The 343,792-nt window shown below is 56.3% G+C and carries 297 protein-coding genes, 8 tRNA genes, 1 pseudogene, 1 riboswitch and 1 other annotated feature; of the genes and pseudogenes, 114 read left to right on the top strand and 192 right to left on the bottom strand.

The window, feature by feature from the left end:
- The 8 genes from EV102420_RS05845 to fusA form a co-directional block, all read right to left on the bottom strand.
- A partial coding sequence (locus EV102420_RS05845; protein WP_042389926.1) for a neuraminidase-like domain-containing protein occupies positions 1 to 3,996 on the bottom strand: 3,996 nt, incomplete at its 3' end.
- Positions 3,997 to 4,067: 71 nt separating this feature from the next.
- A complete protein-coding gene (locus tag EV102420_RS22620) occupies positions 4,068 to 8,345 on the bottom strand; it encodes a Tc toxin subunit A (RefSeq protein ID WP_077776489.1) in 4,278 nt (1,425 codons plus the stop codon).
- A gap of 436 nt (positions 8,346 to 8,781) precedes the next feature.
- Complete coding sequence (locus tag EV102420_RS05835) at positions 8,782 to 9,498, bottom strand: ABC transporter ATP-binding protein (protein WP_042389925.1); 717 nt, start codon at positions 9,496 to 9,498, stop codon at positions 8,782 to 8,784.
- A complete protein-coding gene (locus EV102420_RS05830; protein ID WP_042389924.1) occupies positions 9,495 to 10,370 on the bottom strand; it encodes an ABC transporter ATP-binding protein in 876 nt (291 codons plus the stop codon). Before EV102420_RS05830 ends, EV102420_RS05835 begins: the two co-directional genes overlap by 4 nt.
- The gene (livM, locus tag EV102420_RS05825; RefSeq protein ID WP_042389923.1) at positions 10,367 to 11,653 is read right to left on the bottom strand and encodes a high-affinity branched-chain amino acid ABC transporter permease LivM; all 1,287 of its coding nucleotides are present in this window, start codon (positions 11,651 to 11,653) and stop codon (positions 10,367 to 10,369) included. Before livM ends, EV102420_RS05830 begins: the two co-directional genes overlap by 4 nt.
- An 11-nt stretch (positions 11,654 to 11,664) precedes the next feature.
- Positions 11,665 to 12,579: an ABC transporter permease subunit gene (locus tag EV102420_RS05820; RefSeq protein WP_042389922.1), complete on the bottom strand. Its 915-nt coding sequence runs from the start codon at positions 12,577 to 12,579 to the stop codon at positions 11,665 to 11,667.
- Between the two features lie 29 nt (positions 12,580 to 12,608).
- Positions 12,609 to 13,718 carry a branched-chain amino acid ABC transporter substrate-binding protein gene (locus EV102420_RS05815; protein WP_042389921.1) on the bottom strand — a complete coding sequence of 370 codons (1,110 nt, stop codon included), beginning with the start codon at positions 13,716 to 13,718 and terminating at the stop codon, positions 12,609 to 12,611.
- A 259-nt stretch (positions 13,719 to 13,977) separates the two neighbouring features.
- Positions 13,978 to 16,083, bottom strand: coding sequence for an elongation factor G (gene fusA, locus EV102420_RS05810; RefSeq protein WP_042389920.1), 2,106 nt, complete (start codon positions 16,081 to 16,083; stop codon positions 13,978 to 13,980).
- A 222-nt stretch (positions 16,084 to 16,305) separates the two neighbouring features.
- Here fusA and EV102420_RS05805 point away from each other — a divergent pair, with 222 nt between their 5' ends.
- Entirely contained in the window at positions 16,306 to 16,614 is a 309-nt protein-coding gene (locus EV102420_RS05805; protein WP_042389919.1) for an ArsR/SmtB family transcription factor, read from the top strand.
- 82 nt (positions 16,615 to 16,696) lie between these two features.
- Here EV102420_RS05805 and EV102420_RS05800 read toward each other — a convergent pair whose 3' ends face one another.
- From EV102420_RS05800 to dacD, 4 genes are all read right to left on the bottom strand, one after another.
- A complete protein-coding gene (locus tag EV102420_RS05800) occupies positions 16,697 to 17,038 on the bottom strand; it encodes a DUF496 family protein (RefSeq protein WP_042389917.1) in 342 nt (113 codons plus the stop codon).
- Positions 17,039 to 17,204: 166 nt separating this feature from the next.
- On the bottom strand, positions 17,205 to 18,263 hold the full coding sequence (locus tag EV102420_RS05795) for an FUSC family protein (protein WP_042389915.1): 1,059 nt from the start codon (positions 18,261 to 18,263) through the stop codon (positions 17,205 to 17,207).
- A gap of 146 nt (positions 18,264 to 18,409) precedes the next feature.
- Complete coding sequence (sbmC, locus tag EV102420_RS05790) at positions 18,410 to 18,883, bottom strand: DNA gyrase inhibitor SbmC (protein ID WP_042389913.1); 474 nt, start codon at positions 18,881 to 18,883, stop codon at positions 18,410 to 18,412.
- 117 nt (positions 18,884 to 19,000) lie between these two features.
- Entirely contained in the window at positions 19,001 to 20,170 is a 1,170-nt protein-coding gene (gene dacD / locus EV102420_RS05785) for a serine-type D-Ala-D-Ala carboxypeptidase DacD (RefSeq protein WP_147282698.1), read from the bottom strand.
- Between the two features lie 202 nt (positions 20,171 to 20,372).
- Here dacD and sbcB point away from each other — a divergent pair, with 202 nt between their 5' ends.
- Positions 20,373 to 21,797 carry an exodeoxyribonuclease I gene (gene sbcB / locus EV102420_RS05780; protein ID WP_042389909.1) on the top strand — a complete coding sequence of 475 codons (1,425 nt, stop codon included), beginning with the start codon at positions 20,373 to 20,375 and terminating at the stop codon, positions 21,795 to 21,797.
- A 154-nt stretch (positions 21,798 to 21,951) separates the two neighbouring features.
- Here the strand turns inward: sbcB and EV102420_RS05775 are convergent, their stop codons facing one another.
- From EV102420_RS05775 to EV102420_RS05765, 4 genes are all read right to left on the bottom strand, one after another.
- The gene (locus tag EV102420_RS05775; RefSeq protein WP_042389907.1) at positions 21,952 to 23,310 is read right to left on the bottom strand and encodes an APC family permease; all 1,359 of its coding nucleotides are present in this window, start codon (positions 23,308 to 23,310) and stop codon (positions 21,952 to 21,954) included.
- The gene (gene yoeI, locus EV102420_RS22855) at positions 23,300 to 23,362 is read right to left on the bottom strand and encodes a membrane protein YoeI (protein ID WP_103819469.1); all 63 of its coding nucleotides are present in this window, start codon (positions 23,360 to 23,362) and stop codon (positions 23,300 to 23,302) included. Before yoeI ends, EV102420_RS05775 begins: the two co-directional genes overlap by 11 nt.
- Positions 23,363 to 23,573: 211 nt before the next feature.
- Positions 23,574 to 24,503 (bottom strand): LysR substrate-binding domain-containing protein, encoded by a 930-nt coding sequence (locus tag EV102420_RS05770; RefSeq protein ID WP_042389905.1) that lies wholly within the window; start codon positions 24,501 to 24,503, stop codon positions 23,574 to 23,576.
- Positions 24,504 to 24,545: 42 nt separating this feature from the next.
- The gene (locus tag EV102420_RS05765; protein WP_042389904.1) at positions 24,546 to 25,370 is read right to left on the bottom strand and encodes an SDR family oxidoreductase; all 825 of its coding nucleotides are present in this window, start codon (positions 25,368 to 25,370) and stop codon (positions 24,546 to 24,548) included.
- 174 nt (positions 25,371 to 25,544) lie between these two features.
- On the opposite strand from EV102420_RS05765, the gene hisL reads away from it, so the two are divergent.
- From hisL to hisIE, 9 genes are all read left to right on the top strand, one after another.
- Positions 25,545 to 25,595 carry a his operon leader peptide gene (gene hisL, locus EV102420_RS22010; RefSeq protein WP_001364200.1) on the top strand — a complete coding sequence of 17 codons (51 nt, stop codon included), beginning with the start codon at positions 25,545 to 25,547 and terminating at the stop codon, positions 25,593 to 25,595.
- Positions 25,571 to 25,694, top strand: a sequence feature (His leader region). Its footprint overlaps the gene before it by 25 nt.
- Before the next feature lie 35 nt (positions 25,695 to 25,729).
- Complete coding sequence (gene hisG / locus EV102420_RS05760) at positions 25,730 to 26,629, top strand: ATP phosphoribosyltransferase (RefSeq protein ID WP_042389902.1); 900 nt, start codon at positions 25,730 to 25,732, stop codon at positions 26,627 to 26,629.
- A 5-nt stretch (positions 26,630 to 26,634) separates the two neighbouring features.
- Positions 26,635 to 27,939: a histidinol dehydrogenase gene (gene hisD / locus EV102420_RS05755; protein WP_042389901.1), complete on the top strand. Its 1,305-nt coding sequence runs from the start codon at positions 26,635 to 26,637 to the stop codon at positions 27,937 to 27,939.
- Entirely contained in the window at positions 27,936 to 28,997 is a 1,062-nt protein-coding gene (hisC, locus tag EV102420_RS05750) for a histidinol-phosphate transaminase (RefSeq protein WP_042389900.1), read from the top strand. Before hisD ends, hisC begins: the two co-directional genes overlap by 4 nt.
- Positions 28,994 to 30,061: a bifunctional histidinol-phosphatase/imidazoleglycerol-phosphate dehydratase HisB gene (gene hisB, locus EV102420_RS05745; RefSeq protein WP_042389899.1), complete on the top strand. Its 1,068-nt coding sequence runs from the start codon at positions 28,994 to 28,996 to the stop codon at positions 30,059 to 30,061. The genes hisC and hisB overlap by 4 nt, the downstream gene beginning before the upstream one ends.
- Entirely contained in the window at positions 30,061 to 30,651 is a 591-nt protein-coding gene (gene hisH, locus EV102420_RS05740; protein WP_042389897.1) for an imidazole glycerol phosphate synthase subunit HisH, read from the top strand. Before hisB ends, hisH begins: the two co-directional genes overlap by 1 nt.
- A complete protein-coding gene (gene hisA, locus EV102420_RS05735) occupies positions 30,651 to 31,388 on the top strand; it encodes a 1-(5-phosphoribosyl)-5-[(5-phosphoribosylamino)methylideneamino]imidazole-4-carboxamide isomerase (protein WP_042389896.1) in 738 nt (245 codons plus the stop codon). The genes hisH and hisA overlap by 1 nt, the downstream gene beginning before the upstream one ends.
- Positions 31,370 to 32,146: an imidazole glycerol phosphate synthase subunit HisF gene (hisF, locus tag EV102420_RS05730; protein WP_042389895.1), complete on the top strand. Its 777-nt coding sequence runs from the start codon at positions 31,370 to 31,372 to the stop codon at positions 32,144 to 32,146. The genes hisA and hisF overlap by 19 nt, the downstream gene beginning before the upstream one ends.
- Positions 32,140 to 32,754, top strand: a complete 615-nt coding sequence (gene hisIE / locus EV102420_RS05725) for a bifunctional phosphoribosyl-AMP cyclohydrolase/phosphoribosyl-ATP diphosphatase HisIE (RefSeq protein WP_042389893.1) — start codon at positions 32,140 to 32,142, stop codon at positions 32,752 to 32,754. Before hisF ends, hisIE begins: the two co-directional genes overlap by 7 nt.
- A 42-nt stretch (positions 32,755 to 32,796) precedes the next feature.
- Here hisIE and wzzB read toward each other — a convergent pair whose 3' ends face one another.
- Entirely contained in the window at positions 32,797 to 33,768 is a 972-nt protein-coding gene (gene wzzB / locus EV102420_RS05720) for an LPS O-antigen chain length determinant protein WzzB (protein WP_042389892.1), read from the bottom strand.
- Between the two features lie 190 nt (positions 33,769 to 33,958).
- Here wzzB and EV102420_RS21150 point away from each other — a divergent pair.
- Positions 33,959 to 34,653: pseudogene (locus EV102420_RS21150) on the top strand (GDP-mannose 4,6-dehydratase).
- Between the two features lie 87 nt (positions 34,654 to 34,740).
- Positions 34,741 to 35,313, top strand: coding sequence for a GNAT family N-acetyltransferase (locus EV102420_RS05710; RefSeq protein WP_042389890.1), 573 nt, complete (start codon positions 34,741 to 34,743; stop codon positions 35,311 to 35,313).
- A 118-nt stretch (positions 35,314 to 35,431) separates the two neighbouring features.
- On the opposite strand, the gene ugd is transcribed toward EV102420_RS05710, so the two are convergent.
- The 34 genes from ugd to EV102420_RS05530 all read right to left on the bottom strand — a co-directional run bounded on the left by ugd (position 35,432) and on the right by EV102420_RS05530 (position 74,254).
- A complete protein-coding gene (gene ugd, locus EV102420_RS05705; protein WP_042389888.1) occupies positions 35,432 to 36,598 on the bottom strand; it encodes a UDP-glucose 6-dehydrogenase in 1,167 nt (388 codons plus the stop codon).
- A 231-nt stretch (positions 36,599 to 36,829) separates the two neighbouring features.
- Complete coding sequence (gnd, locus tag EV102420_RS05700; RefSeq protein ID WP_042389886.1) at positions 36,830 to 38,236, bottom strand: NADP-dependent phosphogluconate dehydrogenase; 1,407 nt, start codon at positions 38,234 to 38,236, stop codon at positions 36,830 to 36,832.
- Between the two features lie 1,216 nt (positions 38,237 to 39,452).
- On the bottom strand, positions 39,453 to 40,265 hold the full coding sequence (locus tag EV102420_RS05690; RefSeq protein WP_042389882.1) for a glycosyltransferase: 813 nt from the start codon (positions 40,263 to 40,265) through the stop codon (positions 39,453 to 39,455).
- On the bottom strand, positions 40,252 to 41,349 hold the full coding sequence (locus EV102420_RS05685) for a glycosyltransferase (RefSeq protein ID WP_042389880.1): 1,098 nt from the start codon (positions 41,347 to 41,349) through the stop codon (positions 40,252 to 40,254). Before EV102420_RS05685 ends, EV102420_RS05690 begins: the two co-directional genes overlap by 14 nt.
- Positions 41,349 to 42,506, bottom strand: a complete 1,158-nt coding sequence (locus tag EV102420_RS22850; protein WP_072015195.1) for an EpsG family protein — start codon at positions 42,504 to 42,506, stop codon at positions 41,349 to 41,351. Before EV102420_RS22850 ends, EV102420_RS05685 begins: the two co-directional genes overlap by 1 nt.
- Positions 42,506 to 43,372 (bottom strand): glycosyltransferase, encoded by an 867-nt coding sequence (locus EV102420_RS20835; protein ID WP_072015194.1) that lies wholly within the window; start codon positions 43,370 to 43,372, stop codon positions 42,506 to 42,508. The genes EV102420_RS22850 and EV102420_RS20835 overlap by 1 nt, the downstream gene beginning before the upstream one ends.
- Positions 43,362 to 44,366, bottom strand: coding sequence for a glycosyltransferase family A protein (locus EV102420_RS05665; protein WP_042389875.1), 1,005 nt, complete (start codon positions 44,364 to 44,366; stop codon positions 43,362 to 43,364). The genes EV102420_RS20835 and EV102420_RS05665 overlap by 11 nt, the downstream gene beginning before the upstream one ends.
- On the bottom strand, positions 44,363 to 45,643 hold the full coding sequence (locus EV102420_RS05660) for an O-antigen translocase (RefSeq protein WP_042389874.1): 1,281 nt from the start codon (positions 45,641 to 45,643) through the stop codon (positions 44,363 to 44,365). The genes EV102420_RS05665 and EV102420_RS05660 overlap by 4 nt, the downstream gene beginning before the upstream one ends.
- On the bottom strand, positions 45,631 to 46,737 hold the full coding sequence (locus EV102420_RS05655) for a DegT/DnrJ/EryC1/StrS family aminotransferase (protein ID WP_042389873.1): 1,107 nt from the start codon (positions 46,735 to 46,737) through the stop codon (positions 45,631 to 45,633). The genes EV102420_RS05660 and EV102420_RS05655 overlap by 13 nt, the downstream gene beginning before the upstream one ends.
- A 101-nt stretch (positions 46,738 to 46,838) precedes the next feature.
- A complete protein-coding gene (locus tag EV102420_RS05650) occupies positions 46,839 to 47,231 on the bottom strand; it encodes a sugar 3,4-ketoisomerase (protein WP_042389872.1) in 393 nt (130 codons plus the stop codon).
- Between the two features lie 6 nt (positions 47,232 to 47,237).
- Positions 47,238 to 48,107: a glucose-1-phosphate thymidylyltransferase RfbA gene (rfbA, locus tag EV102420_RS05645; RefSeq protein ID WP_042389870.1), complete on the bottom strand. Its 870-nt coding sequence runs from the start codon at positions 48,105 to 48,107 to the stop codon at positions 47,238 to 47,240.
- Between the two features lies 1 nt (position 48,108).
- On the bottom strand, positions 48,109 to 49,182 hold the full coding sequence (rfbB, locus tag EV102420_RS05640; RefSeq protein WP_042389868.1) for a dTDP-glucose 4,6-dehydratase: 1,074 nt from the start codon (positions 49,180 to 49,182) through the stop codon (positions 48,109 to 48,111).
- 382 nt (positions 49,183 to 49,564) lie between these two features.
- Positions 49,565 to 50,467, bottom strand: a complete 903-nt coding sequence (gene galF / locus EV102420_RS05635) for a GalU regulator GalF (protein ID WP_042389866.1) — start codon at positions 50,465 to 50,467, stop codon at positions 49,565 to 49,567.
- A gap of 215 nt (positions 50,468 to 50,682) precedes the next feature.
- Positions 50,683 to 51,678: an NAD-dependent epimerase/dehydratase family protein gene (locus EV102420_RS05630; RefSeq protein WP_042389865.1), complete on the bottom strand. Its 996-nt coding sequence runs from the start codon at positions 51,676 to 51,678 to the stop codon at positions 50,683 to 50,685.
- 182 nt (positions 51,679 to 51,860) lie between these two features.
- Positions 51,861 to 53,261, bottom strand: coding sequence for a colanic acid biosynthesis protein WcaM (gene wcaM, locus EV102420_RS05625; RefSeq protein WP_042389863.1), 1,401 nt, complete (start codon positions 53,259 to 53,261; stop codon positions 51,861 to 51,863).
- Between the two features lie 12 nt (positions 53,262 to 53,273).
- Positions 53,274 to 54,494: a colanic acid biosynthesis glycosyltransferase WcaL gene (wcaL, locus tag EV102420_RS05620; protein ID WP_042389862.1), complete on the bottom strand. Its 1,221-nt coding sequence runs from the start codon at positions 54,492 to 54,494 to the stop codon at positions 53,274 to 53,276.
- Positions 54,491 to 55,768 carry a colanic acid biosynthesis pyruvyl transferase WcaK gene (gene wcaK, locus EV102420_RS05615; protein WP_042389861.1) on the bottom strand — a complete coding sequence of 426 codons (1,278 nt, stop codon included), beginning with the start codon at positions 55,766 to 55,768 and terminating at the stop codon, positions 54,491 to 54,493. Before wcaK ends, wcaL begins: the two co-directional genes overlap by 4 nt.
- A gap of 25 nt (positions 55,769 to 55,793) precedes the next feature.
- On the bottom strand, positions 55,794 to 57,272 hold the full coding sequence (locus EV102420_RS05610) for an MOP flippase family protein (protein WP_042389860.1): 1,479 nt from the start codon (positions 57,270 to 57,272) through the stop codon (positions 55,794 to 55,796).
- A gap of 11 nt (positions 57,273 to 57,283) precedes the next feature.
- Positions 57,284 to 58,678: an undecaprenyl-phosphate glucose phosphotransferase gene (gene wcaJ, locus EV102420_RS05605; RefSeq protein ID WP_042389859.1), complete on the bottom strand. Its 1,395-nt coding sequence runs from the start codon at positions 58,676 to 58,678 to the stop codon at positions 57,284 to 57,286.
- Positions 58,679 to 58,727: 49 nt separating this feature from the next.
- Positions 58,728 to 60,098 carry a phosphomannomutase CpsG gene (gene cpsG / locus EV102420_RS05600; protein WP_042389858.1) on the bottom strand — a complete coding sequence of 457 codons (1,371 nt, stop codon included), beginning with the start codon at positions 60,096 to 60,098 and terminating at the stop codon, positions 58,728 to 58,730.
- A gap of 53 nt (positions 60,099 to 60,151) precedes the next feature.
- Positions 60,152 to 61,594: a mannose-1-phosphate guanyltransferase gene (cpsB, locus tag EV102420_RS05595; protein ID WP_174435473.1), complete on the bottom strand. Its 1,443-nt coding sequence runs from the start codon at positions 61,592 to 61,594 to the stop codon at positions 60,152 to 60,154.
- Complete coding sequence (wcaI, locus tag EV102420_RS05590) at positions 61,591 to 62,814, bottom strand: colanic acid biosynthesis fucosyltransferase WcaI (RefSeq protein ID WP_042389856.1); 1,224 nt, start codon at positions 62,812 to 62,814, stop codon at positions 61,591 to 61,593. Before wcaI ends, cpsB begins: the two co-directional genes overlap by 4 nt.
- The gene (locus tag EV102420_RS05585) at positions 62,811 to 63,284 is read right to left on the bottom strand and encodes a GDP-mannose mannosyl hydrolase (RefSeq protein ID WP_042389854.1); all 474 of its coding nucleotides are present in this window, start codon (positions 63,282 to 63,284) and stop codon (positions 62,811 to 62,813) included. Before EV102420_RS05585 ends, wcaI begins: the two co-directional genes overlap by 4 nt.
- Positions 63,285 to 63,286: 2 nt before the next feature.
- Entirely contained in the window at positions 63,287 to 64,252 is a 966-nt protein-coding gene (gene fcl / locus EV102420_RS05580) for a GDP-L-fucose synthase (protein ID WP_042389852.1), read from the bottom strand.
- Positions 64,253 to 64,254: 2 nt separating this feature from the next.
- Positions 64,255 to 65,376, bottom strand: a complete 1,122-nt coding sequence (gene gmd, locus EV102420_RS05575) for a GDP-mannose 4,6-dehydratase (RefSeq protein WP_042389850.1) — start codon at positions 65,374 to 65,376, stop codon at positions 64,255 to 64,257.
- A 27-nt stretch (positions 65,377 to 65,403) separates the two neighbouring features.
- On the bottom strand, positions 65,404 to 65,952 hold the full coding sequence (wcaF, locus tag EV102420_RS05570; RefSeq protein ID WP_042389849.1) for a colanic acid biosynthesis acetyltransferase WcaF: 549 nt from the start codon (positions 65,950 to 65,952) through the stop codon (positions 65,404 to 65,406).
- Positions 65,953 to 65,967: 15 nt separating this feature from the next.
- Positions 65,968 to 66,714, bottom strand: coding sequence for a colanic acid biosynthesis glycosyltransferase WcaE (gene wcaE / locus EV102420_RS05565; protein WP_042389848.1), 747 nt, complete (start codon positions 66,712 to 66,714; stop codon positions 65,968 to 65,970).
- A gap of 12 nt (positions 66,715 to 66,726) precedes the next feature.
- Positions 66,727 to 67,947 carry a colanic acid polymerase WcaD gene (gene wcaD, locus EV102420_RS05560; protein ID WP_042389847.1) on the bottom strand — a complete coding sequence of 407 codons (1,221 nt, stop codon included), beginning with the start codon at positions 67,945 to 67,947 and terminating at the stop codon, positions 66,727 to 66,729.
- Positions 67,922 to 69,139: a colanic acid biosynthesis glycosyltransferase WcaC gene (gene wcaC, locus EV102420_RS05555; protein WP_042389846.1), complete on the bottom strand. Its 1,218-nt coding sequence runs from the start codon at positions 69,137 to 69,139 to the stop codon at positions 67,922 to 67,924. Before wcaC ends, wcaD begins: the two co-directional genes overlap by 26 nt.
- Positions 69,136 to 69,627, bottom strand: a complete 492-nt coding sequence (wcaB, locus tag EV102420_RS05550) for a colanic acid biosynthesis acetyltransferase WcaB (RefSeq protein ID WP_042389845.1) — start codon at positions 69,625 to 69,627, stop codon at positions 69,136 to 69,138. Before wcaB ends, wcaC begins: the two co-directional genes overlap by 4 nt.
- Entirely contained in the window at positions 69,627 to 70,472 is an 846-nt protein-coding gene (gene wcaA / locus EV102420_RS05545) for a colanic acid biosynthesis glycosyltransferase WcaA (protein ID WP_042389844.1), read from the bottom strand. Before wcaA ends, wcaB begins: the two co-directional genes overlap by 1 nt.
- Before the next feature lie 28 nt (positions 70,473 to 70,500).
- Positions 70,501 to 72,663, bottom strand: coding sequence for a tyrosine-protein kinase Wzc (gene wzc / locus EV102420_RS05540; RefSeq protein ID WP_042389841.1), 2,163 nt, complete (start codon positions 72,661 to 72,663; stop codon positions 70,501 to 70,503).
- 2 nt (positions 72,664 to 72,665) lie between these two features.
- Complete coding sequence (gene wzb / locus EV102420_RS05535) at positions 72,666 to 73,109, bottom strand: low molecular weight protein-tyrosine-phosphatase Wzb (protein ID WP_042389839.1); 444 nt, start codon at positions 73,107 to 73,109, stop codon at positions 72,666 to 72,668.
- Between the two features lie 5 nt (positions 73,110 to 73,114).
- On the bottom strand, positions 73,115 to 74,254 hold the full coding sequence (locus tag EV102420_RS05530) for a polysaccharide export protein (RefSeq protein WP_042389837.1): 1,140 nt from the start codon (positions 74,252 to 74,254) through the stop codon (positions 73,115 to 73,117).
- Between the two features lie 476 nt (positions 74,255 to 74,730).
- Here EV102420_RS05530 and EV102420_RS05525 point away from each other — a divergent pair, with 476 nt between their 5' ends.
- Positions 74,731 to 76,311: a TerC family protein gene (locus EV102420_RS05525; protein WP_042389835.1), complete on the top strand. Its 1,581-nt coding sequence runs from the start codon at positions 74,731 to 74,733 to the stop codon at positions 76,309 to 76,311.
- Positions 76,312 to 76,377: 66 nt separating this feature from the next.
- Here the strand turns inward: EV102420_RS05525 and asmA are convergent, their stop codons facing one another.
- The 3 genes from asmA to udk form a co-directional block, all read right to left on the bottom strand.
- Complete coding sequence (asmA, locus tag EV102420_RS05520) at positions 76,378 to 78,228, bottom strand: outer membrane assembly protein AsmA (RefSeq protein WP_042389832.1); 1,851 nt, start codon at positions 78,226 to 78,228, stop codon at positions 76,378 to 76,380.
- A 41-nt stretch (positions 78,229 to 78,269) separates the two neighbouring features.
- Positions 78,270 to 78,851: a dCTP deaminase gene (dcd, locus tag EV102420_RS05515; protein ID WP_042389830.1), complete on the bottom strand. Its 582-nt coding sequence runs from the start codon at positions 78,849 to 78,851 to the stop codon at positions 78,270 to 78,272.
- A gap of 118 nt (positions 78,852 to 78,969) precedes the next feature.
- Positions 78,970 to 79,608 (bottom strand): uridine kinase, encoded by a 639-nt coding sequence (gene udk / locus EV102420_RS05510; protein ID WP_042389828.1) that lies wholly within the window; start codon positions 79,606 to 79,608, stop codon positions 78,970 to 78,972.
- A gap of 344 nt (positions 79,609 to 79,952) precedes the next feature.
- Between udk and EV102420_RS05505 the strand changes: the two genes are divergently transcribed.
- Positions 79,953 to 83,282, top strand: a complete 3,330-nt coding sequence (locus EV102420_RS05505) for a diguanylate cyclase (protein ID WP_042389826.1) — start codon at positions 79,953 to 79,955, stop codon at positions 83,280 to 83,282.
- On the opposite strand, the gene alkA is transcribed toward EV102420_RS05505, so the two are convergent.
- Positions 83,264 to 84,133, bottom strand: a complete 870-nt coding sequence (alkA, locus tag EV102420_RS05500; RefSeq protein ID WP_042389824.1) for a DNA-3-methyladenine glycosylase 2 — start codon at positions 84,131 to 84,133, stop codon at positions 83,264 to 83,266. The two genes, EV102420_RS05505 and alkA, sit on opposite strands and share 19 nt — an antisense overlap.
- Before the next feature lie 143 nt (positions 84,134 to 84,276).
- On the opposite strand from alkA, the gene yegD reads away from it, so the two are divergent.
- The 10 genes from yegD (at position 84,277) to yegS (ending at position 100,995) form a co-directional block, all read left to right on the top strand.
- Positions 84,277 to 85,626 carry a molecular chaperone gene (gene yegD / locus EV102420_RS05495; protein ID WP_042389822.1) on the top strand — a complete coding sequence of 450 codons (1,350 nt, stop codon included), beginning with the start codon at positions 84,277 to 84,279 and terminating at the stop codon, positions 85,624 to 85,626.
- A 421-nt stretch (positions 85,627 to 86,047) separates the two neighbouring features.
- A complete protein-coding gene (locus tag EV102420_RS05490) occupies positions 86,048 to 87,292 on the top strand; it encodes an MdtA/MuxA family multidrug efflux RND transporter periplasmic adaptor subunit (protein WP_042389820.1) in 1,245 nt (414 codons plus the stop codon).
- Positions 87,292 to 90,426, top strand: a complete 3,135-nt coding sequence (locus tag EV102420_RS05485) for an MdtB/MuxB family multidrug efflux RND transporter permease subunit (RefSeq protein WP_042389819.1) — start codon at positions 87,292 to 87,294, stop codon at positions 90,424 to 90,426. The genes EV102420_RS05490 and EV102420_RS05485 overlap by 1 nt, the downstream gene beginning before the upstream one ends.
- Complete coding sequence (mdtC, locus tag EV102420_RS05480) at positions 90,427 to 93,504, top strand: multidrug efflux RND transporter permease subunit MdtC (RefSeq protein ID WP_042389818.1); 3,078 nt, start codon at positions 90,427 to 90,429, stop codon at positions 93,502 to 93,504. It begins immediately after the preceding gene.
- A gap of 32 nt (positions 93,505 to 93,536) precedes the next feature.
- On the top strand, positions 93,537 to 94,952 hold the full coding sequence (locus EV102420_RS05475) for an MFS transporter (protein ID WP_042389817.1): 1,416 nt from the start codon (positions 93,537 to 93,539) through the stop codon (positions 94,950 to 94,952).
- Complete coding sequence (baeS, locus tag EV102420_RS05470) at positions 94,949 to 96,352, top strand: envelope stress sensor histidine kinase BaeS (protein WP_042389812.1); 1,404 nt, start codon at positions 94,949 to 94,951, stop codon at positions 96,350 to 96,352. Before EV102420_RS05475 ends, baeS begins: the two co-directional genes overlap by 4 nt.
- Positions 96,349 to 97,071, top strand: a complete 723-nt coding sequence (gene baeR / locus EV102420_RS05465) for an envelope stress response regulator BaeR (RefSeq protein ID WP_042389811.1) — start codon at positions 96,349 to 96,351, stop codon at positions 97,069 to 97,071. The genes baeS and baeR overlap by 4 nt, the downstream gene beginning before the upstream one ends.
- A gap of 160 nt (positions 97,072 to 97,231) precedes the next feature.
- Positions 97,232 to 98,593 carry a prephenate-dependent tRNA uridine(34) hydroxylase TrhP gene (gene trhP, locus EV102420_RS05460; protein WP_042389810.1) on the top strand — a complete coding sequence of 454 codons (1,362 nt, stop codon included), beginning with the start codon at positions 97,232 to 97,234 and terminating at the stop codon, positions 98,591 to 98,593.
- A gap of 350 nt (positions 98,594 to 98,943) precedes the next feature.
- Positions 98,944 to 99,459, top strand: coding sequence for a type VI secretion system amidase effector protein Tae4 (locus EV102420_RS21140; RefSeq protein ID WP_072015193.1), 516 nt, complete (start codon positions 98,944 to 98,946; stop codon positions 99,457 to 99,459).
- A 636-nt stretch (positions 99,460 to 100,095) separates the two neighbouring features.
- On the top strand, positions 100,096 to 100,995 hold the full coding sequence (gene yegS / locus EV102420_RS05445; RefSeq protein WP_042389809.1) for a lipid kinase YegS: 900 nt from the start codon (positions 100,096 to 100,098) through the stop codon (positions 100,993 to 100,995).
- 51 nt (positions 100,996 to 101,046) lie between these two features.
- Here the strand turns inward: yegS and EV102420_RS05440 are convergent, their stop codons facing one another.
- From EV102420_RS05440 to thiM, 10 genes are all read right to left on the bottom strand, one after another.
- Positions 101,047 to 101,820 carry an ABC transporter ATP-binding protein gene (locus EV102420_RS05440; protein ID WP_042389808.1) on the bottom strand — a complete coding sequence of 258 codons (774 nt, stop codon included), beginning with the start codon at positions 101,818 to 101,820 and terminating at the stop codon, positions 101,047 to 101,049.
- A gap of 10 nt (positions 101,821 to 101,830) precedes the next feature.
- Positions 101,831 to 102,694 (bottom strand): ABC transporter ATP-binding protein, encoded by an 864-nt coding sequence (locus EV102420_RS05435; protein ID WP_042389807.1) that lies wholly within the window; start codon positions 102,692 to 102,694, stop codon positions 101,831 to 101,833.
- Positions 102,666 to 103,571 (bottom strand): ABC transporter permease, encoded by a 906-nt coding sequence (locus EV102420_RS05430; protein WP_042389805.1) that lies wholly within the window; start codon positions 103,569 to 103,571, stop codon positions 102,666 to 102,668. Before EV102420_RS05430 ends, EV102420_RS05435 begins: the two co-directional genes overlap by 29 nt.
- On the bottom strand, positions 103,568 to 104,605 hold the full coding sequence (locus tag EV102420_RS05425) for an ABC transporter permease (RefSeq protein WP_042389803.1): 1,038 nt from the start codon (positions 104,603 to 104,605) through the stop codon (positions 103,568 to 103,570). The genes EV102420_RS05430 and EV102420_RS05425 overlap by 4 nt, the downstream gene beginning before the upstream one ends.
- A complete protein-coding gene (locus EV102420_RS05420; protein WP_042389802.1) occupies positions 104,602 to 106,230 on the bottom strand; it encodes an ABC transporter substrate-binding protein in 1,629 nt (542 codons plus the stop codon). The genes EV102420_RS05425 and EV102420_RS05420 overlap by 4 nt, the downstream gene beginning before the upstream one ends.
- Before the next feature lie 71 nt (positions 106,231 to 106,301).
- Entirely contained in the window at positions 106,302 to 107,456 is a 1,155-nt protein-coding gene (locus tag EV102420_RS05415; RefSeq protein WP_042389801.1) for a mandelate racemase family protein, read from the bottom strand.
- 303 nt (positions 107,457 to 107,759) lie between these two features.
- Positions 107,760 to 108,812, bottom strand: a complete 1,053-nt coding sequence (fbaB, locus tag EV102420_RS05410; protein ID WP_042389799.1) for a class I fructose-bisphosphate aldolase — start codon at positions 108,810 to 108,812, stop codon at positions 107,760 to 107,762.
- A gap of 169 nt (positions 108,813 to 108,981) precedes the next feature.
- Positions 108,982 to 109,347: a hypothetical protein gene (locus tag EV102420_RS05405; RefSeq protein ID WP_042389797.1), complete on the bottom strand. Its 366-nt coding sequence runs from the start codon at positions 109,345 to 109,347 to the stop codon at positions 108,982 to 108,984.
- A gap of 126 nt (positions 109,348 to 109,473) precedes the next feature.
- The gene (gene thiD, locus EV102420_RS05400; protein ID WP_042389795.1) at positions 109,474 to 110,274 is read right to left on the bottom strand and encodes a bifunctional hydroxymethylpyrimidine kinase/phosphomethylpyrimidine kinase; all 801 of its coding nucleotides are present in this window, start codon (positions 110,272 to 110,274) and stop codon (positions 109,474 to 109,476) included.
- On the bottom strand, positions 110,271 to 111,059 hold the full coding sequence (thiM, locus tag EV102420_RS05395; RefSeq protein ID WP_042389793.1) for a hydroxyethylthiazole kinase: 789 nt from the start codon (positions 111,057 to 111,059) through the stop codon (positions 110,271 to 110,273). Before thiM ends, thiD begins: the two co-directional genes overlap by 4 nt.
- Positions 111,060 to 111,091: 32 nt before the next feature.
- A riboswitch (TPP riboswitch) is annotated at positions 111,092 to 111,188 on the bottom strand.
- Positions 111,189 to 111,395: 207 nt separating this feature from the next.
- Here thiM and EV102420_RS05390 point away from each other — a divergent pair.
- Entirely contained in the window at positions 111,396 to 112,793 is a 1,398-nt protein-coding gene (locus tag EV102420_RS05390) for a PAAR domain-containing protein (protein WP_042389790.1), read from the top strand.
- A gap of 641 nt (positions 112,794 to 113,434) precedes the next feature.
- Here the strand turns inward: EV102420_RS05390 and EV102420_RS05380 are convergent.
- A complete protein-coding gene (locus EV102420_RS05380) occupies positions 113,435 to 114,328 on the bottom strand; it encodes a LysR family transcriptional regulator (RefSeq protein ID WP_042389786.1) in 894 nt (297 codons plus the stop codon).
- A 164-nt stretch (positions 114,329 to 114,492) separates the two neighbouring features.
- Here EV102420_RS05380 and EV102420_RS05375 point away from each other — a divergent pair, with 164 nt between their 5' ends.
- The 3 genes from EV102420_RS05375 to EV102420_RS05365 all read left to right on the top strand — a co-directional run bounded on the left by EV102420_RS05375 (position 114,493) and on the right by EV102420_RS05365 (position 116,477).
- The gene (locus EV102420_RS05375; protein ID WP_042389783.1) at positions 114,493 to 115,500 is read left to right on the top strand and encodes a zinc-binding alcohol dehydrogenase family protein; all 1,008 of its coding nucleotides are present in this window, start codon (positions 114,493 to 114,495) and stop codon (positions 115,498 to 115,500) included.
- 225 nt (positions 115,501 to 115,725) lie between these two features.
- Positions 115,726 to 116,055: an RcnB family protein gene (locus tag EV102420_RS05370; protein ID WP_042389780.1), complete on the top strand. Its 330-nt coding sequence runs from the start codon at positions 115,726 to 115,728 to the stop codon at positions 116,053 to 116,055.
- Positions 116,052 to 116,477 (top strand): GNAT family N-acetyltransferase, encoded by a 426-nt coding sequence (locus EV102420_RS05365; protein WP_042389779.1) that lies wholly within the window; start codon positions 116,052 to 116,054, stop codon positions 116,475 to 116,477. Before EV102420_RS05370 ends, EV102420_RS05365 begins: the two co-directional genes overlap by 4 nt.
- Before the next feature lie 57 nt (positions 116,478 to 116,534).
- On the opposite strand, the gene apbC is transcribed toward EV102420_RS05365, so the two are convergent.
- Positions 116,535 to 117,644, bottom strand: a complete 1,110-nt coding sequence (gene apbC, locus EV102420_RS05360) for an iron-sulfur cluster carrier protein ApbC (protein ID WP_042389777.1) — start codon at positions 117,642 to 117,644, stop codon at positions 116,535 to 116,537.
- A gap of 135 nt (positions 117,645 to 117,779) precedes the next feature.
- Between apbC and metG the strand changes: the two genes are divergently transcribed.
- Both metG and EV102420_RS05350 read left to right on the top strand, forming a co-directional pair.
- Positions 117,780 to 119,813 (top strand): methionine--tRNA ligase, encoded by a 2,034-nt coding sequence (metG, locus tag EV102420_RS05355; RefSeq protein ID WP_042389946.1) that lies wholly within the window; start codon positions 117,780 to 117,782, stop codon positions 119,811 to 119,813.
- Positions 119,814 to 119,898: 85 nt separating this feature from the next.
- Positions 119,899 to 120,357, top strand: coding sequence for a YehR family lipoprotein (locus EV102420_RS05350; protein WP_042389775.1), 459 nt, complete (start codon positions 119,899 to 119,901; stop codon positions 120,355 to 120,357).
- A gap of 43 nt (positions 120,358 to 120,400) precedes the next feature.
- Here EV102420_RS05350 and EV102420_RS05345 read toward each other — a convergent pair whose 3' ends face one another.
- Genes EV102420_RS05345 through EV102420_RS05335 form a run of 3 tightly spaced genes read right to left on the bottom strand, consistent with a single transcriptional unit; the run spans position 120,401 to position 123,318 of the window.
- On the bottom strand, positions 120,401 to 120,868 hold the full coding sequence (locus EV102420_RS05345; protein WP_042389773.1) for a YehS family protein: 468 nt from the start codon (positions 120,866 to 120,868) through the stop codon (positions 120,401 to 120,403).
- Positions 120,869 to 120,916: 48 nt separating this feature from the next.
- Positions 120,917 to 121,636, bottom strand: a complete 720-nt coding sequence (gene btsR / locus EV102420_RS05340) for a two-component system response regulator BtsR (RefSeq protein ID WP_042389771.1) — start codon at positions 121,634 to 121,636, stop codon at positions 120,917 to 120,919.
- Positions 121,630 to 123,318 carry a sensor histidine kinase gene (locus EV102420_RS05335; RefSeq protein WP_042389769.1) on the bottom strand — a complete coding sequence of 563 codons (1,689 nt, stop codon included), beginning with the start codon at positions 123,316 to 123,318 and terminating at the stop codon, positions 121,630 to 121,632. Before EV102420_RS05335 ends, btsR begins: the two co-directional genes overlap by 7 nt.
- Before the next feature lie 217 nt (positions 123,319 to 123,535).
- On the opposite strand from EV102420_RS05335, the gene mlrA reads away from it, so the two are divergent.
- Together mlrA and EV102420_RS21835 are read left to right on the top strand one after the other, a co-directional pair.
- Entirely contained in the window at positions 123,536 to 124,267 is a 732-nt protein-coding gene (mlrA, locus tag EV102420_RS05330) for an HTH-type transcriptional regulator MlrA (RefSeq protein WP_042389944.1), read from the top strand.
- A 58-nt stretch (positions 124,268 to 124,325) separates the two neighbouring features.
- On the top strand, positions 124,326 to 124,433 hold the full coding sequence (locus EV102420_RS21835; protein ID WP_077776488.1) for a protein YohO: 108 nt from the start codon (positions 124,326 to 124,328) through the stop codon (positions 124,431 to 124,433).
- Here the strand turns inward: EV102420_RS21835 and EV102420_RS05325 are convergent.
- The 5 genes from EV102420_RS05325 to bglX form a co-directional block, all read right to left on the bottom strand.
- Positions 124,414 to 125,145 (bottom strand): ABC transporter permease, encoded by a 732-nt coding sequence (locus EV102420_RS05325; protein ID WP_042389767.1) that lies wholly within the window; start codon positions 125,143 to 125,145, stop codon positions 124,414 to 124,416. The two genes, EV102420_RS21835 and EV102420_RS05325, sit on opposite strands and share 20 nt — an antisense overlap.
- On the bottom strand, positions 125,129 to 126,076 hold the full coding sequence (locus tag EV102420_RS05320; protein ID WP_042389765.1) for an ABC transporter ATP-binding protein: 948 nt from the start codon (positions 126,074 to 126,076) through the stop codon (positions 125,129 to 125,131). Before EV102420_RS05320 ends, EV102420_RS05325 begins: the two co-directional genes overlap by 17 nt.
- Positions 126,073 to 127,227 carry an ABC transporter permease gene (locus EV102420_RS05315; RefSeq protein WP_042389763.1) on the bottom strand — a complete coding sequence of 385 codons (1,155 nt, stop codon included), beginning with the start codon at positions 127,225 to 127,227 and terminating at the stop codon, positions 126,073 to 126,075. Before EV102420_RS05315 ends, EV102420_RS05320 begins: the two co-directional genes overlap by 4 nt.
- A 21-nt stretch (positions 127,228 to 127,248) precedes the next feature.
- Positions 127,249 to 128,166 (bottom strand): glycine betaine ABC transporter substrate-binding protein OsmF, encoded by a 918-nt coding sequence (gene osmF / locus EV102420_RS05310; protein ID WP_042389761.1) that lies wholly within the window; start codon positions 128,164 to 128,166, stop codon positions 127,249 to 127,251.
- A gap of 97 nt (positions 128,167 to 128,263) precedes the next feature.
- Positions 128,264 to 130,561: a beta-glucosidase BglX gene (gene bglX / locus EV102420_RS05305; protein ID WP_042389760.1), complete on the bottom strand. Its 2,298-nt coding sequence runs from the start codon at positions 130,559 to 130,561 to the stop codon at positions 128,264 to 128,266.
- 185 nt (positions 130,562 to 130,746) lie between these two features.
- Between bglX and dld the strand changes: the two genes are divergently transcribed.
- Both dld and EV102420_RS05295 read left to right on the top strand, forming a co-directional pair.
- On the top strand, positions 130,747 to 132,477 hold the full coding sequence (gene dld / locus EV102420_RS05300) for a D-lactate dehydrogenase (protein ID WP_042389759.1): 1,731 nt from the start codon (positions 130,747 to 130,749) through the stop codon (positions 132,475 to 132,477).
- A gap of 14 nt (positions 132,478 to 132,491) precedes the next feature.
- Complete coding sequence (locus EV102420_RS05295) at positions 132,492 to 133,046, top strand: GNAT family N-acetyltransferase (RefSeq protein WP_042389758.1); 555 nt, start codon at positions 132,492 to 132,494, stop codon at positions 133,044 to 133,046.
- A gap of 16 nt (positions 133,047 to 133,062) precedes the next feature.
- Here EV102420_RS05295 and pbpG read toward each other — a convergent pair whose 3' ends face one another.
- Entirely contained in the window at positions 133,063 to 134,013 is a 951-nt protein-coding gene (pbpG, locus tag EV102420_RS05290) for a D-alanyl-D-alanine endopeptidase (protein WP_042389756.1), read from the bottom strand.
- 154 nt (positions 134,014 to 134,167) lie between these two features.
- Entirely contained in the window at positions 134,168 to 134,755 is a 588-nt protein-coding gene (locus tag EV102420_RS05285; protein ID WP_042389754.1) for a Yip1 family protein, read from the bottom strand.
- A 163-nt stretch (positions 134,756 to 134,918) separates the two neighbouring features.
- Here EV102420_RS05285 and EV102420_RS05280 point away from each other — a divergent pair, with 163 nt between their 5' ends.
- Complete coding sequence (locus tag EV102420_RS05280; RefSeq protein ID WP_042389752.1) at positions 134,919 to 135,497, top strand: DedA family protein; 579 nt, start codon at positions 134,919 to 134,921, stop codon at positions 135,495 to 135,497.
- A gap of 17 nt (positions 135,498 to 135,514) precedes the next feature.
- Here EV102420_RS05280 and EV102420_RS05275 read toward each other — a convergent pair whose 3' ends face one another.
- Positions 135,515 to 136,285: an SDR family oxidoreductase gene (locus EV102420_RS05275; RefSeq protein ID WP_042389749.1), complete on the bottom strand. Its 771-nt coding sequence runs from the start codon at positions 136,283 to 136,285 to the stop codon at positions 135,515 to 135,517.
- Positions 136,286 to 136,463: 178 nt separating this feature from the next.
- Here EV102420_RS05275 and yohP point away from each other — a divergent pair, with 178 nt between their 5' ends.
- Positions 136,464 to 136,547: a small membrane protein YohP gene (yohP, locus tag EV102420_RS23005; protein ID WP_000698460.1), complete on the top strand. Its 84-nt coding sequence runs from the start codon at positions 136,464 to 136,466 to the stop codon at positions 136,545 to 136,547.
- A 94-nt stretch (positions 136,548 to 136,641) separates the two neighbouring features.
- On the opposite strand, the gene EV102420_RS22485 is transcribed toward yohP, so the two are convergent.
- The 3 genes from EV102420_RS22485 to dusC form a co-directional block, all read right to left on the bottom strand.
- The gene (locus tag EV102420_RS22485; protein WP_165570652.1) at positions 136,642 to 136,815 is read right to left on the bottom strand and encodes a hypothetical protein; all 174 of its coding nucleotides are present in this window, start codon (positions 136,813 to 136,815) and stop codon (positions 136,642 to 136,644) included.
- 162 nt (positions 136,816 to 136,977) lie between these two features.
- A complete protein-coding gene (gene mdtQ, locus EV102420_RS05265) occupies positions 136,978 to 138,417 on the bottom strand; it encodes a multidrug resistance outer membrane protein MdtQ (protein ID WP_042389746.1) in 1,440 nt (479 codons plus the stop codon).
- Positions 138,418 to 138,555: 138 nt separating this feature from the next.
- Positions 138,556 to 139,509 carry a tRNA dihydrouridine(16) synthase DusC gene (gene dusC, locus EV102420_RS05260; RefSeq protein WP_042389745.1) on the bottom strand — a complete coding sequence of 318 codons (954 nt, stop codon included), beginning with the start codon at positions 139,507 to 139,509 and terminating at the stop codon, positions 138,556 to 138,558.
- Between the two features lie 208 nt (positions 139,510 to 139,717).
- On the opposite strand from dusC, the gene EV102420_RS05255 reads away from it, so the two are divergent.
- The 4 genes from EV102420_RS05255 (at position 139,718) to sanA (ending at position 142,670) form a co-directional block, all read left to right on the top strand.
- Positions 139,718 to 140,116, top strand: a complete 399-nt coding sequence (locus tag EV102420_RS05255) for a CidA/LrgA family protein (protein WP_042389744.1) — start codon at positions 139,718 to 139,720, stop codon at positions 140,114 to 140,116.
- Positions 140,113 to 140,808 (top strand): CidB/LrgB family autolysis modulator, encoded by a 696-nt coding sequence (locus tag EV102420_RS05250; protein ID WP_042389743.1) that lies wholly within the window; start codon positions 140,113 to 140,115, stop codon positions 140,806 to 140,808. Before EV102420_RS05255 ends, EV102420_RS05250 begins: the two co-directional genes overlap by 4 nt.
- A 129-nt stretch (positions 140,809 to 140,937) precedes the next feature.
- The gene (gene cdd, locus EV102420_RS05245) at positions 140,938 to 141,825 is read left to right on the top strand and encodes a cytidine deaminase (protein ID WP_042389742.1); all 888 of its coding nucleotides are present in this window, start codon (positions 140,938 to 140,940) and stop codon (positions 141,823 to 141,825) included.
- Between the two features lie 125 nt (positions 141,826 to 141,950).
- Positions 141,951 to 142,670: an outer membrane permeability protein SanA gene (gene sanA, locus EV102420_RS05240; RefSeq protein ID WP_042389741.1), complete on the top strand. Its 720-nt coding sequence runs from the start codon at positions 141,951 to 141,953 to the stop codon at positions 142,668 to 142,670.
- Between the two features lie 3 nt (positions 142,671 to 142,673).
- Here the strand turns inward: sanA and EV102420_RS05235 are convergent, their stop codons facing one another.
- Together EV102420_RS05235 and EV102420_RS05230 are read right to left on the bottom strand one after the other, a co-directional pair.
- Positions 142,674 to 143,900, bottom strand: a complete 1,227-nt coding sequence (locus EV102420_RS05235; RefSeq protein WP_042389740.1) for an EAL and HDOD domain-containing protein — start codon at positions 143,898 to 143,900, stop codon at positions 142,674 to 142,676.
- A gap of 90 nt (positions 143,901 to 143,990) precedes the next feature.
- On the bottom strand, positions 143,991 to 144,323 hold the full coding sequence (locus EV102420_RS05230; RefSeq protein WP_042389738.1) for an EmrE family multidrug efflux SMR transporter: 333 nt from the start codon (positions 144,321 to 144,323) through the stop codon (positions 143,991 to 143,993).
- A gap of 113 nt (positions 144,324 to 144,436) precedes the next feature.
- On the opposite strand from EV102420_RS05230, the gene EV102420_RS05225 reads away from it, so the two are divergent.
- On the top strand, positions 144,437 to 144,634 hold the full coding sequence (locus EV102420_RS05225) for a hypothetical protein (protein ID WP_042389943.1): 198 nt from the start codon (positions 144,437 to 144,439) through the stop codon (positions 144,632 to 144,634).
- A gap of 1 nt (position 144,635) precedes the next feature.
- The gene (locus EV102420_RS05220; RefSeq protein ID WP_042389736.1) at positions 144,636 to 145,403 is read left to right on the top strand and encodes a hypothetical protein; all 768 of its coding nucleotides are present in this window, start codon (positions 144,636 to 144,638) and stop codon (positions 145,401 to 145,403) included.
- 151 nt (positions 145,404 to 145,554) lie between these two features.
- Here EV102420_RS05220 and EV102420_RS05215 read toward each other — a convergent pair whose 3' ends face one another.
- The 9 genes from EV102420_RS05215 to EV102420_RS05170 all read right to left on the bottom strand — a co-directional run bounded on the left by EV102420_RS05215 (position 145,555) and on the right by EV102420_RS05170 (position 154,878).
- Positions 145,555 to 146,034: a YciE/YciF ferroxidase family protein gene (locus EV102420_RS05215; RefSeq protein WP_042389734.1), complete on the bottom strand. Its 480-nt coding sequence runs from the start codon at positions 146,032 to 146,034 to the stop codon at positions 145,555 to 145,557.
- A 145-nt stretch (positions 146,035 to 146,179) separates the two neighbouring features.
- Positions 146,180 to 146,359, bottom strand: coding sequence for a con-10 family general stress protein (locus EV102420_RS05210; protein WP_042389732.1), 180 nt, complete (start codon positions 146,357 to 146,359; stop codon positions 146,180 to 146,182).
- Between the two features lie 324 nt (positions 146,360 to 146,683).
- On the bottom strand, positions 146,684 to 147,694 hold the full coding sequence (mglC, locus tag EV102420_RS05205) for a galactose/methyl galactoside ABC transporter permease MglC (RefSeq protein ID WP_042389730.1): 1,011 nt from the start codon (positions 147,692 to 147,694) through the stop codon (positions 146,684 to 146,686).
- Positions 147,695 to 147,709: 15 nt separating this feature from the next.
- Positions 147,710 to 149,230 carry a galactose/methyl galactoside ABC transporter ATP-binding protein MglA gene (mglA, locus tag EV102420_RS05200; protein ID WP_042389728.1) on the bottom strand — a complete coding sequence of 507 codons (1,521 nt, stop codon included), beginning with the start codon at positions 149,228 to 149,230 and terminating at the stop codon, positions 147,710 to 147,712.
- Positions 149,231 to 149,308: 78 nt separating this feature from the next.
- Positions 149,309 to 150,307: a galactose/glucose ABC transporter substrate-binding protein MglB gene (mglB, locus tag EV102420_RS05195; protein ID WP_042389726.1), complete on the bottom strand. Its 999-nt coding sequence runs from the start codon at positions 150,305 to 150,307 to the stop codon at positions 149,309 to 149,311.
- 282 nt (positions 150,308 to 150,589) lie between these two features.
- A complete protein-coding gene (gene galS, locus EV102420_RS05190; protein ID WP_255211653.1) occupies positions 150,590 to 151,630 on the bottom strand; it encodes an HTH-type transcriptional regulator GalS in 1,041 nt (346 codons plus the stop codon).
- 140 nt (positions 151,631 to 151,770) lie between these two features.
- Positions 151,771 to 152,928 carry a DUF418 domain-containing protein YeiB gene (yeiB, locus tag EV102420_RS05180; protein WP_042389719.1) on the bottom strand — a complete coding sequence of 386 codons (1,158 nt, stop codon included), beginning with the start codon at positions 152,926 to 152,928 and terminating at the stop codon, positions 151,771 to 151,773.
- A gap of 29 nt (positions 152,929 to 152,957) precedes the next feature.
- The gene (folE, locus tag EV102420_RS05175) at positions 152,958 to 153,623 is read right to left on the bottom strand and encodes a GTP cyclohydrolase I FolE (protein ID WP_042389717.1); all 666 of its coding nucleotides are present in this window, start codon (positions 153,621 to 153,623) and stop codon (positions 152,958 to 152,960) included.
- Between the two features lie 121 nt (positions 153,624 to 153,744).
- Positions 153,745 to 154,878 (bottom strand): YbfB/YjiJ family MFS transporter, encoded by a 1,134-nt coding sequence (locus tag EV102420_RS05170; RefSeq protein WP_042389715.1) that lies wholly within the window; start codon positions 154,876 to 154,878, stop codon positions 153,745 to 153,747.
- 142 nt (positions 154,879 to 155,020) lie between these two features.
- On the opposite strand from EV102420_RS05170, the gene fghA reads away from it, so the two are divergent.
- Positions 155,021 to 155,860: an S-formylglutathione hydrolase gene (gene fghA, locus EV102420_RS05165; protein WP_042389714.1), complete on the top strand. Its 840-nt coding sequence runs from the start codon at positions 155,021 to 155,023 to the stop codon at positions 155,858 to 155,860.
- A 427-nt stretch (positions 155,861 to 156,287) separates the two neighbouring features.
- Positions 156,288 to 157,172 (top strand): LysR family transcriptional regulator, encoded by an 885-nt coding sequence (locus EV102420_RS05160; RefSeq protein ID WP_072015191.1) that lies wholly within the window; start codon positions 156,288 to 156,290, stop codon positions 157,170 to 157,172.
- A gap of 341 nt (positions 157,173 to 157,513) precedes the next feature.
- On the opposite strand, the gene cirA is transcribed toward EV102420_RS05160, so the two are convergent.
- From cirA to yieE, 3 genes are all read right to left on the bottom strand, one after another.
- Positions 157,514 to 159,496, bottom strand: coding sequence for a catecholate siderophore receptor CirA (gene cirA, locus EV102420_RS05150; protein WP_042389707.1), 1,983 nt, complete (start codon positions 159,494 to 159,496; stop codon positions 157,514 to 157,516).
- 215 nt (positions 159,497 to 159,711) lie between these two features.
- The gene (locus EV102420_RS05145; protein WP_042389705.1) at positions 159,712 to 161,181 is read right to left on the bottom strand and encodes an amino acid permease; all 1,470 of its coding nucleotides are present in this window, start codon (positions 161,179 to 161,181) and stop codon (positions 159,712 to 159,714) included.
- Positions 161,182 to 161,311: 130 nt separating this feature from the next.
- Positions 161,312 to 162,178 carry a DNA-binding transcriptional regulator YeiE gene (gene yieE / locus EV102420_RS05140; RefSeq protein WP_042389703.1) on the bottom strand — a complete coding sequence of 289 codons (867 nt, stop codon included), beginning with the start codon at positions 162,176 to 162,178 and terminating at the stop codon, positions 161,312 to 161,314.
- Between the two features lie 122 nt (positions 162,179 to 162,300).
- Here yieE and EV102420_RS05135 point away from each other — a divergent pair, with 122 nt between their 5' ends.
- Entirely contained in the window at positions 162,301 to 163,347 is a 1,047-nt protein-coding gene (locus tag EV102420_RS05135) for a YeiH family putative sulfate export transporter (protein WP_042389701.1), read from the top strand.
- 75 nt (positions 163,348 to 163,422) lie between these two features.
- Entirely contained in the window at positions 163,423 to 164,280 is an 858-nt protein-coding gene (gene nfo / locus EV102420_RS05130) for a deoxyribonuclease IV (RefSeq protein WP_042389699.1), read from the top strand.
- A gap of 62 nt (positions 164,281 to 164,342) precedes the next feature.
- On the opposite strand, the gene fruA is transcribed toward nfo, so the two are convergent.
- Genes fruA through fruB form a run of 3 tightly spaced genes read right to left on the bottom strand, consistent with a single transcriptional unit; the run spans position 164,343 to position 168,124 of the window.
- Complete coding sequence (fruA, locus tag EV102420_RS05125) at positions 164,343 to 166,040, bottom strand: PTS fructose transporter subunit IIBC (RefSeq protein WP_042389697.1); 1,698 nt, start codon at positions 166,038 to 166,040, stop codon at positions 164,343 to 164,345.
- 15 nt (positions 166,041 to 166,055) lie between these two features.
- Entirely contained in the window at positions 166,056 to 166,994 is a 939-nt protein-coding gene (fruK, locus tag EV102420_RS05120) for a 1-phosphofructokinase (protein WP_042389694.1), read from the bottom strand.
- Positions 166,994 to 168,124, bottom strand: a complete 1,131-nt coding sequence (fruB, locus tag EV102420_RS05115) for a fused PTS fructose transporter subunit IIA/HPr protein (RefSeq protein ID WP_042389693.1) — start codon at positions 168,122 to 168,124, stop codon at positions 166,994 to 166,996. Before fruB ends, fruK begins: the two co-directional genes overlap by 1 nt.
- Before the next feature lie 369 nt (positions 168,125 to 168,493).
- Here fruB and setB point away from each other — a divergent pair, with 369 nt between their 5' ends.
- Positions 168,494 to 169,675, top strand: a complete 1,182-nt coding sequence (gene setB / locus EV102420_RS05110) for a sugar efflux transporter SetB (RefSeq protein WP_042389691.1) — start codon at positions 168,494 to 168,496, stop codon at positions 169,673 to 169,675.
- Here the strand turns inward: setB and EV102420_RS05105 are convergent.
- Positions 169,672 to 169,926: a YkgJ family cysteine cluster protein gene (locus EV102420_RS05105; RefSeq protein WP_042389689.1), complete on the bottom strand. Its 255-nt coding sequence runs from the start codon at positions 169,924 to 169,926 to the stop codon at positions 169,672 to 169,674. The genes setB and EV102420_RS05105 overlap by 4 nt on opposite strands.
- A gap of 168 nt (positions 169,927 to 170,094) precedes the next feature.
- Here EV102420_RS05105 and yeiP point away from each other — a divergent pair, with 168 nt between their 5' ends.
- The gene (gene yeiP, locus EV102420_RS05100) at positions 170,095 to 170,667 is read left to right on the top strand and encodes an elongation factor P-like protein YeiP (protein ID WP_042389687.1); all 573 of its coding nucleotides are present in this window, start codon (positions 170,095 to 170,097) and stop codon (positions 170,665 to 170,667) included.
- A gap of 62 nt (positions 170,668 to 170,729) precedes the next feature.
- Here the strand turns inward: yeiP and uxuA are convergent, their stop codons facing one another.
- Positions 170,730 to 171,920, bottom strand: a complete 1,191-nt coding sequence (gene uxuA / locus EV102420_RS05095; RefSeq protein ID WP_042389685.1) for a mannonate dehydratase — start codon at positions 171,918 to 171,920, stop codon at positions 170,730 to 170,732.
- A 208-nt stretch (positions 171,921 to 172,128) separates the two neighbouring features.
- On the opposite strand from uxuA, the gene EV102420_RS05090 reads away from it, so the two are divergent.
- The 8 genes from EV102420_RS05090 (at position 172,129) to yejF (ending at position 182,188) form a co-directional block, all read left to right on the top strand.
- The gene (locus tag EV102420_RS05090) at positions 172,129 to 173,595 is read left to right on the top strand and encodes a mannitol dehydrogenase family protein (RefSeq protein WP_042389683.1); all 1,467 of its coding nucleotides are present in this window, start codon (positions 172,129 to 172,131) and stop codon (positions 173,593 to 173,595) included.
- A gap of 131 nt (positions 173,596 to 173,726) precedes the next feature.
- Positions 173,727 to 174,713 carry a CobW family GTP-binding protein gene (locus EV102420_RS05085; protein WP_042389681.1) on the top strand — a complete coding sequence of 329 codons (987 nt, stop codon included), beginning with the start codon at positions 173,727 to 173,729 and terminating at the stop codon, positions 174,711 to 174,713.
- Between the two features lie 33 nt (positions 174,714 to 174,746).
- Complete coding sequence (locus EV102420_RS05080) at positions 174,747 to 175,460, top strand: phosphatase PAP2 family protein (RefSeq protein ID WP_042389679.1); 714 nt, start codon at positions 174,747 to 174,749, stop codon at positions 175,458 to 175,460.
- Between the two features lie 415 nt (positions 175,461 to 175,875).
- The gene (gene mepS / locus EV102420_RS05075) at positions 175,876 to 176,442 is read left to right on the top strand and encodes a bifunctional murein DD-endopeptidase/murein LD-carboxypeptidase (protein WP_042389677.1); all 567 of its coding nucleotides are present in this window, start codon (positions 175,876 to 175,878) and stop codon (positions 176,440 to 176,442) included.
- A gap of 214 nt (positions 176,443 to 176,656) precedes the next feature.
- The gene (locus EV102420_RS05065) at positions 176,657 to 178,465 is read left to right on the top strand and encodes an extracellular solute-binding protein (RefSeq protein WP_042389673.1); all 1,809 of its coding nucleotides are present in this window, start codon (positions 176,657 to 176,659) and stop codon (positions 178,463 to 178,465) included.
- A gap of 15 nt (positions 178,466 to 178,480) precedes the next feature.
- Entirely contained in the window at positions 178,481 to 179,575 is a 1,095-nt protein-coding gene (locus EV102420_RS05060; protein WP_042389671.1) for a microcin C ABC transporter permease YejB, read from the top strand.
- On the top strand, positions 179,575 to 180,600 hold the full coding sequence (locus EV102420_RS05055; protein WP_042389669.1) for a microcin C ABC transporter permease: 1,026 nt from the start codon (positions 179,575 to 179,577) through the stop codon (positions 180,598 to 180,600). Before EV102420_RS05060 ends, EV102420_RS05055 begins: the two co-directional genes overlap by 1 nt.
- 1 nt (position 180,601) lies before the next feature.
- The gene (gene yejF / locus EV102420_RS05050) at positions 180,602 to 182,188 is read left to right on the top strand and encodes a microcin C ABC transporter ATP-binding protein YejF (RefSeq protein ID WP_042389666.1); all 1,587 of its coding nucleotides are present in this window, start codon (positions 180,602 to 180,604) and stop codon (positions 182,186 to 182,188) included.
- A 3-nt stretch (positions 182,189 to 182,191) separates the two neighbouring features.
- Here the strand turns inward: yejF and EV102420_RS05045 are convergent, their stop codons facing one another.
- The 3 genes from EV102420_RS05045 to rsuA form a co-directional block, all read right to left on the bottom strand.
- Complete coding sequence (locus EV102420_RS05045) at positions 182,192 to 182,542, bottom strand: YejG family protein (protein ID WP_042389664.1); 351 nt, start codon at positions 182,540 to 182,542, stop codon at positions 182,192 to 182,194.
- 329 nt (positions 182,543 to 182,871) lie between these two features.
- Positions 182,872 to 184,062 carry a Bcr/CflA family multidrug efflux MFS transporter gene (locus tag EV102420_RS05040; protein WP_042389662.1) on the bottom strand — a complete coding sequence of 397 codons (1,191 nt, stop codon included), beginning with the start codon at positions 184,060 to 184,062 and terminating at the stop codon, positions 182,872 to 182,874.
- A 16-nt stretch (positions 184,063 to 184,078) separates the two neighbouring features.
- Positions 184,079 to 184,786: a 16S rRNA pseudouridine(516) synthase RsuA gene (gene rsuA, locus EV102420_RS05035; protein WP_042389660.1), complete on the bottom strand. Its 708-nt coding sequence runs from the start codon at positions 184,784 to 184,786 to the stop codon at positions 184,079 to 184,081.
- 152 nt (positions 184,787 to 184,938) lie between these two features.
- Here rsuA and radD point away from each other — a divergent pair, with 152 nt between their 5' ends.
- Both radD and rplY read left to right on the top strand, forming a co-directional pair.
- Positions 184,939 to 186,699 carry a DNA repair helicase RadD gene (gene radD, locus EV102420_RS05030; RefSeq protein ID WP_042389658.1) on the top strand — a complete coding sequence of 587 codons (1,761 nt, stop codon included), beginning with the start codon at positions 184,939 to 184,941 and terminating at the stop codon, positions 186,697 to 186,699.
- A 122-nt stretch (positions 186,700 to 186,821) separates the two neighbouring features.
- On the top strand, positions 186,822 to 187,106 hold the full coding sequence (rplY, locus tag EV102420_RS05025) for a 50S ribosomal protein L25 (protein ID WP_042389657.1): 285 nt from the start codon (positions 186,822 to 186,824) through the stop codon (positions 187,104 to 187,106).
- Positions 187,107 to 187,171: 65 nt separating this feature from the next.
- Here rplY and yejK read toward each other — a convergent pair whose 3' ends face one another.
- Positions 187,172 to 188,176 carry a nucleoid-associated protein YejK gene (gene yejK / locus EV102420_RS05020; RefSeq protein ID WP_042389654.1) on the bottom strand — a complete coding sequence of 335 codons (1,005 nt, stop codon included), beginning with the start codon at positions 188,174 to 188,176 and terminating at the stop codon, positions 187,172 to 187,174.
- Between the two features lie 146 nt (positions 188,177 to 188,322).
- Between yejK and EV102420_RS05015 the strand changes: the two genes are divergently transcribed.
- From EV102420_RS05015 to EV102420_RS04985, 7 genes are all read left to right on the top strand, one after another.
- The gene (locus EV102420_RS05015) at positions 188,323 to 188,550 is read left to right on the top strand and encodes a YejL family protein (protein ID WP_042389941.1); all 228 of its coding nucleotides are present in this window, start codon (positions 188,323 to 188,325) and stop codon (positions 188,548 to 188,550) included.
- A gap of 18 nt (positions 188,551 to 188,568) precedes the next feature.
- Positions 188,569 to 190,326, top strand: coding sequence for an LPS biosynthesis-modulating metalloenzyme YejM (gene yejM, locus EV102420_RS05010; RefSeq protein WP_042389652.1), 1,758 nt, complete (start codon positions 188,569 to 188,571; stop codon positions 190,324 to 190,326).
- 75 nt (positions 190,327 to 190,401) lie between these two features.
- Positions 190,402 to 190,478: transfer RNA gene (locus tag EV102420_RS05005), tRNA-Pro, on the top strand.
- A 181-nt stretch (positions 190,479 to 190,659) separates the two neighbouring features.
- A complete protein-coding gene (locus EV102420_RS05000) occupies positions 190,660 to 191,712 on the top strand; it encodes a hypothetical protein (protein WP_042389651.1) in 1,053 nt (350 codons plus the stop codon).
- Between the two features lie 30 nt (positions 191,713 to 191,742).
- Complete coding sequence (locus EV102420_RS04995) at positions 191,743 to 192,831, top strand: hypothetical protein (protein ID WP_042389650.1); 1,089 nt, start codon at positions 191,743 to 191,745, stop codon at positions 192,829 to 192,831.
- Positions 192,832 to 193,140: 309 nt separating this feature from the next.
- A complete protein-coding gene (locus EV102420_RS04990; protein WP_042389649.1) occupies positions 193,141 to 194,220 on the top strand; it encodes a hypothetical protein in 1,080 nt (359 codons plus the stop codon).
- Between the two features lie 30 nt (positions 194,221 to 194,250).
- A complete protein-coding gene (locus EV102420_RS04985; protein WP_042389648.1) occupies positions 194,251 to 195,318 on the top strand; it encodes a hypothetical protein in 1,068 nt (355 codons plus the stop codon).
- A 59-nt stretch (positions 195,319 to 195,377) separates the two neighbouring features.
- On the opposite strand, the gene mqo (EV102420_RS04980) is transcribed toward EV102420_RS04985, so the two are convergent.
- On the bottom strand, positions 195,378 to 197,036 hold the full coding sequence (gene mqo, locus EV102420_RS04980; protein ID WP_042389646.1) for a malate dehydrogenase (quinone): 1,659 nt from the start codon (positions 197,034 to 197,036) through the stop codon (positions 195,378 to 195,380).
- Between the two features lie 257 nt (positions 197,037 to 197,293).
- Here mqo (EV102420_RS04980) and EV102420_RS04975 point away from each other — a divergent pair, with 257 nt between their 5' ends.
- Positions 197,294 to 198,541 (top strand): SulP family inorganic anion transporter, encoded by a 1,248-nt coding sequence (locus tag EV102420_RS04975; RefSeq protein ID WP_042389642.1) that lies wholly within the window; start codon positions 197,294 to 197,296, stop codon positions 198,539 to 198,541.
- Here the strand turns inward: EV102420_RS04975 and mgtE are convergent.
- The 6 genes from mgtE to EV102420_RS04945 form a co-directional block, all read right to left on the bottom strand.
- Complete coding sequence (gene mgtE / locus EV102420_RS04970) at positions 198,504 to 199,940, bottom strand: magnesium transporter (protein ID WP_042389640.1); 1,437 nt, start codon at positions 199,938 to 199,940, stop codon at positions 198,504 to 198,506. The genes EV102420_RS04975 and mgtE overlap by 38 nt on opposite strands.
- Before the next feature lie 23 nt (positions 199,941 to 199,963).
- The gene (locus tag EV102420_RS04965) at positions 199,964 to 201,607 is read right to left on the bottom strand and encodes a multidrug ABC transporter permease/ATP-binding protein (protein ID WP_042389638.1); all 1,644 of its coding nucleotides are present in this window, start codon (positions 201,605 to 201,607) and stop codon (positions 199,964 to 199,966) included.
- 80 nt (positions 201,608 to 201,687) lie between these two features.
- Complete coding sequence (gene alkB, locus EV102420_RS04960) at positions 201,688 to 202,332, bottom strand: DNA oxidative demethylase AlkB (RefSeq protein WP_042389637.1); 645 nt, start codon at positions 202,330 to 202,332, stop codon at positions 201,688 to 201,690.
- On the bottom strand, positions 202,332 to 203,396 hold the full coding sequence (ada, locus tag EV102420_RS04955; RefSeq protein WP_042389635.1) for a bifunctional DNA-binding transcriptional regulator/O6-methylguanine-DNA methyltransferase Ada: 1,065 nt from the start codon (positions 203,394 to 203,396) through the stop codon (positions 202,332 to 202,334). The genes alkB and ada overlap by 1 nt, the downstream gene beginning before the upstream one ends.
- A gap of 78 nt (positions 203,397 to 203,474) precedes the next feature.
- The gene (gene apbE, locus EV102420_RS04950) at positions 203,475 to 204,521 is read right to left on the bottom strand and encodes an FAD:protein FMN transferase ApbE (protein WP_042389633.1); all 1,047 of its coding nucleotides are present in this window, start codon (positions 204,519 to 204,521) and stop codon (positions 203,475 to 203,477) included.
- Between the two features lie 118 nt (positions 204,522 to 204,639).
- A complete protein-coding gene (locus tag EV102420_RS04945; RefSeq protein WP_042389630.1) occupies positions 204,640 to 205,770 on the bottom strand; it encodes a porin OmpC in 1,131 nt (376 codons plus the stop codon).
- Positions 205,771 to 206,524: 754 nt separating this feature from the next.
- Between EV102420_RS04945 and rcsD the strand changes: the two genes are divergently transcribed.
- Both rcsD and rcsB read left to right on the top strand, forming a co-directional pair.
- Positions 206,525 to 209,191, top strand: a complete 2,667-nt coding sequence (gene rcsD / locus EV102420_RS04940; RefSeq protein WP_077776487.1) for a phosphotransferase RcsD — start codon at positions 206,525 to 206,527, stop codon at positions 209,189 to 209,191.
- A 16-nt stretch (positions 209,192 to 209,207) separates the two neighbouring features.
- Positions 209,208 to 209,858 (top strand): response regulator transcription factor RcsB, encoded by a 651-nt coding sequence (gene rcsB / locus EV102420_RS04935; RefSeq protein ID WP_042389626.1) that lies wholly within the window; start codon positions 209,208 to 209,210, stop codon positions 209,856 to 209,858.
- A gap of 59 nt (positions 209,859 to 209,917) precedes the next feature.
- Here the strand turns inward: rcsB and rcsC are convergent, their stop codons facing one another.
- Both rcsC and gyrA read right to left on the bottom strand, forming a co-directional pair.
- On the bottom strand, positions 209,918 to 212,761 hold the full coding sequence (rcsC, locus tag EV102420_RS04930) for a two-component system sensor histidine kinase RcsC (protein WP_042389624.1): 2,844 nt from the start codon (positions 212,759 to 212,761) through the stop codon (positions 209,918 to 209,920).
- A 127-nt stretch (positions 212,762 to 212,888) separates the two neighbouring features.
- Complete coding sequence (gyrA, locus tag EV102420_RS04925) at positions 212,889 to 215,525, bottom strand: DNA topoisomerase (ATP-hydrolyzing) subunit A (RefSeq protein WP_042389622.1); 2,637 nt, start codon at positions 215,523 to 215,525, stop codon at positions 212,889 to 212,891.
- Positions 215,526 to 215,682: 157 nt separating this feature from the next.
- Between gyrA and ubiG the strand changes: the two genes are divergently transcribed.
- The 4 genes from ubiG (at position 215,683) to yfaE (ending at position 220,536) form a co-directional block, all read left to right on the top strand.
- Positions 215,683 to 216,411, top strand: a complete 729-nt coding sequence (gene ubiG, locus EV102420_RS04920) for a bifunctional 2-polyprenyl-6-hydroxyphenol methylase/3-demethylubiquinol 3-O-methyltransferase UbiG (RefSeq protein WP_042389621.1) — start codon at positions 215,683 to 215,685, stop codon at positions 216,409 to 216,411.
- Between the two features lie 349 nt (positions 216,412 to 216,760).
- Positions 216,761 to 219,046: a class 1a ribonucleoside-diphosphate reductase subunit alpha gene (gene nrdA, locus EV102420_RS04915; protein ID WP_042389618.1), complete on the top strand. Its 2,286-nt coding sequence runs from the start codon at positions 216,761 to 216,763 to the stop codon at positions 219,044 to 219,046.
- A gap of 105 nt (positions 219,047 to 219,151) precedes the next feature.
- Positions 219,152 to 220,282, top strand: coding sequence for a class Ia ribonucleoside-diphosphate reductase subunit beta (gene nrdB / locus EV102420_RS04910; RefSeq protein WP_042389616.1), 1,131 nt, complete (start codon positions 219,152 to 219,154; stop codon positions 220,280 to 220,282).
- Positions 220,282 to 220,536 carry a class I ribonucleotide reductase maintenance protein YfaE gene (yfaE, locus tag EV102420_RS04905; protein WP_042389614.1) on the top strand — a complete coding sequence of 85 codons (255 nt, stop codon included), beginning with the start codon at positions 220,282 to 220,284 and terminating at the stop codon, positions 220,534 to 220,536. Before nrdB ends, yfaE begins: the two co-directional genes overlap by 1 nt.
- An 86-nt stretch (positions 220,537 to 220,622) precedes the next feature.
- Here the strand turns inward: yfaE and EV102420_RS04900 are convergent, their stop codons facing one another.
- The 11 genes from EV102420_RS04900 to EV102420_RS04850 form a co-directional block, all read right to left on the bottom strand.
- Positions 220,623 to 221,060 (bottom strand): winged helix-turn-helix domain-containing protein, encoded by a 438-nt coding sequence (locus tag EV102420_RS04900; RefSeq protein WP_306302598.1) that lies wholly within the window; start codon positions 221,058 to 221,060, stop codon positions 220,623 to 220,625.
- Between the two features lie 1,045 nt (positions 221,061 to 222,105).
- Positions 222,106 to 223,455, bottom strand: coding sequence for a glycerol-3-phosphate transporter (gene glpT / locus EV102420_RS04895; RefSeq protein WP_042389612.1), 1,350 nt, complete (start codon positions 223,453 to 223,455; stop codon positions 222,106 to 222,108).
- 329 nt (positions 223,456 to 223,784) lie between these two features.
- Positions 223,785 to 224,984: a nicotinamide mononucleotide deamidase-related protein YfaY gene (locus EV102420_RS04890; RefSeq protein WP_042389610.1), complete on the bottom strand. Its 1,200-nt coding sequence runs from the start codon at positions 224,982 to 224,984 to the stop codon at positions 223,785 to 223,787.
- Positions 224,985 to 225,097: 113 nt separating this feature from the next.
- The gene (locus tag EV102420_RS04885) at positions 225,098 to 225,640 is read right to left on the bottom strand and encodes a YfaZ family outer membrane protein (protein ID WP_042389608.1); all 543 of its coding nucleotides are present in this window, start codon (positions 225,638 to 225,640) and stop codon (positions 225,098 to 225,100) included.
- Positions 225,641 to 225,756: 116 nt separating this feature from the next.
- Complete coding sequence (gene menE, locus EV102420_RS04880) at positions 225,757 to 227,127, bottom strand: o-succinylbenzoate--CoA ligase (RefSeq protein WP_042389607.1); 1,371 nt, start codon at positions 227,125 to 227,127, stop codon at positions 225,757 to 225,759.
- Positions 227,124 to 228,086, bottom strand: coding sequence for an o-succinylbenzoate synthase (menC, locus tag EV102420_RS04875; RefSeq protein WP_042389605.1), 963 nt, complete (start codon positions 228,084 to 228,086; stop codon positions 227,124 to 227,126). Before menC ends, menE begins: the two co-directional genes overlap by 4 nt.
- Entirely contained in the window at positions 228,086 to 228,943 is an 858-nt protein-coding gene (gene menB, locus EV102420_RS04870; protein ID WP_042389603.1) for a 1,4-dihydroxy-2-naphthoyl-CoA synthase, read from the bottom strand. The genes menC and menB overlap by 1 nt, the downstream gene beginning before the upstream one ends.
- 13 nt (positions 228,944 to 228,956) lie before the next feature.
- Positions 228,957 to 229,745: a 2-succinyl-6-hydroxy-2,4-cyclohexadiene-1-carboxylate synthase gene (gene menH, locus EV102420_RS04865; protein WP_042389600.1), complete on the bottom strand. Its 789-nt coding sequence runs from the start codon at positions 229,743 to 229,745 to the stop codon at positions 228,957 to 228,959.
- Complete coding sequence (menD, locus tag EV102420_RS04860; protein ID WP_042389598.1) at positions 229,742 to 231,412, bottom strand: 2-succinyl-5-enolpyruvyl-6-hydroxy-3-cyclohexene-1-carboxylic-acid synthase; 1,671 nt, start codon at positions 231,410 to 231,412, stop codon at positions 229,742 to 229,744. The genes menH and menD overlap by 4 nt, the downstream gene beginning before the upstream one ends.
- Positions 231,413 to 231,563: 151 nt before the next feature.
- On the bottom strand, positions 231,564 to 231,866 hold the full coding sequence (gene elaB, locus EV102420_RS04855) for a stress response protein ElaB (protein WP_042389595.1): 303 nt from the start codon (positions 231,864 to 231,866) through the stop codon (positions 231,564 to 231,566).
- Positions 231,867 to 231,919: 53 nt separating this feature from the next.
- Positions 231,920 to 232,393, bottom strand: coding sequence for a GNAT family N-acetyltransferase (locus EV102420_RS04850; protein ID WP_042389593.1), 474 nt, complete (start codon positions 232,391 to 232,393; stop codon positions 231,920 to 231,922).
- Positions 232,394 to 232,453: 60 nt separating this feature from the next.
- Here EV102420_RS04850 and rnz point away from each other — a divergent pair, with 60 nt between their 5' ends.
- Together rnz and EV102420_RS04840 are read left to right on the top strand one after the other, a co-directional pair.
- Positions 232,454 to 233,371, top strand: a complete 918-nt coding sequence (gene rnz, locus EV102420_RS04845) for a ribonuclease Z (protein ID WP_042389591.1) — start codon at positions 232,454 to 232,456, stop codon at positions 233,369 to 233,371.
- Between the two features lie 75 nt (positions 233,372 to 233,446).
- Positions 233,447 to 234,451 (top strand): chemotaxis protein, encoded by a 1,005-nt coding sequence (locus tag EV102420_RS04840; protein ID WP_042389590.1) that lies wholly within the window; start codon positions 233,447 to 233,449, stop codon positions 234,449 to 234,451.
- Positions 234,452 to 234,545: 94 nt separating this feature from the next.
- On the opposite strand, the gene nuoN is transcribed toward EV102420_RS04840, so the two are convergent.
- The 14 genes from nuoN to lrhA form a co-directional block, all read right to left on the bottom strand.
- On the bottom strand, positions 234,546 to 236,003 hold the full coding sequence (gene nuoN, locus EV102420_RS04835; protein WP_042389587.1) for an NADH-quinone oxidoreductase subunit NuoN: 1,458 nt from the start codon (positions 236,001 to 236,003) through the stop codon (positions 234,546 to 234,548).
- Between the two features lie 7 nt (positions 236,004 to 236,010).
- On the bottom strand, positions 236,011 to 237,540 hold the full coding sequence (gene nuoM / locus EV102420_RS04830; RefSeq protein ID WP_042389586.1) for an NADH-quinone oxidoreductase subunit M: 1,530 nt from the start codon (positions 237,538 to 237,540) through the stop codon (positions 236,011 to 236,013).
- 121 nt (positions 237,541 to 237,661) lie between these two features.
- Complete coding sequence (gene nuoL, locus EV102420_RS04825; RefSeq protein WP_042389584.1) at positions 237,662 to 239,503, bottom strand: NADH-quinone oxidoreductase subunit L; 1,842 nt, start codon at positions 239,501 to 239,503, stop codon at positions 237,662 to 237,664.
- Positions 239,500 to 239,802, bottom strand: a complete 303-nt coding sequence (gene nuoK, locus EV102420_RS04820; RefSeq protein ID WP_042389582.1) for an NADH-quinone oxidoreductase subunit NuoK — start codon at positions 239,800 to 239,802, stop codon at positions 239,500 to 239,502. The genes nuoL and nuoK overlap by 4 nt, the downstream gene beginning before the upstream one ends.
- A complete protein-coding gene (gene nuoJ, locus EV102420_RS04815) occupies positions 239,799 to 240,350 on the bottom strand; it encodes an NADH-quinone oxidoreductase subunit J (RefSeq protein ID WP_042389580.1) in 552 nt (183 codons plus the stop codon). The genes nuoK and nuoJ overlap by 4 nt, the downstream gene beginning before the upstream one ends.
- A gap of 11 nt (positions 240,351 to 240,361) precedes the next feature.
- Complete coding sequence (gene nuoI, locus EV102420_RS04810) at positions 240,362 to 240,904, bottom strand: NADH-quinone oxidoreductase subunit NuoI (protein ID WP_042389578.1); 543 nt, start codon at positions 240,902 to 240,904, stop codon at positions 240,362 to 240,364.
- 14 nt (positions 240,905 to 240,918) lie between these two features.
- Complete coding sequence (gene nuoH / locus EV102420_RS04805) at positions 240,919 to 241,896, bottom strand: NADH-quinone oxidoreductase subunit NuoH (RefSeq protein WP_042389577.1); 978 nt, start codon at positions 241,894 to 241,896, stop codon at positions 240,919 to 240,921.
- On the bottom strand, positions 241,893 to 244,619 hold the full coding sequence (nuoG, locus tag EV102420_RS04800; RefSeq protein ID WP_042389576.1) for an NADH-quinone oxidoreductase subunit NuoG: 2,727 nt from the start codon (positions 244,617 to 244,619) through the stop codon (positions 241,893 to 241,895). Before nuoG ends, nuoH begins: the two co-directional genes overlap by 4 nt.
- Positions 244,620 to 244,650: 31 nt before the next feature.
- Entirely contained in the window at positions 244,651 to 245,988 is a 1,338-nt protein-coding gene (gene nuoF / locus EV102420_RS04795) for an NADH-quinone oxidoreductase subunit NuoF (protein WP_042389574.1), read from the bottom strand.
- Positions 245,988 to 246,488, bottom strand: a complete 501-nt coding sequence (gene nuoE / locus EV102420_RS04790) for an NADH-quinone oxidoreductase subunit NuoE (protein ID WP_042389573.1) — start codon at positions 246,486 to 246,488, stop codon at positions 245,988 to 245,990. The genes nuoF and nuoE overlap by 1 nt, the downstream gene beginning before the upstream one ends.
- A 2-nt stretch (positions 246,489 to 246,490) precedes the next feature.
- Positions 246,491 to 248,293 carry an NADH-quinone oxidoreductase subunit C/D gene (nuoC, locus tag EV102420_RS04785; protein WP_103819004.1) on the bottom strand — a complete coding sequence of 601 codons (1,803 nt, stop codon included), beginning with the start codon at positions 248,291 to 248,293 and terminating at the stop codon, positions 246,491 to 246,493.
- An 87-nt stretch (positions 248,294 to 248,380) separates the two neighbouring features.
- Positions 248,381 to 249,055 carry an NADH-quinone oxidoreductase subunit NuoB gene (gene nuoB / locus EV102420_RS04780; RefSeq protein ID WP_042389571.1) on the bottom strand — a complete coding sequence of 225 codons (675 nt, stop codon included), beginning with the start codon at positions 249,053 to 249,055 and terminating at the stop codon, positions 248,381 to 248,383.
- Between the two features lie 15 nt (positions 249,056 to 249,070).
- Positions 249,071 to 249,514, bottom strand: coding sequence for an NADH-quinone oxidoreductase subunit NuoA (nuoA, locus tag EV102420_RS04775; RefSeq protein ID WP_042389569.1), 444 nt, complete (start codon positions 249,512 to 249,514; stop codon positions 249,071 to 249,073).
- Positions 249,515 to 250,178: 664 nt separating this feature from the next.
- Positions 250,179 to 251,117, bottom strand: coding sequence for a transcriptional regulator LrhA (lrhA, locus tag EV102420_RS04770; RefSeq protein ID WP_042389567.1), 939 nt, complete (start codon positions 251,115 to 251,117; stop codon positions 250,179 to 250,181).
- Between the two features lie 858 nt (positions 251,118 to 251,975).
- Between lrhA and alaA the strand changes: the two genes are divergently transcribed.
- Both alaA and yfbR read left to right on the top strand, forming a co-directional pair.
- Positions 251,976 to 253,190: an alanine transaminase AlaA gene (alaA, locus tag EV102420_RS04765; protein ID WP_042389565.1), complete on the top strand. Its 1,215-nt coding sequence runs from the start codon at positions 251,976 to 251,978 to the stop codon at positions 253,188 to 253,190.
- Positions 253,191 to 253,271: 81 nt separating this feature from the next.
- Entirely contained in the window at positions 253,272 to 253,877 is a 606-nt protein-coding gene (gene yfbR, locus EV102420_RS04760; RefSeq protein ID WP_042389564.1) for a 5'-deoxynucleotidase, read from the top strand.
- A gap of 41 nt (positions 253,878 to 253,918) precedes the next feature.
- Here yfbR and EV102420_RS04755 read toward each other — a convergent pair whose 3' ends face one another.
- The 3 genes from EV102420_RS04755 to yfbV form a co-directional block, all read right to left on the bottom strand.
- The gene (locus tag EV102420_RS04755; RefSeq protein WP_042389562.1) at positions 253,919 to 255,751 is read right to left on the bottom strand and encodes an SLC13 family permease; all 1,833 of its coding nucleotides are present in this window, start codon (positions 255,749 to 255,751) and stop codon (positions 253,919 to 253,921) included.
- Between the two features lie 120 nt (positions 255,752 to 255,871).
- Positions 255,872 to 256,366, bottom strand: coding sequence for a YfbU family protein (locus EV102420_RS04750; RefSeq protein WP_042389561.1), 495 nt, complete (start codon positions 256,364 to 256,366; stop codon positions 255,872 to 255,874).
- A gap of 79 nt (positions 256,367 to 256,445) precedes the next feature.
- Positions 256,446 to 256,901: a terminus macrodomain insulation protein YfbV gene (yfbV, locus tag EV102420_RS04745; RefSeq protein ID WP_042389559.1), complete on the bottom strand. Its 456-nt coding sequence runs from the start codon at positions 256,899 to 256,901 to the stop codon at positions 256,446 to 256,448.
- A 339-nt stretch (positions 256,902 to 257,240) separates the two neighbouring features.
- Between yfbV and ackA the strand changes: the two genes are divergently transcribed.
- The 3 genes from ackA to EV102420_RS04730 all read left to right on the top strand — a co-directional run bounded on the left by ackA (position 257,241) and on the right by EV102420_RS04730 (position 263,190).
- Positions 257,241 to 258,443: an acetate kinase gene (gene ackA, locus EV102420_RS04740; RefSeq protein ID WP_042389557.1), complete on the top strand. Its 1,203-nt coding sequence runs from the start codon at positions 257,241 to 257,243 to the stop codon at positions 258,441 to 258,443.
- Between the two features lie 80 nt (positions 258,444 to 258,523).
- Positions 258,524 to 260,665, top strand: coding sequence for a phosphate acetyltransferase (pta, locus tag EV102420_RS04735; RefSeq protein WP_042389555.1), 2,142 nt, complete (start codon positions 258,524 to 258,526; stop codon positions 260,663 to 260,665).
- A 125-nt stretch (positions 260,666 to 260,790) separates the two neighbouring features.
- Entirely contained in the window at positions 260,791 to 263,190 is a 2,400-nt protein-coding gene (locus tag EV102420_RS04730; protein ID WP_042389553.1) for a phosphoketolase family protein, read from the top strand.
- Between the two features lie 62 nt (positions 263,191 to 263,252).
- Here the strand turns inward: EV102420_RS04730 and yfcD are convergent, their stop codons facing one another.
- The 3 genes from yfcD to yfcF all read right to left on the bottom strand — a co-directional run bounded on the left by yfcD (position 263,253) and on the right by yfcF (position 265,109).
- A complete protein-coding gene (gene yfcD / locus EV102420_RS04725) occupies positions 263,253 to 263,798 on the bottom strand; it encodes an NUDIX hydrolase YfcD (RefSeq protein WP_042389552.1) in 546 nt (181 codons plus the stop codon).
- A gap of 56 nt (positions 263,799 to 263,854) precedes the next feature.
- On the bottom strand, positions 263,855 to 264,406 hold the full coding sequence (yfcE, locus tag EV102420_RS04720; protein WP_042389550.1) for a phosphodiesterase: 552 nt from the start codon (positions 264,404 to 264,406) through the stop codon (positions 263,855 to 263,857).
- Positions 264,407 to 264,470: 64 nt separating this feature from the next.
- Positions 264,471 to 265,109 carry a glutathione transferase gene (gene yfcF, locus EV102420_RS04715; protein WP_042389548.1) on the bottom strand — a complete coding sequence of 213 codons (639 nt, stop codon included), beginning with the start codon at positions 265,107 to 265,109 and terminating at the stop codon, positions 264,471 to 264,473.
- Positions 265,110 to 265,242: 133 nt separating this feature from the next.
- On the opposite strand from yfcF, the gene yfcG reads away from it, so the two are divergent.
- The 4 genes from yfcG (at position 265,243) to EV102420_RS04695 (ending at position 267,826) form a co-directional block, all read left to right on the top strand.
- Complete coding sequence (yfcG, locus tag EV102420_RS04710; protein ID WP_042389546.1) at positions 265,243 to 265,872, top strand: GSH-dependent disulfide bond oxidoreductase; 630 nt, start codon at positions 265,243 to 265,245, stop codon at positions 265,870 to 265,872.
- A 74-nt stretch (positions 265,873 to 265,946) separates the two neighbouring features.
- Entirely contained in the window at positions 265,947 to 266,309 is a 363-nt protein-coding gene (gene folX / locus EV102420_RS04705; protein ID WP_042389544.1) for a dihydroneopterin triphosphate 2'-epimerase, read from the top strand.
- 19 nt (positions 266,310 to 266,328) lie between these two features.
- Positions 266,329 to 267,222 carry a TIGR01777 family oxidoreductase gene (locus EV102420_RS04700; protein ID WP_042389542.1) on the top strand — a complete coding sequence of 298 codons (894 nt, stop codon included), beginning with the start codon at positions 266,329 to 266,331 and terminating at the stop codon, positions 267,220 to 267,222.
- Positions 267,223 to 267,286: 64 nt separating this feature from the next.
- A complete protein-coding gene (locus EV102420_RS04695; RefSeq protein ID WP_042389541.1) occupies positions 267,287 to 267,826 on the top strand; it encodes a GNAT family N-acetyltransferase in 540 nt (179 codons plus the stop codon).
- A 16-nt stretch (positions 267,827 to 267,842) separates the two neighbouring features.
- Here the strand turns inward: EV102420_RS04695 and hisP are convergent, their stop codons facing one another.
- The 15 genes from hisP to pdxB all read right to left on the bottom strand — a co-directional run bounded on the left by hisP (position 267,843) and on the right by pdxB (position 281,877).
- Positions 267,843 to 268,616, bottom strand: coding sequence for a histidine ABC transporter ATP-binding protein HisP (hisP, locus tag EV102420_RS04690; RefSeq protein ID WP_042389540.1), 774 nt, complete (start codon positions 268,614 to 268,616; stop codon positions 267,843 to 267,845).
- Between the two features lie 7 nt (positions 268,617 to 268,623).
- Positions 268,624 to 269,340, bottom strand: coding sequence for an ABC transporter permease (locus EV102420_RS04685; RefSeq protein ID WP_042389539.1), 717 nt, complete (start codon positions 269,338 to 269,340; stop codon positions 268,624 to 268,626).
- On the bottom strand, positions 269,337 to 270,023 hold the full coding sequence (locus EV102420_RS04680; protein WP_042389538.1) for a histidine ABC transporter permease HisQ: 687 nt from the start codon (positions 270,021 to 270,023) through the stop codon (positions 269,337 to 269,339). Before EV102420_RS04680 ends, EV102420_RS04685 begins: the two co-directional genes overlap by 4 nt.
- Positions 270,024 to 270,108: 85 nt before the next feature.
- Positions 270,109 to 270,891: a histidine ABC transporter substrate-binding protein HisJ gene (gene hisJ, locus EV102420_RS04675; RefSeq protein WP_042389537.1), complete on the bottom strand. Its 783-nt coding sequence runs from the start codon at positions 270,889 to 270,891 to the stop codon at positions 270,109 to 270,111.
- 251 nt (positions 270,892 to 271,142) lie between these two features.
- A complete protein-coding gene (argT, locus tag EV102420_RS04670) occupies positions 271,143 to 271,925 on the bottom strand; it encodes a lysine/arginine/ornithine ABC transporter substrate-binding protein ArgT (RefSeq protein WP_042389536.1) in 783 nt (260 codons plus the stop codon).
- Positions 271,926 to 272,208: 283 nt separating this feature from the next.
- Complete coding sequence (locus EV102420_RS04665; protein ID WP_042389534.1) at positions 272,209 to 272,799, bottom strand: UbiX family flavin prenyltransferase; 591 nt, start codon at positions 272,797 to 272,799, stop codon at positions 272,209 to 272,211.
- A 95-nt stretch (positions 272,800 to 272,894) separates the two neighbouring features.
- Entirely contained in the window at positions 272,895 to 274,412 is a 1,518-nt protein-coding gene (gene purF, locus EV102420_RS04660) for an amidophosphoribosyltransferase (protein WP_042389531.1), read from the bottom strand.
- Between the two features lie 33 nt (positions 274,413 to 274,445).
- On the bottom strand, positions 274,446 to 274,934 hold the full coding sequence (gene cvpA, locus EV102420_RS04655) for a colicin V production protein (RefSeq protein WP_042389529.1): 489 nt from the start codon (positions 274,932 to 274,934) through the stop codon (positions 274,446 to 274,448).
- Between the two features lie 185 nt (positions 274,935 to 275,119).
- Positions 275,120 to 275,818: a cell division protein DedD gene (dedD, locus tag EV102420_RS04650; protein ID WP_042389527.1), complete on the bottom strand. Its 699-nt coding sequence runs from the start codon at positions 275,816 to 275,818 to the stop codon at positions 275,120 to 275,122.
- Positions 275,808 to 277,076, bottom strand: coding sequence for a bifunctional tetrahydrofolate synthase/dihydrofolate synthase (folC, locus tag EV102420_RS04645; protein ID WP_042389525.1), 1,269 nt, complete (start codon positions 277,074 to 277,076; stop codon positions 275,808 to 275,810). The genes dedD and folC overlap by 11 nt, the downstream gene beginning before the upstream one ends.
- A 69-nt stretch (positions 277,077 to 277,145) precedes the next feature.
- Entirely contained in the window at positions 277,146 to 278,060 is a 915-nt protein-coding gene (accD, locus tag EV102420_RS04640) for an acetyl-CoA carboxylase, carboxyltransferase subunit beta (protein ID WP_042389523.1), read from the bottom strand.
- Positions 278,061 to 278,163: 103 nt separating this feature from the next.
- Positions 278,164 to 278,823 carry a DedA family protein gene (locus tag EV102420_RS04635; RefSeq protein WP_042389521.1) on the bottom strand — a complete coding sequence of 220 codons (660 nt, stop codon included), beginning with the start codon at positions 278,821 to 278,823 and terminating at the stop codon, positions 278,164 to 278,166.
- A gap of 25 nt (positions 278,824 to 278,848) precedes the next feature.
- The gene (gene truA / locus EV102420_RS04630) at positions 278,849 to 279,661 is read right to left on the bottom strand and encodes a tRNA pseudouridine(38-40) synthase TruA (protein ID WP_042389519.1); all 813 of its coding nucleotides are present in this window, start codon (positions 279,659 to 279,661) and stop codon (positions 278,849 to 278,851) included.
- The gene (locus EV102420_RS04625; protein ID WP_042389517.1) at positions 279,661 to 280,674 is read right to left on the bottom strand and encodes an aspartate-semialdehyde dehydrogenase; all 1,014 of its coding nucleotides are present in this window, start codon (positions 280,672 to 280,674) and stop codon (positions 279,661 to 279,663) included. The genes truA and EV102420_RS04625 overlap by 1 nt, the downstream gene beginning before the upstream one ends.
- Before the next feature lie 66 nt (positions 280,675 to 280,740).
- The gene (gene pdxB, locus EV102420_RS04620) at positions 280,741 to 281,877 is read right to left on the bottom strand and encodes a 4-phosphoerythronate dehydrogenase PdxB (RefSeq protein WP_042389515.1); all 1,137 of its coding nucleotides are present in this window, start codon (positions 281,875 to 281,877) and stop codon (positions 280,741 to 280,743) included.
- A 125-nt stretch (positions 281,878 to 282,002) separates the two neighbouring features.
- On the opposite strand from pdxB, the gene flk reads away from it, so the two are divergent.
- Both flk and EV102420_RS04610 read left to right on the top strand, forming a co-directional pair.
- Positions 282,003 to 283,010: a flagella biosynthesis regulator Flk gene (gene flk / locus EV102420_RS04615; RefSeq protein ID WP_042389512.1), complete on the top strand. Its 1,008-nt coding sequence runs from the start codon at positions 282,003 to 282,005 to the stop codon at positions 283,008 to 283,010.
- Between the two features lie 82 nt (positions 283,011 to 283,092).
- Positions 283,093 to 284,157: an SDR family oxidoreductase gene (locus tag EV102420_RS04610; protein ID WP_042389510.1), complete on the top strand. Its 1,065-nt coding sequence runs from the start codon at positions 283,093 to 283,095 to the stop codon at positions 284,155 to 284,157.
- Positions 284,158 to 284,201: 44 nt separating this feature from the next.
- Here EV102420_RS04610 and EV102420_RS04605 read toward each other — a convergent pair whose 3' ends face one another.
- The gene (locus tag EV102420_RS04605) at positions 284,202 to 285,632 is read right to left on the bottom strand and encodes a 6-phospho-beta-glucosidase (RefSeq protein ID WP_042389509.1); all 1,431 of its coding nucleotides are present in this window, start codon (positions 285,630 to 285,632) and stop codon (positions 284,202 to 284,204) included.
- Between the two features lie 140 nt (positions 285,633 to 285,772).
- Positions 285,773 to 286,990 carry a beta-ketoacyl-ACP synthase I gene (gene fabB / locus EV102420_RS04600; RefSeq protein WP_042389508.1) on the bottom strand — a complete coding sequence of 406 codons (1,218 nt, stop codon included), beginning with the start codon at positions 286,988 to 286,990 and terminating at the stop codon, positions 285,773 to 285,775.
- A gap of 158 nt (positions 286,991 to 287,148) precedes the next feature.
- On the opposite strand from fabB, the gene mnmC reads away from it, so the two are divergent.
- A complete protein-coding gene (mnmC, locus tag EV102420_RS04595; RefSeq protein WP_174435472.1) occupies positions 287,149 to 289,161 on the top strand; it encodes a bifunctional tRNA (5-methylaminomethyl-2-thiouridine)(34)-methyltransferase MnmC2/FAD-dependent 5-carboxymethylaminomethyl-2-thiouridine(34) oxidoreductase MnmC1 in 2,013 nt (670 codons plus the stop codon).
- Between the two features lie 85 nt (positions 289,162 to 289,246).
- Here the strand turns inward: mnmC and EV102420_RS04590 are convergent, their stop codons facing one another.
- Genes EV102420_RS04590 through prmB form a run of 6 tightly spaced genes read right to left on the bottom strand, consistent with a single transcriptional unit; the run spans position 289,247 to position 293,798 of the window.
- A complete protein-coding gene (locus EV102420_RS04590) occupies positions 289,247 to 289,522 on the bottom strand; it encodes a YfcL family protein (protein ID WP_042389506.1) in 276 nt (91 codons plus the stop codon).
- Positions 289,523 to 289,549: 27 nt separating this feature from the next.
- A complete protein-coding gene (locus EV102420_RS04585; RefSeq protein WP_042389503.1) occupies positions 289,550 to 290,101 on the bottom strand; it encodes an elongation factor P hydroxylase in 552 nt (183 codons plus the stop codon).
- A complete protein-coding gene (locus EV102420_RS04580; protein ID WP_042389502.1) occupies positions 290,098 to 290,910 on the bottom strand; it encodes a sulfite exporter TauE/SafE family protein in 813 nt (270 codons plus the stop codon). The genes EV102420_RS04585 and EV102420_RS04580 overlap by 4 nt, the downstream gene beginning before the upstream one ends.
- Entirely contained in the window at positions 290,910 to 291,734 is an 825-nt protein-coding gene (gene mepA, locus EV102420_RS04575) for a penicillin-insensitive murein endopeptidase (RefSeq protein ID WP_042389501.1), read from the bottom strand. The genes EV102420_RS04580 and mepA overlap by 1 nt, the downstream gene beginning before the upstream one ends.
- Positions 291,735 to 291,737: 3 nt before the next feature.
- Positions 291,738 to 292,823: a chorismate synthase gene (gene aroC / locus EV102420_RS04570; protein ID WP_042389500.1), complete on the bottom strand. Its 1,086-nt coding sequence runs from the start codon at positions 292,821 to 292,823 to the stop codon at positions 291,738 to 291,740.
- A gap of 42 nt (positions 292,824 to 292,865) precedes the next feature.
- Positions 292,866 to 293,798, bottom strand: coding sequence for a 50S ribosomal protein L3 N(5)-glutamine methyltransferase (prmB, locus tag EV102420_RS04565; protein ID WP_042389499.1), 933 nt, complete (start codon positions 293,796 to 293,798; stop codon positions 292,866 to 292,868).
- Positions 293,799 to 293,964: 166 nt separating this feature from the next.
- On the opposite strand from prmB, the gene smrB reads away from it, so the two are divergent.
- The gene (gene smrB, locus EV102420_RS04560; protein ID WP_042389498.1) at positions 293,965 to 294,516 is read left to right on the top strand and encodes an endonuclease SmrB; all 552 of its coding nucleotides are present in this window, start codon (positions 293,965 to 293,967) and stop codon (positions 294,514 to 294,516) included.
- A gap of 80 nt (positions 294,517 to 294,596) precedes the next feature.
- Here the strand turns inward: smrB and sixA are convergent, their stop codons facing one another.
- From sixA to EV102420_RS04540, 4 genes are all read right to left on the bottom strand, one after another.
- Positions 294,597 to 295,082 carry a phosphohistidine phosphatase SixA gene (gene sixA, locus EV102420_RS04555; RefSeq protein WP_042389497.1) on the bottom strand — a complete coding sequence of 162 codons (486 nt, stop codon included), beginning with the start codon at positions 295,080 to 295,082 and terminating at the stop codon, positions 294,597 to 294,599.
- A 202-nt stretch (positions 295,083 to 295,284) separates the two neighbouring features.
- Positions 295,285 to 297,432 (bottom strand): fatty acid oxidation complex subunit alpha FadJ, encoded by a 2,148-nt coding sequence (gene fadJ, locus EV102420_RS04550; RefSeq protein ID WP_042389934.1) that lies wholly within the window; start codon positions 297,430 to 297,432, stop codon positions 295,285 to 295,287.
- A 17-nt stretch (positions 297,433 to 297,449) separates the two neighbouring features.
- Entirely contained in the window at positions 297,450 to 298,760 is a 1,311-nt protein-coding gene (gene fadI, locus EV102420_RS04545; RefSeq protein WP_042389496.1) for an acetyl-CoA C-acyltransferase FadI, read from the bottom strand.
- 158 nt (positions 298,761 to 298,918) lie between these two features.
- On the bottom strand, positions 298,919 to 299,203 hold the full coding sequence (locus EV102420_RS04540; protein WP_042389495.1) for a YfcZ/YiiS family protein: 285 nt from the start codon (positions 299,201 to 299,203) through the stop codon (positions 298,919 to 298,921).
- A gap of 365 nt (positions 299,204 to 299,568) precedes the next feature.
- On the opposite strand from EV102420_RS04540, the gene fadL reads away from it, so the two are divergent.
- Positions 299,569 to 300,936: a long-chain fatty acid transporter FadL gene (gene fadL, locus EV102420_RS04535; RefSeq protein WP_072015188.1), complete on the top strand. Its 1,368-nt coding sequence runs from the start codon at positions 299,569 to 299,571 to the stop codon at positions 300,934 to 300,936.
- A gap of 61 nt (positions 300,937 to 300,997) precedes the next feature.
- Here fadL and mlaA read toward each other — a convergent pair whose 3' ends face one another.
- Positions 300,998 to 301,756 (bottom strand): phospholipid-binding lipoprotein MlaA, encoded by a 759-nt coding sequence (mlaA, locus tag EV102420_RS04530; RefSeq protein ID WP_042389492.1) that lies wholly within the window; start codon positions 301,754 to 301,756, stop codon positions 300,998 to 301,000.
- A gap of 306 nt (positions 301,757 to 302,062) precedes the next feature.
- Here mlaA and EV102420_RS04525 point away from each other — a divergent pair, with 306 nt between their 5' ends.
- From EV102420_RS04525 to EV102420_RS04510, 5 genes are all read left to right on the top strand, one after another.
- Positions 302,063 to 303,007, top strand: coding sequence for a formate/nitrite transporter family protein (locus tag EV102420_RS04525; RefSeq protein ID WP_042389491.1), 945 nt, complete (start codon positions 302,063 to 302,065; stop codon positions 303,005 to 303,007).
- Between the two features lie 75 nt (positions 303,008 to 303,082).
- Positions 303,083 to 303,154, top strand: a tRNA-Arg gene (locus EV102420_RS04520).
- Positions 303,155 to 303,330: 176 nt separating this feature from the next.
- Positions 303,331 to 303,498, top strand: coding sequence for an Arm DNA-binding domain-containing protein (locus EV102420_RS22835; protein WP_115084768.1), 168 nt, complete (start codon positions 303,331 to 303,333; stop codon positions 303,496 to 303,498).
- A gap of 193 nt (positions 303,499 to 303,691) precedes the next feature.
- Complete coding sequence (locus EV102420_RS04515; protein ID WP_042389489.1) at positions 303,692 to 304,495, top strand: DUF3289 family protein; 804 nt, start codon at positions 303,692 to 303,694, stop codon at positions 304,493 to 304,495.
- Positions 304,488 to 304,943, top strand: a complete 456-nt coding sequence (locus EV102420_RS04510) for a DUF943 family protein (RefSeq protein WP_042389486.1) — start codon at positions 304,488 to 304,490, stop codon at positions 304,941 to 304,943. The genes EV102420_RS04515 and EV102420_RS04510 overlap by 8 nt, the downstream gene beginning before the upstream one ends.
- A 66-nt stretch (positions 304,944 to 305,009) precedes the next feature.
- Here EV102420_RS04510 and EV102420_RS21095 read toward each other — a convergent pair whose 3' ends face one another.
- The 3 genes from EV102420_RS21095 to mqo (EV102420_RS04500) all read right to left on the bottom strand — a co-directional run bounded on the left by EV102420_RS21095 (position 305,010) and on the right by mqo (EV102420_RS04500) (position 307,622).
- The gene (locus EV102420_RS21095) at positions 305,010 to 305,390 is read right to left on the bottom strand and encodes a putative T6SS immunity periplasmic lipoprotein (RefSeq protein WP_072015187.1); all 381 of its coding nucleotides are present in this window, start codon (positions 305,388 to 305,390) and stop codon (positions 305,010 to 305,012) included.
- 163 nt (positions 305,391 to 305,553) lie between these two features.
- On the bottom strand, positions 305,554 to 305,829 hold the full coding sequence (locus EV102420_RS22250; RefSeq protein WP_115084691.1) for a hypothetical protein: 276 nt from the start codon (positions 305,827 to 305,829) through the stop codon (positions 305,554 to 305,556).
- Positions 305,830 to 305,975: 146 nt separating this feature from the next.
- Positions 305,976 to 307,622, bottom strand: a complete 1,647-nt coding sequence (gene mqo, locus EV102420_RS04500; RefSeq protein WP_042389484.1) for a malate dehydrogenase (quinone) — start codon at positions 307,620 to 307,622, stop codon at positions 305,976 to 305,978.
- 299 nt (positions 307,623 to 307,921) lie between these two features.
- Here mqo (EV102420_RS04500) and EV102420_RS04495 point away from each other — a divergent pair, with 299 nt between their 5' ends.
- Positions 307,922 to 308,461, top strand: a complete 540-nt coding sequence (locus EV102420_RS04495; RefSeq protein ID WP_042389482.1) for a DUF2058 domain-containing protein — start codon at positions 307,922 to 307,924, stop codon at positions 308,459 to 308,461.
- 49 nt (positions 308,462 to 308,510) lie between these two features.
- Here the strand turns inward: EV102420_RS04495 and lysS are convergent, their stop codons facing one another.
- The 7 genes from lysS to EV102420_RS22245 form a co-directional block, all read right to left on the bottom strand.
- Positions 308,511 to 310,028 (bottom strand): lysine--tRNA ligase, encoded by a 1,518-nt coding sequence (gene lysS, locus EV102420_RS04490; RefSeq protein WP_042389480.1) that lies wholly within the window; start codon positions 310,026 to 310,028, stop codon positions 308,511 to 308,513.
- 17 nt (positions 310,029 to 310,045) lie between these two features.
- Positions 310,046 to 311,515 (bottom strand): POT-type proton-dependent oligopeptide transporter, encoded by a 1,470-nt coding sequence (locus EV102420_RS04485; protein ID WP_042389478.1) that lies wholly within the window; start codon positions 311,513 to 311,515, stop codon positions 310,046 to 310,048.
- 88 nt (positions 311,516 to 311,603) lie between these two features.
- Positions 311,604 to 313,745, bottom strand: coding sequence for a lysine decarboxylase CadA (gene cadA / locus EV102420_RS04480; protein WP_042389477.1), 2,142 nt, complete (start codon positions 313,743 to 313,745; stop codon positions 311,604 to 311,606).
- 78 nt (positions 313,746 to 313,823) lie between these two features.
- Positions 313,824 to 315,161 (bottom strand): cadaverine/lysine antiporter, encoded by a 1,338-nt coding sequence (gene cadB / locus EV102420_RS04475; protein WP_042389475.1) that lies wholly within the window; start codon positions 315,159 to 315,161, stop codon positions 313,824 to 313,826.
- A gap of 336 nt (positions 315,162 to 315,497) precedes the next feature.
- On the bottom strand, positions 315,498 to 316,994 hold the full coding sequence (gene cadC / locus EV102420_RS04470; RefSeq protein ID WP_042389474.1) for a lysine decarboxylation/transport transcriptional activator CadC: 1,497 nt from the start codon (positions 316,992 to 316,994) through the stop codon (positions 315,498 to 315,500).
- A gap of 181 nt (positions 316,995 to 317,175) precedes the next feature.
- Positions 317,176 to 317,916 (bottom strand): aquaporin Z, encoded by a 741-nt coding sequence (gene aqpZ, locus EV102420_RS04465; RefSeq protein WP_042389932.1) that lies wholly within the window; start codon positions 317,914 to 317,916, stop codon positions 317,176 to 317,178.
- A complete protein-coding gene (locus EV102420_RS22245; RefSeq protein WP_131405993.1) occupies positions 317,909 to 318,160 on the bottom strand; it encodes a hypothetical protein in 252 nt (83 codons plus the stop codon). Before EV102420_RS22245 ends, aqpZ begins: the two co-directional genes overlap by 8 nt.
- A gap of 336 nt (positions 318,161 to 318,496) precedes the next feature.
- On the opposite strand from EV102420_RS22245, the gene EV102420_RS04460 reads away from it, so the two are divergent.
- Entirely contained in the window at positions 318,497 to 318,907 is a 411-nt protein-coding gene (locus EV102420_RS04460; protein WP_042389473.1) for a Spy/CpxP family protein refolding chaperone, read from the top strand.
- A 413-nt stretch (positions 318,908 to 319,320) separates the two neighbouring features.
- On the top strand, positions 319,321 to 319,392 hold the full coding sequence (ypdK, locus tag EV102420_RS22000; protein ID WP_099458783.1) for a membrane protein YpdK: 72 nt from the start codon (positions 319,321 to 319,323) through the stop codon (positions 319,390 to 319,392).
- A gap of 74 nt (positions 319,393 to 319,466) precedes the next feature.
- Here the strand turns inward: ypdK and alaC are convergent, their stop codons facing one another.
- Positions 319,467 to 320,705: an alanine transaminase gene (gene alaC, locus EV102420_RS04455; protein ID WP_042389472.1), complete on the bottom strand. Its 1,239-nt coding sequence runs from the start codon at positions 320,703 to 320,705 to the stop codon at positions 319,467 to 319,469.
- Between the two features lie 391 nt (positions 320,706 to 321,096).
- Here alaC and EV102420_RS04450 point away from each other — a divergent pair, with 391 nt between their 5' ends.
- Together EV102420_RS04450 and EV102420_RS04445 are read left to right on the top strand one after the other, a co-directional pair.
- Positions 321,097 to 322,794: a sensor histidine kinase gene (locus EV102420_RS04450; protein ID WP_042389471.1), complete on the top strand. Its 1,698-nt coding sequence runs from the start codon at positions 321,097 to 321,099 to the stop codon at positions 322,792 to 322,794.
- A gap of 14 nt (positions 322,795 to 322,808) precedes the next feature.
- A complete protein-coding gene (locus EV102420_RS04445; RefSeq protein ID WP_042389470.1) occupies positions 322,809 to 323,540 on the top strand; it encodes a LytR/AlgR family response regulator transcription factor in 732 nt (243 codons plus the stop codon).
- Here EV102420_RS04445 and glk read toward each other — a convergent pair whose 3' ends face one another.
- Positions 323,541 to 324,506 carry a glucokinase gene (gene glk / locus EV102420_RS04440; RefSeq protein ID WP_042389469.1) on the bottom strand — a complete coding sequence of 322 codons (966 nt, stop codon included), beginning with the start codon at positions 324,504 to 324,506 and terminating at the stop codon, positions 323,541 to 323,543.
- A gap of 204 nt (positions 324,507 to 324,710) precedes the next feature.
- Here glk and EV102420_RS04435 point away from each other — a divergent pair, with 204 nt between their 5' ends.
- The 3 genes from EV102420_RS04435 (at position 324,711) to EV102420_RS04425 (ending at position 327,472) form a co-directional block, all read left to right on the top strand.
- Positions 324,711 to 325,946: an ion channel protein gene (locus EV102420_RS04435; RefSeq protein WP_042389468.1), complete on the top strand. Its 1,236-nt coding sequence runs from the start codon at positions 324,711 to 324,713 to the stop codon at positions 325,944 to 325,946.
- 70 nt (positions 325,947 to 326,016) lie between these two features.
- Complete coding sequence (gene mgrA, locus EV102420_RS04430; RefSeq protein ID WP_042389467.1) at positions 326,017 to 327,015, top strand: L-glyceraldehyde 3-phosphate reductase; 999 nt, start codon at positions 326,017 to 326,019, stop codon at positions 327,013 to 327,015.
- A 121-nt stretch (positions 327,016 to 327,136) separates the two neighbouring features.
- Positions 327,137 to 327,472 (top strand): DUF2502 domain-containing protein, encoded by a 336-nt coding sequence (locus tag EV102420_RS04425; RefSeq protein WP_042389463.1) that lies wholly within the window; start codon positions 327,137 to 327,139, stop codon positions 327,470 to 327,472.
- 63 nt (positions 327,473 to 327,535) lie between these two features.
- On the opposite strand, the gene EV102420_RS04420 is transcribed toward EV102420_RS04425, so the two are convergent.
- Complete coding sequence (locus EV102420_RS04420) at positions 327,536 to 328,774, bottom strand: Nramp family divalent metal transporter (protein WP_042389459.1); 1,239 nt, start codon at positions 328,772 to 328,774, stop codon at positions 327,536 to 327,538.
- Positions 328,775 to 329,116: 342 nt separating this feature from the next.
- Between EV102420_RS04420 and EV102420_RS04415 the strand changes: the two genes are divergently transcribed.
- Positions 329,117 to 330,304 carry a NupC/NupG family nucleoside CNT transporter gene (locus tag EV102420_RS04415; protein ID WP_042389457.1) on the top strand — a complete coding sequence of 396 codons (1,188 nt, stop codon included), beginning with the start codon at positions 329,117 to 329,119 and terminating at the stop codon, positions 330,302 to 330,304.
- A gap of 49 nt (positions 330,305 to 330,353) precedes the next feature.
- Here the strand turns inward: EV102420_RS04415 and EV102420_RS04410 are convergent, their stop codons facing one another.
- The 3 genes from EV102420_RS04410 to EV102420_RS04400 form a co-directional block, all read right to left on the bottom strand.
- Positions 330,354 to 332,537 (bottom strand): EAL domain-containing protein, encoded by a 2,184-nt coding sequence (locus tag EV102420_RS04410; protein WP_042389454.1) that lies wholly within the window; start codon positions 332,535 to 332,537, stop codon positions 330,354 to 330,356.
- Between the two features lie 221 nt (positions 332,538 to 332,758).
- Positions 332,759 to 332,834 (bottom strand) — tRNA-Ala (locus tag EV102420_RS04405).
- A gap of 57 nt (positions 332,835 to 332,891) precedes the next feature.
- Positions 332,892 to 332,967 (bottom strand) — tRNA-Ala (locus EV102420_RS04400).
- A gap of 219 nt (positions 332,968 to 333,186) precedes the next feature.
- On the opposite strand from EV102420_RS04400, the gene EV102420_RS04395 reads away from it, so the two are divergent.
- Entirely contained in the window at positions 333,187 to 333,549 is a 363-nt protein-coding gene (locus EV102420_RS04395) for a YfeC-like transcriptional regulator (protein WP_042389450.1), read from the top strand.
- 1 nt (position 333,550) lies between these two features.
- Positions 333,551 to 333,943, top strand: coding sequence for a YfeC-like transcriptional regulator (locus tag EV102420_RS04390; protein WP_042389447.1), 393 nt, complete (start codon positions 333,551 to 333,553; stop codon positions 333,941 to 333,943).
- A 40-nt stretch (positions 333,944 to 333,983) separates the two neighbouring features.
- Here EV102420_RS04390 and gltX read toward each other — a convergent pair whose 3' ends face one another.
- Positions 333,984 to 335,399, bottom strand: a complete 1,416-nt coding sequence (gltX, locus tag EV102420_RS04385) for a glutamate--tRNA ligase (RefSeq protein ID WP_042389444.1) — start codon at positions 335,397 to 335,399, stop codon at positions 333,984 to 333,986.
- Positions 335,400 to 335,656: 257 nt separating this feature from the next.
- Here gltX and EV102420_RS04380 point away from each other — a divergent pair.
- The 6 genes from EV102420_RS04380 (at position 335,657) to EV102420_RS04355 (ending at position 337,695) form a co-directional block, all read left to right on the top strand.
- A tRNA-Val gene (locus EV102420_RS04380) sits at positions 335,657 to 335,732 on the top strand.
- Positions 335,733 to 335,773: 41 nt separating this feature from the next.
- Positions 335,774 to 335,849 (top strand) — tRNA-Val (locus EV102420_RS04375).
- Positions 335,850 to 335,879: 30 nt separating this feature from the next.
- Positions 335,880 to 335,955 (top strand) — tRNA-Val (locus EV102420_RS04370).
- A gap of 4 nt (positions 335,956 to 335,959) precedes the next feature.
- A tRNA-Lys gene (locus EV102420_RS04365) sits at positions 335,960 to 336,035 on the top strand.
- A gap of 212 nt (positions 336,036 to 336,247) precedes the next feature.
- On the top strand, positions 336,248 to 336,592 hold the full coding sequence (locus tag EV102420_RS04360; protein ID WP_042389440.1) for a FlxA-like family protein: 345 nt from the start codon (positions 336,248 to 336,250) through the stop codon (positions 336,590 to 336,592).
- A 110-nt stretch (positions 336,593 to 336,702) separates the two neighbouring features.
- Positions 336,703 to 337,695: a bile acid:sodium symporter family protein gene (locus EV102420_RS04355; protein WP_042389437.1), complete on the top strand. Its 993-nt coding sequence runs from the start codon at positions 336,703 to 336,705 to the stop codon at positions 337,693 to 337,695.
- Here EV102420_RS04355 and EV102420_RS04350 read toward each other — a convergent pair.
- From EV102420_RS04350 to zipA, 3 genes are all read right to left on the bottom strand, one after another.
- Positions 337,692 to 337,907, bottom strand: coding sequence for a DUF3820 family protein (locus tag EV102420_RS04350; protein ID WP_042389434.1), 216 nt, complete (start codon positions 337,905 to 337,907; stop codon positions 337,692 to 337,694). The two genes, EV102420_RS04355 and EV102420_RS04350, sit on opposite strands and share 4 nt — an antisense overlap.
- Before the next feature lies 1 nt (position 337,908).
- Positions 337,909 to 339,927, bottom strand: coding sequence for an NAD-dependent DNA ligase LigA (gene ligA, locus EV102420_RS04345; RefSeq protein WP_042389433.1), 2,019 nt, complete (start codon positions 339,925 to 339,927; stop codon positions 337,909 to 337,911).
- A 69-nt stretch (positions 339,928 to 339,996) separates the two neighbouring features.
- Positions 339,997 to 341,022 carry a cell division protein ZipA gene (gene zipA, locus EV102420_RS04340; protein ID WP_042389430.1) on the bottom strand — a complete coding sequence of 342 codons (1,026 nt, stop codon included), beginning with the start codon at positions 341,020 to 341,022 and terminating at the stop codon, positions 339,997 to 339,999.
- Positions 341,023 to 341,252: 230 nt separating this feature from the next.
- Here zipA and cysZ point away from each other — a divergent pair, with 230 nt between their 5' ends.
- The 3 genes from cysZ (at position 341,253) to ptsH (ending at position 343,762) form a co-directional block, all read left to right on the top strand.
- The gene (cysZ, locus tag EV102420_RS04335) at positions 341,253 to 342,014 is read left to right on the top strand and encodes a sulfate transporter CysZ (RefSeq protein WP_042389427.1); all 762 of its coding nucleotides are present in this window, start codon (positions 341,253 to 341,255) and stop codon (positions 342,012 to 342,014) included.
- 139 nt (positions 342,015 to 342,153) lie between these two features.
- Positions 342,154 to 343,125 (top strand): cysteine synthase A, encoded by a 972-nt coding sequence (gene cysK / locus EV102420_RS04330; RefSeq protein WP_042389425.1) that lies wholly within the window; start codon positions 342,154 to 342,156, stop codon positions 343,123 to 343,125.
- A 379-nt stretch (positions 343,126 to 343,504) separates the two neighbouring features.
- Positions 343,505 to 343,762 carry a phosphocarrier protein Hpr gene (gene ptsH / locus EV102420_RS04325; RefSeq protein WP_002913505.1) on the top strand — a complete coding sequence of 86 codons (258 nt, stop codon included), beginning with the start codon at positions 343,505 to 343,507 and terminating at the stop codon, positions 343,760 to 343,762.
- Positions 343,763 to 343,792: the final 30 nt, after the last annotated feature.

Raw genomic sequence — 343,792 nt, 5'->3', positions numbered from 1 at the left:
GTTGCGCGTCAGCCAGGCGGACTCCATCTGCTGCAGGTTGAGGGCCAGCGTCTCGCCGACCAGCAGGCCGTGATAGCTGTCGTTCCATGCCCCGGTCTGGATAAAGGTCGAGGTCATGTCGCCCATCTCATACTGCCAGCAGGCCTGAGCACTCAGGCAGAGCGACAGCACCGCGTCGTAGGCCTGGTAGTAGAGCGCCGAGAGCTGCCCGGTCAGCCAGTTGTAGAGCGAGGACTGGGTGAAGCGGGTGGTCAGGAAGTTCAGGGTGGACTTCAGGTTATCCTGCTGAGCCTGGGCCAGCTGGAGTGACGTCACTGCCCCCACCCGGCGCACCGCCAGGGCATCAAGCTGGGCGTTAATGGTGTCGATCTCTGACTGCGCCTGCTGGTAGATAAGCTGCCACTCCTCGCTGCGGCGGCGGTAGCTCTCGGAGATCTCCGTCTGCTGGGCGGCGAGACCGGTAATATCTGCCGACATCTGGAGCACCATCCCAGCGGCGAGAGTAGGTGCACCGACTTCCTGGCCACCGTCTGAAAAGCCGAAGATGTTGGGGATCGTTTTCATTGCCATGCCAGCGGTGACCAGCGGCGAGGCGGCGGTCATCACCGCCGACGCGCTGTCACGTAGCGCCATCGCGCTGGTCTCCCCGGCGGATACGCCGGTAGTGTAGAGGCCGAAGTAGTGATCGTAGCGCTGCTGGGCCATGCTGCGGCTGGCCTCCAGCACGGTTTTATCCTGGTCCAGGGCGTCGATGGCGTTCTGCCCCAGGGTCAGGGTGTAGGCCGAGATATCCAGCGCCAGCTGGGCATCCAGCTCCTGCAGCCCGGCAGCGTCCTTACGCTCGTAGTAGCTGAGCAGCGTCTGGCCGAACTGGCTGAGGGTGGAGACGGCAAAACGTGCGCTCTGCAGCATGGTGCTGAACCGGTACGGCGGAATGGTCGCCGTCATGCCGGAGGAGGCGCTAATCAGGGAGCCGCCCTGCACGCTCTGCTCCATCAGCACCGTCGGGTTAACCGGCGGGGCGTACAGCGGAACGGTCATCGGCAGGCCGTCGATGGTCAGCTGGTGGCGCAGGTTATAGAGGCGGGAGTCCAGCGTGTTCCAGTAGCCCAGCAGCTGGCTGTTGACCGGGGCCATAAAGCTGTCACTGGTGGTCACGTCCGCCGCCACGCTGAGCTTCCCGGCGAAGGCCGGCAGCACCGGGGCCTGCTGCTCATAGCTCAGCAGGGCCACGTTGCTCTCTGCACTCTCCGCCAGCTCCTCCAGCGTTTCCGGTGCCCAGTGGTTAACAATTAAGCTGTCAGGACGAATACCGAGCAGGTCTTTCACCTGACCGTACTGTAAACGGGCGAGGCTCAGGCCGTCGTTAGTCAGCAGGCGATAGCTGGCGTCGGCGGCAGCCATCAGGGTGCTGACGTAGGCCATAAACACCGCCTTCTGGTAGTGCACTGGCCAGGCCGAGGCTATCGCATCCGGATCGGTGATTAACCAGCCGGCAGTGGCCTGCGCGGCGGACGAAGCGCTCTCCACCAGCGGGCGCACGCTCCAGTAGTCGGGTTCCGGGTACTGTTTACGGATGTCGCTGCTGTTATCGCGGCCGCGGGCTGCCGGATCAAAGATGTAGTCGTACCAGCCTAATGCATCGCTGTACTCCTCCTCCTGACTCAGCCGCCACGCCACCAGGTATGGCATATAGAAGAACAGCTCCCAGAAGTAGATCCCGTTCGCACCGCTGAAGTCCATCGGCACGGCGGTATCGTTGGTCATACCGGGTTCGAGGGTGAGCTGGGTGTCCCAGTTCAGCAGCGCCTGAATGCTGGCGCTGGCCTTGTTAATCAGTTCTTTGGCGAAAAGGGTGTTGAGGCGGATCGGGGAGATGGCTGTCCCGTCGCTGAATGTACTGCCAGTAAAATTAAGGTAAACCGCCGTTCCCAGCGTGTCATCAATATTAATGGAAATATAAGGGGTGACCGGGAGTTCTGTCGCACGAATTAAGTCTACAAGGTATTCCTGGTTTATCGTATTTCCTAGTGCATCAGTATAGCCGTAGGAGATATAGCGGGAGATTTCTGCGCTAGCAATTTCATCAGAAGAAAAATCTGACACACTGAATGTCCAACTGCTTCCGGTATTTGTAAACTCTGGCTGAGGGATGCTAACTAATTTTGATCCCGACTGCCAGCTACTTTGTGAAGGGTCACTAAACACATTGAATGTCCAGGGAGATGAAATAGCTGGATAGTCAGACACACTAAACTCATCCACCTGTATCTCAATTGAATACCCTTGTCCATTGAACATCAGGCCGATGTTTTTTTCACCTGTTATAGTGAATCCAAAATCTTCAATAGATATTTCGCCAAGGGCTGCCAGATATTTTTTTGATAAACAGGTCACCTCGCCAGCACTAGTACCAGCACAGTTGAAAAACACATAATCGATATACTCCTCATTGGTCACATTATAATTCGTAAAGTTTAATTTAACATCAGTAAAAGTTTTTTTCCAAGGCGTAAAGTTGAAACTTGCATTACCTTCAGTAGAAGCCATAAGCGGATCATGGAATGGAAGGCTATCAATATGATAGCTATCTACTTCTGACGTAGTAAATGTCTGTGATATACTCCCATTAAGTGAAAAACTGCCGTCCGAATTATAGACAACCGAAAAATTGCTCTTTGACAACGCAGGGAGTTGTGCCTCACCAGAAAAATCATTGTTACTGCTAGCTTGTAGTACTACGCTTGCAAGACTATATTGGCCCAGAGCATAGGCAGACTGCACGCGCATTTGCGCTTTATTGGACTCTGGATCGTTTTGCTCGCTGGCACGCGTCATATAGAGATATTGATACTGCGCCAGTGGGGTGGGTTCCGTACCCATACTGGCTGAATCAATCTGCTCAACCGCAAACCAGTAATCAATCTGTAGAGAAAAATCACTATAGCCGGTCAGTGAGGGAGAAGTGGTCGACTCATCCGCGTCATAGAGTGAAACCGTGAGCACATCGTCGGTTTTATCATAGAGGCAGACGGTGCAGAGTGCATCAGAACTAAAAAGCGCGTCGTAGTATTTATTACGTTTGTCATCATTTGCCACTATCCCTTCATTGGTAATAGATGCTAAAAAATAGGGCGCAGACCAAGTATTGCTGAAATCACAGTATGATGAGTAAGCTGTAATTTTATCGTACGGTGTAACGTTAGACGTGCCCTCGCCAACATTTCCCGCCATTGTCCGCTCAAACCAAAACAAATAGAGACGGTTGTTAAAATAGGTCAGTCTCGGTATGCCCTGTAACGCCTCTTCGTTAATAGCGGTATTCATCGGATACCATTCCGACCAGGCGCTACTGGAGGCGACGTTATCCACATTCAGGTCCATATCAAACGAGCGCCAGTAATACTGCACCGGTGAGGTAGTGGATTTGCCGAGGAAGTAGTAGGTGCCTGAAGTCTGATCGGTGCTGTCGAGATACCCACTGACAATCGTCAGGTTCGCTACCTGCTCGAACTTGTTCAGGTAGTTCATGACCGCCTGCTGCGCTGTGTCGCTATTAATGGTGTTCTGATTCAGATCGGTGATCAGATCTTTAAAATAGGCGGTCTGGCTCTGGCGCAGGGTCGGATCAATATAGTTCTCTGGATAGGTGTCCAGCTCCACCTCGCCCGCCCAGATATCGTACTGGCTCAGACCTTCTTTCCAGCTATTGATATTATCCTGGTCAAGGTACTGAGTCTGGTAGCCCGGCTCCATATTCATGGTGATGCCGTTAATGTACTGCTGGATACTCGACATTGCCTGGGCTACCCGGGAGGTCGGTACGGCGTTGCTGACCAGCGGATCGATCAGCAAATACTCATAGACATCTTCCGGGGTCTGGACCAGATTAACCAGATCGTCGTTGCCGCTGGCAGGAATGTATTGCCCCATATAGTAGGACAGGAGGGCGTTACGCTGACGTTCATTCAGTGATGCCGCAATATCAATGCTCATAATGTATCAACCTTAAAATTGAGAGATAAGCGCGGCACAGCAATGTGTGCCGCAAAGTAAAAGGATCCGTATTACTGTTGTCCGCTTTGTGCTGCGACCAGCGACTCGCCCGCAGACTGCCAGGCATCCCAGGTCTCGGTCACGCCGCCGGGAACGAGCTCACCGGTCGCCAGCAGCGGCGTCACTGACAGCCCGGTCTCTGTTGAGAGCTGCTGCAGGCGCATCACGTAGTCAACGTCCGTCACGGTTTTCGCCAGCCCGCCGGGCAGCGCCGCCGTGGCATCCGCCACCTCGCTGCTCTCCCACACCAGCAGCAGGGCCAGCGCGTCGGCAGCCTGCACGCCGTCCGGCGGCGTGTCGCCGTTAACCCAGCTGAGGTAGGCCAGCACCCGGTCCTCATCACCGGTCACTGTCAGCCAGTCGCCGTAACGGCTGAAGCGGTAGAGCAGGGTCAGGGAGAGCGTGGTGTCGCTCACCCCAAACCAGTCCGGATGGGCAAGAAAGATGCTGAGCGCGGCAGGCGTCAGGGTAAAGGCGCGGCTGATGCCCGCCCGCTGGCCGAGAGCAAAGAGGTCTGTAAGATAGGTAGCGGGAACCTGAGACGGGTCGGTCAGTGCTGCACCGTTGTTCATGGCGAGTGAGTCGGAGAGCAGGTGGTATTCGCTGTCCCCGGCCCAGCTCAGCAGATAAGGCGGCAGGGACTGGCCGGTACTGAACATCTGCGCCAGGGCGCTGTCGGCAATACCGTTCTGCGCCAGGCGGGCCTGGTTGATGATGCCGGAGAGGGAGCTGATGGCCTGTTCACGGTCGGCGTCTGAGGCAAAGGTGATTTCAGCGACATCAAGATCCGCACTGACCATGGAAGCGATAACGTCATAGTTTGTTGCGACCGGTAATACCAAACCGTTACAGTCGATAATGTCGCAGAAAAGGTCGCTATTACTGGACAGTATTGCAGGCCGAATAAGCTTGGCGGGTTTTCGGGATGCCACAATCGCGGCGATATCATCTTCGGTAAGAACGCAGTCCCAAACGGTGACATCGTCATAGCTGACTATTCCATTGTTTTTAGGCCAATCTAATGTGCCATTCTGACACAGTGCCCAAACGTTATTCTCATGTATCAGAAGCGAGCCTTGCCATAAAAATGAAGCCGATGATTTGATACTGCCATCTTCTGACCAGAGATAAATAGTTGCGCTCTTTTTTGCAATATCTATGGTGACGGCTAACCAGTACCATCTATCAGGCTGCCAGAGAATTGAGTCATCTAGAAGCCCAAACGTGCCATTCTCTGTTGTAATGCTTACCCACAATTGGCCCCTGCCTACAAACCCGTTAGCCACACAAATGCCAAGATCTTTAGCTGCATCAAAATTCACTGCATTCATTAAGAAAGGTAAATCTTGTGATAAATCAATCTCGGAAGAGATATTCAACCACATACCGATGGTAAAACTTTTATCGCCATTGGTAAGAGCATTAGTCGCGCTGCTCAAAACGCCATACTGTCCCAAGTTTGCATTCAGTTGAACGCCACGTGCAGTACCTTCCGGGCTGTCGACCCATAGTCCGTCACCGTTAATTGTCAGAAAAGAACCTTTAGGTAAATCTACACCGCTGAAGCTCTGCTCGCTGAGCAATGCCGCAGGCAGCTGCTGTTTGATGCCGTTAACGAAGTTCACCGTCGCGGAGGTGGCCGCCAGCGCACCTGCCTCCGGCTGCAGTGCCAGGTAGTTTTTCACCCACGACAGGTTGTGGTCACTCGCCCACGCCGCCGCCGCGTCCAGGGCCATCAGCAGGTCGAGAATATCCCCGCCCGCAGGCTGGCCGTTACTCAGCGCCGCCAGCTGCGGCACGCCCGCAAGCGTGGTCCAGGCTGCATCGCCCTCACCTGCCAGGCTCAGCAGCGCCGCCCCGTCGGCAAACGACAGCCCCAGCCAGCGCGGCACCATCGCCAGACGGTAGAGCGCCGAGACCACCGGCAGCGTCAGCGGGAAGGTCTTCGCCTGCGCATCGCCCTGCGCTGCCGCCACCTTATCCGCCAGCACCCGGAACTGCGCCTGGGTGATGTCCAGCCCGGCGCAAATCTGGCGCACCGTGCGGGCGCTGTCCCCGGTCACTTCGGTATAGCTGACATTCTCACCGGTGATAGCGAAAGGCTCATCAAACAGCGACGGGGCGTTGAACACCTGGTCGAGGAACGGCACCGCCGGGGAGATGGCGTACGGGGTGATTTCATCCAGAACGGCAGCAAACTGGAAGGCATTAATAGCGTACTTCTGCTGCCAGTGGCGGAAGACGCCCAGCGCACGCAGGGTGTGGGCGTTGAGGGCGAAGTCAGTGTTATTTGTACCCTGAGCACGAATGCAGGCGCTGAGCAGCAGGTCGGTCTCCTCATAGCTCAGACCGAGCCAGCGCTGCAGGCGCACCATCCGGTTGATGCGATCCATGCGGGCGTTGGACAGTCCGGTTAATCGGTCATCAATCATGCCATCCAGGGCATAATAGTGATACATATCGGACAAGCCGCCAGCTGGTATAGTACTGCTGATAATGTTTTCTATTTCATCGTCTCTAAGGTCTCTGTTCCAGACGGTGATATCGTCGAAAATAATGACAGCACGTCTTTCAGTGTGTGCGTTATAGTAGTAATTCCCTTTATTACCATTAAACCCCCAAGACTCAACGGGTAATGCTATAGAACCCAGCGAGGAAAAATCAATACTACTTTCAATGTTCATATCCACGCCATTTTTACTCCCGCGGATATATAATTTCTTGCTACCACCATAACGTATAACAAGAAAATTCCACGAATCTGGAATGACATTAAATGAGTAGCTAAGGGGATCTTTTGAGCCATCACTGACTGTGAGTTTTAATTGAAAATCTTCAGTGTCTCTTTTTGTGAATAACGTAATTCCTTTGCTAGCAAGCGCATCTTGCTCTGTTTTATTTGTAACAACGATAGCCTGATCGGGTACGTCCGATGGAATTTTTACCCAAAAGGCAACTGTGAAATTTTTACTATTTGAACCATCTGTGCTGATGTTATCAGCGATATAAACTTGTGCTTGCCGAGTGGCATCACAAGCCAGCCCAGAGTTAAATTTACCTGCGACAACAGATAAACCCGTGTTGCTTAAGTTCAATGCAATTGGGTTACTGCCTGTATCAGAAGGCATAAATTCAGTATTGTACTCATAAGCACTTTCAACAGAAACTGGCTTAGCATCAGAATCACTATTAATAAAACTTGCACCATAATCAGAAGCGGTAATAGAAACTACGTCACAGTTATCTGATGCTGTGACCGTCGTCCCTCCTGCGTTCCCGGCGATTAACTCCTCCACCTGCGGCACGGTAATCCCCAACCGGTAGGTAAAAATGTCGAGATCCTTAAACGGCGTGTAATCCGTCGTCTCCAGCCCAAGGTTGGCTTTATAGAAGCTCTTCAGGTCAGAGCCCGTGCTGTTATCTGCCTCAATCACCACCGTCTGCTGCTCCGGCGCCAGCCTGCTAGCCAGCTCAATACTGCTGGCGCTGCGCGCGCCCTGCCATGCATCATTCAGGAACCACGGCCAATCGATGGCGGTCTCACTGATAATCTCCTCCAGCGGCACGCCAGCCTTTAGCAGGGCAAGCTCGGCCTGATCGTGTGGGAAGTGGTACGGCAGCAGCGTCGGGTAGCGAGTTTCCGCCAGGGTCTCGTCCACGCTCTGCTCTGACGGCAGGCTGGTGGCGATGCTGTTTTCGAGGATCTCATTCACCAGCTGTAAAGCTGGAATCTGCTGGTTGATGGCATCGTTATCCACTGTCAGGGTGGCGAGGTCCGGGCGGCGTTCGGCAAGCGGGATAACCTGATCGGCGGTGCTACTCGCCTTCATCTCCTCTTCAAAGCTCAGTGCCTGCTTATAGAGCCAGGTCAGGTAGCTCACCGGCGAATCCACCGCCTCAGGCGCGTCGGACTGACAGTAGGCCTGCCAGTTTTCGGCAAACTGGTTTCGCCAGGTTGGGCCATCCTGGACCAGACCCTGAATATTATTTGAAGAAGTGCTGCTTACCGTTGGCTGACCGCTGAGCGTCTGTGGCAAACCCTGGCGGATCTGCCGGGTAAGCTGGTTTTCCCGGAACTGGCGGCGAATATGCTGGGCCTGACCTACAGCGAGATCCCAGGCTTTGCCGCCGCGTAGCCCCAGCCACGACATGTTGTCGGCGATAAACTGTTTCCGGGAGGTGCGGGCAATGTCAAACACAGATCGATAGTTATTCTTGGTAAAGCTGCCGGGAGAGACCTTAAGGGCGGACTCCACCTGCAGAAGCGCAGGGCTGGCGGAGAGAGTCATAATTGTGAACTCCAGTGAGTAATCGATGGAATTGTTAATGGGATAAGGATTTACTTAATAAAAATTATCAGCATCAATATTGCTATTTATCTTAATTAACATCATGAGTTTCGTCGCAATAAACAAGACTGCAACCACAGCGCCATGATGATTTTAAAAAACAGCTATAAAACAAAAAGATAACTGACAACTAAATTTTATACAGCGGCATCCATAATAAATGTGTTTATGTTGAGGAAAATCTTATATGGCAGGATTAACAATAATGAGCGTTATTTAAATTTAACTTTATTCAGTTCCACCTAAAAATTGCACGCCGACATCATAAAAAATATGCCCAATAATTGCACCTATTAAAGCATTTAAATATATCGCATTTATTTAAGTATTATAGTGCTAATGTTTTAAGTCCCTTTCTTAGGAAAGTGAAGGACATTCACCCCCCGCCCAGGTAGGCTTTACGCACGTCGGGATCGGCCAGTAGCTCCGCGCCGCTGCCGCTCAGGCGGATCTCACCGTTAACCATGACATAGGCACGATCGGAGAGCTTAAGGGCGTGGTTGGCGTTTTGCTCTACCAGAAACAGCGTCATCCCTCCCTGGGTTAGCTCGCGCAGCACCTGGAAAATTTGTTTCACCACCAGCGGGGCGAGGCCGAGGCTCGGTTCATCCAGCAGCAGCAGCCGGGGACGGCTCATCAGCGCCCGGGCGATAGCCAGCATCTGCTGCTCGCCGCCGGAGAGGGTCATCGCCCGCTGGCTGCGCCGCTCTTCGAGTAAAGGAAAGATGTCGTACATCCGCGCCCTGTCCTCTTTCTGGTAGCGGTCACCAATGGGGATGGTGCCCATCAGCAGGTTCTCCTCCACCGTCATGTCCGGAAAGATGCGCCGTCCTTCCGGAGCCTGGGCGATGCCGTTGCTGGCGATAAAGTGGGTAGATTTATGGCTAATATTCTCTCCGCGATAGCGTATCTCACCGCTGGCAATGCGCGGCTGACCGAAGACCGACATCAGCAGCGTTGACTTGCCCGCGCCGTTCGCGCCAATCAGCGAGACGGTTTCGCCTTCGTTTACCGTCAAAGAGACGTTCTTTAAAGCCTGAATGGGGCCGTAGAACACATCGACCCGGTGAAACTCAAGCAGCGGCTGGCTCATCGATCCATCGCCTCCTCGTCGGTCCCAAGATAGGCAGCAATGACGCTGGCGTTGGCCTGGATCGCCTCTGGCGTCCCGCGCGCGATAACGTTGCCGTGGTCGAGGACGATCACCCAGTCGGCAATTGACATCACCATGCCCATGTCATGCTCGATCAGCAGTACTGTGACTCCGTGCTGCTGGCGCAGAGTTCGCACAATCCGGCTCAGGGCGTGGGTCTCAACGGGGTTCAGACCCGCTGCGGGCTCATCCAGGCAGATCATCTCTGGCCCGGTGCACATGGCGCGGGCAATCTCCAACCGACGCTGCTGGCCATAGGAGAGCGTCCCGGCCAGTCGGTTGGCGCACTCCACCATCTCGACCACCTCCAGCCAGTAGAATGCCCGGTCAAGGGCCTGACTCTCGGCCCGGCGGTAGCCAGGCGTATTGAGGATCCCGGCAATCAGGTTGCGGTTGGCCTGCATATGCTGGGCCACCAACAGGTTCTCTACCACTGACATCTCGCGAAACAGGCGGATATTCTGAAAGGTGCGCGCCAGCCCGGCCCGGTTCACCAGATGGGTGCCGCCAAACATCTTGTAGCCAATCCGGGACATTAACTGGCGCGGATGGAGGAAATCACCCACCCGCAGCGTCTGGCCCAGCACCTGCACGATGTCGGTGGTGCGCGACCGCGTCTCCAGCAGGATCGATCCGCCTGAGGCCTGGTAAAAGCCGGTGAGGCAGTTGAACACCGTGGTTTTACCCGCGCCGTTGGGGCCAATGAGGGCGGTGATCGACCCCCGCTCCACCTCCAGGCTCACGTCGTTAAGGGCTTTGATCCCACCGAAATGCATCATCAGGTTTTCCACGCGTAGGATGGCGTCGCTCATGGCGCAACGCCTTTACGCACGGCGAATCCCGCCCGGCTGGTGCGCACCAGACCGCGCGGCCGCCAGATCATCATCAGCACCATCAGCACGCCAAACAGCAGCACGCGGTACTCGGCGAAATCCCGTAGCAGTTCCGGGGCGACGGTGAGGATAAACGCCGCCAGCACCACGCCGAGCGTGGAACCCATGCCGCCCAGCACCACGATAGCGAGGATCAGCGCCGACTCAAAAAAGGTAAACGAGGTGGGGTTCACAAAACCTTGATAGGTAGCGAAGAAGACGCCGGCAATCCCGGCGGTGGAGGCGCCCAGCATAAAGGCCGAGAGCTTGACCAGAACGTGGTTTAAGCCCAGCGAGCGGCAGGCGACCTCATCCTCTCGCAGCGCCTCCCAGGCCCGGCCGATGGGCATGGTGGTCAGCCGATGCTTAATAAACAGCACTAATACGACGACCAGAATCAGCACCGCGTAGATAAAGATAAACTTGAGGTTGGGGTTATAGGTAATGCCAAAAAATTCATGAAAGGGGACGCCGCCGTCTCGTGCTCGGCGGCTAAACTCCAGCCCTAAAAAGGTCGGCGCGGGCGCAGAGATGCCGTTTGGCCCGCCGGTAAAGCTCACCCAGTTATTGAGCACCAGGCGGATGATCTCCCCGAAGCCGAGGGTGACAATCGCCAGGTAATCGCCATGCATCCGCAGCACCGGAAAACCCAATAGCGCGCCAGCCAGCGCGGCGATGATCGCCCCCAGGGGCAGCATCACCCAAAACCCGAGGCCGAGATACTGATACCCCAGCGCCAGGCCATAGGCACCGATGGCGTAAAACGCGACGTAGCCGAGGTCCAGCAGTCCTGCCAGGCCCACCACAATATTGAGGCCCAGCCCGAGCAGAACGTAGATCAGCCCGAGGATCGCTACGGTCAGCAGGTATTTACTGGCGACGAAGGGAAACAGCATCGCCAGCAGCAGCAGCAGTGGCCCAATCCAACGCAGATGGGAGGTATGATCCGGCGAGCGAACAAAGACCCCGTCGTTGGCGCTCTCAAAGCGGCGGGTAAATTGTCGCCCGCGTGTGGTTTGCAGCGCCAGGCTCAGCAGAAAGCGTCCGGCCATGACGATCGCCACCAGCAGCGCAACGCGTGCCGGAGCCAGATTAAAGCTGTAGCCTTTAAGCACCACCCCGACAATCGGCCCGAATACCACTAACGCGCACAGCCCGGCCAGAAGGGTATCCCGCAGGCACTGCCTCAGATCCAGCCGGGTCTTTATCGCCGCATCCGTCATGCTCGCGCTCCTCATACCTTCGCCACCACCGGGCGGCCCAGCAGCCCCTGCGGGCGAAAAATCAGGATGGCAACCAGTAACGCAAAGGAGAAGACATCCTTATAGTCAGAGTTGACCAGCCCGGCGAACTGCGCTTCGGCGACCCCCAGCAGCAGGCCGCCCAGCATTGCGCCGGGCAGCGAGCCGATCCCGCCCAGCACGGCGGCGGTAAAGGCTTTGATGCCGATGATAAAGCCAATATAGAAATCAAAGGTGCCGTAGTTCATGGTGACCAGCACGCCCGCCAGCCCTGCCATCGCCGCCCCCATCACAAACACCAGCGAGATAACCCGATCGGTGTTGATGCCGAGGATCGACGCCATCCGCCGATCCTGCTGGGTGGCCCGGCAGATGCGCCCCAGCCGGGTAAACTGAATGATCCAGGTCAACAGCAGCATCCCCACCAGCGCCGCCAGTAGAATGAATATTTTGGTCCAGGTGATCTGCACAATGCCGTCCCCGACGTCCAGGCGCAGCACGCCGGTCAGCAGGGTTGGGATCCCCTGCTGATTGGGTCCCTGAGCGATCTGGACATAGTTTTGCAGGATCAGCGACATGCCAATCGCCGAGATCAGCGGCGCGAGGCGCGTGGAGTTGCGCAGCGGCCGATAGGCGATACGCTCGATGGTCCAACCGTAGACGCCGGTAACGACTATGGTGAAGATCAGGGTGCCAAAGATCAGCAGCGGGAAGGAGTGCAGGCCAAACCACGACAGCAGCCCAAGGCCGATGGCGCAGAGATAGGCCGAGATCATATAGACCTCACCGTGGGCAAAGTTGATCATGCCGATGATACCGTACACCATCGTATAGCCGATGGCGATCAGGCCATACACCGCACCCAGCGTCAGGCCGTTGATAAGCTGCTGCAAGAAGAATGCATCCATGGTGAACGCCCTCGCCCCGGTGAAGGAGATTACAGCTGGTGGTATTTGCCTTTGTCGTCCCACTGATAGACAACGTAGTCAGAGACTTTGAGATCGCCCTTCCCGTCCCAGGCTTTCGGTCCCATCACCGTGTCGACGCTGTTGGATTTCAGCCAGGCGCTGGCCTTCTCGTTGTCTTTGCCGACGGCGTTATAGGCGGCAGCGATAGCCTGAATGGAGGCGTAAGAGTAGAGGGTGTAGCCTTCCGGCTCAAAGCCTGCGGCGCGGAACTTTTCAATGACCGCTTTTCCCGCCGGGATGGTGCGGGGATCTTTACCGAAGGTCATCAGCACGCCGTTGGTGAACTGCGCCCCGCCTGCCGCCGTGACCAGCTCCTCGGTGACTACGCAGTCGCCGGAGAAAAATTTCGCCTCTACGCCCTGCTCGCGCATCTGGCGTATCAGCGGTCCGGCCTCCGGATGGCAGCCGCCAAAGTAGACCACGTCAGGCTTCAGCGCCCCCACTTTGGTGACCAGCGCGTTGAAATCTTTTTCGCCCCGGGACAGCCCCTCATACAGCACCTCTTTGGTTCCGCGCTTCGCCAGCGCGGCACGCATCGCGTCCGCCAGCCCCTGGCCGTAGGTGTCCTTGTCGTGGATGACGGCCACTTTTTTGGCCTTCAGCACGTCGAGAATGTAGTTTGCCGCCACTACGCCCTGCTGATCGTCGCGGCCGCACATGCGAAACATATTCTGCATGCCCCGCTCGGTAATCTGTGGGTTGGTAGAGCCGGGGGTGATGGTCAGGACGCCCGCTTCGTCATAGACTTCCGACGAGGGCATCGTAGAGGAGGAGCAGAAGTGGCCTACCACGGCGGAGACCTTCTCTTCGTCTACCAGCCGGTTCGCCACCGCCACCGCCTGCTTGGGTTCGCAGGCGTCGTCCCCCTGCACCAACACGATCTTCTCGCCCTTGATGCCGCCTGCGGCGTTGATATCCGCCGCCGCCTGGGTTGCGCCCTTCCAGTACTGCGCCCCGTAGGTGGCGTTGGGGCCGGTAAAAGGCCCGGCGACGCCGATGGTGATATCCGCCTGCGCATAAAACGCAGCACCCAGGCCGCTCAGCAGAGCAAGCGGTAACGTAAGCGTTTTGATAGACATGTGTTAATCCTCAGCACGGTTCAGAACCCGCCGCCAGCGGCGTGGGAGAGGTCGCCATCACATGGCTGGCTGGGCTACGCGGTGTCCGGACCGTCCAGAATCTTAAACATAGCTGTGGGAAAGTGAGACTGCGCACCCCGCTTGTACAAATTTGCAGCGCAGATCACTGAGTTGAGCGATTTTGCCGCTGCGCAAAAAAAAGCGCGCCCCGGCAGGATTGGCCATGCCGGGGCGCGGTTAGCGAGGGTCGGTCAGTGGATTAGGCGGTTTTAGCCCGGCTGGCGATAATGCTCTCCGCCACGTTACGCGGTGCTTCCGCGTAGTGGTGGAACTCCATGCTGTAGGTGGCGCGTCCCTGGGACATGGAGCGCAGCGTCGTTGAGTAACCGAACATCTCTGCCAGCGGCACGTCGGCGCGGATAATCTGGCTTCCCAGCCGCTCATCCATCCCCTGTACCATACCGCGACGGGACGAGAGATCGCCCATCACGTTGCCGGCATACTCCTCTGGGGTCTCTACCTCCACGTGCATAATTGGCTCGAGGATCGCCGGATCGGCGCGCTTCGCCCCCTCTTTGAAACCGAAAATCGCCGCCATTTTGAAGGCCAGCTCCGAGGAGTCGACGTCATGGTAGGAGCCAAAGGTCAGCGTCGCCTTGATATCGACCACCGGATAGCCCGCCAGCACGCCGCTGTTGATCGCCTCCCGCAGGCCTTTCTCCACCGAGGGGATAAACTCCCGGGGTACAACCCCGCCCTTGCTGGCATCCTCGAAGATAAAGCCCTTGCCTCCCTCCAGCGGCTCCAGGGTTAGCACTACGTGGCCGTACTGCCCTTTACCGCCGGACTGACGGACAAACTTGCCTTCGATATCCTTCACCGTTTTACGGATCGTCTCCCGGTAGGTCACCTGCGGACGACCAATGTTGGCCTCTACGCCAAACTCTCGCCGCATGCGGTCGACGATGATCTCCAGATGCAGTTCGCCCATACCGGAGATAATGGTCTGGCCCGACTCCTCGTCGGTATGCAGATGGAACGAGGGATCCTCTGCCGCCAGCCGCTGCAACGCGATGCCCATCTTCTCCTGATCCGCCTTGGTCTTCGGCTCAATCGCCAGGGAGATCACCGGATCGGGAAACTCCATGCGTTCGAGGGTGATCGCTGCGTCCGGGGCACACAGGGTATCGCCGGTAGTAACATCCTTCAGCCCGACGCAGGCGGCGATATCCCCGGCCCGCAGCTCGTCCACCTCGTGGCGATCGTTGGCATGCATCAGCACAATGCGCCCGATGCGCTCCTTCTTACCCTTAACCGGGTTCCATACCGCGTCACCTTTTTTCAGCACGCCGGAGTAGACGCGGATAAAGGTGAGCTGGCCCACGTAGGGGTCGGTCATTAGCTTGAAGGCCAACGCGGAGAACGGCTCGCGATCGTCCGGATGGCGCTCGGCGGTTGCGCCCTTCTCATCCACGCCCTTGATGGCGGGAATATCAAGCGGGGACGGCATCAGCTCGACCACCGCGTCGAGCACGCGCTGCACCCCTTTGTTTTTAAAGGCGCTGCCGCAGAGAACGGGCTGGATCTCACCGGCCACGGTGCGGGCGCGCAGGCCGCTAATGATCTCCGCCTCGTCCAGATCGCCGTTTTCCAGATACTTATCCATCAACGCTTCGTTGGCTTCCGCCGCTGCGGAGACCATTTTCTCGCGCCACGCTTTCGCCGTTGCCAGCAGCTCCTCGGGCACCGGCGCGTAGCTGAACGCCATCCCCTGGGTAGCATCGTCCCAGATGATTTCCCGCATCTTGATAAGATCGATCACGCCGGTGAAGTGCTCTTCCGCCCCAATGGGGATCACAATCGGTACCGGGTTCGCCTTCAGGCGGTCGATCATCATCTGCACCACGCGGAAGAAGTCCGCGCCGGGACGATCCATCTTGTTGACGAACGCCAGCCGGGGCACGTGATACTTGTTGGCCTGTCGCCAGACGGTCTCCGACTGGGGCTGCACGCCGCCTACAGAGTCGTAGACCATCACCGCGCCGTCCAGCACGCGCATGGAGCGCTCAACCTCAATGGTGAAGTCAACGTGGCCGGGGGTGTCGATGATATTGATGCGGTGCGGCTCAAAGCCCCGATCCATGCCGGGCCAGAAGCAGCTTACGGCCGCGGAGGTAATGGTAATTCCGCGCTCTTGCTCCTGCGCCATCCAGTCTGTCGTCGCTGCGCCATCGTGAACTTCACCCAATTTATGGCTCATGCCGGTGTAAAACAGGATCCGTTCAGTGGTGGTGGTTTTGCCGGCATCAATATGGGCAGAAATACCAATGTTGCGATAGCGTTCGAGGGGGATGGGTCGGGGCATGATGCGTCCTTAGTCAGTTTGACTGTTAGCGGCCAGTACGGCCATTCGGGTTTAACGTCCTCATCATAGTCCAACTGTACGAGTATATTCGAACTATTTTAGCTATAGTTATGGATGATAATCTCGCCGCCGCTGCCGCATGGCACTCGCCGTTGGGTTTAGGTATAGTATGCGTTAGCCAGCTCGCTGGTCACTATTTGTGCTTATTAACTCAGGAACACTATGATTGCCAGCCATCCCGATCGGGCAAAAATCCGTCTCGAAAATGTACTGTTCGCGCTGGGAAATCCGCTGCGCCTGGAGATAGTCAGAACCCTGGCGGATGAAGGAGAGCAGGCCTGCGGGTCGCTGCGCAAGGACGTGGCCAAATCGACCATGACCCACCACTGGCGCGTGCTGCGCGACAGCGGCGTGATCTGGCAGCGTCCACAGGGCCGGGAAAATTTAATCTCGCTGCGCCGGGACGATCTCGACGCCCGTTTTCCAGGACTGATGGATATCCTGCTCAATGCCATTCATGCCGAGCAATAGTTAAACGGTTTGGTAGGTCATTCGGGGGCACGGAAGAGATAAAACGCCGGGTGACAGAGTTGCCAGACCCGGCTTAGAAGGATTACTCGTCTTTAGCTTCAACCGCGGCGTGCTTCAGCTCACCCATCGTTTTCAGCTTTTTAGAGATTTCACGGCGCTCTTTCGAAATCTCAGCGTTTTTGATGATGTAGTCATCTACGCGGTCTTCGTAGTCGGTTTTCATGCTGGCGATGATGCCCTGGATCGCTTCAACGCTCATTCCCGGCTTGATGTAGTCGCTCAGGTTATCCAGCAGCAGAACGCGTTTCTGGTTATCGCGGATTTTTTTCTCAACGTCCTGAATTTCACGCTGTAATTTGTTTTTACGGCGGAACAGACGTACGAACTCCAGAACGTCCTGGAATGAAGGCTTAGTAGTTTCCATTTTTACACCCCTGCTAATATCGGATTCGGATTCGTTAAAGCAACCGCTATAGGGTAAACATACTTTCAGCCGTTGCTGATGACAATGATTTTATCCCTCTAGATATCATAACGCTAAATCTGGCTGAATCGAAACAACCTGCTACTGATTCACTTACGGATGCGGCTTATTTGCGCAGCGCCCGGCAGATAAGATGCGAAAGCAGCTCCAGCTGCCGGGCCAGCTCCATGCTTAACCACACGTAGCCGTGCATAGGCGTTTCCGCCAGCGTCTCATCTTTATGCTGTTGGATCAGCTCCCGCAGCTCCGCCACAATCTCGTTAAGCCGCTCGCTATTAGCAAGGATCGGCTGCGGATTGCCTTCGTAGAGCGCATGGGCGATGGTGAGCAGCGTTTGCTGCGTCATAGTTTGGGTCTCGCGGATCGTCCGGGCGTTAAGCATTACGAAGTGGCTGGCGCGCGACGCCCAGTGGGCGTTGATCTGCAGCTCAAGCATACACACCATGTTGCGGCTTACGGTCTGAATAGCTTCGAAAATCGCTTTTTGAATGTGCGTCTCTTTGCTGGCTGGCACAATCAGGCCGCGCATCTTCACCACGTCGTTGAGGATGTTTTGCAGATGCTTCTCCAGCCGCGGGCGCTCCACCAGGTTCGGAGAGAAGCCCGCCTGATAGACCCGGTTAAATTGCGTGACGTAGTTCGCCATCTGGATGCGCCAGTGCAGAAACGCCCGTTGCGGCCAGATGCCGGTAAACAGCATCGCCAGCAGCGAGCCTAAGATCACATCCCCGCCGCGCCACAGGGCGATGGTCATATCCCCCGCCGGGGCGCCCACCACCACGGCAAGCGTGATGCCGATCAGCAGCGCCTGATAGGGTTTCTTGCCCAACGCCAGCCAGCCGCAGAGAAACATCGCGGCGGCGCACCAGAGCAGCATCAGCGGCAGAGAGATGACTTCAAGCTTCAGGGCAATCAGCCCCAGCGCTGAGCCGAAGATAGTACCGCCGATACGCTCGAAGGCACGCGGTACAACGTTTCCCCAGAAGGAGATCGGCCCCATGATCACCACCAGGGTGATCAGTGGCCAGGTGCCCTCCGGCACGTCCAGCAGACGCACCAGCAGAAAGGTCAGAATAAACGCCAGCGCTATCCTGGCCCCGTGCACGAGGCGATAGTGACGATACAGGCGTATTTCAAACGGGCTAAGTGATTTGTCGGTGCGCACCACGCTCTCCGGCTAAAACGACAAAGGCGCAATTGTAGCGAATTTTCGCGCCGGGGCCTCGGCGTTGTGACCAAAAGCCCCGTAAAAACTGCTTTAAATGATTAAAATCAGTAAACAGGCCGACAGGATCAACGGTAAGCGGGCGCTTAACGTGATTTGGGCTCAACGGGAATGTGCATCTCAACGTCCCAGTAGCCGCTGCTGCTGTCCGCATTCAGGTAGCGCTCAAAGCAGGGCCGGGCCGCTATCTGGTAGTAGGCATCCGGGAGCAGGCTGTCAAAAAAGAGATCCCAGGTTTTTTCAAACTCTTCGTTATAGACCCGCGCCCTGGCCACGGCGTACTGACCACCGGGCAGCTCGCTCAGGATCACCCCTTCGCTATTTTCCGGGACGGTAAAGTCTTCGGGTACCGAAATGACCGTGTCGGCGCGCAGCTTCTCCGGTGGGACTTCGTCGGGGTTATCGTAGTAAACGGCGATCCACTCCTGCGGCTGGAGATGTTTGGTTTGCACCCATAGCGTGAGCTGTTCAAAGCCCTGCTTAACGGTCTTTTCCCACGGTCCTACCAGATGAAACCCGGCAATGGTGCGCTTATCGAGCTGTTTGATACTGTAGTCCATGCTGCCTCCGCGATGATTGCTGTATGGATATACACTCTCTTTTTTAGGGGCTTTGTCACCCCTGGCCTGTTCAGTATGCGAGCAGACTCGCAGAGTTGCCAGCCTGCCCGCCGCTTCTTACAGGACGTGGTGCAGATAGTCGCTCAGGCGAGAGAACACGCCGCCTTTCTCAATCGCTTCCAGGGTGACCAGCGGTGAACGGGCAACCAGCTTGCCGTTATCATACAGCTCGACCTCGCCAACCTTCTGGTTCGCGGGCATTGGGGCTTCCAGCTCTTTACCATTCAGTACGTACTTGGCTTTAATATGGTCCAGATCGGCCTTCGGCAGCGCCAGCCAGAAGTCGCGGTCCGTACCCAGCGCCACCTTCTCTTTATCGCCGTACCAGACGCGCTCGCTCCCCACCTGTTTCCCCTTATGCAGGATCTGTACGGTATCGAAGTTATCATCGCCCCAGTGCAGCAGCTTGCGCGCCTGCTCCTCACGCCCTTTCGGGCTCTCACCCCCCATCACCACCGCAATCAGCCGCCGCTGGCCGTTAACGCTGGAGGCGATAAGGTTAAAGCCCGCCCCGGAGGTGTGGCCAGTTTTCAGGCCGTCGACGTTGAGCGACTTATCCCACAGCAGGCCGTTACGGTTCTGCTGGGTGATGCCGTTCCAGGTGAGGCTCTTCTCGCTATACATGTGATAGAACTCGGGCTCACCGTGAATGATAGCTCGGGAGAGTACGGCCAGATCGTAGGCCGAGCTGTGCTGGCCCGGCGCATCCAGACCGTGGACGGTCTCAAAGTGGGTATCGCGCAGGTTGAGCTTCTGCGCATAGCTGTTCATCATCTTCACAAACTGCGGCTGGCCGCCAGCAACATAGTCCGCCAGCGCCACGCAGGCGTCGTTGCCGGAGTCAACGATCAGGCCACGGCTCAAATCACGTACCGTGATGCGATCCCCCGGTTTGATAAACATCAGCGAGGAGCCATCAAATACCGGGTTTCCCTTGGCCCAGGCGTCTTTACCAACGGTAACAATATCGTCCGGTGTAATGCGCTTGCTATCGATAGCGCGGTCAACCACGTAGCCGGTCATCAGCTTGGTCAAGCTGGCTGGGTTACGCTGCTGATGTTCATTGCCTGCGGTCAATATCTGCCCCGTGGTGTAGTCCATTAATACCCAGGCACCGGCCTGGATCTGCGGAGGCTGTACAGCAAAAGCGGGATCGGCAGCCAGCGCAGAATTCACGCAAACAGCAAGGAGGGAAGCGGCAATAAACAAACGGCGTTTCAAGAGGATATCCTTAAGGTGTGACAAAAGAGCTGACCTTTGTACGGAAAATGTTGTGTCGAATCCTGGAACAATTGCAAACAAATGTGACAGTGAGGAGGCGCACGGCGGAAGCAGTCACCCAGTTCTGGCAAAAACAGCGCTTTTATTTCTGTTTAGCGGGCGGCATGGTTTACCATAAAGAGGTCATATAACAACAGGACGATTTCAGGTGTCAGATTCCGCTGCGCAGCCCACTTTCCTTTTTCACGACTACGAGACCTTCGGGACCAGCCCGTCGCTGGATCGGCCGGCGCAGTTTGCCGCCCTCCGCACCGATGAGGATTTCACACCGATTGGCGAGCCGGAGGTGTTCTATTGCCAGCCTGCGGATGACTACCTGCCGCAGCCGGAGGCCGTGATGATCACCGGCATCACGCCGCAGATCGCCCGGGAAAAAGGCGACAACGAAGCCGCCTTTGCGAAGCGGATCCATGACATCTTCACCGTGCCGGAAACCTGCGTGGTGGGTTATAACAACGTTCGCTTTGATGATGAAGTCACCCGCAACGTTTTCTACCGTAACTTCTACGATCCCTACGCCTGGAGCTGGCAGCATGGCAACTCCCGCTGGGATCTACTGGACGTGATGCGCGCCTGCTACGCGCTGCGCCCGGAGGGCATCAACTGGCCGGAGAACGATGACGGCCTGCCAAGCTTCCGCCTTGAACATCTTACCCAGGCCAACGGCATTGAGCACAGCAACGCCCACGACGCGATGGCAGATGTCTATGCCACTATTGCCATGGCGCAACTGGTTAAAGCCCGCCAGCCCAAGCTGTTTCACTACCTCTACACCTACCGCAGTAAGCAGAAGCTCATCACCCTGATCGACGTGCCGCAGATGAAGCCGCTGGTGCACGTCTCCGGTATGTTCGGTGCCGATCGCGGCAATACCAGCTGGGTTGCGCCGCTGGCCTGGCACCCCGAAAACCGAAACGCGGTGATCATGGTTGACCTGGCCGGGGATATGTCTCCTCTGCTGGAATTGAACGCCGATGCGCTGCGCGAGCGTCTCTACACGCCTAAAGCGGATCTGGGCGATGAGTCCCCCGTACCGGTGAAGCTGGTGCACCTCAATAAGTGCCCGGTGCTGGCGCAGGCGAATACCCTGCGTCCGGAAGACGCCGATCGGCTGGGTATAAACCGTCAGGCGTGCCTGGCGAACCTGCAAATTCTGCGCGACAACCCAGACGTGCGGGAAAAAGTGCTGGCTATCTTCGCCGAAGCCGAGCCGTTTGTGCCATCGGATAACGTTGATGCCCAGCTCTATAACGGCTTCTTTAGCGACGCCGATCGTGCAGCGATGAAAATCGTGCTGGCAACCGATCCGCAAAACCTGCCGGCGCTGGATATTACCTTTGCCGACAAGCGCATTGAGAAGCTGCTGTTTAACTACCGGGCGCGCAATTTCCCCGGCACGCTGGATGAAAACGAGCAGCAACGCTGGCTCCAGCATCGGCGTAACGTTTTTACCCCGGAATTTTTGCAGGCCTGGGCGGAAGAGTTAGAGGGGTTGTACCAGCAGCACGAGGGCAACAGCGAGAAGATCGCCCTGATTAAAGCTCTGTATCAGTACGCGCAAGAGATAGTGTGAATAATGATTGTAGGTCGGGCAAGGCAGAGCCGCCGCCCGACATGAGCGACACTGCCGGATGGCGCTGCGCTTATCCGGCCTACTTTTGACATACAGCATCGCATAAAAAAAGCCAGCTTCTCAGCTGGCTTTTTTGTTTTACGCGTTCGTGCAGTTACGCAACGTCTTCGTACTGCGGGACCGGGTTGCGGAAGCTTTTGGTTACGCAGGCCAGGTAAACCAGACCAATACCGCCCCAGATCAGGCCCAGAATCATTGAGCTCTCTTCCAGGTTCAGCCACAGCGCACCTACGGTCAGCGCACCGCACAACGGCAGGATCAGGTACTGGAAGTGATCTTTCAGCGTTTTGTTACGCTTCTCACGGATCCAGAACTGTGAAATCACCGACAGGTTAACGAAGGTAAAGGCCACCAGCGCACCGAAGTTAATCAGCGCCGTTGCAGTAACCAGGTCAAAGTTAATCGCCAGCAGGGCAATCGCGCCCACCAGCAGCACGTTCCAGGCCGGGGTGCGCCATTTCGGGTGCACGTAGCCAAAGAAGCGGCTCGGGAATACGCCGTCGCGGCCCATCACGTACATCAGGCGGGAAACGCCCGCGTGCGCCGCCATGCCGGAGGCCAGTACGGTAATGGTCGAGAAGACCAGCACGCCGAACTGGAAGGTTTTACCCGCCACGTAGAGCATGATTTCCGGCTGAGACGCATCAGGATCTTTGAAGCGGCTGATATCCGGGAAATAGAGTTGCAGGAAGTAGGAAGCCACGATAAACACCAGGCCGCCAATCAGCGCCGTCAGGAAGATCGCTTTCGGGATCACGCGCTCGGCGTCTTTGGTCTCTTCCGAGAGAGAAGAGATGCCGTCGAAGCCCAGGAACGAGAAGCACAGAATGGTCGCACCGGTGATCATCGGTACCACGTGCGCGCCTTCTGACCAGAACGGACGGGTGCTGGTCAGCGTACCCGCGCCTTCACCGTGCGCCACGCCGTACACAATCAGGCCGACGATAGCCGCCACAATACCCATCTGCAAGATAACGATCAGGGTGTTGAAGTTAGCAACGGATTTAATGCTGCGCAGGTTCGAGATGGTCATAAAGGCCACCAGCGCCACCACAAAGATCCACGACGGCACGCTGGGTACCAGCGCTTCGAAGTAAATTTTAGCCAGCAGAATGTTGATCATCGGCATGAACAGGTAGTCCAGCAGCGACGACCAGCCCACCATAAAGCCCACGGCCGGGCTAATGGATTTTTGGGCATAGGTGTAGGCTGAGCCAGCGGACGGGAAACGACGCACCAGTTTACCGTAGCTCAACGCAGTAAAGAGAATAGCCACCAGCGCAAACGCATACGCGGTCGCGACATGACCATCGGTCAGACCAGAGACAATGCCGAACGTATCGAACAGCGTCATCGGCTGCATATAGGCAAGACCCATCATAACAACCGGAATCAACGTAAGCGATTTACGCAGTTCCACGCGAGAGGTTTTTGGAGTAACGTTATGCGACATGGTCAGCCCCCATTACGGCGAATGCCGTCGCAATAGCAAAAAATTGCCCCATTTTGTTTCTTTCCTCAGCGACAACGACTGTCGGTTTTTAAATGTGTATCTATCCGGTACGAAGCCCGGCCTCTTGGTTTTAAATGACGTTTTGATGCAAAAAAATAACCGACGCGTTTAACGTCGGTTAGTGTCATTTTTTGCAGGCGACATATTTTGCCCCAAACTGAGGCGCGATGACAAGATGGCATACACCCATCAGGCCATCTTTTTTAACTCACGCCCGATTCACGGCCACTCACCGGTTTGTAAACGCCAGCGATCGCACTATTTGCTAAAATTTCCGTGCACCACCAGCCGCTTGCCAGCCCTGCTGTCTGCTCATTCCAGCCAATCCATACCGGTTCGCTTGAGATGTGCGCCACTACCTGTTTCTCTACCAGCGCGCCGCTGTTTAAAAACGGCTGCGCCAGATAGCGCGGCAGATAACCACAGCCAAGACCGCCAATGAGCAGATCCAGTTTAGCCTTAAAATCAAAAACCGCGATCACCTCCTGATCCTCCAGCAGTAGCTGGGAGCGTGAGCAGCCCGGTCTTGCCTCCCCTACTACGATAGCGCGATGGCGTTTGATCTCGCGCCGGGGCAGCGGCTCTGCCACCAGGGCCAGCGGATGGTGAGCGGCGACGGCAAACACCTGATCCAGACTGCCGATCCTGGCAAAGCCAAACCCGCTCAGTGAGGGTGGGTCGTGCAGCGCACCCACAATCACGTCGGCCCGCCCCTGAATGAGCGCCTCCCACGAGCCAGACAGCACGCCGTTGATAAATTTTAGCCGAGTCACGTTGTGCTGCTGATAAAAGGTGTCGATAAGCGGTAGCAGCAGCGAGAAGGGAAAAGTGTCATCCACGCCAATGGTAAGCTGGTTCTCCCAGCCCTCGTTGAGCTTAATTGCCTGCTTCTCTAGCTCGCGCACCGAGTGCAGCACCTCTCGCCCCTTCTCCAGCAGCATCTGGCCAGTGCGGGTAAAGGTTGCCCGATGGCCGCTGCGGTCAAGAAGCTGGATGTTGAGATCGCTCTCCAGCTTATGCACGGTATAGCTCAGCGCAGAGGGGGTTTTATAGAGCTTCGCCGAGGCCGCAGCAAAGCTGCCCTCTTTTTCGAGGGCATCAAGGATAACGAGAACATCCAGCAATGGTTTCATGTTCGCCCCACAGGGTGTGCGACCAGTCCCCAGGCTGCTGCCCTATTCCATCGGCATGATCAGCGGATCGGGATACTGATACTCGAACCCTAATTCATTGGTGATGCGGCTCCCGTCAACAAGCTTGCCCTTGCTGCCCGCGTCGCTGTCGGTAAACTGCGGCGGTGCCAGGCCCAGCTGGCGTGCCATCACCGGGTAAAATTCGGATCGCGCAGGGTGCTTAGGCGCGCAGAGATTGTAGATATGGCCGCCCTTCGGCGACTGCAATAGCAGCGTAATCGCGGCGATAACGTCTTCCAGATGCACCAGATTAACGCCCTGGCTGCCGTTGGGTGCCGTTTTACCGGCGAAGAAGCGCCCCGGATGGCGGCCCGGCCCGACCAGCCCGGCCAGACGAAGGATATCCACCGAGGTGCCTGGCAGGTTGTGCAGCCACTCCTCCAGCTCTTTCAAGGTTTGCCCGCTGTGGGTCACCGGTTGCAGCGGCATGCTCTCTTTGACGTTGCCCTCAGCGTTACCGTATACCGAGGTCGAGCTGGTAAAGATAATGCGCGGAATACGCCTCGCCAGCGCGCTGTCGACAATCTCCTGCACCGCCTGCAGATAGAAGGTATCCCCGCTGCCGCTCCGTCGGGCGGGCAGCGTGACCACCAGCGCATCTACGTTCATCAGCGCTTCCAGGTCGTCAGCGTCACACACCAGCTCCGGCTCGAGCTTCAGCGGATAGCTTTCAATACCGCACATGCGCGCCGCCTCAACGCCATCCTGGGTGGTTTTACTGCCGGTAACCTGCCAGCCCTTTGACTGCAGCGAGAGCGCCAGCGGCATCCCCAGCCAGCCTAAACCGACAATCGCGACTTTTTTCATCCTTAATTCTCCCGGCTTTCATACGTTAGGATTAAGGCTACGCCAGGCAACGGCAACTGACAATTCTGAAGGCAACATGAAATGATGTAATGATGAAAAAAAGCCCTTGCTTTCAGCGGGCAAAGTGGTTTAGGTTAATTGACAAGACATGAATAAGCATTCATTGGAAATTTTATGACACGCGTTCAATTTAAACACCACCATCATCACCATCATCCTGACTAGTCTTTCAGGCGATGTGTGCTGGAAGACGTTTGGATCTTCCAGTGGTGCATGAACGCATGAAAAAGCCCCCGGAAGATCCTCTTCCGGGGGCTTTTTTTTGAACCTAATTCAGGCAGGATAAGAGGATAAGTAGAATGTTAGATAACTCCCGTTTACGCATAGCTATGCAGAAATCTGGCCGTTTAAGCGATGATTCACGCGAACTGCTGGCCCGCTGCGGCATTAAAATCAATCTGCACACGCAGCGCCTGATTGCGCTGGCAGAGAACATGCCCATCGATATTCTGCGCGTGCGTGACGACGACATTCCGGGGCTGGTCATGGACGGCGTGGTGGATCTCGGCATTATCGGTGAGAACGTGCTGGAAGAGGAGTTGCTGACCCGTCGCGCGCAGGGCGAAGACCCACGCTACTTTACCCTGCGCCGTCTCGATTTTGGCGGCTGCCGCCTGTCGCTGGCCACCGCCGTTGACGAGCCGTGGGATGGCCCGGCGGCATTGAACGGTAAACGTATCGCCACCTCCTATCCGCACCTGCTGAAGCGCTACCTCGATCAGAAAGGCGTCTCATTTAAATCCTGCCTGCTCAACGGCTCGGTGGAAGTGGCCCCGCGTGCGGGCCTGGCCGATGCCATCTGTGACCTGGTCTCAACCGGAGCGACCCTTGAAGCCAACGGCCTGCGTGAGGTCGAGGTGATCTACCGCTCGAAAGCCTGCCTGATCCAGCGCGACGGCGAGATGCCAGCGGCCAAGCAGCAGCTGATCGACAAGCTGCTGACCCGTATTCAGGGCGTCATCCAGGCCCGTGAATCAAAATACATCATGATGCATGCCCCGACCGAGCGTCTGGACGAGGTGATTGCCCTGCTGCCGGGTGCTGAGCGCCCGACCATCCTGCCGTTGGCGGGCGATCAGCAGCGGGTGGCGATGCACATGGTCAGCAGCGAAACGCTGTTCTGGGAGACCATGGAGAAGCTGAAGGCGCTGGGGGCCAGCTCTATTCTGGTGCTGCCGATTGAGAAGATGATGGAGTAATGGTCATGAGCTTCAATACCGTTATCGACTGGAATGTATGTAGCGACGAGCAGCAGCGCGATCTGCTGATGCGTCCGGCCATCTCCGCCTCGGAAAGCATCACCCGTACGGTGGTGGAGATCCTCGACAATGTCAAAGCGCGCGGCGACGATGCCCTGCGTGAGTACAGCGCTAAATTTGATAAAACCGAGGTCGGTGCGCTCAAAGTGACCGCGCAGGAGATCGCTGACGCCAGCGCCCGCCTGGGAGATGATATCAAGCAGGCAATGGCCGTGGCGGTGAAGAACATCGACACCTTCCACCAGGCGCAAAAGCTCCAGCCTGTGGATGTGGAAACCCTGCCCGGCGTACGCTGCCAGCAGGTAACGCGCCCGATTGCCTCCGTGGGCCTCTATATTCCCGGTGGTTCCGCGCCGCTGTTCTCAACGGTATTGATGCTGGCCACGCCGGCGCGCATCGCGGGCTGCCAGCGGGTCGTGCTCTGCTCGCCGCCGCCGATTGCCGATGAGATCCTCTATGCCGCCAGCCTCTGTGGCGTGCAGGAGGTCTTTAAGGTGGGCGGGGCGCAGGCTATCGCCGCCCTCGCCTTTGGCACCGAATCGATCCCTTCGGTAGATAAAATTTTTGGCCCTGGCAACGCCTTCGTCACCGAAGCCAAGCGCCAGGTGAGCCAGCGGCTGGACGGGGCAGCGATTGACATGCCTGCCGGTCCGTCTGAGGTACTGGTGATTGCCGACAGCGGCGCAACGCCGGATTTCGTCGCCTCGGATCTGCTCTCCCAGGCCGAACATGGCCCGGATTCTCAGGTGATCCTGCTGACGCCGGACGCGCAGATGGCCGCCGCGGTCGCCGACGCCGTTGAGCGCCAGCTGGCCGAGCTGCCCCGTGCCGAGACCGCGCGCCAGGCGCTGGCCGCCAGCCGCCTGATCGTCGCGAAGGATCTGGCCCAGTGCGTGGCTATCTCTAACGCCTACGGCCCGGAGCACCTGATTATTCAGACCCGCGACGCCCGCTCGCTGGTAGACAGCATCACCAGCGCGGGATCGGTGTTTCTCGGTGACTGGTCGCCGGAGTCGGCGGGTGACTATGCCTCGGGGACCAACCACGTGCTGCCGACCTACGGCTATACTGCCACCTGCTCCAGCCTCGGGCTGGCGGATTTCCAGAAGCGCATGACGGTGCAGGAGCTCTCCCGCGAGGGCTTCTCCGCGCTGGCGGCGACCATTGAGACCCTGGCGGCGGCCGAGCGTCTGCACGCCCACAAGAATGCCGTTACCCTGCGCGTTAACGCCCTCAAGGAGCAAGCATGAGCATCGAAGAATTAGCGCGCGAGAACGTGCGAAACCTGACGCCCTACCAGTCCGCTCGTCGCCTGGGCGGCAAAGGCGATGTCTGGCTGAACGCCAACGAGTTTCCTACCCCGGTGGCCTTTGAGCTGACCCAGTCGTCGCTCAACCGCTACCCGGAGTGCCAGCCGAAAGCGGTGATTGAGGGTTACGCCCGCTATGCCGGTCTGCAGCCGGAGCAGGTGCTGGTCAGCCGCGGCGCGGACGAGGGTATCGAGCTGCTGATCCGCGCCTTCTGCGAGCCGGGCAAGGACGCAGTGCTCTACTGCCCGCCGACCTACGGCATGTACAGCGTTAGCGCCGAGACCTTCGGCGTCGAGGCGCGCACCGTTCCGGCGCTGGAGAGCTGGCAGCTCAATCTGGAAGGCATCGCCGCGGCTCTCGATGGGGTGAAGCTTATCTATGTGTGCAGCCCCAACAACCCCACCGGGCAGATTATCGACCCGCAGGATATGCGTGCCCTGTTAGAGATGACCCGTGGCAAAGCGCTGGTGATTGCCGACGAGGCCTACATTGAGTTCTGTCCGCAGGCGACGCTCAGCGGCTGGCTGACGGACTATCCGCACCTGGTGATCCTGCGTACGCTGTCGAAAGCCTTTGCGCTGGCCGGTCTGCGCTGCGGTTTTACCCTCGCAAGCCAGGAGATCATCGCCCTGCTGCTGAAGGTGATTGCCCCCTACCCGCTCTCAACTCCGGTCGCCGAGATCGCCGCTCAGGCCCTTTCGCCTGCGGGCATTGAGGCCATGCAGGGACGGGTCGCGCAGATCCTCAATGAACGCCGCTACCTGGTCGAGCAGCTGCGCACTATTTCCTGCGTAGAAACGGTATTCGATTCAGAAACCAACTATATTCTGGCGCGCATCACCGCCTCCAGCGCGGTATTTAAATCCCTGTGGGATCAGGGCATTATTCTACGTGACCAGAACAAACAACCCTCTTTAAGCGGCTGCCTGCGGATCACCATCGGTACCCGGGAAGAGAGCCAGCGCGTCATCGACGCCCTACGTGCGGAGCAAGTATGAGCCAGAAGTACCTTTTTATTGACCGTGATGGCACCCTGATTAGCGAGCCGCCGAGCGACTTTCAGGTCGATAGCTTTGAAAAGCTGGCCTTTGAGCCAGACGCCATTCCGGTGCTGCTTAAGCTGCAGGCGGCGGGCTTTAAGCTGGTGATGATCACCAATCAGGATGGACTGGGCACCGCCAGCTTCCCGCAGGAGCACTTTACCGGCCCGCACAACCTGATGATGCAGATCTTCACCTCCCAGGGCGTGGTCTTTGACGAGGTGCTGATCTGTCCGCACCTGCCCGCCGACGAGTGCGACTGCCGTAAGCCGAAGGTGAAGCTGGTTGAGGCTTACCTTGCTGACGAGGCGCTGGATAAGGCCAACAGCTACGTGATTGGCGATCGGATGACGGACGTGACCCTTGCTGAAAACATGGGTATCACCGGCCTGCGCTACGACCGCGAGACCCTTAACTGGCGCGCCATTGGCGACCAGTTGACCAAACGCGACCGCTATGCCCACGTCGAGCGCAAGACCAAAGAGACGCAGATTGACGTGAAGGTGTGGCTGGATCGCGAAGGCGGCAGCAAAATTAATACCGGCGTGGGCTTCTTTGATCACATGCTGGATCAGATTGCCACCCACGGCGGTTTCCGCATGGAGATTCAGGTCAAGGGCGATCTCTATATTGACGATCACCACACCGTGGAAGATACCGGTCTGGCGCTCGGCGAGGCGCTGAAGCTGGCCCTCGGCGACAAGCGCGGTATCAACCGCTTTGGCTTTGTTCTGCCGATGGACGAGTGCCTGGCCCGCTGCGCGCTGGATATCTCCGGGCGTCCGCACCTTGAATACAAGGCCGAGTTTACCTACCAGCGCGTGGGCGACCTGACCACCGAGATGGTTGAGCACTTCTTCCGCTCGCTCTCCTACACCATGGCCGTCACCCTGCACCTGAAGACCAAGGGCAAGAACGATCATCACCGCGTAGAGAGCCTGTTTAAGGCCTTTGGCCGTACGCTGCGCCAGGCGATCCGTGTGGAAGGCGATACCCTTCCCTCCTCGAAAGGAGTGCTGTAATGAACGTGGTGATCCTCGATACCGGCTGCGCCAACCTGCACTCGGTGACATCCGCGATTGCCCGCCACGGCTATGACCCGGTGGTGAGTCGCGATCCGGACGTGGTGCTGCGCGCCGATAAGCTCTTTTTACCTGGCGTAGGGACGGCGCAGGCCGCGATGGATCAGATCCACCAGCGCGAGCTGGTCAACCTGATCCGAGCCTGCACCCAGCCGGTGCTCGGGATCTGCCTCGGCATGCAGCTGCTGGGCAGCCGCAGCGAAGAGACCCACGGCGTTGAGCTGCTGGGGATTATCGATGAGCCGGTGGTCAAGATGGAGGACGTCGGGTTGCCGCTGCCCCACATGGGCTGGAACCGCGTCTACCCGAAAGCGGGCGATCGCCTGTTTCGCGGCATTGAGGACGGGGCTTACTTCTACTTCGTGCATAGCTACGCGATGCCGGTGAACGCCCAGACCATCGCCCAGTGCCACTACGGCGCACCCTTCACCGCTGCCGTACAGAAAGATAACTTCTACGGCGTTCAGTTCCACCCGGAGCGCTCCGGCGCGGCGGGCGCGCAGCTGCTGAAAAACTTCCTGGAGATGTAATGATTATTCCAGCGTTAGACTTAATTGATGGCACGGTAGTACGCCTGCATCAGGGGGACTACGCGCAGCAGCGCGACTACGGTAACGATCCGCTGCCCCGCCTGCAGGGCTATGCTGCCGAAGGCGCAGAGGTGCTGCATCTGGTCGATCTGACCGGGGCGAAAGATCCGGCCAAGCGGCAGATCCCGCTGATTAAAACCCTGGTGGCTGGCGTCAACGTGCCGGTGCAGGTCGGCGGCGGGATCCGCACGGAAGAGGACGTTGCCGCCCTGCTGGCGGCGGGCGTTGCCCGTGTGGTGGTCGGATCGACGGCGGTAAAATCCCCAGAGATTGTTAAAGGCTGGTTCACGCGCTTCGGCGCAGAGGCGCTGGTGCTGGCGCTTGACGTACGCATTGACGCCGAGGGCGTGAAGCAGGTGGCGGTCAGCGGCTGGCAGGAGAACTCCGGCGTCTCACTGGAGGAACTGATTGAAACTTATCAGCCCGTTGGCCTGAAGCACGTTTTGTGCACGGATATATCCCGCGATGGCACCCTGGCCGGCTCTAACGTCTCGCTGTATGAAGAGGTATGCGCACGCTATCCGCAGATCGCCTTCCAGTCCTCTGGTGGCATCGGCGGGCTCCAGGACATCTCCGCCCTGCGCGATACCGGCGTACGCGGCGTGATCGTAGGCCGGGCGCTGCTGGAAGGCAAATTTAACGTAACGGAGGCGATCCAATGCTGGCAAAACGGATAATTCCCTGTCTGGACGTGCGCAACGGCCAGGTAGTAAAAGGCGTGCAGTTCCGCAACCATGAGATCATTGGTGAAATCGTGCCGCTGGCGAAGCGCTATGCAGAGGAAGGCGCGGACGAGCTGGTCTTTTACGATATCACCGCCTCCAGCGATGGACGCGTCGTGGATAAGAGCTGGGTTTCCCGCGTAGCGGAAGCGATCGATATCCCCTTCTGCGTGGCGGGTGGGATTAAATCCGTTGACGACGCGGCGCAGATCCTCTCCTTCGGCGCGGATAAAATTTCCATCAACTCACCGGCCCTGGCCGACCCGGAGCTGATCACCCGCCTCGCCGACCGTTTTGGCGTGCAGTGTATCGTGATCGGCATTGATACCTGGTTTGATGAGGCTACCGGCAAGTATCACGTTAATCAGTATACCGGCGACGAAACCCGGACCCGCGTCACCACCTGGGAGACGCTGGACTGGGTGCAGGAAGTACAGAAGCGTGGCGCGGGTGAGATCGTGCTCAACATGATGAATCAGGACGGGGTACGCAACGGGTACGATCTTGTGCAGCTGAAGAAGGTGCGTGAGGTCTGCCATGTTCCACTGATCGCCTCCGGCGGCGCGGGAACCATGGAGCACTTCCTGGAAGCGTTCCGGGATGTGGATGTCGACGGGGCGCTGGCCGCCTCCGTGTTCCACAAGCAGATTATTAATATTGGTGAACTGAAAGCGTACCTGGCATTGCAGGGCGTGGAGATAAGGATATGTTAACAGAGCAACAACGCAGCCTGCTGGACTGGACGAAAACCGATGGGCTGCTGCCTGCCGTGATCCAACACGCGGTGTCCGGCGAAGTGCTAATGCTGGGCTATATGGACCAGCAGGCGCTGGCGAAGACCGAAGAGAGCGGGCTGGTCACCTTCTACTCGCGCACCAAGCAGCGCCTGTGGACCAAGGGTGAAACCTCCGGCAACGTGCTTAACGTGGTCAGTATTACGCCGGACTGCGATAACGACACGCTGCTGGTACTGGTCAACCCTGTCGGCCCAACCTGCCATACCGGCACCACCAGCTGCTTTAGTGAAGAGAAGAACCATCAGTGGTTGTTCCTCTATCAGCTGGAGCAACTGCTGGCGGCGCGCAAAAGCGCCGATCCTGCCAGCTCCTACACGGCGAAGCTCTATGCCAGCGGCACCAAGCGTATCGCGCAGAAGGTGGGTGAAGAAGGCGTAGAGACTGCACTCGCTGCGACCGTTAATGACCGCGAGGAGCTGACTAACGAAGCATCCGATCTGATCTACCACCTGCTGGTGCTGCTGCAGGATCAGGATCTGGACATGACGGCCATCATTGAGAATTTGAGAGCGCGGCACAAGTAGTGCCGCAGAGATAAAAAAAACCGGGCAAGCCCGGTTTTTTTATTACGCTTTCGGCTGGTAGTTTCGCAGCGCGTTGCGGGTGAGCACGTAGCCGGAGCCGAGAATGCCTCCCAACAAGATAGCTAAGATTAGCGTTAATGCACGTTTGGGGCTATCACGTCTTACCGGTAGATTAGGCTTCATAACGTAACGGTAGCTGTGCATGTTCGCCGGGTCGGGCTTCAGACGAGCAATATCTAACAGGTTTTTGCGCATCTGGTAGTAGCTCTCAGGAAATACGAGCGGACGCATCGACTCATTTTTAACCATCGACTCCAGTGCCTCGCTCCCTAATAAGAACATAGCATCTTGAGAGACATCCTGAATCTGCTGCACCTGTGGCGTTTTAATCTGTGACTCCTGCGCCACCTTCAGGGCCTGTGAAATTTGCTTAAGACGTAATTCTTTCTGCTCCTGAGCCACTTTTTCTTGAGTAGACAGCAAGGCCACCAGCTCGTCAGTTCTAGACTTCATGTTAACCGTCAGATCCTGATTCAATTCATCAGCGATTTGCTCATCAACCTGCTGTATATACTGCGCCAGCGTTTTCTGCGCGTTATCAGCAGAGTCACCCTGGTATGTTACTTTAAGGGGTAGTGCCTGCCCTTTGACTGCGGGATCGATAGTTAACTTTTCAGGATTTACCTGGTTTTCCAAGGTTTCAGACAAAGCAGAGAAGGCTGCACTGAAACGGCCAATCACACGCTGCTGAATATCATTGATATCGGTGCCGCTCAATACGCTCATAGCCGAGGTATAGCCCGTAATCTGCCCGGCATCCGGCATTGTAATAACAGCTGTGGATGTCCACTTCTCTTCAGTAACAGTTAGAAGCACTGCTGCTATCGCAAGGGTTAAAACCATGCAGACAGCGATCACCCATTTCTCACGCCAAAGCTGCAATACCAAATCAATGAAATCAATCTGTTCTAGGTCCTCGTTACGACTGGATCCATTATTGTGGTTCTGCGTCATACAATCCTTAAACGGTTAAAAGCGCAACATATGATTTCGATAGTGTATCGCTTACTGGCGATTTTTCTATAAGAATCCGTTGAGTTATGAGTAAAGAGGCGAAGTTTTGCTAACTCAACGCTTAGGAGTATGATGAGTTACGGTCTTTAGCGCTTAATGCATCAGATTGTTTGTAAACAAAGAGGCTTTTATGAAATTTCTTGTCACTAGGGCTGCAGGCTTTATCGGCTTTCATGCTAGCGAACGTCTTCTGGCTGCGGGACACCAAGTGGTCAGGATTGATAATCTGAACGATTATTGTGATGTGAGTTTTAAGCAAGCACGACTGTCGCTATTAGCATCAAAAAACATCACATTCCATAAGCTCGCTCTTGCCGATCACGAAGGTAAGGAGATGCTGTTCGCCGATGAGAAATTCAATCGAGTTACCCATCTGGCTGTGCACAAAAGGATGCACTATCCCCTGGAAAACCCACATGCTTATGCTAATGCCAACCTTATCGGCCACTTCAATGTGCTGGAGGACTGCTGCCATAATAAATTTCAGTATCTATCAGATGTTATTCCTCATACAGACGCGGAGTGGGCTGTTGAGACCGGAACACCTGCAACAAGCTCTGCGCCATACCACGTATACAACATTAGTAACAGCTCGCTTCCCAAATTAGTGGATTACATCACTGCATTGAAAGAGGTGTTAGGCACCACAGCAGAAAAAATATGTTGTCGATCCAGCTAGGCGATGTTTCGCAGATCAGCGCCGATACCAAGGCATTGTATAACGTGATTGGTTTTAAACCGCAGATATCTCTTAAGGACGGCATCAAGAACTTTGCTGACTTTTACAGACGTTTTATGAAATTTGATAGAATAGTTTATAATTAAATTAACCATCGTTTATTTGTGCGCTGAAAAACCGAATTAGCACATTTAAACGAGCTAATGTCAGCCAATTAAGAAAAGGTAACTATCATGAATAAATGTACGGGCGGACCAGACATTTTGCAGGCAGACTGGATTACAGGACGTACTATCAAACTCAGAAATGTACGGCCGGAAGATGCAGAGTTTATTGTAGCCTTACGGACAAATGAAAAAAAGGGTAAGTTTATTAGCGCAACATCCCAGGACATCAGTCAGCAAAAAGCTTGGATTGACAATTACTTGCGTAGTGAAGGCCAAGCTTACTTTATCATCACTGATCTGAACGATAGGCCCTTTGGCACTGTACGCTTGTATGATCGACAAGGAGATTCATTTTGTTGGGGGTCGTGGATCATCAACGAAGAGGCACCGTCGCACTATGCTATTGAATCGGCGTTACTAGTTTATTCCTATGCATTGAAGCTTGGATTCAAACGTGCACATTTTGAAGTCAGAAAAGGTAATGTTTCCGTAATTAAGTTTCATGAAAGATTCGGGGCCGTACGTGCAAGCGAAACAGAACAAGATATTTTTTACTCTCTGCCCAAAGAAAACATCTTAAGTTCCCTTAAAAAGTTCAAGAAATATTTACCTGAGGAAGTCAGGTTTGAGCGAAAATAATTTTTTGAAAGTTATTTTTGTTTAATGGCTTTTAGAAACAGAACATGGACAGTGTTTCAATATTATTCATCACACACTGTCCATTTCCATTAATTATTAGATAATCTAGTTACTGGCATTAATCACTACCGAATAAATCGCGAGTATATACCTTACTTGCTATATCCGCCAACTCTTCTGCCATCCGATTAGAAATAATGACGTCAGCTTCGTCTTTGAAGGCAGCTAAATCAGCCACGACTCGTGAATTAAAGAAGCGTTCCTCTTTCATCACTGGTTCATAAATAATAACTTCTACGCCTTTCGCTTTGATACGCTTCATAATGCCTTGGATTGAAGAGGCGCGGAAGTTATCAGAACCACTTTTCATTATCAGACGATAGACGCCCACTACCTTTGGCTGCCGCGCCAGAATAGCATCGGCAATAAAATCTTTCCGGGTGCGGTTAGCGTCAACAATCGCTGAAACAATATTGTTAGGTACCGATTTATAATTAGCAACTAGCTGCTTAGTATCTTTTGGCAAACAGTAACCGCCGTAGCCAAATGAAGGATTGTTATAATGATTACCGATACGCGGATCGAGACATACCCCTTCAATGATCTGTCGGGTGTTTAAACCCAGGCTTTCCGCATAGCTGTCTAGTTCGTTGAAGTAAGCAACACGCATCGCCAGATAGGTGTTAGCAAAAAGCTTAATAGCCTCGGCTTCGGTAGAGTCTGTAAAGAGAACCGGAATATCGGTTTTTATCGCCCCTTCAACCAACAGCCCCGCAAAACGCTCCGCACGAGGCGAACGCTCGCCGATAACGATCCGCGAAGGGTGAAGGTTGTCGTACAGGGCTCGTCCCTCACGCAGAAACTCCGGGGAGAAGATGACATTATCAATGCCCAGCAACTCTTTGATTTTTTGCGTGAAACCAACGGGAACCGTTGATTTGATTACCATAACCGCATTTGGGTTTATTTGATTAACATCTTTAATAACGGCTTCAACGCTGGTGGTGCAAAAGTAGTTAGTTTTCGGATCGTAATCCGTTGGCGTAGCGATGATGACATAATCTGCATCACGATAGGCATCGTACTTATCAGTAGTAGCGCGAAAATTGAGAGGCTTGGTTTTAAGATATTCCTCGATTTCTCTGTCGGCAATGGGCGATTTTTCCTGGTTCAGAAGATCTACCTTTTCTTGCACAATGTCAAGCGCAACAACTTCATGATTCTGGGCAATTAATATGCCGTTGGAGAGGCCTACATACCCTGTACCGGAGATAGTAATTTTCATACGTTTGACTTTTTCTCGTTAAAGAACGTAGTGCCTGAAAACAGCACAGCCAGTGAGTGGAACGGCTTTAACGATAACGATAGTAGGATTATAGTGTCAATACGGCAGACTCATATTCAGATAAGCTTCATAATCAGTAGCAAATACATACCTTTTTTAACAAATTACAATCAGACAAAATAAAAAAACCCGGTAAAAAAACCGGGTTTAAGGATAAATTTATAAATCAGATTATTCCATCCATTCGGTATGGAATACACCTTCTTTATCAGTACGTTTGTAGGTATGCGCACCGAAGTAGTCGCGCTGGGCCTGGATCAGGTTAGCTGGCAGTACCGCAGCACGGTAGCTGTCGTAGTAGGCAACGGCTGCACCGAAGGTGGGTACCGGAATACCGTTCTGTACGGCATAGGCAACCACGTCACGCAGGGCCTGCTGATAGTCATCGGCGATCTGCTTGAAGTAAGGTGCCAGCAGCAGATTGGCAATGGCCGGAGTTTCAGCGTAGGCGTCAGTGATTTTCTGCAAGAACTGGGCGCGGATGATGCAGCCAGCGCGGAAAATTTTCGCGATTTCACCGTAGTTCAGATCCCAGTTGTACTCTTCAGATGCGGCACGCAGCTGGGAGAAGCCCTGAGCGTAAGAGACGATTTTGCCCAGATAGAGCGCACGGCGTACCTTCTCAATAAACTCGGCTTTATCACCGGCGGGCTGCGACTGCGGGCCGCTCAGCACTTTAGAAGCGGCAACGCGCTGCTCTTTCAGTGAGGAGATGTAACGCGCAAATACAGACTCGGTGATCAGCGACAGCGGCTCACCAAGATCCAGCGAGCTCTGGCTGGTCCATTTACCGGTGCCTTTGTTTGCGGCTTCATCAAGGATCACATCAACCAGGTATTTACCCTCTTCATCTTTCTTAGTGAAGATATCTTTAGTGATGTCGATCAGATAGCTGCTCAGCTCGCCTTTGTTCCATTCGGTGAAGGTTTGGGCCAGCTCTTCGTTGGAGAGGTTCAGGCCGCCCTTGAGCAGAGAGTAGGCTTCAGCGATCAGCTGCATATCGCCGTATTCAATGCCGTTGTGTACCATTTTCACATAGTGACCGGCACCGTCAGCGCCGATATAGGTTACGCAAGGTTCACCGTCTTCTGCTACCGCAGCAATCTTAGTGAGGATCGGCGCAACCAGCTCGTATGCTTCTTTCTGACCGCCAGGCATGATAGATGGGCCTTTCAAGGCACCCTCCTCACCGCCGGAAACGCCGGTACCGATAAAGTTAAAGCCTTCAGCAGAGAGTTCGCGATTACGACGAATGGTGTCATGGAAGAAGGTGTTGCCGCCATCGATGATGATGTCGCCTTTATCCAGGTAAGGTTTAAGCGAGTTGATGGCAGCATCCGTGCCCGCGCCCGCCTGCACCATAAGCAGAATGCGGCGTGGTGTTTCAAGGGACTCAACAAACTCTTGCACGGTGTAGTAAGGCACCAGCTTCTTGCCTGGGTTTTCAGCAACCACTTCTTCCGTCTTTTCACGCGAGCGGTTGAAAACGGAAACGGTGTAGCCACGGCTTTCGATGTTCAGCGCCAGGTTGCGCCCCATCACTGCCATACCCACAACGCCGATCTGCTGTTTGGACATTACATACTCCTGTCAGGTGTGAATAATTGTAATTTCTAAATATGGACTTTGTTGATTATACAGTTAAAATGTCAATCTGGGAACAATATATAAGTATGGAAATAACCCCTCAGTTTTCGTACCTGATTTTTAACCATCTATTCCGTAATTTTTTATTAACAGGAACCTCAAATAATCTGAAGATAGAAACTGAACCTAAAACAGATATAGCAAATGCAATTAATGACATTGAAATAATAGCAACGGGGCTCCCAATATGTTTGTCACTTGCAATTTTAAAAATAACCCTCATTACAATCAAATGAATCATATAAAAAGAAAAGAAGGCCTCACCTAAAAGAACAAAATAACGCTGAGATAATACCTTTGAAAAAACCCTTATCATAAGAAAATATAAACACCATCAATGCCATTACAGGCGTAAATAACAAATCTTAGCGCAGACTCATATCACTTATGGAGTTAGTAGCAATGTATAAACTCACTCCAAACAAAATGAGCGATAGCATTTACAGAAAACTAAAAACATGAATAGATAACGAAGGAGGCTTTGAAGCATGTAATCGGCATAAAAGCATACCAATAATAAAACCATTAATTCTAAAAAAAAGGATTTATATAAAAAAGCCAGTGGCTAGGCATATAGTCTTGTGGATAAAAAATAAAATAGAACTGAAGCGATATGATAACAGGCAGTAAGTATAGTAAAGCGCGAGTTCTTAAAACTATTAAAAATACAAAACAACAGTAGAAAAATAGCTCACACGAAAGACTCCAACTAACCGGGTTATACGAGAAATATACACCATCCAAAGGAACAAACGCATGTAACAAAAATATACTCAAGAAAAGTGTAGTTAGATGTAAAAAATCGATACAGTACAAATAACTAAACACAAAAAAAGCTGTAATGTCAACCTATGAACCGAGAAGATTCTTACGACTCTAAAAAAATAAACATTTCGAATCAAAAAAACCATCATCCTTACGTTTTTAAAGCTATATAATATTATAAAAACAGATAATATAATATATAGAAAAAAAGCAACTCTAGCATAGCCAGAAAAAAGTATCTTGCAAACTCCTTGACTATACTATTAACGACCGAGTTAAGAACACCCAAAAGATGTAAAAATACACCAGCAGCAGTAAAAAACGCAATGATGTTAAACTATAAATATGTTAATTTAACATTATTAATTAACTTATACAAAATTCAGCGTGTCCGTAAGAGAGAGTAAATCTTTCTCAATACATATATTGGCAAAACCCTCGGTATTGATCGCATCAAAAACACACCAGAAGTAGAGAATATATTTTGAAAGCCAAGCTTATATTTAAGCTTTGCAAGAGTGAATTCGCTACTAATATATTTAAATCCATGGCGCCGGCTTAACATAGAATCACCTGTTCTCGCGTAAACAAGTATATCAGGAAGATTCCCAACAACCTTCCCAGCAGATAAAACCCTTAGCCACAAATTATAATCCTCCATAAAATGATGGTGCATATATCCACCCGCCTGCAGAATCTCATCTTTTTTAAACATTACAGTCATATGGTTAAAGGGGTTTTTCAAAATTGCATATTGTATTATATCATTATGCAAAACAGGAACCTTTCTGATGCCTGTAGTATTAATAGTGTCAGATTCAAACTCGCTAATCGCTCCTCCTAAAATGCACATATCAGGACACTCTTTAAACTTCGCTAACTGAAGTTCGAATCGATTCGGTACACAAATATCATCAGTATCCATTCTTGCGATTAAGTTAAAATTACAACTTTCTATTCCTATATTTAAAGCATTGCCCAACCCGACATTACCTGGCAAAGGAACAATATCTAATGGTAGAAGTTCAATCCACTTGATTAGGATTGCATCTAACTGCTCAGTTATCGGTCCATCTAAAACAACAATAATCTCATTGGCTGGGCAAGTCTGATCAAAAAGACTTTTAAGGCATTCATCCAAATTAGTGGGATTTTCTTTTTCATACAAAGACATTAATACACTAAAGGCGACCATTTTTAGTCAAACTCCAATAACAAGAACGATATTTTGATGCTATTATTGACATATCATAATTTTGAATAACATTGTTATATAAAGAATTAGCCAGCTCTTTATTATGCATATCTATTGATTTGACTGATTTGATAAAATCGGTAACAGTACCGTCAAAAAAAGAGAGACCATTTGTGCCCAGAAGCTCTTTGTAAATTGGTAACTCACGACATACGATCGGCAGTTTTGCAATTATAGCTTCAAATAAACTAAGTCCAAAAGACTCACTTGAGCTCGGCATCGCATAAATATCAAAAGTTTTTAGATAAGGTAGTGGATTTGCTTTGAATCCTGTGAATATACATCTATCATCAACCTTGAGCTTAATGGCTAATTCAATCAACTCCTTCTCCCCTGAACCGCCACCGACAAACACAGCCGCATGATTCGGTAAATGGGGTAATGCATTGACAACTGTATCCAGATGTTTAACAGATGTAATAATAGATGTCGATCCAATAATTTCTAAATTTCTTCTCTTTAATAATTCAATAGCACGAATGTATGTATTTTCTAAAACTGAACATCCCTCGATTTTTCTCTTAATTTCTGACACATCAATTCCGCTACTAACGATATGTAAATGTCCGCTGGAAAAACGCCTGTAATATTGTTTTGCTATTGATGTAAATACAAATTTGTTCGGAATGAATGAGAGTACTCGCTTCCATAGGAAAACATAAAAGATGGCTTTAATTGGTGAGTATCTCGAATATATATCTTCTTTCATAAAGTTATGCATTGTACTTACAAATGCAGCTTTTACACCTGAATAGCGTAGCAACACAAGAAATAAATCAGGAAAAAAACCATGGCTATGGATGACATCAAATCCACGTAATTTCTTAAAAGAAGCCAAACTAAAACCTATTTTATTTTTAGTGATTCCATTAAAATTTAGTTTGCCATTACCATTCTCACGAAAATAAAATATTTCAATTGAACAGTCAAGGGTTGAAAGTACTCCGCACAAAGCTTCTACTTGAATCCCTGGGCCACTCTTGGCAAGACTAGGTAATATCATTGCTATTTTCATATTTATCATTATTTTCCAGAAATAAGATCACTTGTTGCCAAGGCGTTTTTATAATAGGCTTCATACACTAGTTCATCATAGTTGACATTATTGGATAGAAATGAAATCAAATTAAAATTCATGTTATTAAAGGAAACTGGCGCTATATCGTTCTTAAAATATGATGCCATACTAATAAAGCTGAACATAAACACCATGCTAAATTTAAATACAGCATTCCTGTTGATCATGAAATGTTTGAAATAATTATTAATCGCCACGTCATAAAAAAGAAATATAATGAAAAATGTCGCCATTCTTGACATAAAAGGTATAAATATGCCGACTAAGAAGACCAACCCTCCGAAGAACAACTGTCGATTAAAGAAAACAACAGAATATTCATTTGAATAATGAAGCTTTTTGAGCCTAGTAAATTGATACAATATATAAAAAATTGAGAAAAGAAAAGAGGGCCCAATGTGAAATGATAAATCAGTAATTTCGCGATAAGTTTTTATCTTTAAGAAAATAACAGGTATTATTTGCATCCCTACGTTTACCAGAAAATTATTCGTCAGTAATAATAAGAGAAAAGATGTTATCGAGATGGAAATAACAATAAACAATTTGGAGTTTTTTATGCCCGCTAAAATAAATGCGCATGCAACGATGATGGCAGATGCGTGGAATGATATTGCGAGCAAAAGAAAAATAGTTGATTTTTTTCTTTTTAAATTCAATCTAAAAATTAAAGCACATAGTGAAAATATGGCTGAAAAAAATTGTCTCAGTTGCTCAAGTATTAATGTGTTGCCGAAGCAAACAATCAAAAGTAGTAAAAAGAAAGGCAAATTACAGTTTCTGTTTTCAACGATATATTTCGTCAATATAAAAAAAGCCAGAAGGAAAAATATTAGCGTCGCCAATCCAAAATTATCATATGAGAGAAATGATAAGCATGAATAAAATAAGTAAAAGCCTGGTTCAAACCATGAGGTACCATCATCCCTAAAAAAATTCACATAATAATTAACCCAATCTTCTCCATTGAGATAAAAGGCTGTATACGTTATCCCTAAAGAAATTACAAGGGCAAATGCTATTATTCTCTTTAAATTAGTTGTAAAACTGGGCCATAAAAACGATAAAAACAAAAGTGGCACGAACTGCAATAATATAAACATTATTTATGAAACCTATTGTATAAAAATATATACCATTGAAATAAATCTATGTATTTCATAAACCTCAATCTCTTATTTGAGTTTGATATAATCTGAATTAAGTTATGAATATAAGCTGTCTTATATTTCTTTCTTATGGAATTATTAAACTTTACCAAATCTTTTTTCAGTAATTTACTAATGCCAGATGCGGTCACTTGTTTTTTATGAATACGATATTTTACTGTGCTTTTTGAACAATAAGAAATACATTCATCGTTTAAGAATAGTTTATACCAGAGTGGTAAATCCTCTAGTAAATAATAACTTTCATCATACCCATGATATTTATCAAAAGTAGTCTTGGAAATCATGACCCCTGGAGCTACGTTTGAAAAACCCAGCAAAAATAACCAATCTGAATATTTAGAATTATTTTCAGACTTATTTTTTATCAAGTCCCAAGTAAAGGGATATGGAAAAATCTCACTTTTAATATCTATCCCAAAGGTTTCAAATCTGGAAAAAACAATACCATCATCACATTTCCTTGAAGCCATTAAATTTTCAATTGCTGTTTTTTCTAATAAATCATCTGCTCCTAAAAACTTAATCCAACACCCAGATGAAGCCATTGCTCCCCTATTGCAGTTAGCAGGTATTCCAGCACGTAACTCACTTGTTATTATTTTAAAATTTATCTTTAAGGAGTTTTTTTCACTCCATCGCGTGCAACGCTGGACAGTATCATCTGTTGAGTTATCATCAGATACTATGATCTCTATATAAGGATAAGACTGTACCAAACAACTATCTAAAGTTTCTTCAATAAAGTCAGCAGAGTTAAATGTCACTATTACGATAGAGACCATTTCATTATTTTGCATTACGGAACCCGTATATTCCCTTTAGGGCTAAAATTTTAAGGAGAGACCAAATAAGCAATTTCTTATTGTGTTTAGTAATTACCACTAAATTATTCATATCGATACGTCTAATTAATGCAGCAACAGCATTATCCCACTCTTGCTTATGTATTATTTTTTTACGCCAAATGAATCTTTTTATTGTCAAATTGGTAGCAACTCTCGTCATATATAAGTGTACTGCAGGAATCAGCAAGTTCAACTCTGCGCTTCCAATAATAAAATCAGCTAATCGTTGTGCAGTAAATGCCATCTTGAATAAATCGCCATTTATCTTTCTGGTAGTCGAAAGCATATTTTCAGAATAGTAATAGCGCCCACTAGAAAGAGTAATTTGTCGAGCACTAAGCATTGCCATCCGTGCAATAAATTCATCATCATTGACGTTATTACTAGCATTGTCTTCGAATTTTTTAGCCGCAGAGTAACCCGCTAAAATCGTCTCTTTACGATATATACCAAAAGCATGAATCCCCCACGATGCAATTGTATTTTCGAATGCAGTATATCCAGTTATTGGCCACTTTTTAAGTGTATAATTAAAGCGTGTAAGTTTATTATTAGATAGAGAAACATGATAATCAAATAATGCTAAATCAATTTCCGCATTATTATCAAACTCAGCCAAAGCTTCAGTTAAAGAAAGACGATCTAGTTTATCATCACAATCACAAAAAGCTATAAATCTGCTGTCAGCGTTATTGATACCCACCAGGCGAGCCTCAGCAGCACCGCCATTAGTTTTGCTTATAATCTTAACATTTTTATTATTACATACCCTGCTGTCATTAGAAATAATTGTTAATGTTTTATCAGTAGAGCCGTCGTCGATAAGAATAAACTGAATATCAGGATCATATATATCTTCCAGCATATTTAAAAAAACATCAATATTTCGTTCTTCATTATATATAGGGGTAATTACGGAACATTTATACAGATATTTTTCACTCATGCTGCTCTATTAACCTTTTTTAACCGTTTTATATGCCTAATATATATAAGCATAGAAACAACTAAGTAACTGAAATAAGTTATGCAATATGCAATGCTCACCCCTGTGAATGAGCAATACTTAATAAACACCCATGTTAACAAAGGGAACAAAGTAGAAAATGTAATTTCAAGCATTGCATTAATTTTAAAATAACCTTTAGCTAATAAAATCGTTGCGAATAACCAACTGGTAATTCTAAAAATATCGCCTATATTTTGAAAAAAGAATAATTGTTTCGCTTTTATAAATTCAGCGCTGAATAGCACCCTTAATATATACTCTTTCCCTAAAAATATACCGCCAGCGAATATGCAGGCAAAAGGGATAACAATCAGGCTACCCGTTTTTAAAACAGAGATATGCTCATCAACCGTCTTTGCCGCAGCTGTTTTTGGAAAATAATATACCGTTAGTGCAGTTGTCAGAACAGCTAAATAAGCTTCAGACAATTTAGATACAGATTGCCAATAGCCCGCGTACTCTGCTGAAAAATCTTTAGTTAAGATAGTCCTCACCAGGATAAGTGAAACAGGCCCTGTAAGCGCACCTATTATTCCCATAAAAAAGTAATTCCTCATTTCACCGATATGAAATGAGGTGGTTTTCCCTAACCAATAATGATATTTAAACCAATCACATTTCATAACCACAAATAATAGCCATAACCCAGCAATTGCGTTATTTAATGCTGCAGCTATTAACGCGCCTTTTAATCCAAACAGATATACCAGTACTGTCATGGTAATCGCTGAGAAAACAATAGCGCATCCATTAGCAATAAAAAATCTATAATGATCACCAAGACCATTGAGCACACCCAGGAAAATATTATTTATTACATTCAGCGGTACAACAACTAAAGCAAGTATAACTATCCAAAAGTATGCATGTGTTGAAAACAAAAGCATTGATATGCTATTTGAAAAAATGCTACCTAGGCAAATAATTAATAGACATGCTACGATGGAAAGTTTTAGTGCAGCTCTCCAATAGTACTTTGCATTATCATAATCAACCTTATTCTCTGCAGAATACCTATTTACCCCCTGTGAGACTTGAGACGACACAAAACCGTTGATGAATGTCACAAGATTTTGTAGTTGTCCTAACCCTGCGATCCCTACAGGGCCAGTATATATTGCAACAACTTTAGATATTGCAAAACCACATAAAAGTCGAAGAAGGGTTAATATTCCGCTAAGAATGGTTACTTTTGCAAAATTCAATTTTGCCATCCATTTATCTTTTGAATGACGTAATCAACCTCAGCATCAGTCATAACTGGTGATATTGGTAAAGAAAGCACACAGTCATGCAGCATTTCTGATATAGGCAAGGACAAATATGAAATTTCAGAATAAGCTTTTTGATGATGAGGTGCGATCGGATAATGAACAAGAGTTTGTATTTCTTGCTCATTTAAATATTTTACTAAACTTTCTCTATTTACAGTTTTGATAACATACAAATGCCAAACATGAGATAAATCATCGACAGGATGAATTGGAAGGATAATATTTTTATTAGTAATATTCTCCTGATACCTTTTAGCAATTTCTCTTCTGCGTTTATTTTCGTTATCTAAATTAGGTAATTTGACACTTAAAAGAGCCGCCTGTAGTTCATCGAGTCTGCTATTTACCCCTTTATAAAGGTTTTGGTATTTCACATGAGAACCATAGTTACGAAGTGCCTGAAGTGTATTAGCTAGATCATCATCATTTGTTGTGATCGCTCCAGCATCACCCAGAGCACCTAAATTTTTCCCCGGATAAAAACTAAATGCTCCAGCATCCCCCCAACAACCCGCTTTTAATTTGGATTGTTCAGCACCCTGTGACTGAGCACAATCTTCAAGCACCAAGAGGTTATTCTCATTAGCATATTGTTGTATTTCTTTCATTGGTGAGATCTGACCATACAAATGAACTGGCAGAATCACTCTTGTTTTATTTGTTATCGCTTTTTTTATGTTTTTCAACGATAAGTTAAAGGTATTTTCGTCCGGTTCAACAAGCACTGGTGTCAAATTGTTTTCAGATATTGCAAGAATGGATGCTATATATGTATTAGAAGGCACGATAACTTCATCGCCATCTTGCAGTTTTCCCATTGCCTTCCAAGCACGTAAAACCAGCACTAAGGCTTCCAAGCCGTTTGCAACGCCAATGCAGTGCTTAACCCCACAGTAGTTCGCAAATTCAGATTCAAATTTATGGAGGTGGTTTCCCATAACATACCATCCAGAGTCTAAAACAGACTTAAAGGCATTCATCAACTCTGCATGGTAAACCTGGTTTATTTTTTGCAAGTCAAGAAATTTAATCATTGAATAATATCCCCTAAAACTTAATATTTTACTTTTAATTAATCGCAATAAATTTTACATTAAAATAAATTAGGCCCTAACGATAAAGATTTTTAATATTTTCAGGTTTTACTCATACGTTTGAAAGTATCATAGTCTCGTATGTAATCATTTTCATCATAATAGTCATCTGCCAGAACCATTAAGACGCAATCTTCGCTATATTCATACATTTCATGCCAAACCATTGGCTCAATTATTAATGCAATTGTTGGTGAGTCCAGAAGTACATGTTCTACTTGGCTTCCATCATCAAGTAAGAACTTACATGACCCTTTCACAGGAATAGCGATCTGCGTTAGTTTTTTATGAGCATGAAAACCTCTTCTGACCCCAGAGGTCGTATCAAACATATAATAGACTCGCTTGATCTCGATTGGTACGTCCTTACCTTGCTCGATAACTACTAATGCACCCCTATTATCACCTTTTTTGCTTAATTCAATTAGATTCATTTTGGTTTAATTTCCTTTTACCAATTTCAATAAATATTGACCATAATGGTTTTTCCCTAATTTTCTTCCAATCGCTGTAAGGGCCTCATCATCTAACCATTTATTTCGCCATGCAATCTCTTCTGGACATGCAACCATCATACCCTGACGTTTTTGAACAGTTTCTACAAAACTACCTGCTTCAATTAAGCTATCGTGAGTGCCTGTATCAAGCCACGCAAAACCGCGCCCCAGCAACTCAACGTTCAATGTATTATTATTAAGATAAACCTCATTAACCGCCGTAATTTCTAGCTCACCTCTTGCAGAGGGTTTAATAGTTTTTGCAATATTAATAACATTGTTATCATAAAAATAGAGTCCAGTTACTGCCCAATTAGACTTAGGTTCATCTGGTTTTTCTTCTATACTTATTGCTTTGAAATCAGTATCAAATTCAATAACACCAAAGCGTTCAGGGTCCATTACCTGGTAGCCGAAAACGGTCGCTCCCGAATTACGTTCAGCAGCGCTCCTTAATTTTGGTGTAAAACCTTGACCAAAGAAGATATTATCCCCTAATACAAGGCATACCGGATCCTGACCGATAAACTTCTCACCAATAATAAATGCCTGGGCCAGGCCATCAGGCGAAGACTGGACGGCAAAAGATAAATTTATGCCAAACTGACTACCATCACCCAGTAGCCGAATAAATCCTTGCTGGTCTTCGGGAGTGGTAATAATGAGAATATCTTTTATCCCAGCCAGCATTAATACAGACAATGGATAGTAAATCATCGGTTTATCATAAACAGGCAGTAGCTGTTTAGATACACCCATGGTGATGGGATAAAGTCGTGTACCCGATCCGCCTGCGAGAATAATGCCTTTCATATTACTCTAATCCTAAACGTTCACGTTGATAACTACCGTCCTGTACACGACGACACCATTCTGTATTTTTTAAATACCATTTTACGGTTTTACGGATACCGCTTTCAAACGTCTCTTCAGGCTTCCAGCCCAGCTCGCGGCTGATTTTATCCGCATCAATGGCGTAGCGACGGTCGTGTCCTGGGCGATCTGTCACATAGATGATCTGGTCGCGGTAAGAGCCCTCTTTCGGCACGATCTCGTCCAGCAGGTCACAGATGGTATGCACCACGTCCAGGTTTTGCTTTTCGTTATGACCGCCGATGTTGTAGGTCTCGCCAGGTGCACCCTGTGTCACCACGGTATAGAGCGCGCGGGCATGATCCTCAACGTAGAGCCAGTCGCGGATCTGATCGCCTTTGCCGTAGATCGGCAGCGGTTTGCCCTCAAGGGCATTCAGGATCACCAGCGGGATCAGCTTCTCGGGGAAGTGATACGGACCGTAGTTATTGGAGCAGTTGGTGACCAGCGTCGGCAGACCATAGGTACGACGCCATGCACGCACCAGGTGATCGCTTGACGCTTTTGACGAGGAGTACGGGCTGCTGGGGGCATACGCGGTCTGCTCGGTAAAGAGTGGCAGCGCCGTGCCCTGCGGATGTTCGTCCGGGTGCGGCAGATCGCCATACACTTCATCGGTAGAGATATGGTGGAAGCGAAACGCGTTTTTCGCCTCATCGCTTAAGGTCAGCCAGTAGGCGCGCGCGGCCTCCAGCAGAACGTAAGTTCCGACAATATTGGTTTCGATAAAGTCAGCCGGGCCAGTAATCGAGCGGTCAACATGGCTCTCAGCCGCCAGGTGCATGACTGCATCAGGCTGGTGCTCGGCAAAAACGCGAGCCAGCTCGGCGGCATCACAAATATCCACGCGCTCAAAGGCATAACGATCGCTTTCGGCGACGTCAACAAGCGATTCCAGATTACCGGCGTAAGTCAATTTATCAACATTCACAACGGAATCTTGGGTATTTTTAATAATATGTCGGACGACCGCAGAGCCGATGAAACCCGCTCCGCCAGTAACAAGGATCTTCACGCTATCAATTCCGTCAATTCAATAAGGAAGGGGTATTTTACGCGAGACTGTGTGAAACAGGTTAGCCTCACTCCGTTCGCAGGCACGCTACCGCCCCAGGCTCAACAGCTACCCGTGGACTGTACGGACCAATTTGTATCACAACTGATGCCTAACGATGACGTATAGGCAATAAATCAGGTACTAATTGTCATCCTAAACGCGTAGAGAAACAAGGAAAATTCTTAGCGTTTTGCTGTATAATTAATCAACACAACCCCTTGATCTACAAGAATTTGGGGGTTGTAAAACAAAAACGGCAAGAGATGGTTCACCGCGATTTGTTGCCGCATAATGAACGATCTCTTGCCGTCAAATTAAATAAATATTACTTAATTGTAGCCTAGGCCTGGCTTTGGCTCAGCAGCTTCTGAATGCTGTTGCGGAACTTTTGCCCTTCCTTCAGGTTACGCAGACCGTACTTCACGAACGCCTGCATGTAGCCCATTTTCTTGCCACAGTCATAGCTATCGCCAGTCATCAGCATCGCATCAACGGACTGTTTTTCCGCCAGTCGAGCAATGGCGTCGGTCAGCTGAATACGGCCCCATGCGCCCGGCTCGGTTTTCTCCAGCTCCGCCCAGATATCCGCCGACAAGACATAGCGTCCTACCGCCATCAGGTCGGAATCCAGCGTCTGCGGCTGATCCGGTTTCTCGATAAAGTTAGTAATACGGCTCACTTTACCTTCGCTATCCAGCGGCTCTTTGGTCTGGATCACGGAGTACTCGGAGAGATCGCCCTTCATGCGTTTTGCCAGCACCTGGCTGCGGCCGGTCTCGTTAAAACGGGCTACCATCGCGGCGAGGTTGTAGCGCAGCGGATCGGCAGTCGACGTGTCCAGAATGATGTCCGGCAGTACGACCACAAACGGGCTATCGCCGACGATAGGACGCGCGCAGAGAATAGAGTGGCCCAGACCCAGCGGCTGCGCCTGGCGCACGTTCATGATGGTCACGCCCGGCGGGCAGATAGACTGCACTTCCGCCAGCAGCTGACGCTTAACGCGCTGCTCTAGCAGCGCCTCAAGCTCATAGGAGGTGTCGAAGTGGTTCTCTACCGCGTTTTTAGATGAGTGGGTAACCAGAACGATCTCTTTGATCCCTGCAGCAACCACTTCGTCGACGATATACTGGATCATCGGCTTATCGACGATCGGCAGCATCTCTTTTGGGATCGCCTTAGTGGCAGGCAGCATGTGCATCCCCAGACCCGCTACCGGAATAACCGCTTTCAAATTAATCATTATCTCTTCCACCTTAAAATGGTTAACGAAGTATAGACCCGATCAGGAAAACCGCCTGATAAATGAAATGTACAACGCCGAATGCAAATTACGTTTAGAGCCTAAACTGACACTACTTAACCTCATTACAACTCAAGTGTGATCCAGAATTGTCGGAAACCTACGTCAGAAAGATGATTAGTCTCGTGTTTCCGACAAATCGCAGCCCTTAAACGTTATTCAGATACAAAGGTGATGTCATCTTGCTTCTCATGGACGAATTCATACTTCAGAGTACGGTCCAGCCCCTGAGATAATGTATACGGCGCATTGAAACCAGAACCGTGCACTTTAGTCGCATCGAACTGCGTCGTTGCACAGAATTTCTTCACACGCACAGAGCTTATTGCGTATTTCTTGCCCGTCACTTTGCTCAGAATATCAAAGCAATACCCCCCTAACATACCCAGAGGGTATGGAAGGTGGACCGATGGAATTTTTTTATTGAGGCTTTTTTCAACCTCACCCACCAGCTGATTCATATTCAGATCTGGCTTGTCAACGTAATTGTAAACATCATAGCCAGGCTTAACGTTGGTCAATTTGTACTTGATGAACTCAACAATGTTGCCAACATAAGCCATTGATTTGTAGTTTGTGCCCGCGCCCACCATGGCGAATTTACCCCCTGCAATTTGCTTCAGCAGGTTATAAACATTCCCGCGGTTGCGCTCACCGAAGATGACCGTCGGACGGACAATTATCAAAGACCTTTCCTGTGGGGCCTTATTAAACCATTCACGCAGCATCTCTTCCGCTTGCCACTTGCTTTTGCCGTAATGGTTAAAAGGATCATGTGGATGAGATTCATCAGGATTGACTTTGTTAAGACCATACACAGCCACTGAACTGGTAAAAATAATGTTCTTAACGTTATTTTTTTCCATTGCTGATAGTACGTTACGTGTGCCCTGTACGTTTACATCATAGTAGAGCGATGTAGGGCTAACATCATCACGGTGCTCAGCGGCGAGCAGTACTACGGTTTCGAAACCTGCAAGCGCCTGATCGAGCTGCGCCTGGTCACGAACATCACCGGAAACGGTAATGTCTGGGTAGAAATGACTCGGCTGTTTGTCGAAGTTAGTAACGTCAAACCTGGTCCGAGAAATCTCGATCAATCGAGTCCCAACGAAACCAGATGCGCCAATAAACAAAACTTTATCGTTCATATACCACTCAATGCGTTATGTGTGTTTGGCAAACCTCCGGTAATCGCTTTCTTCCGTGAGGCACCGCTATTGACGAGACAAATATTGCAAAATAGTGGCATGGATTATAAACACTATTTTCACGGAGTTCAGTAACAAATTTTAGGGGTTACATTAGACTTGATGACACATGCCTACGCTTCTCATCGCACTTTGGAAGGAAGCGTAAAATTCAGCCGCTCCGTATTCACGACCTGCTGATCGAGCCGGTCAATATCCACCGAGCTTTGCCCTTTCTCATTCACAGCATGAATATTCGCCAACGAAAGCAGCGTATCCCGCTTCGCCATAAAGCGGCCGCGTACGTCCTTGCGTAGATCGAAGTGGAGCTTCAGCGCCGGGCCTGTCGCAGCCTCCTGCATGATCTGAATATTGCGCATAAACAGGTGCTGGGGTTTATTATGCATCTCCAGCGAGGCGCGCTGAATATTGAGATTGGTGATAGAGACAAACGAGTCGGCATTGCCGGATGAGATCTGGATCCCACGTAATTTCCGCGTCTGCTCGGCATTGTCTAAATGAACCGCGTTTAGTCTGAAATTTTGCGGTATCGAGAGATAATTACCTTTAATCACCCCATAACCTATTAACATCCCTGCGCTATTGCGCATTTTAACGTCGTCGATGACGAAATTATCGCAGCCGTAAATCGCTACCGTGGCGTTATCAATGCCCGCTTTTTTACTGTAGTCAGGGGTGATATCCGTGGCGGTGATGTGACGGATCACAAAGTGCTTGCCGTTTTCGACGTGCACCAGCTGACGACAGTGGCTACCGGTGATGTTGGTCACGGTAAAATGTTTTACCGCCTGATCTTCCGGGTAGTCGTTGTCGTAGGTGCTGCCCGCCAGCCCGATGCCGATCCCCCAGTTGATTTTGCCGTTGGTACAGTCAATATGATCAATCACGTGGTCAGAGATCAGCAGGTTGCGATCGTTAATCGCCACGTTCCATTCAATAGCGTCCCCCTGCAGATAGCTGAAACGGCCGTTGGTAATGCGCGCCCCGTCGATCTGATTGTGAAAGCCCTGGCGCAGAATGGCGTAGTTGGCCTTGGTCACCGTGATATTATCGATAACCAGGTTACGCATGACCCGCTTCTCTTTGCCGCCGATATAGATCTGCGTCACCGGGCCGTAACCGCTCATCGCTACGCCTTCGATAGTGCAGTCCGAGCCGCGCACGTCAAGGGTGATGTTATACAGGCTTCCGCCCTCTTCCCCGCGTACCCGACAGCCATCCTGCAATACAAAGCGCCCCCGACCATTGCCCTTGAGCGCCCCGCGAATTAACAGCGTTTTACCCGCCGGGATAAAAATCGCGGTATTGATGTTCTCGCAGACCACGCCCGCCGGCACCAGCACCGTGCTGGCCTCGGCAAAGGCCTGCTTAAACGCGGCGATCACGTCATTTTTCAGATAGCGGCGGATATCAACGCTGCCGGACTCCTGGGCCTGGAGCAGCGGCGAGTGCAGAAGGGGCAGCGCCGCCAGGGCAGAGCCTGCCCCAATAAAGCGACGGCGTGAGAGTAGGATATCTGACATATAACCTCTGGCTTAGAGCGCTTGCAACAGCGTGGCAAGCCGCTGGTTAATGATTCGCTGATTAAACTCGGTTTCGACTTTTTCACGGGCGCGCGAGACGACCGGCACCAGCGCCTCCTGCTGGATAGCGCTTAGCGCCGCCAGCCGGTCCGCGAGGGCCTCAGGATCGTTCTCTGGCACCAGCCAGCCGGATCGATCGGCGTCGATAAGCTCGGGGATACCGCTGTGGACGGTAGAGACCACCGGCAGACCCACCGCCATCGCCTCCATCAGCGCCACCGGGATCCCCTCCATATCGCCGTCCGCGCCGGTGATGGAGGGCAGCAGAAAGAGATCCGCCTCGTCCAGCATCGCCTTCACCTCGTGGCTCGGCTTGAAGCCCGGCATCTCAATCGTCTCCTGCAGGCCATACTCGGCGATTTTGTCGCGCAGGCGCTGCTCCCACGGCCCGATGCCGAGAATGCGATAGTGAAAGGCAATCCCCCGCTCCTTAAGCAGGCGGCAGGCCTCAATGGCCACGTGCAATCCCTTTTTCTCGGTCAGGCGGGCCACGGAGATGATATTCAGTTGGTTGGCCGGGGCCTGCACTGGACGCGGGGAGAAGCGTGACATATCAACGCCCATGCGCGAGACGGCAATTTTATGCGCCGGGCAGCCCATATTCATCAGCCGTCCGGCCCACAGCTCGCTGATAGGCAGCATCAGGTCGCCACGGCGAAAGAGCTGCTGGTACTCCGGGGTATAGTGGCTGAGCACCGCCCGGCTGGAGATGTCGATGCCGTGGAATACGGTGGCGATTTTGCCGTTAAGGACGCCCAGCTCGCGCAGCTTGGCCGCCGTGACGCCCGCCGGGCCAAAGTGGGCGATAAAGACGTCGGCATGGAAGGTGCGCGGCGCAAGGCCGCACATCGCCGCCAGGATCAGGTTGCGCGCCTCGGCGCCGTAGCGCCCAACGTTGAGCGCCCGCCAGGTTGCGCCCCGCCCTGCCCCGCGCAGCAGCGCCGCACCGCGATAGCGCAGCTTCGCCAGCTTGCCCTGCGGCTCGTCCAGCAGCCAGTGGGTCTTCTCCGCCAGCCGATACTGCTGAAACGCGGCATGGGTATTGCTCAGATCCCCTTTATGCATCGCCACGATCTCAACCTCGTAGCCCATCTCAATAAAGGCGACGATCTGATCCAGCACGAAGGTCTCCGACGAGAGGGGGAACTTCAGCAAAAAGAAACTGACCTTCATTTACCCTCCCGGACGCGCTTCAGCACCGACTCCACCATCTCCATGCCGTGCTGGCGCTCGTGGGTCACGGCATCGCTGAGGCGCTGCTCCAGGGCCGGAAGCTGACCCAGGGTGTCGGCCACCATCGCCTCCAGCGAACCGTCCAGCAGATGGCGAATATCGATCGCCATCTCCGGCATGCCCAGCTGCTGCATAATGCCTGCCGACTTGTGTTCGTAGTTGATAGCGATCGCCGGGGTGCCAAAGTTCATCGAGATAATGGCCGAGTGCAGGCGGGTGCCCACGGTCAGATCGCAGGCGGCAAAGATTTTACCCATCTCAAGATCGTTCAGCTCGTCCATCACCACGTGATAGCGCGAGGGATCGCTGACGTGCTCCCGCAGGTTGAGCGCCACCATGCGATCGTCTTTGTTGTAGCTATCGATGCCGGTACAGGTGGAGAGGGCCAGTACCTGGTAGCCAGCATCAATGATGCGGTTGACCACCCCGGCAAACGCCTTCTCGTAGGCTTTCTGCGTGGTGCCGAGCCGCTTGTCGAAGGGAGCCAGCTCGCGTAGGGTAATAGCGACCGTCTTCTCTTTTGCCGCCATATCGAGCCAGTGGGCGACCGCATAGTTCGGTACGAACGTCTCGTCGTGATCCACCAGCCAGGCGGTATCTACACCCTGCTCCACTTTCGCGGTGGTGATCTGGCTGTGCTCCATTAGCTCCAGGCTTACGCGCTCGCGGAGGATCAGCGCGTCGCAGTGGCCGAACACGTAGTTCGCCAGCTGGTTAAACTGGGCGTCCTGGAACGGCCCAACGCTGTGGCCGATCATGTAGAGCGGCTTTTTCGCCATAAAGGTGCAGAGGGCATGCTCAAACTGCGGCACGCCATAGAGATCGACAAAGAACGAGCCGCCAACCTGGATAATGGCGTCGTAGCCCGCCAGCAGGCGAACAAAGTCGGTGAAGCCCTGGGCGATGGCGATGTTGCGCAGCTTGCCGCTGTCGGTGACTCGAGAGAGCAGCACCTGATGCTGATAGCGGCGGCGCAGCACCTTCTTGACCCGGCCCATCAGTCCGGCGGCGTTATTGTGCTGCTTCATCTGGCTATAGAGCGGATCGCCCATCACCGGGCGGTTCAGCAGCCAGGAGGAGCTGACCGGGTAGCGGCTCATCACGTCCACCTCGGCGTCCGGCTCAAGCACGGCAATCGCGTCCAGCAGGCCGCGCAGGATGGCGCTGTCGCCACGGTTCCCGCAGGTATGGTTGCCCAGAATCAATAGTTTCATAGTGACCTCAATAAACGAAATAGGATTAACCTGCCCGCAGGAGCGTTCTTAATTTTTCATTGCGGCAAAGCTGGCGTTTGATCTCCACCACCAGCGCGTTACGCGACAGCGCGAGGGTGACCGCGAAGGTCAGCGCCCCTGCGGCGATCTGGACGATCAGCAGGGTCACCAGCGGCAGATGACCGTTCAGCGCCAGACCCAGCCCATAGCTCACCGCCAGCATCGGCAGCGACAGGTAGAACGGTAGCCAGAGGCTCAGCACGTACTGGCGATAGCTCGGGCCGAGCACCGGCCTGATCATCACGAAGTAGCTCAGCACGGTATTGATCACCTGCACCAGCAGGAAGCCCAGGGTAACGCCCAGCGCCCCCGCCCACTGGCCCCCGAGAATAATGGCGGGCACAAAGAGCGCGGTTTTGAAGAGATTAAACTTAAAGCTGATATCAACCCGCGCCTTGGCCATCAGCAGGGAGCCAATCGGGTTCCCCACGGCGCGCAGCAGGCCAACGATGCACAGCAGCTGCAGGATGGGGATAATCCCCCGCCACTTCTCGCCAAACACCAGCGGAACCATGTTATTGGCGACCACCATCAGGCCCAGCAGCACCGGGAAGTTGATGATCCCCACCGCTGACAGCAGCTTGTAGAAGTTGAGCCGCAGCTTGGCCGTATCGTCCTGAATTTTGGCGAAGGCCGGGAACAGCACGCGGGTGATGATGGGGTTGAGCTTCATCGGTGGCACTACCGCCACGTTGTAGGCGAGGTTATAGCCCCCGGCAACGCTGGCCCCGAGAATGCGCGCCAGCACCAGCGTGGAGAGGTTGGTATTGATGTAGTTGATGACGCTGTCCGCCGTCAGCCACGCGCCGAAGCGTAGGTTGGCGCTGACCGAGGCAAGGGAGAAGTGCAGGCCCGGCCGGTAGATTTTGCGGCCGAAGAAGCCAAACAGCAGGGTGCGCACCAGGGTGTTAACGAGGTAACCGGCGATGGCGGTCATCGCCAGCGGCCAGAACCACGCGCCAATCACCGTCACGCTGAACCCCGCCACCACGGAGAGCGTTTCAATTGCGCCAATTTTGCCGAACTCTAACTCTTTTTGCATCAGAGCGCGGAACTGCTGGCCGTGGGGGATCACCACAAAGGCCAGCGACAGGGTTTTGATCAGCGGGGCAATATCCGGGTTGTGCAGTACCCGCGCCAGGGTATCGCTCAGGAGGAACATCGCCACGCAGACCAGCAGCCCCAGCCCGACGTTCAGCCAGTAGAGGGTGGTTAACTCCAGCTGGCTTATCTCTTTGCGCTGGATAATCGAGTTGGCGATGCCGAAATCGGACAGCGTATCGGCAAGGGCGATGATAGTTAGCGCCACGGTCAGCAGGCCAAACTGGTGGCTGTCGATAATCCGCGCCAGCCAGGTCATCTGCACCAGTCCGAGGCCAATGATCGTGACGGTAGCCATCGCCGACCATTTGGCCCCGCTTAGGGTTTTCTCTCTCAGGCTCACAGGGTGCTCACTCAGTAGGCCGCTTTGTTAACAAAGCCTTTGAAAATGGTCAGGAAAACGATCTTGATGTCGAACCAGAGGCTCCATTCGCGAATGTACTCCAGGTCGAACTCGATGCGTTTCTCCATCTTCTCCAGGGTATCGGTTTCTCCGCGCCAGCCGTTGATCTGTGCCCAGCCGGTAATGCCTGGCTTGACCTTATGGCGCAGCATGTAGCCCTGGATCAGCGTCCGGTACTGCTCGTTATGCGCCACGGCGTGCGGACGCGGACCGACAATCGACATGCCGCCGGTGAGAACGTTAATAAACTGCGGCAGCTCGTCGAGCGAGGTACGGCGCAGGAAGTTACCGACGCGGGTGACGCGGGGATCGTTCTGCGTCGCCTGGGTGACCACGCTGTCGTTCTCCATCACCTTCATGGAGCGGAACTTCCACACCATGATCGGCTTGCCGTCCATGCCGTAGCGGGTCTGGCGGAAGATCACCGGGCCCGGCGAGGTGAACTTCACGGCGGCAGCAATGCTGAGCAGCACCGGGGAGATCATCAGCAGGATCAGCGAGGAGAGCACGATGTCCTCAAGGCGCTTCAGGACACGGTTCAGGCCCGAGAGCGGCGTGTCGTACAGCGGCACCACCGGAATACCGTTCATCTCCTCAATACGCGAATGCAGGATATTGAAGGTGAAGACGTCGGGGATCAGGATCACCGAGCAGGTGGTATCCGCCAGATCGCTCACCAACTTTTTAATGCTTGCAGCGTCGCTCATCGACATAGCGATGTAGACGTTGTGAATTTTCGCCGCCTTCGCATCCTCAATAAGCTGCTCGATCGTGCCCGCCCAGTCCGCCGATACGCCCTCGGGACTCACGTCGTGATAGACGCCCACCACCTCGAAGCCCAGCCACGGCTCGTTGCGGAAGCTCTCCAGCAGCATCTGCCCTACCGGCAGATCGCCAGCAATGGCTACCCGGCGGGTGTTGTATCCACGGTTACGCAGCCAGCCCGCGCCGAAGCGGATCAGCGAGCGGCAGACCACCAGACCAATACTGCTCAGCACGTACCAGGCGAAAAACAGCGAGAAGTCGTCATTAAAATCTGAATTGAAAGCCATCAGCCCGGCGCTGAAGATCAGGCTCAGGGTCCAGTTTTGCAGCAGCAACACCAGCTCGGTGGAGATCTTCACCCCGCGCCACGAGCGGTAGAAATCGGTCATACCGCCAATCATCTGGAAAACCACCAGCGCCATGAGCGCCATCAGCAGATGCAGATAGAAAAAGGGTAAGGCGTTTGCCTTACAGACCACCCAAAGCCCGCCAAACAGGATAGTGATGTCCGAAAATCGCTGCACCATAGAGATTAACGATGCATTCGTTTTGGCTCGCTCGCGCTTTTTTAAGTTTGTCATCGTTGTTCCTGTTCAATAATGCCCTCTCCGAAGAGAGGGCTCGCAACGGCTACCTGTCGAGCAGCGCCAGAATTTCCTGCGTCTTCGCCTCCATCAGCGAGACGTCGCCCTGGGACTCGACGTTCAGGCGCACCACCGGCTCGGTATTAGAGGATCGCAGGTTGAAGCGCCAGGTTGGGAAGGCGACGCTGAGGCCGTCGGTGCGATCAATCTCCTGCGCGCCGCTGGCAAAATGCTGCTCGACGCGGGCAATGGCCTGCGCCGGTTCGCTGAGGGTACGGTTGATCTCACCGCTGGCCGGAAACGCCGCCATGCGATCGCGCACCAGTGCTGACAGCGGCTGACCAGAGAGGCACAGCAGCTCGGTGACCAGCAGCCAGGGGATCATCCCGCTGTCGCAGTAGGCAAAGTCACGGAAATAGTGGTGGGCGCTCATCTCGCCGCCGTAGATCGCATCCTCGGCGCGCATCCGCTCTTTGATAAAGGCGTGGCCGGTTTTCGACATCACCGGCGTACCGCCCGCCTGAGTCACCACGTCTACGGTGTTCCAGGAGAGGCGCGGGTCGTGGATGATTTTCGCGCCGGGGTGCTTCTCCAGAAACGCCTGCGCCAGTAGGCCAACGATGTAGTAGCCCTCGATAAACTGGCCGTCACCGTCGAACAGGAAGCAGCGGTCAAAGTCGCCGTCAAAGGCGATGCCCATATCGGCACGGTGTGCAATCACCGCCTCGCGGGTGCTGTCCCGGCACTCCGGCAGGAGCGGGTTAGGAATACCGTTCGGGAAGTTGCCGTCTGGGGTGTTATGCACTTTGATAAAGGTCACCGGCACCTTCAGCGCCTGGAAACGCGCCTCGATGGCGTCGATCACCGGACCCGCCGCGCCGTTGCCGGAGTTGATCACCAGCGTCAATGGTTTGAGGTTCGCCACGTCGATATAGCCCAGCAGGTGGTCGATATAGACGTCACGCAGATCGATCTGCTTATAGCTGCCGCGCTTCGCCGGATTAACCGGCGGGAAGTCGTTGGCCTCTGCCAGACGCTGCACGTCGCGCAGGCCAGTATCGCCGCTGATCGGGCGTGCGCCCTTGCGCACCAGCTTCATGCCGTTGTAGTCCATCGGGTTGTGGCTGGCGGTGACTTCGATACCGCCGTCAATCCCAAGGTGGAAGGTGGCAAAGTAGATCTCTTCCGTGCCGCACATACCAAGGTCGAGCACGTCTACCCCTGCGTCTTGCAACCCCTTCGCCAGCGCCAGCTTCAGCGCCTCGCTGGTCAGGCGCACGTCGCCCCCCAGCACGATGGTTTCCGGCTTCAGGTATTCACCATAGGCACGGCCAATGCGCCAGGCGATCTCTTCATTGAGCTCCGTGCCCAGCCTGCCGCGAATATCATAAGCTTTAAAACAGGTTAATTTTTCCATAATGGCCTCCATAGGCCCGGTAAGCGCACGCTGCCGGGCTGAGTTAATGCGTACTAAACTCGCCCGTAGCGGTCTTCGAAGCGCACCACGTCGTCCTCTTCGAGGTAGCCGCCGGAGCGCACCTCAATCAGATCCAGCGGGATCTTGCCGGGGTTCTCCAGGCAGTGGGTCGCGCCAAGGGGGATGTAAACCGACTCGTTCTCACCGATCAGGCGCACCTCGTCGTTGATGGTCACCTTCGCCGTGCCCGCTACGACGATCCAGTGTTCGGCCCGGTGGTGATGCATCTGCAGGGAGAGTCCCTCCCCCGGCTTGACGGTGATGCGTTTCACCTGATAGCGCTCGCCGGAATCGATGGAGTCATATTTGCCCCACGGGCGATACACCTCGCGGTGAACATGGTGCTCATGGCGACCCTCGGCTTTGATCTGCTCGACCACTTTTTTGACGTCCTGCACCGCGTTGCGGTCGGCGATCAGCACCGCATCTTTGGTCTGGACAATCACCAGATCCTTGACGCCGACGGTGGTGACCAGGCCTGACTCGGCGTAGACGTAGCTATTTTCGGTTTTGTGGCTGATGACGTCGCCGTGGTGAACGTTTCCCTCTGGCGTATGGGGGCTGATCTCCCACAGCGAGGACCAGGAGCCAACATCGCTCCAGCCCGCATCCATCGGGACCACCACCGCATCGGCAGTCTTCTCCATCACCGCGTAGTCCACCGACTCTTCCGGGCAGGCGAGGAACGCCTCTTCATCAACGCGGATAAAGTCGAGATCCGGATCGAGGGTGCGCATGGCGTTCTCACAGGCTTCAAGAATGTCCGGGCGGAAGCGCTTTAACTCGTCGAGATAGCGTCCGGCGCGGAACAGGAACATGCCGCTGTTCCAGTAGTACTCGCCGCTGGCAACGTAGGCCTGCGCCGTTTCCAGATTGGGTTTTTCGACAAACTGCGCTACTTCGAAGGCAACGGTATCGATCCCGTTCTGGCTTACCTCGCCACGGCGGATGTAGCCGTAGCCGGTCTCGGGCAGATCCGGCACGATGCCAAAGGTCACCAGCTTGCCGCTTTCGGCGTAGGGCATCGCCGCACGCACCGCCTCGCGGAACGTCTCTTCCTGCTGGATCACATGATCGGCAGCGAGCACCAGCAGAAGCGGATCCGCATCTGGGCTGTTGCGCTTAGCAGCCAGCGCCGCGAGGGCGATAGCCGGTGCGGTATTGCGCCCGGCCGGTTCAAGAATGATGTTTTCGGTCAGCTTATTGAGCTGACGCAGCTGCTCGGCAACGATAAAGCGGTGCTCTTCGTTGCAGATGACTACCGGACTTTCGCACTCGACGCCGTTGAGGCGGTTAATGGTCGCCTGTAGCATCGTCAGCTCGCCCTTCAGGCAGAGAAACTGTTTGGGGTAGAGCACGCGGGAGAGCGGCCACAGGCGGCTACCCGTGCCACCAGCCATGACTACCGGAAAAAGGGTTGTTTTATTCATGATTATCCCTGGATATCGGCAATAAATTGGCTTAACACGCTCTCTTTCTCGAGCGTGCGTTCGGCATATTCACGTGCCACCGTGTTATTTTTAGGCAGGGCTAACGCCTGCTCGATCCCACTCACCAGCGCGTCCACCGACTCCGGCTCAACGCAGACGGCAATGCCCGGAAACGCAGTGCAGAGCTGGCCCAGTTCGGTATCCGCTTCCGCGGTGATCACCGCGTTACCACCTACCGCCAGAATGTTGGTGAGCTTGGAGGGCAGCACCGCATCCGCCGCGCCGCGCTTCTGGATCACTAGATGGCAGTCGCCCATTTTCAAGAGGGCGGGCAGCGCCTCGTAGGGCTGCAGCGGGAAGAATGTGACGTTGTCCAGCCCGCGTTCGCGGACCAATTTTTCCAGCCGCGCCTTGCCGCCGCCCTGGCCGACAATCACAAACTGCCACGGCTCGGCACGCAGACGCGCTGCGGCCTCGATGACGCTTTCCAGCCCCTGCTTCTCGCCGATGTTGCCGGAGTAGAGAATGATACGTTTGTCGTCCGGCAGGCCAAGAGAGGCGCGTAGCTGGGCGACCTCGCTCTCGCTGACGTCGCGAAAGCGTGCCACTTCCGACCAGTTCGGGAAGAAGATGACCCGCTCTTCGGCCACGCCCTTCTCCCGGGCTTTGTTCATCATCGAGCGCGAGATAGTGGAGACGTTATCCACCCCGAGCAGGCCGCTGCGCTCAAAGGCGCTGGCCAGCCTGGCGACCTTGCCGTCCTTGCCTTTGCCCGCCATCCCGAGACCGAGCATGGCGTCCACCTCGTAGTCCTGAATGTGCAGCAGGGTGCGCGCCCCGGAGAGCTTCGCTAGCAGGCGCATCCCCGGCGTGCAGAACAGGGTCGGCACCACGCCGATGATGCGATCCGGCTTCCAGCGGCGCTGGGCCAGCAGCGGGAAAAAGCTGCTGAGGGCAAAGCTGCCGAGGTGAACCAGCCGCTTGATAGTCGAGGGCTGCTTCGGCACGTACAGCGGACAGCGCCAGACGGTGGCCGCCCCCTCTTCCCGGCGATAGCGCCAGGCCGAGTAGCGTTCACCCACCTTCCACTCTGGGTAGTAAGGCGGCGCGGTGATGACCCGCACGTCATGGCCCTGGCGGGCCATCCACTCCACCATCTCACCGGTGTACTTGCCGATGCCGGTAAGCTCCGGCGAGTAGTTGATGCCGTAAACTAATATTTTCATATGCCAACCGCCTGACGGTCGGCGAGAAAATACGCCCGGCTGTTGTCGTGCACGTTCTCGTCGGCGATCAGCGCCTCTGGCGTCAGCCAGCGGTACGCCTCGTGCTGGGCATCCGGCAGGGCCAGATCCGCCTGATTTAGCTTCAGGCGGAAGCCGAGCACGATGTAGTGGGTGCTGAAGTCGCTCCCGGAGAAGTTGTCGTCATAGAAGTGCTGCCAGACGCCGTAAAACTCTCCCGCCGCCATCGGCAGACGCACGCCAAGCTCGGCCTGGGTCAGGCGCTCAAACGCCTGGGCCAGCGGCTCATCTTTCTGCACGCGCCCGCCGGGCACAAACCAGTACCCCTGCGCCGGACGGTTGGTCCGCTTGCCGAGCAGAAACTCGCCATGCGCGTTCTCCACGATCAGATCGATGGAGATCAACGGCGTGGAACGCACCACGGTGGCAAAATCTTCCTGACTTAAAAACATGCCTACCCCCGGAACCGGTGCTGGTTTTCAAGGAACCACTGGTAGGTGCTTGCCAGCCCCTGCTCCAGCGAGATCTCATGTCGCCAGCCCAGGGCGTGCAGGCGTGACACGTCCAGCAGCTTGCGCGGCGTACCGTCGGGTTTGGTGGCGTCAAACACCACCCGCCCCTTGAAGCCCGTGACCTGCGCAAGGGTCTGCGCCAGCTCGCGGATGGTGCAGTCCACCCCGGTCCCGACGTTGATGTGCGACAGCATCGGCTCGGTGTTCTCCAGCCACACCTCGCGATCCAGCTCCATCACGTGGATGCTGGCCGCTGCCATATCATCGACGTGCAGGAACTCGCGCATCGGCGTGCCGCTGCCCCACACCACCACGTCGGTGGCGTTCTGCTCGGTGGCCTCATGAAAGCGTCGCAGCAGCGCCGGGATCACGTGGGAGTTGCTCGGGTGGAAGTTGTCGTGCGGACCATACAGGTTGGTCGGCATTACCGAGCGGTAGTCGCGGTCATGCTGACGGTTGTAGGATTCACACAGTTTGATCCCGGCAATTTTGGCAATCGCGTACGGCTCGTTTGTGGCCTCCAAAGTACCCTGCAACAGCTCGCTCTCGGCGATCGGCTGGGCCGCCAGCTTCGGGTAGATACAGGAAGAGCCGAGGAACAGCAGCTTGTTCACGCCGTGGGTGTGCGCAGCGTGAATGATGTTGCTCTCGATCATCATGTTTTCGTAAATGAAATCGGCCGGATAGGTGTTGTTCGCCACAATACCGCCCACCTTCGCCGCCGCCAGATAGACCTGATCGATCCGCTGCTCGGCGAAAAAGGCGTTCACGGCGGCCGCATCCAGCAGGTTCAGCTCATCACGGGTGCGCAGAACCAGCTCAACGCTGTCGCGCTGTTCAAGCTGGCGCACAATGGCTGACCCCACCATGCCGCGATGGCCAGCCACAAAGATACGTTGTTTACTCATGCTCAGGACTCCAGCGCGATGGCAACCTCGTAGCCGTGGGACTTCAGCAGCGAGTGCTTCTTAGCCGCTTCCAGGTCTTTCGCGACCATCTCAGAGACCATCTCCTGCAGGGTGGTTTCCGGTTTCCAGCCCAGCTTCTCGTGCGCCTTGGTCGGATCGCCGAGCAGGGTTTCCACTTCTGCTGGACGGAAGTAGCGCGGATCGACGGCAACAATCACATCGCCCGCCTTCACGCCCGGTGCGTCATGGCCGGTGACCGAAACAACGATGCCCTTCTCATCTACGCCGGTGCCTTCAAAGCGCAGCTTGATACCCAGCTGCGCGGCAGCCATCTCAACGAACTGGCGAACCGAGTACTGCACGCCGGTCGCGATAACGAAATCTTCCGGGTGATCCTGCTGCAGCATCATCCACTGCATTTTCACGTAGTCTTTGGCATGGCCCCAGTCACGCAGGGAGTCCATGTTGCCGAGATAGAGACAAGATTCGAGGCCCTGGGCAATGTTGGCAATACCGCGGGTGATTTTACGGGTCACGAAGGTCTCGCCGCGACGCGGGGATTCGTGGTTGAACAGGATGCCGTTACAGGCGTACATACCGTAGGATTCACGGTAGTTAACGGTGATCCAGTAGGCGTACAGCTTAGCCACCGCATACGGCGAGCGCGGGTAGAACGGCGTGGTCTCTTTCTGCGGGGTTTCCTGCACCAGACCATACAGCTCAGAGGTGGACGCCTGGTAGAAGCGGGTTTTCTTCTCAAGGCCGAGGAAGCGGATCGCCTCCAGCAGGCGCAGGGTGCCCATACCGTCAACGTCGGCGGTATATTCCGGCGACTCGAAGGAGACCGCAACGTGGCTCATCGCCCCCAGGTTATAAACCTCATCCGGCTGCACTTCCTGCAGGATGCGGGTCAGGTTGGAGCTGTCGGTCAGATCGCCATAGTGCAGATGGAATTTCGGGTTGCTGGCGTGCGGATCCTGATAGATGTGATCCACGCGCTCGGTGTTGAACGAGGAGGCGCGACGCTTGATGCCGTGAACCTCATAGCCTTTCTCCAGCAGCAGCTCTGCCAGATAAGAGCCATCCTGCCCGGTAACGCCGGTGATGAGAGCGACTTTAGACATAATTTTATTCTCCAGACTTATCAGAAATTATTCAGTTTCTACGCGTTCGCGTATCACCACTGCGGGATTGCCACGGCAGATGGCGTTGGCCGGTAGCGATTTAAAAACGCTGCTCCGCGCCCCTACCACCGTGCCGCTGCCAATCGTGACCCCTGGGGCAACGAAGACATCCGTTGCCAGCCAGCACTTCTCGCCAATCACGATAGGCGTCGCGTTAATATCAAAATGCGCGCTTAAATAGTCGTGACTGCCGGTACACAAATAACACTTTTGTGACACTACCGAATTTGCGCCGAGGGTAATCTCGCCCAGCGTATATAAAACGGCTTCGTCCCCTACCCAGCTATAGTCTCCGAGTGTTAATTTCCACGGATAGGTAATTTTTACCGAAGGTCGGATCACTACGTTTTTTCCGATTTTTGCGCCAAACAGACGCAATAAAAAAGCACGCCAGCGATACATAATCTGCGGCGACCAGGCGAATAATGTCGCCTGCACTGCCCACCACAGCTGAACTTTAATCGCACTCGCCCCTCGGAACCCTTTCGGTACCGAGAATCCTTTTAGATCCTGCATGGTTATCCCTTATATTTAGGCTTTGTGATATAAGGCTTTTGTCTTTCCGGTGGTACGCACGCGTAAGAAATAGGAGAGCTGCGCCCAGAAGCCGGGCACGCGCAATATTTTACGCTGGACTTTTCGCGCATCCTCGCATAGCTCAAGATTATTCGAGGTAGAGACGCCGCCCATGGAAAACTCTGATACCAGGCCTTTAATACGTTTAAAGGGGTAGCCCGCTTTAAACATTCGCGCGGCCAACGCATAATCCGATGACACTTTATATTGCAGATCGTAGGGATAGGTTTTTAACCCGCTCACCGGGAAAAAGATCGCCTGATGGCTTGCCGGCAGGCTGTGATAAATATACCAGCCGTGCTTGGCGCTGCGGCGAATCTTGGTGCCGTCGCCGAAATCCAGCAGCGCGTCGCCAATGTACATCGCCTTTTCGCGCTCGTCCGCCAGCTGGCGAACCACGTCGACCACGTCCTCATGGAAAATATCACCCGAGTTGAGGAACAGGGCAAAGCGCCCTTCGGCCAGCGCTACGCCCTTGTTCATGGCGTCATAGATGCCGTTATCTTTCTCGCTGACAAAGCGTAAGTTGTATTCACCGTTGAGGTTTTCTAAAAACTCACGGGTGCCGTCGTTAGAGCCGCCGTCCACCACAATCCACTCAAAGGTGATGTCCTTTGCCCGTGCCAGGTGGGCCAGTGAGGCATGCGTTTTCACCACGCCCGCATAGTTACGGAAGGCAACGGTAATGACACTGAGCAGCATGTTTTCACCTCATCAGGATTGAGTAATATTGAGCGCCTTGCGCAAAATAAACGGGCAAACGATCAAAAATGCGTATTCCGGGCTAAAAATCGAACCGGTAAAAAAGAGTGACACCGGCATAAATAGATAAAGCTGAACACGATAATTCTGATTATTACCAAATGCGTTGACCATCATTTTTAAGACTTTACTCATGTACCAGATGGTCAGTACTACAGCGCACCAGGAAAAATAAATAATCAGCAGATACAGGCCATTGTCTATTGTTTTTCCGACGTCCGCACCGTTAAAGATTCCGAATGATGCAACATATTCATAAAGCGATCCAAAACGTACCGCGCCATCGATATTGGTTAATGCGCTGCCGACCATCGCCAGCGGACCGATGATTCGATAATAGGAAGAAGAGCCTTCCGTACCGAGATCGCCGAGTCGTTCGGAAATATACGGAAATGCAAACACGATACCGACCATAAAAACGGCTAACGATATTATTGCCAACGGCAGTTTTTTCTTAATCGCCTCTTTATTCAGATACTGAAACGCCCACTCCAGCAAATAAAATAGAATAAAGGTCATTACGCCAGAGAAAGATCCTGAGAGAACTATCCCTGCCAGAATCATACCATCAGTTTTAGGGGTCTTGATACCAAACTGTTTGATACTGAGCCAAATTGAGATTAATGCCAGAGCGAAGAAGGCCGGTTCAAAATAGAGCGCCGTGGTTCGCTTCCCGCCGAACTTGATAAAATTCAAAACGTAGCTGTTGGAATAGATCAGATATTTCGAAATGGTCTCCATCAGGCTGCTGCCGCCGGAGAGAATGATCTGCGCCATCTCCATCGCCGCCAGGGTCACTATCACCCCCACCACCATGTAGAAGAAGCGCAGGATCTTGCGGTAGTTGTGGGGTGAGACGACCTTAAAGCGAATGCTCCACACCATGCCGATAATAATGACGATGTTGATAAACAGCATTGTAGAGGTAGCGTACTTGCTGGCGTTGAACGACCGTCCGAACAGATAGTTAAAGATGGTCAGCCCGGCACCGATCCCCAGCGCGATCAGCAGCTTCTTGACGCTGATCTTATCCACAAAAAGCAGCAGCAGCACCGGTAAAAAGGTCACGATGGTGATGGGGAAGCTCTCCCCCAGCTGAGCGATTTTAACGTTGACCAGCAGATAGGTCAGCGGCAGCAGCAGATAGCTACAGACTCTGATAGAACGCGACATACTCCTCCAGCATCTGCTCTCCGCTATAGGCCTGACGGCTGCGCGCCCTGAATGCCGCCAGCGAGGTGCTAAATACCGCTTCGGCAATCTCCGCTTTTGGTCGCTGGACCAGATCCAGCACTTCACTCTCGCTAAAGGTCGTGCCGCCGGATTTGCGCAGCACCTCGTGCGCCGCATCGCTGTGGGTGGCAATCACCGGCACGCCAATCGACAGCGCCTCGCACAGGATCAGCGGGTAGTTATCGACCCGGGAGCTAAACACCAGGGCATCCATCTGGTTCAGCTCGCTCATCAGCTGGCGCTTGTCGGTTAAAAAACCGTGGTTGATGACGTTCTCCCCTTCAAAAGGTGAGAACTTGCCGAAGGTGTGCAGCTCGATGCCGCTGCCCAGGGACATCATGTTTTGCACCAGCGCCTGGTTAGTTTTACCGTCGTAGCGCAGGTCGTGGGCGACAACGGCAATTTTGGGCGCGCCCTGGCTACGCTCTACCAGCGGAAGCTCGGCGAGGATCGCCTCGGTGGCGACATCGATACCGTTGTTAACAATCTTGCAGCGCTCCGCGCCATAGATGCTGTTAAACGCGTCGGCCACGTGCTGGCTGGGAGAGATAAAGTGGCATCCGAGCGCGAGCATCTCGTTAAACAGGCGGCGTTTGCCCGCCACCAGGCTATGGGCGCGATCCACCTTCACCGGCGGATAGTTATCCAGGGTTGGACACGCCTGGCAGTGGGTTTTCCACCCTTCGCAGCCGTCGGTAAAGGCACAACGGCCGGTGACGCTCCAGTGATCGTGCAGCGTCCAGACCAGGGTTACATCTTGACGGCTGGCGGTGACCCGCTGACAAAACGCCACCACCGCCTCCAGCTTCAGCCAGTAGCTGTGCATCACGTGAAAGTGCAGCACCACCGGTCCCTGAGTGCGGATCACATCGAGATAGAGGTTGTTAAGATCGCCAAACAGATCGCGATTAAAGAGGCGGAACAGCGCCAGGTTGGCGACAGAGGTCAGGCGCGGCGTGTGCTGGATCACCTCTGGATAGCGGTCATGGCTCACGCTCTTCTTGCCGCCTTTGCCGTAGCCGTAGACAAAGCGCGAACGCATCCCCTGCTGTAAAGCGCGCTGATGCAGGTCAAGGGCCACGCCCGCTGCGCCCCCTTCGGCGAGGCGCACGTTAAACTGTAAGATATTCATTGTCTCACCTTCACCCGGGCTTTCTCTCCTACCACCAGCGCGTTGTCCGGGACGCTGTCCAGAACCACGCTGCCCGCCCCGATGGTGACGCCGTTACCAATGGTGATATCACCAATGATGACCACGTTTGCCCCCAGCTCCACGCCGTTACCAATCACCGGGCAGGCCAGGCTGTCGTCGCCCCGGTTGCCGATGGTGACGCCATGACGAATGGTGAAGTCATCCCCGGCCACGACGTTTTTGTTGATCACCACGGCATAGCCGTGATGAATGGTAAAACGCCGTCCAATGGTGGCCGCGGCCTGGATCTCATAGCCAAACAGGCACTCGGTGATAAAGCGGTAGAGCAGCAGCACCGGCGCGGCCCATAGATTGTTAATGACGCTTTTTTTGCGCCACACCGAGCAAAAATGAGCAATACGGTAGGCCATTACCATGCAGCAGGGGCGCAGGCTCCAGTGGTTCGCGCGAAAATCCTCCAGGCGCATTATTTACTCCGTAGCCCATAAGCCAGGCGCTTGCCGTTACGCAGGGAGAACAGGGTCAGCAGCGTGCGCAGGGTCATCCGCTTGTTGCGGATCTGGTAGAGGGTAAAGAGCTGGTACTTCTTGCTGGCACGATCGAACTTATCTTTATGCTTGCGATAGAAGTGGAAGTAGCCGGAGAACTTCTTCGGCGAGGTGGTGATCTGCATCTCCCCGTGGTTGATATGCAGGATCTGCGTGGCCTCATCGACTTTCCACGGCTCGCCGTACTCCACCACCATACGCAGGAAAATGTCATAGTCCTGCGCCGCCTTGAGATCGACGTCAAACAGGCAGGCCTTGAAGCGCGAGGCCAGGGTAAAGACCTGGTTGCCAATAATATTGCGCTTATAGAACAGCGTGCGCGAATAAGGTGACTTTGGATAGAGCGGCAGGCTAGCCGGCTGGGCGTAGACCTCCCCTTCGCAAACGTAGTCGTTGGCGTAGAGGAAAGCGTGAGTCACCAGCTGGTGCTTGTGCGCAAGGAAAACCGACAGGCGGTCCGGCGTCCACTCGTCGTCATCGTCGATACCGGTGATGTAGTGGCCGCGCGCCTGCAAAATCGCCTGGTTACGCACCGCGCAGGCGCCGGAGTTGAACGCGTTGCGGACGTAGGTCACGCGCGGATCGTTCAGGTCAGCGACATACTGCTCAAGCTGTTCAAAATTCGACGAGCAGTCGTCGACGACGATCATCTCCCAGTGCGGATAGTCCTGGCGTAAAACCGATTTGATTGCGCGGATCGCCAGCTGCTGACGATTCCATGTCGGCATGTAAATCGAGATCGTTGGGTAATTGGCTATTGTCATTTCTTGTCCCCGAGGTTGCCTAAGATGCTTATTTGGCGTCCGATTTGTATTCATACTCGTAGTAGCCGTAATCCTGATATCCCGTCGCCCGACGGAAGATAGAGTTAAGGATCACGCCTTTCACCTGAATGCCGTTCTGTGCAAAGCGGCTCAGGCTGGTCTCCACCTCTTTCAGGGTGTTAACCGCATAGCGCGCCACCATCAGGGTGGTGCCCGCATGCCGTCCGACTACTGCCGCATCGGTCACCGCAAGGATTGGCGGGGTATCGATCAGCACCAGGTCATACTGGCTGCTGGCCCATGCGATCAGCTGTGCAAAGCGTTCGCTCATCAGCAGCTCGGAGGGGTTAGGCGGCACCTGGCCGCGCGGCACCAGATCGAAGTGGGTAATGGCGGTCGGCTTGACGCAGGTGGAGAAATCCCCCTTCCCTGCCAGAATGTCCGACAGGCCGTTGACGTTATCGGTCCCGAGCAGCTCGTGGGTGTAGCCCTTACGCATGTCACAGTCGATCATTAGCACGCGCTTGTTGGTCTGGCTGATCACCGCCGCCAGGTTGGCACAGACGAAAGTTTTACCGATTGACGGGCTGACCCCGGTCATCATCAGCACGTTATTGCTGGCCTGCATCATGGCGAAGTGCAAGCTGGTACGCAGGCTGCGGATCGCTTCGATGGCCAGATCGGTCGGGTTGCCCACCGCCAGCAGCTGGCTCTGTTTGAAGCGCTTGGTGCCTTTGTGGGTATTGACGCTGTCACGCGCTTTTTGCCACTCGGAGAGCGGAATGCTGGCGTAGACGCTAATGCCGTTCTCCTCCAGCACCTGCGGACTTTCGATACCGCGGTTAAACAGCGAGCGCAGCAGCACGCCAACGATGGAGAGCATCAGGCCGAGGATAATGCTGCCGAGAATAATCAGCGCCTTTTTCGGCTTCAGCACGCCGGGCTGATCGATAGCCGGATCGACAATGCGAACATCCCCTACCGTGCTGGCCTCGGTGATCTTCAGCTCCTGCTGCTTATTCAGGAGTTGCATATAGACCTGCTGACCGGACTCAACGTCACGGGTCAGGCGCACAATCTCCTGCTGGGTTTTTGGCATCGCGGACACGCGCCCGCTCAGGCGATCCTTCTCATCTTCTAGCGCGCGGCGTTTCTCCAACAGCGTGCGGTAGGCCGGGTGCGCTTTGGTATAGAGCTTGGAGATCTCAGCTTCTTTGAAAGTCAGCTCGTTGAGCTGGGCATCAATGTTAACCATAGAGTCCAGCACCGCCTTAGCTTCCAGCGGCAGGTCTACCGAATCCTTGTCCTGACGGAAGGCGTTGAGCTTGTTCTCCGCCGCATCGAGATTCGCCCGTACTTCCGGGAGCTGTTTCGCAAGGAAGGCCAGGCTTTTTGCTGCCTCTTCCGACTTACGCTCGACATTCTGCGCCAGGTAGTTACGGGTGATGCTGTTGAGAATGGCGCGGATCTGGTTGCGATCCTCACCGGTAAAGCTGAGGCTGAGCACGCCGGTATCCTTACCGTTCTCCGTCACCGACAGGTTGTTTTGCAGATTGTTGATGACGCCCAGCGTTGAGAATTTAGATACCGTAAACTCGCTGCCTTCCGCCGCCTGGATAGCGCTGACCTCAAAGGTAACGCCCTCTTTTTGCAGCAGCTTGCCCACCTCGCCACGGGCGCTAAACCCGGCGTCGCTGGTCAGCTGATACTGCTTCGGCCCCAGCACGCTGAGGGTAAAGACCTGTCCGCCTGCACCTTTGGGCAGCGTAAAGGTGGTGACCTTAACGGTTTCGTTCTGGCGGCCCTGAAGGCGATCCCAGCCTGCACCAAAAATGGGGAAGGTGTTTTTGGTCACGCCGATATCAAGATCGAGATCGTCCACCGTCTTGCCCAGCACCATTCGCGACTTGATCAGCTGGATCTCTGCATCCGAGGCGGGAGGCTTGTTAGAGAGCGCGCTGTTGAGGTTCTGCACCAGCGAGCCGCCGGCATCCTGCTCGATCTGCACCAGCGCGTCGGCGCTATAGATAGGCGTGGCGAACAGGGCATAGATCGCCGCCGCCAACGCGAACAGGGCCGTAATACCCAGCACCCACCAGCGCGCCTCAATAACGGTTCCCACAAGGCGGCCAATATCGATCTCATCACCGCCCGTCTGTGGGGCAGCAGCATGGTGTAATTTTTCTGTCATGGTTATCCCTGCTGAACGTGCAACGCCTGCGCCCACTGGCGGGCCGAGCGATCGAGTAAGGTGTAGACGGCCTCAAAGGCCTCGCGGCTTTTGCGGTAGGGATCGGGGATCTCGCGCTCGCCGTCCCAGTGACCGAACAGCATCACCTTGCCGCGCATCTCCGGTGCGATTTCACACAGCGCGGCGATATGGCGCTTCTCCATCACCAGGATCAGGTCATACTCCCGGCACATCTGCCCGGTGATCTGCCGCGCACTGTGCCCGGCCAGCGACAGCTGGTTATCCTGCGCCACGCTGGTCGCGGTGGCGTCTGCGCCTTTACCTACCAACGCACCCAGCCCGGCGGACTCCACCGTCAGGGCAGGCTGATAGTGTTTCAGCAGCCGCTCACCCGTCGGAGAGCGGCAGATATTGCCCACGCATACCACTAAAATTTTGTTAAACATGAGCGTTACCAGTTGTGAACGTCGCTGGCGGTATCGGTCATGTAGCGAACGCCACTGATCGTCGGCAGCAACTGATTGATAAGACGGTTCCAACGGGTAACCGGCGCGGTGGTGACGTAGACCACGTCGTAAGGCTGAAGTCGGAACTCCGTCGCCATCACCAGCGAGGTCGCATCGGACATATCGAGCTGGTAGATATTGGCCATCTTGCCGTTGCGTCCGCCCTCGCCTTTCAGCGGACGGATCACGAAGATGCCGCTGGCGTCGGAAGCCGTGAGATCCAGACCTTCGGCCTGGCCCAGCGCTTCGGTCAGGGTCATACCGCTAAAGTCCATCTTGAGGGTGCTCTGTTTTTTCACTTCGCCCATCACGAACACTTTCAGGTCGTCATTGCGCGGTACAAACAGAATGTCTCCTGGATAGAGCAGGCGGTTCTGGCTGAGGTCGCCGTTCTGCATCAGCGCCTGGAGAGAGATGCGCTGCTCGCGGCCATCATGGGTAAGCACCACGTTGCGCCAGTCGGCGGTATCGGTCAGGCCACCGGCGGCGTTAATCGCATCCAGCACGGTGAGCGGCACGTTAGTAATGGCCTGCTGGCCCGATTTATTGACCTGGCCGGAGATATAGGCTTTCTGCGAGCGGAAAGCGGCGATATTAACGTCCACCTGCGGGTCGGCGATGTACTGCGCTAAACGGCCGGTAATATCACTGCGAATTTCAGCAAGGGTTTTGCCCACGACGTGGACTCTGCCAATATAGGGGTAGAACATGGTGCCGTCGGGCTGCACCCAGTTACCGGCGTCGCTGGAGCTGCGGTACTGCCCGGCAGGGGTGGTCAGCTCGGGGTGATCCCAGACGGTGACGTTGAGGACGTCACCCGGCCCCACGCGATACTGGTAGCTGGAGATCTCCTGGTCCAGCGACATATTGGGCTGCGCAACGGTGGGACGGGGTCGAAGCTGTTCTACCAGTCGGGGAGTCAAAGGATAAACATTTACCATGCGGTCAAGATCGAAGTCAGCATCTTGCTGTTTAATCACATCCTTACCCACTGTGGTCATATTGCTTCCGGGGAACACCGTGCAACCACTCATCAAGGCCACAGATACCAATAATGGCATCAATTTCATTTTGGATTTCATCATTGATTATTTATCACTTTGGCAGAGTAATTATCCTGTGCAATTTAATTAGCGCTGCTTTCGCCGCACATTTAACAGAATGCATTTAATTACTGTTAAATATAACTGGCATCAGTCCTAAAAAGCGCCTGGTCAAATGCAGCCGATTGATAGCATGAGCGAAGGTGATTAATACCCCTTATGATCCAGAGACATAACGTTTAACCACGGGCAGACAACACCGGGCAGGACAACGGCAAAATAGTTTAGTAAAGTAGCGCGTTAACGCTGGAAGAATTGTTGCAGCTAAAGGAATTACAGGCAAGGCTCCGCTTTGTCTGATGCCAGTTTTTAAGAATAAGATTAAGTCGCTATTTTTACGCTTTTAGGAATTACTTCATATTGACAAAAAAAATAGACACATTTACATCTGCGATATATCCTAAATTCTATTCCCGCCGAGTCGGGTAGTTATTTTTCTGGAGGATGAAAAACGTATTATGGAATGGATTGCCGATCCATCAATCTGGGCCGGGCTGCTGACCCTGGTGGTGCTTGAGCTGGTCTTAGGTATTGATAACCTGGTGTTTATCGCCATCCTGGCCGAAAAGCTGCCGCCTGCGCAACGCGATCGGGCGCGGGTCACCGGTCTTGTGCTGGCGATGCTGATGCGCCTGGTGCTGCTGGCCTCTATCTCCTGGCTGGTGACGCTCACCACCCCCCTTTTCTCCGTACGCGGCTTCAGCTTTAGCGCGCGGGATCTGATCATGCTGTTTGGTGGCCTGTTCCTGCTCTTCAAGGCCACGGTGGAACTCAACGAGCGGCTGGAGGGGAAAGACAGCGACAACCCGACCCAGCAGCGCGGGGCAAAGTTCTGGGCGGTCGTCGCGCAGATTGTGGTGCTGGATGCGGTCTTCTCGCTGGACTCGGTGATCACCGCCGTAGGGATGGTCGATCATCTGGCCGTGATGATGGCGGCGGTGGTGATTGCCATTGCGCTGATGCTGCTGGCCAGCAAGGCCCTGACGCGCTTTGTCAACAGCCACCCCACTATCGTGATCCTCTGCCTCAGCTTCCTGCTGATGATCGGCTTTAGCCTGATTGCCGACGGCTTCGGATTCCATATCCCGAAAGGTTATCTGTATGCGGCCATTGGCTTCTCGGTAATGATTGAGGCCCTTAACCAGCTGGCGATCTTCAACCGCCGCCGTTTTCTCTCTGCTAACCAGACGCTGCGCCAGCGTACCACTGATGCGGTAATGCGCCTGCTGAGCAATAAGAAAGAGGATGCCGAGCTGGACGTGGAGACCTCGTCTCTGCTGGTGGATCATGACGATAGCCAGATCTTCAACACCCAGGAGCGCCTGATGATCGAGCGGGTGTTGAACCTTAACCAGCGCAGCGTCAGCAGCATCATGACCTCGCGCCATGACATCGAGTATATCGATCTCAGCGCCCCGGAAGAGGAGATCCGCGCCCTGCTGGATAAAAACCAGCATACCCGCATGGTGGTCACCGGCGGCGACGAGCATGAGGATCTGCTGGGCGTAGTGCACATTCTCGATCTGCTTCAGCAGTCGCTGCGCGGCGAGCCGCTCAACATCAACGTGCTGATCCGCCAGCCGCTGGTCTTTCCCGAAGGGCTACCGCTGTTGCAGGCGCTGGAGCAGTTCCGCAACGCGCGCACGCACTTTGCCTTTGTGGTGGATGAGTTTGGTTCAATCGAGGGGATTGTGACCCTCAGCGACGTGATGGAGACCATTGCGGGCAACCTGCCCAATGAGGTAGAGGAGATTGACGCCCGCCACGATATCCAGAAAAACGCCGACGGCAGCTGGACGGCAAACGGCCATATGCCGCTGGAGGATCTGGTGCACTATGTGCCGCTGCCGCTGGACGAGAAGCGGGAGTATCACACCATCGCTGGCCTGCTGATGGAGTACTTACAGCGTATTCCTAAAGTCGGGGAAGAGGTGCAGGTGGGTGATTATCTGCTGAAAACGCTGCAGGTAGAGAGCCATCGCGTCCAGAAGGTACAGATTGTGCCACTGGAGACAGAGGACGCGGACTACGAGGTGTAACGCCGCGCACGGTGTGGTTGGTATTTTGTAGGCCCGGCAGGCACGCCGGGCATAACCCGCCTAATATCACAGCTTATCAATCAGCTTTTTAATATCTTTGCTGCGCTGGCTATCTTTGTTGCGATCCGCCCAGTCGTTAAGACGGCGTTTCGCTTCATCCTGCAGATGCTTACGCAGAACCTGATCTATCTGCAAGTTGTAATTAAGCGCCTGCCATTTGCCATAGACGCGCAGCGGGATCGGCGTATTTCGCAGGAATTCGATCAGCTTGCCGTCGCCCTTCCACCCCTCGGTAACCTGCACGTTGAAGCGGGTATCGCAGAGCTGTTTAACCAGGTCGAGCGTACCCTGGCCGGAGAGATCCAGCATCGCAGATTTCCCCTGCATATCGTCGAGGGCCATCTGGCCGCGATCGAGGGTCAAATCGGTGCTGAAGCTATCGAGTTTGGTCGCGCTATCGTAGTTCTGCTGGGCCTGCACATCGCTGCTGCGGGCCACCGCCTGCTGGATAAGCTGCTGGAAGTTCAGCCCCTCCATCCGCGTGTTGGCCATCTCAACGTGGGCGCTCCCCTGCCAACTGCGGCGAAACGCCTCGGCATCGATCCTGTCGCCTTTAAAATCCCCCGCCAGTGACAGCTTGCCGGTCAACGCCAGCGGGTAGTCAAAGGCTTTCAGCACCGTGCCAATCTCAACGTTATCAAGCTGCGGCTGGAAGGCGCTTTTGGGCATTTTGCCCCGCACGTCGAGGCTTCCCGGCAGCGAGAGCATGCCCTCGCCTAATTTTCCGGTCAGGGTCGAGAGCGTCAGCAGACCCGCTTTATTGGTGATATGGCTGCTTACGTTGGTAAAATCCATACCGCGCCAGCGCACCTTTTTCGCCGCCAGCGACAGGTTTGCCGTAAAGCCGCGCAGGCTGCTGTAGTCATCACCGTCAATGTCCCGGGCGATAACCGGACGCGGCGGGGCGATCATGCCCTGCCCCTGCTGCGCGGCGGTGGCGTTAGTAGCCGGGTTGGACACCGCGCCGAGCAGATTTTCAAGATTCAGATTGTCAAAGGCCAGATCCAGCACCCAGTCGGGTTTGTCCCCCAGCGTCACGCTGCCGCTGCCGGTCACCGCGCTGTCGTTGGCGGTCATATTCAGCTGGCTAAAGGTGAGCTGCTTTTGCGCTTCGCGCCACTGGGCCTGGAAGCTACCCTGGCCGGAAATGCCCTGGGCAGGGATATCGCCGCCCTGGAGCTGCCAGTTAAGCTGCTCAACTGCGGCGGTTAAGTTATAGGGGTAGTCGGCGGCGTTCACGCTCGCCTTCAGCGCCAGGGTTAGATCGCGCTGGTTGCGGTTGATCCGCCCCGAGAAGTCGACGCTGGCGTGATAGTTTTCGTCCTGATCCATCTTGAGATGGATATTACGTACCGTCACCTGCTCGTCGTCCTTGTGCTGGAAAACCAGCACGCTGTCGGCGATTTGCAGATGGGAGACAGCCCATGACCAGCCGCGATCGGTCTCTACCTGCGGCAGCGTGTTCTCCTGCGGCGCAACCGGCGCGTCTTTTGGCTCTGATGCCTCGGTTTGCGGCGTAAGCTGGACAACCGCCCCCTTGAGCATCACCTGCTTAACGTGCAGCTGATGGGAGAGCAGCGGCAGCAGCTCGACGTCCAGCCGCATGTTGTCCGCCGTCACCAGCGGCTGCGGTGCGCCAGGTGCCGTCAGCGACATGCGTCCCGAGAGAATGCTCAGCCGGGGCCAGACGTGCCAGCGCAGCGGCTCGTCAAGCTTCAGCTGATAACCGCTGCGCGACTCAACGTGTCGCACCATGTAATCCCGAAAGTCGTTCGGGTTCACCAGCAGCACCAACGCAGAGAGGCCGGCGACCAGCACGACCAGTAAAATCATCAGCGTGGTTAACACTCTTCTCATGGCATCCTCAACGAGCAGCTATTACACGGCGCAACAGGCGCTCAGTCTTTATCAATTCGGCTGGCCACCGCGCCCTGCTGGTCGCGATACTTCGCGTCCTGACGACGGTTATAGGGCCGCGCGGCCGGGCCGGAGAGCGGCTCAAAGCTAAGCGCGCCGATAAGCATACCCGGACGCAGCGCCAGCGGCAGCTTACCGGAGTTGTAGAACTCCAGCACGATGCAGCCGGACCAGCCCGGATCGATACGGTGAGCGGTGACGTGCACCATCAGGCCCAGCCGCGCCAGCGAGGAGCGACCGTCCAGCCAGCCCACCAGATCCGCCGGCAGGGTTACGGACTCAAAGGTTACCGCCAGCGCCAGTTCGCCCGGATGCAGGAAGAAGGCGTCACCTTCCGCCAGCACAATCTCATCGCTCATCACCCGATCCAGCGCGGCGCTTACCTCATCCTTGGGACCACTCAGATCGATAAAGGCAGCGGTGTGGCCCCGGAAGGTACGAAATTTGTTGCCCAGACGCACGTCCACCGTCGCACCGTTAATGCGCTCTACCGGCGGGCGCGGGGTAATCGACAGGCGGCCATCGTCCAGCCAGGCTTCAATATCGCGGTCACACAAACGCATAGCACTTTCTCCTTAGGTGCTGCCCGTCCGGCTAAGTTCGGTCTGGGCAGGCAAGTTATCTCTGAACGGTACACAATTCGCGCCGTTTATTCAAAACCAGACGGTCTAAAAAACCCGGTTATTCAAAAAACTGGCTGATTTTGGCCTTCAGGATATCGATAGCAATGCGGTTTTTACCCCCGCGCGGCACGATAATATCGGCATACTGTTTGGATGGCTCAATAAACTGCAGGAACATCGGACGCACGGTCTTCTGATATTGTGCCATCACCGAGTCCATGGAGCGGCCGCGTTCGTTGACGTCACGCTTGATACGGCGCATCAGACAGATATCCAGCGGCGTGTCGACAAAGATCGAAAAGTTCATCGCCTCGCGCAGGCGCGCGTCGGTTAGCAGCAGGATCCCCTCAAGAATGATCACCTTCTTGGGTTCAATGTGGATAGTCTCGTTGGTACGGGTGTGCTCAACGTAGCTGTACACCGGTAGCTCAATGGGGTTGCCGCCTTTCAGGGTCTGCAAATGTTCAAACAGCAGATTGTGATCCATGGCGCTGGGATGGTCGTAGTTCGTTTTAACACGCTCTTCCATCAACAGGTGACTTTGATCCTTGTAGTAGCTATCTTCTGGGATAACGCCAATATGTTCATCACCAACCTGTTCGCGCAACTCGCGGTAAAGCGTACTGGCAATGAGACTTTTACCTGAAGCGGATGCGCCGGCGATGCCGATAATGACGCACTGATGGGACTCAGTCATAAATTTTTGCGACCTGATTAACCTGGAAGTAAAGAAGGGAGACGCTATAGCGTCAAACGCGGCAATTATAGGGATTTCGCTCTCGTGATACCAGTCGAATGCGCAATCGTCTGCCACAACGGCTCCAATCTGGCACATTACCCTTTTCGCAAATTAAAGCGTCTAATTTTACAGCGTTCAGCTACCATTTTTGGCAGACTAAGTGATTAATAACACTATGATGTCAAATTATGAGCGGTCACGATAGGAATTGTAAATTGTTTGTACTAGCATAATCCAAATTTCAATTTTACCCGACCGGGCGTTATGAACCTGGCGGCACAGGGACTGCGGATAAAGCGGTAATGAATAAACAATACCAGCGCGTTTTGGTTACTACCCCAAACCCCCTACTGAGGCTGCTCAGTTTAGGACTGGTGACCTTTATCTTTACCCTGTTTTCCCTTGAGCTGACCCGTTTCGGTACCGTTCTTGCGCCACTGTGGTTCCCGACCTCGATTATGATGGTGGCCTTCTACCGCCACGCCGGGCGCATGTGGCCGGGCATCGCCATCGCCTGTATGCTGGGCAGCCTGACCGCGTCGTTTCTGCTCTTTCCCGCCAGTGAATTAAATTTTTGGTATCCGGCAATCAATATTATTGAGGCGCTGACCGGCGCAGTGCTGCTGCGTAAGATGCTGCCGTGGTACAACCCGCTGCAGAACCTGAGCGACTGGATCCGCCTGACCATCGGCAGTGCTGTGATCCCTCCCCTGCTGGGTGGACTGCTGATTTGCCTGGTGTCCAGCAGCGAAAACCTGCTGCGCACCTTTATGATCTGGGTGCTTTCAGAATCCATCGGCGCGCTGGCGCTGGTCCCGCTCGGGCTGATGTTCAAGCTGCACTACCTGCTGCGCCACCGTAAGCCGCAGCTGCTGCTGGAAACCCTGGTGACGCTGGCCGTGACGCTTTTTCTCAGCTGGCTCTCGATGACCTATCTGCCGTGGCCCTTTACCGCCGTTATCGTCCTGCTGATGTGGACCGCCGTTCGCCTGCCGCGCCTCGAGGCCTTTCTCATCTTCCTCGTCACCATCATGGTGGTGTCGCTGATCATGACCCACAGCCCGATTGAGCTCATCAACTTCAACAGCAGCGCCATGCTGAACGCGCCCTGGCTGCCGTTCCTGATGATCCTGCTGCCCGCCAACGTGATGACCATGGTGATGTACTCTTTCCGTGCCGAGCGCAAGCACATTACCGAAAGCGAGGCCCGCTTTCGTAATGCGATGGAGTACTCCGCCATTGGCATGGCGCTGGTGGGCACCGACGGCCAGTGGTTACAGGTCAATAAAGCGCTGTGCAGCTTTCTCGGCTACTCCCAGGATGAGCTGCGCCTGCTGACCTTCCAGCAGCTCACCTGGCCGGAAGATCTCAATAGCGATCTGGAGCAGCTTGAGTCGCTGGTGCGCGGCGACATTGACAGCTACTCCATGGAGAAGCGCTACTACACCCGCACGGGGGATATCGTCTGGGCGCTGCTGGCGGTGTCGCTGGTGCGCCACCCGGACGGCACGCCGCTCTACTTCATCTCTCAGGTCGAAGATATCAACGATCTCAAGCACACCGAATGGGTCAACAAGCGGCTGATGGAGCGCATTACGCTGGCTAACGAGGCGGGCGGAATTGGCATCTGGGAGTGGGAGCTGGAGCCGGACATCATCAGCTGGGATAAGCGCATGTTTGAGCTCTACGAACTGCCGCCGCACGTGAAGCCCACCTGGAAGCTCTGGTATGAGTGCGTGGTCCCCGAGGACAGAGCCGAGACCGAGCGCATTGTTCGCGACTCGCTGGTGGCCAGGGTGGCCTTTAAGCTGGAGTTTCGCATCCACGTTAAAGGGGGCATTCGCCATATTCGTACCCTGGCGAACCGGGTGCTGAATAAAAACGGCGAGGTTGAACGGCTGCTCGGCGTCAATATGGATATGACCGAGGTGAAGCAGCTCAACGAGGCCCTGTTCCAGGAGAAAGAGCGTCTGCACATCACGCTCGACTCCATCGGCGAAGCGGTGCTCTGTACCGACGTGGACATGAACGTCACCTTTATGAACCCGGTGGCGGAAAAATTGAGTGGCTGGCAGCAGGAGCACGCCATCGGTCAGGCCTTGCTGAACGTGCTGCGCATTACCTTTGGCGACAACGGCCCCGCGCTGGAAAACATTCATAGCGGTGATATGTCACGTTCGGCTATCGAGCAGGACGTGGTGCTGCACTGCCGCAACGGCGGAACCTACGATATTCACTATAGCGTGACGCCACTCAGCACCCTTGAAGGGCATAACATCGGCTTCGTGCTGGTTATTCAGGACGTCACCGAATCCCGGAAGATGCTGCGTCAGCTGAGCTATAGTGCCTCTCACGATGCGCTGACCCATCTGGCGAACCGCGTCAGCTTCGAGAACCATCTCAAGCGCCTGCTGCACACGGTGCAGGAGACGCATCAGCGCCATGCGCTGGTCTATATCGATCTCGACCGCTTTAAGGCGGTGAACGACACCGCAGGCCATGCGGCAGGGGATGCCTTGCTGCGGGAGCTCTCCTCTCTGATGCTGAGCATGCTGCGCTCTACCGATATCCTGGCCCGCCTCGGCGGGGATGAGTTTGGCCTGCTGCTGCCGGACTGCAATATTGAGAGCGCCCGCTACATCTCCGGCCGCATTATCCATGCGATCAACGACTACCGCTTTATGTGGGAGGGCCGCCTGCACCGCATCGGCGCGAGCGCCGGGATCACCCTGATTGATGAGAGCAACTGCCAGGCCTCGGAGGTGATGTCCCAGGCGGATATCGCCTGCTACGCTTCGAAAAACAACGGTCGCGGCGTGGTCACGGTGTACGAGCCGCAGCAGGATCATATGCATCACAACCGCAGCCTGATCTCCCTTGAGGAGCAGTCGCGGATGATCCGCGACAACCATCTGCTGCTGGTGGCGCGCGGCGTCGCCTCCCCACGGGTGCCGGAGTCCTGCAACTTCTGGCTGCTCTCGCTGCGCCTGTGGACCAGCGAAGGGGAAGCCATGGAGGAGCGCGCCTTCCGCTCCGGCCTCGCCGACCCGGAGCTGATCCGCGCCCTCGATCGGCGGGTGATCCACGAGTTCTTTACCAACAGCGCTGCCGGGGTGGTGCGTAAAGGGGTCAGCGTTGCCCTGCCGCTCTCCAGCGCCGGGCTGGCCAGCCGGACGGTCATAAACGAGATCGTTGAGAAGCTGGCACAGAGCAGAATGCCTGGCCGCCTGCTGCACTTTGTGATCGATGCCGATGCCCTGATGCGTGAAGAGAGCAGCATCGGCGACGGTCTCGCTAAGCTTCGTCAGGCGGGCTGCCGACTCATTATCAGCCACATTGGACGCGACCTGGAGATCTTCAACCATCTTATGCCGCAGATGGCGGACTACGTCCTGCTGGAGCCGGAGCTGGTTAACAACGTGCACGGTAACCTGATGGACGAGATGATGGTCACTATCGTGCAGGGCCACGCTCACCGCCTGGGGATGAAAAGCATCGCCGGGCCGACCAACCAGCCGATGATGATGGATACTCTCTCCGGCATCGGCATTGACTATATCTTCGGGGACACTATCTCCCAGGCCCAGCCGCTGGATCTGATGCTCAACACAAGCTACTTTGCTATCAACTGACCCTCGTCAACAGTCGGCTGCCAGTCCGGGGTGTACCAGATGTGCAGCAGCGCATAAGATCGCCAGGGCTGCCAGCGCTGGGCATAGCGGCGGATTTGCGCCGGAGTCATGCCCGCGAAGCGTTGCTTGATAGCGTAGTCGTCGGCCAAAAAGACATCTTTCGCCTGCCAGCCGCGCATCGCCAAATAGTTTGCCGTCCAGCGCCCGATCCCGGGAAAACGCTGCAATAGCTTCACGCCCTGCTCGATATCCGCCGGAGCCTGCAATGGAAACTCGCCGTCGAGAGTGGCACGGGCCAAATTAATCAGCGCCTCGGCGCGCTTAAGCGGCATCCCGAGTGCCTTTAACGCCGTGGGATCGGCCTGGGCCATAGTTTCAGCCGTCGGGAAGCAGATAAAGCCCGGCGCGTCTGCCAGCGGCTCACCCAGGAGTTCCACCACCTTACCCGTCAGCTTAGCCGCCATCGCCACGCTAACCAGCTGCCCAAGAATGGCGCGCACGCCCTGTTCAAAGGTGTCCATCGAGCCCGGCAGCCGCAGGCCCGGCCTCTGCTCGCCCACCGAGCCGAGGGCCTGAATAATCTCCTGCGGATCGCAGGCGAGATCGAACAGACGTCCCAGCCGGGCCAGACACGCCTCGGCGACCGGCAGCAGCCCAGCGCTAAGGGTGACGCGCAGCGTATGGTTAGCCTCGTCCGGCTCGGCGGTGACGATCCCCTGGTGCTCTCCCAGCGCAAAGCTGCGCACGTAGCGGCCTTCGCTGACCACTTCCACGCCGGTCACCGCACGTGCCTGTAAAAAACCTAACATCCACGCCCAGTCGTAGGGCGGCTTCCATTTCAGGGTATACATGCTCGTTGTAGACATACTCGTTGTAGACATAGTTGCTCCTCTCACACTCTCTTCAGCTTAAGCGCCCCGCCACTTTTTTGCTTTGCTTTCATAATCCTTTCGGCTAAAGTCGCCCCCCTTCTTCACCGGCATGGGGAACTTTCATGTTTATTGGTTTTGACTACGGCACGGCAAACTGCTCTGTTGCGGTAATGCGCGACGGCATCCCGCAGCTCTTAAAAATGGAAAACGGCAGCACGCTACTGCCGTCAATGCTCTGCGCCCCGACGCGGGAAGCGGTCAGCGAGTGGCTCTATCGCCACCATGACGTCCCCGCCACCGGGAGCGAAACCCAGGCGCTGCTGCGTCGGGCGATGAACTTCAACCGCGAAGAGGATATCGAGGTACTGCCGGGCAGCGTGCAGTTTGGGCTTCAGTCGCTGCAGCAGTACGCTCAGGATCCGGAAGAGGTCTACTTCGTTAAATCGCCAAAATCCTTCCTCGGTGCCAGCGGCCTGAAGCCGCAGCAGATCGCGCTATTTGAGGATCTGGTCTGCGCCATGATGCTGCATATTCGCCAGCAGGCCGAGAGCCAGCTGCCGGAGGCCATCGATCAAGCGGTGATTGGCCGCCCCATCAACTTCCAGGGGCTGGGCGGCGATGACGCCAACGCCCAGGCGCAGGGGATCCTCGAGCGTGCCGCAAAGCGCGCAGGCTTTAATGAGGTGGTATTTCAGTACGAGCCGGTTGCGGCCGGGCTGGATTTTGAAGCCACGTTGCTATCAGAGAAGCGCGTGCTGGTGGTGGATATCGGCGGCGGGACCACCGACTGCTCGCTGCTGCTAATGGGGCCCCAGTGGCACCAGCGCCAGGATCGCGATACCAGCCTGCTGGGCCACAGCGGCTGCCGCGTCGGCGGTAACGATCTCGATATTGCGCTGGCCTTTAAGCACCTGATGCCGCTGCTGGGCATGGGCGGCCAGACCGAAAAAGGCATCGCCCTGCCGATCCTGCCGTGGTGGAACGCGGTAGCGATTAACGATGTTCCGGCCCAGAGCGACTTCTACAGCAGTGCTAATGGCCGTCTGCTCAACGACCTGGTGCGCGACGCCCGGGAAGGGGATAAGGTGGCGCGGCTGGTGAAGGTGTGGCGTCAGCGCCTCAGCTACCGCCTGGTGCGCAGCGCGGAAGAGAGCAAGATTGCCCTCTCCGACAGCCTGCAAACCGAGGCCCGTCTGCCGTTTATCAGCGACGAGCTGGCAACGGCCATCACCCAGGAGGGGCTGGAGACCGCCCTCAACCAGCCGCTGACGCGGATCCTTGAGCAGGTGCAGCTGGCGTTGGCAAGCAGCAACGAGACGCCAGACGTTATCTACCTGACCGGGGGCAGCGCCCGCTCACCGCTGATCAAAAAGGCACTGGCCGAGGCCCTGCCCGGCATTCCGATTGCTGGCGGCGACGATTTTGGTTCGGTCACCGCAGGCCTCGCCCGCTGGGCGCAGGTGGTGTTTTAAAAATCCATAGTGCGCTCCGCACTTTGTAGGCCGGGTAAGGCGTAGCCGCCTCCCGGCAATTTCCTGCCACCATTGTGCAACGCCCGGCGGCGCTCCGCTTGCCGGGCCTACGGCTCCCACCACCGCCTCCGTGCCCGTAGGCCGGGTAAGGCGTAGCCGCCACCCGGCGATTTCATGCCACCAGTGTGCAATGCCCGGCAGCGCTCCGCTTGCCGGGCCTACGGCTCCCACAACCGCCTCCGTGCCCGTAGGCCGGGTAAGGCGTAGCCGCCACCCGGCGATTTCATGCCACCATTGTGCAATGCCCGTCCCATTCAGACGATTCCCTACGGTCTTTCATATTTCCTCCATTTTTCTGCGGCGTTGCATTACTAAACTAGTATCATTCTGTGAAATGTTTCAGGAAGAGATACGGATAACAATGAAAGGTCGTGTTAATGCCCGCTGGGCGATGGTTATCGGCGTGGCGCTTGTTGCTATTGCCGCACTTTGGTACTGGCATAGCCACAACGGTACGCAGACCGCCCCAGGGGCAAACGCTCCACACGCCGGGCGTGGCGCAGCAGGTGGCCGTCGCGGTATGCCGCTGGCCCCGGTGCAGGCCGCCACCGCCGTAGAAGGCGAAGTACCTCGCTATTTGTCCGGCCTCGGCACTATCACCGCCGCCAATACCGTCACCGTGCGCAGCCGCGTTGACGGCCAGCTGATGGCCCTGCACTTCCAGGAGGGCCAGCAGGTCAAGGCCGGAGACCTTTTAGCAGAGATCGATCCCAGCCAGTTTAAAGTGGCGCTCGCCCAGGCCCAGGGCCAGCTGGCGAAGGACAGAGCCACGCTGGCTAATGCCCAGCGCGATCTGGCCCGCTATCAGCAGCTGGTCAAAACCAACCTGGTTTCCCGCCAGGAGCTGGATGCCCAGCAGGCGCTGGTAAGCGAATCCCAGGGCACCATCAAGGCAGATGAAGCCTCGGTTGCCAGCGCCCAGCTGCAGCTGGACTGGAGCCGCATCACCGCCCCGATTGATGGTCGCGTGGGCCTGAAGCAGGTCGACATCGGCAACCAGATCTCCAGCGGCGACACCACCGGGATTGTGGTCATCACCCAGACCCACCCTATCGATCTGGTCTTTACCCTGCCGGAGAGCGATATCGCCACGGTGGTGCAGGCGCAAAAGGCCGGGCAGACCCTTAGCGTTGAAGCCTGGGACCGCACCAACAAGCAGAAGCTGAGCGACGGTACCCTGCTAAGCCTCGACAACCAGATCGACACCACTACCGGCACCATCAAGCTGAAAGCCCGCTTTGCCAACCAGGACGACGCTCTCTTTCCTAACCAGTTCGTTAACGCCAGGATGCTGGTCTCTACCGAGCAGAATGCGGTGCTGATCCCGACCGCCGCGCTGCAGATGGGTAACGACGGTCACTTCGTCTGGGTGCTGAACGAGCAGAACAAAGTGAGCAAGCACACCGTAACGCCCGGCATTCAGAACAGCCAGCAGGTGGCGATTAGCGCCGGGCTGTCGGCGGGCGACCGGGTGGTCACCGACGGCATCGATCGCTTAACCGAAGGTGCGCAGGTTGAGGTGGTAACGGCCCAGAGCGCCGATGCCGCCCCTGCCGCCCAGGCGAAAACTCACGGCACGCGCGCTGCACAGGGAGCGGGTTCCTGATGCAGGTGTTACCTCCCAGCGCCACCGGCGGCCCGTCCCGCCTGTTTATTCTGCGTCCGGTTGCCACTACTCTGTTGATGGTGGCGATCCTGCTGGCCGGGATCATCGGCTACCGTTTTCTGCCGGTCTCCGCCCTGCCCGAGGTGGACTATCCTACGATTCAGGTAGTGACCCTCTATCCTGGCGCTAGCCCGGACGTGATGACCTCCGCCGTCACCGCGCCCCTTGAGCGCCAGTTTGGCCAGATGTCTGGCCTGAAGCAGATGTCTTCCCAAAGCTCCGGTGGCGCATCGGTCGTGACGCTACAGTTTCAGCTGACGCTGGGGCTGGACGTTGCCGAGCAGGAGGTGCAGGCCGCAATTAACGCCGCCACCAACCTGCTGCCCTCCGATCTGCCTAACCCACCGGTCTACAGCAAGGTTAACCCGGCGGATCCGCCGATCATGTCGCTGGCGGTGACCTCAACCGCGATGCCGATGACCCAGGTCGAGGACATGGTCGAGACCCGGGTAGCGCAGAAGATCTCTCAGGTTGCTGGCGTCGGCCTGGTGACGCTTTCCGGCGGCCAGCGTCCGGCGGTACGGGTGAAGCTTAACGCTCAGGCCATCGCCGCCCTCGGGCTGACCAGCGAAACCGTGCGCACGGCGATTAACAACAACAACGTGAACTCGGCGAAGGGTAGCCTCGACGGCCCAACGCGGGCGGTGACTCTCTCTGCGAACGACCAGATGCAGTCCGCCGAAGACTACCGCCGCCTGATCGTCGCCTACCAAAACGGGGCACCGATCCGCCTTGGCGACGTAGCGACCATTGAGCAGGGTGCAGAGAACAGCTGGCTGGGAGCGTGGGCCAACAAGCAGCAGGCGATTGTGATGAACGTCCAGCGCCAGCCGGGCGCCAACATTCTCTCTACCGCCGACAGCATCCGTACCCTGCTGCCCCAGCTTACCGAGAGCCTGCCAAAGTCGGTCACGGTGAAGGTCCTGTCAGATCGCACCACCAACATTCGCGCCTCGGTGCACGACACCCAGTTTGAGCTGATGCTTGCCATCGGCCTGGTGGTGATGATCATCTACCTGTTCCTGCGCAACGTCCCGGCGACCATTATTCCCGCCGTAGCGGTACCGCTGTCGCTGGTGGGCACCTTTGCGGTGATGGTGTTCCTCGACTTCTCGATCAACAACCTGACGCTGATGGCCCTGACCATTGCCACCGGCTTCGTGGTCGATGACGCCATCGTGGTGATTGAGAACATCTCCCGCTATATCGAAAAAGGCGAGAAGCCGCTGGCGGCGGCGCTGAAGGGCGCGGGAGAGATTGGTTTCACCATTATCTCCCTCACCTTCTCGCTGATCGCGGTGCTGATCCCGCTGCTGTTTATGGGCGATATCGTGGGGCGTCTGTTCCGCGAGTTTGCCGTCACCCTGGCGGTGGCGATTCTGATCTCCGCCGTGGTCTCTCTGACCCTGACGCCGATGATGTGCGCCCGGATGCTCAGCCATGAATCCCTGCGCAAACAGAACCGCTTCTCCCGTGCCTCGGAGCGCTTTTTCGACCGCGTGATTGCCGCCTATGGCCGGGGGCTGACGAAGGTGCTGAACCATCCGTGGCTGACCTTGAGCGTGGCGGTAGGCGCGCTGCTGCTGTCGGTGCTGCTGTGGGTGACTATCCCGAAAGGCTTCTTCCCGATCCAGGATAACGGCATCATTCAGGGCACGTTGCAGGCCCCGCAGTCGGCGTCGTTTGCCAGCATGGCGGAGCGCCAGCGTCAGGTGAGCGATATCGTGCTGAAGGATCCGGCGGTAGAGAGCCTGACCGCCTTTGTCGGCGTTGACGGCACCAATCCGTCGCTGAACAGCGCCCGGCTGCAAATCAACCTCAAGCCGCTGGATGACCGGGACGATCGCGTCCAGACGGTGATCGCCCGGCTTCAGCAGGCGGTGGCGAAGGTGCCCGGCGTGGCGCTCTATCTCCAGCCAACCCAGGATCTGACCATCGACACCACCGTCAGCCGCACCCAGTATCAGTTTACCCTCCAGGCCACGACCCTTGAGGCGCTGAGCACCTGGGTACCGCAGCTAATGAGCGAGCTTCAGACCCTGCCGCAGCTGGCGGACGTCAGCAGCGACTGGCAGGATAAGGGGCTGGCCGCCTACGTTAACGTTGATCGGGACAGCGCCAGCCGCCTCGGCATTACGATGGCGGACGTGGATAACGCCCTCTACAACGCCTTCGGCCAGCGGCTGATCTCCACCATCTATACCCAGGCTAATCAGTACCGGGTGGTGCTGGAGCATAACACCGCCGCAACGCCGGGTCTGGCGGCACTGGACTCTATCCGCCTGACCAGCAGCGACGGCGGCGTGGTGCCGCTCAGCGCCATTGCCAAAGTGGAAGAGCGCTATACCCCGCTGGCGATCAACCACCTTGACCAGTTCCCGTCTACCACCATCTCGTTTAACGTTCCGGATGGTTACGCGCTGGGGGATGCGGTGCAGGCGATTCTGGATAGCGAGAAGAATCTCAGCCTGCCGGGGGATATCACCACCCAGTTCCAGGGCAGCTCGCTGGCGTTCCAGGACGCGCTGGGCAGCACCGTATGGCTGATCGTTGCGGCGGTGGTAGCGATGTATATCGTACTTGGCGTGCTCTACGAGAGCTTTATCCACCCGATCACCATCCTCTCTACCCTGCCTACCGCAGGGGTGGGCGCGCTGCTGGCCCTGATGCTGGCAGGCAGCGAGCTGGATGTGATCGCCATTATCGGTATCATTCTGCTGATCGGTATCGTCAAAAAGAACGCCATCATGATGATCGACTTTGCCCTCGCCGCCGAGCGGGAACAGGGCATGGCGCCCCGGGAGGCGATCTATCAGGCCTGCCTGCTGCGTTTCCGTCCGATCCTGATGACCACCCTCGCGGCGCTACTGGGTGCGCTGCCGCTGATGCTGAGCACCGGGGTGGGCGCAGAGCTGCGCCGCCCGCTGGGGATCGGCATGGTCGGTGGCCTGCTGGTGAGCCAGGTGCTGACCCTGTTTACCACGCCGGTGATCTACCTGCTGTTTGACCGCCTGGCCCTGCGGGTTCGCCACCGCTTCCCCCGTCGCGAAGAGCGTGAAGGCGAGGAGGCATAAGTGAAGTTTTTTGCCCTCTTCATTCACCGCCCGGTTGCTACAATCCTGATTTCGCTGGCGATTACTCTCTGCGGTATTCTTGGCTTCCGCCTGCTGCCGGTGGCCCCGCTGCCGCAGGTGGATTACCCGGTCATTATGGTTAGCGCCTCCCTGCCGGGGGCATCGCCGGAGACCATGGCCTCCTCGGTGGCGACGCCGCTGGAGCGCTCCCTCGGGCGCATCGCCGGGGTCAATGAGATGACCTCCTCCAGCTCGCTGGGCAGCACGCGCATCATTCTGGAGTTCAAATTCGATCGCGACATCAACGGTGCCGCGCGAGACGTACAGGCCGCGATCAACGCCGCGCAGAGCCTGCTGCCGAGCGGCATGCCGAGCCGTCCGACCTATCGGAAAGCGAACCCGTCCGATGCGCCGATCATGATCCTGACGTTAACCTCGGATACCTACTCCCAGGGGCAGCTGTATGACTTCGCCTCGACGCAGCTGGCGCAGACCATCTCGCAAATAGACGGCGTGGGCGACGTTGACGTGGGCGGCAGCTCCCTGCCCGCCGTGCGGGTGTCGCTCAACCCGCAGGCGCTGTTTAACCAGGGCGTATCACTGGACGCCGTGCGCAGCGCGATTAACAACGCCAACGTGCGCAGGCCGCAGGGGGCTATCGAGGATGGCACCCACCGTTGGCAGCTGCAAACCAACGACGAGATCAAAACCGCCGAGGCCTACCAGCCGCTGATCGTTCACTACAGCAACGGGGCGGCGGTGCGCCTCGGCGACGTTGCCAGCGTCACCGATTCGGTGCAGGACGTGCGCAACGCCGGGATGACCAACGCCAAGCCAGCGATCCTGCTGATGATCCGCAAGCTGCCGGAAGCCAATATTATCCAGACGGTGGACAGCATTCGCGCTCGACTGCCGGAACTACAGGAGACGATCCCGGCGGCCATCGACTTACAGATCGCCCAGGACCGCTCCCCCACCATCCGCGCCTCGCTGGATGAGGTCGAGCACAGCCTGATCATCTCCGTAGCGCTGGTGATCCTGGTGGTCTTTCTCTTCCTGCGCTCGGGCCGGGCGACGCTGATCCCGGCGGTAGCGGTGCCGGTGTCGCTGATCGGCACCTTTGCCGCCATGTATCTGTGCGGCTTTAGCCTCAATAATCTCTCCCTGATGGCCCTGACCATCGCCACCGGCTTTGTGGTGGACGACGCTATCGTGGTGCTGGAGAATATTGCCCGCCATCTGGAGGCCGGAATGAAGCCGCTCCAGGCGGCATTGCAGGGCACGCGGGAGGTGGGCTTTACCGTGCTCTCCATGAGCCTGTCGCTGGTAGCGGTTTTCCTGCCGCTGCTGCTGATGGACGGCCTGCCGGGCCGCCTGCTGCGGGAGTTCGCCGTCACCCTGTCGGTGGCGATCGGCATCTCGCTGGTAGTCTCCCTGACCCTAACGCCGATGATGTGCGGCTGGCTGCTGAAGAGCGGCAAACCGAAAGCGCAAAGCAAAGTGCGGGGCTTTGGCCGCCTGCTGCTCGCCCTTCAGCAGGGTTACGCTAAATCGTTGAAGTGGGTGCTGAACCATACCCGGCTAGTGGGCGTGGTGCTGCTCGGCACCATTGCGCTCAACGTCTGGCTCTATATCGCCATCCCGAAAACCTTCTTCCCGGAGCAGGACACCGGCGTGCTGATGGGCGGCATCCAGGCGGATCAGAGCATCTCCTTCCAGGCGATGCGTGGCAAGCTGGCGGACTTTATGAAGATTATTCGCGACGATCCGGCGGTGGATAACGTTACCGGCTTTACAGGCGGCTCGCGGGTCAACAGCGGGATGATGTTTATCACCCTGAAATCTCGCGACCAGCGCAGCGATACCGCCCAGCAGGTGATTGACCGCCTGCGCGTGAAGCTGGCGAAAGAGCCGGGCGCTAACCTGTTCCTGATGGCGGTACAGGATATCCGCGTCGGCGGTCGTCAGTCCAACGCCAGCTATCAGTACGCGCTGCTGTCGGACGATCTCGGCGACCTGCGCGAGTGGGAGCCGAAGATCCGCAAGGCGCTGTCAGCCCTGCCCCAGCTGGCGGACGTCAACTCCGATCAGCAGGATAACGGCGCGGAGATGAACCTGATCTACGACCGGGAGACGATGTCCCGGCTGGGCATCAGCGTGCAGGATGCCAACGGCCTGCTGAACAACGCCTTCGGCCAGCGGCAGATCTCGACCATCTACGAGGCGCTGAACCAGTACAAGGTGGTGATGGAGGTCGATCCGCGCTACACCCAGGACATCAGCGCCCTCGACAAGATGTTTGTGATCAACAGCGAGGGCAAGCCGATCCCCCTCTCCTACTTCGCGAAATGGCAGCCCGCTAACGCGCCGCTGTCGGTGAACCATCAGGGGCTCTCTGCCGCCTCGACCATCGCCTTTAACCTGCCGACCGGCGTCTCGCTCTCCGAGGCCAGCGCGGCGATTGACCGGACGATGACCCAGTTGGGGGTACCCTCCAGCGTACGCGGCAGCTTTGCCGGGACCGCGCAGGTCTTCCAGGATACCATGCGCTCCCAGCTGATCCTGATCCTCGCGGCCATCGCCACGGTCTACATCGTGCTCGGCATTCTCTATGAGAGCTACGTCCATCCGCTGACCATTCTCTCTACCCTGCCGTCGGCGGGGGTGGGGGCGCTGCTGGCGCTGGAGCTGTTCGATGCCCCATTTAGCCTCATCGCCCTGATCGGAATTATGTTATTGATAGGTATCGTCAAGAAGAACGCCATCATGATGGTCGACTTCGCCCTGGAGGCACAGCGCACCGGCAACCTGACGCCGCAGGAGGCCATCTTCCAGGCCTGCCTGCTGCGCTTCAGGCCGATCATGATGACCACCCTGGCGGCGCTGTTTGGCGCACTGCCACTGGTGTTGACCTCCGGCGACGGCTCCGAGCTGCGCCAGCCGCTGGGGATCACCATCGTCGGTGGCCTGGTGATGAGCCAGCTGCTGACGCTCTACACCACGCCGGTGGTCTATCTCTTCTTTGACCGGCTGCGGCTGCGTTTTGCCCGCAGGCGCCAGCCGCTATTGGGTGAATAATTGAGTGAGTAAAGGGTAAAGAGGCAGGTGAAATGACCGATCTTCCGAACCAGGTCCGCTGGCAGCTATGGATAGTGGCCTTCGGCTTTTTCATGCAGGCGCTGGATACCACCATCGTTAACACCGCCCTGCCCTCGATGGCGCAGAGCCTCGGCGAAAGCCCGCTGCATATGCATATGGTCGTCGTGGCCTACGTGCTGACGGTGGCGGTGATGCTCCCCGCCAGCGGCTGGCTGGCGGATAAGGTTGGCGTGCGCAACGTCTTCTTCACGGCGATTGTGCTGTTTACGCTGGGATCGCTGTTCTGCGCCCAGGCCAGTACCCTCGATGGGCTGGTGATGGCTCGCGTGTTGCAGGGCGTCGGCGGCGCAATGATGGTGCCGGTGGGCAGGCTGACGGTGATGAAGATCGTTCCCCGGTCGCAGTATATGGCGGCGATGACCTTCGTCACCCTGCCGGGGCAGATTGGCCCCCTGCTCGGCCCGGCGCTGGGGGGGATCCTGGTGGAGTACGCCTCCTGGCACTGGATCTTCCTGATTAACCTGCCGGTGGGCATCATCGGCGCGATTGCTACCCTCTGGCTGATGCCCAACTACACCCTGCAAACCCGCCGCTTCGATATGCCCGGCTTCCTGCTGCTGGCCTTCGGCATGGCGGCGCTGACCCTTGCCCTCGACGGCCAGAAGGGGTTAGGCATCTCAACGTTGACCCTCGTGGCGCTGGTGGTTGCGGGCGGGCTCGCGTTGGGCGTCTACCTGTGGCACGCCCGACGCAACGAAGCGGCGCTTTTCCCCCTCGGCCTGTTTAGTACCCGCTCCTTCTCCCTCGGCCTGGCCGGCAGCTTTGCCGGACGCATCGGCAGCGGGATGCTGCCCTTTATCACCCCGGTATTTTTACAGATCGGCCTCGGCTTCTCGCCGTTCCACGCCGGGCTGATGATGATCCCGATGGTGCTGGGCAGCATGGGCATGAAGCGGATCGTGGTGCAGATCGTTAACCGCTTCGGCTACCGCCAGGTATTGGTAGCCAGCACGCTGGGGCTGGCGCTGGTGAGCCTGCTGTTTATGGCAACGGCGCTGGCGGGCCTCTACACTCTGCTGCCGGTGGTGCTGTTCGTGCAGGGGATGATCAACTCGATGCGCTTCTCAACCATGAACACCCTGACGCTGAAGGATTTGCCGGATGCGCAGGCCAGCAGCGGCAACAGCCTGCTGTCGATGATTATGCAGCTGTCGATGAGTATCGGCGTTACCGTCGCCGGGCTGCTGCTCGGCCTGTTTGGTCAGCAGCATCTGGCAACCGACAGCACGCTGGTGCACCACGTTTTCTTTTCCACCTATCTGTGCATGGCGGTAATCATCGCCCTGCCCGCGCTGGTCTTTGCCCGCGTGCCGAACGACGCCAGTACCAACACCGTGATTGCCCGGCGCAAAAGGAGTGAACGATGAAATTCTGGCGGCCGGGGATCACCGGCAAGCTCTTTCTGGCGATCCTCGCCACCTGCATTGCGCTGCTGATCACCATGCACTGGGCGGTGCGGATCAGCTTTGAGCGCGGCTTTATTGACTACATCAAGCACGGTAACGAGCAGCGGTTGCAGATGCTTGGCGACGCGCTGGGGGAGCAGTATGCGCTGCACGGCAACTGGCGCTTTCTGCGCAATAACGACCGCTTTGTCTTCCAGATCCTCCGCTCCTTCGAGCATGATGGCGACGACGATCGGCCCGGCCCCGGCATGCCGCCCCACGGCTGGCGCACCCAGTTTTGGGTGACCGATCAGAGTGGTGACGTGCTGGTAGGCCCGCGATCGCCGATCCCAAAAGAGGGAACCCGGCGGGCGATAATAGTCAACGGGGCGGAAGTGGGCGCGGTGATCGCCTCCCCGGTGGAGCGCCTGACCCGCAACACCGACATCAACTTTGACCGTCAGCAGCGTCGCACCAGCTGGCTGATCGTCGGCCTTGCTACACTGCTGGCGGCGCTGGCGACCTTCCCGCTGGCGCGCGGTCTGCTGGCCCCGGTGAAGCGGCTGGTGGAGGGGACGCACCGACTGGCGGCCGGTGACTTTACCACCCGCGTGGCGACGTCCAGCCCGGATGAGCTAGGCAAGCTGGCCCAGGACTTTAATCAGCTTGCCAGCACCCTGGAGAAGAACCAGCAGATGCGCCGCGACTTTATGGCCGACATCTCCCACGAGCTGCGTACCCCACTGGCGGTGCTGCGCGGGGAGCTGGAGGCGATTCAGGACGGCGTGCGCCAGTTTACCCCTGAGTCGGTAGCTTCCTTGCAGGCCGAGGTGGGCACGCTGACCAAGCTGGTTGACGATCTGCATCAGCTCTCAATGTCCGACGAGGGCGCGCTGGCCTATCAGAAAGCCCCGATGGACGTGATCACCCTGCTGGAGATCGCCGCCGGGGCGTTTCGAGAGCGCTTCGCCAGCCGGGGTTTAACCCTTAGCGTCTCGCTGCCGGAGAGCGCTATCGTGTTCGGCGATCGCGACCGCCTGATGCAGCTGTTTAATAATCTGCTGGAGAACAGCCTGCGCTATACCGATGCCGGGGGGCAGCTGTTGATCAGCGCTACCGTGAAGCCCGCTACCCTGGCGATGACCTTTGCCGACAGCGGCCCCGGCGTCAGCGACGAGCAGCTCAGCCGTCTGTTTGAGCGCTTCTACCGCACCGAAGGATCGCGCAACCGCGCCAGCGGCGGCTCCGGGCTGGGGCTGCCTATCTGTGTGAACATTGTTGAAGCCCACGGCGGGACCATTGCCGCTGCCCATTCGCCTTTTGGCGGGGTAAGCATTACAGTTGAACTACCGCTGGAACGCGATTTACCGAGAGATGTATGACTGAGTTACCCATTGACGAAAATACCCCGCGCATTTTAATCGTGGAAGATGAGCCGAAGCTGGGACAGCTGCTGGTGGACTATCTGCGGGCGGCGGGCTATGCCCCGACGCTGATCAACCACGGCGATAAGGTGCTGCCCTACGTGCGCCAGACGCCGCCGGATCTGATGCTGCTGGATCTGATGCTTCCCGGCACCGACGGCCTGACCCTGTGCCGGGAGATCCGCCGCTTCTCCGATCTGCCGATTGTGATGGTCACCGCCCGAATCGAAGAGATCGACCGCCTGCTGGGGTTGGAGATCGGTGCCGATGACTACATCTGTAAACCCTATAGCCCTCGGGAAGTGGTGGCGCGGGTAAAAACCATTCTGCGCCGCTGCAAGCCCCAGCGCGATCTGAAAGAGCTGGACGCGGTCAGTCCGCTGGTGATCGACGAAGGCCGCTTCCAGGCCAGCTGGCACAGCAAGGCGCTGGATCTCACCCCCGCCGAGTTTCGCCTGCTGAAGACGCTTTCCAGCGAGCCGGGAAAGGTCTTCTCCCGCGAGCAGCTGCTGAATCATCTCTATGATGATTATCGGGTGGTCACCGACCGCACCATCGACAGCCACATCAAGAACCTGCGTCGCAAGCTGGAGGCGCTGGATGAGGAGCAGTCGTTTATCCGGGCGGTGTACGGCGTCGGCTACCGCTGGGAAGCGGATGCGGGTCGGATAGCCTGATATTTACGCCCGGCGGCGCGCCGCTGGCCGGGCCTACGGATGACGACGCTTTACCTGCCACCCCCGCAGCGCTATAATTCCCGCCCTTAAAACAGGGGATTACCCCCTGCCCGCCCACTTTGCTGCGGCGGATCTGACCTGTCATCAGAACGAGAACATCATGTTTAAACCGGAACTCCTCTCCCCGGCGGGAACGCTGAAAAATATGCGTTACGCCTTCGCCTATGGCGCGGATGCCGTCTACGCGGGTCAGCCCCGCTACTCCCTACGCGTACGCAATAACGAATTCAACCACGAGAACCTCCAACTGGGGATCAACGAAGCCCATGCGCTGGGTAAAAAGTTCTACGTGGTGGTCAATATTGCACCGCACAACGCCAAGCTAAAGACCTTTATCCGCGATTTAGCGCCGGTGGTGGCGATGGGGCCGGATGCGCTGATCATGTCCGATCCCGGTTTAATCATGCTGGTGCGCGAGCACTTCCCGGAGATGGATATTCACCTCTCGGTACAGGCGAACGCCGTCAACTGGGCGACGGTGAAGTTTTGGCAGCAGATGGGCCTGACCCGAGTGATCCTCTCCCGCGAGCTGTCGCTGGATGAGATTGCCGAGATCCGCCAGCAGGTGCCGGAGATGGAGCTTGAGATCTTCGTACACGGCGCGCTGTGCATGGCCTACTCGGGCCGCTGCCTGCTCTCGGGCTATATCAACAAGCGCGATCCGAACCAGGGCACCTGCACCAACGCCTGCCGCTGGGAGTACAACGTCCAGGAAGGGAAAGAGGACGCCGTGGGTAATATTGTCCACGTCCACGAGCCGATCCCGGTGAAAAACGTCGAGCCGACGCTGGGTATTGGCGCGCCCACCGACAAGGTGTTTATGATCGAAGAGGCCCAGCGTCCCGGCGAGTACATGACCGCGTTCGAAGATGAGCACGGCACCTACATCATGAACTCGAAGGATCTGCGCGCCATCGCCCATGTTGAGCGTCTGACGCAGATGGGCGTGCACTCGCTGAAGATCGAGGGTCGCACCAAGTCGTTCTACTACTGCGCCCGTACCGCGCAGGTTTACCGTAAGGCCATTGACGACGCCGCCGCTGGTAAACCGTTTGACACCAGCCTGATGGAGACCCTGGAGGGGCTGGCACACCGGGGCTATACCGAAGGCTTCCTGCGCCGCCATACCCATGACGATTACCAAAACTACGAGCAGGGCTACTCGATCTCCGATCGTCAGCAGTTTGTTGGCGAATTCACCGGCGAGCGCAACGGCGCGCTGGCGGCGGTGAAGGTGAAGAACAAGTTCTCCGTGGGCGACAGCATGGAGCTGATGACCCCGCACGGCAACGTTAACTTCACTCTGGAGCATATGGAGAACGGCAAAGGCGAAGCGATGCCGGTTGCGCCGGGCGACGGCTATACCGTCTGGCTGCCGGTGCCTTCGGATATGCAGCTGGAGTACGGTCTGCTAATGCGCAATTTTAACGGCCAGACGACGCGCAATCCGCACGCTGCCTAGCGTCCGAGTAGTTTAGCTGGGTTATTTTTTCAGGTGATATGAATCTTAGAATCGGATCACATACCGTTTCGCTTGATAAGGGTATTATCCCTGCGCTGAAAAACATAACCCATAAATGCTAGCTCTACCAGGAACCACCTCCTTGGCCTGTGTAATCTCCCTTACGCAGGCCTATTTTTTTATGTGATACCTCAAATCCCTCCTACTTACTCAGCTTATCCGCGTCTGACTAATAAGATAACCTTAACGGTTTTGTGGTTTTTTGTTCAAACTCCTGTATCGCTTTTACTTATAGTAGATAACGACAAGTGATTGTATCTATTAGCTGTTTTAGTAACAGGAGAGTACCGATGAGTATAACTTTCTCAGCGCTTTGGAATGCGCATCCTGAAGTTAATGGGGATGAAAATCCCTGTCGGCGGCGTGATGGACATACAGCGTTTGATGATCAATGCGCCATTAGGCTTGGAACCGCCCTTGCCCACTGTGGTTACGATGTAACAAAGCTTCATGTTCACTTTTGCTGGTTGCATCCTAAAAGTGCGGGGCATATTTTACGTGCAGAAGAACTGGCCGATGCGCTCAAACGTACACCAATACCTGGCACCTTTCCTGTTATAAAAGTACACGCAGATAATTTTGAAGATGTGCTAAAAAACCGAACTGGTATCATCTTTTTTAAGGATTACTGGCGGCGTGGAGATGAAAGCTTTCGTAACCGTAGTGGGGATCATATTGATCTTTGGAACGGGAGCAGACTTACCGCTCGCAATAGTTATCTACGTATTCACTGGGGTATGAATATTGATGGTATTTGGAGTAGCTACTCACATGCCAAAGAAGTATGGTTTTGGAGAATGATATGAAGTTCTTTAAGTTGTTCTTATGTACCCTAACAGGAGCAATATGCGGTGCTGTGATTATGTACCTCATTCTGCCTGCGGTTTGCGCGTACTTCGTGGGTCCTATTTATGGAGACGATCAAATGTCGCAGAACTTTACTATTTTCCTTGTTGGTACTCCTCTACTCGCTCTACTAGGGGCTATAGCAGGCTGGTTACTAGGAAGAAAAATCATTAAAAAACATTAGTATATTTTTTTGCAATTAAACTCGGACTCTAGATAGCTCGTGTAACAACTTAGAAGAGTGTGTAGTAGGAATGATGAGAAAGCTAAAAATTTTCATTTGTGCGATCGTCGGTGCCTTCTGCGGTGCTCTTTTGATGTACCTGTTATTGCCAGCAATATGTGACTACTTTGTTGGCCCCATCTACGGCGACGATCAGATGTCGGCTAATGCATCCATCTTTTTTATCGGCACGCCTGTGATGTTTATCATTGGCGCAATCGTTGGGTGGTTCCTGGGTTGGAAGTACATCAAGCATCCCCGGTGCGATCGTGTTAAGTAAGGCTAATTTTTTTGTGCCTTTCAGCCACTTCTTACACGTTCCCGTTCCAGCTAAGATACACTCTCTTCATTCTCTCTTTTTCAGGGTTATAGGATGACTAGCGATCCGTCGAGTTTACTTATTCTGAATGGCAAAAGTGCAGGCGACGACACCCTGCGCGAGGCGGTTACCCTGCTGCGTAACGAAGGTATTGAGCTGCACGTTAGGGTCACGTGGGAAAAGGGTGACGCGGCCCGCTATGTGGCGGAAGCCGTTGAGCTTGGCGTGGCCACGGTGATCGCCGGCGGCGGCGACGGCACGATCAACGAAGTGGCTACGGCACTGGTCAACGCGAAGGCGGAAAACGTCCCGGCACTGGGCATTTTACCTCTCGGCACCGCTAACGATTTTGCCACCAGCACAGGCGTGCCGGAAACGCTGGATAAGGCGCTGCAGTTAGCGATCGTCGGCAGGGCCGTGCCAGTGGATATCGCCCGGGTTAACGATCAAACCTGCTTTATCAATATGGCCACCGGCGGGTTCGGGACGCGCATCACGACCGAAACGCCGGAACGGATGAAGGCCGCGCTGGGTGGCGTATCCTATGTCATTCACGGCCTGATGCGCATGGATACCCTGAAAGCCGACAGCGTTGAGATCCGTGGCGAAAACTTCTCCTGGCAGGGCGATGCGCTGGTGATCGGCATTGGCAACGGTCGCCAGGCAGGCGGCGGACAGCAGCTCTGCCCGAGCGCGCTGATCAACGACGGCCTGCTGCAGATACGCATTTTTACCGGAGACGAGCTTCTGCCCGCGCTCTTTACCACCCTCACCCGCCCGGAAGACAGCCCGAACATTGTGGATGGTGAATCGGCCTGGTTTGAAGTGACCTCTCCCCATGAGATCACCTTTAACCTCGACGGCGAGCCGCTGAGCGGCCAGCATTTCCGGATGGAGATCCTGCCCGGCGCGTTGCAGTGCCGCCTGCCGCCGGATTGTCCGTTGTTGCGCTAGCTGTTCGTAGGCCGGGTAAGCGCAGCGCCACCCGGCGTAAAAACCCAGCGGCTAATAGGCCGCCACCGCCCGCGCCATCTCCCGGCTGTACTGCTGGCTGGCATTCACCAGCATCCGCGTATAGTCAGTTTTTGCCTGACCGCTCACCAGATCGTCTACCGTCAATGTCTCAAGGATCTTACCGTACTGCATTACGGCAATCTTCTGGCACAGGTGGGCGATGACGCCAAGATCGTGAGTCACCATCAGATAGGTCAGCTTCGACTCCTGATGCAGCTCCGCCAGCAGGTTGAGGATCTCCGCCTGCACCGAGACGTCCAGCGCCGAGGTAGGCTCATCCAGCAGCAGCACCTGCGGCTCAAGGATCAGCGCCCGGGCGATCGCCACGCGCTGGCGCTGACCACCGGAGAGCTGGTGCGGGAAGCGATCGCGGAAGGCGCGGTTTAGCCCGACCCGATCCAACAGGCGGTTTACCCGCCGATCCCGGTCGCCAATACCGTGAATATGCAGCGGCTCCTCCAGAATATCGCCGATGGTATGCCGCGGATGCAGCGAGCCGTAGGGATCCTGAAACACCATCTGCACCAGTCGACAGCGCTGCGGATTAAGCCGGTGCCCCAGCGGCTGACCGTTGATGGCCAGCTCGCCGTCCCAGTGGGTAAACAGCCCCGCCAGGCACTTCAGCACCGTGGTTTTGCCCGAGCCAGACTCGCCCACCAGGCCGTAAATCTCCCCAGGCTGCACGTTAAAGCTCACGTCATACAGCACCTGGTTACGCTTCTCCCCTTCGCCAAAGGCCAGGTTCAGGTTCTTCACATCGATCATAGTGGGCTCCTCACTCGCTAAGCCAGCTGGCCTGGCGCTGCAGTACCGGCAGCACGGGACGACGATGGTGGATCTCCGGCAGGGCGCTGATCAGACCCTGAGTATAGGGGTGCTGGGCGTTATGCAGATCGCAGGCGGCAATCGACTCCACTACCCGCCCGGCGTACATCACCAGCACCCGGTCGCAGAAGCTGCGCACCAGGTTGATATCGTGGCTGATGAAGATCAGCCCCAGCCCGCGGGACTGGACCAGATCGTCCAGCAGCCCCAACACCTGTAAACGCACCGAAACGTCCAGCGCAGAAGTGGGCTCGTCGGCGATCACCAGCTCGGGATCGGTGATCAGCATCATGGCGATCATGATGCGCTGCCCCTGCCCGCCGGAGATCTCATGCGGATAGAGGTTATAGACGCGCTCGGGCTGGCGGATGCGCACCACGTCGAGCATCTCCAGCACTTTGGCCTTCGCCTCGGCCTTGCGCCCTGGATGGTGGGTCAGCCAGGCCTCGGCAATCTGATCCCCAACGCAGACCACCGGGTTGAGAGAGTATTTTGGGTCCTGCATGATCATGGAGATCCGCTTCCCGCGCACGGTGCGCATCTGCGCCTCGCTGGCGGTGCGCAGATCGATATCGCCGAAGTGCATCCGTTCGGCGGTGATGCGGGCCTTGGCCGGATGCAGGCGCATCAACGCTCGCCCGACCGTGGATTTACCGGAGCCGGACTCGCCGACAATCGCCAGCTTCTCCCGGCCCAGCTGAAAGGAGACGCCGCGCACCGCGTTGGTGACGGCGCGTCCGTTAATAAAGTCGACGTGGAGATCGCGCACGTCGAGCAGAGGCGCGTTATTCGCTGCGAGGATCGAGGATGTCACGTAGGCCATCTCCTAAGAAGTTGAACGCCAGGCTGTTGATCAGGATCGCCAGCCCCGGAATAGTCACTACCCACCAGCACTCCATCATGTAGGTGCGTCCGCTGGAGATCATCGCCCCCCACTCCGGCTCTGGCGGCTGCGCGCCGAGGCCAAGGAAGCCCAGCCCGGCGGCGGTCAGGATAATCCCCGCCATGTTCATAGTGATGCGGATGATCACCGACGGCAGGCAGAGCGGCACGATGTGCCGCCACAGCACACGCACCGGCGAGGCCCCCTGCAAGCGCACCGCCGAAATAAAGTCGGCCTGGCGCAGGGAGAGGGTTTCGGCCCGCGCCAGACGGGCAATCGGCGGCCAGGCGGTTAAGGTAATGGCGATCACCACATGCTCAAGACCTGGGCCGAGGGCGGCCACGAACGCCAGAGCCAGCACCAGGCTTGGGAAGGAGATAAAGATATCGGTGACGCGCATCAGCACCATATCAACCTTGCCACCAAAATAGCCCGCGCTTACCCCCAGCAGCAGGCCCAGCGGCCCGACGGTGACCGACACCAGCAGCACGATGTAGAGCGTAATGCGCGCCCCGTAGACCAGGCGGCTGAAGATGTCCCGACCAAACTCGTCGGTGCCAAACCAGTGCTGGGCGTTGGGAGATTGCAGCGCGGCGTTGAGATCCTGCACCAGCGGGTTATAGGGCGCGATCCATGGTGCAAAGGCGGCCACTACCAGCAGCAGGAAAATAATCCCGCCGCCGATGGCGGTCAGCGGATTGCGAGCCATCTTGCCAAGAAAACCCCCGGTGCGGGCCAGGGCACGCTTCAGGCGCAGGCGGCTTTCATTTCCGCCGCCGGTTACGGGCGTATCCAGAGAGACCGTCATGATTTCGTCCTCGGGTCAAAGAGTTGGTAGAGCATGTCGGAGAGCAGGTTGAGCATCACGAAGATCACCCCCACCAGCAGCACGCAGCCCATGACCGCATTCATATCCCCCAGCAGCAGGCTGCCGGTGAGATAGGAGCCAAAGCCCGGCCAGGAGAAGACGGTTTCAATCAGCACCGCGCCCTCCAGCAGCGAGCCGTAGGCCAGCGCCACCACCGTCAGGAGCTGCACGAGGATGTTGCGAAACGCGTGGTTCCAGATCACCTGCCGCTCGGTTAAGCCTTTAACGCGGGCGGTGATGATGAACTCCTGAGAGAGCTGGGCCAGCATAAAGCTGCGGGTCATCCGGCTGATATAGGCCAGGGAGTGGAAGCCAAGCAGCGACGCGGGCAGCACGAGGTGGTTGATGGCGTTCCAGAATACCTGCGCGTTACCCGCCAGCAGGGCATCAATGGTAAACAGCCCGGTGCGGCGCGGAACCAGCCCCTCAAGGCCCATATCCAGCCGTCCGGCCCCGCCGACCCAGCCCAGCCAGGCGTAAAACAGCAGCAGACCCATCATCCCCACCCAGAAGATAGGCGTGGAGTAGCCCGCCAGGCTGATGATCCGCACCACGTAGTCGGAGAGCGAGTTGCGGCGCGCCGCGGCCAGCACCCCCAGCGGAATGCCAAGGCCCGCGCCGACGATAATCGCCATCGTCGCCAGCTCCAGCGTCGCCGGGAAGACGCGCAGAATATCGTCCGTCACCGGTTTACCGGTCAGCAGCGCGTTACCGAGATCGCCGTGCAGCAGATTGTTAAAGTAGATGCCGAACTGGGTCAGCAGAGATTTATCAAATCCCAGCTGCTGGTAGACCTGCTGGTAGGTGCTCTGGTCCGCGTCCGGGCCGACAATTGCCAGCACCGGATCCACCGGCATTACCCGGCCAATAAAAAAGGTCAGCAGCAGCAGGCCAAACAGGGTGATCAGCACCTGGCCAAGCCGGTTTGAGAACCGCCTGGCGCGGGAGCCGGGCGCTAAGATTGCTACACTCATCCTTTGGTTCCTCCGGTATGGATCGGCTCTTTGTAGACCTCACGCAGGAATGTCGTGGCGGAGGGGTGAGACTGGAAGTTCTTCACCTCGTTGCGGACCACCACTGAATCCACCATCTGGGAAAGCGGCACCAGGGCGGGGATCAGCTGGTCGTAGCGGGTCTGGATCTGCTGATAGTCGGCAATCTGCTTCTGCGGATCGCGCTCCAGCAGCGCTTTATCAATCATCTCGTTGAGCGGCTTATCGTAAAAACCGGTGCGCCAGCCCTGGAAATTGGTCAGCCGCGCCTCGTCGCTGTTGTCCGGGTTGTAGACCAGCGCACGCAGGCTAGAGTGCGGATGCGGCTCCACGCCGCTGCCGCCGCGCCCGACCAGGATGTCAAACTTACGCTCGCGCATTGCGCCGTAGATCTGGTTCCCGGTGCCGGTGATAATTTTGGCGTTAATGCCCGCCTGCATCAGGGTGGACTGCACGGCGATGGCGATATTAAGGAACGGCTGATCCGCCAGCACCCGCAGGGTGGTATCAAAGCCGTTGGGGTAGCCCGCCTCGGCCAGCAGCTTTTTCGCTTTCGCAATGTCCAGCCGGTAGCCGGGGTCCGGCAGCGTCGACGGCATCCCGGCTTTGATCGGCCGCTGGTGCAGTACGCCGTAGCCCGGCATCAGCGCCTTGTTGATCCCCTGATAGTCGATGAGGTAGCGCACCGCCTCGCGCACCTTGGGATTAGCAAAGTGTGACTCCTTCATGCTCATCGCCACGTAGTAGACGGTTCCGCGCTGCACCGCTTCCACGGTGACGTCGGGATCTTTACGCAGGGCGTTGATGTCCGATACCGCCATGCTGTTAGCGATATCAAGATCGCCCTTGGCAATCATCAGGCGCAGGGTCTGCGACTCCTGGAAATGGCGCAGCACGATGCGGCTCATCTTCGGCTCTTCCCGCCAGTAGCTCGGGTTACGCTTCATGCGCAGCACGTCTTTTGCCTGCCAGGTCTCCAGCATAAAGGGGCCAGAGCCAGCTTCGTTGGTGGTCAACCAGCGGTTGCCCCAGTCGTTGTTGACCTCGTGGCTCTGCACCGTTTTGCTGTCGAGCACGCCAAGATTGCCCAGTGCGCCGAGGGAGTAGATCACCAGTTGCGGATCGTTGGCCTTCGGCAGGACAATCTGCACGGTATAGCTATCCGGGGCGCTCACCTGATCATCGATATTCTTTTTGCTAAAGCCATAGGATTTCCACACCGAGGCCTGGGCGAGGTTGAGGTGCAGCAGACGGCGCATCGACCACACCACGTCCTGAGCGGTCAGCGGGTTGCCGGAGTGAAACTTCACGTCCTTGCGCAGGTGAAAGGTCAGGGTTTTGCCATCCGGACTGATAGCCCAAGATTCGGCCAGCGCCGGGCGGACATTGGTGAGCTGGTCGGGATCGAGCTCCACCAGCGAGTCGTAAAGATTGACGACAATGCCGACCACTTCGTTACCGGTCATTGCCGCCGGATCGAGACTCAAGAGATTATTCATGTTCATGCCGATGATGAGCTGATCCGGCGGCGTGGCCGCCAGCGTCGCCCCGCTCCCCATCATCAGCGAGAGCGCCAGCAGGCTAGCCCTCAACGCGTTTTTTTTCATCTCTGTATACCGTTTGTAGGGTAAGACGTAGGCCCGGCTAGCGCAGCGCCACCGGGCGTTGGCTTTTTTTATTAGTCGTGACTGACGGTATTCGCTTCGATATAGGCAAAATTGATATCTTCGCCGAGGCCAGGGCGCTGCGGCAGGTGGACAAAGCCCTCGTCATCCATCGGATCGACGATGCTGTTGAGATAGGCCGCGGGTTCGTCGTAGTCGAGGAACGGGTGCAGCAGGCCGCGCTCATACCAGCGGCAGTTGCGGATCGCCCCGACCACCGCCAGGCTGGCCGCGCCGTTACCGTGCACTTCGCAGTCCATGCCGAAGGCTTCCGCGAGGCTGGCGACCTTAAGAGTTGGTGAGATACCGCCTACGCCGTTGGATCCGGCGCGCAGAATGTCGCAGGCTCCGGCTTTCACCCAGTCGGCGCGGCTGTGGTGCTTACCGCCCAGGCTCTCCGGCCCGATAATCGGAATAGAGAGGTTCTCCGCCAGCCAGGCGTAGGAGGACATGCTCTCCTCCTCCATGGGCTCTTCAAACCAGGCAAAGTCGAGCTTCTCCAGCTCTTTGCCGATATAGAGCGCCTCGGTGCGGCTGTACCAGTGGTAGCCGTCGATCATCAGGTCGATATCCGGCCCGACCGCTTCGCGCACGGCGGCGCAGGCCTTAACGTCCATTTTCGGGTTAGGTGCGAAAGAGACTGGCGGCATCCAGGTGTGGAGCTTGATCGCCTTATAGCCGCGAGCGACCAGAGTTTCGGCAAAGGCGGCGTACTCTTCCGGGGTGGAGAGCCCGCCCGGCAGATCGTCCCCGCACATGGTGCTGCCGTAGGCCGGAACCTTGTCACGGAAGCCGCCGAGCAGCTTATAGACCGGTACGTTAAGCTTGCGGCCAATCAGATCCCACAGCGCCTGTTCCACAAAGGAGAGCGCCCGCTCGGTGAGCTGATGGGCGCTGCCGCGCTGCCAGTGGACCAGATCCTGCCAGATGCGCTCGCGGTTAAAGGGATCCTGACCCACCATCACCTTGCGGAAGAAGGTGTTCACGACAAAGGGACGCACCACTTCCGGCGGCGCAAACGAGAATCCCTGGCTGCCATCATCAGCGGTAATGGTCAGCATCGCCATTTTTGCCATGCTCTCCGGGCCCGGATGGGAGTGACCAGCGCTATCGGAAACACGACGGGTGGGATACTGAAATACGGTGACGTTTACAGATTCAATTTTCATTACGGATCCTTGTCTCAGGGTGCCTGCTTCATTTTGAAAAGCTGTTTCAGATGTAAATGTATGCAGAATTTTTAGCCAATACCTCAGACAATTTCCGCTAAGCGACGGGTGATTTTTGGGCAATAGCACAGGGCTGAGTGACACTTTTCACAAAAGAGAGGGGAAATGTGATGCAGATCGGGAAGATAGTGTTGTAGGCCGGGCCAGCATCAGCGCCGCCCGGCATTGCCGCTTTTGCACAGCAACGCCCGGTGGCGCTGCGCTTACCGGGCCTACAATCAACCTAAAGCATGTTGTAACTAATTAGGCAATGGTCACTTTATTATCCAGGTAGACATCCTGCACGGCATTGATCAGCTTCACGCCGTCGGCCATCGTTTTCTTAAACGCTTTCCGGCCAAGGATCAGCCCCATGCCGCCCGCGCGCTTGTTGATCACCGCCGTACGCACCGCCTCGGTGAGATCAGCCTCGCCTCCCGACGCGCCGCCGGAGTTGATCAGCCCCGCACGGCCCATGTAGCAGTTAGCCAGCTGATAGCGCACCAGGTCGATAGGGTTATCGGTGGTGAGTTTGCTGTAGACGCGCTCGTCGGTATAGCCATATTTCACTGCGTTATAGCCGCCGTTGTTCTCCGCCATCTTTTGCTTAACGATATCCGCCCCGATGGTAGCCGCCAGGTGGTTAGCCTGCCCGGTGAGATCCGCAGAGACGTGATAGTCCACGCCATCCTTTTTGAAGTCGGCGTTGCGCAGGTAGGCCCATAATACGGTTACCAGCCCTAGCTCGTGAGCCCGCTCAAAGGCGCTGGCGACCTCCTCGATCTGGCGGCGCGACTGCTCAGAGCCAAAGTAGATCGTCGCTCCCACGGCAACCGCGCCCATATTGAATGCCTGCTCGACGCTGGCATAGAGCGTTTGGTCAAAGGTGTTGGGATAGCTCAGGGTTTCGTTATGGTTAAGCTTTACCAGAAACGGAATGCGGTGCGCATAGCGGCGCGATACCGAGGCCAGCACGCCATAGGTAGAGGCGACACAGTTACAGCCCGCTTCAATGGCCAGCTCAACGATGTTTTTCGGATCGAAATATTGCGGGTTGGCGGCGAACGACGCGCCCGCCGAGTGCTCTACGCCCTGGTCAACCGGCAGAATCGACAGATAGCCGGTTCCCGCCAGACGGCCAGTATTGTAGAGCGTCTGCATGTTACGGAGTACGGCAGGAGGACGGTTGTTATCGACCATCACGCGGTCGACATAGTCGTGTCCTGGCAGGTAGAGCTGGTCGGCTGGAATGGTCATACAACGATGCTGCAACAGGCTGTCGGCATCTTTGCCAAGCAGCTGTGAAATATCAGTCATGATGAGGCTCCCGTAAGGTTCGCCCGCAGGCGAACGTGGTTAGTCCTGCCCTGAGTTCGCAGGCAGAGTAAGCCTGGTACCGGGCGGCGGATTTTTCCAGCACAGAGAGCATTTTGATACGTTTGGCTTAGTGAAAAATAAGCCGGTAAATTATTGTAATAAGAGCGCGTCAGGACGCATTTAAAATAGTTGTTTTGCCGTTTTGGTCAACTAAAAAGCGGAAATGATACCAGTCGCCCTCCAGCTGGTAATTAAATGAATAGATATAGCCCTTATCAAAGCGCGCTAAAAAACAGACTCCCGGCGTATAGACAGCGATGGGGTCTTCACCTACGGGGGAATAGGTGGATTTAAAATTATCCTTAGACGAGGTCAGGTTGTAAGCCTCTATCTCGCCGTCTTCAGGCACGGTTAAGCAAATATACTGGTCATAATGCTTACTGCCGATGTAGCCCGTATACGGCGACTGGGCTTTACCGCCACAGGCGCTCAACAACACGAGTGCGCCAGGTAATAGCAAAGCAGGTAGTTTCATTTTCACAGCTCCATTATCATTTATTTATGCTTGCAGGAACCGGCGACATTTTTTGAAGATAGTGTATTAACCTCAATATTCATACCCCTCCGCAAACCGGAGGGGTATTTATTTATAGCGATATACTTACCACCACGCGTGGAAATGGTGAACCGGGCCGATGCCCTGCCCCACCTCCAATGAGTCCGCCTGCGCCAGGGCTTGAGTTAACCAGGCTTTCGCTTCGGCCACGGTATCGGCCCAGCTCGCATGACGCGGGCGCAGCGCCGCCAGCGCCGCAGAGAGGGTGCAGCCTGTGCCGTGGGTATTTTTGGTCGCAATGCGCGGGGCGGAGAAGCGCATGGCTCCCTCGTGGGTAAAGAGCCAGTCCGGGCTTTCACCGTCGGTAAGATGACCGCCCTTCATCAGTACCGCTTCACAGCCGAGCGCCAGCAGCGCCCGCCCCTGCTCATGCATATCCTGCTCATTGCGGGCGTGATGGGTATCAAGCAGTGCCGCCGCCTCTGGCAGGTTGGGGGTGATCAGTGAAACCTGCGGCAGCAGCCGGGCGCGCAGGGTAGCGACCGCCGAGGGCGTTAAAAGCGGATCGCCGCTCTTCGCCAGCATCACCGTATCTAGCACGATATTCTCTACCCGATAGTGCGCCAGCCGCTCGGCCACCGCCTCGATAATATCGGTATCCGCCAGCATGCCAATCTTGGTGGTATCGATACGCACATCGCTCAATACCGAATCCAGCTGCGCGGCGACGAACTCCGGCGTAATGCGGTAAACCGACTGCACGCCGAGGGTGTTTTGCGCCACCAGGGCGGTGATAACCGAGCAACCATAGGCCCCGAGGGCCGAGAAGGTTTTCAGATCCGCCTGAATGCCTGCCCCGCCGCTGGGATCGGTGCCAGCGATGGTTAACGCGTTAATTCGTTTCATGCTAACGCGCCTCCGTCCAGGTGATAGAGGGCATCGAGAAACGCCGCGACAAAGGAGCCGGGGCCGCGGCTCTCTGACGCCGCCTCGCCGCCTGCCTGAGCGAACAGGCCACTGGCCGCCGCAACGTTAACGAGGCGCTCACCAGGCAGCGCACAGCTTGCCGCTACGACCGCTGACAGCGCGCAGCCGGTGCCCACAATACGGGTCATGATCGGCGCACCGCCGATGACCTTCAGCGTGCGGTTGCCGTCGGTGACGTAGTCCACCTCACCGGTGACGGCGACCACCGCTCCCGTCTCCCGAGCCAGCTGCTCCGCCGCAGGACGCGCCGCGCTGGCCGAGTCGGTGGTGTCTACCCCGCGCCCGCCTGCGCTCACGCCCGCGAGGGCCATAATCTCCGAGGCATTACCCCGGATCGCTGCCGGGTGTAGAGAGAGGATCTCCCGACAGAAGCGGCTACGAAAATCGAGCGCGCCAACCGCTACCGGGTCCAGGGTCCAGGGTTTACCCGCTTCATTCGCGCTATGGATTGCTGCGCGCATGGCATCGGCGCGGTCTGCGGTGAGCGTACCGACGTTAACCAGCAGCGCGTCGGCGATAGCGCTGAACTGTACGGCCTCTTCGCGCTCAATCACCATGGCAGGGGAAGCGCCGAGGGCCAGCAGAACGTTAGCGGTAAAAGTCTGCACAACGTCGTTAGTCATGCAGTGAACAAGGGTGGAATGGGTACGAAAGTGCTGTAAAACAGACGCGATGTGCGCGTGGTTCAGCAGGTCAGGTTGCATAGTCAGCTCCTGCCCGGCGTGAAGAAGGGACGCCGGCAGGCATCTGACTTCCCTACGCTGGCATTATCCAGATCAGGTGGTACGGGTATTTCTCAGCCTTCACGAAGAAGGGCACCCCGAGTCATGTAAATTACATCTTTGAACTTTTTGCCAGATTAGGGGAAGTGGCTTGCTGATGCAAGCGTGCCCTTGAAGTTAAAAAAGTTATCAAAGATAAGCCTTTACTTCACAAATTGTTACTAAATCCAACCCTACTTAACCATAAACCATTATTTTTATATGGTTATTGCCGTTAAAATAACCAGATGGATTACTGTTCATAAAGTAGAGGGACTTATGGCGACAGGCTTTTACCTCCGGATAGGCGATCATACTTCTTGCGGTGGCAAAATATTAACCGGAACACCAGAGATCGACTGGTACGGTGCAAACGCAGCCCGTGAAGGTGATCTTGTCTCCTGTGGTAAAAATCCGGGAGTGACATACGAGATCATAGGTGGTACAGAGAGTTTCATGGATGAAAGGCAACGGTTAGCGGGAACGCTGGATAGCTTCAGCTCCTGTCCCTGTAAGGCCAGATTCATCCCCTCCATACCTGACTGTTATGAAAAAGAAACTGACTCTTCGTTAAGACGTTCAAGTGTCGCAGCTGCGGTTTTTGTCCCAGCAGCAGTCATGCCAAAACGTTTTTCAGAGCCAGAGCCAGAACAACATGCCCAGACAGTGAAAAAGAAAATGGGCACTGATGCAGGTTTTGCCGTTATCCCTTACGGCGGCACCATGGATGCATGGCAGCGTCAGCTATTTACATTAAACTCGCCTTTTGGAGCTAAAGCGCTATTTTCTTCGCTAAACGGCGCAGGGAAGGAATACAAAGCCGGTTCTATTCTGCTTCTGGTCGATCCTGAAAAGCAGGACAGCGAACAAATTAACCATATGAAAAGTGCTAAGCAGCGCATCGATGTAGCCCTGGAACCGCTAACGCATCAGGAGGCTAACTTCCTGCATCAGCATTACGCCACTATTGCCAACTTCTCGAACGTTGCCGATAAGGGGATAGGCCTTTTAGCCGATCCCGTAGGTAAGTACTTTGAGAATATCGAAAAAATCCTCAAAGAGATTCAGGAAACATACAAAAGTGCTTACCTGACACGCGGCGCGTTGATTGGTGGGCAATTCTATGTCAAGCGTGCCCAGCTATTTAAAGAACTTGAAAGTGTCCTGAAAGTGGGCTTCCTGAATAAGGCTATGAAATTTGGTGAGTACACAAAAATAAAAGATGCGCTTGGCTTATCTACCAGCTCAATCACTCACAAATGGGATGAGACAGGGATCGGTGACATTGAAGGCTACGCGACGCATATTGAGCGCGCAGCCAAATACATGAAAGCCATGCGTTATACGGGTTATGTAGGCATTGGTTTTAGCGCCCTTCACTCACTGAATGAAATTCATGAGGCTTGCTCTGTAGGCCGGGAAGCCGAATGTACTAAGAAAAAATATACTGAGATTGGTAGTTTTTCTGGTGGGATCATTGGAAGTATCGCCGGTGGTGCAGTTGGTACGGGTATATGTGCCTTAGTTTTAGGTACTGCAACAATAGAATTTGGTGGTGCTGGGGCATTAGCTTGCGGTGTAATACTTGGAACAAGTGGTAGCTACGCAGCTGGAGAGTACTTATCATCGAAAGGTGTGGATTTAGGGGAATCAATATATGAGGCGGCAGGTAAATAATGAACATGATACCCGCTACTTTCACATTTCTATGCATAACCTTTGGATTTATTTCCATTGCATACTCAGCATTAAAAAATAAGGAACACAATAAGTTATGCGATGTTTTTCATAATAGATTTGGATATTTACCTAATGGGGTAATACTTTCTCAGGCTGGAGGTCTTTTCTTGACCTTCCAAAAAGATTTCTATTTTTTATTTCCTCTTATAGTTAGAAAAGGTAGTTTTATAGTTAGAAATATGAAATCAGATCATTATGATTTCATTAGAAACTTACCTAATGAAATGACAGCATGGTTAAAGATTAAATTTACATTGCTCCTGATAACCATCACGTTTCTTTTCGCAACTATTGTAACATCCTATTTCTTTAAGTAATTTAACAAGCAAAAAACCAACTACATTACTTTTTTTATAATTATCGCCTATTCACAATATATCAATTGCATAACTGACTAAAGCTAAGGTGAATGTATGCAATTACGCTTATAATACCCTGCCAATCTTTTTAGAAGAACATACGCTGTGAGGTACAGAGTGTAAAAATCTCCGCTGTCAAAAAACCATCAACGTGTAGAACCAAGCCGATTGTGAACCTCAGCGAACGATTTTCTTCAAATCGCCTTCATCCATCATCTCTTACCCCTTATACCTCAGCGCCTCTATAAGCCGGGCAAAGGCCTGGGTGTGCTGCTTGCGGCTGGGGTAGTAGAGGTAATACCCCTGAAACGGCTCGCACCACGGCTCCAGCACCGCCTCCAGCTTCCCTTCGGCCAGCGCGCCCGCGACCGTATCCTCTGGCACAAACGCCAGCCCCATACCGGATATTGCCGCATCGACGCGGGCGGGAAGATGATTAAAGGTCAGCTGTCCCTCGACCCGCACACGCAGATCCTGGCCGTCGCGGGAGAACTCCCAAGCGTAAAGCCCGCCGAGCGTCGGCAGACGAATATTGATGCAGCGGTGATGCTGGAGATCGTGCGGCGTGTCTGGTCTGCCGTGGCGGGCAAAGTAATCCGGAGAGCCCACCACCAGCATGCGCCAGTCCGGGCCAATTCTGACCGCCACCATATCCTTGGCGACCTGCTCCCCCAGCCGCACCCCTGCGTCAAAGCGACCGCTAACGATATCCGTCAGGGTGTTATCGGTAGTCAGCTCAACGTTTACATCAGGATATGCCTGCAAAAAAGGCTTCAGCGCTGGCCAAACCGTCGATTGCAGAGCGTGCTCTCCAAGGTTAATACGAATATTACCGGCGACGCGATCGCGTATCTCGGTCAGCGAGTTGAGCTCGGTCTCGATCTCGCTAAAGCGTGGCGCAAGGGTGTTGATAAGCCTCTCTCCCGCCTCGGTCGGCGCAACGCTGCGAGTAGTGCGCGTCAGCAGGCGGATCTCCAGCCGCTCCTCCAGGCCTTTAATAGCATGACTCAAAGCCGACTGGGATACCCCGAGCTTCGCGGCCGCACGGGTAAAGCTCCGCTCCTGCGCCACCACGGTCAGATAGTAGAGATCGTTAAAATTATCTTTGAGCATCAACGCTGTCTCACTATTTATGAGTAAGGCTCAACAGTAGCGCAAACGCAGGCGATTTTCACTCGCGGAGGATAAGTGCTGCTGTTATCAGAGGCTGTTTCCCGTGTCAGGCGCTGGTTACCCTAAACTTATTCATCTGAAGCCACTCATGCTATGGAGTATTTATGAAAGCTATTGCTATTACCGCTGCGGCGCAGGCCAACGGCAACGTGGACGCTCTACAGGAAATTGAGATTGAAAAACCGGTCGCGCACGGCCATGACCTGCTGGTGCAGGTCAATGCTATCTCCGTTAATCCGGTCGATACCAAAGTGCGCGCGGGCTTTAATGCCGATACGCCACGTATTCTCGGCTGGGATGCAGTAGGCGTCGTGGCCGACGTCGGCGACGGGGTGACGCTGTTTAAGCCCGGCGACACCGTGTGGTACGCCGGGGCGCTGACCCGCCCAGGCAGTAATAGCGAGTATCAGCTGGTGGATGAGCGCATCGTGGCGCTAAAGCCTGGTTCTTTGGACAATGCCGCCGCCGCCGCGCTGCCGCTTACCGCCATTACGGCCTGGGAGATGCTATTCGACCGCCTCGGCGTTAACGAAAACGGCAATGAAGGCGACGTGCTGCTGATCGTCGGGGCAGCTGGCGGGGTCGGCTCCATCATGACCCAGCTTGCCCGTAAGCTCACCAAAATGACGGTGATCGGCACCGCGTCACGCCCGGCAAGCCAGCAGTGGGTGACCGACCTCGGGGCGCACCACGTTATCGATCACAGCAAGCTGCTTACCGAAGAGCTGGCGCGGATCGGCATCCAGCACGTTACCCACGTCGCCAGCCTTAACAATACCGAAGAGCACTATCAGCAGCTGATTGAAGCGCTGATCCCGCAAGGCAAGCTGGCGCTGATTGACGATCCCGAGACGCTCGATGCGCGCCCGCTTAAGGCGAAGAGTATCTCTCTGCACTGGGAGTTTATGTTCACTCGCTCGATGTTCGAAACCCAGGACATCATTGAACAGCACCGTCTGCTGACCCGCGTCGCCTCGCTTATTGATGACGGCGTGATTAAGACCACCCTGGGCGAACACTTCGGCGCAATCAACGCTGAGAACCTGCGTAAAGCCCACCGGCTGCTGGAATCCCACCGGGCGGTAGGTAAGATCGTGCTGGAAGGTTTTTAACGCCAGGAATCATCCCAAAAGGGATCGCCCTTCTCAAGCGGATGGCTTTTTTAGCGATCCGCTGCTTCTGCTTTCTCCCGCATTTGCTTACACTTTTTTCCAAAGCACGCGCGAGCATGATAGCTTTTGCTATTGCTTTCAGTGAGAAATCACAGCGATGATAGCGCGCACGTAATACTAAAGGGCCAGATGAAAACAGCCCGCCCGGCAAAATATGGAGAGACCATGGGTAAGACCAAACTGATGCTTCTTGGTGCACTGCTGGTATCAGCGAGCGCCGCTTTTGCAGCGCCACAGAGTGCTGCCGCCACGGGCATATCGAAATACGAACTGCAGGAATTTGTTGCTGACTTTACCAAATTCAAAATCGGCGACACCGTTCCGCCGATGTACCTCACCGATGAATACAACATCAAAGCGTGGCAGCAGCGTAACCTGCCCGCGCCGGATGCCGGCAGCCGCTGGACCTATATGGGCGGCAACTATGTGCTGATCACCGAACCCGAAGGTAAGATCCTCAAAGTCTATGACGGCGAGATTTTCTACCACCGATGATTATTCGCCCCTGGCAAGAGAGCGATCGCCCCTTCCTACGCACGCTGTATCTGCATGCCCGCCGTACCTGCTGGACGTGGAAAGAGGGTAGCGACTGGCAGCTGGAAGATTTTGATGCTGCCACGCTTGGAGAGCGCATCTGGGTGGCCGAAGAAGATGGGCACCGCCTGGGCTTCGCGTCGGTCACCCTGAACGATAATTTCGTCCACAACCTGTTTGTTGACCCGGCGTATCAGGGTCAGGGCGTCGGCAGCGCGCTGCTGAAGAAGGTGCAGTCGAATTTTACCAGTTCGGGATCGCTGAAGTGTCTTGCTGAGAACAAAGCCGCGCTGGCGTTTTATCGCCGTCACGGCTGGCATATCGAGGCGCGAGGCGAAGCGCCGGAAGGGGATTACTTTTTACTGCACTACAAATTGCTTTAAGAAACGCCGGGTGGCGGCTTCGCCTGACCCGGCCTACAACATGCAAATTCGACCCGCTTACACCGCGCGGAAGGCGATCTCTGACGGGATCACGTCGCCCTGCCAGTAGAGCTGAGCGGCAACGCGCCCCGCCAGCTGACGGTAGAGAGCGGTGAACTCGCTATCAGGACGATGGATCACCGTCGGCGTGCCGTTATCGAGATCCTCACGCAGCGTAATGTGCAGCGGCATCTGTCCCAGCAGTTCAGTGTGATACTGCTCGGCCAGCTTCTCTGCGCCACCGGTGCCGAAGATGGCTTCGTGATGACCGCAGTTGCTGCAAATGTGCATGCTCATGTTCTCAACGATGCCCAGCACCGGCACTTCCACCTTCTCAAACATCACGATACCTTTTTTGGCGTCGATCAGTGCGATATCCTGCGGAGTGGTGACCACCAGCGCCCCGGTCACCGGGATGTTTTGCGCCAGCGTCAGCTGAATATCCCCGGTACCCGGCGGCATATCCAGCACCAGGTAATCCAGATCCGGCCACATTGACTCCTGCAGCAGCTGCAGCAGCGCCTTGCTGGCCATCGGGCCGCGCCACACCATCGCGTTATCGTCGGTTACCAGATAGCCGATAGAGTTGGTTGCGAGGCCATGGACCATGATCGGTGCCATGTGGGTGCCGTCCGGGGAAGTCGGACGATTGCCCTCAGTGCCCAGCATCGCCGGGATTGACGGACCGTAGATATCGGCATCCAGGATACCGACCTTGGCCCCTTCGGCGGCCAGCGCCAGCGCCAGGTTGACCGCGGTAGAGGACTTCCCTACCCCGCCCTTGCCGGAGCTGACGGCAATAATGTTCTTCACGCCGTTGATGCCCGGCTGGTTTTTAACACGCTTCAGCGTGGCGATGGTGTGGGACAGCTTCCAGTCGATAGCTTTTGCGCCAGTGATGCGCAGCAGCTCGGCGCTGCACTGCTCCTTCAGCTCCTCAAACGCGCTGCGCCAGGCGAACGGCATCAGCAGTTCGATGTGCACGGTATCATCCATCCAGGCAACGTGGTGCACGGCTTTTAATGCGGTGAGATTATGCTTCAGGGTGGGGTGCTGAAAATTCGCCAGCGTTCCGGCTACCATTGCTCGCAGGGCTTCCGGTGATTTGGCCTGGGATTGAGAGTTCATCCCGACTCCTCTGTTCTTGTAGGTGAAAAGCTCGTGTAACAAGTTTACCTGAAAGAAAAAGGTTTGTGCTTACTTAATAGTGCCCCATTTGGTAATATCGAAACCCCTTTTTTTACAGAAGACGTAATGCTCACTATGACTCAAGTCGCGAAAAAAATTCTGGTAACGTGCGCGCTGCCGTACGCAAACGGCTCTATCCACCTCGGCCATATGCTGGAGCACATCCAGGCTGATGTCTGGGTCCGTTACCAGCGAATGCGCGGCCACGACGTCAACTTCATCTGCGCCGACGATGCCCACGGCACGCCAATCATGCTGAAAGCCCAGCAGCTCGGCATTACCCCGGAGCAGATGATCGGTGAGATGAGCCAGGAGCACCAGACCGATTTCGCTGGCTTTGATATCAGCTATGACAACTACCACTCTACGCATAGCGAAGAGAACCGCGAGCTGTCCGAGCTGATCTACGGCCGCCTGAAAGAGAACGGTTTTATTAAGAACCGCACGATCTCCCAGCTCTACGATCCAGAGAAAGGCATGTTCCTGCCGGACCGTTTTGTGAAAGGCACCTGCCCGAAATGTAAGTCGCCGGATCAGTATGGCGATAACTGCGAAGTGTGCGGCGCGACCTACAGCCCGACCGAGCTGATCGAGCCGAAGTCGGTGGTCTCTGGCGCGACGCCGGTGATGCGTGACTCTGAGCACTTCTTCTTTGACCTGCCGTCGTTCAGCGAAATGTTGCAGGCCTGGACCCGCTCTGGCGCGCTGCAGGAGCAGGTGGCTAACAAAATGCAGGAGTGGTTCGAATCCGGCCTGCAGCAGTGGGATATCTCCCGCGATGCGCCCTACTTCGGCTTTGAAATTCCGAACGCGCCGGGCAAATACTTCTACGTCTGGCTGGATGCGCCGATCGGCTACATGGGCTCGTTCAAGAACCTGTGCGACAAGCGCGGGGACACCACCAGCTTCGACGAATACTGGAAGAAAGACTCTACCGCCGAGCTGTATCACTTTATCGGCAAGGATATCGTCTACTTCCACAGCCTGTTCTGGCCGGCGATGCTGGAAGGCAGCAACTTCCGCAAGCCAACCAACCTGTTCGTGCACGGCTACGTGACGGTGAACGGCGCGAAGATGTCCAAATCGCGCGGGACCTTCATTAAAGCCAGCACCTGGCTGAACCATTTTGACGCCGACAGCCTGCGCTACTACTACACCGCCAAGCTCTCGTCGCGCATCGATGATATCGACCTGAACCTGGAAGATTTCGTCCAGCGCGTGAATGCCGACATCGTTAACAAGGTGGTGAACCTCGCCTCCCGTAACGCGGGCTTTATTGCCAAGCGCTTTGACGGCGTGCTGGCGGCCGAGCTGCCGGATCCGGCGCTGTATAAAACCTTCACCGATGCGGCAGCCAGTATTGGCGAAGCCTGGGAGAGCCGCGAGTTTGGTAAAGCGGTGCGTGAGATCATGGCCCTGGCCGACGTGGCAAACCGCTACGTTGACGAGCAGGCACCGTGGGTGGTGGCCAAGCAGGAGGGCCGCGATGCCGACCTGCAGGCTATCTGCACCATGGGACTTAACCTGTTCCGCGTGCTGATGACCTGGCTGAAGCCGGTGCTGCCGCAGCTGGCCGCCCGCGCCGAAGCGTTCCTGAACACCGAGCTGACCTGGGATGCTATCCAGCAGCCGCTGCTGGGCCACAAGGTAAATACCTTTAAGGCGCTGTATAACCGCATCGAGATGAAGCAGGTAGAAGCCCTGGTCGAGGCCTCGAAAGAAGAGGTGAAAGCCGCCGCTGCGCCGGTCACCGGCCCGCTGGCAGACGATCCGATTCAGGAGACCATCAGCTTTGACGACTTCGCTAAAGTCGACATGCGCGTGGCGCTGATCGAGAACGCCGAGTTCGTTGACGGCTCCGACAAGCTGCTGCGCCTGACCCTGGATCTCGGCGGCGAGAAGCGTAATGTCTTCTCCGGCATTCGCTCTGCCTATCCGGATCCGGCCGCGCTGGTGGGTCGCCTGACGGTGATGGTCGCCAACCTTGCGCCGCGCAAGATGCGCTTTGGTCTCTCTGAAGGCATGGTGATGGCCGCCGGTCCTGGCGGGAAGGATATCTTCCTGCTGAGCCCGGACAGCGGTGCGCAGCCGGGACAACAGGTTAAATAATCCGCAAAGGGTGCTGTAAACAGAGCACCCTTTTTTTATTGCGCTATGATTCTAGGGACAGGGTTATTTTAAATAAGGGAAAAGTATGAATATCGTGAAAAAAATCATTGCTACTGCGTTTACTGCATTGCTGGTAATTACCTTGAGCGGCTGTGGCGACAAAGAGGAGAGTAAGACCTTTACCTGGTCAGACGGTAAAACCAACGTTGAGCTGACCTATTACTATAAAAACGACGTCGTGCTGCGCCAGACGGCGAAAAATACCCTGCACTATGATGCGCTGGGGATCCCAAATAAAGAGGCGGCCATGCAGCGCCTGGGGCCAATCAGCGAGCAGTATAAAGAGATTAAAGGCGTGGACGAGAGCCTGGACTACCAGGATACCTATGCCACTGAGACCTTAACCGTTGATTACACCAAAGTTGATCGCGACGCGCTGCAGAAAGTGCAGGGCACGGCGTTTACCGGTGAAATCAAAGAAGGTATCAGCATGAAGAAATCTGAACAGCTGCTGGAATCTCGCGGCTTTAAAGAAGTGAAGTAATCTGCTTTATGCCCGGCAGCGCCAGTTGCCGGGCAGTCTCACATTATTTAGCCGCGTGCAGACGAACGGCCAGACCCCGCAGGAAATAGCGGAAGAATTGATCCCCACACTCGCGATAGTTTTTATGATCCGGGGCCCGCATCATTGCAGTAATTTCCGGCATCGATACGCGGAACTGCTGCTCAGTCAGAATAGCCAGAATATCGTCGGTTTTTAACGCAAAGGCGATCCGCAGCTTTTTCAGCACAATATTATTATTCAGCTTGCGATCGGCCTTGAGATCGGGAGCAGACTCGTCTTTGCCGCGGCGGTCATAGATCAGCCCGTTGAGAAAGGTCGACATTACGATGTCCGGACAGGCCTGGAAGCCTGCCTCTTCCTCTTTACGCAGCCAGACAGCAATCTGCTGCTCGCTGGCCTCTGCGCCGCCAAGGGTAAAAATCCGTTGCAGCTCGGTGTTATTGGCTTTCAGGGTGTAGCGCAGGCTACGTAAAATATCGTTGTTCAGCATAGTCTCTTCAGCGGTGATTTTCGCAAACGCACAGTGTACCACCGAACGTTACAACCCCAGCGCCTCTTTTAGATTTTTCAGGTAGCGGCGGCTGACCGGCACGGTGTGGCCGTCGCGCAGCAGCAGCTCGGCCTGGCCGTTATCCTCAAAGCGGATCTCCTGCAGATGGGCCATATTCACCAGATACTGACGATGGCAGCGCATCAGCGGCGTACGCTGCTCCAGGGTGCGCAGCGTCAGCTCGGTAAAGCCCTCTTTGCCTTCGTGGTTGGTGACGTAGACGCCGCTCATTCGACTGCTGACAAAGGCCACGTCATCCATTTGCAATAGCCAAATACGGCTGTGGCCGGTGCAGGGGATGAACTTCAGCGCCTGCTGGTTCTCCGGCAGCAGAGAGATGTCCTGTACGCCCCGCGCCTGGCGCAGACGGTGGAGCGTCTTCTCCAGCCGTGCCGCCTCGATGGGCTTAAGCAGATAGTCAAAGGCGTGCTCTTCGAACGCCTTCACCGCATACTCGTCGAAGGCGGTGAGAAACACCACGTAAGGTCGCTGATCCGGGTCGAGCATGCCGACCATCTCCAGCCCGCTGATGCGCGGCATCTGGATATCCAGAAACAGCACGTCCGGACGCAGCTTGTGCACCGCTCCCAGCGCCTCAATGGCGTTGGCACATTCGCCAACAATCTCAATCTCGCTCTCATCTTCCAGCAGAACGCGTAGGTTCTCCCGCGCCAGCGGCTCGTCATCGACAATCAACACTTTTAACATGCGTTCTCCTCCAGAGGCAGTCGCAGGGTAACACGGGTAAAACGATCCGGCTCGCACTGCACGGTAATGCCGCAGGTGTCGCCAAACCGCGCCCGCAGGCGCTTGTCCACGAGGCTCATCCCCAGCCCGCTGGCATCGGTTTTCGGCTGATAGAGACCCGCGTTATCTTCAATATCCAGCACCAGGTACTGTTGATCCTGACTGGCCTGAATGGTGATCTCCCCTACCCCAAGCAGCTGCGAGGTGCCGTGCTTAATCGCGTTTTCGACGATCGGCTGTAGGGTAAATGCCGGGAGCTGCTGATGGGCCAGCGCATCGGGTACGTACAGCGTCACCTGCAAGTTGGCCTGAAAGCGCGCCTTCTCGATTTGCAGGTAAGCATTCACATGCTCAATCTCATCCGCCAGAGTAACCACCTCCGACGGACGCTTCAGGTTTTTACGGAAAAAGGTGGAGAGATACTGTACCAGCTGGCCCGCCTGGTCACTGTCGCGGCGGATCACCGCCTTCAGCGTATTAAGCGCGTTAAACAGAAAGTGCGGGTTGACCTGGGCATGGAGCAGCTTGATCTCCGACTGGGTCAGGAGGGCCTTCTGCCGCTCGTACTGCCCGGCCAGAATTTGCGCCGACAGCAGCTGGGCAATCCCCTCCCCCAGCGTACGGTTGATGGAGCTAAACAGCCGGTTTTTCGCTTCATAAAGCTTGATGGTGCCCATCACCCGCTGATTTTCACCGCGCAGCGGGATCACCAGCGTCGAGCCGAGCTTGCACTGGGGGTGCAGCGAGCAGCGGTACGGCACCTCGTTACCGTCGGCGTAGACCACCTCGCCGGTCTCCAGCGTCTTTTTGGTCCAGGCGGAGGAGATAGGCCGACCCGGCAGATGGTGATCGTCACCGATGCCCTTAAACGCCAGCAGCTTCTCCCGGTCGGTGATGGCTACCGCGCCGATATCCAGCTCCTGATAGAGCACCTGGGCCACCTTCATGCTGTTCTCTTCGTTGAACCCCTGACGCAAGATCCCCTCCGTGGAGGCCGCGACCTTTAAGGCGGTGGCGGAGAAGGCCGAGGTGTACTTTTCGAACATGGCGCGCTTGTCCAGCAGGATGCGCATAAACAGCGCCGCCCCCACGGTGTTGGTCACCATCATCGGCGCAGCGATGCTGCTTACCAGATGCAGGGCGTCGGCAAAGGGCCGGGCGATGAGCAGAATAATCAGCATCTGTACCAGCTCCGCCACCAGGGTGATCGCCCCCGCCGTGAGAGGGTTAAAGACATAGTCGGTGCGGCCGCGCTTGATCAGCATGCTGTGCACCAGCCCGCCGAGCAGCCCTTCCACCATCGTGGAGAGCATGCAGCTCAGGGCGGTCATCCCGCCCATTGAATAGCGGTGCAGGCCACCGGTAAATCCCACCAGCGCGCCCACAACCGGACCGCCCAGCAGCCCCCCCATCACCGCGCCGATAGCCCGCGTGTTGGCGATGGAGTCTTCGATATGCAGGCCAAAGTAGGTCCCCAGAATGCAGAAAATCGAGAAGGTCACGTAGCAGAGCAGCTTGTGCGGCAGCCGGACGGTGACCTGCATCAGGGGGATAAAGAGCCGGGTTTTACTCATTAGCCAGGCGATAACCAGAAACACGCACATCTGCTGCAACAGCAGCAGGACCAGATTAAATTCATACATGCCTGCGCGTCCATCCCGGTAAAAACGCGTAACATACAGTGAGTGGATGTAACTTTCTTTTAAGCATTGCAATAATTCAGCAAATCGTGCTCACTATCACAAAATCGCACCGATCATTTGACGAAATTGTTACAAAGCGATCATAAAACGATCGGTCCCTTCTGGTAGGCTGGGGATCGATCCTCGGGAAATGGAGTCTGCTGGCAAAGGTGAAATCATGGCGCTTTACACGATTGGTGAAGTGGCTTTGCTCTGTGATATCAATCCCGTTACGCTGCGCGCCTGGCAGCGGCGGTATGGACTACTGAAGCCGCAGCGCACGGATGGCGGTCATCGGCTATTTAACGATGCGGATATCGACCTGATCCGTGAAATAAAGCGCTGGATCGACACCGGCGTGCCGGTGAGTAAAGTTCAGGCGCTGCTGGTTAACGAGTCGCTGGATGGCTCAAACGGCTGGCGCGACCAGCAGGAGGCGCTGCTGCAGCTGCTGCAAAACGGCAATATTCCCCGCCTGCGCCAGTGGCTAAAGGAGCGCACCCGCGACTACCCTGCTGAAACGCTTACTCTTCATCTATTGATCCCGCTTCGCCGCCGCCTGCGCTGTCAGCAGCCTACCCTCCTGGCGATGCTCAGCCTGCTTGACGGTATTCTGATCAACCACATCTCTGCCTCCCTTGCCGCGTCCCGAAAGAAGCACAGCAAGGATGCGCTGGTCGTCGGCTGGAACATTCACGATACCACCCGGCTATGGCTGGAAGGCTGGCGGGTTAGCGAGCAGGGCTGGCGCGTGGAGGTGCTGGCAAACTCACTGAACCAGCTGCGCCCGGATCTGTTTGAGGGCCATACCCTAATGGTGTGGTGCGGTGACGCCCCTACCCCAGCGCAGCGGCAGCAGCTGGCGACATGGCAGGCCGCCGGGCATGCTATCTATCCGCTCGGCATTTAATGTTTTATTAACAGCTGCGCTTCACGTTATACTTATCCGCGTAAATAAGGAGCAGATCATGAACGCAGCCAAAATTTCTATCGTTACCCTTTTCTTTCTGATGGCCGTAGGCGGCATCGGCGGCGTGATGCTGGCGGGCTACACCGTTATTTTGCATGCTGGCTAAGACGGCGTGCCAGCCGTTCAAAGCAGCGGTCGACGATAATCGCCGCAAGGGCTACCAGTAGCGCCCCCTGCAGAACGTAGGCGGTGTTAAACCCGCTCAGGCCGATGATAATCGGCGTCCCCAGCGTATTTGCCCCTACCGTTGACGCAATCGCCGCCGTGCCAATATTGATAATCACCGAGGTTCGTACCCCGGCCAGGATCACCGGCGCGGCCAGCGGCAGTTCAACTTTGAACAGACGCTGCCATCCGCTCAGTCCCATCCCCTCCGCTACGCTCACCACGCCACCGGGAAGCGCAGCGAAACCCGCCAGCGTCCCCTGCAAAACCGGCAGCACCCCGTAGAGGGTCAGCGCAATAATGGCTGGCTCTTTGCCAAAGCCCATCACCGGCACGGCGATTGCCAGCACCGCCACCGGCGGAAAGGTCTGTCCAACCGCAGCGATGGTCTCTACCAGCGAGCGAAACTCCAGTCCCGCCGGACGGGTCACGGCGATGCCCGCCCCGACGCCCAGCACCACGGCTATCGCGCTGGAGACGCCCACCAGCCAGAAGTGGGCCAGCGTCAGGGAGATAAAGCTCTCCTGCTGATAGAGCGGCCGTGAGAGCTCCGGGAAGAGCGCACTAAACAGGCCGCCGCTGTAGGGCAGCGCCACCAACAGGGCGATAAACAGCGCAATAAGCCAGAGAAGCGGATCACGAATGGCTTTCACGGCTGGCCTCCGCGCGAAGCAGATCCTGGAAGTGGATCGCGCCGTAGGGTACCCCCTCAGCGTTGGCCACCGGCAGCACTTCGCAGCGGCGGGCAACAAACGCGGAGAGCGCGTCGCGCAGGGTCATGGCCGCATCAAGCGGCTCGCCGTCTACCTGCTCGCCGGGGCGAACGTAATCACCCACGCTGCGCAGAGAGAGCAGCCGCACGCCCAGCTCGCTGCGGCCAAAGAAGGTGCGGACAAACTCATTCGCAGGACGGGTCAGCATCTCCAACGGCGTCCCCTGCTGCACTACCCTGCCCTCATCCATCAGCACCAGGTTGCCCGCCAGCTGCAGCGCCTCGTCGATATCGTGAGTGACCAGCACAATGGTGCGTCCCAGCAGACGGTGGATACGCTTCATCTCCTGCTGGAGCACGCCGCGGGTCACCGGATCCAGTGCGCCAAAAGGCTCATCCATCAGCAGCACCTCCGGGTCGGCCGCCAGCGCTCGCGCCACGCCGACGCGCTGCTGCTGACCGCCTGAAAGCTGGTGCGGATAGCGCCCGCGTAGCTGCGGATCCAGCCCCAGCAGCGCCATCAGCTCGTCAATGCGGGCATCGATTTTCGCCCGGGGCCACTTCAGCAGCTGCGGCACGGTGGCAATGTTCTGCGCTACCGTCCAGTGGGGAAAGAGGCCGATAGACTGAATGGCATACCCCATGCGCCGCCGCAGGGCCAGCAGCGGCAGACTGCGGATCTCCTCCCCGGCAAAGCGGATAGTGCCCGCATCGTGCTCCACTAGCCGGTTGATCATCTTCAGAGTGGTGGACTTCCCGGAGCCTGAGGTGCCGATCAGCACCGAAAAAGCCCCGGTTTTGAAGTGCAGATTGAGATCGCTGACCGCGCTCTGCCCGTTAAACATTTTGCTAACCTGCGTGAACTCGATCATGGCTGTTTTACCTTCAGCAGCGCTATCCATAAGCCAAAAAGTGCGTCGACGACGACTGCCAGGGCAATCGTCGGGATCACCCCCAGCAGCACCAGATCCAGAGCGCTGCTGAGCAGCCCCTGGAAAACCAGCGCGCCGAAGCCGCCCGCGCCAATCAGGGCGGCGATCACTGCCATCCCCACCGTCTGCACCGTTACCACCCGCAGGCTGCGCAGCAGCACCGGCAGGGCCAGCGGCAATCGCACCTGGAAGAAGCGCTGGCGAGCGCTCATCCCCATTCCGGCGGCGCTCTCCAGCACGTCTCTGGGCACCTGATTCAGGCCCGCCACCACCCCGCGCACTAGCGGCAGCAGGGCGTAAAGCACCAGGGCGATCAGCGCGGGCGTCAGGCCGGTTCCGGCGATGCCGATGCGGCTAAGCGCGGGAAAGTGCGCAACCAGCCCGGCCAGCGGAGCGATGAGCAGACCAAACAGCGCCACGGAGGGCACGGTCTGGATAACGTTGAGCACGGTAAATACCGGCGCCTGCCGCGCCGGATGGCGGTAGCACCACAGCCCCAGGGCGCCGCCCAGCAGCAGCGCCGGAAGCAGCGTCCCCAGCAGCAGAACCAGGTGCTGGGCCAGGGCGTCGTTAAACACGTCCTGGCGGTTGGCGTACTCTTTCATCAGCGAGAGATGATTCAGGGCCCCTAAGTGCAGGAGCAGCAGCGGCACCAGCCAGATCTGAGCCTGCAATAGCCAGCGCCAGAGGGGATTAACGGTAAGGCGACGGATGGCATCGCTGCAGGCAAGCAGCGCCAGGGCCAGCCATAGCCAGAGGCCGCTGCCGATGGAGGTGCGCGCCAGCGTGCTGCCCGTCTGCGCCAGATCGGTGGCGGCTTTACCCGCCCCCCAAACCAGCACAATAAAGCACAGCTCAGCCAGCGCCAGCGTCGCCACCAGCGGCCAGCGCCAGGGCAGAAAGCAGAGCGCGAGAAAGAGCAGCGGTACGACAAGCCACAGCGCGGGCGAGTGCGGCCAAATCTGCCACAGCGCCCGGCTCTCGCCGGACACCAGCCGATTGGGCGCATAGTTGACAAAAGGCAGCAGCGCTGCCGCCAGGGCTAATGCCACCAGCAGCAGCAAGACGCGGTTATGACAGCGTATAGACACGTTCCTGTCCTGTCGGGCGGGTTACTTCACCAGCCCTTTCTGTTTCAGATAGTCGGCGGCGACTTTCTTGGCATCCAGCCCTTCAACGGCGATGCTGGCATTAAGCTGCTGGAGCGTTTTCTCATCCAGGCTGGCAAATACCGGCTTCAGCCACGCTTCCAGCTGCGGATACGCCTTCAGCACTGCCTCACGCACCACCGGCGTCGGGGCATAGATCGGCTGCACGCCTTTCGGATCGCTCAGGGTTTGCAGGCCAAGGGCCGCAACCGGGCCGTCGGTACCGTAGGCCATCGCCGCGTTCACGCCAGAGGTCTGCTGGGCCGCCGCTTTAATGGTGACCGCCGTATCACCCCCAGCCAGGGAGAGGAGCTGCTTCTGATCCAGCTTGAAGTCGTAGGCTTTTTCAAACGCCGGTAGGGCATCGGCGCGCTCGATAAACTCTGCCGACGCCGCCAGCTTAACGTCCCCGCCCTTCTTCAGGTAGGCGCTGAGATCGGTCAGCGAGGTGAGCTTGTTCTTCTCCGCCAGGTCTTTGCGAACGGCAATGGTCCAGGTGTTGTTGGCCGGAGCCGGGGTCAGCCACACCAGCTTGTTCTGCTCAAAATCGAGCTTTTTGACCTTTTCGTAGCCCTGCTGGGCGTTTTTCCACGCCGCATCGTTCTCATCTTTAAAGAAGAACGCCCCGTTGCCGGTGTACTCTGGGTAGATATCCAGCTCGCCGGAGGTAATCGCCCCGCGCACTACCGGCGTGGTTCCCAGCTGAACTTTATTGACGGTTTTTACGCCGTGGCTCTCCAGCACTTGCAGAATAATATTGCCGAGCAGCGCCCCTTCGGTATCAATTTTCGAGCCGACTTTGATTGGCTCAGCCGCCAGCGCAGGCAGGCTCACGGCAGCCATCAATACCAGTGAGCCCAGCGTTGTTTTTATCATTGCCATTGCACTTTCCTCATTCTTGTTGAAATTGCGGTCGCTCTTACTCATCTCACAAAAAGAAGGGCCAGTAAACTGACCCTTTTGGTTATTGCTATTCTGATTATTGCAATTCGAACTGCGCCTGTTTTACCCGGGCGGAGTCGGTGCCGATAAAGACGTTAAACTTGCCTGGCTCAGCATCGTATTTCATCTTCTGATTCCAGAACTTCAGGGCGTTAATGTCGATCGGGAAGCTGACGGTCTGGGTCTCGCCCGGCTTAAGGTTGACCTTATCAAAGCCCTTCAGCTCCTTCACCGGACGGCTCTGGGAGGCGGTGACATCCTGAATGTACATCTGCATTACCGTGGCCCCTTCCCGCTTGCCGGTGTTGGTCACGTCAACGCTGGCGGTGACCGTGCCGTCACGCGAGAGCGTCGGCGCAGAGAGCTTAACGTCAGAGACGCTGAAGGTGGTGTAGCTCAGGCCGTAGCCAAACGGATAGAGCGGCCCGTTAGCCTCGTCAAAGTAGCGCGAGGTGTACTTGTTCGGATGCTCGGCGTTGTACGGACGGCCGGTGTTCAGGTGGCTGTAGTAGACCGGGATCTGCCCTACCGAACGCGGGAAGGAGATCGGCAGCTTGCCGGATGGGTTATAGTCGCCAAACAGCACGTCGGCCACGGCGTTGCCGCCCTCGGTCCCGGCGAACCAGGTCTCCAGAATGGCGTCCGCCTGCTGATCCTGCTTGACCATCGCCAGCGGGCGGCCGTTCATCAGCACCAGCACCAGCGGCTTGCCGGTGGCTTTCAGGGCGGTGATCAGATCCTGCTGGCTCTGAGGAATGGTAATGTCGGTCCGGCTGGAGGCTTCGTGCGCCATGCCCTGAGACTCGCCCACGACGGCGACCACCACGTCAGCGTCGTTCGCTGCCTTGACCGCTTCGTCAATCATTGCCTGCGGCGTGCGCTCGTCAACCTGAATAGCCGGCTCGTACTGGTTAAGGAACGTAATAATATCTTTGTCGTTGGTGACGTTTGCGCCTTTCGCAAAGATCACCTTCCCTTCGCTGCCGACGGCGTTTTTGATCCCGGTCAGCACGGTCACGGACTGGTCACTCACCCCAGCGGCAGACCAGCTGCCCATCACGTCACGCTTGCTGTCGGCCAGCGGCCCCACCACGGCAACGGTGGCCGATTTTTTCAGCGGCAGCGTCTCCAGCCGGTTTTTCAGCAGCACCATGCTTTCGCGTGCCACTTCCCGCGCCTCTTTACGGTGCAGACGGCTCTCGGCGTTGGTATCCTGCGGATCGCTCTCTTTCGGGCCAAGGTGGCTATAGGGATCGTTGAACAGCCCCATATCATATTTGACGTTCAGCACGTGGCGAGTGGCGTCGTCCAGCTCGTCCATGGTGACCTTGCCGCTCTTGATCAGGTCCGGCAGGTACTTGCTGTAGTACTCATCGGCCATGCTCATGTCGACGCCGGATTTGATCGCCACGCGCACCGCATCCTCTGGATCCGCCGCCGTGCCGTGCTTGATCAGCTCTTTAATCGCCCCGTGATCGGAGATAGTGATGCCTTTAAATTTCCAGTCGCCGCGCAGGAGATCCTTCAGCAGCCACGAGTCAGAGGAGGCCGGGGTACCGTTGAGCGAGTTAAGGGCAATCATCACCCCGCCGCTGCCGGCGTCCAGCGCCGCTTTATAGGGCGGCATGTAGTCGTTAAACAGGCGCTGCGGGCTCATGTCGACGGTGTTGTACTCTTTCCCGCCCTCCACGGCACCGTAGGCGGCGAAGTGTTTCACGCTGGTCATCACCGAGTAGCGATCCGCCGGGCTTTTGCCCTGCATCGCTTCGACCATGGTTTTGCCCATCATCGCGGTAAGGTAGGTATCTTCTCCGAAGCCCTCAGAGCCACGGCCCCAGCGCGGGTCGCGCGTGACGTCGACCATCGGAGCCCAGGTCATGTTCAGACCGTCGTCCGCCGCTTCATAGGCGGAGATGCGACCGACGGTTTTGACTGCGTCAAGATCGAAGGAGGAGGCCAGGCCGAGGCTGATAGGGAAAACGGTACGCTGACCGTGTACCACGTCGAAGGCGAAGAAGAGAGGGATCTTCAGGCGGCTAAGCTGCATCGCCTGGTCCTGCATCGCACGGATATCCTGGCGGGTCACGGTGTTGAAAATCGCCCCTACCTGGCTGGCTTTGATCATGTCGCGGATCGCCTCTTTCGGGTTATCCGGTCCGACGCTGATCAGACGTAGCTGGCCAATTTTTTCGTCGACCGTCATCTTTTTGAGCAAATCCGTGACGTATGCATCCCGCGCCTGCGGCGTCAGGGGATGGTTAGCGGACGTATCCTCTGCCAACGCGGGTTGCAGCGCCAGCCCTACGGCGACACCTACTGAACATAGCCATTTCATGTCGTTCACTCTCTTGTATTAACAGCCGACTCAGCGGCCTGATCGTGCGAAAAATGCAGTGTGCCATAATCGTAGCGCGCCTTGCAGGGTTATTCTCTTATTTTTCTGGCAATTAGTTCGCCGGGATAGATTTTCCCGCGCTATGCTTTATCAGATGATTCTGGCCTTGCCACAAGGAGTGGAAAATGTCTGCTGTGTCCCTACAAAATAACACCCTCTTTCTCAGCGAACTTGCCCGGCTAGTAGGCCATGCGCAGCTGCTTACCGATCCGGCCAAGACCGCCCGCTACCGCAAAGGCTTTCGCTCCGGCGAGGGCAAGGCGCTGGCGGTGGTGTTCCCCGAGACGCTGCTGCAGCTCTGGCACGTGCTCAATCTCTGCGTGCGTAACGATAAGATCATTTTAATGCAGGCGGCGAATACCGGCTTGACCGAAGGCTCGACGCCGAGCGGCAACGACTACGATCGCGATATCGTGATTATCAGCACCCTGCGCCTCGATCGGCTCCAGCTGATTGATGAGGGCAAGCAGGTGCTGGCCTACCCTGGAACCACCCTTTATGCGCTGGAAAAAGCCCTGAAGCCGCTGGGCCGGGAGCCGCACTCGGTGATTGGCTCGTCGTGCATCGGCGCGTCGGTGATTGGCGGGGTATGCAATAACTCTGGCGGTTCGCTGGTGCAGCGCGGCCCGGCCTACACCGAGATGTCGCTGTTTGCCCGCATTGACGAGCAGGGCCAGCTGCGGCTGGTGAACCATCTGGGGATTGATCTCGGCGAGACGCCAGAGCAGATCCTCAGCAAGCTCGACGACCAGCGCGTTAACGATGCTGACGTACGTCATGATGGCCGTCACGCCCATGACAGCGATTACGTGGAGCGGGTGCGCGATATCGAGGCCGATACCCCTGCGCGCTACAATGCCGATCCGGATCGTCTGTTTGAATCCTCCGGCTGCGCGGGCAAGCTGGCGGTCTTCGCCGTGCGCCTCGATACCTTTGCCGCCGCCAAGCGTCAGCAGGTGTTCTATATCGGCACCAACCAGCCGGCGGTACTGACGGAGATCCGCCGCCATATGCTGGCCAACTTTGATAATCTACCGGTGGCGGCTGAGTATATGCATCGGGATATCTACGATATTGCCGAGCGCTACGGCAAAGATACCTTCCTGATGATCGACAAGCTTGGCACCGACAAGATGCCGATGCTCTTCACCCTGAAAGGGCGCGCCGACGCCATGCTGGAGAAGGTGACGCTGTTTAAACCTCACTTCACCGATCGCCTGATGCAGCGGGTCGGCAGCGTCTTCCCAGGCCACCTGCCGCCGCGGATGAAAAGCTGGCGCAACAAGTATGAGCACCACCTGCTGTTGAAAATGGCCGGGGACGGCATCGCCGAAGCGCAGAGCTGGCTGAAGGAGTATTTTACCGAGGCCGAAGGCGGCTTCTTCGCCTGCACCACCGAAGAGGGTAACAAAGCCTTCCTGCACCGCTTCGCGGCGGCGGGGGCTGCCATCCGTTATCAGGCCGTGCATGCCGATGAGGTCGAAGAGATCCTGGCCCTGGATATCGCCCTGCGGCGCAACGACACCGAGTGGTTTGAAACGCTGCCGGAAGCTATTGCCAGCAAACTGACGCATAAGCTTTACTACGGCCACTTTTTCTGTCACGTTTTCCATCAGGACTACATCGTCAAGCGAGGCGTTGATGTCCATGAGCTTAAAGCGCAGATGCTGGCGCTGCTGCACGAGCGTGGCGCGCAGTATCCGGCTGAACATAACGTCGGGCATCTGTATGAGGCGGCTGAGAGCCTGAAACGCAACTATCGCGAGCTCGATCCCACTAACAGCATGAATCCCGGCATTGGCAAAACCAGTAAGCGGAAGTACTGGGGCGAAGGCGCTGACCCGTCCCAGTCGTAAAGGAGTACAGCGCGATGTCTGCTGTTGATGTTTTAGCCATAACCGACGTTGAAGTCCGCGATGCCAGGCCGGACGACGTACACGCTATCTCAGCGATCTACGCCTGGCATGTTCTGCATGGCCGCGCCTCCTTTGAGGAGGTGCCCCCCACTATTGACGAGATGCGTCAGCGCATCGCGAAAATTACCGGCGAGGGTCTGCCCTGGCTGGTGGCGCTCTATCGCGGCATCATCGTCGGCTACTGCTACGCGGGACCCTACCGCCCGCGCCACGCCTATCGCTATACCCTTGAATGCTCTATCTACATTGAGTCCACCCTGACCGGACGGCAGATCGGCAGTACGCTGATGCAGGCCTTGCTCGACCGCTGTGAAGAGGGTCCGTGGCGGCAGATGGTGGCGGTGATTGGCGACGGCCATCAAAATGAAGGCTCTCTGCGCCTGCATAAAAGCCACGGCTTTGAAGTGGTGGGACAGCTGCGCAGCGTCGGCTACAAGAAGGGAGACTGGCGGGATACGCTAATCATGCAGCGCCCGCTCAACGATGGAGACTGGACGCTGCCTGAGTAATTACTTATTTAGCTGATTAATCATTCTGCGCGGTTTGCGCCGCGCTGCTGGTGGCGTTGATCGCCATCTGGGCTGCCTTCTGGCGCTTATAGCTCAGCGCCGAGGCTGGCACAGGCTGCACCTTACCGGTCTCAATCCAGGTCCGCAGGCGGCTGGCGTCGGCGAAGTGGGTATATTTGCCAAAGGCATCCATCACCACCAGCGCCACCGGTTTGTTATTGATCACCGTCCGCATCACCAGGCAGTGCCCGGCGGCGTTGGTGAAGCCGGTTTTGGTCAGCTGAATATTCCAGTTGTCGCGATAGACCAGGTGGTTGGTATTGCGAAATGGCAGGGTATAGGCCGGACTGGAGAAGGTTGCCATCTCCTCCCGGGTGGTGCTGAGCTGGCCGATCAGCGGATACTGCTTGCTGGCAATCAGCAGCTTCGTCAAATCACGCGCGGTGGAGACGTTATGGATCGACAGCCCGGTCGGCTCCACAAAGCGGGTATTTACCATGCCCAGGGATTTTGCCTTCGCATTCATCGCCCGAATAAAAGCACCGTAGCCGCCCGGATAGTGGTGGGCTAAGCTCGCGGCGGCGCGGTTCTCTGAGGACATCAGCGCCAGCAGCAGCATATTCTTACGGCTAATTTCACTGTTCAGACGCACGCGGGAGTAGATGCCACGCATCTCCGGCGTCTGGCTGATATCCACCTTCAAACGCTCGTCCAGCGGCAGGTGCGCATCCAGCACCACCATCGCCGTCATCAGCTTGGTGATAGAGGCAATCGGCCGCACCAGATCCGGATGGCTGGCGTAGATCACTTTATTGGTTTGCAGGTCGACAATCATCGCGCTGCCGGAGGCGATCTCAGGTTGCGCAGCGGTGGTGGAGGCAGCAGCGGTTTTTGCCAGCGCCTGGGGGGCGACGGGAACGGCCAGCAGCAGGGCAAGGCTTAACAGGGAAACTCGAAATTTCAGCATGGTGAGACTTCTGGTGATTATTCACGCGCGTGATGACGCACACCGCTTTTGCAGGCAGAAAATGGCAAAAGCTGGCCAACGCATGATAGCTGCCATCATGCGTTGTCGCCAGAGAAGATTCTTTGCTGAACGTAACCCATCGTTTGCGTCCGGTTCAGAACAGGCGATAGCCGTAACCCCACAGCACCACCGTCAGCGCCAGCAGCACCTCCAGCACCAGCACGCCAATCGCCAGCGTCGAGCTGGAGAAGCTCAGCCCCTCCTCCTGATTAATGTTCAGGAAGGTCGGAATGCCGACGTAGAGCAGATAGCCGGTATAGAACAGCGCCACCGTGCCGACCAGCGCACAGAGCCAGACCAGCGGATAGAGCGCCACCAGGCCGCTTAAGAACAGCGGCGTGGCGACGTAGCCAGCAAAGACCATGCAGCGGGCCAGCGACGGTCGCTGGGGGATATTGCGCGCCATCCAGTAGATAACCCGCCCCATGACCGCCACGCCAGCCAGCATCAGGCCGTAGAAAAGAATACCGAGTAGCAGCGCGGTAGAGAGCGACAGCCGTGAGAAGACACCTTCGCCAAAGTGCCAGCCGAGCTGGGTGGTACCAATAAATGCAGAGACAACCGGGATTGCCGCCATCAGTAGAACGTGGTGGGTATAGTGGTGCGAAATCGTTTCGTTTTCGCCTCTGATCACTTTCATTTCACGATCGGGATGGGACAGGAGTCCCCAGACATGGTTCATAACGCCCCCTCGCTGTCAGCCCTGATGATAACGCCTTTAGTATAATGCAAATGCCGATCATTTTTTGTACAAATAGGCGGTCTCTGCCGCGATGGTCCGCTGCTCACTCTCTTCTGACGCTATGCTTATACAATCTTTTTTGTCTGGAGGAAGCAGAACCCGCATGGATATCAATAGCCTGATTGCGCACTACGGTTACGCCGCGCTCGTCGTGGGCAGCGTGGCAGAAGGTGAAACCATTACCCTGCTCGGCGGCGTGGCGGCGCATCAGGGCCTGCTGCGCTTCTGGCTGGTGGTCGCGGCGGTGGCGCTGGGAGGAATGATCGGCGATCAGCTGCTCTTTCTGCTTGGCCGCCGGCTGGGGGATCGCGTGTTAGGCCACTTTTCGCGCCATCAGAAGAAAATCGATCGCGCCCAGCGGTTAATTAAAAAACGGCCGTGGCTCTTCGTGATCGGCACCCGCTTTATGTATGGCTTTCGCATTATCGGCCCGCTGCTGATAGGCTCCAGCGGCCTGTCACCACGGGTTTTTATTCCGCTCAATATTGTGGGCGCTATCGTCTGGGCGCTGATCTTTACAACCCTCGGCTACGTGGGCGGCGAAGTGGTGGGCCCGTGGCTGCACACCCTGGACCAGCACCTGAAGCACTGGATATGGCTGATTGTGGCGGTCGTTGTCGTCTTTGTACTGCGGGCAGCGATCAAACGCTGGCTGGCAAAAGATAAAGAGACGGGAGAGTAGCCCCTCCCGCCTGTGGCCTACTGGGGTTTGTACTGTGGATTGGCCAGCATAAAGCCGCCGTCCACGATAAACGACTGGCCGGTGGTATAGGTCGCATCCTCAGAGCTGAGCCAGCCCACCAGGCTGGCAATCTCCTGGGTATGGCCAGGGCGGGCCAGGGGAATGGTTGGCATTGAGCCTTCCTCGACATCTTCATCCTTCATGTCGTTCATCGGCGTGGCGATAGCCCCCGGCGCTACCGAGTTCACCAGGATCTTATGCTGCACCAGCTCCATCGCCATCGACTTGGTCAGCCCGCCGAGGGCGTGCTTGGCGGCGGTGTAGGCGCTGGCTTCCGGCAGCGGGGTGTGCTCATGCACGGAGGTGATATTGATAATGCGTCCGCCCTCGCCCTGCTCCACCATCTTTCTGGCCGCGATCTGCGCGCACAGGAACGCGCCGTCAACGTCAACGGTAAAGACGGTGCGCCAGTCCTCAAACGCCATCTCCAAAAACGGCGCCTTGCTCATCGCCCCGGCGTTGTTCACCAGCACGTCGATGCGTCCGAACCTGTCGATCAGGGTCTGAATGGCCTGTGCGCCCTCGGGCAGGTTACTCAGGTCGAGCTGCACGGTTTCCGCCCGGCGGCCAAACGAGGTAACGGCTTGTGCCACCTCTTTTGCCCCCTCGTCGTCCGAGTGCCAGGTGATGCCAATGTCGTACCCCTGCTTTGCCAATACCAGCGCGCACTGCTTGCCGATACCTGAATCTGATGCTGTGACGATAGCAACCTTGTTTGTCGTGCCCATAAGAGCCTCCGCAAAAAGAAGTGATAGGGGGAACGTGAAAAAGCTGAACAGTAAGTATAGAGAGTTCCCGGCTATCGCAAGGAGGCGGGCCATTTTCTGCGTCGGCCAGGCAAAACGGCAGATAATTGCCTATGCTTTCAGAGGTATCAGCAAAACGTCACGACAAAAGGACAGGACGATGAAAATTTTACTTTGGGCTATTTTAATTATTTTTCTGATTGGGCTGTTGGTGGTAACCGGCGTGTTTAAGATGATTTTCTAAGATGTTCGCCTGAACATGCCCCCGTAAGGGGGCAAAACGCAGGCAGCAAAAAGGCTCCTGTCTGGAGCCTTATGATTTAGATAATCTGAGAGAGTCAGGCAAATCGCGCCGACTTTTCTCTCTTTTCTGGCCCCACGATATCCATCTCTTTCTCATTGTGACCTACTCTGGCAAGCCTTGTACCATCAACAGTTCCCCAGAAATCAAGAGAGCGTTTTGCGGCAGCCGTCGCTTTGTCAGCATCAAATTTTTTAGTTTGCTTGCTCATAATGCCTCCTGTTTGGCTTTCTGCCATAACTCAATTCTATATCAATTCAATAACCTGTTGAGTAATCACCAGGCATTGCTCATGGATTTCTTGAATAGTTATTTCGCTCATTTAAGTTAACCTTCCTTAGATGTTTATCCTGCTTAATACAGACCTAAATAATTAAGCCTGATGATATCCCCCGCCCAATGTGGAGGTGAGCTGCAACGTGGCGTCCAGCCACTGGCCGTGCAGGGTGATGCCGTTAATCTGCTCCTGAAGCAGCGGCAGGCGGCTCTGGCTGACACGCATGCCGGGAATAATCCCTACCTTAAAGCGCGCTTCGGCTAACGCGACAATGCGTCCCGCATCCTGCTCAATCTGCTGCTGGCGTTGATTCTCGTCCGCCAGAGTCTCGACCTGCACCGCCGCCTTCTCTACCTCGTTGACCGCGTCCACGACCGCCTTGTTATAGTTGGCGATAGAGAGGTTATGCTCCTCTTCAGCAATGTTAAGGCTGGCGTTAAGCCGCCCGCTGTCAAAGATAGGCAGCGTCAGGCCACCGGTGACGCCCATCTGCTGGGCAGAGTGGCGAAAGAGATCGCTCAGATGCAGGGCATCCTGCTGCAAAAACGCCATCAGGTTTAAATCTGGGTAGAAAGCGGCTTTTGCTGCCTCTACGCTGCTGAGAGAGGACTCAATGTACCAGTGCGCCGCCTGCAGATCCGGACGGCGGGCCAGCAGATCGTAACCGAGCTGCGTGGGCATTTTACCTTCCACCTTCGGTAACACGACCGGCTGCAGATGCAGCGTGGCGGCGTTGCTATCGGTCAAGGCAATCAGGCGGGCTTCAATCACCCGCATTTTACCCCGGGCCTCGCTCTGCTGCTGGCGGGTTTTACCTTCGTCGATGCTGTTTTCCGCGTCCGCCACCGAGGAGGTAATGCCCGCCTGATGAAGCTGGCGGTCGGCGGCCACAATCGTCTGCTGATCATGATCTATCTCGTTCAGCACCTGACTGATGGCGGCCTCGGTCTGCCACTGCCAGTAGAGGCGTGCCACGCTGGTTGCCAGCAGTTGACGCGTCTGCTGACGCTCCGCTTCATGGGCGCGTACGTTGCCAATGCGGGCCGCGACCTCGTCACGGTTTTTCCCCCACAGATCCAGATCCCAACCGGCGGTGAAGCCGAAGGTGCCGTTGGTATACCAGGGCCCGGTGGTTCCGGCAGCGGGATCGGTTATGGCAAAGGGTCCCATCAGCCCCTCGGCAGACATGCGCTGCCGCTCTACGTCGGCAGAGAAATCGACCTGCGGACCCTCGTTGGCGGCGACGCGCTGCGCCTGCGCTTCGGCAAGGTGAATGCGCTGCTCTGCGACCTGCATATCCGGCGCATGCGCCAGGGCGCGCTCAATCAGGGCGTTAAGCTGCGGATCGTGATACGCCTGCCACCACTGGCTCTGCGGCCAGCCAGCGGCCAGCGCCGGAGGTAAACGAGTGGTAGCCACCGCTGCCGGGGCCTGCTCTTTCAGGGGGACGACGCTGTCATGCATCGGCGCGCATCCGCTAAGAAGGGATACCAGCGGGAAGCACGCCGCAGCGGCGAGAATAAAAGGACGACTCATAGATACGCTCTGCTAAACCAGGGCGTTGCAGAGTACACACACTTTTATCCGGTTTTTTAGGTAAGCGTGGCAAAACACAGCCGGTCACAAAAAGACACAGCCGGAAAAATATTCACCTTATCAATAATATAAATAGTACTATTCTTTCCGAATATGTTTAGCCGCCGCCTCGATGGCGGTGGCAATCGCCGCCGACTGCTTCAGGGTACGGATCTCGCTGAACAGGCCGTCGGCTTCGGCATACTCCTTGCGTAAATAGCCCAGCCACTGCTTGATGCGCGCCACGTGGTACATTCCCGTGTCGCCCTGCTTCTCAAGCTGGCTGTAGTGCTGGAGCAGATCAACCACGTCCGGCCAGGGCATGCGCGGGGCGTTATATTTGATCACCCGGCTAAGGTTGGGCACGTTCAGCGCGCCGCGGCCAATCATCACCGCATCGCAACCGGTCGCCGCCAGGCAATCCTGCGCGCTCTGCCAGTCCCAGATCTCACCGTTAGCAATCACCGGAATGGACAGCCGCTGGCGGATCTCGCCAATCGCCTGCCAGTTGATGCGCTCTGCTTTATAGCCATCCTCTTTCGTGCGGCCGTGAACCACCAGCTCGGTGGCGCCCGCCTGCTGCACCGCGTCGGCGATCTCAAACTGCCGCGCGCCGCTGTCCCAGCCGAGGCGTATCTTAACGGTAACGGGCAGCGAGGCGGGCACGGCTTCGCGCATCGCCTTCGCCCCCCGGTAGATCAGCTCAGGGTCTTTGAGCAGCGTCGCCCCGCCGCCGCTGCCGTTCACCAGCTTCGACGGGCAGCCGCAGTTGAGATCGACCCCGTAGGAGCCCAGCTCCACGGCGCGAGCGGCGTTCTCCGCCAGCCACTGCGGGTACTGACCCAGCAGCTGGATCCGCACCGGGGTGCCGTTCAGCGTCCGGCTCTGGCGATGCAGTTCGGGGCAGATCTTATAGAACGACTTTACCGGCAGCAGCTGATCGACCACACGTAAAAACTCGGTGATGCAGAGATCGTAATCATTTACCCCGGTCAGCAGCTCGCGCACCAGCGAATCGAGCACGCCTTCCATCGGTGCCAGTAATACACGCATAACGTTACCCGTCAGAAAAGAGGCGCGTATGGTAGCGCCTCTGGTCCATGGGTGAAAGGGGCTTTATCGCCCGGTTTACGCCTAATCTTGTATGAATGCCTGACGTTCCATTTAGGAATATTTGGTATGCTCACAATTCATGATGTGATCGATAGCACAGTTATCGAATCAATTGTATGATGAATGCGTTTCATCAGAGGCTTGAACCATGTCTAAATCCTTGACCGTTATCTGGCAGTATCTTCGCGCATTTGTGCTGATCTATGCCTGCCTGTATGCCGGGATCGCTATCTCTTCCCTGCTGCCCATTACTATTCCCGGCAGCATTATCGGCATGCTGATTATGTTCTTTCTGCTGGCACTGCAAATCCTGCCGGCAAAATGGGTTAACCCCGGCTGCTACGTGCTGATCCGCTATATGGCGCTGCTGTTTGTGCCCATCGGCGTGGGCGTGATGCAGTACTACGACGTGCTGCGGGCGCAGTTCGGGCCGGTGGTGGTCTCCTGCGCGATCAGTACGCTTGTTGTCTTCCTGGTGGTGAGCTGGAGCTCGCACCTGGTGCACGGCGAGCGCAAGGTAACGGGTGAGAAAGGAGCGAAATCGTGATGGAAAATATCTGGTGGTCGCTGCCGCTAACGCTTGCGGTCTTCTTTGCGGCCCGCAAGCTGGCGATGCGTTTTAAGATGCCCCTGCTCAATCCGCTGCTGGTGGCGATGGTGGTACTGATCCCCTTCCTGCTGCTGACCGGCATACCCTATGAGCGCTATTTCGCCGGGAGCAAAATCCTTAACGATCTGCTTCAGCCTGCCGTAGTGGCGCTGGCCTACCCGCTGTATGAGCAGCTGCATCAGATCCGCGCCCGCTGGAAATCAATTATCTCCATCTGCTTTATCGGCAGCGTGGTCGCGATGGTCACCGGCACCACCGTTGCCCTGTTAATGGGGGCCTCGCCGGAGATCGCCGCCTCGATACTGCCAAAATCGGTTACCACGCCGATTGCCATGGCGGTAGGGGGCAGCATCGGCGGCATTCCGGCCATCAGCGCGGTCTGCGTAATTTTTGTCGGCATTCTTGGGGCGGTGTTTGGTCATACCCTGCTAAACCTGATGCGTATTCGCACTAAAGCGGCCCGGGGTCTGGCAATGGGTACCGCCTCCCACGCCCTGGGCACAGCACGCTGTGCGGAGCTGGATTATCAGGAGGGCGCATTCAGTTCGTTGGCGCTGGTTCTCTGCGGGATTATCACCTCGCTGATGGCTCCCCTGCTCTTCCCGCTGATCCTGACGCTGGTGGGCTAAAATTTGCGATGCGTCGCGCATTTTTCATTTGAATTTCATAAGTTGCATATACAGTGTGATTTGAATCACATATAAAGCGCCTTACGCTCTTTACACTAGGCTCCCATTACACTGCTATGAGGCAACGCCATGCATTCACGTTTTCACTCGGCTTTCGCTAACCTTGCGAAGGATCTGCAATCCGCTTTAGCCCCCCTTCTTGCGGATGACCATTTTCCCGCCATGCTGAGCGCGGAGCAGGTGAAGGCGCTGGTTAGCGCCACCGGACTGGATGAAGATGCGCTGGCCTTTGCGCTCCTGCCGCTGGCCGCTGCCTGCGCCCGGGCCGATCTGTCGCATTTTAACGTGGGTGCTATCGCCCGCGGAGTGAGCGGCACATGGTACTTCGGCGGCAATATGGAGTTTATTGGTTCCAGCATGCAGCAGACCGTCCACGCCGAGCAGAGCGCCATCAGCCACGCCTGGCTGCGCGGTGAGAAATCCCTGGTGGCTATCACCGTTAACTACACCCCCTGCGGGCACTGCCGTCAGTTTATGAACGAGCTGAACAGCGGCCTCGATCTGCGTATTGCTCTCCCAGGCCGCGATCCACATACTCTGGCGGATTACCTGCCCGACGCCTTTGGTCCCAAGGATCTGGAAATTAATACTCTGCTGATGGATGACGAAGATCACGGTTTCACGGTTGAGGGCGAGGCGCTGGTCAAAGCGGCCATCACCGCCGCCAATCAGAGCCATGCGCCTTACAGCAACGCCCCCTCCGGCGTCGCCATTGAGCTGAGCAACGGGCAGATTTTCGCCGGGCGCTATGCGGAAAATGCCGCTTTCAACCCCTCCCTGCCGCCGTTACAGGGGGCGCTCAATCTGCTGAGCCTGAACGGATACGATTATCCGGATATGCGCCGTGCCGTACTGGCTGAACGCCCGGACGCGCCGCTCACCCAGTGGGACGCGACCTCCGCCACGCTGAGAGCGCTGGGCTGCCGCTATGTTGAGCGTGTGGCGCTGCCTGCCTGAGCAACGGCAATAACACAATGAAATGATTGTGATGAAAATCCCCGCAGTTGAATCGCTGATTCTTGCGCTTCCTCTGCGGGTAAAGTAGCCTGAATGAAATTTCATCTCCGCATCGAGCTATCTGCATGTTAAAGCGTTTGTTATACAGCCTGTTAGTCATCATCGGCTTGCTGCTGTTAACTGCGCTTGTTCTTGACCGCTGGATAAGCTGGAAAACCTCCCCGTGGATCTACGACGATTTGCAAGATCTGCCCTACCGCCAGGTTGGGGTGGTGCTGGGTACCGCCAAGTATTACCGCACCGGGGTGATTAATCAGTACTATCGCTACCGCATTCAGGGGGCGCTAAACGCCTACAACAGCGGCAAGGTGAACTATCTGCTGCTGAGCGGCGACAATGCTCTGCAGAGCTATAACGAGCCGGTCACCATGCGCAAGGATCTGATTGCCGCCGGGGTGGACCCGCAGGATATCGTGCTCGACTACGCGGGTTTCCGCACCCTGGACTCCATCGTGCGCACCCGTAAGGTCTTCGACGCCAACGACTTTATTATCATCACCCAGCGCTTCCACTGCGAGCGTGCGCTGTTTATCGCCCTGCACCGGGGTATTCAGGCCCAGTGCTACGCCGTACCTTCGCCGAAAGATATGCTCACCGTGCGGGTGCGAGAATTTGGTGCGCGTCTTGGCGCACTGGCGGATCTCTATATCTTCAAACGCGAGCCGCGCTTCCTCGGCCCGCTGCTGCCTATCTCTTCACTCCAGGATGTGCCGGACGATGCGCAGGGCTACCCCGCCGTCACGCCGGAGCAGCTGATGGATCTACAGCCGAAAGCGAAAAAATAGTGCTCAGAAGGCGATATTGTCTGCCCAGGTGGTGGCGCGCTTCATGATCTCTATCACCGCTTCAGGCGCCAGCCCGAGGCTCTTCGCCGCCGCGTTAACCTCATCCCAGCGCTGCTGTTCATAGAGGCGGGCCAGTTCCAGGAACGGATAAAGCACGCCTTCCCGCTCGGTGAGGGCCTGCGTAACCCGCTCGGACAGGGCGATCTGCTTAACCAGATCCTCCAGCGCGATGCCAAGGATGACGTCCAGCAGCGAGAACAGACCGCAGAAGAAGGCGTCATGAGCGAGCGATTCCCGCCCTGCCGCTTTGGCCAGCAGCTCGCAGAACATTCCCCGCACCAGACTCATATGGTACAGCTCGGTCGTCTTCACGTTGGCGATGCTGGTCAGGCAGGAGATCGAGACAAAGCGGCGCAGCTCGTTGAAGCCAAGATAGAGCAGCGTGTCCTTGAGGGTGCTGTTTTTCACTATCTCAATGCCGCGCGTGTTATAGACCACGTTGCGGGTGTAGCGCATAAGGGTATAGGAGAGGCTGATGTCGCTCTTGAGATAATTTTCGATTTTCGCCAGATCCGGGTTCTGGGCGTTGACCTCGGCAATCAGCTGGAGCTGCAACACCTTATTTTGCGATAGCCGCTTGTTTTGCAACACCTCGGGCTTGCTGTAGAAATAGCCCTGAAAGAGATCGAAGCCGAACGCGCGATACCGATCGAACTCCTCCTGCGTTTCGACCTTTTCAGCCAGCAGCGTAACCTTGCCTAGACGGTTACGGTTTTGCGTAACATAGCCTGAGATCTCATCAAAGGTCTGGGCCTGAATATCGAATTTAATAATGCTGATATAGGGAAAAAAGCGCTCCCACTCGCTTTTAAGGGCAAAGTCATCGAGGGCGATTTGAAATCCACCAGCGTAGAGGCGACGCACGGCGGCCAGTAGTTCGTTATTGGGCGTTGCCGTCTCAAGGATCTCAATAACCACCTTGTCATGAGGAAGCGCATCGGCAAAGCCCTGGACGATCATCTCGCCGGGAAAGTTGATATAGCAGGCGTGCTTGCCCACCAGCGAGGGCAGCGGCGTAGAGAAGAAGAGATCGGAGATAATTTGTTTTGTCGCATACTCAGACGAGACGTCTGGAAACCGGTTGGTTAACCCGTCACGGAACAGCAGCTCCCAACCAACGGTCGCCATGTTTTTGTCAAAAATGGGTTGTCTCGCAACAAATGAGTACATACTCCTCTCCATGGCATATGCTAGCGGCAAAATTTAACTATAGCTAAATCCCCTCTGAGATCGAGCGCTCAGCCCGCGCTAGCTCACACTTTAGTGCGCAACGCTTTTAGAAAAGAGGTTGATCACCAGTACGCCAGCGCAAATCAGCGCCATTCCGCCGATGGCTGGCAGATCCAGCTTCTGTCCGCTAAAGATCCAACCCGCAGCGCTGATCAGTACGATACCCACCCCAGACCAGATGGCATAGGCGATGCCGGTAGGAATGTACTGTAGGGTTTGGGAGAGAAACCAGAACGCTACGGCATAGCAGCCCAGCGTGGCCACCGTCGGCCACAGTTTTGTGAAACCTTCGGAGTAGCGCATTAGCGTTGTGCCGATCACTTCAGCCACAATCGCGATCCCCAGATGAACATAAGCGTGCATGAACCCTCCTCCTTTGCATCATTTTGTAAAATATGCCATCTGCCGTTACATATCGCTACTTTTTAACCTCTCCCATAGTGCATCTATACTGTTAGTGACACAGGAGGGTGTTCATTGTGAGAATTCTACGCTATCTATTTACCAGTCCGGAAAAGCTACTTCAGGTAACCGATCACCGCGACGTTCAGGAATCCATCGACGACGGGGAGCGGATCATTATTGATGAGGACGGCAGAGCGCGGGTTAACGTACGCAGCCAGGCCGTGAAGGAGGATTTTATCCGCCATGTTGATGCACTAAAGAGGGCATAAAATGGCGACAGCAATATTTATGGTGTTGATGGTTTCCGGCTACTGGTACACCAGCCGCGATCTCTCTACCCGCTTTAAACTGCGGCGCTCCTTTGGCTGGGACGTCTACTTTTTGGTCGCCCTTTACGGCTGCATCTTTATGCTACAGGGGATCATTGCTACCGCCCTGGTGTGGCTGCTGCTGCTGTTTTCATCGATGGGCATGGATGCGCTACCGCAGTGGTTTGGTCCAGAAGAGCACCGTCTCCAGGTGACCTTTATGAACTGGAGCTTCCTTGGCATTCAGGCGCCGGTGGTGATCATGCTCGCCTTTGCAACCCTGTTCTGCCTCTACCGCTCTAACTGGGCAGGCAGCGCCCGTCTCGACGGCAACGGTCGTCGCCAGCTGTATAAGTTTCTCACGCGGGGCAACGGCGTGGAGGGGCTGCTCTACCAGTGTATGGAGACAGGCCAGCTGGCGTGGATCACCCTGAAGTCGCAGCGGGTCTATATCGGCATGATCCACGGCGCTACGCTTGACGATACCGAGGTAAGAAATATTGAGCTGATCCCCATGCTCAGCGGCCACCGGGATCGCCACTCCCACCAGCTAAATATTGAGAATAACTACAGCGCCTGGTATGCCAAGCACGATATTAACCTCGATACCGAGCCGCAGTCGGCCCTGGATTTCCGTAAGGTGATCCTGCTCGATGAGGTGGAGAGTCTGTCGCTATTCGATCCGGCACAGGTCATGGCGATGGGTATTAAAGAAGAGCCGCAGGCGTAGCAATGACAAAATAAAAACCGGCCAGCATAGCTGACCGGTTCTCTTCAAGCCTGAGCTACTTTTTCTCAGGCTTTTTATCGCCCGACTCCGGCGACTCGGAAGGATCGTCTTTTTCAACGTTCAGGGAGTAGTTAGTACGCATAGCGCCTCCTTATTTTTTGCCTTCGGCAATACCGGTGAGTTTTACGTCGGTCTGTTTCTCTTCGTTCAGCGTCTCTTCCAGCAGCTTAGCCGCTTCTTTGTAGCCTAGCTTCAGGGCCAGAGTACGCAGCGTACCGTAAGAGGCAATCTCGTAGTGCTCGACTTTTTGCGCCGCACCAATTAGGCCCTCATCACGCAGTTCGCCTGCTTGAACGGAATCGATGATCTCCTGAGCCTCTTCCACCAGCCCCTCAAGGGCGTGGCACTTCATACGGCGAATACGTAGGCCTTCGGTGACTTCAACAATCTGGTCGATTCGTTCGATCTGTCCGCGGGTTTCTTCAAGATGGGTTTCAAACGCGGTAACCAATTGTTCTGAGGTCGCTGCACGGGCCATTTTTGGCAGTGCACGCGCTATTTGTTTCTCGGCGCTGTATATGTCTGACAGTTCATGAATAAAGAGATCTTCAAGTGTTTTTACCGCTGGCATAATTAATTCCTCTTTAGATCGCCGGGATGGGTCCTTAATTAAGCGTGGCAATCCTGTAAAGGTAATTACAGGATTGCCACCGACAGTCAATATATATCTATTTAATCAGAATTAATTAATTAAATAAGATATATCTCCGCTACGGTCAGGAGGAACGACCGCCGCTGTGACTGTTTTGTCCGCCTTTCTTACCTGCTTCAGATGCGCGCTGCGGGTCGTTTTTAAAGTTCCCGCCGCTCTGCTGCCCGCCTTTACGGCCTGCTTCAGATGCACGCTGTTTATCTTCTGCAAAGTTTCCTGAACCGCCACGATGTTGTTGGGCCATAATATACTCCTTCCACATACAGTTTTGGTTAAAAATAGAGGGAAGTTATTCCCCCGTCAGGCATGTTTAACTTTAGCCATAATTCCCCCGCCTTCAAGTCAAAAACTCAAGGAAATATCAACAGCGAAGCATACCAGGAGCATTCTGAGAGCAATAATTTTTCCTTATAACGTGAAATCAAGTAGATAGGAAATATATTACGTAAGCGAAGCGGCAAATATATCGTTGACGCTAAATATTGCAAAATATGTCTTTCCATAAATAAACGGTAATAAAAAAGCCCGCCGGAGCGGCGGGCCTTGATAACTAACTGAAACAGTATGGTTATTTTTTGCGTGCGTACTTCAGCGAGTCCAGCGCCACAGCGAAGATAATGATGCCGCCCTTGATGATGTACTGCCAGTATGGGTTAACGCCGATATAGGTCAGACCGTAGTTGATTACGGTAAAGATGATGACCCCGGTCACTACTCCAAGTACCGTACCCACGCCGCCGCTGAAGGAAACCCCGCCTACTACGCAGGCAGCGATGGCGTCCAGCTCGTACATAAAGCCGAGGTTGTTGGTCGCAGAGCCGATACGGCCCGCTTCCAGCATCCCGCCAAAGGCATAGAAGACGCCGGACAGGGCATAGATCATCAGCAGGTTCAGCGCCACGTTTACGCCAGAGACCTTAGCCGCTTCCGGGTTGCCGCCGATAGCGAAGATATTTTTACCAAAGCGCGTCTTGTTCCACAGGATCCAGACAAAGGCCACGGCGATCAGTGCGTAGAAGGTGATATACGAGAGGCGGAAACTGCCCAGCGCCACAAACCCTTGGGTAAAGGTAGAGAAGCCGCTGTCGAAGCCAGAGATTGGCGATGCGCCCACGAAATCATAGTAGAGGGAGTTGATACCGTAGACGATGATCATTGTACCCAGGGTGGTGATAAACGGCGTCACGTTCAGGTAGGCAATGATAATCCCGTTCACCAGGCCAATGACCGCGCCAATCACACAGACGATAGCGATAACCGCGATAATCGGCATGGTCGCCATCTCCGGGAACACCTTGTTGGCGTTCTCCATTGACTGGAGCAGCGTTGCCGCGACGACCGCCGCCAGGCCAACCTGACGTCCGGCAGAGAGGTCGGTCCCCTGGGTGACAATCAGCCCCGCTACGCCCAGCGCGATAATAATACGCACCGAAGACTGGGTGAGAATGTTACTGAGGTTAAGCAGGCTCAGGAACGTCGGATCCTGGAAAATAATAATGGCCAGCAACACCAAAAGAACGACGTACAGACCGCCCTCTTTCAGGTAAGTGAGAAAACTCTTTTTATCTAACGCACTCATGTGAAGCCCCTGATCTTAAAGGTGCAAAGACGCAAGACGTAAAATTTCGTTTTGCGTTGTCGTTTTAGTGTCAACAATTCCGGCAACGAGGCCATTGCTCATAACCAAAATACGGTCGGTAATGCCCAGCAGCTCTGGCATTTCAGAGGAGATGATAATGATCCCCTTCTCTTTCTTCGCCAGCTCAGCGATCAGCTGGTAGATCTCAAATTTTGCCCCTACGTCGATACCGCGCGTTGGCTCATCCAGCATCAGGATCTCCGGCTGGGTGAGCAGCCAGCGGCCGATAATGACCTTCTGCTGGTTGCCGCCAGAGAGAGAGCCGATCTGCGTGCGGTGGCCCGGCGTTTTCACGCGCATCGAGTCGATGACCCACTGGGTGTCGCTCTTCATCCGGCTGTTATCCAGCAGGCCGACTTTGTTTTTGTAGTTCTGGATGTTGGAGATAAGCGAGTTAAAACCGATATCCAGATAGGCGTAGATCCCCGTTGAGCGACGCTCTTCGGTCACCAGCGCAAAGCCGTTGTTAATGGCTTCATGGGCGGTGTGGTTATTAATGGTTTTACCGTGCAGGGTGATGGTGCCGCCTGATTTTTCGCGGATGCCAAACAGCGTCTCCACGATATCGGTACGCTTCGCCCCGACCAGCCCGGCAATGCCGAGGATCTCACCCTTGTGCAGGTCGAAGGAGACGTCACGAATAGAGGGCTGGCGCAGAGAGGTCAGATTACGCACCTCCATAATGACCTCACCCGGCTTGTTCTGCTTGTCCGGGAAGCGCTGGTTCAGCGAGCGCCCTACCATCATGGCGATGATTTTGTCCATATCCAACCCTTCCAGCGGCTGGGTGGCGATCCACTGGCCGTCGCGCAGGATGGTAATTTCGTCGCAAAGCTGGAAGATCTCCTCCATCTTGTGCGAGATATAGACGATACCGCAGCCGCGCTCTTTCAGCTTGCGGATAATTTTAAATAGATGATTAACCTCTTTTTCGGTCAGCGACGAGGTCGGCTCATCCATAATGACGATTTTGGCATCGTAGGAGAACGCCTTCGCAATCTCGATCATCTGCATTTGCGAAACGGAGAGGGTTCCCACGCGGGCGCGCGGATCGATATCGATATCCAGCTCGTCGAAAATGGCTTTCGTATCGCGGTACATTTTATCCTGATCGACAAACACGCCTTTGGTGGGGTAACGCCCCAGCCACATGTTGTCCATCACCGACCGCTGCAGCACCAGATTAAGCTCCTGATGCACCATAGATATCCCGTTTTCCAACGCCTCTTTGGTCGAATGAAAATCGATCTCTTTACCCTGGAATAGAATGCTGCCGGAATCTTTTTGATAGATCCCAAAAAGGCATTTTAATAACGTTGATTTTCCTGCGCCGTTTTCACCCATCAGGGCGTGAATAGAGTGCGGACGCACTTTTAAATTAACGTTATCGAGTGCCTTAACGCCGGGAAATGACTTGTTGATGCCGCTCATTTCCAACAAGAATTCACCTGACGACTGAGTAGTATCGCTGACCATAATTATACCTTGTTGGCCTCGCACATCGCGTTATAAAAGGGCGCATCAAGATGCGCCCAGTGAAAGCAGAACAATGAATTATTTATTGCTGAACTCAGAGAGGTTCTCTTTATCCACGCCAACGTATGGGATACGGACGATTTTCTGTTCCAGCTTCCAGTTAGTGCCGTCAGCCGCGCCTTTGCCGTCGGCAAGGTTTTTCGCCAGATCAAAGGTGGCTTTCGCCTGGTTGTTGGCATCGTTCAGAACGGTACCGGCCAGCGCACCAGATTTAACCAGCGCCAGCGCTTCTGGCAGGGCGTCAACGCCGAATACCGGAATAGAGGATTTGTTGTGTGCCTTCAGGGCTTCTACCGCACCCATTGCCATCGCATCGTTGTTGGCAATAACCACTTCGATTTTGTTGGCGTTCGGGCCAGAGAGCCATGCATCCATCTTATCTTTCGCCATAGCGGTATCCCACATGGCGGTATCCAGCTGCAGCTGCTGGGTTTTCACACCCTTGTCATTCAGCTCTTTGATCACGTAGGTGGTACGCGCTTCAGCATCCGGGTGGCCCGGCTCGCCTTTCAGCAGTACGAACTGAATCTGGCCATCTTTGTTCAGATCCCATGTCGGGTTCGCCGCCCAGTGCTTAGCGATCAGATCGCCCTGGATGATGCCGGACTCTTTTGAGTCGGTACCGACATAATAGGCTTTATCGTAGCTATCCAGCGCTTTGCGGGAAGGCTCTTTGTTGAAGAAGACAATCGGCACGTTCTGGCCGCGCGCTTTCTCGATAACCGTACCTGCGGCTGCCGGGTCAACCAGGTTAATCGCCAGCGCTTTAACGCCTTTTGCCAGCAGAACGTCGATCTGGTCATTCTGTTTTGACTGGTCGTTCTGCGAGTCGTTCATCAGCAGCTGAACGTCCGGCGTCTCTTTCGCATCTTTCTCAATTGCTTTACGCACAACCGACATAAAGTTGTCGTCATATTTATAAATGGTCACGCCAATACGGGTATCTGCCGCATGTGCTGCCGCGCCAAAAAGCATGCTTGCCATTACGGCAGACAGAGTTAAAACCTTCTTATTCATGGTATCTCCGGTTTATGCAGGGTAGTTCTTGTGAATAAAGATCGGCGGGCAGCAGAATAGTGAAACGTTACTGTCGCCGAAGGTCACTCTAAAAATTGGGTCTTCCGTGTACGGTAACGCTCCAGAAAAGCTTTATTGATTGTCCCGTGCGAAGCATCATGCCTGACCGAACGGCCTGTATTACATAATGTTTCAGGCTCTGGAACGCTGACATCATAGTCAGCGCATTGTTAAGATACTGTGAATTTACTCACAGATTGAAAACGGTTACATGCAGCAATGTTATAAGTTAGTGATCGGAGCCACAGTTTGCCGCTGCGCCACCGAATGACGGCGTACCAGGGTCGGCATAAAGCAGTGGGTCGCGGCCAGATCCTGCGCCCCTGCTGCCCCCTGTAACGCCAGCTCCGTCGCCAGCCGGGCCATTGAAGCAATGGGATAACGCACCGTGGTCAGCTGCGGATCGGTATAGCGGGCAATGGGAATATCATCGAAACCGATGAGTGACAGATGCTGCGGTACGGCAATGCCGTTATCCTTCAGCGCCGTCAGCGCTCCGGCGGCCATGCTGTCGTTATAGGCGAAGACCGCAGTGAGGTGCAGATTACGGCCCAGCAGCTCAACCATGGCCGCCTCCCCGCCCTGCATATCCGGTGCACCGACGCCTACCCAGCCTTCCGGGGCGTGGATGTCCCGCTCCGCCAGCGCCTGCCGCCAGCCCTGCTGGCGCAGATCGTTATCTTCTATCTGATGGCTGGAGCCAAGGTAGCCCACGCGCTGATGCCCTTGAGCGAGCAGCATTCGGGTGGCCATCACCGCCCCGCTGACGTTATCTAACGCAACGCAGCGGTGGGCGTAGCCAGGCACCACCCGATTGATCAGCACCATGCCGGGGATCTGCTCCATAAAACCGGCCAGCTCCTCGTCGCTTAATGCTTTAGAGTGAACAATCAGGGCGTTACAGCGTTGGCGGATCAGGATCTCAATGGCGTGACGCTCCTTTTCCGCCTCATGGTAGCTATTGCCAATCAGGAGGTATTTCTGATGCTGCTGGGCCACGGTGTCTACCGCCTTGACCAGCGCGCCAAAGAAGGCGTCGGAGACGTCCATCACCACCACGCCAATGGTATCGCTGACCTGGGTCGCCAGCGCCTGGGCGTTGGCGTTGGGCCGATACCCCAGCTGCGCCACGGCTTTCATCACCGCTTCGCGGGTGTCAGGGCTGACCATCGCGCTGTTGTTGAGCACACGGGATACCGTCGCCACGGAGACGCCCGCACGACGCGCCACGTCACGAATGGTAATCATGCCCGGCCTCCTGATTGAGATTGCAGCAGCTCACAGTTTCCCCCTGGATTTAGCAAGAGCGCTATTCTGGCAGGGGGAGCGGCAGCACTACGTGAGGAAGGTCACAGCACTGAAAACGGTTACATCCGTTTTGTTAATGATTGTGATCCAGATCGTTATCTGGATGTGTGGGAGAGTGTAACGCCTGCTGCACGGGCGGTTAGCTTACGCCATAGCCACTCCATCGGCCCCTGGCGGAAATGCCGTAGCCAGATGACGGAGAAGAGTATATTCACGGCCCAAATAGGTGGAACAAAGGCCAGCAGCTGTAAGCGGTCGAAACGCATAAACAGGCCGAGGTGATAGAAGAGCGTGGTGCAGATCAGGGTCTGTAACAGATAGTTGCTCAGCGCCATCCGCCCGACGCAGGCCACCGCCAGCACGATACGCCAGCGGCAAATCTGCGACCAGAAGCCATAGGCCAGTGCTGCATAACCGATGGTTTGCAGCGGAGCGCTAAGCTCGCGCGGTGCCTGTAAGAAAAAGGCACACCAGCGATACGACCACCCTAACTGCCACTGAGCAACAATCGCCGGCAGGTTGATCGCCATGCCGGCAAGGATCAGCAGCACGCCGGTTTTACGGTAGTGACGCAGGCTAAATTGCCCTTTTAACCAGCCGCTGCGCATCAGCGATGCCCCCATCAGCATCATGCCCGCCAGCTGCCAGCCATACTGCGCGCCCAGCGCAATCAGACTGTTAGAGAGCATATCCGCTCGGTTGCTGATGGCTTCATAGCCACCGTTGGTCTTCCACCACTGCTCATACTGAAGGTTGGCCGCGTCAGGTATCCATGAGCGGCTGGTCTGGTTACCGGAGATAAAGCCCAGCAGCAGCAGCACGGCGATGCCTACGAGGTAAAGCATAATGCCGGTATTGAACAGGCTTTTGATGCTCGGCGCGTCGCGCACCAGCCGCCAGCTGATTAATCCCATCAGGCCGTAGGCCAGCAGAATATCGCCATCCCAGAATAGCAGGCCGTGAATAAAGCCCAGCAGCACCAGCAGGGTAAGCCGCGACTGGATCCAGCGCTTGCCCCGGGAGAGCAGCAGCTGAAGTCCCGCACCAAACAGCAGCGCAAACAGCGTCAGGAATTTCACCTGAGCGAAGAGGTCAAGCACGGCCCAGGTCCAGGCATCGCGCAGCGTAATGTCACCATACCAGGCCGGGTTGATGTAGGCCGCCTTCGGTAGGCCAAAGGCGTTAATATTGAGCAGCAGAATACCGAGGATAGCGACGCCACGAATGAAATCCAGCGTAATATTTCGTTCCATGGCGTCGCCTCTGCGCGTCATTGACGGGATCAGTTATGGTGACGCACGGCGCGCAGAAACTCTTGACGCGTATTCTGGCTGGATTTAAACAGCCCACCCAGCGATGTCGTGGTGGTAGCGCTGGTGGCATCACGAATGCCGCGCGCTTTCACGCAGTAGTGCACCGCATCAATGGAGACGGCCACGTTGTTGGTTCCCAGCAGCGTTTGCAGCGCGATGAGGATCTGCTGCGTCAGACGCTCCTGTACCTGCGGGCGCTGGGCAAAGAACTGCACGATACGGTTGATCTTCGAGAGACCGATAACCGCATCTTTCGGGATATAGGCTACCGTCGCCTTGCCGTCGATAGTGACGAAGTGGTGCTCGCAGGTGCTGGTCAGCGTGATATCGCGCACCGTGACCATCTCATCCACCTTCATTTTATTCTCGATGACGGTGATCTTCGGGAAGTTAGCGTAGTCGAGGCCGGAAAAGATCTCGTCAACGTACATTTTGGCGATACGGTGCGGCGTTTCCATCAGACTGTCATCGCTCAGATCGAGATTTAACAGTTGCATGATCTCGGTCATGTGTCCGGCAATAAGACGCTTGCGGGTTTCGTTGTCGAGGTCGACAGGCGGACGCAGCGGGGTTTCCAGCCCGTGCGCGACCAGCGCCTCATGGACAAGGGCTGCTTCTTTACTGAGTGATGGCATTATTTATTCTCCAGCAGGTGATGCTCTCCTTTGCCGCTAACGGGGCAAAGTGCGCAATCATTGTGCGTGAGGACGCGGATAGAATCTAGTATTGCGAGCATGATAATTAGTGAAATTGCTATTACCTTTCATCATGACGTCGCCAGACCAGCGCCCCGGCGATAAAAAGCGCCGCGCCAGCCAAGCCCAGCGCGGGCTCCAGGCGGTGGGTCAGCCAGGTCGACAGCGCCGAGGTCATCGGCCCGATCAGCTGGCCCACCGCATAACCGGTGGTAAGCAGCCCGGCCATATAGCGCGCATGCCCAGCGGCCAACTCGCGACCATAGAGCAGCGACAGCTGAACCGCACAGAGGAAACCGCCGCCCACCAGCAGCGCGCCGCAAACCAGCCCCGTCATGCCCGGCAGCAGCCAGGCGGCAATCACCCCGACGCCCTGCAGCCAGAGCACCACGGCGAGTCGCTGGTGGCTCTCCCCTTTATGCCGTAGCGCCACGCTGAGGGCGATCCCCACCACCGCGGCGAGGCCAAACACCGGCCAGACGAACTGGGCAAACAGGCTGCCGGGAAAGCGCAGCGCCGCCATCTGCGAGAGAAAGGTGGCGGGCAGGATGTAGCCGAACCCGGCCAGGCTGTAGCTCCACGCCAGACGCTTGATATTCCCGGTCAGGTGCAGCGGCTGCGGCTGTTCGCCGCTGCGGTGCAGCGCGCCCGGACGGGGCAGATCCCGGGCAACTAACGCAACCAGCACCAGCGCTAACAGGCCATACACCACCCAGCCCGCTGCCGCCGACAGCCCCTGGGCCTGGATGGCCACCGCCAGCAGGCCGCTGAGGGCAATGCCAGCCCCAGGACCGGCAAAGACCGCTGCGTTGAGACCCGGCCTGCCGGTATGCGCCAGCCGATCGCCGACCCATGCGGCGGTCAGCACCATCGCCCAGCCGCTCATTACGCCGATAATCAGCCGCAGCACGCCGTGAAGCAGCGGATCCACCGCCAACGCAGAGAGAAGAGTCAGCAGCACTGCCCCGCCAATGCCGACGTAGAGTCTCTGCTCAACCCGATGGCGGGCGCGCATGGCATCCCATGCGCCGATGAGGTAGCCAAGGTAGTTCAACGCCGCCACCAGACCCGTACTGGTCAAGCTAAGCTGGCCGTCGCGGATCATCAGCGGCACCTGAGGCGTGAACGCAAAGCGTCCAATCCCCATCGCCACAATCAGCATAACAAAACCAGCCAGCGCAATGCGTACCGCCATAACCGCCTCAAATGTTAATAAAAAGTTGCGTTTATGATGCTTGATAATGTCTTGCGGCGAAAGTGAAAGTTACTCCCGGTGCGGGGAATTATCTGTATGATTAATCAAACAGACGAAAGTATGACGATCCGAGGAGACAAGCATGGAAATGCTCGAACAACACCGCTGTTATGAAGGCTGGCAACAGCGCTGGCAGCACCACTCCGCCGTACTGAACTGTACGATGACCTTAAGCGTCTTTGTGCCGCCGTCAGCCAACGATGCGCCGCTGCCGGTGCTCTACTGGCTCTCCGGCCTGACCTGTAACGATGAAAACTTCACAACGAAGGCAGGGGCGCAGCGCGTAGCGGCCGAGCTGGGGATCGTGCTGGTCATGCCGGACACCAGCCCGCGCGGTGACGACGTGGCTGACGATGCCGGTTACGATCTGGGCAAAGGCGCAGGTTTCTATCTCAATGCCACCCAGCAGCCCTGGGCAGCCCACTACCGGATGTATGACTATCTGCGCGACGAGCTGCCGGCCCTGGTGAAAGCGCATTTTAACGTCAGCGACCGCTGCGCTATCAGCGGCCACTCGATGGGCGGTCACGGCGCGCTGATCATGGCGCTAAAAAACCCGGGCAAATACACCAGCGTATCGGCCTTTGCGCCTATCGTTAACCCGGCGCAGGTTCCATGGGGAGAGAAAGCGTTTAGCGCCTACCTGGGCGATAACCGCAGCGACTGGCAGGCGTGGGACAGCTGTGCGCTGATGCAAGCCAGCCAGCCGGAAGAGGCCATTCCGACGCTGATCGATCAGGGTGATGGCGACGCGTTCCTGGCCGAACAGCTGCAGCCTGCCCGCCTCGCCGAGGCCGCGCGTCAAACCGACTGGCCGCTGACTCTACGCGTACAGCCGGGCTACGATCACAGCTACTTTTTTATCGCCAGCTTTATTGAAGACCACCTACGTTTTCATGCTCAATACCTGCAGGCTAATTAAGTACCATACTAATATGGCTACCCCGACGATCGCGGGGTAGTTTAATAGCGGTTAACTGGTATGACAGCACTGCTAAATACATTTAGCGCCAATAACAGAATATATCCGTGATCGCGCCTACATAAATTGAAACGCTATTCCACAATATTTCTCCAGTCTGCACACCCGCCTGACCTCACGCATTTCTTTAAACCTCAAGCACCATGCTTGCCGGACGCTCATTCATTGATAAATCAAATGAATAGTTGAAATGTATTGATTAACTATATGAATCGTATCGATCTTTATTTTTTGACGTTAAAAAAATGTAGAAGGATAGAATGGCCGCACCTTTCTAAGGCATATGCCTATAGAAAATGCACGGCCCGTTTATGTTGTGCGGTGTTAACTTACCTATGATGCAGTATTCACACTGTCGGAGGGAGTAATGAACCTTTTTATCTCTACTAAGCTCAAATACTTTATAGCGGTAATGGAGGAAGGCAGCGTAAGTAAGGCCTGTCAGCGGATGCACATATCGAGAACGCCAATGAGTAAGGCTATTTCGGATATTGAGCAAGCGCTGGGGATCCCACTGTTTATCAGAACGAAGGAAGGCATGACCCCCAGTAAATTTGGCACCATTCTTTATAACAAAATCGTTCCGTATTATAACGATCTGCTTAAAATTGAGCACTGCATGTATAGCGAAGACGGGCTACCGGTTACCCGCATAATGTGCAGTAAAAACATACCAAACTCAATCATAAGCCACCTAAGCGTTGCCCTGGCTAATAATAATATCAATAATGAATTTACGCTCGCTGATGAGATCAAGCAGGACGATCTCTCTTCAGAGCTCCATTTTTATGACATTGTTATTACAGATAAAAACTACCCCAGCCAGTATGCCCGCTCTGAGCCGGTCTCCTTCGATATCTATATCAACTCTACCCCGGCCGCCTGTGAAAAAATGATCCGCGGAGGAGAAGTGGATGTGTACCATGATTTTGATGCCGACAGCAGCGTAACCGATCTGTTTGTACAGGATAAAATTAAGTTCAGGAATATCAAAAAAATTTCCGACAGCGATCTAATTGATATGATGGCGAAGGTCACTAATCATCATGCGGTGATGATTTCGACGGTGCCGCTGTTGAGCCTGCTCAACGTTGACGGCACGAGCGTATTAAAACGCAGCGTCATCAACAAAACGCTATGGTTCTACTCACAGTGGAAAGAAAAAAATAACAAAGAGACGGCGCACGTTATGTCCAGGGTATTTGCCGATTTAAAGAAATCAGGCCATACCAACAATGAGCTATCTCGCTAACCTACTTTTTTTGTTGGCAAACCATCCTTTGGCCACGTTTTGTGGTCTTAGCGCTTTTATCGTCTCATGCTGGTCCGGGTACGTGGAAAAAGCCTCACCGGGGAATATTATCATAAGCAGTTTAGTTTGCGTGGTTAGCGCGCTGGCTTTTTTAGACGTGTTAATTCGCGGCAGCCACTATCATCTTCTTTTCCCTTTAATCGGGATTATTACCGGTTTTATTGGGCCCTTTAAGATAAGAGCCTTTATTATTGGCGTTATTAAGCATTACTTCATGTCTGACAATAAGAAATAAGTTGTAGTTTTTAGGGGGGCTGGCACCCCCCTCTTTTTATTGGCTGTTAAAAACGGTAATCCACCGCCATGAAATAGCGGCGGCCATCTTCGTTATAACTGTAGTCGTCCCGGCTGAGATCTTTATCCGTGAGATTGAGCACCCCCGCACGCAGCTTGACGTTCTTCGTCGCCTGGAATGCGCCACCCGCGTTCCAGATCACGTAGCCGCCCGGCGTTTTCCCAGTGTTGCTGACGTCACGCTTCTCACCGGTATAGTTACCGGAGACGTAGAACGACCAGTCCTGCATCGCCTGCCAGTCCAGGGTCCCGTTGGCGGTATGGAATGGCAGTTCCTGCAGCGGTTTATCACCGCCGTCGCTGAGATCGCGTCCGTCGTTATAGGTGTAGTTCAGCGTCAGCTTCCACGCCTCGTCAAACGGCACCTTCAGCTCGGTTTCCACCCCACGAATACGCGCTTTGTTAACGTTGAAATAGCGGAACGTGGGTACGCGGCGACCGTTGGCATTAGTATAGAAGCCAACAAAGTTGGAATAGGACGGCGCGGCAGCGGCATCAGCGGTTCGGTTGATGCTGATCATGTCGTCTACGTCATTCTGGAAGGTGGTAATACTGCCTTCCACCCCTTCCAGCCAGCCCTCTTCCCCGCTGTAGTAGAGCCCCAGCTCAAAGCTTTCGCTGGTCTCTGGCTTCAGATCCGGACTTCCCACAACCCGGCAGCTGCCGCGGCAGGAGTTAGTGGCCCAGTCAGGGCTAAGCTGTAAGAGTGAAGGTGCTTTGAACGCCGTGGCCCAGCCGCCTTTTACGGTGACGGTATCGGTAGCGTTATAGACCAGGTAGGCGCGCGGACTGTAGTGATCCCCGTAGGTCTCGTGATCGTCCATACGAATGCCGGTGGTCAGCGCCAGCGGCTCGAAGATACGCCATTCGTCTTCAATAAACAGCGCATACTGGCTGGCGGAAGTGCTGCTGCTGCTCCCGCCGGTCAGGTTAACCGGATCCTTGAGCTTGTCGTGACGCCACTCGCCGCCGACGGTCACAAACTGATTAATCATCTCCAGCGGCAGAACGTATTTGCCATCCACGGTGTTGTTTTCTGAGGTGATGCCTTTGCTGCCCGGATCTTTATTATCTACCTTCTCGCCGTAGAACTTCAGCTCGCTGGTGCCGACGTCCCAGCGACCGTTGTGGCTCAAGGAGTAGTTTTCGCGCTCAAGACGGTTGCGATCGAGGGAGTCGGAATTCCGGTCCTGGCGATCAAAGCCATACCCGGCGGTAAAGTCATGGTTTTCGGACGGGGTCCAGGCAAACTCTACGTTGGCGTCGCGGCTGGTAAACCCTTCGATGCGCGGCGTCTCGCCGGTCGCGGTAGTGTCAGACGGCTCCTGCTTATCTTTCTCGCGCTTCGCCACGCTGCCAAAGGCTTTTACGCCGAGCACGCCATCCACCAGCGGGCCGCTGGTGTAGAACTGACCATTCCAGGTATCGCCGCGATCGCGTTTCTCCTGGATGGTAGTGTCAGCGGAGAGCGTGCCGGTCCACTGCTGACCAACCTTTTTGGTAATAATGTTGACCACCCCGCCCAGTGCATCGGAACCATACAGCGAGGACATCGGGCCGCGTACCACTTCAATACGCTCGATGGCGTCCACCGGGATCCAGTTAAGGTCAAAGTCGTTATGGCGGAACACCGCGTTGCGGGAGTTAACGCGCTTGCCGTCAATCAGGATCAGGGTGTAGCTACTGCTTAGGCCACGGATGCTGACGCCTTTACGGTTATCCCCTTCGTTGGTGAGCTGTACGCCCGGCACGTCCTGGAGCACATCCTTGAGATTATTGACCGGTCGGCGCTGCAGATCCTGCTGGGTCACAACGCTAATACTGGCCGGGGCATCTTTCAGATTCTGCTCGGTGGCGGCGGCGGTCACGACCAGCGTATCGGACTCGCTGTCGACGGCAAAAGCTGGCAGCGCCAGCGCCATTGCGGACGCACAAAGCCCTCCCCGCACGATGGGATTCAACCTAAACATTCCATTTCTCCATGAGATAACTACAACAAATCTAAGAAGTTTTGCTCACATGTTTTATCAGCCCCCGCTACGTTGGCGGAGCGAGCGTAACGATAAAGCAAATAATAATGATTATCAATTAAATTGTTAAAAGTTATGTCAAGATGACGGTTTATGGAGAAATAGCGGGCAAAAAAAAGCCCTCTCACAATGAGAGGGCTTGATAATAAAAGCGTTTATTTATTTACCCGGGGCGGGAAATCCATGTCCTTGTAGCTGACAAACTTGGTCCCGCGGGTCAGCTTGTAGCCGAACCAGATAATCAGAAACAGCGGAATACCAATATAGGTCGCCGCTACCCCACCCCAGTCAATGGTGTCCTCAAGGAAGGCCTGGTAGTTCTGCCCTAAGGTGATAATTAGGCACAGCACAAAGGCAAAGATCGGCCCCAGCGGGAAGAAACCGGAGCGGTACGGCAGGTCGTTCAGGCTATGGCCCTGCATAATATAGCCGCGACGGAAACGGTAGTGGCTGATGGCAATCCCCAACCAGGCGATGAATCCGGTCATGCCCGAGGTGTTCAGCAGCCACAGGTAAACCGTCTGGTTGCCAAACATCGAGGTCAGGAAGCAGAGCCCGGCAATGACCGTCGTCGCATACAGGGCATTACGCGGTACACCGCCCTTTGAAAGACGGGAGAAGACGCGCGGCGCTTTGCCGTCGCAGGCCAGGGTGTAGAGCATACGCGTAGAGGCGTACATACCGGAGTTACCCGCCGAGAGCACCGCCGTCAGGATCACCGCATTCATTACCGCCGCCGCCGAGAGCAGGCCCGCGTGTTGGAATACCAGAGTGAACGGGCTGACGCTGATGTCTTTTACATCGTTACGCAGCAGGCTCGGATCGGTATAGGGAATGATCAGGCTGATAATCAGAATAGCGAAAACGTAGAACAGCAGGATACGCCAGAACACCTGACGCACCGCGCGCGGAATATTCTTCTCTGGCTCTTCCGACTCACCCGCCGCAATACCGATCAGCTCAGTGCCCTGGAAAGAGAAGCCGACGATCATCGCCACGCCAATCATGGCGGCAAATCCACCGGCAAACGGCGCATCGCCGATCCCCCAGTTGCTCCAGCCAGCCGGTTTTGCACCGTGGAAGATACCGAGGATCATCATCACGCCGACGATGATAAAGATAATGACGGTGGCAACCTTAATTAACGAGAACCAGTACTCCGCCTCGCCAAAACCTTTCACGGAGATCCAGTTCAGCAGCACGATGACGGTTAAGAACAGCGCGCTCCAGATCCAGCCGGGGGTGTCCGGGAACCACCAGCTCATTACCAGCTGCGCGGCCACGAGATCGACGGCGATGGTCACCGCCCAGTTGTACCAGTAGTTCCAGCCCAGCGCGAAGCCAAAGCCCTCTTCTACATACTTCTGGCCGTAGGTCGCAAACGAGCCGGATACCGGCATATAGGCCGCCAGCTCGCCAAGACTGGTCATCAGGAAGTAAACCATCAGGCCAATCAGAATATAAGAGAGCAGCGCGCCGCCGGGGCCTGCCTGGGAGATGGTTGCGCCGCTGGCAACAAAGAGACCCGTACCAATCGATCCGCCAATGGCGATCATGGTCAGGTGACGCGCCTTGAGTTCACGGCGAAGCGTGGGCGCTTGTGTGGTTTTAGTTTCGGAAACCATATGAAAATGCTATCCATCAAAAAAATGAGGCGGGATTGTAGCAGACGTCACCACATCCTTCTGGCTCAAATATGCGGTTATAAGAGAGCTTCATGATCGCTAATGGATTATAAGTAAAGCACAGAAACCCTTATATTTCACAGTAGCGCAGAAAGCGTTTTAGGGCGTTAGAGAGATGCTTCTGCCGATGATGAATGCGCCACAGGGTGCGCACCAGCCGCGGGAGCGGAATAGTAATCTCCTTGAGCGTGCCGGTCTCCAGCTGCTCGGCAATCACCCGACGCGACAGACAGCTGATACCCAGCCCGTGCCGCACCGCATGTTTGATGGCCTCTGAGTTACCTAATTCCATACCGAGATGAAACTGCGGCAGGTGGGAAAGCAGCAGGTAGTCAACCAGCTCGCGAGTACCGGAACCGCGCTCGCGCAGGATCCACGGCGCGCTGGCGAGACGCTCCAGCGTAACCTCCCCCTGTAACAGCGGCGAGGCCGGAGAGGCAAACACCACCAGCTCATCCTCCAGCCAGGGCTCCGATACGATCTCGGCGGTATGGCATGGCCCCTCAATCAGGCCAATATCGACGCGGAAATCCGCTACCGCATTAATCACATCCTGACTGTTGCCCACGCTCATCTCCAGCGGTAGTCCCGGAAAGTCGCGCCGGTAGCGGGCAATGATCTCCGGCAGAATATAGTTACCGATGGTGCTGCTGGCGTAGACGCGGATCGCGCCGTTATCTTCCCGGAACAGCTGCTCTATTTCCGTGGCCTGCTCCAGCAGCGCCAGCGCACGGGGATAGAGTAGTCGCCCGTGCTCGTTAACCACCAGCCGCTTGCCAACCCGGTCGAAGAGCTGCACGCCAAGCTGCCCTTCCAGATCGGTTAGGGCCGCACTAACCGCCGACTGCGAGAGCGCGAGCATCTGGGAGGCCTGGGTTGTCGAGCCGCTTTTCAGCACTTCAGCAAAGACGGCCAGCTGGCGCAGGGTGATATGCATGGTCAGGATCCTAATGAGCAAGCGTTGCGCTTACCACTTATATAGATTGATTATAAATATATAATCAATTTTATTTTTAAGCTAGCCCAACGTAACCTTTTATCCCAACAGAGGAGAAGGTTATGGCTGAACTGACATTAAGACATCATCGTAGCGTAGGACATCTGGTGCCGGGCCTGGCGCTAAGCGCTGCCGTGGCGGGCGTGGCGCTGTGGAGCGGCACCATCCCTGCCGTTTCCGGTGCCGGTTTTAGCGCCCTTTCGCTGGCTATTTTAATCGGGATGGTGCTCGGTAACACTCTTTATCCGCAGATTGGGCGGCCCTGCGAGAGCGGGATTGTGTTTGCCAAACAACACCTGCTGCGGCTGGGGATCATTCTGTATGGCTTTCGCCTGACGTTCTCGCAGATTGCTGACGTCGGCGTCAGCGGTATCGTGATAGACGTGCTGACGCTCTCCAGCACCTTTTTACTGGCGTGCCTGCTGGGCCAAAAAGTGTTCGGCCTCGACAAGCACACCAGCTGGCTGATCGGCGCAGGCAGCAGCATCTGCGGCGCGGCAGCGGTGCTGGCCACCGAGCCGGTTCTAAAAGCCGAGTCCAGCAAGGTCACGGTAGCCATTGCCACGGTAATGATTTTCGGCACGCTGGCTATTTTCCTCTACCCGGCCATCTACCCGCTGCTGGCCCACTGGTTTACCCCGGAAAGCTACGGCATCTACATAGGCTCGACGATGCACGAGGTTGCTCAGGTGGTTGCGGCAGGCCACGCCGTTAACCCGGAGACCGAGAGCGCAGCGGTCATCGCTAAAATGCTGCGTGTGATGATGCTGGCACCGTTTCTGATCCTGCTTGCTGCCCGCGTGAAGCAGCTGGCCCCGGCTAACGGCGGCCAACGCAGCAAGATTACCATTCCGTGGTTTGCGCTTCTGTTTATTGCCGTGGCGGTGTTTAACTCCTTTGGCCTGCTGCCGAAAGCTGCTGTCGATATGCTGGTGACGCTGGACACCCTGCTGCTGGCGATGGCCATGGCGGCGCTGGGCGTCACGACCCATGTTAGCGCAATTCGCAAAGCGGGCGCGCGGCCGTTGCTGATGGCACTGCTGCTCTTTATCTGGCTGATTGTCGGCGGCGGCGTCATCAACCTGGCGGTGCATTACGTCATGGCATAAATCACTACATTCTGCTGCGGCTAACCCGCTATCATACGCCTTTGCTTTTACCTGCGGGTTTTACAGGAGTAGTAGATGAAATTTATTGGCGCGCACGTGAGCGCGGCGGGCGGCGTGGCTAACGCCGCCGTGCGGGCGGCAGAGATCGGGGCCACTGCGTTTGCCCTGTTTACCAAAAACCAGCGCCAGTGGCGGGCAGCGGCGCTCAGTGGCGCAACCATCAACGAGTTTAAAGCCGCCTGTGAAAAACACCGCTTTGGTCCGGGCCAGATCCTGCCCCACGACAGCTATTTAATTAACCTCGGGCACCCGGTAGCCGAGGCGCTGGAGAAGTCGCGGGAAGCCTTTATTGACGAGATGCAGCGCTGCGAGCAACTCGGGCTGACCCTGCTGAACTTCCACCCCGGTAGCCACCTGATGCAGATCCCGGAGGAAGCATGCCTGGCGCGCATCGCCGAGTCGATCAACATCGCGCTGGATAAAACCGAGGGCGTCACGGCAGTGATTGAAAACACCGCTGGTCAAGGCAGCAACCTCGGCTTTAAGTTTGAGCATCTGGCGGCGATTATCGACGGCGTGGAGGATAAATCCCGCGTCGGCGTCTGCATCGATACCTGTCACGCCTTTGCGGCAGGCTACGATCTGCGCGGCAGCGAGGCCTGTGAAAAAACCTTTGCTGAATTCGAGCGGATCGTCGGCTTCCAGTATCTGCGCGGTATGCACCTCAACGATGCCAAAAGCGCCTTCGCCAGCCGCGTTGACCGCCATCACAGCCTGGGCCAAGGCAATATTGGCCACGAGGCCTTCAGCTGGATCATGCAGGATGCCCGCTTCGACGGTATTCCGCTGATCCTGGAAACCATTGACTCAGATATCTGGGGTGAAGAGATTGCGTGGCTGAAGGCGCAGCAGGTGCAGACAGCCACAGTTTGATGCGCGAACGCCAGACGTAAAAAAGGGCAGCCCGTGGGCTGCCCTTTTTGATCCCGCACGTGTTACGCGGTTTTCACTGCCATCTCTGCTTCCGGACGCTTCAGGAAGGCGTAGGCCAGACCCGCCAGCAGCGTACCGGCAACGATGGCCACCAGATAGCCCAGCACCGGTGTGATAGCACCCGGGATCAGCAGCACAAACAGACCGCCGTGCGGGGCCATCAGCTTCGCGCCAATCGCCATGGAGATCGCCCCGGTCACCGCACCACCCACGATACAGCAGGGGATCACACGCATCGGATCGCGCGCGGCAAACGGAATCGCCCCTTCGGAGATGAAGCATAGGCCCAGCACCAGCGCGGCTTTGCCACCCTCCTGCTGCCCCTTGTCGAACTTCTTACGGGCAACCATCGTTGCGATACCCATTGCCAGCGGCGGTACCATGCCCGCGGCCATAATAGCGGCCATCGGTGCGTAGGTCTGGGTACTCAGCAGGCCAACGCCAAAGGCATAGGCCGCTTTGTTAACCGGACCGCCCATGTCGGTACACATCATGCCACCAAGGATCGCCCCCAGCAGGACCGCATTCGCCGTACCCATGGTTTGCAGCCAGTGGGTCAGGCCGGTCAGGATGCCCGCAACCGGTTTACCGATCAGGTAGATCATCGCCAGGCCAACCACCAGGCTGGAGAAGAGCGGAATGATCAGGATAGGCTTCAGCGCTTCCATGCTCGGCGGCAGCTTCAGCTTCTGGCTGATCGCCTTCGCCACGTAGCCTGCGAGGAAGCCCGCAATGATACCGCCGATAAAGCCGGAGCCGGTGCTGACGGCCAGCATACCGCCAATCAGACCTGGGGTCAGACCCGGACGGTCGGCAATAGAGAACGCAATGTAACCGGCCAGCACCGGCACCATCAGCGCGAACGCCGAGCCGCCGCCGATCTGCATTAGCGCAGCGGCCAGGGTGTCAGGGGTTTTAAACGCTTCGATACCAAAAGCAAACGACAGAGCGATACAGAGGCCGCCCGCGACCACCATCGGCAGCATATAGGAGACGCCGGTCAGCAGGTGACGGTACGCGCCCGCGCCCTCTTTCTTCCCTTCCGTCGCCGCCTGGGCTTTGCCAGAAGGCTGGTAAGGCTTGGCTTCCGCCTGGGCTTTATCCAGCTCCTGCGCGGTTTTCTTCAGCGCCAGCCCGGTGGTGGTGCGGTACATCGGCTTACCGGCAAATTTCGCCAGGTCCACTTCGATATCTGCCGCCACGATCACCAGATCCGCCTCGGCCACCTCTTCCGGGGTGATGGCGTTGCCAGCCCCCACGGAGCCACGGGTTTCGACTTTTACCCACCAGCCGCGTTTTTTGGCTTCGGTTTCGATCGCTTCCGCCGCCATAAAGGTGTGTGCTACACCGGTCGGGCAGGCGGTCACCGCCACGATGCGCTTCACGCCACCGCTTGCCGCCGGAGCGGCTGCTGACGCAGTGGCAACCGGTGCGCTGTAGACCGCAGCATGGCTTTTCGCCTCGCTGAGGAACAGCTCCGGATGCGCGACGGCGCGGTTCACGTCGCCGAGCCACACTTTCTTGCCGGTCAGGGCGCTGTCGTTTGGCACGCTGGAGCCGAGCACGATCGCCAGCTCCGCTTCATTCGGGTTGTCGATGAATTGCAGATTTGCTTTTTGTGCCGCCGCACCCAGCAGGGTTTTCGCCATGTAAGCGCGAGCCTGTCCAAGCGCGGAGTCAATAATCAGCAGCGTTTTCATTATGCTCTCCTGCTGTTAGTTAAAAGGTTTTAAGTCAACACGCGCCATCATCGCGGCTAACTGGGTACGATCGGTAATGCCAACGTTACTCTGGCTCACGGCCAGCGCCGCGACTGCGGTCGCAAGGCGTAACGTATGCTCGCTGGACTCACGCATCAGCAGGCCGTAGATCAGCCCCCCAACCATCGAATCCCCGGCGCCAACGGTGCTTACCACCTCCATTGACGGCGGTTTGGCGATCCATTCGCCTGAAGCGTTAACCCACAGCGCCCCTTCTGCGCCCAGCGAGATCACCACGTGGGCAATTCCCTGCTCGCGAAGGGCATGAGCGGCTTCAATCACATCTTTCAGCTCGGGCAGCTTACGCCCGGCCCAGATCTCCAGCTCGCGACGGTTCGGTTTCACCAGCCACGGCGCGGCCTTCAGCCCGGCGACCAGCGCCTCCCGGCTGCTGTCAAAGATGATGCAAGGACACTGGCTACGCAGGCGCGTCATCCAGTCGGTAAAGGCTTCTGGACTCACGCCAGCTGGCAGGCTGCCGCTGACGCAGACCATATCGAACTGGCCCAGCCAGCTCAGGGAGTCGGCGACAAAGCGTTCCCAGTCCGCCGGCGTCACTTCAAAACCGGAGAAGTTGAAATCGGTAACTTCACTGTCTTTTTCGGTCAGCTTAACGTTGATGCGGGTACGGCCCTGCACCACCTGGAAACGGTTGGCAATGCCCAGCTCGCTGAACAGCTGCTGGAAGCCATCCTGGTTATCTTTACCGAGGAACCCGCCGACGGTGACGTCAATGCCTAAGTCTTTAAGCACTTTGGCAACGTTGATCCCTTTCCCTGCAGCATGCAGGCCGGTAGTCCGCACAAGGTTGACTTCACCGCGTTCAATTTCCGGGGTGAATCCGACCAGGTCATAGGCAGGGTTAAGGGTGATGGTAGCTACACGTCTGCTCATTATGCGCCCTCCCCCAGACCGGCTGCGATGGCGTCGCCAATCGCCTTCAGCGCCTGTTCAGCATCCTCGCCCTGGGCGGTAAAGCGCAGGCGATGGCCCTTCTTCACGCCCAACGCCACAACCTTCATCAGGCTGCGACCGTTGGCAGGCTTGCCGCTGCCGTCCAGATTGGTAACGGTAACGTCGCTGTTAAACTGTTTAATGGTGTTGACCAGCATCGTACCCGGACGGGCGTGCAGGCCATGCTCATTGCGTACGACAAACTCGGCGTTCAGCACGTCAGCCTTCAGCGCGTCATCGCTGGTCAGCAGCGCCAGCAGCGTGGCGGAATCAGCGGACAGCAGGCGATCGGCTTTATTCGCCAGCAGCATGTCAGCCAGACGCTTCAGCACCGCTTCCGGGCCGTTGTCGGTCATTGCAACGCTCACCAGCAACGCTGCGCGCTCGCCGTTCACGTCAAAGGCGTTTGCCGCCCGGCTGACGGCGATAGCGCTTTGCAGATTGCCTTCGGCGCTGTCGTTCAGCCAGATCCCCTGGCCGAGGTTCAGCGGCTGTTCGCTGATGGCGCGGGTCACGAAGTTTACGTCAACCGCCCCGGCCTCCTTCAGGCGTCCGGCGTTCAGCGCCTGGAGCGTCACCAGATCGCTGGCCGCGACGTCAAGGATCAGCGTTTCATTGTCCAGCTTCATGCCAGCGCTTTGCTTTTCACCCATCAGCAGGGCGCGCAGCTCTTCCGCGGTGGTAGCGGATTGCAGCTGGGCTGCGACGTCGTCGTCGCTCAGAACGTGGGTCAGCTGACGCAGCAGGCCCAGATGTTCGTCAGAGCTGGCCGCGATGCCGATAGCAACGTAGGCCACCTGCCCTTCCCCCCACAGGACGCCCTGCGGGAACTGGTAGACCTGCACCCCGGTTTTCAGCACCTGGTCGCGGGTATCGGTGGTGCCGTGCGGAATAGCGATGCCGTTGCCGAGGAAGGTTGAGGTCTGCTGCTCACGGGCAAGCATGCCAGCCACGTAGCCGTCAGCCACGTTGCCCGCCTGCACCAGCGCGCCCGCGATCTGGCGAATCGCCTCTTCTTTATTACCGGCCTGCTGGCCCGGATGGATGTCCTGAACGGATAACTGGAACATGAATCTCCACTCCTGCTGAACTTGAATCGTTTCAGCTAGCTGGTGAAATGGAGCGTCATCGATGCGGGAACGATCGCGCAGATGACGCTGAAACGTTTCACGAAGTCTTGCTCAGACCGCCTAAGGGATCAAGGAAACTCGTCATTGGGCTGCAAAAACTTAGAGCTAATGCACATTTCTTTAACACCTGCCGACGCGCTGCTGAACAAAAACCCGCTTTTAAGGCCATGTTTCAGCAACGTCAGCTTTAATGATAATTATTTCAAAATAGCGTTTTGATTTTTTGTGGCAAAATCCGGCGTGATGGCTGTCTATTTTTGCTCCAGCGGCGTAAACTCCGCGTCTCTCTATCCTAAACATTAGTAAAAGATGCAAACTTCCCCTGCTGACGCCGCCCACAGACCCGTTGATTTCACCTCTGCCGCATTCCTGATCGTTGCCTTTTTAACCGGTATCGCCGGGGCGTTACAGACCCCAACCCTGAGCCTGTTTTTAACCAACGAGGTCCAAGCTCGTCCGGCGATGGTGGGCTTCTTCTTCACCGGCAGCGCGGTGATTGGCATTCTGGTGAGCCAGTTTCTGGCCGGGCGATCCGACCGCAAAGGGAGCCGCAAAAATCTGATCGTTTTCTGCTGCCTGCTCGGTATGTTGGCCTGCGTGCTGTTTGCCTGGAACCGCAACTACTTTATTTTGCTGTTTATCGGCGTCTTTCTGAGCAGCTTTGGCTCTACCGCCAACCCGCAGATGTTTGCCCTCGCCCGCGAGCACGCTGACCAAACCGGCCGGGAAGCGGTGATGTTCAGCTCGATACTGCGCGCTCAGGTGTCACTCGCATGGGTCATTGGCCCGCCGCTAGCCTACGCCCTGGCGATGGGGTTTGGCTTTACCGCTATGTACCTCAGCGCGGGGGTCGCTTTTATCGTCTGCGGCGTGATGGTCTGGCTTTTCCTGCCTGCCATGCGCAAAGAGCCGCGCCTCGCCAGTGGCGTAGTAGAGGCCCCGCGCACCAACCGCCGCGATGCCTTGCTGCTGTTCACCATCTGCACCCTGATGTGGGGCACCAACAGCCTCTACATTATCAATATGCCGCTGTTTATCATTGATGAGCTGCACCTGCCGGAGAAGCTGGCTGGCGTGATGATGGGCACCGCCGCCGGGCTGGAGATCCCGACGATGCTGATTGCCGGTTACTACGCAAAGCGCTTCGGTAAACGCTTCCTGATGCGTATTGCGGTCGTGGGCGGCCTGCTGTTCTATATCGGGATGCTGACGGTGCATACTCCTGCCCTGCTGCTGGCCCTCCAGCTGCTGAACGCCATCTATATCGGCATTCTGGCGGGGATTGGCATGCTCTACTTCCAGGATCTGATGCCGGGCCAGGCCGGGGCCGCCACCACGCTCTATACCAACACCACGCGCGTAGGCTGGATCATCGCCGGTTCGCTGGCAGGGATTGTGGCAGAGCTCTGGAACTACCACGCCGTATTCTGGTTCGCACTGGTGATGGTGCTGATCGCCGCCGTCTGCCTGGCGCGGATTAAGGACGTTTAGGGTGCGGTTGCCGCTTCGAGCTCAAGCAGCCAGGTCATCGCCGCGTCGCGGCTGGTAAGGCACATCTCCCGCGACGGCTGTAGGCCGGAACAGACCTTCGGGCGCAGGGGCGAACCGAAGATGTTGCAGAGGTTATCCGCCGAGAGCTGAACGCAGCGCGTGTTGGCCGGTTTGCCGTTGGGCATCCCAGGAATAGGACTACTGATTGACGGGGCGGTACAGCAGGCTCCGCAGTCCGGGCGACACTCCATAAACGACTCTCTTTTAGCGAACGATCGCGCAGCAAATGCCGACCTTTTGCCGCACGCTAACACTTTTTGTAGTCAAGATGCAAAACCTGGCGAAGAGGCTTGCCAACTGCGCCCCTCGCGAGTACTTTGTCGCGATATTTTTTCCACTTTTCCCGCACAGGATCCATCATGGCAAGAGCGAACGAAATTAAAAAAGGTATGGTATTGAACTACAACGGCAAGCTGCTGATTGTTAAAAATATCGATATTCAATCCCCTAGCGCCCGCGGTGCAGCCACCCTCTATAAAATGCGTTTCGCCGACGTCCGTACCGGGATGAAAGTGGAAGAGCGCTTCAAGGGCGATGACATTGTAGATACCGTGACCCTGACTCGTCGCTTCGTTGACTTCTCCTACGTGGATGGCAACGAGTACGTCTTTATGGATAAAGAGGACTACACCCCGTATATCTTCACCAAAGAGCAGATTGAAGAAGAGCTGCAGTTTATTCCAGAAGGCGGTATGCCGGATATGCAGGTTCTGACGTGGGATGGCCAGCTGCTGGCGTTGGAGCTGCCGCAAACGGTGGATCTGGAGATTGTGGAAACCGCACCGGGCATTAAAGGCGCATCGGCCAGCTCACGCACCAAGCCGGCGACCCTGAGCACCGGTCTGGTGATCCAGGTGCCTGAATACCTGACGACCGGCGAGAAGATCCGCATTCACATCGAAGAGAGCCGCTACATGGGCCGCGCGGATTAAAACGCCACCCGGCATTAAAAATGCCGGGTGGCGGCGAACGCCTTACCCGGCCTACGTCAGACTTATAATAAATCGCGGAACATCACCTGCTTCAGCGCCAGCTCTACGCCGCGCACTTCCGCCATTCCCTTCAGGCGACCAATCGCCGAATAGCCCGGGTTGGTTTTCTTACGCAGATCGTCAAGCATCTGATGACCGTGATCCGGACGGAACGGGATCGGACGCAGGTCGCCCGCCTGTTTGCGGCGCTGCTCTTCGGTCAAAATCGCTTTCACTACCGACACCATATCCACGTCGCCCTGTAGATGCGCCGCCTCGTGGAAGGTTTTTGGATTCTCTTCCCGACAGGTCGAGCGCAGGTGGGTGAAGTGAATGCGATCGCCAAAGGTTTCCACCATCTTCACCAGATCGTTATCGGCGCGCACGCCGTAGGAGCCGGTGCACATAGTAAAGCCATTGTTGATGCTGTCCACGGTCTCTTTCAGCCACTGCATATCTTCAATGGTAGAGACAATGCGCGGCAGACCGAGGATCGGGCGCGGCGGATCGTCCGGGTGTACCGCCAGGCGCACGCCAGCTTCTTCTGCCACCGGAACAATGGCCCGCAGAAAGACGGCCATGTTTTCCCGCAGCTGCGCTTTATTGATGCCATCATACTCCGCCAGGCGAGCGCGGAACTGATCCAGGGTGTAGCCCTCTTCCGCTCCTGGCAGGCCAGCAATGATATTGCGGGTCAGCTTGTCGATTTCAGCCTCGCTGGCGTTGTCGAACCAGGCTTTGGCCTGGCGCTGCTCCTCTTCGCTGTAGTCCGCTTCTGCGCCGTTGCGCTTCAGAACGTGCAGCTCAAAAGCGGCAAAGGCGATCTGATCGAAACGCAGCGCTTTGGAGCCGTCCGGCAGCGCATACTCCAGATCGGTACGCGTCCAGTCGAGGATGGGCATAAAGTTGTAGCAGACGGTATCAATGCCGCAGGCGGCAAGATTACGGATGCTCTGCTGATAGTTGGCAATCCAGGTATCAACCTGACCGCTGTGGGTTTTGATCTCTTCGTGCACCGGGATGCTCTCAACCACCGACCAGGTTAACCCTTTTTCGGCCAGCAGCGCCTGGCGCTGTTTGATCTCTTCCACCGGCCAAACCTGACCGTTAGGAATATGGTGCAGCGCAGTGACCACGCCCGTTGCGCCTGCCTGACGCACATCATCAAGAGAAACCGGATCGTTCGGACCGTACCAACGCCAGGTGTGTTCCATCGCCTAACCTCACATAAAGTTGTTATACCAATATGGCTCATACAGATGACGACTACCATACATGTTTCCCGATTAGGGTCAATTGGTCCGCTAGCTTTGATTGATCCAGCTCACGTTCCGCAGATTTTTGAGGCACACCAATTTAATTTGCTGTCATATAACTTTACACTGCATTTTGTTAATTATTAGTTAATCAGGTGTATTGGTCATGAAAAATATTGCCTCTGTTGCCCTCGCGGACAGCGTTCAACGGCCAGAGTACGATCGTCAGGCGCTGCGCTCGCGCATTGTCCACTTCGGATTTGGCGCGTTTCATCGCGCCCATCAGGCGCTGTTAACCGATCGGGTGCTGAACGCCCGGGGCGGCGACTGGGGGATCTGCGAGATCAGCCTGTTTAGCGGCGACACCTTAATGACCCAGCTCCGGGAGCAGGATCATCTGTTTACCGTGCTGGAGAAAGGCGCAGAGGGCAACCAGGCCATTATCGTTGGTGCGGTAAAGGAGTGTCTTAATGCCAAGCTCGACTCGCTGGCGGCCATTATTGAGAAGTTTTGCGAGCCGCAGGTCGCCATTGTCTCCCTGACCATCACCGAGAAAGGCTACTGCATCGATCCCGCCACTGGCAAACTGGATACCCGCAACGAACGTATCATGCACGATCTGCAAAACCCGCAGGAGCCGCACTCCGCGCCGGGCATTCTGGTTGAGGCACTCTCCCGCCGCCGCGAGCGGGGCCTGCCTCCCTTCAGCGTTCTCTCCTGCGACAACATTCCCGACAACGGCCACGTGGTTAAAAACGCCGTGCTGGGGATGGCCCAGCAGCGCTCTGCCGAGCTGGCGTCGTGGATCGGCGAGCAGGTAAGTTTTCCCGGCACGATGGTCGATCGCATTGTGCCCGCGGCCACCGACGCCTCGCTGGCCGAGATTGCCGAGGTGCTGGGGGTAGAAGATCCCTGCGCTATCAGCTGTGAGCCGTTTATCCAGTGGGTGATTGAAGATAACTTCGTCGCCGGGCGTCCTGAGTGGGAAGCCGCAGGCGTGCAGATGGTCGACGACGTCCTGCCCTGGGAGCAGATGAAGCTGCGGATGCTCAATGGCAGCCACTCCTTTTTAGCCTATCTCGGCTACCTGTCAGGCTTTGCCCACATCAACGACTGTATGGCCGACGCGCATTTCCGCGCCGCTGCCCGCCGTCTAATGCTGGATGAGCAGGCACCCACGCTGCGCATTACCGGCGTCGATCTCACTGACTATGCCGAGAGCCTGCTGGCGCGCTTTGCCAACCCGGCGCTACAGCATCGCACCTGGCAGATTGCGATGGACGGCAGCCAGAAGCTCCCCCAGCGCATGCTGGAGAGTATTCGCCTGCATCTGGAGCGTGGAACCCCCTGGTCGCTGCTGGCGCTGGGCGTCGCGGGCTGGATGCGCTACGTCAGCGGCGTCGATGACGCGGGCAACGCTATAGACGTGCGCGATCCGCTGGCGGCCACCTTCCGCGAGAAGGTCGCCCAGAGCAGCGAGCAGGAGCGCGTCACCGCCCTGCTCTCGCTCAGCGAAATCTTTGCCAGCGACCTGGCGCAAAACCCGGCCTTTGTCTCCGGTATCGAAACGGCCTGGCAGCGCATCGCCACCCAGGGCGCGCATCAGGCAACGATCGCTACGCTACAGAATTAACTTTTCCTGCCTTTACCGCGGACGGAAAATGCTCCCGTCCGCGTTGACCCTTCTCTTTTCACTCTTTTTTCGCCAGGATGATGAGATCGTTTTTACGCCTTTTATCGGGCGGGACTATTTCTGGAGTGAATGTGACTAAGACCAATTTAATTACCGGCTTCCTGGGCACCGGCAAAACCACCTCTATATTGCATCTGCTGGCAAACAAGCCAGAGGGCGAGAAGTGGGCCGTGCTGGTCAATGAATTTGGTGAAGTCGGCATCGACGGCGCGCTGATGGCGGAGAGCGGCGCACTGCTCAAAGAGATCCCCGGCGGCTGCATGTGCTGCGTCAACGGCCTGCCAATGCAGGTGGGGCTGAATACCCTGCTGCGCCAGGGTAAACCCGATCGCCTGCTGATTGAGCCCACCGGTCTGGGCCATCCGAAGCAGATCCTCGATATCCTGACGGCGGAAGTGTATGAGCCGTGGATCGACCTGCGCGCCACCCTCTGCCTGCTTGATCCGCGCCAGCTGCTGAATGAAAAAGCAGTCAGCAACGAGAACTTCCGCGATCAGCTGGCGGCGGCGGATATTATCGTGGCGAATAAAAGCGATCGCGCCACCTCGGAAAGCGAGGCGGCGCTGGCCCAGTGGTGGCAGCAGTTCGGCGGCGATCGCCAGCTGCTTACCGCCACTCAAGGTGAGATTGACCCGGCGCTGCTGGATCTGCCTCGCCGCAACCGTCGCGCGCTGCCCGTCAGCGCCGAGCACAGCCACGGCCACGCGGAGAAAAAGGGGCTAGCGGCGCTGAACCTGCCCGCCCACCAGCGCTGGCGGCGCAGCCTGAACAGCGGTCAGGGTCATCAGGCCTGCGGCTGGATTTTTGATGCCGAAACGCAGTTTGATACCGTGGGCATTCTGGAGTGGGCGCGCCTGGCCCCGGTTGGACGGGTCAAAGGCGTGATGCGCATTGCCGAAGGGCTGGTACGTATCAATCGCCAGGGCGACGATTTCCATATTGAGACGCAAAGCGTTGCCCCGCCGGACAGCCGCATTGAGCTGATTGCGGAGGGTGACGTGGACTGGAATGCGCTTCAGTCCGCTCTGTTGAAGCTTCGTTTAGCGGATAGCGATTAACGTTGCGGCTTTAGAATCTGCCGTGATGGAATAATGAAAAATCGACTGCCGCTTATATTACTGCTTAACATTGCCGGGCTGGCCCTGTTTTTATCCTGGTACCTGCCCGCTAATCATGGGGCGTGGTTTACGCTGGACTCCGCGATTTTTCATTTTTTCAATCATCTGCTGGTGGAGAGCCGCGCCTTCCTGTGGCTGGTGGCCATCACCAATAACCGGGGATTTGACGCCTGCTCGCTGCTGGCCATGGGCTGCGTGATGCTCGCATTCTGGCTAAAAGCCGACGGCGCGGGCCGCCAGCGCATTGTGGCTATCGGCCTAACGATGCTGCTCACGGCGCTGATCGTGAACCAGCTGGCGCAGCACCTCTATCCGGTTAAACGCGCCAGCCCTACCCTCTATTTCAGCGATATCTGGCGCGTGAGCGAACTGTTAGACATATCCACTAAGGACGCCTCTAAAGACAGTTTCCCTGGCGATCACGGCATGATGCTGCTTATTTTTTCCACATTTATGTGGCGCTATTTTGGTGGCAAAACCTTCGCGGTTGCCCTGATTATTTTTGTGGTCTTTGCCTTCCCACGGGTAATGATTGGCGCGCACTGGTTTAGCGATATCGCCGTAGGATCCCTTTCTGCGGTACTTATTGGCCTGCCGTGGATCCTGCTTACGTCGTTAAGTGACAAAGTCATTTCACGCTTTAGCCATTACTTGCCTAATAAAAATATACAATTTAATAACATTTAAAAAACCAATATTAACACTGGACATCAGGGATTCATTAGGATCCCTGACACAAATTTTTACCTCTCGCTGCAGTTTGTCATCTTTTTGTCATTTAATTTTGTTTACAAATTAGTAAGTTGAATGGTTTTTAAGCTAAATCGCACACTTTTCACCCAAATCATTTTTTTCACTTTGTCTATCATAATTTCTTATAAAAAATCCTATAAAACTACTCGCAATGGGGGATACGATCGGTTAATCTCGATGACGTTTCGCCCCACAGAGATAAATATTCCCGCTGTGAATTAATTTGTGCGTTTCTCCACAGATTTGACCAAGAGGAATTGTCTCTCAGTGCGCAAGTAATTAGTCTCGTCACGTTTGGCATTTTATAACGATTATTTATCGTTAAGGACTTCAAGGGAAAATAAGCAACATGGTCAAATCTCAACCGTTCCTGAGATATCTCTGGCGGGCTATCCCCGCGATTGCAGTAGCGGCACTGCTTTCAGCTTGTTCGACAAATACCGCAAAGAATATGCACCCTGAGACGCATGTTGTGGGCATGGAAGATGCCTCTTCACTGCAAGCCTCTCAGGATGAATTTGAAAGTATGGTTCGTAATCTCGACGTTAAATCGCGAATTATGGATCAATACGCCAGCTGGAAAGGCGTGCGTTACCGTCTTGGCGGTGATACCAAGCGCGGCATCGACTGCTCTGGTTTCGTACAGCGCACTTTCCGTGAACAGTTTGGCTTAGAGCTGCCGCGTTCGACCTACGAACAGCAGGAGATGGGTAAATCGGTTTCGCGCACTAGCCTGCGTACCGGCGACCTGGTTCTCTTCCGCGCGGGCTCTACCGGCCGCCACGTTGGCATCTATATTGGCAATAACCAGTTTGTTCATGCGTCCACCAGCAGCGGTGTGATGATCTCCAACATGGATGAGCCATACTGGAAGAAGCGCTACAATGAAGCGCGCCGCGTTTTAGCTCGCAGCTAATTCGTACCCGGCAAACTTCTCGGGATCGGTTTTCCCTTGGCCGGTATCGCGAAAACATAATAATAAATGAAAGCGTTGCTCCGGCAGCGCTTTTTTTTGCCCTGTTGCCAGGCAAATTCTACCCAGTGCAATAGCGCGCGAATGATATTCACAATATCCTCAAGGTCACTTATCATTTACTGAATCTTAGCGCTCGGTAAAAGGACACTGCCTGATGACGTTTGCGCGCCTCTCTGCTCTGCTGTTGGCCCTGATCTGCTTTACCTGCCAGGCACAGGCTATTAAAGAGAACTATGCCTTCGCCGTCATTGGCGAACCGAAATACGCTATCGACTTTACCCACTTTGACTATGTGAACCCGGCGGCCCCCAAAGGCGGCAACGTAACGCTATCGGTGATTGGCACGTTCGATAACTTCAACCGTTTTGCCCTGCGCGGCAATGCCGGCGTGCGCACCGAGTCGCTCTATGACTCGCTCTACACCACCTCCGACGATGAACCCGGCAGCTACTATCCGCTAATTGCTGAGGTCGCACGCTATGCCGATGACTATTCGTGGATGGAGATCGCCCTCAATCCCCGCGCCACCTTTCACGACGGTTCGCCCATTACCGCCCGCGACGTCGCCTTCACCTTCCATAAATTTATGACTGAAGGGGTGCCGCAGTTCCGCCTGATCTATAAAGGCACAACGATGGAAGCCATCGCCCCGCTCACGGTGCGCATCAAGCTGGCGAAGCCGGGCAAAGAGGATATGCTCAGCCTGCTCACCCTCCCGGTAATGCCGGAGAAGTTCTGGAAAAATCACAAGCTCAGCGATCCCCTCGCCACTCCGCCACTGGGCAGCGGGCCGTACCGCATTACCACATGGCGCATGGGCCAATACATTGTCTACAGCCGGGTGAAGGACTACTGGGGAGCTAATCTGCCGGTTAACAGCGGCCGCTGGAATTTCGATACGATCCGCTACGACTACTATCTCGACGATAATGTCGCCTTTGAAGCCTTTAAGGCGGGCGCATTCGACATGCGTACCGAAGGCGATGCCAAGAACTGGGCCACCCGCTACAGCGGTAAAAACTTCAGCAATCACCAGATTGTTAAACAGGAGCTGAAGAACGAATCGGCACAGGATACGCGCTGGCTGGCATTCAATAACCAGCGCCCGCTGTTTAGCGACCGCCGCGTACGCGAGGCGCTTACCCTCGCCTTTGACTTTGAGTGGATGAACAAGGCGCTGTTCTATAACGCCTACAGCCGCACCAACAGCTATTTCCAGAATACCGAGTACGCCGCGCGCGGTTATCCGGATGCGGCAGAGCTCACCCTGCTCGCCCCGATGAAGGCCGACCTGCCGCCGGAGGTATTTACTCAGATCTATCAGCCACCGGTGTCAAAGGGCAACGGCTTCGACCGCGCTAACCTGCTGAAGGCCAGCACGCTGCTGGATGATGCGGGCTGGGTGCTGAAAAACCAGAAGCGGGTGAACGTTAAAACCGGCAAGCCCTTTAGCTTTGAACTGCTGCTGCCCGCCGGGGCTAACAATCTGTGGGTAATGCCGTTTCAGCACAGCTTAAAGCGTCTTGGGATCGTCATGAACGTTCGCCAGATAGATAACTCCCAGCTGACCAATCGTCTGCGCAGCCGCGACTTTGATATGATGCCGCGCACCGTGCGCGCGACGCCGTGGCCCGGTACCGACCTGCAAATCTCCTGGGGGTCGCAATACCTTGATTCCACCTATAATACGCCTGGCGTCAGCAGCCCGGTGATCGACGCCCTGCTGGGGCAGATCGTTGCCAACCAGGGGAATAAAGAGAAGCTTGTGCCGCTCGGGCGCGCGCTGGATCGCGTCCTGACCTGGAACTACTACATGCTGCCGATGTGGTTTATGGCGGCCGATCGCCTTGCGTACTGGGATAAATTCTCCATGCCCGAGGTGCGCCCGATCTACTCCCTCGGGTTTGATACCTGGTGGTATGACGTAAATAAAGCGGCAAAATTGCCTGCCGACAGGCGCTAAGGAGTATACGAGACGATGGGTGCCTATCTGATCCGCCGCCTGCTGCTGGTGATCCCCACCCTGTGGGCGATCATCACCATCAACTTTTTTATTGTCCAGATCGCGCCCGGCGGGCCGGTGGACCAGGCGATTGCCGCCATTGAGTTCGGACAGCAGGGCGGCATGCCGGGCGGCGGCGGTGAAGGCATGGGCGCTACCCACGCCCGCACCGGGGTCGGCAACGTGGGTGAAGGCCAGTATCGCGGCGCACGCGGGCTGGATCCGGAGGTGATCGCCGAGATCACCAAACGCTACGGCTTTGATAAGCCGCTATACGAACGCTACTTCACCATGCTGTGGAACTACGTGCGCTTTGACTTTGGCGACAGCCTGTTTCGCAGCGCCTCGGTGCTACAGCTGATCAGAGACAGCATGCCGGTCTCTATTACCCTCGGGCTATGGGGAACGCTGATTATCTATCTGGTGTCGATCCCATTGGGGATCCGCAAAGCGGTCTACAACGGCAGCCGCTTCGATATCTGGAGCAGCGCGTTTATCATCATCGGCTACGCTATTCCCGCCTTTCTGTTCGCTATCCTGCTGATTGTGCTGTTTGCAGGCGGCAGCTACTACGATCTCTTCCCGCTGCGCGGGCTGGTGTCCGCCAACTTTGACGCTCTGCCCTGGTATCAAAAAATAACCGACTACCTGTGGCATATTACCCTGCCGGTGCTGGCGACGGTGATCGGCGGCTTCGCGGCGCTGACCATGCTGACAAAAAATTCGTTTCTTGATGAGATCCGCAAGCAGTATGTGGTGACCGCCCGGGCGAAAGGGGTGAGCGAGCGGGCGATCTTACGTAACCACGTCTTCCGTAACGCCATGCTGCTGGTGATCGCCGGTTTCCCGGCCACCTTTATCAGCATGTTTTTTACCGGCTCGCTGCTGATCGAGGTGATGTTCTCCCTCAACGGCCTTGGCCTGCTGGGCTATGAGGCGACCGTGTCGCGAGACTATCCGGTGATGTTTGGTACGCTCTATATTTTCACGCTGATTGGTCTGCTGCTGAATATCCTGAGCGATATCAGCTATACGCTGGTCGATCCGCGTATCGATTTTGAGGGTCGCTGATGCGTCGATTAAGCCACGTCAACCAGGCCCGCTGGGCGCGCTTTCGCCATAACCGCCGCGGCTACTGGTCGCTGTGGATCTTTGCGGTGATTTTCGTCCTCAGCCTCGGCTCAGAGCTTATCGCTAACGATAAGCCGCTGCTGGTGCACTATCAGGATCGTTGGTATGCCCCGGTGCTCAAGGATTACAGCGAGACCGCCTTTGGCGGCGCGTTTGCCACCCCGGCCGATTATCAGGATCCGTGGCTGCAACAGCAGATTGCGACTCACGGCTGGGCGCTATGGGCCCCGATCCGCTTTGGGGCCACCAGCATTAACTTTGCGACCGATACGCCTTTCCCCTCTCCCCCTTCGGCGCAGAACTGGCTAGGGACCGATGCCAACGGCAGCGACGTGCTGGCGCGCATCCTCTACGGAACGCGGATCTCGGTGCTGTTTGGCCTGATGCTGACCCTCTGCTCCAGCGTGGTTGGCGTGCTGGCCGGAGCGTTACAGGGTTACTACGGAGGTAAAATCGACCTCTGGGGCCAGCGTTTTATTGAGGTCTGGTCGGGGATGCCGACGCTGTTTCTGATCATCCTGCTCTCCAGCGTGATCCAGCCAAACTTCTGGTGGCTGCTGGCGATCACGGTGATCTTCGGCTGGATGAGCCTGGTGGGCGTGGTGCGGGCGGAATTCCTGCGTACCCGCAACTTTGACTATATCCGCGCGGCACAGGCGCTAGGGGTGAGCGATCGCGGGATTATCTTCCGCCATATGCTGCCGAACGCCATGGTGGCCACCCTCACCTTCCTGCCCTTTATCCTCTGCGGCTCTATCACTACCCTGACCTCGCTCGACTTTCTCGGCTTTGGCCTGCCGCTGGGTTCGCCTTCGCTCGGAGAGCTGCTATTACAGGGTAAAAATAATTTGCAGGCTCCGTGGCTAGGTATTGCCGCCTTCCTGTCGGTGGCGGTGCTGCTTTCGCTACTGATCTTTATTGGCGAAGCCGTGCGCGACGCGTTTGATCCCAACAAGGCGCTCTGATATGACTCCCCTCCTCACCATTGATTCGCTTTCGGTCGCCTTCCGTCATCAGGACCAGCTGCGCACCGTGGTCAGCGATCTGTCGCTCCAGGTCGAGGCCGGTGAGACCCTGGCGCTGGTCGGCGAGTCCGGCTCCGGCAAAAGCGTGAGCGCCCTGTCGATCCTGCGCCTGCTCCCCTCCCCGCCCGTGGTCTACCCCAGCGGCGATATCCGCTTTCATGGCGAATCGCTGCTCCACGCCAGCGAGCAGATCCTGCGCGGCGTACGCGGGAATAAGATCGCCATGATTTTCCAGGAGCCGATGGTATCGCTTAACCCGCTGCATACCCTGGAGAAGCAGCTCTATGAGGTGCTCTCCCTGCATCGCGGCATGCGGCGGGAAGCGGCGCGCGCTGAGATCCTCACCTGTCTCGATCGCGTAGGGATCCGTAACGCCCGCACGCGGCTGGGCGATTTCCCCCATCAGCTCTCCGGCGGCGAGCGCCAACGAGTAATGATTGCCATGGCCCTGCTGACCCGCCCAGAGCTGCTTATCGCCGATGAACCTACCACCGCGCTGGACGTGGCGGTGCAGGCGCAAATTTTACAGCTGCTGCGCGAGCTGCGTGATGAGCTAAACATGGGCCTGCTGTTTATTACCCATAACCTCAATATTGTGCGCAGGCTGGCGGACAGCGTAGCGGTGATGCATAACGGCCGCTGCGTGGAGCAGAACCGGGCGGCAGCGTTGTTTAATGCCCCGCAGCACGCCTATACCCAGCGCCTGCTGAATAGCGAGCCAGCGGGTGCGCCGGTTCCGCTGCCGTCCGATGCCCCCCCGCTGTTGGAGGTGGATCGCCTCGGCGTCGCCTTCCCGCTGCGTAAGGGACTTTTTAAGCGCGTCGTCGGCCAGAAGCCGATAGTCAAGGATCTGAGCTTTACCCTGCGGGCAGGAGAAACCTTAGGCCTGGTGGGCGAGTCTGGCTCGGGCAAGAGCACCACAGGGCTGGCGCTGCTGCGCCTGATCGCCTCGCAGGGGACGATTAACTTTGACGGTCAGCCGCTGCATCAGTGGGCGCGGAAGCAGATGCTGCCGGTGCGTCACCGGATGCAGGTGGTTTTTCAGGATCCCAACTCCTCGCTTAACCCCCGCCTCGACGTGCAGCAGATTATTGAGGAGGGGCTGCGCGTGCATCAGCCTGCGCTGACCCCGCAGGCGCGCGAGGAGCGGGTGATTGCGGTGATGCAGGAGGTGGGTCTCGATCCTGACACTCGCCACCGCTATCCGGCAGAGTTCTCCGGCGGCCAGCGCCAGCGGATCGCCATCGCCCGGGCGCTCATTTTACAGCCGGAGCTGATCGTGCTGGATGAGCCCACCTCGTCGCTGGATCGCACCGTGCAGGCACAGATCCTCGCTCTGCTGAAGTCGCTGCAGGAGAAGCATCGGCTGGCCTATCTGTTTATCAGTCACGATCTGCAGGTGGTGCGGTCGCTGTGCCACCAGGTGATTATTTTACGGCAGGGGGAAGTGGTTGAGCAGGGAGAGTGCCAGCGCGTGTTTGCCGATCCGCAGAACGACTATACGCGCCAGCTGCTAGCGCTGAGCTAGCATTTAGAAAGGCGCAGTGGCAGTGCTGGCAAACGGCTCGGCAATCGCCACGCCAAAGTTTTTCAGGCGGCAGGTGGCAGCAAATTCATCCTGACGATTCACAAACAGGCACGGCTCGCCTTCACACTCCAGCACGGAGCAGTCGACTTCGATATCGTTTAGCGCCTGACTAAGCTTGTGCATCACCGGCCAGGCTTTATCGCCGTCCGGGCTCAGCAGTTTTAACGCCACCAGGCAGTTGTCACCGCTCTGGCCGTTAGAGGGGATCGGTTCGACTTGCGAGCCGGCAGCGCCTGCCAGCCAGCGGTAACTTTGGGGTAACCGATGCACAATAGAGAGATTTAAGCTATTCATGTTCTTCCCCGAAGCAATCACTTCACAATTCATTTACAACTATATTAACACATCATTGACATTTCTGCCTGTCACGACGCAGTAACCGCTTACATCCTTGAAATTACAAGGTTAGCAGCCTCATTATTAGGGTGGGTGGATGATGCCTTACCTCACCTTTTGGGGGTATATGTACCCGTTTCTGCGATCTAACTCAACCTTTTTAACTACAACAGTGTGACATTTACACAAATGGATTTTACATAAAAGAAACAAATGATAGCAATCTCACAATAGATTGTGATGATGTGTATCAATGAAGGGGCAGTTTTGCCCCTTAGAGAGAGACGCTAGCCGCGCTTAGGGCGGCTGGCGTAGAGATAGAAGAGAATGGAGCTGGTTGCGCAGAAGGCGATAGACCAGATCATCGGCCAGGCGCTGTTAAAGGTCGCCAGCGAGAGCAGCGCACCTACAATGGCACCGATACCAAAGCGGAACGTTCCCGCCAGCGACGAAGCGGTACCCGCCATGTGTGGAAACTCATCCAGAATCACCGCCATCGCGTTTGACGCCACCAGCGAGACGCAGCCAACAAAGGCGGCGACGCCCACTACCAGCGCCCAGAAGCCCACGTCAAACGCGGCACTCAGCACCATCCACAGTGCCATCACGAACTGGATCCACAGCCCGGCGCGGAACATCCTTAGCGCCCCCACCCGCCGCACAAATCGACCATTGATGATGGTCATGATAAACAGGAAGACGATATTCAGCGCGAAGTAGTAGCCAAAGTTCTGCGGCAGAACGTGGTTAAGCTCAATGTAGACAAAGGGCCCGGCGCTTAAGAACGAGAACATGCCCGCGAAGCTGAAACCGCTTGCAAGCATATAGCTCAGCACCCGCTTGTGGCGAAACAGCGTGGCGAAGTTACCCAGGGTGGTACGAATGTGAAACGGCTGACGTCGCTCCACCGGCAGCGTCTCGCTGATAAAGAAGAAGATCATCAGCGAGGCCAGCAGGGCGGCGATCGCCAGGATCCAGAAGATGGCGTGCCAGCTTAACCAGACCAGCACCGCACCGCCGATCATCGGGGCCAGCAGCGGCGCAACGGTGGTCACCAGCATGACAAACGACATCATCCGCGAGAACTCCTCTTTCGGATAGATATCGCGCATCAGGGCGTTGATCACTACGCTTGCTGCGGCCGCGGCCAGACCGTGGAAAAAACGCAGAGTAATGAGCTGATCGATACTCTGGGCCAGCGCACAGGCGCTCGCCGCCGCGGCAAAAATCAGGGTGCCGCCGAGGATCACCGGCTTACGGCCAATGCTATCCGCCATCGGACCGTAGAGCAGCTGACCCAGCGCAAAGCCAAGAATATAGGTGCTCAGGGTCATCTGGGCGCTACCGGCCGGAACGCCAAACTGCTGGGCAATCACCGGCAGCGCGGGCAGATACATATCGATCGAGAGCGGCATCAGCATGGCCAGCAGGCCAAGAATAAAGACAATGCGCAGGGAAGAGTGCTGCCTGGTGGTCACTACGGGCTCCTGGGATTTAGCGGGACGTTAAGCTAACGCTGGCGATCTCTTCTTCGGTCAACGGACGATACTCCCCCGGAGCCAGGTCAGCGTCGAGAATAATCTCTCCGATGCGCTCGCGGTGCAGGCCAACAACATGGTTACCTACCGCAGCAAACATGCGCTTAACCTGGTGGTAGCGCCCCTCGCTGATGGTCAGACGCACCTCGGTGGGGGTGATCACCTCCAGCACGGCGGGTTTGGTCAGATCGGGTTCGTTATGCAGCTGAACGCCTTTCGCGAACTGCGCAGCGGTGTCCTCGCTAACCGGGGACTCCAGCGTCACCAGGTAGGTTTTCTCGCAGTGGTGGCGCGGAGAAGTGATGCGATGTGACCACTGGCCGTCGTCGGTCATCAGCACCAGCCCGGTGGTGTCGATATCCAGCCTTCCGGCGGCGTGCAGCTTATGGGCTACCGGCTCGTCAAGGAAGTAGAGCACCGTCGGATGATCGGGATCGTCGGTGGAGCAGACGTACCCCTGCGGCTTGTGCAGCATAAAGTAGCGCGGGCCGGTCTGCTGTACGAGGGTATTGCCGTCGTACTCTACCTCGTGCTCGGGCAGAAGTTTGAAGGCGGCGTTTCTAACAATATCGCCATCCACGGTAACGCGGCTGCCGCGGATTTCACGCCCGGCAATAGCCCGGCTGACGCCGAGTTGCTGAGCGATAAACTTATCAAGTCGCATGAAGTCTTATTTGCCTGTAAAGAGTGCCGGAGTCGGACAAAAGTCCGAAAAAAAGAAGCAATTGTGAATCTCTCAGTATAACGGCCTGGCAGCAGCGCTCAAGCGAAAAAATCATGGCATACTATTACCAGACTAATGAACGCCGAGAGACAATGACCTTTACGCTACGCCCCTATCAACGTGATGCGGTAAACGCCACCCTCACCCACTTTCGCCATCGCCATGAGCCAGCGGTGATCGTCCTGCCTACCGGCGCGGGCAAAAGCCTGGTGATCGCCGAGCTTGCCCGCGTGGCCCGTGGTCGCGTTCTGGTGCTCGCCCACGTCAAAGAGCTGGTGGCGCAGAACCATGCCAAATATCTGGCGCTGGGGCTGGAGGCGGATATCTACGCCGCCGGGCTGAAGCGCAAAGAGAGCCACGGCAAGGTGGTGTTTGGCAGCGTGCAGTCGGTAGCCCGCAACCTCGACCACTTCCAAGGCGAGTTCTCCCTGCTGATCGTCGATGAGTGCCACCGCATCAGCGATGACGACGAGAGCCAGTACCGGCAGATCCTCACGCACCTCGCCCAGGTCAATCCCCGCCTGCGCCTGCTGGGCCTGACCGCCACGCCGTTCCGCCTCGGCAAAGGATGGATCTACCAGTTTCACTACCACGGGATGGTGCGCGGCAATGACAAGGCGCTGTTTCGCGACTGCATCTATGAGCTGCCGCTGCGCTATATGATCAAGCACGGCTACCTGACGCCTCCCGAGCGGCTGGATATGCCTATCGTGCAGTATGACTTTAGCCGTTTGCAGCCCCAGAGCAGCGGCCTGTTCAGCGAGGCGGATCTCAACCGCGAGCTGAAAAAGCAGCAGCGTATTACCCCGCACATCGTCAGCCAGATCGTCGAGTTTGCCGCCGAGCGCCAGGGGGTGATGATCTTTGCCGCCACCGTGGAGCATGCCCGGGAGGTCACCAGCCTGCTGCCCGCCGGCGAGGCTGCGCTGATCACCGGCGAGACGCCGGGTCCCGAGCGCGATGCGCTGATCGAGGAGTTCAAATGTAAGCGTTTTCGCTATCTGGTGAACGTTTCCGTGTTGACCACCGGCTTTGATGCGCCGCACGTCGATCTGATCGCCATTCTGCGCCCGACGGAGTCCGTCAGCCTCTATCAGCAGATTGTCGGCCGCGGCCTGCGTCTTGCGCCGGGTAAAACCGACTGTCTGATCCTCGACTATGCTGGTAACCCGCACGATCTCTATGCCCCGGAGGTCGGGGAGCCAAAAGGGAAAAGTGATAACGTGCCGGTGCAGGTTTTCTGCCCCGACTGCGGCTTTGCTAATACCTTCTGGGGCAAGATGGCCGCTGATGGCACCTTGATTGAACACTTTGGTCGCCGCTGCCAGGGCTTTTTTGAAGATGACGAGGGCCATCGGGAGCAGTGCAGCTACCGCTTCCGCTTTAAAAACTGTCCCCAGTGCAATGCCGAAAACGACATTGCCGCCCGCCGCTGCCGGGAGTGCAACACGGTGCTGGTGGATCCGGACGATATGCTGAAGGCCGCGCTGAAACTGAAGGATGCCCTGGTGCTGCGCTGCAGCGGCATGGATCTGCAGCACGGCGCAGACGATAAGGGCGAGTGGCTGAAGATCACCTACTACGATGAGGACGGGGCCGACGTCAGCGAGCGCTTCCGCCTGCATACCCCTGCCCAGCGCACCGCCTTTGAACAGCTCTTTATCCGCCCCCATACCCGCACCCCCGGCGTGCCGCTGCGCTGGATCGTGGCCGCCGATATCAAAGCCCAGCAGGCGCTGCTGCGTCACCCTGATTTTGTCGTAGCGCGGCTGAAGGGCCAATACTGGCAGGTGCGAGAGAAGGTGTTTGATTATGAAGGCCGCTTCCGTCGGGCAAACGAATTGCGCGGTTAGCGTACTTTTCGTTGAAGAAAAAGCGATTCAGGGCTACTATATCGCCCGCTTTACATCCGTAAAGCCAGAAATCTGCCTGCTGCTGGGTCGCCTGTAGCAGGAATTATTGAAGAGAAATTGATATGTTCACTATCGAAGCACAAGCACGTAAAGAGCAGGGTAAGGGTGCGAGCCGCCGCCTGCGTACCGCGAACAAGTTCCCGGCGATCGTTTACGGTGGCACTGAAGCCCCGATCGCTATCGAACTGGATCACGACAAAGTTATGAACATGCAGGCTAAAGAAGGTTTTTACGGCGAAGTTCTGACTCTGGTTGTTGACGGTACCGAAGTAAAAGTTAAAGTTCAGGCTGTACAGCGTCACCCGTACAAACCTAAACTGTCTCACATCGACTTCGTTCGCGCTTAATCGCAAACGTGTTGAAAAAAAACCCCGCTTCGGCGGGGTTTTTTGTTATTGCGGCTCCATCCTCGTTATTTTCCGGACGTTCTGCGCAGCAACTGATCGCGCAGGTTGGGCGGCGTCCCTTTGATGGTCAGGGTATCGGTGGCCGGATCCCAGAAAATACGCTCGCCGAGCAGCATCGCATCAAAGTTGATGGTTAACCCGCCGCCGCTACCAGCATACTTGGTCAGCTGACGCAGGGTGCTGCGATCCGCCGGGAAGCTCTCCTCCAGCTCGTAGCCTTTATCGGCGGTAAACTCCTGGAAGCTTACCTCGCTGACACCCCCCAGCTCTTTCGACAGCGACGCCAGCTCGATCTCCTCTCCCGCCTGTAGCTGCTCGTTACAGTAGCTATAGACCTGCTGACGCACGCTCTGGCGCTCGGCTTTATCGAGCTGCGCCTCGGCGGTAAAGTCATCCACCGCCTGTAACAGGCCACGGTTCTGCGCCTTGGCGTTTAATCCTTCGCTGGCCCCGAGGAAATCCATAAAGAAGTCGGCGACCTTGCGCCCTACCCTGCCCTTCAGGAAGGTCAGGTAGCGGGTCGACTCTGGATTGGTCTCCCACTCGGTGAGATCGATCCGCGCCACGATATCGGCATGGTTAATGTCGAGATAGTGGGTCGAGCTAATATCAAGCTGCTCGTTGACGCGCATGCTGCTGAGGTTGTTCAGCACCGCCACCAGCAGATACTCCACCGCCAGGTAGCGATAGTGGCAGAACAGCACGATACCGCCGTCGGCGAAGGGGTATTTTGCCAGCTCGTCGCGCAGGCGTCCGGTTGCCGCCCGGCTAAAGGCGAGGAAATCGTCGTTGCCCTGGCGCTGCTGGCGCAGCGTCTCGGCCAGCTCGCTCTCTTCGCTAAACAGACCGTAGGCTTTATTTTTTGCACTGTAGACCCGGTGCAGCTCGGCCATCATCTCTACAACGGTGGCCGTCGGCTCCAGTAATGAATCGCGCAGCACCAGCTCAAGGGTTTGCTCATCACGCTTGATAAGCTGGTGCAGGGCAATCTGGTTGATATCCAGACTCATGATAAACTCTCCTGTTAGACCGGCGGTATTCAACCACCGCAGAGGTAACAGCGCAACCAGAGATCAAACCAGAGATAAAAAAGCAGAAAAAAAGCTGTTGCTACGGTAATATGTTGCCCTTTCATAAAGAGACTGATTCTGATTTTATGCCACAGATTTCCCGTTATAGTGATGAACACGTTGAACAACTCCTGAGCGAGCTGGCGAACGTGCTGGAAAAACACAAGGTTCCGACCGATCTCTCCCTGATGGTGCTGGGAAACATGGTCACCAACCTGATCAACACCAGCGTTGCCCCGGCACAGCGGCAGGCTATTGCGAAATCCTTCGCTCAGGCGTTGCAGTCCTCCGTGGCTGACGATAAAGCGCATTAAGGACAACGACGGCATTTTATGGTGACTCATCGTCAACGCTACCGAGAAAAAGTCTCCCAGATGGTTAGCTGGGGGCACTGGTTTGCCCTGTTCAACATTCTGTTGGCCATGGTTCTTGGCAGTCGTTACCTGTTCGTCGCCGACTGGCCGACCACGCTTGGCGGCAGGATCTACTCCTGGCTGAGCGTCATCGGCCACTTCAGCTTTGTGGTGTTTGCCACCTATCTGCTGATCCTCTTTCCGCTGACCTTTGTGGTGATGTCGCAGCGGCTGATGCGTGCGTTCTCCGCCGTGCTGGCCACCATCGGCATGACGCTGCTGCTGATCGACAGCGAAGTCTTTACCCGTTTCCACCTGCACCTGAACCCCATTGTCTGGGAGCTGGTGATCAACCCGGACCAGAACGAGATGGCCCGCGACTGGCAGCTGATGTTTATCAGCGTGCCGGTGATCCTGCTGGTGGAGCTGCTGTTTGCCAATTGGAGCTGGCAGAAGCTGCGCAGCCTGACGCGCCGTCGTCGCTACGCCAAGCCGGTAGCCGCCCTGTTCTTTACCGCCTTTATCGCGTCGCACCTGACCTATATCTGGGCCGATGCGAACTTCTACCGGCCGATCACTATGCAGCGCGCCAACCTGCCGCTCTCCTACCCGATGACCGCACGCCGGTTCCTGGAGAAGCACGGCCTGCTGGATGCGCAGGAGTATCAGCGTCGGCTGGTTGAACAGGGGAACCCGGAGGCGGTTTCGGTGCAGTATCCGCTGAGCGATCTGCGCTACCGCGATATGGGGCCGGGTCAGAACGTGCTGCTGATCACCGTCGACGCGTTGAACTATTCGCGCTACGAAAAAGAGATGCCGTCGCTGGCAGGCTTTGCCGCTGAAAACATCACCTTTACCCAGCATATGAGCGCCGGTAACGATACCGATAACGGCCTGTTCGGCCTGTTCTACGGTATCTCCCCTTCCTATATGGACGGGGTGCTGTCGGCACGTATTCCGGCGGCGCTGGTGACCGCGCTTAATCAGCAGGGCTATCAGCTGGGCCTCTTCTCCTCGGACGGCTTCAGCAGTTCGCTCTATCGCCAGGCCCTGCTCTCTGACTTCTCTCTGCCCGCCGCCAAGGCGCAGTCCGATAAGCAAACCGCCGATCAGTGGATTAACTGGCTGGATCGCTACGCGCAGGAAGATAACCGCTGGTTCTCGTGGGTGTCGTTTAACGGCACGTCGCTGGATACTGTGCGGCAGGACGGTGACCGCCGCTATGCTCAGGCCGCAGGTAACGTCGATGCGCAGATAGCGCGCGTGCTGACCGCCCTGCGCGATGCGGGCAAGCTGGATAAAACGGTGGTGATCGTCACCGCAGGCCACGGCGTTACCACTGAGAACAGTGAAATGGACGAGGGCTGGTCACGGGGCGATCTGCACGTGCCGCTGGTGATCCACTGGCCGGGTACGCCTGCTCAGCGCATCAGCAAGTTGACCGATCATAAAGATGTCATGACTACCCTGATGCAGCGCCTGCTGCACGTCAGCACCCCGGCAAACGAATACTCGCAGGGCCAGGATCTATTTAACGCTGCGCGCCGCCATAACTGGGTGACCGCCGCGGATAATAACACGCTGGCGGTCACCACGCCGGAGATGACGCTGGTACTGAAGCATAACGGCACCTATCAGACCTACAATCTGAAAGGCGAGAAGATAGGCGACCAGAAGCCGCAGCTCAGCCTGCTGCTCCAGGTGCTGACGGATGAAAAACGCTTTATCGCTAACTGATTGATTAATTATAAATCAGTCAGCCTATAGCCCCTTGCAATCGGTGGTGAAAAGGGTACTATTAGCGCCACAGATCGGCACGTAGCGCAGCCTGGTAGCGCACCGTCATGGGGTGTCGGGGGTCGGAGGTTCAAATCCTCTCGTGCCGACCAAAAAACTCCAGAAGAACCAGCCTCTTACGGCTGGTTTTTTTATGCCTGTCATCCACCACGTAACGCCCCCACAGCGCCGCCTATTAATAGTGCATTTTCTAATTGCCTTCTATCCCTCATGCTGACATTGAGAAATTGCTGTTACCCCTATCGAGTGCTTACTATTGTGAGGTAATAAACTATGTCATGGGATAATGTCTCCTCAGTTTATACTATTAAGATTTGGACAGACTACTCTGACTCCACGCAGGGACATCTGTTTGTCAACGATAATCATCAACTGAAATTATATGTTGGGATCGATTTTACACTAAATGCAGGTACGACAGAGGGTCCTGGGGACGATGAAGTACGCAACGCAATAACACTCATTAATAATATGGATGGCGGGCCACTGAAGTATCTCACCATCGTAGATGAGAACCGTTATACCGCAGTTTATGACCCCTATCATACTCAAGCCGTTGACCAGGACGACACGAGCATTGTAGATAATGGCGTCTATGATAATGTGATTACTTATTATGTTTCCAGCCCATCCTCAGTGAATGCTGAAACCTTTTCTGAAAACGTGGCCCTGACCCTTGAATACCATGGTACAAGCAGTGATGGCACCGCAAAAGATATCTTTGTAGATACCTCGGCAGTAGCAGATAAAGGCGGTTTTGCAACATACGCTTCTGTCGTGTGCTACCCGGAAAAACTCTATGGCAATAAAGGGCAAAACCGCACCTGCATTACCAATAGTTCAACAGAAATATCTGGCTCTGAAATAGATGACAACTTTGATCACTCGGAAGATAAATTTAAGGTATACTGGTTTAACATTGACGACCCCTATTTTAAAATATTTTATTTTGATGGCGGCAACGAATCAATTGATAACACCCCATTAAACCCATACTATATTTATAAAGAGATTGCTTCTACCCAGTGGGATAAGATCTATAACGCCTTTTTCCCTAATGTTCAGTGTGGTGAAAAAACTTATGATGCCACTATTAAAGTTCAGTCTGATTTAAACCATGAATATATCCTTGAAGAAAAAATCACAGTCAACCAAAAACCAAATCAGATTATATTCCTCACTTCCTATATGACGGTAAAAAGGCTTAAAAACTACACGAGCGTAGACAAACAAATTTATTTAAATGTTTACGACCAGTTTGGTAACAGTGCTTATGTCGTTGCTTTTTCCAACGCTGATGATGCTCTTGTTAAAAGTGTGAGCTGAATATTAATTCTATTTTTGAGAGGTAATATTATGTCATGGGATAACGTAACATCCGTTTACTCTGTAAAAATCTGGACTGATAATCCGGATACCACGCAAGCTTACCTGTTTGCCAACGGCAACCATCAGGTTAAACTCACCATCAGGTTAGTTTTTAACATTATTGATGCAAATCAGCCTGGCCCTACGCAAGATGAGTGCAAAGCCGCAGTAAGCCTTGTCGATTATCAAACCGGTGCAGACCTGTCTTTTCTTAAGGTTGGGGATAAAGGTGCATATACCTATGTTTATCAGGAAAACAGGCCTACTGAGGTGAAACCTCTTCCTGAAGAGGATAATCCAACGGCCACCAGTCCCAAAAGCGGCAGCTATGAATTTGACCTGTATGTTTCAAGCGACAGCACAATAAATGCCAATTATGCATCTGAGAATGTTGCGCTGTTTATCTCTTTTATAGACGCCAGCGGCACCGAAATAAAATATAACACGACATCCACTGGTAAACCAAGCTATGTTGCGGTGAAAGTATATCCACCGAAAAAATATGGTATGGCACAATCGAACGTGACACCAATTATTCTTTATGAACACGATAGTAACCCACATTATACAATAGACAATTATGACATGGTTACTACTGATGATGTAAAATATCTAATAATTTATGCTTTAAGAATTGATGACCCGTATTTTAAAATTACTCATTTTGAGACACCCGGTACGGCCTTATCACCCAGTGCATTCCGTCAAATCATAATAAGCAATGACAGTTCAGCATCTAAGTATGTATATCATTTAGTTCAAGGTTACCTACCTACTGAAAATAATGTAAATAGGAAAGGTAATTCTTACACCACTAGATTAGGTATATCAGCTTATAGTTCTAATAGTACAGCTAACGTAGCTGAATATTATGTTGATGTATATCAGATGCCTGGTGTAATAATTTTTGCTAATGTTGAAGTAGACATAAAATGGGAAGTTTCTGGTGCTGCTGGTGATCTTGTCAAATCTAGTGATAGCGCCAAACTTACCGTTTTCGATCAATTTGGCAATCACGCCAACGTTGAAGTAGGTGCTGGCAATGACTATGCTCTCACCATTTCAAGCGTTACCTGATTTGTTTAACTGAATATAAAGTAAAACTGTCCTGGCCCAACGCCCAGGGCAGACCTACCAGCACCTTCGGTATCACATGATCAAGTGCGGCAGATACCATCGATAAGCGAACATAATCCCGCGTTTCAGAGATCCTATAAAAAACCAACCGCTTAAGTTGGTTTTTTATGCCTGTCATCCACCCCGTAACGTCCCCCCACAACGCCGCCTATTAATAGTGCATTTTCTAATCGTCTTCTATCACTCATGCTGAAGTTGAGAAATCGTTGTTACCCCTGTCGAATGCTTACTATTGCGAGGTCATAAATTATGTCATGGGATAATATCCGTTCAGTTAACACAATTAGGATTTGGACAGACTACTCTGACTCCACGCAGGGTCACCTGTTTGTCAACGATAATCATCGGCTGAAATTATATGTGGGGATCATTTTTGATCTAATTGAAGGAACTACAGAGGGCCCTACCGACGATGAAGTACGCAGCGCAATAACACTCGTTAATAATATGGATGCCGGGCCACTGAAATATCTGACCATTGTAGATGGGAACCGTTATACCGCAGTCTATGACCCCTATCATGCTCAGGCTGTTGACACGGATGATGCGAGTGATGTAGATGATGGCGTCTATAATAATGTGCTTACTTATTATGTTTCCAGCCCATCTTCAGTGAATGCTGAAACCTTTTCTGAAAACGTGGCCCTGACCCTTGAATACCATGGTACAAGCAGTGATGGCACCGCAAAAGATATCTTTGTAGATACCTCGGCAGTAGCAGATAAAGGTGGTTTTGCAACATACGCTTCTGTCGTGTGCTACCCGGCTAAGCTTTATGGTAATAAAGGTGAAAACCGTACATGCATTACCTATTCCAGTACTGAAGTGGCCGAGGATGATTGCTGGGATGTAGATGATGGTCACTATAAGCATGATAACGATCAGTTTCATGTCATCCGATTTTATATAGACGACCCCTATTTTAAACTTTTCTATTTTGATGGCTGCACTGAGCCAGATTCAAGCGTGGTACATAATCCTTACTACCGATATCGGGAGTATATTCAAGGTAACCCGCAATATGACCACCTTTATAATGCTTTTTTCCCAAATGTAAGATGCAATAATTCTGAGCTGACGTTAGATTTTGACACTAAAATAGCGGTCCGCCCCGATGAAGATGGCATGATTGCCGTTACTGAGAATATTACCGTTCACCAGCAGCAAAACCAGATTACTTTTCTTGGTGCGAGAACAACAGTAAAAAGCTGTGACATTATCGATAAAAGCACCTACGTTTATCTCCGAGTTTATGACCAGTTCGGGAACAATGCCTATGTCGTCGCTTTTTCCAACGCTGATGATGCTCTTGTTAAAAGTGTGAGCTGAATATTAATTCTATTTTTGAGAGGTAATATTATGTCATGGGATAACGTAACATCCGTTTACTCTGTAAAAATCTGGACTGATAATCCGGATACCACGCAAGCTTACCTGTTTGCCAACGGCAACCATCAGGTTAAACTCACCGTCAGGTTAGTTTTTAACATTATTGATGCAAATCAGCCTGGTCCTACGCAAGATGAGTGTAAAGCCGCAGTAAGCCTCATCGATTATCAAACCGGTGCAGACCTGTCTTTTCTTAAGGTTGGGGATAAAGGTGCATATACCCATGTTTATCAGGAAAACAGGCCTGCTGAGGTGAAACCTCTTCCTGAAGAGGATAATCCAACGGCCACCAGTCCCAAAAGCGGCAGCTATGAATTTGACCTGTATGTTTCAAGCGACAGCACAATAAATGCCAATTACGCAGCTGAAAAAGTTGCGCTGTTTATCTCTTTTATAGACGCCAGCGGCACAGAAATAACAACTAATACGACATCCACTGGTAAACCAAGCTATGTTTCGGTGAATGTCTATCCGCCTAAGAAATATGGCAAGTCTGGTTCAGCATCAACGCCTGTCGTTATAAAATTGAAAGATGATAAACTTTCGTATAATTACGACTATTCACATAGCGTTGATGATCTAACCGTCAGCGCCTGGAGTTTGAGAATTGATGATAGCTATTTTAGAATTGTTAATTTTCAGGCGGCAAGCGGCGTTCAATCAAATGAGCCTTTCTATCGACATGGGGACAATGTTGCGGCAGGAGGTATCGCTTATGATGAAGATTGGGAAACAAAAGAAACTTTTGTTCCTACTGAAAATAAAGTAAATCAAGGCCACCTCGCTTATGACTCTACCCTTGAAATAATCTATGACGATGCGGGAAAATATTTTTTCAAAATAACTGTCACTGTACATCAAGAAGCAAACGAGATAATTTTCATTAACTTCTATGCTGTTATCAAACCGCCTAGTGACTCGGGTTTTGACAACAAAACGGATACTGCCTCACTGTCAGCTTACGATCAATTTGGCAATAAATTTACTGTTGAAGTGAGTAATAATGGTAGTGGACTTCAAATTAACAACGTTACGTGAAGTAAAGCCATTGATATGTAGAGCTGCGCTGGCCCAACGGCCAGCGCAGTTTCTATAAATCAAGCCAAATCTGTCACCGCCTCAATCTCAACCTGCGACTGCTTCTGCTTTTGCACTTTCGGCACAGCAACGACATCACCTATCGACGGCTGCTCATAGGTTAGGCCCAATACGTCACTGGTCTGCTGCAATACGCGCTGGGTCGCTTCGACGTTGCCATTGAGCTGCGTGCCGAAGCTTGGGATCATCTCCTTCAGCTTCGCCTGCCATGTGGGCGAAGCGAACTGCGCTGTAAAGACCTTCTTCATTAGCTCCAGCATGATCGGTGCGGCGGTAGAGGCCCCCGGCGATGCGCCAAGCAGTGCGGCAATGGTGCCCTGCTGGTCGCTTACCACTTCGGTACCGAGGCGCAGCACCCCGCCCAGGAGCGGATCGCGCTTGATGATCTGCACTCGCTGCCCCGCCTGCCACAGACGCCACTCCTCTTTCTTCGCCTGCGGATAGTACTCCCGCAAGGCGGCAAAGCGCGCGTCGTCGCTCTGAAGCACCTGCCCTACCAGATACTTCACCAGGCTAAAGTTGGTCAGCCCCACCTTCACCATCGGCATCAGGTTAGACGGCGTGGTTGAACGCGGCAGATCCCATAGGGAGCCGTTCTTGAGGAACTTGGTGGAGAAGGTAGCGAACGGTCCGAATAGCAGCACGCGCTTGCCGTTAAGGATGCGGGTATCAATATGCGGAACCGACATCGGCGGCGCGCCAACCGATGCCTGGCCATAGACCTTCGCCAGATGGCGATTCACCACCTCTGGATTGTCCGATACCAGGAACTGGCCGCCTACCGGGAAGCCAGCGAAATCACGCGCTTCCGGGATCCCCGACTCTTGTAACAGTTTCAGCGCCGCGCCGCCTGCGCCGATAAAGACAAACTTCGCCACAATGGTGCGCGTGCTGCGGGGATGATTAACGTCGGCAACGGTCACCGCCCAGCGACCGTCGGCGTTGCGCTTGATGGCACGCACTTCGGTGCTGAGGTTAAGGGAGAAGCTGTCGCTTTTCTGTAGGGAGGCCACCAGCTGACGGGCGATCTCACCGAAGTTAACGTCCGTCCCCAGCTCGGTGCGGGTGGCGGCAATTTTCTGCCTGGCGTCACGCCCTTCCATCACCAGCGGGGCCCAGCGTTTGATCTGCGCGTGGTCTTCGCTGTAGCGAATGCCGCTGAAGAGGTTGCTCTGCTGAAGCGCAGCGTAGCGGGCGCGCAGGAAGTTCACGTTCTCTTCGCCCCACACAAAGCTCATGTGCGGCACGGTGTTAATAAAGGAGCGGGGATTGTTCAGCACGCCCACTTTCACCTGATGCGCCCAGAACTGGCGGGAGAGGTGAAACGCCTCATTGATCTCAACGGCTTTCTCAATGCTTACGCTGCCGTCAGCCTTCCGCGGCGTGTAGTTCAGTTCCATTAATGCAGCGTGCCCGGTGCCGGCGTTGTTCCAGCCCTCGGAGCTCTCCTTTGCGACTTCATCCAGGCGTTCAATCATGGTCATCGACCACGTTGGTTCCAGCGCCTGCAGATAGGTTCCCAGCGTAGCGCTCATAATGCCGCCACCCAGGAGGAGTACATCAGTTTCTCGCTTCTTCGCCGCAGTGGCCTTCCCTGTCCGTGAGGCAGCGCGACTACCCGTAGCCACAGAAGAGAGCACGGCACGCATTTTTTTCATAATGATAATGCCCTACAATTAGTACTGCTTTATTGGAATTTATTGGAGTGAAATTACCCGGACAACTAACCTACCACCCTCATCCGAGAATTTAAATATTGTTGAGATAGTACACAGCAAGTTGATAGATGTTAACAAAAAGTTAGATTTTTATAACGGCTATGACAAAAAAACTGGTATCTCCTGCGCCGCGCCGCTACTATTCTTCGCTTTGCTACACTGCACACTTTCCGTCCGCTTTGACTCTGTGAAATTCTATGCCTGATGCCCAAAAAGCTTTAACTCCTGTACAAGCGGGAAGCGTTGCCACGGTGTTGCGCTCGCCGTCCCTGCTAATGCGTGAAACTCTGGCGGGGGTGATGACCGCCCTGGCGCTGATCCCGGAAGTGATCTCCTTCTCGGTGATCGCAGGCGTCGACCCGACCGTGAGCCTGATCGCCTCCGTGGTGCTCTGCCTGGGCATGTCCTTCCTTGGGGGCCGCCCGGCGATGGTCACGGCTGCCGCAGGCTCCGTGGCGCTGGTGATCGGCCCGATGGTGCACCAGCACGGCGTGGAGTACATCCTGCCCGCCGTTTTACTGGCCGGGGTGATACAGATTGTCTTTGGCCTGACGGGGATGGCGCGCCTGATGCGCTTTATTCCGCACACCGTCATGACCGGCTTTGTTAACGCCCTCGGGATCCTGATCTTCTTTGCGCAGGTGCCCCACTTCTGGACCCGCGATCCGCTGATCCTGGGGCTGTTTGTCCTGACGATCCTGATTGTGCTCTGGCTGCCGAAGGTGCTGAAGAGCATTCCCTCCCCGCTGGTCGCCATCGTGGTGCTGACCCTGTTTACCGTCTTCTCCGGGCAGATCCTGCCGGTGGTGGGCGATGAAGGTCCGATGCAGGGTGGCCTACCCGGCCTGACCCAGTGGCTGGTGCCGCTCAACCTGTCCACGCTGAGCATCATCTGGCCCTGCGCGCTGAGCATCGCCTTTGTCGGCTTGATGGAGTCGCTGCTGACAGCGAAGCTGGTGGACGATCTCACCGAAACGCCGTCAAACAAGGGCCGCGAGAGCGCGGGTCTTGGCATCGCTAACATTCTGGCGGGCTTTTACGGTGGGATTGCGGGCTGCGCGATGATCGGCCAGACCATTGTCAACGTTGAGATGGGTAAAGGGCGCAGCCGCGTCTCGACCGTCGCGGCGGGGCTGGTGTTGCTGCTGCTGGTCACCGCGCTGAGCAACGTGATGGCGAAGATCCCAATGGCGGTGCTGGCCGGGATCATGGTGATTGTGGCAGTGAAGACCTTCAACTGGCACAGCATTCAGCCTGCGCAGCTCAAACGCGCCCCGGTAGCCGAGACGCTGGTGATGCTGGTAACGGTGATTGCCACCGTCACCACCGGGAACCTGGCGATTGGCGTCGTAGCCGGCGTAGCGCTGATGTTCCTGCTGCCCCCGGTCTTTAACCGTAAAAAACGCGCTACAGCAGAAAAATCGTCGCCAGACCCAGAAAAATAAAGAAGCCGCCCGTGTCCGTCAGGGCGGTGATCATCACGCTGGAGCCGACCGCCGGGTCGCGCCCCAGCCGTACCATGATCATCGGGATCAGCACCCCCATGGTGGCGGCCAGCAGCAGGTTTAGCACCATCGCCAGGGTCATCACCCCGCCGAGGGCCATGTCGTCATAGAGCCACCAGGTCACGCCGCCCATAATCCCGCCCCACACCAGGCCATTGATCAGCGCTACGCCCAGCTCACGGAAGATGAGAAAACGGTAGTTCCCCGGTTGAATATTCTGTAGCGCCAGCGCGCGCACGATCATGGTGATGGTCTGGTTGCCGGTATTGCCGCCGATTCCGGCGACGATAGGCATCAGCGAGGCCAGGGCCACCAGCTGGGAGATGGTATGCTCGAAGCCATCGATTACCCGTGAGGCGATAAAGGCGGTGCAAAGGTTGATCGCCAGCCACGCCCAGCGGTTCTTGACCGCTTTGCCGACCGGGGCAAAAACATCCTCCTCCGGGCTGAGACCGCCCATCAGCCGCATGTCGTTATCGCTCTCCTCGTACACCACGTTAACGATCTCATCGATGGTCACGCGTCCCAGCAGCTTGCCGTCGGGGTTGACCACCGGCGCACTCACCAGGTTGTCACGCTCAAAGGTGCGGGCGGTCTTCTCGGCATCGTCATGGGGCGAGAAGGTGACGGGATCGGCCTCCATCACCTCGCTAACCAGCGTCTGGGTATCATTGAGCAGGATGGTTTGCAGCGGCAGCTCGCCCAGCAGCAGCGCATCGCGATCGGTCACAAACAGCTTATCGGTGTTCTGCGGCATGCTGCCGAGGCGATGCAGATAGCGCTGCACCGTCTCCAGGGTGACGTCCGGGCGGACGGTGATCACCTCAAACTCCATCAGCGCACCCACGCTGTTCTGCTCGTAGCTCATCACCTGATGCACGCGAGCACGATCGTCCGGCGGCAGCGAGGCCACCAGCCGCCCGGTCAGGTTACGCGGCAGGCGCTTAACCAGATAGATCTGCTCGTCGATATCCAGCCCGCGCAGCGCCTCCAGCAGCGCCTTGTCGCTCATCTCCTCGATCAGATCCTCGCGCACGCTGTCCGAGGCCTCCAGCAGGATGTCGCCGCGCTTGAGATCGTCAACCAGACGCCACAGCGCCCGGCGCTCCTCGGTGGGCAGCGCCTCCAGCGTATCCGCCAGGTCCGGGGCCGGGAGATGGGAGACCAGCACGCCAACTTCGGCAATATCATCATTTAGCGCGCTGCCGTCGAACTGCTCAACCAGGGTCAGCTTGCCGAGGATCTGCGAGGTGATGGCGCTGTTGGTATTCAACAGCCAGATGAGGCGCGCCCGCTCCTCGTCGCGAAGGCGGGCGCTATTTTTAGGGGTGGCGGACATTAACGACTCCTTATCCTTTATCCTTATGCGGTGCGTGAAACGGCGTCGCGGGACGCGAGCGTTCGTTCTTCTCCTGTCAGCTCTGAGAGTACGCCACTGCGCATCTCCAGCAGACGATCGGCATGTATAAAGTAGTGGTCGTCGTGACTAATAGCAAAAATGGTTTTGCCTTCGGCCTGCATCAGCGGCAGGATCGTCTGGTAAAACTCGCGGCGGAAGTGCGGATCCTGATCGGCGGCCCACTCATCCAGCAGGATGATATCGCGCTCCTCTGCCAGCGCCAGCAGCAGGGCCACGCGCTTCTTCTGCCCTTTCGACAGCTTGAGGTTAAGGATCTTGCCGTTATCCAGCTCCAGCTTGTGGGTCATCTTCAGCTGCGCCAGCCATCTGTCGACGATAGCCGGATCCGCCTGCTTCCCTTGCGGGCCAATCAGCTGATCAAACAGCCAGACGTCGGTAAACACTGCCGAGAAGAGCTTGCGGTAGTCCTCTTCACGCCCGGCGGCCAGCGGCTGGCCGTCGATCAGAATGGTGCCCGACACCGGCTGATAGAGACCGGTCAGCAGCATCGCCAGGGTTGATTTCCCGCTGCCGTTGCCGCCGATCAGGAACACCAGCTCGCCGCGCTTCAGGGTCAGATTAATCGGCCCAACGGAGAAAGCGCCCTCCTGATAGGTAAAGGTAACGTCGCGCAGCTCCAGGGTCTGCCAGCCGCTAAAGGCGGTCGGGCGTGGGAACGCAGGGTTATAGGGCGCAAGCGAGAACTGCTTAAGCTTGTTGAACGCCACCTGGGCGCTGAGCAGGGTCGGCAGCGCCCCCACCGCCGACAGCAGCGGCGTGCGCAGGAACAGCACGGTCAGGGAGAAGGTTGCCGCGACGTTGGTATCCGCCCAGCCAAGGCCGTTAGCCATCCAGAACACCAGGCCAATCGCCCCCAGCATCATGATGTTTGACCAGTTAACCGCGCTGAGGTGGAAAGTATCGGCGCGAATAATATGGTGGCGATATTCTTGGGCATCCGGCAGGTAGGCGTTGTTAAAGATCGCCTCGGCACGCTCGCGGTTGAGGGTCAGCTCTTTACGCCCCTCCAGCACCGTCTGATAGTCATGGTGCAGCTTGTCTTCGGTTTCACGCAGTCTCGCTAAATGCTTATAGACCCGCGACACCAGCACAAAGCCGCCCCAGATGGTGATCGCCATCCACAGGGCGGTGACCAGCAGCATTTTGCCAGAGAGCCAGCCCAGGTAGGCGGCCGATCCGGCGGTGAGGATGATCCCCTGCACCAGCTCCGGCAGACGCACAAAGGCGATGGTGATGTTACGCACGTCGCTGGTCAACGCGGCCAGCAGCGCGGCGTTGCCTAACTGCTCCACGCGCTCTACCTGGGTGTCGAGGATGCGCTTGATGAACTCGCCCCGCAGGCGATAGACAAAGTGATGGCCGAGCGCGGTCAGCGCCAGCTGCGAGCCGAGGGTCACCGCCATCAGCAGCAGCAGCAGGCCGAGAAACTCCGGCAGTACCGTCAGGGAGATATCCACATTCTCGATGAGCCGCGCGTTGATAAAGGCAATGAGGCCGATGCCAAGCGCCGCGCTGAGCAGGGTCAACAGGATGACGGCAATAAAAGGCCAGCGGTACTGCCGCCAGACAAGAAGAAGAAGTTCCATGAGAGCGATCCGGCAAGAAAAATCAGCCCGCAGTGTAAACTGCTGTTGCTCCGAATCAAGAATAATTCTGATTTATATTCTTAATTACCTGCCCGGCGGAAGGTTAAGTTATAGCGGCATTCCCCGGTCGCGGGATGCTGACCTGGCTTAAGCGGTTGTATGCCGTGGTAGAAGAGCCGGGACGGGCCGCCCCACACCACCACGTCGCCATGCTCCAGCAGCAGGCGCTTGAGCGGATCGCTGCGTCGGCTGCCGCCGAACTGGAAAACAGCAGGCAGGCCCAGCGAGACCGAAACGATGGGCGCTTGCAGATCCGGCTCGTCTTTATCCTGATGCAGAGAGAGCTTAGCTCCCGGCAGGTAGCGGTTGATGAGGCAGGCATCCGGCTGAAAATCGCTGTAGCCTGCCGCCGCCGACGCGTGCTGACACAGCGAGGCAAAGGTGGAGGGCATAGCAGGCCACGGCTGGCCGGTGAGCGGATCGCCGGGTGCATAGCGGTAGCCGCGCGCGTCGGTCGTCCAGCCCAGGCGGCCACAGTTGGTCATCGCCACCGACATGGTATAGCCGCCGGGGGTGACCATCTGGCGAAACGGCGACTGGCTGGCGACTGCGTTGATGTCGGCCAGCAGCGCATCGGCGTCGGCAAAGGCAAAGCGACGCAGGATGGTGGCCCCCGGCGCGAGTGGCTCCTGCCAGGGTTCAGCATCGGCAAACAGATCGAGCATTATGACTCCTCTTTTAACGACTCGCGCGCCAGCAGCTGTGCCTTGCGCGCAGCTCCCCAGCGGTAGCCAGAGAGCATGCCATCCCCACGCACCACGCGATGACAGGGGATCACGATCGCCAGGCGGTTAGCCGCACAGGCGCTGGCTACGGCGCGGATCGCCTGCGGCTTGCCGATGGCGCTGGCAACAGTGCGATAGCTGACGGTCTCCCCTGCCGGGATCGCCTGCAGCGCCTGCCAGACCTGCATCTGAAATGCGGTGCCGCGCAGATCCAGCGGCAGGGCCAGCGGGCGGGCGGGATTTTCAATCGTCGTCACCACCTCGGCAACGCGGGTACTAAATTCAGCGTCGTCCTGCATAAGCTGAGCCTGCGGGAACATCGTGTGCAGCTCGGCGGTGAGCAGTGAGTCGCAGTCGGCCAGCAGGATCGCGCAGATGCCGCGCTCGCTCTCGGCTACCAGGCAGCGGCCCAGCGTAGAGTGCGTTAACGCATAGCGAATCGCCGTCCCCTCCCCGCCCTGACGATACTGGCGAGCCGTCATACCCAGCGACGCATCCGCCTTGCGGTAGTAGCTGCCGCTGTCCGGGAAACCGGCGGCCAGTACCGCATCGGTAATGGTTGCGCTGTGGGGCAGCGCGCTGCGCAGGCGCTTCGCCCGGGCGGCCTGCTGCCAGGCTTTGGGCGTCATGCCGGTAGCGGCTTTAAACTGGCGGTGAAGATGGTACGGGCTAAGGCCCACATGTTGCGCCAGCATCTCCAGGGTTATCGGCGTCTCCTGCTCCAGCAGACGGCAGGCGGCGGTAATTTTTTGCGCCAGGCTGTGCTTGTCTGCGGGTCTGTCAGGCTGGCAGCGCTTGCAGGGACGAAACCCTGCCTGCTGCGCCGCCTGTGCATCGGGAAAGAAGCGCACGTTTTCGCGCAGGGCGTGACGCGCCCGACACGAGGGGCGGCAAAAGATGCCGGTGGTCATGACGGCAAAGACGAAGCGATCGTCCACGTCCGCGCGCCGCTCGAGCACCGCCTGCCAGCGGTGCTCGTCTTCAATAAAGGTTGTTACGCTCATATCAGGCTCCTCTATTTAGCTTAGCCCGACTATGCCCTGGGGCCAGGCTACCTTCACCTGAAATCTTGCGCTTTAATTTTATTTGCTCTGCAAAAAGGCGGCAAACTGCGGCGACATCCAGGGCGTAAAGGTATCCCCCTCTTTGGTGATCATATAGATCGCCAGCCCCTCACGCATCGCCACCTCGCGAGCCTTCTGCGGGCCCAGCACCATCAGGCCGGTATCCCACGTATCGGCCTCCAGCGCCGTCGGGGCGATCACCGTCACTGACACCAGGTTATGATCGATAGGATGCCCGGTATGCGGATCGATAACGTGTGACAGGCGTTTGCCGTCCAGCTCATAGTAGTTGCGGTAGCTGCCGGAGGTGCTAATGCCGTGTCCATTAATGTCCACCACCGCCTGCACCGCGTTCTCACGGTCGGTCGGCTTCTGGATCGCCACTCGCCAGGGTTTGCCTTCACCGTTCATACCCCTGCTCACCAGCGCGCCGCCTACCGACACCAGATAGCGCGGGATCCCCTCCTCCTCCATCAGCCGCGCCAGGTGATCGGCTGCGTAGCCCTCGCCCACCGTGGAGAGATCGACATAGAGGTCGGGAATATCCTTCTGCAAAAACTGCTGCCCGGCCTGATAAGAGACCGCCAGGTGTTGCAGGCCCACGCGCATTTTTGCTGCCTCAATCTGCGCTGGCGTCGGCGTCGTATTGGGCTGTTTATCCGGGCCAAACCCCCACAGGTTAACCAGCGGGCCTATGGTGATGTCCATGGCGCTGTCGGTTTTGATGCCAATACGCAGCGCGAGGGTAACAATGTCTGCCATCGCGGCGTCAACCGGCCACGGCGTGGTGCTGGTGGAGGCGTTAAAGCGGCTCAGGGCTGAGTCGCTCTTCCAGGTCGAGAGCAGCATGTCATCAGCGTCGAGCTGGGCGGTGATTTTTTCCCGTAGGGCATCGGTCTCGGCTTTATCCCTATCTACAACGCTGACGCGCCAGGAGGTGCCCATGGTTTTGCCTTCCAGCACGGTAACGGCAGCGCCAGGCTGCGGCGCGGGCGGCGTCGGATCGCAGCCGGTGAGGATCAGGGTAAGCGCCAGCAGGGCGGCGCGAAAAAAAGTGGTATCCATAGCAATGATTCCCTTACGCAATGCGCGCAAGCGTACACCAAAAGTGTGTCTGTCCAGAAAAGAATCGATAAAAAAAGGGGCCAGCGCGGCCCCTTCATGCACGTATGTATGTAACGACTTAGAACTGGTAAACCAGACCCAGAGCTACGATATCATCGGTGCTAACACCAGCCTGGCGGGTGAAGTCGTTGTCATCCAGCAGGTTGATTTTGTAGTCAACGTAGGTAGACATGTTTTTGTTGAAGTAGTAAGTCGCGCCAACGTCGACGTACTCCAGCAGATCCTGGTTGCCGTAGTCAGGGCCACCGACACCGTTGCCGTTGATGTCTTTACCTTCAGACTTCAGGTAAGCAATGGACGGACGCAGGCCGAAGTCGAACTGATACTGAGCAACCACTTCGAAGTTCTGCGCTTTGTTAGCGAAACCGTATGCAGGCTGATCATCACCACGAGAACCGAAACGGGTTGCGTTGTAGGTCTGGGAGTACTGTGCTGCCAGGTACAGGTTATTCGCGTCGTATTTCAGACCGCCGGTGTAAACGGTAGCACGGTCGCCGTCGCCATAGACGCCATCTGCGTTCTGGTCAGCCGTACGCTTAGAGGTAGTGATCGCACCACCCACGCTGAAGCCTTCGCCCATATCATAGGTCAGAGAGCCGCCGTAGCCGTCGCCGTTCTGGCGCAGGAGGCTACGACCGCCAGATTCGTCTTCGCCGCTGACGCTGCCGTTTTTGCCCTGGTACTGCAGAGCAAAGTTCAGGCCGTCAACCAGGCCGAAGAAGTCGGTGCTGCGGTAGGTCGCCACGCCGTTCGCGCGGGACTGCAGGAAGTTGTCGGCACCGTAGGTGTCGCCGCCGAACTCAGGCAGAACGTCGGTCCAGGCAGTAACGTCATAGGTTACGCCGTAGTTACGACCGTAGTCGAAAGAGCCCGCATCGCCGAATTTCAGACCAGCAAACGCCAGACGGGTCCAGGACTGGTTTTCGCTTTCAGCGGTGTTGCCCTGCACCTGGTATTCCCACTGGCCGTAGCCGGTGATCTGGTCGTTAACCTGGGTTTCGCCTTTGAAGCCGAGACGCATGTAGGTCTGGTCGCCATCGCTACCGTCGTCATCAGAGAAATAGTGCAGGCCGTCAACTTTACCGTAGAGGTCTAATTTGTTGCCGTCTTTGTTGTAAATTTCAGCCGCATTCGCTGCGCCTGCTACCAGCAGAGCCGGTACCAGGAGGGACAGTACTTTAACTTTCATGTTATTAACCCTCATTTATATGCTTTTTATAGTTGCCACTGCTTACTGATTGAGCGTCAAATCAGTCGGCTCAGCCATTCTCCTAAAAAATACAGAATAATCCAACAAGAAAATGCTACTAAAACTTTTAATATGTTTCAGGGAGGGTGATAGGTGTTTCATTTTGTAAATTTTGGGGAACTTTTTTCAGCACCAATGGCTAAAAAATATCGCACTAATAATCAAAAAATAATTTTCTCAGTTAAAAAACAATGAGTTATAAGATTTTTAAAGCATAGCACTGAAAGACAAAACAAATCGTGGATGGGCTACTAAAATAACTCTCGCTATCATCATTAACTTTTATTTATTACCGTCATTCGACTCTGAATGTCCGTTTACCCCAATTCTCGCCGAATGCTCTGCATTCGGCTTTTTTTTACCTTTCTTTACGTTGACTGCGCAATTATGTGCTACCGTGCCGAAATCATAACGACTATTAACTAATGATCACGGAAAGTAAACAAAATGTGCTCCAGGTGAAGCTCCGACAATATCTTGTTATTTCGTACAATTTCCCCGCACTTCTCGTTGAATATTTATACCATCGCTTAAAGCCTGTACAGGTTTGCCGTTTCGCTATGCTGAAATAGCGTTTTTGGCGTTTTGTTCCGCTTCCGAGGTGAAGAGAGTCTGGAAATTCATGCATTACCCTTTATACTGCCTGCTGTACGCCACCCAGTAGCTTAACTTTTACCAGCCTGATGACACACTGATGAGTCGATCCGACAGCATGATCCCTGGCAAGTTTTCCCTGATACCAGGCAACATTACCCGTTTCTTTCTATTACTGATTATCGTTCTGTTGGTCACCCTGGGCGTCATGGTGCAAAGCGCCGTCAATGCATGGCTGAAGGATAAGAGCTATCAAATCGTCGACATCACCCATGCGATGCACAAGCGGGTCGATACCTGGCGCTATGCGACGTGGCAGATCTACGACAATATCGCCGCCGCGCCTGCCGCACCCGCAGACGGTCTGCAGGAGACGCGTTTAAAGCAGGACGTCTACTACCTTGAGAAGCCGCGGCGTAAAACCGAAGCGCTGATCTTTGGCTCACACGACAGCTCTACTCTTGAGATGACGCAGCGCATCTCGACCTATCTCGATACCCTTTGGGGCGCGGAGACCGTGCCCTGGTCGATGTACTATCTTAACGGCCAGGATAACAGCATGATCCTGGTCTCGACCCTGCCGCTGAAGGATCTCTCTTCGGGCTTCAAGGAGTCGACCATCGATAATATCGTCGACTCTCGCCGGGCAGAGATGCTGCAGCAGGCTAACGCCCTCGACGAGCGGGAGAGCTTCTCTCCGCTGCGCAGCCTGAGCTGGCAAAACGGCTACTACTTTACCCTGCGCACCACCTTTAACCAGCCAGGCCATCTGGCGACGGTGGTGGCGTTCGATCTGCCGATTAACGACCTCATTCCTCCCGGTATGCCGATGGACAGCTTCCGCCTCGAAGCGGACAACGGCCCTGCTCCCCTGCGTACCTCGGACAAAGAGACGGCGGACAGCGTTTCGATCAACTTTAGCGGGGCGAAGATTGAGATCTCCTCCTCGCTGAACTCGACGGATATGCGCCTGGTGTGGCAGGTGCCTTTCGGTACCCTGCTGCTGGAGACGCTACAGAATATCGTTCTGCCGCTGCTGCTCAACGTTGGCCTGCTGGCGCTGGCGCTGTTTGGCTTTACCACCTTCCGCCATCAGCCGGGCCGCCAGCTTGACGGTCAGTCCTCGCCGGGTGCCAATAACGAGCTGCGCCTGCTGCGCGCCCTGAACGAAGAGATTGTCTCCGTGCTGCCGCTGGGGCTGCTGGTGCACGACCAGGAGGCCAACCGGACGGTGATTAGCAACAAGATTGCCGATCACCTGCTGCCGCATCTGAACCTGCAAAACATCACCAGCATGGCGGATCAGCACCAGGGCGTGATCCAGGCGACGGTCAACAACGAACTGTATGAGATCCGCCAGTTCCGCAGTCAGGTGGTGCCGAGAACGCAGATCTTTATTATTCGCGATCAGGACCGTGAGGTACTGGTGAATAAAAAGCTCAAGCAGGCCCAGCGTCTGTATGAGAAAAACCAGCAGGGCCGCTCGGCGTTTATGCATCATATCGGCGATGCGCTCCGCCTGCCGATGCAGGCTCTTGCCGGAGAAGCCGCAGCCATCGACAGCGATGAGAGCCATCATCTGGCGCAGCACGCCCAGACGCTGGTGCAGCTGGTAGAGGATATTCAGCTGGCAAACATGCTGGAGACCGACAGCTGGAAAGGAACGCTGACCCAGTTCTCGATTCAGGATCTGATTGATGAAGTGGTGCCCCAGGTGCTGCCGACCATCAAGCGTAAAGGCCTGCAGCTGCTGATCAATAATAACCTGCCCGCTAACGAAGAGCGGCACGGCGATCGCGAGGCGCTGAGGCGCATCCTGCTGATGCTGATCCAGTACGCGGTGACCACCACGCAGATCGGCAAAATTACTCTTGAGGTCGATACCGATGAGTCGGCGGACGATCGCCTGACTTTCCGTATTCTCGATACCGGCGAGGGGGTCACGGCCAGCGAGGTGGACAACCTGCACTTCCCGTTCCTTAACGATACCCAGAGCGATCGCTACGGCAAAGCCAACGCCCTCACCTTCTGGCTGTGCGATCAGCTGGCGCGTAAGCTCGGCGGACATCTGAACATTAAAGCACGCGAAAGCTTAGGCACCCGCTATACGCTGCATGTGAAGATGGCGGCCCAGGCACAGGATGTTGAATCCGAAGAGAAGCTGCTGGACGACGTAGTGGCGATGATCGACATTACCTCCAACGAAATTCGCCATATCGTGGTTCGCCAGCTGGAAAATTGGGGGGCAAGCTGCATCACGCCTGATGAAAGGCTAATAAGTCAAGAATACGATCTGTTCCTGACGGATAATCCGTCTAATCTTACAGCCTCGGGCTTGCTTTTAAGCGATGATGAGGCCGCCGTGCAGAAAATTGGCCCAGGCCAGCTGCGGGTGAACTTTAATATCAGTACTGCCATGCAGGAAGCGATACTGCAGCTTATCGAAGAACAGCTGGCGCAGGATGAGGTCTCTCCCTCACCAATGGGCGGAAATGAAAATGCCGAACTGCATGCCAGCGGCTATTATGCCCTGTTTGTCGATACAGTACCCGACGATGTTAAGAGGTTGTATACTGAAGCGGCTGTAAGCGATTTCGCGGCGCTGGCACAGACAGCGCACCGCCTCAAAGGGGTGTTTGCCATGCTAAATTTGGTTCCCGGCAAGCAATTATGTGAAACGCTGGAACATTTAATTCGAGAGAAAGATGTTTCAGGCATAGAAAAATACATCAGCGACATTGACGCCTACGTCAAAAGCTTGCTGTAGCAAGGTAGCCTTATACATGAACAATATGAACGTAATTATTGCCGATGACCATCCGATTGTACTGTTCGGTATTCGCAAGTCACTTGAACAGATCGAGTGGGTGAATGTAGTCGGTGAATTTGAAGACTCAACACAGCTTATCAATAACCTGCCCAAACTGGATGCGCATGTCCTGATCACCGACCTCTCCATGCCCGGTGATAAATATGGCGACGGTATTACCCTGATTAAATACATCAAGCGCCACTTCCCGAACCTGTCGGTGATCGTGCTGACCATGAACAACAACCCGGCCATCCTCAGCGCAGTGCTGGAGCTGGATATCGAAGGGATTGTCCTGAAACAGGGTGCGCCAGCCGACCTGCCGAAAGCGCTGGCCTCGCTGCAGAAAGGGAAGAAGTTTACCCCGGAGAGCGTCTCTCGCCTGCTGGAGAAGATCAGCGCTGGCGGCTACGGCGACAAGCGACTGTCACCGAAAGAGAGCGAAGTGCTGCGTCTGTTCGCCGAAGGTTTCCTCGTCACCGAGATTGCCAAGAAGCTGAACCGCAGTATTAAAACCATCAGCAGCCAGAAGAAATCCGCGATGATGAAGCTGGGTGTAGATAACGATATCGCCCTGCTGAACTACCTCTCCTCCGTGACCCTGAGCCCGGCGGACAAAGATTAATCTTTTCTGACCGTTAAGCCGGGCGGCGCATTGCGCTTGCCCGGCTTACTCTCTCTGCCTTATCCCCGCGTCTTTCTCACCCGCTCCGCATAGATCGCCAGCGTCTGCTGCAATACGTCCAGCGTTACCGGTTTCGACAGGCAGCTGTCCATGCCTGACTCGAGACAGCGCTGCTTCTCTTCCGCCAGCGCGTTAGCCGTCACGCCCACCACCGGCAGAGTCAGCCCCAGCTGGCGAATGCGCTGCGTCAGGCGGTAGCCATCCATATTCGGCATGTTGACGTCGCTGAGAATAATGTCGATGTGGTTTTTACTGAGCACGTTCAGGGCATCCACGCCGTCATTGGCGGTTTTGCACTGGTAGCCCAGGGAACCCAGCTGATCCGCCAGCAGACGTCGGTTGATCGGATGATCGTCCACCACCAGAATCATCATGTCGTCATTGTGGGCATCCTGCGTCTCGGCAGAGAGTACCGGCGCGGTTTCGCTGGTATCCACCTTGACGCTGTAGATGCGCGCCAGCAGGGCCAGCAGCTCGTGCGGTGACGCCACGCTGTGCGTCCACTCGCCGGGCTTGCGCTCCTGCGGAATGCCGATATGCCGACGGCAGAAGATCACCGCCGCCCTACCCTGCCAGGGCTGGTCGAGGGCGTCATCGGTCAACAGCGTATCGTCCGCGTCCGGGGTCTGCCCTTCGTAGTGCTCGGTGCGGATGCCGTTGCGGGCCAGCAGCGACTCTACAAAGCTGCACAGGGAAGCGTTGCGGATCGCCAGCCAGCAGCGGGTGTTGGCCAGGCCGTCAACGTCAATCGCCTGCGGAGACTGAACGGAGTAGAGCGGGATACGCACGGTAAACTGGCTTCCCATTCCCGGCTCGGTATCCACAGAGATATCGCCGTCCATCATGCTGATCAGCTTCTCACAGATAGCCAGCCCCAGCCCGGTGCCCTGGAAGTTACGTTGCACCCCGGTTCCCACCTGGAAGAAGGGATCGAACAGGCGAACCACCTCTTTGGCCGGAATGCCGACGCCGGTATCGCGTACCTGAATAGAGAGATACTCCCCTGAGCGCTGCACGTGCAGCACGATGCAGCCCACGTCGGTAAATTTGATGGCATTGCTCAGCAGGTTGGAGATCACCTGCTGCAGGCGCATCGGATCGCCCTCCATCATCACCGGCACGTCCGGCTCGATAAAGCAGTACAGCCCGAGCTGCTTACGCACCACCAGCGGCAGGTAGTTAGCGGTAATGTGGTTCATCACCTCGCGCGGGGAGAACTCTCGCGGCTCGATCTTCAGCTGCTCCGACTCAATTTTTGAGAAGTCGAGGATATCGCTGATGATCTTCAGCAGCAGGCTGGAGGAGTTGTTCATCGCCGTGACCAGCCGATCGACCCCTTTCGGCAGGGCCTTGGTTTGCAGCAGATCGAGGTTACCGATAATGCCGTACAGCGGCGTGCGCAGCTCATGGCTAACCGTTGCCAGGAACATCGATTTCGACTGGCTCGCCTGCTCTGCCGCCTGGGCCATATCCTGCAGCGACTCCTCCATTTTTACGCGTGAGGAGACATCCACCAGCACGCAGATCGCCACGTTCTCATTGCGGTAGCGCGAGTGAACAAAGCTAATCTGGAGGTTGGTGTTGTTGCTGGTGAGCACATCAACAAAATTGACCTGCTGACCGCAGATAATCTGCGTCAGCCGCTGCCGATCTTCGTGGGTCAGCATATTAAGGTAGTTGTGCGCCAGCTCGTTACTCAGAATGTTTGTCCCATCCTGGGTACGTAAAATACAGATCCCCACCGGCGCGGAGGCCACAATCTTGCGGTTGAACTGCTCATGCTCTTCAAGGCGCTGGGCATCCGCCTCCGCCGGAATAAAGATGCGTCGCTCGTACATCCGCGCCAGGGTAAAGAGCGCGATCCCCACCAGCACGTTAAGCAGCACCGCGTTGAGGATCAGCATGCGGATATGCTCCAGCACCAGATCCACCGGCACCGAGTAAACCACGCTCAGAGATGAGGGTTGCAGGCTCTTCTTCAGCACCAGATCGCGGAATCCAGAGGTGTAGCCAAACCAGGAGCGCTCCTGCATCCAACGCGGATCGATCTCCGGGCGGTTGTCCGGCCCGGTCAGAGAGATCAGCGCATGGCCGTTCTCATCGAGAATGGTCACGCTTATCGGCAGCGTACCCGGGGTAAAGAAGTTATCCATGCGGATAGACTGCTCAACGCCCAGCAGCGCCTGCAGGCGGTTAGCCAGATAAACCGGCGTCAACGCGTAGAAGTAGCCGATGCCCGGACGCGCGCCCTGGCTTATCCAGAAGATGTTGTTGCCACGCTCTTCCTGCGGAGCATTGCGATACTTCATGATGCGCTCGTGCAGGTTTTTCAGGGCGCTTTCCCGCTCCAGCGGCACGTCGCGCAGACCAAAGTCGGCCATGCAAAGATTTGCGCTGCCGATTAAAAATACCCGGTTGAGATCGTAGGCAGCGGAGAAGTTGTCCCGCCAGTAGCGCATAAACCACGCCAGCGACTCCAGCGAGCCGCGCCAGGCCGTGCCCATTGCCGCGCAGTCAGAGTCTGGAAACAGCGGTTGAAAATCGGGAACGTCGTTCTGCGTATTCGGGCCGCGAGAGGCCAGAATGCCGTTCTCTGCCGTCAGGCGATTTTCCGCGATGTACTTAAGCTCTTTCATCACGTCTGAGGTGCGCTGAATATAGCGCTGGGCCTGATCGGAGCTGAGGTTAAACTCCTTGCGGATTTCAGACTCTTTTTGGTGCAGGGCGTTGACGATGTAGAACACCGAGCAGAGAACAATCAGCAGCCAAAGCAGCAGCGCCAGCGCCCGAAACAGGTAGCGTGAAACCTTGAGTGTAGTACGAAAAGAGACGAGGTATTTCAACGTGGCGATGCTCCGCCGTCAGGGTCAAAAAAGGATGTCGATAAGGTAGCGGTAAAACGGGCAGACCGCAAAGAAAAAGGGCCGGATTGCCGGCCCTTTCATCAATGCTCAGAGTGACTGCGCAGAATTACTCTTCGCTATCGTCCGCTGCATCATCGTCAGCGTCGGTTTCCGGGGCGATATCGTCATCGCCCTCTGCCACCGTGCCGTCGATTGCGTCCAGCTCTTCGTCATCTACCGGCTCGGCCACACGCTGCAGACCCACTACGTTCTCATCTTCCGCGGTACGGATGAGGATCACGCCCTGGGTGTTACGGCCTACCACGCTCACTTCCGACACGCGAGTACGCACCAGCGTACCGGCATCGGTGATCATCATGATCTGGTCGGTGTCGGTGACCTGCACCGCGCCCACCACGGAGCCGTTGCGCTCGGTGACCTTGATGGAGATAACGCCCTGAGTACCGCGCGATTTGGTTGGGTACTCGGTCTCTGCGGTACGTTTACCGTAGCCGTTCTTAGTCACGGTCAGGATGGCGCCTTCACCACGAGGAATAATCAAAGAAACGACTTTGTCTTCACCCGCAAGCTTGATACCACGCACGCCGGTCGCAGTACGACCCATGGCACGAACGGCATCTTCTTTAAAGCGCACCACTTTACCGGCGGCAGAGAACAGCATCGCTTCATCAGATCCGGAGGTCAGATCCACGCCAATCAGCTCGTCGCCTTCGTTGAGGTTCACCGCAATAATACCGGCAGAACGTGGGCGGCTGAACTCGGTCAGCGCCGTTTTCTTCACCGTGCCGCTGGCGGTCGCCATAAAGACGTTGACGCCCTCTTCGTACTCGCGCACCGGCAGGATCGCGGTGATACGCTCGTTGGCTTCCAGCGGCAGCAGGTTGACGATCGGACGACCGCGCGCACCACGGCTTGCTTCCGGCAGCTGGTAGACCTTCATCCAGTAGAGACGACCCCGGCTGGAGAAGCAGAGGATCGTGTCGTGGGTGTTGGCCACCAGCAGACGATCGATAAAGTCCTCTTCTTTAATACGGGCTGCGGACTTGCCTTTACCACCGCGGCGCTGGGCCTCGTAGTCGGTCAGCGGCTGGTACTTAACGTAGCCCTGATGCGACAACGTGACCACCACATCTTCACGGTTGATCAGATCTTCAATGTTGATATCAGAGCTGTTCGCGGTGATCTCGGTGCGGCGCGCGTCGCCAAACTGGTCACGAACCAGCTCCAGCTCCTCGCGGATCACCTCCATCAGACGATCGGCGCTGCCGAGAATGTGCAGCAGCTCGGCGATCTGCGCCAGCAGCTCTTTGTACTCGTCGAGCAGCTTCTCGTGCTCCAGGCCGGTCAGCTTCTGCAGACGCAGATCGAGGATCGCCTGGGCCTGCTGTTCGGTCAGGTAGTACTTACCGTCACGCACGCCAAACTCGGGCTCCAGCCACTCTGGACGCGCGGCGTCATCGCCCGCGCCTGCCAGCATGGCCGCCACGTTGCCCAGATCCCACGCCTGCGCCACCAGCCCCGCTTTCGCTTCGGCCGGGGTCGGAGCACGGCGGATCAGCTCGATAATCGGGTCGATGTTCGCCAGCGCAACCGCCAACGCCTCAAGGATATGCGCACGATCGCGGGCTTTACGCAGTTCAAAAATGGTCCGACGGGTCACGACTTCACGACGGTGGCGCACAAACGCAGAAAGAATATCTTTCAGGTTCATGATCTTCGGCTGACCGTGGTGCAGCGCAACCATGTTGATACCGAAGGAGACCTGCAGCTGCGTCTGGGAGTAGAGGTTGTTCAGCACCACCTCGCCCACTGCGTCGCGTTTGATCTCGATCACGATGCGCATGCCGTCTTTATCGGACTCGTCGCGCAGGGCGCTGATGCCCTCAACGCGCTTGTCTTTTACCAGCTCGGCAATCTTCTCGATCAGGCGCGCTTTGTTCACCTGGTACGGGATTTCGTGCACGATGATGGTTTCACGACCGGTTTTCGCGTCGGCTTCCACTTCCGCGCGTGCGCGAATGTAGATCTTGCCGCGCCCGGTGCGATAGGCCTCTTCGATACCGCGACGACCGTTGATGATCGCCGCCGTTGGGAAGTCTGGCCCTGGAATGTGCTCCATCAGCCCTTCAACGCTGATGTTCTCATCGTCGATGTAGGCCAGGCAGCCGTTGATCACTTCCGTCAGGTTGTGTGGCGGAATGTTGGTGGCCATCCCTACCGCGATACCGGACGCGCCGTTGACCAGCAGGTTCGGGATTTTGGTCGGCATGACGTCTGGAATGCGTTCGGTTCCGTCGTAGTTATCAACGAAATCGACCGTCTCTTTTTCCAGATCGGCCATCAGCTCGTGGGCGATTTTCGACATACGGATTTCCGTATAACGCATCGCTGCGGCGGAGTCGCCGTCTACCGAGCCGAAGTTACCCTGGCCATCGACCAGCATATAACGCAGCGAAAACGGCTGCGCCATACGAACGATGGTGTCATACACCGCCGTATCACCATGGGGATGGTATTTACCGATTACGTCACCAACGACACGGGCAGATTTTTTGTAGGCTTTATTCCAGTCATTGCCCAATACGTTCATGGCGTAAAGTACGCGACGGTGTACCGGTTTCAGGCCATCGCGGACGTCTGGCAGCGCACGGCCAACAATGACCGACATCGCATAGTCCAGATAGGAGCTCTTCAGCTCTTCCTCGATGTTAACCGGTGTAATTTCTCTCGCAAGGTCGCTCATCTAACCGCTATCCCTCTACTGTATCCCGGATTCAAAGGTCGCAAATTATAACACAGCCGACGTGATTCCGGTAAAGGAAACACCCCCGCCAATGCTTTATTGATACTTCTCTCCTGATATACTCAATGCACTGATTGATTAAGGAGTAAAAGCGCCCATGAATGCTGAAAAACCGCCGGTGGCTCAAAACGTTGACTATGAAGAGATCGCCAAATTTGAAGCCGTGGCGTCACGCTGGTGGGATACCGAAGGCGAGTTTAAACCGCTGCATCGTATCAACCCCCTGCGCCTGGGCTATATCGCCGAGCGCGTCGGCGGCCTGTTCGGCAAAAAAGTGCTGGACGTCGGCTGCGGCGGCGGCATCCTGGCCGAGAGCATGGCCCGGGAAGGCGCTAACGTCAGCGGCCTCGATATGGGCTTTGAGCCACTGCAGGTCGCTCGCCTGCACGCCCTGGAGTCCGGCGTTCATGTCGAATACGTTCAGGAGACGGTAGAGGAGCATGCGGCTAAGCAGGCTGGACAGTATGACGTCGTCACCTGCATGGAGATGCTGGAGCACGTTCCCGATCCGCAGTCGGTGGTGCACGCCTGCGCCCGCCTCGTTAAGCCAGGGGGCCACGTCTTCTTCTCGACGCTTAACCGCAGCGGTAAAGCCTGGCTGCTGGCGATTGTCGGCGCGGAGTATGTGTTGCGCATGGTGCCGAAAGGTACGCACGACGTGAAGAAGTTTATCAAACCCGCCGAGCTGATTAGCTGGATCGATCCTACCCCGCTGCAGGAGCGGCATATGATTGGCCTGCACTACAATCCGCTTAGCGATCGCTTCAAGCTGGCCCCAGGCGTTGACGTGAACTACATGCTGCACACCCAGGCAAAAAACAGCTAACGTTATCCGAAAATGTGATGACAATTACGCAGCCTCATAAGCTGCGTAATTCACTTCCGCCAGTTCCGCGATGAAGATTTCAGCGTTCGATCACATTCACTTTTTTTTTTCACATGCGTTGACTTTCCTGTAGCCCTTATCGTTCGCGGACTTAGCGTTTATTACCTTTCCGCAACCGCAATTTAACCTCAAAATCAACTCTTGTACTGAAAAGAATCCAGACTAGAATACTCACCATATTGTGACGTTTTTATCAAACACCCCCTACATATAGTATTTATCCACAGGTTTAACCACAGTGTGAAAATGTGGATAAGCGGGGGATACTTTTTTTCTTAAGGACAGGTACATGAATCAGAGTCTGCTGGTGACGAAGCGTGATGGTCGTACTGAACGCATCAATCTGGATAAAATCCACCGGGTGCTGGATTGGGCGGCAGAAGGGCTGAATAACGTATCGATCTCTCAGGTTGAACTGCGTTCCCATATTCAGTTCTACGACGGCATTAAAACGTCCGACATCCACGAAACCATTATCAAAGCCGCTGCGGATCTCATCTCCCGCGACGCGCCGGATTATCAATATCTGGCTGCCCGCCTTGCCATCTTCCACCTGCGTAAAAAAGCCTACGGCCAGTTTGAGCCGCCGGTGCTGATCGACCACGTACGCAAGATGATTGAGCTGGGCAAGTACGATAATCATCTGCTGGAAGACTACACGGAAGAAGAGTTCCAGCAGATGGACGGTTTCATCCAGCACGACCGCGACCTGACCTTCTCCTATGCGGCCGTAAAGCAGCTGGAAGGCAAATATCTGGTTCAGAACCGCGTGACCGGCGAAATCTACGAGAGCGCCCAGTTCCTCTACATTCTGGTTGCCGCGTGCCTGTTCTCTAACTATCCGCGCGACACCCGTCTGGACTACGTGAAGCGTTTCTATGACGCGGTCTCGACCTTTAAGATCTCGCTGCCGACGCCGATCATGTCCGGCGTGCGTACCCCGACCCGCCAGTTCAGCTCCTGCGTGCTGATCGAGTGCGGCGACAGCCTGGACTCCATCAACGCCACCTCCAGCGCGATTGTGAAGTATGTCTCCCAGCGCGCCGGTATCGGCATCAACGCCGGCCGCATCCGCGCCCTCGGCAGCCCGATCCGCGGCGGTGAAGCGTTCCACACCGGCTGTATTCCGTTCTACAAGCACTTCCAGACCGCGGTGAAGTCCTGCTCCCAGGGCGGCGTGCGCGGCGGTGCGGCGACCCTCTTCTACCCGATGTGGCATCTGGAAGTTGAGAGCCTGCTGGTGCTGAAAAACAACCGTGGCGTTGAAGGCAACCGCGTTCGTCACATGGACTACGGCGTACAGATCAACAAGCTGATGTACACCCGTCTGCTGAAAGGCCAGGATATCACCCTCTTCAGCCCGTCCGACGTGCCGGGCCTGTACGACGCCTTCTTTGCCGATCAGGACGAGTTTGAGCGCCTGTACGTGCAGTATGAGCAGGATGAGAGCATCCGTAAGCAGCGCGTGAAGGCCGTTGAGCTCTTCTCGCTGATGATGCAGGAGCGTGCCTCCACCGGTCGTATCTACATTCAGAACGTTGACCACTGCAACACCCACAGCCCGTTCGATCCAGCGGTTGCGCCAGTGCGCCAGTCCAACCTGTGCCTGGAGATCGCCCTGCCGACCAAACCGCTGATGGACGTCAACGACGAGAACGGCGAAATCGCACTCTGTACGCTGTCGGCGTTCAACCTTGGCGCTATCAACAATCTCGACGAGCTGGAAGAGCTGGCCGTGCTGGCGGTACGTGCTCTGGATGCGCTGCTGGACTATCAGGACTACCCGATCCCGGCCGCCAAACGCGGGGCCATGGGCCGCCGTACGCTGGGTATTGGCGTGATCAACTACGCCTACTGGCTGGCGAAAAACGGCAAGCGCTACTCCGACGGCAGCGCCAACAACCTGACCCACCAGACCTTTGAAGCCATTCAGTACTACCTGCTGAAAGCCTCTAACGAGCTGGCGCAAGAGCAAGGCGCGTGCCCGTGGTTCAACGAGACCACCTATGCCCAGGGTATCCTGCCGATCGACACCTATAAAAAGGATCTCGACGCCATTACCGACGAAGCGCTGCACTACAACTGGGAAGCGCTGCGTCAGTCCATCAAAACCCACGGCCTGCGTAACTCCACGCTCTCCGCGCTGATGCCGTCTGAGACCTCATCGCAGATCTCTAACGCCACCAACGGCATTGAGCCGCCGCGCGGCCACGTGAGCATCAAAGCGTCGAAAGACGGGATCCTGCGTCAGGTGGTGCCAGATTATGAGCACCTGAAAAACAACTATGAGCTGTTGTGGGAGATGCCGAACAACGACGGTTACCTCCAGCTGGTGGGCATCATGCAGAAGTTTATCGACCAGTCGATCTCTGCGAACACCAACTACGATCCGTCCCGCTTCCCGTCTGGCAAAGTGCCGATGCAGCAGCTGCTGAAGGATCTGCTCACCGCCTATAAGTTTGGCGTCAAGACCCTGTACTATCAGAACACCCGTGACGGTGCGGAAGATGCGCAGGACGATATGGTGCCTTCTATTCAGGACGACGGCTGCGAAAGCGGCGCATGTAAGATTTAATATCGTTTAGCCGGGTGGCGCTTCGCTCACCCGGCCTACGGGATATTGTAGGCCCGGCAAGCTCTGCGCCGCCGGGCGCATACTAGCAGGACAGGAAACACTCGCATGGCATACACCACCTTTTCACAGACGAAGAACGATCAGCTAAAAGAGCCGATGTTTTTCGGCCAGTCGGTCAACGTCGCCCGCTACGATCAGCAAAAATATGACATCTTTGAAAAGCTGATTGAGAAACAGCTCTCCTTCTTCTGGCGTCCGGAAGAGGTTGACGTCTCGCGTGACCGCATCGACTTCCAGGCGCTGCCGGAGCATGAAAAGCACATCTTCCTCAGCAACCTAAAGTATCAGACGCTGCTGGACTCCATTCAGGGCCGCAGTCCTAACGTGGCGCTGCTGCCGCTGATCTCTATCCCTGAGCTGGAGACGTGGGTCGAAACCTGGGCGTTCTCCGAGACCATCCACTCGCGCTCCTACACCCATATCATCCGTAACATCGTCAACGATCCGGCGATTGTGTTTGATGATATCGTCACCAACGAGCAGATCCTCAAGCGAGCGGAAGGTATCTCCCACTTCTATGACGATCTGATCCAGCTGACCAGCTACTGGCACCTGCTGGGCGAAGGCACGCATACCGTCAACGGCCAGACCGTGACCGTGAACCTGCGCGAGCTGAAGAAGAAACTCTATCTCTGCCTGATGAGCGTGAACGCGCTGGAAGCGATCCGCTTCTACGTCAGCTTCGCCTGCTCCTTTGCCTTTGCCGAGCGCGAGCTGATGGAAGGCAACGCCAAGATCATTCGCCTGATCGCCCGCGATGAGGCCCTGCACCTGACCGGCACCCAGCATATGCTGAACCTGCTGCGCAGCGGCGTGGACGATCCGGAGATGGCGGAGATTGCCGAAGAGTGCAAGCAGGCCTCTTACGATCTCTTCGTACAGGCGGCACAGCAGGAGAAAGAGTGGGCGGAGTATCTCTTCCAGGGCGGCTCGATGATCGGCCTGAACAAAGATATTCTCTGCCAGTACGTAGAGTACATCACCAATATCCGTATGCAGGCGGTGGGTCTGGATCTGCCGTTCCAAACCCGCTCCAACCCAATCCCGTGGATCAACACCTGGCTGGTCTCTGACAACGTGCAGGTAGCGCCGCAGGAAGTTGAGGTGAGCTCTTACCTGGTCGGACAGATCGATTCGGAAGTGAACACCGACGATCTCAGCGACTTCCAGCTCTAATGGGTGCGGTGACGCTGCGCATCACTGGCGCACAGCTGCTGTGCCAGGATGAACATCCGTCGCTGCTGGCGGCGTTAGAGTTCCACAAGGTTGATGTAGAGTACCAGTGCCGGGAGGGCTACTGCGGCTCCTGCCGCACCCGGCTGATTGCTGGTCAGGTTGAGTGGCTCACCGAGCCGCTGGCCTTTATCCAGGCCGGGGAGATCCTCCCCTGCTGCTGTCGCGCCATGGGCGATATTGAACTCGATCTGTAGTGGGCGATCGGCAAATATAAAAAATCCCTGAGCACACATATGTTCAGGGATAAATTTCCGGGTTGACATCACTCACGCCGGAATAGCTAACTCTCCGTTATTATTTCAGGGCAGCGCTGGAGTTCACTGACCCTGTAATAGATTGGCGTAATATCAACGTAGTTAATGATATAGCCGCTTCCCCGGACGTTGGCGATGAAATCATCGGGTAATCCCAGCAGGCTGAGCCGACGATTCAGGTTTTTTAATACCTGCCACAGGCGCTGGCTCGATGGCACCAGATCGTTCTCCTCCCACACCACGCGCAGCAGCTCCTCGCGCGGCACCGTCGTATGACGGCCATGCTGTAATAGATAGACAAACAGATGCAGCATCGTATGGTTAAATAATACCGAGCCAAAGATAAATGATTTATCGGCACTTCCCTGCGGCAGGCGATAAAGCCTTCGGTTTTCAATCTCGAAGTGAATTTCTTTGCCGATTACGTAACCGTATAGCCGATATCCCATCGTATCTTTACTCATATCTCTTAAAACTGTCCGTAGGGTGCCGTTCGATCCTTATTTCATAAGTCGCACTGATAATAAGGACGATTATATGGCGATAGTGAATACTTTCAACATACAGCCCGGCGCTTATTTTTACACGCCGTGATGCATGTAAATAAATTATTGTTCGACGTTAACAGCAATATTTAGCGTTAAATAGTGAAAAAAGGTAAACAGAGAGTCGCACTGGGTCATCCAGGATCGTCGCGCGGATCATCAACATAATGTATTGATTTTACATGATTTATAAGAAGTAAATGCTACGTGAACCTTACCTGTTTCCTGGGCATAAAAAAAGGGCCTTACGGTAATACTTATCAGTTAAGCCCAAGAAAAAGGAACTATGTAACTCTGGTGTATATGTTCCGTTCACCCTAAATCAGACAGAACATATAACGAGTATCACACGTGAACGGGATAAGGGGGCCACCGCGGCCCCCTTATCGATCCCCGCGGCCCCGCGGGGAAACCGGTGCTTCGCACTGCGCTCACCTCCCGTCCGGCTGACCGACGGCCGGCTCGACTCGACGTCGTGTCTCGTTTCGCCTCTGGCCGCCCTCCCTGGCGTCCAGTCCTTGTCATCCGGTCTCCGGTTCGCCGGTTTCAGCGGGGACTCAACCCCCGCGCTGTGAGACTGTACTCCACAGCAACAAAGAAATCGCTGTAGGCTCGGTATTAAAGCGAGGTATTGGGTCCGGCTGAAAATCGCTGAGGCGTTCACTTGCGGCCGGGGCAGCCCGCATGGATGCGGGCTGAGGGCGTGACTTACAGGGACGTTGCATCTCGCCCGACCCGGTAGCCGGAAGGGATAAGCCGAGGGAACCGCGCAGCGGCGATTTTCCCTGCCGGGAGCCCGGGTCGCCAGGGTGGTGGCGGCGAGCCACCCTGGCACGTTCACGTGTGCGGGGTTTCCAGATAAGCAGAATGTATGAAGTGAACGGGAATCATCGCAGATCCACATATTCCTTCTGTACTTCCAAACAGAAAAGGGCCTTACGGCCCTTTTCTGTTTTAGTCCTTATTAACGACGCGCCAGCACTTCCGCATGGTGGCGTTTTTCACCAAACATCACCACAATCAGTAGCAGTACGGCCAGCACGCTTCCGCCGATCATTACCATAAATCCGCCGTCCCAGCCGAAGAAGTCAACGGTATAGCCTACAATGGCGCTCGCCGCCACGGAACCGCCAAGGTATCCAAACAGGCCGGTAAAGCCTGCCGCGGTGCCTGCCGCTTTTTTCGGGGCCAGCTCCAGGGCATGCAGACCAATCAGCATCACCGGACCATAGATCAGGAAGCCGATAACGATCATGCAGGCCATATCCACGCCCGGATTGCCCGGCGGGTTAAGCCAGTACACCACGGTAGCAATGGTCACCAGCGTCATAAAGAACACGCCCGTCGCACCACGGTTGCCTTTGAACACCTTATCCGACATCCAGCCGCACAGCAGGGTGCCAGGGATCCCCGCATATTCATACAAGAAGTAGGCCCACGAGGATTTATCCAGCGCAAAGTGTTTCACCTCACGCAGGTAGGTCGGCGACCAGTCGAGGATGCCGTAGCGCAGCAGATAGACAAAGACGTTGGCTATCGCGATGTACCACAGCAGCTTGTTGGGCAGGACATACTTCATGAAGATCTGTTTAGCGGTCAGCTCCTCTTCGTGCTGCTCGCTGTAATCATCCGGATAGTCATTCTTATACTCTTCAATAGGTGGCAGCCCCTGAGACTGCGGCGTATCACGCATCAGCGCAAAGGCAATGATTGCCACCACAATCGCACCGAACGCTGGCATATAGAGCGCGGCTTTCCAGTCGTTAAACCAGGCCATCCCTAGCAGGAACAGCAGAGGCGGAATACCGCCGCCCACGTTATGCGCACAGTTCCACACCGAAACAATGCCGCCGCGCTCTTTCTGCGACCACCAGTGCACCATGGTGCGACCGCACGGGGGCCACCCCATCCCCTGGAACCAGCCGCATAAGAAGAGCAGTACGAACATGACGGCAATGCTCGATGTCGCCCACGGCACGAAGCCCATGAACAGCATCACCGCCGCCGCCAGGATCAGCCCCGCAGGCAGGAAAACGCGTGGATTAGAACGATCCGATACCGAGCCCATAATGAACTTGGAGAAACCGTAGGCAATGGAGATTCCCGACAGCGCGAATCCGAGATCGCCGCGGGAGAAACCCTGCTCTACCAGATAGGGCATCGCGAGGGCGAAGTTTTTACGCACCAGATAGTACGCCGCGTAGCCAAAGAAGATGCCGATAAAGATTTGCCAGCGCAAACGACGGTAGAGCGGATCAATCTCTGCCTTTCCCAGGCGCGCCTGATGTGGCGCTGGTTTAAAGATACTGAGCATGTAGCCTCCGTGGCCAAGTATTAAATTTGTAGAGTAAAGGTGCCTCACCACTTCAGCGAGGCTGACGATGTTAAGAAATATCGGCAAATGTTACTGTGAATCCACGCACAGATTGTTACAGAAATATGACAAAAAATGCGCAAAAAAGCGCATCGGCACGCAATATTTTTTTCGAATCATGCTCGACAGTGCGCGCAAGCAACCAAAAAATAGATTAGAAAGGATTAAATGATAAGAAAACGAACATAAAGGAGGGGGCAGTACGGGAGTGTTAAGATGTCCACCAGCAAAGGCGGTGAACATCCTGGTATGCTACAGGCGGAAGCGGATCACGCTACAAACAGGGAATCCACTACGCTCACCCAGCCGTGATCGCTGGCGACATTTTTACCGCTCAGCCAGCGGCGCAGTATGTTCAGGGCCATCATGGCGCACACTTCCTGGCGGATGGCCACGCCGTGGCGTCCGGTGCTGAACTTGACTCGCAGCGCGTGAGTACCCTGCGGCGTAGCGAGGGCAAAGTTAATGTGCTCCTCGTCCAGCCCGCCGACGCTCAGGGCCAGCCCGGCCAGGTGGCGGTTGCGCTGCTCCGTGGCCCAGCGCGCGGTCTGCTCCAGCGTATCGGCCTGGAACGGCAGTACCTCGCTCGCCAGCAGCGGAGCGGACGCACGGGAGAGTTGCAGCGCCAGCAGGCCGCTGGTGAATTGCTCGCTAACGGTCAGGCTCAGCTGCTGCTCACGCATCTTCTCTGCCAGCAGCGCCGGTAGCCCCTGGGTGCCTTCAAAGATCAGGCTCTCGCCCGCAACGCGCTGCACCTCTGGCCACAGCGCCTCCATGGCTGCACGCTGCTCCGCCGGGCCAGTCAGCTTCAGCTCAATGATCGGCATGGATGAGCGGTAGCCCATCACCACCCCTTCCGGCAGCTGAAGGTGATCCAGGCTCTGGGCCAGATCGCTCTCGGAGCGGCCAAAGGTGGTCAGTCGCAGGCAGACTGGCGGCAACGGCAGGCTAAAGCGCGCCCGCAGACGCGGCAGGATCTCCTGCTGCACCATCACCTTGAATTCTGACGGCACGCCTGGCGTAAAGAACATCAGGCAGCGGTTAAGCTTGACGGCAAAGCCGCAGGCGGTGCCCACCGGGTTATCAATCAGCTCCGCGTTGGCCGGGATCTCCGCCTGCTTGCGGTTGCTGGGTGCCATTACGCGCCCGCGCTCGGTGAAGAAGCGCTCCATGTGGCTCAGCCACGCCTCATGCAGCACCAGTTCTTCGCCCGCTGCGGTCGCGGCTGCCAGCGCGCTGAGATCGTCGCTGGTCGGCCCCAGGCCACCGTTAACGATTAAGATATCGGCGTGCTCGCTGCGCTCGCGCAGAATGGCAACCAGATCGTTAAGGCTGTCGCCCACGGTGTTACGGCGCGTCAGTGGCAACCCTTCGGTGAAAAACAGATCGGCAAGCCAGGCGGCGTTCGTATCCACAATCTGACCATGCAGGACTTCATCCCCGGTAGACAGCATTTCCACGTTTATCATCGTTATCTCCGTACTCTCCCTTACCTGTTGTGGGAGTACTATAACGCATGGGGAAGCAAATAGCGGCAGGATCCAGCAGGAGAAAAGGCGCGGCAGGCCGCCGCGCCGGAGGATTAGAAGCTGGCGTTCACCCCAACGTAGGGGCCATCAGCAAGCGCATTGTCGCGGTTGCCGTCTTTACCCGCCAGGTTCAGATAACGATAGCCGGCTTCAATGCTCAGCGGACGCATGATGGTCCAGCGTGCGCCAGCGTTAGCTTCTTGATAGCTGTCGATACCGCTGGAGAGCGAGTCCGGAGAGTAGTAGTACTCACCAAACAGGCGGAAGCTGTCGCCGATCGGCCACTGCAGGCCGCCGCCTACCGCTGCGGCATAGCCTTCGTCGCCGTCATTCGGATTGGTATAAATGCCTTTACCGCCAACGGTCGCCAGCAGCGGCCCGAGCGGAAGGTTAAGACCCAGCCCCAGACCGGCGGCGTCGCCGTCGTCATCGCTGTGCGTCCAGTTGCCGCTCAGCGCCAGGCCGCTGGTTTCGGTGCCAAATCCGGCCGCCAGGTTGGTGTAGTGCTCCCCTGCCTGACCGCTAACGCTCAGCGCGCTGGCTGATGCCGATACCAGCATCAGGCTGGCCACTCCCCACAAAATTCTTTTATCCATTGCCCTTTTCCATACTAAAAAATATAAAACGCCCAAAACCGGCACAGTGTACAAGCCTTTCACGCTGGCCGATGGGCGAAAAGTGTTTTACACGGTTTAGCGGCACAGGGGAAGTGCTATCCGCCGCGCAGCGTCTGCTGAACCCAGTCGATCAGCGACCGGCGGGAGATCTTGATCCCCCCTGCGTTTAGGCGCTCAGGCAGGGCCAGCCAGTGCACCGGCTGCTGGAAGCGGGCAAGCTTGCCATTGACCCACGCCCCCAGCGAGTCGATAGCAAACTCGCTGTCGCATGCCACTACCGCAACCGGACGTTGGCCAAATTCGCGGTCGGCCAGCGGGACTACAAAAGCCTGCTGTACACGAGGATGGGCCTCAATTACCCGCTCCACCTCCTCCGGCTGGATCCCCTCCCCGCCGCTGAAAAAGAGATTATCCATGCGTCCGAGTATGCTCAGCCGTCCGTTGTTCAGCATGCCGCGATCGCGAGTAGCAAACCAGCCTTCATCATTGACCAGCGGGATAAGCTCGCCGTGACGCCAGTAGCCTGCGGCCATGCTCGCGCCGCGCAGCCACACTTCGCCGTTGACGATCCGCACCTCACGCCCCGGCAGCGGCTGACCGACATCCGGCTCGCCGTCGGCGTTTTTTGCGCACACCGTAGAGGCGAACTCAGTTAGCCCGTAGCCGCACCAGGTGCGGATCCCTTGCGCGCTGGCCCGCTGGGTAAGCGCCACCGGAATAGCCGCACCACCCAGCAAAACCGCTTTCAGGTTCACGCTGGCGTTCTCCTCCAGCAGCCGCCAGAGCTGGGTCGGCACTAGCGAGGCATGAGTACAGCCTGCCAGCGCCTGAGCCAGCGGCTGCTTATCGCGAACCGTCAGCCGCCCGCCCGCCAGCAGCCAGCGCCATAAAATGCCCTGCCCGGAGACGTGAAACAACGGCAGGGAGAGCAGCCAGTCATCTTCCGGGCCGTAAGGCAGCAGGGACAGCACGCCGTGCGCGCTGGCCAGGTGCGCGGCAGCGGTGTGTACCGCCGCCTTGGGCAGGCCGGTTGAACCGGAGGTGAGCGTCATGGAAACCAGCCGCTGCGGCTGCCAGCAGGCTGCATCCTCGCCCTCTGCGTCACGCATCGCCAGCGTCGGAAGCCCGATGCCGTGCCAGTTATTATCAAAACCCAATGTATGTTGTAACGAAAGTGACGGTAGCAGGACCGCCAGTAGCGCATCGGGCAGCTGGGGGTTAATGTGCAATACCCGTGCGCCGCACTGGAGCAGCGCCAGCCAGGCCAGCAGCGTTTGCGGTGAGTTACCGGCGCGCAGCAGCACGCTATCCCCCGGCCGGACGTGTTGCCGGGCAAAGCCCGCCGCCAGGGCATCAAGGCGCGTACAGAGCACGCGCCAGCTGAGGGTTTCCTGGTTCAAACGCACGGCGGCGGCGTCACCCCGCCGCTCGCGCCAGTGACGCCACGGCCAGTCGGCAAAGGTCATCGCAACGGCTCCAGGGCGGCACTATCAAGGCACGGCAAGGTACTGCCCGGCCAGCGGCGAACCTGCTGAACCTGCATCAGTCCTAACGTGTCGAGCCCCGGTATGGTCTGCGGCGTCAGCCAGGCGGCAATCCGCGCCAGCTGGGTCAGACCGAGGCTTGACTCGATAGAGGAGCTGATCACCGCCGTCATGCCCAGCGCATGGGCAGCCTGCACCTGCTCGCAAACTTTCTCCAGCGCGCCGGTGAGCATAGGCTTGATCACCACGGCTTTCACCCCGGCCTCGACGGCAAAGGCAAAATCAGCCTCACGCAGGCTCTCATCCCAGGCGATGGCGATCCCGGTCTGCTGGGCAAAGGCCAGCGAGTCGGTGCGGGTTCGGCACGGCTCCTCAAGAAAGGCGATGCGCGAGCGATAGTCCGGATGAACATACTTCGCAAACTGCTGCGCCTTTTGCGGAGTCCAGGCGCGATTGGCATCCAGCCGCAGCTGGAGGTCGGGCACCGCTTCCAGCAGGAGATTAACTACCATGCCGTCACGTACCGCTTCATAGAGGCCCACTTTGACCTTTGCGACTTTCTCGCCGGGCATGGCAGCAAGCTGAAGCATCAGCTCGTCAGGATCGCCGGTGCAGAGCGGCGCGGCGCGATAGTCTGCTGCCTCAGGTAGGGTTCCGGCCAGCTCGGCCTGCGCACAGCTCACGCCAAAGGCCACCGACGGCATCTCCGGAAGCGTCTCTGCCCCCTGTAGCCAGCGGTCAACCCAGGCCATTAGCACTGCCTGCGCCTCATCGCGTGTTTCATGGCTGAAGCCCGGCAGCGGAGCAATCTCACCCCACCCTTCCCGGCTGCCGTCACGCAGGCAGAGATAGAGTCCCTCGCGGGTTTTCAGCCGCCGCTCGCGCAGCACTACCCCGGCGTCCATCGGGATCTGCCAGCGGTAAACCTGTGCCTGACGCATTACGGGTTCCGTTTAAATTTGCTAAAGTCCGGCTGACGCTTCTCGTTGAAGGCGTTGCGCCCCTCTTGCCCCTCTTCGGTCATGTAGAAGAGCATCGTGGCATTGCCCGCCAGCTCCTGCAGACCCGCCTGGCCGTCACAGTCGGCGTTGAGCGCCGCCTTCAGACAGCGCAAGGCCATCGGGCTATTTTGCAGCATCTCCCGACACCAGCGTACGGTCTCTTTTTCCAGCTCGGCAACCGGCACCACGGTGTTGGCCAGCCCCATATCCAGCGCCTGCTGGGCGTCGTACTGACGGCAAAGAAACCAGATTTCGCGTGCTTTTTTCTGCCCAACAATGCGGGCCATATAGGCCGCGCCCCAGCCGCCGTCAAAAGAGCCGACCTTGGGACCGGTCTGGCCGAATACCGCATTTTCCGCCGCAACGGTCAGATCGCACATCATATGCAGGACGTGGCCGCCGCCAATAGCGTACCCCGCCACCATCGCCACCACCGGTTTCGGGCAGGTGCGGATCTGACGCTGGAAGTCGAGCACGTTAAGGTGATGTACGCCGGAGTCATCCTGATAGCCGCCGTAGTCCCCGCGCACCTTCTGGTCTCCCCCGGCGCAGAAGGCTTTTTCACCTTCGCCGGTGAGGATAATCACGCCAACCTCATCATCGTAGCGGGCGTCCGCCAGCGCCTGGAGCATCTCTTTCACCGTCAGGGGGCGAAACGCATTGCGTACCTGCGGACGGTTGATGGTGATTTTGGCGATGCCGTCCGTGGATTTATGGTAGCGAATGTCGCTGTAGCCTTCGGAGCAGTCCTGCCACTCAACCGGCGCGTAAAGCATGGATTCATCGGGATAGATCATCAGAGTTCCTTAATCAGTAGCGCAAAATGTGCGCCAGACAGGCCGCCGTCCCGCCGGGATTCTCCCGGTGGGCGTTGTGCCCGGCGTCGTTAATCAACAGGCAAGACGCCGCAAGCTCTGCACCGAGGGCGCGGAATTTGTGGTCGTGTTCGCCGCACAGGTAGTAAAAGGGAAAGTTGCCCTGGCGCAGCGCCGGACGCAGATCGGGTTGTACCGCCAGAGAGGTGGCTTCGAGCATGGCGGCCAGCGCCGCGCCGCTGTTGTCGCGTCTTATGGCCACCAGCTCACGCCGCTGTTCAGCGCTCAGCTCGGCAAATACCGGCTGTCGATACCAGTCGTTAAAAACGTCGGTCAGTGGTTCATGGCGGAAGCGCTGTGCCCAGCGGGCATCAGAGAGCCAGCGGGCCTCGCGGGCGGCGGCGGAGGTGAGTCCTGGATGGCTGCCTTCTACAATCGCGCCCTGTAAACCAGCGGGATACTGGCAGGCATAGTTCATACACGCATAGTTCATACATGCATAGTACATGGCGATGCGGCCTCCGAGGGAGTACCCCACCAGCCAGTACTTTAGTATGTTGTAACTAACAAGCGTAGCGTGCAACTGTGAGCACACCTCATTAAAGTCGCGGGCGTAGATAGCCGATGAACCGCCGTGACCGGGGAGATCGATATAGAGACGGGGATGGCGGGAGAGACGCTCCCCCACCGCCGTCCACTCCTCGCCACGGCCTGAGAAACCGTGCAGAAATACCAGCCAGGGTAGCCCGGCCTCGCCCGCTTTCGCCACCGCATGCAGGATCATAGCTGGCTGACCTGGGCCAGGAGCTGCTGTAAGGTTTGCGCCCCCTCCTGGGGATCGACCACCAGCTCGATCAGAGTCGCCTGCGGTGCGCGCCAGGCTCCAGCCAATGCCGCCTCCAGCTCGGCCCAGCTTTCAGGGCGATGGTAGGCCAGGTCAAACATCGCCGCCGCATGGTCAAAGTGGACGTTCTGCGGCATGAGGTAAAACTGTTCCCGCTCGGCCTGCGGAGTCGGCAGCAGGGAGAAGATCTGCCCGCCGTTGTTGTTCACCACGATCAGCACAAAGGGCGCGGAGACCTGGCGCAGCAGCGCCAGCGCGTTGAGATCGTAGAGTGCGGAGAGATCGCCCACCAGCGCCAGGGTTGGCCTCGCGGTGGCGCGCTGCACGCCAGCGGCGGTAGAGAGCAGGCCGTCAATGCCGCTGGCACCGCGATTGCTGTAAACCGGATAGCCCGCAGGCAACTGCCCAAGGGCATCCACCAGGCGCACGACCAGGCTATTGCCCAGAAAGAGCTGCCCCTGCTCCGGCAGAAACTCCGCCAGACGGTGCGCCAGCTGCGCTTCGCCAAAGGTTTCACGCCGGGCTGCAGCGGCCTGCCACGCCCGATCGGCCAGAGAGGGGATCGCCGTATACCACGGATGACGCTTCTCGGCCGGATGCAGCATCAGCCACTCGCCGACGCCGGATAGCAGCCGCCGTCCGCGATGGTGCGCAGGATCGAGGCGGCCTGCAATGTTATCCACCAGCCAATACTCATCCGGTGTGCAGGTTGCCTGCCACTGCAAGAGTCGTTTTCCGGTCAGGCTGCTGCCAAGCTGGATAACAATCTGCGCCTGGGCCAGCTCGCTCACCGCGCGGGCGTTGCCCAGCCACAGATCGGCGCAGGGCAGCGGCTGCCCGGTCTGGGAGAGCACGTCGCTAATCAGGGGCCAGCCCAGCATCTGCGCCCACTCTGCCACCCGTTTGCCCTCGGCGGCGCTCATCCGCCCGGCCACCACAACGCCACGCTTCTGTCGCCAGAAGAACCAGTCGCGCTGCTTCTCGCTCTCACGACGAATATCCTCCCGCAGCCAGGGGCGATCGCTCTGCCACCAGCTGCCCAGCGCGCGCTGCCACTCAAGGCCAGACTCATCCAGCTCGCCGTAAAGCGGCTCGGCAAAGGGACAGTTGATGTGTATTGCCCCGCCGTGCAGCGCCCCAAGGGCGTTATCCAGCGTAGAGACCAGCCAGCGGGCCGGGATCTCCTGAGCAGGGCGTGGCAGGGAGATAGTCTGTGCCGAATGCGAGGCAAACATGCCCGGCTGGCGGATCGCCTGGTTCGCGCCGCAGTCGATGAGCTCCGGAGGACGATCGGCGGTGAGCAGGATCAGCTTCTCACCGGTCAGCCCAGCCTCAATCAGTGCCGGGTAGAGGTTCGCCACCGCCGTACCGGAGGTGACAATCACCGCTACCGGCTGCTGGCTGGCCTTCGCCAACCCGAGCGCCAGATGCCCCAGCCCGCGCTCGTCGAAATGGGTATGGTGAATAAACGCGTTATTTTGCGCAGCCGCCAGGGTGAGCGGCGTCGAGCGGGAGCCGGGCGCGATGCAAACGTGTTTGATGCCGTGGCGCGCCAGCGTTTCGAGAATAACCTCCGCCCAGCGCCGGTTGAATGAGCTTGCTGACATGAGTTTGTCCGGTATCAAGAATAGGGACAAGTATACGGAGATGCAGAGGCGGGATTTTTGATGTAAATCGGTAAGGCGTACAGAAGAGAGAAAAAACAGCGGGCGCTGTCCTTAAGACAGCGCCCGCGTAGGGAGGCGTGGCGTTACAGCATTAGCGACGCAACAGCAGCCCTAACACCAGGCCAGCGGCGGCACCGATGCCTACGCCCTGCCACGGTTTTTCACGCACGTAATCGTCCGCACGGTATGCCACCTGCTTGGCACGCACGTAATACGTGTCGGATGCCTGGCTAACGCGGTCTTTTACATCATGCAGAGCCTGCTCGGCGCGTGCTTTCAGCTCGACGTATTTCTGGTCAGCCGGATCGCCGGAGGAGCGTAGCACTTCTTCCAGCGTGTCGCTTAGCAGGTTCAGGTCGTCATCGATACGGGTACTCGTAAATTGGTTAGACATTAGGTTTCTCCATGTTTTGCACCTGTCAGCTAACTATAGACAATGACTTGCGGTTACGCCTGGTCAACGTGAGGTATGATTTCACGCGCCATACCGATATGCGGAATCCCATCTTCGTCATAAACCTCGGTCACCGGGACAAAGCCAAAGTGACGATAGAAGCCCTGGAGATGTGCCTGTGCGCCCAGATATATCGGGCTTTGCGGCCAGTTTTTGCTACAGCTGGCAACGGCCCTTTCCATCAGCTGATAGCCCAGTTTTTCACCCCGTACTGCGGCGCTTACAATGACGCGGCCAATGACTACCGGCGCAAAATCATCCTCGCTTTTCAGAATCCTCGCATACGCCACCAGCTGGTTATCCCGCCAGCCAAGCAGGTGTCGGTTCTCACCGATCAGGTCATCACCGTCAACGTCGAGATAGACACAGTTCTGCTCAACCACAAAAACTTCGCAGCGCAGCTTCAGCAGAGCGTAGAGTTCAGAGACGGTTAATTCAGCGTGGTGCAGGTCTTGCCAACGGATCATGGTGCGCTCCTTTTTATGCGTTGCTCGCTATAATAAGGCTTTTATCGACCCAGAGCGCATATGGAACTGATATTTTTAGGGACCTCAGCAGGCGTCCCCACGTGCACCCGTAACGTCAGCGCGGCGCTGCTGAATCTACGCCACCCGACGCGGCCCGCGCTGTGGCTGATTGACTGTGGCGAAGGCACCCAGCAGCAGATGCAGCGCACCGCCTGGCATCCCGGCAAGCTGGATCGCATTTTTATTACCCATCTGCATGGGGATCATCTCTTTGGCCTGCCGGGCCTGCTTTGCAGCCGTTCGATGGCAGGCAACGTCCACCCGCTGACAATCTACGGCCCCAAAGGGCTGCGGGAGTTTATTGATACCGCTCTGCGCCTGAGCGGCTCCTGGACTGACTATCCGTTGACGGTGGTGGAGATTGAGGAAGGCCCGGTGATGGATGACGGCCTGCGTCGCGTCACCGCCGTTGCGCTTAACCACCCGGTGGAGTGCTACGGCTACCGCATCGAGGAGCACGACAAGCCTGGCGCGCTTGACGCTGCCGCGCTGATGGCACAGGGCGTTAAGCCCGGCCCGCTCTTTCAGCGTCTGAAAGCCGGAGAGATCGTCACCCTGGAGGATGGCAGACGCATTGACGGTAACGATTTCCTCGCCCCCGCCGTGCCCGGCAAAAAGCTAGCCCTGTTTGGCGACACCGCCCCCTGCCCCGGCGCGCTGGCGCTGGCTCGTGGCGCAGACGTCATGGTGCATGAAACAACGCTGGAGGCGGAGATGGAGGAGAAAGCCAACAGCCGGGGCCACAGCTCAACGCGCCAGGCAGCACGGCTGGCACAGGAGGCGGGTGTTGGCAGGCTGGTGATGACGCACATCAGCTCACGCTACGATGATGAGGGCGGCCAACGCCTGCTGGCTGAGTGCCAGGCTATCTTTCCGGACACCCTGCTGGCAGAGGATTTTGCCGTTGTAGAGATTTGATGTAAATCGCGCCTCCACTTTTTCCTCCGCGTGCCGATAACTGTGTAAACGCAGGTACTCCACTCTGAGGGCATCATGGATAGTTTCCAGAAAGATATTGATGACAGGGCTAATCTCACCCTGTCCAACCGCTTCGAGCTGTTACTGTTTCGCCTTGGTACGTCACAACACGAACAGAAATCAGAACTCTATGGCATCAACGTATTTAAACTGCGTGAAATTGTGCCCATGCCTGCGTTTACCCGCCCTGCCGGGATGAAATCGCCCCTGCTGGGGATGGTCAATATTCGCGACCAGGTTATCCCGGTTATCGATCTTCCTGCCGTGGCGGGCTGCAAGCCCAGCACCGGTCTGAATATCCTGCTGATCACCGAGTATGCCCGCAGCGTACAGGCCTTTGCCGTCGAGTCGGTGGAGAACATTACCCGTCTGGACTGGAAGCAGGTGCACACGGCGGAAAAGGCGATCAACGGCCGCTACATTACCAGCATCGCTTGCCTCGACGATGATAAAGACACCAATAACCTGGCGCTGGTGCTGGACGTTGAGCAGATCCTCTATGACATTGTGCCGTCGGATCATGACCTCCATGCTAACAATGACGACGTACAGAAATTCAATATTAAACCGGGTGCGGTAGCCATTGTTGCCGAGGACTCAAGGGTCGCGCGAGCGATGCTGGAGAAGGGGCTGGAGACCATGCAGATCCCCAACCAGATGCACATAACCGGCAAAGATGCGTGGGAGAAGATCCAGCTGCTGGCCCAGCAGGCAGAGAGCGAGGGCGTACCGGTGAGCGATAAAATCGCCATGGTGCTGACGGATCTGGAGATGCCGGAGATGGATGGCTTTACCCTGACGCGTAAAATCAAAACCGACCCGCGCCTGAAGCATATTCCCGTGGTGATCCACTCTTCGCTCTCCGGCAGCGCCAACGAAGATCACGTTCGCAAGGTGCAGGCCGACGGCTACGTTGCCAAGTTTGAAGTGACCGAGCTGTCGGCGGTACTGAAAGAGGTGCTGGACCGTGCGGCAAGCAAGGCTAACGGCCCGCTGATTAGCCATAAGCAGGCAGTGTAATCGGTTAACGCCTGATGGCGCTGCGCTGATCAGGCCTACCCCGGACGAAAAAAAACCGCCGAATCTTCGGCGGTTTTTATTTTGCTCTTAAGCCTTACATCAGCGGCTGGGCCATCTGTACCAGGCTAATCAGCGGCTGCGGGTAGACACCCAGCAGCAGCACCAGCAGGGCAGAGATCAGAACCACGATCCCGCCCGCGCTGTAGGCCCAGTCGGACGGCGCATCGCGGTTAAGCTGCTGCGGTGCGCTGAGGTAGAGGCTTACCGCTACGCGCAGGTAGTAGTAGAGACCAATTGCCGAGCCGATCACGACCGCTGCTGTCAGCCACCACAGGTGCGCATTCACACCCACCGCCAGCACGTAAAACTTACCGATAAAGCCGAGGGTCATCGGGATCCCCGCCAGTGACAGCATCATCACCGTCATTACTGCCGAAAGGATCGGACGGTGCCAGAACAGGCCGCGGTAGGAGTAGAGCGAGTCGGCATCCGGGCCACGGTACGGGCTGGACATCAGGCTCACTACGCCGAACGCGCCGAGGCTGCTAAACAGGTAGCCCGCCAGATAGACGCCTACGGTCTCCATCGACATCTCGCCGTTCTGCAGGGCGATCAGCGCCACCAGCAGATAGCCAAGGTGAGAGATAGAGGAGTAGCCGAGCAGACGTTTGATATTGGTCTGGCTCAGCGCCATCAGGTTACCGAAGATGATCGAGGCGAAGGCAATAATGCCCAGCACCACGCGTACCGCTTCGCTATCGCCTACCGGCGCGTAGAGGAACAGACGCATTACCACGCCAAAGATCGCAATCTTGCTGGCGGTCGCCAGGAAGGTAGAGACCGGTGCAGGCGCGCCCTGGTAGACGTCCGGCGTCCAGAGGTGGAACGGCACCAGAGAGAGCTTGAAGCCAAGACCGACGATCATCAGACCGAGACCGATCAGCAGCAGCGGCTGGTGCAGCATGCCGTCGCCGAGGCTCTTACCGATAGCCAGGAACGACAGGTTGCCGGAGTTGGCATACACCAGCGCCATACCAAACAGCAGGAACGACGAGGCTGCGGCAGAGAGAATGGTGTACTTGATGCTGGCTTCCAGCGAGCGTTTCTGACGGAACGCGTAGCCAATCAGGCCGAACAGCGGCAGCGAGATCAGCTCGATGCCGAGGAACAGCGCGGCCAGATGGTTAGCGTTAGCCAGCAGAATGCCACCCAGCGCGGCAATCAGCACCAGCAGGTAGAACTCTTCCTGGTTGTCTTTGTACCCTTCCAGCCACGGATAGGCAAAGGTGCAGGTCGCAAGGCTCGCCAGCAGTACCAGGCCGGTATAGAACATGGAGAAGCCGTCAACGCGCATTAACGGCGTTACGTCCATTGCGCCCGCCTGGCCCACCAGCCAGAGCGAGACCAGCGCGGCGTTCAGGCCAACAACGGCGAGGGTGGCGTTGAGGAAGTGGTTGCGTCGCCACGCAATGGAGAGCATCACAACCACCACCGTCAATCCGACGATCAGCAGCGGTAGCAGCGCGATCAGGTGTTGTGGAGTAAGAGTCATATGCGCTTTACGGCCTTGTAGTAGTAACGGAATTAACAAACCACTGCTGGATATTGCTCATCGCGGAGTGCGAGGTATCCAGAATCGGCTGCGGATAGAAGCCAAGCAGTACCAGGAGTACCACCAGCAGCAGGATGATGAACAGCTCACGCAGCGACATCCCTGGCAGTTCTTTAGCGGCAATTTCACTCTTCGCCTTACCGAAGTAGGCGCGGTGCAGCATCGCCAGCGAGTAGACCGAGGCGAACACCAGACCAAAGGTCGAGATCACGGTGATGAGCGGTACAACGCCGTAGCTGCCGAACAGGATCATGAACTCACCCACGAAGTTACCGGTACCTGGCATCCCGAGGGTGGCCACAGCAAAGAACATCGACAGTGCGGGCAGCCACTTAATCTTGCTCCACAGGCCGCCCATCATGCGCATATCACGGGTGTGCAGGCGCTCGTAGAGCTGGCCGCAGATGATGAACAGACCGGCCGCAGAGAGACCGTGGGCAATCATCTGGATCACCGCGCCCTGGTAGGCCAGCTGGTTGCCGGTATAAATGGCGATCAGCACGAAGCCCATATGGGACACGGAGGTGTAGGCAATCAGACGTTTGATATCGGTCTGGGCAAAGGCCATCCACGCGCCGTAGAAGATACCGATCACGCCCAGCCACATGGCAATCGGCGCGAACTCCGCAGAGGCGTTCGGGAACAGCGGCAGCGCAAAACGCAGCAGACCGTAGGCGGCGGTTTTCAGCAGGATCCCCGCGAGGTCAACGGAACCGGCGGTCGGTGCCTGGGAGTGGGCGTCCGGTAGCCAGCCGTGCAGCGGCACCACCGGCATTTTCACCGCAAAGGCGATGAAGAAGCCCAGCATCAGCAGGTATTCCACGCCGTGGGACATCGGGGTTTTCAGCAGCTGCTCATAGTTGAAGGTCCAGACGCCGGTGGCGTTGTAGTGGACAAACACCAGCCCGAGGATCGCAATCAGCATCACCAGCCCGCTCGCCTGGGTGTAGATGAAGAACTTGGTGGCCGCCGTGATACGCGTTTTACCATCGGAGGCCTTGTGGCCCCAGAGCGCGATCAGGAAGTACATCGGCACCAGCATCATCTCCCAGAAGAAGAAGAACAGGAACATGTCGATGGCAAGGAACACGCCGATCACGCCGCCCAGGATCCACATCAGGTTGAGGTGGAAGAAGCCCTGGTACTTTTCGATTTCACGCCATGAGCAGAGCACCGCCAGCACGCCGAGGAAACCGGTCAGAACGACCATCAGCAGCGACAGGCCGTCCAGCGCCAGGTGAATAGTGATACCAAAGCGCGGGATCCACTGCCGCGTGAACTCCGACTGCCACTGCGGCAGACCGGTAGCCTGGGTAAGCGAATAGCCGCCCTGCATCCAAAGCTGCAGAGAGAGCGCCAGCGTCAGCCCCATTGTTACCAGCGCGATCCAACGCGGTAACTTTACGCCAAAGCGTTCAGTCAGCCAGCAGAGGAAGCCGCCGATAAAGGGAATTAATATTAGCCAGGGTAGTAACATGGCGGTTCTTATTCCTTGTTAAATTCTGTATCGCCGGGTGGCGCTGCGCTTACCCAGCCTACAGGTTAGACCGTAGGCCCGGCAAGCGCGAGCGCCGCCGGGCATCACCTGCATTATTAAATCAACGCAAAACCACTAAGAGCGCGAGCACCACGACCGCACCAACGCTCATGGAGGCCACATACCAGCGCAGCTGCCCGTTTTCGCTGAACAACAGGCCCTTCCCGGCAAAGCGGGAGAGAATAGCCGGCGTGTTCATCACCGCATTCAACGGATCGCGCTTAATCAACCACGCAATGCCAAGGAACGGTTTAACGAAGATTTTGTCGTACAGCCAGTCAAAGCCCCAGGCGTTGTACCACCAGGTGCCCAGCAGGCGACCCGGCGCGCTGTTGGCAATGGAGGTCACCAGCGTGCGCTTGCCCAGCCACAGCCATGCGGCAATCAGGATCCCGGCAATAGCCACGACGCCCGAGGTAATTTCCAGGGTCAGCACGCGACCATGCTCAAGCTCGGTAGTATCCGGCAGCACGCCCTGCAGCGGTGGCACGATCATCGCCCCAACGAAGGTTGAGAGCACCAGCAGCACAATCAGCGGCAGGTGATGGGTGATCCCCTTCCCTGCGTGAGCATGGATCTGCTCTTTGCCGTGGAAGACGATAAAGATCATACGGAAGGTGTAGAGCGAGGTCATGAACGCGCCGACCAGGCCTGCCACCATCAGGTTGATATGGCCGTTAGCCATCGCCCCTGCGAGGATCTCATCCTTACTGAAGAAGCCAGCGGTGATCAGCGGCAGTGCCGCCAGCGCCGCGCCGCCCACCAGGAAGCAGACGTAGACCAGCGGAATCGACTTACGCAGCCCGCCCATTTTAAAGATGTTCTGCTCGTGGTGGCAGGCAAGGATCACCGAGCCAGACGAGAGGAACAGCAGCGCTTTGAAGAACGCATGGGTCATCAGGTGGAAAATCGCCGCATCCCATGCCTGCACGCCCAGCGCGAGGAACATGTAGCCGATCTGGCTCATGGTGGAGTAAGCGAGAACGCGTTTGATGTCGGTCTGCACCAGCGCCGCAAAACCGGCCAGTACCAGAGTGACCGCGCCGACGATCCCCACCAGATGCAGGATCTCCGGGGTCATCAGGAACAGGCCGTGGGTACGGGCGATCAGGTAGACACCGGCGGTCACCATCGTGGCGGCGTGGATCAGCGCAGAGACCGGCGTCGGGCCAGCCATCGCGTCCGCAAGCCAGGTCTGCAACGGCAGCTGCGCGGATTTACCGACCGCACCGCCCAGCAGCATCAGCGTCGCCCACGTCAGCATGTTGTTGCCTGCTTCGAAGTGCGCAGGTGCCAGCTCGACCATCTCACGGAAGTTCAGCGTGCCCAGCTCGTTGTAGAGAATGAACAGGGCAAAGGCGAGGAAGACGTCACCCACACGGGTCACGACAAACGCTTTCATTGCCGCCGCGCCGTTCTTCGGATCGGTGTAGTAGAAGCCGATCAGCAGATAGGAGCAGAGGCCCACGCCTTCCCAGCCGAGGTACATCAGCAGCAGGTTGTCCGCCAGCACCAGCACCACCATGCTCGCGATGAACAGGTTGGTGTAGGCGAAGAAGCGGGAGTAGCCCTCTTCCCCGCGCATGTACCAGGAGGCGAACATGTGGATCAGGAAGCCAACGCCGGTCACCACCGAGAGCATGGTCAGCGACAGGCCGTCCAGCACCAGGTTGAAGCCGATGTTGAAATCGCCTACTGCCATCCAGGTCCACAGCGGCTGGCTGAAGGCCTCGCGTCCGTTGTTAAAGAAGTCAACGCCAGCAATCGCCGTTACCAGCGCTGCCAGCCCGACGGAGCCCATCCCCACCGCCGCGGAGAGATTTTCCGACCAGCGGCCACGGGAGAACGACAGAAGCAAGAAGCCAATCAATGGCAAAATAATGGTTAAGGCAAGCATGTTCATCCACGCAACTCACTTACTGAATCGATATTCAGGTTCTGGCGACGGCGATGCAGCTGCAGCAGCAGCGCCAGGCCAATACTGGCTTCCGCGGCCGCGAGGCTAATCGCGAGGATATACATCACCTGGCCGTCACTCTGGCCCCAGTAGCTGCCCGCGACGACAAAAGCCAGCGCGGCGGCGTTAATCATGATTTCGAGGCCAATCAGCATGAACAACAGGTTGCGGCGGATGATAAGCCCCGTCAGCCCGAGCACAAACAGAACGGCGGCGAGGATCAGTCCGTGTTGTAAGGGGATCATACGTGCTCCTCCGTTTTTCTTTTCGCATCCGCCGGACGGTTGCTCAGCACCTCGCCCGGACGCTCTTCACGGCCAACGTGGAAGGCCACCACCAGACCCGCCAGCAGCAGCATCGACGCCAGCTCAACCGCCAGAACGTAAGGCCCGAACAGAGTGATACCGACCGCTTTCGCGCTAATCGCGGTGCCGTCAATGCCCTGATCGTTAACGGTGAGAATGGCATACACCATCACCGCCAGCAGTACGGCAGAGACCAGCCCTGGACCGATCCACACCTGCGGCTTCAGCCACTGGCGCTCCTGCTCGATTTCGGCTCCGCCAAGGTTAAGCATCATCACCACAAACACGAACAGCACCATAATGGCCCCGGCGTAGACGATGATCTCCAGCGCACCGGCAAAGTAGGCGCCAAGGGAGAAGAAGACCCCTGAAATCGCCAGCAGGGAGACAATCAGGTACAGCAGCGCATGCACCGGATTGGTATGCGTAATCACGCGTAGCGTGGTCACGATGGCTACAAGGCCACAGATATAAAAAGCGAACTCCATTGCCCCTCTCCTTACGGTAACAGGCCCTTGACGTCGATAGGTTTGGCTTCGTTCTCTGCCTCGCCCTTATCCTTGCCGTCGATTGCCATACCTGCCATCCGGTAGAAGTTATATTCCGGATATTTACCCGGACCGGAGATCAGCAGATCCTCTTTTTCGTAAACCAGGTCCTGACGCTTGAACTCGCCCAGCTCGAAGTCTGGCGTAAGCTGGATCGCCGTGGTTGGACAGGCCTCTTCACACATACCGCAGAAGATGCAGCGTGAGAAGTTGATACGGAAAAACTCTGGATACCAGCGGCCGTCGACGGTTTCCGCTTTTTGCAGCGAAATACAGCCTACGGGACAGGCTACCGCACACAGGTTACAGGCAACGCAGCGCTCTGCGCCGTCCGGATCGCGGGTTAATACAATGCGGCCACGGTAGCGCGGCGGCAGGTAGACCGGCTCTTCCGGATACATACGGGTTTCGCGTTTGGCAAACGCGTGCAGGCCGATCATCCAGATACTGCGTACCTGGGTGCCGAAACCTACGATTAACTCTTTTAAGGTCATGGTCTTTTCATCCCTTATTGCGCCTGCCAGAGAATGACAGCCGCCGTTACCAGCAGGTTGATTAGCGTAAGCGGCAGGCACACTTTCCAGCCGAAGGACATCACCTGGTCATAACGCGGACGCGGTAATGCTGCGCGAATCAAAATGAACATCATCATGAAGAATGCTGTTTTCAGGGCAAACCAGACGAACGGAGGTAAGAACGGGCCGTGCCAGCCACCGAAGAACAGGGTGACGATCAGCGCGGACACGGTAACGATAGCAACGTACTCACCCACGAAGAACAGACCGAACTTCATGCCGGAATATTCGATGTGGTAACCGTCCGCCAGCTCCTGCTCGGCCTCTGGCTGGTCAAACGGATGACGGTGACAAACCGCAACGCCTGCAATCGCAAAGGTGATGAAACCAAAGAACTGGGGAATGATGTTCCACAGGTGCGCCTGGTTGTTAACGATGTCGGTCATATTGAATGAACCGGCCTGCGCCACAACGCCCATCAGCGACAGCCCGAGGAAGACCTCGTAGCTCAGCGTCTGGGCTGAGGCGCGCATCGCCCCCAGCAGCGAGTATTTGTTGTTACTCGACCAGCCGGCAAACAGCACCGCGTAAACCGTCAGCCCCGCCATCATCAGGAAGAACAGGATGCCGATGTTGAGATCCGCTACCACCCACGTCGGGCTGACCGGCACAATAGCAAAGGCCAGCAGCAGCGAGGTAAAGGCGATCATCGGTGCGAGGGTATAGATCATGCGGTCCGAGAAGCGCGGGATCCAGTCCTCTTTGAAGAACATCTTGATCATGTCCGCCACCAGCTGGAGTGAGCCACCCCAGCCTACGCGGTTCGGTCCATAACGGTTCTGGAACAGGCCGAGCAGACGACGCTCGGCAAAGCTCATAAACGCGCCGCAGATGACCACCACCAGCAGGATCGCCAACGCCTTAAGAATCCCGATCAGGATATCAATCAGCTCCGGTGTTAACCAACTCATTGCTGTGCCTCCTGCAAGTTCTCAAGACGCGCGCCCGCCAGCACCGGTGCAATGCCCGGCATACCCATCGGCAAGCCCACCTGCCCTGCTGTCAAACCGTCTGCAATCACCAGCGGCAGCGTTACCGTCTGGCCCTCGTAGCTGAATGCAACCTGCGCACCCGCGTTGATGCCAAGCTTCGCGGCATCCGCCGGGTTGAGCTTGATGTACGGCTGCGGCATCCGGGTCTGGAACACCGGAGAGCGCTGGGACAGCTCGTCGCTGCCGAAGAGATGGTAGTACGGCGCCACGCGCCATTTCCCCTCTTCCGCCTGGAAGCCTGCCGGTACGCGGTCAAAGTACTCCAGACCGTTGGCAGAGGCTTCGATCAGGCGCACGCCCGGATCGCCATGACGCAGTTTGCCACCCACTTCGGCCTGGAACTTGTTCCATGCCTGCGGTGAGTTCCAGCCCGGTGCCCAGGCAAACGGAATTTGCGAGCGCGGCGCGGACGGCTGGTTGTTCCCTTCCATTGAGAAGGCAAACATGGTGTCTTTATCCTGCGGCTGACGCGGCTCGTGCACGCTGATATTGGCGCGCATTGCCGTCCGGCCGCTGTAGCGGTGCGGTTCACGGGCCAGCTTCTGACCACGAATACGGAAGCTGGCATCCGGCGCGGCATCTTTGATACCGGTCAGCTGCGGCAGCTGGGCAATCGCGGCGTCGATCACGTGATCGAGCTGGGTCCAGTCCACTTCGCGGTTCAGCACGGTGCTGTGCAGGGAGTGCAGCCAGCGCCAGCTCTCCAGCATCACGGCGCTGCTGTCGTAGTAGGCCGGATCGTAAACCTGGAAGAAGCGCTGGGCGCGGCCTTCGTTGTTGATCACCGTCCCGTCGCTTTCGGCGAAGCTTGCCGCCGACAGCACGAGGTGCGCTTTCTCCATGATCGCCGTGCGCTGATGGTCAATCACCAGCACCAGCGGCGCTTTAGAGAGGGCCGCGTCAACGCGTGCCGCAGAGGCGTGGCGATGCAGATCGTTCTCCAGCACCACCACGGCATCCGCTGCGCCGGTCTCCAGTTCGCTCAGCGCATCATCCAGAGAGCCGCCGCCGATCAGACCCAGGCCGACGCTGTTCACCGCCCGGGCAATCATGGTCACGCCCACGTCCGCGCCGCGTCCCTTCAGGGCCTTCGCCACGTTCGCTGCCGCCTGGATCACCTCGGCGCTGCCGGCGTTGGTGCCGGAAATAATCAGCGGTTTTTTCGCCCCGGCCAGCGCCTGGACGATCACATCAATTTTGTTTTGCAGATCGCGATCGATACCGTCTACCACTGGAGCAGAGCCGTCCAGCGCGTGGGCGATGGCAAAGCCTAAGCGCGCCTGATCCTCTACCGGGGCACGGTAGGTCCACGCCGCGATATCGTCGAGGCGGGTGCTATCAACGTTGGTCACGAACAGCGGATGCTTGGCACGCTGGCCGATGTTCTGGATCGCAGCAATCTGCCAGTCGGCCACTTTCTGGGCCGCAGCCATCTCGCGCGCTTTGCCTTTCACCGCCTGACGCACCGCCAGCGCGGCACGAGCACCGGTCTGGGTGAGGTCTTCACCGAGGATCAGTACCGCGTCGTAGCTTTCGATTTCACGCAGCGCCGGGGTATGGATGCCCCCTTCGCGCAGCACCTTCAGGGCCAGCTCAAGACGCTCCTGCTCACCTTTGGCGATGCCGGTATAGAAGTTCCCGGCACCCACCAGCTCACGCAGGGCAAAGTTGCTCTCAACGCTGGCGCGCGGAGAGCCGATACCGATCACCTTCTTCGACTGACGCAGGATATCTGCCGCGCCCTGCATTGCCTGCTCGGCGTTGAGGGCGATCAGATCGTCGCCACGACGCTGAACCGGCTGGCGCGGACGATCCTTCAGGTTCACGTAGCCGTAGCCGAAGCGGCCGCGGTCGCAGAGGAAGTAGTGGTTAACGGTGCCGTTGTAGCGGTTTTCGATACGACGCAGCTCGCCGTAGCGTTCGCCGGGGCTGGTGTTACAGCCCAGAGAGCACTGCTGGCAGATGCTCGGCGCAAACTGCATATCCCACTTACGGTTGTAGCGTTCGGAGTGCGTTTTGTCGGTAAAGACGCCGGTCGGGCAGATCTCTACCAGGTTGCCGGAGAACTCGCTCTCCAGCACGCCATCTTCCGGGCGACCGAAGTAGACGTTGTCATGGGCACCGTAGACGCCGAGATCGGTGCCGTCGGCGTAGTCTTTGTAGTAGCGCACGCAGCGGTAGCAGGCGATGCAGCGGTTCATCTCATGGGAGATGAATGGCCCCAGATCCTGGTTGCGGTGGGTACGTTTTGTAAAGCGATAGCGGCGGAAGCTATGACCGGTCATCACCGTCATATCCTGCAGGTGGCAGTTGCCCCCCTCTTCACAGACCGGGCAGTCGTGCGGGTGGTTGGTCATCAGCCACTCCACGACGCTCTCACGGAACTGTTTTGCCTCTTCGTCATCGATAGAGATAAAGGTGTTGTCCGTCGCCGGTGTCATACAGGACATCACCAGGCGACCGCGCGTATCTTCCGCGTTCTGGTACTGCTTCACCGCACACTGGCGGCAAGCGCCAACGCTGCCCAGCGCCGGATGCCAGCAAAAATACGGAATATCAAGACCTAACGAGAGACACGCCTGTAGCAGGTTGTCCGCCCCGTTGACCTCGTAATCCTTGCCGTCTACATGAATCGTAGCCATTAGCATGCTTCCAAATTAGAAAATCGTAAACTCACCAGCGCGTCTTGAGCAGGTTAGGCTGAATACCGTTAATCAGGTGGGTATTGCTAAACTGCTGCTTGATGCCTGCTTCGAATTCTTCGCGGAAATATTTTATTGCACTCTGCAGAGGCTCTACCGCGCCTGGCGCATGGGCACAGAAGGTTTTACCTGGACCCAGGAATCGACACAGCTGCTCAAGCGTCTCGATATCCCCAGGCTGACCTTCGCCGCGCTCAAGGGCACGCAGGATCTTCACGCTCCACGGCAGGCCGTCGCGACAAGGCGTACACCAGCCGCAGGATTCGCGGGCAAAAAACTCTTCCAGGTTACGCACCAGCGACACCATGTTGATCTCGTGGTCCACCGCCATCGCCAGCGCGGTACCCAGACGGCTGCCGGCTTTGCCAATGCTGGCAAACTCCATCGGCAGGTCAAGGTGCGCGTCGGTGAGGAAGTCGGTTCCCGCGCCGCCCGGCTGCCAGGCCTTAAACTTCAGGCCATCGCGCATGCCGCCCGCGTAGTCTTCCAGGATCTCACGAGCGGTGGTGCCAAACGGCAGCTCCCAGACGCCGGGATTTTTCACGCGGCCAGAGAAGCCCATCAGCTTGGTGCCGTTGTCTTCGCTTTTCGAGATACCCTGATACCACTCGACGCCGTTGGCGAGGATCGCCGGGACGTTACACAGGGTTTCAACGTTGTTTACGCAGGTCGGCTTGCCCCAGACCCCGGAGCTTGCCGGGAACGGTGGTTTAGAGCGCGGATTCGCGCGGCGGCCTTCCAGGGAGTTGATCAGCGCCGTCTCTTCACCGCAGATGTAGCGCCCTGCCCCGGTGTGGACAAACAGCTCGAAGTCAAAGCCGGTGCCAAGGATGTTTTTACCCAGCAGTCCCGCTTCGGTTGCTTCGGCGATGGCGCGGCGCAGGCGCTCGGCGGCCTCAATGTATTCGCCGCGCAGGAAGATGTAGCCCCGGTACGCTTTCAGCGCGAAGGCGGAGATCAGCATCCCCTCTACCAGCAGGTGCGGCAGCTGCTCCATCAGCAGGCGGTCTTTATAGGTGCCCGGCTCCATCTCATCGGCGTTACACAGCAGGTAACGGATGTTCATGGATTCGTCTTTCGGCATCAGGCTCCACTTCAAACCGGTGGAGAAGCCCGCACCGCCGCGCCCTTTCAGGCCTGCGTCTTTAACCGCGTTAACGATCTCATCCGGCGCCATGCCGGTGAGCGCCTTACGTGCCCCGGCGTAGCCGTTTTTGCTCTGGTACTCATCCAGCCAGACCGGCTGCTTATCATCACGCAGACGCCAGGTGAGGGGATGAGTTTCAGGAGTCAGGATAATGTTTTTCATTATTTATACTGCTCCAGCAGGTCGGGGATGGCTTCCGGCGTCAGATAGCTGTGCGTATCGTCGTCGATCATCATCGTTGGCCCTTTGTCGCAGTTCCCCAGGCAGCAGGTCGGCAGCAGGGTGAAACGGCCATCAAAGGTGGTCTGTCCCGGCTTGATATCGAGTTTTTTCTCGATCGCGGCCTGGATGCCCTGATAACCGGTGATGTGGCACACCACGCTATCGCAGTAGCGGATAACGTGACGGCCCACCGGCTGGCGGAAGATCTGGCTGTAGAAGGTGGCGACACCCTCTACGTCGCTGGCCGGAATATCCAGCACCTCGGCGATGGCATAGATCGCCCCGTCCGGCACCCAGCCACGCTGCTTCTGAACAATTTTCAGCGCTTCGATGGACGCCGCACGCGGGTCTTCGTAGTGGTGCTTCTCGTGCTCGATAGCATCACGCTCTGCCGCACTCAGCTCAAAAGCCTCGGTCTGTGGTTGTTGATTTTCGTGCATAATTAGCGGTCCACGTCTGACATAACAAAATCGATACTACCCAGATAGACAATCAGGTCGGACACCAGGCTGCCACGGATCGCCGAAGGGATCTGCTGCAGGTGCGGGAAGCTCGGCGTACGCACGCGGGTGCGGTAGCTCATGGTGCTGCCATCGCTGGTCAGGTAGTAGCTGTTGATACCCTTGGTTGCCTCAATCATCTGGAAGGATTCGTTGGCCGGCATGACCGGGCCCCAGGAAACCTGCAGGAAGTGGGTAATCAGGGTTTCGATATGCTGAAGCGTGCGCTCTTTCGGCGGCGGTGTTGTCAGCGGGTGATCCGCCTTGAACGGGCCTTCCGGCATGTTGTTGAGGCACTGCTCAAGAATGCGCAGGCTCTGGCGCAGCTCTTCAACTTTCAGCATCACGCGGGTGTAGGCATCGCTGATGCCGCCGCCGACCGGAACTTCAAAGTCAAAGTTTTCGTAGCCAGAGTAAGGACGCGCCTTACGCACGTCGAAGTCGATACCGGTGGCGCGCAGGCCAGCTCCGGTGGTGCCCCACTCCAGCGCCTCTTTCGCGCCGTAGGCGGCAACGCCCTTCGAACGGCCAATCAGAATAGTGTTGCGCAGCGCGGCTTTCTCGTAGGAGTCCAGACGCTTCGGCATCCACTCCAGGAACTCACGCAGCAGGCGGTCCCAGCCGCGCGGCAGATCGTGCGCCACGCCGCCAATGCGGAACCAGGCCGGGTGCATACGGAAGCCGGTGATGGCCTCAACCAGATCGTAGATTTTCTGCCGATCGGTGAAGGCGAAGAACACCGGCGTCATCGCCCCGACGTCCTGGATAAAGGTCGAGATGTAGAGCAGGTGGCTATTGATACGGAACAGCTCGGAGAGCATCACGCGGATCACATCCACGCGCTCAGGCACCTTGATGCCTGCCAGCTTCTCAACCGCCAGCACGTACGGCATCTCGTTCACGCAGCCGCCGAGGTACTCGATACGGTCGGTGTACGGAATGTAGCTGTGCCAGGATTGACGCTCGCCCATCTTCTCTGCACCACGGTGGTGGTAACCGATATCCGGCACGCAGTCGACGATCTCTTCGCCATCAAGCTGCAGGATAATACGGAACGCACCGTGCGCCGACGGGTGGTTAGGCCCGAGGTTGAGGAACATAAAGTCTTCGTTGGCGGTGCCGCGCTGCATGCCCCAGTCTTCCGGCTTGAAGGTCAGCGCCTCCATCTCCAGATCCTGCTTGGCTTTGGTCAGCTCGAACGGATCGAACTCGGTAGCGCGCGCCGGGTAGTCTTTACGCAGCGGGTGGCCGGTCCAGGTCGGCGGCATCATGATGCGCGTCAGGTGCGGGTGGCCTTCGATATTGATGCCAAACATCTCCCAGGTTTCACGCTCGTACCAGTTGGCGTTAGGGAAGAGTTTGGTAAAGGTTGGCACGTTGAGATCGTTTTCTGACAGCGCCACCTTGAGCATGATGTCGCGGTTACGCTCGATGGAGAGCAGGTGGTAGAAAACGGAAAAATCCGCGGCGGGAAGCCCGTCGCGGTGCGTGCGGAGACGTTCGTCCATGCCGTGCAGATCGTACAGCATGACGTAAGGCTTCGGCAGTTTCTTTAAGAAATCGCCCACTTCCAGTAACTGTTCACGCTTTACCCAAACAACAGGGACGCCGGTGCGGGTCGCCTGAACGGTAAAGGCATCCGGCCCAAAACGGTTGCGCAGTTCGCCAATAACTGGGTCATCCAGGTGATCCCGGGTTTGCCAGAACGCGTCTTGCGCGGTTAAGTCGGTCATAATGTTCACCATTGCAAAGGGTCCGTGGTGACTGCCGGGCGTGGCTTCGCGCTATAAGTTTATTATGCGAAGGAGTTGTCCACGGCCCGCAGGCGCAAATTAAATCTCGTCCGGCGTACGTAGGTTAGTGACAGCAATGCGTTCGCCGCGTTTGCGCTCGCGCTCTGACTGCATGTTGGCGCGATAGACGCCCTGGTCGCCCACAACCCATGAGAGCGGACGACGCTCTTTGCCAATCGACTCCTGAAGCAGCATCAGCGCCTGCATATAGGCTTCTGGACGCGGCGGACAGCCCGGGATGTAAACATCAACCGGGAGGAATTTATCAACGCCCTGCACCACGGAGTAGATGTCGTACATGCCGCCTGAGTTGGCACAGGCACCCATGGAGATAACCCACTTCGGCTCCAGCATCTGATCGTACAGACGCTGGATCACCGGGGCCATTTTGGTAAACGGCGTACCGGCGATCACCATCAGGTCAGCCTGGCGTGGCGAGGCGCGCAGCACTTCCGCACCAAAGCGTGCCACGTCATGGACCGCGGTAAAGGAGGTCACCATCTCAACGTAGCAGCAGGAGAGACCGAAGTTGTACGGCCAAATAGAGTTTTTACGGCCCCAGTTAACCATGCCGTGCATGACGTCTTCCAGCTTGCCCATGAACACGCTGCGGTTAACTTCTTGCTCGAGGGGGTCGGTTACGATCTCCTGTTTTTGCAGGGGGTAACGGTCGTTCTCACCGTTGGGATCGATGCGGGTGAGCGTGTAATCCATCTTATTGCCTCGCTGTTAGCGTTGACGGTTAGTGATATTGCCTGACTCAGGGTTGAAGCGCTCGCGGCGTGAACGCGCGGGCGTCCAGTCCAGCGCGCCAATACGCACCAGATAAACCAGACCAGCCAGCAGCACTAAAATAAAAATTGCAGCCTCAACAAAGCCAACCCAGCCGCTCTCGCGAATGGAGGTTGACCATGCAAACAGGTAAAGCGCTTCGACGTCGAAGATGACGAAGAACATGGCGACCAGATAAAACTTGGCAGAGAGGCGCAGACGAGCGGTGCCAACGGAATCGATACCCGATTCAAAAGGCGTGTTCTTGTGCCGCGCGCGGGCGCGCCCGCCCAGTAACCAGCCGCCGACCAGCATCAGGCAGCATAAGCCAATGGCAACAATAAGAAAGATCGCGAATGCCCAGTGATGAGCAATAACTTCAGTGGATGTTGACATACGCATTGCTTAACTCAAAAAGTGGCACCGTTACCTCTGCTCTTCTCGGCAGATGGACGCCACACAGTTTCAGGGAGGAACAAAAAAAACCTTACACTCACTGTTAGAAACGGCTTAGACAGCTAAATGATGGGGTTTTTTACTCCTTTCTATAACCTTTTGTCAACTTTGACCAAAAGTTCCTTCACATTAGTTTACAGCGGTATCAATTCATTAACATAAAATGCCTTTTTTTCCACCAACACCCATTTTTTATAGGGTGTTTAGCGGTGTTGAATCGTGTCCGTTGTGCGGTGATACAAAAAGTACCCTCTTATTTTGACAGGATTTCGGCAGGATTCCTCCCCCTCTATGGGAGTATTTTCTTGATCTGAGACACGCTTTTGTTAATTCACACAAAAAAACGGCAACAATCAGACTTGTTTTTTAACATGAACTTTCGCTATGCATAGTAGCATACAAAGCAGGGTTTACTGAGGGCGGTTGCGCTTAACTGCTTGATGGCAAAAGCGATAAATAATGATTTTTGATAATTTGTGCTGAAAAAGCGCACGAAGCACGCCGCTGGCAAATTTTCTGCTACCAGCGGCTCGCCCGATTCCTGACAGAATGTTACCTGTGCCAGGCAACTGTGTTACGTAAATTCCCTGCGTTACGTCCACTCCCCGCGTTACTCAAAGTCCCCTTCAACAATCAGCGAACTGTCGCCGCCCTGCGGCGTAGCGGCACCGTAGTGCCAGGGGGTCTGGTACTCCGCCATGGCCTGGAAAACGACCTGGGCCAGTTCATTCGGGCTCTGCGGATTGTGGCATAGAAGATACTCGGTTTCTGCCAGCGCAGGCAGCCCGTCGCTTGGCCCCAGCACGCGCAGATCCGCACTCATCATCTCCACCGGCCTGGCGGTGATCCCCAGCCCGGCCTTCACCGCCGACTTCACCGCTGAAAGCGTTGAGGCCACGTAGGCCATGCGCCAGGGGATCCCGGCGGCATCCAGGGTATTGAGCACGCTGTCGCGGAATGGATTAGGATCGTCAAGGAAGACCAGCGGCAGCGTTTCCCCCTTCTGCAAGACATACTCTGCCGCACAGTACCAGTGAGTCGGGGAGGTACGCAGCGTCAGATGCTCAAACTGGTGAGGCCGATGCGTGGTCACCAGCAGATCGACCTCCTGGGCCGCCAGCATGTCGACCATGGAGAGGTTACGCTTTACACGCACGTCCAGCGCCAGCTTGGGATAGATCGAACTGATGCGGTTCAACAGAAACGGCAAAATAGTATCCGCAGAGTCGTCGGAAGCACCGACCGTTAATACCCCCTGAAGATTGTTGAACATTAATGAGCTACAGGCCTCATCGTTAAAGCGCAGGATTTTTCGCGCATAGCCCAGCAGCTGAATACCGTGTTCAGTTAATAGCTTATTACGACCATGGCGAACAAACAGCTCTTTGCCTACCAGCTGCTCCAGGCGCTGCATCTGCTGGCTTACCGCAGATTGCGTTCGGCATACCGCGACAGCGGCAGCCGCAAAGGTGTTAAGATCGGCGACGGCAACGAACGTTCTCAGTAGATCGAGATCGAGATTGAGTATCGGACGATTAGCATTAATCATATGTTTTCACTTACAGGGTACTCCTGACGAGCGCCCCGGCTTTTGCTGTGTTCAAAGATTTAAGCAATCCTCGTTGAGACGGGATCTGCGTGGCCAGTACCAAACCGATCGTAGTTAATAATTCGCGTTCGCTCGCGATCCTCTATATATAATTACAGTGTATAAACGTAAATTATTTTACCAGGTCGCATGCTATTACTGCATCTCTGAATGCAATCGCAAATCATTTACCCATCCATCTCAGGATGATTGACGGAAAAAAATTCTTAATATCAATTAATTGTATATTCAACCAGAGAAATATGCGGATGCGATTATCGCTTTTAGCCGTAGTCTCTGCTGGTCATCTTACCTCATACCCGCATCGGTTATAAGACCCTTTGCGAATGTCCTTAAGCCCCATAATGTTATAGAGGAGAGGTGAGCGCTATTAATATTAACAATTTTCAGTAATCGCAAGCTATCGTATTAAATAATTATTAATTGATAATAGAAACTCTTCTAAATAGTCCTTAACATTACCTTTACACCTCTCCCTGCTTTACCGGATGCCTTGCCCTACCCTCTCTCCCCCCATTCCGCACATTTGCTAAAAACGCATGGCGCCCGCCATACAATACAGAGATTACAGCGGCGATTTTGCGATCTACCCATACATTCATCCAAAATTAATATTTTTGGTGAAATTATTATCACTTTCAAACCTGTAACCCCAGCGTAAAAAACCGGTTACCCTGCACTGCCAGAGGCAAAATCTTCTTCTGTGCACCCTTCTAAACTGCCATTCGGGGGAGTACATTGTTCCGTGCTGACTTCCACGGCAGGAAGTCGCACCAACAGCTAAAAGGTCAACGATTCATGTCCCCCATCGAAAAATCCAGCAAATTAGACAATGTCTGTTATGACATCCGTGGCCCGGTTCTGAAAGAGGCGAAACGTCTTGAAGAAGAAGGTAACAAAGTACTGAAGCTTAATATCGGTAACCCGGCCCCCTTTGGCTTCGATGCCCCCGACGAGATCCTGGTAGACGTCATCCGTCACCTGCCCACGGCGCAGGGCTATAGCGACTCCAAAGGGCTCTACAGCGCCCGCAAAGCGATCATGCAGCACTATCAGGCGCGCGGCATGCGCGACGTGACCGTAGAAGATATCTATATTGGTAACGGCGTCTCTGAGCTGATCGTGCAGTCGATGCAGGCGCTGCTGAACAGCGGCGATGAGATGCTGGTTCCGGCTCCGGACTACCCGCTGTGGACGGCGGCGGTGTCGCTCTCCGGGGGTAAAGCGGTACACTATCTTTGTGATGAGTCGTCTGACTGGTTCCCGGATCTTGATGATATCTGTGCCAAAATTACCCCGCGCACCCGGGGGATTGTCATCATTAACCCGAACAACCCGACCGGCGCGGTCTACTCAAAAGAGCTGCTGCTGGAGATCGTTGAAATTGCCCGCCAGCATAACCTGATTATCTTCGCCGATGAGATCTACGATAAGATCCTCTACGACGAGGCGGAGCACCACTCCATTGCCGCGCTGGCCCCCGACCTGCTGACGATTACCTTTAACGGCCTCTCTAAAACCTATCGCGTGGCGGGTTTCCGTCAGGGTTGGATGGTGCTTAACGGGCCCAAGAAGCACGCCAAAGGCTATATCGAAGGGCTGGAGATGCTCGCTTCAATGCGTCTTTGCGCCAACGTGCCGGCCCAGCACGCTATCCAGACCGCGCTTGGCGGCTATCAGAGCATTAGCGAATTTATCGTGCCCGGCGGACGCCTCTACGAGCAGCGTAACCGCGCCTGGGAGCTGATCAACGAGATCCCCGGCGTGACCTGCACCAAGCCGAAGGGCGCGCTCTATATGTTCCCGAAAATCGACATCAAGCGTTTTAACATTCATGACGACCAGAAGATGGTGTTGGATTTCCTGCTGCAGGAGAAGGTGCTGCTGGTGCAGGGTACGGCCTTTAACTGGCCGTGGCCGGATCACGTCCGCATTGTAACGCTGCCGCGTCTGGACGATCTCGAGATGTCGATCAACCGCTTTAGCCGCTTCCTCTCCGGCTACCATCAATAAGCGTATCAAGGGGAAGATTTGCATCTTCCCCTGCTCTCTGCGCACAATGGATCCTTAGCGCCGTTACTGACAGGATCCATCATGAGTACGAGTCAAAGCCACTTTTTCGCCCATCTCTCCCGCCTGAAACTGATCAACCGCTGGCCGCTAATGCGCAACGTGCGTACCGAAAACGTCTCCGAGCATAGCCTGCAGGTTGCGATGGTTGCCCACGCCCTGGCGGCGATTAAAAACCGCAAGTTTGGCGGTCAGGTTAACCCGGAACGCATCGCCCTGCTGGCGATGTACCACGACGCCTCGGAAGTGCTGACCGGCGATCTGCCGACCCCGGTTAAGTACTTCAACTCGCAGATTGCCCAGGAGTATAAGGCTATCGAGAAGATCGCCCAGCAGAAGCTGGTGGATATGGTGCCGGAAGAGCTGCGGGATATTTTTGCCGGGCTGATCGACGAGCATCGCTATAGCGAAGAGGAGACGTCGCTGGTGAAACAGGCCGATGCCCTCTGCGCCTACCTGAAGTGCCTCGAAGAGCTCTCCGCCGGCAACAACGAGTTTTCGCTGGCAAAATCACGCCTGGAAAAGACGCTGGCCGCCCGCCGTAGCCCGGAGATGGACTACTTTATGGCCGTGTTTGTGCCCAGTTTTCATCTCTCATTAGATGAGATAAGCCAGGATTCGCCGTTGTAATCATTTTGTCACCCCGGTAAGCGCAGCGCCACCGGGGAAAATTAAAACGGGAACAGCATCGGGATCAGCACCACGCATACCACCATCACAATCAGCGTGAACGGCACGCCGATCTTCACGAAATCGCTGAAGGTATAGTTGCCGGGTCCCAGCACAAGGGTGTTAACCGGAGAAGAGACCGGGGTCATAAAGGCGGCCGAGGCGGCCATGGCGACCATCATGGCAAAAGGATACGGCGAAACGCCCATCGACTTGGCCGTTGCCAATGCAATTGGTGCCATCAGCACCGCCGTGGCGGTATTCGAGATAAACAGCCCAATGGTGGCGCACATGATAAACAGGCAGAGCAGCATCATGTACGGCCCGTAGCCGCCGCCAAACTCCATGAGCCCTTTCACCACCAGGTCGACGCCGCCGGTTTTTTGCAGCGCCAGCGCGAACGGCATCATGCCGACAATCAGGATAATGCTCGGCCAGTGGATCGCTTTATAGGCGCTGGCGGCATCAATGCAGCGAAACTTACCCATCAGCAGGCAGGCGATAATCGCCGCGACGGGGTTAGGGATCTCATCGGTCAGCATCAGGGCAACCATCAGCAGCAGGCAGAAGATGGCGTGAGGCGCCTGGCTGTGGGCGGGCGAGGCGTCTCCGGCCTCGATGGGCATATTCAGCACCACAAAGTCGCGCCCCTTCTGTGCCATCTGGCCGATCAGCTTCCAGTTGCCGACCACCAGAAAAATATCCCCCAGCTGTAAAGGTTCATCCACCACCGGCCCGCTAATCGCGCTCCCGTCACGCTTAATGCCAACCATGTTCAGGCCGTAGCGGGTACGAAAGCCAATTTCGCGTACGGTTTTGCCAATCAGCTCCGAGTCAGGGATCAGCGACACCTCCGCCATGCCGACGTCCAGCGCCTGGTCGGAGAAGTATTCGCCGCGCAGGATCATCGGCTCCAGCAGCTGTTCGCTGCAAAAATCGCGCAGATCGATGTCGGCGGCGGACATATCAATCAGCAATACATCCCCGGCGCGAAACTCCGACACGCCGTTGACGTTAACGATCACCCGGCGAAAGCGCCGCCAGCGCTCTACGCCAATGACGTTTGCCCCGTAGCGCTCGCGCAGTTTAAGATCGTCGAGGCGCTGGCCCACCATCGGCGAGCCGGGACGGATAGCCAGCCGCCGGGCGCGTCCGGTCAGGCGGTACTCTTTGATCAGATCGCGAAAAGTGCGCCGCTTCCAGCCGTCATGCTGTCCCGCCTGCCCCTCACTCTTCAAGGCAACACGCATCACCAGCATATAGACGATGCCCAGCAGCAGAATAACGATCCCCAGCGGGGTCACGCTAAAAAAGCCAAAGCCCGGTAGCCCTTCGCGCAGCAGCTCGCTGTTCACCACCAGGTTAGGCGGCGTAGCCACCAGCGTCATCATACCGCTGATGAGGCCAGCAAAGCTGAGGGGCATCATCAGGCGCGACGGAGAGATCTGCATCCGCATCGAGACGCTGAGCACTACCGGAATAAAGATGGCAACCACCCCGGTGGAGCTCATAAAAGCCCCCAGCCCGGCGACGGTAAGCATCAGCAGAACCAGCATTTTGATTTCGCTGCTGCCCGCCACGTTCACCAGCCACGCCCCCATGCTGGTAGCGACCCCGGTACGCACCAGGCCATCGCCGATAATAAACAGGGCGGCAATAAGAATGACGTTGGGATCGCTAAAGCCAGAGAAGGCCTCGCTGAGGGTCAGGGTGCCGCTCAGGCTGAAAGCTATAATGACCAGCAGCGCGACGGCATCCATGCGAACCTTGCCGGTGGCAAAGAGTACGACAGCGATCGCCAGTAAACACAGCACCCAAATCAGTTCACCGTTCACAACGTATCCTTGTTCATTGCGGGGATACAGGCAGTTTGCCATAAAAAAGCCCCGCTCAGGCGGGGCTAAATCAATAGGATGAACGGTTGTTACCCATTTTTATGTATTTGCCTGCGGCGATCAGGCATTGACGATCTGGTTAATTTCGTTAGCGCTCAGATGGTACTGGCGCGGGCAGGCGTGCCATGCCCCCAGCATGCGCTGGTACTTTTCCCACATCGGGGTCTGGGCATTAAAGCCGTGCGTGCCAGCGTCAAAATCGGTGTAGCGCCCTTCGGTGTTCACCATAAAGCGCACATAGCTGAGGTAGCGCGCCTCGGTGGCGGCATCGAAGCCCAGGAAGGTCACCCGGCGCTCATCAATAGATTGGGCATCTTTCAGGTTGGTCCAGGAGACATGCAGCGCGTGATACATCTCCATGATGTCGATAACGGTGCGGCAGGTCTCCTCCGGCAGCTCGCCAAACTCGCGGTCCAGCTCGCGCATTTGCAGGCCAAAGCCGCGCTCGACGATGGTTTGCAGGCGGCGGTAGCGGTCGGCGTTGGTGGGATCGAGCATCGTCATCATTTTGTACTGATTCGATAAAATCAGCCGTTGGGCATTGGTCATTTCCATCTTACACTCCGTATCACGTCGGAAAAAAAAGAGGCACATAAACTATGTGCCTTCTTTTATATTCGCAATCAGGGGTGAATTACAAATCATCCAGGAAAGTTTTGTCGAGCTGACCAAATGCGCGCTTAAGCGTATCAGCCAGTGCCTGGTAGTCCGGCTTGCCGGTAACCGGGGCCATCGTCTGGCCAGCATCCTGTAATTTACCGCGCACTTCATAGAACCAGTGTAAAACTCCCGGCGGCAGCGGCGTCACGGAGCGCTTGCCCAACCACCACAGCCCCTGCAGCGGCAGGCTCAGCGCAAAGAGCGCGGTGGCTACCGCAGGACCCAGCTGGCCGCCAAGGGCGATCTGCCAGCAGAGCGTAAAGACGGCAACGGGAGGCATAATGCGGATCGCGTAGCGGGTGGCGCGAATGACACGGTTATCGATAAAGACAGGAGCGAGGCTTTTTTCCATAGGCCAGGTCTTCGAATAGTGCTGTCCCAGGCGAAACAAACTGAAAAAGCTCACGGGGCGATTCTCAGGTGTGTTCATGGCGTTACCTCAACTTCACATATAAAAATTAAAAAATTTGTGCAAAACAACAACTGCTCATGACAACGTTCAAAATATTTTGTCATCGCTACCCAGTATCGGGTATTCTGTGCCCGCCTGAGTGGGCCTTAGACGATGAACGCAACGTCGTCAATGTAACGCCCAGTATGCCAATTCCTCTTATGGGGCCAAAATGGCATAAACTCAACCGTATTCTCTTTCATCGTGCCAAAAAAATCGTTCTGGCATGATGTTAATCATAAATGTCAGCGTCAACATGCGCTACGCTGAAAGACTCACTGACGTTTTTTTAGCCACGTATCAAAAATAGGTACTTCCATGTCGAGTAAGTTAGTACTGGTTCTGAACTGCGGTAGCTCCTCACTGAAATTTGCAATCATCGATGCACTGAACGGTGAAGAGTACCTCTCTGGTTTAGCCGAATGCTTCCATCTTCCTGAAGCGCGTATCAAATGGAAAATGGACGGTGGTAAACAAGAAGCTGCTTTAGGTGCAGGTGCCGCTCACAGTGAAGCACTGAACTTTATCGTTAACACTATTCTGGCACAAAAACCAGAACTGTCTGCACAGCTGACCGCAATTGGTCACCGCATCGTGCACGGTGGCGAAAAATACACCAGCTCCGTGGTGATCGATGACTCCGTTATCCAGGGCATCAAAGACTCTGCCTCTTTTGCACCGCTGCATAACCCGGCTCACCTGATCGGTATCGCTGAAGCACTGAAATCCTTCCCGCAGCTGAAAGACAAGAACGTGGCCGTATTTGACACCGCGTTCCATCAGACCATGCCGGAAGAGTCCTACCTCTACGCCCTGCCGTACAAACTGTACAAAGAGCACGGCGTTCGCCGCTACGGCGCGCACGGCACCAGCCACTTCTACGTTACGCAAGAAGCAGCAAAAATGCTGAACAAGCCGGTAGAAGAAGTAAACATCATCACCTGCCACCTGGGCAACGGCGGCTCCGTTTCTGCTATCCGTAACGGCAAATGCGTTGATACCTCGATGGGTCTGACCCCGCTGGAAGGCCTGGTGATGGGTACGCGCTCGGGTGATATCGACCCGGCGATCATCTTCCACCTGCACGATACCCTGGGTATGAGCGTAGAAGATATCAACAAGATGCTGACCAAAGAGTCCGGCCTGCTGGGCCTGACCGAAGTCACCAGCGACTGCCGCTACGTTGAAGACAACTACACCAGCAAAGAAGACGCTAAACGTGCAATGGACGTTTACTGCCACCGCCTGGCGAAGTACATCGGCTCCTACACCGCGCTGATGGAAGGTCGTCTGGACGCGGTTGTCTTCACCGGCGGTATCGGTGAGAACGCGGCGATGGTGCGCGAGCTCTCCCTGGGCAAACTGGGCGTGCTAGGCTTCGAGGTTGACCACGAGCGTAACCTGGCGGCCCGCTTCGGCAAATCCGGCTACATCAACAAAGAGGGTACCACCCTCGCGATGGTCATCCCGACCAACGAAGAGTTGGTGATTGCCCAAGACGCCTGCCGTCTGACTGCCTGATTCCACACCGCCAGCCCACGCTGGCGGTGCTGTTTTGTATCGCGCCAGTTTTCTGGCGGTAACGAAAAAGAGGATATACCGTGTCCCGTATTATTATGCTGATCCCTACCGGAACCAGCGTCGGCCTGACCAGCGTCAGCCTTGGCGTGATCCGTGCTATGGAACGCAAAGGCGTTCGTCTGAGCGTCTTTAAACCTATCGCCCAGCCGCGTGCCGGTGGCGATGCGCCAGACCAGACCACCACTATCGTGCGTGCGAACTCCAATCTGCCTGCCGCTGAACCGCTGAAGATGAGCCACGTTGAGTCTCTGCTCTCCAGCAACCAGAAAGACGTGCTGATGGAAGAGATCATCGCCCGCTACCACGAAAGCGCGAAAGACGCGGAAGTGGTGCTGGTTGAAGGCCTGGTGCCGACCCGCAAACACCAGTTTGCCCAGTCGCTGAACTTCGAAATCGCGAAAACGCTGAACGCCGAGATCGTCTTCGTGATGTCTCAGGGTACCGATACCCAGGAGCAGCTGAAAGAGCGTATCGAGCTGACCCGCAACAGCTTCGGCGGCGTGAAGAACACCAACATCACCGGCGTGATCGTGAACAAGCTGAACGCCCCGGTTGACGATCAGGGCCGTACCCGCCCGGATCTCTCCGAGATCTTCGATGACTCCTCCAAAGCGAAAGTGATCAGCATCGATCCGGCGCAGCTGAGCGCGTCCAGCTCGCTGCCGGTGCTGGGTGCCATTCCGTGGAGCTTCGATCTGATTGCCACCCGCGCAATCGATATGGCGAAACACCTGAATGCCACCATCGTTAACGAAGGTGACATCAACACCCGCCGCGTGAAGTCCGTGACCTTCTGTGCGCGTAGCATTCCGCACATGCTGGAGCACTTCCGTCCTGGCTCTCTGCTGGTGACCTCCGCTGACCGTCCGGACGTGCTGGTTGCCGCCTGCCTGGCCGCGATGAACGGCGTTGAGATCGGTGCGATCCTGCTGACCGGTGCCTATGAGATGGACGCCCGCGTGGCCAAGCTGTGCGAGCGTGCCTTCGCCACTGGCCTGCCGGTCTTCATGGTTAACACCAATACCTGGCAGACCTCCCTGAGCCTGCAGAGCTTCAACCTGGAAGTGCCGGCTGACGACCATCAGCGTATCGAGAAAGTGCAGGAGTACGTGGCTGGCTACGTTAACGCCGACTGGATCGAATCCCTGACCGCGACCTCCGAGCGTAGCCGCCGTCTCTCTCCGCCTGCGTTCCGCTATCAGCTCACCGAGCTGGCGCGCCAGGCCGGTAAACGCGTTGTGCTGCCGGAAGGCGACGAGCCGCGTACCGTTAAAGCTGCGGCCATCTGCGCCGAGCGCGGCATTGCGACCTGCGTGCTGCTGGGTAACCCGGAAGAGATCACCCGCGTGGCGGCCTCTCAGGGCGTTGAGCTGGGCGCGGGCATCGAAATCGTTGACCCAGACGTGGTACGTGAAAGCTACGTTGCCCGCCTGGTTGAGCTGCGTAAGAGCAAAGGCATGACCGAAGCCGTTGCCCGCGAACAGCTGGAAGACAACGTGGTGCTCGGCACTCTGATGCTGGAGCAGGACGAAGTTGACGGTCTGGTTTCCGGTGCGGTTCACACCACCGCGAACACCATCCGTCCGCCGCTGCAGCTGATCAAAACGGCACCGGGCAGCTCGCTGGTCTCCTCCGTATTCTTCATGCTCCTGCCGGAGCAGGTGTACGTTTACGGCGACTGCGCGATTAACCCGGATCCAACCGCTGAACAGCTGGCTGAGATCGCTATTCAGTCTGCGGACTCCGCGATTGCCTTTGGTATCGAGCCGCGCGTGGCGATGCTCTCCTACTCCACCGGTAACTCCGGCGCGGGTAGCGATGTAGAGAAAGTGCGTGAAGCAACCCGTCTGGCGCAGGAGAAACGTCCTGACCTGATGATCGACGGTCCGCTGCAGTACGATGCTGCGGTAATGGCTGACGTCGCGAAATCTAAAGCGCCGAACTCACCGGTTGCCGGTCGTGCTACCGTGTTCATCTTCCCGGATCTGAACACCGGTAACACCACCTACAAAGCGGTACAGCGCTCTGCCGACCTGATCTCCATCGGGCCGATGCTGCAGGGTATGCGTAAGCCTGTGAACGACCTCTCCCGTGGCGCACTGGTTGACGATATCGTCTACACCATCGCGCTGACGGCGATCCAGTCTTCTCAGCAGCAGTAAGCGAATATAACGTTTTAAAGGGTCATGGCGCTGCCATGGCCCTTTTTTTGTGGGCCAAATTCGCCCTCCTCGGCTTCTTCTATTAGGGTTAACAGGTACGATTTAACCTGATAACGGGAGAAAGCATGACGCAATCTGCAACCGGGCACGTTAACGACGACGACTTCACGTTACTGGATCGCTACTGGCGCGCCGCAAACTACCTCTCCGTCGGCCAGATCTATCTGATGGATAACCCGCTGCTGCGCGAGCCGCTTAAGCCGGAACATATCAAACCCCGCCTGCTGGGCCACTGGGGCACTACGCCGGGGCTGAACTTTATCTACGCGCACCTTAACCGCGCCATCCGTCAGCGCGATCTGGACATGCTCTACGTCTGCGGCCCCGGCCACGGTGGGCCTGGCATGGTAGCGAATACCTGGCTTGAGGGTAGCTATAGCGAGATCTATCCCGACATTAGCCAAGACGCGCCGGGGATGCAGAAGCTGTTTAAGCAGTTTTCGTTTCCCGGTGGTATTCCCAGCCACGCCGCGCCGGAAACCCCCGGCTCGATCAACGAAGGGGGCGAGCTGGGCTACTCTCTCTCCCACGCCTTCGGAGCCGTGTTTGATGCGCCGGATCTGATTGCCGCCTGCGTGATTGGCGACGGTGAAGCCGAGACCGGCCCGCTCGCCGCCAGCTGGCACGGGATCAAGTTTCTCAACGCCGCCCGCGACGGCGCCGTGCTCCCAATCCTCCACCTCAACGGCTACAAGATTGCGAACCCGACGCTGCTGGCGCGCACCAGCGATGAGGATCTTACCCAGCTGTTCCGCGGCTACGGCTACGATCCGCTCTTTGTCAGCGGTCACGAGCCGGAGAAAATGCACCCGCAGATGGCCGAGGCGCTGGATAACGCCCTCGATAAGATCCGCGATTTCCAGCAGCGCGCCCGTCGGGGTGAAACTGCGGAGTCTATCCCACGCTGGCCGATGATTATTCTGCGCAGCCCGAAGGGGTGGACCGGCCCGCAGACCGTCGACGGCAAAAAGGTCGAAGGCTTCTGGCGCGCCCATCAGGTACCGGTCTCTTCATGTCGGGAAAACGACGAGCATCGACAGATCCTTGAGCGCTGGATGCGCAGCTATCAGCCGGAGGATCTCTTCGACGAGCAGGGGCGACTTAAGCCCGAGCTGCGGGCGCTGGCACCTGAAGGTGACAAGCGGATGGGGGCCACCCCGTGGGCCAACGGCGGACGACTGCGCCGCGAGCTAGTGACGCCCGCGCTGCACGAGTTCGCCCTTGATATCGCTTCCCCTGGCGAAACCCAGGCGCAATCCACGGAGGTGCTGGGGCGCTATCTGCGCAGCATCTTTACCCGTAACCCGGACAACTTCCGCCTCTTTGGCCCGGACGAAACCGCCTCCAACCGGCTGGGGGACGTGTTCGACGTCACCAACCGCACCTGGGAGGGGGAGATTGAGCCTTACGATGAGCAGCTTGCCCCCGATGGCCGGGTGATGGAGATCCTCAGCGAGCACCAGTGCCAGGGCTGGCTGGAGGGTTATCTGCTCACCGGACGTCACGGGCTGTTTAACTGCTATGAGGCCTTTATTCACATCATCGACTCGATGTTCAACCAGCACGCTAAATGGCTGAAGGTGACGCGCAAGCTGCCGTGGCGCGAGCCCGTCGCCTCCCTGAACTATCTGCTCTCCTCCCACGTCTGGCGGCAGGATCACAACGGCTATAGCCATCAGGATCCGGGCTTTATCGATCACGTTGCCAACAAGAAAGCCGATATCGTGCGCATCTATCTGCCACCGGATGCCAACACCCTATTGTGGGTGGCCGATCACTGCCTGAAGACCTGGGATCGCATCAACGTCATCGTCGCGGGCAAGCAGCCGGAGCCGCAGTGGCTGACCATGGAAGAGGCGGCGAAGCACTGTGAAGTCGGGATGGGCATCTGGCCCTGGGCAGGCAACGAAATACCAGGCAAAGCGCCGGACGTGGTAATGGCCTGCGCCGGGGACGTCCCGACCATGGAGGCGTTGGCGGCGGTCGATCTGCTCCGGGGCTACCTACCGGACCTTAGCGTGCGGGTGGTGAACGTGGTGGATCTGATGGCACTACAGACCGAGGATCAGCATCCGCACGGGCTGAGCGACGAGGCGTTTGAGACTATCTTCACCGCAGACAAGCCGGTGATCTTCGCCTTCCACGGCTACCCGAGCCTGATCCATCGCCTGACCTACCATCGCAATAACCATCGTCACTTCCACGTGCGCGGGTTTATGGAGGAAGGCACCACCACCACGCCGTTTGATATGACGGTGATGAACGAGCTGGATCGTTTCCATCTGGCGCAGGAGGCAATCCTGCGGGTAGAGAAGCTGGCGGGCAAAGCCGATGCGATCCTTGACGATTTGCAGGAGAAGATCGCTGAGCACCACCGCTACGTGCGCGAGCACGGGGAGGATCTGCCCGAGGTACGCAACTGGAAGTGGCCCTCACAGCAGGGCAGCGGCGACGTACCGGAGTAAATTAAGGCAATAAAAAAGCCGGCCATGGCGTACCGTGGCCGGCTTGATACGTTTAGGTAGGCCTACTCGGTTTCAGCCAGCTTAAGCGTATCGTTGTTGGCGTTGCGGCTCATCCACAGCGCCAGCGCTTTGAGCGAGTCCGGCGTGAACTCATCGCAGCGGGCGGTGATCTCTTCCGGTGTCATCCAGATCGCTTCGCTGACCTCATCCTCCTGCAGGGCAAAAGGCCCGTGGGAGACGCAGCTGAAAAGCCCACCCCAGACGCGGCAGTGATCGTCTTCGTAGTAGAACTGACCATGCTCGGCAAAGGGTACGCCAGCAATGCCCAGCTCCTCTTCCGCTTCACGCCGTGCGGACTCCAGCATCCCTTCGTCCGCCTGTACTACGCCACCCGCCGTCGCGTCTAGCAGACCAGGCAGGTAGTCTTTTGTCTCAGTGCGGCGCTGCACCAGAATTTTCCCCATGCCGTCATGCACAACAATGAAGGTGGCCCGATGACGCAGACACTGCGCGCGCATCTGTTCGCGGCTAGCCTGCGCGATCACCTCGTTGTCTTCATTGACGATATCTACCCATTCCGTGCCTGTAAAATGACTCTGTTCCACCATCGGAAAAACCTTCTCTGCATAGCGCTCTGGTGGCGCGTTTCTGGTTGAGAGCTAACTTACGGATTAATGGCGACCTCTGCAATAATCCGTTGATCGTTCAGTGCGATTACGCGAAAAATACCGTCGTCAAACATACCGTAGCTGGCGGCGAAGCCCCCTTTTGGGATGCTTACCGAGCCAGGGTTAAAGTGAATTATATCGCCGCGCTTTTCCGCCACCGGAATATGAGTATGACCGGAGATGAAGACATCGCCAGCGGCGAGCGGGGGTAAATTTTCTGCATTATAGAGATGGCCATGAGTCAAAAACAGCCGACAAGGCTCCAATACTATCTGCTGCCAGGGGGCAGTAATGGGAAACGTAAGCAGCATCTGATCCACTTCGCTGTCGCAGTTGCCGCGCACGGCGATGATCCGCGAGGCCTGAGCGTTGAGTAGCTCGGCTACCTGCGCGGGCGCATACCCCTCCGGCAGCGCATTGCGCGGCCCGTGGTTGAGCAGGTCGCCCAGGATCACCAGCCACCGCGCGCCGCTCTCGGCAAACCGCGCCAGCACGCGCTCCGTCGCTGGCAGCGAGCCGTGAATATCGGAGGCAAACATCAGCTTCATCGCTTACACCCTTATCGTTGAAAAATTTGCTTCATGATAACGGATTTGCCGATGCTAAACAGCTTCAGCGCGCGGCCGACAGGGCGATATAGCGCTGCACCGACGAGCGTTGCCACTGGAAGGCGGCATAGTCTGCAAGGCGCTCGGGAACCTCGTCGCCGTTAAGCACCAGCCGGTTCAGCATCAGCGCCAGGTCGGCATCGGCAATGCACCATTCGCCAAACAGATTGGGGTTGGCATGAGCCAGCAGTGCGCCAGCGATGGTGAACAGTTTTTCTGCGCTCCGCTGGCCCGCCTCGCTCAGCGGGGGCTTTTTCACGCCAGCGAAGATCACGTCCGTTGAGCGCTCCTCGCGGATGGGCATCAGATCGCTACGCAGCCAGGCCTGAATCTGCCGTGCTCTGGCCCGCTTCTGGATATCGTGAGGGTAGACGCGCTCCCACTCCGGCGGCGCAAAACGCTCCTCAAGGTATTCGCTAATCGCCGAGGACTCCGTCAGCTCAAAGCCATCAACCTCCAGCAGCGGCACGCGGCGGCTGAGGTGGTAGCCCCTCCACTCCGGGCGCAGGTGTTCGCCGCCGTTGAGGTCGACGGTCTTTAGCGTGAACGGCAACCCCTTTTCGTGCAGGGTGACGTACACCGACATGACGTAAGGAGAGAAAAAGTCTGCATCCGACCACAACGTTATTGCTGGCTCGCCCATGGTACCCTCATTGAATTATCGAATTTCATCTAAAATATAGCGTCCTGTGCGGGCTGTCACTGCCTGAAAATCCCGCCTCGCCCGCCAGCGCCTATACTCCTGTTTGCGACTTTATTCCCTGACAGGAGCTGAGATGATCGATCTCTATTACGCCCCCACCCCTAACGGTCACAAAATCACGCTATTTCTGGAAGAGGCAGAGCTGGATTATCGTCTGATCCGCGTCGATATCAGCAAAGGCGATCAGTTTCGTCCTGACTTTCTGGAGATCTCGCCGAATAATAAAATTCCCGCCATCGTAGACCATGCCCCTGTCGACGGTGGTGCCCCGCTTAGCCTGTTTGAATCAGGGGAGATCCTGCTCTATCTGGCAGAGAAGAGCGGCATGCTGCTCAGCGGCGAGCTGCGCGAACGGCACCTGACGCTACAGTGGCTCTTTTGGCAGGTGGGTGGCCTGGGTCCAATGCTCGGGCAAAATCACCACTTTAACTACTTTGCTCCCAAGCCGGTGCCCTACGCTATCGAGCGTTTTCAGGTTGAAACCCAGCGTCTCTACGGCGTGATGAACACGCGGCTGGAGCGCGTGCCCTGGTTGGGCGGCGAGCACTACAGCATCGCCGACGTCGCCGCCTGGCCGTGGATCAACGCTCACGAACGCCAGCGGATCAACCTCAGCAGCTACCCGGCGGTAAACAACTGGTTCGAACGCATTCGCACCCGTCCCGCCACCCTGCGCGCGATGCAAAAAATTGCGCAGAATTAGCCGTCTCGCCCGTGTGGGCGGGCCGTTTAACCTCGTGTATGATAGCGTCAATCACTACACAGAGGGAATTTACCATGTCGCAACCAGACGCTGTCATACGTATAAAAAATTTGCGCCTGCGGACCTTTATCGGCATCAAAGACGAGGAGATAGCTAACCGCCAGGATATCGTGGTCAACGTGGTTATCCACTACCCCGCGGACAAAGCGCGGGCTAGTGAAGATATCAACGATGCGCTGAACTACCGTACAATTACTAAAAATATAATTCAGCATATTGAAAATAATCGCTTCTTTTTGCTGGAAAAATTAACCCAGGATGTGCTCGATATCGCACGCGAACATCACTGGGTTACCTATGCTGAAGTGGAGATCGATAAACTTTACGCGCTACGGTATGCCGACTCGGTGTCGATGAGTATGAGCTGGCGACGTTAAGCGCAGCCCAGGAGGTTGCATGAGGATTTTGATTACCGGCGGTACCGGCCTGATTGGCAGCCATCTTGTCCCACGTCTGCTGGCGCTGGGACATGCGGTGACGGTAGTTACCCGTAGTCCGGAGCGGGCGCGCCGCGCGCTGGGCGATGGCGTGACCTTCTGCAAAGGCGTTGACGATCGCCACGATCTCAACGACATCGATGCGGTAATTAACCTCGCGGGCGAACCGATCGCCGACAAGCGCTGGAGCGAGGCGCAAAAAGCGCGTCTGTGCAACAGCCGCTGGGAGATCACCCAGAAGCTGGTGGATCTGATCAAGGCCAGCGCTACGCCACCCTCGGTGTTGATCTCCGGATCGGCCACGGGCTACTACGGCGATCTCGGCGAGGTGGTTGTCACCGAAGAGGAGCCGCCGCACAATGAGTTTACCCACAAACTCTGTGCCCGCTGGGAGCAGATTGCCTGCGGCGCGCTAAGCGACCAGACTCGCGTCTGCCTGCTGCGCACCGGCGTGGTCTTTGCCCCGAAAGGCGGCGTGCTGGCAAAAATGCTGCCGGTGTTCCGCCTCGGCCTCGGCGGCCCGATCGGCAGCGGACGACAGTATCTGGCCTGGATCCATATCGATGATATGGTCAACGGCATTCTCTGGCTGCTGGATAACGACCTGCGCGGCCCGTTTAATATGGTCTCCCCCTATCCGGTGCACAACGAACGCTTTGCCCATGCCCTCGGCCACGCCCTGCACCGTCCGGCCTTCATGCGCGCGCCGGCCAGCGCCGTGCGTCTGCTGATGGGTGAATCTTCGGTGCTGGTGCTCGGCGGCCAGCGCGCGCTGCCCAAGCGCCTGGAGGCGTCCGGGTTTGGTTTTCGCTGGTACGATCTGGATGAGGCCCTGGCGGACGTGCTGCGCTGAATCGTTAAAATAAATAGCACCAACCTATCATTCTGGTGATAATGTAATCGACTGATTCACCAGAATGATGATTACCATGCTGACGCTGACCACCCCCCGCTTAACCCTCTCTCCCTTTCAGGAATCTGACTGGCCGTTTTTTCTGCGCCTGCGCCGCGATCCGGCGATTATGCGCTTTATGGCCGATATCGCCTCGCAGCAGGATATTCGTCGGGTGTTTGATGCGCGTTTGATCGACGCCGGGGCGTTTGTGATTCGCCAGCAGGGAACAGGGGCTCCGCTGGGGGATATTGGTCTAAGCCGATCGGGAGAGAACCCGCAGGAGGCAGATGTCGGCTACAGCATTGCCACCTACGCTCAGGGGCAGGGCTACGCCAGCGAAGCCCTGCGCGCGCTCTGTCATTACGCGTTTAACGAAGCGGGCGTCACGGCGCTCAATGCGTGGGTGCTGGCGGGAAACGTCGGCTCCCAGCGCGTGCTGGAGAAGCTAGGGTTTTGTCGAGTAGAGATCTTGCAGAAGGTCTATCGCCTGAATGGCGTGTTTCACGATGACTGGGTCTACCGTCTGACTGACCAGACGTTCAGCTCAGCCCTCCCCGGTTAAGGAGAGGGCCGGAACCTTACTTCAGCGAGCCTTTGAGGAACTGCTGCAGGCGTGGGCTCTGCGGATTGTCAAACAGCGCCTCCGGCTTGCCCTCCTCCTCAATTTTCCCCTGATGCAGGAAGATCACGTGGGAAGAGACGTGGCGAGCAAAGCCCATCTCATGGGTCACCACCACCATGGTTTTCCCCTCTTCTGCCAGCTTCTGCATGATGCGCAGCACTTCGCCCACCAGCTCAGGATCCAGCGCCGAGGTCGGCTCGTCAAACAGCAGTACCTCAGGCTCCATCGCCAGCGCGCGGGCAATGGAAACGCGCTGCTGCTGGCCGCCGGAGAGGTGCACCGGGTATTTCGCCTGAGCGCGCTCGTCAATACCGACCTTCGCCAGATACTTCACCGCCCGCTCACGCGACTCCTGCTTGCTTAGCCCCAGCACCTGAATCGGTGCTTCCATCACGTTCTCCAGCACCGTCATGTGGCTCCAGAGGTTAAAGTGCTGGAACACCATGGTCAGGCGGGTACGCAGTAGGCGCAGCTGATGCTTATCAGCCACCTTCAGCTGGCCGTCTTTATCCCGCACCAGGGTGATGTTCTGCCCGCTCACCACAATCGTGCCTTCGCTTGGCTTCTCAAGAAAGTTAATGCAGCGCAGGAAGGTACTCTTGCCGGATCCCGACGAGCCGATAATGGTGATCACATCGCCCGCGTTAGCCTGCAGCGATACCCCTTTCAGCACCTCGTGTTCGCCGTAGCGCTTGTGCAGATCTGTAACGTTTAATTTATTCTCGGACATCGTATTCTCAGTGCGTCGAAGAAGGTTTCATATGCTTCAGCCAGCGCTTTTCCGCTTTGCGGAACAGGCTGATCAGCGCATAGGAGATGATCAGGTACAACACGGCGGCAATACCAAACGCGGTAAAGGGCTGGTAGGTGGCCGAGTTAATATCACGCGCAATTTTCAGCAGATCCGGGACGGTGGCGGTAAAGGCCAGCGCCGTCGAGTGCAGCATAAGGATCACTTCATTGCTGTAGGCAGGCAGCGCAATGCGCAGCGCCGACGGCAGAATAATGCAGCGGTACATCTTCACCGACGAGAAGCCGTAGGCCCGCGCCGCCTCAATCTCGCCGTGCGGCACCGAACGGATCGCTCCGGCAAAGATCTCGGTGGTGTAGGCGCAGGTGTTCAGCGTTAACGCCAGCACCGTACAGTTCAGGCCGCTGCGGAAGAAGGCGTTCAGCAGCTCCGTGCCCTTCACAATCTCCAGGGTGTACATCCCGGAGTAGAAGACCAGCAGCTGGACGTAGAGCGGCGTGCCGCGAAAAACGTAGGTAAAGAGCCAGATAGGAAAGCGGATAAATTTGTTGCTGGAGACGCGCCCGATGGCGAGAAACAGCGCGAGGATGCCGCCCATCACCACCGACAGGATCAGCAGCCAGAGGGTGATCGCCACGCCGGTAAAGCGGTAGCCGTCGGTCCACAGCAGGGCGTGCCAGTACTCCTGAATAATCTCGATCACAGGTCAGCCCTCTTCACGCCCACGGAGTAGCGGCGTTCAAGCAGAAGCAGCACACCATTAGAGACGGTGGTAAATACCAGGTAGATAAGTCCGCAGACCACGGCGAAGTAGAACGGCTCCCAGGTGCTTTTTCCGGCGAGCTGAGTAGCTTTAACCACGTCTTCGAGGCCCAGCAGCGACACCAGCGCGGTGGCCTTGAGGATCACCTGCCAGTTGTTACCAATTCCCGGTAGGGCGTAGCGCATCATGGCCGGAAAGAGGATACGGCGAAAGATCTGTCCGCCGGTAAAGCCAAAGGCGGTCGCCGCCTCGATATGCCCTTTCGGTACGGCCATAAACGCCCCGCGAAAGGTTTCCGTAAAGTAGGCCCCGTAGATAAAGCCGAGGGTGATGATACCGGCGATCATCGGGTCGATATCGATCTGCGCCATGCCGACGGCGTCGGTGATGCCGTTCAGCGCAATTTGCAGTCCGTAGAAGATGAGCAGCATCAGCACCAGATCGGGCACGCCACGGATCAGCGTGGTGTAGCCTTCAAAAATAGCGGCCAGCAGGCGGCTGTGAGAGAGCTTGGCCCCCGCCCCCGCCAGACCTATCAGCACGGCCAGCACAACGGAGCTGAGCGCCAGCTCCAGCGTGACGACAGCGCCCTGGAATATAACTTGAGAAAACCCGTACAGCATGCAGCCTGCCCCGTGGTGTGTAGTGTCTGCCGTGTCTTTTCCCCTCCCGTTACGGGAGGGGGCGCACGTTTGTCACAGGTGGGGATTAGCCACCGTAAACATCAAAATCGAAATACTTTTTCGCCAGCTTTTCGTAGGTGCCGTCGGCACGCATATCGGCAAAGGCTTTGTTCAGCGCTTCGCGCAGCTCATTATCCTCTTTGCGAATGCCCATGCCGGTACCCACGCCAAACAGCTTCTCATCTTTGATGGACGGGCCACCAAATTTGTACTCTTTGCCCGCCTGGGTTTTCAGGAAACCTTCGCTGGCGGCTACTTCGTCCTGGAACGCGGCGTCGATACGGCCCGCGGTCAGGTCAGCATAGATAGAGTCCTGGCCCTGATAGGAGACGATCTCAACGCCTTTCGCCGCCCAGTGTTCGTTGCCGTAGGTCTCCTGGGTGGTGCCCTGCAGAACGCCGACGCGTTTGCCTTTCAGGGTCGACAGGTCCGGCTGGATGTTAGAGGCTTTCGCCACTACCAGACGTGAATCTGCTGCATAAAGCTTGTCAGTAAACGCGATCTCTTGCTGACGCTTCTCGGTAATGGAGAGCGACGACATGATGGCATCGATTTTCTTCGCTTTCAGCGAGGGAATCAGCGCATCCAGCGGGTTCTCAATGAAGGTACACTGGGTATTAATGCGTTTACACAGCTCTTTAGCCAGATCGATATCAAAACCCACTAATTCACCCTGCGCATTCTTCGATTCAAACGGTGCGTAGGTAGGATCGGTGCCAATGCGCACCTTTTGCGGAATAGCAGCGAAAGCGCTGGTCGCGCTGGAAAGAGCAAGTACCAGAGAAAGCGATAATACCAACTTATTCATAAACATCCTCAACTGACGGTCTTTTAACGGGATTTTGCACAGAATACGGTATGGCTATCGTGCCATTATTCGGCCCGGCAAGGCAAAATATTCTGCCCTGCCGGGCGCTTTTTTTTGCAGCGCCACTGCTTAACTATGCTGTTTTAGGTCCCGTTGCCTGACAGAGGTACGTTTACCGCACCGCCGTAAGGCATCAACCACATCAATGCACCACGCTGGCTCACCACCCTGGTGCAAAGACGTTCCGTCACTTAATCACCGTAGACGTTAAAGTCGAAGTATTTTTTCGCCATCTTGTCGTAGGTACCGTCTTTGCGGATTTCACCCAGCGCTTTGTCGAATGCGGCTTTAAGCTCGGTATCGTCTTTGCGCAGGCCAACCCCGGTGCCTTCCCCGAAGAAGTTTTTATCTTTTACCGACGGACCGGCGAAGGCAAACTCTTTCCCGGCAGGCTGTTTAAGGAAGCCTTCGCTGGCAGCAACCTCATCCTGCAGGGCGGCGTCCAGACGACCGGCAGCGAGGTCAGAGTAGATCAGATCCTGGTTCTGGTAGGCAACCACATCAATGCCTTTGCTGCGCCAGTTAGCGTTGCCAAAGGCTTCCTGGGTTGAACCCTGTAACACGCCCACGTGTTTGCCTTTCAGCGACTCAATGGTCGGCTGGATCGGCGAGCCTTTCGCCGCGATCAGGCGTGAATCCGCCGCGTAGAGCTTATCGGAGAAGGCGATCTCCTGCTGGCGCTTTTCAGTAATGGAGAGAGAAGAGATGATGGCATCAATTTTCTTGGCTTTCAGGGAGGGGATCAGCGCGTCAAAGTCGCTGCCCACCCAGGTGCACTTAACCTGAATACGCTTGCACATCTCGTTACCGAGGTCGATATCAAAGCCGACAAACTCACCCTTCGCGTCTTTAGACGAGAATGGCGCATAGGTTGCGTCCGTACCAATGCGCACGGTCTGGGGAAGCGCAGCGTAAACGCTGGCGGCGCTGGAGAGTCCCAGCAGTAAAGAGAGAGCTACAGCCGTCTTCTTCATACATTACCCTCGAGTTTCTGATTTTATTATCTATTGCGTGTTGTTGTATAACGTTGTGTTGTGTTACCCGCTGATGCTTGCACGTCTTATGCCACTTTCTCATGACGAATAATAATCGCCCTCAGAAATGTTAATAAAAGGTTGCAGCATTACCGTTAGGGTGAAAGATAGCAGGTCTGCTAAATGAACCGCAGCGTTACAAACTGAAAACAGCGGTTAAATGTCGAGGATATGATCGCGCTTGCAGATTTGCCCTGTAACAGGGCAATCCAGGTGAGGTGCACTATTTTGACGCATTTGAGGCTGCGGGTCCCTGCCAGCGGGTGAAGAGATCTTCCGGCAGGTCAATGTCGAACTGGTCGATCACGCGATTGACCGTCTGGTTGATGATGTCATCGAGGGTCTGCGGGCGGTGATAGAAGGCCGGGACCGGGGGCATGATTGCCGCGCCCAGCTCCGCAGCCTGGGTCATCAGCCGCAGATGGCCAAGATGCAGCGGCGTTTCACGTACGCAGAGCACCAGCGGGCGGCGCTCTTTCAGCACCACGTCCGCCGCGCGGGTCAGCAGGCTGTCGGTATAGCTGTGAACGATGCCGGACAGCGTTTTAATGGAACAGGGAAGGATCACCATGCCGGCGGTCTTAAACGAGCCGGAGGAGATGCTGGCGGCGATATCACGCGAGTCATGTACCACGTCGGCCAGCGCCTGGACGTCACGCAGGGAGAGGTCGGTCTCCAGCGCCAGCGTCTGGCGGGCGGCATTGCTCATCACCAGATGGGTTTCCACCTCAGGCACGTCGCGCAGCACCTGCAGCAGACGCACGCCGTAGATGGCCCCGCTGGCACCCGAGATGCCGATAATCAGTCGTTTCATATTCCCGTCCTTTTACTTACGTGAGAGGACTTTGCCGGATTATGGCGGGCGTTGCAACGTTGAAGCGCCCCGCGAACGCAGGGCGCACGAGTGAGTTAACCCTCGTTATGCATCTCTAAGCTTTCGAGATCGTTTTGCATCTGTACGGCTTTGACGTCGTCATTGCGCAGAGAGTCGAGATAGTCGAGATACTGCTGGTTAACGTCTTTGGTCACGTAGATGCCGTTGAAAACCGAGCACTCAAACTGCTGGATATCCGGGTTCTCGGCGCGCACGGCGTCGATGAGATCGTTAAGGTCCTGGAAGATCAGGCCGTCAGCGCCGATGATCTGGCGGATCTCGTCCACTTCACGCCCGTGGGCGATCAGCTCGTTTGCGGTCGGCATATCGATGCCGTAGACGTTCGGGAAGCGGATCTCCGGTGCCGCAGAGGCGAGGTAAACCTTCTTCGCCCCGGCTTCGCGTGCCATCTCAATGATCTGCTCCGAGGTGGTACCGCGCACGATAGAGTCATCCACCAGCAGTACGTTCTTGTCGCGGAACTCGGCGCGGTTAGCGTTCAGCTTGCGGCGCACGGATTTACGGCGCAGCTGCTGGCCCGGCATGATAAAGGTGCGGCCAACGTAGCGGTTCTTCACGAAGCCCTGACGGTAGGGTTTATCCAGAATGTGGGCGATCTCCAGCGCGATATCGCAGGAGGTCTCAGGGATCGGGATCACTACGTCAATGTCGAGATCTTCCCACTCGCGGGCAATCTTCGCGCCCAGCTTTTTACCCATATTAACGCGGGCGCTGTAGACGGAGATTTTGTCGATAAAGGAGTCCGGACGGGCGAAGTAGACGTACTCAAACAGGCACGGGTTGCTGACCGGGTTGTCGGCACACTGGCGGGTAGAGAGCTGGCCTTTTTCGGTGATATAGACCGCTTCGCCCGGCGCGACGTCACGCAGGAATTCAAAGCCCAGCGTATCCAGCGCCACGCTCTCGGAGGCCATCATATACTCGGTGCGGCCGTCGCCGATGTCACGCTTGCCCAGCACCAGCGGACGGATGCCGTTGGGATCGCGGAAACCGACCATGCCGTGGCCGATAATCATCGCGATGCAGGCGTACGCGCCGCGGATCTGGCGGTTGGTCGCGGCAATAGCGGCAAAAATGTTATCCGCCTCTAACGGGTAGTGGCGGAAGTTATCCAGCTCGCTGGCGAAAATATTGAGCAGGATTTCAGAGTCGGAGGTGGTGTTGATGTGGCGACGCTTCTCCTGGAACAGCTTCTTACGCAGCTCGTGGGCGTTGGTCAGGTTGCCGTTGTGGGCAAGCGTGATGCCATACGGCGAGTTGACGTAGAAGGGCTGGGCTTCAGACGCGCTGGAGCTACCGGCCGTCGGGTAGCGCACATGGCCGATACCCATATTCCCCTGGAGGCGCTGCATGTGGCGGGCTTCAAATACATCGCTAACCATCCCGTTCGCTTTACGTAAACGGAAGCAGTTGTTTTCATCGATAGTGATGATGCCTGCGGCATCTTGACCACGGTGCTGAAGCACCGTTAACGCGTCATAAATCGACTGGTTTACCGGCATAACACCGGCGATACCGACAATACCGCACATACGTCTTTTCCTCGCTAGGCCACATCGCAGGGCTTACGCCCTGGGCAAAAAACTAGACGAGCTTTGCAGATAGTCAAAGAACCACCTGATGATGACACTGAACTGGGGGATCAGCTGCGAACGCTGCCAGTCATCGCTTTTCGAGAACCCGGTAAAGGTATCGAGAAAGAACAGGATTGCGGCAACAATCAGCGCCCCACGTAGCGCACCGAAGCAAATCCCCAACACCCTGTCGGTTCCCGACAGGCCGGTTTTATCAACCAGGGTGCCGAAAATGTAGTTAACGATAGCGCCGACAATCAGCGTTGCGATAAACAGTACTGCGATAGCAATCCCGTTCCGCACCAGTGCGTCTTCAAAGCCCGTGAACCAAACAGACAGGTAAGTGTAGTAATGACTGGCAACAAAGAAAGCACAACCCCATGTCACCAGCGATAACGCTTCACGTACAAAGCCACGGATCAGGCTAACCAGACAGGAAAAACCTATTACCGCGATGATGGCGTAATCAATCCAGACCATATGTGTCCCATGATTTTACGCCCTGTCGTCCAGTTCGGGGCGCATTCTAACAGAAAAAGAAAACGTTTGCGTAGCGATTTCCGTGCCGCGCGAAAATAAAAATGGCGCTGAAAAAATATTCAACGCCATCAGACCTTTTGCCTTCTGCGGCCTGCCGGCCGCGCTTTTTTTAACCTGCCAAAGGATCAGTTTGCGCTGTAGTTCATCACCACGCCGCTTAAGCCTGAGAGCTGTTTTAACTCACCAAGCGACCCTTTTAGCTTGTCTCTGGAGGCGTCCGGGCCGACCAGAATGCGGGTTATTTTACCCTGTACCGGCGTATTTGGAATAGTGTAAACGCGATACCCTGCTCCGCGCAGCTTACCGACGATCTCGGTGACCTTATCGGCATTTTTCAGCGCCCCAAGCTGGACGACCCAGGCTTTGCCGGTTGGCGCAGGCTTCTCCTCCGCCGCCGGTTTAGGCGGGGCCACCGGCGCGTCGTTCGCGGCGGCTAACTGCTCGCTGGCCCGGTCACGCTGCGGCTGCGGCTTAGGTTGCGCCTTTTCCACCGGCTTCGCTTTCGGCGTCTCTACCGGGTACTGCTCCGCCTCCAGCGCGCTGCCTTCAAGCGCCTGACGAGACGTGTCCAGCGACGGCGCGGCGGCATCGCCCGCCCGCACCTCTTCCGCAGCACCCTCCGGCGGCTGGGCCGGCAGCGCCTGCGTTGCCGCTGGCATCATGTCCGGCTCGTCGCGGTCGCCCGGCTTCGGCACCAGCGGGATCGCCGCAAACTCGTCCTGATAGTGTTTTTTCTGCCCGTCAAGCAGCCCTGGCAGGATAATCACCCCCAGCGCCACCAGCACAATGGTTCCCATTAAACGGTTCTGAAACTTACTTGCCACCTGCTCTCCCCGCGTCCATCGCTTCCATGACATGTGCCACCGTGTGGAATGAACCACACACCAGCACGGTATCTTCAGGTCTGGCATCCGCCATCGCCGCGCGCCACGCCTGCTCGACGTCAGCAAATGCCGCCCCGCCTTTCAGATGGGCTAGCAGCTGCTCCGCCGTCGCGCCGCGTGGCCCTTCCAGAGGGGCACAATACCAGCTATCGACGCAGCGCTCCAGACAGGCCAGCGTGCCGCCGATGTCTTTATCATGCAGCATTCCGACCACCGCCAGCACGCGCCCGTGAGACGGCAGCGCCGCCAGCCGCTCAGCCAGGTAGACCGCCGCGTGCGGGTTATGCGCCACGTCGAGGATCAGGCGCGGTGATTCACTCACCGTCTGAAAACGTCCCGGCAGGATCGCGCCAGCAATACCGTCGCGGATCGCCTGCTCGCTCACCGTCAGCCCGCTGGCCCGCAGCGCCGCCAGGGCGGTTGCCGCGTTCGGCTGCGGAACCTGAGGCAACGGCAGCGCGCGTAGCTCGCCCGCGGCATCCTGAAATGTCCAGCTATTATCCGCTACCGCGTAGTGCCAGTCGACCCCACGACGCAGCAGGTTAGCCCCCTTCTCACTCGCCACCTCGGCAATGGTGTGCGGCATATCGGGTTCACCGACCACCGCAGGTTTGCCGCCGCGGAAGATCCCGGCTTTTTCCCGGCCAATGCTTTCGCGATCCGGCCCCAGCCAGTCGGTATGATCGAGGGCGATGCTGGTGACCACCGCCACGTCGGCATCCACCATGTTGGTGGCATCCAGGCGTCCGCCCAGCCCGACTTCGAGGATCACCACGTCCAGCGCGGCCTGCTTAAACAGCCACAGCGCCGAGAGCGTGCCGTACTCAAAGTAGGTGAGCGAGGTTTCGCCCCGAGCGGCCTCAATGGCAGCAAACGAGCGGGTATGCTCCAGCTCGGGCAGCTCACCGCCCTGCACGCGCACGCGCTCGGTATAGCGCACCAGATGGGGCGAGCTATAGACACCCACCCGGTAGCCTGCCGCCAGCAGAATCGACTCCAGCGTGCGGCAGGTGGTGCCTTTGCCGTTGGTGCCCGCCACGGTAAAGACGAAAGGTGCGGGCTTCAAGACATTCAGCGCCGCGGCCACCCGGCTGACGCGCTCAAGACCCATGTCGATGGTTTTACCGTGCAGGTTTTCCAGATAAGAAAGCCACGTGGCCAGGGGCGACGTGGCTTGAGGAGTGCTTTTCGTTTCCATAGTGCCCGGGGATTGCTGCCAGTGTGAAAAGAAAAAAGGCAGAGCCGGCTGGCCCTGCCTCCTGATTTATCAGATCCCGACTTCCTGATCCGGTACCGGCGGTACGACCACGCTTTCACGCGGTGCATCCGGGTTGGGCGCAGGCTGGTTCATCAGCTTCGCCAGAATGCTCGCCAGCTTCAGGCGCAGCTCCGGGCGACGCACGATCATATCAATCGCGCCTTTCTCAATCAGAAACTCGCTGCGCTGGAAGCCCGGCGGCAGTTTCTCACGCACGGTCTGCTCGATAACGCGCGGACCGGCAAAGCCGATAAGCGCCTTCGGCTCAGCGATGTTGAGATCGCCCAGCATCGCAAAGCTTGCAGAGACGCCGCCCATGGTCGGGTCGGTCAGCACGGAGATATACGGCAGACCGCGCTCCTGCATTTTTGCCAGCGCGGCAGAGGTTTTCGCCATCTGCATCAGGGACATCAGCGCTTCCTGCATACGCGCCCCGCCGGAGGCGGAGAAGCAGATCAGCGGGCAGTTGTCTTCCAGCGCCTGCTCAACGGCACGCACAAAACGCGCGCCCACGACCGAGCCCATGGAGCCGCCCATAAAGGCAAACTCAAAGGCCGCTGCCACAACCGGCATCTCGTGCAGGGTGCCTTTCATCACCACCAGCGCGTCTGTCTCACCGGTCTCTTTCTGAGCCGTAGCCAGACGATCTTTGTACTTTTTGGAGTCGCGAAACTTCAGCACATCTTTCGGCTCAAGCTCGCTACCCAGCTCCACCATGGACCCTTCGTCCAGCAGGCTATGCAGGCGACTACGCGCTGACATACGCATGTGGTGGTCACATTTCGGGCAGACCTCCAGGTTACGCTCCAGTTCGGCACGGTAAAGTACCTGACCGCAGCTGTCACATTTGGTCCACACGCCCTCAGGGATGCTTGCCTTGCGGGTGGGGGTAATATTGCTCTTAATTCGTTCAATCCAGCTCATTGATAACCTTTCTGCATGAACCTGGTAGCCCATAAATGGTGCACATTAAAACATAACAGTCGGCAACTTGGGACAAAAAAGTGGTCGAACCGTTGCCGGCTTCCTATTTTGCCTGTCGTGATGCCGCCCGTCGATGACGAATAATTTCGACGATGCCTGGCAGGATAGAGAGCACGATAATCGCGACGATCATCAGCTTCAAATTCTCCTGTACCACCGGCAGATCGCCAAACAGATAGCCTGCATAGGTAAACAGCAATACCCACAGCAGCGCGCCGATGACGTTATAAGCCGCAAAATGACGATAGGACATATGCCCCATTCCCGCCACAAAAGGCGCAAAGGTTCTAACGATCGGCACAAATCGCGCCAGAATGATGGTCTTGCCGCCGTGCTTGTCGTAGAACGCGTGGGTTTTATCGAGGTAGCTGCGACGGAAGATTTTGGAGTTGGGATTACTAAATAGCCGATCGCCAAACAGGCGGCCAATAGTGTAGTTCACCGCATCGCCGAGGATCGCCGCGATAATCATCAGCATCACCATCATATGCACGTTGAGATCGTTGCTCGGCAGCGCAGAGAGCGCCCCGGCCACGAACAGCAGCGAGTCGCCCGGCAGGAACGGCGTGACCACCAGCCCGGTTTCACAGAATAAAATCAGGAACAGGATGGCGTAGATCCAGATGCCGTATTCGGCCACCAGCTCCGCCAGATGCACATCAATGTGCAGGATAAAGTCGATCAGAAAGTAGATAAAATCCATGTCATTAGCCTTTGTCTGTCTGCATTTAGTCCGCTAAAAACAGCGGACCCATAGGCAATACCGGCAGTTCAAACCTGGCGGGGTAGTCTACCGCGACCAGGTACAGCCCTTCCGCTTTTGCCGTTGCCGCTGCAAGCCGACGATCCTTTGCCGCCAGCAGCTCTGCTATCCAGCTCTCCGGCTGGTTGTGGCTGCCTACTTCCATCAGGCTGCCGACAATGTTCCTGACCATATGATGTACAAAGGCATTGGCTTTGATATCGACCACCACATATGCACCGTAACGGGTTACGTTAATGTGCATCACGTTACGCCACGGCGTGCGCGACTGGCACTGTACCGCCCGGAACGAGGTAAAGTCATTCTCGCCAATCAGACACTGGGCCGCGCGGTGCATCCGCTCCGCGTCCAGCGGCTGATGGTAGTGCGTCACGCCCTGGCCAAGCACCGCCGGACGCAGACGTTGGTTGTAGATGACGTAGCGGTAACGGCGAGCCGTAGCGCTAAATCGGGCATGAAAATCATCGGGCACATCTTTCACCCAGCGCACCGCAATGTCACCAGGTAAATTCGCATTTACACCCAGCGTCCAGGCGGCGTCTTTACGCAGGGCGGTGGTCTCGAAGTGCACCACCTGCCCCGTGCCGTGCACGCCCGCATCGGTGCGGCCCGCGCAGAAGACCGAGATCGGCTCGTTCGCGACCTGCGAGAGCGCCTTCTCCAGCTTCTCCTGCACGCTGCGGACTTCGTTCTGCCGCTGCCAGCCGTAATATTTGCTGCCGTCGTACTCAATGCCCAGCGCGATCCGATAGACCGGCTTCTCCTGCACCTCTGACATCAGTAGAGATACTCCTGGACCAGCTTCTCGGCAATCTTCACCGCCATCAGCGCGCCGCCGAAGCGCACGTTGTCGGCAACGGACCAGAACTGGATCTGCTCCGGCATGCCGTAGTCGTTACGCACGCAGCCAACGGAGAGATGCGTACTCCCGGAGGCATCCCCCACCTGGGTGGGGAACTCCCCGGCTTCAGAGAGAACGATCTCTTCGCCGCGGGCAAAGGCGTCGCGTGCCTCTTCCGCCGCTAGCGGACGCAGGGCTTCAAAGTTAACCATCTGTGCGTGACCGTAGAAGACCGGTGCCTGGACGCTGCTGACGGAGATCATCAGACCGTCATCCTGGAGCACCTTGCGCACCTGGTCGACGACGCGACGCTCGTCAGGGACGCTGCCTTCGCCATCAACCCGTAGCGGCAGCATGTTAAACGCCAGCTGGCGGCCAAAGTAATCCTCTTCATCGACGGGAATGCCGTTGAGCAGCTTGGCGCTCTGCCCGGCCAGCGCATCTACCGCCGCCTTGCCCTGACCTGAGACCGACAGCAGGTTAGTCACGGCGATGCGCGACAGGCCACCCTCCTCAATCAGCGGCTTCAGCGCGGTCAGCAGCTGGCTGGTGAGGCTGTCGGCAACGGCAATCACGTTGCGGTTGCGGTAGTCGGCCAGCACAAACGGGTTAACGTCCGGCACGACCAGCGGCACGTCCGGCTCCAGCGCAAACAGGCCGCTGGCGTCGATCACCAGGCAGCCCGCGTTAGTCGCCTCTTCAATATAGGTAGCTGAAGCCTCCGCACCGGCCACGAAAAAGGCCAGCTGCGCCTGCGTCCAGTCAAACTCGGCGGCGTCCTGGACATAGATTGTTTTACCTACGTAGCGCAGATCTTTACCGGCGCTCTCGTGACGGGCCAGCGCATACAGATCGCCCACCGGGAACTGACGCTCAGCAAGCGTTTCGAGCAGGGCTTCGCCGACAGCGCCGGTTGCGCCCAGGATGGCAATGTTCCAGCCTTCTGACATGGTGGTTTACTCCAGACAATAGCAGTACGCTCCCCGCAGCAGGGCGGAGAGCGAAAGAGAATAAGTTTAGTGCGTCGGGTGATAGACGGCGGTAAAACCGAGCTTATGCAGCAGGCTTGCGGCCTCGGCGTCATCACACTGAATATAGAGCGATGACCACTCGCGGCGCTCAAGATAGTTTTTGCGCAGCTTATCAAACTCACCCGGGATGCCCGCCACTTTACGCAGGGGTGCATCGTCGCGGCGCACATCATACACCAAATGGGCTAGTCTTTTCAGCGTTGGCTGATCGAGCGGGCCATGCAGGGTGATGCGGCCAAATTCCGGCGCGGGCAGCAGGGTATCGAGGGCAACCTGCTGGCGATGGCCGATAAACGCGCTGAAAGCTTCAAAGACCTGGGTGGTGCCGCGCGCCTTGCCCTCCAGCGTATAGCCCGCGATGTGCGGCGTACCGATGTCGACCCGCTTGAGCAGCTCGACGTTGAGATCCGGCTCCGGCTCCCACACGTCCAGCACCACGCTGAGATCCTGCCCGGCCTCCAGACGCATGAGCAGCGCAGCGTTGTCCACCACCCTGCCCCGGCAGGCGTTGATGAGGATCGCCCCCGGCTTCAGGGCGCTAATCAGCGCGTCGTCGACAAGGTGCAGCGTTTTGTACGGCCCCTCTTTGAACAGCGGCGTGTGGAAGGTGAGAATATCAGCCTCGCGCACCAACGCTTCTAGCGGGCGGAAATCCCCCGCATCGCCGCGATCGGCACGCGGCGGATCGCACAGCAGGGTGCGCACGCCCCACGCCTCTAGCCGCGCCTGTAAACGCGACCCGACGTTGCCGACGCCGACAATGCCCACGGTGCGGTCTTTCAGCGTAAAACCGTCGCGCTCGGCCAGCATCAACAGGGCGGAGAAGACGTACTCCACCACCGCAATCGCGTTGCAGCCCGGTGCCGCAGAGAAGCCAATCCCCGCCTCGCCCAGCCACGCCTGATCGACATGATCGGTTCCGGCGGTAGCCGTACCGACAAATTTAACGGCGGTCCCGCTGAGCAGTGACGCATTGACCTTAGTGACGGAGCGCACCATTAATGCCTGCGCGTCAGCCAGCTCGTCCTCAGGGATCGGGCGGCCAGGAACGGGTTTAACCTCGCCCAGACGGCTAAAGAGTTCGCGGGCGTAAGGCATATTTTCATCAACGAGGATTTTCACGTTACGGTACCTGTATGAGAACGGGAGATAACGGCGCAAGTGTGCCATAATCTCGCCGCCAGGCATACTGACAATGCCGCAGACCGTTACGCGAGCCGCATAGGTAAGAGAGAAGGACAGAGATGATGCAACCCATTCAGGGTGCGCCGGCGCGCCCTCCCGGGCAAGAGCCGACCACCCCCACCACAGCCGCAGGCGACCAGCCCCTCTCCACCCAGCAGCGCACGGTGCTGGAGAGGCTGATTACCCGTCTGGTGGCCCTGACGCAGCAGCAGAGCGCCGAAGTCTGGGCCGGGGTGAAGCACGATCTGGGTTTAAAAAACGATGCTCCCCTGCTCTCCAGGCACTTCCCTGCCGCCGAGCAGAGCCTGTCCCAGCGTCTGGAGAGTGCCGTCCAGAATAACGCCAACCGCCAGGTGCTTTCGCAACTGACGGAGCTGCTGGGCCAGGGCAACAATCGCCAGGCGGTGAGCACGTTTATCCGCCATCAGTTTGGCCAGACGGCGCTCAGCCAGCTCTCTCCCGAGCAGCTTAAAACCGTGCTGGTGATGCTGCAGAAAGGCGAGCTGGCGATCCCCCAGCCGCAGCAGCGCCCGGCCACCGATCGCCCGATGCTGCCTGCCGAGCACAATACGCTGAACCAGGCAGTCACCAAGCTGGCTGCCGCCACGGGTGAATCCAGCAAGCTGATCTGGCAGTCGATGATTGAGCTTTCCGGCGCAAAGACCGGCGAGCCGATCCCGGCCAAGCAGTTTGCTCACCTGCTGACCTGGCTGCAGGCGCGCCAGACGTTGAGCACCCAGACGGCGCCGACCCTGCATACGGTGCAGTCGGCTCTGAAGCAGCCGCTGGACGCGCACGAATGGCAGGGCATTCAGGATTATGCTCAGCAGACGTATCAGGTCACGCCGCAGACGGTGCTGACCACCGCCCAGGTGCAGGATCTGCTCAACCACATCTTCCTGCGCCGCGCCGAGCGTAACGAAGCCCTGCTGGAGCCGCGTCATATCCAGCCGATCTACAACCCACTGTTCGCCCCGGTGATGGAGTCGTTCAAGTCGCTCTCTGCCCGTCCGGGCCTGATTGCCATCGCGCTGCTGGTGGTGCTGGCGCTGATCTGGCTGGTGATTTAACGCGTACCTGACGCAGATAACCGGGATAAGAACGCAATTCTCTATTAGGCTTTTTATCTGGCCTGGTTAAGAGGAGAGCGCGATGCGCAAAAAAGCATTGATAGTGGGTATCAGCGGCGTGATTGGACGCGCCCTGGCAGAGAAGCTGTTGGAAGAGGGCTGGGAAGTTACCGGTCTGTCACGCGGACGCGGCGACGTGCTCGCGGGCTGTACCAGCCTGACGGCGGATCTGACCGACGCGGCGGCGGTCAGCGAAGCGCTGAAATCGGTCAAACCGGATGCGCTCTTCTTTAGCGTCTGGGCGCGCCAGGAGAGCGAGAAAGAGAATATCCGCGTGAATGGCGCGATGGTGAAAAACGTCATTGAGGCGCTGGGTAACCGTCTACACGGGGCACACGTGGCGCTGGTCACCGGACTTAAGCACTATCTTGGTCCGTTTGAAGCCTACGGCAAAGGCGCTGTACCGGTGACCCCTTTCCGCGAAGAGCAGGGTCGGCAGCCGGTGGAGAACTTCTACTATGCCCAGGAGGACGAGCTTTTCGCCGGGGCAGAGAAGTATGGCTACCGCTGGAGCGTGCACCGTCCGCATACCATTGTCGGCTATGCGTTGGGTAATGCCATGAACATGGGCCAGACGCTGGCGGTTTACGCCACCCTGTGCCGGGAAAAAGGCTGGCCCTTTATCTTCCCAGGCTCCCCTGAGCAGTGGAACGGCGTGTCGGACGTGACCGATGCTAGCCTGCTGGCCGAGCAGCTGGAATGGGCAGCCACCAGCCCGACGGCAGCTAACGAGGACTTCAACGCCGTTAACGGTGACGTATTCCGCTGGAAGTGGCTGTGGCCGCGCCTCGCCGCCTATTTTGGTATTGAGGCCGCCCCCTACCCTGAGAAGATGATGCCCCTGGAGGGTCGGATGCTGGAGGCCGAGGCCGCCTGGCGGACGATTGCTGCGCACCATCAGCTGCGTGAGGCGGACATCAACAAGCTGGTCTCCTGGTGGCATACCGATGCCGACCTGGGCCGCCCGATGGAGGCCTTTACCGATATGAGTAAAAGCCGCAAGGCCGGGTTTATCGGCTATCGCAGCACGCTGGATTCATTTACCGGGCTGTTTGATCGACTCAAGAGCGAGCGGATTATCCCCTGATGCAGTGCCAGCCAGTCAGCGCAGCCGCTGACTGGCTTTTCCCGCTACAGGTTCTCGCCGTTGCTTCTGATCACCTCTTTGTACCAGTCGAACGATTTTTTCTTGCTGCGCGCCAGCGTACCTTTCCCTTCATTGTCCTTGTCGACATAGATAAAGCCGTAGCGCTTTTTCATCTCGCCGGTGCCCGCCGAGACCAGATCGATGCAGCCCCAGGGGGTGTAGCCCATTAGGTCGACGCCATCTTCCTCTACCGCCTTCTTCATTTCGCGAATATGGTCGCCCAGGTAGGCGATGCGGTAGCTGTCGTCCACCGTGCCGTCCGCCTCCAGCTTGTCGATGGCGCCAAAGCCGTTTTCGACAATAAACAGCGGCTGCTGGTAGAGATCGTAGAAGTAGTTCAGCGAGTAGCGTAACCCCACCGGATCGATCTGCCAGCCCCAGTCAGAGGCTTTTACCCACGGGTTAGTCACCAGGCTTTTGGTTTCGTCATAGTCGAGGCGAGGATTATCCTCGGTGGCTTTGGTGGCAAACGACATGTAGTAGCTAAAGCCAATGTAGTCGACGCAGCCGCGCTGCAGGATGCGCAGATCCTCTTCGGTCATATCAAGGTTGAACGCTTTTCGCGCAAAGTAGTTCAGGGTGTGTTTCGGGTAGTAGCCCCGAACGTGCACGTCGGCAAACCAGTAGCGGCGGTGCATAGCGTTGACCGACATCATCATGTCGTTGGGATCGCAGGTGAGCGGATAGACCGGACACATGGCGATCATGCAGCCAATCTGGAACTCCGGGTTAATCGCGTGCCCGGCTTCCACCGCCAGTGCGCTGGCCACCAGCTCATAGTGCGCAGCCTGATACATGATCTTCTCGCGATCCTCACCCGGCTTATAGTGCAGCCCCGAGTTGGTGAACGGCGCGAAATCCTCGTTGAAGTTGGCCTGGTTGTTGATCTCGTTAAAGGTCATCCAGTACTTCACTTTCTTCTGGTAACGAGTGAAAACGGCTTTGGCAAAGCGGACAAAGAATTCAATCGTCTGGCGGTTGCGCCAGCCGCCGTATTCGGTGACCAGGTGATAGGGCATCTCAAAGTGTGAAAGGGTGATCACCGGCTCGATATTGTACTTCAGGCACTCGTCAAAGAGATCGTCATAGAACTGCAGCCCGGCTTCGTTGGGCTCCAGCTCGTCGCCGCGAGGAAAGATGCGTGTCCAGGCGATAGAGGTACGGAAGCATTTAAAGCCCATCTCCGCAAACAGCTTAATGTCCTGCGGATAGCGATGGTAAAAGTCGATGCCTTCATGGTTGGGATAGTATTTCCCCTCGATGACGCCTTCGGTAATTTCTCGCGGCACGCCATGCCGCCCGGCGGTCATCACGTCGGCAACGCTAATGCCTTTGCCGCCCTCCTGCCAGCCGCCCTCCAGCTGATGCGCGGCCACCGCCCCGCCCCAAAGAAAATCTGCTTTAAATCCAGCCATCTGTACCCCCTCTTCGTTGGAATATAGGGGAGGATAGCAACCGATGCGGCAGATTGCCGGACGCGTGTCACATAATTGCCCGTGGCTTTAGCCATAAAAAAAGGAGCCAGAAGGCTCCTTTTTACTTTGCCGGAGGGCAATTATTTGTTCAGCTTGCGCATTACCAGCGTGGCGTTGGTGCCGCCAAAGCCGAAGCTGTTGGACATCACGGTGTTCAGCTCACGCTCGGTCGTCTCGGTGACGATGTTCAGGCCTTCTGCTTTCTCGTCCATCTCTTCGATGTTGATGCTTGGGGCGATAAAGCCGTGTTCCAGCATCAGCAGGGAGTAGATGGCTTCCTGCACGCCCGCCGCACCCAGCGAGTGACCGGTCATGGCTTTGGTAGCAGAGATAGCCGGGCTGTTGTTGCCGAAGACTTCACGGATCGCACCCAGCTCTTTCACGTCGCCTACCGGAGTAGAGGTGCCGTGGGAGTTCAGGTAGTCGATCGGGGTGTCCAGACCGTGCATCGCCATCTGCATGCAGCGCACCGCGCCTTCGCCAGACGGAGCCACCATGTCAGCGCCGTCGGAGGTGGCGCCGTAGCCCACGATCTCCGCATAGATTTTCGCGCCGCGTGCCAGAGCGTGTTCCAGCTCTTCCACCACCACCATACCGCCGCCGCCTGCGATCACGAAACCGTCACGGCTAGCGTCGTAGGTACGGGAGGCTTTCGCCGGATCGTCGTTGTACTTGGTAGAGAGCGCGCCCATCGCGTCGAACTCACAGGCCATTTCCCAGCCCAGCTCTTCGCCGCCGCCAGCAAAAACGATGTCCTGTTTGCCCAGCTGGATCTGCTCAACCGCGTTACCGATACAGTGTGCAGAGGTCGCACAGGCGGAGCTGATAGAGTAGTTTACGCCGTGGATTTTGAACGGCGTCGCGAGGCAGGCGGAGACCGCCGAGCCCATCGCTTTGGTGACCACATACGGGCCAACCGCTTTCAGGCCGCGCGGGCTACGCATTGCGTCCGCACCGAAGACCTGCGCTTTGGAAGAGCCGCCGGAGCCAGCAATCAGGCCCACGCGTGGGTTATTCTGGTAAACCTCTTCGCTCAGGCCAGCATCAGCGATGGCCTCCTGCATAGAGAGGAAGGCGTAGATGGCGGCATCGTTCATGAAACGGACCACTTTGCGGTCAATCATGCCCGTGGTGTCCAGTTTTACATTACCCCATACGTGGCTGCGCATACCGGAATCGTGAAATTCCTGGGAGAAAGTGATCCCTGAGCGCCCTTCACGCAGAGATGCGAGGACTTCCTGCTGGTTATTACCGATGCTGGAAACGATGCCCAAGCCAGTAATCACTGCACGTTTCATTCAATACCTCTGTCATTCGCACTATTATAAGATTCGATTCGCAAGATAGCGTACAGTTGTACGCCGAACAAGTCCGATCAGCCAATTTCTGGAGAAATTTGCGCCAGCGGGCCGACATCGTTAAGATCGTGCCACTGCCTGCCACGCGAGTAACTTACGTGAAACAAACCGCTATACAATCTGCCAACCTCGAATTCAACGCTGAGGGTACACCTGTTTCCCGAGATTTCGACGACGTCTATTTCTCTAATGATAATGGACTTGAGGAGACGCGCCACGTTTTCCTCGACGGTAACCAGCTTGGCACCCGTTTTCCGCTGCATCCACGCCCGCTGTTTATCGTTGCCGAGAGCGGCTTCGGCACCGGGCTGAACTTTCTTACGCTGTGGCAGGCGTTTGATGCATTTCTGCTCGCACACCCGCAGGCTACGCTGCAAAGATTACACTTCATCAGTTTTGAAAAATTTCCGCTAAAGGCGGCGGATTTGGCCCAGGCGCACCGGCACTGGCCCGAGCTGGCGCCCTGGGCTGAGCAGCTCCAGGCGCAGTGGCCTGCCGCCCTGCCGGGCTGCCACCGTCTGCTGCTGGCAGGCGGACGCGTTACGCTCGATCTCTGGTTTGGCGATATTAATACCTTAACCGATGCGCTGGATGATTCCCTCAACCAGAAGGTTGACGCCTGGTTTCTTGACGGCTTTGCCCCAGCGAAAAACCCAGAGATGTGGACGCCGTCGCTGTTTAATGCCATGGCCCGCCTGGCACGCCCCGGTGGCACGCTCGCCACCTTTACCTCCGCCGGGTTTGTCCGTCGAGGATTGCAGGAGGCGGGCTTCAGCATGCAAAAAAGAAAAGGGTTTGGCCGCAAGCGCGAGATGCTGACCGGCGAGATGCAGCAGACGCTGAACCCCGCCCCGCGCACGCCATGGTTTGCCCGCACCCCGGCAGCAGGTCAGGAGGCCGCGATTGTTGGCGGCGGCATTGCCAGCGCCCTGCTCTCGCTGGCCCTGCTGCGCCGGGGCTGGCAGGTGACCCTTTATTGTGCCGACGATGCGCCCGCTCAGGGAGCATCCGGCAATCGTCAGGGGGCGCTCTATCCTCTGCTGAGCGCCCACGATCCGGCCCTGGCGCGCTTCTTCCCGGCCGCCTTTACCTTCGCCCGCAGGCTGTACGATACCCTGCCGGTTGAGTTCGACCGCGACTGGTGCGGCGTCACCCAGCTTGGCTGGGACGAAAAGAGCCAGCAGAAGATTGCCCAGATGCTTAGCCTGGCACTCCCTCCTGAAGTGGCCGTGGCGGTGGATGCCGAAGCGGTGAAGGCGACCACCGGCGTAGATACCGGCTGCGGCGGCATTCAGTACCCGGCAGGCGGCTGGCTCTGCCCAGCCCAGCTTACCGCCGCCGCGCTAGAGCTGGCGGTCTCTCAGGGCCTGCGCGTGCGTTATCAATCCGAGGTGAACGCCCTCACTGCTACAGAGGCGGGCTGGCAGCTGACGTTTACTCAAGGCGAAAGCGCCTGCCATCAGACGGTAGTGCTGGCGAACGGTCACCGCGTCAATCAGTTTACCCAGACGGAGAACCTGCCGGTCTACGCCGTTGGCGGCCAGGTGAGCCACATCCCTGCCCGCCCTGGGCTGTCGGCGCTGCGTCAGGTGCTGTGCTATGACGGCTACCTGACGCCGCAGAATCCCACTAACGGCGAGCACTGCATCGGCGCGAGCTACCATCGCGGTCAGCAGGAGGCGAGCTACAGCGAAGAGGATCAGCAGCACAATCGCCAGCGATTAATCGACTGCTTCCCCGAGGCGGAGTGGGCAAAAGAGGTAGACGTCAGCGGCCAATCTGCCCGCTGCGGCGTACGCTGCGCCACGCGGGATCATCTGCCTATGGTGGGTAACGTCGCCGATTATGCGGTTACCATGGAGAACTATGCCGATCTGGCCGAGCATCAGGAGTATGCCGTCTCGGCCCCGGTGCATGCGGGACTGTATATGCTCGGCGCGCTGGGTTCACGCGGGCTGTGCAGCGCTCCGCTGGCGGCAGAGATCCTGGCGGCGCAGATGAGCGACGAGCCGATCCCGCTGGAGGCTGAGACCCTGGCGGCGCTGAATCCTAATCGTCTGTGGGTGAGAAAACTGCTGAAGGGGAAGGCGGTGAAACGTGCTCAGGTGTAAAGATGGTTCGCCGGGCGGCACTGCGTTTGCCCGGCCTACAGGCCTGTAGGCCCGGTAAGCGTAGCGCCACCGGGCGTGACTGAACTTAACCCCTGGCCTGCTGGTAGAGTCTCTCCCACATCTCCAGCACCAGCACCTGATCGCGCGGAGAGAGTTCACCGCCCTGAATCGCCTGCTCAAGGCTGGAGGTCACCTGGGCGTAAACCGCCTCCGGGGAGTGATCGTCACCGTTTTCCAGCACGGCGACGGCCAGCGTCAGGTGGCCGCTCAGGTAACCGCTGGCGAAAAGCTCATCGTCACTGGCGTGCTCAACCATGTCATCAATTAACGCCAGAATGCGTGATTCAAATTCCGCGATCATCTTCTTTCCTCTTTAAAAACCGTGGCGCTAGTTCAGATCGTCCGGCCACGGAAACTGGTCTGCCGTTAAAGACGGCGTGTGATAATAATCTTGTAACGCTTTGATAAACCGCGCCGGACGCTCGGGGATCCCCTGCTCCAGCCAGGTCATCACTTGGGCATGCACCCGGCGCTGGAAGGCGATGCGATCCGGCTCGACGTCACCTTCAAGGTTGTCGCAGCTGACGTTAAACGGGAAGCCCGCCGCCACGCAGAAGAGCCATTCAAAAGATTGAGGCTTCACCTCGACGTCTTCAAACTGCCCCTGGGTTGCGGCATCGCGACCGTCCGGGCAGTACCAGTAGCCAAAATCCACCAGTTCCCGACGAGCCTTACCGGCGACGCACCAGTGTGAAATCTCATGCAGCGCGCTGGCGTAAAAGCCGTGGGCAAAAACGATCCGGTGATAGTCGACCTCGTCGTCAGCCGGAAGGTAGATAGGCTCGTCGTCGCCCTTCACCAGGCGGGTATTAAAATCGTCGGCAAAGCAGCCATTGAAGATCTCAATCAGCTGCTCGTAGCGGTGTGTCGTACTGCTCATGCGTGTATCCCCACCCAGTGGAGGATCTCCTGTCCGTGACTGTCAAAAAGAAGTTTGGCGCTCATCACCGCCGAAACGATAACGATCATCGGGCGGATCAGCTTCTGCCCTTTACTCAGCACCAGCCGCGAGCCGAGGCGCGCGCCGATAAACTGTCCGGCAAGCATCACAAACCCGGTGGCCCATACCACCTTGCCGCCGATGATAAACAGCAGCAGGCCGCCGAGATTCGAGGTGGCGTTGAGCACCTTGGCGTGCGCGGTGGATTTCGCCAGGTTGAAGCCGCAGAGCGTGACAAACGCCAGGGCATAAAATGAACCCGCGCCGGGGCCGAAGAAGCCATCGTAGAAGCCCACGCAGCCGCCTGCCACCAGCGCAAACGGCAGACCGTAGAGACGACGCTGGCGATCCTCTTCACCCAGCTTCGGCATCAGCAGAAAGTAGAGGCCGATACTGATGACCAGCACGGGCAGGATCTGACGCAGTATGTCGGACTGTACATGCTGTACCAGCAGCGCACCCGTCGTCGAACCAATAAAGGTCATCAGAATATTGAGCTTCTGATCGCCGAGCTTCACCACGCCACGGCGCAGAAAGTAGAGCGATGACGAGAGCGATCCACCGCAGGCCTGTAGCTTGTTGGTCGCCAGCGCCTGGGCCGGGGTCATGCCCGCCGCCAGCAGCGCCGGGACAGTCAGCAACCCGCCGCCGCCAGCCAGAGCATCAATAAACCCGGCCAGCAGGGCGACGAAAAAAAGGACTGCCAGCAGCAGCGGAGAGACCAAAAAGAGATCGCTAAAATTTTCCATTAAAGTACATGCTCGTCCAGTAGCGCCTGGCAGGAAGGCGGCAACGGCGGCGGTGTCTTCTTCTCAGGCTTCGTTGAGGCAGGTTTAGGCGGTTCAAACCAGCTTTGCAGCTCCGCGCCACAGCCGTCGCCCGGCGGCGGCAGCGGTTGATCGACGCACTCCAGGCTATCTGCCGGGCAGCGTAGGCGAACGTGCATATGCGCCCGATGCTGGAACCACGGACGCACCTTGCGCAGCCAGTCGCGATCGGTTCCCGCGTCTTCGCACAGCCGCTGCTTAATGGCCGGGTTAACAAAGATGCGCGTCACGTCGTTATCTTCCGCGGCCAGCTTAATCAGATGATTAATTTCTGGCTGCCACAGCGAGGAGACGACGTGCTTGCCATCCTGGGAGACCAGATCCAGCGCCTGGGGCTTCAGCAGCTGCGCCGCGGTCCAGCGCGTTTTCGGCAGCTGTAAGAAGATATCGACGTCCAGCCCGGTTTGATGGCTGGCGTGGCCGCCGTTAAAGCGCCCCCCGGCGGGCATGCCCATATCCCCTATCAGCACCGTGCCAAGGTTAAGATTATGCACCCGTCCGCTAAGGCGCTGAATAAATTGCACCAGGTCAGGGTGACCAAAGTAGCGGCGCTGATCGGTGCGCATCACCTGATAGGCGTCGGACTGGATCGGCAGTGCGCTCGCACCGACGATACAGCCGTTAGAGAACGCGCCCACCGACTGCGCGCTACCGGCAATCGGATGGGTGATTTTTTGCCACGGCGTCGCCGCAAGCGTGGTATGGCTGGCGAGCACCGCCAGCAGCGCAATAAGCGTCTTTTTCATCGTTTACCAGCGTGGAATGGTTGTCGCCACGTCCGCATTCTGCGCCCGCTGGCGCAGGAAGTGATCCATCAGGACAATCGCCAGCATCGCTTCAGCGATGGGCACGGCACGAATACCCACGCAGGGATCGTGACGGCCTTTGGTGATCATCTCCACCTCTTCCCCAGTGCGGTTGATGGTTTTCCCCGGCACGGTAATGCTGGAGGTTGGCTTCAGGGCGATATTGGCGACAATCTGCTGGCCACTGCTGATGCCACCGAGAATGCCGCCCGCATGGTTGCTGGTAAAGCCCGCGTGGGTGATCTCGTCCCGGTTTTGGCTACCGCGCAGGGCCACCGACGCAAAGCCTTCGCCAATCTCCACGCCCTTCACCGCGTTGATGCTCATCAGCGCGTGGGCAATATCGGCATCCAGACGGTCAAACACCGGCTCGCCCAGCCCCGGCGGTACGCCGTCGGCAATCACGGTGATCTTCGCCCCGATAGAGTCGCCCTCTTTTTTCAGGGTGCGCATCAGTTCGTCCAGAGCTTCAATCTTGTCTGGATCCGGGCAGAAAAACGGGTTCTGCTCAACCTGGTCCCAGGCTTTGATCTCCAGCGGGATATCGCCCATCTGGGTCAGGCAGCCGCGAACGGTAATGCCCAATTTCTCGGCGAGGAATTTTTTGGCAATCGCCCCTGCCGCCACGCGCATGGCGGTTTCACGGGCCGATGAGCGGCCGCCGCCACGGTAGTCGCGCAGGCCATATTTCTGCTCATAGGTGTAGTCAGCGTGACCCGGACGGAAAACGTCCTTGATGGCGCTGTAGTCCTGCGAGCGCTGGTCGGTATTCTCAATCAGCAGGCCGATGCTGGTGCCGGTGGTGACACCCTCAAAAACGCCGGAGAGGATCTTCACCTGGTCCGGCTCCCGGCGCTGGGTGGTATAGCGTGAGGTGCCCGGACGGCGGCGATCCAGATCGTGCTGCAAATCGGCTTCGCTCAGGGCGATCCCCGGTGGTACGCCGTCGACAATGCAGCCGAGCGCCAGGCCATGTGACTCCCCGAAGGTGGTCACGCGAAAGAGTTGTCCAATACTGTTTCCTGCCATCACGGCTCCACTGTCTTTATTTAAATAGGCGTTATCGTTTTATTAATCTTTGTAGATGCTGAAGTGCTCCCGGGCCGCCAGCAGCTGCGCTTTAGTCAGCATAAAGACGCCGTCGCCGCCGTTATCGAACTCAAGCCAGGTAAAGGGCACTTCAGGGTACTGCTCTATCAGATGTACCATGCTGTTGCCGACTTCACAAATCAGCACGCCGTCGTCGGTGAGATAGTCTGGCGCACAGGCGAGGATGCGACGCGTCAGCTTCAGACCGTCGCTGCCGGAGGCCAGGCCCAGCTCAGGCTCGTGGCGATACTCGTTAGGCAGATCCGACATATCCTCTTCATCCACGTAGGGCGGATTGGTGACGATCAGATCGTACTGCACCTTAATCAGGTCGCGGAACAGATCGGAGCGGATAGGCGTCACGTTATGGATCAGACCGTGCTCTTCGATATTGTGCTCGGCCACGGCCAGCGCCTCGGTAGAGATGTCTACCGCGTCCACTTCCGCTTCCGGGAACTCGTAGGCGCAGGCGATAGCGATGCAGCCGCTGCCGGTGCACATATCCAGAATATGCTGTGGCTGGTGGTTGATAATGCCAGCAAAGCGGCTGGTGATGAGTTCGCCAATTGGTGAACGGGGCACCAGCACGCGTTCATCGACGTAGAATTCGTGACCGCAGAACCAGGCTTTGTTGGTCAGATAGGCGACCGGGATACGCTCGTTAACGCGGCGGATCACACGCTCAACGATACGGTGGCGCTCGCTGGACGTCAGGCGCGCGCTGCGCATATCTTCTGGAATATCCAGCGGCAGGTAGAGAGTCGGCAGCACCAGCTGCACCGCTTCGTCCCACGGGTTGTCGGTACCGTGCCCGTACCAGATGTTTGCCGCGCTGAATCGGCTGACCGACCAACGTAACATGTCCTGAATGGTGTGCAGCTCACTCACTGCTTCATCGACAAATATTTTATCCACGCTATCCTCCGGAACATGTCTTGCTATAAATTCGGCGGCTAGTTTGCCATGAAGACGCCGATAAATCAGCATTCTCGCGCACGGCCAGCCGGAAAAAAGCATTTTGCCTGAACACAGAGCGCGACGAGTCGGGTAAACTGAAAAAAATCAGAAATGAGATGAATGAATGAAGAAGAAAACATCACTTAGCGAGGCGGACCAGACCCTGTTCCGCCAGTTGATGACCGGCACGCGCCAGATCAAGCAGGACACCATTGTGCACCGCCCCCTGCGCAAGAAAGTCAGCGACGTGCCGGTAAAACGACTGCTTCAGGAGCAGGCCGACGCCAGCCACTACTTTTCTGATGAATTCCAGCCGCTGCTCAACACCGATGGGCCGGTAAAGTATGTCCGCCCGGACGTGAGCCACTTTGAAGTAAAGAAGATGCGGCGGGGAGACTATTCGCCGGAGCTGTTTCTTGACCTGCACGGCTTAACCCAGCAGCAGGCCAAGCAGGAGCTGGGGGCGCTGATCGCCGCCTGCCGTCGGGAGCACGTCTTCTGCGCCTGCGTGATGCACGGTCATGGCAAGCACATCCTGAAACAGCAGACGCCGCTGTGGCTGGCTCAGCATCCACACGTGATGGCCTTCCACCAGGCACCGAAAGAGTACGGCGGCGACGCGGCGCTGCTGGTGCTGATCGAGGTTGAGGAGTGGCAGCCGCCAGAACTACCCTAATGAAGTGCCTTAATAGCGCAGCCGAACGCCAGAAATGACAAGAGCCGCATAAGCGGCTCTTTAGCGATGGCCAGGCAGCGTTAGATCGCCTTAGCCATTTTCAGGTTGCAGGGGCTAACCTGCCAGTTAAAGGTCCCCTTCCCTTCGCCGTCCAGCGTCACGCTGGCAATGGCTGAGGTCAGGAACATCGGCGGCGTCTCTTCCGGGCAGAGCTCGGAAACCAGGTAGCCGACCAGCGGCAGGTGAGAGATCACCAGCACCGAGGAGACGCCTTTACTGGCGAGCGCATGAAGATAGTCGCCAACCAGAGCCACGTCGCCGCCGGGTGTTAACTCAGGCAGCACATCAACGCTGTCCGGCAGGTTCATACACTCCCCTACCTTCTCCAGCGTCTGTTCAGCGCGCAGGAACGGACTGACCAGCACACGCTCAACGTTTACTTTTTGTCCCTTTAACCAGGTCGCCATTTGACGGGACTCATCACAGCCACACAGCGTTAAAGGACGTACCGAGTCACTGGCTGCTTCGAGAGCAGCGTCGCCGTGACGCATGATAAAAACTTGCATATTGCACCGCTTTTGTTAACCAGAAGCACTGATATCGCCCGAGCATGAACGCATCGGGAGAGAGCAGTGGCCGGGCATTGTGCCTTATCCATTCGTCGAATGAAACGCTGTGTTTTACCTCAACGGCGTAACTCTCGTCAATCTCTGTTTATAAATTGAACAGCATTGACCTATTCAACGCCAGATTTACCCTTACCAGACCTTAACTTACCCGCTCGGCCTCCCTGTTCGGCCAGAACGTGATGCCGTGCTGCGCCATGTGTAACAAAATCTCACAGGGCATAAAGCGATCGCCGTACTGAGCGGCTAAACGCTGAAGGGTCGCCACCACGTTGTCCGCCCCCAGGCGATCCATGTAGCGGAACGGCCCGCCCAAAAACGGCGGAAAACCGATGCCAAACACGGCGCCAATATCGCCATCGCGGACGCTTCTGATGACCTTCTCATCAATACAGCGTGCCGCTTCATTAAGCATCATCATGACGCAGCGTTCAGCCACCTGCGCCTCGGTTAAACGTGCGCTGCCTGCTGCGCCCACCAGCGGATAAATAGCCGGATCCACCTGTTTCTTGCTTGTACGCCCTTTCGCGTCATAAAGATAGAAACCACGGCCATTTTTTCTGCCTTTGCGATCGTCGTTCAAAATTGCGCTGACGACATTTGCTGGCGGTGAAAAACGTTCTCCATATGCCGCTTCAAGCACAGGTATAATTTTAGTGCCGGTATCGATTCCTACCTCATCTAAAAGTTGGATCGGGCCAACCGGGAAACCAAACTTTACCAGCGCGTTATCAATGTGCTCGACACGCTCACCTTCGGTCAGCATCCGCATCGCTTCGTTAATATAGGGGGCAAGGATACGGTTAACGTAGAACCCGGCCTTGTCCGCTACCACGATGGGTGTTTTCCCCTGCTTTTTCGCCAGCTTCACCGTGGTGGCGATGGTCTGCTCATCCGTGCCAGCGTGGGGAATAATCTCTACCAGCGGCATCTTCTCCACCGGACTAAAGAAGTGCAGGCCAATCACCTTCTCCGGACGCGCCGCGCGGGCGGCGATATCGCCAATCGGCAGGGAGGAGGTGTTGGAGGCGAAGATAGTGTGCGGTGCGCAGTGGGCCTCAACGTCAGCGACCATCTGCTGTTTCAGACTCAAATCTTCAAATACCGCCTCAATGACCACGTCCCGCTGAGAGAAGCCGCGATAGTCCGTGGCACCTGAAATCATCGCCATCTGGCTGTCGCGTTCGCTGGATCTGATATGGCGGCGACGCACTTTTTTATCAAGCTGCTGCCAGCTGTATTTCAGCGCATGGTTAATGCCCGTCGGGTTGATATCCTTGATGCGCACCGGTAGCCCGGCCTTGCTGGCGGTGACAAACGCAATGCCGCCGCCCATCAGGCCACCGCCCAGCACGCCCACTGACCGTAGCGGGCCGGATTCGACGCTGCTGCCCGGATCCTTTTTGATCTCGGTGGTGGCAAAGAAGATCTGCCGTAGCGCCTGGGACTGGGGCGTCATCGCCAGCTCGCCAAAGGCACGCGCCTCGGCCGTATAGCCGCTGCCTTTGCCCTGCGCCAGCCCGATATGAATAACGTCCAGAATGCGCGATGCCGCCGGGTAGTTGCCGTGGGTCTTCTGCTGGGTCTTTTTGCCTACAAAATGAAAGAGCAGCGCCCGCCCAAGGGGGCCGGCGAGAATACGCTCTTTTACCGGCAGCCGACGGCTCGCAGGTCGGCCCTTAAGCGCCAGCGCCGCCGCTGCATCCAGTAAAATGGCATGAGGGACGACGTCATCCACCAGCCCGACCTTCCGCGCCTGGCGGGCCCGCAGCTGCTTGCCGGTGAGGATCATCTCCAGCGCCGTGCTGACGCCCACCAGACGCGGCAGACGCTGGGTTCCCCCGGAGCCGGGAAGCAGCCCCAGCTGAACCTCGGGTAATCCCAGCACCGTTTTCGCATCGTCGGTACAGACGCGCCCGTGGCAGGCCAGCGCCAGCTCAAGACCGCCGCCGAGGCAGGGCCCGTGAATAGCGGCAATCACCGGAATGGTGAGCGCGTGAATATCGGACATAATTTTCCGCCCTTCATACGCCAGCGCTTCGGCCTGCTGGGCAGTGGTGCAGCCGTCAATCATGTTGATATCGGCCCCGGCAATAAAGTTGTCCGGCTTGGCAGAGATAAAGACCACGCCTCGCAGATCCTTATTGTCACGGATCGCTTTTATGATGGCGCGGACCTGGCTGCCAAACTCTGCCTTAAGGGTATTCATCTTCTCGCCGGGCACGTCGATCGTGACGACGGCGATATTGTCCGGCCGCACGCTAAGGGTAAATGCGGAGGGGGTTGCCATTTCAATCTTCATGTCCATTATTCGGCCTCCAGAACCATTGCCGCACCCAGCCCACCGGCGGCACAGGCGGTCACCAGGCCAAAGCCGCCCCCGCGACGGCGCAGCTCGTGCAGCGTCTGGGTGATCATCCGCGCCCCGGTAGCGGCAAAGGGGTGCCCGTAGGCAATAGAGCCACCCAGCACGTTGAACCGGCTCTCGTCGACTTCACCAATGGCGCGATCGCGCCCCAGCACCTCGCGGGCGAAGCGGTCGCTGGCCATCAGCTTCAGGTTAGCCAGCGTCTGGGCGGCAAAGGCTTCGTGCATATCAAACAGGGTCAGATCGCCAAGCGTGAGCCCGGCGCGCTCCAGCGCCAGCGGCGTCGACCACGCCGGGCCAAGCAGCATGTCCTGCTTCACGTCAATGGCGGTAAAGGCATAGCTGCGCAGGTAGCCGAGCGGGGTTAGCCCCAGCTCACGCGCGCGGGATTCGGTCATCAGGATCACCGCCGCTGCGCCGTCGGTGAGCGGCGTACTGTTGGCGGCGGTGACCGTGCCATGCTGACGGTCAAAGGCCGGACGCAGCTTAGCGTAGTCGGCGAGCGACGCATTGGCTCGCACCGTATTGTCCTGAACAAAAGGATCGCGATAAGGCGGCGCATAGGCGGTCATCACCTCTTCCGCCAGCCTGCCGTCGGCCCACGCCTGAGCGGCGCGCTGGTGGGAACGGTGCGCGAATACGTCCTGCTCCTCGCGGCTAATGCCGTAGGTTTTCGCCATCTGCTCGGCGGTATCCCCCATGCGCAGCCCGGTAGAATACTCGGCAACCGCAGGCGGCACCGGGAGCAGATCGCGCAGGCGCAGGCGGGAGAGAAGCTTGAGCTTTTGCCCGCCGGAGCGAGCCTTGCTGAGATCGACCAGGGTGCGCGCCAGGGTTTTACTGACGCCAATCGGCAGGACGGATGAAGAGTCGGCTCCCCCGGCGATACCGGCGCGGATAGTTCCCGCCAGCAGGCTTTCGGCCACGTTAGCTACCGCCTGAAAGCTGGTGGCGCAGGCGCGGCTCACGCTGTAGGCATCGGTATGCACGTTCATCCCGGTTCCGAGCACGATTTCGCGTGCGATGTTGGGCGCCTCCGGCATCTGAACAACCTGACCAAAAACCACCTGCTCAATGATCTCTGGCGCAATTTCGCTGCGCGCCAGCATCTCACCCACGGCCATCTTGCCCAGTTCAATGGCGGTAACACCATGAAACGCAGTGGCCTGGCGGGCAAACGGGGTACGTAACCCGCTAACAATGGCTATACGATCGCCCTGACGGGTGACAAGCGGTAATGCCTGACTCATAACTCTCCCCTGTTGACATACTGCGCAAAGTGGTCTGACCTGCTAATAGTCTTAACCATTTTTTTACATTTAGCCAAGCGGAGAGGCGAAAAAATGCGAGGTAAAACACAGAGAAAAGCACAGATAACGCTCCCGACAGCGGGAGCGTTAGAGGAAGATTAACGCAGGCCCAGCTGGAAGATCAGCGTTTCAGCTTCGCAGGCAAAAACGAAGTCGATATCGAGCTTAACGCCACCGTCAACCTCGGTGAAGGTTGGGGTAATTTCACACGGCTCAGACTCAACGCCGCGCGCTTTTTCCGTCAGCGCGGCCAGAGTCTCTTCGGCCTGGGCGCGATCGGTGAACACACGGCTATAAGAGGCCGTGCAGTCGCTGTTGTCCATGATGGTGCCAACGTCCATACAGCAGCAAACGGGGGTTTCATCAGCACTGCATTTACTCATATTGAAAGTCCTCTCTCATTCGCACATAGCGTGCCCGATAAATAGTGAGGGTATTTTACGCGCTGACGGTAACGGTCTCCAGTTGTTAGCGCTCCAAAAGTGGGTAAGTGACCGATATCACACTTAAAAATGATCTGGCGCAATAATCACCCTTTTCCCTCATTGATGACCGTCCCGTTTTTGCCAGCCAGATCGCGTTTCCGTGATCACATTTGAAAATACTTATAAACATACTTGCAACATTCGGGCTGGTCAGACCTATACTCTCGCGACTGGTCTGATTTGTCTGTCGTAACTCAGACCCTACACTCCGCGCTCCTGTTACGGCATGTAACATTTATTGTATAAAAATAAATTATGAGGTTATGGTCATGAGCCAGAAAACCCTGTTTACCAAGTCTGCACTCGCAGTTGCAGTGGCAATTGTCTCAACACAAGCCTGGTCAGCAGGCTTCCAACTTAATGAGTTCTCCTCCTCTGGCCTTGGCCGTGCCTACTCTGGTGAAGGCGCTATCGCTGATGACGCAGGCAACGTTAGCCGTAACCCCGCCCTGATTACGATGTTTGACCGCCCTACTTTCTCCGGCGGTGCCATTTTTGTTGATCCGGACGTGGACGTCTCCGGCGTCTCTCCGTCTGGTCGTAGCCTGGACGCGGATAACATCGCCCCGACGGCGTGGGTGCCTAACCTGCACTTCGTTGCACCGATTAATGACCAGTTTGGCTGGGGCGCGTCCCTGACCTCTAACTACGGTCTGGCGACTGACTTTAACGACAGCTACGCCGCAGGATCGATGGGAGGTAAAACCGAGCTGGAGACCATCAACCTGAACCTCAGCGGTGCCTATCGTCTGGATAACCACTGGAGCTTCGGCGTAGGTTTTGACGCGGTATACGCTAAAGCGAAGCTGGAGCGCTACGCGGGTGACCTCGGCCAGCTCACCGCGGGCCAGCTGAGCCGCACCCCTGGCTTTACTTCCGCTACCCCGCAGGGCGCAGCGCTGCGCTCGATTGCTGGCTATGCCAACAGCCTGACCAGCGATACGCAGATTGCCTACCTGAAGGGTGATGAGTGGGGCTTCGGCTGGAACGCCGGTATTCTTTACGAACTGGATAAAGATAACCGCTACGGCCTGACCTACCGCTCTGAGATCAAAATCGACTTTGACGGCGACTACCGCAGCAGCCTGAACCCGGCATTCAACAGCTTCCTGGGGCCGCGCGGCCTGCCTTCTGGCACCGGTGGCAACACCATCGACGGCGCGCTCAACCTGAACCTGCCAGAGATGTGGGAGATTTCAGGCTATAACCGCGTGGCACCGAAATGGGCCGTGCACTACAGCCTGGCCTACACCAGCTGGAGCCAGTTCCAGGAGCTGAAAGCGAAGAACAGCGACGGCGGCACGCTGTTCTATAAAGATGAGGGCTTCCGCGACTCCTACCGTCTGGCGCTGGGTACCACCTACTATATGGACGACAACTGGACCTTCCGCAGCGGTATTGCCTACGATGACAGCCCGATCCCGGCTGACAAACGCTCTATCTCTATTCCGGACCAGGATCGTCTCTGGCTGAGCGCAGGTACCACCTACGCCTTCAATCAGGATGCCTCCGTGGACGTCGGCGTCTCCTATATGCACGGTCAGAAGGTGAAGTTCACCGAAGGCCCGTATAACTTCGAGTCTGAAGGCAAGGCCTGGCTCTACGGCGCAAACTTCAACTACGCGTTCTAATCAGAAACGCGTATAAAAAAAGGTGAACTTCGGTTCACCTTTTTTATTGCCTCGCGCCGGGTTATTCGGCGTCGATATCCTGCAGATCGCCCTGAATCGCCTGCGCGTTCGGGTTCTCTTCCGGCTTCAGCTGTCCGCCGTTAGCAATAAAGTCATGCTGCTGGAAGTACGCCTCGCGCACCAGAATATAAGGGTCAGAGGACTGGCGCAGCAGGCCGTCGGAATCCAGCAGCTGCGCACGTGTCTCAACGCCCTCTACTGCCCACTTGCCTACCGAGAGCGGCCATGTCAGCCAGGAGAGCACCGGATAGAGCGTATCTGCTGCATCGCCCCCGTCTTCACGCAGCGTGAAGCTGCCGTAGAAAGGCAGCTGCACATAAGGGCCGTAGCCGACGCCATAGTGGCCCAGCGTACTGCCGAAACGGCGTGGCACGGTGCGCTGCAGATCTTTGTTCGCCATACCCGCCACGTCGATAAAACCACCCATGCCTAAAATAGTGTTCAGGAAGAAGCGGGTGAAGTGCTTCATCCCCTGGTAGGGATCGCCCTGCAGGAAGGAGTTCACCATGATGGCGGGCTCTTCAAGGTTGCTGGTGAAATTGCTCAGGCCGTTTCGCGCGGGCTGCGGCACGTAATCGCGCCAGGCGACCGCGACCGGACGCAGAACATAGGGATCCACCACGTTAAAGTTGAAGTTGTACATGGTGCGGTTGAACCCTTCCAGCGGATCCGAACGTCCCTGAGGCTCACCGGAATCAGAGCTGGCGCAGCCCACCAGTAGCGTCGTGCCCAGCGCGAGCGCCGTCAGGCGAAATTTCATAGATGTCTCCCTGTAAAATTTGGCGATGACTGAATGCCACCCGTGACGGCACAACTGCACCGCGCCCCGGCGAACGCCGTTGAATACGCAAGCGATTGTATCAGCACGTTTTAAGATGTCCATGCGCATGGAATAGCGCGTCGGTATGATTTCAGCATAGCCTGTCTTTAACTTTATTCTCTGTTTCGCTATCCATTTTAAACTTGCCCGTAAAAAGCGCCGTTGCGATAGGTGCGCTTCCCAGCAAAATTAGCGGATACCGCTACGCTTATAGCATTAAAGTGAGTAACAGAAAGGTGACCCATCGTGGACGAATTAAAAGAAGATAAGATCAGCAAGGAATCTGAGGCGCTTTCGGAAGAAGAGATTGAGGTAGAGAGCGAGGAGAACAAGCGCGGCGAGGAGATAGAGGTAGATGAAGAGGAGCTCCCCTCACGTGCGATGGCGATCCATGAACACATTCGTCAGGATGGCGAGAAAGAGATGGAGCGCGATGCCATGGCCCTGCTGTGGTCTGCTATCGCCGCCGGGCTGTCGATGGGCGCATCGCTGCTGGTAAAGGGGATCTTTCACGTTAAGCTGGACGGCATTCCCGGCAGCTATGTTCTGGAGAGCTTCGGCTACACCTTCGGCTTTATTATCGTCATTATGGCCCGCCAGCAGCTGTTTACGGAGAATACCGTGACCGCCGTGCTGCCGGTGATGCAGAATCCGACCCGGAAAAACGGCGGCCTGCTGCTGCGCCTGTGGAGCCTGGTGCTGCTTGGCAACCTGATCGGCACGGCCATTGCCGCCTGGGCGTTTGAGTATATGCCGATCTTTGACGAGGCCACGCGGGACGCCTTTGTTGAAATCGGTATGGAGGTGATGAAAAACACCCCTGCCGAGATGTTTGCCAATGCGATTATCTCCGGCTGGCTGGTCGCCACCATGGTGTGGATGTTCCCGGCGGCCGGTTCGGCGAAGATCGTGGTAATTATCCTGATGACCTGGGTCATTGCGCTGGCGGACACCACCCATATCGTGGTGGGCGCGGTGGAGATCTTCTACCTGGTCTTCAACGGCACCATCCCCTGGACCGACTTCCTCTGGCCTTTCGCCATACCAACCCTGGCGGGCAACATCTGCGGCGGCACCTTTATCTTCGCCCTGCTCAGCCATGCGCAGATCCGCAATGATATGAGCAACAAGCGCAAGGCAGATATGAAAGCCGAGGCGGAAGACGCCAAAAAGAAGATGAATAAGGCGTAAATGGTGACACTTTAAGCAGTCGGGCGGCCCTGAGCTTAACGCGATGAACAAATAGCGTTATACTCGTGCCGCCTCGTCCCCTTAGTTAAATGGATATAACGAGCCCCTCCTAAGGGCTAGTTGCAGGTTCGATTCCTGCAGGGGACACTTTGAACACTTTTTCCTACCTCTAAGAAATCCCAGCAAACCCTTGCCACACAAGGCTTTGTAGCGTTTCTCATATCTAATGTTTTCCAGCGAATAGCACTCTAAGCCACGATTAAAAGTATCTCTTTTCATTACTCTCATCCTGTTAGAACTTCGGGAGAGATACTTATGGACTTATTAAAAGCGCAACACCCGATGAGGCGGAGTATATCCTTACCTATGGTGCTGGCTTATTCATAATAATCAAGCCTAACGGGTCAAAACTCTGGCGTTTCCGCTATCGTCGCGAGAGTAAATTGCACCGTCTCTCGTTAGGCTCATATCCGTTAATAATCTTGTCTTAGGCACCAAGTAAGGCTGCTAAGGCTGGCGCAAAGCTGGCTCAAGGTATTTGCCCTGTAGACGAACGCCGAGAGCAGAAAGAGGCCGGCTTGTCTGGTACTCTAAGCCAGCAAAATGTTAAGAATAATCTTAATTTCTGATGTTAAGTAAAAATGTATAGTAGTTACTTATCTGACTGAAAAGGATTGATTTTGAATGAAGGGTATCGATAAGAAGTTGATCATTTTCACCACGAAGAAAAGATTCAATGACAGAAATGTCGATGATATGCAAAGTGGCGACATTGATGTTAATACGTTAAAAACGTATTACCATCTCGGGCAAGTATCAACCTTCATTGACTGGACAACTTTTGGTCCCTCCTATAAGCATCCTTTTACAAGCTCGATCCCTCCGGTTAGTAGAGAAAGAGCTATTGCGATGTTATATGATGAATTACGATCTCAATCGTATGTTTTTTCTTTTCGAGGTCCATACCAAGGCTTGATAATAGATCTTTTCAATCATATGCAACGGAATAATGGAAGAGATTATCAACATCCAACAATGAACAATGCTTATAAAAACCTTATTTTAGCTGATCGCTCTGTTGATAGCACCCTATCCATTATTAAAAATACTATCGAGCAATTTGATTTTAACAAGAATAAATTAACTAAAGAACAGTTTTCAAATGTGTTATCTAAAAGCCATTTACCTAAATACACAAGATGGAAAGATTGGGTCAATGGTATGGGCATCGCCGTTCACGACATAAACAGTACAGAAATATCTATTGAAAGCCTAACTTTTCAAGGCAATAAATATACTGCAATTATCAAATACAGAGCACAAGATCATTTTGGCTTGGACAAAGAGGATATATTGAAAACTAAATTCAATTCTATCGCGTTTTTCAGGATCTGGTTTGTCCTACAACGGGCAAAGCATTTTGCTCAAAAACCGTTTTTCACGAATTTTGAAGCTACTGTAACATTGACAGGAGAAAGCAATGTTTAATTACAAAAAGATTGGGACGATTTTAATTTTTTTTATAATTGTGTGCTGCATATGGATTGCTGTAAGACCAACAAAAATAGTCAGAGTAGATAATGGTGCTGTTTTTGTTAAACACTTACCAATGACTACAGAAGGAAAAGTAAACTGGTGGTTGAAAAACAAAGAGTCGCTTCAGAAAAAATATCACATTTTTAATACCCCTGATAATTTCACAGTTATCGTCATGAATTTCGATGGTTATGAAGCATTGCCAAAAGGAACGAGAGATGGCTCAATCGATGACTATACCTGCTTTGATGATACGAATGGCGAGCATAAAAGTTGTGTATATAACAGCATAGCAATTATTGTGAGAGGAAACCTTAATGGGAAAACTTTCATAAATGTAGATGGTAAAACTTACCTTCAGTCGGGTAATGAGAAGACTATACTTTATAAAAGTGAATAAAATTCATCAAAATAAACAAATAATCTTAAATGTATATAATACACAAAGCCCTTAAATCCACCTTTTTTAAGACCTATTTTTCAGCTCGTTACTTATAGAGAAACTGGCCTGGATTATCCTTTCTCGTTTGTTATTAGGATTATCTATACTGTAGTAAACAACGTATTGTTTTCCTGGTGAAAACCGATAATCAAATAAAGGCAAACACTTACCACTGACTGGAATCAATAGGTCATCAGTGAAATATTTATGAAAACTCTCATTATCCCCAGATGTGCTACCAATCTGAATGGAGGATATGCGATCGCCAGGAGCAAAGACAGAAGCTATACACGGTTGTGTTCCATGGAGGTCAACATTTGCATTCTGGACATCAGGCAAACGATCCCCTGGTCCTGCGCACCCGGCAAGAAGGATGAGCGAACACATGAACAGAAATTTTTTCATTGCTCATCCTCTTCCGGTAACAATTTTATGATAAAGATGTGGGATATCAGCGAACTTATCATCGCCTCTGTATCGTCCTTGCTTTCCTTCAGCCTGAAACATTAATCGAAACAAATGTATTATGGGAGGTTGAATAAATTACGAAGGCTGACAAAGGCCATTGTTAATCATTTCTTAAATGCAGATACTCTCCTTCACGGCTCCCAACTGCAATACACCTTGCCTCTACCATACTAATGTAATAATACGCAGGATTGGGCATATGCTTCATCATCCAAGGGAGTTCGTCAGAGTATTCACTATCAGAGGTAGAAATCATCCAGACAGGCTCGCCATCAATGGTCCTAGCGCTAGTTTTAGAATATCGCTCATCCCAAACGCGCCCGTTTTGTTCGGCATAATCCTTGGCTATCTGTATTGCTTTCTCTTGTGTAATCACTGCTGAACCCTATACCAGACACCATAGAGAATGCCACCCACTGTCACTGGCCCTATCATAATCCCTGACGCTACATGTCGCAGCAGAAAAATCCACAAAAAAGCCCCCGGCGCATAGCGGCGGGGGCTTACATAAGCGCTTAACGCTTACAGTGCCATGTCGTGCTGAGCAGATGCGGCTTCAGCCGGTTTTGCCTGCGGCATGGACTGTGCCGCGTCTTTCATCTGAATGACCGGCGGTTTGGTCAGATTCAGCGTAGAGGCGGTTTCATCCCAAACCTGCTGGGTAAGCGCGACGTTGCCGTTCAGCTTCTGGCCGTAGGTCGGTACGATGGCGTGCAGTTTTTCCTGCCACTGCGCCGAAGCAAACTGTGCCGGGAAGAGCTGCTTGATCACGTTGATAGAGATAGGCGCTGCGGTGGATGCGCCAGGCGATGCGCCGAGCAGCGCCGCCAGGGTTTTCTGCTGATCGGTAACGATTTCGGTACCGAGTTTCAGCACGCCGCCTTTATCTGCATCTTTCTTGATGATCTGCACGCGCTGGCCTGCCTGGATCAGTTTCCAGTCTTCTTTACGCGCCGACGGATAGTACTCTTTCAGCGCTTCGAAGCGGTCATCTTCACTCAGCATCACCTGACCAATCAGGTATTTCACCAGATCGAAGTTATCCAGACCGACATCGGTCATCGGGATCACGTTCTTGGTGGTCGTGGTGCTCAGCAGGTCAAAGAACGAACCCTGTTTCAGGAACTTGGTAGAGAAGGTCGCGAACGGCCCAAACAACACCACGCGTTTGCCATCAAGGAAACGGGCATCCAGGTGCGGAACCGACATCGGTGGCGCACCCACCGAAGCCTGACCGTAGACTTTCTCGGTGTGCTGACGGGTGATTTCCGGGTTCTCGGTCACAAGGAACGAACCGCCCACCGGGAAGCCTGCGTAGTTATCCGCTTCCGGGATACCGGTTTTTTGCAGCAGCTTCAGCGCGCCGCCGCCAGCACCGATAAAGACATACTTCGCGTCAACCGCACGCTCTTTACCGCTCTTCACGTCGGTAATAGTTACGTGCCAGGAGTTGTCACCGTTACGTTCAAAATCAGTCACTTCTGAGCCGGTTTCCAGCGTGAAGTTGCTGGTCTTTTTCAGGCTGCCTACCAGCTGACGGGTTATCTCGCCATAGTTAACGTCGGTACCAACCGGCGTCCAGGTAGCGGCAACGCGCTGTTTCGGATCGCGCCCCTCAACGATCAGCGGCGCCCATTTTTTGATCTGCTGCTGGTCGGTAGAGAACTGCATGCCCTGGAACAGGGTCGTCTGCTGCAATGCCGCGTAACGCTTGGTCAGATAGTCAACGTTGTCGCCCCAGACAAAGCTCATGTGCGGGGTGGAGTTGATGAAGGAGTGCGGATCGTTTAGCACGCCGCGCTTCACCTGAGATGACCAGAACTGGCGCGAGATCATGAACGCTTCGTTGATCTCCAGCGCTTTGGTCACGTCAATCGAACCGTCTGCACGCTCAGGCGTGTAGTTCAGCTCCATGTTGGCGGAGTGACCGGTACCGGCGTTGTTCCAGCCGTTAGAGGATTCCAGCGCAACGCCATCCAGCTTCTCAACCATGACCTGTTTCCAGTCAGGCTGCAGTTCCTGTAACAGCGTACCCAGAGAGGCGCTCATGATACCGCCGCCAATCAACAGTACGTCTGTTTTCTCAGCAGTGTCTTCAGCATGAACGTTAGAGGCAACAAGCATCGCGATAAGCGAAAAAGCGGGAACTACTTTTCTGAAATGTGACATGTGTTATTGCAATCAACTTAATTTGAACAAATAGGCGATTATTTTAACGGATTGGCTAACAATTTAAAGCTGTTATTAAACAAATTGTTAACAGCCACACTGAGCATGCGGAATTAATAACATAAGTGATTATAAATAAAAGAAATAAAATTGACTCGATTCAGCTAACCATGCGTATTGTATGGTCTGAAAAGCATACCTGCGACCCATAGGGTAAGAGGATCTTCCCTGCAATCTGGCTCCGCCTCTGCTGTTAGGGTTATAATCCCGGCACGACTTTACTGGATTTAGCGACAAACATGACAAAGTTAACCCTACAAGAGCAGATGCTGAAAGCTGGCTTAGTGACCAGCAAAAAAGTGGCGAAAGTACAGCGAACCGCCAAGAAATCGCGGGTTCAGGCACGTGAAGCCAGAGAGGCGGTAGAAGAGAATAAAAAGGCCCAGATCGAGCGTGACAAGCAGCTCAGCGAGCAGCAGAAGCAAGCTGCCATGGTCAAAGAGTATAAGGCGCAGATTAAACAGCTGATTGAAATGAACCGCATCACCCTTTCACGAGGCGATATCGGCTATAACTTCACCGACGGCAGCCTGATCAAAAAAATCTACGTGGACAAAACCACACAGGCGCAGCTTATCAGCGGTCGTCTCGCCATTGCCCGTCTGGCTACGGATAACAGCGCTGAGAGCGAATATGCCATCATACCCGCAAGCGTTGCTGACAAGATCGCCCAGCGTGATGCGAGCTACATTGTATTGCGTAGCGAGCTTAGCGAGCAGGCTAAGGACGAAGACGATCCGTATGCCGATTTTGTCGTGCCTGACGATTTGATGTGGTAAGCAAAAGAAAGCCGGATAAGCGTAGCGCTATCCGGCTTTCTTACAAAGATTACTTAACCGGACGCATCGCCGGGAAGAGGATCACATCGCGGATGGTGTGGCTGTTGGTGAACAGCATCACCATACGGTCGATGCCAATGCCCAGCCCCGCCGTGGGCGGCAGGCCGTGCTCCAGCGCGGTCACGTAGTCCTCGTCAAAGAACATCGCTTCATCGTCACCGGCAGCTTTCGCATCCACCTGGTCCTGGAAACGCTGGGCCTGGTCTTCCGCATCGTTCAGCTCGCTGAAGCCGTTGCCAATCTCACGTCCGCCGATAAAGAACTCAAAGCGGTCGGTGATCTCCGGGTTTTCATCATTACGACGCGCCAGCGGCGACACTTCTGCCGGGTACTCGGTGATGAAGGTTGGCTGGATCAGGTGCGCTTCGGCCACTTCATCAAAGATTTCAGTGACGATACGGCCCAGTCCCCAGCTCTTCTCAACGTGAATACCGATCGACTCAGCCAGTGCCTTCGCCGCGTCGAAGTTGTCCAGATCCGCCATATTGGTTTCCGGACGGTACTTCTTGATCGCCTCGCGCATGGTCAGCTTCTCAAACGGCTTGCCGAAATCGAAGGTCTCCTCACCGTAAGGCACCTCGGTGGTGCCCAGAATGTCCTGCGCCAGGGTGCGGAACAGGGACTCGGTCAGCTCGATCAGATCTTTATAGTCCGCGTACGCCATGTAGAGTTCTAGCATGGTGAACTCTGGGTTATGGCGAACGGAGACGCCTTCGTTACGGAAGTTACGGTTGATCTCGAACACACGTTCGAAGCCGCCCACCACCAGACGCTTGAGGTACAGCTCTGGCGCGATACGCAGGTACATGTCCATGTCCAGCGCGTTATGATGGGTAATGAACGGACGCGCGGAGGCACCGCCCGGGATCGCCTGCATCATCGGGGTTTCCACTTCCATAAAGTCGCGGTTAACCATGAACTGGCGAATGCCCGCTAAAATCTGTGAACGCACCTTAAAGGTCTTGCGGGACTCATCGTTGGAGATGAGATCCAGATAACGCTGACGGTAGCGGGCTTCCTGATCCTGCAGGCCGTGGAACTTGTCCGGCAGCGGGCGCAGAGCTTTGGTCAGCAGACGCAGCTCGGTGCAGTGAATGGAGAGCTCGCCAGTCTTGGTTTTAAACAGCTTACCTTTCGCGCCGAGGATATCCCCGAGGTCCCACTTCTTGAACTGCTCGTTGTAGATGCCTTCTGGCAGATCGTCACGGGAGACGTAGAGCTGAATGCGGCCCCCGACGTCCTGCAGGGTGATGAAGGATGCCTTGCCCATGATACGGCGGGTCATCATACGACCGGCCACGCTTACTTCGACGTTCAGCGCTTCCAGCTCTTCGTTCTCTTTCGCATCAAACTCGGCGTGCAGCGCATCGGAGGTGCTGTCACGACGGAAGTCGTTCGGGAACGCAACGCCCTGCTCACGCAGCTGCGCCAGCTTCTCGCGGCGGGTTTTTAGTTCACTGTTAAGATCGATTGCCTCATCGGCTTCTTGCACCAGTTGTTCGGACATGTTGTCTCCTTATAGCGTTAATCACGACTGGGATGCTGTACGCAGGGGGCCGGAGACATGAAAACCAACCTTGCACCGGCAAGCAGCGCGACAATCAACGCCACGCAGCCGAAGGTCCACAGTCCCATCTGCGAAAAAAAGTGTTGGTAAGCTGCGAGCGCGGCGGTACCGGTCTGCGGCTCGGCGGTCTGCTGTGCAACCACCCCCGCTAACCAGTTAGCAACAGCGCCGGTTGCCAGCATATAGATGCCGGTCAGAACCCCGGCCACGCCGGGCATGTTGAAACGCGTAATTTGCGCCATCGCTACCGGGTCGATAAACAGCTCGGCAAAACCCATCATTGCCAGACCGGTGATCATCAGGCCCATAGAGGCTTGCCCATCCTGCTGTCCACCGTGAGCGTTGATTGCCAGCAGCATAAAACCACCGGCCATCAGCCCGAGGCCAAACGCAAACTTCAGCCACATACGCAGCGCAGAATGGACGCTGCCTCCGGGGCTCGCTAGCCATGCCAGCACCACACCCGCAGCCATCACGGCTACGGCATTAACCGACTGGAACAGCGCGGTCGGAACCTCTGCATGCAAAATGTGACGATTAACAAAGCGATCGATGAACAGGCTGATAGAGCTGCCGCCCTGCTGCGCCAATACCCAGAACAGCGTGCCGGTCAGCATCAACAGGATAATCTGCCACAGCGCACGGCGGTGCTCTGGAAACTTCACCATGATGCGCGCCACAATGCGGGCGGCGATGACGCAGACGATCGCTAGCAGGTAGCCAGCCCAGTTATTTTTCAGCAGCAGAGAGAAGAAGAACGGAGCCACGCACAGGAGCAGCACCATCCATGCCCAGGCGGGAAGCATAAACGTCGTCGCGCTGAGAGCAGGTTTGTTCACCCGACGAGCATGACGAAAGTAGCGGTGGCCGCTTAAAAAGATCGCCAGACCGATAAACATGCCGATTCCCGCTAGCGCGAAACCAGCATGCCAGCCGTACCAGTGTGCGACCAGCCCACAGGCTATCGGCGAGGCTATTGAGCCGACGTTGCCGGCTGCATAGAGCAACGCAAAGCCACCGTCCCGGCGCGTATCCTCTGGCGTATACATTTCGCCAAGCAGGCAGCTAACGTTGGATTTAAACAGGCCGTAGCCGCAGATAATAATGGCCAGCGCAAGATAGAGACTTTTTGTCGAGTCAGAGCCCAGGCCCAGCACGACATGTCCAAGGGTCATTAACAGCGCGCCAGCAATGACCGCAGTGCGGTTGCCAAGCAGGCGGTCGGCAAGCCAGCCACCGAGAATAGGAGTAACGTAAACTAAAGAGGCGTAGGCGCTGAACAGGCTGATAGCATGCCTGTCATCGAAGCCAAGCTGATGGGTAAGGTAGAGGATGAGTAAGGCACGCATGCCGTAAAAGCTGAAGTATTCCCAGATCTGGATCGCGACGATGTAGTAAATCGCACGCGGCTGTGAGGGTGTTTTCATAGGGTCTCCCTGGGCTAGCTAGATTTGCCGGGTGGCGCTACGCTTACCCGGCCTACGATCCCGCAGGCCGGGTAGACGTCTTTATGGTTTATTTATCGTTTTTCAGCACTTTAACGGTGTAGCGACCATCCTTCTGGCGATAGGCACCGTGAATATCGGTTTCAAAGCCCGGATAGTGCGCGCCGATTTCGCATAGCATTTGCAGAAACTCCAGCACCGGACGGCTCTCTTCGGTGATCATCTCACCTGGCATCACCAGCGGCACACCCGGCGGGTACGGGAGGATCATGTTGGCATTGACACGGCCCACCATCTCTTCGAGGTAAACTTCCTCAGTCTGGCCGTGCAGCTCTTTCTGGAATGCGGCAAACGGAGTCATTACCATCGACGGCAGGACTTCAAATGCACGGAACATCAGATCCGGCAGGTTGTGCTTCTCAACCAGCTTGTGAATATTCTGCGCCAGCTCCTGAACACGCATGTTTTCATAGAACTCTGGATCCTCGCGGTACAGCGATGGCAGCAGATTTTTCACCCGCAGGTTCAGGTCGAAGCCGCGTTTGAAATCGGTCAGAGCACGCAGCAGGCTCAGCGCCTTGGTTTTATCGATACCGATGCTGAACAGGAACAGCAGGTTGTAAGGCCCGGTTTTCTCAACCACGATGCCGCGCTCGTCCAGGTACTTCGCCACGATGCTGGCCGGGATCCCGAACTCATCCATCGCGCCGTCTTTGGTCATCCCCGGCGTCAGAATGGTGACCTTGATCGGATCAAGGTACATGTGCTCGTTATCGATGTTTTTGAAACCGTGCCAGCTGCTGTCAGAGCGCAGCGGCCAGCATTCGGGTTCATCGATATGCTCCGGCTGCCAGACATCAAAGAACCACCCTTCAGACTCCCCTTTCAGGCGTTTGATCTCTTTACGGAACTTGATGGCGCGCTGGATAGAGCCGTCGATCAGGCGCTTACCAGCATTGCCTTTCATCATCGCTGCCGCAGTTTCGGTGGAGGCCACGATGCCGTAGTGCGGCGAGGTGGTGGTGTGCATCATAAAGGCTTCGTTGAAGGTCTCTTCGTTAACGTCACCCTTCACGTGGATCATTGATGCCTGGGAGAAAGCGGCCAACAGCTTGTGCGTGGACTGGGTTTCATAGATCACCTTCCCTTCCACGCGGCCACCGCTCATACCACACTTACCGGCATAGATAGGTGAGAAGTTGGTATAAGGCACCCAGGCAGAGTCAAAGTGGATTGACTTCACGTCGAGGGTTTTCTTGATGTAGTCCGTGTTATAGAGCAGACCATCGTAGGTAGAGTTGGTAATTACCGCGTGTACCGGCCAGGTGGCATTGCGGGTCTCTTTGACACGCTTAGCGATAGTGGCATGCTGGAATTCACTCTGCGGGATCCCACCGAGAATGCCGTAGGCGTTACGGGTCGGGCGGAAATAGATCGGCGTAATGTCGCTCATCATCATCAGATGCGTCAGCGATTTGTGGCAGTTACGGTCAATCAGTACGGTGCTGCCCGCTGGCGCGGAGTACATGCCGACGATTTTATTGGCGGTGGAGGTCCCGTTGGTCACCATATAGCTGCGCTCGGCATTAAATACGCGCGCGATATACTCTTCCGCTTCTTTATGCGGACCGCTGTGATCCAGCAGGGAACCCAGCTCGGAAACCGAAATCGAGACGTCCGATTTCATGGTATTCGGGCCAAAGAAGTCATAAAAGAGGCTGCCGACCGGGCTTTTCTGGAAAGCCGTGCCACCCATGTGGCCTGGGGTACAGAAGGTGTATTTGCCTTCACGAACATATTTGAACAGCGCTTTGGTTAACGGCGGCAGGATAGCATCGATGTACTCATCGGTGTTCTGCTTAATTTTATGAGCGATGTCTTCAGCGGCACCCAGCGCATACTCAAAGAAACGTACCTGCATGCGCAGATCGTTGAGGCTGACATCCAGGGTGGAATAGGTATTAGCGAACGCGTACAGCGGCATGTACTCGTTCATTTTGCTGATCTCTTCGCACAGTTCGAGATTGTATTTATCCCAGTCGAAGATAACACCACACAGGCGGGCATTGTTTTCAATCAGCTTCAGCAGATCGTCGCGATCGTTAGGGTAAACAACGCGAAAATCGAGGCGTTCAAGTGCACGATGGAGTTCACGGATAGGCTCTTCTTTGAAGTAAACGCCCATGTGATTCATGATAGCAATAACGTTCATAATCTAATCTCCGGGTAGAGCAAGCCCCTCCCGCCGTAGGTGACAGGTGAAGGAAGGGCTACAGGAAAGGGTTAAGGTTTATAGCGCGCTAGCGGTCTCTCTTTCGGCAGCGTCGTTGTTAAGCTGGCGCTGGTGCATTTTGCGACCGTAGAACATCAGGATGATCAGGCTGACGATGAAGGTACCGGCCAGTTCAAAGGAGCTGGCCCCCATCAGGGCGATAAAGCAGAATCCACAGCCCAGCACGGAGCAGATCAGGCTCACGAAGTTACGGACGTTGATGCCCTCGAAGCGGATCAGATCTACACAGGAGTAGAAGTAAGGCAGCATGGTCAGCAGTACTGCGATACCGGTCAGCTCACCAAACAGGTCGGATGCTTTACCCCCGGCGGAGTTCATCATGGTGATCAACACCATCAGAACGGTCATTTTAACTGCGGCCAGCAGCAGGCCTTTTTTCGGAATGCCGTTGCTATCGACTTCGCCATACACTTTCGGGAAGTTGTTATCGTTAGCAGCACGGACACCGGCCTGGCCGACCAGCATCATCCAGGAGCCCAGCGAGGTCAGGCAGGCAAACGCGGTAAATGCGGAGACAATCGGTGCTGCCCAGCCGCCAAGGATGGTGGAAGCACTGACGGCAAATGGCGCACCGGAGGAAGCCATCTCGGCTGCGGGATACATACCGGCGATAACCTGCGTCGCGGCGATATAGACAATACCGGCCAGCGCTGTACCCAGCATGGTTGCCAGCGGAACGGTACGTTTCGGGTTTTTCACCATACCGGTACTGACCGCGGCGGATTCAACGCCCACAAAGGCCCACAGGCAGAGCAGGATACTTTTGATTACCGCATGGCTGTCTGTGGTGGTGGAGGTATTCCAGTTGGCCTGATAAATAGTCATATCAAACCAGTGCCAACCTACTACTGCGGTGATGACGACCGGAATAAGCACCAGCACCAGGCCGATAGTCGTCAGGCGGCTCACCCAGGTACCGCCAAGCATATTGACGAAGGTAAAGAGCCACACAATGGCAATACAGGCGATACCGGCAGGAACCGGGTTATTTAATACCGGGAAAAACGTAGAAAGATAAGAGACGGCGGTGATCCCGATAGCCAGGTTACCAATCCAGTTTGCATGATAATAAAGGACGCCGGTCTGGAAACCAAAGGCTGGCGATATCTCTCCTGCATAGGCAATAGGGCCACCCTGCTGTGGGTTTTTGGTGGCCAGTCGTGCATAAACATAGGCCAGGGACATGGCACCAATAATAGAGATGACCCAACCCCAGATTGAAATAGCACCGATGCTCGCAAGGTTTGCAGGTAAGAGTGCAATACCGCTACCCATCATATTGCCGGCAACTACACCGGTACAGGCAAACAGCCCGATCTTTTTTGCAGTACTCATGTTTCGTTGTCTCCTGAGAGTTATTTGGAGGTACGGATCATGAGTTGAAGCGCGTTATTGATCCGACCAACTGCCAACGAGGTTACGGATCTGAACGAACAAAGTCCTAAGGATAAAGTGAAATAAAAACAAACTGCAAAAAATTGACACCCTGACCTTTCTGAGTTAAATGTCAGGATAACATCCAAAGGTCAGGGAAAGGTAAACATCTTTAAATTACAGCAAGTTACACAGGTAAAATTGCATTAAGTAAATTCTCACCCAAGATATAAGCAGACATTTAAATAACAAAACCAACCATTATTTAAACATTTATTTAACCTTATAATAAGTTATTTATTCTTGTGAGAGAAAATTATCGAGATAGGGAACCACGCGAGTCACCGACGTTTGAAATACGCTGTTCTCAATCCAGTAGAGCGTGTTATCACCCGGACGTAAATTGAAGGCAGTAATATAGGCGTCTGCAGCCAGGCGATTCTGTCCCTTCATTTCATAAACCTTACCCAACAGCACATAGCTCATCCATGTCATTTCCAGATCGATAGACTTATTGATGGCTTTATAGGCTTCATCAACGTTACCTTTGCCAAGCAGATCGACGGTTTTAATTTGATAAACAATAGCCATCTCTTGCATACCCGGCGCATCGCTTACCTGCGTTATTTCACTATTGAGTACGGCAAGCTGCTTTTCATTCAGCGGCTGCTGGGAGTGGCGTAAGACATCGACGAGTGCTTTCTCCGCTTTCGCATAGATAAACTCTGGAGACTGTTTCAATATCTCATCTAAAAGATCGCTGGCTTTACCTAATGAGTCAACGTCGCCTCTCATTAATAGCTGATGAGCTTGGTAAAAGGTGACTAAAGAGGTGCTCTGTGCAGGCATATACTGGGCAAGCATTGTCTGCAAACGTTCCGGCCACGGCTGGGTCAGCGCTTCCGACAGGCTGTTCATGAGATCGTTTTGAATCGAGAGCTGGTTGTCGCTGGTCACGAAATAGCGCTTATCCAACATGGTTGAACCGTCCGCGTTATCCACCAGTTTAATTGACATAAAACACTGCTGGGCGCGGTAGTGCCGCTGATTGACAAACTCAATGGTCAGCGTTTTACCGGAGCTGCTGGGTTCATTGATGTTGTAGTTCGTTTTGTCATGAACCATAAAGGTTGAGAAGGTGTTCAACGTGGTGGTGATCAAGCTGCCCAGTCCTACCGCGTAAGCGTGCTGTGAGCTGCGGTTGGTACAGCCGCTGCTATCGACTAAATGGATATCGATATCGCGGGGGTTCAGCAGCAGGCGCGCTTTGGTTACCGGTGGATGGGAATCAATCGTTGCCAGCGCAACCAGCGCTACGCATGAGCCCAGCGCCAGCAGGAACAGTCCCCAAACAATAAACGTATTTAGCCTGCTGCGGATCGTAGGTTTTTCAACGACGGGCTCGGCGAGGACCGTAGGCTGTACATCGGGTGCTGATGGAACAGCTACCTCTGTCTCGTCTTCCCCTTCATTACGCCAGATAACCGGTACCGTTAGCTTATAACCGCGTTTAGGAACCGTAACGATATACTCAGGGGCGTTAGCATCGCCATCCTTTAGCGATTTACGCAGCTCGGAAATACTCTGGGTCACCACGTGGCCGGTGACGACACTGCGTGTCCAGACGTTATCAATCAATTCATCCCGAGTCAGAACCTGCCCCGGATGACGAGCAAAGAAGACCAGAAGATCGATTAAGCGCGGCTCAAGGGTAAGCTGACGTCCCTGACGGCTGATCTGGTTAACGGAAGGTGTAACCAGCCATTCACCTACATACACAACGGGCTGTTGCATATAAAAACGCCCCAAAGCGGAATAGAAAAAGAGGGGCGGGAGTATACCATGATTCAAAGAACGATAGACGGCAGCTACCGCCACTGAAAATGAGCGTTACGGCGTTGCTCGCACTATTTTATAAAATTCGGTCATTACCGAGCCGCACCGCCAACAGCAGCGGTACGGCCAGCGCTCAAAATTACTTTTTTACCTGCTCTACGTGCTCTACCTGCTCTACCCGCAGCGCTGCCGTCTCGCCAAGCAGCGCGCGGTAGATCAGCCCACCCAGCAGGCCACCCACGATTGGCATGATCCAGAACACCCATAGCTGTTGCAGGGCCCATGTCCCCTGGAAGATCGCGACGGCGGTGCTGCGCGCAGGGTTAACGGAGGTGTTAGTCACCGGAATGCTGATAAGGTGGATAAGCGTCAGCGCTAAACCAATCGCCAGCGGGGCAAACCCAGCTGGCGCACGTTTATCCGTCGCGCCGTGAATGACAAACAGGAAGAAGGCGGTCAGAACAATTTCAGCTAACGCGCAGGCGGCGAAACTGAAGCCGCCCGGTGAATGTTCGCCAAAGCCGTTGGAGGCAAAGCCGCTAAGCGTCGCGTCAAAGCCGCTTTTTCCGCTGGCAATGAGATAGAGCACCGCTGCCCCAGCGATACCGCCAATCACCTGTGCCACGATATAGGGAATGACATGACGTGCAGAAAATCTGCCGCCAGCCCATAACCCTATCGTCACCGCCGGGTTAAAGTGCCCGCCAGAGATGTGGCCTACCGCATAGGCCATGGTCAACACGGTCAGGCCAAAAGCGAGCGCAACGCCGACAAACCCAATTCCCAAACCTGGAAACGCTGCCGCTAATACAGCGCTGCCGCAACCACCAAATACCAGCCAAAATGTGCCAAAAAACTCAGCAGATAGCATCTTAAACATAAACAAACCCATCAAAAAAAGTTAAATACATTCCTGCAAAGGCAGGCGTTAATAGCGTTACCATTAATAACAAACTAGTAGGGGAGCAACCCGACCGCTGCTGCTCTATATCAAGGAGATACATTCCATCATCAAAAAAATTAAAAACTCTGAGCGGAAACATAATTTCCGGCAAAGAATATTCCCCTGATAAAAACTTAGCAATCTGAAAAAATGCCATTACACCCCAACATAATAGCGCCACTCCCCTCCACATCCCGTAGCGACTGGCCTTGGCTATTTTTGAAAAAATATATTTATCTCAAATAAAATTAATTACTTATGAAATGTATTCACCAAGTGAATTTAAAATGCCGATTTATTCATTAATTAATATAAGTTACCGAACCCACTATTATTTTCATTCAGTTACCGTTCGTAAAACAAATCTGCGTGGCTATACCACGTTAAATGCGTATGCTCTGTTTCATCGGGAGAGGCATATTATGCTCTTATGTTCCGATACTTTATTATTACAGCAGAGCGTGGCGACAGGATGTGCTCGCCCGCCTGCTTTCATCTTGCTTGTTGGATTAAAAATATGAACAAAATTTTGCGTTCTGCTTTACTGGTGTCCGCTCTGGCGCTCTCTTCAGGCGCGGCTTTTGCTGCAAATGTCTCTACGGCACCGGCCCCGTCTCAGGATCCGATTGTGCAGCACCTGAAACTGAGTCAGGATCAGGTAACGAAAATTCAGCAGCTACATCAGCAGCTCAAAACCAATATTCAGCAAATTAAAATCACCGGCGCGAAAGATGGCGCGATTATCGATATGATCCGTTCCGGGAAATGGAGTGACGATACGGTAAAAACGCAGCTGACCGCGTTTGGCAATGCTGAACAGCAGGCGCGTTACTACAAGGTGAAGTACTACTTCGATCTTAACCAGATCCTGACCCCAGCCCAGCGTCAGCAGGTGCAGGACGATCTGGCTAAAGCGGCAATGGAATAATGTCTTTGCCCGCCGTCCCCCCGGCGGGCTTTTTACCCTGTCGACAATGGCTTAAAAAGCGATCTCGCGCACACTTTTTCGCCAAATATCCCTTATGAATCAAGCGTAAAAAAGCCATTCGCCTGCGTATTATTTGCGTCGCTGAACGGCAAATAATTGCACCAGTAAATAAAAGTGTCGCCGTTCCACGACACACCTAAGTGTCTAAAAATAGGTAGAAAAAACCCTCTTGCACCCCGTAATAATTAAGCGTACATTAGCGCCGTCTGGCGTGAGGTACGCCCGAAATTCTGGGGTGATGCTGTCCTCCTTAGCGAGAAAATTCTCAATTTGGCTTTGGTACAGTTTCAGCTCTCTATAATCAGTCCTGATGTTCATTAATGCGTACCCTGACGTATGCGGAGTGATGAAACGTGAAATATTTTTTTATGGGCATTTCAGTGATGGTCATTGTTTGGGCCGGCACCTTCGCCCTGATGATCTGAGCAGCTGTCACGCATAAAAAAACAGGAGCCAAATGGCTCCTGTTTCTCTTCTATTGCCCCACTCTGATACGACGCTACTCGCTCTCTTCCGCAGAGGCTTTTGACGTAACGGGAAGCAGGCCATCGGCGCGGAACATCGCTTTGATCCCGCGCACCGCCTGGCGAATGCGGTCCCGGTTCTCAATCAGTGCGAAACGCACGTGGGTATCGCCATATTCACCAAAACCAACCCCTGGCGATACGCACACTTTAGCGTCGTTGAGCAGTTTCTTAGCGAACTCCAGCGAGCCCATCTCTGCGTAGGCATCCGGGATCTTTGCCCATACGTACATAGACGCTTTGGGCATCTCTACCATCCACCCCGCCTCGTGCAGGCCTTTAACCAGCACGTCGCGACGGCGTTTGTACTGGTCGGCAATATCGCGCACGCACTGCTGATCGCCTTCAAGGGCAGCAATGGCCGCCACCTGTAGCGGCGTAAAGGTTCCGTAGTCGTGGTAGCTTTTAATTCGTGCCAGGGCATTCACCAGCTCGGCGTTGCCGACCATAAAGCCGATCCGCCAGCCTGCCATGTTGTAACTTTTTGACAGGGTAAAGAACTCTACCGCTACGTCGCGCGCACCGGGAACCTGCATGATCGACGGCGCTTTCCAGCCGTCGTAAACGATATCGGCATAGGCGAGATCGTGGACCACCAGCACGTCATAGCGTTTCGCCAGCGCAACCACCTTCTCAAAGAACTCCAGCTCTACGCACTGCGCCGTTGGGTTAGACGGGAAGCCGAGGATCATCATTTTTGGCTTGGGATAGCTCTCGCGAATGGCGCGCTCCAGCTCGTTAAAGAAGTCAACGCCCTCGACCAGCGGCACGGATCGGACCTGCGCCCCGGCAATCACCGCACCATAGATGTGGATCGGATAGCTGGGATTCGGCACCAGCACGGTGTCGCCGTGATCCAGCGTGGCCAGCATCAGGTGCGCCAGCCCCTCTTTTGAACCAATGGTCACGATAGCTTCGCTTTCTGGATCGATCTCAACCTGGTAGCGCTCCTGATACCAGCGGGAGATAGCTCGCCGCAGGCGTGGAATACCGCGCGACGTTGAGTAGCCGTGGGTGTCAGGGCGCTGGGCCACGGTGCAAAGCTTTTCAACGATGTGCGGCGGAGTGGCACCGTCAGGGTTACCCATGCTGAAGTCAATAATGTCTTCGCCGCGCCGACGCGCAGCCATCTTCAGTTCAGCAGTGATGTTAAAAACGTAAGGGGGGAGACGATCGATACGCGAAAAGCGGCGTTTAGGACTGAATTCAGCCATAGATTCCTCGGATAACGTGAGCGCCCGGACCGTCCGAGCGACGTTGCCACCTGTCGTAGTGGCATAGCATTGAAAATAGCCTGAAAAATTTCCCGCTGTCGAGAAAAAAAGCAAAAAATGTTTTGTGAAGAAAAAGCGGAACCGTCGGCTGAACAAAACGTGGCGTTGCGGATAATATAAACATTAAACATAGGATGATTTAACATCATGATATCAATAAAGTTACCGTAATATTACTCTACACGCGTGAGTTTGCTTGCCAGCCGCCTGCATTCACCAATCCCCTTTTCTGTTAAGGGTTTTTCCCTGTTTACCCTTTAGGGAAGTTAACTGGTCTTCTGTCGCTAATTTTTTTATCATCGCCTTTTCATGTCATTCACAAGAGCTATCCGTGCACGAAATTTTCACTATGCTGCTGGCGGTTTTCGATCGTGCGGCGTTAATGCTTATTTGTCTCTTCTTTCTTATTCGCATCCGCCTGTTCCGCGAGCTGCTGCATAAAACGGCCCACTCCCCGAAAGAGCTGCTGGCCGTGACCGCAATCTTCTCGATGTTTGCCCTGTTTAGCACCTGGTCAGGTGTGCAGGTAGAGGGCTCGCTGGTTAACGTGCGGATTATTGCGGTGATGTCGGGTGGGATCCTGTTTGGGCCCTGGGTCGGCATTATTACCGGCATGATTGCCGGCACCCATCGCTACCTGATCGACATCGGCGGCGTTACTGCCGTCCCCTGCTTTATTACCAGCATCGTGGCGGGCATTCTCTCCGGTTGGATTAACGTCAAAACGCCGAAGGCGCAGCGCTGGCGGGTAGGCATTATCGCGGGCATGCTGTGTGAAACCCTGACGATGATTTTGGTTGTTCTCTGGGCCCCCACTACCACGCTGGGCTTGGATATCGTGTCGAAAATCGGCGTGCCGATGATTTTAGGCACGGTGTGCATCGGTTTTATCGTGCTGCTGGTGCAGAGCGTTGAGGGTGAGAAGGAGGCCAGCGCGGCGCGTCAGGCCAAGCTGGCTCTTGATATCGCCAATAAAACGCTGCCCCTGTTTCGCCACGTAAACAGCGAGTCCCTGCGCCAGGTGTGCAATATTATTCGCACCGATATTCACGCCGACGCGGTTGCCATCACCAATATCGATCACGTCCTGGCCTACGTTGGCGTCGGCGAGAACAACTACCGCGACAGCGATGATATTATCAGCCCCACCACCCGCCGGGCGATCGACAACGGTGAAATCGTCATTAAAAACAACGACGAAGCGCACCGTACGCCAGAGATCCACTCTATGCTGGTGATCCCCCTGTGGGAGAAAGGTGTGGTCACCGGCACGCTGAAGATCTACTACTGCCATGCCCACCAGATCACCTCGTCGCTGCAGGAGATGGCGGTGGGCCTGTCGCAGATTATCTCGACCCAGCTGGAGGTCTCCCGCGCCGAACAGCTGCGGGAGATGGCCAATAAAGCAGAGCTGCGGGCGCTCCAGAGCAAGATTAACCCACACTTTCTGTTTAACGCGCTGAACGCCATCTCCTCGTCGATTCGCATGAATCCAGATACCGCCCGGCAGCTGATCATCAACCTGTCGCGCTACCTGCGCTATAACATTGAGCTCAATGACGACGAGCAGATCGACATTAAAAAAGAGCTGTACCAAATTAAAGATTACATCGCCATTGAGCAGGCGCGTTTCGGTGACAAGCTGACGGTCATTTATGATATTGATGAAGAGGTCACCTGCGTGATCCCCAGCCTGCTGATCCAGCCGCTGGTAGAGAACGCCATCGTCCACGGGATCCAGCCGTGTAAAGGCAAGGGAGTAGTGAACATCAGCGTGGAGGAGTGTGGCAACCGGGTGCGCATTGCCGTGCGCGACACCGGCCACGGTATCGATCCTAAAGTGATTGAGCGCGTTGAAGCCAATGAGATGCCCGGAAATAAAATCGGCCTGCTGAACGTTCATCATCGCGTGAAGCTGCTCTACGGTGAAGGTCTGCACATTCGCCGCCTTGAGCCGGGAACGGAGATTGCCTTTTACGTGCCGCATCAGCGTACCCCGGCTCCAGGGCCAGTAACGCTGCTGCGTTAAACAGGAGAGTGACAGTGAAAGTTATCATCGTTGAAGATGAGATCCTTGCCCAGCAGGAGCTGAGCTGGCTTATCAAAGCGCACAGCCAGATGGAGATTGTCGCCACCTTTGATGACGGTCTGGACGTGCTGAAGTACCTTCAGCACAACAAGGTAGATGCCCTGTTTCTCGATATCAATATTCCGTCCCTGGACGGCGTGCTGCTGGCGCAAAACATCAGCCAGTTCGCGCATAAGCCTTTTATTGTGTTTATTACCGCGTGGAAAGAGCATGCGGTCGAGGCGTTTGAGCTGGAAGCATTTGACTACATTCTGAAGCCCTATCAGGAGTCGCGGATCATTACCATGCTGCAAAAGCTGGAGGCGGCCTGGCAGCAGCAATCCGGCACCGGCGGCAGCCCGGTAGCAACCCGCGAGAACGACACCATCAATCTCGTTAAGGACGAGCGCATTATCGTGACCAGCATTCACGATATCTACTATGCCGAAGCCCATGAGAAGATGACGTTTGTCTACACCCGGCGGGAATCCTACGTGATGCCGATGAACATCACTGAATTTTGCAGCAAGCTACCCGCAGCACACTTCTTCCGCTGCCATCGCTCCTACTGCGTTAACTTAAACAAGATCCGCGAGATCGAACCCTGGTTTAACAACACCTATATTCTGCGGCTGAGGGATCTTGATTTCCAGGTTCCCGTCAGCCGCAGCAAGGTAAAAGAGTTCAGGCAGCTAATGCACCTGTGATCAGAGGATGTAGCCCAGGGTCTGGCGCATATGCGCACCTGCGCCCAGCAGGCCTGGGTTGTCATGCACGATCAGGTAGACTGGAATGTCCTGCACGTAGGCCTTAAAGCGCCCTTTATCCTCAAAGCCGCCGCGGAAGCCGGATGCCTTAAAGAAGTCGAGGAAGCGCGGCACGATACCGCCCGCAATATAGACCCCGCCGAAGGTGCCCAGCGTCAGCGCCAGGTTGCCGCCAAAGCGGCCCATCACCACGCAGAACAGCGACAGCGCCCGGCGGCAGTCGGTACAGCTGTCCGCTAACGCCCGCTCGGTCACATCTTTCGGCTGGAGGTTTTCCGGCAGGCGACCATCCGATTTCACGATCGCCCGATAGAGATTGACCAGCCCTGGCCCTGACAGCACGCGCTCGGCGGAGACATGCCCCACTTCAGCACGCAGCTCCTCCAGGATAATGGCCTCTTCTTCGCTGTTTGGCGCGAAGTCAACGTGGCCGCCCTCACCCGGCAGGCTCACCCAGCGCTTATCAACATGCACCAGATGCGCAACCCCAAGGCCGGTACCGGCGCCGTAGACGGCAATCGGCTTACCTTCGACCGGCTCCCCGCCGCCAAACTGGGTCAGATGCTCTCTGTCCAGCATGGGGATCGCCATCGATACGGCGGTAAAGTCGTTGATGATCTCCAGGTGAGCAAAACCCAGGTTCTGCTTCATCTCGGCGATGGAGAAGGCCCAGGTGTGGTTCGTCATGGCGACCCAGTCGCCGGTAATCGGACAGGCGATGGCAATGGAGCCATCTTCAACACTGACGTTGTGTTCAGCAAGGTAGACGCGAACCACGGCTTCAAGGCTTGGATAATCCAGCCCGGAATAGGTCTTAGCCTGGGAAATTTCGCCGTTGGCGACATCGCATAGCGCTAAACGCGCATTGGTGCCGCCTACGTCTCCTACTAAAGCATACTTTGTCATTCTTTTACGGCTCCGCTAAAGTCAGAATAAATCTTTGGCACACTGTAAATTCAAGGCGCTGTAACAACAACGACCATAGCACGAGTGCTGAGGGATTATAGAGCTTCATCACAGAATAACTTTACTCTTTCCGCATCATTTGTGTCGACGCCGCCAGGCGAGCCGTGCAATGGTGCCCATAAGTGAAAGTAGAAGGAAATCATCATGCTCCATCCGCGAGCCAGAACCATGCTGTTGCTGTCGCTTCCCGCGTTGATTATTGGCATAGCGTCGAGTGTTGTACTGGTGGCGGTGATGAAAGTCGCCTCCGTGCTGCAATCTCTGCTCTGGTCCAGCCTGCCGACAACGCTGGGCGTCCCTCTGGACTCTCCCTTCTGGACGCTGCTGATGCTGACGCTCACCGGCGTGGCCGTCGGGCTGGTGCTGCGCTACAGCCCGGGTCACGGTGGACCGGATCCGGCCACCGAGCCGCTGATTGGTGCGCCGGTAGCCACCTCTACCCTCCCCGGCCTGCTCTGCGCGTTGATTATTGGCCTGGCGGGCGGGGTCAGCCTTGGCCCTGAGCACCCAATTATGGTCATCAATATTGCCCTCGCGGTGGCCGTTGGTGCACGGCTCTTTCCCCGGGTGACGGCGCTTGACTGGACGGTGCTGGCCTCTGCCGGCACGATTGGCGCGCTGTTTGGCACACCGGTTGCCGCCGCGCTGATCTTCTCCCAGACCCTGGGCGGTAACAGCGACGTTCCGCTGTGGGATCGCCTCTTCGCTCCGCTGATGTCCGCCGCCGCGGGCGCGCTCACCACCAGTCTCTTTTTCCACCCGCACTTCTCGCTGCCAATTGCCCACTACGGGCAGATGCAGCTGGTGGATATCTTTAGCGGTGCGGTAGTGGCCGCCATCGCGATTGCGTTAGGGATGATTGCGGTGTGGTGCCTGCCACGCCTGCACCAGCTGATGCACCGGCTGGGCCATCCGGTGCTGATCCTCGGCATCGGCGGCTTTCTGCTGGGTATTCTCGGCATTATCGGTGGGCATATCACGCTGTTCAAGGGGCTGAGTGAGATGCAGCAGCTGGCGTTTAGCCAGACCTTTACCGTCAGCGACTACCTGCTGTTTGCGGTGGTGAAGCTTGCTGCGCTGGTGATTGCCGCCGCCTGCGGTTTTCGCGGTGGGCGCATCTTCCCGGCGGTGTTTGTGGCAGTGGCGTTAGGGCTGATGCTGCACGAGCACGTCGAGGCCGTCCCGGCAGCCATTACCGTGTCATGCGCCATTCTTGGCCTGGTGCTGGTGGTAACCCGCGACGGCTGGCTGAGCCTGTTTATGGCGGCAGCGGTAGTGCCGGATACGACCCTGCTGCCGCTGCTGTGCATTGTGATGCTTCCCGCGTGGCTGCTGCTGGCGGGAAAACCGCTGATGATTGCGCCACGTCGCAAAGATTAACGCCCGCGCGGGTTTCATCGGCTCGTCCGGTGTAATGTTGCGTTTTTTACAGAACAGAGAGGGTAACTGCATGGTTTATCAGGCCAATCCTGAGCGCTATCAGGGAATGGAGTATCGCCGCTGCGGCGATAGCGGCATCAGGCTGCCAGCAATATCGCTGGGGCTGTGGCATAACTTTGGTGACGCGACGCGGGTTGATACCAGCCGCCAGCTGCTACGCCACGCCTTCGATCTCGGCATCACCCATTTTGACCTCGCCAATAACTACGGGCCGCCGCCGGGCTCTGCCGAAAGCAACTTTGGCCGCATCCTGCGAGAAGACTTTTTGCCTTATCGCGACGAGCTGATTATCTCTTCCAAGGCCGGTTACACCATGTGGGACGGCCCTTATGGCGACTGGGGCTCACGCAAGTACCTTATTGCCAGCCTCGATCAGAGCCTGCGGCGGATGGGGCTTGAATATGTGGATATCTTCTATCATCACCGCCCGGATCCGCATACCCCGCTGAAGGAGACCATGCGCGCTCTGGACCATATTGTGCGCCAGGGGAAAGCGCTCTACGTTGGGCTGTCGAACTACCCGGCCGATCTGGCCCGCGAGGCCATCGCCATCCTCGACGATTTGGGCACGCCCTGCCTGATCCATCAGCCGAAGTATTCGATGTTTGAGCGCTGGGTAGAGGATGAACTCCTGGATCTGCTGGCGGAAAAAGGCGTCGGCAGCATCGCCTTCTCGCCGCTGGCGGGTGGTCAGCTAACGGACCGTTACCTCAACGGCATTCCGGAAGATTCACGGGCCGCCAGCGGAAGTCGCTTCCTCAGCCCGGATCAGCTTACCGAGGAGAAGCTGGAGAAGGTGCGTAAGCTTAATGCCTTAGCCCAGGCGCGCGGGCAGAAGCTCTCGCAGATGGCGCTGGCGTGGGTGCTGCGCGGGGACAGAGTGACTTCAGTGCTGATTGGCGCAAGTAAAATTGCCCAGCTGGACGACGCTGTCGGCATGCTGGCTAACCGCCACTTTACCGAGCAGGAGTGTGCTGCCATTGATGCAATCCTCAACGACGCAGGTTAACTCTTTTTTAACAAAAAGTGCTGCCCCCCCACGAATTAGGATTTAAGGAGATGCTACGGGACTTTACGTCTCGTAATATTTTCTTACAGGCCATTGTGGCCCGCTCGTGGAGGATTTTTTTATGTTCAGGTCACTTATTCTGGCAGCACTGTTAATGGCTACTACAGCCCCGCTGGTCGCCCACGCCGGTGAGATCACGCTGTTGCCGTCTATAAAATTACAGATTGGCGACCGGGACGATCGGGGCCACTACTGGGATGGCCGAGACTGGCGCGACCGGGACTACTGGAACCGTCACTATCAGTGGCGTGATAACCGCTGGCGTCCACACGATCGCGGCTACCATCGCGGCTGGGACAACCGTAAGGCCTATGAGCGAGGCTATCGCGAAGGCTGGAGCGATCGTGACGATCGTCGTGGTCGCGGTCACGGCCATGGTCACGGCCACCACCATTGATAAACGCGTAATTTATTTCGTAGGCCGGGTCAGGCGCAGCCGCCACCCGGCGTTACTCCCACATTACAGCCCCAGCGCCATCCCTATCAGCAGCCACAGGTTAAGCCCTACCACCAGAGCCACAATCACCCATCCAAGACGTTTTACCAGCCGGGTATTGACCAGCTCGCCCATCAGTTTGCCGTCGCTGGTAAAAATCAGCAGAGGCACCAGCGCCAGCGCGATACCAAAGCTAAGCAGAACCTGACTCATTACCAGAATACGCGTTGGATCCAGCCCCATCAGAATGACGATAAACGAGGGCAGCATGGTGATAGACCGACGCAGCCACAGCGGAATACTGAAGCGGACAAACCCCTGCATCACCACCTGGCCTGCCAGGGTACCGACTACCGTGGAAGAGAGTCCTGCCGCCACCAGGCTCAGGCCAAAGATGGTGGCTGCCGCATGGCTTAGCAGCGGTTCAAGGGTAAGATAGGCCTGATCCAGGTCGGCAACGCCGGTATGGCCGCTAAAGTGAAACGCGGCGGCGGCGGTGGCCATCATCGCCAGGTTAACGAAGCCCGCGATGGTCATGGCAATCGCTACGTCCCACTTCGTTGCCGAGTAGCGCTCTTTACGCGATCCGTCATGCAGGTTCTGGGTCAGAGAGGAGTGCAGATAGATGACGTGCGGCATAATGGTTGCCCCCAGTACGCCCGCAGCCAAAAACACCGCTTCGGTAGTCGGCAGGCTCGGGATCAGCATCCCTTTACCCAGATCCACCAGCTTAGGCTGGGAGAAGATCAGCTCCACCACGTAGGCTACTGCGACAAAGAGCAGCAGGCCGCCGATCACCTTCTCCAGCGGTTTATCGCCGCGCCGCTGCAGCATCAGGATCAGGAAGGTGGCAATGCCGGTCAGCACCGCCCCCTGCAGCAGCGAGACGCCGAGAATGAGCTTAAAGCCAATCGCCGCCCCGATAAACTCCGCAAGGTCGGTGGCCATGGCGATGATCTCCGCCTGCACCCAGTAGAACCACACCACCGGACGCGGATAGCGATCGCGAATATGCTCGGCAAGGTTTTTGCCCGTGGCAATCCCTAGCTTGGCCGAGAGCACCTGGATCAGCATCGCCATCAGGTTAGCCCACACCACCACCCATAGCAGTTTGTAGCCGAAGCTGGCCCCGGCCTGAATATTGGTAGCAAAATTGCCGGGATCGATATAGCCAATTGCCGCCACAAAGGCGGGTCCCATCAATGCGAACCGAAGCTTCCGCGCTGTACGTCCGCTGCTGCTCTCAACGCTGCTATCGTTCATTTTTGCCTCTAATATAGCCTTTGCTATGTTTCATGCTAGCAAAATGCGAATGATTATCAAGTTGGTTTGGGTGGATTTCTTTGATAGATAAAACCGATTAACGGAGTGAGCGTCAGGAAAAGAGCGAAAATGCATGGGGAGGTTGTCCCATTTGTTACAGTCTAGCAGCGTAAACGGCTTTTACACTTCTTTTATTAACATAACAAAATTGTATCTTTGATCACTATTTTTGAGTCTCGTCACAGGACATAACGATAGTGTGTATTTGATCTCGTTTTATTTACTCTTGTTTCATAGAATGTGCACGAAAACTAAACCTGCCTCATGTTTGGAGCAAAAAGTATGTCCCGCGTTCTTCACTTTGTTTTGGCGCTTGCCGTTGTGGCGCTGCTTGCCTTACTGGTCAGCAGCGATCGCAAGAAAATTCGTATTCGTTTCGTTGTTCAGCTTTTGGTTATTGAAGTGTTACTCGCCTGGTTCTTCCTGAACTCCGACATCGGTCAGGGCTTCGTACGTGGCTTCTCGGAGATGTTTGAAAAGCTGCTCGGCTTTGCCAACGAAGGGACCAACTTCGTCTTTGGCAAAATGAACGATGAAGGTCTGGCATTCTTCTTCCTGAAGGTACTCTGCCCTATCGTCTTTATCTCTGCGCTGATCGGTATCCTGCAGCACATTCGCGTCCTGCCGATTGTTATTCGCGCTATCGGTACCGTGCTGTCAAAAGTTAACGGCATGGGCAAACTGGAATCCTTTAACGCGGTAAGCTCACTGATTCTGGGGCAGTCAGAAAACTTTATCGCCTATAAAGATATCCTCGGAAAAATGTCGCGCAACCGCATGTACACCATGGCAGCCACGGCGATGTCTACCGTCTCCATGTCAATTGTTGGCGCGTACATGACCATGCTGGATCCAAAGTACGTCGTTGCGGCGCTGGTTCTCAACATGTTCAGCACCTTTATCGTTCTGTCGCTGATCAACCCTTACCGCGTGGATGAGAGCGAAGAGAACCTGCAGATGGCGAATCTGCATGAAGGCCAGAGCTTCTTTGAGATGCTGGGTGAGTATATCCTGGCAGGCTTCAAAGTGGCGATTATCGTTGCCGCCATGCTGATCGGCTTTATCGCCCTGATCTCCGGTCTGAACGCCCTGTTCGCCGCCGTACTGGGCATCTCCTTCCAGGGTATTCTGGGCTACATCTTCTATCCGGTTGCATGGGTAATGGGTGTACCGGCCGGCGAAGCGCTGCAGGTAGGCAGTATTATGGCGACCAAACTGGTCTCTAATGAATTCGTTGCCATGATGGACCTGCAAAAGATCGCCAGCACCCTGTCGCCGCGTGCAGAAGGGATCCTCTCCGTGTTCCTCGTCTCCTTTGCTAACTTCTCCTCTATCGGCATCATTGCCGGCGCCATCAAAGGCCTGAACGAAGAGCAAGGCAACGTGGTATCACGCTTTGGTCTGAAGCTGGTTTACGGCTCTACGCTGGTCAGCGTGCTGTCTGCATCTATCGCTGCGCTCGTGCTGTAAATCACGTCGCATATAGATAAAACCGGGGCCCTGCCCCGGTTTTTTATTTCTAATCCGCCAGCTTCTCGGGTTTACCCAGCAGATAACCCTGTAGATAGTCCACGCCCAGCGAGAGCAGCAGGTCACGCTGCTCCTCGGTCTCCACATACTCCGCCACCACGGTCAGCGATTTAGCTTTCGCCATAAAGCAGATCGATTTCACAATCATCGCGTCCAGGGAGTCGGTGAGAATATCCTTCACGAAGGAGCCGTCGATCTTCACGATATCAGCATGCAGACGCTTCAGACGCTCGAAGTTAGCATAGCCGGTACCGAAATCGTCGATCGCAATCTTAAAGCCGTAGTTTTGCAGACGCTGAATGTTATGCATGCTGGTTTCGGAATTAGAGAAAGCCTGCTCTTCGGTTATCTCAATGATCACGCACTGGGGGGCAACGTCATAACGTTTAAACAGGGTCATAATCTGCGTGGCCGACTCTTCCTGCATCAGGGTCAGCGGCATCAGGTTGACGGAGAAACGCGCCTGGCTACCGGGAACCGGATGCGCACGCAGCCAGCGCAGCAGGGTCTCCAGGACCTGCATGTCGAAGCGAATGCTCAGGTTAAACTGGGCGATAACCGGTAGAAAGCGGTCAGGCGTCAGAATTTCGCCTTCAACGGCAAGGCGGGTCAGTACCTCATGATACCCCACCCCGTCCGCGTTCTGGATTGGCTGGGCATAGAGTAACAGTCCATCCTCCTCCAGGGCACGCTTTACGCGGTTAAGCAGCAGCACGCGATCGGTAGTATGGCCGCATACGGTCTCAAGACTCTGGGTGAGGGCGAGCACATGTGAGTTGGCACAGGCCTGCTCGGAAAGCCAGCTCAGCTGGCCCAGCATTTGGTGAAACACCTCCCCAGCGCCCTCAATAATGCCCCACGAGGCCCCAAACTCGATATCCATTGCGGTGTGGTGCCAGAAAATTTTCCGCCCGCTGAGGTAGTCCACCATATGCTGAAGTCGCGCCGTCGGATCGGCACCGTTGAGCAGCAGCAGCAGCTCGCTTCCCGGTAGCTGATAGACCTTTTCATTGCGCATCAGCAGCGGCTGTAGCTCACGGGTGATGCTGCGCTTACACTGCACGCGCATCATCATGCCGTAGTGACGACTGAGAAACTCCAGGTTGCTGATGTGCAGGCAGCAGACGACCCGATGCGTATGCTTCTCTAACTGCTGTTCAAGGGCGCGCAAATTCGGCAGACCGGTAAGAGGATCGGTTAGCGCCTGCGCCTTCCATGCCCGCTTAAGCCACTCGCTGCGCCGGTAAATAGAGGCCATGTAGAGAATGCAGATGGTAAAGGAGATCAGTACCGACAGCACGAAGGCCATTGAATACTCAGTGTAAACCCCCTGCAAGAAATTTTGATTGTTGGCGAGAAGCATCAACGCAGTACATGCCCAGCTCATACCGATTAACGGCGGGCTTAGCTTACCGATCCCTAAGGTAAATAAAATAAAGATGATCGGGACCAGGTACCCGGCTATATAGTCAGACTGATAGGGTGAACAGACGACAATAAGAAACAGCGCTAATGTGAGCAGCCAACCTAAAGTAAAATTTCTTCTTCTCGGCGATAAGAAAGGTCTGATGCTTTTCCGCCATAGGGTCCGGCCATAGCGCGGATTTACCATCATGCGCAACGGATAATAAAACATCATGGTGAAAATCAGCGCCGCGCAAATCAAACTCTGTATATCAATGATGCTGTAAATAACCGAGCCGGTATCAAAGAACCGGGCCATCGGCGTCGGAAATGCCACTTTGGCACCCGCAACGTACATGGTTGCCTTAATAGCGGCAGGCGCAACAAACGCCAGCCAGACGGTACGCACCCCCATATCCCGGTTTGGCAAGCCGTGTCGCCAGCGTGTGCCCAGCTGCCAGCGTACAATGGTGCATGACAGCAGGAGAGGAAAGAAGAAGCAAAAAAGGAAAACGCCGGTTTGCAACAGGGTTAAATCCAGCAGCCGCTCATAAACCAGGGCAAATCCCACTACCAGCGGAAAAATGGCCCGGCGGCCAAAAAGAAGGATCATTGCCAGCGAGACGCTGAACGGTAGCCACGCCAAAAAGATTTCACTTGCATCTACCTGGGCGCGTGGGGAAATAAAACGTGAAAAAGGGACAATTGCTATACACATTATTAACGCAATTAAAAACACTTTCACATGACTGTATATTTTCATTTTCATTTGAGTTAATAAATGTGCTCTTGGCGCGCAATTTCGCTGGGCAGAAATAATAGGTTTATTCACAAGGTGAATCAAGTTAGCGAGCTGATAGTGAATTGGTGCTTAACAATAGTTAAGTAATGAGAGAATTTCCTGGGATCGCTATAAAAATTTTACTGAATGTTCATGAAAGCGGAATGACAGGCATAAAAAAACCCTCGCAAAAGCGAGGGTCTGAATTTTGGTGGAGCTAAGCGGGATCGAACCGCTGACCTCTTGCATGCCATGCAAGCGCTCTCCCAGCTGAGCTATAGCTCCCAGCTGAGCTATAGCCCACAGTCTTCTTTACGCACCAAATCTGTTGGGTTCAGAGTTTGGTGGAGCTAAGCGGGATCGAACCGCTGACCTCTTGCATGCCATGCAAGCGCTCTCCCAGCTGAGCTATAGCCCCGTTGCGTAAAGCTGTCGTGTTGACGGGCGGCATAATATGAATTCCTTTGGCAGGTGTCAACGGCAAAATCTCTCTCCCTCTCTCAACCGCTGAAAAAGCAAACAAATGAACCACATTGCGTGCCTGCTCGCAGTCAGGAGTTAAACCTGTCACATTTTCGCGTAAAATGGTGCTATAAAATGAACCCCTAATTACCCCTACTGCTCGTCAGGAAATCGTATGATCAAGGAACGAATGACGCCGGAAGAGTTAGCCAAACTGACAGGCTATAGCCGCCAAACAATTAACAAGTGGGTACGCAAAGAGGGCTGGGTAACGTCACCCAAGCCTGGCGTGCAGGGCGGCAAGGCGCGCGTGGTGCATATCAATGAACAGGTGCGTGAGTTTATCCGCAACGCTCGCCGGGCTGCCGATGCGACGCTCTACGCTGACGCCAGCCTGGATACCTCACTCGACGTGCTGCTGGTGACGCTGGCGAAAGAGATGACGCCTTCAGAACAGAAGCAGCTGACCTCTCTGTTGATGCGCGAGGGGATTAGCGGCCTGCTCCAACGGCTGGGTATTCGCGGTAGGGAAAAATAAGATGAAGCTACCTGATAAAATGACGCCTGAAGAGATGGCGGACTATCTTGGCGTGGCCAGACAAACGGTTAACCGTTGGATCCGCGAACAGGGTTGGACAACCGAGACGCTAACCGGTGTTAAAGGTGGCCGGGCGCGACTGATCCATATTGATGAACGCGTGCTGGCCTATATGCGTAAAACGCCGGTGGTTCGTCATCGCCAATCAGCCTCGTCAATGGCAGAACCCGCGGCAGGCTACGGCACGCTGTTTCAAACCGCTTCGCTACGCCAGATAAATAGTGTTCTGCAGAATATGACGCCCGCCGAGCAGGAACGACTGGAGCGCTTTTTGGCTCGAGAAGGTCTGCGCGGGTTTTTAACCCGGCTGGGCATTGCCGACGCTGAGGCATAAAAAAACGGCAGGTTAACCCTGCCGTTTCTGTTTAGTGCGGTTATCGCTGGCTTTCACGCTCTGCAATAAAGCCCAGCGCGCGATTGATACGCTCAACGCTGCGGGTTTTACCAATGGCATGCACGGTAACGTCCAGCGCAGGCGACTGCCCTGCCCCGGTCACCGCCACGCGCAGCGGCATCCCGACTTTACCCATTCCGACTTCCAGCTCATCGGCGGTGGCCTGAATCGCATGGTGGATGTTTTCCGCCGTCCAGTCAGTGAGCGCGGCCAGCTTGTCGCGCACTACTTCCAGCGGCTGACGCGCAACCGGACGCAGGTGCTTCTTGGCGGCGTCGGCGTCGAACTCGGCAAACTCCTCGTAGAAGTAGCGGCAGCTCTCGGCAATCTCTTTCAGCGTCTTGCAGCGCTCGCCCAGCAGGCCGATCAGCTCTGACAGCTGCGGGCCGGTGCGGGTGTCGATGTTTGCCTGCTCGATATGCCATTGCAGATGGGTCGCAACGTACTCCGGAGCCAGGGTGTTGATATAGTGGTGGTTCAGCCACAGCAGCTTGTCGGTGTTAAAGGCGCTGGCCGATTTGCTTACCGCACCCAGCGAGAAGAGGTTGATCATCTCTTCACGGCTAAAGATCTCCTGGTCGCCGCTAGACCAGCCCAGACGCACCAGGTAGTTGAGCAGCGCTTCCGGCAGATAGCCGTCATCACGATACTGCATCACGCTCACCGCGCCGTGGCGCTTGGAGAGCTTCTTGCCGTCGTCGCCGTTGATCATCGAGACGTGGGCATACACCGGCACAGGGGCGTTCAGCGCTTTCAGGATATTGATCTGGCGCGGGGTGTTGTTGATGTGGTCTTCACCGCGGATCACGTGGGTGATCTGCATATCCCAGTCGTCGACGACAACACAGAAGTTATAGGTTGGGGAACCGTCGGTACGGCGGATGATCAGATCGTCCAGCTCCTGGTTGCTGAATTCGATCGGGCCACGGATCTGGTCATCAAAGATCACGGAGCCATCCTGCGGGTTCGCAAAGCGTACGACGCAAGGCTCATCGGCAGCATGTTCGCTGTGGTCATGGCGGCAGCGGCCGTCATAGCGTGGCTTCTCGCCGTTGGCCATCTGCTCTTCACGTAGCGCCTCCAGACGCTCTTTAGAGCAGTAGCAACGGTAGGCGGTGCCCACTTTCAGCATGTCGTCGATCACCGCATTGTAGCGGTCGAAACGTTTGGTCTGGAAATAGGGGCCTTCATCCCACTCCAGATTCAGCCAGTTCATGCCATCCATAATGGCTTCGATAGCCTCTGGCGTAGAGCGTTCGAGATCGGTGTCTTCAATACGCAGCACAAATTCACCGTTCTGGTGACGTGCGAAAAGCCAGGAATAGAGAGCGGTACGCGCCCCACCGACGTGCAGATAGCCGGTCGGGCTTGGCGCGAAGCGAGTTTTGATTTTCATGAAATGGCCTTACGTTGATAACGATGCCGACAGCCGGCAAGTCCTGGAAAACAGAATGGGCAATATTCTATCACCCTGCGCTGATTCCTCAATGTTGTTACTACTGTGGGCGAGTCAAAGCCGTTTTTTGTTTAGAAATCATGCGTACGCAGCCATTTATGCGCCGCTTTGTCTAAATTTACGACGAACAAACAAAATCTTGAGAAAAGGCGTTGACTCATTTTCAACTCTCCCTATAATGCGACTCCACACAGCGGGGGTGATTAGCTCAGTTGGTAGAGCATCTCCTTTACACGGAGGGGGTCGGCGGTTCGAGCCCGTCATCACCCACCATCATTATGATGATGACCGCAGTGTAGATAAGCAGTGAGATTGGGCGATTAGCTCAGTTGGTAGAGCATCTCCTTTACACGGAGGGGGTCGGCGGTTCGAGCCCGTCATCGCCCACCAATCTCAACTTATCAGCAGCAGTTCCGAAATGGGCGATTAGCTCAGTTGGTAGAGCATCTCCTTTACACGGAGGGGGTCGGCGGTTCGAGCCCGTCATCGCCCACCATTTCGGGTCGTTAGCTCAGTTGGTAGAGCAGTTGACTTTTAATCAATTGGTCGCAGGTTCGAATCCTGCACGACCCACCAATGTAAAAAAGCGCCCTAAAGGCGCTTTTTTGCTATCTGCTGTCTGTGATTTAACGCCGGGCGGCACTGTGTTTTCCCGGCCTACGGTGAGCTCGGTGCGGTTTGTAGGTCGGGTCAGCGAAGCGCCACCCGACATGACGGTTCCACATTTCCCTCTCAAGCTCTCTAAAAAAATGCCGATATAACAGGTTTATGGCAAGAGAGGTTTTATAATGACAACAATTTCAACCACTACACCGTCAGTCCAGTCCGGCAGTTCCGGACGCTCCTCCAGCAGCGCCAGCAGCGATATCGCCTCCCAGATCCAGAGCCTGACCCAGCAGGTCACTAAACTCACCAAACAGCTGAAAGAGATCGCGAACGGCAGCGGCACCACGGAAGAGAAGCAAAAGCAGCAGGAGCAGATCCAGAACCAGATCAAACTGCTGCAGGCGCAGATCGCCCAGCTCCAGCAACGCCAGGCAGAAGAGGCGCAGAAAAAGCAGGAGCAGAAACAGACGAAAGCAGAAGGCGTAAACTCCCCTTCCGCCGAGCATCAGATTGATATCTACATCTAATCGCCCAGAGAGGCGTTATGCCTCTCTTCTTTCTCAACAAACGCGATAAATCACTTTTCATTAACATCCAGATAAAAGCAAAATGGTGGCACTGTCTTTCAGGAGTCATTATGAAATTTTTACGCGTCCTCGATCCTTTTACGCTCACGCTGATTGCCGTTGTTTTACTGGCCTCTTTTTTCCCAGCCCGCGGCGGCTTCGTCCCCTTCTTTGAAGGACTCACCACCGCTGCTATCGCCCTGCTCTTCTTTATGCACGGGGCCAAACTCTCCCGCGAGGCCATTATTGCTGGCGGCAGCCACTGGCGGCTGCATCTGTGGGTGATGTGCAGCACCTTTATTCTGTTCCCGGTGCTGGGCGTGCTGTTTGCCTGGTGGGCCCCGGTCAACGTCAGCCCTGAGCTCTATACCGGTTTTCTCTACCTCTGCATCCTGCCTGCCACCGTGCAGTCCGCAATCGCCTTTACCTCGCTGGCCGGTGGTAACGTAGCGGCTGCGGTGTGCTCCGCCTCTGCCTCCAGCCTGCTGGGCATCTTCCTCTCGCCGCTGCTGGTCGGCCTGGTGATGGATATGCACGGCGCACAGGGCAGCCTTGAGCAGGTAGGGAAAATTATGCTGCAGCTGCTGCTGCCGTTTGTGCTCGGCCACCTCTCACGTCCGTGGACCGCCGCCTTTGTGGCGCGTAATAAAAAGTGGATCGCGAAAACCGACCAGACCTCCATTCTGCTGGTGGTCTACTCTGCCTTTAGCGAGGCGGTGGTGAACGGCATCTGGCATAAGGTGGGGATGGGATCGCTGCTGTTTATCGTGATTGTCAGCCTGGTCCTGCTGGCGATTGTGATGGGGGTAAATATCCTCGTGGCACGCCTCTGCGGCTTTAATAAAGCCGATGAAATTACCATCGTCTTCTGCGGTTCGAAAAAGAGCCTAGCCAACGGCATCCCGATGGCCAATATCCTTTTCCCAACCTCAGTGATTGGGATGATGGTGCTGCCGCTGATGATCTTCCACCAGATCCAGCTGATGGTCTGTGCCGTGCTGGCACGCCGCTATAAGCGTCAGGCGGAGGCACAGCAGCCCCATCAGGCTGCTGACAACCCCTAAGGACGCCGTAGGGGCTGCACCAGATGCGTCAGCCCCTCGGTTTTAATCAGCAACGTAAAGGCCATCAGTTGCCCAAGATGTCCGGGCGGAAACGTCTCCTTGCGGGCAAACCAGAGCAGGTACTCCTCCGGAAGATCGATCAGCCTCCGCCCCTTATATTTACCAAAGGGCATCTCGGTGTTAGCAATCTCTACCAGCTGGGCCTTATCCATCTTAGGCTCCCATCAGGCGCAGCATCTCGTCTTCGTCGATCACCGCAATTCCCAGCTCCTGCGCTTTAGCCAGCTTAGAGCCCGCCGCCTCGCCAGCAATCACCAAATCGGTTTTTTTCGATACGCTGCCCGCGACCTTCGCCCCCAGCTCCACCAGCCGCGCCTTCGCGTCATCCCGGGACATTTGGCTCAGGCTGCCGGTTAGCACCACCGTTTTACCGGCAAACGGGCTGTCGATCTCTTCGGCGTTGACCACCAGCGGCTTCGGCCAGTGAATGCCAACCCCTTCGACCAGATCGCGGATCACCTCGCGGTTGCTCTCTTCCGCCAGGAAGTTAAACACGTGGGTAGCCACCACGATGCCGACGTCCGGCACCTTCTGCAGATCCTCAATCGATGCCGCTTCCAGCGCCTCCAGAGTACCAAAGTGCGCGGCCAGGCCTGCCGCCGTGGCTTCGCCGACCTCGCGAATGCCCAACGCGTAGAGGAAGCGGGCAAAGGTGGTCTCTTTCGCCTTCTCCAGCGCGTTGACCACGTTCTGCGCCGACTTCGGCCCCATGCGATCCAGCCCGGTCAGCTTACCTGCCGTCAGGCGGAACAGGTCGGCGGGCGTGTGTACGTACTCCTTCTCCACCAGCTGGTCGATAATCTTATCGCCCATGCCGTCAACGTCCATCGCCCGGCGGGAGACGAAGTGTTTCAGCGACTCTTTACGCTGCGCACCGCAGATCAGCCCCCCGGTACAGCGGGCTACCGCCTCGCCCTCAACGCGCTCGACGTCGGAGCCGCAAACCGGACAGTGGGTGGGGAACGCAACGTCACGGGCATCGGCCGGACGCTCGGATTCGACAACGTTAACCACCTGCGGGATCACATCCCCTGCCCGGCGGATCACCACCCGATCGCCAATCTTAAGGCCCAGTCGGGCGATTTCGTCCGCATTGTGCAGCGTGGCGTTACTCACCAGGACACCTGCAACGTGCACTGGCTCAAGGCGCGCCACAGGCGTGATCGCCCCGGTGCGTCCCACCTGGAACTCCACGTCACGCACAAAGGTCAGCTGCTCCTGCGCCGGGAATTTAAACGCCACCGCCCAGCGCGGGGCGCGGGCAACAAACCCCAGCTGCTCCTGCAACTCGAGCGAATCGACCTTGATGACTACGCCGTCGATATCAAACCCCAGCGTCGGGCGATCCGCTTCTACCTGATGATAAAAGTCCAGTACGGCTTCCGGCGTATCACAGATGCGAATGCGGTCGCTTACCGGCAGGCCCCAGGCCTTAAACTGCTGCAGGCGGCCCAGGTGGCTGCGGGGCAGATCGCCTCCCTGGAGGATCCCGACGCCGTAGCAGAAGAAGGTCAGCGGCCGCTTGGCGGTCACACGCGGGTCGAGCTGGCGCAGCGAACCTGCCGCCGCGTTGCGCGGATTAGCGAATACTTTGCCGCCGGTACGCCGGGCTTCGTCGTTGATCTTCTCAAAGCCCGCCTGGGGCAGAAAGACTTCGCCGCGCACCTCCAGCCGTGTCGGGATATTCTCCCCGTGCAGCTTGAGCGGGATCGCCCGGATGGTGCGCACGTTGGTGGTGATATCCTCACCGGTGGTGCCGTCCCCGCGCGTGGCGGCCTGAATTAGCACGCCGTTCTCGTAGATGATACTCACCGCCAGCCCATCGAGCTTGAGCTCGCAGCAGTAGCTCAGGGCATCGGTGCTCTTCAGGCGATCCTGCACGCGCTTGTTGAACGCCAGAAAGCTCTCTTCATCGAAGACGTTATCCAGCGACAGCATCGGGACTTCATGGCGCACTTGGGTGAAGGCGGTCAGCGGGGCAGCACCCACTCGCTGGGTGGGGGAGTCCGGCGTAATCAGATCGGGATGCTCGGCCTCCAGGGCGCGTAGCTCGCGCAGCAGGCGGTCATACTCGGCATCCGGGACTTGAGGGGCATCCATCACGTGATAGAGATATTCATGATGGCGAAGCGTGGTTCGCAGTTCAGTTAGCTGTTGTTCGATTGAGTCCATATCGCACCATCAATAGAAAAAACCCCCGACAGGCGGGGGCTTATAAGAGAGATAACACTACCGCAGGCGTTACGCGTTCGCTTCCTTCACTTCACGAATGCGGTCCTGGTACTCACGCAGCTTTTGCGGAGTCATCATTCGGCGCTGATCGTCCAGCACGACGCCGCCAACTTCATCGGCAATGTACTGCGCAGACTGGAGCATCAGCTTGAAGTTCTGCATCTCATCGCCATAGGACGGCACCTGCATAAACATGGTAACGCCCGGCGTCGTAAAGTTGCCGGTCATCTCAGGATCGAAAGTCCCCGGATTCACCATATTCGCCAGGCTAAACAGTGCCGGGCCACTGCCGTCAGGGCTAAGGTGGCGATGGAAAATATTCATGTCGCCAAAGGCGAAACCGGCCTGCTGAATGCTGGCCAGCAGCACTTCACCGCTCAATTCGCTGCCGGGATGCGCGGCAACGTTCATGATAATAACGGTCTCTTTGCGCTGCGGCTTCTCTGCCACGGCAGGTGCTTCCTGCGGCGCAGGTTCCGGCGCTGGCTGCTGGGCGACCGGCTGCTGAGCTACCGGTTGCTGAGCCAGGGGCTGCTGTACAGGCTGTTGCTGAACAGGTTGATGCTGTACCGGCTGCTGTTGAATCGGTTGCTGTTGCACAGGCTGGTGTTGAACAGGCTGCGTCGCTGTACTTCTCACCGGCTGGGGTTCAACGTGCGGTGCGGCAGGCTGCTGAGGCGGAGCCTGGCGCAGCGGCTCTTCCGGCTGCACGGGGGCGTGCTGGCGAGGCTGAGCAGACGCGTAAGGCGGCTGATACTGGTGCTGCGGCGTTCGCGGAACGTCATGCTCCTGACCCGCACTCGGGGCGTGGCCCGTTTTATGAACACGCACTTCACCCACGCCTTCATCGACGTTATTTTCGGTGTCGTCATCGTACGACTCATCATCGTCACGACGCGACTTCATGCGTTTCATTGGGCGATCGCGGAACATCGTCGAACGCTCTTTCCGGCTGGTCCAAAAACCATGAACCAGTAAAGCGATTATGGCGATCGCGCCAACAATGATTAATATCAGACGCAAATCCTGCATCATTATATTCTCTGTTGTTCTAACACCTTGCCACCACGGCAAACATTTACTCACTAAGAGTATTTGCCGTTCACCGCAAGTGCAAGTGCGCACGCAGCTTTCACCGCATAAAGATGTGTAAAATCGTACTTTTTGCTGTTTTTTCGAACATTTCCGAGCTGTGCAGACGGCGCGATACGGATAATATAGCCACGGACCCCATTCGGGGGTCATTAAAGGAGTATAGCCTGACTATGGTTTCAACATCGGTCACCCCACCTCGCAGCGGCGTTTATTACTTTTCCCAGGGCTGGAAGCTTATCACCCTGCCCGGCATCCGGCGCTTTGTGATTATGCCGCTGCTGGTCAATATCGTCTTGATTGGCTGTGCTTTTGCCTGGCTCTTTACCCAGCTTGATAGCTGGATCCCGGCGCTGATGAACCACGTACCGGACTGGCTGCAGTGGCTGAGCTATCTGCTCTGGCCCATCGCCGTGATCTCTGTGGTGCTGGTCTTTGGCTACTTCTTCTCAACCATTGCCAACTGGATTGCCGCCCCGTTTAACGGCCTGCTGGCCGAGCAGCTTGAGGCGCAGCTGACCGGCGCGACGCCGCCGGATACCGGTATTACCGGCATCGTTAAGGATCTGCCGCGGATCATGAAGCGCGAGTGGCAGAAGCTGGCGTGGTATCTGCCACGGGCCGCCGTTCTGCTGCTGCTCTACTTTATTCCCGGCATTGGGCAGACGGTCGCCCCGGTGCTGTGGTTCCTGTTTAGCGCATGGATGCTGGCGATCCAGTACTGTGACTATCCGTTTGATAACCACAAAGTGGCCTTTAAAACCATGCGCGGCGCGCTGCGGGCGCGAAAGGTGACCAACATGCAGTTTGGCGCGCTGACCAGTCTGTTTACGCTTATCCCGGTACTTAACCTGGTGATCATGCCCGTTGCCGTCTGCGGTGCTACCGCCATGTGGGTGGACTGCTATCGGTCGAAGCATGCACTGTGGAAATGAATGCGCTATTCCGTTCTTATTCCATAGTTGTTGCTATTATTTCTCATCAGCATATAGATATGCGAAATCCTTACTTCCGCATATTCCTTAACCGCGTATGCTGATGTCGTTCCCAAATTCATACAGTTAAGGACGGGCTATGAGTAAGATTTTTGAAGACAACTCGTTGACTATCGGCCACACGCCGCTGGTCCGACTGAACCGCATCGGTAATGGACGCATCCTCGCTAAGGTCGAGTCCCGTAACCCAAGCTTCAGCGTGAAATGCCGTATTGGTGCCAATATGATTTGGGATGCCGAAAAACGTGGCGTGCTGAAAGCAGGCGTTGAGCTGGTTGAACCGACCAGCGGCAACACCGGGATCGCCCTGGCCTATGTGGCGGCAGCTCGTGGCTACAAGCTGACCCTGACCATGCCGGAAACCATGAGCATTGAACGTCGTAAGCTGCTGAAAGCGCTGGGCGCGAACCTGGTGCTGACCGAAGGCGCGAAAGGCATGAAGGGCGCGATCCAGAAAGCGGAAGAGATCGTCGCCAGCGATCCGGCTAAGTATCTGCTGCTGCAGCAGTTCAGCAACCCGGCTAACCCGGAAATCCATGAAAAAACCACCGGCCCGGAGATCTGGGAAGATACCGATGGTCAGGTTGATGTGTTCATCTCCGGCGTAGGCACTGGCGGTACGCTGACCGGCGTGTCGCGCTACATTAAAAACACCAAGGGTAAAACCGATCTGATCACCGTGGCGGTAGAGCCGACGGACTCCCCGGTTATTGCCCAGGCGCTGGCAGGCGAAGAGCTGAAGCCTGGCCCGCACAAGATTCAGGGTATCGGGGCTGGCTTTATCCCTGGCAACCTCGATCTGAAGCTGATCGACAAAGTGGTAGCGATCACCAACGATGAGGCGATTAGCGTTGCGCGTCGTCTGATGGAAGAGGAAGGCATTCTGGCAGGAATCTCTTCCGGTGCCGCCGTTGCCGCTGCGCTGAAGCTGCAGGAAGATGAGGCCTTTACCAACAAGAACATTGTCGTTATTCTGCCTTCTTCAGGTGAGCGCTATTTGAGTACCGCCCTGTTTGCCGATCTCTTCACTGAAAAAGAGCTGCAGCAGTAATCGCGGACAGCGAGAATCGCATAAAAAAGCACCTTTCGGGGTGCTTTTTTGTGGCCCACGTCAAACTTTCAACTCACCTGGCATTGATTCGCCCCGTTGGGTCTGGTATTTAACCAGCACATTTATTTTGAAGCGCGAAATTAATCGAATTGTGACTTTAAGCTAGCTGAATCGATTTTAGGATTTGGTTGAAGTCTCGCTTTCGCGGCATAATGTTATTGACGAGTACTTGCCACGGTCAAAAGTGCCCGCAGCGGATTGCGCAGGCGAACTTTTGCCCCGCGTCCCGTTATGCCGGCGCTAACAATACAGGCTAAAGTTGTGCCGCCAGGCTAGACTTTAGATCCACAACACTAAACCTATAAGTTGGGGAAATATAATGTTCCAGCAAGAAGTTACCATTACCGCTCCGAACGGTCTGCATACCCGCCCTGCTGCTCAGTTTGTGAAAGAAGCGAAAGGCTTCACTTCAGAGATCACTGTGACCTCCAACGGCAAAAGCGCTAGCGCAAAAAGCCTGTTCAAACTCCAGACTCTGGGCCTGACCCAGGGTACCGTTGTAACGCTGTCCGCTGAAGGCGAAGACGAGCAGAAAGCCGTAGAGCATCTGGTAAAACTGATGGCTGAACTCGAGTAAGTTCCGGGTTCTTTTAAAAAATCAGTCACA

The sequence above is a fragment of the Pseudescherichia vulneris NBRC 102420 genome (assembly GCF_000759795.1).
GTDB classification, from domain to species: Bacteria; Pseudomonadota; Gammaproteobacteria; order Enterobacterales; family Enterobacteriaceae; genus Pseudescherichia; species Pseudescherichia vulneris.
This window is presented reverse-complemented; position numbering and strand designations above follow the sequence as displayed.

Coding starts and splice junctions, on each gene's coding strand:
- EV102420_RS04605 (WP_042389509.1), bottom strand. CDS start 285,632: ATGGCTGGATTTAAAGCAGATTTTCTTTGGGGCGGGGCGGTGGCCGCG.
- menB (WP_042389603.1), bottom strand. CDS start 228,943: ATGATCTATCCCGATGAATCCATGCTTTACGCGCCGGTTGAGTGGCAG.
- EV102420_RS05485 (WP_042389819.1), top strand. CDS start 87,292: ATGCAGGTGTTACCTCCCAGCGCCACCGGCGGCCCGTCCCGCCTGTTT.
- EV102420_RS04420 (WP_042389459.1), bottom strand. CDS start 328,774: ATGAACGATAGCAGCGTTGAGAGCAGCAGCGGACGTACAGCGCGGAAG.
- wzzB (WP_042389892.1), bottom strand. CDS start 33,768: ATGACGCAGAACCACAATAATGGATCCAGTCGTAACGAGGACCTAGAA.
- fbaB (WP_042389799.1), bottom strand. CDS start 108,812: ATGACTGATATTTCACAGCTGCTTGGCAAAGATGCCGACAGCCTGTTG.
- EV102420_RS05710 (WP_042389890.1), top strand. CDS start 34,741: ATGAATAAATGTACGGGCGGACCAGACATTTTGCAGGCAGACTGGATT.
- mgtE (WP_042389640.1), bottom strand. CDS start 199,940: ATGTCCGCCACCCCTAAAAATAGCGCCCGCCTTCGCGACGAGGAGCGG.
- EV102420_RS22850 (WP_072015195.1), bottom strand. CDS start 42,506: ATGTTTATATTATTGCAGTTCGTGCCACTTTTGTTTTTATCGTTTTTA.
- EV102420_RS05800 (WP_042389917.1), bottom strand. CDS start 17,038: ATGGAAACTACTAAGCCTTCATTCCAGGACGTTCTGGAGTTCGTACGT.
- nuoG (WP_042389576.1), bottom strand. CDS start 244,619: ATGGCTACGATTCATGTAGACGGCAAGGATTACGAGGTCAACGGGGCG.
- EV102420_RS05220 (WP_042389736.1), top strand. CDS start 144,636: ATGGCGACAGCAATATTTATGGTGTTGATGGTTTCCGGCTACTGGTAC.
- cdd (WP_042389742.1), top strand. CDS start 140,938: ATGCATTCACGTTTTCACTCGGCTTTCGCTAACCTTGCGAAGGATCTG.
- EV102420_RS04610 (WP_042389510.1), top strand. CDS start 283,093: ATGCGCAAAAAAGCATTGATAGTGGGTATCAGCGGCGTGATTGGACGC.
- EV102420_RS04460 (WP_042389473.1), top strand. CDS start 318,497: ATGAACAAAATTTTGCGTTCTGCTTTACTGGTGTCCGCTCTGGCGCTC.
- EV102420_RS04680 (WP_042389538.1), bottom strand. CDS start 270,023: ATGCTGTACGGGTTTTCTCAAGTTATATTCCAGGGCGCTGTCGTCACG.
- hisG (WP_042389902.1), top strand. CDS start 25,730: ATGTTAGATAACTCCCGTTTACGCATAGCTATGCAGAAATCTGGCCGT.
- hisD (WP_042389901.1), top strand. CDS start 26,635: ATGAGCTTCAATACCGTTATCGACTGGAATGTATGTAGCGACGAGCAG.
- EV102420_RS05060 (WP_042389671.1), top strand. CDS start 178,481: ATGGGTGCCTATCTGATCCGCCGCCTGCTGCTGGTGATCCCCACCCTG.
- EV102420_RS04540 (WP_042389495.1), bottom strand. CDS start 299,203: ATGAGTAAATGCAGTGCTGATGAAACCCCCGTTTGCTGCTGTATGGAC.
- EV102420_RS05080 (WP_042389679.1), top strand. CDS start 174,747: ATGAAAAATCGACTGCCGCTTATATTACTGCTTAACATTGCCGGGCTG.
- sbmC (WP_042389913.1), bottom strand. CDS start 18,883: ATGGACTACAGTATCAAACAGCTCGATAAGCGCACCATTGCCGGGTTT.
- ada (WP_042389635.1), bottom strand. CDS start 203,396: ATGAGCGTAACAACCTTTATTGAAGACGAGCACCGCTGGCAGGCGGTG.
- cysK (WP_042389425.1), top strand. CDS start 342,154: ATGAGTAAGATTTTTGAAGACAACTCGTTGACTATCGGCCACACGCCG.
- EV102420_RS05105 (WP_042389689.1), bottom strand. CDS start 169,926: ATGGAGTGTCGCCCGGACTGCGGAGCCTGCTGTACCGCCCCGTCAATC.
- EV102420_RS05135 (WP_042389701.1), top strand. CDS start 162,301: ATGGCTGAACTGACATTAAGACATCATCGTAGCGTAGGACATCTGGTG.
- EV102420_RS05090 (WP_042389683.1), top strand. CDS start 172,129: ATGAAAAATATTGCCTCTGTTGCCCTCGCGGACAGCGTTCAACGGCCA.
- trhP (WP_042389810.1), top strand. CDS start 97,232: ATGTTTAAACCGGAACTCCTCTCCCCGGCGGGAACGCTGAAAAATATG.
- nrdB (WP_042389616.1), top strand. CDS start 219,152: ATGGCATACACCACCTTTTCACAGACGAAGAACGATCAGCTAAAAGAG.
- EV102420_RS04625 (WP_042389517.1), bottom strand. CDS start 280,674: ATGTCAGAAGGCTGGAACATTGCCATCCTGGGCGCAACCGGCGCTGTC.
- rsuA (WP_042389660.1), bottom strand. CDS start 184,786: ATGCGACTTGATAAGTTTATCGCTCAGCAACTCGGCGTCAGCCGGGCT.
- EV102420_RS05065 (WP_042389673.1), top strand. CDS start 176,657: ATGACGTTTGCGCGCCTCTCTGCTCTGCTGTTGGCCCTGATCTGCTTT.
- EV102420_RS04350 (WP_042389434.1), bottom strand. CDS start 337,907: ATGGATAAGGCCCAGCTGGTAGAGATTGCTAACACCGAGATGCCCTTT.
- folC (WP_042389525.1), bottom strand. CDS start 277,076: ATGGAAACGAAAAGCACTCCTCAAGCCACGTCGCCCCTGGCCACGTGG.
- EV102420_RS05295 (WP_042389758.1), top strand. CDS start 132,492: ATGTCTGCTGTTGATGTTTTAGCCATAACCGACGTTGAAGTCCGCGAT.
- yejM (WP_042389652.1), top strand. CDS start 188,569: ATGGTGACTCATCGTCAACGCTACCGAGAAAAAGTCTCCCAGATGGTT.
- yejF (WP_042389666.1), top strand. CDS start 180,602: ATGACTCCCCTCCTCACCATTGATTCGCTTTCGGTCGCCTTCCGTCAT.
- nuoH (WP_042389577.1), bottom strand. CDS start 241,896: ATGAGTTGGTTAACACCGGAGCTGATTGATATCCTGATCGGGATTCTT.
- yejK (WP_042389654.1), bottom strand. CDS start 188,176: ATGAGTCTGGATATCAACCAGATTGCCCTGCACCAGCTTATCAAGCGT.
- EV102420_RS05345 (WP_042389773.1), bottom strand. CDS start 120,868: ATGCTGAACAACGATATTTTACGTAGCCTGCGCTACACCCTGAAAGCC.
- menC (WP_042389605.1), bottom strand. CDS start 228,086: ATGCGTCAGGCACAGGTTTACCGCTGGCAGATCCCGATGGACGCCGGG.
- EV102420_RS05000 (WP_042389651.1), top strand. CDS start 190,660: ATGTCATGGGATAATGTCTCCTCAGTTTATACTATTAAGATTTGGACA.
- aqpZ (WP_042389932.1), bottom strand. CDS start 317,916: ATGTTTAAGATGCTATCTGCTGAGTTTTTTGGCACATTTTGGCTGGTA.
- yegD (WP_042389822.1), top strand. CDS start 84,277: ATGTTTATTGGTTTTGACTACGGCACGGCAAACTGCTCTGTTGCGGTA.
- EV102420_RS05160 (WP_072015191.1), top strand. CDS start 156,288: ATGAACCTTTTTATCTCTACTAAGCTCAAATACTTTATAGCGGTAATG.
- wcaL (WP_042389862.1), bottom strand. CDS start 54,494: ATGAAGGTCAGTTTCTTTTTGCTGAAGTTCCCCCTCTCGTCGGAGACC.
- EV102420_RS05285 (WP_042389754.1), bottom strand. CDS start 134,755: ATGAACCATGTCTGGGGACTCCTGTCCCATCCCGATCGTGAAATGAAA.
- EV102420_RS21140 (WP_072015193.1), top strand. CDS start 98,944: ATGAGTATAACTTTCTCAGCGCTTTGGAATGCGCATCCTGAAGTTAAT.
- glk (WP_042389469.1), bottom strand. CDS start 324,506: ATGACAAAGTATGCTTTAGTAGGAGACGTAGGCGGCACCAATGCGCGT.
- EV102420_RS05490 (WP_042389820.1), top strand. CDS start 86,048: ATGAAAGGTCGTGTTAATGCCCGCTGGGCGATGGTTATCGGCGTGGCG.
- EV102420_RS04585 (WP_042389503.1), bottom strand. CDS start 290,101: ATGAGCAGTACGACACACCGCTACGAGCAGCTGATTGAGATCTTCAAT.
- lrhA (WP_042389567.1), bottom strand. CDS start 251,117: ATGATTAATGCTAATCGTCCGATACTCAATCTCGATCTCGATCTACTG.
- EV102420_RS04635 (WP_042389521.1), bottom strand. CDS start 278,823: ATGGATTTTATCTACTTTCTGATCGACTTTATCCTGCACATTGATGTG.
- yfcG (WP_042389546.1), top strand. CDS start 265,243: ATGATCGATCTCTATTACGCCCCCACCCCTAACGGTCACAAAATCACG.
- EV102420_RS05660 (WP_042389874.1), bottom strand. CDS start 45,643: ATGGCAAAATTGAATTTTGCAAAAGTAACCATTCTTAGCGGAATATTA.
- EV102420_RS04395 (WP_042389450.1), top strand. CDS start 333,187: ATGATCAAGGAACGAATGACGCCGGAAGAGTTAGCCAAACTGACAGGC.
- glpT (WP_042389612.1), bottom strand. CDS start 223,455: ATGCTCAGTATCTTTAAACCAGCGCCACATCAGGCGCGCCTGGGAAAG.
- hisB (WP_042389899.1), top strand. CDS start 28,994: ATGAGCCAGAAGTACCTTTTTATTGACCGTGATGGCACCCTGATTAGC.
- fadJ (WP_042389934.1), bottom strand. CDS start 297,432: ATGGCAACCCCCTCCGCATTTACCCTTAGCGTGCGGCCGGACAATATC.
- EV102420_RS05380 (WP_042389786.1), bottom strand. CDS start 114,328: ATGCTCAAAGATAATTTTAACGATCTCTACTATCTGACCGTGGTGGCG.
- cysZ (WP_042389427.1), top strand. CDS start 341,253: ATGGTTTCAACATCGGTCACCCCACCTCGCAGCGGCGTTTATTACTTT.
- accD (WP_042389523.1), bottom strand. CDS start 278,060: ATGAGCTGGATTGAACGAATTAAGAGCAATATTACCCCCACCCGCAAG.
- EV102420_RS05365 (WP_042389779.1), top strand. CDS start 116,052: ATGATTATTCGCCCCTGGCAAGAGAGCGATCGCCCCTTCCTACGCACG.
- thiD (WP_042389795.1), bottom strand. CDS start 110,274: ATGAAACGAATTAACGCGTTAACCATCGCTGGCACCGATCCCAGCGGC.
- asmA (WP_042389832.1), bottom strand. CDS start 78,228: ATGAGAAGAGTGTTAACCACGCTGATGATTTTACTGGTCGTGCTGGTC.
- mdtQ (WP_042389746.1), bottom strand. CDS start 138,417: ATGAGTCGTCCTTTTATTCTCGCCGCTGCGGCGTGCTTCCCGCTGGTA.
- mqo (WP_042389646.1), bottom strand. CDS start 197,036: ATGAAAAAAATGCGTGCCGTGCTCTCTTCTGTGGCTACGGGTAGTCGC.
- EV102420_RS05775 (WP_042389907.1), bottom strand. CDS start 23,310: ATGTCGCATAACGTTACTCCAAAAACCTCTCGCGTGGAACTGCGTAAA.
- nuoM (WP_042389586.1), bottom strand. CDS start 237,540: ATGTTACTACCCTGGCTAATATTAATTCCCTTTATCGGCGGCTTCCTC.
- mglA (WP_042389728.1), bottom strand. CDS start 149,230: ATGGTCAGCGATACTACTCAGTCGTCAGGTGAATTCTTGTTGGAAATG.
- hisJ (WP_042389537.1), bottom strand. CDS start 270,891: ATGAATAAGTTGGTATTATCGCTTTCTCTGGTACTTGCTCTTTCCAGC.
- fabB (WP_042389508.1), bottom strand. CDS start 286,990: ATGAAACGTGCAGTGATTACTGGCTTGGGCATCGTTTCCAGCATCGGT.
- yeiP (WP_042389687.1), top strand. CDS start 170,095: ATGGCAAGAGCGAACGAAATTAAAAAAGGTATGGTATTGAACTACAAC.
- cpsG (WP_042389858.1), bottom strand. CDS start 60,098: ATGGAAAAATTAACCTGTTTTAAAGCTTATGATATTCGCGGCAGGCTG.
- rcsB (WP_042389626.1), top strand. CDS start 209,208: ATGAACAATATGAACGTAATTATTGCCGATGACCATCCGATTGTACTG.
- pbpG (WP_042389756.1), bottom strand. CDS start 134,013: ATGCTGAAATTTCGAGTTTCCCTGTTAAGCCTTGCCCTGCTGCTGGCC.
- cirA (WP_042389707.1), bottom strand. CDS start 159,496: ATGTTTAGGTTGAATCCCATCGTGCGGGGAGGGCTTTGTGCGTCCGCA.
- yegS (WP_042389809.1), top strand. CDS start 100,096: ATGACTAGCGATCCGTCGAGTTTACTTATTCTGAATGGCAAAAGTGCA.
- EV102420_RS05770 (WP_042389905.1), bottom strand. CDS start 24,503: ATGAAACCATTGCTGGATGTTCTCGTTATCCTTGATGCCCTCGAAAAA.
- hisA (WP_042389896.1), top strand. CDS start 30,651: ATGATTATTCCAGCGTTAGACTTAATTGATGGCACGGTAGTACGCCTG.
- EV102420_RS04390 (WP_042389447.1), top strand. CDS start 333,551: ATGAAGCTACCTGATAAAATGACGCCTGAAGAGATGGCGGACTATCTT.
- EV102420_RS04515 (WP_042389489.1), top strand. CDS start 303,692: ATGAAGGGTATCGATAAGAAGTTGATCATTTTCACCACGAAGAAAAGA.
- yfcE (WP_042389550.1), bottom strand. CDS start 264,406: ATGAAGCTGATGTTTGCCTCCGATATTCACGGCTCGCTGCCAGCGACG.
- galF (WP_042389866.1), bottom strand. CDS start 50,467: ATGATTAATTTGAAAGCGGTTATTCCGGTAGCGGGTCTGGGGATGCAC.
- truA (WP_042389519.1), bottom strand. CDS start 279,661: ATGTCAGAGGTGCAGGAGAAGCCGGTCTATCGGATCGCGCTGGGCATT.
- EV102420_RS04435 (WP_042389468.1), top strand. CDS start 324,711: ATGCTCCATCCGCGAGCCAGAACCATGCTGTTGCTGTCGCTTCCCGCG.
- gltX (WP_042389444.1), bottom strand. CDS start 335,399: ATGAAAATCAAAACTCGCTTCGCGCCAAGCCCGACCGGCTATCTGCAC.
- EV102420_RS05420 (WP_042389802.1), bottom strand. CDS start 106,230: ATGAAAAAAAACGCGTTGAGGGCTAGCCTGCTGGCGCTCTCGCTGATG.
- alkA (WP_042389824.1), bottom strand. CDS start 84,133: ATGTATACCCTGAAATGGAAGCCGCCCTACGACTGGGCGTGGATGTTA.
- EV102420_RS05230 (WP_042389738.1), bottom strand. CDS start 144,323: ATGCACGCTTATGTTCATCTGGGGATCGCGATTGTGGCTGAAGTGATC.
- EV102420_RS05835 (WP_042389925.1), bottom strand. CDS start 9,498: ATGAGCCAGCCGCTGCTTGAGTTTCACCGGGTCGATGTGTTCTACGGC.
- wcaB (WP_042389845.1), bottom strand. CDS start 69,627: ATGCGCCTGGAGGATTTTCGCGCGAACCACTGGAGCCTGCGCCCCTGC.
- ptsH (WP_002913505.1), top strand. CDS start 343,505: ATGTTCCAGCAAGAAGTTACCATTACCGCTCCGAACGGTCTGCATACC.
- hisF (WP_042389895.1), top strand. CDS start 31,370: ATGCTGGCAAAACGGATAATTCCCTGTCTGGACGTGCGCAACGGCCAG.
- gnd (WP_042389886.1), bottom strand. CDS start 38,236: ATGTCCAAACAGCAGATCGGCGTTGTGGGTATGGCAGTGATGGGGCGC.
- dld (WP_042389759.1), top strand. CDS start 130,747: ATGTCTGCTGTGTCCCTACAAAATAACACCCTCTTTCTCAGCGAACTT.
- EV102420_RS04510 (WP_042389486.1), top strand. CDS start 304,488: ATGTTTAATTACAAAAAGATTGGGACGATTTTAATTTTTTTTATAATT.
- EV102420_RS04425 (WP_042389463.1), top strand. CDS start 327,137: ATGTTCAGGTCACTTATTCTGGCAGCACTGTTAATGGCTACTACAGCC.
- EV102420_RS04495 (WP_042389482.1), top strand. CDS start 307,922: ATGACAAAGTTAACCCTACAAGAGCAGATGCTGAAAGCTGGCTTAGTG.
- rnz (WP_042389591.1), top strand. CDS start 232,454: ATGGAACTGATATTTTTAGGGACCTCAGCAGGCGTCCCCACGTGCACC.
- EV102420_RS05405 (WP_042389797.1), bottom strand. CDS start 109,347: ATGAAACTACCTGCTTTGCTATTACCTGGCGCACTCGTGTTGTTGAGC.
- yohP (WP_000698460.1), top strand. CDS start 136,464: ATGAAAATTTTACTTTGGGCTATTTTAATTATTTTTCTGATTGGGCTG.
- wcaD (WP_042389847.1), bottom strand. CDS start 67,947: ATGTCGCGTTCTATCAGAGTCTGTAGCTATCTGCTGCTGCCGCTGACC.
- EV102420_RS04945 (WP_042389630.1), bottom strand. CDS start 205,770: ATGAAAGTTAAAGTACTGTCCCTCCTGGTACCGGCTCTGCTGGTAGCA.
- wcaJ (WP_042389859.1), bottom strand. CDS start 58,678: ATGACAAACTTAAAAAAGCGCGAGCGAGCCAAAACGAATGCATCGTTA.
- alaC (WP_042389472.1), bottom strand. CDS start 320,705: ATGGCTGAATTCAGTCCTAAACGCCGCTTTTCGCGTATCGATCGTCTC.
- EV102420_RS05255 (WP_042389744.1), top strand. CDS start 139,718: ATGTCTAAATCCTTGACCGTTATCTGGCAGTATCTTCGCGCATTTGTG.
- EV102420_RS05275 (WP_042389749.1), bottom strand. CDS start 136,285: ATGGGCACGACAAACAAGGTTGCTATCGTCACAGCATCAGATTCAGGT.
- yfbV (WP_042389559.1), bottom strand. CDS start 256,901: ATGAACACACCTGAGAATCGCCCCGTGAGCTTTTTCAGTTTGTTTCGC.
- apbC (WP_042389777.1), bottom strand. CDS start 117,644: ATGAACTCTCAATCCCAGGCCAAATCACCGGAAGCCCTGCGAGCAATG.
- fghA (WP_042389714.1), top strand. CDS start 155,021: ATGGAAATGCTCGAACAACACCGCTGTTATGAAGGCTGGCAACAGCGC.
- alaA (WP_042389565.1), top strand. CDS start 251,976: ATGTCCCCCATCGAAAAATCCAGCAAATTAGACAATGTCTGTTATGAC.
- EV102420_RS04985 (WP_042389648.1), top strand. CDS start 194,251: ATGTCATGGGATAACGTAACATCCGTTTACTCTGTAAAAATCTGGACT.
- EV102420_RS05765 (WP_042389904.1), bottom strand. CDS start 25,370: ATGAAAAAAGTCGCGATTGTCGGTTTAGGCTGGCTGGGGATGCCGCTG.
- ackA (WP_042389557.1), top strand. CDS start 257,241: ATGTCGAGTAAGTTAGTACTGGTTCTGAACTGCGGTAGCTCCTCACTG.
- nuoK (WP_042389582.1), bottom strand. CDS start 239,802: ATGATCCCCTTACAACACGGACTGATCCTCGCCGCCGTTCTGTTTGTG.
- mepA (WP_042389501.1), bottom strand. CDS start 291,734: ATGAAAAAGACGCTTATTGCGCTGCTGGCGGTGCTCGCCAGCCATACC.
- EV102420_RS05280 (WP_042389752.1), top strand. CDS start 134,919: ATGGATATCAATAGCCTGATTGCGCACTACGGTTACGCCGCGCTCGTC.
- cvpA (WP_042389529.1), bottom strand. CDS start 274,934: ATGGTCTGGATTGATTACGCCATCATCGCGGTAATAGGTTTTTCCTGT.
- EV102420_RS05815 (WP_042389921.1), bottom strand. CDS start 13,718: ATGTCTATCAAAACGCTTACGTTACCGCTTGCTCTGCTGAGCGGCCTG.
- EV102420_RS05145 (WP_042389705.1), bottom strand. CDS start 161,181: ATGGTTTCCGAAACTAAAACCACACAAGCGCCCACGCTTCGCCGTGAA.
- EV102420_RS04485 (WP_042389478.1), bottom strand. CDS start 311,515: ATGAAAACACCCTCACAGCCGCGTGCGATTTACTACATCGTCGCGATC.
- rcsD (WP_077776487.1), top strand. CDS start 206,525: ATGAGTCGATCCGACAGCATGATCCCTGGCAAGTTTTCCCTGATACCA.
- radD (WP_042389658.1), top strand. CDS start 184,939: ATGACCTTTACGCTACGCCCCTATCAACGTGATGCGGTAAACGCCACC.
- EV102420_RS05415 (WP_042389801.1), bottom strand. CDS start 107,456: ATGAAAATTGAATCTGTAAACGTCACCGTATTTCAGTATCCCACCCGT.
- EV102420_RS05170 (WP_042389715.1), bottom strand. CDS start 154,878: ATGGCGGTACGCATTGCGCTGGCTGGTTTTGTTATGCTGATTGTGGCG.
- EV102420_RS05210 (WP_042389732.1), bottom strand. CDS start 146,359: ATGGCCCAACAACATCGTGGCGGTTCAGGAAACTTTGCAGAAGATAAA.
- flk (WP_042389512.1), top strand. CDS start 282,003: ATGCAACCCATTCAGGGTGCGCCGGCGCGCCCTCCCGGGCAAGAGCCG.
- apbE (WP_042389633.1), bottom strand. CDS start 204,521: ATGGATACCACTTTTTTTCGCGCCGCCCTGCTGGCGCTTACCCTGATC.
- EV102420_RS04580 (WP_042389502.1), bottom strand. CDS start 290,910: ATGGAAAATTTTAGCGATCTCTTTTTGGTCTCTCCGCTGCTGCTGGCA.
- alkB (WP_042389637.1), bottom strand. CDS start 202,332: ATGCTCGATCTGTTTGCCGATGCTGAACCCTGGCAGGAGCCACTCGCG.
- EV102420_RS05425 (WP_042389803.1), bottom strand. CDS start 104,605: ATGAGTGTAGCAATCTTAGCGCCCGGCTCCCGCGCCAGGCGGTTCTCA.
- bglX (WP_042389760.1), bottom strand. CDS start 130,561: ATGAAATGGCTATGTTCAGTAGGTGTCGCCGTAGGGCTGGCGCTGCAA.
- rfbA (WP_042389870.1), bottom strand. CDS start 48,107: ATGAAAGGCATTATTCTCGCAGGCGGATCGGGTACACGACTTTATCCC.
- zipA (WP_042389430.1), bottom strand. CDS start 341,022: ATGATGCAGGATTTGCGTCTGATATTAATCATTGTTGGCGCGATCGCC.
- nuoC (WP_103819004.1), bottom strand. CDS start 248,293: ATGGTGAACATTATGACCGACTTAACCGCGCAAGACGCGTTCTGGCAA.
- EV102420_RS05350 (WP_042389775.1), top strand. CDS start 119,899: ATGAATATCGTGAAAAAAATCATTGCTACTGCGTTTACTGCATTGCTG.
- menE (WP_042389607.1), bottom strand. CDS start 227,127: ATGACCTTTGCCGACTGGCCGTGGCGTCACTGGCGCGAGCGGCGGGGT.
- yfcD (WP_042389552.1), bottom strand. CDS start 263,798: ATGGTGGAACAGAGTCATTTTACAGGCACGGAATGGGTAGATATCGTC.
- yeiB (WP_042389719.1), bottom strand. CDS start 152,928: ATGGAACGAAATATTACGCTGGATTTCATTCGTGGCGTCGCTATCCTC.
- uxuA (WP_042389685.1), bottom strand. CDS start 171,920: ATGGAACACACCTGGCGTTGGTACGGTCCGAACGATCCGGTTTCTCTT.
- EV102420_RS04990 (WP_042389649.1), top strand. CDS start 193,141: ATGTCATGGGATAATATCCGTTCAGTTAACACAATTAGGATTTGGACA.
- EV102420_RS05320 (WP_042389765.1), bottom strand. CDS start 126,076: ATGATCGAGTTCACGCAGGTTAGCAAAATGTTTAACGGGCAGAGCGCG.
- ligA (WP_042389433.1), bottom strand. CDS start 339,927: ATGGACTCAATCGAACAACAGCTAACTGAACTGCGAACCACGCTTCGC.
- lysS (WP_042389480.1), bottom strand. CDS start 310,028: ATGTCCGAACAACTGGTGCAAGAAGCCGATGAGGCAATCGATCTTAAC.
- EV102420_RS05630 (WP_042389865.1), bottom strand. CDS start 51,678: ATGAACGATAAAGTTTTGTTTATTGGCGCATCTGGTTTCGTTGGGACT.
- EV102420_RS04415 (WP_042389457.1), top strand. CDS start 329,117: ATGTCCCGCGTTCTTCACTTTGTTTTGGCGCTTGCCGTTGTGGCGCTG.
- udk (WP_042389828.1), bottom strand. CDS start 79,608: ATGACTGAGTCCCATCAGTGCGTCATTATCGGCATCGCCGGCGCATCC.
- mlaA (WP_042389492.1), bottom strand. CDS start 301,756: ATGAAATTTCGCCTGACGGCGCTCGCGCTGGGCACGACGCTACTGGTG.
- nuoL (WP_042389584.1), bottom strand. CDS start 239,503: ATGAACATGCTTGCCTTAACCATTATTTTGCCATTGATTGGCTTCTTG.
- gmd (WP_042389850.1), bottom strand. CDS start 65,376: ATGTCTAAAGTCGCTCTCATCACCGGCGTTACCGGGCAGGATGGCTCT.
- nuoN (WP_042389587.1), bottom strand. CDS start 236,003: ATGACTCTTACTCCACAACACCTGATCGCGCTGCTACCGCTGCTGATC.
- EV102420_RS05045 (WP_042389664.1), bottom strand. CDS start 182,542: ATGAATAGCTTAAATCTCTCTATTGTGCATCGGTTACCCCAAAGTTAC.
- EV102420_RS05820 (WP_042389922.1), bottom strand. CDS start 12,579: ATGGATGCATTCTTCTTGCAGCAGCTTATCAACGGCCTGACGCTGGGT.
- baeS (WP_042389812.1), top strand. CDS start 94,949: ATGAAATTCTGGCGGCCGGGGATCACCGGCAAGCTCTTTCTGGCGATC.
- wcaE (WP_042389848.1), bottom strand. CDS start 66,714: ATGCTGCTCAGTGTCATTACCGTTGCCTTCCGTAACTATGCGGGCGTG.
- EV102420_RS04410 (WP_042389454.1), bottom strand. CDS start 332,537: ATGAAAATGAAAATATACAGTCATGTGAAAGTGTTTTTAATTGCGTTA.
- wcaM (WP_042389863.1), bottom strand. CDS start 53,261: ATGTCAGATATCCTACTCTCACGCCGTCGCTTTATTGGGGCAGGCTCT.
- baeR (WP_042389811.1), top strand. CDS start 96,349: ATGACTGAGTTACCCATTGACGAAAATACCCCGCGCATTTTAATCGTG.
- nuoE (WP_042389573.1), bottom strand. CDS start 246,488: ATGCACGAAAATCAACAACCACAGACCGAGGCTTTTGAGCTGAGTGCG.
- EV102420_RS04890 (WP_042389610.1), bottom strand. CDS start 224,984: ATGATAAACGTGGAAATGCTGTCTACCGGGGATGAAGTCCTGCATGGT.
- EV102420_RS04900 (WP_306302598.1), bottom strand. CDS start 221,060: ATGAGTAAAGATACGATGGGATATCGGCTATACGGTTACGTAATCGGC.
- EV102420_RS05525 (WP_042389835.1), top strand. CDS start 74,731: ATGGAATGGATTGCCGATCCATCAATCTGGGCCGGGCTGCTGACCCTG.
- EV102420_RS04750 (WP_042389561.1), bottom strand. CDS start 256,366: ATGGAAATGACCAATGCCCAACGGCTGATTTTATCGAATCAGTACAAA.
- rplY (WP_042389657.1), top strand. CDS start 186,822: ATGTTCACTATCGAAGCACAAGCACGTAAAGAGCAGGGTAAGGGTGCG.
- nuoJ (WP_042389580.1), bottom strand. CDS start 240,350: ATGGAGTTCGCTTTTTATATCTGTGGCCTTGTAGCCATCGTGACCACG.
- cadB (WP_042389475.1), bottom strand. CDS start 315,161: ATGAGTACTGCAAAAAAGATCGGGCTGTTTGCCTGTACCGGTGTAGTT.
- EV102420_RS04995 (WP_042389650.1), top strand. CDS start 191,743: ATGTCATGGGATAACGTAACATCCGTTTACTCTGTAAAAATCTGGACT.
- cadA (WP_042389477.1), bottom strand. CDS start 313,745: ATGAACGTTATTGCTATCATGAATCACATGGGCGTTTACTTCAAAGAA.
- yfbR (WP_042389564.1), top strand. CDS start 253,272: ATGAGTACGAGTCAAAGCCACTTTTTCGCCCATCTCTCCCGCCTGAAA.
- yieE (WP_042389703.1), bottom strand. CDS start 162,178: ATGCATATCACCCTGCGCCAGCTGGCCGTCTTTGCTGAAGTGCTGAAA.
- EV102420_RS05055 (WP_042389669.1), top strand. CDS start 179,575: ATGCGTCGATTAAGCCACGTCAACCAGGCCCGCTGGGCGCGCTTTCGC.
- fruA (WP_042389697.1), bottom strand. CDS start 166,040: ATGAAAACGCTGCTGATTATTGACTCCGCGCTTGGACAGGCTCGCGCT.
- yfaE (WP_042389614.1), top strand. CDS start 220,282: ATGGGTGCGGTGACGCTGCGCATCACTGGCGCACAGCTGCTGTGCCAG.
- EV102420_RS04840 (WP_042389590.1), top strand. CDS start 233,447: ATGGATAGTTTCCAGAAAGATATTGATGACAGGGCTAATCTCACCCTG.
- EV102420_RS04850 (WP_042389593.1), bottom strand. CDS start 232,393: ATGATCCGTTGGCAAGACCTGCACCACGCTGAATTAACCGTCTCTGAA.
- purF (WP_042389531.1), bottom strand. CDS start 274,412: ATGTGCGGTATTGTCGGTATCGCCGGTGTTATGCCGGTAAACCAGTCG.
- EV102420_RS04360 (WP_042389440.1), top strand. CDS start 336,248: ATGACAACAATTTCAACCACTACACCGTCAGTCCAGTCCGGCAGTTCC.
- EV102420_RS05390 (WP_042389790.1), top strand. CDS start 111,396: ATGGCGACAGGCTTTTACCTCCGGATAGGCGATCATACTTCTTGCGGT.
- EV102420_RS22485 (WP_165570652.1), bottom strand. CDS start 136,815: ATGAGCAAGCAAACTAAAAAATTTGATGCTGACAAAGCGACGGCTGCC.
- osmF (WP_042389761.1), bottom strand. CDS start 128,166: ATGGCAATGATAAAAACAACGCTGGGCTCACTGGTATTGATGGCTGCC.
- EV102420_RS05370 (WP_042389780.1), top strand. CDS start 115,726: ATGGGTAAGACCAAACTGATGCTTCTTGGTGCACTGCTGGTATCAGCG.
- ubiG (WP_042389621.1), top strand. CDS start 215,683: ATGAATGCTGAAAAACCGCCGGTGGCTCAAAACGTTGACTATGAAGAG.
- nuoA (WP_042389569.1), bottom strand. CDS start 249,514: ATGCGTATGTCAACATCCACTGAAGTTATTGCTCATCACTGGGCATTC.
- fcl (WP_042389852.1), bottom strand. CDS start 64,252: ATGAGTAAACAACGTATCTTTGTGGCTGGCCATCGCGGCATGGTGGGG.
- mepS (WP_042389677.1), top strand. CDS start 175,876: ATGGTCAAATCTCAACCGTTCCTGAGATATCTCTGGCGGGCTATCCCC.
- EV102420_RS05685 (WP_042389880.1), bottom strand. CDS start 41,349: ATGATAAATATGAAAATAGCAATGATATTACCTAGTCTTGCCAAGAGT.
- wcaK (WP_042389861.1), bottom strand. CDS start 55,768: ATGAAACTATTGATTCTGGGCAACCATACCTGCGGGAACCGTGGCGAC.
- EV102420_RS04355 (WP_042389437.1), top strand. CDS start 336,703: ATGAAATTTTTACGCGTCCTCGATCCTTTTACGCTCACGCTGATTGCC.
- EV102420_RS04590 (WP_042389506.1), bottom strand. CDS start 289,522: ATGATCGCGGAATTTGAATCACGCATTCTGGCGTTAATTGATGACATG.
- smrB (WP_042389498.1), top strand. CDS start 293,965: ATGAAGAAGAAAACATCACTTAGCGAGGCGGACCAGACCCTGTTCCGC.
- nuoF (WP_042389574.1), bottom strand. CDS start 245,988: ATGAAAAACATTATCCTGACTCCTGAAACTCATCCCCTCACCTGGCGT.
- EV102420_RS05440 (WP_042389808.1), bottom strand. CDS start 101,820: ATGATCGATGTGAAGAACCTGAACCTGGCCTTTGGCGAAGGGGAGAAG.
- EV102420_RS05475 (WP_042389817.1), top strand. CDS start 93,537: ATGACCGATCTTCCGAACCAGGTCCGCTGGCAGCTATGGATAGTGGCC.
- EV102420_RS05805 (WP_042389919.1), top strand. CDS start 16,306: ATGATTGCCAGCCATCCCGATCGGGCAAAAATCCGTCTCGAAAATGTA.
- EV102420_RS04730 (WP_042389553.1), top strand. CDS start 260,791: ATGACGCAATCTGCAACCGGGCACGTTAACGACGACGACTTCACGTTA.
- fruK (WP_042389694.1), bottom strand. CDS start 166,994: ATGAGCAGACGTGTAGCTACCATCACCCTTAACCCTGCCTATGACCTG.
- EV102420_RS05650 (WP_042389872.1), bottom strand. CDS start 47,231: ATGAATCTAATTGAATTAAGCAAAAAAGGTGATAATAGGGGTGCATTA.
- EV102420_RS04885 (WP_042389608.1), bottom strand. CDS start 225,640: ATGGATAAAAGAATTTTGTGGGGAGTGGCCAGCCTGATGCTGGTATCG.
- EV102420_RS20835 (WP_072015194.1), bottom strand. CDS start 43,372: ATGCAAAATAATGAAATGGTCTCTATCGTAATAGTGACATTTAACTCT.
- elaB (WP_042389595.1), bottom strand. CDS start 231,866: ATGTCTAACCAATTTACGAGTACCCGTATCGATGACGACCTGAACCTG.
- EV102420_RS05655 (WP_042389873.1), bottom strand. CDS start 46,737: ATGATTAAATTTCTTGACTTGCAAAAAATAAACCAGGTTTACCATGCA.
- wcaF (WP_042389849.1), bottom strand. CDS start 65,952: ATGCAGGATCTAAAAGGATTCTCGGTACCGAAAGGGTTCCGAGGGGCG.
- EV102420_RS05505 (WP_042389826.1), top strand. CDS start 79,953: ATGAATAAACAATACCAGCGCGTTTTGGTTACTACCCCAAACCCCCTA.
- ugd (WP_042389888.1), bottom strand. CDS start 36,598: ATGAAAATTACTATCTCCGGTACAGGGTATGTAGGCCTCTCCAACGGC.
- EV102420_RS21835 (WP_077776488.1), top strand. CDS start 124,326: ATGAACGCAGCCAAAATTTCTATCGTTACCCTTTTCTTTCTGATGGCC.
- fadL (WP_072015188.1), top strand. CDS start 299,569: ATGGTCATGAGCCAGAAAACCCTGTTTACCAAGTCTGCACTCGCAGTT.
- EV102420_RS05215 (WP_042389734.1), bottom strand. CDS start 146,034: ATGCCAGCGGTAAAAACACTTGAAGATCTCTTTATTCATGAACTGTCA.
- sixA (WP_042389497.1), bottom strand. CDS start 295,082: ATGCAAGTTTTTATCATGCGTCACGGCGACGCTGCTCTCGAAGCAGCC.
- aroC (WP_042389500.1), bottom strand. CDS start 292,823: ATGGCAGGAAACAGTATTGGACAACTCTTTCGCGTGACCACCTTCGGG.
- mlrA (WP_042389944.1), top strand. CDS start 123,536: ATGGCGCTTTACACGATTGGTGAAGTGGCTTTGCTCTGTGATATCAAT.
- nrdA (WP_042389618.1), top strand. CDS start 216,761: ATGAATCAGAGTCTGCTGGTGACGAAGCGTGATGGTCGTACTGAACGC.
- EV102420_RS05235 (WP_042389740.1), bottom strand. CDS start 143,900: ATGTACTCATTTGTTGCGAGACAACCCATTTTTGACAAAAACATGGCG.
- EV102420_RS05335 (WP_042389769.1), bottom strand. CDS start 123,318: ATGTATGAATTTAATCTGGTCCTGCTGCTGTTGCAGCAGATGTGCGTG.
- EV102420_RS21095 (WP_072015187.1), bottom strand. CDS start 305,390: ATGAAAAAATTTCTGTTCATGTGTTCGCTCATCCTTCTTGCCGGGTGC.
- EV102420_RS04975 (WP_042389642.1), top strand. CDS start 197,294: ATGCCTGATGCCCAAAAAGCTTTAACTCCTGTACAAGCGGGAAGCGTT.
- mqo (WP_042389484.1), bottom strand. CDS start 307,622: ATGTCACATTTCAGAAAAGTAGTTCCCGCTTTTTCGCTTATCGCGATG.
- fruB (WP_042389693.1), bottom strand. CDS start 168,124: ATGTTCCAGTTATCCGTTCAGGACATCCATCCGGGCCAGCAGGCCGGT.
- folX (WP_042389544.1), top strand. CDS start 265,947: ATGTCGCAACCAGACGCTGTCATACGTATAAAAAATTTGCGCCTGCGG.
- EV102420_RS05665 (WP_042389875.1), bottom strand. CDS start 44,366: ATGAGTGAAAAATATCTGTATAAATGTTCCGTAATTACCCCTATATAT.
- fusA (WP_042389920.1), bottom strand. CDS start 16,083: ATGCCCCGACCCATCCCCCTCGAACGCTATCGCAACATTGGTATTTCT.
- wzb (WP_042389839.1), bottom strand. CDS start 73,109: ATGTTTAACAAAATTTTAGTGGTATGCGTGGGCAATATCTGCCGCTCT.
- EV102420_RS05430 (WP_042389805.1), bottom strand. CDS start 103,571: ATGACGGTCTCTCTGGATACGCCCGTAACCGGCGGCGGAAATGAAAGC.
- dusC (WP_042389745.1), bottom strand. CDS start 139,509: ATGCGTGTATTACTGGCACCGATGGAAGGCGTGCTCGATTCGCTGGTG.
- hisH (WP_042389897.1), top strand. CDS start 30,061: ATGAACGTGGTGATCCTCGATACCGGCTGCGCCAACCTGCACTCGGTG.
- EV102420_RS22620 (WP_077776489.1), bottom strand. CDS start 8,345: ATGACTCTCTCCGCCAGCCCTGCGCTTCTGCAGGTGGAGTCCGCCCTT.
- mgrA (WP_042389467.1), top strand. CDS start 326,017: ATGGTTTATCAGGCCAATCCTGAGCGCTATCAGGGAATGGAGTATCGC.
- cadC (WP_042389474.1), bottom strand. CDS start 316,994: ATGCAACAGCCCGTTGTGTATGTAGGTGAATGGCTGGTTACACCTTCC.
- nuoI (WP_042389578.1), bottom strand. CDS start 240,904: ATGACCTTAAAAGAGTTAATCGTAGGTTTCGGCACCCAGGTACGCAGT.
- mglB (WP_042389726.1), bottom strand. CDS start 150,307: ATGAATAAGAAGGTTTTAACTCTGTCTGCCGTAATGGCAAGCATGCTT.
- dcd (WP_042389830.1), bottom strand. CDS start 78,851: ATGCGTTTGTGTGACCGCGATATTGAAGCCTGGCTGGACGATGGCCGC.
- livM (WP_042389923.1), bottom strand. CDS start 11,653: ATGACGGATGCGGCGATAAAGACCCGGCTGGATCTGAGGCAGTGCCTG.
- yfcF (WP_042389548.1), bottom strand. CDS start 265,109: ATGGGCGAGCCAGCAATAACGTTGTGGTCGGATGCAGACTTTTTCTCT.
- sanA (WP_042389741.1), top strand. CDS start 141,951: ATGTTAAAGCGTTTGTTATACAGCCTGTTAGTCATCATCGGCTTGCTG.
- wcaI (WP_042389856.1), bottom strand. CDS start 62,814: ATGAAAATATTAGTTTACGGCATCAACTACTCGCCGGAGCTTACCGGC.
- mglC (WP_042389730.1), bottom strand. CDS start 147,694: ATGAGTGCGTTAGATAAAAAGAGTTTTCTCACTTACCTGAAAGAGGGC.
- menH (WP_042389600.1), bottom strand. CDS start 229,745: ATGATCCTGCATGCGGTGGCGAAAGCGGGCGAGGCCGGGCTACCCTGG.
- metG (WP_042389946.1), top strand. CDS start 117,780: ATGACTCAAGTCGCGAAAAAAATTCTGGTAACGTGCGCGCTGCCGTAC.
- EV102420_RS05530 (WP_042389837.1), bottom strand. CDS start 74,254: ATGATGAAATCCAAAATGAAATTGATGCCATTATTGGTATCTGTGGCC.
- nfo (WP_042389699.1), top strand. CDS start 163,423: ATGAAATTTATTGGCGCGCACGTGAGCGCGGCGGGCGGCGTGGCTAAC.
- argT (WP_042389536.1), bottom strand. CDS start 271,925: ATGAAGAAGACGGCTGTAGCTCTCTCTTTACTGCTGGGACTCTCCAGC.
- fadI (WP_042389496.1), bottom strand. CDS start 298,760: ATGAGTCAGGCATTACCGCTTGTCACCCGTCAGGGCGATCGTATAGCC.
- EV102420_RS05690 (WP_042389882.1), bottom strand. CDS start 40,265: ATGGTCGCCTTTAGTGTATTAATGTCTTTGTATGAAAAAGAAAATCCC.
- EV102420_RS04695 (WP_042389541.1), top strand. CDS start 267,287: ATGATGATTACCATGCTGACGCTGACCACCCCCCGCTTAACCCTCTCT.
- folE (WP_042389717.1), bottom strand. CDS start 153,623: ATGCCATCACTCAGTAAAGAAGCAGCCCTTGTCCATGAGGCGCTGGTC.
- gyrA (WP_042389622.1), bottom strand. CDS start 215,525: ATGAGCGACCTTGCGAGAGAAATTACACCGGTTAACATCGAGGAAGAG.
- EV102420_RS04965 (WP_042389638.1), bottom strand. CDS start 201,607: ATGGAACTTCTTCTTCTTGTCTGGCGGCAGTACCGCTGGCCTTTTATT.
- menD (WP_042389598.1), bottom strand. CDS start 231,412: ATGTCAGCAAGCTCATTCAACCGGCGCTGGGCGGAGGTTATTCTCGAA.
- wcaC (WP_042389846.1), bottom strand. CDS start 69,139: ATGAATATCTTACAGTTTAACGTGCGCCTCGCCGAAGGGGGCGCAGCG.
- EV102420_RS04665 (WP_042389534.1), bottom strand. CDS start 272,799: ATGAAACGACTGATTATCGGCATCTCGGGTGCCAGCGGGGCCATCTAC.
- EV102420_RS05585 (WP_042389854.1), bottom strand. CDS start 63,284: ATGTTTTTAAGTCAGGAAGATTTTGCCACCGTGGTGCGTTCCACGCCG.
- hisP (WP_042389540.1), bottom strand. CDS start 268,616: ATGTCCGAGAATAAATTAAACGTTACAGATCTGCACAAGCGCTACGGC.
- wcaA (WP_042389844.1), bottom strand. CDS start 70,472: ATGACAATAGCCAATTACCCAACGATCTCGATTTACATGCCGACATGG.
- setB (WP_042389691.1), top strand. CDS start 168,494: ATGCAAACTTCCCCTGCTGACGCCGCCCACAGACCCGTTGATTTCACC.
- nuoB (WP_042389571.1), bottom strand. CDS start 249,055: ATGGATTACACGCTCACCCGCATCGATCCCAACGGTGAGAACGACCGT.
- thiM (WP_042389793.1), bottom strand. CDS start 111,059: ATGCAACCTGACCTGCTGAACCACGCGCACATCGCGTCTGTTTTACAG.
- hisIE (WP_042389893.1), top strand. CDS start 32,140: ATGTTAACAGAGCAACAACGCAGCCTGCTGGACTGGACGAAAACCGAT.
- hisC (WP_042389900.1), top strand. CDS start 27,936: ATGAGCATCGAAGAATTAGCGCGCGAGAACGTGCGAAACCTGACGCCC.
- EV102420_RS04700 (WP_042389542.1), top strand. CDS start 266,329: ATGAGGATTTTGATTACCGGCGGTACCGGCCTGATTGGCAGCCATCTT.
- EV102420_RS05830 (WP_042389924.1), bottom strand. CDS start 10,370: ATGAGCGACGCCATCCTACGCGTGGAAAACCTGATGATGCATTTCGGT.
- EV102420_RS05375 (WP_042389783.1), top strand. CDS start 114,493: ATGAAAGCTATTGCTATTACCGCTGCGGCGCAGGCCAACGGCAACGTG.
- EV102420_RS05015 (WP_042389941.1), top strand. CDS start 188,323: ATGCCACAGATTTCCCGTTATAGTGATGAACACGTTGAACAACTCCTG.
- wzc (WP_042389841.1), bottom strand. CDS start 72,663: ATGACAGAAAAATTACACCATGCTGCTGCCCCACAGACGGGCGGTGAT.
- btsR (WP_042389771.1), bottom strand. CDS start 121,636: ATGTTAAAAGTGTTGATTGTCGATGACGAGCCGCTGGCGCGGGAGAAC.